General features: G+C 71.7%; 430 protein-coding genes, 7 tRNA genes and 1 pseudogene (2 of these 438 cut by a window edge). 245 read left to right on the top strand and 193 right to left on the bottom strand.

Going from position 1 to position 447,014, the window contains the following annotated elements:
- Positions 1 to 633: the 3' portion of a hypothetical protein gene (locus HOO61_RS03240; protein ID WP_172256874.1), read on the top strand. 492 nt of this gene lie to the left of the window's left edge; the window shows 633 of its 1,125 coding nt (coding positions 493-1,125); the start codon falls outside the window, past its left edge; it ends in the stop codon at positions 631 to 633.
- A gap of 9 nt (positions 634 to 642) precedes the next feature.
- Here the strand turns inward: HOO61_RS03240 and HOO61_RS03235 are convergent, their stop codons facing one another.
- Genes HOO61_RS03235 through HOO61_RS03225 form a run of 3 tightly spaced genes read right to left on the bottom strand, consistent with a single transcriptional unit; the run spans position 643 to position 2,409 of the window.
- Positions 643 to 1,506, bottom strand: coding sequence for a fructosamine kinase family protein (locus tag HOO61_RS03235; RefSeq protein ID WP_172256872.1), 864 nt, complete (start codon positions 1,504 to 1,506; stop codon positions 643 to 645).
- The gene (locus HOO61_RS03230; RefSeq protein WP_367649998.1) at positions 1,506 to 2,006 is read right to left on the bottom strand and encodes a low molecular weight protein-tyrosine-phosphatase; all 501 of its coding nucleotides are present in this window, start codon (positions 2,004 to 2,006) and stop codon (positions 1,506 to 1,508) included. The genes HOO61_RS03235 and HOO61_RS03230 overlap by 1 nt, the downstream gene beginning before the upstream one ends.
- A 16-nt stretch (positions 2,007 to 2,022) precedes the next feature.
- On the bottom strand, positions 2,023 to 2,409 hold the full coding sequence (locus HOO61_RS03225; protein WP_172256868.1) for a phage holin family protein: 387 nt from the start codon (positions 2,407 to 2,409) through the stop codon (positions 2,023 to 2,025).
- Positions 2,410 to 2,541: 132 nt separating this feature from the next.
- Here HOO61_RS03225 and HOO61_RS03220 point away from each other — a divergent pair, with 132 nt between their 5' ends.
- The 8 genes from HOO61_RS03220 to HOO61_RS03185 all read left to right on the top strand — a co-directional run bounded on the left by HOO61_RS03220 (position 2,542) and on the right by HOO61_RS03185 (position 16,462).
- Complete coding sequence (locus HOO61_RS03220) at positions 2,542 to 3,117, top strand: VanZ family protein (protein WP_172256866.1); 576 nt, start codon at positions 2,542 to 2,544, stop codon at positions 3,115 to 3,117.
- A 9-nt stretch (positions 3,118 to 3,126) separates the two neighbouring features.
- A complete protein-coding gene (hisC, locus tag HOO61_RS03215) occupies positions 3,127 to 4,197 on the top strand; it encodes a histidinol-phosphate transaminase (RefSeq protein WP_172256864.1) in 1,071 nt (356 codons plus the stop codon).
- Positions 4,198 to 4,229: 32 nt separating this feature from the next.
- Entirely contained in the window at positions 4,230 to 5,219 is a 990-nt protein-coding gene (locus tag HOO61_RS03210; RefSeq protein ID WP_367649997.1) for a glutathione S-transferase family protein, read from the top strand.
- 258 nt (positions 5,220 to 5,477) lie between these two features.
- The gene (locus tag HOO61_RS03205; protein ID WP_172256862.1) at positions 5,478 to 7,016 is read left to right on the top strand and encodes a hypothetical protein; all 1,539 of its coding nucleotides are present in this window, start codon (positions 5,478 to 5,480) and stop codon (positions 7,014 to 7,016) included.
- A gap of 487 nt (positions 7,017 to 7,503) precedes the next feature.
- On the top strand, positions 7,504 to 12,465 hold the full coding sequence (locus tag HOO61_RS03200; protein ID WP_172256860.1) for a prealbumin-like fold domain-containing protein: 4,962 nt from the start codon (positions 7,504 to 7,506) through the stop codon (positions 12,463 to 12,465).
- Positions 12,466 to 12,765: 300 nt separating this feature from the next.
- On the top strand, positions 12,766 to 13,920 hold the full coding sequence (pdhA, locus tag HOO61_RS03195; protein WP_172256858.1) for a pyruvate dehydrogenase (acetyl-transferring) E1 component subunit alpha: 1,155 nt from the start codon (positions 12,766 to 12,768) through the stop codon (positions 13,918 to 13,920).
- Positions 13,921 to 13,922: 2 nt separating this feature from the next.
- Complete coding sequence (locus HOO61_RS03190; RefSeq protein WP_172256856.1) at positions 13,923 to 14,909, top strand: alpha-ketoacid dehydrogenase subunit beta; 987 nt, start codon at positions 13,923 to 13,925, stop codon at positions 14,907 to 14,909.
- Between the two features lie 11 nt (positions 14,910 to 14,920).
- The gene (locus HOO61_RS03185; RefSeq protein WP_172256854.1) at positions 14,921 to 16,462 is read left to right on the top strand and encodes a dihydrolipoamide acetyltransferase family protein; all 1,542 of its coding nucleotides are present in this window, start codon (positions 14,921 to 14,923) and stop codon (positions 16,460 to 16,462) included.
- Between the two features lie 109 nt (positions 16,463 to 16,571).
- On the opposite strand, the gene HOO61_RS03180 is transcribed toward HOO61_RS03185, so the two are convergent.
- Positions 16,572 to 17,525 (bottom strand): NAD-dependent epimerase/dehydratase family protein, encoded by a 954-nt coding sequence (locus HOO61_RS03180; RefSeq protein WP_172256852.1) that lies wholly within the window; start codon positions 17,523 to 17,525, stop codon positions 16,572 to 16,574.
- Positions 17,526 to 17,662: 137 nt separating this feature from the next.
- On the opposite strand from HOO61_RS03180, the gene HOO61_RS03175 reads away from it, so the two are divergent.
- Both HOO61_RS03175 and HOO61_RS03170 read left to right on the top strand, forming a co-directional pair.
- Positions 17,663 to 19,144, top strand: coding sequence for a hypothetical protein (locus HOO61_RS03175; protein WP_172256850.1), 1,482 nt, complete (start codon positions 17,663 to 17,665; stop codon positions 19,142 to 19,144).
- Positions 19,137 to 20,204, top strand: coding sequence for a hypothetical protein (locus HOO61_RS03170; protein WP_172256848.1), 1,068 nt, complete (start codon positions 19,137 to 19,139; stop codon positions 20,202 to 20,204). The genes HOO61_RS03175 and HOO61_RS03170 overlap by 8 nt, the downstream gene beginning before the upstream one ends.
- A 139-nt stretch (positions 20,205 to 20,343) precedes the next feature.
- On the opposite strand, the gene HOO61_RS03165 is transcribed toward HOO61_RS03170, so the two are convergent.
- Genes HOO61_RS03165 through HOO61_RS03155 form a run of 3 tightly spaced genes read right to left on the bottom strand, consistent with a single transcriptional unit; the run spans position 20,344 to position 23,948 of the window.
- Entirely contained in the window at positions 20,344 to 21,816 is a 1,473-nt protein-coding gene (locus tag HOO61_RS03165; protein WP_172256845.1) for a carboxyl transferase domain-containing protein, read from the bottom strand.
- An 18-nt stretch (positions 21,817 to 21,834) separates the two neighbouring features.
- Positions 21,835 to 23,373: a M1 family metallopeptidase gene (locus HOO61_RS03160; protein WP_172256843.1), complete on the bottom strand. Its 1,539-nt coding sequence runs from the start codon at positions 23,371 to 23,373 to the stop codon at positions 21,835 to 21,837.
- Positions 23,370 to 23,948, bottom strand: a complete 579-nt coding sequence (locus HOO61_RS03155) for an RNA polymerase sigma factor (RefSeq protein WP_172256841.1) — start codon at positions 23,946 to 23,948, stop codon at positions 23,370 to 23,372. Before HOO61_RS03155 ends, HOO61_RS03160 begins: the two co-directional genes overlap by 4 nt.
- A gap of 20 nt (positions 23,949 to 23,968) precedes the next feature.
- Here HOO61_RS03155 and HOO61_RS03150 point away from each other — a divergent pair, with 20 nt between their 5' ends.
- Complete coding sequence (locus tag HOO61_RS03150) at positions 23,969 to 25,429, top strand: serine/threonine-protein kinase (protein ID WP_172256839.1); 1,461 nt, start codon at positions 23,969 to 23,971, stop codon at positions 25,427 to 25,429.
- 2 nt (positions 25,430 to 25,431) lie between these two features.
- On the opposite strand, the gene HOO61_RS03145 is transcribed toward HOO61_RS03150, so the two are convergent.
- On the bottom strand, positions 25,432 to 26,061 hold the full coding sequence (locus tag HOO61_RS03145; protein ID WP_172256837.1) for a hypothetical protein: 630 nt from the start codon (positions 26,059 to 26,061) through the stop codon (positions 25,432 to 25,434).
- A 28-nt stretch (positions 26,062 to 26,089) separates the two neighbouring features.
- Positions 26,090 to 26,824, bottom strand: a complete 735-nt coding sequence (locus HOO61_RS03140; protein ID WP_172256835.1) for a hypothetical protein — start codon at positions 26,822 to 26,824, stop codon at positions 26,090 to 26,092.
- A 6-nt stretch (positions 26,825 to 26,830) separates the two neighbouring features.
- On the opposite strand from HOO61_RS03140, the gene HOO61_RS03135 reads away from it, so the two are divergent.
- A complete protein-coding gene (locus HOO61_RS03135) occupies positions 26,831 to 28,063 on the top strand; it encodes an amidohydrolase family protein (protein WP_172256833.1) in 1,233 nt (410 codons plus the stop codon).
- A gap of 67 nt (positions 28,064 to 28,130) precedes the next feature.
- Positions 28,131 to 29,615, top strand: coding sequence for an amidohydrolase family protein (locus HOO61_RS03130; RefSeq protein ID WP_172256831.1), 1,485 nt, complete (start codon positions 28,131 to 28,133; stop codon positions 29,613 to 29,615).
- A gap of 138 nt (positions 29,616 to 29,753) precedes the next feature.
- Here HOO61_RS03130 and HOO61_RS03125 read toward each other — a convergent pair whose 3' ends face one another.
- Positions 29,754 to 30,938: a helix-turn-helix domain-containing protein gene (locus HOO61_RS03125; RefSeq protein ID WP_172256829.1), complete on the bottom strand. Its 1,185-nt coding sequence runs from the start codon at positions 30,936 to 30,938 to the stop codon at positions 29,754 to 29,756.
- A 103-nt stretch (positions 30,939 to 31,041) separates the two neighbouring features.
- Here HOO61_RS03125 and HOO61_RS03120 point away from each other — a divergent pair, with 103 nt between their 5' ends.
- From HOO61_RS03120 to HOO61_RS03100, 5 genes are all read left to right on the top strand, one after another.
- Complete coding sequence (locus tag HOO61_RS03120; protein ID WP_172256827.1) at positions 31,042 to 32,160, top strand: ferredoxin reductase; 1,119 nt, start codon at positions 31,042 to 31,044, stop codon at positions 32,158 to 32,160.
- 34 nt (positions 32,161 to 32,194) lie between these two features.
- Complete coding sequence (locus HOO61_RS03115; RefSeq protein ID WP_172256825.1) at positions 32,195 to 33,427, top strand: acyl-CoA desaturase; 1,233 nt, start codon at positions 32,195 to 32,197, stop codon at positions 33,425 to 33,427.
- A 242-nt stretch (positions 33,428 to 33,669) separates the two neighbouring features.
- Positions 33,670 to 40,062, top strand: a complete 6,393-nt coding sequence (locus HOO61_RS03110) for a carboxypeptidase regulatory-like domain-containing protein (protein WP_367650072.1) — start codon at positions 33,670 to 33,672, stop codon at positions 40,060 to 40,062.
- 773 nt (positions 40,063 to 40,835) lie between these two features.
- Positions 40,836 to 41,114 carry a hypothetical protein gene (locus HOO61_RS03105; RefSeq protein ID WP_172256821.1) on the top strand — a complete coding sequence of 93 codons (279 nt, stop codon included), beginning with the start codon at positions 40,836 to 40,838 and terminating at the stop codon, positions 41,112 to 41,114.
- Between the two features lie 68 nt (positions 41,115 to 41,182).
- Complete coding sequence (locus HOO61_RS03100; RefSeq protein ID WP_172256819.1) at positions 41,183 to 42,694, top strand: hypothetical protein; 1,512 nt, start codon at positions 41,183 to 41,185, stop codon at positions 42,692 to 42,694.
- Here the strand turns inward: HOO61_RS03100 and HOO61_RS03095 are convergent.
- Together HOO61_RS03095 and HOO61_RS03090 are read right to left on the bottom strand one after the other, a co-directional pair.
- Positions 42,691 to 43,629 (bottom strand): oxidoreductase, encoded by a 939-nt coding sequence (locus tag HOO61_RS03095; protein ID WP_172256817.1) that lies wholly within the window; start codon positions 43,627 to 43,629, stop codon positions 42,691 to 42,693. The two genes, HOO61_RS03100 and HOO61_RS03095, sit on opposite strands and share 4 nt — an antisense overlap.
- Positions 43,626 to 44,489 (bottom strand): maleylpyruvate isomerase family mycothiol-dependent enzyme, encoded by an 864-nt coding sequence (locus HOO61_RS03090; protein ID WP_172256815.1) that lies wholly within the window; start codon positions 44,487 to 44,489, stop codon positions 43,626 to 43,628. The genes HOO61_RS03095 and HOO61_RS03090 overlap by 4 nt, the downstream gene beginning before the upstream one ends.
- 136 nt (positions 44,490 to 44,625) lie before the next feature.
- Here HOO61_RS03090 and HOO61_RS03085 point away from each other — a divergent pair, with 136 nt between their 5' ends.
- On the top strand, positions 44,626 to 44,838 hold the full coding sequence (locus HOO61_RS03085; RefSeq protein ID WP_172256813.1) for a DUF6458 family protein: 213 nt from the start codon (positions 44,626 to 44,628) through the stop codon (positions 44,836 to 44,838).
- A 222-nt stretch (positions 44,839 to 45,060) separates the two neighbouring features.
- Here HOO61_RS03085 and HOO61_RS03080 read toward each other — a convergent pair whose 3' ends face one another.
- The 5 genes from HOO61_RS03080 to HOO61_RS03060 all read right to left on the bottom strand — a co-directional run bounded on the left by HOO61_RS03080 (position 45,061) and on the right by HOO61_RS03060 (position 50,386).
- Positions 45,061 to 45,666, bottom strand: a complete 606-nt coding sequence (locus tag HOO61_RS03080; RefSeq protein ID WP_172256811.1) for a response regulator transcription factor — start codon at positions 45,664 to 45,666, stop codon at positions 45,061 to 45,063.
- Positions 45,663 to 46,781, bottom strand: a complete 1,119-nt coding sequence (locus HOO61_RS24760; protein ID WP_172256809.1) for a sensor histidine kinase — start codon at positions 46,779 to 46,781, stop codon at positions 45,663 to 45,665. The genes HOO61_RS03080 and HOO61_RS24760 overlap by 4 nt, the downstream gene beginning before the upstream one ends.
- On the bottom strand, positions 46,718 to 47,518 hold the full coding sequence (locus HOO61_RS03070; protein ID WP_253941959.1) for an ABC transporter permease: 801 nt from the start codon (positions 47,516 to 47,518) through the stop codon (positions 46,718 to 46,720). The genes HOO61_RS24760 and HOO61_RS03070 overlap by 64 nt, the downstream gene beginning before the upstream one ends.
- A complete protein-coding gene (locus tag HOO61_RS03065) occupies positions 47,515 to 48,396 on the bottom strand; it encodes an ABC transporter ATP-binding protein (protein WP_172256807.1) in 882 nt (293 codons plus the stop codon). The genes HOO61_RS03070 and HOO61_RS03065 overlap by 4 nt, the downstream gene beginning before the upstream one ends.
- Positions 48,397 to 48,511: 115 nt before the next feature.
- Entirely contained in the window at positions 48,512 to 50,386 is a 1,875-nt protein-coding gene (locus HOO61_RS03060; protein WP_172256805.1) for an acyl-CoA dehydrogenase, read from the bottom strand.
- A gap of 274 nt (positions 50,387 to 50,660) precedes the next feature.
- On the opposite strand from HOO61_RS03060, the gene HOO61_RS03055 reads away from it, so the two are divergent.
- Positions 50,661 to 51,563 carry a sulfite exporter TauE/SafE family protein gene (locus HOO61_RS03055; RefSeq protein WP_172256803.1) on the top strand — a complete coding sequence of 301 codons (903 nt, stop codon included), beginning with the start codon at positions 50,661 to 50,663 and terminating at the stop codon, positions 51,561 to 51,563.
- Between the two features lie 114 nt (positions 51,564 to 51,677).
- Entirely contained in the window at positions 51,678 to 52,136 is a 459-nt protein-coding gene (locus HOO61_RS03050) for an Rrf2 family transcriptional regulator (protein WP_172256801.1), read from the top strand.
- Between the two features lie 18 nt (positions 52,137 to 52,154).
- Here HOO61_RS03050 and HOO61_RS03045 read toward each other — a convergent pair whose 3' ends face one another.
- The 6 genes from HOO61_RS03045 to HOO61_RS03020 form a co-directional block, all read right to left on the bottom strand.
- On the bottom strand, positions 52,155 to 52,688 hold the full coding sequence (locus HOO61_RS03045) for a hypothetical protein (protein ID WP_172256799.1): 534 nt from the start codon (positions 52,686 to 52,688) through the stop codon (positions 52,155 to 52,157).
- A 160-nt stretch (positions 52,689 to 52,848) separates the two neighbouring features.
- Entirely contained in the window at positions 52,849 to 53,481 is a 633-nt protein-coding gene (locus HOO61_RS03040; RefSeq protein ID WP_172256797.1) for a DUF2461 domain-containing protein, read from the bottom strand.
- A gap of 10 nt (positions 53,482 to 53,491) precedes the next feature.
- Positions 53,492 to 54,586: a hypothetical protein gene (locus tag HOO61_RS03035; RefSeq protein WP_172256795.1), complete on the bottom strand. Its 1,095-nt coding sequence runs from the start codon at positions 54,584 to 54,586 to the stop codon at positions 53,492 to 53,494.
- Position 54,587: 1 nt separating this feature from the next.
- Complete coding sequence (locus HOO61_RS03030) at positions 54,588 to 55,820, bottom strand: C39 family peptidase (protein ID WP_172256793.1); 1,233 nt, start codon at positions 55,818 to 55,820, stop codon at positions 54,588 to 54,590.
- Between the two features lie 273 nt (positions 55,821 to 56,093).
- A tRNA-Gly gene (locus tag HOO61_RS03025) sits at positions 56,094 to 56,169 on the bottom strand.
- 28 nt (positions 56,170 to 56,197) lie between these two features.
- Complete coding sequence (locus tag HOO61_RS03020; RefSeq protein WP_172256791.1) at positions 56,198 to 56,971, bottom strand: GDSL-type esterase/lipase family protein; 774 nt, start codon at positions 56,969 to 56,971, stop codon at positions 56,198 to 56,200.
- 56 nt (positions 56,972 to 57,027) lie between these two features.
- On the opposite strand from HOO61_RS03020, the gene dcd reads away from it, so the two are divergent.
- The 6 genes from dcd to HOO61_RS02990 all read left to right on the top strand — a co-directional run bounded on the left by dcd (position 57,028) and on the right by HOO61_RS02990 (position 62,763).
- The gene (gene dcd / locus HOO61_RS03015; protein ID WP_172256789.1) at positions 57,028 to 57,603 is read left to right on the top strand and encodes a dCTP deaminase; all 576 of its coding nucleotides are present in this window, start codon (positions 57,028 to 57,030) and stop codon (positions 57,601 to 57,603) included.
- A gap of 196 nt (positions 57,604 to 57,799) precedes the next feature.
- Positions 57,800 to 58,846 (top strand): iron-siderophore ABC transporter substrate-binding protein, encoded by a 1,047-nt coding sequence (locus HOO61_RS03010; RefSeq protein ID WP_172256787.1) that lies wholly within the window; start codon positions 57,800 to 57,802, stop codon positions 58,844 to 58,846.
- Positions 58,846 to 59,880 carry an iron ABC transporter permease gene (locus HOO61_RS03005; RefSeq protein WP_172256785.1) on the top strand — a complete coding sequence of 345 codons (1,035 nt, stop codon included), beginning with the start codon at positions 58,846 to 58,848 and terminating at the stop codon, positions 59,878 to 59,880. Before HOO61_RS03010 ends, HOO61_RS03005 begins: the two co-directional genes overlap by 1 nt.
- Entirely contained in the window at positions 59,877 to 60,944 is a 1,068-nt protein-coding gene (locus HOO61_RS03000) for a FecCD family ABC transporter permease (RefSeq protein WP_367649996.1), read from the top strand. The genes HOO61_RS03005 and HOO61_RS03000 overlap by 4 nt, the downstream gene beginning before the upstream one ends.
- Positions 60,941 to 61,816, top strand: coding sequence for an ABC transporter ATP-binding protein (locus HOO61_RS02995; protein ID WP_172256783.1), 876 nt, complete (start codon positions 60,941 to 60,943; stop codon positions 61,814 to 61,816). Before HOO61_RS03000 ends, HOO61_RS02995 begins: the two co-directional genes overlap by 4 nt.
- Entirely contained in the window at positions 61,813 to 62,763 is a 951-nt protein-coding gene (locus HOO61_RS02990) for a siderophore-interacting protein (RefSeq protein ID WP_253941958.1), read from the top strand. Before HOO61_RS02995 ends, HOO61_RS02990 begins: the two co-directional genes overlap by 4 nt.
- A 258-nt stretch (positions 62,764 to 63,021) precedes the next feature.
- Here the strand turns inward: HOO61_RS02990 and HOO61_RS02985 are convergent, their stop codons facing one another.
- The 5 genes from HOO61_RS02985 to HOO61_RS02965 all read right to left on the bottom strand — a co-directional run bounded on the left by HOO61_RS02985 (position 63,022) and on the right by HOO61_RS02965 (position 69,005).
- Positions 63,022 to 63,855: a DUF4097 family beta strand repeat-containing protein gene (locus tag HOO61_RS02985; protein ID WP_172256781.1), complete on the bottom strand. Its 834-nt coding sequence runs from the start codon at positions 63,853 to 63,855 to the stop codon at positions 63,022 to 63,024.
- A gap of 93 nt (positions 63,856 to 63,948) precedes the next feature.
- A complete protein-coding gene (locus HOO61_RS02980) occupies positions 63,949 to 64,497 on the bottom strand; it encodes a toxin-antitoxin system HicB family antitoxin (RefSeq protein WP_172256779.1) in 549 nt (182 codons plus the stop codon).
- Positions 64,498 to 64,657: 160 nt separating this feature from the next.
- The gene (locus HOO61_RS02975) at positions 64,658 to 68,260 is read right to left on the bottom strand and encodes a heterodisulfide reductase-related iron-sulfur binding cluster (RefSeq protein WP_172256777.1); all 3,603 of its coding nucleotides are present in this window, start codon (positions 68,258 to 68,260) and stop codon (positions 64,658 to 64,660) included.
- Between the two features lie 128 nt (positions 68,261 to 68,388).
- Positions 68,389 to 68,688 (bottom strand): hypothetical protein, encoded by a 300-nt coding sequence (locus HOO61_RS02970; protein WP_172256775.1) that lies wholly within the window; start codon positions 68,686 to 68,688, stop codon positions 68,389 to 68,391.
- A complete protein-coding gene (locus HOO61_RS02965; RefSeq protein ID WP_172256773.1) occupies positions 68,685 to 69,005 on the bottom strand; it encodes a WXG100 family type VII secretion target in 321 nt (106 codons plus the stop codon). The genes HOO61_RS02970 and HOO61_RS02965 overlap by 4 nt, the downstream gene beginning before the upstream one ends.
- Before the next feature lie 124 nt (positions 69,006 to 69,129).
- Here HOO61_RS02965 and HOO61_RS02960 point away from each other — a divergent pair, with 124 nt between their 5' ends.
- The 6 genes from HOO61_RS02960 (at position 69,130) to HOO61_RS02935 (ending at position 74,010) form a co-directional block, all read left to right on the top strand.
- A complete protein-coding gene (locus HOO61_RS02960; RefSeq protein ID WP_172256771.1) occupies positions 69,130 to 69,453 on the top strand; it encodes a hypothetical protein in 324 nt (107 codons plus the stop codon).
- A 1-nt stretch (position 69,454) separates the two neighbouring features.
- Positions 69,455 to 71,086: a putative T7SS-secreted protein gene (locus HOO61_RS24755; RefSeq protein WP_172256769.1), complete on the top strand. Its 1,632-nt coding sequence runs from the start codon at positions 69,455 to 69,457 to the stop codon at positions 71,084 to 71,086.
- Positions 71,083 to 71,532, top strand: a complete 450-nt coding sequence (locus HOO61_RS02950) for a hypothetical protein (protein WP_172256766.1) — start codon at positions 71,083 to 71,085, stop codon at positions 71,530 to 71,532. The genes HOO61_RS24755 and HOO61_RS02950 overlap by 4 nt, the downstream gene beginning before the upstream one ends.
- The gene (locus HOO61_RS02945; protein WP_172256764.1) at positions 71,529 to 72,008 is read left to right on the top strand and encodes an ADP-ribosyltransferase domain-containing protein; all 480 of its coding nucleotides are present in this window, start codon (positions 71,529 to 71,531) and stop codon (positions 72,006 to 72,008) included. The genes HOO61_RS02950 and HOO61_RS02945 overlap by 4 nt, the downstream gene beginning before the upstream one ends.
- Complete coding sequence (locus HOO61_RS02940; protein WP_216658529.1) at positions 72,005 to 73,321, top strand: ADP-ribosylglycohydrolase family protein; 1,317 nt, start codon at positions 72,005 to 72,007, stop codon at positions 73,319 to 73,321. The genes HOO61_RS02945 and HOO61_RS02940 overlap by 4 nt, the downstream gene beginning before the upstream one ends.
- Positions 73,322 to 73,473: 152 nt before the next feature.
- Complete coding sequence (locus tag HOO61_RS02935) at positions 73,474 to 74,010, top strand: class F sortase (RefSeq protein WP_367650071.1); 537 nt, start codon at positions 73,474 to 73,476, stop codon at positions 74,008 to 74,010.
- On the opposite strand, the gene HOO61_RS02930 is transcribed toward HOO61_RS02935, so the two are convergent.
- The 3 genes from HOO61_RS02930 to HOO61_RS02920 all read right to left on the bottom strand — a co-directional run bounded on the left by HOO61_RS02930 (position 73,982) and on the right by HOO61_RS02920 (position 75,972).
- On the bottom strand, positions 73,982 to 74,749 hold the full coding sequence (locus HOO61_RS02930) for an IclR family transcriptional regulator (protein ID WP_172256760.1): 768 nt from the start codon (positions 74,747 to 74,749) through the stop codon (positions 73,982 to 73,984). The genes HOO61_RS02935 and HOO61_RS02930 overlap by 29 nt on opposite strands.
- A 10-nt stretch (positions 74,750 to 74,759) precedes the next feature.
- A complete protein-coding gene (locus HOO61_RS02925) occupies positions 74,760 to 75,431 on the bottom strand; it encodes a hypothetical protein (RefSeq protein WP_172256758.1) in 672 nt (223 codons plus the stop codon).
- Between the two features lie 85 nt (positions 75,432 to 75,516).
- A complete protein-coding gene (locus HOO61_RS02920; RefSeq protein WP_172256756.1) occupies positions 75,517 to 75,972 on the bottom strand; it encodes a hypothetical protein in 456 nt (151 codons plus the stop codon).
- Positions 75,973 to 76,147: 175 nt separating this feature from the next.
- Here HOO61_RS02920 and hutH point away from each other — a divergent pair, with 175 nt between their 5' ends.
- The 3 genes from hutH (at position 76,148) to HOO61_RS02905 (ending at position 80,632) form a co-directional block, all read left to right on the top strand.
- On the top strand, positions 76,148 to 77,701 hold the full coding sequence (hutH, locus tag HOO61_RS02915; RefSeq protein ID WP_172256754.1) for a histidine ammonia-lyase: 1,554 nt from the start codon (positions 76,148 to 76,150) through the stop codon (positions 77,699 to 77,701).
- Positions 77,698 to 79,389, top strand: coding sequence for a urocanate hydratase (gene hutU / locus HOO61_RS02910; RefSeq protein ID WP_172256752.1), 1,692 nt, complete (start codon positions 77,698 to 77,700; stop codon positions 79,387 to 79,389). The genes hutH and hutU overlap by 4 nt, the downstream gene beginning before the upstream one ends.
- Positions 79,390 to 79,492: 103 nt before the next feature.
- On the top strand, positions 79,493 to 80,632 hold the full coding sequence (locus HOO61_RS02905) for a M14 family zinc carboxypeptidase (protein WP_172256750.1): 1,140 nt from the start codon (positions 79,493 to 79,495) through the stop codon (positions 80,630 to 80,632).
- 126 nt (positions 80,633 to 80,758) lie between these two features.
- Here HOO61_RS02905 and HOO61_RS02900 read toward each other — a convergent pair whose 3' ends face one another.
- A complete protein-coding gene (locus tag HOO61_RS02900; RefSeq protein ID WP_172256748.1) occupies positions 80,759 to 82,048 on the bottom strand; it encodes an aminoglycoside phosphotransferase family protein in 1,290 nt (429 codons plus the stop codon).
- A 101-nt stretch (positions 82,049 to 82,149) separates the two neighbouring features.
- Between HOO61_RS02900 and HOO61_RS02895 the strand changes: the two genes are divergently transcribed.
- Positions 82,150 to 83,178 (top strand): M48 family metallopeptidase, encoded by a 1,029-nt coding sequence (locus HOO61_RS02895; RefSeq protein ID WP_172256746.1) that lies wholly within the window; start codon positions 82,150 to 82,152, stop codon positions 83,176 to 83,178.
- 97 nt (positions 83,179 to 83,275) lie between these two features.
- Here HOO61_RS02895 and HOO61_RS02890 read toward each other — a convergent pair whose 3' ends face one another.
- The 6 genes from HOO61_RS02890 to HOO61_RS02865 all read right to left on the bottom strand — a co-directional run bounded on the left by HOO61_RS02890 (position 83,276) and on the right by HOO61_RS02865 (position 88,845).
- On the bottom strand, positions 83,276 to 83,419 hold the full coding sequence (locus HOO61_RS02890) for a hypothetical protein (protein WP_165355940.1): 144 nt from the start codon (positions 83,417 to 83,419) through the stop codon (positions 83,276 to 83,278).
- 150 nt (positions 83,420 to 83,569) lie between these two features.
- A complete protein-coding gene (locus tag HOO61_RS02885; RefSeq protein WP_172256744.1) occupies positions 83,570 to 84,439 on the bottom strand; it encodes a CoA ester lyase in 870 nt (289 codons plus the stop codon).
- Position 84,440: 1 nt separating this feature from the next.
- Complete coding sequence (locus HOO61_RS02880; protein WP_172256742.1) at positions 84,441 to 85,523, bottom strand: CoA ester lyase; 1,083 nt, start codon at positions 85,521 to 85,523, stop codon at positions 84,441 to 84,443.
- Between the two features lie 60 nt (positions 85,524 to 85,583).
- Positions 85,584 to 85,940 (bottom strand): hypothetical protein, encoded by a 357-nt coding sequence (locus tag HOO61_RS02875; protein ID WP_172256740.1) that lies wholly within the window; start codon positions 85,938 to 85,940, stop codon positions 85,584 to 85,586.
- A gap of 90 nt (positions 85,941 to 86,030) precedes the next feature.
- Positions 86,031 to 87,128: a class I SAM-dependent methyltransferase gene (locus HOO61_RS02870; protein ID WP_172256738.1), complete on the bottom strand. Its 1,098-nt coding sequence runs from the start codon at positions 87,126 to 87,128 to the stop codon at positions 86,031 to 86,033.
- A gap of 109 nt (positions 87,129 to 87,237) precedes the next feature.
- On the bottom strand, positions 87,238 to 88,845 hold the full coding sequence (locus HOO61_RS02865; RefSeq protein ID WP_172256736.1) for a helix-turn-helix transcriptional regulator: 1,608 nt from the start codon (positions 88,843 to 88,845) through the stop codon (positions 87,238 to 87,240).
- Between the two features lie 114 nt (positions 88,846 to 88,959).
- On the opposite strand from HOO61_RS02865, the pseudogene ndhC reads away from it, so the two are divergent.
- A pseudogene (gene ndhC, locus HOO61_RS02860) lies at positions 88,960 to 89,238 on the top strand (NADH-quinone oxidoreductase subunit A); the annotation flags it as partial.
- 13 nt (positions 89,239 to 89,251) lie between these two features.
- Here the strand turns inward: ndhC and HOO61_RS02855 are convergent.
- Positions 89,252 to 89,818, bottom strand: a complete 567-nt coding sequence (locus tag HOO61_RS02855) for a DUF1992 domain-containing protein (RefSeq protein WP_172256734.1) — start codon at positions 89,816 to 89,818, stop codon at positions 89,252 to 89,254.
- 145 nt (positions 89,819 to 89,963) lie between these two features.
- Here HOO61_RS02855 and HOO61_RS02850 point away from each other — a divergent pair, with 145 nt between their 5' ends.
- From HOO61_RS02850 to HOO61_RS02840, 3 genes are read left to right on the top strand one after another with little or no spacing between them, the layout of a single operon-like run.
- Complete coding sequence (locus HOO61_RS02850; RefSeq protein WP_172256732.1) at positions 89,964 to 90,215, top strand: PspC domain-containing protein; 252 nt, start codon at positions 89,964 to 89,966, stop codon at positions 90,213 to 90,215.
- Between the two features lie 58 nt (positions 90,216 to 90,273).
- Complete coding sequence (locus HOO61_RS02845) at positions 90,274 to 90,903, top strand: maleylpyruvate isomerase family mycothiol-dependent enzyme (protein ID WP_172256730.1); 630 nt, start codon at positions 90,274 to 90,276, stop codon at positions 90,901 to 90,903.
- A 51-nt stretch (positions 90,904 to 90,954) separates the two neighbouring features.
- The gene (locus tag HOO61_RS02840) at positions 90,955 to 91,725 is read left to right on the top strand and encodes a DUF427 domain-containing protein (protein WP_216658527.1); all 771 of its coding nucleotides are present in this window, start codon (positions 90,955 to 90,957) and stop codon (positions 91,723 to 91,725) included.
- A 122-nt stretch (positions 91,726 to 91,847) separates the two neighbouring features.
- On the opposite strand, the gene HOO61_RS02835 is transcribed toward HOO61_RS02840, so the two are convergent.
- A complete protein-coding gene (locus HOO61_RS02835) occupies positions 91,848 to 93,329 on the bottom strand; it encodes an MFS transporter (RefSeq protein ID WP_172256726.1) in 1,482 nt (493 codons plus the stop codon).
- A gap of 61 nt (positions 93,330 to 93,390) precedes the next feature.
- Entirely contained in the window at positions 93,391 to 94,725 is a 1,335-nt protein-coding gene (locus tag HOO61_RS02830) for a M20/M25/M40 family metallo-hydrolase (protein WP_172256724.1), read from the bottom strand.
- Between the two features lie 134 nt (positions 94,726 to 94,859).
- On the opposite strand from HOO61_RS02830, the gene HOO61_RS02825 reads away from it, so the two are divergent.
- The 3 genes from HOO61_RS02825 (at position 94,860) to HOO61_RS02815 (ending at position 97,709) form a co-directional block, all read left to right on the top strand.
- Positions 94,860 to 95,000 (top strand): hypothetical protein, encoded by a 141-nt coding sequence (locus tag HOO61_RS02825; RefSeq protein ID WP_172256722.1) that lies wholly within the window; start codon positions 94,860 to 94,862, stop codon positions 94,998 to 95,000.
- A 115-nt stretch (positions 95,001 to 95,115) separates the two neighbouring features.
- Positions 95,116 to 96,858: an ABC transporter ATP-binding protein gene (locus tag HOO61_RS02820; protein ID WP_172256720.1), complete on the top strand. Its 1,743-nt coding sequence runs from the start codon at positions 95,116 to 95,118 to the stop codon at positions 96,856 to 96,858.
- Positions 96,855 to 97,709, top strand: coding sequence for a serine/threonine-protein kinase (locus HOO61_RS02815; RefSeq protein WP_172256718.1), 855 nt, complete (start codon positions 96,855 to 96,857; stop codon positions 97,707 to 97,709). Before HOO61_RS02820 ends, HOO61_RS02815 begins: the two co-directional genes overlap by 4 nt.
- Here HOO61_RS02815 and HOO61_RS02810 read toward each other — a convergent pair.
- Complete coding sequence (locus HOO61_RS02810; protein ID WP_172256716.1) at positions 97,656 to 98,252, bottom strand: nitroreductase family protein; 597 nt, start codon at positions 98,250 to 98,252, stop codon at positions 97,656 to 97,658. The two genes, HOO61_RS02815 and HOO61_RS02810, sit on opposite strands and share 54 nt — an antisense overlap.
- A gap of 122 nt (positions 98,253 to 98,374) precedes the next feature.
- Between HOO61_RS02810 and HOO61_RS02805 the strand changes: the two genes are divergently transcribed.
- The 9 genes from HOO61_RS02805 (at position 98,375) to HOO61_RS02765 (ending at position 110,116) form a co-directional block, all read left to right on the top strand.
- Positions 98,375 to 99,601, top strand: coding sequence for an allantoate amidohydrolase (locus HOO61_RS02805; protein ID WP_253941957.1), 1,227 nt, complete (start codon positions 98,375 to 98,377; stop codon positions 99,599 to 99,601).
- On the top strand, positions 99,598 to 100,911 hold the full coding sequence (locus HOO61_RS02800; RefSeq protein ID WP_172256714.1) for a formimidoylglutamate deiminase: 1,314 nt from the start codon (positions 99,598 to 99,600) through the stop codon (positions 100,909 to 100,911). The genes HOO61_RS02805 and HOO61_RS02800 overlap by 4 nt, the downstream gene beginning before the upstream one ends.
- A 2-nt stretch (positions 100,912 to 100,913) precedes the next feature.
- Positions 100,914 to 102,089 carry an imidazolonepropionase gene (gene hutI, locus HOO61_RS02795; RefSeq protein WP_172256711.1) on the top strand — a complete coding sequence of 392 codons (1,176 nt, stop codon included), beginning with the start codon at positions 100,914 to 100,916 and terminating at the stop codon, positions 102,087 to 102,089.
- Between the two features lie 565 nt (positions 102,090 to 102,654).
- Positions 102,655 to 105,588, top strand: coding sequence for a helix-turn-helix transcriptional regulator (locus tag HOO61_RS24425; RefSeq protein WP_172256709.1), 2,934 nt, complete (start codon positions 102,655 to 102,657; stop codon positions 105,586 to 105,588).
- Positions 105,589 to 105,634: 46 nt separating this feature from the next.
- Entirely contained in the window at positions 105,635 to 106,405 is a 771-nt protein-coding gene (locus tag HOO61_RS02785) for a sucrase ferredoxin (protein ID WP_172256707.1), read from the top strand.
- A 98-nt stretch (positions 106,406 to 106,503) separates the two neighbouring features.
- Entirely contained in the window at positions 106,504 to 106,761 is a 258-nt protein-coding gene (locus HOO61_RS02780; RefSeq protein WP_172256705.1) for a hypothetical protein, read from the top strand.
- Between the two features lie 101 nt (positions 106,762 to 106,862).
- The gene (locus HOO61_RS02775; protein WP_367649995.1) at positions 106,863 to 107,879 is read left to right on the top strand and encodes a cupin domain-containing protein; all 1,017 of its coding nucleotides are present in this window, start codon (positions 106,863 to 106,865) and stop codon (positions 107,877 to 107,879) included.
- On the top strand, positions 107,876 to 108,778 hold the full coding sequence (locus tag HOO61_RS24750; RefSeq protein WP_172256703.1) for a sucrase ferredoxin: 903 nt from the start codon (positions 107,876 to 107,878) through the stop codon (positions 108,776 to 108,778). Before HOO61_RS02775 ends, HOO61_RS24750 begins: the two co-directional genes overlap by 4 nt.
- 45 nt (positions 108,779 to 108,823) lie before the next feature.
- Positions 108,824 to 110,116 (top strand): MFS transporter, encoded by a 1,293-nt coding sequence (locus tag HOO61_RS02765; RefSeq protein WP_367649994.1) that lies wholly within the window; start codon positions 108,824 to 108,826, stop codon positions 110,114 to 110,116.
- A 12-nt stretch (positions 110,117 to 110,128) separates the two neighbouring features.
- Here HOO61_RS02765 and HOO61_RS02760 read toward each other — a convergent pair whose 3' ends face one another.
- The 4 genes from HOO61_RS02760 to HOO61_RS02745 form a co-directional block, all read right to left on the bottom strand.
- Positions 110,129 to 111,136 (bottom strand): hypothetical protein, encoded by a 1,008-nt coding sequence (locus tag HOO61_RS02760; RefSeq protein WP_172256701.1) that lies wholly within the window; start codon positions 111,134 to 111,136, stop codon positions 110,129 to 110,131.
- Positions 111,133 to 111,432 (bottom strand): hypothetical protein, encoded by a 300-nt coding sequence (locus HOO61_RS02755; RefSeq protein WP_172256699.1) that lies wholly within the window; start codon positions 111,430 to 111,432, stop codon positions 111,133 to 111,135. Before HOO61_RS02755 ends, HOO61_RS02760 begins: the two co-directional genes overlap by 4 nt.
- Before the next feature lie 169 nt (positions 111,433 to 111,601).
- Positions 111,602 to 112,108 carry a DUF1648 domain-containing protein gene (locus HOO61_RS02750; protein WP_172256697.1) on the bottom strand — a complete coding sequence of 169 codons (507 nt, stop codon included), beginning with the start codon at positions 112,106 to 112,108 and terminating at the stop codon, positions 111,602 to 111,604.
- Positions 112,108 to 112,896, bottom strand: a complete 789-nt coding sequence (locus HOO61_RS02745) for a hypothetical protein (protein ID WP_172256694.1) — start codon at positions 112,894 to 112,896, stop codon at positions 112,108 to 112,110. Before HOO61_RS02745 ends, HOO61_RS02750 begins: the two co-directional genes overlap by 1 nt.
- A gap of 105 nt (positions 112,897 to 113,001) precedes the next feature.
- Here HOO61_RS02745 and HOO61_RS02740 point away from each other — a divergent pair, with 105 nt between their 5' ends.
- Positions 113,002 to 113,532 (top strand): hypothetical protein, encoded by a 531-nt coding sequence (locus HOO61_RS02740; RefSeq protein WP_172256692.1) that lies wholly within the window; start codon positions 113,002 to 113,004, stop codon positions 113,530 to 113,532.
- On the opposite strand, the gene HOO61_RS02735 is transcribed toward HOO61_RS02740, so the two are convergent.
- The gene (locus HOO61_RS02735; RefSeq protein ID WP_367649993.1) at positions 113,519 to 114,730 is read right to left on the bottom strand and encodes an MFS transporter; all 1,212 of its coding nucleotides are present in this window, start codon (positions 114,728 to 114,730) and stop codon (positions 113,519 to 113,521) included. The genes HOO61_RS02740 and HOO61_RS02735 overlap by 14 nt on opposite strands.
- 80 nt (positions 114,731 to 114,810) lie before the next feature.
- Between HOO61_RS02735 and HOO61_RS02730 the strand changes: the two genes are divergently transcribed.
- Positions 114,811 to 116,763, top strand: a complete 1,953-nt coding sequence (locus HOO61_RS02730; RefSeq protein ID WP_172256690.1) for a M3 family metallopeptidase — start codon at positions 114,811 to 114,813, stop codon at positions 116,761 to 116,763.
- 23 nt (positions 116,764 to 116,786) lie between these two features.
- Here HOO61_RS02730 and HOO61_RS02725 read toward each other — a convergent pair whose 3' ends face one another.
- Positions 116,787 to 117,497 carry a GDSL-type esterase/lipase family protein gene (locus tag HOO61_RS02725; protein ID WP_172256688.1) on the bottom strand — a complete coding sequence of 237 codons (711 nt, stop codon included), beginning with the start codon at positions 117,495 to 117,497 and terminating at the stop codon, positions 116,787 to 116,789.
- 85 nt (positions 117,498 to 117,582) lie between these two features.
- Here HOO61_RS02725 and HOO61_RS02720 point away from each other — a divergent pair, with 85 nt between their 5' ends.
- Positions 117,583 to 118,383 carry a GNAT family N-acetyltransferase gene (locus HOO61_RS02720; RefSeq protein ID WP_172256686.1) on the top strand — a complete coding sequence of 267 codons (801 nt, stop codon included), beginning with the start codon at positions 117,583 to 117,585 and terminating at the stop codon, positions 118,381 to 118,383.
- Positions 118,384 to 118,504: 121 nt separating this feature from the next.
- Here the strand turns inward: HOO61_RS02720 and HOO61_RS02715 are convergent, their stop codons facing one another.
- Entirely contained in the window at positions 118,505 to 118,795 is a 291-nt protein-coding gene (locus HOO61_RS02715) for a Dabb family protein (RefSeq protein WP_172256684.1), read from the bottom strand.
- A gap of 202 nt (positions 118,796 to 118,997) precedes the next feature.
- Between HOO61_RS02715 and dnaK the strand changes: the two genes are divergently transcribed.
- The 6 genes from dnaK to HOO61_RS02685 are packed head-to-tail and all read left to right on the top strand — an operon-like array spanning position 118,998 to position 123,962.
- Positions 118,998 to 120,878, top strand: coding sequence for a molecular chaperone DnaK (dnaK, locus tag HOO61_RS02710; protein WP_172256682.1), 1,881 nt, complete (start codon positions 118,998 to 119,000; stop codon positions 120,876 to 120,878).
- Positions 120,875 to 121,552, top strand: coding sequence for a nucleotide exchange factor GrpE (gene grpE, locus HOO61_RS02705; protein WP_367649992.1), 678 nt, complete (start codon positions 120,875 to 120,877; stop codon positions 121,550 to 121,552). The genes dnaK and grpE overlap by 4 nt, the downstream gene beginning before the upstream one ends.
- 44 nt (positions 121,553 to 121,596) lie before the next feature.
- The gene (gene dnaJ, locus HOO61_RS02700) at positions 121,597 to 122,790 is read left to right on the top strand and encodes a molecular chaperone DnaJ (protein WP_172256680.1); all 1,194 of its coding nucleotides are present in this window, start codon (positions 121,597 to 121,599) and stop codon (positions 122,788 to 122,790) included.
- Positions 122,787 to 123,200 (top strand): MerR family transcriptional regulator, encoded by a 414-nt coding sequence (locus HOO61_RS02695; RefSeq protein ID WP_172256678.1) that lies wholly within the window; start codon positions 122,787 to 122,789, stop codon positions 123,198 to 123,200. The genes dnaJ and HOO61_RS02695 overlap by 4 nt, the downstream gene beginning before the upstream one ends.
- A gap of 1 nt (position 123,201) precedes the next feature.
- A complete protein-coding gene (locus tag HOO61_RS02690; protein ID WP_172256676.1) occupies positions 123,202 to 123,663 on the top strand; it encodes an SRPBCC domain-containing protein in 462 nt (153 codons plus the stop codon).
- Between the two features lie 50 nt (positions 123,664 to 123,713).
- Positions 123,714 to 123,962, top strand: a complete 249-nt coding sequence (locus HOO61_RS02685; protein WP_172256674.1) for a hypothetical protein — start codon at positions 123,714 to 123,716, stop codon at positions 123,960 to 123,962.
- A 19-nt stretch (positions 123,963 to 123,981) separates the two neighbouring features.
- Here HOO61_RS02685 and HOO61_RS02680 read toward each other — a convergent pair whose 3' ends face one another.
- The 4 genes from HOO61_RS02680 to HOO61_RS02665 all read right to left on the bottom strand — a co-directional run bounded on the left by HOO61_RS02680 (position 123,982) and on the right by HOO61_RS02665 (position 126,961).
- Positions 123,982 to 124,416 carry a hypothetical protein gene (locus HOO61_RS02680; RefSeq protein ID WP_172256672.1) on the bottom strand — a complete coding sequence of 145 codons (435 nt, stop codon included), beginning with the start codon at positions 124,414 to 124,416 and terminating at the stop codon, positions 123,982 to 123,984.
- Positions 124,413 to 125,180: a 1-acyl-sn-glycerol-3-phosphate acyltransferase gene (locus HOO61_RS02675; protein WP_172256670.1), complete on the bottom strand. Its 768-nt coding sequence runs from the start codon at positions 125,178 to 125,180 to the stop codon at positions 124,413 to 124,415. The genes HOO61_RS02680 and HOO61_RS02675 overlap by 4 nt, the downstream gene beginning before the upstream one ends.
- A 108-nt stretch (positions 125,181 to 125,288) precedes the next feature.
- Entirely contained in the window at positions 125,289 to 126,134 is an 846-nt protein-coding gene (locus HOO61_RS02670; RefSeq protein WP_172256668.1) for an aldo/keto reductase, read from the bottom strand.
- Between the two features lie 41 nt (positions 126,135 to 126,175).
- Positions 126,176 to 126,961 (bottom strand): pentapeptide repeat-containing protein, encoded by a 786-nt coding sequence (locus HOO61_RS02665; protein WP_172256666.1) that lies wholly within the window; start codon positions 126,959 to 126,961, stop codon positions 126,176 to 126,178.
- A 319-nt stretch (positions 126,962 to 127,280) separates the two neighbouring features.
- Here HOO61_RS02665 and clpB point away from each other — a divergent pair, with 319 nt between their 5' ends.
- Positions 127,281 to 129,863, top strand: coding sequence for an ATP-dependent chaperone ClpB (clpB, locus tag HOO61_RS02660; protein WP_172256664.1), 2,583 nt, complete (start codon positions 127,281 to 127,283; stop codon positions 129,861 to 129,863).
- A gap of 111 nt (positions 129,864 to 129,974) precedes the next feature.
- Here the strand turns inward: clpB and HOO61_RS02655 are convergent, their stop codons facing one another.
- Positions 129,975 to 130,430, bottom strand: coding sequence for an oxidoreductase (locus tag HOO61_RS02655; protein WP_216658526.1), 456 nt, complete (start codon positions 130,428 to 130,430; stop codon positions 129,975 to 129,977).
- A gap of 143 nt (positions 130,431 to 130,573) precedes the next feature.
- Here HOO61_RS02655 and HOO61_RS02650 point away from each other — a divergent pair, with 143 nt between their 5' ends.
- The gene (locus HOO61_RS02650; protein WP_367649991.1) at positions 130,574 to 131,407 is read left to right on the top strand and encodes a CPBP family intramembrane glutamic endopeptidase; all 834 of its coding nucleotides are present in this window, start codon (positions 130,574 to 130,576) and stop codon (positions 131,405 to 131,407) included.
- 18 nt (positions 131,408 to 131,425) lie between these two features.
- On the opposite strand, the gene HOO61_RS02645 is transcribed toward HOO61_RS02650, so the two are convergent.
- From HOO61_RS02645 to HOO61_RS02630, 4 genes are all read right to left on the bottom strand, one after another.
- Positions 131,426 to 133,312 carry a M12 family metallo-peptidase gene (locus HOO61_RS02645; RefSeq protein ID WP_172256660.1) on the bottom strand — a complete coding sequence of 629 codons (1,887 nt, stop codon included), beginning with the start codon at positions 133,310 to 133,312 and terminating at the stop codon, positions 131,426 to 131,428.
- Between the two features lie 76 nt (positions 133,313 to 133,388).
- Complete coding sequence (locus HOO61_RS02640; RefSeq protein WP_172256658.1) at positions 133,389 to 133,826, bottom strand: hypothetical protein; 438 nt, start codon at positions 133,824 to 133,826, stop codon at positions 133,389 to 133,391.
- A 10-nt stretch (positions 133,827 to 133,836) separates the two neighbouring features.
- Positions 133,837 to 135,288 (bottom strand): FAD-binding oxidoreductase, encoded by a 1,452-nt coding sequence (locus HOO61_RS02635; RefSeq protein ID WP_172256655.1) that lies wholly within the window; start codon positions 135,286 to 135,288, stop codon positions 133,837 to 133,839.
- Between the two features lie 28 nt (positions 135,289 to 135,316).
- Complete coding sequence (locus tag HOO61_RS02630; RefSeq protein WP_172256653.1) at positions 135,317 to 136,228, bottom strand: AEC family transporter; 912 nt, start codon at positions 136,226 to 136,228, stop codon at positions 135,317 to 135,319.
- A gap of 92 nt (positions 136,229 to 136,320) precedes the next feature.
- Between HOO61_RS02630 and HOO61_RS02625 the strand changes: the two genes are divergently transcribed.
- The 3 genes from HOO61_RS02625 to HOO61_RS02615 all read left to right on the top strand — a co-directional run bounded on the left by HOO61_RS02625 (position 136,321) and on the right by HOO61_RS02615 (position 139,164).
- A complete protein-coding gene (locus HOO61_RS02625) occupies positions 136,321 to 137,253 on the top strand; it encodes a 2-hydroxyacid dehydrogenase (protein ID WP_367649990.1) in 933 nt (310 codons plus the stop codon).
- A gap of 85 nt (positions 137,254 to 137,338) precedes the next feature.
- Positions 137,339 to 138,496, top strand: a complete 1,158-nt coding sequence (locus HOO61_RS02620; protein ID WP_172256651.1) for a mandelate racemase/muconate lactonizing enzyme family protein — start codon at positions 137,339 to 137,341, stop codon at positions 138,494 to 138,496.
- Positions 138,493 to 139,164, top strand: a complete 672-nt coding sequence (locus tag HOO61_RS02615) for a FadR/GntR family transcriptional regulator (protein ID WP_172256649.1) — start codon at positions 138,493 to 138,495, stop codon at positions 139,162 to 139,164. Before HOO61_RS02620 ends, HOO61_RS02615 begins: the two co-directional genes overlap by 4 nt.
- A 162-nt stretch (positions 139,165 to 139,326) precedes the next feature.
- Here HOO61_RS02615 and HOO61_RS02610 read toward each other — a convergent pair whose 3' ends face one another.
- From HOO61_RS02610 to HOO61_RS02580, 7 genes are all read right to left on the bottom strand, one after another.
- Entirely contained in the window at positions 139,327 to 139,662 is a 336-nt protein-coding gene (locus tag HOO61_RS02610; protein ID WP_172256647.1) for a metalloregulator ArsR/SmtB family transcription factor, read from the bottom strand.
- A 1-nt stretch (position 139,663) separates the two neighbouring features.
- Positions 139,664 to 140,305, bottom strand: a complete 642-nt coding sequence (locus HOO61_RS02605; protein ID WP_172256645.1) for an SRPBCC family protein — start codon at positions 140,303 to 140,305, stop codon at positions 139,664 to 139,666.
- A 100-nt stretch (positions 140,306 to 140,405) separates the two neighbouring features.
- Positions 140,406 to 141,671, bottom strand: a complete 1,266-nt coding sequence (locus tag HOO61_RS02600) for a glucarate dehydratase (protein WP_172256643.1) — start codon at positions 141,669 to 141,671, stop codon at positions 140,406 to 140,408.
- Positions 141,672 to 141,686: 15 nt separating this feature from the next.
- The gene (locus HOO61_RS02595) at positions 141,687 to 142,094 is read right to left on the bottom strand and encodes a universal stress protein (protein ID WP_172256641.1); all 408 of its coding nucleotides are present in this window, start codon (positions 142,092 to 142,094) and stop codon (positions 141,687 to 141,689) included.
- Complete coding sequence (locus HOO61_RS02590; protein ID WP_172256639.1) at positions 142,091 to 143,632, bottom strand: tripartite tricarboxylate transporter permease; 1,542 nt, start codon at positions 143,630 to 143,632, stop codon at positions 142,091 to 142,093. The genes HOO61_RS02595 and HOO61_RS02590 overlap by 4 nt, the downstream gene beginning before the upstream one ends.
- Positions 143,633 to 143,650: 18 nt before the next feature.
- Positions 143,651 to 144,226 (bottom strand): tripartite tricarboxylate transporter TctB family protein, encoded by a 576-nt coding sequence (locus HOO61_RS02585; RefSeq protein WP_172256637.1) that lies wholly within the window; start codon positions 144,224 to 144,226, stop codon positions 143,651 to 143,653.
- Positions 144,227 to 144,326: 100 nt separating this feature from the next.
- On the bottom strand, positions 144,327 to 145,328 hold the full coding sequence (locus tag HOO61_RS02580; protein WP_172256635.1) for a tripartite tricarboxylate transporter substrate binding protein: 1,002 nt from the start codon (positions 145,326 to 145,328) through the stop codon (positions 144,327 to 144,329).
- 112 nt (positions 145,329 to 145,440) lie between these two features.
- Here HOO61_RS02580 and HOO61_RS02575 point away from each other — a divergent pair, with 112 nt between their 5' ends.
- Together HOO61_RS02575 and HOO61_RS02570 are read left to right on the top strand one after the other, a co-directional pair.
- On the top strand, positions 145,441 to 146,352 hold the full coding sequence (locus HOO61_RS02575) for a LysR family transcriptional regulator (RefSeq protein WP_172256633.1): 912 nt from the start codon (positions 145,441 to 145,443) through the stop codon (positions 146,350 to 146,352).
- Positions 146,353 to 146,440: 88 nt separating this feature from the next.
- A complete protein-coding gene (locus HOO61_RS02570) occupies positions 146,441 to 148,240 on the top strand; it encodes a cell wall metabolism sensor histidine kinase WalK (protein WP_172256631.1) in 1,800 nt (599 codons plus the stop codon).
- Here HOO61_RS02570 and HOO61_RS02565 read toward each other — a convergent pair.
- A complete protein-coding gene (locus HOO61_RS02565) occupies positions 148,212 to 148,676 on the bottom strand; it encodes a GNAT family N-acetyltransferase (RefSeq protein ID WP_216658524.1) in 465 nt (154 codons plus the stop codon). The genes HOO61_RS02570 and HOO61_RS02565 overlap by 29 nt on opposite strands.
- A gap of 71 nt (positions 148,677 to 148,747) precedes the next feature.
- Here HOO61_RS02565 and HOO61_RS02560 point away from each other — a divergent pair, with 71 nt between their 5' ends.
- Positions 148,748 to 150,121 (top strand): pyridine nucleotide-disulfide oxidoreductase, encoded by a 1,374-nt coding sequence (locus HOO61_RS02560; protein WP_172256629.1) that lies wholly within the window; start codon positions 148,748 to 148,750, stop codon positions 150,119 to 150,121.
- 64 nt (positions 150,122 to 150,185) lie between these two features.
- On the opposite strand, the gene HOO61_RS02555 is transcribed toward HOO61_RS02560, so the two are convergent.
- Positions 150,186 to 151,355 carry a M14 family zinc carboxypeptidase gene (locus tag HOO61_RS02555; RefSeq protein ID WP_216658523.1) on the bottom strand — a complete coding sequence of 390 codons (1,170 nt, stop codon included), beginning with the start codon at positions 151,353 to 151,355 and terminating at the stop codon, positions 150,186 to 150,188.
- A gap of 167 nt (positions 151,356 to 151,522) precedes the next feature.
- Here HOO61_RS02555 and HOO61_RS02550 point away from each other — a divergent pair, with 167 nt between their 5' ends.
- Positions 151,523 to 152,443 carry an SDR family oxidoreductase gene (locus tag HOO61_RS02550; RefSeq protein ID WP_172256627.1) on the top strand — a complete coding sequence of 307 codons (921 nt, stop codon included), beginning with the start codon at positions 151,523 to 151,525 and terminating at the stop codon, positions 152,441 to 152,443.
- Positions 152,444 to 152,453: 10 nt separating this feature from the next.
- Here HOO61_RS02550 and HOO61_RS02545 read toward each other — a convergent pair whose 3' ends face one another.
- Both HOO61_RS02545 and HOO61_RS02540 read right to left on the bottom strand, forming a co-directional pair.
- Positions 152,454 to 152,885: a hypothetical protein gene (locus HOO61_RS02545; protein WP_172256625.1), complete on the bottom strand. Its 432-nt coding sequence runs from the start codon at positions 152,883 to 152,885 to the stop codon at positions 152,454 to 152,456.
- A 50-nt stretch (positions 152,886 to 152,935) separates the two neighbouring features.
- Positions 152,936 to 153,751, bottom strand: a complete 816-nt coding sequence (locus tag HOO61_RS02540; protein WP_216658522.1) for an NAD-dependent epimerase/dehydratase family protein — start codon at positions 153,749 to 153,751, stop codon at positions 152,936 to 152,938.
- Positions 153,752 to 153,823: 72 nt separating this feature from the next.
- Between HOO61_RS02540 and HOO61_RS02535 the strand changes: the two genes are divergently transcribed.
- The 6 genes from HOO61_RS02535 to HOO61_RS02510 all read left to right on the top strand — a co-directional run bounded on the left by HOO61_RS02535 (position 153,824) and on the right by HOO61_RS02510 (position 160,726).
- Positions 153,824 to 154,285, top strand: coding sequence for an isoprenylcysteine carboxylmethyltransferase family protein (locus HOO61_RS02535; protein WP_216658521.1), 462 nt, complete (start codon positions 153,824 to 153,826; stop codon positions 154,283 to 154,285).
- A gap of 123 nt (positions 154,286 to 154,408) precedes the next feature.
- Complete coding sequence (kdgD, locus tag HOO61_RS02530) at positions 154,409 to 155,335, top strand: 5-dehydro-4-deoxyglucarate dehydratase (RefSeq protein ID WP_172256621.1); 927 nt, start codon at positions 154,409 to 154,411, stop codon at positions 155,333 to 155,335.
- A 42-nt stretch (positions 155,336 to 155,377) separates the two neighbouring features.
- The gene (locus tag HOO61_RS02525) at positions 155,378 to 156,892 is read left to right on the top strand and encodes an aldehyde dehydrogenase (NADP(+)) (protein WP_172256619.1); all 1,515 of its coding nucleotides are present in this window, start codon (positions 155,378 to 155,380) and stop codon (positions 156,890 to 156,892) included.
- The gene (locus tag HOO61_RS02520; RefSeq protein WP_367649989.1) at positions 156,889 to 158,286 is read left to right on the top strand and encodes an enolase C-terminal domain-like protein; all 1,398 of its coding nucleotides are present in this window, start codon (positions 156,889 to 156,891) and stop codon (positions 158,284 to 158,286) included. Before HOO61_RS02525 ends, HOO61_RS02520 begins: the two co-directional genes overlap by 4 nt.
- 93 nt (positions 158,287 to 158,379) lie before the next feature.
- Positions 158,380 to 159,639 (top strand): cytochrome P450, encoded by a 1,260-nt coding sequence (locus HOO61_RS02515; protein WP_172256617.1) that lies wholly within the window; start codon positions 158,380 to 158,382, stop codon positions 159,637 to 159,639.
- A 1-nt stretch (position 159,640) separates the two neighbouring features.
- A complete protein-coding gene (locus tag HOO61_RS02510; protein ID WP_172256615.1) occupies positions 159,641 to 160,726 on the top strand; it encodes a YihY/virulence factor BrkB family protein in 1,086 nt (361 codons plus the stop codon).
- Positions 160,727 to 160,744: 18 nt separating this feature from the next.
- On the opposite strand, the gene HOO61_RS02505 is transcribed toward HOO61_RS02510, so the two are convergent.
- From HOO61_RS02505 to HOO61_RS02485, 5 genes are all read right to left on the bottom strand, one after another.
- Positions 160,745 to 161,335, bottom strand: a complete 591-nt coding sequence (locus tag HOO61_RS02505) for a hypothetical protein (protein WP_172256613.1) — start codon at positions 161,333 to 161,335, stop codon at positions 160,745 to 160,747.
- Between the two features lie 46 nt (positions 161,336 to 161,381).
- The gene (locus HOO61_RS02500) at positions 161,382 to 162,320 is read right to left on the bottom strand and encodes a PfkB family carbohydrate kinase (protein ID WP_172256611.1); all 939 of its coding nucleotides are present in this window, start codon (positions 162,318 to 162,320) and stop codon (positions 161,382 to 161,384) included.
- Positions 162,317 to 162,862: a cysteine hydrolase family protein gene (locus HOO61_RS02495; RefSeq protein WP_172256609.1), complete on the bottom strand. Its 546-nt coding sequence runs from the start codon at positions 162,860 to 162,862 to the stop codon at positions 162,317 to 162,319. The genes HOO61_RS02500 and HOO61_RS02495 overlap by 4 nt, the downstream gene beginning before the upstream one ends.
- 82 nt (positions 162,863 to 162,944) lie before the next feature.
- Complete coding sequence (locus HOO61_RS02490) at positions 162,945 to 163,781, bottom strand: ABC transporter permease (RefSeq protein ID WP_253941956.1); 837 nt, start codon at positions 163,779 to 163,781, stop codon at positions 162,945 to 162,947.
- Positions 163,778 to 164,683 carry an ABC transporter ATP-binding protein gene (locus tag HOO61_RS02485; RefSeq protein ID WP_172256607.1) on the bottom strand — a complete coding sequence of 302 codons (906 nt, stop codon included), beginning with the start codon at positions 164,681 to 164,683 and terminating at the stop codon, positions 163,778 to 163,780. Before HOO61_RS02485 ends, HOO61_RS02490 begins: the two co-directional genes overlap by 4 nt.
- A 144-nt stretch (positions 164,684 to 164,827) precedes the next feature.
- On the opposite strand from HOO61_RS02485, the gene HOO61_RS02480 reads away from it, so the two are divergent.
- Entirely contained in the window at positions 164,828 to 166,051 is a 1,224-nt protein-coding gene (locus HOO61_RS02480; RefSeq protein ID WP_172256605.1) for a hypothetical protein, read from the top strand.
- Between the two features lie 57 nt (positions 166,052 to 166,108).
- A complete protein-coding gene (locus tag HOO61_RS02475; protein WP_172256603.1) occupies positions 166,109 to 166,951 on the top strand; it encodes a DUF4064 domain-containing protein in 843 nt (280 codons plus the stop codon).
- 18 nt (positions 166,952 to 166,969) lie between these two features.
- Here the strand turns inward: HOO61_RS02475 and HOO61_RS02470 are convergent, their stop codons facing one another.
- The gene (locus HOO61_RS02470; protein WP_367649988.1) at positions 166,970 to 168,166 is read right to left on the bottom strand and encodes a pyridoxal phosphate-dependent aminotransferase; all 1,197 of its coding nucleotides are present in this window, start codon (positions 168,164 to 168,166) and stop codon (positions 166,970 to 166,972) included.
- Between the two features lie 54 nt (positions 168,167 to 168,220).
- On the opposite strand from HOO61_RS02470, the gene pyrE reads away from it, so the two are divergent.
- The gene (gene pyrE, locus HOO61_RS02465) at positions 168,221 to 168,748 is read left to right on the top strand and encodes an orotate phosphoribosyltransferase (RefSeq protein WP_172256601.1); all 528 of its coding nucleotides are present in this window, start codon (positions 168,221 to 168,223) and stop codon (positions 168,746 to 168,748) included.
- Between the two features lie 38 nt (positions 168,749 to 168,786).
- On the opposite strand, the gene HOO61_RS02460 is transcribed toward pyrE, so the two are convergent.
- Positions 168,787 to 169,545 (bottom strand): DedA family protein, encoded by a 759-nt coding sequence (locus HOO61_RS02460; RefSeq protein ID WP_367649987.1) that lies wholly within the window; start codon positions 169,543 to 169,545, stop codon positions 168,787 to 168,789.
- Between the two features lie 118 nt (positions 169,546 to 169,663).
- Between HOO61_RS02460 and HOO61_RS02455 the strand changes: the two genes are divergently transcribed.
- A complete protein-coding gene (locus HOO61_RS02455; protein WP_172258105.1) occupies positions 169,664 to 170,320 on the top strand; it encodes a TrmH family RNA methyltransferase in 657 nt (218 codons plus the stop codon).
- 75 nt (positions 170,321 to 170,395) lie between these two features.
- On the opposite strand, the gene HOO61_RS02450 is transcribed toward HOO61_RS02455, so the two are convergent.
- The 3 genes from HOO61_RS02450 to HOO61_RS02440 all read right to left on the bottom strand — a co-directional run bounded on the left by HOO61_RS02450 (position 170,396) and on the right by HOO61_RS02440 (position 172,832).
- Positions 170,396 to 171,136, bottom strand: coding sequence for a septum formation family protein (locus HOO61_RS02450; RefSeq protein WP_172256599.1), 741 nt, complete (start codon positions 171,134 to 171,136; stop codon positions 170,396 to 170,398).
- A 74-nt stretch (positions 171,137 to 171,210) separates the two neighbouring features.
- Complete coding sequence (locus HOO61_RS02445; protein WP_172256597.1) at positions 171,211 to 171,693, bottom strand: SigE family RNA polymerase sigma factor; 483 nt, start codon at positions 171,691 to 171,693, stop codon at positions 171,211 to 171,213.
- A complete protein-coding gene (locus HOO61_RS02440; RefSeq protein WP_172256595.1) occupies positions 171,690 to 172,832 on the bottom strand; it encodes a hypothetical protein in 1,143 nt (380 codons plus the stop codon). Before HOO61_RS02440 ends, HOO61_RS02445 begins: the two co-directional genes overlap by 4 nt.
- Positions 172,833 to 173,011: 179 nt before the next feature.
- On the opposite strand from HOO61_RS02440, the gene fbaA reads away from it, so the two are divergent.
- Positions 173,012 to 174,046, top strand: coding sequence for a class II fructose-bisphosphate aldolase (gene fbaA / locus HOO61_RS02435; protein ID WP_172256593.1), 1,035 nt, complete (start codon positions 173,012 to 173,014; stop codon positions 174,044 to 174,046).
- A gap of 172 nt (positions 174,047 to 174,218) precedes the next feature.
- On the opposite strand, the gene mctP is transcribed toward fbaA, so the two are convergent.
- The 4 genes from mctP to HOO61_RS02415 form a co-directional block, all read right to left on the bottom strand.
- A complete protein-coding gene (gene mctP, locus HOO61_RS02430) occupies positions 174,219 to 175,937 on the bottom strand; it encodes a monocarboxylate uptake permease MctP (protein ID WP_253941955.1) in 1,719 nt (572 codons plus the stop codon).
- Entirely contained in the window at positions 175,934 to 176,149 is a 216-nt protein-coding gene (locus HOO61_RS02425; protein WP_172256591.1) for a DUF3311 domain-containing protein, read from the bottom strand. The genes mctP and HOO61_RS02425 overlap by 4 nt, the downstream gene beginning before the upstream one ends.
- 156 nt (positions 176,150 to 176,305) lie before the next feature.
- On the bottom strand, positions 176,306 to 177,061 hold the full coding sequence (locus HOO61_RS02420; protein WP_172256590.1) for a YoaK family protein: 756 nt from the start codon (positions 177,059 to 177,061) through the stop codon (positions 176,306 to 176,308).
- Between the two features lie 32 nt (positions 177,062 to 177,093).
- Positions 177,094 to 177,519, bottom strand: coding sequence for a DUF3151 domain-containing protein (locus HOO61_RS02415; protein ID WP_172256589.1), 426 nt, complete (start codon positions 177,517 to 177,519; stop codon positions 177,094 to 177,096).
- A gap of 37 nt (positions 177,520 to 177,556) precedes the next feature.
- On the opposite strand from HOO61_RS02415, the gene HOO61_RS02410 reads away from it, so the two are divergent.
- A complete protein-coding gene (locus HOO61_RS02410) occupies positions 177,557 to 178,021 on the top strand; it encodes a thioesterase family protein (RefSeq protein WP_172256588.1) in 465 nt (154 codons plus the stop codon).
- 139 nt (positions 178,022 to 178,160) lie between these two features.
- Here HOO61_RS02410 and HOO61_RS02405 read toward each other — a convergent pair whose 3' ends face one another.
- Together HOO61_RS02405 and lysS are read right to left on the bottom strand one after the other, a co-directional pair.
- Entirely contained in the window at positions 178,161 to 178,667 is a 507-nt protein-coding gene (locus HOO61_RS02405) for a hypothetical protein (RefSeq protein WP_172256587.1), read from the bottom strand.
- 102 nt (positions 178,668 to 178,769) lie between these two features.
- A complete protein-coding gene (lysS, locus tag HOO61_RS02400) occupies positions 178,770 to 180,494 on the bottom strand; it encodes a lysine--tRNA ligase (RefSeq protein WP_172256586.1) in 1,725 nt (574 codons plus the stop codon).
- A gap of 221 nt (positions 180,495 to 180,715) precedes the next feature.
- Here lysS and HOO61_RS02395 point away from each other — a divergent pair, with 221 nt between their 5' ends.
- Positions 180,716 to 181,705: a DNA-binding response regulator gene (locus tag HOO61_RS02395; RefSeq protein ID WP_172256585.1), complete on the top strand. Its 990-nt coding sequence runs from the start codon at positions 180,716 to 180,718 to the stop codon at positions 181,703 to 181,705.
- Between the two features lie 23 nt (positions 181,706 to 181,728).
- On the opposite strand, the gene HOO61_RS02390 is transcribed toward HOO61_RS02395, so the two are convergent.
- Positions 181,729 to 182,643: a YegS/Rv2252/BmrU family lipid kinase gene (locus HOO61_RS02390; RefSeq protein WP_172256584.1), complete on the bottom strand. Its 915-nt coding sequence runs from the start codon at positions 182,641 to 182,643 to the stop codon at positions 181,729 to 181,731.
- 118 nt (positions 182,644 to 182,761) lie between these two features.
- On the opposite strand from HOO61_RS02390, the gene HOO61_RS02385 reads away from it, so the two are divergent.
- The 4 genes from HOO61_RS02385 (at position 182,762) to purB (ending at position 187,403) form a co-directional block, all read left to right on the top strand.
- Complete coding sequence (locus tag HOO61_RS02385; protein ID WP_172256582.1) at positions 182,762 to 184,045, top strand: adenylosuccinate synthase; 1,284 nt, start codon at positions 182,762 to 182,764, stop codon at positions 184,043 to 184,045.
- Positions 184,042 to 185,310 carry a phosphoribosylamine--glycine ligase gene (gene purD, locus HOO61_RS02380; RefSeq protein WP_172256580.1) on the top strand — a complete coding sequence of 423 codons (1,269 nt, stop codon included), beginning with the start codon at positions 184,042 to 184,044 and terminating at the stop codon, positions 185,308 to 185,310. The genes HOO61_RS02385 and purD overlap by 4 nt, the downstream gene beginning before the upstream one ends.
- A complete protein-coding gene (locus HOO61_RS23935; protein ID WP_172256578.1) occupies positions 185,303 to 185,851 on the top strand; it encodes a DUF402 domain-containing protein in 549 nt (182 codons plus the stop codon). The genes purD and HOO61_RS23935 overlap by 8 nt, the downstream gene beginning before the upstream one ends.
- 133 nt (positions 185,852 to 185,984) lie before the next feature.
- Complete coding sequence (gene purB, locus HOO61_RS02370; protein WP_172256576.1) at positions 185,985 to 187,403, top strand: adenylosuccinate lyase; 1,419 nt, start codon at positions 185,985 to 185,987, stop codon at positions 187,401 to 187,403.
- Between the two features lie 95 nt (positions 187,404 to 187,498).
- On the opposite strand, the gene HOO61_RS02365 is transcribed toward purB, so the two are convergent.
- Positions 187,499 to 188,965, bottom strand: coding sequence for an MFS transporter (locus HOO61_RS02365; protein ID WP_172256574.1), 1,467 nt, complete (start codon positions 188,963 to 188,965; stop codon positions 187,499 to 187,501).
- Positions 188,966 to 189,030: 65 nt separating this feature from the next.
- Here HOO61_RS02365 and HOO61_RS02360 point away from each other — a divergent pair, with 65 nt between their 5' ends.
- Together HOO61_RS02360 and HOO61_RS02355 are read left to right on the top strand one after the other, a co-directional pair.
- Complete coding sequence (locus HOO61_RS02360; protein WP_172256572.1) at positions 189,031 to 189,300, top strand: acylphosphatase; 270 nt, start codon at positions 189,031 to 189,033, stop codon at positions 189,298 to 189,300.
- Complete coding sequence (locus HOO61_RS02355; protein WP_172256570.1) at positions 189,297 to 190,169, top strand: hypothetical protein; 873 nt, start codon at positions 189,297 to 189,299, stop codon at positions 190,167 to 190,169. The genes HOO61_RS02360 and HOO61_RS02355 overlap by 4 nt, the downstream gene beginning before the upstream one ends.
- Positions 190,170 to 190,185: 16 nt before the next feature.
- Here the strand turns inward: HOO61_RS02355 and HOO61_RS02350 are convergent, their stop codons facing one another.
- Together HOO61_RS02350 and HOO61_RS02345 are read right to left on the bottom strand one after the other, a co-directional pair.
- Positions 190,186 to 193,026: a helix-turn-helix transcriptional regulator gene (locus HOO61_RS02350; RefSeq protein WP_172256568.1), complete on the bottom strand. Its 2,841-nt coding sequence runs from the start codon at positions 193,024 to 193,026 to the stop codon at positions 190,186 to 190,188.
- Positions 193,027 to 193,091: 65 nt separating this feature from the next.
- Complete coding sequence (locus tag HOO61_RS02345; protein ID WP_172256566.1) at positions 193,092 to 193,292, bottom strand: hypothetical protein; 201 nt, start codon at positions 193,290 to 193,292, stop codon at positions 193,092 to 193,094.
- A 244-nt stretch (positions 193,293 to 193,536) separates the two neighbouring features.
- On the opposite strand from HOO61_RS02345, the gene HOO61_RS02340 reads away from it, so the two are divergent.
- The 6 genes from HOO61_RS02340 (at position 193,537) to HOO61_RS02315 (ending at position 198,203) form a co-directional block, all read left to right on the top strand.
- Positions 193,537 to 194,085, top strand: a complete 549-nt coding sequence (locus tag HOO61_RS02340) for an antibiotic biosynthesis monooxygenase (RefSeq protein ID WP_172256564.1) — start codon at positions 193,537 to 193,539, stop codon at positions 194,083 to 194,085.
- A gap of 19 nt (positions 194,086 to 194,104) precedes the next feature.
- Positions 194,105 to 195,010: a phosphoribosylaminoimidazolesuccinocarboxamide synthase gene (locus HOO61_RS02335; RefSeq protein ID WP_172256562.1), complete on the top strand. Its 906-nt coding sequence runs from the start codon at positions 194,105 to 194,107 to the stop codon at positions 195,008 to 195,010.
- A complete protein-coding gene (locus HOO61_RS02330; protein ID WP_367650070.1) occupies positions 194,899 to 195,447 on the top strand; it encodes an SRPBCC family protein in 549 nt (182 codons plus the stop codon). Before HOO61_RS02335 ends, HOO61_RS02330 begins: the two co-directional genes overlap by 112 nt.
- Positions 195,448 to 195,479: 32 nt before the next feature.
- Positions 195,480 to 197,045, top strand: coding sequence for a long-chain fatty acid--CoA ligase (locus HOO61_RS02325; protein WP_172256560.1), 1,566 nt, complete (start codon positions 195,480 to 195,482; stop codon positions 197,043 to 197,045).
- The gene (locus tag HOO61_RS02320) at positions 197,045 to 197,230 is read left to right on the top strand and encodes a hypothetical protein (protein WP_172256558.1); all 186 of its coding nucleotides are present in this window, start codon (positions 197,045 to 197,047) and stop codon (positions 197,228 to 197,230) included. Before HOO61_RS02325 ends, HOO61_RS02320 begins: the two co-directional genes overlap by 1 nt.
- A 271-nt stretch (positions 197,231 to 197,501) precedes the next feature.
- Positions 197,502 to 198,203, top strand: coding sequence for a hypothetical protein (locus HOO61_RS02315; RefSeq protein ID WP_172256556.1), 702 nt, complete (start codon positions 197,502 to 197,504; stop codon positions 198,201 to 198,203).
- Between the two features lie 59 nt (positions 198,204 to 198,262).
- On the opposite strand, the gene HOO61_RS02310 is transcribed toward HOO61_RS02315, so the two are convergent.
- Positions 198,263 to 199,087: a DUF72 domain-containing protein gene (locus HOO61_RS02310; RefSeq protein ID WP_172256554.1), complete on the bottom strand. Its 825-nt coding sequence runs from the start codon at positions 199,085 to 199,087 to the stop codon at positions 198,263 to 198,265.
- Positions 199,088 to 199,225: 138 nt separating this feature from the next.
- On the opposite strand from HOO61_RS02310, the gene purS reads away from it, so the two are divergent.
- Genes purS through HOO61_RS02295 form a run of 3 tightly spaced genes read left to right on the top strand, consistent with a single transcriptional unit; the run spans position 199,226 to position 200,627 of the window.
- Positions 199,226 to 199,510: a phosphoribosylformylglycinamidine synthase subunit PurS gene (gene purS, locus HOO61_RS02305; RefSeq protein ID WP_172256552.1), complete on the top strand. Its 285-nt coding sequence runs from the start codon at positions 199,226 to 199,228 to the stop codon at positions 199,508 to 199,510.
- Positions 199,507 to 200,175 carry a phosphoribosylformylglycinamidine synthase subunit PurQ gene (purQ, locus tag HOO61_RS02300; protein WP_172256550.1) on the top strand — a complete coding sequence of 223 codons (669 nt, stop codon included), beginning with the start codon at positions 199,507 to 199,509 and terminating at the stop codon, positions 200,173 to 200,175. Before purS ends, purQ begins: the two co-directional genes overlap by 4 nt.
- A complete protein-coding gene (locus HOO61_RS02295) occupies positions 200,172 to 200,627 on the top strand; it encodes a DUF3817 domain-containing protein (RefSeq protein WP_253941953.1) in 456 nt (151 codons plus the stop codon). The genes purQ and HOO61_RS02295 overlap by 4 nt, the downstream gene beginning before the upstream one ends.
- Positions 200,628 to 200,664: 37 nt before the next feature.
- Here HOO61_RS02295 and HOO61_RS02290 read toward each other — a convergent pair whose 3' ends face one another.
- The 3 genes from HOO61_RS02290 to HOO61_RS02280 all read right to left on the bottom strand — a co-directional run bounded on the left by HOO61_RS02290 (position 200,665) and on the right by HOO61_RS02280 (position 203,661).
- Positions 200,665 to 202,047 carry a glycoside hydrolase domain-containing protein gene (locus tag HOO61_RS02290; RefSeq protein WP_172256548.1) on the bottom strand — a complete coding sequence of 461 codons (1,383 nt, stop codon included), beginning with the start codon at positions 202,045 to 202,047 and terminating at the stop codon, positions 200,665 to 200,667.
- Positions 202,048 to 202,160: 113 nt separating this feature from the next.
- Positions 202,161 to 202,556 carry a hypothetical protein gene (locus HOO61_RS02285; protein WP_172256546.1) on the bottom strand — a complete coding sequence of 132 codons (396 nt, stop codon included), beginning with the start codon at positions 202,554 to 202,556 and terminating at the stop codon, positions 202,161 to 202,163.
- A gap of 10 nt (positions 202,557 to 202,566) precedes the next feature.
- Positions 202,567 to 203,661: a hypothetical protein gene (locus HOO61_RS02280; protein ID WP_172256544.1), complete on the bottom strand. Its 1,095-nt coding sequence runs from the start codon at positions 203,659 to 203,661 to the stop codon at positions 202,567 to 202,569.
- Positions 203,662 to 203,830: 169 nt separating this feature from the next.
- Between HOO61_RS02280 and HOO61_RS02275 the strand changes: the two genes are divergently transcribed.
- From HOO61_RS02275 to HOO61_RS02260, 4 genes are all read left to right on the top strand, one after another.
- Positions 203,831 to 204,184, top strand: a complete 354-nt coding sequence (locus HOO61_RS02275; protein ID WP_172256542.1) for a hypothetical protein — start codon at positions 203,831 to 203,833, stop codon at positions 204,182 to 204,184.
- A gap of 1 nt (position 204,185) precedes the next feature.
- A complete protein-coding gene (locus HOO61_RS02270; protein ID WP_172256540.1) occupies positions 204,186 to 205,430 on the top strand; it encodes a hypothetical protein in 1,245 nt (414 codons plus the stop codon).
- 60 nt (positions 205,431 to 205,490) lie between these two features.
- Positions 205,491 to 207,788 carry a phosphoribosylformylglycinamidine synthase subunit PurL gene (gene purL / locus HOO61_RS02265; protein WP_172258102.1) on the top strand — a complete coding sequence of 766 codons (2,298 nt, stop codon included), beginning with the start codon at positions 205,491 to 205,493 and terminating at the stop codon, positions 207,786 to 207,788.
- 237 nt (positions 207,789 to 208,025) lie between these two features.
- Positions 208,026 to 208,229, top strand: a complete 204-nt coding sequence (locus tag HOO61_RS02260) for a hypothetical protein (protein WP_172256538.1) — start codon at positions 208,026 to 208,028, stop codon at positions 208,227 to 208,229.
- 223 nt (positions 208,230 to 208,452) lie between these two features.
- Here HOO61_RS02260 and HOO61_RS02255 read toward each other — a convergent pair whose 3' ends face one another.
- Together HOO61_RS02255 and HOO61_RS02250 are read right to left on the bottom strand one after the other, a co-directional pair.
- Positions 208,453 to 209,202 (bottom strand): ABC transporter permease, encoded by a 750-nt coding sequence (locus HOO61_RS02255; protein WP_172256536.1) that lies wholly within the window; start codon positions 209,200 to 209,202, stop codon positions 208,453 to 208,455.
- Positions 209,199 to 210,233 (bottom strand): ATP-binding cassette domain-containing protein, encoded by a 1,035-nt coding sequence (locus HOO61_RS02250; protein WP_172256534.1) that lies wholly within the window; start codon positions 210,231 to 210,233, stop codon positions 209,199 to 209,201. Before HOO61_RS02250 ends, HOO61_RS02255 begins: the two co-directional genes overlap by 4 nt.
- A 61-nt stretch (positions 210,234 to 210,294) precedes the next feature.
- Here HOO61_RS02250 and HOO61_RS02245 point away from each other — a divergent pair, with 61 nt between their 5' ends.
- Positions 210,295 to 211,251 carry a YafY family protein gene (locus HOO61_RS02245; RefSeq protein WP_216658519.1) on the top strand — a complete coding sequence of 319 codons (957 nt, stop codon included), beginning with the start codon at positions 210,295 to 210,297 and terminating at the stop codon, positions 211,249 to 211,251.
- Positions 211,252 to 211,352: 101 nt separating this feature from the next.
- Here the strand turns inward: HOO61_RS02245 and HOO61_RS02240 are convergent, their stop codons facing one another.
- Positions 211,353 to 212,603 (bottom strand): MFS transporter, encoded by a 1,251-nt coding sequence (locus tag HOO61_RS02240; RefSeq protein WP_172256532.1) that lies wholly within the window; start codon positions 212,601 to 212,603, stop codon positions 211,353 to 211,355.
- A 67-nt stretch (positions 212,604 to 212,670) separates the two neighbouring features.
- Between HOO61_RS02240 and HOO61_RS02235 the strand changes: the two genes are divergently transcribed.
- The 11 genes from HOO61_RS02235 (at position 212,671) to HOO61_RS02185 (ending at position 224,016) form a co-directional block, all read left to right on the top strand.
- Positions 212,671 to 213,279, top strand: coding sequence for a helix-turn-helix domain-containing protein (locus tag HOO61_RS02235; RefSeq protein WP_172256530.1), 609 nt, complete (start codon positions 212,671 to 212,673; stop codon positions 213,277 to 213,279).
- Complete coding sequence (locus HOO61_RS02230; protein ID WP_172256528.1) at positions 213,276 to 214,100, top strand: alpha/beta hydrolase; 825 nt, start codon at positions 213,276 to 213,278, stop codon at positions 214,098 to 214,100. The genes HOO61_RS02235 and HOO61_RS02230 overlap by 4 nt, the downstream gene beginning before the upstream one ends.
- 9 nt (positions 214,101 to 214,109) lie before the next feature.
- Entirely contained in the window at positions 214,110 to 214,442 is a 333-nt protein-coding gene (locus HOO61_RS02225) for a sterol carrier family protein (protein WP_172256526.1), read from the top strand.
- Positions 214,443 to 214,500: 58 nt separating this feature from the next.
- The gene (locus HOO61_RS02220; RefSeq protein ID WP_172256524.1) at positions 214,501 to 216,918 is read left to right on the top strand and encodes a phosphoketolase; all 2,418 of its coding nucleotides are present in this window, start codon (positions 214,501 to 214,503) and stop codon (positions 216,916 to 216,918) included.
- 9 nt (positions 216,919 to 216,927) lie between these two features.
- Positions 216,928 to 217,734: a GNAT family N-acetyltransferase gene (locus tag HOO61_RS02215; protein ID WP_172256522.1), complete on the top strand. Its 807-nt coding sequence runs from the start codon at positions 216,928 to 216,930 to the stop codon at positions 217,732 to 217,734.
- Between the two features lie 122 nt (positions 217,735 to 217,856).
- On the top strand, positions 217,857 to 219,206 hold the full coding sequence (locus tag HOO61_RS02210) for a dipeptidase (RefSeq protein ID WP_172256520.1): 1,350 nt from the start codon (positions 217,857 to 217,859) through the stop codon (positions 219,204 to 219,206).
- Between the two features lie 203 nt (positions 219,207 to 219,409).
- Entirely contained in the window at positions 219,410 to 219,877 is a 468-nt protein-coding gene (locus tag HOO61_RS02205) for an SRPBCC family protein (protein WP_172256518.1), read from the top strand.
- Between the two features lie 2 nt (positions 219,878 to 219,879).
- A complete protein-coding gene (locus HOO61_RS02200; RefSeq protein ID WP_172256516.1) occupies positions 219,880 to 220,920 on the top strand; it encodes an NAD(P)H-binding protein in 1,041 nt (346 codons plus the stop codon).
- A gap of 115 nt (positions 220,921 to 221,035) precedes the next feature.
- Positions 221,036 to 222,574, top strand: a complete 1,539-nt coding sequence (purF, locus tag HOO61_RS02195) for an amidophosphoribosyltransferase (protein WP_172256514.1) — start codon at positions 221,036 to 221,038, stop codon at positions 222,572 to 222,574.
- A gap of 26 nt (positions 222,575 to 222,600) precedes the next feature.
- Positions 222,601 to 223,671: a phosphoribosylformylglycinamidine cyclo-ligase gene (purM, locus tag HOO61_RS02190; protein ID WP_172256512.1), complete on the top strand. Its 1,071-nt coding sequence runs from the start codon at positions 222,601 to 222,603 to the stop codon at positions 223,669 to 223,671.
- A 156-nt stretch (positions 223,672 to 223,827) separates the two neighbouring features.
- Positions 223,828 to 224,016: a DUF3073 domain-containing protein gene (locus tag HOO61_RS02185; protein ID WP_172256510.1), complete on the top strand. Its 189-nt coding sequence runs from the start codon at positions 223,828 to 223,830 to the stop codon at positions 224,014 to 224,016.
- A 205-nt stretch (positions 224,017 to 224,221) separates the two neighbouring features.
- On the opposite strand, the gene HOO61_RS02180 is transcribed toward HOO61_RS02185, so the two are convergent.
- The 7 genes from HOO61_RS02180 to HOO61_RS02150 all read right to left on the bottom strand — a co-directional run bounded on the left by HOO61_RS02180 (position 224,222) and on the right by HOO61_RS02150 (position 230,854).
- Positions 224,222 to 225,331: a Glu/Leu/Phe/Val dehydrogenase gene (locus tag HOO61_RS02180; RefSeq protein ID WP_172256508.1), complete on the bottom strand. Its 1,110-nt coding sequence runs from the start codon at positions 225,329 to 225,331 to the stop codon at positions 224,222 to 224,224.
- Between the two features lie 104 nt (positions 225,332 to 225,435).
- On the bottom strand, positions 225,436 to 226,773 hold the full coding sequence (locus HOO61_RS02175) for a hypothetical protein (RefSeq protein WP_172256506.1): 1,338 nt from the start codon (positions 226,771 to 226,773) through the stop codon (positions 225,436 to 225,438).
- Between the two features lie 22 nt (positions 226,774 to 226,795).
- The gene (locus HOO61_RS02170) at positions 226,796 to 227,587 is read right to left on the bottom strand and encodes an alpha/beta fold hydrolase (RefSeq protein ID WP_172256503.1); all 792 of its coding nucleotides are present in this window, start codon (positions 227,585 to 227,587) and stop codon (positions 226,796 to 226,798) included.
- Positions 227,588 to 227,687: 100 nt separating this feature from the next.
- Positions 227,688 to 227,761, bottom strand: a tRNA-Phe gene (locus HOO61_RS02165).
- 46 nt (positions 227,762 to 227,807) lie between these two features.
- Positions 227,808 to 229,136, bottom strand: a complete 1,329-nt coding sequence (locus tag HOO61_RS02160; protein ID WP_172256501.1) for a HAMP domain-containing sensor histidine kinase — start codon at positions 229,134 to 229,136, stop codon at positions 227,808 to 227,810.
- A complete protein-coding gene (locus HOO61_RS24745) occupies positions 229,133 to 230,068 on the bottom strand; it encodes a cytochrome P450 (RefSeq protein ID WP_172256499.1) in 936 nt (311 codons plus the stop codon). The genes HOO61_RS02160 and HOO61_RS24745 overlap by 4 nt, the downstream gene beginning before the upstream one ends.
- A gap of 396 nt (positions 230,069 to 230,464) precedes the next feature.
- Entirely contained in the window at positions 230,465 to 230,854 is a 390-nt protein-coding gene (locus HOO61_RS02150) for a response regulator (protein ID WP_172256497.1), read from the bottom strand.
- A gap of 161 nt (positions 230,855 to 231,015) precedes the next feature.
- Between HOO61_RS02150 and HOO61_RS02145 the strand changes: the two genes are divergently transcribed.
- From HOO61_RS02145 to HOO61_RS02135, 3 genes are all read left to right on the top strand, one after another.
- Positions 231,016 to 231,088, top strand: a tRNA-Glu gene (locus tag HOO61_RS02145).
- A gap of 100 nt (positions 231,089 to 231,188) precedes the next feature.
- Positions 231,189 to 231,265, top strand: a tRNA-Asp gene (locus HOO61_RS02140).
- A 103-nt stretch (positions 231,266 to 231,368) separates the two neighbouring features.
- Entirely contained in the window at positions 231,369 to 231,722 is a 354-nt protein-coding gene (locus tag HOO61_RS02135; RefSeq protein WP_172256495.1) for a metallopeptidase family protein, read from the top strand.
- A gap of 9 nt (positions 231,723 to 231,731) precedes the next feature.
- On the opposite strand, the gene HOO61_RS02130 is transcribed toward HOO61_RS02135, so the two are convergent.
- From HOO61_RS02130 to HOO61_RS02120, 3 genes are read right to left on the bottom strand one after another with little or no spacing between them, the layout of a single operon-like run.
- Complete coding sequence (locus HOO61_RS02130) at positions 231,732 to 232,067, bottom strand: CrcB family protein (protein ID WP_172256493.1); 336 nt, start codon at positions 232,065 to 232,067, stop codon at positions 231,732 to 231,734.
- A 25-nt stretch (positions 232,068 to 232,092) separates the two neighbouring features.
- Positions 232,093 to 232,494: a CrcB family protein gene (locus HOO61_RS02125; protein ID WP_172256491.1), complete on the bottom strand. Its 402-nt coding sequence runs from the start codon at positions 232,492 to 232,494 to the stop codon at positions 232,093 to 232,095.
- Positions 232,491 to 233,423 (bottom strand): ATP-binding protein, encoded by a 933-nt coding sequence (locus HOO61_RS02120; RefSeq protein WP_172256489.1) that lies wholly within the window; start codon positions 233,421 to 233,423, stop codon positions 232,491 to 232,493. The genes HOO61_RS02125 and HOO61_RS02120 overlap by 4 nt, the downstream gene beginning before the upstream one ends.
- Before the next feature lie 225 nt (positions 233,424 to 233,648).
- Here HOO61_RS02120 and HOO61_RS02115 point away from each other — a divergent pair, with 225 nt between their 5' ends.
- A complete protein-coding gene (locus HOO61_RS02115) occupies positions 233,649 to 235,139 on the top strand; it encodes an NAD(P)/FAD-dependent oxidoreductase (RefSeq protein WP_172256487.1) in 1,491 nt (496 codons plus the stop codon).
- A gap of 56 nt (positions 235,140 to 235,195) precedes the next feature.
- Here the strand turns inward: HOO61_RS02115 and HOO61_RS02110 are convergent, their stop codons facing one another.
- The gene (locus tag HOO61_RS02110; protein ID WP_172256485.1) at positions 235,196 to 236,254 is read right to left on the bottom strand and encodes a phosphatase PAP2 family protein; all 1,059 of its coding nucleotides are present in this window, start codon (positions 236,252 to 236,254) and stop codon (positions 235,196 to 235,198) included.
- 217 nt (positions 236,255 to 236,471) lie between these two features.
- Between HOO61_RS02110 and HOO61_RS23655 the strand changes: the two genes are divergently transcribed.
- Positions 236,472 to 238,874: a hypothetical protein gene (locus HOO61_RS23655; RefSeq protein ID WP_216658517.1), complete on the top strand. Its 2,403-nt coding sequence runs from the start codon at positions 236,472 to 236,474 to the stop codon at positions 238,872 to 238,874.
- 13 nt (positions 238,875 to 238,887) lie between these two features.
- Here HOO61_RS23655 and HOO61_RS02100 read toward each other — a convergent pair.
- Positions 238,888 to 238,963 (bottom strand) — tRNA-Lys (locus tag HOO61_RS02100).
- 287 nt (positions 238,964 to 239,250) lie between these two features.
- Here HOO61_RS02100 and HOO61_RS02095 point away from each other — a divergent pair.
- The 3 genes from HOO61_RS02095 to HOO61_RS02085 are packed head-to-tail and all read left to right on the top strand — an operon-like array spanning position 239,251 to position 241,374.
- Positions 239,251 to 239,697 (top strand): hypothetical protein, encoded by a 447-nt coding sequence (locus HOO61_RS02095; protein WP_172256483.1) that lies wholly within the window; start codon positions 239,251 to 239,253, stop codon positions 239,695 to 239,697.
- Positions 239,690 to 240,868, top strand: a complete 1,179-nt coding sequence (locus HOO61_RS02090) for a hypothetical protein (RefSeq protein WP_172256481.1) — start codon at positions 239,690 to 239,692, stop codon at positions 240,866 to 240,868. The genes HOO61_RS02095 and HOO61_RS02090 overlap by 8 nt, the downstream gene beginning before the upstream one ends.
- Complete coding sequence (locus HOO61_RS02085; protein WP_172256479.1) at positions 240,865 to 241,374, top strand: ATP-binding protein; 510 nt, start codon at positions 240,865 to 240,867, stop codon at positions 241,372 to 241,374. Before HOO61_RS02090 ends, HOO61_RS02085 begins: the two co-directional genes overlap by 4 nt.
- On the opposite strand, the gene HOO61_RS02080 is transcribed toward HOO61_RS02085, so the two are convergent.
- Positions 241,303 to 241,977: a GntR family transcriptional regulator gene (locus HOO61_RS02080; RefSeq protein WP_216658516.1), complete on the bottom strand. Its 675-nt coding sequence runs from the start codon at positions 241,975 to 241,977 to the stop codon at positions 241,303 to 241,305. The two genes, HOO61_RS02085 and HOO61_RS02080, sit on opposite strands and share 72 nt — an antisense overlap.
- A gap of 25 nt (positions 241,978 to 242,002) precedes the next feature.
- Here HOO61_RS02080 and HOO61_RS02075 point away from each other — a divergent pair, with 25 nt between their 5' ends.
- The 6 genes from HOO61_RS02075 to HOO61_RS02050 all read left to right on the top strand — a co-directional run bounded on the left by HOO61_RS02075 (position 242,003) and on the right by HOO61_RS02050 (position 246,189).
- On the top strand, positions 242,003 to 243,169 hold the full coding sequence (locus tag HOO61_RS02075) for an enolase C-terminal domain-like protein (RefSeq protein ID WP_172256477.1): 1,167 nt from the start codon (positions 242,003 to 242,005) through the stop codon (positions 243,167 to 243,169).
- Between the two features lie 204 nt (positions 243,170 to 243,373).
- Entirely contained in the window at positions 243,374 to 244,543 is a 1,170-nt protein-coding gene (locus HOO61_RS02070; protein WP_172256475.1) for a glycosyltransferase family 4 protein, read from the top strand.
- Positions 244,540 to 245,127, top strand: coding sequence for a hypothetical protein (locus tag HOO61_RS02065; protein ID WP_172256472.1), 588 nt, complete (start codon positions 244,540 to 244,542; stop codon positions 245,125 to 245,127). Before HOO61_RS02070 ends, HOO61_RS02065 begins: the two co-directional genes overlap by 4 nt.
- A gap of 2 nt (positions 245,128 to 245,129) precedes the next feature.
- Entirely contained in the window at positions 245,130 to 245,375 is a 246-nt protein-coding gene (locus HOO61_RS02060; protein ID WP_172256470.1) for a hypothetical protein, read from the top strand.
- Positions 245,376 to 245,625: 250 nt separating this feature from the next.
- Positions 245,626 to 245,829 (top strand): cold-shock protein, encoded by a 204-nt coding sequence (locus HOO61_RS02055; protein WP_045548871.1) that lies wholly within the window; start codon positions 245,626 to 245,628, stop codon positions 245,827 to 245,829.
- A 198-nt stretch (positions 245,830 to 246,027) separates the two neighbouring features.
- The gene (locus tag HOO61_RS02050) at positions 246,028 to 246,189 is read left to right on the top strand and encodes a hypothetical protein (protein ID WP_172256468.1); all 162 of its coding nucleotides are present in this window, start codon (positions 246,028 to 246,030) and stop codon (positions 246,187 to 246,189) included.
- 10 nt (positions 246,190 to 246,199) lie between these two features.
- On the opposite strand, the gene HOO61_RS02045 is transcribed toward HOO61_RS02050, so the two are convergent.
- Positions 246,200 to 247,249, bottom strand: coding sequence for a hypothetical protein (locus HOO61_RS02045; protein ID WP_172256466.1), 1,050 nt, complete (start codon positions 247,247 to 247,249; stop codon positions 246,200 to 246,202).
- A 41-nt stretch (positions 247,250 to 247,290) separates the two neighbouring features.
- On the opposite strand from HOO61_RS02045, the gene HOO61_RS02040 reads away from it, so the two are divergent.
- From HOO61_RS02040 to HOO61_RS02015, 6 genes are all read left to right on the top strand, one after another.
- Complete coding sequence (locus tag HOO61_RS02040; protein WP_172256464.1) at positions 247,291 to 248,157, top strand: NUDIX hydrolase; 867 nt, start codon at positions 247,291 to 247,293, stop codon at positions 248,155 to 248,157.
- Positions 248,158 to 248,368: 211 nt separating this feature from the next.
- Positions 248,369 to 249,502 carry a phosphate ABC transporter substrate-binding protein PstS gene (pstS, locus tag HOO61_RS02035; RefSeq protein ID WP_172256462.1) on the top strand — a complete coding sequence of 378 codons (1,134 nt, stop codon included), beginning with the start codon at positions 248,369 to 248,371 and terminating at the stop codon, positions 249,500 to 249,502.
- 79 nt (positions 249,503 to 249,581) lie between these two features.
- On the top strand, positions 249,582 to 250,538 hold the full coding sequence (gene pstC / locus HOO61_RS02030; protein ID WP_172256460.1) for a phosphate ABC transporter permease subunit PstC: 957 nt from the start codon (positions 249,582 to 249,584) through the stop codon (positions 250,536 to 250,538).
- Positions 250,535 to 251,617 (top strand): phosphate ABC transporter permease PstA, encoded by a 1,083-nt coding sequence (pstA, locus tag HOO61_RS02025; RefSeq protein ID WP_172256458.1) that lies wholly within the window; start codon positions 250,535 to 250,537, stop codon positions 251,615 to 251,617. The genes pstC and pstA overlap by 4 nt, the downstream gene beginning before the upstream one ends.
- A gap of 39 nt (positions 251,618 to 251,656) precedes the next feature.
- Positions 251,657 to 252,436 (top strand): phosphate ABC transporter ATP-binding protein PstB, encoded by a 780-nt coding sequence (gene pstB, locus HOO61_RS02020; RefSeq protein ID WP_172256456.1) that lies wholly within the window; start codon positions 251,657 to 251,659, stop codon positions 252,434 to 252,436.
- 536 nt (positions 252,437 to 252,972) lie between these two features.
- Positions 252,973 to 253,812 (top strand): hypothetical protein, encoded by an 840-nt coding sequence (locus HOO61_RS02015; RefSeq protein WP_172256454.1) that lies wholly within the window; start codon positions 252,973 to 252,975, stop codon positions 253,810 to 253,812.
- Positions 253,813 to 253,938: 126 nt separating this feature from the next.
- Here the strand turns inward: HOO61_RS02015 and HOO61_RS02010 are convergent, their stop codons facing one another.
- The 4 genes from HOO61_RS02010 to HOO61_RS01995 all read right to left on the bottom strand — a co-directional run bounded on the left by HOO61_RS02010 (position 253,939) and on the right by HOO61_RS01995 (position 258,299).
- Positions 253,939 to 254,934: an inorganic phosphate transporter gene (locus tag HOO61_RS02010; protein WP_172256452.1), complete on the bottom strand. Its 996-nt coding sequence runs from the start codon at positions 254,932 to 254,934 to the stop codon at positions 253,939 to 253,941.
- Positions 254,935 to 254,989: 55 nt separating this feature from the next.
- Complete coding sequence (locus tag HOO61_RS02005; RefSeq protein ID WP_172256450.1) at positions 254,990 to 255,607, bottom strand: DUF47 family protein; 618 nt, start codon at positions 255,605 to 255,607, stop codon at positions 254,990 to 254,992.
- A 106-nt stretch (positions 255,608 to 255,713) separates the two neighbouring features.
- Complete coding sequence (locus HOO61_RS02000; protein ID WP_172256448.1) at positions 255,714 to 257,891, bottom strand: RNA degradosome polyphosphate kinase; 2,178 nt, start codon at positions 257,889 to 257,891, stop codon at positions 255,714 to 255,716.
- A gap of 45 nt (positions 257,892 to 257,936) precedes the next feature.
- On the bottom strand, positions 257,937 to 258,299 hold the full coding sequence (locus HOO61_RS01995) for a DsrE family protein (protein WP_172256446.1): 363 nt from the start codon (positions 258,297 to 258,299) through the stop codon (positions 257,937 to 257,939).
- 23 nt (positions 258,300 to 258,322) lie between these two features.
- Between HOO61_RS01995 and HOO61_RS01990 the strand changes: the two genes are divergently transcribed.
- From HOO61_RS01990 to HOO61_RS01980, 3 genes are read left to right on the top strand one after another with little or no spacing between them, the layout of a single operon-like run.
- Complete coding sequence (locus HOO61_RS01990) at positions 258,323 to 258,817, top strand: FABP family protein (protein WP_172256444.1); 495 nt, start codon at positions 258,323 to 258,325, stop codon at positions 258,815 to 258,817.
- Positions 258,818 to 258,825: 8 nt separating this feature from the next.
- On the top strand, positions 258,826 to 259,260 hold the full coding sequence (locus tag HOO61_RS01985; protein ID WP_172256442.1) for a Fur family transcriptional regulator: 435 nt from the start codon (positions 258,826 to 258,828) through the stop codon (positions 259,258 to 259,260).
- A 9-nt stretch (positions 259,261 to 259,269) separates the two neighbouring features.
- Positions 259,270 to 260,205 (top strand): folate-binding protein YgfZ, encoded by a 936-nt coding sequence (locus HOO61_RS01980; protein WP_172256440.1) that lies wholly within the window; start codon positions 259,270 to 259,272, stop codon positions 260,203 to 260,205.
- 70 nt (positions 260,206 to 260,275) lie between these two features.
- On the opposite strand, the gene mshD is transcribed toward HOO61_RS01980, so the two are convergent.
- Positions 260,276 to 261,103 carry a mycothiol synthase gene (mshD, locus tag HOO61_RS01975; protein WP_172256438.1) on the bottom strand — a complete coding sequence of 276 codons (828 nt, stop codon included), beginning with the start codon at positions 261,101 to 261,103 and terminating at the stop codon, positions 260,276 to 260,278.
- A 146-nt stretch (positions 261,104 to 261,249) separates the two neighbouring features.
- Positions 261,250 to 261,981 (bottom strand): response regulator transcription factor, encoded by a 732-nt coding sequence (locus tag HOO61_RS01970; protein ID WP_172256436.1) that lies wholly within the window; start codon positions 261,979 to 261,981, stop codon positions 261,250 to 261,252.
- A gap of 67 nt (positions 261,982 to 262,048) precedes the next feature.
- On the opposite strand from HOO61_RS01970, the gene HOO61_RS01965 reads away from it, so the two are divergent.
- From HOO61_RS01965 to HOO61_RS01935, 7 genes are all read left to right on the top strand, one after another.
- On the top strand, positions 262,049 to 262,354 hold the full coding sequence (locus HOO61_RS01965) for a MoaD/ThiS family protein (protein ID WP_172256434.1): 306 nt from the start codon (positions 262,049 to 262,051) through the stop codon (positions 262,352 to 262,354).
- Positions 262,355 to 262,460: 106 nt separating this feature from the next.
- Complete coding sequence (locus tag HOO61_RS01960; protein WP_172256432.1) at positions 262,461 to 264,659, top strand: carboxypeptidase-like regulatory domain-containing protein; 2,199 nt, start codon at positions 262,461 to 262,463, stop codon at positions 264,657 to 264,659.
- Between the two features lie 128 nt (positions 264,660 to 264,787).
- Complete coding sequence (locus HOO61_RS01955; protein ID WP_172256430.1) at positions 264,788 to 265,282, top strand: thioredoxin domain-containing protein; 495 nt, start codon at positions 264,788 to 264,790, stop codon at positions 265,280 to 265,282.
- 286 nt (positions 265,283 to 265,568) lie between these two features.
- Positions 265,569 to 266,042, top strand: coding sequence for a DUF4395 domain-containing protein (locus HOO61_RS01950; RefSeq protein ID WP_172256428.1), 474 nt, complete (start codon positions 265,569 to 265,571; stop codon positions 266,040 to 266,042).
- A 45-nt stretch (positions 266,043 to 266,087) separates the two neighbouring features.
- A complete protein-coding gene (locus tag HOO61_RS01945) occupies positions 266,088 to 266,951 on the top strand; it encodes a sulfurtransferase (RefSeq protein ID WP_172256426.1) in 864 nt (287 codons plus the stop codon).
- Position 266,952: 1 nt separating this feature from the next.
- A complete protein-coding gene (locus HOO61_RS01940; RefSeq protein ID WP_172256424.1) occupies positions 266,953 to 267,258 on the top strand; it encodes a DUF1416 domain-containing protein in 306 nt (101 codons plus the stop codon).
- 188 nt (positions 267,259 to 267,446) lie between these two features.
- A complete protein-coding gene (locus HOO61_RS01935) occupies positions 267,447 to 268,934 on the top strand; it encodes a cell wall metabolism sensor histidine kinase WalK (protein ID WP_172256422.1) in 1,488 nt (495 codons plus the stop codon).
- A 7-nt stretch (positions 268,935 to 268,941) separates the two neighbouring features.
- On the opposite strand, the gene HOO61_RS01930 is transcribed toward HOO61_RS01935, so the two are convergent.
- Positions 268,942 to 269,787: a hypothetical protein gene (locus tag HOO61_RS01930; RefSeq protein ID WP_172256420.1), complete on the bottom strand. Its 846-nt coding sequence runs from the start codon at positions 269,785 to 269,787 to the stop codon at positions 268,942 to 268,944.
- A gap of 290 nt (positions 269,788 to 270,077) precedes the next feature.
- Entirely contained in the window at positions 270,078 to 271,472 is a 1,395-nt protein-coding gene (locus HOO61_RS23925) for a polysaccharide biosynthesis tyrosine autokinase (protein ID WP_172256418.1), read from the bottom strand.
- Positions 271,473 to 271,708: 236 nt separating this feature from the next.
- Between HOO61_RS23925 and HOO61_RS01920 the strand changes: the two genes are divergently transcribed.
- Positions 271,709 to 272,203, top strand: coding sequence for a hypothetical protein (locus HOO61_RS01920; RefSeq protein ID WP_172256416.1), 495 nt, complete (start codon positions 271,709 to 271,711; stop codon positions 272,201 to 272,203).
- Here the strand turns inward: HOO61_RS01920 and HOO61_RS01915 are convergent.
- The 3 genes from HOO61_RS01915 to HOO61_RS01905 all read right to left on the bottom strand — a co-directional run bounded on the left by HOO61_RS01915 (position 272,200) and on the right by HOO61_RS01905 (position 276,197).
- Positions 272,200 to 273,660 carry a nucleotidyltransferase family protein gene (locus tag HOO61_RS01915; RefSeq protein ID WP_172256414.1) on the bottom strand — a complete coding sequence of 487 codons (1,461 nt, stop codon included), beginning with the start codon at positions 273,658 to 273,660 and terminating at the stop codon, positions 272,200 to 272,202. The genes HOO61_RS01920 and HOO61_RS01915 overlap by 4 nt on opposite strands.
- Positions 273,657 to 274,421: a hypothetical protein gene (locus tag HOO61_RS01910; protein ID WP_172256411.1), complete on the bottom strand. Its 765-nt coding sequence runs from the start codon at positions 274,419 to 274,421 to the stop codon at positions 273,657 to 273,659. The genes HOO61_RS01915 and HOO61_RS01910 overlap by 4 nt, the downstream gene beginning before the upstream one ends.
- 411 nt (positions 274,422 to 274,832) lie before the next feature.
- Positions 274,833 to 276,197, bottom strand: a complete 1,365-nt coding sequence (locus HOO61_RS01905) for a helix-turn-helix domain-containing protein (protein ID WP_172256408.1) — start codon at positions 276,195 to 276,197, stop codon at positions 274,833 to 274,835.
- A gap of 358 nt (positions 276,198 to 276,555) precedes the next feature.
- Between HOO61_RS01905 and HOO61_RS01900 the strand changes: the two genes are divergently transcribed.
- The 8 genes from HOO61_RS01900 to HOO61_RS01865 are packed head-to-tail and all read left to right on the top strand — an operon-like array spanning position 276,556 to position 285,581.
- Entirely contained in the window at positions 276,556 to 278,055 is a 1,500-nt protein-coding gene (locus HOO61_RS01900) for a sugar transferase (RefSeq protein ID WP_172256406.1), read from the top strand.
- A complete protein-coding gene (locus tag HOO61_RS01895) occupies positions 278,055 to 279,212 on the top strand; it encodes a DUF1972 domain-containing protein (RefSeq protein WP_216658514.1) in 1,158 nt (385 codons plus the stop codon). Before HOO61_RS01900 ends, HOO61_RS01895 begins: the two co-directional genes overlap by 1 nt.
- Positions 279,209 to 280,363: a glycosyltransferase family 4 protein gene (locus tag HOO61_RS01890; RefSeq protein ID WP_367649986.1), complete on the top strand. Its 1,155-nt coding sequence runs from the start codon at positions 279,209 to 279,211 to the stop codon at positions 280,361 to 280,363. The genes HOO61_RS01895 and HOO61_RS01890 overlap by 4 nt, the downstream gene beginning before the upstream one ends.
- Positions 280,356 to 281,330, top strand: a complete 975-nt coding sequence (locus HOO61_RS01885) for a glycosyltransferase (RefSeq protein WP_172256402.1) — start codon at positions 280,356 to 280,358, stop codon at positions 281,328 to 281,330. The genes HOO61_RS01890 and HOO61_RS01885 overlap by 8 nt, the downstream gene beginning before the upstream one ends.
- Positions 281,327 to 282,019: an acyltransferase gene (locus tag HOO61_RS24740; RefSeq protein ID WP_367649985.1), complete on the top strand. Its 693-nt coding sequence runs from the start codon at positions 281,327 to 281,329 to the stop codon at positions 282,017 to 282,019. Before HOO61_RS01885 ends, HOO61_RS24740 begins: the two co-directional genes overlap by 4 nt.
- Positions 282,000 to 283,376, top strand: a complete 1,377-nt coding sequence (locus HOO61_RS01875) for a hypothetical protein (RefSeq protein WP_172256398.1) — start codon at positions 282,000 to 282,002, stop codon at positions 283,374 to 283,376. The genes HOO61_RS24740 and HOO61_RS01875 overlap by 20 nt, the downstream gene beginning before the upstream one ends.
- On the top strand, positions 283,342 to 284,316 hold the full coding sequence (locus HOO61_RS01870; RefSeq protein ID WP_253941949.1) for a glycosyltransferase family 2 protein: 975 nt from the start codon (positions 283,342 to 283,344) through the stop codon (positions 284,314 to 284,316). The genes HOO61_RS01875 and HOO61_RS01870 overlap by 35 nt, the downstream gene beginning before the upstream one ends.
- Positions 284,316 to 285,581 carry a lipopolysaccharide biosynthesis protein gene (locus HOO61_RS01865; RefSeq protein ID WP_172256394.1) on the top strand — a complete coding sequence of 422 codons (1,266 nt, stop codon included), beginning with the start codon at positions 284,316 to 284,318 and terminating at the stop codon, positions 285,579 to 285,581. The genes HOO61_RS01870 and HOO61_RS01865 overlap by 1 nt, the downstream gene beginning before the upstream one ends.
- A 105-nt stretch (positions 285,582 to 285,686) precedes the next feature.
- Here HOO61_RS01865 and cysN read toward each other — a convergent pair whose 3' ends face one another.
- Both cysN and cysD read right to left on the bottom strand, forming a co-directional pair.
- Entirely contained in the window at positions 285,687 to 286,991 is a 1,305-nt protein-coding gene (cysN, locus tag HOO61_RS01860) for a sulfate adenylyltransferase subunit CysN (RefSeq protein WP_172256392.1), read from the bottom strand.
- Positions 286,991 to 287,905: a sulfate adenylyltransferase subunit CysD gene (cysD, locus tag HOO61_RS01855; RefSeq protein WP_172256390.1), complete on the bottom strand. Its 915-nt coding sequence runs from the start codon at positions 287,903 to 287,905 to the stop codon at positions 286,991 to 286,993. The genes cysN and cysD overlap by 1 nt, the downstream gene beginning before the upstream one ends.
- A 180-nt stretch (positions 287,906 to 288,085) precedes the next feature.
- Between cysD and HOO61_RS01850 the strand changes: the two genes are divergently transcribed.
- The 3 genes from HOO61_RS01850 to HOO61_RS01840 all read left to right on the top strand — a co-directional run bounded on the left by HOO61_RS01850 (position 288,086) and on the right by HOO61_RS01840 (position 291,046).
- Positions 288,086 to 288,358 (top strand): hypothetical protein, encoded by a 273-nt coding sequence (locus HOO61_RS01850; protein WP_172256388.1) that lies wholly within the window; start codon positions 288,086 to 288,088, stop codon positions 288,356 to 288,358.
- A 74-nt stretch (positions 288,359 to 288,432) separates the two neighbouring features.
- Entirely contained in the window at positions 288,433 to 289,578 is a 1,146-nt protein-coding gene (locus HOO61_RS01845) for a family 16 glycosylhydrolase (protein WP_172256386.1), read from the top strand.
- A 547-nt stretch (positions 289,579 to 290,125) separates the two neighbouring features.
- On the top strand, positions 290,126 to 291,046 hold the full coding sequence (locus tag HOO61_RS01840; RefSeq protein ID WP_172256384.1) for a hypothetical protein: 921 nt from the start codon (positions 290,126 to 290,128) through the stop codon (positions 291,044 to 291,046).
- 221 nt (positions 291,047 to 291,267) lie between these two features.
- Here the strand turns inward: HOO61_RS01840 and dtd are convergent, their stop codons facing one another.
- A complete protein-coding gene (dtd, locus tag HOO61_RS01835) occupies positions 291,268 to 291,696 on the bottom strand; it encodes a D-aminoacyl-tRNA deacylase (RefSeq protein WP_172256382.1) in 429 nt (142 codons plus the stop codon).
- 3 nt (positions 291,697 to 291,699) lie between these two features.
- Positions 291,700 to 292,851, bottom strand: a complete 1,152-nt coding sequence (locus tag HOO61_RS01830) for a hypothetical protein (protein WP_172256380.1) — start codon at positions 292,849 to 292,851, stop codon at positions 291,700 to 291,702.
- Between the two features lie 23 nt (positions 292,852 to 292,874).
- On the opposite strand from HOO61_RS01830, the gene HOO61_RS01825 reads away from it, so the two are divergent.
- Positions 292,875 to 293,792, top strand: coding sequence for a 3-keto-5-aminohexanoate cleavage protein (locus HOO61_RS01825; protein ID WP_172256378.1), 918 nt, complete (start codon positions 292,875 to 292,877; stop codon positions 293,790 to 293,792).
- Here the strand turns inward: HOO61_RS01825 and HOO61_RS01820 are convergent, their stop codons facing one another.
- From HOO61_RS01820 to cysC, 5 genes are all read right to left on the bottom strand, one after another.
- Complete coding sequence (locus HOO61_RS01820) at positions 293,793 to 295,190, bottom strand: polysaccharide biosynthesis tyrosine autokinase (protein ID WP_172256376.1); 1,398 nt, start codon at positions 295,188 to 295,190, stop codon at positions 293,793 to 293,795.
- Positions 295,191 to 295,342: 152 nt separating this feature from the next.
- The gene (locus HOO61_RS01815; protein WP_172256374.1) at positions 295,343 to 296,182 is read right to left on the bottom strand and encodes a hypothetical protein; all 840 of its coding nucleotides are present in this window, start codon (positions 296,180 to 296,182) and stop codon (positions 295,343 to 295,345) included.
- A 138-nt stretch (positions 296,183 to 296,320) separates the two neighbouring features.
- Positions 296,321 to 297,331 (bottom strand): sulfite exporter TauE/SafE family protein, encoded by a 1,011-nt coding sequence (locus HOO61_RS01810; protein ID WP_172256372.1) that lies wholly within the window; start codon positions 297,329 to 297,331, stop codon positions 296,321 to 296,323.
- Positions 297,324 to 297,860 (bottom strand): low molecular weight phosphatase family protein, encoded by a 537-nt coding sequence (locus HOO61_RS23920; protein WP_172256370.1) that lies wholly within the window; start codon positions 297,858 to 297,860, stop codon positions 297,324 to 297,326. The genes HOO61_RS01810 and HOO61_RS23920 overlap by 8 nt, the downstream gene beginning before the upstream one ends.
- Positions 297,853 to 299,031, bottom strand: coding sequence for an adenylyl-sulfate kinase (gene cysC / locus HOO61_RS23915; protein ID WP_367649984.1), 1,179 nt, complete (start codon positions 299,029 to 299,031; stop codon positions 297,853 to 297,855). Before cysC ends, HOO61_RS23920 begins: the two co-directional genes overlap by 8 nt.
- Before the next feature lie 40 nt (positions 299,032 to 299,071).
- On the opposite strand from cysC, the gene HOO61_RS01795 reads away from it, so the two are divergent.
- Complete coding sequence (locus tag HOO61_RS01795; RefSeq protein WP_172256367.1) at positions 299,072 to 300,058, top strand: asparaginase; 987 nt, start codon at positions 299,072 to 299,074, stop codon at positions 300,056 to 300,058.
- Here HOO61_RS01795 and HOO61_RS24735 read toward each other — a convergent pair.
- The gene (locus tag HOO61_RS24735; protein WP_172256366.1) at positions 299,993 to 300,502 is read right to left on the bottom strand and encodes a VanZ family protein; all 510 of its coding nucleotides are present in this window, start codon (positions 300,500 to 300,502) and stop codon (positions 299,993 to 299,995) included. The two genes, HOO61_RS01795 and HOO61_RS24735, sit on opposite strands and share 66 nt — an antisense overlap.
- A gap of 144 nt (positions 300,503 to 300,646) precedes the next feature.
- On the opposite strand from HOO61_RS24735, the gene HOO61_RS01785 reads away from it, so the two are divergent.
- Positions 300,647 to 301,075, top strand: coding sequence for a helix-turn-helix domain-containing protein (locus HOO61_RS01785; RefSeq protein WP_172256365.1), 429 nt, complete (start codon positions 300,647 to 300,649; stop codon positions 301,073 to 301,075).
- A 57-nt stretch (positions 301,076 to 301,132) separates the two neighbouring features.
- Positions 301,133 to 301,855, top strand: coding sequence for a hypothetical protein (locus tag HOO61_RS01780; RefSeq protein WP_172256364.1), 723 nt, complete (start codon positions 301,133 to 301,135; stop codon positions 301,853 to 301,855).
- Between the two features lie 82 nt (positions 301,856 to 301,937).
- Here the strand turns inward: HOO61_RS01780 and HOO61_RS01775 are convergent, their stop codons facing one another.
- Together HOO61_RS01775 and HOO61_RS01770 are read right to left on the bottom strand one after the other, a co-directional pair.
- Positions 301,938 to 302,477: an OmpA family protein gene (locus HOO61_RS01775; RefSeq protein ID WP_172256363.1), complete on the bottom strand. Its 540-nt coding sequence runs from the start codon at positions 302,475 to 302,477 to the stop codon at positions 301,938 to 301,940.
- Positions 302,461 to 304,734 carry a hypothetical protein gene (locus tag HOO61_RS01770; protein ID WP_172256362.1) on the bottom strand — a complete coding sequence of 758 codons (2,274 nt, stop codon included), beginning with the start codon at positions 304,732 to 304,734 and terminating at the stop codon, positions 302,461 to 302,463. The genes HOO61_RS01775 and HOO61_RS01770 overlap by 17 nt, the downstream gene beginning before the upstream one ends.
- 224 nt (positions 304,735 to 304,958) lie before the next feature.
- Here HOO61_RS01770 and HOO61_RS01765 point away from each other — a divergent pair, with 224 nt between their 5' ends.
- From HOO61_RS01765 to HOO61_RS01755, 3 genes are read left to right on the top strand one after another with little or no spacing between them, the layout of a single operon-like run.
- On the top strand, positions 304,959 to 305,771 hold the full coding sequence (locus HOO61_RS01765) for a hypothetical protein (protein WP_172256361.1): 813 nt from the start codon (positions 304,959 to 304,961) through the stop codon (positions 305,769 to 305,771).
- A 10-nt stretch (positions 305,772 to 305,781) separates the two neighbouring features.
- Positions 305,782 to 308,304, top strand: coding sequence for a hypothetical protein (locus tag HOO61_RS01760; protein WP_172256359.1), 2,523 nt, complete (start codon positions 305,782 to 305,784; stop codon positions 308,302 to 308,304).
- 50 nt (positions 308,305 to 308,354) lie between these two features.
- On the top strand, positions 308,355 to 308,648 hold the full coding sequence (locus tag HOO61_RS01755) for a DUF2516 family protein (RefSeq protein WP_172256357.1): 294 nt from the start codon (positions 308,355 to 308,357) through the stop codon (positions 308,646 to 308,648).
- Here the strand turns inward: HOO61_RS01755 and HOO61_RS01750 are convergent.
- From HOO61_RS01750 to HOO61_RS01735, 4 genes are all read right to left on the bottom strand, one after another.
- Complete coding sequence (locus tag HOO61_RS01750) at positions 308,632 to 309,291, bottom strand: TetR/AcrR family transcriptional regulator (protein ID WP_172256355.1); 660 nt, start codon at positions 309,289 to 309,291, stop codon at positions 308,632 to 308,634. The genes HOO61_RS01755 and HOO61_RS01750 overlap by 17 nt on opposite strands.
- Positions 309,292 to 309,485: 194 nt before the next feature.
- Complete coding sequence (locus HOO61_RS01745) at positions 309,486 to 310,892, bottom strand: sugar nucleotide-binding protein (RefSeq protein ID WP_172256353.1); 1,407 nt, start codon at positions 310,890 to 310,892, stop codon at positions 309,486 to 309,488.
- The gene (gene rfbB, locus HOO61_RS01740) at positions 310,889 to 311,887 is read right to left on the bottom strand and encodes a dTDP-glucose 4,6-dehydratase (protein ID WP_172256350.1); all 999 of its coding nucleotides are present in this window, start codon (positions 311,885 to 311,887) and stop codon (positions 310,889 to 310,891) included. Before rfbB ends, HOO61_RS01745 begins: the two co-directional genes overlap by 4 nt.
- Positions 311,888 to 311,897: 10 nt before the next feature.
- Positions 311,898 to 313,781, bottom strand: coding sequence for a DUF4012 domain-containing protein (locus HOO61_RS01735; RefSeq protein WP_172256348.1), 1,884 nt, complete (start codon positions 313,779 to 313,781; stop codon positions 311,898 to 311,900).
- Positions 313,782 to 313,845: 64 nt separating this feature from the next.
- Between HOO61_RS01735 and rfbA the strand changes: the two genes are divergently transcribed.
- Together rfbA and HOO61_RS01725 are read left to right on the top strand one after the other, a co-directional pair.
- Complete coding sequence (gene rfbA / locus HOO61_RS01730; RefSeq protein WP_172256346.1) at positions 313,846 to 314,712, top strand: glucose-1-phosphate thymidylyltransferase RfbA; 867 nt, start codon at positions 313,846 to 313,848, stop codon at positions 314,710 to 314,712.
- Positions 314,713 to 314,720: 8 nt separating this feature from the next.
- Positions 314,721 to 315,233: a hypothetical protein gene (locus HOO61_RS01725; protein WP_172256344.1), complete on the top strand. Its 513-nt coding sequence runs from the start codon at positions 314,721 to 314,723 to the stop codon at positions 315,231 to 315,233.
- 200 nt (positions 315,234 to 315,433) lie between these two features.
- Here the strand turns inward: HOO61_RS01725 and HOO61_RS01720 are convergent, their stop codons facing one another.
- Entirely contained in the window at positions 315,434 to 316,390 is a 957-nt protein-coding gene (locus HOO61_RS01720) for a GDP-mannose 4,6-dehydratase (RefSeq protein ID WP_367649983.1), read from the bottom strand.
- Positions 316,387 to 317,367 (bottom strand): GDP-mannose 4,6-dehydratase, encoded by a 981-nt coding sequence (gene gmd / locus HOO61_RS01715; RefSeq protein WP_172256342.1) that lies wholly within the window; start codon positions 317,365 to 317,367, stop codon positions 316,387 to 316,389. The genes HOO61_RS01720 and gmd overlap by 4 nt, the downstream gene beginning before the upstream one ends.
- Positions 317,368 to 317,409: 42 nt before the next feature.
- Between gmd and galE the strand changes: the two genes are divergently transcribed.
- The 3 genes from galE (at position 317,410) to HOO61_RS01700 (ending at position 320,212) form a co-directional block, all read left to right on the top strand.
- Positions 317,410 to 318,423, top strand: a complete 1,014-nt coding sequence (galE, locus tag HOO61_RS01710; protein ID WP_172256340.1) for a UDP-glucose 4-epimerase GalE — start codon at positions 317,410 to 317,412, stop codon at positions 318,421 to 318,423.
- On the top strand, positions 318,423 to 319,208 hold the full coding sequence (locus HOO61_RS01705; protein ID WP_172256338.1) for an N-acetylmuramoyl-L-alanine amidase: 786 nt from the start codon (positions 318,423 to 318,425) through the stop codon (positions 319,206 to 319,208). Before galE ends, HOO61_RS01705 begins: the two co-directional genes overlap by 1 nt.
- A gap of 131 nt (positions 319,209 to 319,339) precedes the next feature.
- Positions 319,340 to 320,212 carry a hypothetical protein gene (locus tag HOO61_RS01700; protein WP_172256336.1) on the top strand — a complete coding sequence of 291 codons (873 nt, stop codon included), beginning with the start codon at positions 319,340 to 319,342 and terminating at the stop codon, positions 320,210 to 320,212.
- A gap of 48 nt (positions 320,213 to 320,260) precedes the next feature.
- Here the strand turns inward: HOO61_RS01700 and HOO61_RS01695 are convergent, their stop codons facing one another.
- Positions 320,261 to 321,163 carry a dihydropteroate synthase gene (locus HOO61_RS01695; protein WP_172256334.1) on the bottom strand — a complete coding sequence of 301 codons (903 nt, stop codon included), beginning with the start codon at positions 321,161 to 321,163 and terminating at the stop codon, positions 320,261 to 320,263.
- A gap of 31 nt (positions 321,164 to 321,194) precedes the next feature.
- Between HOO61_RS01695 and HOO61_RS01690 the strand changes: the two genes are divergently transcribed.
- Complete coding sequence (locus tag HOO61_RS01690) at positions 321,195 to 321,887, top strand: dihydrofolate reductase family protein (protein ID WP_367649982.1); 693 nt, start codon at positions 321,195 to 321,197, stop codon at positions 321,885 to 321,887.
- Here the strand turns inward: HOO61_RS01690 and HOO61_RS01685 are convergent.
- The 4 genes from HOO61_RS01685 to HOO61_RS01670 form a co-directional block, all read right to left on the bottom strand.
- On the bottom strand, positions 321,872 to 323,779 hold the full coding sequence (locus tag HOO61_RS01685) for an adenylyl cyclase (protein ID WP_172256330.1): 1,908 nt from the start codon (positions 323,777 to 323,779) through the stop codon (positions 321,872 to 321,874). The two genes, HOO61_RS01690 and HOO61_RS01685, sit on opposite strands and share 16 nt — an antisense overlap.
- 87 nt (positions 323,780 to 323,866) lie before the next feature.
- Positions 323,867 to 324,391, bottom strand: coding sequence for a type 1 glutamine amidotransferase domain-containing protein (locus HOO61_RS01680; RefSeq protein WP_172256328.1), 525 nt, complete (start codon positions 324,389 to 324,391; stop codon positions 323,867 to 323,869).
- 57 nt (positions 324,392 to 324,448) lie between these two features.
- Positions 324,449 to 325,624 (bottom strand): acyl-CoA dehydrogenase family protein, encoded by a 1,176-nt coding sequence (locus HOO61_RS01675; RefSeq protein ID WP_172256326.1) that lies wholly within the window; start codon positions 325,622 to 325,624, stop codon positions 324,449 to 324,451.
- Between the two features lie 42 nt (positions 325,625 to 325,666).
- On the bottom strand, positions 325,667 to 326,173 hold the full coding sequence (locus HOO61_RS01670) for a DUF1707 domain-containing protein (protein WP_216658513.1): 507 nt from the start codon (positions 326,171 to 326,173) through the stop codon (positions 325,667 to 325,669).
- A gap of 96 nt (positions 326,174 to 326,269) precedes the next feature.
- On the opposite strand from HOO61_RS01670, the gene HOO61_RS01665 reads away from it, so the two are divergent.
- Both HOO61_RS01665 and HOO61_RS01660 read left to right on the top strand, forming a co-directional pair.
- On the top strand, positions 326,270 to 327,634 hold the full coding sequence (locus HOO61_RS01665) for an MFS transporter (protein WP_172256324.1): 1,365 nt from the start codon (positions 326,270 to 326,272) through the stop codon (positions 327,632 to 327,634).
- 81 nt (positions 327,635 to 327,715) lie between these two features.
- Positions 327,716 to 330,922: a reprolysin-like metallopeptidase gene (locus HOO61_RS01660; RefSeq protein ID WP_367649981.1), complete on the top strand. Its 3,207-nt coding sequence runs from the start codon at positions 327,716 to 327,718 to the stop codon at positions 330,920 to 330,922.
- Between the two features lie 26 nt (positions 330,923 to 330,948).
- Here the strand turns inward: HOO61_RS01660 and HOO61_RS01655 are convergent, their stop codons facing one another.
- Genes HOO61_RS01655 through typA form a run of 3 tightly spaced genes read right to left on the bottom strand, consistent with a single transcriptional unit; the run spans position 330,949 to position 334,737 of the window.
- Positions 330,949 to 331,623, bottom strand: a complete 675-nt coding sequence (locus HOO61_RS01655; protein WP_172256322.1) for a hypothetical protein — start codon at positions 331,621 to 331,623, stop codon at positions 330,949 to 330,951.
- A 17-nt stretch (positions 331,624 to 331,640) separates the two neighbouring features.
- Positions 331,641 to 332,798 (bottom strand): cysteine--tRNA ligase, encoded by a 1,158-nt coding sequence (locus tag HOO61_RS01650; protein ID WP_216658512.1) that lies wholly within the window; start codon positions 332,796 to 332,798, stop codon positions 331,641 to 331,643.
- A 49-nt stretch (positions 332,799 to 332,847) separates the two neighbouring features.
- Entirely contained in the window at positions 332,848 to 334,737 is a 1,890-nt protein-coding gene (gene typA, locus HOO61_RS01645) for a translational GTPase TypA (protein WP_172256320.1), read from the bottom strand.
- A 276-nt stretch (positions 334,738 to 335,013) separates the two neighbouring features.
- On the opposite strand from typA, the gene HOO61_RS01640 reads away from it, so the two are divergent.
- From HOO61_RS01640 to HOO61_RS01625, 4 genes are read left to right on the top strand one after another with little or no spacing between them, the layout of a single operon-like run.
- A complete protein-coding gene (locus HOO61_RS01640) occupies positions 335,014 to 335,757 on the top strand; it encodes a hypothetical protein (protein ID WP_172256318.1) in 744 nt (247 codons plus the stop codon).
- Between the two features lie 45 nt (positions 335,758 to 335,802).
- Positions 335,803 to 337,143 (top strand): protealysin inhibitor emfourin, encoded by a 1,341-nt coding sequence (locus tag HOO61_RS01635; RefSeq protein ID WP_172256316.1) that lies wholly within the window; start codon positions 335,803 to 335,805, stop codon positions 337,141 to 337,143.
- Between the two features lie 3 nt (positions 337,144 to 337,146).
- Entirely contained in the window at positions 337,147 to 337,659 is a 513-nt protein-coding gene (locus tag HOO61_RS01630) for an O-acetyl-ADP-ribose deacetylase (protein WP_172256315.1), read from the top strand.
- 34 nt (positions 337,660 to 337,693) lie between these two features.
- A complete protein-coding gene (locus tag HOO61_RS01625; RefSeq protein ID WP_172256314.1) occupies positions 337,694 to 338,689 on the top strand; it encodes a DNA topoisomerase IB in 996 nt (331 codons plus the stop codon).
- 15 nt (positions 338,690 to 338,704) lie between these two features.
- On the opposite strand, the gene serC is transcribed toward HOO61_RS01625, so the two are convergent.
- Positions 338,705 to 339,826: a phosphoserine transaminase gene (gene serC / locus HOO61_RS01620; RefSeq protein WP_172256313.1), complete on the bottom strand. Its 1,122-nt coding sequence runs from the start codon at positions 339,824 to 339,826 to the stop codon at positions 338,705 to 338,707.
- A gap of 96 nt (positions 339,827 to 339,922) precedes the next feature.
- Between serC and HOO61_RS01615 the strand changes: the two genes are divergently transcribed.
- From HOO61_RS01615 to HOO61_RS01605, 3 genes are all read left to right on the top strand, one after another.
- The gene (locus HOO61_RS01615; RefSeq protein WP_172256312.1) at positions 339,923 to 340,402 is read left to right on the top strand and encodes a GNAT family N-acetyltransferase; all 480 of its coding nucleotides are present in this window, start codon (positions 339,923 to 339,925) and stop codon (positions 340,400 to 340,402) included.
- A 23-nt stretch (positions 340,403 to 340,425) separates the two neighbouring features.
- Complete coding sequence (locus tag HOO61_RS01610) at positions 340,426 to 340,791, top strand: DCC1-like thiol-disulfide oxidoreductase family protein (protein ID WP_172256311.1); 366 nt, start codon at positions 340,426 to 340,428, stop codon at positions 340,789 to 340,791.
- An 85-nt stretch (positions 340,792 to 340,876) separates the two neighbouring features.
- Positions 340,877 to 341,551 (top strand): hypothetical protein, encoded by a 675-nt coding sequence (locus tag HOO61_RS01605; RefSeq protein WP_172256310.1) that lies wholly within the window; start codon positions 340,877 to 340,879, stop codon positions 341,549 to 341,551.
- 3 nt (positions 341,552 to 341,554) lie between these two features.
- On the opposite strand, the gene HOO61_RS01600 is transcribed toward HOO61_RS01605, so the two are convergent.
- On the bottom strand, positions 341,555 to 342,661 hold the full coding sequence (locus tag HOO61_RS01600) for a citrate synthase 2 (RefSeq protein ID WP_172256309.1): 1,107 nt from the start codon (positions 342,659 to 342,661) through the stop codon (positions 341,555 to 341,557).
- A 52-nt stretch (positions 342,662 to 342,713) separates the two neighbouring features.
- Here HOO61_RS01600 and pdxH point away from each other — a divergent pair, with 52 nt between their 5' ends.
- From pdxH to HOO61_RS01565, 7 genes are all read left to right on the top strand, one after another.
- A complete protein-coding gene (pdxH, locus tag HOO61_RS01595; RefSeq protein WP_172256307.1) occupies positions 342,714 to 343,352 on the top strand; it encodes a pyridoxamine 5'-phosphate oxidase in 639 nt (212 codons plus the stop codon).
- A gap of 77 nt (positions 343,353 to 343,429) precedes the next feature.
- Positions 343,430 to 344,386: an ATP-binding protein gene (locus HOO61_RS01590; RefSeq protein WP_172256305.1), complete on the top strand. Its 957-nt coding sequence runs from the start codon at positions 343,430 to 343,432 to the stop codon at positions 344,384 to 344,386.
- Positions 344,387 to 344,448: 62 nt separating this feature from the next.
- On the top strand, positions 344,449 to 345,027 hold the full coding sequence (locus HOO61_RS01585; RefSeq protein WP_172256303.1) for a TetR/AcrR family transcriptional regulator: 579 nt from the start codon (positions 344,449 to 344,451) through the stop codon (positions 345,025 to 345,027).
- Complete coding sequence (locus HOO61_RS01580) at positions 345,027 to 346,760, top strand: ABC transporter ATP-binding protein (protein WP_172256301.1); 1,734 nt, start codon at positions 345,027 to 345,029, stop codon at positions 346,758 to 346,760. Before HOO61_RS01585 ends, HOO61_RS01580 begins: the two co-directional genes overlap by 1 nt.
- Positions 346,761 to 346,850: 90 nt before the next feature.
- Positions 346,851 to 348,755, top strand: coding sequence for an ABC transporter ATP-binding protein (locus tag HOO61_RS01575; RefSeq protein WP_172258094.1), 1,905 nt, complete (start codon positions 346,851 to 346,853; stop codon positions 348,753 to 348,755).
- 522 nt (positions 348,756 to 349,277) lie between these two features.
- Positions 349,278 to 350,861, top strand: coding sequence for an MDR family MFS transporter (locus HOO61_RS01570; protein ID WP_367649980.1), 1,584 nt, complete (start codon positions 349,278 to 349,280; stop codon positions 350,859 to 350,861).
- An 8-nt stretch (positions 350,862 to 350,869) separates the two neighbouring features.
- Positions 350,870 to 351,316, top strand: coding sequence for a MarR family winged helix-turn-helix transcriptional regulator (locus HOO61_RS01565; RefSeq protein ID WP_367649979.1), 447 nt, complete (start codon positions 350,870 to 350,872; stop codon positions 351,314 to 351,316).
- Between the two features lie 86 nt (positions 351,317 to 351,402).
- Here HOO61_RS01565 and HOO61_RS01560 read toward each other — a convergent pair whose 3' ends face one another.
- A complete protein-coding gene (locus HOO61_RS01560; protein ID WP_172256297.1) occupies positions 351,403 to 353,007 on the bottom strand; it encodes a glycoside hydrolase family 13 protein in 1,605 nt (534 codons plus the stop codon).
- A 33-nt stretch (positions 353,008 to 353,040) separates the two neighbouring features.
- Positions 353,041 to 353,835, bottom strand: a complete 795-nt coding sequence (locus HOO61_RS01555) for a hypothetical protein (RefSeq protein WP_253941948.1) — start codon at positions 353,833 to 353,835, stop codon at positions 353,041 to 353,043.
- A 62-nt stretch (positions 353,836 to 353,897) separates the two neighbouring features.
- Between HOO61_RS01555 and HOO61_RS01550 the strand changes: the two genes are divergently transcribed.
- Positions 353,898 to 354,578, top strand: a complete 681-nt coding sequence (locus tag HOO61_RS01550) for a metal-dependent transcriptional regulator (protein WP_172256293.1) — start codon at positions 353,898 to 353,900, stop codon at positions 354,576 to 354,578.
- A 10-nt stretch (positions 354,579 to 354,588) separates the two neighbouring features.
- On the opposite strand, the gene HOO61_RS01545 is transcribed toward HOO61_RS01550, so the two are convergent.
- The 3 genes from HOO61_RS01545 to HOO61_RS01535 are packed head-to-tail and all read right to left on the bottom strand — an operon-like array spanning position 354,589 to position 357,579.
- Entirely contained in the window at positions 354,589 to 355,413 is an 825-nt protein-coding gene (locus tag HOO61_RS01545) for a Sir2 family NAD-dependent protein deacetylase (protein ID WP_172256291.1), read from the bottom strand.
- Complete coding sequence (locus HOO61_RS01540; protein ID WP_172256289.1) at positions 355,410 to 355,676, bottom strand: DUF2277 domain-containing protein; 267 nt, start codon at positions 355,674 to 355,676, stop codon at positions 355,410 to 355,412. Before HOO61_RS01540 ends, HOO61_RS01545 begins: the two co-directional genes overlap by 4 nt.
- A 31-nt stretch (positions 355,677 to 355,707) precedes the next feature.
- Positions 355,708 to 357,579, bottom strand: a complete 1,872-nt coding sequence (locus tag HOO61_RS01535; protein ID WP_172256287.1) for a beta-propeller domain-containing protein — start codon at positions 357,577 to 357,579, stop codon at positions 355,708 to 355,710.
- A gap of 62 nt (positions 357,580 to 357,641) precedes the next feature.
- Between HOO61_RS01535 and HOO61_RS01530 the strand changes: the two genes are divergently transcribed.
- Complete coding sequence (locus HOO61_RS01530; RefSeq protein ID WP_172256285.1) at positions 357,642 to 358,829, top strand: trans-acting enoyl reductase family protein; 1,188 nt, start codon at positions 357,642 to 357,644, stop codon at positions 358,827 to 358,829.
- Between the two features lie 9 nt (positions 358,830 to 358,838).
- On the opposite strand, the gene HOO61_RS01525 is transcribed toward HOO61_RS01530, so the two are convergent.
- The gene (locus HOO61_RS01525; protein WP_216658510.1) at positions 358,839 to 359,477 is read right to left on the bottom strand and encodes an FCD domain-containing protein; all 639 of its coding nucleotides are present in this window, start codon (positions 359,475 to 359,477) and stop codon (positions 358,839 to 358,841) included.
- Between the two features lie 80 nt (positions 359,478 to 359,557).
- Between HOO61_RS01525 and HOO61_RS01520 the strand changes: the two genes are divergently transcribed.
- Complete coding sequence (locus tag HOO61_RS01520) at positions 359,558 to 360,796, top strand: MFS transporter (RefSeq protein ID WP_172256281.1); 1,239 nt, start codon at positions 359,558 to 359,560, stop codon at positions 360,794 to 360,796.
- Here HOO61_RS01520 and HOO61_RS01515 read toward each other — a convergent pair.
- The 4 genes from HOO61_RS01515 to HOO61_RS01500 all read right to left on the bottom strand — a co-directional run bounded on the left by HOO61_RS01515 (position 360,777) and on the right by HOO61_RS01500 (position 365,683).
- Positions 360,777 to 361,739: a DUF5996 family protein gene (locus HOO61_RS01515; RefSeq protein WP_172258092.1), complete on the bottom strand. Its 963-nt coding sequence runs from the start codon at positions 361,737 to 361,739 to the stop codon at positions 360,777 to 360,779. The two genes, HOO61_RS01520 and HOO61_RS01515, sit on opposite strands and share 20 nt — an antisense overlap.
- Before the next feature lie 28 nt (positions 361,740 to 361,767).
- On the bottom strand, positions 361,768 to 362,505 hold the full coding sequence (locus HOO61_RS01510) for a flavodoxin family protein (RefSeq protein ID WP_172256279.1): 738 nt from the start codon (positions 362,503 to 362,505) through the stop codon (positions 361,768 to 361,770).
- Entirely contained in the window at positions 362,502 to 362,828 is a 327-nt protein-coding gene (locus tag HOO61_RS01505) for a GNAT family N-acetyltransferase (protein WP_172256277.1), read from the bottom strand. The genes HOO61_RS01510 and HOO61_RS01505 overlap by 4 nt, the downstream gene beginning before the upstream one ends.
- Positions 362,829 to 362,938: 110 nt before the next feature.
- On the bottom strand, positions 362,939 to 365,683 hold the full coding sequence (locus tag HOO61_RS01500; protein WP_367649978.1) for an AAA family ATPase: 2,745 nt from the start codon (positions 365,681 to 365,683) through the stop codon (positions 362,939 to 362,941).
- A 196-nt stretch (positions 365,684 to 365,879) separates the two neighbouring features.
- On the opposite strand from HOO61_RS01500, the gene HOO61_RS01495 reads away from it, so the two are divergent.
- From HOO61_RS01495 to HOO61_RS01475, 5 genes are read left to right on the top strand one after another with little or no spacing between them, the layout of a single operon-like run.
- Positions 365,880 to 366,827, top strand: a complete 948-nt coding sequence (locus HOO61_RS01495; RefSeq protein ID WP_172256275.1) for an ABC transporter ATP-binding protein — start codon at positions 365,880 to 365,882, stop codon at positions 366,825 to 366,827.
- Positions 366,828 to 366,862: 35 nt separating this feature from the next.
- On the top strand, positions 366,863 to 367,582 hold the full coding sequence (locus HOO61_RS01490; protein WP_172256273.1) for an ABC transporter permease: 720 nt from the start codon (positions 366,863 to 366,865) through the stop codon (positions 367,580 to 367,582).
- Positions 367,583 to 367,638: 56 nt separating this feature from the next.
- Entirely contained in the window at positions 367,639 to 368,478 is an 840-nt protein-coding gene (locus tag HOO61_RS01485; protein ID WP_172256271.1) for an alpha/beta fold hydrolase, read from the top strand.
- Positions 368,479 to 368,482: 4 nt separating this feature from the next.
- Positions 368,483 to 368,890, top strand: coding sequence for a DUF4260 family protein (locus HOO61_RS01480; RefSeq protein WP_172256269.1), 408 nt, complete (start codon positions 368,483 to 368,485; stop codon positions 368,888 to 368,890).
- Entirely contained in the window at positions 368,887 to 369,807 is a 921-nt protein-coding gene (locus HOO61_RS01475; RefSeq protein WP_172255701.1) for a glutaminase, read from the top strand. Before HOO61_RS01480 ends, HOO61_RS01475 begins: the two co-directional genes overlap by 4 nt.
- A 30-nt stretch (positions 369,808 to 369,837) precedes the next feature.
- On the opposite strand, the gene HOO61_RS01470 is transcribed toward HOO61_RS01475, so the two are convergent.
- The 3 genes from HOO61_RS01470 to HOO61_RS01460 all read right to left on the bottom strand — a co-directional run bounded on the left by HOO61_RS01470 (position 369,838) and on the right by HOO61_RS01460 (position 372,864).
- Positions 369,838 to 369,910 (bottom strand) — tRNA-Arg (locus HOO61_RS01470).
- A 228-nt stretch (positions 369,911 to 370,138) separates the two neighbouring features.
- Positions 370,139 to 371,752, bottom strand: coding sequence for a hypothetical protein (locus HOO61_RS01465; RefSeq protein ID WP_172256267.1), 1,614 nt, complete (start codon positions 371,750 to 371,752; stop codon positions 370,139 to 370,141).
- Positions 371,752 to 372,864, bottom strand: a complete 1,113-nt coding sequence (locus HOO61_RS01460; RefSeq protein WP_172256265.1) for a hypothetical protein — start codon at positions 372,862 to 372,864, stop codon at positions 371,752 to 371,754. Before HOO61_RS01460 ends, HOO61_RS01465 begins: the two co-directional genes overlap by 1 nt.
- A 390-nt stretch (positions 372,865 to 373,254) precedes the next feature.
- On the opposite strand from HOO61_RS01460, the gene HOO61_RS01455 reads away from it, so the two are divergent.
- The 5 genes from HOO61_RS01455 (at position 373,255) to HOO61_RS01435 (ending at position 376,798) form a co-directional block, all read left to right on the top strand.
- A complete protein-coding gene (locus tag HOO61_RS01455; protein ID WP_172256263.1) occupies positions 373,255 to 373,746 on the top strand; it encodes a hypothetical protein in 492 nt (163 codons plus the stop codon).
- A 499-nt stretch (positions 373,747 to 374,245) separates the two neighbouring features.
- The gene (locus HOO61_RS01450) at positions 374,246 to 375,016 is read left to right on the top strand and encodes a GAF domain-containing protein (protein WP_172256261.1); all 771 of its coding nucleotides are present in this window, start codon (positions 374,246 to 374,248) and stop codon (positions 375,014 to 375,016) included.
- Between the two features lie 109 nt (positions 375,017 to 375,125).
- A complete protein-coding gene (locus tag HOO61_RS01445) occupies positions 375,126 to 375,293 on the top strand; it encodes a hypothetical protein (protein ID WP_172256259.1) in 168 nt (55 codons plus the stop codon).
- 429 nt (positions 375,294 to 375,722) lie between these two features.
- Positions 375,723 to 376,304, top strand: coding sequence for a hypothetical protein (locus HOO61_RS01440; RefSeq protein ID WP_172256257.1), 582 nt, complete (start codon positions 375,723 to 375,725; stop codon positions 376,302 to 376,304).
- Positions 376,301 to 376,798, top strand: coding sequence for a SigE family RNA polymerase sigma factor (locus HOO61_RS01435; RefSeq protein WP_172256255.1), 498 nt, complete (start codon positions 376,301 to 376,303; stop codon positions 376,796 to 376,798). The genes HOO61_RS01440 and HOO61_RS01435 overlap by 4 nt, the downstream gene beginning before the upstream one ends.
- A 517-nt stretch (positions 376,799 to 377,315) precedes the next feature.
- Here the strand turns inward: HOO61_RS01435 and HOO61_RS01430 are convergent.
- The 4 genes from HOO61_RS01430 to HOO61_RS01420 form a co-directional block, all read right to left on the bottom strand.
- Positions 377,316 to 377,537: a hypothetical protein gene (locus HOO61_RS01430; RefSeq protein WP_172256253.1), complete on the bottom strand. Its 222-nt coding sequence runs from the start codon at positions 377,535 to 377,537 to the stop codon at positions 377,316 to 377,318.
- Positions 377,534 to 377,758, bottom strand: coding sequence for an RNA polymerase sigma factor (locus HOO61_RS24730; RefSeq protein WP_216658508.1), 225 nt, complete (start codon positions 377,756 to 377,758; stop codon positions 377,534 to 377,536). The genes HOO61_RS01430 and HOO61_RS24730 overlap by 4 nt, the downstream gene beginning before the upstream one ends.
- A 9-nt stretch (positions 377,759 to 377,767) precedes the next feature.
- Positions 377,768 to 378,022, bottom strand: a complete 255-nt coding sequence (locus tag HOO61_RS24725; protein ID WP_216658507.1) for a sigma factor — start codon at positions 378,020 to 378,022, stop codon at positions 377,768 to 377,770.
- 373 nt (positions 378,023 to 378,395) lie between these two features.
- A complete protein-coding gene (locus HOO61_RS01420) occupies positions 378,396 to 379,907 on the bottom strand; it encodes a SulP family inorganic anion transporter (protein WP_367649977.1) in 1,512 nt (503 codons plus the stop codon).
- Between the two features lie 56 nt (positions 379,908 to 379,963).
- Here HOO61_RS01420 and HOO61_RS01415 point away from each other — a divergent pair, with 56 nt between their 5' ends.
- The 3 genes from HOO61_RS01415 (at position 379,964) to HOO61_RS01405 (ending at position 381,956) form a co-directional block, all read left to right on the top strand.
- Positions 379,964 to 380,368 (top strand): MerR family transcriptional regulator, encoded by a 405-nt coding sequence (locus HOO61_RS01415; RefSeq protein ID WP_216658506.1) that lies wholly within the window; start codon positions 379,964 to 379,966, stop codon positions 380,366 to 380,368.
- Between the two features lie 111 nt (positions 380,369 to 380,479).
- Positions 380,480 to 381,757 carry an LCP family protein gene (locus tag HOO61_RS24420; RefSeq protein ID WP_172256251.1) on the top strand — a complete coding sequence of 426 codons (1,278 nt, stop codon included), beginning with the start codon at positions 380,480 to 380,482 and terminating at the stop codon, positions 381,755 to 381,757.
- Positions 381,758 to 381,785: 28 nt separating this feature from the next.
- A complete protein-coding gene (locus HOO61_RS01405) occupies positions 381,786 to 381,956 on the top strand; it encodes a hypothetical protein (RefSeq protein WP_172256249.1) in 171 nt (56 codons plus the stop codon).
- A 199-nt stretch (positions 381,957 to 382,155) separates the two neighbouring features.
- Here HOO61_RS01405 and HOO61_RS01400 read toward each other — a convergent pair whose 3' ends face one another.
- From HOO61_RS01400 to HOO61_RS01390, 3 genes are read right to left on the bottom strand one after another with little or no spacing between them, the layout of a single operon-like run.
- Positions 382,156 to 382,506: an MscL family protein gene (locus HOO61_RS01400; RefSeq protein WP_172256247.1), complete on the bottom strand. Its 351-nt coding sequence runs from the start codon at positions 382,504 to 382,506 to the stop codon at positions 382,156 to 382,158.
- Positions 382,507 to 382,566: 60 nt separating this feature from the next.
- Positions 382,567 to 383,199 carry an SAF domain-containing protein gene (locus HOO61_RS01395; RefSeq protein WP_172256245.1) on the bottom strand — a complete coding sequence of 211 codons (633 nt, stop codon included), beginning with the start codon at positions 383,197 to 383,199 and terminating at the stop codon, positions 382,567 to 382,569.
- 55 nt (positions 383,200 to 383,254) lie between these two features.
- Positions 383,255 to 383,563, bottom strand: a complete 309-nt coding sequence (locus tag HOO61_RS01390) for an FmdB family zinc ribbon protein (RefSeq protein WP_172256243.1) — start codon at positions 383,561 to 383,563, stop codon at positions 383,255 to 383,257.
- A 111-nt stretch (positions 383,564 to 383,674) separates the two neighbouring features.
- On the opposite strand from HOO61_RS01390, the gene HOO61_RS01385 reads away from it, so the two are divergent.
- Entirely contained in the window at positions 383,675 to 386,380 is a 2,706-nt protein-coding gene (locus tag HOO61_RS01385; protein WP_172256241.1) for a penicillin acylase family protein, read from the top strand.
- On the opposite strand, the gene HOO61_RS01380 is transcribed toward HOO61_RS01385, so the two are convergent.
- Positions 386,361 to 386,969, bottom strand: coding sequence for a 5-formyltetrahydrofolate cyclo-ligase (locus HOO61_RS01380; RefSeq protein ID WP_172256239.1), 609 nt, complete (start codon positions 386,967 to 386,969; stop codon positions 386,361 to 386,363). The two genes, HOO61_RS01385 and HOO61_RS01380, sit on opposite strands and share 20 nt — an antisense overlap.
- A 23-nt stretch (positions 386,970 to 386,992) precedes the next feature.
- Here HOO61_RS01380 and HOO61_RS01375 point away from each other — a divergent pair, with 23 nt between their 5' ends.
- The 7 genes from HOO61_RS01375 (at position 386,993) to HOO61_RS01345 (ending at position 392,369) form a co-directional block, all read left to right on the top strand.
- On the top strand, positions 386,993 to 388,408 hold the full coding sequence (locus HOO61_RS01375) for a UTP--glucose-1-phosphate uridylyltransferase (RefSeq protein WP_172256237.1): 1,416 nt from the start codon (positions 386,993 to 386,995) through the stop codon (positions 388,406 to 388,408).
- Entirely contained in the window at positions 388,401 to 389,630 is a 1,230-nt protein-coding gene (gene glp, locus HOO61_RS01370) for a gephyrin-like molybdotransferase Glp (RefSeq protein ID WP_172256235.1), read from the top strand. The genes HOO61_RS01375 and glp overlap by 8 nt, the downstream gene beginning before the upstream one ends.
- On the top strand, positions 389,630 to 390,109 hold the full coding sequence (moaC, locus tag HOO61_RS01365; protein ID WP_172256233.1) for a cyclic pyranopterin monophosphate synthase MoaC: 480 nt from the start codon (positions 389,630 to 389,632) through the stop codon (positions 390,107 to 390,109). The genes glp and moaC overlap by 1 nt, the downstream gene beginning before the upstream one ends.
- Positions 390,106 to 390,582 carry a molybdenum cofactor biosynthesis protein B gene (locus HOO61_RS01360; protein ID WP_172256231.1) on the top strand — a complete coding sequence of 159 codons (477 nt, stop codon included), beginning with the start codon at positions 390,106 to 390,108 and terminating at the stop codon, positions 390,580 to 390,582. The genes moaC and HOO61_RS01360 overlap by 4 nt, the downstream gene beginning before the upstream one ends.
- A gap of 52 nt (positions 390,583 to 390,634) precedes the next feature.
- Complete coding sequence (locus HOO61_RS01355) at positions 390,635 to 391,198, top strand: GNAT family N-acetyltransferase (protein WP_367649976.1); 564 nt, start codon at positions 390,635 to 390,637, stop codon at positions 391,196 to 391,198.
- 60 nt (positions 391,199 to 391,258) lie between these two features.
- Positions 391,259 to 392,224: a hypothetical protein gene (locus HOO61_RS01350; RefSeq protein ID WP_172256229.1), complete on the top strand. Its 966-nt coding sequence runs from the start codon at positions 391,259 to 391,261 to the stop codon at positions 392,222 to 392,224.
- Positions 392,225 to 392,293: 69 nt separating this feature from the next.
- Positions 392,294 to 392,369 (top strand) — tRNA-Ala (locus HOO61_RS01345).
- Between the two features lie 157 nt (positions 392,370 to 392,526).
- On the opposite strand, the gene HOO61_RS01340 is transcribed toward HOO61_RS01345, so the two are convergent.
- Both HOO61_RS01340 and HOO61_RS01335 read right to left on the bottom strand, forming a co-directional pair.
- On the bottom strand, positions 392,527 to 393,240 hold the full coding sequence (locus tag HOO61_RS01340; RefSeq protein ID WP_367649975.1) for an FAD-binding oxidoreductase: 714 nt from the start codon (positions 393,238 to 393,240) through the stop codon (positions 392,527 to 392,529).
- Positions 393,230 to 393,841, bottom strand: a complete 612-nt coding sequence (locus HOO61_RS01335; protein WP_172256227.1) for a sulfite oxidase-like oxidoreductase — start codon at positions 393,839 to 393,841, stop codon at positions 393,230 to 393,232. Before HOO61_RS01335 ends, HOO61_RS01340 begins: the two co-directional genes overlap by 11 nt.
- 77 nt (positions 393,842 to 393,918) lie before the next feature.
- Between HOO61_RS01335 and HOO61_RS01330 the strand changes: the two genes are divergently transcribed.
- The gene (locus HOO61_RS01330; RefSeq protein ID WP_172256225.1) at positions 393,919 to 394,530 is read left to right on the top strand and encodes a hypothetical protein; all 612 of its coding nucleotides are present in this window, start codon (positions 393,919 to 393,921) and stop codon (positions 394,528 to 394,530) included.
- 32 nt (positions 394,531 to 394,562) lie between these two features.
- Here the strand turns inward: HOO61_RS01330 and HOO61_RS01325 are convergent, their stop codons facing one another.
- Positions 394,563 to 395,813, bottom strand: coding sequence for an MFS transporter (locus tag HOO61_RS01325; RefSeq protein ID WP_172256223.1), 1,251 nt, complete (start codon positions 395,811 to 395,813; stop codon positions 394,563 to 394,565).
- Positions 395,814 to 395,898: 85 nt separating this feature from the next.
- Here HOO61_RS01325 and HOO61_RS01320 point away from each other — a divergent pair, with 85 nt between their 5' ends.
- A complete protein-coding gene (locus HOO61_RS01320) occupies positions 395,899 to 396,768 on the top strand; it encodes a LysR family transcriptional regulator (protein WP_253942032.1) in 870 nt (289 codons plus the stop codon).
- A gap of 24 nt (positions 396,769 to 396,792) precedes the next feature.
- On the opposite strand, the gene HOO61_RS01315 is transcribed toward HOO61_RS01320, so the two are convergent.
- The 3 genes from HOO61_RS01315 to HOO61_RS01305 form a co-directional block, all read right to left on the bottom strand.
- On the bottom strand, positions 396,793 to 397,020 hold the full coding sequence (locus tag HOO61_RS01315) for a hypothetical protein (protein WP_172256219.1): 228 nt from the start codon (positions 397,018 to 397,020) through the stop codon (positions 396,793 to 396,795).
- A gap of 191 nt (positions 397,021 to 397,211) precedes the next feature.
- Complete coding sequence (locus tag HOO61_RS01310) at positions 397,212 to 398,783, bottom strand: dolichyl-phosphate-mannose--protein mannosyltransferase (protein WP_367649974.1); 1,572 nt, start codon at positions 398,781 to 398,783, stop codon at positions 397,212 to 397,214.
- 74 nt (positions 398,784 to 398,857) lie between these two features.
- Positions 398,858 to 400,306, bottom strand: coding sequence for a PhoX family phosphatase (locus HOO61_RS01305; protein ID WP_172256217.1), 1,449 nt, complete (start codon positions 400,304 to 400,306; stop codon positions 398,858 to 398,860).
- Between the two features lie 104 nt (positions 400,307 to 400,410).
- Here HOO61_RS01305 and rsmI point away from each other — a divergent pair, with 104 nt between their 5' ends.
- The 8 genes from rsmI (at position 400,411) to HOO61_RS01265 (ending at position 409,718) form a co-directional block, all read left to right on the top strand.
- Positions 400,411 to 401,241, top strand: a complete 831-nt coding sequence (gene rsmI / locus HOO61_RS01300) for a 16S rRNA (cytidine(1402)-2'-O)-methyltransferase (RefSeq protein ID WP_172256215.1) — start codon at positions 400,411 to 400,413, stop codon at positions 401,239 to 401,241.
- Positions 401,228 to 402,148, top strand: coding sequence for a TatD family hydrolase (locus HOO61_RS01295; protein ID WP_172256214.1), 921 nt, complete (start codon positions 401,228 to 401,230; stop codon positions 402,146 to 402,148). The genes rsmI and HOO61_RS01295 overlap by 14 nt, the downstream gene beginning before the upstream one ends.
- 267 nt (positions 402,149 to 402,415) lie before the next feature.
- Entirely contained in the window at positions 402,416 to 403,561 is a 1,146-nt protein-coding gene (locus tag HOO61_RS24415) for a transglycosylase family protein (RefSeq protein WP_367649973.1), read from the top strand.
- Between the two features lie 107 nt (positions 403,562 to 403,668).
- Positions 403,669 to 404,538, top strand: coding sequence for a 16S rRNA (adenine(1518)-N(6)/adenine(1519)-N(6))-dimethyltransferase RsmA (gene rsmA, locus HOO61_RS01285; RefSeq protein ID WP_172256213.1), 870 nt, complete (start codon positions 403,669 to 403,671; stop codon positions 404,536 to 404,538).
- Positions 404,535 to 405,428 carry a 4-(cytidine 5'-diphospho)-2-C-methyl-D-erythritol kinase gene (locus HOO61_RS01280; protein WP_172256212.1) on the top strand — a complete coding sequence of 298 codons (894 nt, stop codon included), beginning with the start codon at positions 404,535 to 404,537 and terminating at the stop codon, positions 405,426 to 405,428. The genes rsmA and HOO61_RS01280 overlap by 4 nt, the downstream gene beginning before the upstream one ends.
- 150 nt (positions 405,429 to 405,578) lie before the next feature.
- Entirely contained in the window at positions 405,579 to 406,076 is a 498-nt protein-coding gene (locus HOO61_RS01275) for a hypothetical protein (RefSeq protein ID WP_172256211.1), read from the top strand.
- A 54-nt stretch (positions 406,077 to 406,130) separates the two neighbouring features.
- The gene (locus HOO61_RS01270; RefSeq protein WP_172256210.1) at positions 406,131 to 407,672 is read left to right on the top strand and encodes a flotillin family protein; all 1,542 of its coding nucleotides are present in this window, start codon (positions 406,131 to 406,133) and stop codon (positions 407,670 to 407,672) included.
- 207 nt (positions 407,673 to 407,879) lie between these two features.
- The gene (locus HOO61_RS01265; protein WP_172256209.1) at positions 407,880 to 409,718 is read left to right on the top strand and encodes an ABC-F family ATP-binding cassette domain-containing protein; all 1,839 of its coding nucleotides are present in this window, start codon (positions 407,880 to 407,882) and stop codon (positions 409,716 to 409,718) included.
- 16 nt (positions 409,719 to 409,734) lie between these two features.
- On the opposite strand, the gene HOO61_RS01260 is transcribed toward HOO61_RS01265, so the two are convergent.
- Positions 409,735 to 410,220, bottom strand: a complete 486-nt coding sequence (locus HOO61_RS01260; RefSeq protein WP_172256207.1) for a MarR family winged helix-turn-helix transcriptional regulator — start codon at positions 410,218 to 410,220, stop codon at positions 409,735 to 409,737.
- A gap of 210 nt (positions 410,221 to 410,430) precedes the next feature.
- Here HOO61_RS01260 and HOO61_RS01255 point away from each other — a divergent pair, with 210 nt between their 5' ends.
- The 5 genes from HOO61_RS01255 (at position 410,431) to HOO61_RS01235 (ending at position 413,950) form a co-directional block, all read left to right on the top strand.
- Positions 410,431 to 411,234 carry a trans-aconitate 2-methyltransferase gene (locus tag HOO61_RS01255; RefSeq protein ID WP_172256205.1) on the top strand — a complete coding sequence of 268 codons (804 nt, stop codon included), beginning with the start codon at positions 410,431 to 410,433 and terminating at the stop codon, positions 411,232 to 411,234.
- Complete coding sequence (locus HOO61_RS01250) at positions 411,231 to 411,608, top strand: VOC family protein (RefSeq protein WP_172256203.1); 378 nt, start codon at positions 411,231 to 411,233, stop codon at positions 411,606 to 411,608. The genes HOO61_RS01255 and HOO61_RS01250 overlap by 4 nt, the downstream gene beginning before the upstream one ends.
- A 75-nt stretch (positions 411,609 to 411,683) precedes the next feature.
- Complete coding sequence (locus HOO61_RS01245) at positions 411,684 to 412,532, top strand: SGNH/GDSL hydrolase family protein (RefSeq protein WP_172256200.1); 849 nt, start codon at positions 411,684 to 411,686, stop codon at positions 412,530 to 412,532.
- On the top strand, positions 412,529 to 413,443 hold the full coding sequence (locus HOO61_RS01240; RefSeq protein WP_172256198.1) for a HemK/PrmC family methyltransferase: 915 nt from the start codon (positions 412,529 to 412,531) through the stop codon (positions 413,441 to 413,443). The genes HOO61_RS01245 and HOO61_RS01240 overlap by 4 nt, the downstream gene beginning before the upstream one ends.
- A 33-nt stretch (positions 413,444 to 413,476) precedes the next feature.
- The gene (locus tag HOO61_RS01235) at positions 413,477 to 413,950 is read left to right on the top strand and encodes a hotdog fold domain-containing protein (RefSeq protein WP_172256197.1); all 474 of its coding nucleotides are present in this window, start codon (positions 413,477 to 413,479) and stop codon (positions 413,948 to 413,950) included.
- On the opposite strand, the gene HOO61_RS01230 is transcribed toward HOO61_RS01235, so the two are convergent.
- The 5 genes from HOO61_RS01230 to HOO61_RS01210 form a co-directional block, all read right to left on the bottom strand.
- Positions 413,947 to 414,807, bottom strand: a complete 861-nt coding sequence (locus tag HOO61_RS01230) for an amino acid ABC transporter permease (RefSeq protein ID WP_172256195.1) — start codon at positions 414,805 to 414,807, stop codon at positions 413,947 to 413,949. The genes HOO61_RS01235 and HOO61_RS01230 overlap by 4 nt on opposite strands.
- The gene (locus tag HOO61_RS01225) at positions 414,804 to 415,493 is read right to left on the bottom strand and encodes an amino acid ABC transporter permease (RefSeq protein ID WP_172256193.1); all 690 of its coding nucleotides are present in this window, start codon (positions 415,491 to 415,493) and stop codon (positions 414,804 to 414,806) included. The genes HOO61_RS01230 and HOO61_RS01225 overlap by 4 nt, the downstream gene beginning before the upstream one ends.
- 92 nt (positions 415,494 to 415,585) lie before the next feature.
- A complete protein-coding gene (locus HOO61_RS01220) occupies positions 415,586 to 416,476 on the bottom strand; it encodes a glutamate ABC transporter substrate-binding protein (protein WP_172256191.1) in 891 nt (296 codons plus the stop codon).
- An 85-nt stretch (positions 416,477 to 416,561) separates the two neighbouring features.
- A complete protein-coding gene (locus HOO61_RS01215) occupies positions 416,562 to 417,338 on the bottom strand; it encodes an amino acid ABC transporter ATP-binding protein (RefSeq protein WP_172256189.1) in 777 nt (258 codons plus the stop codon).
- A gap of 59 nt (positions 417,339 to 417,397) precedes the next feature.
- On the bottom strand, positions 417,398 to 417,895 hold the full coding sequence (locus tag HOO61_RS01210) for a 2'-5' RNA ligase family protein (protein WP_172256187.1): 498 nt from the start codon (positions 417,893 to 417,895) through the stop codon (positions 417,398 to 417,400).
- Positions 417,896 to 417,979: 84 nt separating this feature from the next.
- Here HOO61_RS01210 and miaB point away from each other — a divergent pair, with 84 nt between their 5' ends.
- Positions 417,980 to 419,485, top strand: a complete 1,506-nt coding sequence (miaB, locus tag HOO61_RS01205) for a tRNA (N6-isopentenyl adenosine(37)-C2)-methylthiotransferase MiaB (protein WP_172256185.1) — start codon at positions 417,980 to 417,982, stop codon at positions 419,483 to 419,485.
- A 127-nt stretch (positions 419,486 to 419,612) separates the two neighbouring features.
- A complete protein-coding gene (locus HOO61_RS01200) occupies positions 419,613 to 420,590 on the top strand; it encodes a type IV toxin-antitoxin system AbiEi family antitoxin domain-containing protein (protein WP_216658505.1) in 978 nt (325 codons plus the stop codon).
- 50 nt (positions 420,591 to 420,640) lie between these two features.
- Here the strand turns inward: HOO61_RS01200 and HOO61_RS01195 are convergent, their stop codons facing one another.
- From HOO61_RS01195 to HOO61_RS01185, 3 genes are read right to left on the bottom strand one after another with little or no spacing between them, the layout of a single operon-like run.
- Positions 420,641 to 420,946 (bottom strand): hypothetical protein, encoded by a 306-nt coding sequence (locus HOO61_RS01195; RefSeq protein WP_172256183.1) that lies wholly within the window; start codon positions 420,944 to 420,946, stop codon positions 420,641 to 420,643.
- Between the two features lie 25 nt (positions 420,947 to 420,971).
- Complete coding sequence (locus HOO61_RS01190) at positions 420,972 to 421,475, bottom strand: NUDIX domain-containing protein (protein ID WP_172256181.1); 504 nt, start codon at positions 421,473 to 421,475, stop codon at positions 420,972 to 420,974.
- Between the two features lie 20 nt (positions 421,476 to 421,495).
- On the bottom strand, positions 421,496 to 421,714 hold the full coding sequence (locus HOO61_RS01185; protein ID WP_172256179.1) for an antitoxin: 219 nt from the start codon (positions 421,712 to 421,714) through the stop codon (positions 421,496 to 421,498).
- A 36-nt stretch (positions 421,715 to 421,750) separates the two neighbouring features.
- On the opposite strand from HOO61_RS01185, the gene miaA reads away from it, so the two are divergent.
- On the top strand, positions 421,751 to 422,662 hold the full coding sequence (miaA, locus tag HOO61_RS01180; protein ID WP_172256177.1) for a tRNA (adenosine(37)-N6)-dimethylallyltransferase MiaA: 912 nt from the start codon (positions 421,751 to 421,753) through the stop codon (positions 422,660 to 422,662).
- Between the two features lie 166 nt (positions 422,663 to 422,828).
- Here miaA and HOO61_RS01175 read toward each other — a convergent pair whose 3' ends face one another.
- Positions 422,829 to 423,446, bottom strand: coding sequence for an NAD(P)H-dependent oxidoreductase (locus tag HOO61_RS01175; RefSeq protein WP_172256175.1), 618 nt, complete (start codon positions 423,444 to 423,446; stop codon positions 422,829 to 422,831).
- Positions 423,447 to 423,511: 65 nt separating this feature from the next.
- Between HOO61_RS01175 and HOO61_RS01170 the strand changes: the two genes are divergently transcribed.
- The 7 genes from HOO61_RS01170 (at position 423,512) to hflX (ending at position 430,860) form a co-directional block, all read left to right on the top strand.
- Positions 423,512 to 424,087, top strand: coding sequence for a TetR/AcrR family transcriptional regulator (locus HOO61_RS01170; RefSeq protein WP_172256173.1), 576 nt, complete (start codon positions 423,512 to 423,514; stop codon positions 424,085 to 424,087).
- A gap of 97 nt (positions 424,088 to 424,184) precedes the next feature.
- Positions 424,185 to 424,703 (top strand): dihydrofolate reductase family protein, encoded by a 519-nt coding sequence (locus HOO61_RS01165; protein ID WP_172256171.1) that lies wholly within the window; start codon positions 424,185 to 424,187, stop codon positions 424,701 to 424,703.
- A 111-nt stretch (positions 424,704 to 424,814) separates the two neighbouring features.
- Complete coding sequence (gene ggt, locus HOO61_RS01160; RefSeq protein WP_172256169.1) at positions 424,815 to 426,680, top strand: gamma-glutamyltransferase; 1,866 nt, start codon at positions 424,815 to 424,817, stop codon at positions 426,678 to 426,680.
- 28 nt (positions 426,681 to 426,708) lie between these two features.
- Complete coding sequence (gene dapF / locus HOO61_RS01155) at positions 426,709 to 427,494, top strand: diaminopimelate epimerase (RefSeq protein ID WP_172256167.1); 786 nt, start codon at positions 426,709 to 426,711, stop codon at positions 427,492 to 427,494.
- Positions 427,495 to 427,571: 77 nt separating this feature from the next.
- On the top strand, positions 427,572 to 428,348 hold the full coding sequence (locus tag HOO61_RS01150; RefSeq protein ID WP_172256165.1) for an SDR family oxidoreductase: 777 nt from the start codon (positions 427,572 to 427,574) through the stop codon (positions 428,346 to 428,348).
- Positions 428,349 to 428,472: 124 nt separating this feature from the next.
- Positions 428,473 to 429,210 (top strand): NYN domain-containing protein, encoded by a 738-nt coding sequence (locus HOO61_RS01145; protein ID WP_172256163.1) that lies wholly within the window; start codon positions 428,473 to 428,475, stop codon positions 429,208 to 429,210.
- A 93-nt stretch (positions 429,211 to 429,303) separates the two neighbouring features.
- Positions 429,304 to 430,860, top strand: coding sequence for a GTPase HflX (gene hflX / locus HOO61_RS01140; RefSeq protein WP_253941947.1), 1,557 nt, complete (start codon positions 429,304 to 429,306; stop codon positions 430,858 to 430,860).
- Between the two features lie 69 nt (positions 430,861 to 430,929).
- Here the strand turns inward: hflX and HOO61_RS01135 are convergent, their stop codons facing one another.
- Complete coding sequence (locus tag HOO61_RS01135; RefSeq protein WP_172256161.1) at positions 430,930 to 433,059, bottom strand: M14 family zinc carboxypeptidase; 2,130 nt, start codon at positions 433,057 to 433,059, stop codon at positions 430,930 to 430,932.
- Positions 433,060 to 433,271: 212 nt separating this feature from the next.
- Here HOO61_RS01135 and secD point away from each other — a divergent pair, with 212 nt between their 5' ends.
- The 3 genes from secD to HOO61_RS01125 all read left to right on the top strand — a co-directional run bounded on the left by secD (position 433,272) and on the right by HOO61_RS01125 (position 437,919).
- Complete coding sequence (secD, locus tag HOO61_RS01130) at positions 433,272 to 435,560, top strand: protein translocase subunit SecD (RefSeq protein WP_172256159.1); 2,289 nt, start codon at positions 433,272 to 433,274, stop codon at positions 435,558 to 435,560.
- 155 nt (positions 435,561 to 435,715) lie between these two features.
- On the top strand, positions 435,716 to 435,847 hold the full coding sequence (locus tag HOO61_RS24410) for a hypothetical protein (RefSeq protein ID WP_301538938.1): 132 nt from the start codon (positions 435,716 to 435,718) through the stop codon (positions 435,845 to 435,847).
- Between the two features lie 68 nt (positions 435,848 to 435,915).
- Entirely contained in the window at positions 435,916 to 437,919 is a 2,004-nt protein-coding gene (locus HOO61_RS01125; protein ID WP_367649972.1) for an ATP-dependent DNA helicase, read from the top strand.
- Positions 437,920 to 438,078: 159 nt separating this feature from the next.
- On the opposite strand, the gene HOO61_RS01120 is transcribed toward HOO61_RS01125, so the two are convergent.
- From HOO61_RS01120 to lexA, 3 genes are read right to left on the bottom strand one after another with little or no spacing between them, the layout of a single operon-like run.
- Positions 438,079 to 438,804, bottom strand: coding sequence for a sulfotransferase family 2 domain-containing protein (locus tag HOO61_RS01120; RefSeq protein WP_172256157.1), 726 nt, complete (start codon positions 438,802 to 438,804; stop codon positions 438,079 to 438,081).
- Between the two features lie 26 nt (positions 438,805 to 438,830).
- Positions 438,831 to 440,048, bottom strand: coding sequence for an NAD(P)/FAD-dependent oxidoreductase (locus HOO61_RS01115; protein ID WP_172256155.1), 1,218 nt, complete (start codon positions 440,046 to 440,048; stop codon positions 438,831 to 438,833).
- Between the two features lie 58 nt (positions 440,049 to 440,106).
- Positions 440,107 to 440,829, bottom strand: a complete 723-nt coding sequence (lexA, locus tag HOO61_RS01110; RefSeq protein WP_216658504.1) for a transcriptional repressor LexA — start codon at positions 440,827 to 440,829, stop codon at positions 440,107 to 440,109.
- Positions 440,830 to 440,956: 127 nt separating this feature from the next.
- On the opposite strand from lexA, the gene HOO61_RS01105 reads away from it, so the two are divergent.
- A complete protein-coding gene (locus HOO61_RS01105; RefSeq protein WP_172256153.1) occupies positions 440,957 to 441,760 on the top strand; it encodes an SDR family oxidoreductase in 804 nt (267 codons plus the stop codon).
- 21 nt (positions 441,761 to 441,781) lie between these two features.
- On the opposite strand, the gene HOO61_RS01100 is transcribed toward HOO61_RS01105, so the two are convergent.
- The gene (locus HOO61_RS01100) at positions 441,782 to 442,609 is read right to left on the bottom strand and encodes a hypothetical protein (RefSeq protein WP_172256151.1); all 828 of its coding nucleotides are present in this window, start codon (positions 442,607 to 442,609) and stop codon (positions 441,782 to 441,784) included.
- A 90-nt stretch (positions 442,610 to 442,699) separates the two neighbouring features.
- Complete coding sequence (locus HOO61_RS01095; RefSeq protein ID WP_172256149.1) at positions 442,700 to 442,996, bottom strand: hypothetical protein; 297 nt, start codon at positions 442,994 to 442,996, stop codon at positions 442,700 to 442,702.
- 268 nt (positions 442,997 to 443,264) lie between these two features.
- Between HOO61_RS01095 and HOO61_RS01090 the strand changes: the two genes are divergently transcribed.
- From HOO61_RS01090 to HOO61_RS01080, 3 genes are all read left to right on the top strand, one after another.
- The gene (locus tag HOO61_RS01090) at positions 443,265 to 443,618 is read left to right on the top strand and encodes a LysM peptidoglycan-binding domain-containing protein (RefSeq protein WP_172256147.1); all 354 of its coding nucleotides are present in this window, start codon (positions 443,265 to 443,267) and stop codon (positions 443,616 to 443,618) included.
- Between the two features lie 314 nt (positions 443,619 to 443,932).
- Entirely contained in the window at positions 443,933 to 444,490 is a 558-nt protein-coding gene (locus tag HOO61_RS01085) for a hypothetical protein (RefSeq protein ID WP_172256145.1), read from the top strand.
- Positions 444,491 to 444,681: 191 nt separating this feature from the next.
- A complete protein-coding gene (locus tag HOO61_RS01080) occupies positions 444,682 to 445,269 on the top strand; it encodes a PKD domain-containing protein (RefSeq protein ID WP_172256143.1) in 588 nt (195 codons plus the stop codon).
- A 102-nt stretch (positions 445,270 to 445,371) separates the two neighbouring features.
- Here the strand turns inward: HOO61_RS01080 and HOO61_RS01075 are convergent, their stop codons facing one another.
- Positions 445,372 to 445,719: a hypothetical protein gene (locus tag HOO61_RS01075; protein ID WP_172256141.1), complete on the bottom strand. Its 348-nt coding sequence runs from the start codon at positions 445,717 to 445,719 to the stop codon at positions 445,372 to 445,374.
- 345 nt (positions 445,720 to 446,064) lie between these two features.
- Here HOO61_RS01075 and nrdR point away from each other — a divergent pair, with 345 nt between their 5' ends.
- Together nrdR and HOO61_RS01065 are read left to right on the top strand one after the other, a co-directional pair.
- Positions 446,065 to 446,550: a transcriptional regulator NrdR gene (gene nrdR / locus HOO61_RS01070; RefSeq protein WP_172256139.1), complete on the top strand. Its 486-nt coding sequence runs from the start codon at positions 446,065 to 446,067 to the stop codon at positions 446,548 to 446,550.
- A gap of 115 nt (positions 446,551 to 446,665) precedes the next feature.
- Positions 446,666 to 447,014, top strand: the 5' portion of a protein-coding gene (locus tag HOO61_RS01065) for a vitamin B12-dependent ribonucleotide reductase (protein WP_172256137.1). 2,549 nt of this gene lie beyond the right edge of the window; the window shows 349 of its 2,898 coding nt (coding positions 1-349); its start codon is at positions 446,666 to 446,668; the stop codon falls past the right edge of the window.

Here is a 447,014-nt window from a genome sequence, read left to right as displayed (position 1 = left end):
GTCGAGGTGGGTCTCTTCGACTGGCTGGGTGAAATGAGGGGTGGCCCCTTCCCGGCCTACTTCCTCCCCGAGGTCCTCGACCGACGGGACCTCCGGCTGAGCTTGCGGGGAGAGCGGGTCGGCGCGGCCGCCGCCCGGCTGTGCGAGGTGCCGGTCTCCGGCCTCCTGCCCTTCGAGGGGCCCGACGACGCCGTCGTGGACCCGTCGCTGTCCCTCGACCAGCTCGTCCAGTCCGCCGAGGCGCTCTCGCGCACGTCTGAGGGGTGGTCCGCCCGGCGCCGCGGCCTGCTCGACCCCCTCGCGGCCGATGAATTCGGCGAGCGGCCCTGGGTGATGTCGGGACGCGCGCTCCGCTGGCTGGTCGACCGCGGGGTGCCGGTCGGTCCGCTGCGCCTGGGGCGGGTCGACGAGCACGTCAAGAGCGTCATCGAGATGCTGGATCGCGGCGAGGACACCGACCCGGTGGGCGCCCACCTGAACGTGGTCGTCGGCCAGGCGGAGGACGGGGTCCACCTGCCGCTGGCGGAGGAGCTCGCACTCCTCGCCTGGCTCCTCGACGTCCACGACGAGTACGTCGACCTCGAGGCGTTCCTCGACATCAGGAGCAGGGGCCTTCGGGGTGAGTTCGGGTGAGCTCCCGGCTCAGGCGTATCGGGCCGCGACGGTGCCAGCCCGCGCGCCGTAGCCGCCGCCGAACATGCAGGCGTGGACGAGCAGCGGGAAGAGCTGGTGGATCCCGAGGCGGTCCTCCCAGCCCTCGGCGAGCGGCTGCGCCTCGTCGTATGCCGCCATCACCCGCGGCAGGTGCGTGAGGCCGAACAGGTGCAGCATCGCCAGGTCGAGCTCGCGGTGGCCGCCGTGGGCGGCGGGGTCGATGACGTGGATGGCGAGGTCCTGGCCCCACAGGCAGTTGCCGTTCCAGAGGTCACCGTGGAGGCGGGCGGGGGTCTCGTCGGGCAGCAGCCCGGTCAGCTTGCCCACGACGGCCTCGACCGATGCGGCGTCGGTCTCGGAGATCGCTCCCCGGTCGCGGGCGAGCTTGAGGTAGGGCAGCACCCGGCGCACCGCGTAGAACTCCGGCCACGAGTCGGCGGGCTTGTTGGGCAGCGGGAGCCGCCCGATGAAGCCGTCGTGGTCGAGCCCCCACCCGTCGGCGCCCGCGGCGTGGGTGGTGGCGAGCTGCTGGCCGAAGGTGACGGCGGCCTCGACGGGCGTCTTGGCGCTCTGCTCCACCCAGGCGAGGACCAGGCAGTCGTCGGCGGCGGCCAGCACGTCGGGCACCGGCACCCCGCCCTCGACCTCCGCGAGCCAGCGCAGCCCCTCGGCCTCGGCCTCGAAGAAGCCCTCCGGCGCGTGGGGCAGCGTCTTCATCAGCGCCGTCTGCCCGCTGGACAGGCGCAGCCGCGTCGCCGTGGCGATGTCGCCGCCCGCCACCGGCGAGGTCGCGACGACGGCGGCGTCGAGAAGCTCCTCGGCCCGCTTGGCGACCAGCGGCTGGCGAGCCATCAGCCCGTGCCCCCGAGAGCGCGGGGGAGGGCCGCCACGATCGCATCACTCGTGCGCTCGACCATCGCCAGCACCTCCTCGAACCCGTCGGCCCCACCGTAGTACGGGTCCGGTACGGCGCCACCCGGATCGACCGGATCGAGGTCACGGAACATGCCCACACGATCGGTGCGCCCGCCCACGTCGGCGAGGTTGGCCTCGTCCATCACGAGCACGAGGTCGTACGCCTCGGGCCAGGTGGCGTCGTACTGCCGGGCACGGTGCCGGCTCGGGTCGTAGCCCGACGCGGCCAGGGTGGCCGCGGCGCGCGGGTCCATCGGGTTGCCGACGTGCCACCCGCCCGTGCCAGACGACGCCACCTCGACGCGGTCGGCGAGGCCGGCGTCGGCGAGCCGGCTCTCGAGGACGACGTGCGCGGTCGGCGAGCGGCAGATGTTGCCGAGGCAGACGAGCGCGATCCGGTAGCGCCCGGGCTCGCGGGCGGCGGGGAGTGCGGGCACTCGCACCAGCCCCGCGTCAGTCGCCCGGCAGGGCGACGCGGACGCCCCAGCCGACGATCGTGATGATGATCGAGCCGACGAGCGCGCTCCAGAAGCCGTCGACGTGGAAGCCGAGGTCGAAGAGGTCGGCCAGCCAGGCGGTGAACAGCAGCATCCCGGCGTTGATCACCAGCAGCAGGAAGCCCAGCGTCAGGATGATGAACGGCAGGGACAGCAGCTTGACCACCGGCTCGATGAAGGTCGACACCAGGCCGAGGATGAGCGCCACGGCGAGCACGTCGAGCCACTTGTCCTGCAGCTCGGCGCTGCCGCTCTTCGCGCCCTCGAACCAGATGCCGTCCAGCAGCCAGGCCGCGACGGTCAGGCCCGCCGCGTAGGTGAGCAGCCACATCAGGAACCTCATGTCACGACACTAGCCGGGAGCGACGAAGTCGCGTCCGGCGTGTGGCGGGAGGTTGAGCAAGCCCGCGGCCGAGCTCGCGAGGACGCGACGGCGCGTCGAAACACGCGATCGAGGGCCGACTACCCTCCCCGGATGGTCATGATCGGAGGCACGGGCGTCATGGTGCTCGGCGCCCTCGTCGCCGCTGGTCTCGCCGCCCTGCTCGCGACGGTCCTGCGGCCCCGGCTCGGCACCGCCTCGGCGGTCTCGGTCGCCGGCCTCCTGTGGTCGCTCGTCGCGATCGCGCTCGTGACCCTCGTGCCCACCCGGGCCGACGTCGGCGTCGTGCCTGCCGAGAGCCGCAGCGAGGCCTGCTCGTGGGACTACGGCGGACCGTCGGGCGCGGCCTTCGAGGTTCTCGGCTTCGACCAGCGCACCCTCAACGTGCTGCTCTTCGTGCCGGCCGGGCTGTTCCTCGTGCTGGCGGTCGGACGCTGGTGGGCGGGCCTGGTCCTCGCGCCGGTCGGCCTCGCGGCGCTGACGGCGTACAGCCTCACGATCGAGTTCACGCAGCTCCAGCTCGCCCGGCTCGACCGGGCGTGCGACGTCACCGACATGGTCGACAACATCCTCGGCGCGGGCATCGGCTTCGCCATGGGGCTCGTCCTGCTGCCGGTGGTGCGGCCGTGGCGGGGCCGGCGGGCGCCGCGTCAGCCCGTCGGTCACTAGGGTGCGGCCATGAGCTCACCCCAGCCCCGGCCCAACGTGCTCGCCATCCCTGCGTACGTCGCCGGCAAGCCGCCCGTCGCCCGACCCGGGCTGACGTCCTACAAGCTCTCGTCCAACGAGAACCCCTACCCGCCGCTCCCGGGCGTGCTCGAGGCCGCCCGCGAGGCAGCGGCGGAGATGAACCGCTACCCCGACATGGGCAGCGCCGCCCTCTACGCCGCGCTCGCCGACGCGATGGGCGTGCCGGCCGAGGACCTCGCCGCGGCGACCGGGTCGGTCGCGTTGATCTACCAGCTCGTCAACGCCTTCTGCGAGCCGGGCGACGAGGTCGTCTACGCCTGGCGCTCCTTCGAGGCCTACCCCATCGCAGTCACCGCCGGCGGGGCGCGCAGCGTGCAGGTGCCGGTCACCGCCGACGGGCGCCACGACCTCGACGCGATGGCTGCCGCCGTCACCGACCGCACCAAGGTCGTCATCGTCTGCACGCCCAACAACCCGACCGGTCCGGCCGTCACCCAGTCCGAGCTCGACGCGTTCATCGCGAAGGTCCCCTCGCACGTGGTGGTCGTGGTCGACGAGGCCTATCTCGAGTTCGTGCGGATGGACGACGCCATCGACGGCATCGCGACCTACCGCCAGCACGACAACGTCGTGCTGACGCGCACCTTCTCCAAGGCCTACGGCCTCGCCGGCTTCCGGGTCGGGTACGCCGTCGCTCCCGCACCGCTCGCGGCCGCCCTCCGCGCCGTCTCGCTGCCCTTCGGCGTCAGCCACGTCGCCCAGGCCGCGGCCATCGCGTCGCTCGAGGCGCAGGCCGAGCTCTTCGTGCGCGTCGAGGACCTCGTCGCGCGTCGCGCCGACCTGGTCGCCCGGCTGCGCGAGGTGGGCTGGGACCTCCCCGACGCCCAGGGCAACTTCGTGTGGTTCCCGCTGGGCGATCGCGCCCTCGACTTCGCCGCCGCGTGCGGGGAGGTCGGGATCTCGGTGCGCCCCTTCGCCGGCGACGGCGTACGCGTCAGCATCGGCGAGGCCGAGGCCTTCGACCGCGTGGTCGAGGTGGCCGGCCGCTTCGCCCCCTGAGCGCCCGACACCCCACTCGCTATGGTTGAAGTGTGAACGACACGGCGACCTACACCACCAAGGGCAAGCCCTTCGAGCGCGACATGTCCTACCTCCCGGACCGCGTGCTCGCGGGGGACCGGTCGGCCGACCCGCTGGACGAGCAGTTCCCCAGCGGATCGAAGGACAGCCCGCGTGAGGTGACCGTGTGGAGGGCCGAGCCCGGCCGCTACCGCCTCGTCGCGGCGCGGGCGTGCCCGTGGGCGCACCGCTCCATCATCATCCGCACGCTCCTCGGCCTCGAGGACGTCATCTCCTGGGGTGCGCCCGGACCGACCCACGACGCCCGCAGCTGGACGTTCGACCTCGACGAGGACGGCCGCGACCCGGTGCTCGGCATCGAGCGCCTGCAGGAGGCCTACTTCGCCCGCGAGCCCGACTACCCGCGCGGCATCACCGTGCCGGCGATCGTCGAGGTCGAGTCGGGCAAGGTCGTGACCAACGACTTCCCGCAGATCACCCACGACCTGTCGTTCGAGTGGCGCGAGCACCAGCGCCCCGACGCCCCCGACCTCTGGCCCGCCGACCTCCGCGAGGAGATGGAGTCGGTGATGAAGCGGGTCTTCACCGAGGTCAACAACGGCGTCTACCGATGCGGCTTCGCCGGCTCGCAGGAGGCGTACGAGGACGCCTACGACCGCCTCTTCACCACGCTCGACTGGCTCGAGGAGCGCCTCGCCGACCGCCGCTACCTGATGGGCGACGCCATCACCGAGGCCGACGTACGGCTCTTCACCACGCTGGTGCGCTTCGACGCGGTCTACCACGGCCACTTCAAGTGCAACCGCAACAAGCTGACCGAGATGCCGAACCTCTGGGGCTACGCCCGCGACCTCTTCCAGACCCCCGGCTTCGCCGACGAGGTCGACTTCGACCAGATCAAGCAGCACTACTACGTCGTGCACACCGACATCAACCCCACGCAGATCATCCCGGTCGGCCCCGACGAATCGGGCTGGCGCACGCCGCACGGGCGCGGCTGAGCGCACCGTCTGACGCTCCGCCGCCTCACCGCGGTCTGGCTCGCGCGACCGCGACACGCGCGATATCTCGGCGAATCGTCCGAGAGTTCAGCAAGACCTCTCGGAGGTTGAGCATTGCTTGCCCCGCACCACTTCTCCGTGCGCTAGTGGCGGGTGGATGGTGGTCGCCGGGAGCCGGCCGGGGGGGTCGGTGACCGGCGCGCATGGCCCACCGGGCCTGCCGCAGGGACACATGGGTCACATGCCAGGGGGCAGCACATGCACGCACGTACGACGATTCCGCGCGCCCGAACCAGGGGGTGGAAGGGGCTCGCGTCACTGCTCCTGCTGCTCCCCACCATCGCGGTGCTGGGAGCCCAGGCCGCCACGCCCGCCTCCGCCACCTCCGAGATCTGCGCAGGTGACAAGGTCGAGGTCACGGGCGAGAAGGAGACCATCACCTACACCGCGCCCGACGGGTACCTCATCAGCAGCTGGTGCGTGAAGGCCGGCACCCGGACCGAGGTCCACGACATCGACCCTCCGGTCAAGACGATCACCATCTCGCACTCCTCGGGCAAGGGGATCAGCCACTACTCGGTCACGCTCGTCAAGGCGCCGACTCCGGTGGTCCCGACTGCTCCGACGTCGTCGGACGTGTGTGAGCCGGCTACGGGTCCGACGAACGACCGGGTCGTCATCCCGTCGGACGCGCATTTCACCTACGAGCTGGACGGCGTGGCCGTCCCGGCGGGTGAGGTCGTGGCAACGGGTACGTCGCACACGGTGGTGGCTGTTCCGAAGGCCGGTGTCGTGGTGAAGGAGGGGGCGACCAAGACGTGGACGTTCACGTTCACCAAGGAGAAGTGCGTGACGCCGCCGACTCCGGTGGCGCCGACTGCTCCGACGAAGTCGGACGTGTGCGAGCCGGCCTCGGGGCCGACCGATGACCGGGTCGTGATCCCGATGGATGCGAACTTCACCTACACGCTGGACGGGGCGGCTGTCGCGGCCGGTTCGGTCGTGGCGACGGGTACGTCGCACACGGTGAAGGCTGTCCCGAAGGACGGCGTGGTGGTGAAGGAGGGCGCGACGACGGAGTGGACGTTCACGTTCACCAAGGAGAAGTGCGTGACGCCGCCGACTCCGGTGGCGCCGACTGCTCCGACGAAGTCGGACGTGTGCGAGCCGGCCTCGGGGCCGACCGATGACCGCCTCGTGATCCCGATGGATGCGAACTTCACGTACACGCTGGACGGCGCGGCTGTCGCGGCCGGCGAGGTCGTGGCCACGGGCACGTCCCACACGGTGAAGGCTGTCCCGAAGGACGGCGTGGTCGTGAAGGACGGCGCGACGACGGAGTGGACGTTCACCTTCACCAAGGACAAGTGCGTCACGCCGCCTCCGCCGCCCCCGCCGCCGGTGACCCCGCCGGTCCCGCCGGTGATGCCGCCGGTGACCCCGCCTGTGGTGACCCCGCCGGTGACGCCTCCCGTCGTGGCGCCGCCCGAGGTGCTGCCGGAGCAGGCGTTCGGCAAGGCTGTCGGCAAGGTCAAGGTCACGTGCCAGGGCACCGTGCGCGCACGGCTGGCAAACCGCTCCGGTGAGCGGGTCGTCTACACGCTGCGCGTCGGCTCGAAGGTGCACCGCATCGCCGTGAAGGCCCAGGACGCGCGGAAGTTCGTCACCCGGGGCCCAGCACGCGCGAAGGTGGTGCTGAAGGTCGGCTCCACCCGGCTCGACCAGGTCCGCATCCCGGGCCTGTGCGCGGCGCCGGAGGTCCTCCCGGACACGGGGGTGCGCGCCACGAGCAGCTGAGCGACGTACGACGCCGAGCCGGCGTCGACGGGTCCCACGGGTCCCGTCGGCGCCGGTTCGTCGTTCCCGGACCGTCGGTCACCTCTCCCAGGTTGGGTACGTGGTCTGGTCCGCACAGGGCGTTATCCGGGCCGCTTTACCAACGTTGGGTCAAGCCGCTCCGCAGGTTGGCCGCGGCCTCCCCGCGGTGGATTCCCGTCGTGGTGACCTGAGGCCACGCTGCTGTTCGAGACATGCGTGCCGTGCCACTTGGGGGTGCACGGCGATCAACGGTCGGCAGCGCTGGGGGCGTCGGTCACCGGACAGGTATCAGTGGGGACTACTCGCGCCAGGGGGCGGGGCAATGCAACGCGTACGAACAACGACGACGGCACCACGGGGACGGCGGGCCAGGCGGGCCCATGCCGCCGAACGGCAACCGGGACCCGGGCGGTTGAGGACGCTGGTCGCGCTCCTCCTGCTCGTGCCGACGGTCGCGGTCCAGGCCGTGAGCACCACGTCAGCGGGGGCGGGCGTCACGGCCGGGTTCGAGATCGACGGGAACACGCTCGTCAACGGGGGCGGCCTCGACTGGACCAGCCCGGGCATCGCACCCCCGACCCCAGACCCCGTGAAGACCGACGACGACAGCAACTTCACCGGCGGCTCGAAGGAGTTCCAGAACCCGAGCGACTGGAAGGAGGGCACCGGCACCGCCACCGACCAGGGCGACATCACCGACGTCTACTCGCACTTCGTGACCGGCACCTCGACGTGGGCCTTCCTCGGGTTCCGGCGTCTCGCCGAGAGCGGGACCATGACGTTCATGGCCGAGTTCAACCAGAAGGCCAACCTCCCCAAGGAGGCCGACGACTCGGTCGAGTTCCGGCCGGATCGCTCGGTCAATGACCTGCTCCTGCGCTTCGACCAGGACGGCAACGGCAACTTCCTGCTGTCCGCGGCCTACAAGTGGACCCAGTCCGCGACCGACTCGTTCACGACGGGCTGCTTCCCCGTCCCCGGCTACGCCACACCGTCCGCCTGGTGCCCGACCCCGACCACCGGCGCCGGCTTCGACGGTGCAACCGGTGAGGGCAAGCTCTTCGCCGAGGGCGCGGTCAACCTCAGCTCCTTCGACAACGTGGGCGACTGCCGCGGCGCGTACGGCGTGATGAACGTCCGCTCCTTCGCCGGAGACGCTGAGAAGTCGTCGCTGCTCGACTTCGTCGGGGGCATCGGCATCCAGGTGCCGCCGACCTGCGGCAAGCTCGTCATCGAGAAGCGCGACCAGTTCGAGCGGCTCGTTCCCGGCGCGACCTTCGAGGTCACCAAGAACCCGGTCCCGGGCGTCACGGGCGCCGCGGCCGACAAGCTCGTCGTCAAGGACGGTGCCGCGCCGGGCATCGACACCGTCGCTGACGGCCGCGTGACCATCGACCCCGCCAAGCCGGGCACCTACACGGTCAAGGAGATCGCGACCCCCGCCGGCTACGCGCCCGACGCCACGGTCCACACGAACGTGGTCGTCGGGAGCTCGGGCACGAGCGTGGCCACGGTCGAGTTCACCAACAAGCTCTACTTCGACCCCCTCGCCGTGACCAACCAGGCCTCGGGGTCCTACGGCCTCGAGTACGACTGGCGGGTGCACAAGACCGTCGTCGGCGACGCGTCGAAGACCGTCGAGGAGGGCCAGACCACCACGTTCGACTACCAGGTCGAGCTCGAGGCGCTGCCCCAGGGCGAGCCCACGGACAAGAAGGTGACCGGCACGGTCCGGGTGACCAACCCCAACCCGGCCGCCACGCACCCGATGATGCGAGCCACGATCAGCATCGACGGCGACCTGTCGTGCCGCTTCCTGCCGACCAACGACGACGTCGACGTCGACCCGGGCACCGCGGGGGTCCAGGTCGACGTCGGCGCCGGCGTCACGCCGTACGCCTACGCGTGCGACCCGGGTGCCGGCGAGCTCGTCAGCGGTGACACCACCGCGACGGTCAGCTGGGACCAGGGCACCTACCCGCTGGCCGCGGCCCACCCGGGCACCGTCAGCGCCACCACGACGTACGACATCACGGCGCAGCCGAAGATCGACGAGCGTGCCTCGGTGACCGACGCGTTCGACGGTGGCTCGGCGACGCCGATCGGCGAAGAGAGCTACCTGTGGTCCGACGTCTGGAAGGCGCCCGACCACCGGGTCGTCGTCGCCACCTACTCCGGCCCGGCCGTCGGCGGCCCTCCGGGCGCCTGCCGCGACTACGAGAACGTGGCGCGGGTCAACGAGAGCGACACCGACGACTTCGACACCTCCGAGCAGACCGTCGAGGTCTGCGTGAAGCTCAAGGACCTGCGTGTCACCAAGACCGCGGAGCCGGCGTTCGCCCGCGACTACGACTGGACGATCAAGAAGTCGGTGAAGGGCGACTCCTCGCAGACGGTGGACGAGGGCACGAAGGCCTCGTTCGAGTACGACGTCGTGGTGACCCCGTCGATCAGCGGAGACGGTGAGTTCGTCGTCACCGGCGAGATCTCGGTCGAGAACCCCAACGAGACGACGATCTCCGGGGTGCAGCTGGCCGACTCGCTGCCGGGTGGCCAGTGCGCGATCGACAAGCCTGCGGGCACGCTGTCGATCGCGAGCGGGGAGTCGACGTTCGCCTACTCCTGCGTCCTGCCGGACGCGACCGCAGCCACGACGGGCACCAACACCGCGACCGCGACGTGGGACAAGGCGGGCTACCTGGGCACGAGCGGCAGCGCGTCGGGCACGGCCGGGTTCGACTTCGCCGCGGCGAAGCCGAGCGTCACGGACGCGACCGCCACGGTGACCGACACCCAGGTCGACCTGGACGGCACGTCCCCGGACGGCGTCGTGGTCAAGGCGTCGGACGGGCCGCGGACCTTCACCTACAGCAAGGAGTTCGAGGGCGTGCCCGGGAAGTGCACGACGTACGACAACACCGCGAAGGTCGTGGCGACCGACTCGAAGGACGCCGACTCGGACAGCGAGAGTGTCGAGGTCTGCGTGGAGCTCGACGACCTGGTCGTCACGAAGTCTGCGAAGCCGGCGTTCGCCCGTGACCACGACTGGACGATCGAGAAGTCGGTCAAGGGTGACTCGTCACAGACGGTGGACGAGGGCGCGAAGGCCTCGTTCGAGTACGACGTCGTGGTGACCCCGTCGATCGGCGCGGAGAGCACGTTCGTCGTCACCGGCGAGATCACGGTGACCAACCCCAACGAGACGACGCTCTCCGGGGTGCAGCTGGCGGACTCGTTGCCGGGTGGTCAGTGCACGATCGACAAGCCCGCGGGCACCCTGTCGATCGCGAAGGGCACGTCGACGTTCGACTACTCGTGCGTCCTGCCGGACGCGACGTCTGACACGACTGGCACGAACACCGCGACCGCGACGTGGGACAAGACGGCCTACCTGGGCACCAGCGGCTCCGCCTCGGGCACAGCCGGGTTCGACTTCGCAAACGCGCAGCCGACGGTGACCGACGCGACCGCGACCGTCACCGACACCCAGGTCGTGCTGCCCGGCGGCACCGGCGACGGGGTGGTGGTGAAGGCCGCCGACGGCCCGCGGACCTTCACCTACAGCAAGGAGTTCGACGGCGTGCCCGGGAAGTGCACGACCTACGACAACACCGCGAAGGTCGTGGCGACCGACTCGAAGGACGTCGACTCCGACAGCGAGACCGTCGAGGTCTGCGTCGACCTCGATGACCTGGTCGTCACGAAGACCGCGAAGCCGCAGTTCGCCCGTGACTACGACTGGACGATCGAGAAGTCGGTGAAGGGTGACTCCTCGCAGACGGTGCCGCAGGGCACGCCCGCGTCGTTCACGTACGACGTCGTGGTGACGCCGTCCGCGGCGCAGGACACGGCGTTCGTCGTCTCCGGCGTGATCACGGTCGACAACCCCAACGAGACCACGATCTCCGGGGTGCAGCTGACCGACTCGCTGCCGGGCGGGCAGTGCACGATCGACACGCCTGCGGGCACGCTGTCGATCGCGAGCGGGGAGTCGACGTACGGCTACTCGTGCGTCCTGCCGGACGCCACCGCGACCACGACGGGCAGCAACACCGCCACGGCGACGTGGGACAAGGCGGCGTACGTCGGCACGAGCGGCTCGGCATCCGGCACCGCCGGGTTCGACTTCGCGAACGCGAAGCCGACGGTGACCGACGCGACCGCGACGGTGACCGACAGCCAGGTCCAGCTGGGCGACGTGCCCGGCGGCGCGGTGGTCACGGCGTCCGAGGGCCCGCGGACCTTCACCTACACGAAGGAGTTCGACGGGGTCCCGGGCGAGTGCACGACGTACGACAACACCGCCACGGTGGTGGCGACCGACTCGAAGGACGTCGACTCCGACGACGCGTCGGTCGAGGTCTGCGTCGAGAAGCCGCTGCAGCTGCCGCCGACGGCCACGGCCGACCTGACCCGTGACCACGCGTGGTCGATCACCAAGGTCTCCGACGCCACCCAGCGCACGGTCGACGCCAACGGCAACGCGACCTTCACCTACACCGTGACGGCCCGGGCCGGCGCGAGGACCGAGTCCGGGTGGCGGCTGCAGGGCGAGGTGGCGATCACCAACCCCAACCAGTACGCCGACGGCGACATCGTCGCGGACGTCACCGCGTCGACGGACCTCGGCGGGGGCGCGGTCTGCACCGTCACCGGCGGCGACGACGTGGTGGTCGCAGCCGACGACTCGGCGACCCTGCCGATCGCCTGCACGTTCACCTCGAGGCCCGCAGGCTCCGGGACCGTGAGCGTGACGGCGACGTGGGACCCGGCGGGTGAGGCGACCTCGACGTCGGTCACCGAGTCCACCGAGCCGGTCACGTTCGCGGTCCGCTCGGAGACCAACAAGACGGTGCAGGTGGTCGACGACAAGACCGTCGCCGGCCAGCGCGTCGTCCTCGACCCGGCGCTGACGTGGGAGGCCGGGCTGGTGCGGAGCTACACCTACTCGCTCACCCTGGCCGGTGGCGCCGCCGGTGCCTGCCGCAGCTGGACCAACACGGCGACGATCGACCAGCCGGTCGGCACCGACCCGACGGCGAGCGCTGCCGTGCTGGTCTGCACGCCGGCCGTCCCGCCGCCGCCCGTCGTCTCGCCCGTCGCCCCGCCGGTCCCGCCAGAGGTCCTGCCCGAGCAGGCCTTCGGCAAGGCGGTCGGCTCGGTGCGGGCGAGCTGCCAGGGCACCGTCCGGGCCAGGCTCGCCAACCGCTCCGGCGAGACGGTGGTCTACAAGCTGCGGGTCGGCAAGAAGGTCCACAAGGTCGCCGTGAAGTCCCTCGCGAAGAAGAGGTTCGTCACGAAGGGACAGCCCAGGGCGAAGGTCACGTTGAAGGTCGGCTCCACCCGTCTCGACACGCTCCGCATCCCGGCGTTGTGCGCGGCCCCCGAGGTCCTGCCCGACACCGGCCTGCGCGCCACGAGCCGGTGAGGGCCTCCTTCATCACCGGGTAGCGAGAGCTGCCCAGCCTCCAGCCCCCATGGAGGCGGGCCGGCGTCGACAGGTCCCCCACAGACCTGCCGGCGCCGGCCCATCTGCGTCCCGTCCTCGTGCTCCGGACGGCGTACGAGCGGGGTGCGGGGAGGGCCACCCAGATTGGTGCTGGCCGGCTCCGGCCGATACGTTGACCCCCATCCTGTGGTCGGGGTCACACACGCCGGCGACCACGCTTGCAAGCCGTCGGCGTCCGGCGATCCCGTGACTGCCGCTAGCTGTTGTTAGGAGAGTGCGTTGTCCGATCCTGTGAGTTTCGGCCCCGACCTTGCGGACGTCTTCGGACCGTCCCAGTCAGACGGTGGACCCGACCTCGTCCAGCTGCTCACGCCCGAGGGCGAGCGCGTGCACCACCCCGAGTTCGACCACGACTTCTCGGCCGAGGAGCTGCGCGGTCTCTACCGCGACATGGTCCTCACCCGCCGCATCGACGTCGAGGCCACCGCGCTCCAGCGCCACGGCGAGCTCGGCATCTGGGCCCAGCTGCTCGGCCAGGAGGCCGCGCAGATCGGCGCCGGCCGCGCGCTGCGTCCCCAGGACTACGTCTTCCCGACCTACCGCGAGCACGGCGTCGCCTACTGCAAGGGCGTCGACCCGCTGCGGCTGCTCGGCCTGTTCCGCGGCGTCGACCAGGGCGGCTGGGACCCCAACGAGAACAACTTCGGGCTCTACACGATCGTCATCGGCGCGCAGACCCTCCACGCCACCGGCTACGCGATGGGCATGCAGCGCGACGGCGTCGTCGGCACCGGCGACCCCGAGCGCGACTCGGCCGTGATCGCCCACTTCGGCGACGGCGCGTCCTCGCAGGGCGACGTCAACGAGGCCTTCATCTTTGCCGCCTCCTACAACGCCCCCGTCGTGTTCTTCTGCCAGAACAACCAGTGGGCCATCTCCGAGCCGATCGAGCGCCAGACCCGCATCCCGCTCTACCAGCGCGCGCTGGGCTTCGGCTTCCCGGGCATCCGCGTCGACGGCAACGACGTGCTGGCGACGTACGCCGTCACGAAGGCCGCGCTGCAGCGAGCGCGCGAGGGCAACGGCCCGTCGTTCGTCGAGGCCTACACCTACCGGATGGGCGCGCACACCACGACCGACGACCCCACCCGCTACCGCCTCAACGACGAGCTCGAGCACTGGAAGCTCAAGGACCCGATCGAGCGGCTCAAGGTCTACCTGCGCCGCAACGGTCTGGTCGACCAGGAGTTCTTCGACGACCTCGTCGCCGAGGCCAAGGAGCTGGGCCACCACCTCCGCGAGGGCTGCAAGGCGCTGCCCGACCCCAAGCCGCTCGACCAGTTCGGCTACGTCTTCAGCGAGATGACCGACGAGATCGCCGCCCAGCGCGACGAGTTCGCCGCCTACCTCGCATCGTTCGAGGGGAGCCACTGAGCATGAGTGCCAACCAGAAGATCACGCTCGCCAAGGGCCTCAACATGGGCCTGCGCAAGGCCATGGAGGACGACGACAAGGTCCTGCTGATGGGTGAGGACGTCGGCAAGCTCGGCGGCGTCTTCCGCATCACCGACGGCCTGCAGAAGGACTTCGGCGAGGACCGCGTCATCGACAGCCCGCTCGCGGAGTCCGGCATCGTCGGCACCGCGGTCGGCATGGCGCTGCGCGGCTACCGCCCCGTCGTGGAGATCCAGTTCGACGGGTTCGTCTACCCCGCCTACGACCAGATCGTGTGCCAGGTCGCGAAGTACACCTACCGCTCGCAGGGCAAGGTGAAGATGCCGATCGTCATCCGCATCCCCTTCGGCGGCGGCATCGGGGCAGTCGAGCACCACTCCGAGAGCCCGGAGGCGCAGTTCGCGCACACCCCCGGCCTCAAGGTGGTCGCCTGCTCCAACCCGGTCGACGGCTACTGGATGATCCAGCAGGCGATCGCCCACGACGACCCGGTCATCTTCCTCGAGCCCAAGCGGCAGTACCACGCCGACAAGGCCGAGCTCGACGAGTCCGCGACGCCCGAGCCGCTGTTCACCTCGCGCGTCGTCCGTGCGGGCTCCGACGCGACGGTGCTGGCCTACGGCCCGACCGTGAAGACCGCGCTCAAGTGCGCCGAGGCCGCCGAGTCCGAGGGCCGCAGCCTCGAGGTCATCGACCTGCGCACCCTCTCGCCGCTCGACATGGCCCCGGTCTACGAGTCCGTACGCCGCACCGGTCGCTGCGTCGTCACCCACGAGGCGCACGTCAACCTCGGCATGGGTGCCGAGCTCGCGGCCCGGGTCACCGAGGAGTGCTTCTACTCCCTCGAGGCCCCGGTGCTCCGGGTGGGCGCGTTCGACACGCCCTACCCGCCGTCGCGGATCGAGGAGGAGTACCTTCCCGACCTCGACCGCGTGCTCGACGCCGTCGACCGCACCTTCGCCTTCTGAGAGGAACTGTCATGTCTGAATTCCTCCTCCCCGATGTCGGCGAGGGCCTCACCGAGGCCGAGATCGTCGCGTGGAAGGTCAGGGTCGGCGACACGATCGAGATCAACGACGTGATCGTCGAGATCGAGACCGCCAAGTCGCTGGTCGAGCTGCCGTCGCCGTTCGAGGGCACCGTCCTGGCCCTGCTCGTCCCCGAGGGCGAGACCGTCCCGGTCGGCACGCCGATCATCTCGATCGGCGCCGAGGGCGAGGCACCCGCTCCGGTCGCCCCCGCCGCGACCGAGCAGACCGAGTCCGACCCCTACCTCGGCATGGCCGAGAAGGCGGGCGCTGCCGAGGCCGCCGCGCAGGTCGACCCGGCCGACATCGACCTGTCCAACCCGGCCGCGTCCGGCTCGATGGAGGGCGCGTCCCTCGTGGGCCGGATCAAGGCAGACCGCGGCCCGATGCGTCGGGCCCGCCGCGGCTCGGCGTCGCCGAGCACCGTCGCCGGTGCGCAGACGCAGATGCAGGTCCAGGGCGCGTTCGCCCCGGGCGGTGCGCAGTCCGACGAGGTCATGCCCGCTGACGAGTCCCCGGTGCCGGCGACCGACCAGCGTGAGACCACGACGGCTCCCGCAGAGGCGCTCGTCCCGGCGCGCGCGCAGGACCCGGGCGTCGTACGTGCCCTGGCGAAGCCGCCGGTGCGCAAGCTCGCCAAGGACCTCGGCGTCGACCTCACCGGCCTCACCGGCTCGGGTCCCTCGGGCTCGATCACCCGCGACGACGTGCAGGGCGCCGCCAACGGCTCCGCCGGTCGTACGTCGTCGGCCCCCGCCGCTCCCGCTGCCGTCGCGGCGACGCCCGGTGCCCGCGAGACCCGCGAGCCCATCAAGGGCGTGCGCAAGATGATGGCCACGGCGATGAGCCAGTCGGCCTTCACCAGCCCGCACGTCACGGAGTGGGTCACCGTCGACGTCACCGCAGCGATGCAGCTCGTCGCGCGGCTCAAGAAGCGCCCGGAGTTCCGCGACACCCGGGTCAGCCCGCTGCTCGTCCTCGCCCGCGCGGTCATCCTCGCGATGAAGCGGACCCCGGAGATCAACTCCTACTGGGACGAGGCCGCGCAGGAGGTCGTCTACAAGCACTACGTCAACCTCGGCATCGCGGCCGCCACGCCGCGCGGCCTGGTGGTGCCCAACGTCAAGGACGCCGACTCGCTGTCGATGACCGAGCTGGCGCAGGCGCTCGGCGAGCTCACCGCCACCGCTCGCGACGGCAAGACGCAGCCGGCCGAGATGGCGGGCGGCACCTTCACGATCACCAACGTCGGCGTCTTCGGCGTCGACGCCGGCACCCCGATCATCAACCCCGGCGAGTCCGCGATCCTCTGCTTCGGCGCGATCAACAAGCGGCCGTGGGTGGACGAGGAGACCGGCGAGATCGTGGTGCGCGACGTCACGACGCTGGCGCTGTCCTTCGACCACCGTCACATCGACGGCGAGAAGGGCTCGCGCTTCCTCGCCGACGTCGCGGGGATGCTGAGCGACCCGGGTACCGCGCTCCTCTTCTGAGAGGTCGAGTCGGCGCATCCTGACGCCGTTTACAGGCCGAGTCGGCGCATCCTGACGCAGGATGCGCCGACTCGACTGCTTCTGACTGTCAGGATGCGCCGCCTCGGCGTCAGGGGCGGGCGTGCCAGGCCGCGAGCACCTCGGCCTCGCGCTCGGGGGTGAGCGCGGTGACGGGGGAGTCGAGGCAGCCCGGCGCGGTCTCGGCCAGGGGCCGGAGCCTCAGCCCGGCGGCTACGGCCGGTCCGGGGTCGTGGGCCAGCATGCCGTCGTACGCCGGACGCGGCAGCCAGAGCGGCAGCGAGCCCTCGCCGGCCCAGGGCTGGACGCCCTGTTCCTCCAGGAAGTCGCTGTCGACCCAGGTGAGCCGCGGGTCGGGGTCGCCCACACCTGCCGCCACCTGTGCGAGCAGCTCGCCGAGGGGCAGCGGTTCGCCGACGGCGTCGTACGTCCCGGTCGTCCGCGACTCGGCCAGCGCGAGCAGCCACGCCGCGAGGTCGCGCACGTCGATCACCTGGACCACGTCCTCGGGCCGCCCGGGCGCGAGCACCTCGCCGCCACGAGCGAGGCGCTGCGGCCAGTGGGCGAAGCGTCCCGTCGGGTCCCCGGGGCCGACGATGAGGCCGGGGCGGGCGATCGCCGACGAGCTCGTACCCGCCTGCACGACCTGCTCGCACGCCACCTTCATCCCGCCGTAGGCCTCCGGGTCGACCGCCAGGTCGATGTCCTCGTCGACCGGCTCGAGCAGCGGCTCCATCGCGGGGGACGAGTTGTCGGCGTACACGCTGACCGTGGAGACGAAGACCCAGTGGGCGTACGACGTCGCCGCCACCGCGCTGCGCACCTGCGACGGGAGCCGCGCCACGTCGACCACGGCGTCCCACACGCCGTCGGTGATGGCGGCGGGTGGTGCGTCGGCGCGGTCCCACGGCAGGTGGGTGGCGCCCTCCGGCACGGGCCCGGAGGTGCCGCGGCAGGCGCACGTGACGTCCCACCCGCGTGCCACGGCCTGGGCGGCGACCTCGCGGGAGAGGAACCGGGTGCCGCCGAGGACGAGGAGCTTCATGGGCTCACTCCACCGGGCGGCCGGGCCGAGCGGCAAGGGAGGTTCGCTCTGGGCGCAACCGGAGCCGCCCCTTTGTCACCAGCGGTCACGGACTGAGACACTGGACCCTCCGTACGGGTGAGACAAGGAGTGTGCGGATGGCTCAGGACGCCGCCACGGCTGCTTCCGGCGAGCCTCCCACCACGTCGGCGCTCCTGGCGCGGGCGCAGCAGGTGGCCGACCAGCTGGTCGTGGAGGCACGCGAGGAGGCCGAGCGCCTCACGGCCGACCTCGCCACGCTCCGCGAGCAGACCCGCCTGCTCAAGGTCGAGGCCGAGCGGGACCGCGCCGAGGCCGGCCGGGCCCGCAAGCAGGCCGAGGAGGTGCTCGCCGGCGCGTCGCAGGAGGCCGCGACCATCGTCGTCGACGCCAACGAGCAGGCCGCGCTCCTGATGAGGTCCGCGGAGGGCGCCCGCGACCAGCAGGTCGAGGCCGCGCGGACCGAGAGCGACAAGCTGCGCGCCGAGGCCCGGGACGAGGCGGCTGCGCTGCGCGCCGAGTCGCAGGAGCTGCGCGACACCGCGGCGAGCGAGAAGGCCGATCTGCTCGAGGGCGCGCGGGCCGAGGCGGAGTCCGCGATCGCCGGCGCGCAGGAGACCGCCGCCCGCCTGGTCGAGGAGGCCCGCACCGCTGGGCAGCAGCACCTCGACTCGGCGACCGCCGAGGCCGAGTCGCTGCGGGCCAGCGCCTCCACCGAGTCGGCCCGGATGCGCGACGAGGCCGCGCTCCACGTCGAGGACCTGCGCCGCACGACGGGCGCGGAGGTCGACCAGATGCGCCGGGCCGCCGAGGAGACCCTGGCAGCCGCGCGCGCCGAAAGCGAGGACAAGCTGCGTCACGCGGCCGAGCAGACCGCGTGGGCGACGCAGACCGTGGAGTCGGTGCTGGCGGGCGCGGCCACCGAGGCCGAGTCGATCCGCAAGGCCGCCCACGCCGACGCCGGTGAGGTCGTACGACTCGCCCGACAGCGCGCCCACGGCATCATCGCGGCGGTCAACGGCCGGGTCGCGCTCGAGCTCGCCGAGGCGAAGCAGCGTGCCGACGAGATCACCCAGGACGCCTCCCACGCGGCGGCCGAGCGCAGGACCGAGGCTCGGGTCGTCCTCGAGCAGGCCCAGGCCGAGGCCGCCCGCATCGTCGCCGACGCGACCGACGAGTCCGAGCGGGCGGTCGAGCGCCTCGAACGGCGCCGGGCCGAGGCCGAGAGCGGTGCCGCCAGCCTGCGCGCGCTCGTCGCCGAGGAGGTCACCCGCAGCCGGGCCGAGGCCGCCGAGGACCGTCGCCGGGCCCGCGAGGAGGCCGTCGCGCTCGTCGCCGAGGGCCGCGCGGAGGCCGACCAGCTCCGCGACAGCGCCCGCCGCGCGCTCGAGCGGGCACGGGCCGAGGTCGCGCAGCTCAAGGAGCAGCGCGACACCATCACGGCCGAGCTCGGCCAGCTCTCCGGCGTCATCGCCGCGCTCTCCGTGCCCGAGCGCGAGCAGGCCGGCCCCGACCCCGGCCCGGACCCCGACGGCCCGCCCGACCAGGCCCCCAGCGACCCCACCTCCCCGCCACCCCACCAGGAGACCCCCGATGCCTGAAGACATGTTCACGACCGTGCGCCGCGGCTACGACCCGGCCGAGGTGGAGCGCGCCGTGGGCCAGGCGCAGGCGGAGGCCGACGACCTGCGCCGCCGGCTCGAGGCGGCCGAGGCGGCCGCGGAGGCGGCGAGGAGCGAGGCCGCGGCGTCGCGGGAGGCGCTGGTCGCGCGCGAGTCGCAGCAGCCCGACACGCCGACGTACGAGCACCTCGGCGAGCGGATCGGGCAGATCCTGTCGCTCGCGGAGGCCGAGGCCGCCGAGATCCGCGACCGGGTGATCGGTGAGGTCGAGACGCTGCGCAAGGAGGCCGAGCAGGAGGTGGGCGCGCTGCGCGCCGACGCCGACCGCTACGCCGAGGAGACCCGCCGCGACGCCGACGCGGACGGGGCCAGGATCCTGGCCGACGCCCGCAAGGCTGCCGACGGTGAGCGTGACGCCGCGGAGCGGGACGCCTCAGCGCGCCGGGCCGAGGCCGAGGCCCTCCACGAGGACCAGCGCGCCAAGGCCGCCCAGGCGGCCGCGGACTTCGAGACCACGCTGGCCGAGCGGCGCCAGAAGGCCACGGCGGAGTTCCAGGCCCAGCAGGCGGCGATCCAGGCCGAGCTCGACGCGATGGCCGCGCGCAACAAGGACACCGAGGCCACCCTCGAGCGCAACCGTCGCGAGGCCGAGGAGCGGATCGCCCGGATGCTCGCCGACGCCGAGGAGCGCTCGACCACGATGGTCGCCGAGGCGCGCGCCTCCGCCGACCGCGTCCGCGCCGAGTCCGAGCGCGAGCTGGCCGCCGCGGGCCAGCGCCGCGACAGCATCAACGCCCAGCTCTCCAACGTGCGCCAGATGCTCGCCACCCTCAGCGGCACGGTGCCCGGCGTGGTCGGTCTGTCCGAGGAGGCTGCGCCGATCGCGGGCGCACCCCAGGGTGACCCCCTCGCCGAGGCCGCCCGCGACCTCCACGAGCCCGCCGAGGGTGCCGAGGCTGCAGCCGACGACGACGTACCCGAGACCGAGGCCCCAGCCGACGACGACGTACCCGACGCCCAGGACCCCGACGAGCGGTGATCCACCCACATTCCGCGCGACGGAAATGTGGTTCCACCACCGCCCGGTCGGCGTGTCGCGAGGACTCGCCGGCGAGTGGTGATCCAGCCACATTTGACGCGTCGGAAATGTGGGTGGGCCACCGCTCCGCGCGGGTCGGTCAGACGTAGCGCCGCGCCCGCTCCTCCGCGGACCCCGGCCCGGAGGCGAGCAGCGCGCTGAGCTCGTGCTCGAGCACCGCGCCCACCCGGCGGCAGAAGTCCTCGGGCTCTTCGGCGGCGTCGGGCTTCTCCGCCACGATCCGGTCGACGACGCCCTGGCGGTGCAGGTCGATGGCCCGCACCTGCTGGGCGCGCGCCATCTCGGCGGCGTGGTCGAGGTCACGGTGCACGATCGCGGACGCCCCCTCGGGCGGCAGCGGTGAGAGCCAGGCGTGCTGCGCGGCCACGACCCGGTCGGCGGGCAGCAGCGCGAGCGCGCCGCCGCCGTTGCCCTCGCCGAGCATCAGGCACAGCGTCGGCGCGTCGAGCGTGACGAGGTCGGCCAGCGACCGGGCGATCTCGCCGGCGAGTCCGCCGTTCTCGGCGTCGGCCGACAGCGCGGCCCCTTGGGTGTCGATCACCGTCACGAGCGGCAGACCGAGCTCGGAGGCCAGGCGCATCCCGCGCCGGGCCTCGCGCAGCGCCTCGGGCCCCATCGGGTGGTCGGTCGTCTGACCGCGGCGGTCCTGGCCGAGGAAGACGCACGGCGCCTCGCCGAAGCGGGCCAGCGCGATGAGCAGCCCCGGGTCGCGCTCGCCCTGCCCCGTCCCGTTGAGGGGTACGACGTCGCTGGCGGCGTAGCGCAGCAGCCGCCGCACGCCCGGCCGGTCCGGACGCCGCGACCGGGTCACGCAGTCCCACGTGTCGACGTCCGGGATGTCGTCGTCGCCGGGGTCGGCGACCGGTGCGACGCCCTCGCGCGCGGCCATCAGGATGGTGAGCGCGCGGTCGAGGATCTCCTTGATCTCCTCGGGCGGCAGGACCGCGTCGACGATGCCGCGGGCGTAGAGGTTCTCCGAGGTCTGCACGCCCTCGGGGAAGGGGCGGTCGTAGAGCGCCTCGTAGACGCGCGGGCCCAGGAAGCCGACGAGCGCGCCCGGCTCGGCGACCGTGACGTGGCCGAGCGACCCCCACGACGCCATCACGCCGCCGGTGGTGGGGTGGCGCAGGTAGACGAGGTAGGGCAGGCCTGCGGTGCGGTGCGCCGCCACCGCGGCGGAGATCCGCACCATCTGGACGAACGCCGGCGTGCCCTCCTGCATCCGGGTGCCGCCGCTCACGGGCGCGGCCACCAGCGGCAGGCCTTCCCGCGTCGCGCGCTCGATGCCGGCGACGATCCGGTCGGCCGCGGCCCGGCCGATCGACCCGGCCAGGAAGCCGAACTCGCCCACCAACACGGCGATGCGACGGCCGTGCATCCGCGCCTCGCCGGTCAGCACCGACTCGTCGACGCCGGACTTCTCGGCCGCGGCGGCCAGCTCGGCGGCGTACTCCTCGCTGAGGTCGTCGCGCACCGGCGCGGTGTCCCACGAGGACCACGAGCCCTCGTCGAGGACCAGGTCGATCAGGTCGTGCGCGGAGAGGCGGGCCATGCGGGGAGCGTAATCGGCTCAGCCCTGCGGCACCCCGGGCTCCGGCGTCCGATCGCCGGTGATCCAGGCGTCGAAGAAGGCCGACAGCTCGCGCCCGGTCTCGTCCTCCCAGTGGTCGTAGACCTGCTCGCGGGACGCGGAGGTGTTGTCGTTGTCGGCCAGCCAGGAGCGGGCGACGGCGTAGAACTCGTCGTCGCCGAGCTCCTCGCGCAGCTCGTTCCACATCAGCGCGGGCGTCCAGTAGATGTTGGAGCCGCCGAACTGCCGCGGGTCGTAGGCGCCGGGCGGGCCGTACTGGTCACGCAGCTGCTGGTCGGCGGCGCGGGCGCTGCGCAGGCTCTGGCGCAGCGGCCGGATGCCGTGCTCGTCCTCGTAGGTCCACTGCAGCAGCATCGTCATGCCCTCGTTGAGCCAGACGTCGCGCCAGTCCGACGGCGAGACCTGGTCGCCGTACCACTGGTGCACGACCTCGTGGGCGACCACCTGCGGTGACAGGACGTAGTCGTTGGTGCCGAGGGTGATCATCGTCTGGGTCTCCATCGCGCTCTGCGAGTCGGTGACGACGAGGCCGAGGGAGTCGAAGGGGTAGTCGCCGAGCCGGTCCTCGACCCAGTCGACGGTGGCCGCGGCCGTCTTGATCGAGTCCAGCGGTCGGTCCATGCCCCGCGGCGTCCAGTAGTCCACCCGCAGGCCGCTGTCGGCGGTGTTGCTGCTCCACTCGTAGTCGCCGATCGCGAGCGTGGTGAGGTACGACGACGCCGGCTCGTCGAGCTGCCACGACGTGGTCGTGCCGCCTTCGTCCGTCGTCAGCGCGGTCAGCTCGCCGTTGGCGATACCGGTCCACCGCGGCGGGGCGTGGACGGTGATGTCGTAGAGCGCCTTGTCGGACGGCTGGTCGTTGACCGGGTACCACGTGTACGCGCCGTAGGGCTCCTGCATCGTCCACACCTCGCCGGTGCGGGTGACGGTGAAGCCGGTCTCGGAGAAGTCGCTGCGCGTGGTCGGGGCGGGAGCGGGCTCGGGCGTGCCGTCGTAGTCGATCGCCAGCTCGTAGCGCTCGTCCTCCGCGATAGGCGCGCGCAGCACCAGGTCCTTGCCGCGGCGTACGACGCGCACCGGCTCGCCGTCGAGCGTGGCCCCGCGGACCGTGAGGGGTGCGCCGAGGTCGAGCTGGAAGCGCGGTGCGGTGCGGGTCGCGCGGAACGTGATGACCGCCCGGCCGGTGAGGCGCTGCGCCCGGGGCCGCCACCTCAGGTCGAGGTCGTAGTGCAAGGCGTCCACGCGGGGGTCGCCGACGTCGGGGTAGACGCTGTCCTCACACGGGGTGGACACGGCGAGCTCGAGGTCCGGCTCCACCGGGTCGTTCACGACCGGCGTGGAGGCGGAGGCGGTCGGCGACCCACCCTCGGAGGGGTTGCCCTCCGACGGTGCCGCCTCGGACGGCGCCCCTTGCGGCTCGTCGGTGGGGACGGCACCGCCCGAGCCGCCCGAGCAGCCGGCCAGCACGGCGAGGGACAGACCTGAGGCCAGCACCGCGCGCACGCGGTGCGGCGTCACCGATCGCCCCGCAGCAGCGGCCGGGCGAGCTTGCGGCCGTGGTGGATCTGGGCCTTGACGGTGCCGAGCGGCGCGTCGACGAGCGTCGCGATCTCGTCGTAGGGCAGGCCGTACACGTCACGCAGCAGCAGCGGCTCGACGTACTGCGGGTGGTCCTTCTCGATCGTGTCCATCGCCTCGAGCAGGTCGAGCCGGGTGCCGGCGATGACGCTGGTCGTGCGCGGGTCGGGACGGTCGTGGGCGCCGTCCTCGAAGTCGGTCGGCGTGGCGAGGTTCTTCAGCCGGCGGTACGTCGTGCGCGCGCTGTTGACCGAGACGATGTGCAGCCACGTGGTGAACCGGCCGCGGCCGCCCCACGAGCCGATCTTCGTCGCCGCGTTGAGCATCGCCTCCTGGCAGGCGTCCTCGGCGTCGCCGGAGTACGGGAGCACCCCGCGACAGATGTTGAGCACGCGTGGACGCACCGCCGCGAGCAGCTGCTCGAGCGCGTCACGGTCCCCGTCACGCGCTCGGCGCGCCAGGTCGTCGATGTCGTCCGGCGTCAACGCGTCGCCCGGGTCCCCCGAATAGCTCACGCCTGCACGATAATGCCCGGGTGTCCGCTCCCACTCGTCTCGGTCGTTACCCGGTGCGCCGCCGCATCGGGTCGGGAGCCTTCGCGACCGTCTGGCTGGCCTACGACGAGCACCTCGACAGTCCCGTGGCGATCAAGGTCCTCGCCGACAACTGGGTCGACGACCACCACATCCGCCAGCGCTTCCTCGAGGAGGGCCGCTTCCTCCGCAAGGTCGAGTCGCCCCACGTCGTCTCCGTCTACGACGCCGGTGAGCTGGAGGACGACCGCCCCTACCTGGTGATGGCGTACGCCGACCAGGGCACGCTGGCCGACCTCACCGAGGTGGCGCCGCTGCCGAGGTCGCAGGCGATGGCGGTGATCACCCAGGTCGGACGCGGGTTGAGCGCCCTGCACGACCGGGGCGTGCTGCACCGCGACGTGAAGCCCGCCAACGTCCTCTTCCGCACCGTGGAGAACGGCCGCGGTCCGCACGTCGTGGCGATGCTCGGCGACCTCGGCCTCGGCAAGGCCATGGACATGTCCTCCCGCCTCACGATGGCCGGCGGCACCCCCTCCTACGTCGCCCCCGAGCAGGCCCTCGGTGAGGGGCTCGACCCGCGGGCCGACCAGTTCTCGCTCGCGGCCCTGAGCTACTTCCTGCTGACCGGCCGTCAGCCCCACTCCCACGCGAGCCTCGCGGCCGCGGAGAACCCCGTGCCACCGCCGCCGATGGGCATCGACAACCCGGCCGCCGAGGCCGTCGTCCTGCGGGGCCTCGCCAAGGACCGTGAGGACCGCTTCCCGGACGTCGAGTCGTTCGTCGCCGCCCTGGTCGACGCGATCGGCGAGCCGGTCGACGACACCCCCGCGGGATGGGCGCCGATCGACCCCGAGCTGACGCGCGCGGCGTCCCGACCGGAGCGCACCGGGGTGGCGAGCGACCAGCCGCCGCCCGAGGCCTCCCAGCGCCGCCACACCCGCTGGCCGTGGGTGGCGGCCGCCGTCCTCGCCCTCCTCGCGGGCACCGGCGCCGGCTGGGCGCTCGAGCGCAACGGCACGTCGGAGCAGACCGTCGAGGACTCGACCGGCCTGCTGTCGGTCACCGTGCCCGAGTCCTGGACCGAGCAGGTGGACCCCGAGCAGTGGGTGCCGTTCGAGGGGCGGTCCGAGCAGCCGGCGGTGGCGGCCGGCACGCGGGAGGGCTGGAACTCCGACGACGACCCGGCCGAGGGCGTGTTCGTCGGCATCCTGCCCGGGGAGGCGCTGCCGTCCCGTGTCCCCGGACACCCGGCCTGCCCGGTGCAGCGCGGCCCCTACTTCGACGAGAAGGGAGACGACGAGTTCATGACCGTCTTCTTCAGCGGGTGCCCGGGCGTGGACCTCATGGTCGAGCGCGTCGTCCGGGTCAACCAGAACCAGCTGCAGTGGATCCAGATCCGTGCCGACCGCCGGAAGGTCGCCGCCCGGGTGCTCGACTCCGTTACGGCGTCCGGGTTCTGAGCTCAGCCGAGCCGGACGCCCGAGCCGACGCGGGCGATCAGGTCGGCCATTCCCGGGTCGTCGACCTCCCGCCCGGTCACGGCGATCTCCACCTGGGCGTTGTCGGACCCCGTGAGGTCGAGCCAGCGCAGGTAGCCGTACCGCAGGTGGTTGGCGGTGACGAAGGTGAAGTGCAGGCTGTCCCGGGTCTGGGCGAGCACCTCGACGTTGCTCTCGTCCTCGCGCAGCTCGGCGAGCCTCCGGTCGAGCGTCCACGCGATCGAGCGGCGGTTGCTCAGCACCTGCTCGACCCGCAGGACGTAGCCGAAGGCCGGCTGGTCCGGTGGCCGCCACTGCCACTCGTTGAGCGAGTTCTCGAAGTAGGACCAGCCCTTCGGCACCGGCAGCGTCATCTGGAAGTCGCCGGCGCCGACCGACTGGCGGACGAGCGGCAGCCCGGTCGCGAGGGGAGGGAACTCGGGGTCGTCGAGCAGCTCGGGGACCGGGTCGACCGGCAGGCTCGGGGACGCCGGCACCGGCGCCGCCGGGCCGGTACCCGACGGGTTCGCGCCGAGGGTCCAGGACGCGCCGTACCCCACCGCGACCCCGATGGCGAGCAGCAGCGCGAGCACTGCCGTCCCCCGCCAGGTCACGGGCGCAATCTAGCCCGTGGGGGTGGGCTCAGCCGACAGGCCCGCCGCCGGCCCCCTCCATGCCGTCGGCCACCCGCCGGATGAGGTCGCTCGTGCCCTCGACGTCGCGCTCGCGCCCGTGCACGACGATCTCCACGTCGGCCTGGCCGCTGGAGTCGAGGTCGAGCCAGCGCATGAAGCTGTGCCGCGCGTTGCCCTCGTTGCTGCGGTAGGTGTACTCGAGCGTGTCGGCGCCGCGGTCCACGATGACCACGTCGTCCTGCTCCTCGCGCAGCCGCTCGATCCTGATGTTGATGGCGTCCTCGATCGTGATGTCCTGGCTGTTGATCTGCTCGATGCGCATCACGTAGGTGTTGTTGGACGTGCCCGGCTTCTTCCACTTCCACTCGTTGCTGGCGCTCGCGTTGGTCGTCCACCCGACGGGCGCGGGGAAGGTGATCTCGAACTTGCCGGTGCCGAGCGTGGCCGGGGCCATCGCGATCCCGGGCTCCAGCCTCGGGTCGTCCGGGTCGGGGGTGGGGGGCCGGGGTGCCTCGACCGGCATCTCCGGCGCCTGCGCCGGCACCGGTGTCGGGACGCCCGAGCCGATCGAGCCGCCCCGGCTCTGTGCGGACGCGGCGAAACCGCCCCCGACGCCGATCGCCAGGAGCGCGACCAGTGCTGCCGGCCCCCGCCACTCCACGCTCCCCATCATGTCAGCCGGGCGGCTGGTCTGGTCCACCGCGCCGCGCGCGGTGCGCCGCCCTGCGCCGGGGAGCACCATCGGGGGATGGTCACGCGGTGGGCCGTTCGGTCAGCGCGAGCGTTCGACGGGGAGCGGTTCCTGCCGGACGGTGCGACCGTGCTCGTCGAGGGCGGCCGGGTCGTGGGGGTGGAGGCGGCCGCCTTCCGTCCACCGGACGACGTACCCGTCGCCGAGGTTGACGGCACCCTCCTGCCGGGGCTGGTCGACTGCCACGTGCACCTCGTCGCGTCAGGGGCGTTCCCGGGGACGCCGGGGAGCCTGGAGTGGGCCGGAACCGCCGAGTCGGCCGCGGTGGACGAGGTGGTCACCGACAGCCTGCGGGCGCAGGTCGCGGCGGGGGTGACCAGCGTCCGCGACCTCGGAGACGGGGCCTATCGGGTGCTCGAGCACCGGGGGCGGGAGGCCGAGGGGCTGCCCCGGGTGGTCGCCGCGGGTCCGCCGATCACGATCCCGCTGGGGCACTGCTGGTTCCTCGGCGGTGATGTGGATCCCGACGAGCCCGGGGCGCTGGACCGGGCCGTGGCCGAGCGGGCCGAGCGGGGTGTCGACCTGGTGAAGGTGATGGCCAGCGGCGGCTTCCTGACGCCCGGCAGCGACCAGCTGGGCGCCCAGTTCGACGCAGGTCCGCTGCGTCACCTGGTGGGGGCCGCCCACGAGGCCGGGTTGCGGGTCGTCGCCCACACGCACTCCGTCGCCGGGGCGGAGGTGGCGCTCGAGGCGGGCGTCGACGGGCTCGAGCACTTCACCTGCATGGCCGAGGGCGGCGCGGACCCGCCGGCGGCCCTGCTCGCGCAGGCCGCGGCCGCCGGGGTGACCGTGTGCCCCACGCTCGGCCACGACCCCGCGCGCCTGCCGCCCGTGTCGGCGATGCCGCCGCACATCCTCGGGATGCTCGAGCGCATCGGCATCACCGACCGCGACGAGCACTTCGCGCGGGCGGCTGCCAACACCGTGCAGCTGCGCAAGCACGGCATCCGTGTGGTGTCGGGGCTCGACGCCGGCGCGATGCCCGCCAAGCCGCACGGTCACCTGTGGCGCTCGGTCGCCGAGCTGGTCCGCGGCGGCTGGCCGGTCGAGGAGGCGCTCGCGACCGCCACGTCGGTGGCCGCCGAGGACTGCGGCATCGACGCCGGTCGACTCGCTGCCGGTCGTCTCGCCGACCTGCTGGTGGTCGACGGCGACCTCGCCGCCGACCTCACCGCGCTCTCGCGGCCCCTCGCCGTCTGGGTGGGCGGGGTGTCCGTGTCGCTCCCGTGAGTGGGGTGACACGCGCTCAGACGCCCCGGCGCGCGGAGGTCCCGATCCGGGGTCTTAGCGTTGCCCTGTGCTGATCCGCAACGCCCGCCTCGTCGCCGTCACCGAGGCCGTCCCGGGACTCGTCGACGTACGCCTCGACGGCGGCCGCGTGGTCGAGGTCGGCCCCTCGCTGGCGGGCGGGGACGCGCCGTCGTACGACGCCGACGGGCGCTGGCTGATGCCCGGGCTGTGGGACCAGCACGTCCACCTCGGGCAGTGGACCCTGGCGTCAGCGCGCCTCGACCTCGGCCCGGCGCGGTCGAGCGCGGAGGCCGTGACGCTCGTGCGGGAGCGGCTCGCGGAGTGGCCCGACCTGCCGGTCATCGGGTGGGGGCACCGGCCGACCGCGTGGCCGGACATGCCGACGGTGTCCGACCTCGACGCGATCGGCACCGACCAGCCGATCGTGCTGATCGCGGGCGACGGCCACCACGGCTGGCTCAACACCGTCGCGCTCCATGCGCTCGCCCTGCCGATCCGTGACAGCGTGGTCAGTGAGGCCGAGTGGTTCATGGCCTACGGCCGGCTGGCCTCGGTGCTCGGGCAGGACGGCACGGGCCCGGACGCCTACCGCCGCTCGATGGAGGCCGCGGCCGCGCAGGGCGTGGTCGGGCTGGTCGACCTCGAGTTCAGCGGTGGTGTCGCGGACTGGGTGGCCCGGTGGGCCGGGGGCGCCGACCTGCTGCGGATCCGTCACGCCTGCTACGCCGACGGGCTCGACGACGTCCTCGCGCGCGGCCTGCGCTCCGGCGACCCGCTGGCGGACGACCCGCGCCTGACGATGGGGCCGCTCAAGATCATCAGCGACGGCTCGCTCAACACCCGCACCGCCTGGTGCGGCGAGCCCTACGCCGAGAAGGCCGTCCCCGGCTTCGAGGAGGGGCAGCCCAACCAGACGCCCGAGGATCTGCGCGCGCTGCTCGCCCGCGCCGCGGCCGGGGGTCTCGACGTGGCGGTCCACGCCATCGGCGATCGCGCGGTCGCGGAGGCGCTCGCCGCCTTCGAGGAGACCGGCGCCCGCGGCGGCATCGAGCACGTGCAGCTGACGACGCGAGACGACGTACGCCGCATGGCGCGCCTCGGCGTGCGCGCCAGCGTCCAGCCCGCCCACCTCCTCGACGACCGCGACGTGACCGAGCGGCTCTGGCCCGGCCGCGCGGAGCGGTGCTTCCCGCTGCGGTGGATGCTCGACGACGGTGTCGACGTCGTGCTCGGCTCCGACGCCCCGGTCTCCCCGCTCGACCCGTGGCTGGCGATCGCGTCGGCGGTCCACCGCTCGGGCGACGACCGCGAGCCGTGGCACCCCGAGCAGTCCATCACCGCCCGCGAGGCGCTCGCCGCCTCGACCGACGGCTGGGGCACGATCGCCCCCGGTCACCCCGCCGACCTGGTGCTGCTCGACGCCGACCCGCTCGCCGGGACGTCGGACCGCGAGCACGCCGCCCGCCTGCGGTCCTTCGCCGACCAGGTCGTCGTGACCTGGGTCGCCGGCCAGGCGGCGTACTCCCGCTGACCCGCCGGGAAGGTGCCGGCCCCTCCTCGTCGCTGTAACGCCGGGTTACTGCAACTACCCACCCTGATGCATCACGGTGGGTAGTGCACGCAACCCGGCGTTACAGCGGGCGGCGGGCGGGGGCTTGGACGTACGCCGTCAGGCGAGCGCGAGCGTCGCGTCGAGGACGAAGGCCGGGTCCTCGAGACGGTCGCCGTAGATCTCCCGGAGCTGACCGACGCGGTAGCGCACAGTCTGGGCGTGGACGAAGAGCTCCTCGGCGACGGCGTCGCGGCGCCCGTGGTGGAGCAGCCAGCTGCGGAGCGTGTCGGTGAGCTTCTCGGCCGTCGACGGGCGCAGGTCGGCAAGCGGGGCGAGCACCCGCGCGCGCAGGTCCTCACGCGCGGAGGGGTCGGCGGCGAGCAGCAGTGAGGCGAGGTGCTCGTCGGAGTCGACGAGGCCCTCGATGCCGAGGGCCGCGCACCGCAGTGTCCGGCGGTACGACGCCTGCGCCTCGAGCCAGGTCACACCCGGGCCGACGACGGCGTCCGTGCCGCGCAACGCTCGTAGCAGCGTGCGCCGCGCTGTCGTCGACCCGGTGCTCGGCACGAGCAGGAGGGCGTGCCCCTCGGGCAACCCGGCCACGTCGTCGGTGGGCTGGAGCGTGCCCGGGTCGAGCGCGGTCAGCGCGTGCGAGACCTGCGACTCCGGCAGCACCACGGCCGTCAGAGCGCCGGGCGGCTCCCAGTCGGCGCGCTCGGCGGCAGCGCCGACCGCGTCGGCCGGCGCGCCGGTGAGCAGGGCGCGCGCGAGCCGCTCGAGGTTGCGCTGGCGGACGCGCCCGCTGCTCTCCAGCTCGTCGGTGTGCCCGGCGACCGAGGCGGCCGACAGCTCGTCGATGTAGGCGAAGACCAGCTCGGCGAACCGCGCGAGCTGCTCGGCGCCGATCCCTGCCTCCACCGCCGCGTCCGCCATGTCGCGCCACGAGGTGCGGGCGCCGACCCGGTAGGCCGCGAGCAGTGCTTCGACGGTCCGGCCGCTGCGGGCCTCGCCCCGCCCCAGCTGGTAGGCGCCCTCGATCGCCGGTGCCTTCGGGGGCGCCTTGCCGTCCTGCCGGGTCGCCAGGGTGAGGAAGCCGCCGAGCGCGAGCTGGACGGCGTTGCGGATCACCTCGCCCATCCGTCCGCTGAACGCGCCGGCATAGCTGGGGACTTCGTCGATGATGGTGAGCACGACGCGGTCCGCGACCTCGGCGAGCCTCGAGCGCAGCGCCTCGGCCACGGTCGGGTCGAGGCTGACGACGGCCTTCATTTGTGTGGCGGGGCGCACGTCTCGGGTGGCCATCGTGACTCCTGAGGTCTGTTTTGTTCGCGACGAACAAGAGTCTAGTCCCGATTCACGTGCCCTGAGCAGGAAGATCGTGCCCGGATCAGCGAGATTTGATGACATGAGCACGACTCTCGAGCCGACGGTGCGTGGCACCCGTGTGCGCGACCACCTGGTCCGCGTCGCGGAGGCCGCCACCACGCCCTACCTCCCGTCCGACTTCATGGACCTCTTCGCGCCCCTGCGCTCCGGCGCCGACCTGCGCGGTCGCATCGAGTCAGTGCACCCCGAGACCGCCGACGCGGCCACGATCGTCATCCGCCCCGGCGCCGACTGGGCCGGCCACGTGCCCGGCCAATACCTCCGCATCGGCATCGACGTCGACGGCGTACGCCAGTGGCGCGCGTACTCGCTCACCCACGGTCCGCGACGCGACGGCCGCATCTCGATCACCGTCAAGGCCGTCCCCGACGGCCTGGTGAGCAACCACCTCGTCCACGAGGCACGTCCCGGCACGCTGGTCCACCTCGAGCAGGCCGCGGGCGAGTTCGTGCTCCCGCCCGAGGGCGGCAAGTTCCTCATGGTCACCGCCGGCTCCGGCATCACGCCGGTCATCGGCATGCTCCGCAACCTGTTCCCGAGCACCGACGAGGGCGTCCTCCGGCTGCCCCGCAGCGAGGTGCACGACATCGTCGTCGTCCACGTCGCGCCCAGCCACCCGCACTCGATCTTCATCCGCGACCTCGAGGCGCTCGCCGCCGCGGGCGCGATCCGCCTCGTGGCGAGGTACGACGACGAGCACGGCGTGCTGTCCGTCGACGACCTGGCCGACCTGGTCCCTGACCTGGGCGATCGCCAGACTCTGGCCTGCGGGCCGGCGGGCCTCCTCGACGCTCTCGCCGCGCACCACGACGAGGCCGGGCTGAGCCTGACCACCGAGCAGTTCCGCACCGCCCGCGTCGAGCCCGGCGACGGCGGCACCGTCACCTTCAGCTCGGGCACCACCCTCGACCTCGACGGCGCGACGCCCATCCTCGACGCCGCCGAGGACGCCGGGATGCTGATGCCGAGCGGATGCCGGATGGGCATCTGCATGGGCTGCGTGATCCCGCTGCGCGAGGGCAGCGTGCGCGACCTCCGCAACGGCGCGATCACCACCGCCGTGCCCGGCGAGACCGGCGACATCAAGGTGCAGACCTGCATCAACGCCGCCGCCGGCCCGTGCCATATCGACCACTGACACCCGACCTCCCCGAGACCCCCAGGAGAGCGCCATGACCACTGTGCAGAAGAAGGCCGTGCTCGGCCAGACCAACCCGATCGCCCACCTCACCGAGGCTGACATCGAGCAGATCGGCATCGAGCTCGACACCATCCGGCAGGACGTCCTCGACGCCCGCGGCGCCAGCGACGCGGCGTACATCCGGCGCGTCATCGACACCCAGCGCAAGATCGAGCTCGGCTCGCGCGCGGTGCTGCTCTTCAGCGCCTTCCCGCCGGCGTGGGTGCTCGGCACCGTCGGCCTGAGCATCTCCAAGATCCTCGACAACATGGAGATCGGCCACAACATCCTCCACGGCCAGTGGGACTGGATGCGCGACCCCAAGATCCACTCCTCGACGTGGGAGTGGGACATGGCCTCGCCGGCCGAGCAGTGGAAGCACAGCCACAACGAGCTCCACCACACCTACACCAACGTCATCGGCAAGGACAACGACCTCGGCTACGGCATCATGCGCGTCGACGAGGACCAGACCTGGACCCCTGCCTCCCTCGCCCAGCCGCTCTTCTGCTTCATCAACGCCGTCTTCTTCGAGTACGGCATCGCCGCCTACGACCTCGAGCTCGGCGCCGTGATCAAGAAGAAGCAGACCAAGGACCCGGAGTTCCGCCGGCGGGCCAAGGCCGTGCTCGGCAAGATCCGCAAGCAGGCGACCAAGGACTACGTCGTCCACCCCGCGCTGTCGATCCCGACCGGCTCGTTCCTGCCGACCCTCGCGGCCAACTTCACCGCCAACATCGTGCGCAACCTGTGGTCCAACTCCGTCATCCTGTGCGGCCACTTCCCCGAGGGCGTCGAGACCTTCGAGAAGCGCTCCATCGAGGGTGAGTCCAAGGGCGAGTGGTACGTCCGGCAGATGCTCGGCAGCGCCAACATCTCCGGCTCGAAGTTCCTCCACCTGATGACCGGCAACCTGTCGCACCAGATCGAGCACCACCTCTTCCCCGACCTGCCGTCCAACCGCTACGCCGAGATCGCGCCCAAGGTGCAGGCCCTCTTCGAGAAGTACGACCTCGCCTACTGCGCGCGGCCGATGCCGCAGCAGGTCTACTCCGCCTGGCATAAGGTCGTCCGGCTCTCGCTGCCCAACGGCTGGCTCGCCACGACGAACAAGAAGAACGCGCCCCAGCAGCTCGCCATCCTCTACAAGATGGCCACCGGCGACCGCCGCACCCGCCGCCTCCTCGGCCGCAAGCTCGAGAGCGAGGCCCGGGCAGCCGCCTGAGTCCTTCGCCATCCAGGACGACCCGAGAACCCCTCTCCGGAGGGGTTCTCGGTGATTCCGGGGCCTGTCCGCACACTCGTAGCCCACCCCTTGGTGTGGGTTTCAACCATTCCGCTTCCGCGGTGATCGGCGCCCACTAGCGTTCCGTCGGATGCGGCCAGGGGGGCTGCCTACACGGGGGTTTGTCCTTGCGCGCCTTGGGTCGCACTCATCGCTTCATCGTCTTCGTCATCACCGCGGCTGTGACTCTCGGGATCTCGCTCGTACTGGGTGTCCCGGCGCATGCTGCCTTTACCGGCGGCATCAGTGGAACGGTCACCGATTCGCACGGTGATCCGGCGGCGGGAGTCGCCGTCGGGGTGTTCATGGGCGGCGGGAGCGCGCCACAGGAGACGCGCTACACGGGGTCGGACGGGCGCTACCAGTTCACCGGTGTCCCCGATGGCACCTACAAGCTCGGCTTCAGCACCAACATCAACGCGTCGAACGTCGTCTACTACCGAGACGCGGCCACGCTGCAGGCTGCGATGCCCGTGGATGTCGTCAACGGCACGGTGACGACGGGGATCGACCAGGCGGTCAGCCTCGGCGCAAGCATCGCCGGCAGGGTGACTGGTCCTGACGGTGAGGCGCTGGAGGGCATCTCCGTTGCCGCATGGTCCCAGTACTACGCCGGTGGCTACTGGAGCGAGCGCGCCTGGGCGACGACAGGAGCAGACGGTTCCTACACGTTGGCAGGACTGCCCGAAGGCACCTACCGGCTCGGTTTCCAGGACAGCACCGGCATGCACGCGCAGGAGTTCTTCAACGACGCCGCCACTGTGCAGACCGCCGACGACATCATCGTCGGTGCCTCGAGCGCGATCCTCGGTCGGGATTCCCAGCTGGCCAGCGCCTCGCACATCACTGGTCGTGTGACCTCGGCAGACGGCACTCCGATCGCGGACGTCGGCGTGCAGGTCTACAAGTTGGTCCCGGGACAGAACTACTGGGGGACGACGTCCACCCCCGTGCAGACCAACGCGGACGGACGCTATGACGTCGGAGGCCTGCGCGCGGGCACCTATCGCATCGGTTTCTCCAGCTACATGAGTGGATACGTCAACGAGTACTGGGACAACGCCCAGACCGTCGAGACGGCAACGGACATCGAGGTCGGCGCGGCGACCACCGTGGGCGCCCGCGACGCGGTGCTCGCTGCCGAGTCGCGCATCACCGGCCGGGTGACGGGGCCCGATGGAGCCGGTCTGCCCAACGTCGCCGTTCAGGTCTACCAGCCGTCCCAGACGGGCGGCTGGAGCTCGGTGCAGTGGGCCTCGACGGACGCCGACGGTCGCTACGACGCCCGCGGCCTTCGCGCCGGGACGTACCGCGTCGGCTTCGCTCCGATGCAGGGAGAGCTCGTCCCCGAGTTCTGGGACAACGCCTCCACCGTGCAGTCGGCACAGGACATCGTCGTGGGTGAGTCGGCGACCGTCTCCGACAAGGACGCGCAGCTGGCGACGGGAGCTGCTGTCGCCGGCAAGGTGACCGGCCCCGGCGGCGCCGAGCTCGCCAACGTCAGCGTCCAGGCCTACCGGTTCGCGCCCGAGATGGGGTACTGGGCGCCGGTCGTGTCGACGTCGACCAACGCTGACGGCACCTATCGGCTGGGCGGCCTGGCTTCCGGCACGTACCGGGTGGGTTTCGGCAACTACTCCGGCGAGTACGTCACTGAGTACTGGGACGACGCGTCCTCCGTCCAGCAAGCGCAGGACATCGTGCTGTCCGGGTCGGAGCTGGTGACGGGGACGAATGCGCAGCTCACGCGCTCGTCCCGCATCACGGGGACCGTCACGGGAGCCGACGGTGGTCTGGCCGGGATCTCCGTCCAGGCGTACCAGAGGGAGCCCGGTCAGCAGTGGTGGCGCTCGGTCGCCATGACGCAGACCAACCCGGACGGGACGTACTCGCTCGGCGGCCTCACAGCCGGCACCTACCGGCTCGGCTTCTCCACGATGTTGGGTGGCGGTCACATCGCTGAGTACTGGAACGACGCACCCACGATCGACGTGGCCACCGACATCGCAGTGGGCGAGTCGGACGAGGTCAGCGGCAAGGACGCGCAGCTCGCCGCGGCCTCGCACATCACCGGCAAGGTCGTCGGTCCCGAGGGCACCGGTCTGTCCAGCATCTCGGTGTCCGCCTACACGAAGATCGGGCCGGGCCAGTGGATGCCGGCCGGCGCCGGGTCATCCACCACGCCGGACGGCTCCTACGACATCGGTGGGTTGAAGGCCGGGACCTACCGCATCGGCTTCAGCAGCTGGATGAGCGGCAACCACCTCGCAGAGTTCTGGGACGACGCCCCGACGGTCGAGCTCGCCACCGACATCGAGGTCGGTGAGTCCGCGACGGTGAGCGGCAAGAACGCCCAGCTCGCCGCAGCGTCCAAGATCTCGGGCAAGGTCACTGGCCCGGACGGAGCTCCGCTGGCCAACGTGAACGTCTCCGCCTACACCAAGACTGCCGGCCAGGACTTCTGGAACATGACGGGCATGTCGGTCCAGACGCGTCCCGATGGCACCTACGACCTGGGCGGCTTGCGGGCCGGGACCTACCGGATCGGCTTCCGGGACTGGCAGGGCGGTCACCTCGAGGAGTACTGGAACGACGCCACCACGGTCACCTCGGCGAACGACATCCCGGTCGGCGAGTCCGAGACGGTGAACGGCAAGGACGCTGAGCTCGCCCTCGGCTCCCGCATCACCGGCAAGGTGACCGCTCCTGACGGATCCGGGATCGGTGGCGTGACGGTTCAGGCTTACCAGGAGGATCCGAGGTGGGACTACTGGAACCCGGTCGGGTTGAGCGCGCAGACGCGGGCTGACGGCACGTACGACTTGGCGGGTCTGAAGGCTGGCACGTATCGGCTCTCGTTCTCCACCTACCAGGGCGGCCACATCACCGAGTACTGGAACGACGCGACCACCGTGGAATCGGCCACCGACATTGTCGTAGGTGCGTCCGAGACGGTGACCGGCAAGAACGCCCAGCTGGCGACCGCCTCCCGCATCACAGGCAAGGTCACCGGCCAGGGCGGTGCCGGCCTGGCGAACGTCAACGTCGTGGCCTACCACAAGCGCGCCGGGGCAGAGGGGGACTGGTCCTGGGCACGGTCCACCTACACCAACCCGGACGGGAGCTATGACCTCGGTGGCTTGACCTCCGGCGACTACCGCCTGTGGTTCTCGCCGTACGCCAACGGTTACGTCGACGAGTACTGGGACGACGCGGGGTCGTTGGACGCGGCGGAGGACATCGCTGTCGGCGCGTCCGAGACGGTGTCGGGCAAGGATGCGCAGCTGTCTTCCGGGGCGCACATCACCGGCACGGTCACGGGCCCCGACGGAAGGGCTGTGGGCGGGGTCGACGTCCGCGCATACGTCGAGGCGCCGGGCGGGGAGTACTGGGAGTCGGTCGGTCTCGGCGCGACGACGAACCCCGATGGGACATACGACCTCGGCGGCCTGAGAGCCGGCACCTACCGGATCGGCTTCGCCAGCAGCGGACAGGGCGGCTTCGTCTCCGAGTACTGGGACGACGCACCCTCGATCTCCACCGCGAAGGACATCGTCGTGGACCAGTCTGCGACGGTGTCGGGCAAGGACGCGCAGCTCGCGTCGGGAGCCCGCATCACCGGCACGGTCACCGGTGCGGACGGCACGCCGCTGTCCGACGTGGAGGTCGGCGCCTTCTCCTGGGACGCCGAGGAAGCCGACTGGATCGGTGTGAAGTGGGCCTACACGATGCCGGACGGGTCCTACGACCTGAAGGGCCTGGCAGGGGGTACCTACCGGCTCGGCTTCTTCACCTACGACGGCAAGCACGCCGTTGAGTACTGGAACGACGCCTGGTCGGCGGAGACCGCGGCCGACGTCGTGGTGCTGGACGGCGGCACGGTGACGGGCAAGGACGTGCAGCTCGCCCGGGGATCGACCATCGACGGAACCGTTGCCGCCCCGGGCTCGGTGTCCGACGTGCGTGTGACTGCGTACCGCCAGGGCTCCGGCGGCTGGCGGGAGGTGCGGTGGGCCTACCCCGACGAGGACGGCTCGTACGCATTCACTGGCCTGGCCGCAGGCACCTACCGGGTCGGTTTCGAGGATGAGTCGGGCCAGTGGGTCGGCGAGTTCTGGAACGACAGGCCGTCATTGGCAACGGCAGACGACGTCGCGGTCGGCGTGGGCACCACTGCCTCTGACAAGAACGCATCGCTCGCTCCAGCTGCTGTCGCGGCGTACGAGAACACGGTCCCGCCGACGGTCACCGGCACTCCGCAGGTCGGCAAGGAGCTGCAGGCGGCTCCGGGCACGTGGTCGCCGGCCGGTGCGTCCTTCGCGTACCAGTGGCTGGCCGACGGGGTTGCCATCAGCGGCAGCAGCGGGTCGACGCTCGCGCTGACCGATGCCCTGGTGGGCAAGCGGATCAGTGTGCGGGTGACCGCGTCGGGTGCTGAGGCGGAGACCGGTACGGCGACCTCGGCTGCGACGGCCGCGGTGGAGGCTGCGCCGGTCTACGAGAACACGGTCGCGCCGACGATCACGGGTACGGCCCGGGTCGGTGAGGTCCTGCAGGCGGCTCGGGGTACGTGGTCGCCGGCGGGTGCGTCGTTCGCGTACCAGTGGTTGGCCGACGGGGTTGCCATCAGCGGCAGCACCGGGTCGGCAATGACGCTGACCGACGCCTTGGTGGGCAAGAAGATCAGCGTGCGGGTGACTGCGTCCGGTGGTGGGGTCACGGCCGGATCGGCGACCTCGGCTGCGACGGCCGCGGTGGTCGCTGCGCCGGTCTACGAGAACACGGTCTCGCCGACGATCACGGGTACGGCCCGGGTCGGTGAGGTGCTGCAGGCGGCTCCGGGCACCTGGTCGCCGGCGGGTGCGTCGTTCGCCTACCAGTGGTTGGCCGACGGCGCTGCCCTCAGCGGCAGCACGGCGGCGACGCTCACGCTGACCGACGCCCTGGTGGGCAAGAAGATCAGCGTGCGGGTGACTGCGTCCGGTGGTGGGGTCACGCCCGGATCGGCGGCGTCTGCTGCCACGGTCGCGGTGGTGGCGGCGCCGGTCTACGTGAACACGGTCGCGCCGAGCATCAGCGGTACGCCGGAGGTCGGCAAGGAGCTGCAGGCGGTGGCGGGCACGTGGTCGCCGGCGGGTGCGTCGTTCGCGTACCAGTGGTTGGCCGACGGGGTTGCCCTCAGCGGCAGCACCGGGTCGACGCTGACGCTGACCGACGCCCTGGTGGGCAAGAAGATCAGCGTGCGGGTGACTGCGTCCGGTGGTGGGGTCACGGCCGGATCGGCGACCTCAGCTGCGACGGCCGCGGTGGTCGCTGCGCCGGTCTACGTGAACACGGTCGCGCCGAGCATCAGCGGCGTCGCGCAGGTCGGCAAGGAGCTGCAGGCGGTGGCGGGCACGTGGTCGCCGGCGGGTGCGTCGTTCGCCTATCAGTGGCTGGCTGACGGGACGGATGTCTCCGGTGCCACCGGGTCGACCCTCACGCTGACCGACGCCCTGGTGGGCAAGCGGATCAGTGTGCGGGTGACTGCGTCCGGTGGTGGGGTCACGGCCGGATCGGCGACCTCAGCTGCGACGGCCGCGGTGGTGGCGGCGCCGGTCTACGTGAACACGGTCGCGCCGAGCATCAGCGGCGTCGCGCAGGTCGGCAAGGAGCTGCAGGCGGTGGCGGGCACGTGGTCGCCGGCGGGTGCGTCGTTCGCGTACCAGTGGCTGGCCGACGGGGTTGCCCTCAGCGGCAGCACCGGGTCGACGCTGACGCTGACCGACGCCCTGGTGGGCAAGAAGATCAGCGTGCGGGTGACTGCGTCCGGTGGTGGGGTCACGGCCGGATCGGCGACCTCAGCTGCGACGGCCGCGGTGGTCGCTGCGCCGGTCTACGTGAACACGGTCGCGCCGAGCATCAGCGGCGTCGCGCAGGTCGGCAAGGAGCTGCAGGCGGTGGCGGGCACGTGGTCGCCGGCGGGTGCGTCGTTCGCCTATCAGTGGCTGGCTGACGGGACGGATGTCTCCGGTGCCACCGGGTCGACCCTCACGCTGACCGACGCCCTGGTGGGCAAGCGGATCAGTGTGCGGGTGACCGCGTCCGGTGGTGGGGTCACGGCCGGATCGGCGACGTCGGCTGCGACGGCCGCGGTGGTCGCTGCGCCCACCCCGACCCCGACCCCGACGCCGACCCCGACGCCGACCCCGACGCCGACTCCGACCCCTGCGCCGACGCCCGCGCCGACGCCGACGCCTGCGCCGACGCCCGCGCCTGCGCCGGTTCCGGCTCCGGCGCCCGCTCCGGCACCGGACGTAGCGTCACAGCTGACGGCAGTGGCGGAGGACCTGAAGGTGACGGGCAAGCCGAAGGTCGGCAAGACCATCAAGGTCGCGAACCTGCTGGCACAGATGCGGACCACGGTCGGCTACAAGTTCCAGTGGTACGCCGGCAGCGCCAAGATCAAGAGGGCGACCACCTCGAAGCTGAAGATCACCAAGGCCCTGAAGGGCAAGGTCATCAAGGTGAAGGTCACCCTCTCGGCGGGCGGCACCAAGAAGGTCGTCACGCTGAAGGTCGGCAAGGTCCGCTGACAGCTCGGCACACGAGCGTGGCCCCACGACGTCACGTCGAGGGGCCACCCTCGTGCTCCGGCGAGAGTGGTCTGGACCTCGGTAGAAACACGGATGTATCAGAACGGCGCCGAGAGCATCCTTCTTGTCGTGAGCACAACCAGCAGCACCACCCAGGTGACCGGCACGTCGGGCGTGGCCCGATGATCCGCATCGGCTCCGTGCCGTCCGGGTACGACGTCAGCGCCGAGGCGCGGCCGTCGGTGCCCCGGCCGCGCACGGTCGTGGACGTGGGGTCCACGGTGCGTCAGCCAGTCACCTGACACGCCAGACCGGCAGCACAGGGGATTGCCGGTCCGAGCCGGAGGTCGTTCGACACGCGTCGCACGGCCTCCGGCTCTCGTGCGTCCGGACCCGGGGCACAGGTGTGCCCGCCCAACGTAGGCAGTTCGGCCGCGCTGCCCGCCTGACGAGCGTGAGCGCGTGAGCCGAGCGCCGAACTGCCTACGTTGGGAGCCGCGGACGTGCACCATGAAGGCAGTTCGAGGCTGAGACCCTGCGGCTGAGCGTGGCCTCCGGGCCGGGACGCCCGAACTGCCTGCACGGTGCACGCGTGGCGCAAGGACCCGGATGCCGGTCAAGGATCCGGGGGACTCGGCAGGCCTGGTCTGGACCGTCTCCCGCAGGCTTCTCCCAGACTTCCATGAGTAAAGGAAGCGCGGCGGCGCCGCTCCTAGTGTGCCTGTCAGGCGGTCCGTGGGGGGCCGTCAGGTGGGGACAGAAGGAGTCCGCCGATGAAGCACGACCGAGACACCCAGGGGATCGATCTCACCGGCCGCATCAAGTCGCTCGAGCAGTTCACGGGCTCGTTGGTCGCCCGGCCCGCGGCAGAGGGGGACGAAGGCCGCGACGCCGACGTCATCCCGATCCACGAGGCTCCGCGCTCCCGCGTGCCGTCGCCGCGGCGCTCGCGCGTCTTCCTGCGCAACGGCGGTGGTCACGGGGTCTTCGCGGATCTCACCGTGACCGCACCGCGGCCCCGTCTGCCTCGTCTGCCACTGGCTGACGTGTGACGCACGCATCGAGGCGGTCCTCGATGCGCCTCCCGATGGGACGGGTGTGACTCACCTACAGTCGCCCGGTGGTCTGGCTGGTCGGCGCGGTGCTGCTGCTGTGGCTCGCGCAGGGACCGATCGTCCTGGTCCTCGCGGCCGCGCTCCTCGTCGTCCCACGCGTCCGCTGGTGGGTGCAGGACCGCGCCTACGTCAGCCGTCGCACCCTGACCTGGACGGGCGGCGTCGCCGCAGCCGTCGGTCTCGCCGTCGTGGTCGTCCCGGACGGCTGGCTGCCGATCCCGCCCGCCCCCGGCGCCTGGGCCGGTCCGTCGTACGTCGGACGCCCGGCCTCGCCCCACCCGGTTGCGGCCGAGGAGGTCCCGCCCAACCCCCACCGCTCCGCAAGTGACGCCGGCGACCCCGCCGACCGACCGGGACCGCTGGGCCTTCAGCCCGAGGTCGACACGTCGTGGTTCGGCCTCCAGCGGTGCGGCCGCATCGAGCTGACGTCGACCGACCTGCTCGTCGCGCTGTGCGCCGCGGGTGAGGGCCGCGCCCTTCGCGTCGTCGACCCCGAGACCCTGCGCCCGGTGGCCTCCCACGACCTGCCCGACGTGCCGGAGGGCGAGGCCTGCGACGGAGAGGCCTTCTACCTCGACGCCACCGACCGGGCGGTGGTCGCCACTGGTGACCGCGCGGTGCTCGCCGTGCGGACGTCCCATGAGGGCGAGCCCGACCTCCGGGCCGACGCCACCTGGGACCTCAAGCCCTACGTCCCCTTCGGCGACTGCCTCGTCGCGGTCGCACCCGACTACTCCGGCCGCGTCTGGTGGGCGTCCCGCGCCGGGCTCGTCGGGACCCTCGACACCGCCACCGGCCAGGTCGGTGTCCTCGACCTCGGTGAGCGCATCGGGCACGACGTCGCGGTCGACCCGGGGGCAGCGTACGTCGTCACCGACGAGGCCGTGCACCGCCTCGTAGTAGGCGGTGACGGCACCCCGCAGGCGACCTGGCGCAGCGAGTACGACGGCGTCAGCGGCTCAGGAACCGTGCTGCTCGACCGCGGGACCCTCGCGATCACCGACGAGGTGGACGACCGGCTGGGTGTCCGGTTCCTCGCCCGCGATGACGGACGCACGGTGTGCCGCAAGCCGGTCTTCGAGAAGGGGAAGGGCGCCACCCGCAGCACGCTGGCCGACCTCGGGGCGGGGGTCGTGGTCGCCAACGACGCCGGATACGCGTCGTCCCGCAGGTCCTGGCTCGGCTTCACCGCGGGTGCGGGCGTCGCCCGGGTGGATCTGGTCGACGACGGGTGCGCGGTCACCTGGACGACCGACGCCGTGTCCCCGTCCTCCGGTGCCGCCGTCAGCCGCCCCCACGGACTCCTCTACGCCTGGACCAAGCGTCCGTCGATGACGGGCGCCAGCGCGTGGTACCTCACGGCCATCGACGCCGACTCCGGCCGCCGGCGGTGGGGCGTGCGCACCGGCACGGGCCTGCTCGCCGACAGCGGCGGCTCGTCGGTCCTGCTCGGGCGCGACGGCTCGGCCTACCTCGGCACCAAGGCCGGCCTGGTCCGCGTGCGCGACCGACGCTAGCCCCGAGGCTGCGGCCAGCTCAGTCCGACCGTCTCCTCGCTGGTCTCCCAGAGCCGGCGCTGCGCCACCTCGTCGCGCGCCAGTCGCGCGGAGCCGACGACCCGGGGTGGGCCCGAGGCCTCGCCCGGACCGCTCGGCCCGACGTAGGTAGCCCCGGGCAGGTCGGCGGCCGCGGCCATCAGCGTCGGCGCGGCGCCTCCCTCGGCGGACTGAGAGACGAGCTTGACCGCGCGGTCGAGGACCGCCGCCCGCAGGCCACTGGTGGTGCCGAGCTGGCCGTTGACGGCGAGGTGGGTGCCGGCCAGTCCCGGGTGTGCGGCCAACGCGCGCACCGGGATCCCAGCCGCTCGGAGCCGGCGGTCGAGCTCGAAGGTGAAGAGCAGGTTGGCGAGCTTGGTCTGGCCGTAGACGTGCCACCGGCTGTAGCGGCGCGACGCGCGGGGGTCGCCCACCGGGGCCGACCGGGCGACCCGGTGCATCTGCGACGACAGCGTCACGACGCGGCCGTCGCCGGACACGGCCAGCTGCTCGAGCAGCAGGCCGGTGAGGAGGAACGGCCCGAAGTGGTTGGTCGCCATCTGCGACTCCAGCCCGTCGGTCGTGCGGCGCAGTGGCGGCGCCATGATGCCGGCGTTGTTGACGAGCAGGTGGAGCGGGCCGAAGCGCGTGGCCGCCGCACCCGCTGCGCGCACGGACGCGAGGTCGGACAGGTCGACGACCAGTGCCTCGGTCGTGGCACCCCGCACCTCGGCCGCGATGGCCTCGGCCGCGGCGCCCAGCTTGTCCGGCGTACGGCCGGCGAGCACGACCCGGGCACCGTGGCGGGCGAGCTCGAGCGCGGTGTGGAAGCCGAGCCCGCCGAGCGTCGGCCCGGTGACGACGGCCGTGCGGCCGGTCAGGTCGCCGATGTCGGCGGGGGTCCAGGCCCCGCTCACGGAGTCACGCCGAGCGAGGCGACGACGCGCTCGCCGAGCCCGGTGTCACCGGTGAGGCGTACGTCGTCCGCGGCGGCGGCGCGGCGCCCACCGGCCAGCAGGACGAAGGTCTCCCGACCCATGGCCAGGGTGACGGTCGGCTCGCCGTCGTCGGGCGTGGCGCGACGACCCCGGCCGTCCTCGCCGACGGCGACGGTCACCGGCGCGTGGCCGGTCACCTCGAGGCGTACGACGGACCCGACCGGCGCCTGCGCCCGCTTGCCGACGACGTAGGGCAGGCTCTCCATCAGGTAGTCGGCGGTGTGGACGGCTGCCGCGGAGTCGAGGTTGCCGGGCATCGCGAGCGCGCGGCGCACGTCCTGCTCGTGCATCCACACGTCGAGCGGCCGGTTGCGCAGCAGCAGCCCGGTCGTCCAGCCGATCGCGCCGAACGGGCCGGGTGCGGGCGCCGAGGCGTCGGTGGGCGGGTCGGCCAGGAGCTGGGTGTGGCGGGCGGTGGTCGACTCCCGGATCTCGGTGATGAGGTCGTCAGGGGTCTCGTCGCGCCGGGCCAGCACGCCCTGCTCGGTGAAGATCCCCATCATCCCGCGCACGTGCGGCGCGTCGCCGACCTCCACCTCCTCGTGCGGCCGCCCGGCCAGCAGCGCCTCGAGGTGGGCGGTGTGGGCGGCGACGGCCCGGACGTCCCACCCGGGGAGGTCGGTCGGCGTCGACCACTGGTCGTCGGCGACGTGCTCCAGCACGCGGGTGAAGGAGTCAACGGCACTCCACCAGATGGCGACGAGGGCGGCGAGCCTGTCCTGGTCGGTGGTGCGCCCGGCCTCGGCCACTGACGCGGCGCCTGCCGCGGGATCGGTCATGGGGAGAGGGTAGGGGAACGGCCCGACACCTCCCGCTGAGCGGGGTCCACGCGTTCGCCGCCCCGCGCCCCTACGCTGGCAGGAGCGACCGGACCCCCAGCGGTCGCCCCACGCACCACCTCACGAAGGAGTCGTCATGGGAATCGGACTGGGCATCCTCCTGCTCGTCATCGGCCTGATCCTGCTCTTCGCGGTCAACGAGTTCCCCGACGCGGTGCAGGACGTCGTCGACCCGACGGTCGTCGGCTGGATCCTGGTCATCGCCGGCGTCCTCGCCCTCGTGCTCGGCCTGGTGATGAACGCCCAGCGGTCCAGGACCACCCACGTGGAGGAGCGCCGCGACGTCTGACGGACCTACCCGTCGGCGCCGGCCAGCCCTCGCAGCAGGTGGGCTGCCTCGCGCTCGCACGCCTGCCAGAAGGCGGCGCTGAAGAGGCTCTCGGGTTCGTACGTCGTCGCGCTGTCGGTCTCCATGGTGCCCCACCTGTCCGTCCGCCCGGTGCGTCCTTGCACAGGAGACGGCGCTGCCCCCGAGTCGTGACGCAGAGTCGACGACCGAATGAGGCGCGGCTCACAGCCAGCCGCGCTCCTGCGCGATCCGGGCGGCCTCGCTGCGGGTGGAGGCACCGGTCTTGCCGATCGCGGCGGACAGGTGGTTGCGGACCGTGCCCTCGGAGAGATGGACCCGCGCGGCGATGGCCGAGACCGGTGAGCCGTCGAGCGCGTACGTCAGGAGCTCGCGCTCGCGACCGGTGAGCGGGCTCGGTCCGTCGATGAGCGACTCCGCGGCGAGGTCGGGATCGATCACCCGCAGCCCGGCGTGGACGCGGCGTACGGCGTCGGCGAGCTGCCGGGCCGGGGTGTCCTTGACGACGAAGCCCGACGCGCCGGCCTCGATGGCACGGCGGACGTAGCCCGGCCGGCCGAACGTCGTGACGACCAGCGACCGCACGCCGGGCAGCTCGCGTCGTACGGCTGCGGCGGCGTCGATGCCGTTGAGCCCCGGCATCTCGATGTCCAGCAGGCACACCTCGGCCCCGGACGCCCGAGCCGCCTCGACGACCTCGTCGCCGCGGCCGACCTGGGCGACCACTTCGAGGTCGGACTCGAGGTCGAGCAGCGCGGCCAGCGCCCCCCGCACGAGCGCCTGGTCGTCGGCGAGCAGCAGCCTGATCACGGCAGGACCACCTCCACCCGGGTGCCGGGAGCGGCCGGTCCGACGTCGAGGGTGCCGCCGGCGCCGGCGACGCGCTCCCGCATCCCGCGCAGCCCGTTGCCTTCTGCGCCGTCGCACCCCGTGCCGTCGTCCGTCACAGCGATGCCGCTCGGGCCGAGCTCGATGACGACCGCGCGCGCCCGCGAGTGGCGTACGACGTTGGTGACGGCCTCGCGCAGCACCCAGGCCAGCAGCGCCCGGTGCCGCGGATCGGTGTCGGCGACCGTGCCGTCGATCGTCGCCGTGATGCCGGCGTCCGCCAGCACGAGGGGTGCGGCAGCCAGCTCGGCCTCGAGGTTCCCGGCGCGCAGGCCGCCGACCGTCGCCCGCACCTCGGCCAGCGCCTGGCGCGCGGTCGCCTGGATGGACTCCAGCTCCTGCTTGGCGCGGGCCGGGTCGATGTCGATGAGACGGGCGGCGAGCTCGGCCTTCACCGAGAGCGCGGTCAGCGAGTGCCCGAGGACGTCGTGCACGTCGCGGGCCACCCGCTCGCGCTCGATGACCACGGCGTGCTCGCGGAGGGCGGCGTTCGCGACGTACTCACGCTCGCCGAAGAGCCGGAGCATCACGCCGCCGATCATGACCGGCCATAGCATGAGGAAGAAGAAGGTCGGGAAGCCGTCGATGTCGAGCAGCGACAGCAGCGGGAAGGCCGCCCAGACGCCGACGGCCCACTTCCACCACGGGCTCGGCAGCTGGAGTGCCGAGAGGATCGCGAGGTAGGGCGTGAACGAGATGACCCCGATGCCGATCACGGGGACGGTGGCCAGGGCCAGGACGAGCATGGCGCCGAGCGCCCACCACGGCCCGAGGCGGGAGGAGTAGCCGAGCACGTTGGCCACGGCGAAGCCGACGATGCAGAGCAGCGTGACGACCTTCGCCGGCATCGCGGCCTCGGACTCGACGACCGCGATGACCGGGAAGGCGAGGAACACCAGCCAGATGGCGGCGAAGGCCCACCCCCACTTCTCCCAGGGGTTGTCGGGCAGCGGCTGCCCGCCCTCGACGGTGGTCACGTGCGCGACCGGCTCCGGCGTACGCCCCACAGCGCCACCAGCCCGAAGATCACCGTCCACGCGAGCACGTTAGCGACCGGCAGCCACAGCGGGTCACGACCACCCACGGGCAGCCACCCGTCGGTGAGCGGGAAGCGGGCCAGGGCGACGTAGCCGTAGAGGGGCGTGAACCGGCCGAGGTCGAGCATGAAGCCGCTCATCGGCGTGAAGACGTTGCCGAGGAAGGCGAGGACCACGATCATCCCCGACGCGATGCCGGGCGCGTTGGTGCCGCGGAAGACCAGGCAGACCGCCAGGCCGTAGACCGCGAAGAGCGCGGAGCCGAGCCACACCAGCGCACCCGACAGCAGCCAGTCCGACCAGTCGCCCCGCGCGCCCGTGGCCGCGCCGATGGCGAAGATCGCCACCACCGGCACCGCGGCCACGGTCATGGCGACGCCGGCCTTGGCGACCACGAAGCCGACCGGCCGCATCGGCGTGAGCCCGAGCTGGCGACCCCAGCCCATGACCTGCTCCGTCGCGGCGCTCCCGGCCACGCTGGTGGTCGCGGTGACGGCGCCGTAGGCGGCCATCGAGATCATCACGTACATCCCGACGTTGCCGCTGCCGACCGGGTCGTCGGAGCCGATCCCGAAGACGAGGTACATGAACGTCGGCAGGCCGACCACGAAGAACATCCCGATCCGGTCGCGCAGCTGGCGGCGCAGGTCGAGACGCGCGTAGGCGAGCATGTCCGGCCGGGGCGTGGTGCGTACGCCGTCCGCGCTGCGCGGATGGGTGAGGGTCGGGGTGCTCATCGGGTGGCTCCTTCGAGAACGGTGTCGACCGGCGTCTCCGCGGTCAGGGCGAGGAAGGCGGCCTCGAGGCTCGCCGCGGAGACGTCGACGCCGGTGACGCCGAGGGGCTCGAGGGCGCGGTGCACCCGCGCCAGCCAGTCGACGTCGATCCCGTCGGTGCCGACCACCTGGGCCGGCGGCCGGAAGGTGAGGGTGCGCCCGCCGTACGCCGCCCGCACGTCAGCCGTCGCGGCGTCGTGGACGATCCGGCCGTGGTTCATCAGGACGGTGCGCTCGGCGAACTCGTCGGCCTCGGCGAGGTAGTGGGTGGCGAAGACGATCGTGCGGCCCAGCGCGGCGTCCTCGCGCATCGCCTGCCAGAACTCCTGCCGCGCACCGACGTCCATGCCGGTCGTCGGCTCGTCGAGGACGATCAGGTCGGGGTCGGGCAGCAGCGCGAGCGCGAACTTCAGCCGCTGCTGCTCACCGCCCGAGCACGCCTCGACCCGCCTGGCGGCGAGGTCGGTGAGGTGGGCGCGCTCGAGCACCACCTCGACCCGGTCGGAGCGCCCGTGCAGCGCGGCGATCGCCCGGACCGTCTCGCCGACCGTGAAGTCGTTGAGCAGGCCACCGGTCTGCATCACCGCAGACACCCGCCCCTGCCGTACGGCGTCGCCCGGCGACGTGCCGTAGACCTCGATCGTGCCGGCGTCGGGCGCCGTGAGGCCGAGCAGCATGTCGACAGCCGTGGTCTTGCCGGCGCCGTTGGGCCCGAGGAACGCCACGATCTCACCCGGTCGGACGGTCAGGTCGACGGCGTCGACCGCGACCACGGGGGTGCCGTCGGTCGATCGGAAGGCCTTGCGCAGCCCGGTCGCGCGGATGGCTGGGGTTGTCATGCGCCCAGCCTGTCGTCGTACGACGCCCTGGCCCTGGTCGAGGTGTCACGACCTCCCCGTGACACCTGTCATCTGCGGACCCGTTACAGCGCTCGGCTGCCGATGGGGCAAGCGATCAGAAGGAGGCCTCGTCGAGGTCCATCAGGTCGAGGGTGGTGGCCTCGGCGATGGCGCGCTCGGCGCTGATCTTCGGCAGGTTGGTCTGGGCGAAGAACTGGGCGGCGTGCACCTTGCCCTCGTAGAACGCCTTGTCCTTGGCCGAGACGTCGCCGGCGAGCTTGTCGAGCGCGACCTCCGCCTGGCGGAGCAGCAGCCAGGCGCAGACGACGTCGCCGAGCACCATCAGCAGGCGGGAGGTGTTGAGGCCCACCTTGTAGATGTTGCGCAGCTCCTCGGCCGACGACATGAGGTCGTTGATCATGTGGCCGACGACGGCGTTGGCGTCCTCGAGCGCGGTGGCGAGCAGGGCACGCTCGGTCTTGAGGCGCCCGTTGCCGGCCTCGGAGGCGATGAAGCCCTCGATCTCCTTGGCGAGGTGGCCCAGCGCGCGGCCCTGGTCCTTGACGATCTTGCGGAAGAAGAAGTCCTGGCCCTGGATCGCGGTGGTGCCCTCGTAGAGGGTGTCGATCTTGGCGTCGCGGACGTACTGCTCGATCGGGTACTCCTGCAGGAAGCCGGAGCCGCCGAAGGTCTGCAGGGACTCGGTGCCCAGCAGCACCCACGAGCGCTCGGAGCCGTAGCCCTTGACGATCGGGAGCAGCAGGTCGTTGACCGCGGCGGCGAGGCGGGCCTCGTCGGAGTCGGCCGTGCCCTCGTGCTCGGCGATCATCACCTGGTCCTGCCAGGTGGCGGTGTAGAGCACGAGCGCCCGCATCGCCTCGGCGAACGACTTCTGCGTCATCAGTGAGCGGCGTACGTCGGGGTGGTGGGTGATCGTCACGCGCGGCGCGGTCTTGTCGGCGGCCTGGGTGAGGTCGGCGCCCTGGACCCGCTCCTTGGCGTAGTCCAGGGCGTTGAGGTAGCCGGTGGAGAGGGTGGCGATGGCCTTGGTGCCGACCATCATGCGGGCGTTCTCGATGACCTGGAACATCTGGGCGATGCCGTCGTGGACCTCGCCGAGCAGCCAGCCCTTGGCCGGCTCGCCGCCGCCCACCTGCGGGTCGCCGAAGGTGACCTCGCAGGTGTTGGAGACCTTGATGCCCATCTTGTGCTCGACGTTGGTGACGTAGACGCCGTTGCGCTCGCCGGTCAGCTCGCCGGTCTCGGGGTCGAAGTGGTGCTCGGGCATCCAGAAGAGCGAGAGGCCCTTGGTGCCCGGGCCGCCGACGCCCTCGACGCCCTCGGGGCGCGCGAGGACGAGGTGCATGATGTTCTCGCTCATGTCGTGCGTCGCGCTGGTGATGAAGCGCTTGACGCCCGTGATGTTCCACGAGCCGTCCTCGTTCGGCACGGCCTTGGCGCGGCCGGCGCCCACGTCGGAGCCGGCGTCGGGCTCGGTGAGCACCATGGTGCAGCCCCACTGGCGGTCGACCATGTGCTGGGCCACGCGCTTGTCGCGCTCGTTGCCGTTGCGGTGGACGACGTTGGCGAACGCCGGCCCGGCGGCGTACATCCACACCGGGGCGTTGGCGCCGAGCACCATCTCGCCGATCGCCCAGACCAGCGACGACGGGGCGGGGGTGCCGCCCATCTCCTCGAAGACCTGCAGGCGCCAGAACTCCGAGTCCATCCACGCCTGGTAGCTGGCCTTGAAGGACTCCGGCACGGGAGCGGTGTGGGTGGCGGGGTCGAACACGGGCGGGTTGCGGTCGCTGTCCTCGTAGGAGGCGGCGAGGTCCTCGCGGGAGAGGCGCTCGACCTCGCGGAGGATCTCGCGGGCGCTCTCGCCGTCGACCTCGCCGAACGGGCCGGTGCCGAGCACCGCGTCGCGGCCGAGCACCTCGAAGAGGTTGAACTCGATGTCGCGGAGGTTGGTCTTGTAGTGGCTCACAGCTTCCACCTGTTCCTGTGCGGGTCTGCGGTCTCGGAGGCGAGCGTTACTGAGTAGTTCTACTCACCGGTAACCAAAGGATGCCTCGCGATCCGCGCTCACGCAACACGAACCGGACAACTCATCGGCGATCCGAGCCCCGTCGCGGGTGCACGGACACGCCGTGCACCACGTCGGTTTTGTCTATCACCCAAAGTATGTCTAGTCTTTCACCTGACATACCTCAGTCGCACGACTACTGCCTCGCTGCCACGTCCCGGAAGGACTCCGCACCATGCGCAAGCTCATCGTTCTCGGTGTCGTGGGCCTCATCGCCCAGCTCATCGACGGGTCCCTCGGCATGGGCTACGGCGTGACGTCGTCGACGCTCCTCCTCGCCGTGGGTGTGGCCCCCGCCGCCGCCTCGGCCGCCGTCCACTTCTCCGAGCTCGGTACGTCGCTGGTCTCCGGTGTGTCGCACCACAAGTTCGGCAACGTCGACTGGCGCACCGTGTCGATCCTCGCTGTTCCGGGCTTCGTCGGCGCCTTCGCCGGCGCGACGCTGTTGTCCAACCTGGACGCCGCGGTCGCCAAGCCCCTCGTCGCGGTCATCCTGCTCAGCCTCGGGTTCTACGTCGTCTACCGCTTCCTGCGTCTCGGCGGCGCCCGCCCGAGCTTCAAGGGGCGGCCCTCGGCGGCCTTCCTGGCCCCGATGGGCCTGGTCGCCGGCACGCTCGACGCCGTCGGTGGCGGCGGTTGGGGCCCGGTCGGCACCACGTCGCTGCTCTCCAGCGGTCGCCTCGAGCCGCGCAAGGTGGTCGGCTCCATCGGGGCCTCCGAGTTCGTCGTCGCCGTGGGTGCCTCGCTCGGCTTCCTCGTCGGTCTCGGATCCGCCGGGATCAACTGGGGCTTCGCGGTGGCTCTGCTGGCCGGCGGGGTCATCGCCGCCCCCATCGCCGCCTGGCTGGTCAGGCACCTCGCCCCCCGGGTCCTCGGCACCGCGGCAGGAGGCCTGATCATCCTGACCAACTCCAAGACTCTGCTCGAGACCGCCGGCGTCCCCGGCGTCGGTGTGGCCGTCACCGCCGCCGTGATCGTCGTCCTCTGGGTCTCCGCCATCGTGTGGGCCGTCAAGCAGGAGCGCCTGTCCCGCGCCGCCGCGCGCGACGAGCCGGAGCTCGAGACCGCGGCCGCCTGAACCAGCCCGACGTCGTACGCCGTTCCCGCCACCCGCGGGAGCGGCGTACGCGCGTCCGGGCTCCGCGCCGACCAACAGCACTGTCTCTGCAGACATATCTGACAAACTGGCCATATGCGCGTCTCCGCCAAAGCCGACTACGCCCTCCGGGCCCTGATCGAGATCGCGGTGCGCGCCGACGGGACCGCGGTCAGCGCCGAGCAGCTCGGCAAGGCGCAGGGGATCCCGCACGGCTTCCTCCAGGCGATCCTCGCCGACCTCCGCCGCGCCGACATCGTGGTGTCGCAGCGCGGCCAGTCCGGCGGGTGGCGCTTCGCGCGCAAGCCCGAGTCGGTGACCGTCGCCGACGTGATCCGGGCCGTCGACGGGCCGCTCGTGTCGGTCTACGGCCTGCGTCCCGAGGCGGTCGAGTACGACGACAGCGCCCAGGTGCTGCAGCACGTGTGGATCGCAGCGCGCCACTCGCTCCGCAACGTCTTCGAGCAGGTCACCATCCAGCAGCTCGCAGACGGCACGCTCCCGCCGCAGGTCGCCGCCCTCACCGAGGACGACGACGCCTGGCAGCCCCACTGAGGGCGACCACCGGGTCGGTCAGGCGGCCCGCCTCCGGTCGAGCAGCCTGCGTCGCCGCGCCACCTTGGCGAGGCGCCGGTCGAGGCGCGCCTCCTCCTCCATGAGGGCGATGCGCGCGACCTGCGCGGCGAGTTGCTCGTCGCTGAGCTGGGCGGGCAGGACGTGCGCTCGCTCGTCCTTCACCTGCGACATCCAGCTCCGCGGGGGCTCGGCGAACCCGCTGGTCGCCACCAGCACCACCCGGAAGTCGGCGAGCCCGTCCAAGGCCAGCGCGGCCTGCGCCGGGGTCGCCGCGAACCACTCCGGCATGCTCACGAAGCAGTCCGTCCCCGACTTCCTGGCCCGCCGGCACACCCGGGCCCACGCGCCCTCCACGTCCTTGCGGCGGAGGCCGACGGCCTTGTGCGAGCGAAGGATCTCGACCTCCGCGTGCGCGAGGACGGCGGCGTCCACGTCAGGGACCCCCACGCCGCCGACCGCCAGCGACTCGACCATCGACGTCGCGTCCACCGGGCCGGGACCGAGGTGCAGCAGGAACAGTCTCTTCGCCATGGCGCGAGCCTCGTCCGCACGCCCGACTCTTACGTGAACTCCGCGCCACCGCCGGCCGAACTCCGCGGGTCGGCGCACCCCCGTGACGCGTGCGAGGCCGGTGCGGGGAACCGTCGGGTCGCCCGAGCGCCCCTCCGGCGACCCGAACGTTCCCCAGTGCTCAGTCGACCGGGACCGCGCGCAGCCAGCTGACGAGCGGGCGCAGGGACCGCCAGTCCTCGCGCACGCGGTCGGCGAGCCCGGCGTCGATCGCCTCGGCCTCGAAGCCGTAGGACCGGCCCACGAACAGTTGCTTGCGTCGCAGCAGGTGGATGCGCGGGTGGTCGGCGTCGTAGCCGCGCGGAGAGGTCTTGAGCTGGTCGCCACCGACCTCGAAGCCGTCCTTCTCGAGGCGCTTCAACAGGCGGTCGAGCGCCGTGCCCGTCTTCTCGTCGGCCATCGCGGCGCGGATCGCGGACAGTGTGGGGCCGTCGGCGTCGTAGAAGCCGGCGCCGACCCGCGTGCCGCGGGGCGAGATCTCGAAGTACCACCCCGTCCGCGGGCCGGCCGCGACGAAGGCGCCCTGGTGGGTCTTGTAGGGCGTCTTGTCCTTGGCGAAGCGGACGTCACGATAGGGCCGGAACACCTTCGCCGGCCCGAACTCCGGCTCCAGCGCCGCCATCAGCGCCTTCGTCGGCGCCTCGACGGACTCCTTCCAGACGTGCTTGTGGCTCTCCCAGAACGACTTGGTGTTGTCCATCTCGAGGTCGTCGTAGAAGTCCAGCGCGGCGACGGGGAATCCGGTGAAGCTCACGTCAGGAACGTTAGGCGACGTCAGCCCAGACGTGCTCGTCGCCCTGCTCGCCGTACGACGTCAGCGTGAGGACGCCGCCCCCGCAGACCGGCTCGCCGAGGAACGCGTTGCCGCTGGACGGCGACTCGTAGGCGACCTCCAGCGCACGGTCCGGGGTCCAGCGCATCAGCCGGGCCGGCTCATCGGGGCCCTGCGGGTCGCGGGCGAAGAAGACCGAGTCACCGCAGGGGACAACGGTCCCGGTCGTGCCGGGCCCGAGGTCGAAGTAGGCGCCGTCGGCCGAGGCGTGGAAGCGGGCCTCCTCCTGCCGCCGCGGCTTCGGCACCTCCGACCACACGACGCCGTCCGCGGTCGCGGCGACGTCCCAGGCCGTGCAGTCCGCCGGCCCTTCCACCGGCTGGGGCACGCCGCTGGCGTCGAGGATGTTGACGGTGCGGCACGCCACGGGGCGGGCGTCGTCGAAGGTCATCATGCCGACACCGTGCTCGCTGGCCGTGAGACCGGAGAAGCCGCTGCGGTCGGGGGCGCACCAGCCGTCCTCGCCGTTGCTGTCGGCCAGCGCCGCGGTGGCCAGGCAGTACGCCCCGCCGTCGCCGTACGTCGGGAACCAGAGGTCGCCGTCGGTGAGGGCCCAGGAGCCGCCGCTCGCCGCCGGCGGCGTGGCGACCTCACCCGTCTCGCCGCTGCCCAGGTCGACGACCGCCACCTCGCTGGGCGCCGTCTCGGCCTCGTCCTGCTTGACCACCACGGCCCAGTCCTGGCTCATCAGGACCTCCGAGATCGTCCGGCCGCGGCCCGCCGTGATCGTCACGGCGTCACCGTCGCGCGCGAGCTCGACCCGCGTGTCGGCCGCGTCGCCGAGGGCCTCCCACTCGGGTCCCCTGACGTAGCGCGTGTCGGGCAGCACGCCGGTGTCCTGCCAGTCGAGCAGCGCGGTCGTGGGCTCGGCGACGACCGGGTCGTCGACGGGGCCACCGGCCGGTGCGTCCGGCTCGGCGGACGACGCGCTCGATGTCGGGTCGGGGCCCGGTGCGGGGTCGTCGGTCCCGGCACACCCGGTCAGCACGACCAGCAGCGCCAGCGCGGTCGTCGTACGTCCTCGCACGTCAGACCCCGACGTTGTGCTGGAAGTGGTCGAGGTTGGCGCGGAAGGACCGGTAGGCGTTGCGCCACTGCACGCGGCCGATCGCCGGCTCGCTGGGGTCGAACCTCGACTGGTCCCAGGGCTCGAACCAGCCGAGCTGCGGGTTGCTGCCGGGGTTCTGGTCGTAGCCGCGGCCGACCTGGAAGTGACCGCTCGCGTCGTCGTCGAGGTAGGGGTAGTACTGCTTGTGCAGGTTGGGGTGGAGCACCACGGGCGCCCGGTAGTCGTGCACGTGGCGCATCATCAGCCGGTACCACTGCTTGAAGGTGAAGTCGCTGATGTCGAGCACGACGTAGGGGCCGGCATGGGTGTCCTCGTCGTAGTCCGTCTTGTTGTTGACCACGCGCACCATGTCGGTGATCGCGGTGCCGGCGCTGGTGGTGCCGAGCCGGCGGGCCCAGTAGGACTGGTTCTTCCGCTTCCCCTGCGAGCCCCACCCGATGGCCTGCATCGTCGCCGGGCCGCACCAGTAGGTGGTGTTCTGGGCCTGGGCCACCTTGCTGGTGAGGATCTTCGACCGCTCTGGGTACGACGCCCCGAAGCCGCCGCGGGCATCGACGCCCGCCGTCACCTCGGGGTGGCGCTCGGCGAAGCCCGCGGGCAGCGGGACGCCCTGGATCTCGTGGCGCAGCATCCAGACCTTGCCGACCGAGCGGGCGGCCATGGTCAGCTCGGCACGCTCGGCCTCGGTGCGGGCGGTCGACGTACGCGACTGTGCGCGGGCCAGCAGCCCGTCGGCGTCGAGGTCTCCCGTGCGCTCGGTGGTGCCAGCGGTCGGACGGGTCTCGAGCCGCGTGGCGAGCGCCTCCTCGGACTGGTTGGTCCAGCCGAAGCCGAGGCAGTAGCGCTGGCCCTCGAAGGTGGCGCAGCGCACCGAGGCCCGCGCGGTCGCCGTACGGCCCTGGGCACGGTCGAGGGCGGCTCCCTCGGCGAGCACGCGGTCGATCTCGGCGCGCATCGCGGTCGTCAGCCCGCCGCGGTCGACGGCCCCGGGGGCCGAGGTCGTCTCGGCGGACGGGGCGATCTCGCCGCGGTCGTCCTGGCCGCCGTCGGGCAGCAGCGGGACGGCGCCGAGCGTCAGCGCGAGCGCCGCGGCAGCGATGGTCGCGGGGTGCCTCCAGAGCGGGCGCGAGGCGTCCTCGTCGGCGATGCGGTGGGCGACCTTGCGAAGGGTCGGGCGGGGAAGTGCAGGCATGGGGGAAGACCTTCGATCCGAGAAATGACGGACGCCTCACTGTCCTCTCTGGTCCCAGAAGTCGCAAGTCTCACTCCTGCCCCAACGAGGGGAGCTGAGCGCTGCGTGAGGCAGGTTCTCGGCGCGCAGAACGTCTCTGGCTCACCGCTCGTACGACGACGCGCGCCGGGGCGGTGCGTCGGGCGGTGGTGGAGCGACATTCCGCAGCCCGTGAATGTGGGTGGGCCACCGCTCGTACGCGGGCGTCGCGCTCGGCGCGCTGGTTGAGAGATCTGGAGCGGATGACGAGATTCGAACTCGCGACATCGACCTTGGGAAGGTCGCGCTCTACCAACTGAGCTACATCCGCATGCCGTCCGGAGACGGCGGGCCAGATGCTACCTGACCGTGGGCCGGATGCTGGACAGGGCGGGATGCTTGGGCGAGACGGTGTCGCCGGAGGAGCGCCCGGTGAGCCGGCGGTGCACCCACGGCACGAGGAACTCGCGGGTCCACTGGGCGTTGGCGGCCCAGGTCTCGCGACGCCCGAGGACGGGGAGCGGCCCGACGGTGACGGGCTCGAGGCCGTGCTCGACGCCGATGGCCTCGAGGACGGCGTGGGCCATGTGGGTGTGGCCGGAGGTGTTGAGGTGCATGCGGTCGGTGTCCATCACGCCGGCGATCTCGATGTCGCGCATGCGCCACATGTCGACGACGGTGGCCCCGTGGCGGTCGGCGATCTCGCGGACCCACTCGTTGAAGATCGCCATCCGCCCGCGCATGGGGCCGTAGATGCCGCCGGCGCCCGGGTCGAAGATGGTGAACATGACCACGTGCGCCCCGGCGGCGCTCAGCCGCGCGATCGCGTCGTCGTACGTCCGGGCGAGGGCGTCGATGTCGACGCGCGGGCGGAGCACGTCGTTGCCGCCGCCGTGGATGGTGACCAGGTCGGGCTCGAGCGCGACGGCTGCGTCGACCTGCTCGGCGACGATGGCGGCGAGCTTGCGGCCGCGGATGGCGAGGTTGGCGTAGCCGAAGTCGTCGGTCTGCTGGGCGAGCACCTCGGCGACGCGGTCGGCCCAGCCGCGCAGGCCGTTGGGTCGCGCCGGGTCGGGGTCGCCGACGCCCTCGGTGAAGGAGTCGCCCAGGGCGACGTAGCGGTGGAAGGTCACCGATCCATTGTGGCGACCGCTCCGCGACGTCCGAAACTGAGGCTAGGGTCGGCCGCGTGCTGCTCTCCGATCGCGACATCGCTGCTGAGATCGACGCCGGCCGGATCGCCCTCGATCCGTGGGACCCGGCGATGATGCAGCCCTCGAGCGTGGACGTCCGGCTCGACCGGTTCTTCCGTGTCTTCGAGAACCACCGCTACCCCCACATCGACCCGGCCGCCGACCAGTCCGAGCTCACCCGCGAGGTCGAGCCGGAGGGCGAGGAGCCGTTCATCCTGCACCCGGGCGAGTTCGTCCTCGGGTCGACGTACGAGGTCGTGTCGCTGCCCGACGACATCGCCGCGCGCGTGGAGGGGAAGTCGTCGCTCGGCCGGCTGGGTCTGCTCACCCACGCGACGGCGGGGTTCGTCGACCCCGGCTTCTCCGGGCACGTGACACTCGAGCTGGCCAACGTCGCGACGCTGCCGATCAAGCTCTACCCCGGCATGAAGATCGGCCAGTTCTGCTTCTTCCGGCTGTCCTCGCCGAGCCAGCACCCCTACGGCTCGGAGAAGTACGGCTCGCGCTACCAGGGCCAGCGCGGTCCGACGCCCAGCCGGTCGTTCCAGGGGTTCCACCGCACGCCCATCTGAGGCCCTCGCTCCGCCCCGTCCGCCGGTAGTCCAGTGGCGAACGGCTGTCCTGGCGCGCCCCGGGCGACCGAAACCCACTGGACTACCCGGACGGTCCACATCGCGGATTACGTCACACCCCCGTTGCCTTAATCGGGACGAGTGTGGTTAGGCTTCCCTTAGTTAGCGTTGCCTTACCGAGCCACACGGAGTCCTGATGAAGCGAAGCCTCGCCGCGCCCACCCCGATCAAGGTCGCCGCGGCCACCGTCCTGGTCGCCGCCCTCACCGGCTGCAGCACCGGGTCCACCAGCGGCACCGAGGCCGCGGCGGAGCCGACGTCGACCACGTCCGTCGACCCCGACGCCTTCCCCGTCACCATCGAGCACGCGCTCGGTGAGACCACGATCGAGTCCGAGCCGACCCGCGTCGCCACCCTCGGCTGGACCGACCACGACCACGCCCTGGCGCTGGGCGTCGTGCCCGTCGGTGCCACCAAGATCACCTGGGGCGGCAACGAGGACGGTTCGACTGACTGGTTCGACGCCGCGGTCGAGGAGGCCGGCGCCGAGGCGCCCGTGCGCTACGACGACGCCGACGGCGCGCCGGTCGACGAGGTCGCCGAGCTCGCGCCCGACCTGATCCTGGCCACCAACTCCGGCATCACCGAGGCGGAGTACACCAAGCTCTCCAAGATCGCCCCCGTCGTCGCCTACCCCGAGGCGCCGTGGACCACCGACTGGCAGACCTCGCTCGAGATGGTCGGCGAGGCGCTCGGTCGTACGGCACTCGCCGAGGAGGTCGCAGCCGACACCGAGGCCACCATCGACGAGGCCGCCGAGGCCAACCCGGAGCTCGAGGGTGCCGAGCTGATCTACGGCTACCTCGCCGCCACCGACCTCTCCACCGTCGGCATGTACGCCCCGGAGGACCCGCGGGTCTCGATCCTGCGCGACTTCGGCATGGTCGACGCGCCGGCCGTCGCCGAGGCCATCAAGCCGGGCGAGTTCTACGGCACCGTGTCGGCCGAGCAGTCGGCCGACCTCGACTCGGACGTCTTCGTCACCTGGGTCGACTCGCCCGACAACGTCCAGACGATCCAGGACGACAAGCTGCTCGGCCAGATCCCCGCCATCGCCGAGGGCCACTGGTACGCCGAGACCGACAAGCAGAACGCGATGGCGTCCACCAACCCGACGCCTCTCTCCATTCCCGTCATCGTGAGAGACTTCTTGCCTCGCGTGGTCGAGGCTCTCGAGGGCTGATGACAGCCCTCGTCCCGACGCGGGACGACGTCTCCAGGGCTCCGGGGGGAGGCCAGAGGCGTCGTCCCGCTCTGCCGGCCAGCGTCGCGACCGCGGTCGTGGCGCTGGCCGGTGCAGCCGTGCTGTCGCTGCTGGTCGGGGCCCGCGCCATGCCGGTCGAGGCGGTCTGGGATGCCGCCCACCCGCTCCACCCGGTCGTCGAGGCCCGCCTCGACCGCACCCTCCTCGGGCTGGCCGTCGGTGCGGCGCTCGGGCTGGCCGGTGCGCTCATGCAGGGGCTGACCCGCAACCCGCTGGCCGACCCCGGCATCCTCGGCGTCAACGCCGGCGCCACCTTCGCGATGGTCATCGGAATGACGTCCTTCGGCTTCAGCGCGATGGGTCAGTTCCTGCCCCTGGCCTTCGTCGGCGCGGCCGTCGCCGCGGCGGTCGTCCACGGCATCGCGTCGCTCGGTCGCGACGGCGCCACCCCGATGAAGCTCGCGATCACCGGCGCGGCCCTGAGCGCCGGCCTCGCCAGCTGGACCACGGGCCTGCTCCTCGCCGACCGCAAGACCATGGAGACGTTCCGCTTCTGGCAGGTCGGCACCGTCGCCGGGCGGGGCACCGACGTGCTCGTCGCCGGTCTCCCGTTCCTGGTCGTCGGCGCCCTGCTGGCCCTGGCCGGCGCGCGCCTGCTCAACACGCTCGCCCTCGGTGACGACCTGGCCCGCGGGCTCGGCCGCCACACCACCCGCGACCGCCTGGTGATCGCGCTCGCGATCGTGCTGCTCGCCGGCACCGCGACCGCGCTGGCCGGGCCGATCGCCTTCGTCGGCCTCGTCGTGCCCCACGTCGTACGCGCCCTCGTCGGTCCTGACCACCGCCGCCTGCTGCCGTTCTCCGTGGTCGGCGGCGCGGTGCTCGTCGTCGTCGCCGACACCGTCGGTCGCATCGTGCTGCCGCCGTCGGAGGTGCAGGTCGGCATCATGGCCGCCGCCGTCGGCGTCCCCGTCTTCATCGCCCTGATCCGCCGCACCGGGAGGGCGTTGTGAGCGTGACCCTCGACCGCCCCACCACCACGGCGCCGACCGCTCAGCGCGCCCTCGACGTCGTACGACGTGCGCGCCGGGCGCCGCTGCGCCACCATCGGCGCCTCCTCGCGGGCCTCGTCCTCGCGCTCGTCGGTGCGTTCGCCGCGCGCGTGCTGCTGGGCGACTTCACCGTCACGATCCCCGACTTCCTGCGCATCCTGGGCGGCGAGCAGATCCCTGGCGCCACCTACATCGTGATGGAGTCCAAGCTCCCGCGTGCCGTGCTGGCCGTGCTGGTCGGCGTCGCCTTCGGCGTCGGCGGCGCCATCTTCCAGACCACGCTGCGCAACCCCCTCGCCAGCCCCGACATCGTCGGCATCAGCCTGGGCGCGAGTGCCGCCGCCGTCTCCGCCATCGCCCTGGCCGGCTGGACCGGCTGGCCGGTCTCGGCCGCCGCGATCGTCGGTGCCCTCGCCGTCGCCCTCGCCGTTCGGGCCGTCGCGGGCGACCACGGCGGGTTCCGTCTCGTCCTGGCCGGGATCGGCCTCGCCGCCGCCATGCAGTCGGTGATCCAGTACGTCTTCACCCGCGTCGACGAGTGGGACGTGCAGCTGGTGCTGCGCTGGCTGACCGGCAGCGTCAACGGCGTCGCGTGGCAGGCGATCGGGCTGCTGGCCCTCGCGCTGGCCGTGCTGCTGCCCGCGACGGCCTGGGCCGCCCGCTCCCTGCGCGTGACCGAGCTCGGTGACGACACCGCCGCCGGCCTCGGCGTGGGGCGGGGCCGCACCGACCTCCTCATGCTCCTCGGCGTCCTGCTCGTCGCCGTCGGCGTCGCCGCCGCCGGCCCGGTGGCGTTCGTGGCGTTCCTGTCGGGACCGATCGCGCGTGCCCTCAACCGGGGGCGTACGACGCTCCCCGCCGCCGGCCTCGTCGGTGCCGTGATCGTGCTGCTCGGCGACCACGCCGGCGCCTACGCCTTCGCCGACCTCAACCTGCCGGTGGGCGTCGTCACCGGTGCCTTCGGCGCACCGTTCCTGCTCTGGCTGCTCGCCCGCGGCCCCCGCACCGGAAGGAGGGCGGGATGACCACCGCCACCTCACACGCCCGGCTGGAGGCGAGCGACCTGACGCTCGGCTACACCGGCACCGCCGTCGTTCACGACCTCGACCTGCAGGTCCCGCACGGCCGGATCACCGTCATCGTCGGGGCCAACGCGTGCGGCAAGTCGACGCTGCTGCGCGGCCTCGCCCGGCTGCTGCGGCCGCGGTCGGGGTCGGTCCTCCTCGACGGCGAGGCCATCCACCGGCTGCCCACCAAGCAGGTCGCCCGCACGCTGGGGCTGCTGCCGCAGAACCCCGTCGCCCCTGAGGGCGTGACCGTCGCCGACCTGGTCGGACGGGGTCGCCACCCGCACCACGGCCCGTTCGGCCGCTGGACGAGCGCCGACGACGAGGCCGTGGCCGAGGCGCTGACGCTCACCGACACCCTCGGTCTCGCCGACCGCGTGGTCGACGAGCTCTCCGGTGGCCAGCGCCAGCGGGTGTGGATCGCGATGGCGCTCGCGCAGGGCACCGACCTGCTGCTGCTCGACGAGCCCACGACCTACCTCGACGTCGCCCACCAGGTCGAGATGCTCGACCTGCTCGCCGAGCTCAACGCCCGCCGCGGCACCACGATCGTGATGGTGCTCCACGACCTCAACCTCTCCGCCCGCTACGCCGACCACCTCGTCGCGCTGCACACCGGCCGGATCGTGGCGGAGGGCAGTCCCCGCGAGGTCGTCACCGAGGACGTCGTTCGCACCGTCTTCGGCCTCGACAACCGGGTGATCGACGACCCGGTCTCGCACACCCCGCTCGTCGTGCCCGTCGGCCGCCACCAGCCCGGGTGCCCGAGCCCGTCCAGCCCGCTCGACCCGCTCGCCCCGTCCAGCCACTCCAACCAGGAGCCCCGATGACCGTGACCGCCAGCTCGAACCAGGCCGTCCTGCCCATGCTGTTCACCGAGGTCGAGGTGGTCGCTGTCGAGCGGCTGTCGCCGACCTTCGTCCGGGTCGAGCTCGGCAGCCCCGACCTCGCCGACTTCGGCGTCGACGGCCCGCGCTGGGACCAGCGGATCAAGCTGATCCTGCCCGACCCCGAGACGGGCGGCATCACCTCGACCGAGGGCGCCGACGACACCTGGTTCTCGACGTGGCTGGAACTACCGGCGGCCGAGCGCGGCCACATGCGCACCTACACGATCCGCGACGTCCGCGGCTCCGGGGCGCAGACCACCCTGGTCGTCGACATGGTGCTGCACCTGGAGGGCGACCTGGTCGGCCCGGGCTCGCTCTGGGCGTCCCGCGCCACGGTCGGCGACCGCATCGCGCTGCTCGCCCCGCGGCGCGGCTACCCCTACGGCGGCATCGAGTTCACGCCCGGCCCGGGCGCGGAGCTCCTGCTGGTGGGCGACGAGACCGCGGTGCCCGCCGTGTGCACGGTGCTCGAGCAGCTGCCCGACGACGCCAGGGGCATGGCGTTCCTCGAGGTGCCGGTCGCTGCCGACGTGCAGGACGTACGCCGTCCGGCGGGCGTCGAGGTGGTGTGGCTGGCCCGCGAAGGCGACGAGCTGGGCACGGGCCTCCACGATGCCGTGGTGGCCCACCTCGGCATGCCGGGCGCACAGCTGGACGTCGCGCCCGACGAGGTCGACCCCGACCTGTGGGAGACGCCGTTCTACTCCTCCTCCGGCGAGGACGTCCCCGGCGACGTCACGGGCGTGGGCGGCACCTACGCGTGGATCGCCGGTGAGTCGAAGGTCGTCACCGGCCTGCGCCGCCACCTGGTCAAGGAGCTCGGCTTCGACCGCAGCCAGGTCGCCTTCATGGGCTACTGGCGTCGCGGCGTGGCGATGAGGTCCTGACCGGCGGCGGGCGGGTTTCTCGCCTGCGCCCGTCGCAGACTCCCCGCTCGAGCGGGGAGTCCGTCACAGGGAGGGGCATACAACCCCCTCCAGGTGTCGGACTTCCCCTCCCGGTGCGGCCAGAGCCGGGTCAGCGGCGCTTGGTGCGGGGTGCGCGCGGGGAGTAGCGGACGCGCTCGGCGATGCGGTGACGTGCGATCAGCTCGATGTCGGTGAGTGAGTCGTGCATGGCGGTGCTCCTTCCTGGTGGGTCGCGGGTCAGCTCTGGTGGAGGGTGACGTCTCCGGACGCCGTGGTCGCGCGCACCTCGAGGTAGGGCTGGTCGGGTGCCGGCTCGCCGGTGCTCGGGAGCGTCGAGCTGAGCCGGCCGCTGGCGGTGCGGACGTCGGTCCACACCGGCGTACCGGGCACCACCCCGATGCTGACGTCGCCGCTCGCGGTCTTCGCCGTCACACGGCCCGAGGCCACCTCGCCGACGACCAGGTCGCCCGAGCCCGTGTTGACCACCGCCTCCCCGCCCATCGACAGGACGTGCGTGTCGCCCGATCCCGTCTTGACCGCGAGCTCGGCGCGGGCCGACTCGACGCGGACGTCGCCACTGCCCGTCGTGACGACCAGCGCCGACTCGGCCCGGCGTACGAGGACGTCGCCCGAGCCCGACTTGAGGCGTGCCTCCCCGAGGAGGTGCTCCGCGGCCAGGTCTCCGGAGCCGGTCTGGACGAGGGTGTCGCCCTCGACGACGTCGATCGTGACGTCGCCGGAGCCGCTGTCGACGCGGATGTCGCCGAACCGGCCGTGGGTGCGTACGTCGCTGCTGCCGACCTTGGCCTGCAGCCCGCTGGCGACGGGGACCTCGACGACGATCTCGGCCCGGGGCTCGCGGCCGAGGAACCCGCCGTTGCGCCGGGGCGCGATGATCGCGATCCGGTCGCCCAGATCCCGTACGTCGAACTCCTCGGCCCGGTCGCCGGTGATGCGGACGGTGGTCTCGGTGGTGTCGGTGGCGGTGACCTCGAGACGGCCGCGCCCGTTCTCGACGTAGAGGTCGATGGGTTCGGGGGTGTCGAAGGTGAGGTCGAGCTGGTTGCTCATCGGGTCTCCTGAGGGTGTGCTCGTCCGACGGGCCGGCGGTGCCGGTCCGGTGGGCGATGGGTGGCGGGGCTCGTGCCCCGAGGGGTCAGGTGGTCAGAGCCAGCCGGTCATCCGGCGGTTGCCCTGTCCCGGCTTGCGGTTTCCGGCGAACGGGTCGTAGCCCACGAAGGGAACGCTGCTGAGGTCGATGTCGACGTTGATGGCGTGCTCGTTGGTGGCGCTGCGCACCACGTTGACCATCCAGGTGTTGAGGCTCTGCCCGGCTGCGGCGGCCCTCTCCTCGGCCCTGGCCTTGACCGCCTCCGGGATCCGCAGCGTGATGCGGGCCAGGTCGCCGGCCTCCTCCTCCGGCGGCGCCGGGGGAGCAGGTGGCGGGGGCGGGGTGGGCATGGCGGCGGGGGGAGCGACCTCGACGACGAAGTCGAGCTCGCGGCCCACGAGCCGCACGTCCACGCTGCCGTCGGGCAGCTCGGCGGTGATCTCGGCCGCGGCATGCGAGATGGCCTCCATCAGGGCGAGCCGCGCGCTTGGGTCGAGCGCGTAGGCCAGGCGCTCCGCGGCCTTCTTGAGCTCGTCGCCCCCGGCCTCGGACGCGGCGACGAGGTCGCGGCGGAGGCTGTCGACGTACGGGGTGATGTCCATGTGCACCACCATGACATCACTGTGATGTCATGTCAATGCCGTTGTGATGTCATCTGGCGTCGCGGTGATGTCACTACGTTGGTTTCAGGGGTCCCCGGGCAGCCGGGGATTCCTGAACTTGTCGGCCGATGCACGGGCCGACAAGTTCAGGAGAGGCCGGTCAGAGGTCGAAAAGGGAGCCCGACCCGCTGATGTCGGCGTCCGTGCGCGGCGTGTGGGCCGGGCCGGTGGAGGCGGCGGGCTTCGGCTCGTCGTCCGTCTCTGCGGGTACGTCGCTCGCGTCCGTCGTGTCTTCGGCTGCGGGCTCGTCGTCCGCGTCGAGGACGGTCTGCCGGTCCCCGGCCGCGGCGTCCTCGGGGTCGCGGAAGAGGGCGGCCTGGCTCAGGTCCGCCCCGCTCGGCGGGGCGCTGGCGGCCGGCTCCGGCGTCGCCTCGGGCTCCGGCGCCTGCTCGTCAGCCGGCGCCGGGGCGGAGGTCGCCTCGGTCTGCGCAGCCGGTGCTGCGGGTGCGGCAGCGGGCGCCTCGAGGTCGAACAGCGAGCCCAGGCCCGACAGGTCGACGTCGGTGGCCGGGGTCGATGCCTCGCCGCCGGCGGCCGGCGCTGCGGGCACCCTCGACGGTGAGTCGCTGGGAGACTCAGGGGCAACAGTCGCCACCGCGGGGGCCTCTTCGGGCGTTGAGTCGCTGGGAGACTCAGCGGCAACAGTCGCCACCGCGGGGGCCTCTTCGGATGTTGAGTCGCTGGGAGACTCAGCGGCCACGGTCGCCTCTGGGGCGGGCTCGGCGGCGGTCTCGGGTGCCGGGAGGTCGAAGAGCGACCCCAGGCTCGCGAGGTCGGCGTCGGTGGTGGGCGTGGACGCCGTGCTGCTGGCCGGGGCCGCGTCGGCGACCGGCTCCGGGGCGGGCTCGGGTGCGGCCTCTGCCTTCGGCTCGGGCTCCGGGGTCGGCTCCGGCTCGGCAGCCGCTGCCGGCTCGTCAGCCACCGGCTCGGGTGCGGCGATGTCGAAGAGCGAGCCGCCCCCCAGCTCCGCGGCAGGCGCGGCAGGCGCGGCGGCGGGCTTTGCCTCGGGCGCCTCCGACGTGGCAGGGGCGTCCGGCTCGGTTGCCGCGGGGGCGGGCTCGGGCGACTCGAGGTCGAAGAGCGACCCGCCGCTGCCGAGGTCAGTCGGCGCAGCCGGCTTCGCAGCCGGCGCCTCCTCGGCGGGCTTCTCCTCGGCCTGGGGCGTGGGCGCCTCCTCGGGGGCCGGGGTGTCGAAGAGCGAACCACCGGAGAACGCCTCGGCCGGCTTCGCGTCGGACGTCGCGTCGGCCGCGCCGGCGGTCGGCGCGGCGTCCGCCGGGGTGTCGAAGAGCGAGCCCGACGAGGCCGGCCCGGCTGCGGGGGCCGACTCCTCCGGAGCGGGCGTGTCGAAGAGCGACGTACCGCCCGACGCCTTGGCGGCCGGGCCTACGTCGGCGGTCTCGGTGACGGTGTCGTCGGTGACGGTGACGTCGCCCGCCTCCGGCTCGTCCTTGGTCGCCACGTCGGTGGCGACGCCGGCTCCGGCGGCAGCAGCGGCGGGCGCAGCGGCGGGCGCGGAGCCCGGCGCGGCCTTGGTCGCCTGCACGCCCTTGACCGAGGCGAGGAGCATCTGCGCGACGTCGAGGACCTCGACCTCCTCGCGGGCCTCGCCCTTGCTCTGCTGCATCGTGAGCCCGTCGGAGAGCATCACACGGCAGAAGGGGCAGCCGACGGCGATCTGGTCGGCGCCGGTGCCGACGGCCTCCTTGGTGCGGTTCATGTTGATCCGCTCGCCGATGTTCTCCTCCATCCACATGCGTGCGCCACCGGCGCCGCAGCAGAAGGAGCGTTCGGAGTTGCGCTCCATCTCGATGACCTCGGCGCCGGGCAGGACCTGCAGCAGCTCGCGCGGCGGCGTGTAGACCTCGTTGTGGCGACCGAGGTAGCACGGGTCGTGGTAGGTGATCGAGCGCTTCGCCGCGCCCGCGCCGTCCTTGACGGGGGTCAACTTCCCCTCGCGGACGAGGCGGTTGAGCAGCTGGGTGTGGTGCACGACCTCGAGCTCGATGCCGAAGTCCTTGTACTCGTTCTTGAGCGTGTTGAAGCAGTGGGCGCAGGTCGAGACGACCTTCTTGACCTTGTACTCCTTGAAGGTCTCGACGTTCTGCTGCGCGAGGCCCTGGAAGACGAACTCGTTGCCCGCGCGGCGGGCCGGGTCGCCGGTGCAGGTCTCACCGTTGCCGAGCACGCCGAAGGAGATGCCGGCCATGTCGAGCAGCTCGGCGACCGCGCGGGTGGTCTTCTTCGCGCGGTCCTCGTACGCCCCGGCGCAGCCGACCCAGAACAGCCAGTCGACCGACTCGAGGGACTCCAGGTCCTCGCCGACGACCGGCACCTCGAAGTCGAGGCCCTTGGCCCAGTCCATGCGAGCGGTGCTCGACATGTTCCACGGGTTGCCCTTGTTCTCCAGACCCTTGAACAGCTGGTTGAGCTCGGCCGGGAAGTTGGACTCCACGAGCAGCTGGTAGCGCCGCATGTCCATGATGTGGTCGACGTGCTCGATGTCGACGGGGCACTGCTGGACGCAGGCGCCGCACGAGGTGCAGCTCCAGAGCACGTCCTCGTCGATGACGAAGTCGCCGTCGGCAGGGTTGTAGAAGTAGTCGAGGACGTCGGTCCCCGTGCCACCGCTCTCGCCCTTGGTGCCCGCGCCGACGAGCGCACGCTCGCGGTGGCCCTCGGCGCCGTCGTGCTTGGCGTACGCGTGGTCGCGCAGGCTGGTGATGAGGAGCTTGGGGGAGAGGGGCTTCTCGGTGTTCCAGGCCGGGCACTGTGACTGGCAGCGGCCGCACTCGGTGCAGGTGGTGAAGTCGAGGATCCCCTTCCACGAGAAGTCCTCGACCTGGCCGGCGCCGAGGGCCGAGTCCTCGTCGAGGTCGTCGATGTCGTCGAGGGTGACCGCCTTGCCGTTCGAGGTCAGCGGCTTCATCGCACCCAGTGCGGTGGTGCCGTCGGCCTCGCGCTTGAACCAGATGTTGAACCACGCGGTGAAACGGTGCCAGGCGATGCCCATGGTGATGTTGCGGGCGATGACCATCAGCCAGATCATCGCCAGCGCGATCTTGAAGGTCGCGATCACGTAGATGAGGTTCTCGAGGGACGTGACGGAGCTCGGGTAGAGCAGGTCACCGAGCCACGACGAGAACGGGTAGTGGGCGCGGCCGGCCTCCTCGTCGAGCCGCCACTCCGCGGCCCGGACGAACAGGATCGCGGAGCCCTCGAGCAGCGCGAGCGCCTCGACGAAGTAGGCCTGCCAGAAGGTGGAGCCGAAGAACCGGCTCCGGCGGCCCTCGCTGCGCGGGTGGTGCTTCTGGCGGTAGACGATCAGGAAGACGATGCCGATCGTGCTGAGTGCCCCGATGACCTCCATGAGCCACTCGAAGGGATACCAGTGGCCGATGATCGGGTAGGCGAAGTCGGGCTTGAAGAGCTGGAAGTACGCCGCCAGCACGGCCGTGCTGAGGAGCAGGAAACCCATGTAGACGAACCAGTGCATGATGCCGACCCAGTGCCACTGCAGCATCCGGGTGTGGAGGAACGTCTCCTTGAGCATCGTCGCGGTGCGACCGGCCGGGTTGTCGTTGCGGCCCGGCGCCGGCTGGCTCGCGCGGATCACGCCCAGCATGCGCCGTACGGCCGGGACCAGCATGGCCACCGCGGCGACGGTCAGTGCGAACGAGACGACGATCGCGATCATCTGCATGAAGGGCTGCTCCTCGGTAGGGGCGTACAGAGCCGCAGCCTAGGTCCGCCGATCACACCGACGGCAGGGCTCTGCGGCGTGAGATGGATCCTACCCGCAGGTAACTTCAACCGCCGAGGTGCGGGCGATCAGTTCACGATCGCGACGTTCTCGACCTCGATCTCGCGGGCGTCCTCGCGGTAGGTGGCCAGCCTGGACCTGACCTGGTCGAGCGCCTCGGTGAGCCGCTCGACCCCGTCGCGCAGCTTCTGCTGGTGCTCGAGGTGTGCCAGGTGCGACTCGCTTGTCTCGTCCCACCCCGGGGTCAGGGACTCCACCTGCTCGAGGAGGTCGGTGATCTGGGTCGTGATCGCCGTCGTGGCATCGGCGAGCGCCGTCTCCAGCGTCGAGAGCGAGCCCTGGTGGACGACGAGACCGCGGGCGCTCATCGCGGACCACCGCCGAGGCGATCGGCCAGCTGCCCGGCCCGCTCGGCCTGGGCGACGTCGTTGGTCGCGTGCTCCTGGGCGACGTACATCAGGCTCTGCGAGTAGCCCTCGAGGATCGGGCCCAGCGTGATCGCGACGTCGAACCAGGCGTTGACCGCCTCGCCGAACCCGGCGGCCGCCTGGCCGCTGAAGCCCTTGCCGGCCTCGGTCTCGATGGTGGCGCCGAGGTCCTGCAGCGTCGTCTGCAGCGGCTCCACCGCATCGGCCACGGCCTGGGCCGCCGCCTGCATCTCGGAGTAGACAAGTCCGACGGCCACGGCCGCCCCCTCTCGTTCGGGTCGATCGGCTCCTTCCTACCCCTCGGGCGCCCCGCTCACACATCTGACGTGCTCGTCGGGGCCGAACGGTTTGAGCGGCCCGTCCGCAGGGAATCGGGGTCCCATGCCGTCGTACGACTTCGAGGTCGACCTCGAGAGCATGGGCCAGGCCGCCCAGGGGCTCAGCGAGACCGTCCAGCTCTTCAAGGACCAGGACGTCGAGGACCTCGTCCCCGGCAAGGGTGACGTCGGCAGCGACGTCGTGTGGGGCGCGCTCGACGAGTTCAAGAACCGCTGGGAGGAGGGCGTCAACAACCTCTGCCAGGACGTCGAGGAGATGTCCGGACGACTGGGCAAGATCGCGATGAACTACTTCGAGACCGACAAGGCCGGCTACGACGCCCTGTCCGCGCTCAAGGGCACCATCGCCGGCATCAAGGTGATGTGACGTGCCGGACTTCGTGATCGAGGGCAACCCCGGCACCATCCGGACCAGGGCTCGCACGATGGAGCAGAAGGGCCAGCTGTTCTACGACACCGGCGACGCACTGGCGAAGATCGACGTGTCGGGGTGGACCGGCCGCGCCGCCGACGAGTTCCGCGAGGCGCACGACCTCGAGCCGGACCGGTGGATCAAGGCCGGCAACGGGTTCAAGAAGGCCGCGGCGGGCCTGACGACGTACGCCGGCGCGCTGGAGGACGCCCAGCGTCGCGCGGCGGAGGCGAAGGCGGAGCACGAGCGGGGGCAGCGCGAGTCGGAGAGCGCCCGCACCCAGTACGACTCCTACATGGGGCGGATGCGGGCCTACTGGAGCAGCGGCGGCACCGACCCGGCCGAGCCGTTCGTCGACTGGGGCAGCCCGATCCAGCGGGAGGCGCTGGGTGCGCTCGAGGCGGCGAGGGCCGACCTCGACAACGCGGCGCACGTGTGTGCCGGGGAGGTGCGGGTCGGGTGCGCCGACGCGCCTGAGGAGCCCAACTGGCTCGAGTCGGGCCTGAAGTTCGTCGGCGGCATCTTCGAGGGCGCCGGCGAGGCGGTGTGGGACCTGCTGACGATGGTGCCGTTCAGCCCCGTGAACCTGGTCATCGACTCCTACAAGCTCGCCACGGGTGACCTCACGCCCGAAGAGCTGATGAAGAAGTACGAGCTGTCGGCCGAGAACGCGTGGACGATGGCCCAGGGCATCTACACCGGCCTGACGACCGACCCGGTCGGCTTCGGCAAGGAGCTGGGCAAGTCGCTGCTCGACTGGGACACCTGGGCCGACGACCCGGCCCGCGCCATCGGGCACCTCGTCCCCGACGCCGTCGCCGCCGTCGCCACCGCCGGCGCCGGCGCGCTGGCCACCCGCGGCGCGAAGGGCGGCATGGACCTGCTGGACGGGCTGTCCGACCTGTCGAAGCTCGACAACCTGGCCGACCTCGACAAGCTGGACCACCTCTCGGACCTCAACAAGCTCGACGACCTCTCCGACCTGAACCGGCTGGACGACCTCGCCGACCTCCACCGCTACGACGACGTCACCCCGCCACCCCAGGGTGTGGATCGCACCCTCGACGACCCGGCCCTCGAGCCGTGGCTCGACGAGGTGATGCAGCAGCACCCGGAGCTCGACCGCGATGGGATCCGCGGGATCTGGGACTACACCACCGACGACGGCTACAAGGTGATGAACGGCAACATGCGCGAGATCGGGCCCAACGAGCTCAGCGTGCAGGAGCGCATCGACGCCGCCAACGCGGGCCTCGACCAGCTGCCGAAGTACGACGGCACCACCTACCGCGCGACCAACCTGCCCGACTCCGTCGTAGAGCACGTCAACAACGGAGGAAACCTCTCCGACCGCGGGTTCAGCAGCAGCTCGACCAACCCCAACGTCGCGGAGGGGTTCATGGACCCCGGCAAGGAGAACCCGACCCGCATCACCATCGACGGTCACTCGGGCGCCAACGTCGGCCCCTTCTCCGCAGCGAGGTCCGAGGCTGAGATCCTGTTCAAGGCAGGCACCGAGTTCGAGGTGCTCAGCAACACGATCGGGCCCGACGGGGTCCGGCAGCTGGTGGTGAGGGAGATCCCGTGAGCGGTCGCGACGACCTGGGTGACATGACCCCGGAGGAGATCGCCGACTGGGCCGCCCGCGACTGGGCCGCTGCGAAGGAGGCGCACAAGGACGACCCACTGCCGGAGTTCAGCCGCGCCAAACGGGACGACCACCCCCACTGGGAGGTCGTCGCCTACATGTTCCACACGCGCGCCGGCGAGCGGGTGCTCGTCGACCGCGGCGACGGTGTACAGGTCGAGGGCACGCTGGGCGGCGTACGACCCGCGCGGGGGCAGGACGAGCTGCTCGTCGAGCTCGAGGGCACCACGTGGGCCTGCACCCGGGCCGATGGCGAGCAGTGGGCCCCCGGTGACCGCGGCCGGGTGCGGGTCGAGACGTTGACCGTGCCCGTCGTCGCCCGGCGCGACGGTTCGGGCGCGGGCGCCCGGTGGACCCTGCAGACCAACATGGAGGGACAGCCGTGACGCAGACACCCGACCTGGAAGCCTTCTTCGCCACGCTCGAGCAGCTCCCCCCGCACGAGGGGGTCGTCTTCCGCGGGTGCGGGGCCCGCAGCCACGAGCGGTGGCAGGGACGGGCCCACGTCACCGAGTCGCTGCTGTCCACCTCGCGCGACCCGCGCGTCGCGACGGAGAACTTCGGCACGGAGGCCGTCTACGCGATCCTCAGCCGGGCGGGCCGGGGCATCGAGCAGTTCTCGGCCGCCCGGCACGAGCACGAGGTGGTCTTCCTGCCGGGCACGATCTTCACGCTGGTCACGCGCGTGCGGGTCAAGGACCTCGGGGTGACGATCGTCGAGGAGGTCGTCCCCGAGGCCGAACCACCGCGCGTCGACCTCGTGCCGTTCCAGGAGGAGATCGGCCGGGCGATCCTGGAGGCCGAGCTGCGCGACCCTGTGCCCCAGCCCATCGCCGGCAAGTTCGCCGGCGACATCGCATGACGCTGAGGGTCGACAGCGACCCCGGCCTGACCGACCGGATCGAGGGCGTCCTGCTCGGCGCTGCGTGCGGGGATGCCCTGGGAGTGCCGTACGAGTTCGGCTCGGCGCCGCTGGCTCCGGACGAGCCGCCGCGGATGATCGGCGGGGGGCTGGGGCCCTACGCGCCGGGCGAGTGGAGCGACGACACCCAGATGGCCGTGGTCGTCGCCCGGGTGGCCGCGGACCAGGGCCTCCGTCACGTCCCCGCCCTCGACGCGGTCGTCCAAGGCTGGGTCGACTGGCTCGGCAGCGGTGCCACCGACGTCGGCACGCAGACTCGACAGGTGCTCGGCACGGTCGCGGGAACGGGGCCCTCGCGGCTCTGGTGGTCGTCGTCCGCCGCGGCGGCCGGGCTCCACCGCCGCACCGGCCAAACGGCCGGCAACGGGTCGTTGATGCGCACAGCGCCAGTGGCGCTGGCGTTCCTCGACGACCCCGCCACGCTGACGCTCGCAGCACGCTGGGTCTCCGACGCGACCCACCGCGACCCGCTCGCGGGCGACGCGTGCGTCCTGTGGTGCCACGCGATCCGGTTGGCGGTCCTCGACGGCGTGCTGCCTGACCTGGCCGGGCTCGTCGACGTCCTGCCGCTCGCCCGGCAGGGGCGGTGGACGAGCTGGATCGTCGACGCGGAGCGACGTACGCCGTCCGTGTTCGCGCCCAACGGCTACGTCGTCTCCGCCCTCCAGGCTGCGTGGTCGGCGATCCGCCACCCGGTCGGCGACGGCTCTCCTCTCGTCACGTCGCTCAACGCGGCGGTGCACGCGGGCGACGACACCGACACCGTTGCCGCGATCGCCGGTGCGCTGCTCGGTGCTGTCCACGGGGCGTCGTCGATTCCCGAGGAGTGGCTCGCGCTCGTGCACGGCTGGCCCGGCCTGCGCGCCGACGACCTGCGTGACCTCGCCCGGCGGGTCGTGGACCGCGGCGTCGAGCTCGCGGTCCACCGGGCGCCCGACGAGCTGGTCGAGGTTGCCGAGCACCTGATCGCCCGCGGCCTCGGTGAGGGGTACGACTTCGTCGTCCGAGGCCGCCTGGTCCCGAGCGGCCTCTCCAGCGAGTACATCGGCCTGGAGCAGCTCGACGACGGCACCTACCGGGTCTGGTACCTCGGCGACTGGGGGACGCAGCGCTCGCTCGTGGAGACGGGGGACTGGGCGGTCGCACGCGCACGGTTCGTCGAGGAGTCCGTCAGGCTCGCGCAAGGCCGGAGGCCCCGCTGGAAGATCCCTGACGAGCCGGGTGGGAAGCGGCGCTGGTGGCATCAGCGGTGAGGGGCCGGGGCCCGCTCCTCGAAGGCTCGTCGCAGGTTGGTCGAAGATCGGCGCGCTGACGACCGCGGCAGCGTAGCCTCCGAACGCCGGACGAGGGGGAACGTCCGGGTGCGGACACTGGAGGTCGTGGGGCGATGCCGGGCTTGCGCAGGGTGCTCGTGGTCGTGCTGGTCGCGGTCGCGATGCTGGCGGGTGCGCCCGCGGGCGCCGGTCCCGCGACGACGTACGCCGGGTCGTCCGTCGGGTCCTCCGAGCGGTCCACGGCGCTCGGCCGCCTGTCGATCCCCGCGATCGGGGTGAACGCCGGGATCATCCCGGTGGGCGTCACCCGGTCCGGCCACCTGGCGATCGGGCGCAGCGTCCGCGACGTGTACCGCTGGCGAGCGGGCGTGCAGCCCGGGCAGCAGGGCAGCGCCGTCCTCGCCGGCCACACCTGGTCCAAGGGCCCCGGGGTGTTCGACGACCTGGGGAGGCTGCGTCCCGGGAACCTCGTCGTGGTCGGGCGCAACCGCTTCGAGGTCACCCGCGTACGCCGGGTCACCGGCCTCAAGCGCGCGGCCGTCGCGGGGCTGTTCAGCGACCGGGGCAAGCCGCGACTCGTCCTGATCACGTGCGGTGACCGCAACGACCTGACCGGCGTCTACCGCACCCGGATCATCGTCAACGCGCGGCTGCTGCCCGCCCGCTGACCCGTCGGGTCAACCGGGTGGCTGTCTGCCGGACGGCTGACGCGATCGTGTCGACGTCGTCGCCGGCGTCGCTGGGGAACGTCACCGCCACCCCGGCCACCGGGTGGGCGTTGTGGTCGAGCACCGCGGCGGCCACGCTCTGGAGGCCGGGCGTCACCTCGCCGTCCTCGCTCGCGTGGCCGCGCTGCCGTGTCGCGGACAGCACCGTGCGCAGGGCGCTCAGCGACGTCGGGCCCTTGCCGTGGCGGTCGACGAACGCGTCCCGGTCGGGGTAGAGCGCCCGGACCTGGCTGGCCGGCAGGGCGGCGAGGATCGCGCGACCCGACGCCGTCAGGTGGGCCGGGAGGCGTACGCCGACGTCCGTGACCAGCGGGGGCCGCCCCGGTGCCCGCTCCTCGATGACGTAGAGGACGTCGCGACCGTGGAGCACCGCGAGGTGGGCGCCGTGGCCGGTCCGGTCGACCAGCTCGGCCAGCGGCCGGCGAGCCAGGCGGGCGAGCGGCTCCTGCCGCGTGAAGCCGCTGCCGACCTCGAACGCCGCCACCCCCAGCCCGTAGCGGTGCTCGTCGGGCAGGTGCACGACGAAGCCCTCGTCGATCATCGTGTTGAGCAGGTGGTACGCCGTGCTGCGCGGCAGGTCGCACGCGCGCACGATGCGGTCGAGCGGGACCGGGTCGGCCTGCGTGGCCAGGAACCGCAGGACCCGCAGGGTGCGCGTCGCAGCGGGGACCTGGCTCACGAGGGCGGGCTCAGGACTTGTCGGAGCCCTTGCTGAACCAGCCGCCGCCACCGTCGGTCTGCTCGATCGGCTTGCCGGGCATCTCGTTGGCACCGGGCGTGCGGCGCGGGAGGAGCGGGGCCCTGCCGTCCCGGGTGCCGTCCTGCGCGCTCTCGGCAGCGGGCTGCTCGGCGGCCGGCTCGTGGGCGGGCGCCTCGGCGGCGGGGTGATCGGCGGCGGGCTGCTCGACGGCAGCGGGCTCCTCGGCAGGCTGCTCGGCCTGCTGGGTGGTCTGCTGGGTGTTCGCGGCCTCGACCTCCGACGGCGGGGTCGGGGTCTGGTCGGTCGTGCCGGGCACCTGCGGGGCGTAGTCGTCGGCCTTGTGGTCGACGCGCGGGTCGATCCGGTCGGCCGCGCGGACCTGGCCCTCGTGCGTCGCCTCGATCTGCTGGGCCGCGATCCGGGCTTCCTGTGCCTCCGCCTCGGCCTTGGCGGCGGCGGCGCGGGCCTGCTCGGCCTCGGCCTCCGCGGCCGCCGCGCGCTCCTGGGCCGGGGCGATCGTGGACTGCGCCTGCGTCGCGGCCTGCGCCCGGAGCTGTTCGGCGCGGGCGACGTTGGCCTCGCGGTTCTTCTTCCGGACGAGGAACGCCGCGACAGCGATCACGACGGCGATGATGACGAGGACGATGATGAGCGTGGTCACGGGGCTTCCTCTTTCACGGGACAGGGACGGCCAGTCTTCCAGTAGTGGCCGTCCCTGTCCTGCGTTGCGTCCCGGGGCGTGCCGGTCAGGCCCGGTGCGTGCCCTCGGTCCCGTCGGTGCGGCGAGCGTCATCGGCGTCGAGCACCGTGTCGGGGTCGTGGCTGTCGGTGCGATGGTCGTGCGCGGCCGTGCCCGGGGCGTAGTCGTCGGACGAGGTGTCGACGCGCGGGTCGACCTCGTCGGCCGTCCGCAGCCGGTCCTCGTGCACCGCCTGCTGCTGGGTGGCGGCCACCTGTGCCTCGCGGGCCTTCGCCTGGGCGCGTTCGGCCTCGAGCCGGGCGCGCTCCGCCTCGGCCTCGGCCTCCTTCGCCCGCACCTGGGTCTCCGGGATCTGGGTCGCGTGCTCGTGAGCCTCGCTGCGCAGCTGCTCGGCGTGCTCGTGCTGCTTCTTCTTGCGCTGCTGGGCGACCAGCCAGGCGGCGAGCGCCGCCACGACCAGCACCACGACCAGCACGATGATCCACGTCGTCGCGTCGTCCATGGGGGACCTCCTTGTTCCGGGCTCTGTTGTTGCGGTCTGTTCCCGCCCCCCACCGTGCCATGGGCCGGACCTGTCCGGTGTCCTCCGTACGGGTGAGTGGCGCTGTCTCGGATGCGAGACTGGACTTGCGCGTCCGCCTCTGGTGACTGCCCCGTCGCGGGCGTTGGATGGGGGCATGCAGACCATCCATGTCGGGGTCGGTCCCGTCTCGTTCGACGACCTCCTCAGCGTCGCCCGTGGGGGCGCCCGCGTCTCGCTCACCGACGACGCGCTGGCCGCGATCGACCGCGCCCGGGGCGTGGTCGAGACGCTCGCCGCCGCCGAGACGCCGGCGTACGGCGTCAGCACCGGCTTCGGAGCGCTCGCCACGCGCCACATCCCCACCGAGATGCGTGCCCAGCTGCAGCGCTCGCTCGTCCGGTCCCACGCCGCCGGCTCCGGGCCCGAGGTGGAGCGCGAGGTGGTGCGTGCGCTCATGCTGCTGCGGCTCTCGACGCTCGCGACGGGCCACACCGGCGTACGCCGCGGGACCGCGCAGCTGATGGCCGACCTGCTGTCCCACGGCATCACGCCGGTGGTGCGCGAGTACGGCTCGCTCGGCTGCTCGGGCGACCTGGCGCCGCTGTCGCACTGCGCGCTGGCGCTGATGGGCGAGGGCGAGGTCCGTGACGCCGACGGCACCTTGATGCCGGCCGCCGAGGCCCTCGCGGCAGCCGGGCTGGAGCCGGTCGAGCTGGTCGCCAAGGAGGGGCTCGCGCTCATCAACGGCACCGACGGGATGCTGGGCATGCTCGTCATGGCGATCGCCGACCTGCGCATGCTGCTGCGCACCGCCGACGTCGCCGCGGCGATGAGCGTCGAGGCACAGCTCGGCACCGACCGGGTCTTCGCCCCCGAGCTGCAGGACATCCGCCCCCACCCCGGCCAGGCGCAGTCGGCGGCCAACCTCACCGCGCTGATGGCCGGCTCGACGATCGTCGCCTCGCACCGCACCGGGCCGGACAACACGGTGGAGTGCAACAAGGTCCAGGACGCCTACTCGCTGCGTTGCTCGCCGCAGGTGCACGGTGCCGCCCGCGACACGGTCGAGCACGCCGCGACCGTCGCCGGGCGCGAGCTCGCCAGCGCGATCGACAACCCGGTCGTGATCGGTGACCGCGTCGAGTCCAACGGCAACTTCCACGGCGCACCGGTCGGCTACGTGCTCGACTTCCTGGCGATCGTCGCCGCCGACGTCGCCTCGATCAGCGAGCGGCGTACCGACCGCTTCCTCGACCGGGCGCGCAGCCACGGGCTGCCGCCGTTCCTCGCCGCAGACCCCGGGGTCGACAGCGGGCACATGATCGCGCAGTACACCCAGGCGTCGATCGTGTCCGAGCTCAAGCGCCTCGCCGTCCCGGCCTCCGTCGACTCGATCCCCTCCAGCGCCATGCAGGAGGACCACGTCTCGATGGGCTGGAACGCCGCCCGCAAGCTGCGCCGGTCCGTCGACGGGCTGTCGCGCGTGGTCGCGGTCGAGGTGCTCACCGCGGCCCGGGCCCTCGACCTGCGCGCCCCACTCTCCCCGTCGCCCGCGACGGGCGCGGTCGTCGGCCTGCTTCGCAGCAACGGCATCGAGGGCCCCGGCCCCGACCGCCACCTCTCGCCCGAGATCGAGGCCGCCGTCGGCCTCGTCCAGTCCGGCGCGGTCCTCGCCGCCGTCGAGTCCGTGATCGGAGAACTCCAGTGACCTCGTCCAACCCCCGCCTGCCCATCCACGCCGCGCACGGCACCGAGCTGACCGCGAAGTCGTGGCAGACCGAGGCGCCGCTGCGGATGCTGATGAACAACCTCGACCCCGACAACGCCGAGCGCCCCGAGGACCTCGTCGTCTACGGCGGCACCGGCAAGGCCGCGCGCAGCTGGGAGGCGTACGACGCCCTCGTCCGCACCCTGCGCGACCTCGAGGACGACGAGACGCTGCTCGTGCAGTCGGGCAAGCCGGTCGGCGTGATGCGCACCCACGTGTGGGCGCCGCGCGTGCTCATCGCCAACTCCAACCTCGTGGGCGACTGGGCCGACTGGGAGGAGTTCCGCCGGCTCGAGGACCTCGGGCTGACGATGTACGGCCAGATGACGGCCGGCTCGTGGATCTACATCGGCACGCAGGGCATCCTGCAGGGCACCTTCGAGACCTTCGCCGCGGTCGCCGACAAGAGGTTCGGCGGCACCCTCGCCGGAACGATCACCGTGACCGCCGGCCTCGGCGGCATGGGCGGCGCCCAGCCCCTCGCCGTGACGATGAACGACGGCGTCGCGATCTGCGTCGAGTGCGACCAGCACCGCATCGACCGCCGGCTCGAGACCCGCTACCTCGACGTCCAGGCCCGCGACCTCGACCACGCGATCGAGCTCGCGCTGGAGGCGCGCGACGCGCGCCGCGGCCTGTCGATCGGCCTGCTCGGCAACGCCGCCGAGGTGCTGCCCGAGATCCTCGAGCGCCACCTCGACGGCTCCGTCCGGATCGACGTCGTCACCGACCAGACCTCGGCGCACGACCCGCTGTTCTACCTCCCCGCGGGGACGGCGTACGACGACTGGGAGCGCGAGCGCACGGAGGACCCGCGCGGCTTCACCAAGCGCGCACAGGAGTCGATGGCGACCCACGTGCGCGCGATGGTGGAGCTGCAAGACGCCGGCGCCGAGGTCTTCGACTACGGCAACTCCATCCGCGACGAGGCCCGCAAGGGCGGCTACGACCGGGCGTTCGAGTTCCCCGGCTTCGTGCCGGCGTACATCCGACCGCTCTTCTGCGAGGGCAAGGGCCCCTTCCGCTGGGCCGCGCTCTCCGGTGACCCCGCCGACATCGCGGCGACCGACCGCGCCATCAAGGAGCTGTTCCCGGCCCACGACAAGCCGGAGTACGCCCGCCTCCACACGTGGCTCGACATGGCCGCCGAGCGCGTGCAGTTCCAGGGCCTGCCGGCCCGGATCTGCTGGCTCGGGTACGGCGACCGCGCCAAGGCGGGAGCGAAGTTCAACGAGATGGTCGCCAGCGGCGAGCTCTCGGCGCCGATCGTCATCGGCCGCGACCACCTCGACTGCGGCTCCGTCGCCTCGCCCTACCGCGAGACCGAGGCGATGCTCGACGGCTCGGACGCCATCGCCGACTGGGCCATCCTCAACGCGCTCGTCAACACCGCCTCCGGCGCGACGTGGGTGTCGTTCCACCACGGTGGCGGCGTCGGCATCGGCCGTTCGCTGCACGCGGGGCAGGTCACGGTCGCCGACGGCACCGAGCTCGCGGCGGAGAAGATCCAGCGGGTGCTGACCAACGACCCAGGCATGGGCGTCATCCGCCACGTCGACGCGGGCTACGACCGCGCGATCGAGGTCGCCGAGGAGCGCGGCGTCCGGGTGCCCATGCGGGAGGAGTGAGGCGGCCTTCGCCCGTAGAGGGGTGACCGGCCGGTAGCCGTTGACACCCCCCGGGGGTGGTGCGTGGATGGACCGCGAGACCACCTATCGGGAGGACAGGCTCATGCAACGATCCCTCACCAGGCGCACCCGGACGTGCGCCCTCGCCGCGGCAGCCCTCGCACTGGCAGCCGCGGGAACCATGGGACCGGCCGCCGCCGGACCCGACACCACCCCGGGCGGCCCGTGGCCGCAGGGTCCGGAGAACACCAACGCCATCCGCAGCTACGAACAGCTCTGGAGCACCCTCGAGTCCATCGAGAACAGGGCGCAGGGGAGCTTCGACCTCAGTCCGGCGCCGTTGCAGTCGAACACCGGCCGCGACATACCGGTCGTGACGATCGGTGACGGCGACACCGACATCATGTTCGTCGCCAACCAGCACGGCGACGAGTACATCGTGTCCAACGGCATGATCAACGTCGTCCGCGGGCTGGCCGGCGGGTCCGCACAGGCGAAGGCGATCCGAGAAGCGCTCACCGTCACCATCGTCCCGCGCGTCAACGTCGACGGCTTCGACGCCGACGTGGTCGACCTGGCCGGCAACACCACGCCCTGGCGGCAGAACTTCGACACCTCGTGCCCGGCCTTCTGCGAGTTCTACCAGTCGGGTCGCGGCTACGACATCAACCGCTACCACTCCTACTCCGAGAGCGCGTACGACCACCCGTACCAGCCCGGACCGGACACCAACAACCCGGTGCCCGAGGCGATCGCGATGCGGCTGCTCTGGGACGAGCGGCAGCCCCGACTCGTGGTGGACTTCCACCACCAGGGGACCTACGTCGACGAGGACGGCCGCATGATCACCGGCTCGGTGATGTGGCCCAACGCCGAGGCGGAGGCCGAGGCCCTGGGCATCAGCGAGGAGTTCGCCGGCGTCGTGACCGACTCCAAGCGGGTGGTCTCGGAGATGCTCGACGCCCTCGAGGGCAAGGGCTACGCCAACATCACGCGCTACCCGAGCACCCCGTTCCCGGGCATCGCCCGCAACGCCTACGGCCTTCTCGGCTCGGCTTCGGTGCTCTACGAGGCCCGCGGTGACATGGGCCAGGCCAGCAGCGGCATGATCGCGAAGCAGACCGAGGTGGCCGGCACGGCGATCCTCGAGGCCGCGGCCGACGGGTCGCTGTGGACCCGCGACACGGTGCCCGCCGACACCATCCGCGAGCGCGGGCCCTACGTCCCCGACCCGCACGGCTGACCGACCGCCGCACGTGCGGCGGAAGTGGCCCCCGGATCGGCGTATCGAGGGCCAGATCCGCCGCACGTGCGCCGATGGTGGGCGTCCGAGCCCGGGCAGAGCAAGCAGTCCGACGAGCTCGAGCGATCAGCGGACCACGTCGAGCAGCGCGCTCGTGAGCCGGGCGACGGTCCCGGTGAAGTCACCGGAACCGTCCTCGGACGCTGCCGCGATGTGGGCGAAGGTGACGGTCTGGAAGACGAGGTCGGCCAGGGGTGCGAGCTCGAGCGCGTGGTCGACGTCGGCCTGCGGGAAGGCCTCGCGCCACGGCCGCGCGTGCGCCTGCATCACCCGCTCCGCCTCGCCCTCGCCGGTCCCGTACCAGTCGAGGACGCGGGCCAGGTGGCTGCCGTCGAGGAACGGGTGGCTCACGCACGCGTCCGTCCAGTCGAAGATCCGCACCTCGCGCTCGTCGTAGGCGACGTTGCCGGGGTGGAGGTCGCCGTGGGAGAGCGTGTCGGGGATCCCGCACCCCCAGAACTCGCGCACCAGCGCCTCGGCGCGGGCGGTGGCGGTGGGCAGCTCCTGCCGCTCGGCGTCGGTGAGCAGCGCCATCTCCGGGCTGGTGGCCAGGACGTCGTGCCACGCCGCGAGCATGGCCTCCAGGCCACGCTCGGGACAGCCCGCCGCGCGCAGCTCGTCGAGCCACTCGAGTGCTGCGATCTGGGCCTGCGCCCACAGCGGCGCCACCACGTCGACCGCGCCCGGGGCCCGGTCGCGGTCGGAGGCGCCGTGCAGCGGCTCCATGAGCAGCCAGCCGGCTTCGTCGTCCGCCCCCGCCAGCACCGGCACCAGGTGGCCGATCCTCGCGGCGAGGCGGTGCACGATGGCCGCCTCGGCGATGAAGTGGTCGCAGCACGCCTTGAACCACAGCGTGCCGCGGTCGGTCGGCACCTCGAGCACGGCGGAGATGCCCCAGACCCGATGGGTGCGGAGCGGACCGATCCGACGACGCCCGGTCGCGGTCAGCTGCCCGTCCACCCACGTCTCGACGCGGTCGTGCCAGCCCGGGCGGAACCAGTCCGGTCGTCGCGGCGGGGCGTCGCCGGCGTACTCCTCGAGCGCCGTCCGCACCGGCGTCCGCCACGGCTCGGCGAGGTCGTCGACCGGGCGCCACGACGTGCCAGCGGGTACGGCGCCTCGTAGCGCGAGGACGTGCAACCGGTCGGGCCGTACGTCGTCGTCCTCCTGCGGCAGCACCACGACCGGGGCCAGGTGCACCCCGTCGCCGACCAGCGTGGTGGCGTACGCCGTCGGCTCGGGTGCGGCGTCGTCCGCCAGGTCCTGCACGAAGCTCGGCAGAGACCCGTCCCCGGCCACCAGGACGGTCTCGTCGCGGACGAGGGCGACGTGGTGCGTGCGCTTCGAGCCGGCCATGCGGAGAATGATGGCCGCGGGACGGCCGATCGGCACACTGATTTCGACGGGGTCCGGGCGAACCCGCGACACGACGCGGTCGCGTAGGTCAGGATCCCTCCATGGCATCGGGGGAGAAGAAGCCGGCGCGTGCGCGCGTCGTGCTCACGGACATCAGCTCGCGGGCGTGGGAGCACCCCGCCGACAAGGGCGCACTGGTCGCACTGCGCAAGCTCAAGGGCTTCGACGTGCTGCTCAAGACCATGTCGGGGGTGTTCCGCGAGCGGGCCTGGCGGCTGACGCTGCTCGGCTCGGCCGTGCGCGTCGACGAGCGGCAGTTCGCACGCCTGCACCGGCTGCTCGCGGAGGTGGGGCGGAGCCTCGACGTCAGCGACCTGCCGGAGCTCTACGTCCAGGCCGACCCGACGCTCACCGCAGTCACGGTCGGCATGGACCGGCCGATCATCGTGCTGTCCTCGGGACTGGTGCACCACCTCGACGACGACGAGCTCCGTTTCGTCATCGGTCACGAGCTCGGCCACGCGGTCAGCGGCCACGCCGTCTACCGCACGCTGCTGCTCCGGCTCCTCGGCCTCGGCGGCCTGCTCAGCTCCATCCCCGGCGGGGCGATCGGCATCCGGATGATCACCGTCGGGCTGCTGGAGTGGTCGCGCAAGGCCGAGCTGTCCGCCGACCGCGCGGGCCTGCTGGCCAGCCAGGACCCGACCGCGGCGCTGCGCACCCACATGAAGCTCGCGAGCGGCGGCACCCTTGAGGAGCTCGACGTCACGTCGTTCCTGTCCCAGGGCGCGGAGTACGACGAGGGCGGCGACGTCCGGGAGTCCCTCATCAAGCTCTCGCTGCTCCAGCAGCAGAGCCACCCGTTCGCAGTCGTCCGCGCGACCGAGCTGCGGCGCTGGATCGACTCGGGCGCCTACACGAGGATCCTCGGCGGCGACTACCCGCGCCGTGCCGACGACGACACCGCCTCGGTCAGCGACGCCGCCCAGGAGGCCGCCGCCAGCTACACCGCTGCGTTCGAGCGGACCCAGGACACCCTGGGCAAGCTGGTCCACGACCTCGCGGGCTGGATGGGAACCGCGACCACCTGGCTCAACGAACGCATCCGCCGGGCCAACGAGAGCGCCTGAGACGACCCGGCCCGAGACGACCCGGCTGGTCCCGGACGCAGCAGGGCCTCGGACACCACTGGTGTCCGAGGCCCGATCGCCAGGTGTGGCGAAGCCGCTACCAGACCCGTCGGCTGGACCCGCCGATCGGCACGAAGTTCAGGACCAGGCCGACCACGATCAGGATGATGCCGATGGTGGTCAGGATGCTCTGGGGGAGCAGGAGGCCGAGGATGAGAAGGATCAGTCCGAGGACAATCATGGGTGTCTCCTAGGTGGTGCGGGGGGGTTGCGGCCCACCCACGGTGGGCGGGCCGGATCACTCTGGCGGTCCCCTCCGCCTTTCGCAAAGTCAGAACCCTCCCTGCGGGTGAAGTGCTGTCCATGCTCTGTCCACCCCGTCGGGTGGGGGTCAGGCGGTGCCGAGCGCCCGGATCGCCTCGTCGATCGCCAGGGTGCGCCGAGCCGACTCGACGTGCAGGTTCTCCACCATCTTGCCGTTGTACGTCACCACGCCGGCGCCCTTCCCGTCCTCGAACGCCGCGATCAGGCCACGTGCGTCCTCGACGGCCTGCTCGCTGGGCGCGAAGGCGCGGTTGGCGCCCTCGACCTGGCCGGGGTGGATGAGGGTCTTGCCGTCGAACCCCATCTGCCGGCCCTGCTCACACTCAGCGAGGAAGCCCTCGGTGTCCTTGACGTCGTTGTAGACGCCGTCGATGACGGCGATGCCCGCTGCCCGACCGGCGAGGAGCGCGGTGTGGAGGCTGGGCAGGATGGGGGCACGGCCCGGCACGTGCTCGGCGTACAGCTCCTTGACCAGGTCGTTGGTGCCGAGGACGAAGGCGCCGATCCGCCCCGATGCGCGCGCGATGGCGAGGGCGTCGAGGATCGCGACGGGGGTCTCGACCATCGCCCAGAGACGGGTGTGGTCGGGAGCGCCGGCCTTGTCCATCGCCGCGACGAGGCGCGCGACGTCGTCGGCGCTGTCGACCTTGGGCACGACGATCGCGGCCGGACCGGCCTGGCTGGCGGCGACGATGTCGTCGTCGTGCCACTCGGTGCCGAGGCCGTTGACGCGGATGGTGACCGTACGTCGACCGTAGTCGCCGCTGGCGGCAGCGGCGGCCGCCGCCTCACGAGCGGCCGGCTTGGCGTCGGGCGCGACGGCGTCCTCGAGGTCGAGGATGAGGCCGTCGCAGGCGATCGACTTGGCCTTCTCCAGGGCCCGCTCGTTGGAGCTGGGCATGTAGAGGACGGAGCGGAGCGGGGTGAACTCGGTCATCTCAGGCCTCCAGCTCGATGGCGTCGTACTGCTTCTTCAGCTCCGGGTCGATGGCGGCCAGCTCGTCGGCCAGCGCGACCATGACCTGGCACTGCTTGACCGAGGCGTCGTCCTCCATCTTGCCGTCGATCATCACCGCGCCGGTGCCGTCGCCCATCGCGGCGATGACGCGCCGCGCGTGCGCGACGTCCTCGACGCTGGGGGAGAACACCTTGTTGGCGATCGTGATCTGCACCGGGTGGAGCGACCAGGCGCCGACGCAGCCGAGGAGGAACGCGTTGCGGAACTGGTCCTCGCACGCGACGGTGTCCTTGATGTCGCCGAACGGCCCGTAGTAGGGGTAGATCCCGTGCATGGCGCACGCGTCGACCATCCGGGCGACCGTGTAGTGCCACAGGTCCTGCTGGTACGACGTGCGCTGGGCGTCGTACTGCGGCACCCCGAGGTCGTCCTTCACCGGGTCCTGCCGCACCAGGTAGCCCGGGTGGCCACCGCCGACGCGGGTGGTCTTCATCCGGCGGTCCGCGGCCAGGTCGGCGGGGCCGAGGGACAGGCCCTGCATCCGCGGGCTGGCGGCGCAGATCTCCTCGATGTTGGCCACGCCGCGCGCGGTCTCCAGGATCGCGTGCACGAGGATCGGCCGGTCGAGGCCGGCCTTCGCCTCGAGCTGGGCGAGCAACCGGTCGACGTAGTGGATGTCCTCGGCGCCCTGCACCTTCGGCACCATGATGACGTCGAGCCTGTCGCCGATCGCGGGCACCAGCGTCGTCAGGTCGTCGAGCACCCACGGGCTGTCGAGGGAGTTGATGCGCGTCCAGAACTGGGTCTTGCCGAAGTCTGTCGCCTTGCCGATGTCGACGAGGCCCTGCCGGGACTTCTCCTTGTTCTCCGCCTTGACGGCGTCCTCGAGGTTGCCGAGCAGCACGTCGACCGTGCCGACCATGTCGGGCACCTTGGCGGCCATCTTCTCGTTGCCGGGGTCGAAGAAGTGGATCGCGCGGCTCGGCCGGGCCGGGATCTCGCGCGGGGGCGTCGGCGCGCCGACGGCGAGAGGAGCGAAGAAGTCCTTGGCGGGGCGTGTCATGCGCGCAAACTACCGCCGCGCGTCGGGCGCCGGATATGACGCATGTCTCGCCAGGAGCCGTCAGCCGAGCTCCTCCGCGGCGTCGCTGAACCAGCCGAGCTGGGTCAGCACGGCGTCGTCCACCCGTGCGTCGATGATGCCGAGGTTGTCCACGATCATCCCGGCACGCAGGTGGAGCCGCTGGAACTCCTCGGTGGCCCGCATCGCGGTCAGGCCCTCGGCGGATCCCTTGATGAGCATGAACCCCTGCAGGTCTCCACCGTGGGGGTCGAGCAGGACGGGCTCGAAGCTGTCGATCGAGCCGTCCGCCACGCGTTCGCCGTAGTAGGTCACGGCGTCGTTGAACACGTCGAGCGAGCGCTTCTCGCGGCCCCGCACGGGTTGGCCCCACCCGACGAACAGTGCTGCTTCGGACATCTGCGTCACCTCGTCCCTCCGACGATCTCCGTCACCCACCACGCTAGGCACGGAGGCCCGCCCACGTCATCGCCCAACGATGGGAATCAGTCAGGTGCGGGCCACGAAGTAGGCGTTGAACGGGTCCTCCTCGAGCTCGTGGACGACGACGTCGGAGAAGCCGGCCTCGTGCAGCATCCGCTCCGCGGTCTGCACGCCCCAGACGGTGCCGAGGCCGTCGCCGCCCTGGGCCAGGGAGACCGACATGCAGTGGGAGGTGGAGATCATGTAGAGGAAGCTGGCCCACGGCAGGTCGAGGTTGTCCTCGAGGTTGCTGGAGGCGTTGATGTCGACCATGAGGAACGTGCCGCCGGGTCGCAGCGACGCGTGGACGTTGGCGAGCACGGTCGCCGGGTGGGCCTGGTCGTGGATCGAGTCGAACGCGGTGACGAGGTCGTAGGACCCCGGCTCGGACACGGGGGAGGCCACGTCGCACGCCACGAACGTGGCGTTGCGCAGCCCCCACGCCTTCGCCTCCGCGCGCGCGTCCGTGATCGCCTCGGCGCTGAAGTCGAGACCCCAGAAGCGGCTCTGCGGGAAGGCGCGTGCGAGCAGGTTGATCGCGTGCCCGCGCCCGCAGCCCACGTCGGCGACGTCGATGCCCGCCCCCAGTCGATCGGTGACGCCCGCGACGGGGATGACCGTGTCGACCAGCGACCGGTCGTTGACCGCCGCGCTCTCCTCGGCCTGGATGGCGTGGAAGCCGGGGTAGTCGTCGTACGACAGCCCGCCCCCCTCGCGGAAGGCGCGCACCACCTTGGGCTGCACGAGGCCCATGAGCGCGTCGTAGCGCATCATCCGGGTCATGTTGTCCGGCGACGTCCCGGTGAGGAACGCGGTGTGGTCGGGCCGCAGGGCGTACGTGCGGGCGGACGGCTCGTACGTCACGAAGCCGGCGGATGCGATGCCGCCCAGCCACTCGCGGACGTAGCGCTCGTCCAGACCGGCGGCGTCGGCCAGCTGCACAGACGTCACGGGCGGCAGGCCCGCGAGGACGTCGAAGAGCCCGAGCTCGTGGCCGATGCTGGCCAGCGCGCAGATCGCGCCGTCGTTGGCGATCTGCAGCATCCGCTCGGCGACGGCGTCGGATCCTCGGCTGTCCGGTTCGGCATCGGTGGTCGCGGTGGGTGCGGACTCGAGCGTGGTCATGGCGTCCTCCTGGAGTCGGGTGGTGTGTCCCTCGGACGGTAGGAGCGCGGCGGCGTCCGCCGCGTCGGGCAGACACCCCATCTCGGCCCGGCCCCGTGGTGCGTACGGCTCAGGCGAGGTCGTGCTCGCGAGCCCAGGCCGCGGCGGCCGTGCGGGTGCGCACGTCGATCTTGGTGAAGATGTTGGCGAGGTGGCGCCCGACCGTCTTCTCGCTGATCACCAGCGCGGTCGCGACCTCGCGGTTGGTCGCGCCGGCCGCGACCGCGGTCAGCACCTCGACCTCCCGGTCGGTCAGCCCGCACGGCCGGTCCTGGACGGCCGCCAGGCGAGCGACGTCGGGCGCTGCGCCGAGCCGACGGTAGATCGCGAGCGCGGTCGCGGCCGCCGCGTCGGCACGATCGGCCTCGCCCGCCGCCCGGTGGGCGTGCGACAAGGCCTCGTGGACCGAGGCGATGGCGTAGCGGTGACGCTGTTCGCGGTAGACCTCGGCCGCCCGCTCCAGCAGCGATGTCGCGTCGTCCGGTCGACCCTCCGCCATCAGCAGTGCGGCCCGGCCCTGGTCGGCCCGGGCCCGGAGGCCGGGCGTCCCGAACCACGCCGCGGTGTCCTCCAGCTCGGCCACGAGCGTGCGGGCGTATCCCGGCTCGCCCTCCGCCAGCGCCAGGTCGACAGCGGCGAGCAGCATCCGGGCCCGGCCGAGCCGCGTCGCGTCCGCGAGCCCGACCCGCAGGGCGGCGAGGGCGTCGGTGGGTCGCCCCCGGTCGCGGACCAGCAGCGCGGCACCGGGCAGGGCGTCGTGGCCCAGGCTGCGGGCGGTGGCGTACGCCGACGCGGCTCCCGCGGCGTCGCCGCGCAGTCGGCGTACCTCCCCCAACGTGTAGTAGCCCTCACCGGCGAGCCACCCGTGCGCACCGACCAGGTCCGCGCTGCGCGCACCGAGCTCGGCCTCGACCGCCTCCCACGAGCCCTCGGCGACCAGCAGCTGGAGCTCGTGGACGCGCGTGACGTGGGCATACATGAACGTCCGGCCCTGGGGCTCCGCCCACCGGGCCATCGACTCCGTCCAGGCCCGCATCCGGGCGAGGTCGCCGAGCTCGTCGCACAGGTGGACGACCGTGCAGTAGAGGTCGCCGGACCAGAGCGCGTCGACCTGTCCCGCCACGACCGGGAGCATCGCCTCGTCGAGGTCGGAGAAGCCCTCGCGCGTCGCACCGCGGCGTACGGACGCCATCCCCCGTGAGGCCAGGGCGAAGCTGCGGAGCGTGGGATCGCCCAGCTCGTCGGCCAGCTCGGCGATCTGGACGGCCGCCGCCTCGGCAGCGTCGGCGTCGCCGCTGAGGTCCAGGTCGAGGGCCTGCTCGAGGTAGAGCAGGTAACCGTGCAGGACACCACGAGGCAGGCCGGCGATCACCCGGCGCGCGCGGGAGAGCCAGGCCGTCCCCACCGGGACGTCGCCCCTGACGACCCACAGCAACGACAACCGCAGCGCGCAGTCGGCGGCCAGCTCGGCCCGTCCCTCGGCGACCAGGCGGTGGTACAGGTCTTCCGCGACCTCGATCGACTCCGGTCCGTTGCCGATCCACCACGCCGCCTCGGCCAGCAGGCCGAGGTCGCTGGTCGACAGTGCGTCGCGGGCGTCGGCGAGGCCGGAGTGGACGGCGCCCCAGTCGCGTCGGCCCGGGGCCGTTCCCGCCGTCGAGACCGCGTCGGAGGTCATCCGACGAGTGTCGTCCTGCCGGGGGCGACGGGGCAACGACGACGCGATGCTGTTTGTCGCCCTGCTAGGACTGGGGCACTCGCCCTCCACCGAGGAGCGACCCGTGGAGCTCCGGGACCGAAGCGCTACAACCGCGCCCGGCTCGACTCCTACGAGTGCGGCATCCAGCCCGTCTCCGATCCCGGCCGCAACGCCCGCACCATCCCGGTGCGCTACTACACCGTCGCGATGACCTTCATCATCTTCGACGTCGAGATCATGTTCCTGGTGCCGTGGGCGGTGCACTTCGACCAGCTCGGCAGCTTCGGCTACCTCGCCGTGATGCTGTTCATCCTGAACCTCTCGCTCGCCTACGCCTACGAGTGGCGTCGCGGCGGGCTCGACTGGGACTGAAGCTGCGCGTGCCTCAGCGGTTGCGCCGGCGGTTCCACCAGGGCTGCTTGCGCGGCACAGGCCGGTTCGCGGCCAGAGCTGCACGCTGCGCCTCGATCCGGGCGGTACGCCGTTCGCGCCAGGCCGAGACCTCGGCGTCGACGTCGCGGGTGGGGGTCACGACCGGTGGGCCGCCCTGCAGCTGTCGCCGGGTCTCGACCACCCGCCTGTTGAAGTCGTCGAGCTCGCGCCGCACCTCGCTCTCGGCCGTGATGTCGTCGAGCCGGTCGTGGAGCTCGGCGTCCTCCTTGCGCAGGGCGATGGCGGGCGGCAGCAGGGCGATGTTCTCGCGCTCGACGAGCTTCTTGACCCACCAGTCCGGGTCGTGCTCGACGCCGAGGTCCTCGATGGGCTTGCCCTGGCCGGGCAGGTCGTCGAACTCGCCGCGCTCCATCGCCCGGCGTACCTGCAGGTCCACCCAGGTGGCCTGCTGCGCGATGCGGGCGGCTGCGGCGGAGCGGCCGGTGCGGTCGTCGCGCTCGCGCTCCTTGCGGACGGGCTCCACACCGGACTCGTCGGGGGACGGCTCGAGGTCGGACATCACGATCACCTCCGTCCGCCCAGCCTAGGTCGCCCGGGGGAGCCCCGGGCCACGGCTCGGGGTGGGGCAGGGGCTGACCCCGATGGTGCGGCGGCGTGCTGCGAGGCATTCTGGGACCAACACCCGCACCGACCGGAGGAACACCATGGACGACGTACGCGCCTTCTTCGCCCGCAACGGGCTGGTCCGCTCGACGGACCGCGGCATCCTCGGCGGCGTCTGTGCCGGGATCGGTCGCCGGGTCGGCCTCGGCCCCTGGGTCTCGCGCTTGCTCTTCCTCGTGCTGCTGATGGTGCTCCCGGGCAGCCAGTTCCTGGTCTACCCGATCCTGTGGTTCGTCATGCCCGCCGACGACAGCGCCGTTGCGCTCGCCAACCGGCCGCACGCCGGCGGCTGACCCGTCCGGGCGCCACTGTCCGGGCGCCACTGTCCGTGCGCCCTGTCAGGGTGACCGCATGACCGACGTGTGGGAGCTGGTGCACCGTGAGCGCAGGGCGCTCATCGACGACCTGGACGGGCTCACGCCTGAGCAGTGGGAGGTGCCGTCGCTGTGCGGCGGCTGGACGGTGCACGACGTCGCCGCGCACCTCATCGACAACGCGCGGACCACGCGGCTCGGCATCGTGGTCGCCATGGTGCGCGCGCGGTTCGACTTCGACCGCCAGAACGACACCGGGGTCGCGCGTGAGAAGGGCGCGACCCCCGCAGAGACGCTCGATCGGCTGCGGGCGGTGGCGGGACGTCGTACGACTCCTCCCGCGCCCCTCGACAGCCGGCTCGTCGAGGAGGTCGTCCACGGGGAAGACATCCGGCGCCCGCTCGGGTTGCGCCGCGACTACCCGACCGAGACGGTCCAGCGCGCGCTGGCCCACCAGCTCAGGACGTCCGTCGGGCTGGGAGGCGGCAAGCAGCGCGTCGCGCGGCTCCGCCTGGTCGCGACGGACACCGACTGGCGCCACGGCGAGGGGGACGAGGTGCACGGTCCGCTGGTGTCCCTCCTGCTGACGACCTCCGGCCGGTCCGAGGCGCTGGCCGACCTCACCGGTCCCGGGCTGGGCCGCCTCGAGGTGGCGCTCACGAGCTGACGGCGACGACCGTCCATGGCGCGGCGCCCGGAGCGGGAGCACACTGGCGAGATGGTGCGGACCGAGCCGATCGACAAGTGGGTCCGGGGTCGCCTCGCCGGTGAGGTGGTCGTCGAGTCCCGCGAGCCCCTTCTCGTCTGGCAGGGCAGGTTCCCGCCGGTCTACGCCTTCCGGCGCGACGAGGTCGCCGAGGGGGTCCTCGCGCCGACTGACCCGCCCGACCGCGAGGGATTCTCCTTCTTCAGCCCGCAGGTCGCGGTGGTGCAGTGGTACGACCTCGAGGTGGGAGGTCACCTGCTGCCCGCGTCCGCGTGGACTCTGGACGACGAGGCGGTCGCCGACCGCGTCGTGCTGACGTGGGAGCCGGGGCTGCTCGACTGGACGGAGGAGGACGAGCCGGTCACCGGGCACCCGCGCGACCCGCACAAGCGGGTCGAGGCCATCGCGAGCTCGCGCCAGGTGGAGGTGGCCGTCGACGGCGTGACCCTCGCACGCAGCGACCGGCCGGTGCTGCTCTTCGAGACGCACCTCCCGACCCGGTTCTACCTGCCGGTCGAGGACGTCCGGCTCGACCTGATGGAGCCGACCGACAACGTCTCGTACTGCCCGTACAAGGGCCGGACCGACGGCTACTGGAGCTGGCCGGGCCCGCCCGGGATCGCCAACCTCGCATGGTCCTACTCCACACCTGCGCCGGCGGTGGGGACGGTCGCCGGCCGGGTGGCGTTCTACAACGAGCTGGTCGACCTCACCGTCGACGGGGTGCGGCTGGAGCGGCCGGAGTCGGTGTTCAGCTCCCGCGAGCAGCGCCCGGGTGCCTGACCCGCCCTGGGCGGCGCGGGCACGGCCGCCAACGTCTCGGCGTCGACTGATCGCGGCGATGAGTCAGGCACTGCCTGCACTTGTCAGGCCGTGCACGGGCCGACATGTGCAGGGATCCCCGGTCAGCCGGGGATCGCTGAAGATGTCGGCCGGTCGCTGAAGGCGTGCGCCGGAGCCGCGAGCAGCGCGAGCGCGGCGAGGAACGACGCGCCGGCGCAGACGGCCCAGACGGTGAGGTAGCCGCCGAAGGGAGCCACCTGCTCCGACGTGGCGTCGAGCGAGCCGGTCGCGGTGAGCGCGATCGCGAACACGGCCGAGGCGATCGCACCGCCGACGGTCTTGGTGCCGTTGGTCATGCCGGTCGCGATGCCGGTGCGCTCGGGCGGCGCGGCGGCGGCCGCGGCGGCCGGCAGCGCGGCGACCAGCGCACCCGACCCGAGGCCGGCGATGCCCATGTTGACCAGGGCGTGCCACGTCTCGGAGTTGAAGGGCAGCCACAGCAGGTAGCCCAGGCCGACGAGGCAGCACGCGACGACCAGCGCGCGTCGTACGCCGCCGAGCAGCCGCGTCGTCAGCGGCAGGGTGAACGCGCCGATCGCCAACGTCACGACGTAGAGGCCGATCAGCGTGGAGATGAAGGCCGGGTCGGCGCCGAGCCCGTAGCCGCGCTCGGCCGGGTCGGCCTGGGCATAGGTCGACAGCGGGATCTGCCCGCCCAGGACCGGGATGCCGAACAGGAAGGCGGTGACCTGGACGGGCCACTGCGCCGGGCTGGAGAGCAGGCGGACGTCGACGATGGGGTCGGGGTGCTGGAGCTCGAAGCGCCAGAACGCAGCGAACACCACGACGGACAGCGCGATCGTGCCCCAGCCGAGCAGGGAGCCCGCGCCGTCGAGCCGCAGCCACACCAGGCCGCCCATCAGCACGCCGAGGGCGACCGTGACCAGCGCCAGGCCGGTCCAGTCGATGCCACCGGTGTCGTCGCCGGGCGCCTGCTCGATGCCGAAGAGGATGACGAAGAAGACCGCCGTCACCACGACGGCGGGCAGGGCGAGCAGGAGGTTCATGTCGAGGGAGTCGACGAGCAGGCCGCTGCTGAGTGCACCCACGATCACGGCCAGCTCGAGGGATCCGACGAGGATCGCGGCGCCGCGCCGGGTGAGCAGCTCCTGGCGGCCGGAGCGCCGCGTACGGCGGTGGATGATCGCGATCTCCAGCGGCAGCCACACGACGTACGCGCCCTGGATCGCCCAGCCGACGAGGAAGGTCGTGAAGGACGGTGCGAACGCCAACCACCACGAGCCGAGCGCGGTCACGGCGGTCGAGACGAGCAGCACGCGTTTGTGCCCGGACAGGTCACCGAGGCGCGCGAGCAGCGGGATGCAGAGGGCGCTGACGATCAGCTGGGCGGCCTCGAACCAGTTGATGTCGCCCTCGCTGATCGACAGGTGCTCGGCGATCTGCGGGTAGATCGGCGTGTAGTAGCCCTGCAGGATCCCGCTGGCGAACTCCACCAGCACCAGGAAGCCGACGATCGCGGCCAGCCCCTTCACGGCGGTGTGGGCGGGCGGGAGCTGGAGCGGGGTCGGCGGGATCTCGCTCATGCGGGGTCCCTGCGGCGTTGTTCGGAGGAGCGAAGCGGGGGAGAAGAACGTCGTGGGGTGTTCATGCAGGGAGCCTCTCGATCAGCAGCTGGTACCACCGGGCGCCGTCGACGAGGGCGGCCACGCCGATGTGCTCGTCGTAGGAGTGGATCGCCTCGCGCTGCGCCTTGGTCATCCGGAAGGGGGCGAAGCGGTAGACGTGATCGCTGATCGCGGTGAAGTGCCGCGAGTCGGTCGCCGCCATCATCACGTAGGGCGTCGCGACCGCGTCGGGGAAGACGTCGCCGATGCAGGCCTCGAGCAGCTCGAAGGCGTCGTCCATCGGCGAGACCGGCGACGGCTCGCCGGACTCGACCACGTCGATGCGGATCGAGTCGTCGTCGACGGCCTTCCTGATGTGCTCGACGACGCCGGCGACCGTGTCGCCGACCATCACCCGGATGTTGAGGCCGGCCTTCGCGGTCGAGGCGATCACGTTGAGCGCCGGGGACCCGCTGAGCGTGGTGGCCGCGACCGTCGTACGCGTCATGGCCGCGGCCTCCGGGCCCGCCGCGAGCAGCGCCCGCGTGACCACCGGCGCCAGGCGGTCGGCCCGGCCGAGCAGGGGTCGCAGCGGTAGTGGCACGTGCGGCGCCAGGCGGCGCATCAGCTCCAGCGTGGGCGCGGGCGCGGATGCCGGGAAGGGCGACTTCTCGATGCGCAGGATCGCGCGGGCGATGCGGGCCGTGGGGCCGTTGCGCGCGGGTGTCGAGGCGTGCCCGCCGCGCCCCTCGGCCACCAGCTCGAGCGAGGTGGTGCCCTTCTCGGTGACGCCGATGACGCCGAGCGGCGCCTTCACGCCGGGGAAGGCGCCGGCCGCGATCGCGCCACCCTCGTCGAGCACCAGCCACGGGGTGACGCCGCGTCCGCGCAGCACCTCGACGGCCTCGACCGCCGCCGTGCCACTGACCTCCTCGTCGCAGCCGAAGGACAGCCACACGTCCTGCGCGGGCTCGTGCCCGGCCTCGAGCAGCGTCTCGACGGCCGCGCAGATCGCGGCGACGCAGCCCTTGTCGTCGAGGGTGCCGCGACCCCAGATCGCCGGCCCGGTGGGGGAGTCGTGGACCTCGCCGCCGAAGGGGTCGTGCTGCCAGGGCGCGTCCTCGTCGACGGGTACGACGTCGAGGTGGGCCATCAGCACGACCGGGCGCTCGGCGCTCGCGCCCGCCCACCGGAAGAGGAGGCCGTGGCTGCCGACCCGCGTCAGGTCCAGCCGCTCGTGGAGCAGGGGGAACTGCGTCGCCAGCTCGGCCAGCAGCCGGTCGAAGGCGTCGCTGTCGACGCGTGCCGGGTCGCGGTCGGAGACGGTGGGGATGCGGACGAGAGCCTGCAGCGCGGTGACCACGCGGTCGGTCATGCGCCGAACCTAAGGCATGGCCCGGCTCCATGAGGGCGCTCTCACCGACAACTCATCGTCACGTCATGACGCGCGACCAGAGTCCTCCACGTCAGCCGGGGAAGACCCGGACACCGCAACCGAAGGAGGCCACCATGGCCCGATCCGGAATCCTCACCGCCCTCACGCCGGCCGTCCAGGCCCGCCGCGGCGACTCCTCCAGCGACGACGGACGCCGTCGCCGGCGTCGTCGGCGCCGTCGCAACCGCAGCCGGTCGCGCTCGCGCTCCAGCTGAGCGCCGCCCCGCTGCGCCACCACGACGGGTGGGCGGCCCCACCCCCGGGCCGCCCACCCGTCCCGCTCGTCGCCGACCCCCCGCCGACCCCCATCGCCCTGTCGCAGGAGCTCCCATGTCCCTCCGCCGCCGCGCTGCCGGCCTGCTGCGCGCTGCCCCCGAGCAGCAGGCCCTCGTCGACGTCGCTGCCGCGCTCCGACCGGTCGACATCGCCCGCCGGTTCTGGCCGCGGCTGCGTCCCCTGCGCGGCTGGCTGCTGCTCGGGCTGCTCCTCCTCACGGCTGCGCCGGCGATCGCGGTCGCCGAGGCGTTCCTCTACCAGCGGCTCGTCGACGACGTGCTGGTGCCGGCCGCGTTCGAACCGCTCCTCGTGCTCGCGCTGCTCTACATCGGCCTCAACGTCGCCAGCGGGATCGTCTCCGGGGGCGACGACTACCTGGGGACGTACGTCTCGCAGCGCTTCCTCGTCGACCTGCGCCGTGACGTCTTCGCCCACGTGCTCTCGCTGCCGGCGGCGACCCACGACCGCCGACGGCTCGGCGACACCCTCACGCGGCTGACCTCCGACGTCGCCGCGGTCGAGCGGTTCATGGTGTCGCAGGTCAGTGAAGGCGTCGGCGCGCTGGTGCGCCTGCTCGTGCTGGTCGGCGCGCTCGTGTGGATGGACTGGCAGCTCGCGCTCGCCTCGCTCGTGGTCGTCCCCCTCTTCTGGTGGGTCTCCACCCGCTTCGCCCGGCTCACCCGCGACGTCTCGCGGGAGCGTCGCCGGCGCGGCGGCTCGCTCGGCAGCGTCACCGAGGAGGCGCTGGGCAACGCCGCGCTCGTGCAGTCCTACGGCCGCGAGGACCGCGCCGTGGCGTCGTACGACGACCACAACCGCGCCATCGCGGGCGCCGAGCTGGCCGCCAGCCGCATCCGCGCGCTCTTCCTCCCGCTCGTCGACCTGGCCGAGCTGGTCGGCGTGCTGGTCGTCGTCGGGCTCGGCGTCTGGTCGCTGGCCGACGGGCGGCTCACGCTGGGCGGGCTGCTGGCGTTCCTCACCCTCCTCATGCAGTGCTTCGGGCCGGTACGGACGTTGGCCGACCTGGTGCCCGCCCTCTACTCCGCGAGCGCGGGCGTCGAGCGGGTCGTGGAGCTGCTCGACGAACCCGCCGGCGGTGACCGCGACGGCGCCAGCCCGCTGCCTCCCGGACCGGGGACGCTGACGGTGCGCGAGGTGTCGTACACCTATCCCGGCGCGCAGCGCCCGGCGCTCGAGGACGTCTCGCTCGACGTCGCTGCGGGCGAGGTGGTGGCCCTCGTCGGTCCCAGCGGTGCGGGCAAGTCCACCCTCGGCCGGCTGCTGGCGCGGCAGCTCGTCGCCGACTCCGGCGTCGTGGAGATCGACGGGCACGACGTCGCCGCGCACACCGCGGCGTCCGTCCGCGAGGCCGTCACCGTCGTCCACCAGGAGCAGCTGATGCTCGACGCGACAGTCCATGACAACCTCGTCCTGGGGCGTTCCGACGCCACGCGCGCCGAGGTGCGCGCGGCGGCCCGCGACGCCGGGGCGCACGACTTCGTCGAGGCCCTTCCGCACGGCTACGCCACCCGCATCGGCCAGCGCGGTCGGACCCTCTCGGGCGGGCAACGGCAGCGGCTCGCGGTGGCTCGTGCCCTGCTGCGCCCGGGACGCGTGCTCGTGCTCGACGAGCCGACGACCGGGCTCGACGCCGAGGCGGCGCGACGGCTGATGGTGGCGCTCACGACCCGCCCTCGCGAGCGGACGGTGGTCGTGCTGACCCACGACCCGGCCGTGCTCGAGCACGTCGACCGCGTGGTGGAGCTCGCCCCGACCCTCGTGGAGGTGCCCGCGTGAGCCGGCGTCGTACGCCGACGGGGGACCTGCCGGCCGGCTACCGCCCGCTCGCGCTGCTGGCCGACGGCCGCCGGCTCGAGACGTGGGACGCCTGGGACGAGGCCCGTGGCACCCGGTGCGTGGTCAAGCTGCTGCGGGCCGACCGTCGCGACGACCCGCGGGTGCGGCAGGCGGTCCTGCTCGAGGGCCACCTCGCCACGACGCTGGCCCACCCCCACCTGGTGCGCGGGTACGACGTCCTCGACGACCCGCCGACCGTGGTCCTCGAGACGCTGCGCGGCGCCACCCTGTCCGCGCTCGTCGAGCACGAGCCGCTCGGCCTCGCCGACGCGGCCGAGCTGGGCTGTCAGCTCGCGTCGGTCCTCGGCTACCTCCACCGCCACGACTGGCTCCACCTCGACCTCAAGCCCGACAACGTGGTGGTCGAGCACGGCAAGGCGGTGCTGATCGACCTCAGCCTCGCCGGCCGGCCGGGCAGGGGACGCCCAGGTGCCGGCACCCGCGGCTGGCTCGCCCCCGAGCAGGCGACCGGCCGCGGGCTGTCGCCGGCGACGGACGTCTGGGGGCTCGGCATGACGCTCGTCGATGCGCTGGCCCGCACGGCGCCGTACGGCGACGAGGCCACGTGGGAGAGCCGTCGCCGCTGGCCCCTGGTGCACCGACGCATGCCGGTCGCGCCCGAGGGGCTCGACGAGCTGCCCGAGGAGGTGCACGACCTGCTGGCCGCGTGCCTCAGCCTCGACCCCGCCGCGCGCCCGCTGCTCGGGCAGGTGCGGTCCGCCCTCGAGCCGCTGCGCTCACCATCGCCCGCGGTGCACGACGTCCGTCCGCCGCTCTCGACGCGCCGGTGACCCCGCCGCGCCGGCGTCGGCCTCGCGGTGGCCGACGGTGATCGCGCCGACCGGCGCGTGGTCGTCGGGGATGCCGAACGCCTCGCGGAAGGACGCCAGGTGCTCACCGGGGATGCCGAAGAAGCACGCGCCGAGGCCCTCGTCGACCGCGGTCTGCAGGACGAGCATCGCGGCCATGCCTGCGTCGACCCACCAGTACGGCACCGGCCAGCGGTCCTCGCTGCGGTCGGTCCAGCCCTTGTCGGGCTGGGCGTAGCGGTCGAGGTAGGCCGCCTTGCTGGTCAGCGGCACGACCACCACCGGTGCGGTGCGCATGCCGTCGAGCCAGGCGTTGCGGGTGTCGGGATCCGCGCCGGTCGCCTCCCAGAACAGCGCGACGTCCTCCCGGGTGTCGAGGACCAGGAACGCCCAGCCCTGGGTGAAGCCGGCGTTGGGCGCGCGCTGGGCGTGCTCGAGCATCCGGTCGACGACGGCGGGGTCCACCGGCTCGCTGGAGTAGCGGCGCACCATGCGCCGCCTGCGGACGACCTCACGGAACTCCATGGCAGCAGGCTAGGCACCCCGGCTGGCCGGCGGGTGACGCGGATGGGCGCCCGTCTCGGATCCGAGACGACGCGCCAGGCGCGTGCGTTGACCGCGTCCCGCGATCCCGGTGGACTGCACGCATGGCCCCGACTCCCGACTTCGAGCAGATGTGGCGCGACCTCGCACCCGTCGGGCGCTCGGCGTCCTCGGGTGGCTACTTCCGCCAGCCCTGGACCGCCGCCGAGTCCGAGCTGCGCTCGTGGTTCGCCGAGCAGTGCGCGGCGCGCGGGCTGGTCGTCGAGATCGACGGCATCGGCAACCAGGTCGCCTGGTGGGAGCCCTCTGACCCGCGCGCCGACGTGCCCGGGGTCCTCACCGGCTCGCACCTCGACTCGGTCCTCGACGGCGGGGCGTACGACGGACCGCTGGGCGTGGCGTCGGCGCTCGCGGCCATCGACACGCTGCGGGCGCGGGGCTTCGAGCCCGGCCGTCCCCTGGGCATCGGGGTGTTCGTCGAGGAGGAGGGGTCGCGGTTCGGCCGCGCCTGCCTCGGCTCGCGCCTGGTCACCGGCGCCACGACGTGGGACGAGGCGCGCGAGCTGCGCGACCGCGACGGGGTCTTCCTCGCCGACGCCGTCACCGAGGCGGGGCACGACCCGTCGGCGGGGTTGCTGTCGCTGGACCGGGTGGGCACCTTCGTCGAGCTGCACGTGGAGCAGGGGCGCGACCTCGTCGACCGTGGCGTCGCCGTCGGCCTGGCCAGCGAGATCTGGCCGCACGGACGGTGGCGCTTCGACTTCGCGGGGCAGGCCAACCACGCTGGTACGACGCGGATGGAGGACCGTCGCGACCCGATGCTGACCTACGCGATGACGGCGCTGGCCGCCAACAAGCAGGCCCGCCTCGCCGGGCAGCGGGCCACCTTCGGCCGCATCGCCGTCGAGCCCAACGGCACCAACGCCGTGCCCTCGCTCGTCACCGCGTGGCTCGACGCGCGGGCCTCCTCCGACGCCGGTCTCGCCGAGATGGTCGAGGCGATAGAGCGCCAGGCCGACGACCGCGCCGGCCGCGACGGCACGTCTCTCACCGTCACCGCCGAGTCGGTCTCCGGCTCCGTCGGCTTCGACGCCGGCCTCGCCGCCCGCCTCGCCGGTCTGGGCGACTGGCCGGTCATCCCGACCCAGGCCGGCCACGACGCCGGCATCCTCTCCGATGCCGGCATCCCGACCGCGATGGTCTTCGTCCGCAATCCCACGGGGGTCTCCCACTCGCCCGACGAGCACGCCGAGACCGCCGACTGCCTGTCCGGCGTCGAGGCGCTGGCCGACGTGCTGGCCGAGCTGGCTCGTCCCGGAGCGCCCACGTGACGGCGTACCTCCTCGAGCGCGCCTGGGTCGACGACCGGTTCCTCGACGACGTGCTGGTCGAGGTCGAGGACGGCCGCTTCACCTCTGTCACGCCCGACAGCGACCCGCCCCGCGCGATCCCCGTGCGCGGCCTCGTCGTCCCCGGCCTCGCCAACACCCACAGCCACGCCTTCCACCGCGCGCTCCGCGGGCGCACCCAGCGCGAGCGCGGCACCTTCTGGACCTGGCGCGAGCAGATGTACGCCGTCGCCACGCGGCTCGACCCCGACACCTACCTCGCCCTGGCCCGGGCGACCTACCGCGAGATGGCCGCGGCCGGGATCACCTGCGTCGGCGAGTTCCACTACCTCCACCACCGCCCCGACGGCTCGCCCTACGCCGACCCCAACGAGATGGGCGAGGTGCTGGTCGAGGCGGCACGCCAGGCCGGCATCCGGGTGACGCTGCTCGACACGCTCTACCTCTCCTCCGGGTTCGGCGTACCGCCCGAGGGTGCGCAGGTCCGCTACACCGACGGCAGCGTCGAGGCGTGGGCCGACCGCGTCGACGCCCTGCCCGCGTCGCCGCACCTGGTCACCGGGATGGCGGTCCACTCGGTGCGCGCCGTCCCCGCCGCCGACCTCGCCTCGGTCGCCGACCGCCTCGCCGACCGCCCGTTCCACGTGCACCTCTCCGAGCAGGTCGCCGAGAACAGCGCCTGCCTCGAGACGTACGACGTCACGCCGGCGCGGCTGCTCGCCGACCACGGCCTGCTCGGGCCGAGGTCGACCGTGGTGCACGCCACCCACCTGACCGACGACGACATCGAGCTGATCGGGAGAGCCGGCGCCTCGGCCAGCTTCTGTCCGACCACCGAGCGCGACCTGGGCGACGGCATCGGGCCCAGCCGGCGGCTCCACGACGCCGGTGCCCGGCTGACCCTCGGGTCCGACAGCCACGCGGTGATCGACCCGTTCGAGGAGATGCGCGCCCTCGAGCTCGACGAGCGGCTGGCCACCCAGCAGCGCGGCCACTGGACCGCTGCCGAGCTCCTGACCGCAGCCACCACCGACGGCCACACGTCGCTGGGCTGGCCCGACGCGGGCGCCATCGCCGTCGGGCAGCGTGCCGACCTCGTGGTCGTCGACCCGGCCAGCCCGCGCACCGCCGGTGCGGGCCGTGACGAGGGCGCGGTCGTCTTCGCCGCCTCCGCCGAGGACGTGCAGCGCGTGATGGTCGAGGGTCGCTGGGTCGTCGAGGAGGGCCAGCGCTACGACATCGGGCTCGAGCTGGAGGCAGCCATCGCGCGCGTCTGGGGAGAGGACCGCTGACCATGGGCAGCACCGTCATCACCGGCATCGGCGAGCTCAGCACCAACGACCCCGCGCGGGCGGAGCACGGCGGCCTGCTCGGCCTCGTCCACGACGCCGCCGTCGTGGTCGAGGGCAGTCGTGTCGCCTGGGTCGGCCCGGCCGCCGAGGCACCCGCCGCCGACGTGCAGGTCGACGCCGGCGGACGCGCCGTCATCCCCGGCTTCGTCGACTCGCACAGCCACCTCGTCTTCGCCGGCGACCGCTCCGCGGAGTTCGAGGCGCGGATGACCGGCCAGCCCTACACGGCAGGCGGCATCCGCACCACGGTCGCGAAGACCCGTGCCGCCACGGACGAACAGCTCACGTCCCACGTCGCCCGGCTCGTTGCCGAGATGCGGGCCCAGGGCACCACCTCCGTCGAGATCAAGAGCGGATACGGGTTGTCGGTCCACGACGAGGCCCGCAGCCTCGCCGTGGCCCGTCAGTTCACCGAGGACACGACCTTCCTCGGCGCCCACGTCGTCCCCGCTGACACCACCCCCGAGGACTACGTCGATCTCGTCACCGGCCCCATGCTCGCGGCGGCGGCACCGCACGCCCGGTGGATCGACGTGTTCTGCGAGGATGGCGCCTTCGACGTCGACCAGGCACGCACCATCCTGGCGGCGGGGTCCGACAACGGCCTGCGCGGACGCCTCCACGCCAACCAGCTGACGTACGGCGGCGGCGTCCGGCTCGCCTGCGAGCTCGGCCTCGTCGCGGTCGACCACTGCACCTACCTGGCCGACGAGGACGTCGCCGCGCTCGCGGACAGCGGCACGATCGCGACGCTGCTGCCGGGCGTGGAGTTCTCCACGCGCCAGCCCTACCCCGATGCCCGTCGCCTGCTCGACGCCGGTGTGCGGATCGCCCTCGCCAGCGACTGCAACCCGGGGTCCTGCTTCACGTCCTCGATGGCGCTGTGCATCGCGCTGGCCGTCCGCGAGATGCGGATGAGTCCCACGGAGGCCCTGCACGCCGCGACCGCCATGGGCGCAGCGGCCCTCGGCCGCGACGACGTCGGCGTGCTCGCTCCCGGCAAGGTCGCCGACCTCGTCCTCCTCGACGCACCGTCCTACGTCCACCTCGCCTACCGCCCCGGCGTCCCCCTCGTCGCCGGGGTCTGGCAGGCCGGGCGCCCCGTCGTCGCGAGGTAGTCACGCGGTAGTCCAGTGACGAATGGCTGTCGAAGGGCAGCTCCGACGACCATCCGTCACTGGACTACCACCGCCCGGGCCGCCCCCCGGGTAGTCCAGTGACGAATGGCTGGCGTCGGGGTCATCCGACGACCATCCGTCACTGGACTACCCACTGGCCGCCCCCGCGCCTGGCCGACGACGGCCAGCGGACAGCCGGGGCAGCTACCTCAGGAGGGCGTCGTACGCCGTCGGGGCGCGCGTCTGAGGTAGCCGGTCACCCGGAGATAGGGCACGCGCCCGATGTCCGGGCCTACCTCACGGACGCACTCTCTTCTCACGGTCCGACACCGGGCCGAGGAGATGAGGAGAAGGACATGTACACCACCGACAGCTTCCTGGGCGCCGAGATCAGCTACCGACAGGACAGGATCCGGAAGGACTACGGGCACCGCCGCTGGACCCGGGTCCGCACCGACGACACCCAGAAGTGACCCGCACCGCGATCGACCCGCACGTGTCGGACCGACACGACACCATCCATGACGGACCGACAACGTCGGACCGACAGGACACAATGTCGTCCGTGCCGGCCCTGCGGACCACCGATCTCATCGGACGCGATGCCGAGCTGGAGCAACTCACCGCCCAGCTCGGCATTCGCACGTCCGGGGAGCGGTCCGCCGAGGCGCTGGCCCCCGCCCGCGCGGTGCTGGTCGGTGGTGACGCCGGCGTGGGCAAGACCCGCCTGCTGATGGCCCTGTGCGACACCGCGCTCGAGGCGGACTGGCAGGTCGTCGCCGGCCACTGCCTCGACCTCGCCGACAGCTCGTTGCCCTACCTCCCCTTCTCCGAGATCCTCGGCCGCCTGATGGCCGACCTCCCCGACGTCACGGGCCGCGTGCTCGAGGTGCACCCCACCCTCGCCCGACTCCAGCCCGGCCGCCGGATCCGCAGCAGCGAGACCGCGTCGGGCGACCAGGCCCTCGACCGCGGCAACGTCTACGACGCGTTCGGCCACCTCCTCGCCGCCGTCGCCGAGCGCGCTCCGGTCCTCGTCGTGGTCGAGGACGCCCACTGGGCCGACGAGTCGACCCGCGACATGCTGAGCTTCCTCTTCTCCCGGCCGCTCCCCGGCGTCGCGCTCGTCGTGTCCTACCGCGCCGACGACCTCCACCGCCGCCACCCGCTGCGCCGCCAGGTCGCGGAGTGGATGCGCCTGCGGGGGGTCGACCGGCTGCAGGTCGAACCGCTCGCCGACGACGACGTACGCCGCCTCGTCCGCGCGCTCCACCCCTCCACGCTGTCCGAGGCGGAGTACGTCTCGATCGTCGACCGCGCCGAGGGCAACCCGTTCTTCATCGAGGAGCTCGTCGGCGCCGCCCGGTCCGGCCAGGTCCCCGGCGAGCTCGCCGACGTGCTGCTCGTCCACCTCGACCGCCTCGACGAGACGACTCGCCGCGTCGTGCGGCTGGTCTCGGTCGCCGGGCGCCAGGTCAGCCACAGCATGCTGGCCGCCGTGTCCGACCTGGGCTCCGCCGAGCTCGAGGGAGCGCTGCGCGACGCCGTCGACGCGCACGTCCTCGTCGCCTCCCGCGGTGGTACCTACGCCTTCCGGCACGCGCTGCTGGGCGAGGCGGTCTACGACGACCTGCTGCCCGGGGAGCGGATGCGGCTGCACGCCGCCTTCGTCGCGGCGCTGGGCGAGGGCCGCGCCATCGGTACGGCGGCCGAGCTCGCGCAGCACGCTCGTCGGGCCGACGACCGCCCGGTCGCCGTCCGCGCGTCCATCGAGGCCGGTGAGGAGGCGCTGGCCGTCGGCGGCCCCGCCGAGGCGGCGACCCACTTCCTCGACGCGCTCGAGCTGGTCGACACCGCCCACGAGCCCGTGGCCGACGTGGACGCCTTCGCCCTGGCCCGGCGGTGCGCCGAGGCGTTGATCGCCTCCGGCCGGGTGCCCAAGGCGGTCAAGGTGCTCCGGGCGCGGCTCGCGGCCCTGCCGGCCGAGCGCTCGGCCATCGACCGCGGCCAGCTGCTCACGGCGCTCGCGTCGGCCCTGCTGCTCACCGACACCACCGAGTCGCCGCGCGAGATCGCCGCGGAGGCCGTCGAGCTGTTGCGCGGCGGGCCGCCGAAGCTGCTGGCCCGCGCGCTCCTGGTGCACGCCCAGAGCCTGGGTGGGTGGCACGCCGACGAGGCACGGAGCGTGGCGCTGCAGGCGCTCGAGCTGGCCGAGCGCAACGACCTCACCAGCCTCGCCGTCGAGCTGCACGCCACTGTCGCCGGGCTCGACCCGGCCGGAGGGGCGAGCCCCAGCGCCGGGTGGCGGGCCGCGGCCGACCGGGCCCGTCAGGCCGGGCTCATCGAGGCCGAGCTCCGCGCGCTCTACCTCCTCGGCCGCCACCACCACGACGAGGGCGACCTCGACACCGCCGTGGCGGTCTACCGCGAGGTCATCGCGCGCAGCGAGGTCGGCGGGCTCATCTGGTCGCCCTACCCCGCCGAGGCGCGGCTGTTGATGGCGGTCGCGCTCACCCACCAGGGACTCCTCGACGAGGCGTGGGCCCTCCTCGACGTCAGCGGGCAGAACCCGCCCATGGTCTTCGAATGGCTCTACTTCGCCCACCAGATGCTCATCACGATCGGCATCCGGGGTCGGCGCAAGGAGGCAGCCCTCGAGCGCCTGCGTGACTACTGGAGCACCGACGGCCTGACCGCCATCTCGTCCGGTGGCGCCGAGATCATGCGCGCCGCGGCGGCCGGCGACGCCACCCTCGCCCTGTCGGTCTACGACGACGTCGTCGACGCGGTCGTCCCGGTGTGGCACGAGTGGTTCCAGGCGCGGCTGCGCCTCGCGACCCTCACCCTCGCCGCCTTCGCCGCGGCCGCCCCCCGACAGTCGGCCGACGAGCGGGAGTCGGCGGCGCACGACGTCGAACGGCTGATGGCCGACGGCGCCCGGGTGATCGACTTCTACGCCCCCTACGACGGCAGCCACGGCCCGGAGTACCGCATGTGGGTGGCCCGTCGCACCGCCGAGCACCTCCGGTGGCGCTGGCTCGCGCAGGTCGACCCGCCCACCGCCGACGAGCTCGTCGCGGCCTGGCGTGAGGCCGAGGAGACCGCCGTCGCCTACGGCAGCGTCCCGGAGGTCGCCCAGACCCGGGTGCGGCTGGCCGGCGTGCTGCGCGCGGTCGGCGACGCCGCAGGCGCCAGGACCGTCGCCGACCAGGCGCGCGAGGCCGCCCGGGCCCTCGGCGCGCAGCCCATGCTCGACGGGCTCACCGCCCAGGGATCGGCCCCGGCGCCCGCCACCTCCGCCCACACGGCGACGCTGACCCCGCGCGAGGCCGAGATCCTCGCCCTCGTCGCCGAGGGCAGGTCCAACGGCGAGATCGGCAAGCAGCTGTTCATCAGCACCAAGACCGTGTCGGTCCACGTCTCCAACATCCTCGCCAAGCTCGACGCCGCCTCGCGCACCGAGGCTGCCGCGGTCGCGCGCCGGCGGGGCCTGCTCTGACTCCCGGTCGGGGACGGGGTGGGACCGGTCGGTCACACTTCTCGCCATGCCTGACTTCCGGTGCTCGATCGCCAGCCTCGTCGACGACGAACCGATGGCCGGCACGGCGCCCACCGACCGCGAGCTCCTGCTGGTGGAGAGCCCCGGACCGTGGGGACGCGAGGCGACCAGCGACAACCGCCTCCCCGAGGCCGTCCGCGACCACCTCGGGTCGGTGGGCCTGAAGGTCCTCCTGCTCCGCCGACCCGACGGCAGCGCCGGTCCCGGCACGCACGTCTTCCGCGCCAGCGCCACCGCGACGGGCTACGACGTCAGCGCCACGGTCCTCGACCGGCCCGAGGACCTGCTCGACCTCGACCTCGCCCGCCTGTCGTCGTACGACGCCCCGCTCTGGCTGGTGTGCACCAACGGCAAGCGCGACCGCTGCTGCGCCGAGGTCGGCCGCCCGATCGCCGGGCGGCTCGCGCGCACGTGGCCCGAGGCGACCTGGGAGACCACCCACCTCGGCGGGCACCGGTTCTCCGGCACGCTGCTGGCGCTGCCCAGCGGCATCACCCTCGGCCGGCTCGACACCGACGCCGCCGTCGAGGCGTGCGCAGCGGTCGCGCGCGGCGAGGTCCCGCTGCCATGGTCCCGCGGCCGCGCGGGCCGGCCCGCGGTCGAGCAGGCCCACGAGCTGCACGTGCTGGCGGGCGGTGATCCCGCCGACGAGCTCGTCGCGGTCCCGGGCCCGGGACGGCGGCAGTCGTGCGGCGACGACAAGGTCAAGGGGACCACCCGCTTCGAGGTCCGTACGGCGGTGTCCGGCGGGGGCTGACCCCGTCCCCAGGGGTGTGGGACGGTGGAGCTCGCGAGCACCAGACTCGACCCACATCCGGGGCGGACCGTCCGTCGCGGCGCGAGTAGGAGGAACCCATGACGACTCCCGGAAACCCGCTCGGCGACGACGAGATGACCACCGAGGGGGTCGACCCGACCGGGGTCGCAGCCGGCCCCGCGACGGACGCCGACGGCACCGACGCCGACGCCACGGACGGCGACTCGACCGACGCCACCGACGGTGACTCCACCGATGCCGACGGCACCGACGCCGACGCGACGGACGGCGACTCGACCGACGCCACCGACGGCGACTCCACCGACGCCGACGGCACCGACGGCGCGTCGCTCTGAGCGCTCTCGACCGCCTCACCGGTGACGCCCAGACCTTCGTCGACAAGGTCTGGGCGTCATCGGTCCACGTCCACCGCATCGACCCGTCGTACGGCGCCGAGGTGCTCTCGCTCGCCCACGTCGACCACCTGCTCACCGAGACCGCGATCCGTGCCCCGGCCGTCCGGGTCGCCCGCGACGGCTCCGTGCTGCCCGAGTCGGCCTTCACCCGCGGCGGCAGCCTCGCCGGCAAGCCGCTCACCGGGCTGGTCGACCCGGTCAAGGTGATGCGCCTGCACGACGAGGGCGCCACGATCGTGCTGCAGGGGCTCCAGCGCTACTGGTCGCCCGTCGGCGACCTGGTCGCGGAGCTCGAGCTGGAGCTTGGCCACCCGTGCCAGGCCAACGCCTACCTCACGCCTCCGGGCGCCCAGGGCTTCGCGGTCCACACCGACTCCCACGACGTGTTCGTGATGCAGACCCACGGCACGAAGATGTGGGAGGTGCACGGCGAGGGTGGTCCGGGCGAGCTGCTGCTGGAGCCCGGCGTCGTCGCCTACCTGCCGACCGGCACGCCCCACGCCGCCCGGGCGCAGGACTCGGTCTCGCTCCACCTCACCATCGGCATCAACCAGCTGACGTGGCGCAGCCTGGTCACCCGGGAGGTCGGACGCCTGCTCGCCGACGTGCCCGACGACCACGTGCCCGCCGGCTACCTCGACGACCCCGCCCGTCTCGCCGACGGCCTCGCCGACCGGCTCGCCGCGGTCGCCGACGCCGTACGCCGCCTCGATCCTGCCGCGCTCGCCGGCCACCAGGTCGAGGGCTTCCTCAGCGCCCGTCCGCCGCGGCTGGCGGGCACCTTGCTCGACCGGGACGCCCTCGCGGCCGGGTTCGACGTCGACACCCGGCTGCGCCGCCGGCGCGGGCATCCGTGCGTGCTTGTCGACGACGGCGACGCGGTCCGGGTGATGATCGGCGACCGCGTCCTGCGGGTGCCCTCGCGGGTCCGGCCGGCGCTCGAGCACGTCGCCGCACACGCCGAGCTCGTGCCGGGAGACCTCCCGACGGACGGACAGAGCGCGCTGGTCCTGTGCCGACGGCTGGTGCGGGAGGGCCTGCTCGAGGTCGTCCGGTGACCGCGTTCCGCTGCGCGAGCGCGAGCCGGGCGCGCGGTGACGTGCTGGCCGGCACCGCCTCGACGGTGCGCAGCTTCCTGCTGCTCGAGCACGCCGGGCCGTGGGGCGTCGACGCCCTACGTGACGCCCGGCTGCCCGACGGCCTCGGTGCCCACCTGCAGCAGGAGTCGCGGCGGCACCGGGTCCGGGTGCTCCTCGTCCGCAGACCCGGCAGGCGCGCCGGCGCCGGACCCACCCGCGTCGTCGCCGCCCGCGCGGCCGGGCCGGCCTCGTGGGCGGAGGGCACCGACCTCGCCCGGATCGAGGACGTGCGTGACCTCGACCTGGCCGCCCTCGGTGCCGGTCGCTCCGTCGGTCTCGAGCCGGTGGGCGCCCCCGTCCTCACCGTCTGCACGCACGGGCGCCACGACGCCTGCTGCGCCGAGCTCGGGCGGCCGGTCGCCCTCGCGCTGGCGTCAGGCCCGCACGGCGCCGGCGTCTGGGAGACCTCGCACGTCGGCGGCGACCGGTTCGCCGGCAACCTCGTCGTCCTGCCCCGCGGGCTCTACTACGGCGGACTCGACCCGGAGTCGGCCCAGGACGTCGCCGCCGCCACCGCCCGGGGCGAGGTGCTCCTCGAGCACCTCCGCGGCCGCTCCGACCTGCCGATGGCCGTCCAGGCGGCCGACGTCGCGCTCCGGCGCGAGCACGGGCTCCTCGGGCTCGACGACGTACGTCCCGGCGCCGTCCGCGTGGACGGCGAGCTCACCACCGCCCGGTTCGCGGTGCACGGACGCGGGCAGGTCGACGTCGTCGTACGTCGGGTGCTCGGCGCCGACCTGCACCGGCTGACCTGCTCCGCCGTGCGCGACAGCGCGGTGCCGCGACACGAGGTGGTCGAGGTCCGCAGGGTCTCCTGAAAACTCGCGCGCGCGGGCCGGCCGCGGCTGCGACACTGTCCATTCGTGACCTGGACCGACCGGTTCCGCGCGATGCGGATGGACGTGACCCCGCTGCGGGAGTCGCGCGACTTCCGCCTCCTCTTCACTGCCGGCAGCGTGTTCTACCTCGGCAGCATGGTGGCCTACGTCGCCGTGCCGTTCGCGATCTACGACCTCACCGGCTCCAACCTCCTGGTCGGCCTGGTCGGGCTCGTCGAGCTCGGACCGCTCGTCGTCTTCGGCCTGTACGGCGGTGCGCTGGCCGACCACGTCGACCGGCGCCGCCTGCTCGTCGCCACCGGCGTCGCCCAGGTCGCCCTGATGGGTGCCTTCGCCTGGAACGCCTTCTCCGCCCAGCCGAGGGTGTGGGTCATCTTCGTCATCGCCGCGCTCTACGCCGCGGTGAGCTCGATGCAGCGCCCGTCACGCGAGGCGCTGGAACCGCGCACCGTGCGGCACGACCAGATCGCCGCGGCCAACGCGTTGAGCAGCTTCGCGATGCAGTTCGGCGTCCTCCTCGGCCCCCTCGTCGGGGGCCTGCTGGTGGCCTACGTCGGCGTCGGCTGGTGCTTCGTCGCCGGCCTGGTCGGCTACGCGGTCGCCACGCTGCTGTTCGCGGCGATGCGGCCCTACCCGCACGACGGTGAGACCACCCCACCCAGCCTGCGCGGGATCCACGAGGGTCTCACCTACGCGTTGCGCCGCCGCGACCTGCTCGGCACCTACCTCGTCGACATCGCGGCGATGATGCTGGCCATCCCGGTCGTGCTGTTCCCGGCCCTCGCGCACGAGGTCTTCGACCGCCCCGAGCTGCTCGGACTGCTCTACTCGGCCGAGACCGTGGGTGCCCTCGCCGCGACCGCGCTCAGCGGCTGGGTCGGCCGGGTGCACCACCACGGCCGTGCGATCGTGATCGCCGCCAGCCTGTACGGCGCCTGCATCGCGCTGGCCGGACTGATGCCGTCGTTCGGGCTGGCGTGCCTGTTCCTGGCGCTGTCCGGCGCGGCCGACATGGTGTCGGCGGTCTTCAGGTCGACGGTCTGGAACCAGACGATCCCCGACACCATGCGCGGGCGCCTGGCCGGCATCGAGATGCTGTCCTACTCGGTCGGGCCGATGGTCGGCGAGACCCGCGCCGGCTTCGTGGCGGACGCGTGGTCGGTGCGAGGCGCGATCGTCAGCGGTGGCGTGGCGTGCGTCGGGGGCGTGCTGCTGACCGCGGCTGCACTGCGGGACTTCTGGTCGTACGACTCGCGCACCGACACCCACGCCGTCGCCGAGCGCGAGCGGCGCGCAGCAGGGCCGGCGTCCGCCTAGCAGCCTCCTGCCTCAGCCGAGGCGGTCGCGCAGGTCGGTGGGAGTGACGGGCGGCCCGTCGGCGAGCTCCGCGACCAGGCGGGGGCGTCCTGCCTCGGCGTCCTGGAGGTCACGGGCGGCACGGTTGGCCTGCGCCTGCTCGCGGTCGGCCACGACCTCGGTCTCGCGCAGGTCGACCCTGGCGTCGGCGAGCTCGCGGTGCAGCGTCTGGACCTTGCCGGCCTGCGCCTGGATCTCCTCGGACGGCGCCTCGGCGAGCACGAGCTCCTCGAGCCGGCCGAGCGCGTTCTGCTCGCGGCGCCGGAGCTCGTCGACCGTGCTGCGCGCCGACTCGGCGGCGTCCTGGGCCTGCACGGCCTCGAGGGCCTCCTCGGCGGCCTCGCGCCGGAGCTCGCCGAAGGTCACCTTGTTGCCGCCGGCCGGTACGAGAGTGGCGCGGTCCTTGTCGGGGTGGACGCCGGCGTGCTCGGCGAGCGCCTTGACGAGCTCACGCGTGGCGGCGCGGCGGGCGTCGCGCAGCTCGGTCTTGGTCTCGAAGCACGCCTGGTAGGCCTTCCAGTCGGCCTCCCACGCGTCGGCCTGCTTCTGCGTGGCGTCGCCGGGCAGCGTCTCGACGGGAGGCCAGATGCGGTTGTCGCGCACCTCGAGGCCCCGGCTCACGGCCAGGTCGCGCAGCTGCTCGAGGCCCTCGCGGTGGCGCCGGAGCACGTCGGAGTAGGCATTGATGGCGCGGCCGAGGCCACGGAGGTGGTCGCGGACGGTCGCAGACTCCTCGTGCCGGCGCCCTGCCCGGTCGCGGAGCGTGTCGGCGGCCTCGCCGGCGAAGACGTCCTCCGAGAGGGTCGAGGTGCGCTCGAAGGCGTCGACGGCGAGCTCGATCTTGGCGGCGAGGCGGCGCACCGAGTCGCCGTACGAGTCGACCGTGCCGGGCTCGATCCAGTGGTAGTGGCAGCCGATCGGGTCGCCGAACCGGAGCTTGTCCTGCTGGGTCTCGATCGGGTCGACGACGACCCGGGTCACGGCGTCACCTGGTCGAGCCGGGCGGTGAACGTGGCGGCCTCACCGACCATCACGTCGAGCTCGTCGAAGTCGATGATCGAGTCGTCGACGGCGGTGGCGAGCGTGCGGCACTTCTTCGCGACCTGCTCGGCGTCGGCGACCAGGCTGCGGACCCCCTCGACCATCAGGTCGCGCCAGGGGAAGTCGTCGGCGGGGTGGTCGATGTCGCCGAGCGCGGACCTCAGGTCCTCGCGGGCGGAGTCGAGCTCCTCCTTGGCGCCCCGCAGCGCCCGCTGGTTGATCGCGATCGGCCTCATGCCGCTCTTCTGCCCCGATGAACAGCATCGAAACCAGAAGTCGTGGAACTGTGAACTACGCGACCGCAGGTCTGGACCGGTCGCCCCTGGTCGCCGCGCCGACAGGCGACGTGGAGCCCCTGGCCCATAGGTCGAGCCGCTGGCTCCATCGCCGGTGCAGTGAAGAGCCTCAGGTCGGCGTCGGGGGTCGGTAGGCCCGGAGCAGCCGCACGGTCCACACGACCGTCAGCACCAGGTAGGCGCCCACCGCGGCCACCAGTGCCCACCACGGCGCCGAGTCGCGCCCGGACGTCCCTACCCATGTGGTGACGGCCAACCCGGCGACGAGCAGCGACCCGGTCAGGGCGGTGAAAGCCTCCATGTCGTCCTGGAACCTCACCGCGAACTCCGCGCGTCGCCCGGGTGCGAACCAGTAGTCCTTCGACGCGCGGGGCATGTTCACCCAGGTGCCGTCCCCGGCGGTCAGCGCCCGGGTCAGCAGCGGGATGCCGAGCAGGACCACCAGGCCGACGACCGCCCAGAAGGTCAGCATGCCGCCGCGTGAGGACCAGGCATCGACGCGACCGCCGGCGTCGAAGTGCGCGGGGACCCGCTCGGGCAGGACGAGGGCCGCCCAGACCAGCCCGGCGACGTACGCCGTCGCGACCACGCTGAGCCATCGGCGCCCGCGACGCATCAGACGTGGCCGCTGAGCTGTGCCATCCGCAGCTCGAGCCGGCCGAGCAGGTCGTTGCACGCCTTCTCGGGCATCGCGGAGCGCTTGTCGCCGCCGCGGGCGCACACCGGAAGCACGTCGATGGAGAGCTTGGCGCCGCCGGCGAGCGCGCGCAGCTCGTCGAGCTTGTCGCCGAACGGAGTGCCGCTGCCGGGGGAGTAGTAGCGCACCGCGGCCTCGATGTCGTCGGCGAAGAGGTCGGCCTTGGTGACCGCGACGACCAGCCACGTCGGCCGGTCCCGGCGTACCGCCATGCTCGCGATCCGGTGTGCCGTGATCGCCCAGTCCTCGAGCTCGGCTGCCAGCTGCTCCTCGCGGCTGGCGAGCGCCGTACCGGTCGTGCCGCCCGTCCGCCGCGGGGTGGCGTGGCCCCAGGCCACGACGTGCAGCACGCCGTCGACGGGCTCGTCGTGGAACACCTCGTCGAGCGCTCCCAGGCGGGTGGCGGCGTTCTCGCCCGGGACGACGCGGAACCGGTAGCCGCGCAGCCGCGCGTTGCGACGCGTACGACGCTCCATGACCGCGGAGCCCACGTCGGTCCCCGCCGCCGACTCCGCGCTCGCCCGCTTCGAGAGCCGGTCGGCCAGACGGGTCTTGCCGACGCCGGTCATGCCGGTGACGGCCACCGTCGGGTAGCGGTGCCGCAGCAGGCGGGAGGCTCGGTCGGGGGCCTGGGAGAGCGCGGCGAGCGCGCCGCCGGCGAGGGTCGTGCCGATGGCGGCCCTGCCGTGTCGCAACGGTGACTGCATGGTCCCATCCTGTCGGACGGACGTTCGCCGGTTGGCCATGCAACCAGCCATCTTGGATGATGACCGCACACGACGCACCCGGCTGAAAGGTCCCCCGACACCGCCATGGACACCGAGAACCGCCCCGTCCTGACGGGGCTCGTCGCCCTGGTGGGCGTCGCCGTGGCCATCGGCCTGCTGGGTGGGCTGGCCGTCCTCGTCGGCGTCAAGGCCACCGGCATCGGCGAGAGCACCGAGGCCAGCGACGAGCCGAGCACGTCGGCGACCTTCCGGCTGCCGAGGCCCAGCGAGACCAGCACCGAGACGACGCCCGAGGAGACGGCCGAGCCGAGCCCGGGCGCCGAGCCCACCTCGGAGGCGCCGGCGACAGGCATCTCGCTGTCCGCCTCGCAGCAGTCGGTGAGCCCGATGCAGCAGATCGACCTGACCGGTACCTACCAGGGTGGCGAAGGGGCGATCCTGCAGGTGCAGCGGATGGAGAGCGGCGCGTGGTCCGACTTCCCGGTGACCATGTCGGTGAGCGGCGGCACCTTCGCGACGTACGTCCAGACGAGCCGCACCGGTCCCAACAAGTTCCGGGTGGTGGACACCGACTCCGACGTCGTGTCCAACGAGGTGACGGTCACCGTCGGCTGAGCGCCGCCCGGGCCAGGTCCACGCGCCGGGTCCAGTGACCCACCCAGCCGGCGCCGGCCAGGCAGAGCACGCCGACGGCCACGCTCGCCACCGCCAGCGGGGCGACGGCGGCGACCGCGCCGACCAGCAGCGGTCCGCCGGTGTTGCCGATGTCGCCGCACAGCCGCCAGGCGCCCAGGAACTGCGACCGGCCGTCGGCGGGGGCGGCGTCCGCCCCGAGCGTCATCACGATGCCCGACCCGAGACCGTTGCCGCAGGCGATGAGCGCCATCACCATCGCGACCGTCACGGCACTCGTGGCGAGCGGCAGGAGCAGGCACGCCACGGCCATCGACAGCACCACCGGCACGGCGACGACCATCCGGCCGCGGGTGTCCATCAGCCAGCCGCCGGGCCACATGAACGCCACGTCCAGGGCCGCGGCGCCGGCGAAGATGAGGGACGTCGTCGACGCCGACAGCCCGACGTGGTCTGCCCACAGCGGCAGCAGGCTGAGCCGCAGCGAGCGGCTCGCGCCGAGGATCACCACCGCCGTGCCCAGGGTGGCGAGCAGGCGCCGGTGCGCGGCGATCACCGTCCACACGCCCAGGTGGCCGCTCGCCCGCGCCGCCGCGCGCTTCTCCTCGCCCAGGTCGGGCATCGTGGCCGCGAGCAGCGAGGCGATGACCGACATGGCGGCACCGAGCCAGAACACGCTCGTCAGGTCCGAGACGGCGATGAGCCCGGCACCGATGAGCGGTCCGACCAGCACCCCGACGCGGTAGGAGCCGCCGAGCAGCGACATCGCGCGCGCCCGGTGGGTCTCGGGGACCACGTCGATCATGAAGCCCTGCCGGGCGATGAGGAACAGCGTCCAGCACACCCCGCTGAGCAGCACGCCGGCCGCCAGCCCCAGGACCGAGTCGGTCAACGCCGCGAAGGCCATCGCGCAGGCGTCGACGAGCCCGGCCGCCACCAGCGCCCGTCGCTCCCCGATCCGCGCGACCAGGGCGCCCGCCGGCAGGCTCGCGACGAGCTGCCCGACGCCGAGCAGGGCGACGATCGCCGCGGCGACGCTGACGTCGGCACCGAGGTCCCGCGCCCGCAGCGCCAGCACCGGCATCATCGCGCCGTGGCCGATCGCCGAGACGATCGAGGGCCCGTACGCCACGAGCCAGATGTCGCGGAAGCGGAACGCGACGTCCCCCGAGGTGCTCACCCCGACACGCTACGGGTCGCGGGGAGGTCGGGTCGGGCGACGCGGTGGAGCCGGTCACAGCCCGCCCGTAGGCTCCACACGTGGCCCTCTCACGCACCGACTCGCAGCCCGCTCCCACTCCCCTCGACCTCCCCGGGGACGGTGACTGGCACGCGTGGGTGTCACAGCGCTGCCACGACCAGCTCGAGGAGGCGCAGCAGCAGGTCGGCCTGGTCAAGGCCGGCTCCTCCGACGCCCCCGTCGTGCTGGTGGCCTGGAACAAGGCCGAGACCGCCATCGCCAACGCCGAGGCCGTCGCCCTGTGGGCCGAGGTGCACCCCGACGCCGCCGTCCGCGACCTCGCCGACGAGCTGAGCCAGCAGGTGCAGAAGTACGTCACCGAGCTGGGCCTGGACCGTGACCTCTACGCCGTCTTCGACCGCCTGGCGACCTCCGCCGACCTCACCGAGCTCGACGCCGACGCGCGTCGGGTGCTCGAGCACACCCTGCGCGACTTCCGCCGCGCGGGCGTCGACCGCGACGACGCCACCCGCGACCGCCTCCGCGAGCTGAGCGAGCAGGGCGTCAAGCTCTCGCAGGACTTCGGCCGCAACATCCGCGACGACGTCCGGTCGATCCGCGTCGCACCGGAGCGGCTCGCCGGCCTGCCCGACGACTACCGCGCGGCCCACGCGCCCGACGCCGACGGCCTGGTCACCATCACCACCGACTACCCCGACCTCGTCCCCTTCATCACCTTCGCCGTCGACGCCGAGGCGCGCCACGAGCTGGCCTTGGCGCAGAACAACGTCGCCTGGCCGGCCAACGACCAGGTGCTGCAGGACCTGCTGGCCGTGCGCCGCGAGACCGCGTCGCTGCTGGGCCACGACTCCTGGCCCGACTACGACACCGAGGTCAAGATGATCGGCACCGGCCAGGCCGTCGCCGACTTCATCGACCGGGTGGGCGAGGCCGCCAAGGAGCGCGCCGCCGAGGAGGTCGACGTACTCCTGCAGCGCAAGCAGGTCGACGACCCGACGGCCGACGCGGTGGCCACCTACGACTCGCGCTACTACTCCGAGCTCGTCCGTCGCGAGCAGTACGACGTCGACGGGCAGGTCGTGCGCACCTACTTCGCCTTCGAGCAGGTCCGCCAGGGGCTCCTCGACGTCACCGGCCGCCTCTTCGGCCTCGAGTGGACGCCCGTCCCCCGCGAGGACGCCGGCACCTGGCACGACGAGGTGGCCAGCTACGACGTCGGCCTCGACGGCGCCCGGATCGGCCGGATCCACCTCGACCTCCACCCGCGCGAGGGCAAGTTCAAGCACGCCGCCCAGTTCGACATGGTCAAGGGCATCGCCGGCGAGCAGCTCCCCGAGGGCGTCCTGGTGTGCAACTTCGCCCGCGGGCTGATGGAGCACGACGAGGTCGTCACCCTCTTCCACGAGTTCGGCCACCTCGTCCACCACGTCCTCGCCGGCCAGGGCGAGTGGGCCCGCTTCTCCGGCGTCGCCACCGAGTGGGACTTCGTCGAGGCGCCCAGCCAGATGCTCGAGGAGTGGGCCTGGGACGCCGACGTGCTCGCCACCTTCGCGCGCAACGAGGCGGGCGAGACGATCCCCGCCGACCTGGTGGCGGCGATGCGCCGGGCCGAGCAGTTCGGCAAGGGTCTCTACGCCGTGCAGCAGATGTCCTACGCCGCCCGGTCCTACTGGTTCCACGCCGGGCCGCACGACGACCTCACGGCGTACGGCGACGAGCTCCAGCGCCGCTACTCGGTCTTCCCGCCGCTCGAGGGCGCCCACATGCACTGCGCGTTCGGCCACCTCGACGGCTACTCGTCGGGCTACTACACCTACATGTGGTCGCTGGTCATCGCGAAGGACCTCTTCTCGGCGTTCGACCTCGACGACCTGTTCGCGGCCGACGTCGCCCTCGCCTACCGCGACACGGTCCTCGCCATGGGCGGGCGCAAGGACGCCGCCGACCTGGTCGCCGACTTCCTGGGCCGGCCCTACTCCTTCGACAGCTGGGCTGCCTGGCTCGCCGAGTGAGCCGCCGGTCCGAACGGCCTGCGTCAGCGAGCGAGCGGTGCGGGCCGCGCCGGCGTGACCTCGGCGAGGCGCTCGGCCACCGCGTCGCCGAACGCGCGGTGCCCGTCCTCGCTGAGGTGCAGGCGGTCGTCGAGGTAGTCCAGGTCGAGGTCGCTCGTGCGCACGTAGGGCACGCCGTACAGCTCGGAGAGCACCTCGAGCCGCTCGTCCACGCGCGGCACCGCGCCGGCACGCAGCGGCGCGGTCGCCGGTCCGACGACGACGACGCGCTGGCCGGCGAGGTCGGCCATCAGGTTGCGGAAGCCGTGGTCGATGGCCCGGTCGGGCTGGTCGTAGTCGTTGAGGCCGCCCTCGACCACCACCACTCGCGGACGTACGCCGACCGCGGTCCGCGCGCGGTCGTGGAACGAGACGCGACCGCACCCGCTGGCGCCGGCGCTGAAGCCGGACCCGGAGAACCCGCGCACGTGCACCTCGCCGGGGAGCCGGGCAGCCCAGGACCCGGACAGGTCGTCCAGCCCGAGGCCGACCGACCACGAGTCGCCGATCACCAGCACCCGCTCTCCCGCACCGGTCACGACAGCGGCTCGCTCGCGCGCGTCGAGGCGGTGCTGCTGGCACCGGGTCGGGCCGGCGTCGGCGATGTCGGCGACGTAGAACGCCATCAGGGCAGCGATCAGCAGCGCGATGGTCGAGGCGCCGACGACCCGGCGCAGGTTCCCCCGATGGAGCACATGGAGAAGTGTGCGGCCTGCAGGCGCTCCCGCGCAGTCGAAAACCCCTGAGATTCCCCTGACTTCGGGACCTAGGCTGCCGCCCATGACGACCGACCCCCTCCTGGCGGCCTACGACGAGCAGCTCCGCACCGACGCCGAGATGGCGCGCGCCCACGAGGTGGTGCGCGAGGGGCCGCTGCTGTGGGGGGTCTTCGACCACGGCGGGTTCGTGTCCTACCGCGATCTCGACGGTGCCGTGGGCGAGGAGCTCGACGCGCTCATCGGGAGGACGGTCGCGCACTTCCGCGACGACACGGACGTCGCGTCCTTCGAGTGGAAGTCGCGCGGGCACGACCGCCCCGCCGACCTCGGCGACCGGCTCGTCGCGCACGGGCTCGTCGCCGAGCCGCGCGAGACGGTGATGATCGGGGAGGCCTCGCGGCTCGCCGTCGACGTACCCCTCGCCGAGACGCCCGAGGGCCCCGTCGTCGTACGCCGTCTCGAGCCGGGACCGTCGGCCGTCGACGACCTCACGCGGATGCTCGACGCGCAGGAGTCGGTCTTCGGCACCGGCCGCGGGCCGTCGGTCGCGTCCTCGCTGCGCGAGCTCGAGTCGGGCGGCTCGGAGTTCTGGGTCGCGGAGGTCGCCGACCGGGTGGTCTGCGGCGGTCGGCTCACTCCCGTCGAGGGCACCGAGTTCGCCGGCATCTGGGGCGGCTCGACGCTCCCGGAGTTCCGCGGCCGGGGCATCTACCGCGCGCTCGTCGCCGCCCGGGCCCGCTCCGCGGTGGCGCGCGGCATCCGGTTCATCCACTCCGACTGCACCGACATGTCGCGCCCCATCCTCGAGCGCTCCGGCCTGCGGGCCGTGACCACCACGACGCCGTACGTCTGGACCCGCTGAGCGACGCCGAGTCGGCGCGTCCTAGCGCTGAGAAAGGGTCGAGTCGGCGCGTCGTGGATCAGGATGCGCCGACTCGACGGTGTACGAGCGGCAGGATGCGCCGACTCGACGGCGCGCGGGGTCAGAGCCGCGCGTAGTCGATCTCGAGGAAGTCGGCGACCTCCGGCACCCAGCGCTCGGCGACGAAGGCCGTGTGCACGGGGTGCGCGTTGTAGCCGTCGTACGCCGCCTGGTCGGCGAACTCCATGGAGAAGCCGAAGGCGAAGTCGTTCTTCGGACTGGTCTGGCGCAGCTGCTCGTACGCCGTGACGCCGGGGATGTCGGCCAGCGCCCGGGCAGCGTCGAGGAAGTCGGCCTCCTCCGCGGAGCCGGGGGCGTGGTGGAGCCGGAACGCGACGGTGTGGCGGATCATGCCGCCAAGGCTAGGGGGAGCCAGGTCACACGAGATTGCTGTCCGGATCGGGGAACATTCGGGCCGGACCTGCGTTACAACACATGAACAGACTTGAGTCAGATCGACTCAACTGTTTTGCCTCCTCCGCCGAAGCGCGGCAGGATGGCACGCAGACTCACGTCATCCACACACGCAGTACCCACAGCAGGAGGAGAACACCATGGCTCGAGCGGTCGGCATCGACCTGGGCACGACGAACTCCGTCGTCGCCGTCCTTGAGGGTGGCGAGCCCACCGTCATCGCCAACGCCGAGGGCGCCCGGACCACTCCGTCCGTCGTCGCCTTCACCAAGTCCGGCGAGGTCCTCGTCGGCGAGGTCGCCAAGCGACAGGCGGTCACCAACGTCGACCGCACCATCCGGTCCGTCAAGCGCCACATGGGCGAGGACTGGAAGGTCGACATCGACGACAAGACCTTCACCCCCCAGCAGATCAGCGCGTTCGTGCTGCAGAAGCTCAAGCGCGACGCCGAGGCCTACCTCGGCGAGACGGTGACCGACGCGGTCATCACCGTCCCGGCCTACTTCTCCGACGCGCAGCGCCAGGCCACCAAGGAGGCCGGCGAGATCGCGGGCCTCAACGTCAGCCGCATCGTCAACGAGCCCACCGCTGCCGCGCTGGCCTACGGCCTCGACAAGGGCGAGGACCAGACCATCCTCGTGTTCGACCTCGGTGGCGGCACGTTCGACGTGTCCCTGCTCGAGATCGGCGAGGGCGTCGTCGAGGTCAAGGCGACCTCCGGTGACAACCACCTCGGTGGAGACGACTGGGACAACCGCGTCGTGGAGTGGATGGTCAAGAAGTTCAAGGACAACAACGGTGTCGACCTCGGCGCCGACAAGATCGCCAAGCAGCGCCTCCAGGAGGCCGCGGAGAAGGCGAAGATCGAGCTGTCCTCGAGCTCCGAGACCACGATCCACCTGCCGTACATCACCCACGGCGAGGGTGGCCCGCTCCACTTCGAGGAGAAGCTGACCCGCAGCGAGTTCCAGAAGCTGACGGCCGACCTGCTCGAGCGCACCAAGGCGCCGTTCCAGTCGGTCCTCAAGGACGGCGGCGTGGCCGTCGCCAACATCGACCACGTGGTCCTCGTCGGCGGCTCGACCCGCATGCCGGCCGTGACCGAGGTCGTCAAGGAGCTGCTCGGCGGCAAGGAGCCCAACAAGGGCGTCAACCCCGACGAGGTAGTCGCCGTCGGCGCCGCCCTCCAGGCCGGTGTCCTCAAGGGCGAGGTCAAGGACGTGCTGCTCCTCGACGTCACCCCGCTCTCGCTCGGCATCGAGACCAAGGGCGGCGTGATGACCACGCTCATCGAGCGCAACACCACCATTCCGACCAAGCGCTCGGAGATCTTCACCACCGCCGACGACAACCAGCCGTCGGTGGAGATCAAGGTCGCCCAGGGCGAGCGCCAGATGTGGAGCCAGAACCAGCCCCTCGGCAACTTCGAGCTGACCGGCCTCCCGCCGGCCCCGCGCGGCGTGCCGAAGATCGAGGTCACCTTCGACATCGACGCCAACGGCATCGTGCACGTCTCGGCGAAGGACCAGGCGTCCGGCCGCGAGCAGTCGATGACCATCTCCGGTGGCTCGGCGCTCAGCAAGGACGAGATCGACCGCATGGTCAAGGAGGCCGAGCAGTACGCCGAGGAGGACGCCAAGCGTCGCGAGGCCGTCGAGGCCCGCAACCAGGGCGACCAGCTCGTCTACACGACCGAGAAGTTCCTCACCGACAACGCGGACAAGCTCCCCGACGACGTCAAGACCGAGGTCCAGGCCGACGTCGACGCCCTCAAGGAGACCCTCGCCAAGGAGGACGCCTCGTCCGAGGAGATCACGGCCGGCATCACCAAGCTCGGTGAGTCCAGCCAGAAGATGGGTGCTGCGATGTACGCCGCTGCGGAGGCCGACCAGGCCGCCGCGGGCGGTGCCACCGGGGCGACCGGCGAGTCGGACGACGACGTCGTGGACGCCGAGATCGTCGACGAGCAGACCGACGGCTCGACCGACGGGGACGCGACCGCCGAGGGTGAGTCCAAGTGACCGATCGCCCCGTCGACCCCGCCGCGGGCGCCGAGGCGACCGACCTGCCGGAGGGGGAGCCCACCGTGGCTCCCCCTCCGGGGGGCTCCGGTTTCGGTGACGCCGCCGGCGAGATGGCCAACGAGACCGAGGTCGAGGAGCAGGTCGCCGGTGACACCGTCGCCGGCGACGGCCCCGTCACCGCCGAGGAGCGCGCCGGCCAGGAGCCGGGCGACGACGTCGACACCGAGGTGGACGAGCTCGCTGCCATGAAGGGTTCGCTGGCCGACCTGACCAACGACCTCCAGCGACTCTCCGCCGAGTACGCCAACTACCGCAAGCGGGTCGACCGCGACCGGCAGCTGGTGGCCGAGGCGGCGGCCTACAAGGCGCTCACCCCGGTCGTCGAGGTGCTCGACACCATCGACCGTGCCAAGGAGCACGGTGAGCTCGACGGCGGCTTCAAGGCCGTCGCCGACCAGCTCGAGCGCGCAGTCACGAGCGCCGGCCTGGTCCGCTTCGGCGAGCCGGGCGACGCGTTCGACCCGACGCTCCACGAGGCGCTGAGCCACCTCGGCACCGACCCCGAGGTCCAGGTGACGACCGTCAAGCACGTCGCCAAGGGCGGCTACCGCATGGGCGACCGCGTCGTCCGCGCCGCCCAGGTGCTCGTGGTCGACCCCGCCGACGCCTGAGCACACCCGTTCGATGACCGAGCCGATGGAAAGGGGGTTCACCCGTGGCTGACAACGAAGTCTTCCGCAACGACTGGGCGACCAAGGACTTCTACCAGGTCCTCGGCGTCCAGAAGGACGCCAGCGCGGCCGAGATCAAGAAGGCCTACCGCAAGCTGGCCCGGGCGAACCACCCCGACTCCAACCCCGGTGACGAGGCCAAGCACGACACGTTCAAGGCCGTCGCCGAGGCCTACGACGTGGTCGGCGACGAGGCCAAGCGCAAGAAGTACGACGAGTTCCGCTCGCTCCAGGCGCGGGGCGGCTTCGGTCCCGGCATGGGCGGTGGCTTCGGCGGCGGCGGCGCCGGGGGTGGCTTCAGCGGCGGCGGGTTCAACCTCGACGACCTGCTCCGCGACCGCGGTGCCGCCGGCGGGGGGCTGGGCGACATGTTCGGCGACCTGTTCGGCGGCGCACCGCGAGGACGTGCCCAGCAGGCCCGGCCCCGCCGGGGCGCCGACGTCGAGAGCACGGCGACCATCGGCTTCACCGACGCGCTCGACGGCGTGACGGTGTCGCTGCGGCTGACGTCCGACGCGGCCTGCCCGACGTGCCAGGGCACCGGTGGCAAGCCGGGCACCCGACCGCACATCTGTCCCGAGTGCGAGGGCGCCGGCTTCGTCGTGGCCGGCACCGGCGGCGCGTTCTCGATCAACGAGACGTGCCCGCGCTGCGCGGGCCGTCAGCTCGTGTACGACGAGGCCTGCCCGACCTGCCACGGCAGCGGCCGCGGCACCTCGGCGCGCACCATCCAGGCACGCATCCCCGCCGGGGTGAAGGACGGCGCGAGGATCCGGCTCAAGGGCAAGGGTGCGCCCGGCGACAACGGCGGCCCGGCCGGCGACCTGTTCGTCAAGGTCAAGGTGACGCCGCACCGGGTGTTCGGCCGCAAGGACGACAACCTCACCATCGACGTGCCCGTCTCCTTCGACGAGGCGGCCCTCGGCGCCGAGGTCAAGATCCCCACGCTCGGCGGCGCGCCGGTGACTCTCAAGCTGCCCCCGGGCACGCCCAACGGCCGGACGTTCCGGGTGCGCGGCAAGGGCGCCACCAAGCGCGACGGCAGCAAGGGCGACCTGCTCGCCACGGTCGAGGTGCAAGTCCCGGCCCACCTCGACCCGACCGCCCGCGAGGCCCTCGAGGCCTACCGTGCCGCCACGGCAGGCAAGCCCCTCCGCGCAGGACTGTTCGACGGATGAGTGGGATGTTCCGGCCACCGTCCCCGGACGCCGCCGTCTACGTCATCTCCGTCGCCGCCGAGCTGACCGGCCTGCACCCGCAGACGCTGCGTGCCTACGAGCGGATGGGCCTCATCCAGCCGGGCCGAACAGGCGGCGGCGGTCGCCGCTACTCCCACCGCGACATCGAGCGCCTGCGCGAGATCGCCGACCTCACCAGCGCCGGCATCGGTATCGAGGGGGTGCGGCGGATCATGGACCTCGAGCTGCAGGTCGACGCCCTCCGTGCCCGCAACGAGGAGCTGATGGCCGAGCTCGAGGCGCTGCGCGCCGGCCTGGCCGCCCGGGCCGCCGCCCAGCCGGCCAACAAGCTGCCCGTGCTGCACCAGGCGGTCGGCCAGTCCCTCGTCGTCTGGCGTCGGCGGTCCTGACGTGCCGCGCATCGACCGGGCCGTCGCGGACGTGGGTGCGTCGCCGGAGAAGGTGTACGCCGCCTTCGTCGACCCTGACGCGTTGGCGGCCTGGCTCCCGCCGGGCGGCATGACCGGCGAGCTCGCCGACGCCGACCTGCGCGCCGGCGGCGGCTTCACGATGACGCTGCGCTACGACGAGGTGCCCGAGGGCGGCGGCAAGACGACCCAGCGCACCGATGTCTCCCGCGTCGCGATCGACGAGCTCGTCGAGCCCGAGCGCGTGGTGTGGGGCGTGGAGTTCGACTCCGAGGACCCCGACACGGCCGGCCGGATGACGATGACCTGGACCTTCACTGCTCGCGACACCGGCACCCGCGTCGCCGTCGACGCGACGGACGTCCCGCCTTCGATCGACGTCGACGCCCACCAGCAGGGCCTCGACGCCTCGCTGGCCAACCTCGCGGCCTGGCTCGACGGCTGAGTGCGCCGGTTGTCGGCGGGACTGCGTAGGGTTCGCACCGTGATCGAGCGATGAGCAAGATGGACAACCTGCGCGCGATGCGCGAGGCGAAGTACGCCGCAGCGCAGAAGCGCGGGGCCGAGGCGCCGACCCGCCCCAAGGCCCCGGTCGCGCCGCCCCTCGCGTCGACTGTGAAGCGAGCGACCCCGGCCGCCGACGCAGCGGCGCCGGCCGAGGGGCTCTGCGGCCACCGCAACATGAGCGGTCGCACCTGCACCCGCGAGCAGGGTCACCCGCAGAAGAGCCACCGCTACTCCTGACGCGGGGCGGGGCGAGCGCTCAGTCGCCCCGGGCCCGCAGTGACACGAAGATGCCCGGAGCAGGCGGGAAAGCCGGGTCCCTGTTGAGGGCGACGTCGAGCTTGGCCGTCCCGCCTGCCAGCTGGCGCGTGCCGCTGAAGCCCCTGTCGCCGGGCGTGACGGAGGTGATCTCCCAACCCACGTCCTCGGCCTCGTCCAGCAGCTCGGTCAAGGCTCGGCGTGCCTCCGCCTCGGAGTCGAAGGCGTAGATCCTGAGCACCTTCGCGGGGCTGGGCTTGCCGAGCAGGCCGCCGCCCCTGGCGTCCTCCTCGCGACTCGTGACGAGCTCGCCACCGGCGGGGATCATCGAGGCGATCGGATCGTCCTCGAGGGCGTCGACCTGGTCGTCACCGCACCCGGCGAGCGCGAGCACCGCACAAAGCGCGACCGCGACCTCGGCGGCCCGGCGCGTCATGCGCCCAGCGCTTCCTCGGGTACGCCGGTCGGGTGCGGCGCCGGCTCCCCGCGCAGCTCGGCGACCTGCGAGACCAGCGCCGCCATCACCTCGTCGGCCACCCGGCGCACGGTCGCGTCGTCGACGGGTTCGTCACCGGTGACGCCCGCCAGGCGGCGTACGTCGATGGGCTCGCCGACAGCGACGCGCACCCGCGGGCGGAGGACGGTGTTGCGCAGCAGTCGGGTGAGGATGCCCGTCGTGCCGACCACCTGATGGGCGCCGACCAGTGCCACCGGAACGACGGGCGCGCCGGTGCGCAGCGCGAGACGGACGGCGCCGGTCTTGGACCGCTCGGGCCAGTGCTGCGGGTGGCGGGTGATCCGACCCTCGGGGAAGAGCCCGACGGCCTCCCCGGCCTCGAGTGCGGTGGCCGCGGCGTCGAGCGAACCGGCGGCTGCGTCGGTGCCGCGGAGCACGGGGATGAAGCCGAGGCGGCGCACGACCGGCCCGACGAGTCCCGAGCGGAAGACCCCACCGGTCGCCATCAGCCGCAGCGAGCGGCCGAGGCGACGGCCGACCAGGGCCAGCAGGATGCCGTCGGCGAAGCTCGTGTGGTTGGCGACCACGATGACCGGCCCGTCGGGGAGCTGGGCGGTCGGGACCGCGCGACGCGTGAGCTCGAGGCGGCTGACCGCGGAGGCGAGGCTGCCGAGGAGGCCGGCGGCAACGGTGTACAGGAGAGCGGCGCGAAGGCCCGGGCGCTGCCACGTGCTGGGTTCCATGGGGCGAGTCTGGACCGGCCGGGCAGCGCCGCGCCTGAGTATGCGCACGGTGCTCGCACGACGAAGGCCCGACCCGGAGCGGGGTCGGGCCTTCGGTGCCTGGAGACGTCAGCCGGGGATGTAGTCGAACGTGTCGGGGTGGGGGCCGGTGCGGCCGTCCTCGCCTCGGTCGAGGCCGGAGATGCGGGCGACCTCGTCGTCGGTGAGCTCGAAGTCGAAGATCTCGAAGTTCTCCTTCATGCGCCCGGGGTTCACCGACTTGGGGAAGACGATGTCGCCGCGCTCGACGTGCCAGCGCAGCGTGACCTGGGCGGTCGACCGGCCCTTGGCCTCGGCGATCTCGGTGATCACCGCGTCGTCGAGCACCTGGCCCTTCGCGATCGGCGACCACGCCTCGGTCGCGATGCCGTGCTTCGCGTTCGCCGCCCGCACGTCCTCGTTAATGAGGTAGGGGTGCACCTCCACCTGGTTGACCACCGGCACGACGCCGGTCTCGTCGACGATGCGCTGCAGGTGGGCGGGCTGGAAGTTGGAGACACCCACCGACGCGGCGCGGCCGTCCTCGACGAACGACGCCATCGTGCGCCAGGTCGAGACGAAGTCGCCGTCGTAGCGAGTGGGCAGCGGCCAGTGGATGAGGAACAGGTCGATGCGGTCGAGGCCGAGGTCGGCGAGGGTCCTCTCGAAGGCGCGTTCGGCCTCCGCGGGCTCGTGGAAGCCGTTGTTGAGCTTGGAGGTCACGTAGACGTCGTCACGTGCCAGGCCGGAGGAGCGCAGCGCCTCGCCCACCTCCTTCTCGTTGCCGTACATCTCGGCCGTGTCGATGTGGCGGTAGCCGACCTCGAGGGCCCGGGTCACCGCCTCCGCGGTGTCGGCGGGGTCGATCTGGAACACGCCGAATCCGAGCTGCGGGATGGACGTGCCGTCATGGAGCTGGATGCTGGGAACGGTCATGGCAGGCACAGCGCGACCCGTCCGGGCGGTATTCCGTCGTCTCAGGTCTGCCAGCGGGCAGGGCGCGACAAACCCTCCGGAAGGGTGGTCGCCCCGTCCCCGATGGCCGCGTTGACCTGCGGCTGGGTGAGGAAGAGGGCCGTCGTCAGGTCGCACCCGCGTACGTCGGCGTCGCGCAGGTCGGCGCCGAGGAGATCGGCGTCGCGCAGCTCGGCTGTCCGGAGGTCGGCCGCGATGAGCAGGGCGCCGCGGAAGGTGGCACCGCGGTGGTCGCCGGTGAGCCGCCGTCCGGCGAGGTCGGCGCGGGTGTGGTCGCGCGCGCCCGGCCAGGGACGTCGTACGCGCGCGCTGGCTTCGGCGAGCAGCCCGCCGACCCGCTCGTGGAGGGCGTCGACGTCGGCGTCCAGCAACGTCTCGGGGTCGGCCGCGGTGAGGGCCTCGATCTCGGCGCGCACCGCGTCGGCGGCGGGGTCGGGCGAGCGCCGTGCGACCTCGACGAGGTGGACGAGCATCTCGTGGAGCTGGCGCATGACCGACAGCACGGCGGCCATCTCGGGCAGGTTGTCCTGCTCGCGCCACGACCTGCCGGCGTAGGTGACCTGGGAGACCTGTTGGCCGGCACCGAAGCACTCGAAGACCGTGCAGCCCGGCCAGCCGTCCTCGCGCAGGGTGGCGTGGATGCGGCAGCTGTCGTCCTCGAGCAGGTTGAGGCACGGGCGCCCGCCGGGCTTGTCGACGCCGAAGCCGGCCGAGGCGGAGAAGGGGAGCAGCACGCAGCAGAGGCCGAAGCAGCGCGCGCAGTCAGAGCTCAACCCGGGTGTCGGCACCCGGGGATCGTGTCACGGACACGGCATGAGGCCGGTGGGACCTCAGGCGTACCAGCCGTTCTGGATCGCGAACGCGTTGACGAACAGCAGCAACACGAACGCGACGCCGACGAACCGGTTGTCGAAGATCAGCTTGCCCATAACACCAAGAGTGCCCGCTTGTTCGCGGAATGAAACAGATGGACGGTAAAGCCTTGGGCTGCCGCAGCGAATTGACCAGTTTGGGACAGATCAAAGTTGAGGGGAATCGACTCAACTTCTGGCGCGTTGCACGGAGTGGGACCACAGTGGTCCCCACGCCACGCACACGGAGGAAGAGTTGAGCCAGTTCGGTGCCGAGAAGTTCACCACCCGCAGCCGCGAGGTCGTCGAGGCTGCCCAGCTCGCCGCGACGACCGGCGGCAACACCACCACCGAGCCCATCCACCTGCTCGTCGCGCTGCTCAAGCAGGAGGACGGCGCCACCCGCAGCCTCGTGCAGAAGGCGGGCGTCGATCCCGCGACCCTGCTCGCCCAGGCCGAGAACGTGCAGCAGCAGCTGCCCCGCGCCACCGGCTCGACCGTCCAGCAGCCCAGCGCGTCCGCGTCGCTGACCCGTGTCCTGGCGCAGGCGATCGACCTCGCCGCGTCGATGAAGGACGACTACGTCGCCACCGACCACCTGCTCGTCGCCACCGCGACCGTCGAGTCGAGCGGGCAGAAGGTGCTCACCGACGCCGGCCTGACCGCGGCCGGGCTGCGGGAGGCGATCACCGCCGTCCGCGGCAACCGGCGCGTGACCAGCGAGAGCGCCGAGGCGTCGTACGAGTCGCTGGAGAAGTACAGCGTCGACCTCACCCAGGCGGCCGAGGACGGCCGGCTCGACCCGGTGATCGGCCGGGACGCCGAGATCCGCCGCGTCATCCAGGTGCTGTCGCGGCGCACGAAGAACAACCCGGTCCTCATTGGCGAGCCCGGCGTCGGCAAGACCGCGGTCGTCGAGGGCCTCGCCCAGCGCGTGGTCGCCGGCGACGTGCCCGACTCGCTCAAGGGGCGGCGCGTGCTGGCGCTCGACCTGGCGGCGATGGTCGCGGGTGCGAAGTACCGCGGCGAGTTCGAGGAGCGCCTCAAGGCCGTCCTCGAGGAGATCAAGGACGCCGGCGGGCAGGTCATCACCTTCATCGACGAGCTGCACACGGTCGTGGGGGCGGGCGCCGGCGGCGACTCGGCCATGGACGCCGGCAACATGCTCAAGCCGATGCTGGCGCGCGGCGAGCTGCACATGATCGGCGCGACGACGCTCGACGAGTACCGCGAGCGCATCGAGAAGGACCCGGCGCTCGAGCGGCGCTTCCAGCAGGTCTTCGTCGGCGAGCCCAGCGTCGAGGACACCATCCAGATCCTGCGCGGCATCCAGGAGAAGTACGAGGCGCACCACGGCGTCCGGATCACCGACGCCGCGCTGGTCGCCGCCGCCACGCTGTCCGACCGCTACATCACCGGCCGGCAGCTGCCCGACAAGGCCATCGACCTCATCGACGAGGCGTCGTCCCGGCTGCGGATGGAGCACGAGTCCTCGCCCGAGGAGATCGACCAGCTCCGCCGCCAGGTCGAGCGGCTCAAGATGGAGGAGTTCGCGCTCGCCAAGGAGACCGACGCCGCGTCGGTCGACCGGCTCGAGGCGCTGCGCAAGGACCTCGCCGACCGCGAGGAGGAGCTGCGCGGGCTCGAGACCCGCTGGGAGCGCGAGAAGGACCAGCTGCAGGGCGAGGGCGAGCTGCGCCGCCAGCTCGACCAGCTCAAGATCGAGGCCGAGAAGAAGCTGCGCGAGGGTGACCTCGCCGGTGCCTCGGAGATCCAGTACGGCCAGATCCCGGCGCTCGAGAAGCAGATCGCCGAGGTCGAGCAGGCCGAGCTCGCCGACATCGAGCCGCTGGTCGGCGAGGAGGTCGGCGCCGAGCAGATCGCCGACGTCGTCGAGGCCTGGACCGGCATCCCCACGGGCAAGATGCTCCAGGGCGAGACCGCCAAGCTGCTCGAGATGGAGTCGGTCATCGGCGAGCGCCTGATCGGGCAGCGCGAGGCCGTCACCGCGGTCAGCGACGCCGTACGCCGCTCGCGCGCCGGCATCTCCGACCCCAACCGGCCGACCGGGTCGTTCCTCTTCCTCGGCCCCACCGGCACGGGCAAGACCGAGCTCGCCAAAGCGCTGGCGGACTTCCTCTTCGATGACGAGCGCGCGATCGTGCGCATCGACATGAGCGAGTACAGCGAGAAGCACTCGGTCTCGCGGCTCGTCGGCGCCCCTCCCGGCTACGTCGGCTACGACGAGGGCGGCCAGCTCACCGAGGCCGTACGGCGACGCCCCTACAGCGTCGTGCTGCTCGACGAGGTCGAGAAGGCGCACCCGGAGGTCTTCGACATCCTGCTGCAGGTGCTCGACGACGGCCGGCTCACTGACGGCCAGGGTCGGACGGTCGACTTCCGCAACACGCTGCTGATCCTCACCTCCAACCTCGGATCGAACTTCCTGGTCGACCCGAACCTGATGCCGGACACCAAGAAGATGTCGGTGATGAACGTGGTGCGGGCGCACTTCAAGCCCGAGTTCCTCAACCGGCTCGACGAGGTGGTCATGTTCGACGCGCTGTCGAAGGACGACCTGGCGCACATCGTCGACCTGCAGCTCGCGCTGCTCGAGCAGCGGCTCGCGGTCCGGCGGATCACGATCTCGGTGACCGACGCGGCCCGCGCGTGGCTGGCCGAGACCGGCTACGACCCGGCGTACGGCGCCCGGCCGCTGCGTCGGCTCATCCAGTCGGCCATCGGTGACCCGCTCGCCCGGCTGCTCATCGCCGGTCAGGTCACCGACGGCGGCGCCGTCACGGTCGACGTGGGTGACGACGGGCTCGTGCTGGCCTGAGGCGGCGGACTACCCCTCCCAGTGGTGGACTCCCCGCGTGAGCGGGGAGTCCACCACTCGTCGGCCGTTGTGGAGGCCGCCAAGTGTCGGACTCGCCCACCAAGTAGGCCGTCAGGCCGGCCCGTCCCAGTCCCAGCGCGGCATCGGCAAGCCTTGGGGGACGTCGTCCGCAGCGTCCGGCCACGCCTGGAACGGCCCGGTAGCCGCCCACGTGACGTAGGCGGCGATGGCCTGCCGCACCCGCGGATCGGCAGGCACGCCGGCCTCGTCGAAGGAGTCGAGGACGCACTGCACGAAACGGGGGCCGGCCTCGACGGCGTACTCACCCTCGCCCGCGTGCAGGCGCTGCACGTGCGACTCGCTGCCGCCCATCGTGGTGGTGTAGGTCGGCGGGCCGCCGAGCGCCTCCGCCCAGTACGCCGCCAGCCGGTCGGTGTGGTCCGGCTGGTTGTCCGCGTGCGAGAACGGGTGGCTGAGCAGCGGGTCGGCCAGGCAGCGCTGGTGCGTCGCCTCGGCCAGCCGGACGAAGACCTCGATGCCGCCCGCGGCCTCGTAGATCGTGGTCACCACCCGATCGTCGTACGCACCGGCACGGCGGGCAAGGGCCGCGTCGACGTGCGGTGCGCCGGGCCGCCGCCGGGGGCCTGTCCGCGAGCCGCGGGCGGGCGTCCTCTCAGCGGCGGCTCAGCCGGTTGGGGGATGCTGGCCCCGTGACGACCGCCGCCGATGACGTACGCCCGTGGTGGCGACTCCGGGACACACCCGTCCCGGGTGGCGTGCCGGACCTGGCGAAGGCGCTGCTGTGGACCGAGCTGGCGATCGTGCTGCTGGTCTCGCTCGGGCGGAGCGCGGTCTACTCGATCGTCAGCATCGTCTCGGCGCTCACTGCGCCGGGGCCGCTGTCGGCGCAGGCGGCCAACCTCAACAACTCCCTCGCCCCGGACCGGCCGTGGCTCGACCTGACCTACCAGCTGCTGCGGATCGGCTTCGCGCTCGTGCCGGTCGCGCTGGCGGCGTACCTCCTGGTCCGCTCCGGCTCGAACCTGCGGCAGGTCTGGGCGCGCGACGGTGGCTGGAGCACGTGGCGGGACTGGGGCCGGGGCGCCTGGCTCGCGGCGGGCGTCGGCTCGGTCGGCGTGGTGTTCTACCTTGCCACCTTCGCGCTGGGCACCAACCTCACGGTCGTGGCCCAGTCCCTGCCGGGGGAGTGGTGGCGGGTGCCCGTGCTGGTGCTGGCGGCCGCCCAGAACGCGGTGCTCGAGGAGTTCGTCGTCCTCGGCTTCGTGCAGGTGCGGCTGCGCCAGCTCGGCTTCGGCGACACCGCCGCGATCGGGCTGGCAGCACTCCTGCGCGGCAGCTACCACCTCTACCAGGGGCTCGGCGGGTTCGTCGGCAACCTCGCGATGGGGCTGCTCTTCGGCTGGCTGTTCCGCCGCTGGGGGCGGGTGATGCCGTTCGTCGTCGCGCACACGCTGCTCGACGTGGGCGCGTTCGTGGGCTACGCCCTGCTCGCCGGGCGGGTCGACTGGCTGCCGACCGTGTGACCCGCCCGGCGGCGGACGTCAGCGGCGGATCTTGACCTTCTTGGAGCTCCGCCGGGCCTTCTCGTAGCCCTTCTTCTTGGCCGTCACCCGGACCGAGATCTTCTTGCCGCGGTCCTTGGCGCGGACGCGGTAGGTCGCCTTCTTGGCGCCCTTGATCTTCTTCCCGTTCTTCAGCCACTGGTAGCGCACCTTGACGCTCTTCTTGGCCGGCTTGGGCTTCCAGCCCTTCACCTTCACCGAGAGCACGCGACCGGCCCGCGGCACGCCGCGGAGCTTGGGCCGCTTCGTGCGGAACATCGCCTTGCCGACCACGACGGAGGCGTCGGGGGCCACGACGGTCGGGTAGAACGGCGCGGAGCCGAACACCTGGAGCGTCAGGGTCTTGCCGATGTCACGTCGCGACAGCTTGAACGTGCTGGCGGTCGCGCCGGGGACGGCGACGCCGTCGAGCCACCACTGGTAGCTCAGCGTGACGGCCGGGGACCAGGGGGTGGAGGTCGCCTCCGCGGTGCCCTTGAAGCGCGGACGGCCGGCGATGCTGGCTGCTCCGGGGTAGATCTGCGACTGGCGGTAGCCCGCGACGGTGGCGATCTGCTCGTTGATCGCCTGCACGTTCTGGGTGGCCGCCGTGCCCTGCGCGCGACCGTTGTAGGCAACGTTCGGGTTGGAGAAGTAGCCGATCCGGGTGCAGTTGACCTGCGCGCGGACGCACTGGTCGTAGTAGGACATCACCGTGATGGTCCGCGCGCCCACGTCGACGTAGCCGCGGGCGTAGGGCTTGCCGTCCGTCGGCGGCTGCGAGGCACCCGCGTCGTGGTGGCCGCTGAGGTTGTGCCCGACCTCGTGGGCGAATGCCCGGAACTCGGTGGCGCACGCGGCGGCGTAGACGACCGACCAGGCGGCGTACTCCGGGTCGTACTGCGGGTCGAGGCCGCCGAGGTAGGCGATGCCGCACGCCGCGCCGCCCGGCACGCTGCCGGCCAGCCACAGGCTCACCAGGTCGGCGTGGGTCTCCTCGCGCAGCTGCTGCGCCTCGTCGAACATGCCGTCGCCCGGAGTGCCGAGCGCCTTGAGGTTGGTGGCCAGGACGGACGACTGTGCCGCGGCGACCTGCCGGGTGCCCACGAGGCGCACCCGGGTGAAGACGCCGGAAGCGGCGAAGGCCTCGTTGGTCTGGGCGATGCCGAGCGCGAACTGCGCCTGCATGGCGTCCTGGCCCATCTGGGCCACCAGCGCGGCGGGATAGACGATGGCGATGTCGATCGTGTCGGGCGCGTCGGCGGCGGCGACGGGTGCACGGCCGGTGGTCGTGGTGTCGGCGCTGTCGCGCTGGGTGCGCGCCTCGGTGCCGTGGTCGTGCCCGTCGGGGGGGCCGGGGCGCTCCGGGTGCTCCGGCAGGACGACGTCCTCGCCGCCCGGCGGGGTGCCCGCCTCGTCGACGACGTAGTCGCCCTCGGGCGTGCTGCGCACCTCGTAGGTGCCGTGCTCGACGGAGGCGACGTTGATGTGGGTGACCCCCCCGACGACGACGCCGGTGACGGAGCCCTTCTCGCCGATGATGCCGCCGGACCACGACGTGATCCCCGCCGCGTCGGTGCGCTGGTCGACGGCGGCGGTGACCGTCGTGTCGTCGAACAGCTCGAGGCTGATGCGGTCGCCGGTGCGTACGGCGTCGAGCGCGGCCGCGTCGACGTCGACGCCCCGCGAGCGCTCACCTCCCCCGGCCTCGGTCGTGGCTCTGGCGGACGCGGCCGGGCTGAGCAGCTCGACGGGACGGGTGTCCGGGTCCTGCGACGCGGTGGCCGTGGTGACGGGCGCCGTGGTGGCGGCCAGTGCGAGGACGCACAGACCGGCGACGCCGACGAATGTCCTGCTGGTGCTCCTGGTGGGCACGGTGATGGGCATGGAGTCCCCCTTCTCTCGGACCCCTACCTGCCCCGCGTGGCGGCGCCCAAACCCGAGGCGCCGACCGGACGTGGCGCTACTCGCCCGTCTCGACCTCTTCGCGCTCCTGCTCCTCGGTGGGTGCCGTACGGCGTCGGCCGAGAAGGCCGCCGGCCCACAGCGCCCACAGGACGAGCACCGGCTGGAAGAACAGCCGCACGAGCCGGGCGCGGTCGGTGTCGAGCCCGAACGCGTCGGTGCCCTCGACGTACTGCGCGATGTTGCCGGGGAAGATCGCCACGAAGAAGGCGGCAAGCAGTGCCCCGATGGTCCTCCGGTGCTGCGGCAGTGCGATGAAGGCCCCGCCCAGCGCCACCTCCACGACGCCCGACCCGAGGACGGTGAGGTCCTCGTCGACGGGGAGCCAGTCGGGCACCTGCGCGCGGAACTCCTCGCGCTGCGTGGTCAGGTGCAGCACGCCGGCGGTCACCATGAAGCTGCCCAGGGCGACGCGGGCGAGGGTCTGTGCCAACATGTCGTGAAGCCTAGGCCGGTGCACCCGGAGGGCGCCCGGAGTCTGGGGGCACGAGGACGCCGGGGTTCATCAGGCCCGCGGGGTCGAGGGCCTGCTTGACCGCGCGCATGAGGTCGACCTCGACGTCCGACTTGTACGACGCTGCTGCCGCCGCCTTCGTGCGCCCGAGGCCGTGCTCGGCGCTGATCGACCCCGCCTCACGGGCCACCGACGCGTAGATGGCGGTGGTGAGGTCGGCGCCCGCGGCCCGCAGTGCGTCGTCGTCACTGCGGCCGTCGGCCAGAGGGGCGTTGAGGTTGTAGTGGAGGTTGCCGTCGCCGACGTGGCCGTAGGTGACCAGGCGGACGCCCGGGCAGACCTCCTGCAGGTGCGGCCCGATGGCGTCGGTCCACTCGGCGAGCCGGGCGATCGGGAGGGTGACGTCGTGCTTGAGCGTGGCGCCCTCGACCTTCTGCACCTCGGAGATGCCCTCGCGCAGGCCCCACAGGGCGGACCGCTGTGCGGGACTGCCCGCGATCGCCGCGTCGGTGGCGCAGTCGGACTCGACGGCCTCGCCGAGCAGCGACTCCAGGACCTCGTCGAGCCCGTCGTCGGAGGCGGACCCGGCGAGCTCGACCAGGACGTACCAGTCGCTCGGCTCGCCGAGGGGATCGGTCGCCCCGGGCAGGTGCTTCAGGACCAGGTCGATGGCTTGGCGGTTGGCGATCTCGAACGTCGACAGGTGCACGCCGGCGTGCTGCTGGGCCAGGCCGAGCAGGGAGACCGCGGCGTCGACGGACGGCACGGCGACCCAGGCGGTGGCGTGCCGCGGGGTGGCGGGGAAGAGCCGCAGGACCGCGCCGGTGATGACGCCGAGGGTGCCCTCCGCGCCCACGAACAGCTGGGTGAGGTCGTAGCCGGTGTTGTCCTTGCGGAGCCCGCGCAGCCCGTCCCAGACCCGGCCGTCGGGCAGCACCACTTCGAGGCCGAGCACCAGCTCGCGGGTCATGCCGTAGCGAAGCACCGCGGTGCCGCCGGCGTTGGTGGAGAGGTTGCCGCCGATCGTGCAGCTGCCCTCTGAGCCCAGCGACATGGGGAACAGTCGGTCCACCTTCTCGGCCGCCGCCTGCACGTCGGCCAGCACGACGCCGGCGTCGACGGTGACGGTGCCCGCGACCGGGTCGACCTCGCGCACCCGGCGCATCCGCCCGAGCGAGAGGACGACCTGGCGACCCGACGCGTCGGGAACCCCGCCGCCGACCAGCCCGGTGTTGCCGCCCTGCGGGACCACCGGCACGCCCGCGCCCGCGCAGGCCGCCACCACGGCCGCCACCTCCTCGGTCGAGCCCGGCCGCACCACGGCGAGCGCGCGCCCGGCGACGGTGCCGGTCCAGTCGACGACGTACGCCGCGACGTCGGCGTCGTCGGTCAGGACGTGGTCGGCGCCGACGCTCTCGCGCAGCCGGTCGAGCAGGTCGTCCATGGTTCTCCTCGGGGGTCGGTGGGGGGCGTCAGCCCAGCAGCACCGCGACGATCAGCGCCGCGGGCAGCGAGGCGAGGGTGGTCACCAGGATGGTCTCCCGCGCCACATCCTCCCCCACGCGGTAGCGGGTGGCGTGCAGGAAGATGTTCTGGGCGGTCGGGAGGGCGGCCGTGATGACCACGCCGAGGAGCACGCGGTCGTCCAGGCCGAGGGCAACCCCCACCGCCCACGCGACCACCGGCATGACGCCCATCTTGAGCACGGTCGCGACGACGACCTCGCCGTTGTGGCCGGCCCGGCCGATCGGCGGGCTGAGCCTCAGCGCGGCGCCGTACGACATCAGCATCAGCGGGATCGCCGCGCCGGCGAGCATCTCCAGCGGTGAGAGCAGCGGCGCCGGCAGCTGCCAGCCGGTGGTGGCGAGGACCAGCCCGAGCACCGCGGCGACCGTGAGCGGGTTGGTGACCAGGCGGCGGACCGCGGGCCGCACGCCCTCGCCGCGTCCGGTGATGCGGTCGAGCACGATGAGCGCCGCCGGCTGGACGAGCAGCATCTGCACGAGCAGCGTCGGCACGACCACCGTGATGTCGCCGACGACGTAGGCCGCGATGGCGATGCCGAGGTTGCCCGCGTTGACGTACGACGACGACAGCGCGCCGATGAGCAGGGGCCCGGTGCCCAGGCCCCAGCGCAGCCGCGCGATGACGACGTACGCCGTGAAGCAGACGGCGAGCGAGACGCTCGAGGCGACGAGGTTGGCCGCCGCCGCCTCGAGGTGCACCTGGCTGATCGTGACGACCATGAGGGCGGGCGAGGCCACGAAGAACGCGATCTCCCCGAGCGTGCGCTGGGAGCGGTGGTCGAGCACGCCGACGTGGGCGAGCGCGGCGCCGGCGGCGATGACGACCAGGATGGTGGTGAAGCCGATCAGCAGGCCCACGGGTGCCCCCTCCTGCTCGTCGGTGCACCGGGTATCGCGCGATAGCGAGGTCGTCTTGGACGCCGCGACCGCCGCCCGGCAAGGATGGCGTGGTGAGCACCGACACCCAGCACCCGGTCCGTGTCGTCCAGCTCGGCGGGCTCATGCCCTTCGTGCGGGAGTGGCTCTCGGAGCGCTACGCCGCCCCGCTCCGCGAGGACCTCGCCGACCCCGCGGGGGTCGAGGTCGCCGTCGTCGGTGGCGGGGCGCCGGCCGGGGCGGCGGAGATGGACGCGCTGCCCGACCTGCGGGCGATCGTGAACTTCGGCGTCGGCTACGACAACATCGACGTGGCCGAGGCGGAGCGGCGGGGCATCGTCGTGTCCAACACCCCGGACGTGCTCACCGACGCGGTGGCCGACCTCGCCGCGTTCCTCGTCGTCGACGTGCTGCGCGGCGTCACCGCGGCCGACCGGTTCGTGCGCAGTGGTGCGTGGGCCCGGGGAGAGAAGGTGCCGCTCACCCGCGACGTGCGGGGCGCGGTCGTCGGTGTGCTCGGGCTGGGTCGCATCGGGACAGCTGCGGCGGAGCGGCTGGAGGTCTTCGGCGCCGAGGTGCACTACCACTCGCGCAGTGCGAAGGACGTCGCGTGGACCTACCACGCCAGCCCGGTCGAGCTGGCAGAGACGAGCGACGTGCTCGTCGTGCTGACGCCCGGCGGTGCCGGGACCGACGGGCTCGTGGACGCCGCCGTCCTCGACGCGCTGGGCCCGGAGGGCTACCTGGTCAACGTGGCCCGCGGCTCCGTCGTGGACGAGGACGCGCTGGTCTCGGCGCTCGAGGCGGGCCGCATCGCCGGAGCGGGGCTGGACGTCTTCGCCGACGAGCCGCACGTGCCCGAGGCGCTGCTGCGGCGCGATGACGTCGTCCTGCTCCCGCACGTCGGCAGCGCCACCGTCGAGACCCGCGAGGCGATGGGCCGGCTCGTGCTCGACAACGTCGACGCCTTCCTCGAGCGTGGCGAGCTGGTGACCCCGGTCGGCTGACACGGCTGTCCTCCTCGGGGTTGACGTACTTGTGTAATGAGTTGCACACTCATCATACAAGTTAGCGACGACCCGAGGAACCCCCATGACGCAGACCCTGACCCCGCCCGTCGCGGCCGCCACGACCGGCGACCGCATCCGCAGTGTGACGCTGTCCCACGTGGTGCTCCCGCTGCCCACCCCGGTCAGCGACGCCAAGGTGCTCACCGGCCGGCAGAAGCCGCTCACCGAGACGGTCATGCTCTTCGTCGAGCTCACCACCGAGCAGGGCTTCGAGGGCATGGGCTTCAGCTACTCCAAGCGCGCGGGCGGCAAGGCGCAGTACGCCCACCTCAAGGAGGTCATCGACGTCGCCATCGGCCAGGACCCCAGCGACATCGCGAAGATCTACGAGTCGCTGATGTGGGCCGGTGCCTCGGTCGGTCGCTCGGGCGTCGCCACCCAGGCGGTCGCCGCCCTCGACGTCGCGCTCTACGACCTCAAGGCCCGCCGCGCCGGCCTCCCGCTCGCCAAGCTGCTCGGTGCGCACCGCGACTCGTGCCGGGTCTACAACACCTCCGGCGGCTTCCTCCAGGCCTCGGTCGAGGAGATCAAGGAGAAGGCAACCGCCTCGCTCGAGTCGGGCATCGGTGGCATCAAGATCAAGGTCGGCCAGCCCGACTGGCGCGAGGACCTGCGCCGCGTCGCCGTACTGCGCGAGCACCTCGATGACGGCCCGTTCATGGTCGACGCCAACCAGCAGTGGGACCGCGCCCGCGCCCGCCGGATGTGCCGCGAGCTCGAGCAGTTCGACCTGGTCTGGATCGAGGAGCCGCTCGACGCGTGGGACCACGTCGGCCACGCCGACCTGTCGCAGACCTTCGACACCCCCATCGCGACCGGCGAGATGCTGACCTCGGTGGCCGAGCACATGGGCCTCGTCGACGCCGGCTATCGCGGCATCGTGCAGCCCGACGCGCCGCGCATCGGCGGCATCACGCCGTTCCTCCGCTTCGCCACCCTGGCTGCGCACCACCGCCTCGACCTCGCCCCGCACTACGCGATGGAGATCCACCTCCACCTCGCGGCGACGTACCCCACGGAGCCGTGGGTCGAGCACTTCGAGTGGCTCAACCCGCTCTTCGAGGAGCGCATCGACATCCGCGACGGTCAGATCTTCGTGCCGGACCGCCCGGGCCTGGGCTTCACGCTGACCGAGCGCATGCGCGAGCTCACGGTGGAGACCGCTACCTTCTCGGCATGAGCACCCTGTCGGCGGGCGTCGTCGCCGGCCTCAAGGACAAGATCCTGGCCGGCGACCTCGCCCCGGGGGCCAAGCTGCCCTCGGAGGCGGAGCTGATCGAGGAGTACGCCGTCTCGCGCACCGTCGTGCGGGAGGCGGTCACCCGGCTCCGCGCGGAGGGGCTCGTGGAGACCCAGCAGGGCCGCGGGTCGTTCGTGCTCGCGGTGCCCGAGGCGTCGTCGTTCAGCGTGGAGTCGTCTGCGATCCGCACCCAGGCCGACGTGCTGGCGATGCTCGACTTCCGCATCGGCGTGGAGAGCGAGGCGGCTGCGCTGGCGGCGCGGCACCACGATCCCTCCGACGTCTCGGCGATCTCGGCGGCGATGGAGGGGTTCGTGCGAGCCGGCCACGAGGGCGCGGTCGAGGCCGACTTCGCCTTCCACCTGGCGATCGCCCGGGCCACCGGCAACCGCTTCTACGTCGATCTGCTCGGCTCGCTGGGGCCGATGATGATCATGCTCCCGCGTACCCGGCTCGGCGACGCGTACTCGATGACCGACGCGACCCACGTCGAGCGGGTCCAGCGCGAGCACGACAACGTCGCCGCCGCCGTCCTCGCCGGCGACGTCGAGACCGCCCGCGCCGCCATGCGGCTGCACCTGGGCAACACCCGCCGCCGCGTCACCTGACGCCGAGTCGGCTCGTCCTGCTGCCCTCAGTCCGTCGAGTCGGCTCGTCCTCGTGTTGTCAGCTCGTCGAGCCGGCTCGTCCTGATGCTTTCCGGTCGGCAGGATGCGCCAACTCGACGTCGGTGCGAGGTCAGGATGCGCCGACTCGACCCGGAAACGAGGTCAGGACGAGCCGCCTCGGGATTTCCTGCCGCGGGCGACCTCGGTGCCGAGGGCGTCGAGCCGGTGCTCCCAGAACACCCGGAACTGCTCGACCCACGCGTCGACCTCGCGCAGGCCGGACGGGTCGACGGCGTAGAGCCGCCGGGTGCCCTCCGGGCGGACGGTCGCGAAGCCGTGCTCGCGGAGCACCTTGAGGTGCTGGCTGACTGCCGGCTGGCTGATGCCGAACTCCTCGCGCACGACGGTGGCCACCTCGCCGGCGCTGGTCTCGCCTGCGGCGAGCAGCTCGAGGATGCGGCGGCGTACGGGATCGCCGAGGACGTCGAAGGCGTGCACGTCAGGCGGGCGGTTCGGCGCCGGTGTAGAAGGCGGCGGTGCGGGCGGCGGCCGCGCGCGACGCGGACGGGTCGTCGGAGGTGGCGGCATCGGCCTCGCCCCACTCCGTCGCCGCGCCGCTCATGAAGGACTGCCCCTCCGCGGAAGCTCCCCAGCCCTCGACCCCCTCGTGCGGGATCGTCGTACCGGTCGCGAGGTGTTCGGCGAGACCCATCAACCCGAGCTCCCAGCCGACGCCGACCGCGCCCGGGCCGTAGGTCGTCATGTGCTCGTTGTCGCGCACGTCGGCCGCGTGGCGGAGGGTCAGTGTCGTGCCGTCGGGCGCCTCCTCGAGGTGGACGTCGACCCACGAGGTGTCGCCGGCGAACTCCCAGGTGAGGGAGAAGTGCTTCGGCTCGTCGCACGCGGTGATCTCGCCGCCTGCGTTGCCCTCGACCTGGTAGCGGCCGCCCAGCCGGAGGTCGCCGGAGACGGGGGCGAACCAGCGCGGGATGCGTTCGGGGTCGGTGATCGCCGACCAGAGGTCGGCGACGTCGGTGGGGTAGGTGCGGGAGGCGACCACGACCTTGACGGGCGTGCCCTCGTGGGTGCTGTCCTCGACGGCGCGGGTGACCGCGCCCAGGTGCTTGGCTGCATCGAACATGCGCCCACTGTTGCAGTGGCCGCTAATATATGTCAACGCTTATGAACTGCTGCGCGAGGAAGTGCCCGGTCGGCGGGTTCCAGCGCGAGGAAGTGCCCGGTCACCAGCGGGAGGTGTTGACCGCGAAGTCCGGCTGGATCGAGCGCATGTAGACGGTGTCCTCGCGGCGGCGCACGCCGCAGGAGAGGTAGAGTTCGTGCAGCTCGCCGAGCCGGTCGCGGTCGAGCGAGACCCCGAGTCCCGAGCCCGTCGGCACGGCGACGGAACCGTCGACGAACGACAGCACGCCGTCGGCGACCACGTCCTGCGTCTTCCAGGGGTAGTGGGTGTCGCACGCGTAGGTGAGGTTGGGCGTCGCAGCGGCGAGGTGGACCATCGCGGCGAGGGAGACGCCGAGGTGGGAGTTGCTGTGCATCGACAGCCCCATGCCCCAGACCTCGGTGATACCGCCGAGCAGCGCGGACTTCTTCAGCCCGCCCCACAGGTGGTGGTCGGACAGCACGACCTGCACGGCGTCCTGGGCGATCGCCGGCGGCAGGTGCTCCATCGCGATCACGCACATGTTGGTCGCGAGAGGTACGTCGGTGCCCGCCGCGACCTGCGCCATGCCGGGGATGCCGGGGGTGGGGTCCTCGAGGTACTCGACGACACCGGCCAGCCGCGAGGCCACCTTCACCGAGGTTTCGGGGGTCCAGGCGCCGTTGGGGTCGAGCCGCAGCGGCATCGTCGGGAAGGCCTCGCGCAGCGCCTCGATGGCCTCGCACTCCTCCTCGGGGGCGAAGACACCGCCCTTGAGCTTGAGCGAGCCGAACCCCCAGCCGTCCACCATCCGGTGTGCCTGCGCGACGAGCTGGTCGGGGGTGAGGGCCTCGCCCCACGCGTCGTCCGCGAACCCGGGGTGACCGGCCCACTTGTAGAAGAGGTAGCCGCTGAACGGCACCGACTCGCGGACGGCACCGCCGAGCAGGTCGCTGACCGGTACGCCGGCCTCGTGCCCCTGCAGGTCGAGGCAGGCGACCTCGAAGGGGGAGTAGACGGTGTCGACGGCGGAGTCGACGTCGAGCATGCCGCCGAACGACGCACCACCCCCGCCGGTCTCCCGGCCGAGCACGTCGGTGACGAGCCGGCGCAGGCCGTGGAGGTCGTACGGGTCGTGGCCGGGCAGCGCGGTGGCGACGGCGTCGAGCCGCGCCAGGTGCGCTTCGTCGGCGTACGTCTCACCGAGGCCGAGCAGGCCGGAGTCGGTGTGCAGCTCGACGATCGCCCGGAGGGCGTAGGGCTGGTGGACGCCGACGACGTTGAGCAGCGGCGGGTCCTCGAAGGCGACCGGGGTGACGACGACGCGGGAGATGCGGCTGCTGCTCACCTCAAGATCTCCTGGTCACCGGGGAGGCTTGACGGCCAGGATCGGCACGTCGAGGTCGAGGAGCAGGCGCTGGGCGTCGCTGCCGGTGACGAGCTTGCCGACGGGGGAGCGGCGGCGCAGGCCGATCACGACCAGGCGGGCGGACGCAGCCTCGGCGACCTTGGTGAAGGTCTCGACGATGTCGTCGCCGTGGTCGGACTGGTCGACCCGGGCGGTCACCCCCGCCGCGGCGGCGCGGGCGACGAGCTCGTCGGCCGCGGCCTCGTCGATGAACTCGCCGTCGACGGTGGAGCGGCGGCGCGGACTGTTGAGGACCACGACGTCGTCGCCGTGGGCCTTCGCCTCCGCGAGCCCGGCCTCGAGTGCGGCCTCGCCGACGGGGGTGGGGACGTAGCCGATCACGATGGTCGATGGGCTGGTCATCGCAGGGAGTCCTCTCGCTGGACGGTCTCGGTGTCAGTGGCGGTGTCGGTGGCGGGGGTGCTGCGGCGGAAGGCCTTCTTGATCAGCGGGAACGCGATGACCACGACGACGAAGGCGAGGATGGTGCCGGAGATCGGGCGGGTCACGAAGCCGGTCGCGTCGCCCTCGAAGATCAGCATCGACCGGCGGAAGCTCGACTCGATGAGCGACCCGAGCACGAAGGCCAGGACCATCGGGCCGGGCTCGAAGCCGGTCTTCTTCATCAGGTAGCCGACGACGCCGAAGAAGATCATCAGGAAGATATCGAAGACCGAGTTGCGGATCGTGTAGACGCCCAGGATCGTGATGAGCGCGGTGATCGGCGCGAGGATCGCGGGCCGCACGCGGAGGATCTTCACGAAGACCCCGACGAGCGGGATGCTCAGCAGCAGCAGGATCAGGTTGCCGATGTACATCGAGTTGACGACGCCCCAGAAGAGGTCGGGTCGCTCGTCGATGAGCTGCGGGCCGGGCGTCACGCCGACGACCAGGAGCGCGGCGTAGAGCATCGCCATCGACGCGTTGGCCGGGATGCCGATCGTCAGCAGCGGGATGAACGACGACGTGGCGGCGGCGTTGTTGGCCGACTCGGGGCCGGCGACGCCCTCGATGGCGCCGCGGCCGAAGCGCTCGGGCTTCTTCGCGACGCGCTTCTCGGCGGCGTACGCCGCGAGGGAGGCCATCACCGCGCCACCACCGGGCAGCACGCCGAGGACGAAGCCGATGACCGAGCCGCGGCCGATGGCGGGGCCGGCCTCCTTGAGGTCCTTGCGCGAGGGCCAGATGTTGGCGATGGCGGCCGGGACGTGCGGCTTCCCGTGGCGCTCCTCGAGGTTGTAGAGGATCTCGCCGACGCCGAACAGGCCCATCGCGACCACGACGAAGTCGATGCCGTCCTCGAGGTTGAGGCTGCCGAAGGTGAAGCGGTCAGCGCTGGTGAAGCTGTCGCTGCCGACCGTGGCGAGGAGCAGGCCGACCGCTGCTGCGGCGAGGGCCTTGACGGTGTTGCCGTTGCCGATGGTGGCGACCAGCAGCACGCCGAGCAGCGCCAGGGCGGCGTACTCCGGCGGGCCGAAGTCGAGCGCGAACTCGGCCACGACGGGCCCGAGCAGCGTCAGGCCGATGATGGAGATGGTCGCCCCGATGAAGGAGCCGATCGCGGCGATGCCGAGCGCGGTGCCGGCCTTCCCCTGCTTGGCGAGCGCGAAGCCGTCGAAGACGGTGACCACTGAGCTGGCCTCACCGGGGATGCGCAGCAGCACCGACGTGATCGTGCCGCCGTACTGGGCTCCGTAGTAGATGCCGGCGAGCATGATGATCGCCGCGACCGGGTCGTGGGCGCTGTAGACGACCGGCAGCAGGATGGCCATCGTGGCGGCCGGGCCGAGGCCCGGGAGCACGCCGATGAGCATGCCGACGACGACGCCGATCAGGCAGTAGAGCAGGTTGCCGGGCTGGGTGACGACGCCGAAGCCGTCGAGGAAGGCGCTGAGGTCCATGGGTCAGTCCTCTCGGGCTCAGAAGGCGATCAGGTGGGGCAGGGGGACCGACAGGGCGTAGAGGAACAGCCCGTAGAACGCCGCGGTCGTGAGGACGGAGATGACGATCGTGCTGCGCCAGGACTCGCCCCCGAGGAAGCGGAGCCAGACGATGCCGAGCAGGACCGCGGGGATCTCGAAGCCGATGACGGGCAGCAGGAATCCGAGGGCGACGAAGGTCGCGGCGCCGACGGCGACGAGCAGGCTCGACCGGGTGAACTTCTCCGTGTCGTCGAGGTGGCGGCCCACGACCAGCAGCACCACGGCGAGCACGACGACCAGGAGCGAGACGAGGAACGGCCACAGCCCGGGTCCGGGTCGCCGGAGCGACCCCAGCCCGTAGCCGTAGGAGAGCCAGGCGCCGGCGAGGCCGATCAGCAGCACGAACGCCGCCGAGACCACCTGGTACGCCGGCCCGCCCGCGGGCGGTCGCTCGTCGGCGAGGTCCTGGGCGACCTCGGCCTGGATCTCGGCGAGGATGTCGCGCTCCGGCTCGACGTCCGGCTCGACGTCCTGGGCGGCTCCGGGAGCCGGACGGGGCTGGGTCTCGCTCATGGTGGGTCTCGTCTCCGTGCGGTGAGGGCGGGGGCCCTCGGTGGGGGTGGTGCGGGCCGGTCCCGGGCGGATCCGGGACCAGCCCGGGACCGGCCCGGGATCAGCTGGCGTCGCCGAGGTCGATGCCGTACTCGTCGACGAGGTCGGCGTAGCGCTGCGTGTCCTCCTCGAGCTGGGCGACGACCTCGTCACCCGAGATCTCCATCGGGGTGAGGTTGTTCTGCTCGTTGAAGTCCTGGTACTCCGAGGTCTCGAAGGTGGCCTGCATGGCCTCGGCGATCGCGTCCTGGACGTCCTGCGGCGTGCCCTTCGGGACGGTCATGAAGCGGTACTGGGCGACCTCGACGTCGAGGCCGGACTCCGCCGCGGTCGGCACGTCGGGGAGGAACTCGACGCGCTCGGGGCCGAAGACCACGATGGGGACGATCTTGCCGGAGCGGATGTTCTCGATGGCCTCGCCGACCTGCAGGCAGGCGGTGTCGACCTGGTCGCCGAGCAGCGCGGTGAGGGCGGGGGCGCCGCCGTCGAAGGGGATCGCCTCGGCAGGGGTGTCGTTGACGTTGAAGGTCAGCGCGCAGGCGAGCTGGGCGCCGGTGCCGACACCGGTGGTGCCATAGGTGATCTTGCCGTCCGCGTCGGCGAAGGACTCGATCGAGTCGAAGCCCGAGCCCTTGCTCGCGACGAGGACGTAGTCGTCGCGGGAGACGCCCTGGACGACGTCGAAGTCGTCGATGCTGGTGACCTGGTCCTCGGGGACGGCCAGCGGCGTGATCGCGAAGAGCGAGGCGTTCTGCACCGAGATGGTCGACCCGTCCGGCTCGGCTTTGGCCACCTCGGCCGCGGCGAGCGCGCCGTTGGCGCCCGAGCGGTTGATGACGGGGAACGAGCCGCCGAGCTCGTCGGACAGGCCGGCCGAGATCTGGCGGCTGATGAGGTCGGAGGAGCCGCCGGGGTCCGCGCCCACGGGCATGTTGACCGCGCCCGAGGGGTAGTCGCCGCTGTCGCTGCCGCTACCGGCCGTCGTCTGGACGCCGCCACAGGCGGACAGGGCAAGGGCAGCGCCGGCGGCGACCGCCGCCAGGCTGAGGGTCTGCTTGCGCATGGAGGTGCTCCTTGTTCGGGATGTGACCACCGACACTAGGTTTGCGCGTTGATGCCGGTCCAAGCCCAATTCGGCATGGACTGATCCATCTCGTGCATCGTACCCTCGGGCCGTGATCACGCTGGACCAGGTCCGTTCCTTCGTCGCCGTGGCCGAGGAGCTGCACTTCGGTCGGGCCGCGGAGCGCCTCCAGATGACCCAGCCGCCGCTGTCGCGCCAGATCCAGAAGCTGGAGAAGTCCGTCGGCGCGCGTCTCCTCGAGCGCGACAACCGGCGCGTCGAGCTGACCGGTGCCGGGGTGGCCTTCCTCGACGAGGCGTACCGGTTGCTCAACCTCGTCGAGGGCGCGGGCGACCTCGCCCGGCGGGTCGACGCGGGCGCCGCCGGCGTCGTACGCCTCGGCTTCACCGCCGTGTCGGCGATCTCCATCCTCGGCCCGCTGCTCCGGCGCCTCACCGCCGAGCTGCCCGACGTGGAGGTGGTCCTCTCCGAACGGGTCACCAACGCGCAGGTGGACGGCATCCGGCGCGGGGAGCTCGACATCGGCCTGGCCCGTCCGCCGTTCGACACCTCCCTGCTGCGCTCGCGGGTCGTGCTGCGCGAGCCCTTCATGGCCGTCGTCCCGGCGGCCCACCCGCTCGCGGCCACCGACCGCCCGCTGACCTCCGACGACTTCGAGGGGGAGACGGTCATCGGCTACAACCCCGACCAGTCGCGCTACTTCCACGAGCTGTCGGTGCGCTTCTTCGCCAACGCCCACCCCCGCATCGACCAGCGGGTGCACCAGGTGCTCACCGCGATGCTGCTGGTGTCGGCCGAGCGCGGCGTCACGCTGGCGCCGGCCTCGGCGGCCTCGCTGCACGTGGACGGCGTGGTCTTCAAGGAGCTCGCCCACCACGGCGGCGACACGCGGGTCGACGCCGACCCGGACCGGCCGGTCGAGCTGCACGCCATCTGGTCGCGCGAGGCGGTCACCCCCGTCGTACGACGCGTGCTCGACGTCGTGACCGCCACCCGCGACTGACCAGTAGCGTCAAGGATTCCCTGCGCCCGTCAGGCTCTGAGGCTTAGGGTCGTGGTGCCGCGGGAGGCGACGCGACGCAGGAGGTTGGATGCACGACGAGACGGTCAGGGTGAGGCGCTATGCCGACACCCCCTGGGCCGACGAGCAGACGCGCCAGCACCTCCAGGTCCTGGTCGAGGGCGTCGCCACCCTCGCCGGTTTCGAGCAGTCGTCGCTGACGTTGCGTCGCGACGGCCATTTCGAGGTCGTCGCCGCCGCGGGCGTCGAGGACGGATTCGTCGGCACCCTGGTCCCGGCCGCGTCGATCGAGAACGAGCTCGCCGGCGCCGACGAGTGGGGCGTGTGGCGCTTCGTGCCGCACGACCGGGCCAGCGAGGAGGCACTCGCCTACAGCCACATCCCCGACGTCACGCCGCTCGAGGGCGACGACGCCTGGCACCCGCTCGACCTCCTCGCCGCCCCGGTGCACGACGACCAGGGCCGGTTGCGCGGCCTCCTGTCGGTCGACATCCCCGACGACGGACGCCTGCCGTCGCCGCAGAAGATGGAGGTGCTGACGCGCTACGCCGGACTCGCGCGCACCCTCGTCCTCCTCGCGCTTGAGCGCGAGGAGCTGAGCGAGCAGGTGCGGATGGCCACGGAGGCCCGCGCGATCGTGCGCCAGGCCCTCGGCGAGCCGACGCTCGAGCTGGTGCTGGAGGCGTGCCGGTCGGCGGTCGTGTCCTGCTTCGACGCCGTCGGCATGTGGCTGACGGCGTTCAACCCCGACGGCACCGGCTCCACCACGACGTCGTACGCCATGGGTGACGCCTATGACGAGCCGCCGTTCAGCGAGATCGACGACGTGGTCGTGCGCCTGGCGCACCGCTACTGGACCGACCAGTACGTCGCCCCGTTCTCCCGCGACAGCCTCGACCAGCCCAGCCTGGCCCGCGGCGACGCGGAGCGGCTGCTGGGCTTCCTCGAACGGATCGGCCTGGGCTCGGTGCTCTTCGTCCCGCTCGGGGTCGGCCCGGAGTGCGTGGGCTTCCTGGTCCTGACGCGCGTCTCCGCCGCCCGCCGCTGGACCGACATCGAGATCGACGCGGCGCGCGACATCGGCCGCGACCTCGGCCTGGCCGTAGGCAAGGCGCGCCAGCTCGAGCTCGAGCGGGCCATCGCCGACCGGCTGCGCCGGCTCGACAGCTATCGCGTCGAGGTGGTCAACACGATGGGCCACGAGCTGCGCAACCCGCTCTTCTCGATCAGCGCCAACCTCGAGCTGCTCGACACCGACCGCCTCGACGAGGACGCGCGCCGGTCGGTGGCGGCCGCGACGCGCGGTGCCACGCGGATGCGTGCGGTCATCGACGACATGCTCACGATGGCGCAGGTCTCCGACCCGCACCGCGAGTTCGACCCGATCGCGGTCGACCTGCGCCGGGTGGTGCACGACGTCTACGACGAGTGCCACGCCGGGGCGTCGGCGGGCGACGTCACCTGCGAGGTGGACCTGCCCGACGAGCCGGTGCTCGTGCCCGGCGACCCGGAGGAGCTGCACCGTCTGCTCACCAACCTCGCCTCCAACGCGATCAAGTACACCGACCCCGGTGGCCGGGTGACGGTCCGCATCGGCACCGAGGGCGACACGATCGTCGCGACGGTCACCGACACGGGCATCGGCATCTCCCCGGCCGACCAGGAGCAGCTGTTCCGCGAGTACTTCCGCTCCACCAACCCGGCTGCCCTCTCTCGCCCCGGCACCGGCCTGGGCCTGGCCATCGTCGCCCGGATCGTCGCGCGCCACGGCGGCACGATCGACATCGACTCCGAGCGCGGGCGCGGGACGACCGCCACCCTCAGGCTGCCGGCGTACGACGTCAGCGCGGAGCCGTCGACAGCGTCATGAAGGTGCTGAGCGGGTCCTCGACGTAGGACCCGAACGGTGGGCACGGCACGAAGCCGGCCCGCGCGTAGAACCGGCGGGCGGGCTCGAAGAACGCCATGCTCCCCGTCTCCAGCGACACGTGCGACACCCCGCGTGCACGGGCGTCGTCGAGCGCGTGGGCCAGCAGGCGGGACGCCACGCCGGTGCCCCGCACGAGCGGGTCGGTCCGCATGCTCTTCAGCTCCTCGTGCCCCTCCTCCACCGGCGCCAACGCGACCGTGCCGAGGATGCTGTCGTCGTCGACGCCCACCCAGAGTCGTACGCCGTCGGCCTGCAGCGCGAACAGGTCGAGCGCGTGCCGGCTCTCCGGCGGCGCGGTCGGCTCCATGTCGTCGAGGTGGGCCTGCAGGAACGCCGCCAGGCGCGGGTCGCCGAAGTCGGCGCGGGTGATCTGCACGGCGCCAGTCTGGCGGGCGCGTGTGACGGCGGGGTGACGCGGACGCCCCGACGTGTGCCAGCGTGTCTGTCATGACTCGCACACTGGAGGTCGACTACCTGGTGGTGGGTGCCGGCGCGATGGGCATGGGTTTCACCGACGCGCTGGTCGACCACTCCGACGCGCGCGTCGCGATCGTCGACCGGCGCCACAGCGCGGGCGGCCACTGGCTCGAGGACTACCCGTTCGTCCGGCTGCACCAGGCCTCCTCGTTCTACGGGGTCGCCTCGACGGTGCTCGGGGGCCAGGTCCAGCAGGCGGGCCCCGAGGCGGGCCTGCACGCGCGGGCCTCGCAGCCGGAGATCGTCGACTACTACGCGCACGCGCTCGAGCGGCTGCGCGGCACGGGTCGGGTCGAGGTGTTCACCGGGTGCGAGGTCGTCGGGCGCAGGGTCGTCTCGCGCATCTCAGGCCAGACCTGGGAGGTGCCGTCGACGTGCCGCGTCGTCAACTCCCACTACCTCTCGCCCACGATCCCGGCCGAGTCGTCGGCCCCCTTCTCGGTCGCCGACGACGCGCACGCGGTGGCGGTCAATGACCTGGTGCGGCTCGAGGAGGCGCCGAGCCAGTACGTCGTCGTGGGCTCGGGCAAGACCGCGACCGACGCCTGCGTGTGGCTGCTGCAGCAGGGCGTCGACCCGGACGCGATCTGCTGGGTGCGGCCCCGCGAGCCGTGGATGCTCAACCGGGCGCTCATCCAGCCCGATCCGACGGTCTTCCTCGGGGTGCCGGCCACGACCTTCGAGGAGGCGGCGGCCTCGGCGTCCCTCGACGAGCTGTTCCTGCGGCTCGAGGACGCCGGCGTGATGCTGCGCATCGACCGGTCGGTCACGCCGACCATGGCGAAGGCCCCGACGCTGGGCGGGTGGGAGCTCGACCTGCTGCGCTCGATCGGCGACGTCGTACGTCACGGGCACGTGCGGCACGTCGAGCGGGGCCGCCTCGAGATGGCCGACGGCACGACCGTCCGGGTCGCGGACGACGCCGTCGTCGTGCACTGCGCCGCCGACGGACTGAAGAACCCGCCGCTCGTGCCGGTGTGGCGCCCGGAGGACATCACTCTCCAGCCCGTACGCGCGGGCTTCCCGTGCTTCGCGGCCGCAGTCACCGGCTACGTCGAGGCCACCCGCCACGACGACGCGGAGAAGAACCGGCTGTGCCCGCCCTCGCGCTTCGGCAACTCGCTGGTGCAGTGGGCCGACATGAACGTCCGCGGCACCCGGGCCTCGATGGCACTCGGCGCCGAGCCCGACATCGCCGCCTGGGCCGACACCGTCGCGGTCAACCCCGCGCGGATCCCACCGGCGTACGCCGCCTCCGAGGAGCTCGGCCGCGTCCGCGAGCGCCTGGCGGCGAGCACCGGGCCCGGCCTCGAGGCCCTGACCCGGCTGATGGCGACCGGCTGAACGCCGCGCTGACCGTGGAGGACCCGAGCCACGGGGTGACCCGGATCCTCCACGCCCGCCCCGATCAGTCCTCGGGCAGGAAGACCCGCTGCGGGATGGTGTCGTAGACCGACGCGTCGAGCGAGTCGATCGAGCCGTCGGCGACGGAGTCGACCAGGCCGCCGAGCCCGATCTCGATCTGCTTGCGCAGCATGCCGTTGCGCTTCATGCCGTCGTACTGCGTCTGGCTCGACGTCTCGAAGAGCACGACTGCGCTGCCACGCAGGGCGAACGAGCCGAGCGCGGTGCCCGGCAGGTTGGTGTCCTGCGGGTAGAGCGTGAGGTCGCCGTAGCCGGACTGGCCGTAGTCCTGGAGCGCCTCGTAGACCGCGACGTTGGCCCGCTTCGAGGCCTCCATGTCGAACTTCGGCCAGGTGCCGAACTCGCTCGGGTCGTCGATGAACTTCGCCGAGATCGACAGCGGGGACATGCTCTCGAGGTCCTCGGTGGCGTAGCAGGACCACTGGTTGTGCAGGTCGATGAAGTAGTCGACCGTGCCGAACTCGGACTCGAGGCCGCGGTAGACGTCGCGGACCGTCTGCGCCTCGGGCGTGATGTACCAGCCGGTGTCGGCGCTGTTGCCCGGGAAGTCACCGGGCTGCGGGACGTAGCCGAGGTCGGGGTTGAAGTCGCGGTTGACGTCGAACCCACCGACGCGGGTGTTGTAGTTCCACGCCGGTGCGACGCCCGCGAGCTGCGGGAAGGCGGCGACCACGTCGGCCCAGGTCATCTCGTTCTGGCGGGTGTCGCGCTCGCCGCCGTCGACGTTGAGCCGCGGGATGGCGACGATGGTGACCTCCTCGCGGAGGGCCTGGGCCTCCTTGGTCGACCCGCCCCAGCGGCGGAGCAGGTCGAGGAGCGCCTCGGTGCCGTGGTTCTCGTTGCCGTGGATCTGGGACTCGACGAAGACGACGGTGTCGCCCTCGCCCACGCGGGCGGTGTAGATCTCCCGGCCCTGGTTGCTCTCGCCCACGACCTCGACGTCGACGACGCCCTTGGTCGAGCGCTCGATGCCCTCGAGGGTGCGGCTGAGCTGGGCGTGGTCGACGAACCCGTTGTTGCCCGAGCCGGAGGCCTCGGTGCCGCAGTGGGACTCGGTGGGGATGGCGGTCGCGGGTGACGAGGTGGTCATGGCGACGATCCCGAGAGGAAGGGCCAGTCCGGTCAGGACGGCCGTCCAACGTCGTGCAGACATGCGTTCTCCACTTCAGTTGCGCCCGGCGAGCCGAGCGATCGACAGGGTCCACGCACCGTACGTCGGCCCTCCGACACCTGCCACCCACCTGAGGGCGGTGGGCCGCATCGTCCGTCCGGCGGCGGGTACGGCGAGGTGGACCCGCAACTCCATGACGAAGGACGACGATGAGCAACGACGGCCAGGCCGAGCAGACGCGACAGGACCCCACCGAGGTGCACGACCAGCCCGACACCGAGGGTGAGCGCCTGCCGAAGCCCGGCGACGAGGACTCCGTCACCAGCGAGATGGGGGAGAAGCCCGACCACGGCGAGGAGACGTACGTCGGCCACGACCGGCTGCGCGACCAGGTCGCGGTCATCACCGGCGGCGACTCCGGCATCGGCCGCGCCGTCGCGCTGGCGTTCGCGCGCGAGGGTGCCGACGTGGTGATCGCCTACCTCGAGGGGGAGGACGACGACGCCCGCGAGACCGCCCGGATCGTCGAGGCAGCCGGCCGTCGGGCCGTGCTGGTGCCCACGGACCTCGTCGAGGAGTCGGCCTGCCAGGCGCTGGTCGACAAGGCGGTCGACGAGCTCGGCCGCATCGACGTCCTCGTCAACAACGCGGCCTACCAGATGGCCCAGCCGGGCGGGATCGCCGACATCACGACCGAGCAGCTCGACCGGGTGATGAGGACCAACGTCTACGCGATGTTCTGGCTGTGCCGGATGGCGCTCCCGCACATGAAGGCGGGGTCGTCGATCATCAACACCTCCTCCATCCAGTCGTCGCAGCCCTCGCCCGCGCTGCTCGACTACGCCGCGACCAAGGCGGCGATCGTGAACTTCACGCGGGGGCTGGCGAGGGCGGTGGCCGAGCAGGGCGTCCGCGTCAACGCAGTCGCGCCCGGCCCCATCTGGACGCCTCTCATCCCGGCCACCATGCCCGACGACAAGATCGCGTCCTTCGGCGAGGACACGCCGCTCGGCCGCGCCGGGCAGCCGGCCGAGGTCGCGACAGCCTTCGTGTTCCTCGCCTCGCCGGAGTCCAGCTACATCACCGGTGAGGTCATCGCCGTCACCGGCGGCAACCCGGTCAGCATGTGAGGGTCGAGGCTCAGTCCCAGAACCACATGAGGAGCTCGTTCGCCAGCGGCGTGGCCAGCCAGGCGATCGTCGCGATCCCCAGCGCGGCCGCGGCGGCGTAGAGGACGAACTGCCTGACGGTCAGGGTGCGTCGCCAGGTCCACGCCATGAACACCGACCACATCGCCACCCCGCCGGCGACGAACGGCGCCGTCGGCACCCCGACCACGACCACGAAGCTGAGAACACCGCCGAGCGCGGTGTCGTACGGCCACATCGAGTACAGGTCGTAGGCGTAGACCGTCTCGCCGGCGGGCCGGTCGTGGATGCCGTTGACGTAGTAGGGCAGCGCGAGTCCGACGACGAAGGGCACCGTCGCGAGCAGGGCGACCAGCAGGGCGAGGCCGGGACGGCGCCGCTCCCCGGCGGCCGCGGGCTGAGCCTCCGAGGGCATGACGGCCATGCCTGCAGTGTGCGCCCCCGGCCCGCCCGGCCCATCACCCTGATCGGGGATCATCCACCGACGGCCGCGTAGCCCTCGCGGTAGGACGGGTACGCCGGCGCCCAGCCCGTGGAACGCAGCCGTGCGTTGGAGAGGCGCTTGCCGTGACCCTGCGCCGGGTCGGCGGGCGGGGGAGCAGGGGCGCCGAGCCGGACGGCGAGGTACGCCGCCACGTCACCGAGCTGGGCGGGGTCGTCATCGGTGCCGAGGTAGAGCCGCTCCGGCGCAGCCGGCATCGTCAGCAGGTGCACGACCGCCGCTGCCGCGTCGGTGCGGTGGATGCGGTTGGTCCAGCGGTGCGGGTCGTCGATCCGACCTTCGCGCACCTGGTCGAGCAGCCGCGTGCTGGCGCCGCCGTACAGCCCCGACAGGCGCAGCACGCTCCCGTGCGGGATGCGGTCGTGGAAGGCCTCCTCCGCCGCGACCAGCTGACGGCCCGGCCCGTCCGCGGGCGCCGGGGGCATCGTCTCGTCCTCGAGCTCCGGGAGGTCGCGGCTGCCGTGCACCGCGGTCGACGAGACGAGCACGGCCCGCTCGGGCGGCTCGACCAGCGCATCGAGCGCCCGCGCCATCCCGTCGACGTACGTCGCCCGGTAGGACTCCTCCGTCCGAGGCCGCGCGGTCAGCGCGACCACGACGAGACGGGGACGTACGTCGTCCAGGTCGGGCGCCTCGCGCGTCAGGTCGACGGACCGGCCGGTGAGCGGCGCCTCCACCAGTGACGCGTTGCGGCGCAGGGCGAGCACGTCGTGACCGAGGTCGGCCAGCCGCAGGCCGACCGCGGCGCCGAGGTCGCCGGCACCGATCAGGAGCACGTCCGGGGTCACACGCGCACGCTACGACAGCGCCGGTCGCCGACCCTCTGGGCAGCGGCCCCGATGTCGTGGCACCGTGGTCGGGTGAAGCGTCCACCGCCGCCGTTCCTCGCGCTCGTCGCCGCAGCCGCGCAGCAGGGGATGTCCCGGGGCGCGTCCCCCGCGTCGGGTCTCCGACGCCCCGCTGCCGTCGCCGTCGCGACGGCCTCGGTCGCGATTGCGGGCGGGGCGGCCAGCCGCTTCCGGGCCGTGCGCACGACGGTCGAGCCGTTCGACCCGTCCAAGGCGTCGTCCCTCGTCGTCACGGGTCCCAACTCCCGCACCCGCAACCCGATGTACCTCGGCATGGCGGGCGTGCTCGTCGCCAACGCCCTGCGTCGGGGCTCGTGGACCGGGGTCCTGCCCATCGTCGGGTTCGTGGCGGTCATCGACCGCTTCCAGGTCGCCGCGGAGGAACGCGCCCTCGCGGAGAAGTTCGGTGCGGCCTACACGACTTACTGCGCGAGCGTCCCGCGCTGGCTCGGTCCCAGGACGTTCACGGGGTAGATACCCGACGCGCATCACTGGATTCAGAAACGGGCTTGGACAGGCATCGTCACGTCTTCCTAGGTTGGTGAGCACCGCCACATCCGTGGGACATGGGATCCACGGCCGACCGAAGGACGCAGCGTGACGAAGTACAGCCCGACCGAGCTCGTCGAGACCCTGGGCAGCGGCCTGCTGTCGTTCCCGGTCACCCACTTCGACGCCGACCTCCAGTTCGACGAGCCGGCCTACCGCGAGCACCTCGAGTGGCTCAGCGGCTACGACGTCGCCGGCCTGTTCGCCGCCGGTGGCACCGGTGAGGGCTTCTCCCTCAACGCCGAGGAGACCGACCGCGTCGTGCGCGCCGCCATCGCCGGCGCCGGCGGCAAGGTGCCCGTGCTGGCCCCCGCCACCGGCTCGACCGTCAACGCCGTCGCCCAGGTGCAGGCGGCCGAGAAGGCCGGTGCCGACGGCATCCTGCTCATGCCGCCGTACCTCACCGAGGCCGGCCAGCGCGGCCTGGTCGAGCACATCAGCCGGGTGTGCGCCGCCACCAGCCTCGGCGTCATCTACTACTCGCGCGCGAACGCGGTGCTCGGCACCGACGCCCTCGAGCAGGCGTGCGCCCGCAACGACAACCTGGTCGGCTTCAAGGACGGCGTCGGCTCGATCGAGCAGATGACCCGCACCTACGCCCAGCTCGGCGACCGCCTCGTGTACGTCGGCGGCCTGCCCACCGCGGAGATGTTCGCCCTGCCGCTGCTGCAGCTCGGCGTGACGACCTACAGCTCGGCGATCTTCAACTTCGTGCCACGGTTCGCGCTCGACTTCTACGGAGCCGTGCGCCGCCAGGACCAGGAGACGGTCTACGCGATGCTCAACGACTTCGTCATCCCCTACACCAAGATCCGCGACCGCGAGTCCGGCTACGCCGTCTCCATCGTCAAGGCCGGCCTCGCCGCCGTCGGCCGCCCGGCCGGCCCGGTGCGACCACCGCTGTCGGACCTCACCGACGCCGAGCGCGACGAGCTGCAGACCCTCGTGGACAAGGTGGCAGGCTCGAACGCCTGACCACCACCGCCCGCACGCGCAGCACAGCAACGAGAGGAACCCATGTCTGACCAGGCCACCTCGATCACTCCCACCTCAATCTTGGCGGGCACCGACTCCGAGCAGCCCGACGTCGCCGCCGCCACCGCGGCCGCCGCCGAGGCGTTCGCCGCCTACCGCGCCACCACCCCCGAGGAGCGGAGCGCCTTCCTCGAGGCGGTCGCGGCCGAGATCGAGTCCGACAAGGACGCGATCATCCCGGAGGCGGTCCGCGAGAGCGGGCTGCCCGAGGGACGGATCACCGGTGAGGTCGGCCGCACGACCGGTCAGCTGCGGATGTTCGCCGGCGTCGTCCGGCAGGGCGACCACCTCGGCGTGCGCATCGACCCGGCGCTGCCCGACCGTGCGCCCCTGCCGCGCGCCGACATCCGGCAGCGGATGGTGCCGCTCGGCCCGGTCGCGGTCTTCGGGGCCAGCAACTTCCCGCTCGCCTTCTCCACCGCGGGCGGCGACACCGCGTCCGCGCTCGCCGCGGGCTGCCCCGTCGTCGTCAAGGGCCACCCCGCCCACCCCGTCACCGGCACCCTGGTCGCCCGCGCGATCACCCGCGCCGTCGAGAAGTCCGGGCTGCCCGCCGGCACCTTCTCCTTCGTGCTCGGCGGCATCGAGACCGGCCAGGAGCTCGTCGCCGACCCGCGCATCGCCGCGGTCGGCTTCACCGGCTCGCGCGGCGGCGGCCTCTCCCTGGTGCGCGCTGCTGCGGAGCGCGACGTACCGATCCCGGTCTATGCCGAGATGTCGTCGATCAACCCCGTGGTCGTGCTCCCCGGCGCGCTCGAGGGCGACGTCACCGCGCTCGCCCAGGCCTACGTCGGCAGCCTCACGCTCGGCTCCGGTCAGTTCTGCACCAACCCCGGCCTGCTCTTCCTGCCGTCCGGCGAGCGGGGCGACGCGTTCCTGCGCGCAGCCGGCGCGGCCGTCAGTGGCGCTGCCGGCCAGCAGATGCTGACCCCCGGCATCGCCGAGGCCTACGCCAGCGGGACGGCGAGCCTGCGCAGTACCGACGGAATCCGGGTCGTCGGCGAGGGATCCGCGGCCGGCGAGCACGCCCCCGCCCCCGTGGTCTACGAGGCGCCTGCCGAGCTGCTCGCGACCGACGACAGCGCCGTGACCGACGAGGTGTTCGGCGCCGCCGGCGTCGTGGTGAGGTACGACGACGTGGCGGCCCTGCTGCCCCGGCTCGAGGCCCTCGAGGGCCAGCTCACCGCGACCATCCACGCCACCGACTCCGACACCGCGGACGCCGCGGCCCTCCTGCCGGTCCTCGAGCTGAAGGCCGGCCGGGTGCTCTTCAACGGCTGGCCGACCGGTGTCGAGGTCGGCCACGCGATGGTCCACGGCGGCCCCTACCCGGCGACGTCCGACGCGCGCAGCACCAGCGTCGGCAGCCTCGCCATCGAGCGCTTCCAGCGCCCGGTCGCCTACCAGGACGTGCCGGCCGGGCTGCTCCCCGTCGCCGTCCGCGACGACAACCCGTGGGGCCTGCGCCGCCGGATCGACGGAGAGCTCGAGAAGTGATTACCCCACCGACTTCTTCTCCCCCGCTTCGCTCCTCCGAACAACTCGGCGGGGACCCCAAGAAGACCGCCACCATCGCGAAGGTCGACGTCGTCCCGGTCGCCGGTCACGACTCGATGCTGCTCAACCTGAGCGGCGCGCACGGCCCATTCTTCACCCGCAACATCGCGATCGTCACCGACTCCGAGGGCCGCGAGGGCCTCGGCGAGGTGCCGGGTGGCGAGGCGATCCGGCAGACGATCGCCGACGCCGCCGAGATCCTCGTCGGCCAGCCGGTCGCGACCTTCCGCACGCTGCTGCGCCGGGTCGCAGCGACGTACGCCGACCGAGATGCCGGCGGCCGCGGCCTGCAGACCTTCGACCTCCGCACCACCATCCATGCGGTGACCGCGCTCGAGTCGGCGCTGCTCGACCTGTCCGGCCAGGCGCTGGGCGTGCCGGTCGCCGAGCTGCTCGGCGAGGGCCAGCAGCGCGACCGCGTGCCGATGCTGGGCTACCTGTTCTACGTCGGCGACCCCGACCGCACCGACCTGCCCTACCTGCGCGCGGCGGCGGAGCCCGGGGGGCCGGACGGCTGGGAGAAGGTCCGGCGCGAGGAGGCGATGACCCCCGAGGCGATCGTCCGCCTCGCCGAGGCTGCGCAGGCCCGCTACGGCTTCGCCGACTTCAAGCTCAAGGGCGGTGTGCTGCCCGGCGAGGAGGAGGTCGCGGCGGTCACCGCGCTGCACGCGCGGTTCCCCGACGCCCGCATCACGCTCGACCCCAACGGCGGGTGGCTGCTGGAGGACGCGGTCCGCCTGCTGCAGGGCAAGGGCGACGTGCTCGCCTACGCCGAGGACCCGTGCGGTGCCGAGGGCGGCTACTCCGGGCGCGAGGTGATGGCGCAGTTCAAGCGCCGCACCGGCCTGCGCACCGCCACCAACATGGTCGCCACCGACTGGCGTCAGATGGCGGACGCGGTGCGCACCAACGCCGTCGACATTCCGCTCGCGGACCCGCACTTCTGGACCATGGCGGGCTCGGTCCGGGTCGCCCAGCTGTGCCACGACTTCGGCCTCACCTGGGGCTCGCACTCCAACAACCACTTCGACGTCTCGCTGGCGATGTTCACCCAGGCCGGCGCGGCCGCCCCGGGCGAGATCACCGCCCTCGACACGCACTGGATCTGGCAGGACGGCCAGGGCCTGACGGCCTCGCCGTTGGAGATCGTCGACGGCGCCATCGAGGTCCCGACCACCCCGGGCCTCGGCGTCACCCTCGACCGCGACCGGCTCGCCGCGGCGCACGAGCTCTACCTCGAGCACGGCCTCGGCGCCCGCGACGACGCCGTCGCCATGCAGTACCTCGTCGAGGACTGGGCGTTCGACCCCAAGCGCCCCTGCCTCGTCCGGTGACAGTGCACTGACCACGCTCGTTCCGACGTCACCATCGTCGGCACAACGCCTGACGCCCGCGCATGCGCGCGCGGACATCGGGAACGGGCAGGGATGACCGATCTCGGATTCCTGCTGGCGCGCCACGGCTACGGCGCGGTCGCCCACGACCGCACCGCCCGCGGAGGCGCAGACACCTACGTCTCCCGGCTCCTCGGGCGCCGCACCGTCGTGCTCGGCGACCGCGAAGGTGCCCGCGCGTTCTACGACGAGTCCCTGGCGCGCCGTGCCGGCGCCGTGCCGCCGCCCCTCGCGTGGCTGCTGTTCGGCCGGGGTGCCGTGCACGGGATGGACGGGACCGCGCACCGGGACCGCAAGCGGTTGTTCCTCGACGTGCTGGACCCCGACCGGCTCGACTCGCTCATCGAGGAGGTGCGCGGTGCGCTCGTCACCCGCGCCGCCGGGTGGACGGGTCGCGAGGTCGACCTGCACCGCGAGCTGGTGAGCGTCTACGGCGCGGCCGCCCTGCACTGGGCCGGGCTCGACGTCTCGCGGCGGGAGGCCGACCTGGTCAGCCGCCGGCTGGCCGAGATCGTCGACGGCTTCGGCTTCACGGGAGTGGCGTACGTCCGCGGCTGGCGCGCCCGCCGCTGGTCCGAGCGCTGGGCCCGGGCAGCCGTCCGCGATGCTCGCTCAGGACGGACGACCCCGCCGAGCGGAAGCGCTCTGCAGATGGTCGCGGCCACCGACCTCGATGACCGCGAGGCGGCGGTGGAGCTGCTCAACGTGCTGCGACCGACCGTCGCGGTCAGCTGGCTGGGCTGCTTCGCCGGCCTGGCGCTCGCCTCGGTGCCTGCGGAGGACCGGGCACGCCTGGTCGCGCCGGAGGCGGTGCACGAGAGGTACGCCTTCGCCCAGGAGGTGCGGCGCACCTCCCCCTTCGTCCCGGCCCTCACCGCGCTGGCCGTGCGCGACGCAGAGGTCTCCGGCGTCCGGGTGCGCGCGGGCGACAGGCTGCTGCTCGACGTCGTCGGCGTCGACCACCACGAGAGCCGCTGGCCCGCACCGCGAGTCTTCGACGCCGACCGGTTCCTCGACCACGACGAGGTCGCGGCGGAGTCCGCCTTCGACCTCGTGCCGCAGGGCGGTGGCCACCCGTCCGGCCACCGGTGCCCGGGGGAGTCCCTGACCCTGCGCCTGCTGTCCGAGACGGTCCGGGTCCTGGCCGGGCTGGAGCTCGAGGTCACCCCGGGGGTGGCGGACGCGACCCGCATGCCGACGCTGCCCGCAGGCAGCGACCGCGTCCGGGTCGCGCGGTCTGCTCGTCACCGGCCCGACGCCGCATGGGTCGGCCCGACGCGGGCACTGGGATGACATGACCCACCGATCGACCCCCGCCGACAGCGAGTCCAGGAGCGAGGAGCGGGAGCGGACCGCCCCCGCGGCCGACGCCTCCCGCAAGCCCGACTCACCCAGCGACCTCGTGAAGCCCACGTGGGGCTACGCGCTGCGCAAGACCGTCCGCGAGTTCATGGACGACGAGTGCACCGACCTCGCCGCGGCTCTCACCTACTACGCCGTCCTGGCGATGTTCCCCGCCGCGATCGCCCTGCTGTCGCTGGTCGGCCTCGTGGGCCAGCAGCAGCAGACCGTCGACACGTTGCTGCAGGTCCTGCGCGACGTCGGCGCCTCGTCGGCGGCGGAGACGCTCGAGTCCCCGCTGACCGAGCTCGCCTCGAGCCAGGGCGCCGGTCTCGCCCTCGTCATCGGACTCGCGACCGCCCTGTGGTCCGCGTCCGGCTACGTCGGCGCCTTCGGTCGCGGGATGAACCGCATCTACGAGATCGACGAGGGACGTCCGATCTGGAAGCTGCGCCCCACCATGCTGCTGGTCACGCTCGTGACCGTGGTGCTCGCTGCCATCGTCGCCCTCGGGCTCGTGCTGACCGGCCCCGCCGCCGAGGCCGTGGGCAGCGCGATCGGGCTGGAGTCGGCCGCGGTGACGGTGTGGAGCATTGCCAAGTGGCCGGTGCTGCTCGCGGTGGTCGTGCTGATCGTGGCACTCCTCTACTACGCCACCCCCAACGTCAAGCAGCCGAAGTTCCGCTGGATCAGCGTCGGCGCGATCGTCGCCATCGTGGTGTGGGTGATCGCTTCCGCGGCGTTCGGCTTCTACGTCGCCAACTTCTCCAGCTACGACAAGACGTACGGCTCGCTGGCCGGCGTCATCGCGTTCCTGCTGTGGCTGTGGATCACCAACCTGGCCCTGCTCTTCGGTGCCGAGCTCGACGCCGAGCTCGAGCGCGGCCGCCAGCTGCAGGCCGGCATCGCCGCCGAGGAGGAGCTGCAGCTTCCCCCGCGCGACACCCGCAAGTCCGACAAGGCGGCCGCCAAGGAGCAGGAGGACATCGAGCGTGGCCGCAGGCTGCGCGAGTCGCAGGCGAGTCGGTCGGACGGCTGACGCCCCGCGCGGCTCGCGTCAGGTGATGTCCTCCACGAGGCTCGACTGCGCGAGCGGGAAGCGGGTCGCGGCCGACCACAGCACGTCGCGGATCCGTCCGGGGTCGTCGCCGTAGAAGTAGAGGTTCGTCCGTCGTGGCCCCTCCCACCACGACTGCAGCACGGCCGTCTCGCCGAGCTCGGTCGTCAGTGCGCCGATCAGCTCGTTGACGTCGTTGTCCGCGTAGACCTCGGCCGGCAGGGACGTCCCGTCGAGGGACAGCGCCACCCCGTGCGTACGACCGAAGGGCACGGCCGGCTCGTCGACCACGGTGTAGGTCGACCCCACCGGGGCGCCGTACAGCTCCAGCGCCTTGACGAGCAGGTCCAGCCCTCGGTCGCGGTCACCGCGCAGCTCGACCTCGAGGTCGCAGGACAGGACCCCGTGCTCGGGGTCGAGCTGGGACCCGCCGCCCACGACCTGGCTGCCGGGCAGGAACTGGTCGAAGGCCCCCTGCAGCGGGTCCTCGTAGATCTCGCCCCGGTGCACGGGTTGCACCCGCGCGGCCAGGTGCACGTCCACGAGCAGCGGAGGGGGCGTGTCGTCCTTCGACCGGCGGAAGAGAGGCATGTCGGGAAACGTACGGCGTGGTGACGGGCCGTGCGTGCCTTTTCGCTCAGCCCCCGGCGAGGAACGCGTCGACCTCGGCCGCGGTCGGGGCGGACTCCGGCCCGCGTCGGGTGACCTTGATGGCGGCGGCCGCGTTGGCCCGCCGGCAGCCCTCGGCCCACGGCGTACCGGCGGCCACCTCCGCCAGGAGCGCGCCGGTGTGGGTGTCGCCCGCGCCGTTGGTGTCGACGGGCGTCTGCGGGAACCCGGGGACGTACGTCGTCTCGCCGCGCACGTGCACGGCGCAGCCCTCCGGCCCGTCGCGGACGATCGCGACCGCGTCGCCGCGCAGCAGCGGGGCGACCGCGGTGGTGAGCGCCGCCAGGTCGCCGGGCACCTCGCCTCCGACCGCACGGAGCACGTCCTCGGCCTCCTCGGCGTTGCTCGACCAGACGTCGGTGACCGCCAGCATCGCGACCCGGACGTCCTCGTCCAGGCCGGCGAACGCGGCACCCGGGTCGAGCACGACCACGACGTCGGGGTGCAGCGTCGGCAGCCAGGCGAGCAGCGGGTCGCGGGTGGTGTCGAGGGCCAGGGAGAAGCCGGTGACGCAGACCAGGTCACCGGGCTGAGGGTCCGAGGTGGCCAGGGAGGCGACGCTGATCCGACGCTCCGCGCCCAGCGTCGTGACGAAGGTGCGCTCCGCGCTGGGCTCGACCATGACGACGCAGATGCCGGTGTCGACGCCCTCGACCGGCGGGGCCGACACCCCGATCCCGGCCGCGGTGAGTGCTGCGCGGATCAGGTCGCCGTGGGGCCCCGTGCCGATGGCCCCGGCCTGCACGCACGCCGCACCGAACCGGGCCGCCGCCAGCAGCACGGTGACCGTGCCGCCCGCGTAGTCGGTGGCCGACGCGGCCATCACGTTCTGCCCGCGGTCCGGCAGGTCGGGGACCTCGACGACGACATCGACCAGGGCCTGGCCGGTGTGGATCACCCGGCTCACGGAGCGAGCACCTCGTCGGTGGTGGCGAGCGTGATCTGCGGCGGGTAGAGCGACATCACCGTCATCGCCGCCTCGTGGTTGTCCGGCGTCGAGCCGGCGCAGGCGTCCGTGACGACGGTGATCGTCGCCCCCGCGTCGGCGGCCGCCAGGGCGGTCGACACGACGCAGCAGTCCGTGCTCACCCCGGCGAGCACCAGGTGGGGGAGCGGGCCCGTCACGGCCTGGAGGGCGTAGCCCCACTTGCCGAAGGTCGGGAGCGACACCACCTCGTTCGCCAGGCCCTCCATCTCGGGCACGAGGTCGAGCAGCGGGTCGCCCTCGGGGACGGCGGCGAACGGCCAGGCCCGCATGTACGCCTCCCAGCTGCCCTGCGGCTCGGCGGCGGGCACCCAGCGCGTGACCACGGTGCGCTCGCCCGCGGCGGACGCGAGTCGTCGTACGGGCTCCACGATGCCGGGGAACATCGGCGAGCCCCACGCGCTGTCCGGTGAGGCGAAGATCCGCTGCGGGTCGATGACGACCAGCCAGGCGTCGGGGTGCATGCCGCCACCCTGTCAGAAGACGTCAGCGGCCGCCGGTCCCCCGACCGGCAGCCGCTGACTCGCCTGAGGCAGTAGAGGGGACCTACTTGACCTCGGCACGCAGGATCGCGCGCAGGCCGATGGCCAGCGGGATCCAGAGCCAGACCAGCGTCGAGACGCCGAGCTGCTGCCAGTACTCGGCCGTCATCGTCTGGTCGAAGAGCCGGGTGACGGCGAAGTTCACGTCGACCCACGGCTGCAGGTCGCGGAACCACTCCTGGAAGGCGGCCAGCGTCCCGAAGGCCACGGGCAGGACCAGCGAGTAGACGAAGTAGCCCACGATCGCGCCGGCCGAGCTGCGGAACAGCACGCCGAGCATGAAGCCCATCAGCATGCCGAGCACGTTGGCGAGCACGATGTTGCCGAACTGCGTGAGCGTGATGTCCCACGTCGCGTCGAGGCCGGTGATCGCCGAGCCCACCACGTTGCCGAGCGCGCCGACCGCGAGGGCGACGAACATGGCCGCCACGCCGACGAGCAGCGTCGAGACGACCTTGGCCGCCATCACCCGGCCACGCCACGGCACCAACGTGTACGTCGTCAGGCCGGTGCGCTGGCTGTACTCACCGGTGACCGACAGGATCGCGATGATGGGCAGGACCACCGACAGCGGCATGCCGATCGCGGTGGAGAAGGTGTTCTGGGTGATCGCCTCGTCGGGCGCCCAGATGATCACCGCGGCGGTCGCGAGGACCGAGACGATGCCGACGCTGGCCATCATCCAGAAGCCCGCGCGGGTGTCGAACATCTTGCGCAGCTCGACGCCGACCAGCCGGGTCATGGGGATGGGCCGTACGACGCGTCGCCCGGCGGGCGCCTCGGGTGCGGCCGCCGCGGGCGGGGCGGGGGCCTGGGTCGCGGCCTGGATCTGGGTGGTCATGCTGCTGCTCCTTCACGGGCGGTCTCGGCGGTGAGCTCGAGGAACATCTCCTCCAGGCCGGCGCCGTCGGCGGCGCGCAGCTCGCGCAGGACCACACCGGCACGGTGTGCCGTCTCGCCCACGAGCTCGGGATCGGCGTCGGCACGCAGGCCGCCGTCGATCGGGGTGGTGACGACCGACGCCTCGTGCAGGGCACGGGCGAGGCGGTCCTTCTGGGAGGGGTCTGCGGTGCGGACGAGGGTGCCGGCCGCGGCGAGCAGCTCGGACTTGCTGCCCTGCGCCACGATGCGACCCTGGCCGATGACGACGATGTCGTCGGCGATGACCTCGATCTCGTGGAGCAGGTGCGAGGACAGCAGCACGGTGCCGCCCTGGTCGGCGAAGCCGCGGAGCAGGTCGCGCATCCAGCGGATGCCGGCCGGGTCCAGGCCGTTGGCGGGCTCGTCGAGGACCAGCACCTGCGGGTCGCCGATGAGGGCGGTCGCGATGCCGAGGCGCTGGCGCATGCCGAGGGAGTAGTTGCGGACCCGACGCTCGGACTCGTCCTCGGTGAGGCCCACGCGGGCCAGGGTCGCGGCGACGCGTGACTTGGGCAGCCCCATCGTCTGCGCAGCGATCGCGAGGATCTCGCGGCCGGTGCGACCGGCGTGCTGTGCGGAAGCGTCCAGCAGCACGCCGACCTCGAGGCCGGGGTTGACCAGCTCGTGGTAGTCGCGGCCGGTGATGGTGACCTGCCCGGCGCTGGGCCGGGTGAGGCCGACCATCATGCGCATGGTCGTGGACTTGCCGGCGCCGTTGGGACCGAGGAAGCCGGTCACGCGACCGGTCGCGGCCGTGAAGGAGACGTTGTCGACGGCCGTGAAGGGGCCGTACTGCTTGGTGAGGTGCTCGACGCTGATCATGGGTCCAACCCTCGCCGCGCGGGGGCGCCCGGCACATCGGGGACGGCACCCCGCCGGTCCCTGAGGACGACCCTGAGAGACCCCGGAGTGGTCGCCTTCCAACGCCCTGTGCGGCCCTCAGGGCCCAGCGGGGACAATGGGGGCGTGAGCCAGCCCACCACGCACCGCCCGCCCCAGGTCAGCCTGGCCTCGGGCATCGTCATGTTCTCCTCGGTGGTGGTGCTCCTCACCGCGTGGCAGCGGGTCACCTCGCTCGGCAGCCTCGAGACGCAGGAGGCGATCCGCGACGTCCTCGCCGACGCGCCGTTCTCCTCACTGGGCCTGACCGTCTCCAGCACGACCGAGCTCCTGCGGGTCTCGTGCATGGTCGCCGCGGCCTGCGCGTGCGCGACCGCGATCCTCGGCTGGTACGTCCGCAAGCCCGACCGCTCCTCGCGCCTGGCGCTCACCCTGTTCGCGGTCGTCGTCTTCCTCACCGGCATCCCGGCCGGCGGGTTGGCCGGGTCCTTCGTCGCCGCGGGGGCGGCGATGCTGTGGATGCAGCCCGCGCGGGAGTGGTTCGCCACCGGTCGCTGGACGCCGCCGGAGCCGGCGCCACCGAAGGACAGGACCGCGGATCGCGACGCCTCGGCCCGTACGCCATGGGACGCCCCCGGCGCCCCCGGCGCCCCCGGTTCGTCCGGGCCCGCCGACCCGTGGGGCCGCCCGCCCGCCGACAGCGCGGTGCCCGACACCCCACCGCCGGCCAGCAGGCCCTTCGGTGAGCCCGGCCCGCCCACGCAGCAGCACCCCGTCGACCGCCCGGCCGAGTCGCCGTACGGCCAGCCCCTCCCGCAGCAGCCCCTCCCCCAGCAGCCAGGTGCGCACCAGCCCGTCCCGGCGCCGTACGCCGCATCCCCGGCACCCGACTGGCAGCGGCGGCAGCTCCTCCTCGCGCGGCCCGGCGCGATGGTCGCGGCGTTCGTGATCACCGTCGTCACCGCCGGCGGGCTCCTGACGCTCTCGCTGCTGTGGCTCGCGATCGCCGGCTTCTCCCCGGACTTCCTGCAGAGCGTCCTGGAGCAGCAGCAGCCCGAGCTGCTTGACGACGGGCTGAGCCTGGAGCAGGTGCGCACGACCGTGTTCGCGCTGGCCGGGGCCTTCGTCGTCTGGTGCCTCGTCGCGCTGGTCCTCGCCGGCTTCGCGATGGCGCGTCGGGAATGGGCGCGCCGCGGCCTGATGGTCAGCGCCGCCTTCAGCGCCGGCGCCTGCTTCGCCCTGGTGCTCAACACCCCGCTCGTGCTGCTCCCGGCCGCGGCCGCGCTGGCGACCGTCGTCTGCCTGCGGCGCGGCGACGTACGTCGCTGGTTCGAGCTGGACCCGCGCTGAGCCGCCCTCGGCTCGGCGACGGCGCGCGGCCAACCGCCCACGTGATGAGATAGGCGCATGAGCGAGCAGGGACCCACGCACCAGCCCTACGGCCAGGACCCCTACGGCCAGCAACCGAGCGGGCAGCCCTATCCCTACGGCCAGCAGCCGGCCTACGGACAGCCCTACGGCCAGCAGCCGGCCGGTGGCCGGCGCCCCGGCACCGTGACCGCCGCCGCCTGGATCACCATCGTCTTCTCGGCCATCACCGCCGTGCTGTTCGGCTTCACCGCTCTCGCCCTGCTCGTCGCCCGAGACCAGGTCATCACCGAGATGGAGCGCGTCCCGGAGTTCCAGGACGCCAACATCGACGCCGAGTCCGCGGTGGGCGTGATCGTCGCCGTCATCCTGGGCCTCGTCGTCTGGGCGATCATCGCCATCGTGCTCGCCGTGTTCGTCCTCCGGCGTTCCAACGTCGCCCGGATCCTGCTCGTCATCTCCAGCGCCGTGGTGGCCCTGTTCTCCCTCCTCGGCGTCACCAGCGGGGTCTCGGTCGTCACGCTCATCGCCTCGATCGCCGTGATCGTGCTGCTCTTCGTGGGCGGTGCGGGCGACTGGTTCAAGGGCACCTCGGGCTACGACGGGATGCCCGCCCAGTACGGCCAGCAGTACGGCCAGCAGTACCCCGGCGCCGGCCAGTACGGCACGGGCTCGACGGCGCCCGACCCCTACGGCCAGTACCCCCAGCCCGGTCCGCAGTCGTCGCCGCAGTACCCGCCGCCGCCGAGCAGCTCGCCCTACGGCCAGGGCGACGCCTACGGCCCGGGCAGCCAGGACAACCCCTACGGCCAGCCGCGGCCGACCGGCGACGAGGGGTCGGACGGCTCCGAGCACCCGCCGCGGGACTACCCGGGCCGCTGAACCCCGCCCGGCAGCGCCTCAGCGCGACAGGTCCGCGGCGGCGAGTCGTCGTACGCCCTCGGTGATCACGTCGCGCTCCTTGCAGAACGCCCAGCGCACGAGCTGTCGGCCCGCCTGCTGGTCGTCGTAGAACCCCTGCGTCGGGATGGCGACCACGCCGGCCAGGTCGGGCAGCGCCAGGCAGAACGCACGGCCGTCCGGCCAGCCGAGGTGGCTGATGTCGGTGGTGGCGAAGTAGGTGCCCTCCGGCACCCGCGGCGGCAGGCCCGCGGCGGCGAGCCCGTCGCAGAGCAGGTCGCGGCGCCCCTGCAGGTCGCGGGCGAGCTCGCGCGGCCAGTCAGGCTCGTGGTCGAGCGCGTGCGCGACGGCGGGCTGGAGCGGTGAGCCGGAGGTGAACGTGAGCCACTGCTTGGCCGCGAGGACTGCCTGCGCGAGGGGTTCGGGACCGGTCGCCCAGCCGACCTTCCAGCCGGTGAAGCTGTAGGACTTGCCGGCGCTGGAGAGGGTGAGCGTGCGCTCCCACATGCCCGGCAGCGTCGCGATCGGCACGTGTCCCTCGGCGGAGCGCGCGTCGTCGAAGACCAGGTGCTCGTAGACCTCGTCGGTCACCACGATCACGTCGTGCTCGATCGCGAGGTCGGCGACGACCTGCAGCTCCTCGCGCGTGAGCACGGTCCCGGTGGGGTTGTGCGGCGTGTTGAGCAGGATCAGCCGCGTGTCGTCGGTGACCGCCGCACGCAGCTCGTCGAGGTCGGGACGGAAGTCAGGTGCCCGCAGCGTCACCGGCGTCCGCCGAGCACCGCACATCTCGAGCATCGCGACGTAGGAGTCGTAGTAGGGCTCGAGCACGACGACCTCGTCACCCGGGTCGACGAGCGCGAGCAGCGCGGCGGCGACCGCCTCCGTGCACCCGGTCGTCACCACGACCTCGCGGTCGGGGTCGGGCTCGAGACCGTAGTGGCGCTGCTGGTGGCGCGAGATCGCCCCGCGGAGGGCGGGTACGCCGAGGCCGGGGGCGTACTGGTTGGCGCCGGCCTCCAGCGCCGCCTCCGCGGCCGCGACCACCGACGCCGGTCCGTCCACGTCGGGGAAGCCCTGGCCGAGGTTGAGGGCGCCGGTCCGCACGGCGAGGGCCGACATCTCGCTGAAGACCGTCGGCGGGATGTGGGCCAGCCTGGCAGCGAGGAGGGTGGGGCGGGGCTTCGCGGTGGGCACCCGGCCACGCTACCCACCGGGACCGGCCGGCCGGGTCCCACTAGGGTCGGTTCCGTGACCACCGACGCGACCCTCGCCGCCGACATCGACGCGACCTGCCGCCTCACGGGGGAGTTCACCCTCCGCTCGGGGCAGGTGGCCGACACCTACTTCGACAAGTACCTCTTCGAGGCGCAGCCGGCCCTGCTCGACCGGGTGGCCGCGCAGATGGTCGACCTGCTGCCCGAGGGCACCGAGCTGCTGGGCGGTCTCGAGCTGGGCGGCATCCCGATCGCCACGATGGTCTCCTCGCGGACCGGGCTGCCGGCGCTGTTCGTGCGCAAGCAGGCGAAGGAGTACGGCACCGCCAAGCTCGCCGAGGGCCCGGACGTCGCTGGTCGCCGGGTCACCATCATCGAGGACGTCATCACCACCGGCGGCGCGGTCCGCGACGCGACGCGCGCCCTGCGCGAGCTCGGCGCGGTCGTGGAGGTCGTGGTGTGCGCGATCGACCGCTCGCCCGAGGGGAACCCGCTCGCCGACGTGGACCTCGAGGTCCGCTCCGTGCTCACCCGCGCCGAGCTGGACGCCGTCCGCGGCTGATCTCCCGCCGCCGCCCCCTGCGGAGCGGCGTACGCCGGTCAGTCGAGGTCGCGGCCCATGATGTCGCGGTCGGGCCCACCGTCCTGCGGGCCGACCTCGGCGCCGGGGGCGTTGGTGCGCTTGTGGCGCCACCACTCGATGATGATCGGGATCACCGAGAACGCCACGATCACGATGATCAGCTTGTCGATGCTCTCGCCGAGGGTGGGGAACGCGTCGCCGAGGAAGAACCCGAGCAGGCAGATCGACACCACCCACAGCACCGCGCCGACGAGGCTCCACAGGAAGAAGCGGTGCCGCTCCATGCGCGTCACGCCGGCCACGACGGTGATGTAGGTCCGCACGAAGGGCACGAACCGACCGATGACCAGTGCCTTGTTGCCGTGGCGGTCGAAGAACGCGGTCGTCTGGTCGAAGTACTTGCGCTTGATGATGCGGCCGTCGCGCTCGTAGAGCGGCGGCCCGATCTTGCGCCCGATCTCGTAGCCGACGACGTTGCCGAGGAAGGCGGCGACCGTCAGCGCGGACATCGCGATCAGCAGCTCCACGATCGGCGGGCCCGGGAACAGGTCGAGCTGGCCGGTGGCGATGAACAGGCCCAGGGCGAAGAGCAGCGTGTCGCCGGGGAGGATCGGGAAGAACAGTCCGCACTCGACGAAGACGATGATCAGGCTGATCCAGAAGAGCGCGGTGCCGAAGCGGTCGAGCAGCCAGTTGGGGTCCATCCAGTCGATGCCGAGCAGCATCGGCTGCACGCCCGAGATCGCGATGGTCTGCAGGTCCCACAAGGCGCTCACGCGCGCCACCCTAACCGCGGACTCCTCCGCTCCCCGCTTCGTCGCGGCTGCCTAGGGTGCTCCCATGCAGGACGACGAGGCTCGCGGCCACGACCACGAGCGGGCGCCCTACGACCCGATGCCGCACGGCCCGCCCGAGGTGGGCGTCGGCCCGTGGGAGGGCCCGTGGCCCGACGGTGCCCACTGGGATCCCGAGCTGCTCCGCGAGGGTGACCGCCGCAACGTGGTGGACCGCTACCGCTACTGGACGATGGAGGCGATCGTCGCCGACCTCGACACCCGCCGGCACGGCTTCCACGTCGCGATCGAGAACTGGCAGCACGACTTCAACATCGGCACGATCGTCCGCACCGCCAACGCGTTCCTCGCCGCCGAGGTGCACATCGTCGGCAACCGCCGGTGGAACCGTCGCGGCGCGATGGTGACCGACCGCTACCAGCACGTCCGGCACCATGCGGACGCCGCCGCGCTGGCGTCGTACCTGCACGCGATCCCGGCGCAGCAGGGCGGACCCGTCCGGTTGCTCGGCATCGACAACCTGCCGGGTTCCCTCCACCTCGAGACGATGGAGCTGCCGCGGCGCGTGTGCTTCCTCTTCGGCCAGGAGGGCCCGGGGCTCTCGGCGTCCGCGCGCGAGGTGTGCGACGGCACGTTCTCCATCGCGCAGTTCGGCTCGACGCGCTCGATCAACGCCAGCTCGGCCGCCGCGATCGCGATGCACAGCTGGGTGCGCGAGCACGCCGACCTGACCGGCGACGACGCCTGGCGCGGCTGACGCCTCCCGCGTCCGGGCACCCCGACCGGGCCCGGGATGTCCCCACGGCGCCCCGGGCCCGGCTCCTCCCAAGGTCTAGGTGCTGGTCCTCGAGTAGCAGACCAGCGTGCGGTCCCCGGCCCGCCAGGCGGCCCTCGCCGGCCAGCCGAAGCGGTAGGACAGCGTCGAGACCGCCCGGCGGCAGCGGTCGGCGCCGATGCGGTTGCGGGCCTTCCCTCCCGGGTAGCGCGTCGTGTCGAGGCGCAGGGCCGAGGTGGCGCGGAAGGTGTGCGGCTGCGCGCAGGTGGTGACGTGGGCGTCGCGTCCGCCGAGGCAGCGCGCCACGGACGGGTCGGGCTTCCGCGTGCCGACGCGGACGTCGCTCGGCAGCGGCTGCAGGTCACGGGCGTCGCCCAGCACGAGGTCGCACCGCACCCACCGGGCTCCGGCGGCCTGCTGGTCGGCGGTCGGGACGAACCAGCCGACGTCGTACGCCGTCAGCCGCACCGCGCGCTGCGTGGTGCCGAGCGCTCGGCGCTGGGCCGCGAAGCAGGTCTCGAGCGCGAACCGCTCGAGGCCGCGACCCGAGAAGTCGAGCCCGTCGGGGAGCTGCGCCACGGCGATCGTGGTGGCGGTGTGGGTGGTCGTGCAGTCGACCGGCGCCTCGTCGTACGACGCCGCGGCGAGCTCGTCGGCACCCAGGTCGTGGCACTGCCCGACGACCGGTGCCCCGAGCATCGGGTCGGCCGAGGCCCCGGCAGGGGCGGGGACGCCCGCCCCGGCGGCAGCCAGCATCCCGACGAGGACGACGGCGCTGGGTCCGGGACGGCGTGCCATGTACGTCAACCTAGGCCTGACGAGGGGGGAACGCCAGCCCCGGGAGGGTGCACCGACCCGCCCCCCTGCGCCCGTCACCGGTGGGGCGCGAGCACCGCCTCGAGCGCCGCGAGCCCCCGGCTGCTGTGGCTCTTGACGGTGCCTTCGTTGATGCCGAGCTCGGTCGCCGTCTCGCGCACCGACAACTCGAGCCAGTGGCGCAGCACGACGACCTTGCGCTGCTGCTCGGGTAGTCCCTGCAGCGCGTCGAAGAGCGCCGAGCGTTCCTCGACCGGCGTCGGCTCCGGCGCTCCCCGGTCGGGCAGGTCGTCGGTCGGTCGCTCGCGCCGCCACGGCCGGCGCGACTCGTCGATGTTGGCCCGCACCATGATCTGGCGGCAGTAGGCCTCCTCGCCGCCCTGCTGCCGGATGCGCGGCCAGGCGACGTAGAGCTTGGTCAGTGCCGTCTGCAGCAGGTCGTCGGCCTTGTGCCAGTCGCCGCACAGGGCGTACGCGATCCGGCGCAGGTGGGTCTGGCGCGCAGCGACGAACTCGCTGAAGTCGCCGTCGTGCCTCATCGGAGACCGCCCTCGTCGGCGCGGGCGGTGGCGAACGCCAGGAAGTCGTCGATCGTCTCGGCCCCGTCGGCCTTCGAGGCGGCGAAGGTGTTGACGACGTCCTGGTCGGGGTGCACGAGGGCGAGCACGAACCAGCGCTCGCCACGCCAGCTGACGAGGGCGACCGCCGATGTGGTGGCGGCGTCGGTGCCGTAGGCGGGCAGGTCCGGGTCGGCGCGCTGGTCGAGCACCTCCACGTCGGGCATTGAGGTCGAGAGGGTCCCGTCGACGTCGAGCTCGACGAGGCGCAGGCCGGTCCCGCCGGTCTGCAGCGCGACCTGCTCGGAGACCCACAGGTCGAAGGTGGGCCAGCCGGACTCCGCCGCCTTCTCCCAGCTCGCTCCGTACCCGTTCCTGTTGCGCATGAGGAGCATCCAGGTCACCTCGCCCTCGTGGCGCACGGCGAGGGCGATCGAGTCCTTCTTCGTCTCGACGGGGTCCTGGACCGCCCGCACCACCGTTGCGCCGGGACGGAGCTCGGGCTCGCCGCCGGACGACCAGTTGACCAGGTCGGCCCACATGTACTGCGGTTCGTCGACCGACGGGATGGTCATCCCGCCGCGGGCGACGTCGGCGCGGATGAACGCGTCGAAGCTGTCGAACAGCCCGTCCGCCGGCCGCGTGGACGACATGCCGCTGTTGCCGTAGCCCCACTCGACCACGAGCCAGTACCGCTCGCCTTCGTGACTGATGTCGAGGGCTGCCGACTCGCTCGGCTTGCCGGGGAAGACGTCGTCGCGGCGCTCGTGCACCACCGCGCCGTCCCGGATCTCGAGGCCGTCGGGCGTGACGCGGGCAGGAGGTTCGCCTGCGCGCCACGGCATGTCGCGGACCGGATCGGCCGACGACGTCGTGCGGGGGCTCTCGGTGGGCGACCGGGTGGCGACCGGGAGGTCGCTGGTGCGGGACGTGCCGCCGGGCGCAGTCGTCCAAGCAATCCCGGCGATGACCGCTGCGGCACCCAGTCCAGCGCCGACAGCGGCGAGCCGGCGACGGCGTACGGCGCGGTGCCCTGCGGCGACGTAGCGGGACACGTCCACGTCGTCGCCCGTGCCGAAGGAGCTGTCGAGCTCGTGCTGCCAGTCGATGTCGGTGCTCATGCTGCGTTCCCCCTGCGGGTGAGTGTTCCACCCGGGAAGACGGAGCGATCGCGTTCCCGGTTGTCACCCGTCTGCCACCCATCGGTCAGGGGGTGAGACGAGCGGTCGGCCCGGGTCGGACTCGCGGGTAGCCACTAGGGTGGAAGCGCCTGCCTGACCGCTTCAGAGGAGATCTCCAGATGCCCATCGCCACCCCCGAGGTGTACGCCCAGATGCTGGACGCCGCGAAGGAGAAGTCCTTCGCCTACCCGGCCATCAACGTCTCGTCCTCCCAGACCCTCAACGCCGCGCTCAAGGGCTTCGCCGATGCCGGCTCCGACGGCATCATCCAGGTCTCGACCGGCGGCGCGGAGTACCTCTCCGGCCCGTCGGTGAAGGACATGGTGACCGGTTCCGTCGCCTTCGCGGCCTACGCCGCCGAGGTCGCGAAGAACTACCCGGTCAACATCGCGCTCCACACCGACCACTGCCCCAAGGACAAGCTCGACGGCTTCGTCCGCCCGCTGCTCGACATCTCCGCCGAGCGCGTGGCCCGCGGCGAGGCGCCGCTGTTCCAGTCGCACATGTGGGACGGCTCGGCCGTGCCGCTGGAGGAGAACCTCCAGATCGCCGAGGAGCTGCTCGCCAAGTGCGCGGCAGCCAACATCATCCTCGAGATCGAGGTGGGGGTCGTCGGCGGCGAGGAGGACGGCGTCGCCAACGAGATCAACGACCAGCTCTACACGACGCCCGAGGACGCCATCGCCACGATCAAGGCGCTCGGCTCCGGAGACCGCGGTCGCTACATGACCGCCCTGACCTTCGGCAACGTGCATGGTGTCTACAAGCCCGGCAACGTCAAGCTGCGCCCGGAGATCCTGAAGACCGCGCAGGAGGCCGCCGCCTCCGAGCTCGGCCTCGGCTCCGACGCCCGCCCCTTCGACCTCGTCTTCCACGGCGGCTCGGGCTCGACCGCGCAGGAGATCAGCGACGCCGTCGACTTCGGCGTGGTGAAGATGAACGTCGACACCGACACCCAGTACGCCTTCACCCGCCCCGTCGCGGCCCACATGTTCGCCCACTACGACGGCGTGCTGAAGGTCGACGGCGAGGTCGGCAACAAGAAGCAGTACGACCCCCGCGCCTGGGGCAAGGCTGCCGAGGCCGGCATGGCCGAGCGCATCGTCGAGGCCTGCCAGAACCTCCGCTCCGCGGGGACCTCGCTCGGCCGCTGATCCCCGTGCGAGCGGTGATCCACCCACGTTCCTGAGCGCCGGAACGTGGGTGGACCACCGCCCACCGGCGCGCCACCGCACCGGCACGACACGAGCGGTGGCCCACCCACCTCCGACGTGCTCGGAATGTGGGTGGGCCACCGCTCGTTCGTCGTGCGGAGCCCGTACGCCGCTAGCGCACCGGGGCGTTGCCCGGGATGTCGTCCGGGTCGCCGTAGGGGTCCCCGTGGTGGGCGTGCTCCGAGAGGTCCTTCTGCACGCGCGGGTCGTCGGCGTCGGCGAAGTAGTCGAACGGGATCGTCTCGTCGTTGCCGTTGGACACGTTCGCCGCTCGCAGCGCCACGGTGAGCGCGGCGGCGATGACGACGTTGATGACGAACGCCGTCAGCGCGATGTAGCCGAGTTCCCCGATGCCGGGGATGTTGTCGAGCGAGCCGCCGAACGCCTTTCCGGTCACCGGGTTCTTGACGTTGTAGGCCCCGACGGTGCCGTAGACCATGCCGACCGCCCAGCCCACGAGCAGGCCGTAGCGGTGGAACCAGCGCGTGAACAGGCTGAACACGATCACCGGGAACGTCTGGAGCATCCAGATGCCGCCGAGGAGCTGGAAGTTGATCGCGTTCTGCTTGTCGAGCGTCAGCACGAAGATCAGCGCGAAGGCCTTCACCAGCAGCGACATCAGCTTGGAGACCTTCGCCTCCTGCGCCGGGGTGGCGTCCTTCTTGAGCCACTCCTTGTAGATGTTGCGGCTGAACGTGTTGGCCGCGGCGATCGACATGATCGCGGCCGGCACCAGCGCGCCGATCGCGATCGCGGCGAAGGCAACGCCGGCGAACCAGGCCGGGAACATGTCCTCGAACAGCTGCGGGATGACCAGCTGCGCGTTGGGCTCGCCGTCGAGGCCGATCGGCTGCGTGCCGGCGGCGATCGCGACCCAGCCCAGCAGGGCCAGCAGGCCGAGCACGAACGAGTACGCCGGCAGGATCGCGGCGTTGCGACGGATCGTGTTGCGGGAGTTCGACGACAGCGATGCGGTGATCGAGTGGGGGTACATGAACAGCGCCAGGGCGGAGCCGAGCGCCAGCGTGGCGTACGCCCAGCCCTGGCCTGCGCCGGGGATGAACGAGCCGGTGGGGGCGCCGGTCGCCTCGTTGGTGGTCGCCATCTTCTCCTCGGCGGCGCCGAAGATCGCGTCCCAGCCGCCGACCTGGCCGGGCAGGTAGACGATCGCGACGATGATCACGAGGTAGATGAGGATGTCCTTGACGAACGCGATGACGGCGGGCGCCCGGAGGCCGCTCGAGTAGGTGTAGGCCGCGAGCAGCGCGAACGCGATGAAGAGCGGTGCGTCCTTCGCGATGATGTTGTCGCCGCCGCCGAGCCCGGCGACCTCGAGCACCGCCTGGATGCCCACGAGCTGCAGCGCGATGTAGGGCATCGTCGCCACGAAGCCGGTCACCGCCACGGCCAGCGACAGCGTCCGGTCGTCGTACCTGCCCCGGACGAAGTCGGCGGTCGTGACGTAGCCGTGGCGGTGGCTGACCGACCACAGCCGCGCCATGAAGATGAAGATGATCGGGTAGAGCACGATCGTGTAGGGCACCGCGAAGAAGCCGGCGACCGCGCCGGTCGCGAACATCGCCGCAGGCACCGCGACGAACGTGTACGCCGTGTAGAGGTCGCCGCCCAGCAGGAACCAGGTGATCCAGGTGCCGAACTTCCGTCCGCCGAGGCCCCACTCCTCGAGCGACTCCAGCGAGTCGGCGCGCTTGAAGCGGGACGCCATGAAGCCGGCGATCGTGACCAGGGCGAACAGGGCGATGAGCACCGTCAGTGCGACGCCGTTGATCCCGCCCGTGTCGGACGCCATGAGCGTGACGTGCGGCGTCATCGGTCCTCACCCACCTTGTGCGTGGTGAGGCCACGGGCCGAGAGGGTGAGCTTGTAGGCCGCCCAGGTCAGCGCGGAGCAGATGAAGACCCAGAGGAACTGGTACCAGAAGAAGAAGGGGAAGCCCCACAGCTCGGGGGCGTCCTTGGCATAGGACGGCACCCACATGAGCGCGATGATGGGGATCATGAGCAGGACGGCCGCGAGCGCCATCTTGCCCTTGTCGGTCGGGGGGACGCCCGGGTCTTCAGGGCGCGACTGAGGTGGTGTGTTCCCGGAATTCACCCGCGAGACCTTACTCGCGCCGTGAGGACCGTCACCCCTCCGCCGCGGTGTCGCGACCAGCGGTCGTTCTGACGCGACGAGCGGTCAGGCGGACGCGCGCCGGTGACGGCGTACGTCGGCTGCCAGCGGCGCCGCGGCCGCGGCCAGCAGCACCGCCGCCAGCGGGACCAGGGTGGTGAAGCCGAACTCCCGGTAGCCGATCGCTCCGAGCACCCCTCCGCCGAGGAACAGGCCGACCAGGACCGCGAGCATGCCGAGCTTCCGCGGATCGGGGACGACCGGTGGCAGTCCCGGGGTCCGCGAGACGTAGGTCATCTTGCCGAGCTCGATGCCGATGTCGGTGACCATTCCCGTGACGTGGGTGGTGCGGATCTGCGCACCCGAGATCTTGGTGATGATGGCGTTCTGCATCCCCATGGTGAAGCACAGCACGGCGACGAACAGCAGGTTGCGGTGGTGCCAGGAGACCCCCTCGGCCAGCAGGCCGAAGAGCAGGATCAGGAGCGCTTCGAGCACGAGCACGTTGGCGTAGCGCCCACGCAGGTCACGCCGCCGGCCCCAGTTGAAGAGCACCGCGCACGCCGCGGCACCCGCCACGAAGGTGACGATCGCCAGCAGCCCGGTCAGGACGATCGCGCCACCGCCGAGGACCAGGTGATCGGCGACGGTGGCGGTCAGCCCGGTCATGTGGGAGGTGTAGACCGCGACCGCCACGAAGCCGACGGCGTTGAGCACCCCTGCGTTGAGGGCGAGCAGGGCAGCGAGCTGGAGGTTGTGGTGCGGGGACCGCACGGGGCCCGCGACCGTCAGGAGGTAGTTCCGCAGCCGTCGCGCCGTCACCGCGCCGGTGTCCCAGCCCTGCGAGGTCCGGTTCAGGCGAGCAGCTCGTCCGCGGCCGCCGGGCTGGAGTCGCGCAGGAAGGTCGAGCAGCGCTCCCACTCGTCGGTCTCGCCGATCGCCCGGGCGGCGAGGGCGAGGAGGGCGAGCGAGCGCAGGAAGCCGCGGTTGGGCTCGTGCTCCCACGGCACGGGGCCGTGGCCCTTCCAGCCGTTGCGCCGCAGCCGGTCGAGGGAGCGGTGGTAGCCGACGCGCGCGTAGGCGTAGACGGTCACGTCGTCCGCGCCCGCCTCCTGCGCCTGCCGCGCCAGCGCCGCCCAGGCTGCGGGGGAGTCCGGGTGACGGCGTACGACGGCAGCCGGGGCGTCGCCCCCGCCGAGCTCGGCGTCAGCGGGGTCGGCGGGCAGGTGGGTGGGCGGGGGACCGGCCATCAGGTCGCCGCCGAAGGAACCGGAGGTCATGGACCAACCCTAGGTGGGCGTCCGACACACTTCGCCCATGGGCCAGACCTTCACGACCGAGATCCAGGCGCGCTACCGCGACATCAATCTCGCCGGGCACGTGGACAACGTCGAGGCGGTCCGGGTGCTCGACGAGGCGCGCTACGAGTTCCTGCGGTTCGCGCGCCTGCCCGGACTTCCCGACGGTGCGAGCGGGTTGCTCCATGGCACTGCTGCGGGCGTGTCCGAGCTCGTCGCCTCGCAGACGATCGAGTACCACGCCGAGATGCGCTTCGTGCCCTACCAGCCCTTCCTGGCCTCCCTGTGGGTCTCCCGGATCGGTGGCTCGTCCTTCACCGTGGCTGCCGAGCTGCGGGTCGAGGTGGGCGGTGGCCCGGCTGCGGTCTGGGAGTGCGTCAACGTGCTCTGGGACCACCACGCCCAGTCGGCCTGGACCATCAGCGACGCCGTGCGCGCCGACCTCGAGCACTACCTCGGCGACCCCGTCGGCTTCCGCCGCTGACCCAGACGTCGTACGCCGTCGGGCGGGCGCGGCGCGACCAACGTAGGCAGTTCGCGCCGCCCGGCCCGCGACGCCCGCTCGGGGCCGTGGTCACGGGGTCGAGCTGCCTACGTTGGTCAGGCGCCGAGCGCCCGGGGGCTCAGCTGACGGTGGCGCAGACGAGGTCGAGTGAGAGTGTGCCGGCGGCGACCTCGTAGTTGTAGGTGGACGCGGTCGCCCCGGTGCCGGCGTCGTTGATGTCCACACCGGTGCCGTCGAACGAGCCGCTCAGGTCGGCCGCAGCGCCGAGCACGCGCTTGCCGGCGGGGCAGCTGGCGCTCAGCTTCGCTCCGGAATCGGCAGGAACGACGGCGGTCGCCGTGACGAGCTGGTAGCCGGAGACTCCGGCAGGGCCGGCCGGGCCCGTCAGGTCGTCCACGGTCGAGTCGTCGAAGTCCTTGGTCCTCAAGGTGCCGTTCTTGATGTCCTTGGACTTCAGGTTGTCGTTCTTGATGTCCTTCGTGGTGACGGTGCCGTTCTTGATGTCGTTGCCGGTGATGACGAGAGCGGCTGTTGCGCCGCTGGTGGCCGCGGCCACGACGAGGACGCCGGCGATGGCGATGGTCGGGAGGCCGCGACGGACCGAGCCGAGTGCGTTGGTGAGCATGGTCTTCCTCCAGGGGGTTCGGGGAGACCTTCCATGCCACCACCGCCTGGTGCGACCGGGCTCAAGGTAAAGAGTTTTCCCCGAACTTCGGTAAAGACGTGCTCAGGCGCCGAGCAGCTGCCGAACCTTGGCAGGGCCGAGCGCCAGCACCAGCGTCGGCAGGCGCGGACCGCGGTCGGCGTCGACCAGGAGGTTGTAGAGCAGCCGGAAGAAGTCCTTCTGGTCCGCCTTGACCTGGTCGGTGGGGGCGTCGTCGAAGCCGAGGCCGCGGGCGACCTTGGGCGTCCCGTAGACGACGGCCGTCACCGAGTCCAGGTCGGGCTCGGAGGGGAGCCGGTCGAGGAAGATCCGCAGCCACAGCTCCTCGTCCTCGGTGAGCGCGGCCAGCCGATCGGCGTCCGGCGTCTCGCGCACCGTGGTGCGCTCGTCGGCGGGCACGTGCTCGGCCGTCCACTGCATCGCCTTGGACAGCCGCGGCTCGAGGTCGGCGACGGAGTCGTGCGGGAAGCCCGCGGACTCCACGATCCGGGAGATCAGCTCGGCGGAGCCGGCGGTGACGTCGGCGACCGACGAGAGCGTCCGGAAGGGGACGGGCACCGGCGAGGCGGGCAGTGGGCCGGCGGCGGTCTCGGCGGCCCGGTGCCAGGCCAGCGTCGCCACGTCGGCCTTGGCGGGGTCCGCGGCCTTGCGGCCCAGCGCGTCCCACTCGTCGTAGAGCCGCACCACGGACGCCCCGAAGTCGATGTCGAAGGCCTGCGTCGGCGCCCGCCGGACGTAGAGCCAGCGCAGCATCGGGGACTCGAGGATCCGCAGTGCGTCGGTCGCGGTGGGGACGCCGCCGGCCGACGACGACATCTTCTGCACGCCGGCGAACCCGACGAACGCGTAGATCACCCGGGCCGGGGCGCGCCAGTCGAAGATCGACGACACGAGCTCGGTACCGACGGTGTAGGAGGAGCCCGGCGTCATGTGGTCGCGACCGGCCGGCTCGAAGTTGACCTTCTCGTAGGCCCACCGCATGGGCCAGTCGACCTTCCAGACCAGCTTGCCGTCGGTGTCGGTGGACAGGTCGGTCGTGCCCTCGAAGCCGCACGAGGAGCAGGTGTAGGACAGCGTCGTCGTGGCGTCGTCGTACGCCGTGGTGGTGACGGTGTCGCGGCCGCACTGTCGGCAGTAGGGACGGTAGGGGAAGCGGGCGATCGCGTCGGCGGACGAGGCCGCGGTCGGGTCGCCCTCCTCGTCGTCCTCGTTGGCGACCGAGTCGGCCAGGTCGGCGGCCTCCTGCGCAGAGGCGTCGTCGGCGGGGGCGACCTTCTTCGTGCGGTGCTGCGCGAGCACCGCCTCGATCTCGTCGCGCCGCGACACCGCGAGCAGCACCTGCTCGCGGTAGGCACCCGCGGTGTACATCTCCGTCTGGGAGATCTCCTCCATCTCGACGCCGAGCTCGCGCAGCGACTCCTGCAGCGGCGCCTTGAAGTGCTCGGCCCAGCTGGCGTGGCACTCCCAGGGGTCGGGCACGGAGCTCAGCGGGCGGCCGATGTGGTCGGCCCACTCGGCGGGCACGCCGGCCGGCACCTTGCGGAACCGGTCGAAGTCGTCCCACGAGTGGAGGTGGCGCACCGGGACGCCGCGTCGCCGCAGCTCCTCGGCCACGAAGTGCGGGGTGATGAACTCGCGCAGGTTGCCCAGGTGGATCGGACCGCTGGGCGAGGCGCCCGACGCGACCGTGACGAGGTTGCCCTCGCCCGCGTGGCGTACGGCGTCGTCCGCCGCCCGCGTCACCCAGTCGACCGGATCGCCCTGGCGCTGCCGTCCACCTCGTGCCATGCGCGCAAGGCTATCGAGGCGCCGCGACGGCACCGACGACGGGCGCCGACAGTCTCCGGACAACGCCGTGTGGCGCCGGAGCCGACCCCCGTGGCGGCTCCGACGCCTGCTCCGAGGAGCGGGACCAGCCGCACACCCCCGCGGCGACCGGCGAGGACAGTATCGACTGGCCGCTCCGTGCCACGCGGATCCTGAGTGCCGGTGGCACTAAACTGCCACCCATGCCCGGCGACCCGTCCTCCGTCCTCGCGGCCCTCGGCCTCGACCGCCGGACCGAGCAGCTCTACTTCCGCCTGGCCCCCGTCTCGGGGCACACGGTCACCGGCGTGGCCCGGCTGGTGCAGCAGGCTCCCGACAGGCTCCTGCGCGACCTCGCCCCGCTCCTCGAGCGCGGGCTCGTCGTGCTGGCCGAGGACCGGATCGTCGTACCGTCCCTGGCCGAGGCCGTCTCCGACCTGGTGCTGCAGGAGGCGCGCACGGCCGCGGCGTCGGCCACCAAGCTGGCCGAGCTCTCCAGTGCGGTGCCCCACCTGGTCGCCGCGGCGACCCGCCCCGACGCGACCCACGTCACCGAGGTCCACCCGCTCGACGGCGAGCTGAGCTCGGGGGGCAACCCGCTGGAGCTGCTCCAGCTGATGATCCGCACCAGCCGCGGCGACATGCTGTGGCTGCGCCCCGACGCCTGGGCGATGCCGCGCGAGTCCAAGGTGAGCGAGGTGCTCGCCGAGGCGATGGCGACCGGCCGCCGGTCCCGGGCCATCTACCCGGCGCGAGCCCTGACCGAGGCGCCGGACGCCCTCCGGGTGCGTGCCGGGCTGGGCGAGCAGGTGCGGATCATCTCGGAGGTGCGCACCCGCATGTTCATCCTCGGCGACTCCCACGCGGTGCTGCCCGAGCCCATCGGCTTCGCCGACGAGCCCCGGGTGCACGTGCGGCAGCGCTCGATCGTCGCCGCGCTGACGATGTGGTTCGAGTCGTTGTGGGACCGCGCCGCGCCGATGCCCGAGCTCGAGGCGGGGCGGATGAGCCCCGACGGGCGGCAGTTCCTGCTGGAGCAGCTGATGGCCGGAGCCACCGACGAGGTCATCGCGCGCAAGCTGGGCATCGGCCTGCGCACCGTGCGGCGACGCATCGCCGCTCTGATGACCGAGCTGGGCGTCGACACCCGCTTCCAGGCCGGCGTCGAGGCGGTCCGGCGCGGCTGGCTCTGACCCGAGGTCGGACTCGCGCAGGGTCAGCGCGGCAGGATCATCGAGTACGCCGCCCGCTCGAGGCGCCAGCTGCGGCTGCGCTCGGGGCCGGAGATCTCCCCGTCGGCGGACAGCCAGAACTCGTCGCCGCTCACCTTGACCGACGTGCCGCGCAGGGTGACGACGTCGTCACGCTGGTCGTGCTCGCCCTTGCGCAGCCGCGCGACGTAGCCGACCTTCGCGCTCGGCTTCACGGCGCGGCTGATCATCACGTCGAGCAGCCCGTCCTCGGTGTCGGCGTCGGGGTTGAGCTCGGTGCCGCCGCCGACGTTGCCGCCGTTGCCGATCGCCACCATCAGGACCGGGCGGTCGACGTCGTTGACGACCGTGCCGTCGAGCTCCACGCGCAGCCGCCAGCTGGGCGGGTGGAACGCCGAGAGCAGCGCACCGATGGGGTAACCCAGCTTGCCCAGGTTGACCTTGCCGACCCCGATCGCGCCGAGCCGGGTCTTCCACTTGTGGCCCTTGCGGCTGGCCTGCGCGCCCACGCCGACGTGCACGTTGTTGACGACCACGTTGCCGGTCTCGTCGACGATGAGGTCGACCTGCCGGGGCTCACCGGTGAGCACGAGCCTGGCCGCGTCCTCGATCTCCAGCGGGATGTCGTTGCCGCGCGCGAAGTCGTTGCCGGTGCCCATCGGGAGCAGTGCGAGCGTCGTCTGGTCGAGCTCGCGGCGCTTGTGCAGCGCGGTCACGACGGCGTGCAGGCTGCCGTCGCCGCCGGCCACCACGACCGTACGACCGCCGGCGCGGTGCAGCACGCCGTCGAGCTCGCCGGGGTTGGACGTCTTGGCGACCTCGACCGAGGCCTTCTCCCGGAGGACCACGAGCGCCTCGGCCAGGCGCTCCTCGTCGGAGGTGCCGGCGTCGGCGTTGGTGATGACCAGCAGGGAGCGCACGTCCGGACCCTAGCCGACGGCTGTGCGGTAGCGTGACGCCGCAAGAGCCCCGGTGCCTTGTGCCGGGGCTGAGTCATTTCCACCCGCTTTGACAGCCAATGACAGAGGGAGGGCTGAGATGCCCGCGATCGTCGTGCTCGGAGCCCAGTGGGGCGACGAGGGCAAGGGCAAGGCCACCGACCTGCTGGCCACCACGGACCGCATCGACTTCGTGGTCCGCACCAGCGGGGGCCACAACGCCGGCCACACCATCGTGATCGACGGCGAGAAGTACGCCACCCACCTGCTGCCCAGCGGCATCCTCACGCCCGGCGCCACGTCGGTCATCGCCAACGGCGTCGTGGTCTCGCCGGAGGCGCTGTTCCGCGAGCTCGACGGCCTCATCGCCCGCGGGGTCGAGGTCGCCGACCTCAAGGTGAGCGCCAACGCCCACGTCATCGCGAGCTACCACGCGACGATCGACAAGGTCACCGAGCGCTTCCTCGGCAAGAACCAGATCGGCACCACCGGCCGTGGCATCGGCCCGGCCTACGCGGACAAGATCAACCGTGTCGGCGTGCGCATCGCCGACCTCTTCGACGAGAAGATCCTGCGCGAGAAGATCGACGCCGCGCTCGACGTGCGCAACCACCTGCTGACCAAGGTCTACAACCGGCGCGCCATCGAGGTCGACGCGGTCGTCGAGGAGCTGCTGTCCTACGCCGAGCGGCTCCGGCCGATGGTGTGCGACACCTCGCTGCTGCTCAACCAGGCGCTCGACGCCGGCCAGACGGTCCTCTTCGAGGGCGCCCAGGCCACGATGCTCGACGTCGACCACGGCACGTACCCGTTCGTCACGTCCTCCAACCCGGTCGCCGGCGGCGTGTGCGTCGGCGCCGGCGTCGGTCCCACCCGCATCGACCGGGTGATCGGCGTGATCAAGGCCTACACGACCCGGGTCGGGTCGGGCCCGTTCCCGACCGAGCTCTTCGACGAGGACGGCATCCAGCTGCAGACCCTCGGCGGCGAGATCGGTGTCTCCACCGGTCGCACGCGCCGCTGCGGCTGGTACGACGCCGTCGTCGCGCGTTACGCCAGCCGGGTCAACGGCCTCACCGAGCTGTTCCTCACCAAGCTCGACATCCTCGGAGCGTGGGAGCGGATCCCGGTCTGCGTGGCCTACGAGATCGACGGTCAGCGGGTCGAGGAGATGCCGATGACGCAGACCGAGTTCCACCACGCGAAGCCGGTCTACGAGTTCTTCGACGGGTGGGGGAGCGACATCTCCGGCTGCCGCTCCTTCGACGACCTGCCGAAGAACGCGCAGGTCTACGTCCAGGCGCTCGAGGAGATGTCGGGCGCGAAGATCTGGGGCGTCGGCGTCGGCCCGGGCCGCGAGCAGACCGTGGTCGTGCACGGGTGATCACCCTCGTCGTCGGCACCGGCGGGCGTGAGCACGCGCTCGCCCTGGCGCTGGCCGCCGACCCGGCGGTGGCCGAGGTGCACGCCGCCCCGGGCAACCCCGGCATCGCCGAGGTCGCCACCCTGCACGCCGTGGACCCGATGGACGGCCCTGCCGTCGCAGCCCTCGCCGCGTCGGTCCACGCCGACCTGGTGGTCGTCGGCCCCGAGGCGCCGCTGGTCGCCGGGGTCGCCGACGCCGTGCGCGACGCGGGGATCGCGGTGTTCGGCCCCTCGCGTGACGCCGCGAGGCTCGAGGGGTCCAAGGCCTTCTCCAAGGAGGTCATGGCCGCCGCCGACGTGCCGACGGCCGGGTCCCGCACCTGCGCCACGCCGGACGAGGTCGCTGCGGCGCTCGACGCGTTCGGGGCGCCGTACGTCGTCAAGGACGACGCGCTCGCGGCCGGCAAGGGCGTCGTCGTGACCAGCGACCGCGACGAGGCGCTGGCCCACGCGGCCGGGTGCGATCGGGTGGTGGTCGAGGAGTTCCTCGACGGCCCGGAGTTCTCCCTCTTCGTCGTCTGCGACGGCACCGTCGGGCGGCCGCTGCTGCCGGCCCAGGACTTCAAGCGCATCTTCGACGGCGGCCGCGGCCCCAACACGGGCGGCATGGGGTCCTACGCCCCGCTGACCTGGCTCCCCGACGGCATCGTCGACGCCGTGATGGCCGACGTCGTCGCCCCGACCCTGGCCGAGATGCAGCAGCGCGGTGCGCCGTTCGTCGGCTGCCTCTACGTCGGGCTCGCGTTGACCGCGGCCGGCCCGAAGGTCATCGAGTTCAACTGCCGCTTCGGCGACCCCGATGTGCAGCCGGTGCTCGCCCTGCTGACCTCCCCGCTCGGCACCCTGCTCCGCGCCGCCGCCGACGGCGACCTCGCGGCCGTGCCGGCCCCGACCTTCGCCGAGGGCGCCTCGGTCTCGGTCGTGATGGCCAGCGCGGGCTACCCCGAGGGCTCCAGCACCGGCGACGTCATCGTCGGCACCGAGACGCTCGCCGTCGAGGACGACGTCGACGTCATCCACGCCGGCACCGCCCGGACAGAGGCGGGGCTGGTGACCGCGGGCGGTCGGGTGCTCGCCGTCCGGGCGACCGGGTCCGACGTCGCCGACGCCCGCGCCAAGGCGTACGAGGGAATCTCCTCCATCAGCTTCCCCGGCGCCCAGTGGCGTCGCGACATCGCCGCTGAGCCCCTGGGGGTCGTCGAGGGCGCCGCGTCCCGTGGCTGAGCCCTTTGCCGTCGGGTCCCACGTGCGGGTGCGCGAGGTGCTGCACGGCGCCGAGTGGGCGGCGTGGGACGAGCGCGTGGTCGGCGACGACGGCGTCGTGCTCGCCACGGTGAAGGCCGACGGCACCCCGATGGTCTTCCCGGAGCACCCCGTCCCGCACCCGTGGGGACACCTCGACGCCTGGACCGGGACGACCGTGCTCAAGCTGCGGCGCAGCGAAGACTGGTACACGGTGTGGAAGTTCTTCGGCCCCGACGGCGCCTTCATGTCCTGGTACCTCAACTTCGAGACACCTGTCGTGCGCACCGCCGACGGCGTCGACGTCAACGACCTCCAGCTCGACATCGTCATCGCCCCGGACGGAGCGTGGCGGTGGAAGGACGTCGAGCACCTGGCCCCGACCCTGGCCTCCGGCCGGATCACCGCGGACGAGCTGCTCGCGACGCTCACCGCCGCTGCCGACGTCGCCGACCTCCTCGAGCGCGACGAGCGCTGGTGGTCACCGTGGGACGGCTGGGCCCCGGAGCGCCACCCGGGGTAGTCCAGCGAGATCTGGCTGCCGGCACGCGGTAGTCCAGTGAGATCTGGCTGCCGTCACCCCCGTTTTGCGGCCACTTCTCACTGGACTACCCGCAGGGGGTGGCGGACGCCGGCGGGTGGGAGGATGGGTGCCCGTGAGCGTCCCCAACGTCCTGGCCACCCGCTACGCCGGCGCCGATCTCGCGGAGATCTGGTCGCCCGAGCACAAGATCGTCCTCGAGCGGCAGCTCTGGATCGCGGTCCTCAAGGCCCAGCGCGACCTCGGCATCGACGTCCCTGACGGCGTCGTCGAGGCCTACGAGGCGGTCGTGGACACGGTCGACCTCGACTCGATCGCCGCCCGCGAGCGGGTCACCCGCCACGACGTGAAGGCCCGCATCGAGGAGTTCTCGGCGCTGGCCGGGCACGAGCACATCCACAAGGGCATGACCTCGCGCGACCTCACCGAGAACGTCGAGCAGCTGCAGGTACGCCGCTCGCTCGAGGTCGTGCGCGACCGCGCCGTCGCCGCCCTGGTCCGCCTCGGCCGGCTCGCCGCCGAGCACGAGGCGACCGTGATGGCCGGCCGATCGCACAATGTCGCCGCCCAGGCCACCACGCTCGGCAAGCGCTTCGCGACGATCGCCGACGAGATGCTGATCGCCGTCCAGCGGATCGAGGAGCTGCTCGCCCGCTACCCGCTCCGTGGCATCAAGGGGCCGATGGGCACCGCGCAGGACATGCTCGACCTCCTCGACGGCGATGCCTCGCGTCTGGAGCAGCTCGAGGACCGGGTCGCCGGCCACCTCGGCTTCGAGCAGGTGATGACGAGCGTCGGCCAGGTCTACCCGCGCTCCCTCGACTTCGATGTCGTCGCGGCCCTGGTCCAGCTCGTCAGCGGTCCGTCCAACCTGGCCACGACGGTGCGGCTGATGGCCGGCCACGAGCTGGTGACCGAGGGCTTCAAGGAGGGCCAGGTCGGCTCGTCCGCGATGCCGCACAAGATGAACACCCGCTCCTGCGAGCGCGTCAACGGCCTTGCCGTGATCCTCCGCGGCCACCTGTCGATGGTCAGCGAGCTCGCCGGTGACCAGTGGAACGAGGGAGACGTCTCCTGCTCGGTCGTGCGCCGGGTCGCGCTGCCCGACGCGTTCTTCGCCACCGACGGCCTCTTCCAGACCTTCCTCACCGTGCTCGACGAGTTCGGTGCCTTCCCGGCGGTCATCCAGCGCGAGCTCGACCGCTACCTGCCGTTCCTCACCACGACCAAGGTGCTGATGGCCGCGGTACGCAACGGCGTCGGTCGCGAGGCCGCCCACGAGGCGATCAAGGAGGCCGCGGTCGGCACCGCCCTCGCGATGCGCGCCGGGCAGGCCGACAACGACGTCTTCGCCAAGCTCGCCGCCGACGAGCGGCTCGGCCTGACCCGCGAGCAGATCGACGCGCTCGTCGCCGACCCCATCGAGTTCACCGGCGCCGCCGTGGCTCAGACCCGCGCGGTCGTCGCCCGGGTCGAGGCGCTCGCGGCCGCCCACCCCGCCGCGGCGGCGTACTCGCCGGGCGCGATCCTCTGACGGGCTCGCTGAACTTGTCAGGCCTTGCACGGGCCGACATGTCCGGGAATCCCCGGCCAGCCGGGGATTCCTGAAGTTGTCAGTCTCTCCCTCGCTCAGTCGCCGCGCCGCCAGGAGCGCACGGCGGCGGCAAAGGCCAGCGAGAGCACGGCGAGGGCCGCCAGCAGCGCGGCGCGGGCCGCGACCGGGGCTGACGAGACGGTCCCGACGGCCTGGTAGACGGTCATCAGCAGCGCGGCGCCGAGGGCCGAGCCGATCCGTTGCCCGGTCTGCAGCGCCCCGCCGGCCGCGCCGCCCATCCGCGGCGGGACCTCGGCGAGGGTGAGGGTGAAGTTCGGGGAGATGACCCCACCGCCGCCGACGCCGGCGAGGAACATGGCCGGCGCGAGCGTCCACCACAGCGAGTCGGTCGGGGACGTGACCAGCCAGGACGCGAGCGCGGTGCCGGTCATCATCACCCCGAGCGCGACCAGGGTGACCCGTCGCCCGAGCCGGCCGACCAGCCGGCCGGCGAGCGGTGAGGTGGTGGCGGCGCCGACCGCGAACGGCGTCATCAGCAGCGCTGCCTGCAACGGCGAGAACCCCTCACCCTCCTGCAGGTGCACCGACAGCACGAGGAAGATCCCGGTGAAGCCGGTGAAGTAGAGGGTGCCGACCAGCAGGCCGTTGGCGTAGCCGGGCAGACCGCGCAGCAGCGACACGTCGAGCAGCGGCGGCCGCTCCAGCCGTACGGTCCGCTTCTCCCACCGCACGAACGCCCACGCCAGCGGCGGGAACGCGACCAGCACCAGCAGCGGCAGGCCGGCACCGCCCTCGAGACTGATCAGCGGGTACAGCACGGCCAGGACGGCGAGGCCGAGGAGCACCGCGCCGACGACGTCGATGCGGGGGTCCTTCGGAGCTGACTCGGGGCCGGCGCCGACGTGGTTGTCGGGCACGAGTCGACGGATCAGCGCCAGCGCGACGAGGCCGATCGGCACGTTGATGAGGAAGAGGGAGCGCCAGCCGTTCTCCTCGCCGAGCAGGCCGATCAGCAGGCCACCGATCAGCGGTCCGGTCGCGGACGCGACGGCCACGGTGAAGCCGAACATCCCGAAGGCGCGCCCGCGCTCCTCGCCCCGGAAGAGCTGCTGGATCAGCCCGGAGTTCTGCGGGGTGAGCAGGCCGGCGCTGGCGCCCTGGACGAGGCGGGCCAGCACGATCGCGGCCGCGTTGGGCGCGAGCCCGACGGCCGCACTGGACACGACGAAGCCGACGAGGCCGATCGTCATCATCCGGCGCCGACCGTGCGCGTCGCCGAGGCGGCCGCCGGCGACCAGGGTCATGCCGAAGGCGAGCGCGTAGCCCGACACCACCCACTGGATGGTCGCGGCGGAGGTGTCGAGCCCGGCGCGGATGGACGGCACGGCGACGTTGACGATCGTGACGTCGAGCAGCGACATGAAGCCGACGACGAGGGAGACCGCGAGCACGCGCCAGCGCCGCGGGTCGGGCTCGTACGCCGCCTCGCCTCCGCGCTCGTCCCGGGCCCGCTCGTCCTGGGCCTGCTCGTGCTGGGTCATCAGCGTCAGCCTCTCACCCGGTCCCAGCGCCGGGGACCGCCCGCCGGGAGGGGCAGGATGGGGGCATGAAGGCGGTCCAGGCCCGGGTGACCGGGCAGGTGCAGGGCGTGGCGTTCCGCTGGCACACCCAGGAGCGGGCGCAGCAGCTCGGGGTCGTCGGCTGGGTGCGCAACGAGGTCGACGGCAGCGTGCTCGTCCACGCCGAGGGCGAGGACGACGCGGTCGACGCGCTCGTGGAGTGGTGCCGGCACGGGCCGCCGTCGGCGCGGGTGCGCGACGTCGCCGTGCGGGAGGCCGCGGTCAGTGGCGCGTCGTCCTTCCGGGTCACCGGGTGACGCCGACCGCACCGCCGACCTACGACGACGTCGAGGTCGTGGTGCCGGCCCCGGGGGCGGGACCGGGCAACTGGGCGGGGGCGGCGAGCGCCGTCCTGGTCGACGGTGTCTTCTGGCTGACATGGCGGGTCCGCCGCCCGCTCACCCACGGACGCGGCGTCACGGTTGTCGTCGCCCGCTCCGACGACGGCGTCATCTTCGAGCCGGTCGCCGAGGTCGCGCGCGAGGCCTTCGGTGCCGAGTCCTTCGAGCGCCCGGTGCTCGTGCCGCTGCGCGAGGGCGGGTGGCGGCTCTACCTCTCGTGCGCGACGCCCCGCTCCAAGCACTGGTGGGTCGACAGCCTCACCGCCGACATGGTCGAGGGCCTGCCCGACGGCGTACGACGACGCGTGCACGGCGGCGACCGCGGCACGGGCGTCAAGGACCCGGTGATCACCGTGGGGTCGGACGGCTACGAGATGTGGCTGTGCTGCCACCCCCTCGACGAGCCCGGCCACGAGGACCGGATGACCACCCGCCGGCTCACCAGTCCCGACGGGCTGGCGTGGCAGGACCACGGCGAGGTGCTCGCCGGCCGCGAGGGCCAGTGGGACGCGCGCGGTGCCCGGGTCAGCGCAGTGCTGCCCGACGGCACGGTGCTGTACGACGGCCGCCCCGACGCGGAGTCGAACTGGTTCGAGACCACCGGGGTGGCCACCTGGGACGGCACGGCCCTCACCCGCCTCGACCAGCCGCCCATCTCGTCCCCGCACTCCGACGGCGCGTTCCGCTACGCCAGCGCGGTGCCGCTGCCCGACGGCCGGGTGCGCTACTACGTCGAGGCCGCCCGCCCCGACGGGGCGCACGACCTCGTCACCTGCGTGCGCTGAGCTCGCCGTACGGGGCTCAGCCGAGCAGGCCCTGTCGCCGCGCCGTCGCAGCCGCCTCGGTGCGGTTGGCCGCCCCCAGCTTGGCCAGGATGTGCGAGACATGGACGCTCGCCGTCTTGGGCGACATGAAGAGCCTTCCCCCGATCTGCCCGTTGGTCAGGCCGTCCGCCACCAGCCGGAGCACCTCCACCTCACGCTCGGTGAGCACCCCGTCCGTACGTCGTTCTCGCGAGGAGAGCGCGTACCTCTCCGCGAGCGCGTCGGCGCGCGCCAGCATCGGGTGGGCCTCCAGCCGCTCCGCGATCTCGCGACCCGCTGCCAGCTGGCGACGGGCGGCCTCGCGGTCACCGCGGATCGCCTCCTGCTCCGCCAGCGACAGGTGCGTGACCGCCACGTCCGGGACGTGCCCGATCCGCTCCCATCCCTCGAGCGCCGTGCGCAGCGACGGTCGCGCGTCGCGACCGTGGAAGCGGTCCAGCTGGGCGGCCACGTCGAGCGGCCACACCTCGCCGAGCCGGCCGTAGCGACGGCACCTTTGGGCCGTGTCGGCGATCTGCTCCATGTGGGCCGATGTCTCGTCGCGGTCGGCACGTCCCGGGGCGGCGATCGCCGCGTCGGCCTCCGCCCGCGCGGCGTCGACCACCACCAGGCACAGGTAGTCGTCGGCGACGAGAATGGCGGGGTCGGCCCACATCTCGCGGAGGACCGCCCGGGCCGCGGTCAGGCCCCCCGCCGCGACGTGCGCCGCGGCGGCTAGGTGCCGCACCTGGAGCGGTGGGGCGCCCCCGGGGATCTCCTGCCCGATGAGCGCCTGCCAGCGCCCGGCATCGGCCGTCCCGAGCTGGCGGACGTCGAGGAGCGCCAGGCGTGCGTTGCTGGTGCGGACGTCGTCCTCCCACCACGGCGCCGACTCCTCGAGGAGCTGGCGGGCCCGGGCCCAGTCGCCGGTGCAGGTCAGGCTGAACGCCTGGTTCTCGACCAGGTGCTCCCAGAGGCCGACGGACAGCTCGGGGTGGCGGAGCCGTGCGAGCGCCGCCTCGCCGATCTCCTGCGCCCTGCGGTGCTCGCCGCACACGCTGCGGCACCACACGACGTTGCCGTCGGCGAACAGGACGTGGTGGCCGGGGAGGTCGCGGAGCTCGGCCAGCTGGGCCTCGAGGTAGTCGGCCGCGGCGCCGGGGTCACCCTTGAACTCTCGCGAGTGCGAGCGCAGCACGACGTGCTCCAGCCGCGCGCGTGGCGAGGCGAGCCCGGCGGCGATGTCCGCAGCCGCGTCCATGCCGGTGACCGATCGCTCGTCGCTCGCAGGCAGCCGGGTCGCGAAGCTGAGCGCGAGCATCGAGAAGAGGTCGCGCGGGCCGGCGAAGAGGTCGAACCTGTCGAACAGGTCCTGCGTCATCTCGCGGAAGCGGCGATCCAGGACGCCCTTGGCCTCGCCGGTGATCGCACGGACGGCGGAGAGCACAGCACGCTCGGACTCGTCCAGCAGCTGATCAGGCACCGCGTCGAGGACCGCGATGAAGCTCGCCAGCCCGGTCGACTGGGCAGCGAGCACGGCCTGGGCCACGGCGTCGCGCAGCCGCAGGCCGGTGACGGCCTCGGCGTCCGGGATCGAGGCCCACGCCGACAGCACCCGCGTCCACAGCACCGTCTCCAGCTGCGGGTCGGCGATCCGCTCGGCCGAGGGCAGGGCGGCCACCGCGGCCGCGACCGCCCGGCGTACGTCGCGAGCCTGGTGCCAGTGCTCGGCGACCGCCAGTGCGGCCGGGTCCGCAGGCAGCGTGCCGGGATTGTCCTCGAGCACCTCGGCCCAGCGCCGGTGCCACGACCTCCGCGCCCCCGGCCCGGTCTCCCGGGACGTCGCCTCGCGCAGCAGGGCGTGCCGGAAGCGCACCTCGTCGTGGTCGTGGTCGGTGGTCAGGATGCCGGCCCGCTGCGCCTCCACCAGAGCGGCGTCGAGCTCGTCGGGCGTCGCGTCGAGGACCTGCTCGACCAGGCTGATCCGGAGGTGCCCGTCGCCGACGGCAGCAGCCTCCACGAGCCTCCTGGCCTCCGGCGACAGGGTGCCGAGCCGGCCGGAGGCCACCGCCTCGACGGTGCTGAGCTCGGGTCGCCCGGCAGCGGCCACCAGCTCCTCCACCACGAACGGGATGCCGTCGCTGAGGCGCTCGACGCGGCTGAGGACGTCCGCCGACGGGCGAGACCCGAGCAGGTCGCGGAGCTGCTGCTGGACCGCGTCCGCGCCCAGACGTGGGAGCGGCAGCACCTCGCAACCCGGCGTGCGGGCCAACCCGGCGACGTACGACGTGACGGCGCCCTCCGCCTCGGGAGTGCGTTCGGGGTCGTCGGTTCGGACCGTCCCCACGATGAGCAGGCCCACCGGGATCGTCCGCGCCGCGAGCCCGACCAGGTCGCGCGTGGCCGAGTCCGCCCAGTGCAGGTCCTCGACCACCCACACGACGAGCTGGTGCGACGCGAGCCGCTCGAGCAGGTCGAGGACGGTCGAGAGCAGCTGGACGCGCTCGACCTGGTGATCGTGGGCACGCCCCGGCAGCAGCGGGGCGAGCGCGTCCCGGTCGGCGGGCAGCAGGACGTCTGCGCCGGCCACGCGGGTCAGGTCGCGCAAGGTGTCGGCGACCACGCCGAACGGGATCTCGCCGGTGGACATGTCGACCGCGTGCCCGGTGATGACCAGCGCGTCGTCGAGGTGCTCCACGGCCTCGGCGACGAGCCGGCTCTTGCCGATCCCTGCCTCGCCGGTGACGAGCAGGCAACGGGTCTCGCCCGCGCGGGCGCTCATGAGGGCCCCGGCCATCCGGTCGAGCTCGGCCCCGCGGCCGACGAGCCTCCCGCCCATCTGCAGATGGTCGCAGGCGACGAGGCCGTTGACCACGGGTGGACGATCGACACGAGCGACCGACATCAGTGGGCGGGGCGCGGTGTCGGGAGCCAGCGGCTCCATCCGCTGCGTCGCCGGGACGGCGCCTCGGTGACGACCGGCTCGGCGGGCTGACGCGTACGTCGGGCCTGGCGCGCGGCGCGGGCCTCGGCGACGTCGCGCGCCACGTCGGCGCGGTGGGTGGCGGCGATCCGTGCGGTGATGTCGATGGCGGTGTTGTTCATGGCGGGCTCCTGGGTCCTGCGCTGGTGGACGCTCCTCACGCTGCGGCTAAGACCCCCGCGTCCGCATCGGGCAGACGCCTTATCCGCACCCGGAGGTGCCTCAGGCCCGTGGCGACGTGGGCGGGATCTCGTCGCCGCCGGCTTCACTCCGCGCCCGCCCGCGCTCGACACTGGAGCCCATGAACACCCCACGGCGTTCTTCTCCTCCGCTGCGCTCCCCCGAACAACGCCGCGGGGACCCCGCATGAGCGCCCCTGTCACCGTCTCCGTCACCCGCCACGTCGACCCCTCGCACTCCACCCAGATGCTGGCGTGGATGCAGGCGGGCACGTCGATGGCGGAGAAGTTCGACGGGTTCCTCGGCTCGGGCTGGGTCCGGCCGAGCGCCGACTCGACGGACTGGCACATGCTCTACCGTTTCGCCGACGCCGAGTCGCTCGCCGCGTGGGAGGCCTCCCCGCAGCGGGCCTGGTGGCTCGAGGCGGCCGCGGGCGACGTGGAGGAGTCGCGTCGCGAACGGCGTACGGGCATCGAGGGATGGTTCGACGAGCCGGCCACGGTGGAGGCCCTGAGCGCGGCCCCCGTGCCACCGCCGCGGTGGAAGCAGATGGTCGTGATCTTCATGGTGTTCCTGCCGCTGAGCCTGGTCGCGAACTTCGTCGCCTCGCGGACCATCGGCGGCTGGCCGCTCGTGCCGCGCGTGGTGCTGGTGACGTCGGTGATGACGCCGCTGATGACCTACGTCTTCCTGCCCTGGATGACGCGCCGGATGAGCTGGTGGCTGCACCGCTGAGCCCGGATAGGCTCGGCGCGTGGCAGCCGAGCTGAACATCCCCGCAGCCCCTCCGATCGAGGGCACCACCCACCTCCACTCCGGCAAGGTCCGCGACCTCTACCGCATCGACGCGGGCGAGCACGAGGGTCGGCTGCTGATGGTCGCGAGCGACCGCATCTCCGCCTACGACTTCGTCCTCGACACCACGATCCCCGACAAGGGCGAGATCCTCACCCGGATGTCGCTGTGGTGGTTCGCGCAGCTCGAGGGGCTCGTCGGCAACCACGTCGTGTCCACCGACGTGCCGGCGTCCGTCGCCGGGCGCGCGGTGGTGTGCGAGCGTCTCGAGATGTTTCCCGTCGAGTGCGTGGCCCGCGGCTACCTCACCGGCTCCGGCCTCCTCGACTACGCCCGCACGGGCGAGGTCTGCGGCATCCCGCTGCCGGCCGGGCTGCAGGACGGCAGCCGCCTGCCCGAGCCGATCTTCACGCCCGCCACCAAGGCCGAGCTCGGCGACCACGACGAGAACGTCGACTACGAGGCCGTCGTCGAGGCCGTCGGCGACGACGCCGCCGCCGAGCTGCGGATGCTGACCATGGAGGTCTACGACAAGGCGCACGCCCTCGCCCGCGAGCGCGGCATCATCCTGGCCGACACCAAGCTGGAGTTCGGCCGGCGTCCTGCCTCCGAGGGGGGCACGACGATCCTCGCCGACGAGGTCCTCACCCCCGACAGCTCCCGCTTCTGGCCCGCCGACGAGTGGCAGCCGGGCCGCGCCCAGTCGTCGTACGACAAGCAGATCGTGCGCGACTGGCTCACCGGCGAGTCCGGCTGGGACCGCACCTCCGGCGAAGCCCCGCCGCCGCTGCCCGACGCCGTCGTCGAGCGCACCCGGGCGCGCTACGTCGAGGCCTACGAGCTGCTGACCGGGGAGACGATCTGACGACCCGGCGCTTCACCGCGACCGTCGAGCTGCCGCACTCGGCGGAGCAGGCGTTCACCTACCTCGTCGACCCCCGCCGGCGCCCCGAGTGGCAGTCGAGCCTGCTGTCCACCGACGTGCCCGAGGACGAGGAGCCCCACCTCGGTCAGACCTGGACCGAGCTGACCGTGGTCGGCGTACGACCCAGCCTGGAGGTCGTCGAGTTCGTGCCGTTCCGGTCGTGGGCCGAGCGCGGCACCTGGCGCGGGGTGGAGGCGTCGTTGCGACTCCGGTTCACCGGCACCCGCGACGGTTGCCGCGTCGTCGCCGAGGGCGAGGTGTCCGGAGCGGGGATGTACGCCGTCGCCGCCCGGAGCTCGGGGCTGCTCGCGGGGCGCGCGATCGCTGCCGACCTGAAGACGGCCGGGCACCGGATCGCCCAGCGCGCCGACGGGTGACGGTGCTCACCACCCCTGAGTAGGTTGGCGCCATGCCGAACCTCTCCTCGCTGCTCGAAGGCTCCGCCCAGGCCCACCCGGACCGTACGGCGGTCGTGCTGGGCGACACCCGCCTGACCTACGCCCAGGTCGACGCCGCCGCCAACCAGGTCGCCAACCTGCTGGTCTCGCGCGGCATCGAGCCGGGCGACAAGGTGGCGCTGAGCTGCCCCAACCTGCCGTACTTCCCGATCGTCTACTACGGCATCCTCAAGGCCGGCGCGACCGTGGTGCCGCTCAACGTGCTGCTCAAGGGACGCGAGGTGGCCTACCACCTCGACGACTCGGACGCGAAGGCCTACTTCTGCTTCCAGGGCACGCCCGAGCTGCCGATCGGTGCGGAGGGCCACGCCGGCTTCGAGCAGACCGACTCGTGCGAGCACTTCTTCGTCATCACCGCGGACCCGAGTGCGGAGTCGCCCATCGAGGGCACCGAGACGCTCGGTCAGGCCCTGAAGGGGCAGTCGCCGGTCTTCGAGTCGCGCGAGGTCGACGGCGACGACACCGCCGTCATCCTCTACACCTCGGGCACCACGGGCCAGCCCAAGGGCGCCGAGCTGATGCACCGCAACATGATCTCCAACGCACTGGCCAGCGACGCCCTCTTCGGCGCCGACAGCGACAACCCCGACACGCTCCTGTGCGTCCTGCCGCTCTTCCACTCCTTCGGTCAGACGGTGATCATGAACGCCGGCTTCGCCTTCGGCGGGACCGTCGTGCTGCTGCCGCGCTTCGAGGCCGGCCCGGCGCTGACGCTGATGGAGCAGGAGGGCGTGACGTTCTTCGCCGGCGTCCCGACGATGTACTGGGGGCTGCTCGGTGCGCTCGACGACTCCGGCGTGGACGTGAAGAAGGTCGCCGACCAGGTCCGGGTGGCCGTCGCGGGCGGCTCGGCGCTGCCGGTGGAGGTGCACAAGGAGTTCGAGCACCGCTTCGGCGTGACCATCCTCGAGGGCTACGGCCTCTCCGAGACCTCGCCGGTCGCCAGCTTCTCCGTGTGGGGCGAGCCCGTGCGCGTCGGCTCGATCGGCAAGCCGATCCCCGGCGTCGAGATGAAGCTGATCAACCCCGAGCCCGGCGTGCGCGAGGACCTCGGCGACGGCGACGACGTGGTGGGCGAGATCGCGATCAAGGGCCCCAACATCATGAAGGGCTACTACGGGCGCCCCGACGCGACCGCCGAGGCCATCGTGGACGGCTGGTTCCGCTCCGGCGACCTCGGCCGCAAGGACGCCGACGGCTGGTACTACATCGTCGACCGGTCCAAGGACATGATCATCCGCGGCGGCTACAACGTGTACCCGCGCGAGATCGAGGAGGTCCTCCTCACGCACCCCGACGTCTCGCTCGCGGCCGTCATCGGCGTGCCCCACGAGAGCCACGGCGAGGAGATCAAGGCCGTGGTCATCCGCAAGGACGGCGCCACCGTGACCGAGGACGAGCTCGTCGCGTGGGGCAAGGAGCAGATGGCCGCCTACAAGTACCCCCGCATCGTCGAGTTCGTCGACGCGCTGCCGATGACCGCGACCGGCAAGATCCTCAAGCGCGAGCTCGCCTGATGCGCGCACTCGGCATCGCGCTCGGCGCGATCATGGTGGTGACGGGCGCCATCTGGACCGGCCAGGGCCTCGGCTACATCGAGGGCAGCGCGATGACCGACCAGAGCATCTGGGCGATCATCGGCCCGATCCTCGCCGGCTTCGGCGTGGCCCTCGTCATCGTGGCGGCGCGCCGGCGGGAGTGACGTACGCCGTCCCGTTGGGGAACCAGGTGCAGGGAGATCTTCGCGATCCGCCTGCTTCTCGTTCCCCACGGGCCGTCGTCCACAGGTTCTGGCTCACAGGCGTACGCCGCGGCCGCCGGGGCATGCGTGAGGCATGTCCGACTTCCATCCGTGCTGCGTGCCGCCCACCGGGCTGGTGCGTCCGGTCCGCGCCGATCCCACGGGGTGCGCGGGTCCTCCCCGCGGCACTGCGTCGGGACCTCGCTGGCGTACCACCAGCTACGGACTGGTCGTGCCGGCGGACGTCCCGCTGACGGTCGAGCAGCGCATTCTCGAGGCAGCGACGCGACTCACGCCGGGCGGCATCCCGTGCGCTCCGTCCGAGACCGCCCTGCTGCACGAGCTGCGCCGGGCGACCTCCGCGCGCCGCGCCGGCGTCGCGGTCGACATGGCGCTGGCAGCGGGGGTCGTCGACCTGGCCCGGTTGCGGGAGGCGGCGCGCGGTCGACGACGCCTGCCGGCCGTGGCGTCGTACGCCATCGAGCGCGCCTGCGCCGAGTGTCGTTCGCCCAAGGAGTCGGAGATGCTGCAGGTCTGGGAGGGAGACCTCAGGTTCCCCCGACCGCTCATGAATCGTGAGGTGATCGACCTGTCCGGTCGCGTGATCGCGGTCGTCGACCTGGTGGAGGACGCGTCGGGCACCTACGGTGAGTACAAAGGCGCCGCGCACCGCAGCCGTGACCGGCAGCGTCGCGACGAGGCGCGCGCCGCAGCGCTGCGTGACGTCGGCCTGGAGGGTTTCGTGATCGTCGCGGGTGACAGCGAGCGAGTGTGGCGCCAGCGCATGCAGTCGGCCCGCTCGCGTGCGTCGTGGCTGCCGGCCGGCGAGCGGCCGTGGCGGCTGGGTCGGTTCGTGCCCGCGCCGCCGCTCGCGCATCCGGACGAGGCTGTGAGCGACGCGATGATGCTCGACCACTACAGGTCCTTGGAGTGAGTGGGGAACCAGATACAGGCTCAGCACGCCGATCGGCCTGCATCTCGTTCCCCAGCAGGTCACGCCGGGCCGACCCCCAGCCGCTCCTGGAGCGCGATGGCGTCGAAGGGGGCGTGCACCTTGGCGTCGTTGTCGAAGTAGACGTAGACGTCGAGCCCGTCGGCCTCCCAGCCACGCACCTTCTCGGCCCAGTGGTCGAGGGCGGCGGGGGAGTAGCCGCTGGCGTAGAGCTCGGTGTCCCCGTGGAGCCGGACGTAGGCGACGCCGCTCGTCACCTCGTCGAACATCGGCCACGTGCCCGCCGAGTCGGCGACCACCATCCCGATGTCGTGGGCGCGCAGCAGCTCGCAGAACTCGGGCGTGCGGAAGGAGGGGTGCCGGACCTCGAGCACGTGGTGCAGCGGCCGGTCGACCGGCGTGGCGGTGTCGGCGGGCTCCTTGAGCTTGCCCGCGTCGTGGTGCGCGACGGCGTACGACGACGCGGCGGAGGTGGTGCGCGGCAGCAGGTCGAAGAACGCGGCGAGGCGGTCGGGGTGGAAGCCGAGGTTGGGCGGCAGCTGCCACAGGACCGGCCCGAGCCGTTCGCCCAGCGACAGCACCCCGGAGGCGAGGAAGGTGCCGAGCGGCGCCTCGACGTCGTTGAGCTTCTTCATGTGGGTGACGAAGCGCGGACCCTTGACCGCGAAGACGAAGTCCTCGGGGACCTGCTCGGCCCACGACCGCCAGCTCGACGGCCGCTGCAGGGAGTAGAACGAGCCGTTCACCTCGACGGTGGTGAGCCGCTCGCCCACGTAGGCCAGCTCGAGGCGCTGCGGCAGCCCGGCCGGGTAGAAGTGGCTGCGCCAGCCGGCGTACCGCCAGCCGGAGATGCCGATCCGTGCCATGTGAGCTCCCGTCGCCGCGTCGCGCCGTCACCCCTCGCGTACCCGGTCCGTCCACCGTCATGCCCGCCGAGCGCCCTCGCACGACGGCTCACTAGAATCGGGACCGCCCGCCCCACCCTGTCACCCAGGAGCATCCCCGTGGCCCGAGTCGTCGTCGACGTCATGCCCAAGCCCGAGATCCTCGACCCCCAGGGCAAGGCGGTGCTCGGTGCACTGCCCCGGCTCGGGTTCGACCTCGTCACCGACGTCCGGCAGGGCAAGCGGTTCGAGCTGCAGGTCGACGGCGAGATCACCGAAGCGGTGCTCGCCGAGATCGAGAAGGTCGCCGGCACGCTGCTGTCCAACCCGGTGATCGAGGACTTCGAGGTCCACGTCGAGGAGCACTCGGTCGCCGAGGTCGCGCACGAGGCCGGCCGCGCATGAAGGTCGGCGTCGTCACCTTCCCCGGTTCGCTCGACGACGTCGATGCGCGCCGCGCGGTCACCATCGGCGGCAACGAGGCGGTCGCGCTGTGGCACGGCGACGACGACCTCAGGGGCGTCGACGCGGTCGTGCTGCCGGGCGGTTTCTCGTACGGCGACTACCTCCGCTGCGGCGCCATCTCGCGCTTCGCGCCCGTCATGACGTCGGTCGTCGAGGCAGCCGGCAAGGGCCTGCCCGTGCTCGGCATCTGCAACGGCTTCCAGATCCTCTGCGAGTCCCACCTGCTGCCCGGCGCGCTGATCCGCAACGACCACCGCAAGTTCGTCTGCCGCGACCAGCGCCTGCGCATCGAGCGCGTCGACACCCCGTGGACCTCGGCCTATGCCGCGGGCGCCGAGGTCACGATCGTGCTCAAGAACGGCGAGGGCGGGTTCGTCGCCGACGAGGCGACCCTCGACCGGCTCGAGGGTGAGGGCCGCGTCGTCGCCCGCTACCTCGGCGACAACCCCAACGGCTCGCTGCGCGACATCGCCGGCATCTCCAACGAGCGCGGCAACGTCGTCGGCCTGATGCCCCACCCCGAGCACGCGGTCGAGGACCTCACCGGACCCGGCACCGACGGGCTCGGCTTCTTCACCTCGCTCGCCGAGAAGGCCTTTGCATGAACGACCGCATGAGCCCGACCCGTCTCCACCGTCTCGTCGCGCGCGCCGAGGCCGTCACCTGGGCGCTGCTGCTGACCGGCATGTTCCTCAAGTACGTCACCGAGACCACCGAGCTCGGCGTGCAGGTCTTCGGCATGGTCCACGGCGTCGTGTTCATCGCCTACTGCCTCGTGACCGCACTGCTCTTCGTCGACCAGAAGTGGCCGGTCAGCCGCCTGGCGCTGGGCCTGGGTGCGGCCGTGCCGCCCTTCGCCACCGTCCCCTTCGAGCGGTACGCCGAGCGCGCGGGGCTGCTCGGCGACGCCTGGCGCCTGCGCTCCGACGCGCCGCACGGCCTCCTCGAGAAGCTCACGGCCTGGCTGGTCCGCCGTCCGGCCCAGGGCGCGCTCGTCGGCCTGGTCGCGGTCGTCGGCCTGACGGGCGTGGCGCTGGTCGTCGGCCCGCCCGTCTGACGTCTTCGTCGGGCGCCGGTAGGAGAGGCGGCGGCGGTCAGCGACCCTGCTGCAGCTTGTTCCAGGTCTGCCGCGTGGCGACGCCCGAGACGCCGATCCCGAGCCGCTTCTGGTAGGTCCGCACGGCCGCCTCGGTCTTGGCGTCGAACACGCCGGTCGCCCGGAAGCGCCCCGCCCCGGCGGCGTTGAGGGCCCGCTGGAGCCGGTGGACCGACTCGTCGACCGACCCGCGCTTGAGCGTCGTACGGGCTCCGGCGGCGAGCAGCGCGGTCCAGTGCCGCTTGGAGAAGGTGTCGCTCGGGGTGAACTTGCGGGCGGACTGCCAGGCGCGGGCCGCCGCGACGGTGGGGGCGTCGTACGACCCGTTGACCGGGCCGGAGTAGGTGCCCTGCTCGGTGAGCAGGCACTGCAGGACCTTGACCCTGGTCGCGCGGGCGGAGGTGGGGGAGAGCTTCGGGTACTTCCAATAGCCCAGCCGGGTGCCGGGGCAGCGGCCCTCGGGCCGGGGCTGCGAGCCGGCGCCGAGGTCGATGAAGTTGCTGTCGATGTTGATCGTCACGCCGCCCCACGTCTCGTTGTGGCCGCCGAGGTACTGCTTCATCCGGCCACCGGGACGCCAGCCGTCCTCGGGGATGTACGTCGTCGAGGTGTTGGCCGCGCCGTCCCAGCGGGCGATCCAGATGCGGTCCGGGAGGGCGAACTGGCCGGGCCGCAGCCGGCGCGCGTCGTCGAGCATCTTGATGCCCGAGCTGGCGCTGGAGTAGAAGCCGGCGGTGTAGCCGAGCACCTTGATCCGGGTGACCCACGCGGAGGTGAAGACCAGCGCGGACTCGCGGCAGTGGGTGTCGCCGAGGTTGAAGCCCTCGAGGTCGTACCAGATGGTGCTGCCCGCGCCGATGCCGTACGACGCCGCGTCGGCGGCGTTCTTGTCGGCCTCGGCCGCACCCTGCGCGGCGGCCGTCGCATAGCCCCCGGTCGGGCTCGGGGAGATCTTGAAGTCGTCCTTGTAGCGCGGGAACCGCGGCTGGCAGGAGGCCTGCGGGCCGAGCGCGATCGGCAGCAGCCGCCAGCCGCGCGCGACCTGGGTGGCCACCCAGGTGGGGCTGAGGTTCGGCTGCGTGCGGCAGGCGCGGGAGTCGCCGGAGATGTAGATGCCGACGGCGGTGAACGGAGACTTCTTCCACCAGGCGTCCATCGCCGACTGGGTCGGGGCGACGCACTGGTCGAAGCCGTAGCCGGTGAAGTCGCCCGGGGTGGCGAGGGCGATCTGGCGCTGCGAGGCGAGCTTGCGCGCCTGGGGCGCGGTCTCGTCCGCCGTCGCGGGAGCGGAGCCGACGAGGGGCGCGGCGAGCACCAGCGCGAGGGCGGCGGTGATGGTCCGGAGCGACGTACGAGGTCGGGGCTGGCGGGCGCGGCGCATGGGTGACTCCGAGGCGGGGAAGGGGCGGGACGCGGGTCAGGCGCACCCAGAGAACCACACGAGTCACACGCGTAACAGACGTTCGCCAGAACTACAGGTCTGTAGTTCGACCCTCAGTCGCTCGGCGGCACGTCGTCGAGGAGGAAGTTGCCCTTGGCCTCCTCCTCCTCGATCAGCTCCTCGAACGCGAGCGCGATGTCCTCCTGGTGCTCGTCGACCATCCGCGTCAGGTGTCCCTGGAGCAGTGCGCCGTTCGGCGACTGGCCCGAGAAGACCTGCTCCCACGAGTCCTCGCCGCGGCGGATCCTCTCCACGAGGGCCTGCATGTCCTCACCCAGCTCGCCCGACTCCGCCTGCTCCTCGAGCGCCTGCTTCTCCTCGTCGGTGAGCAGTGGCCGCTTCTCGAGCTCCTCCACGGCCGCCGTGAGGTCGGCCAGGCTGGAGGTCAGGTCCTCGCGCGCGGCGCCGATCGCCGCCAGGATCTCGGCCTGGCTGCGGGGGTCGTTCATGGTGCGGAGGCTAGGCGCTGGCGGGCGCGGGTGCCACCGGTGCCACCGGAGCGGGGCGCTCGCCGACGGTCGGGGTGGCGACCGTGCCGGGGTCGCGCGTCATGCTGCCCGGCGTACCGGTCGAGACCGCCACGCCGGGCGTGGACACGGGCACCCGGTCGCCGTCGAAGAAGCTCTTCACCGTGGTGATGAGCGAGCCCACCTGCTTCAGCATGTCGATGAGCCTCATCAGCGCCTGGTAGCCCTTCATCACGGCCTGGAACGCCTGGAAGACGGCCTGCACGACGCGCGCCCAGCCGACGCCGGGGATGCTCATCGTCGCGAGCGCGGCGGAGACGGTCTGCACCGCCGCCTTCACGCACTGCACCACCGCCAGCGCGGTCTGCCACGCGTCGCGGCAGACCTGCACGACGGTCTGGCCCACCTGGACGAGCTGGCCGGCCTGGGCGTCGAGCGAACCGACCCACGCGCCGATCTGCCTGACGGCCGCGTCGGATGCGCCGCCCTGCCACGTCTGCGAGATCGTACGGCTGCCGCTCTCGAGGTTGGACGCGACGCCGCGCACCGCCTGGCCGAGCGCGCCGAACGACGAGCCCTGGCTGGAGGCGCCGACCACGTCGCCGCCGATCTTCTCGGCGAGCTCGGCGCGGATGTCGAAGCCGGTGAGCATCCGCACCAGGTCGCACACGGTGTCGTAGGGGAAGCCGAAGCTGACCTGCGGGAGGCCGCTCTCGGTGGGGCCGGCCCGCCGGATCGTGGTGTCGGCGACGTCCCAGAAGCTGCTCGAGCCGTCGCGGCCGTCGACGCCGACGGCCTGGTGGCGACGTACGACGCCGTCCTCGGTCAGCGTGAAGTCGCGGGCGGTGGCCCGCAGGGCCTCCGCGTGGTCGCGCATCCCGGTGCCGTTGTCCTCAAGCGACTGGTGCACCGACGGGAGGAGCGCGTGGTAGGCGCCCATCATCGTCTCGAGGATGGGACCGAAGTCGGTCTGGACGAGCGCGTGGCCGCCGTTGCGGGCGATGCCGGCCAGGTCGTCGCTCGCGCGCTGGACCTGCGCGGACCAGGCGTCGAGCTCGGAGAGGTCGACGGTCATCACGGCGTTCATCGCGGCTCCTGCGGTGTCCGAGAGGGGGCTTGCCCGTCGACGTTCCCCGTCCGGACGCCCCCGAAACCGCTCGTCCCCATCCTTTGCCCACAGGGCGCTCATGGTGGTGTTTGGCTCCCGACGGCGCGGGTATCCCGCAGAGGTGAGCGCAATCGGCAGACGACCCCTGATGCAGGTCGAGCCAGCCAGGCTGGTCGAGCTGGCGGGCTCGTCCGAGCGCATCCTCGACGGGCTGAGGCACGACTGGGCCGACGCCGTCGACGAGCTCGCCGGGGCGTGCGCGGCCCTCGGTGACGCGGCCGGGACCGCCAACCTCGCGGCGTCGTACGCCGATGCGTTGGCCGACGCCGACGCGGTCCTCACCTCGCTGGCCGGGGCCCTCGAGCTCGGCGTGGCGGGGTTGGTCGACGCCGCCCGCGACGCCCTGCGCGCCGACGACGTCGTGGCTGCCGAGCTCGGCCGCGCCACGCACCTGCTGGGCGAGGGTCCCTCCGGGACGCGGCCGGGGTCGGGAGGTCGCTGACGTGCCGGCCAACCCGTGGGAGCTGCGTGCCGACGTCCGGCCGCTCGAGGCCGCCGCCCGACGGTGGACCGAGGTCAGCGCCCTGGTCTCGCGTCGCGGCGACGAGCTCGTCGACGCCGCGCGGCGCGCGACCGAGGGGTGGGACGCGGCGTCCGCCGAGAGCTACGAGCAGCACCGCAGGCAGGTGCTCGACCGGCTCGACCGCTTCACCACTCTCGCCGACCTGGTTGCCGACTGCCTGCGCGCGGCGGCCGAGGTGATGACGTCGTCGCAGAAGGAGCTCGACCGCGCCTGGACGACGGTCGCGATGGTGCCCCACGAGGTCGTCGGCGAGTCACGGCACCTCGTCTTCAGGCCCTCCGAGGACGACGAGCGCGGCAAGGTCACCCGCGGCCAGGCCGAGACCGACGGCATCCGCAGCCGGCTGACGGTGGCGCTCGACCAGGAGAGCGCCCGGCTCCGCTCGGCCCGAGCCGAGATGGTGACCGTGCGCACCGAGCTGATTTCCCTCACCGGCGGCAGCTTCGGGGCGCTCCTCGGCGACCCCGGCGGTCCCGGCGGGACGGAGTCGGGGATCGTCGTCGTCGCACCATCGCCGCAGTCCACCTCCGTGGCCGGCTCGGCCCAGTCCGGGGTCGCAGCACTGCCGCCGCTCGCGCCGATCGCCGGCTCAGCCCCCGACCTGACCGGCCTCTCCTCTGCCGGGCTGACCTCCCTGGCCGCGAGCGCCGCCGGCGGGTCGCGCGGCCGGCGCGACGGCACCCGGCTCCCGGCCGGCAGCGCGCCGCCCATCGGCGGGATGGCGGCCGGAGGCATGGCGGCGCGGGCGGGGACGATGTCGCGCGGCACGGCGAGCGGTCGTGGCGTTCCGGCCCGGATGGCGACCCCGCGGCTCGAGCGGACCGCGGCCGAGGAGTCCGCGGCCCGCGCCGCCCGGGAGAAGGAAGCGGTGCGCGCGGCCAAGCGAGCGGCGCTCGAGGAGAAGCGGGCGGAGCGGGCGGCCCGCAAGGCCGAGCGGGAAGCGGCGCGCGACGCCCAGCCCTCGCGGACCGCGGGCAAGGGGTCCCGCCGCGACGACGAGCACGATGAGCACGGCGAGCACGACGAGGATGTCGATGAGGATGTCGACGAGACCGGGGCGGACGCCGGCGGCGACGAGCAGCCCGACAGCGGCGAGCGGCGCCAGCTCGTACGGGTGGTCCACGAGGCGGCGCCCGGGCGTCCGGTGGGCGACGACCGCCGGTAGATTGGCGCCGTGCCCGACACGAGCGCCGCCCCGCAGTCCCCGTCCCTCGCGAACGCCGGTCTGACGACCTCCGGCGCGACCGGCACCCTCGACACGGTGGCCCTGGCGGCCACCGACGCCGAGCGCGAGCAGCCGTGGGCCGACCTCGGCCTCAAGGCCGACGAGTACGCACGGATCCGCGAGATCCTCGGCCGTCGCCCGACGAGCTCCGAGCTGGCGATGTACAGCGTGATGTGGAGCGAGCACTGCTCCTACAAGTCCACGAAGGTGCACCTCAAGCAGTTCGGTGAGATCCCGCAGGAGACGCCGGTGGGTCCGATGCTCGCGGGCATCGGCGAGAACGCGGGTGTGCTCGACATCGGCCAGGGCTACGCCGTCACCTTCAAGGTCGAGAGCCACAACCACCCGTCGTTCGTCGAGCCCTACCAGGGCGCGGCCACCGGGGTCGGCGGCATCGTCCGCGACATCCTCGCGATGGGCGCCCGCCCGGTCGCCGTGATGGACCCCCTGCGCTTCGGCCCGCTCGACGCCCCCGACACCGCGCGGGTGCTGCCCGGGATCGTGGCCGGCGTCGGCGGCTACGGCAACTGCCTGGGCCTGCCCAACATCGGCGGCGAGGCCGTCTTCGACGAGACCTACGCCGGCAACCCGCTCGTCAACGCCCTCTGTGTCGGCGTGCTCCGCCACGAGGACCTGCACCTCGCCAAGGCGTCGGGGGTCGGCAACCAGGTCGTGCTGTACGGCGCCCGCACCGGCGGTGACGGCATCGGCGGCGTCTCCGTGCTGGCGAGCGAGACCTTCGACGCCCACTCCGACGGCACCGGGGGCCCCGCCAAGCGGCCGAGCGTCCAGGTCGGTGACCCCTTCATGGAGAAGCTGCTCATCGAGTGCACGCTCGAGCTCTTCGCCGTCGGCGTCGTCGCCGGCATCCAGGACCTCGGCGGCGCCGGGCTCTCCTGCGCCACCTCCGAGCTGGCGTCGGCCGGCGACGGCGGCATGTACGTCGAGCTCGACCGCGTCCCGTTGCGCGACTCGACGCTCGCTCCGGAGGAGATCCTCATGAGCGAGTCGCAGGAGCGGATGATGGCGATCGTCGAGCCCGGTGACGTGGACGCGTTCATGGCGATCTGCGAGAAGTGGGACGTCGAGGCCGTGGTGATCGGCGAGGTCACCGACTCCGATCGCCTGCACATCGACTGGCACGGCGAGCGCGTGGTCGACGTACCCCCGCGGTCGGTGGCCCATGACGGGCCGGTCTACCACCGTCCGTTCGCCCGCCCCGACTGGCAGGACGCCCTCCAGGCCGACGGCGCCGAGTCGCTCGCGCGGCCGTCAAGCGGCGCGGAGCTGCGCGAGACCCTGCTCCGGCTGGTCGCCTCGCCCAACCTCTGCGACAAGTCGTGGATCACCGACCAGTACGACCGCTACGTCCAGGGCAACACGGTCCTGGCCCAGCCGGCCGACTCCGGCATGGTGCGCGTCGACCCCGAGACCAACCTCGGTGTCTCGGTCTCCACCGACTGCAACGGTCGCTTCGCCAAGCTCGACCCCTACGCCGGCGCCCAGCTCGCGCTGGCCGAGTCCTACCGCAACGTCGCCACCGGCGGCGCGCGCCCGCTCGCGGTCTCCGACTGCCTCAACTTCGGTTCGCCCGAGGACCCCGACGTGATGTGGCAGTTCGCCGAGGCGTGCCGCGGCCTCAAGGACGCTTGCCTCGAGCTCGGCATCCCGGTCACCGGCGGCAACGTCAGCCTCTACAACCAGACCGGTGAGACGGCGATCCTGCCGACCCCGGTCGTCGCCGTCCTCGGCGTCATCGACGACGTCACCCGGCGTACGCCGACCGGCTTCGGCGCCGCCGGCGAGCGAGTCTTCCTGCTCGGCGAGACCCGCGAGGAGCTCTCCGGCTCGGAGTGGGCCCACGTCGTGCACGGCCACCTCGGCGGGCTGCCGCCCCGCCTCGACCTCGCGGCCGAGCAGGCGCTCGCCGCTCTGCTGCACGACGCCGCCCGCGACGGCGTCGTCACCAGCGCCCACGACCTGTCCGACGGCGGCCTGGCCCAGGCCCTCGCCGAGTCGACCTTCGGCTCCGGTGTCGGGGTGTCGGTCTCCCTGGCCGCCGTCGCCGACGACGCGTTCGTCGCGCTCTTCTCGGAGTCGACCGCCCGCGCCCTGGTGACGCTCACCGACGACCAGGCCGACGCCCTCGTCGCGCTCGCCCAGCGGCACGGCGTACCCCTCACGCCCCTCGGGCGCACCGGCGGCGACACGATCTCCGTCGAGGGCGTCTTCGACGTCCCGGTCGCGGAGGCCAGGGCGGCCTGGCGCGCGACGATGCCGGCGGCCCTCGGCTCCTGACAGCCGCTGGTGGAGCAGCGAGCGCCAGCGAGCGTGTCGAGACCATGGCCACCGCGGAGCCGTGGCGTCACCTGGTGACGTCAGGACTCCGCACTCCGTGCGCCGGATCCCAGGGGTGTGTCGGCGGGTGTGGATGGTCGCTGGGGGTCCCGACCGCTCCGGCTCGGCGGAAGCGCTCGGACGACCTCGTCGGAGGTCGACGCGTGACGCCGTTCCCTCACGCGAAGGAGAGGTGCGATGCACACCCGCAAGGTGATCTACGGCGTCCTGGTCGTCATCGGCATCGGCGTCGTGGCAGCACTGCGGCATGCGCGGTACAACGACATCGACGTGCCGTGGTGGGCGTTCCTGCTGGCTCTCCCGCTGATGGTCGCCCTGATCACACTGGACGTGCGCACCCGGAGATCGACGGCCACCGACGGCTCGGAGACGAACGCATGAGTGGGTACCGGGGACGGGAGATCCGCGTCTCGATGAGGGCGAAGGTGCTGGCCGCCTTGGCACTCGGCCTGTTCCTCGTGCCCATCGTCGGCGTGCTGGTCTCCTCGATGCCCTGACCGCGATCTCCGGGCCGGCGAATCCTGAACATGTCAGGCCGTGCACGGGCCGACACCTCCAGCGATCCCCGGCCGGCCGGGGATCGCTGAAGATGTCAGGCAGTCCCTCAGCTCGAGCGGCGCATCGCCCGGACCCCGACGACGAGCCCGAGGGCCGCGACGACGCCGGCGCCGGCGACGCCCTGGGCGACGACGTCGACCGGGAAGGTGCCGGCGAAGAGCGCGCGCACCGCATCGACGACGTACGTCATCGGGTTGAGCATCGAGACCACCTCGAGCCAGCGGGGCGCGCCGTCGACCGGCAGCAGCACGCCTGCGGTGAGGAGGGTCGGGAAGAGCAGCGTCTGCTGGACCGTCCAGAACATCCAGTCCTCGCCCTTCGACACCAGCGCGAGCGCGAACGACAGCGCGCCGACGCCGATGCTGAAGATGGACAGCACGACCGCGGCCGCCAGCACCCCGCCGAGGTGCAGGTCGAAGCTGAACGGCGTGACGACGGCGACGATGATCGCCACCTGCATCAGCATCGGCACGACCTCCTTGAGCGCTCGCCCGACCAGCAGTGCCGGACGGCCGAGCGGGGAGACGAGCTGGCGCTCGTGCGAGCCGGACTGCATCTCCTCCATCAGGTTCGACCCGGTGAAGGACGCGCCCATCAGCGCCGTCATCGCCACGATGCCGGGCACGAACCACTGCAGCGCGGAGCCGCCCTCGGCCATCTCCGGCAGCAACGGCGCGAAGAGGCCGAGGAAGACCAGCGGCTGGATCATCGCGAAGACCACGGCCATCGGCTCGCGCCACACGGGCTTGAGCTCGCGGGTCATCACGTTCACGGTGTCGGCGACGAAGGTGCTCATGCGGCGACCTCGCTCTCGGTCTCGGTGGGGGCGTCGGTGTCGGTGGAGGTGTCGGTGGACTGGGTCTCGCGCAGGCTGCGCCCGGTCAGGTCGAGGAAGACGTCGTCGAGGGTGGGCCGCGCGACCTCCACCCGCTTTGGGGGTACGCCGTCCGCGGCCAGGTCGGCGAGCAGCTCGCCCACCATCGCGGAGCCGTCCATGACCCGCAGGTCGAGCGAGGAGCCCTCCACCTCGACGCGGGCATCAGGCACCCGCTCCGGGCGGGCGGCGGCCCGGGCGGCGTCGGCGGGGGAGCCGAAGCCGAGCCGGACCAGGTCGCCGAGCCCGCTCTTGAGCCGGGCTGCGGTGTCGTCGGCGATCACCCGGCCGTGGTCGACCACGATCACGCGGCCGGCGAGCGCGTCGGCCTCCTCGAGGTAGTGCGTCGTCAGCACGACGGTGCTGCCGCTCTCGGCGTGCAGCCGCCGGATCAGGTCCTGCAGGTTGGCGCGGTTCTGCGGGTCGAGACCGGTCGACGGCTCGTCGAGGAAGAGCACGCGGGGGAGGTGCACGAGCCCCATCGCGATGTCGAGGCGGCGGCGCTGGCCGCCGGACAGCGAGGACACCTTGCGGTCGGCGACCGCGGCGAGGTCGAGGTCCTCGACCAGCTCGGCCGCCCGCCGACGGGCATCGGCGCGGGACAGGCCGTGGGCGTGACCCTGGCTGATGAGCTCGTCGCGGCCGAGCTGGCGGTGCCCCGCCCCGTTGCCCTGGCCGACGAAGCCGATGGCGCGCCGTACGTCGCGCTGGCCGGTGACGACGTCGTGGCCGGCGACGTTCGCCGATCCCGAGGTGGGAGCGATCAAGGTGGTCAGCATGCGCAGGGTGGTCGACTTCCCTGCGCCGTTGGGGCCGAGGAAGGCGACGAGCTCGCCCTGCCCGATCTCGAGGTCGAGGCCCTGCACGGCCTGGACGGTCTGCTTGCGCGACGTGAAGTGGCGGGTCAGGCCCCGCGTCACGATCGCCGGTCCGGTGTGGTGGTGGTAGGTCATGGCTCGACGGTAGGAAGCCATGCGGTCAGTTCCTGTCCGCATTGAGATCTAGTCTGGATCCATGAGCACGAGCGAACGGATGCTGCGGCTGCTGTCCCTGCTCCAGACCCATCGCTACTGGCCGGGTCCGGAGCTGTCCGAGCGGCTCGAGGTCAGCGCGCGCACCCTGCGCCGCGACGTCGACCGCCTCCGCGACCTCGGCTACACCGTCGACGCCGTCCGGGGCGCGGCCGGTGGCTACCAGCTGCGCGCGGGCGGCTCGCTGCCGCCGTTGCTGCTCGAGGACGACGAGGCGGTCGCGATCGCCGTCGGCCTCCGCACGGCCGCGGTCGGCGCCGTCTCCGGCACGGACGACCGGTCGGTGCAGGCGCTGTCCAAGGTCCTCTCCCTGATGCCGCCGCGGCTGCGCCGCCAGATGGACGCCGTCGCCTCCCAGACCGACGCGCCCGGTCCGTGGGAGGGGGCGCCGGTCGTCGACGCGACGGTCCTGACCACGCTCGCGCAGGCCTGCCGCGACAGCGAGCTGCTGCGATTCGACTATGCCGCCCGCGGGGCCGAGGTGAGCCACCGCCGCGTCGAGCCGCTGCGGCTCGTCTCGCTCGGCCGCCGGTGGTACCTCGTCGCCTGGGACCGCGACCGCACCGACTGGCGCAGCTTCCGGCTCGACCGGGTCACCGACCCCGAGCCCACCGGGCAGCGCTTCCGACCGCGCGACCTGCCGGCCGACGACGCCCTCGCCTTCGTGCAGCAGGGCATCCGTCGGATGCCCCAGCGCCACGCCGTACGCGTGCGGCTGGCGATGCCGGCCGACGAGCTCGCCGCGCAGGTGGGCCGCTGGGGGACGGTGAGCGAGGACCCTGACGGCTGCGTCCTGGAGATGAACGTCGACGACCTCGACTGGCCCGTCATGGTGCTGGCCTCCTCGGGCGCGGACTTCGTCGTCGAGTCGCCACCCGAGCTGGCGGACAAGGTCGCTGAGGTCGCCGCCCGCTTCTCACGCTCGCCCCGCCGGGGGTAGTCCAGTGGAGACTGGCTGGCCTGGAGGCTCTTGGGCAGCCATCCCTCACTGGACTACCCCTCGCCGGCAGCCATCCGTCACTGGACTACCCCGACCCGACCTCAGGCCGCCAGGGCGGGCATCGACTCGTCGTGCGTGACCCACTCCGAGGGACGCGGCACGGACCGGATCGACCGGCTGGCGGTGAGCAGCACGGCCAGCAGCGCGCTCGCGACGACCAGGGCGGCGATCGCCGTCGTACCGCCCTGGTGCTCGAGCAGGTAGCCGCCGAGCAGCGGCGCCAGCGGCATGACCGACATCGACGTGAACTGGCTCGTCGAGCCAACGCGGCCCTGGAGGTGTGCGGGGGTGACGGCCATCCGGTAGGAGCTGATGCCGGCGTTGCCGACCGGGTTGAGCAGCAGCAGGACGAACGTGCTCGCGCAGGCGGTCCACACGCTCGACGACAGCGCCAGCGGTACGAGGGGCAGGCAGCACGCCCAGCCGATGAGGACGGTCAGCCGCCCGGTGGGCATCCGGTGGATCAGGCTCGGCGCGAGCGCCGCGCCGAGGATCCCGCCGAGACCCGCAGCCGTCGAGACGAGGCCGATCTGCGTCGCGGGGACGCCCGCCTCGATCATCCGCAGGAGGACCACGAAGAAGATCGCGTTGGTGACGAGGTTGGCCAGCGACGCCCAGAGCATGAGCGTGCGGAAGAACGGGCGCTGCCACATGAAGCGGAAACCCTCGGCCAGCTGGCGGCGCAGCGGCTCCCGCGCGCGGTGCTGCGCTGACAGGTCGGTGCGCACCCGGCTGACCGTCGCACAGGCGACCGCGTAGGTGACCGCGTCGACGGCGAACGGCAGCCACCGTGTGACGGCGTACAGCGCACCACCGAGCGGACCGCCCAGGAGCGAGGCGACGTGCTGGCGGGCCTGGTTCTGGCTCAGCGCGGTCGGCAGGTCGTCGGTGCTGACGACCGATCGGATGGCCGAGAGCTGCGCCGGGTTGAACGCTCCGGCGGCCACGCCGGCGACCAGTGCGACCGCGAGGAGGTGCGGGAGCGTCAGGTGGCCGATCGCCCCCGCAACAGCGAGGGAGGTGTACGCCGCGCAGCCGGTGGCGCTGGAGACGAGCATGATCCGCCTGCGGTCGACGCGGTCGGCGAGCACGCCGGCCGGGAGCAGGGTGGCGCACAGGCCGCCGAGGTAGGCGGCCTCCACCAGGGCGGCGGTGAGCGCCGAGCCACTGAGGGCGTAGGCGATGAGGGGGAACGCGAACATCGACAGCGCGCTGCCGAGCTCGCTGACGGTGTCGCCGATCCAGAGCACGGTGAAGTCGCGGTTGCGGGAGAGCTGTCGGTATCCGGGCATATGCGCACCATATGTTGCGCAAGTGATGTTGCGCAATAGTGCGTGCGCAACTCGGTAGGGTGTCGGCATGGCCGAGCCCGAGCACCTCAGCGACCCGCGCGTCCTCCGGGCCCTCGCCCACCCCGTGCGCGGGCGGATCCTCGACGAGATCGAGGCCACCGGCTCGGTGCGGGCGGCCGATGTCGCGCGCGAGCTCGGCATCCCCGCCAACCAGGCGAGCTTCCACCTGCGCCAGCTGGCCAAGTACGGCCTGGTCGAGGAGGCGCCGGAGGAGGCGCGGGACAAGCGGGACCGGGTCTGGCGCAGCGCGCTCCCCTCCGGCTACACGGTCAGCCTCAGCCAGCTTGAGCAGGCACCCGGGGGCAGGGCGGCCGTGGAGGTCTTCCGGCAGAACAAGCGGGCCTGGGGCCACCACGTCATCGATCGGGCGTTCGCCACCAACCTGCCGAAGGGGAGCGGGCTGTTCTCCTTCGCCGACCACGCGCTGCGGCTCACGGACGACGAGGCCAAGGAGCTGTTCCGGGAGGTGGACGAGCTGGTCGAGGGTTGGGCGGCCCGCACCCGCGGTCGTGACCCCGGGCGGCGCACCTACCTGCTGCTGAGCCTGGTCCAGCCCTACCCGGACGAGCCCGCCGAGCCGACCGGGGCGGACGAGCCGACCGAGCCCGCCGGGTGAGCCGGCCGAGCCGTCGCGCGGTGCTGGCCGCCGGGGCGGTCGGCGTGTCGTCCGCCCTCGCCGGGTGCGCCGACGAGCGGTCCGGCAGGGTGGTGGACGTGCCCAGCGGACCCCAGCGGATCACCTACGGCGACGACCCCAGCCAGTGGGTCGAGCTCCACGTGCCCGACGGCGCCAGCCGGGGGCTGGTGGTCGTCATCCACGGCGGCTTCTGGAAGGCGCAGTACGGCGCGGAGTACGGCGCCCCGCTCGCCGAGGACCTGGTCGCGCGCGGCTGGACCGCGGCCAACGTGGAGTACCGCCGGGTGGGCAACGGCGGTGGGTTCCCCGCCACGCTCGACGACGTCCACGCGGCGATCGGGGCCGTCGCGGCCGACGTCGACGGACCGGTCGTCACGCTCGGCCACTCGGCGGGCGGCCACCTCGCCGTCTGGGCCGGCGGCCGCACCCGCCTCGAGCGGTGGTCCGGCGGACCGCGCGTGACCCACGTGGTCAGCCAAGCCGGCGTGCTCGACCTCCGGGCGGCGGTGGCGGACGACCTCGGTGACGGGGCCGCGTCCGCGTTCCTCGGCGACGCCGACGAGGCGGCGTACGCGCAGGCCGACCCGCTGGGTCAGGTGCCGCTCGACGTACCGGTGTGGGCGGTCCACGCGCGCGACGACGACACCGTCCCGTTCAGCCAGGCCGAGACCTACGTCGACGCCGCGACCGCGGCCGGCGCCGAGGCCACGCTCGTCGAGGTCACCGGCGGCCACTTCGGGGTGATCGAGACCGGCAGCGACGCCTGGGCGGCCTGCGTCGAGGTCCTCGACTCGGTCTAGCCTCGGTCCGTGCCCGCGCGACTCAAGCTCCTCAGCCCCGACCAGCTCGCGACGGCCGAGGCCGCCGGCGACACCCGGGCCCTCGTCAAGCACTACCTCGCCGCGCTCGAGGTGCGCGCCCCCGGCCGCTCGGTCGAGGTCCGGGTGCCGCCCTTCGCCGCCGTCCAGGTGGTGCCGGGCGTGCGCCACACCCGCGGCACCCCGCCGGCCGTCGTGGAGACCGACGCCGAGACGTGGCTCGCCCTCGCCACGGGGCGTACGACGTGGGGTGACGCGCTCGACTCCGGCAGCGTCCTCGCCAGCGGCGAGCGCACCGATCTTTCGCCCTACCTGCCCCTCTGACCCCGGGAGGCCCGAGACGGGGGGTGCCCACCCGCGCCGGTTTCCGGTACGAAGGAGCATGGCGTCCCTCACCGATGACCAGGTCCACGACCTCGATCTCTGGTTCCGCGCGGCCAACTACCTCTCGGTCGGACAGATCTACCTGCTCGACAACCCGCTCCTCGAGCGTCCGCTCGAGCGCGAGGACATCAAGCCGAGGCTGCTCGGCCACTGGGGCACCACCCCCGGCCTCAACCTCGTCTGGACCCACCTCAACCGGCTGATCCGCGAGCGCGACGTCGACGCGATCATCCTGTGCGGCCCGGGCCACGGCGGGCCGGCCGCGGTGGCCAATGCCTGGCTCGAGGGGACCTACTCCGAGGTGTTCCCCGCGATCGGCGACGACCGCGACGGGATGGCGCGGCTGTTCCGGCAGTTCTCCTTCCCCGGCGGCATCCCGAGCCACGTGGCCCCGGAGACCCCGGGCTCGATCCACGAGGGCGGCGAGCTCGGCTACGTCCTCTCCCACGCCTACGGCGCCGCGATGGACAACCCCGACCTCGTGGTGACCGCGGTCGTCGGCGACGGCGAGTTCGAGACCGGCCCGCTGGCGGCGAGCTGGCACGGCAACAAGTTCGTCGACCCGGTCCACGACGGCGCAGTGCTGCCGATCCTCAGCCTCAACGGCTGGAAGATCGCCAACCCGACCATCCCCGCCCGGATGCCGCGCGAGGAGCTCGAGAGCCTGCTGCGCGGCTACGGCCACCACGTCCTCACCGTCGAGGGCGACGACCCCGCCGACGTCCACCGCCAGATGGCCGGGGCGCTCGACGAGGCCCACGACATGATCCGCGAGACCTGGCGTGCCGCCCGTGAGGACGGCGACGTCGAGCGCCGGCCGTGGCCGATGATCCTGCTGGTGACGCCGAAGGGCTGGACCGGCCCCGCGGAGGTGGACGGCAAGCCGGTCGAGGGGACGTGGCGGGCCCACCAGGTGCCGCTGGCCGCGACCCGGGAGAACGACGACCACCGCGCGCAGCTCGAGGAGTGGCTGCGCTCCTACCGCCCCGACGAGCTCTTCGACGACGACGGCCGACCCGTCGAGGCCGTGCGCGCCAATGCGCCCACCGGCACCCGCCGGATGGGTGCCAACCCCCATGCCAACGGCGGCCTGCTCAAGCGCCCGCTGCGGCTGCCCGACTGGCGGGACAGCGCCGTGGAGGTGGAGCGCCCCGGCGCGTCCATCCACGAGCCGACCCGCGTGCTCGGGCAGTGGCTCGTCGGCGTGGTGCGCGACAACGACACCACCTTCCGCATCTTCGGCCCGGACGAGACCGCGTCCAACCGCCTCGACGCGGTCTACGAGGTGACCGACAAGGTCTGGGCGGGTGAGCTCGCCGACGTCGACGAGCACCTCGCCCGCTCCGGACGCGTGGTCGAGATCCTCTCCGAGCACACCTGCCAGGGCTGGCTCGAGGGCTACCTGCTGACCGGTCGTCACGGGCTCTTCAGCTGCTACGAGGCGTTCATCCACCTCGTCGACTCGATGCTCAACCAGCACGCCAAGTGGCTCAAGACCACCCGCGAGATCGAGTGGCGTCCGCGCATCGCGAGCCTCAACTACCTGCTGAGCTCGCACGTGTGGCGCCAGGACCACAACGGCTTCTCGCACCAGGACCCCGGCTTCATCGACCACGTGGTCAACAAGAAGGCGGAGGTCGTGCGCGTCTACCTGCCGCCGGACGCCAACACCCTGCTGTCAACGATGTCGCACTGCCTCGAGAGCGAGCACTACGTCAACGTCGTGGTCTCGGGCAAGCAGCCGAGCTTCGACTGGCTCGACGCCGAGCAGGCCGACCTGCACTGCGCGCGCGGCCTCGGCATCTGGGAGTGGGCCTCGAACGACGACGGCGATCCCGACGTCGTCGTGGCGGCAGCGGGCGACGTACCCACGCTGGAGGCGCTGGCCGCGGTGTCGCTGCTGCGCGAGCACCTCCCCGAGCTGCGGGTGCGCTTCGTCAACGTGGTCAACCTGATGCGCCTGCAGGACCGGCAGGAGCACCCGCACGGGATGAGCGACCGGGAGTTCGACGCGGTCTTCACCACCGACAAGCCGGTGGTCTTCGCCTACCACGGCTATCCGTGGCTGATCCACCGGCTGACCTACCGGCGCACCAACCACGACAACCTCCACGTCCGCGGCTACAAGGAGGAGGGCACGACGACGACGCCGTTCGACATGGTGATGATGAACGACACCGATCGCTACCACCTCGTCATGGACGTCATCGACCGCGTGCCGGGGCTCGGCACCCGCGCGGCCGCCGTCCGCCAGCTGATGGTCGACGCGCGACGCCGCGCGCGCCAGTGGACGCGCGAGCACGGCGACGACCTGCCGGAGGTGCGCGACTGGCGGTGGGACGCCGACGCCGATCCCGAGCGCGGTGACTCGCCCTCGACGACGGCCGACCCCGACACGGGCGCCGACAACCTCTAGCCTGCGCCCATGCATGTGACCTCGCTCGGCTTCCGCACCGACCTCGCCCTGCTGACCGCCTCCGGCAGCACCGTGGAGGACCGCGGCACCCACCTCGTGGTCCGTACGCCGGCCAACCCGACGTACTACTGGGGCAACTTCATCCTGCTCGCCGAGCCGCCCTTCCCCGGCGGCGAGCGCGAGGTGGTGGGGGCCTTCCACACCGAGTTCCCCGAGGCGCGCCACGTGAGCATCGGCATCGACGCCCCCGACCTGTCACCGGAGGCGCGGGCGGCGTTCGAGGCGGCCGGGCTCGTGGTCGACGTGGCCTCGGTGCTCACCGCGTCGTCGCTGCGACCGCCCCGGGAGGTCGACGGCGAGGTGCGCGCGCTGGTGTCGGAGGACGACTGGGAGAGCCGGGCGCGGCTGAGCGCCGCCATCGAGGAACGCGACGACGAGGAGACGCACCTACGGTTCGCGCGCGGGCGCAACGTCCAGGAGCAGTCCCTCGTCGCCGACGGTCGCGGCACCCGCTTCGGTGTCCTCGTCGACGGCGAGGTCGTCAGCACCGCCGCGGTGTTCACCACCGAGCCCGGCGTCGCCCGCTTCCAGAGCGTCGAGACCCACCCCGACCACCGTCGCAAGGGCCTCGCCGCCGCGGCGGTGCACGCGGCCGGGCGCCACGCCCTCGAGCACCTCGGCGCACGCACCCTCGTCATCGTCGCGGACGACGACGGCGAGGCCATCGGGATCTATCGCCGCCTCGGCTTCGCCGATACCGAGCGCCAGCTGATGCTGGAACGCAGGCACGGCGACCGGGCGTCCCTCGACGGCTGACACCGGGGTCTTCGGGCTCGGCTTCGACGCGCGGACGCGACCTCGCGAGCTCGGTCGCGCGCTTGCTCAACCTCCCGACCCACGCCGTGAGCGACTCCGTCGCGCCCGGCTAGGGTCGTGACATGACTGTCGACATCTCCGCCCGCCTCGCCGAGGTCATGCCCGGCATCCGCCGTGACCTCGAGGACCTCGTCCGCATCCAGTCCGTGTCCGCCGACCCGGCCCGCGCCGGCGAGGTCGAGCGCAGCGCCGAGGCCACCCGCGACCTGTTCGCGGCCGAGGGATTCGAGTGCGAGATCGTCCGCGCCCACGACGGTGCACCGCCAGCGGTCATCGCGAAGAAGGCCGGCCCCGAGGGCGCGCCGACGGTCCTGCTCTACGCCCACCACGACGTGCAGCCGGAGAACGACCACGCCGACTGGGACTCCCCGCCGTGGGAGCCCACCGAGCGCGGCGACCGGCTCTACGGCCGCGGCGCCGCCGACGACAAGGCCGGCATCGCGGCCCACCTCGGCGCGGTCCGGATCTTCGGCGACGACCTGCCGGTCAACCTGGTGATGTTCATCGAGGGCGAGGAGGAGGTCGGCTCCGACACCCTCGTCGAGCTGCTCACCACCTACCAGGACCGCCTCGAGGCCGACGTCATCGTCATCGCCGACTCCGGCAACTGGGACATCGGCGAGCCCGCCCTCACCACCTCGCTGCGCGGCCTGGTCCGGATGGACGTCGAGGTCCGCACCCTCACCCACGCCGTGCACAGCGGCATGTGGGGCGGCCTGGTCCCCGACTCGATCATGACGCTGAGCCGCGTCATCGCCTCGCTCAACGACGACCAGGGCGACGTCGCCGTGGCCGGCCTCCACTCCGGCCCCGCCGCCGACGTGGACTACCCCGAGGCCCGCCTCCGTGCCGAGTCCGGCGCCGCCGAGGGCATCGAGTGGATCGGCTCCGGCTCGGTCGTCGAGCGCCTGTGGACCAAGCCGTCGATCAGCATCACCGGCCTCGACGCCCCCAAGGTCGAGGGCGCCTCCAACACCCTCGTCCCGGCCGCGCGCTGCCGCATCAGCATGCGCATCGCCCCGGGCGACACGACCGCCAACGCCGTGCAGTGCCTCCAGGCCCACCTCGAGAAGCACACCCCGTGGGGCGCGACCCTCACGACGACCGTCGTCGACACCGGCGAGGCGACGCAGATCGACGCCAGCGGACCGGCGTACGACGCCGCGCGCGCCGCGTTCGCCGAGGCGTGGGACGGCACCGCGCCGGTCGACATGGGCGTCGGCGGCTCGATCCCGTTCATCGCCGAGTTCCTCGAGGCGTTCCCGCAGGCCAGCGTGCTCGTCACCGGCGTCGAGGACCCCGACACCCGCGCCCACGGCGCCAACGAGGGCCTCCACCTCGCCGAGTTCGAGAAGGTCGTCAAGGCCGAGGCGCTGCTGCTCCGCAACCTCGGCGAGCTGCCCCGCTCCTGACGCCCCCCGTCAGCCGCACCGAGCGGTGCGCCACCCACATGTCGCAGCGCGGAACTGTGGCTGGGCCACCGCTCGCCCCGTCGGCCCCGGCGTGTCGTCGTACGAGCGGTGCTCCACCGACGTTCGCGAATGACTGAACGTGGGTGGACCACCGCTCACCCGGGTGGGCCGCGCGTGGGGGCACCGTCGGTAGCGTGGCGCGCATGGCGACCTTCTATGCCCGCGACCGCTCCTCGGCCGTGCTCCGCTCATCGCGCAGCGAGGTGTGGGCCGCCCTCACCGACGCCGCCCTCATCGCGCAGATGACCCCCTACGTCACCCGCATCGACGTCGACGGCGACCGCTGGACCTGGCGGATGGGCACCATCCCGGTGCTCGGCACCTCCGTGTCGCCCCACTTCACCGAGGTCATGACGTTCGCGCCCGAGGACCGCATCGACTTCCACCACGACCCGGCCCACTCCCACGAGATGACCGCGGTCGAGGGCACCTACCTCCTGGCCGACCACGCCGACGGCGGCACCGAGGTCAGCATCGACCTCCAGATCTCGACGCACCTGCCGCTGCCCGGACTGGCGCGGCCCGCGGTCGAACGCGTCATGGCCGGAGTCGTGAAGCACATGGGCACGGTCTTCTCCCGCAACCTCCTCAAGCACCTCGGCGAGTCCTGAGCATGCGGGTCCTCGTCCTCGGCGCCACCGGCTACATCGGCTCGCGCCTCGTGCCCCACCTGCTCGAGCGCGGGTACGACGTCGTGGCCGCGTCGTCGTCGCCGCCGCGCCCCGACCGCTTCGGCTGGGACGACCGCGTCCGCGCGATCCGGTGCGACGTCACCGACCCCGCCGCCGTGGCGGAGGCGGTCGCCGACGTCGACGCCGTCGTCTACCTCGTGCACTCCCTCGACCGCAGCGACTTCAGCGACCGCGACCGGGTGGCTGCCGAGACCGTCGCGGCCGCGGTGGCCGAGAGCGACGTACGACGCCTCGTCTACCTCTCCGGCCTCGTTCCCCAGGTGCCGGAGGCGGAGCTCTCCGCCCACATCGCGTCGCGGCTGGAGGTGGAGCGCATCCTGCTCGGCGCCACCGACGGTGCCGTCGCCCTGCGGGCCGGGGTCGTGATCGGTGCCGGTTCGACGTCGTTCGAGATCATCCGGCAGATCGCGACGCTGTTCCTCGTCCAGCCGGTCCCGACGTGGATGCACAGCTCGGTGCAGCCGGTGGCCGCCTCCGACGTGCTGCGCGCGGTCACCGACGGCCTGGCCGACGACGGCCCCCGTGGTGCGGTCGACCTCGGCAGCCCCGACGTCGTCGCCTACCCCGACCTCCTGCGCGTCGTCGGCGGCGAGGCCGGGCTGTCCCGGTCCCGCGTGCCCGTCCCCGTCGTCCCGACGAGCCTCGTCGGCCTCGGGGCGGCGCTGGTCACCACCGCCCCGTTCCACACCGTCACGGCGCTCGTCGAGTCGCTGCGCCACGACATGGTGTGCCGTCCCGGCCACACGTGGAAGCCGCGCTCCGGCGGCCCGCCCCTCGACCTCGAGGAGGCCGTCCAGCGGGCGCTGACCCCGATGTACGCCGGCCCGGAGGGCGCGCTGCCCTCCGACCCGTCGTGGACGCGGCCGCTGCCGCTGCTGGACGTCGTACCGCTCCCGGCCGTCGGCCGCGCCGCCGCCCGGCTCGCGCTGCACCGGGTGCGCTCCGTCCTCCCCGGCACCTGAGATATCTGAGGACGTGACGGTCGTCGATCGGCCCGACAGCCGTCCACGACGTCCTCAGGTATCGGCGGGCGGGCGCGAGTGCGCCGATCGGGCCGGGCGCCCGTAGACTCGGGTCGTGCCCTACCAGAGCAGCAGGCGGACGGGCGGCGACGGCCGTCTCACCACGGCACTCGACCCCCACGACCAGGGCCCGCAGGATGCCTGCGGCGTCTTCGGCGTCTGGGCCCCCGGCGAGGACGTCGCCAAGCTGACCTACTTCGGGCTCTACGCCCTGCAGCACCGCGGCCAGGAGTCCGCGGGCATCGCGGTCAGCAACGGCCGGCAGATCCTCGTCTACAAGGACATGGGCCTCGTCTCGCAGGTCTTCGACGAGTCGACCCTCGACTCGCTCAAGGGTCACCTCGCCATCGGGCACTCGCGCTACTCGACCACCGGTGCGTCGACCTGGCACAACGCGCAGCCGACCTTCCGGCCCACCGCCGACGGGTCGATCGCGCTGGGCCACAACGGCAACCTGATCAACACCGCCGAGCTGCGCGAGATGGTCGGTGAGCTGCCCGGCCCCGCCGGCGAGCTCGAGATCAAGGGCGTCGAGGGTGCCACCAACGACACCAGCCTGGTCACCGCGCTGCTCGCCCACCACCCCGACACCACGCTCGAGCAGCGGGCCCTGGAGGTCCTCCCGCAGCTGCGCGGGGCCTTCTGCTTCGTCTGGATGAACGAGGACACGCTCTACGCCGCCCGCGACCCGCAGGGCATCCGCCCGCTCGTCCTCGGCCGCCTCGACCGCGGTTGGGTCGTCGCCAGCGAGGACGCCGCGCTCGCCACGATCGGCGCCAGCGTCGTCCGCGAGGTCGAGCCCGGCGAGATGATCGTCATCGACGAGAACGGCCTGCGCTCCCACAAGTTCGCGGAGCCCGCGCGCAAGGGCTGCGTCTTCGAGTACGTCTACCTCGCCCGCCCCGACGCCACGATCAGCGGCCGCAACGTCCACGAGGCGCGCGTCGAGATGGGACGCCGCCTGGCCCGGGAGTTCCCCGTCGACGCAGACCTCGTCATGCCCGTGCCGGAGTCCGGCACCCCGGCCGCGTCCGGGTACGCCGCCGAGTCCGGCATCCCGTTCGGCCAGGGCTTCGTCAAGAACGCCTACGTCGGCCGCACGTTCATCCAGCCCAGCCAGACGCTGCGCCAGCTCGGCATCCGGCTCAAGCTCAACGCCCTCGAGCACATGATCCGCGGCAAGCGCATCGTCGTGGTCGACGACTCCATCGTGCGCGGGAACACCCAGCGCGCCCAGGTGCGGATGCTCCGCGAGGCCGGGGCGCTCGAGGTGCACGTCCGGATCTCCAGCCCGCCGGTGAAGTGGCCGTGCTTCTACGGCATCGACTTCGCCACCCGCGCCGAGCTGATCGCCAACGGCCTCGACGTCGACGAGATCGCCGCCAGCGTGGGCGCCGACAGCCTCGGCTACATCTCGCTCGAGGGCATGGTCGAGGCGACGGGGCAGCCCGCCGAGCGCCTGTGCCAAGCCTGCTTCACGGGGGAGTACCCCATCGAGCTGCCCGACGAGAGCCTGCTCGGCAAGCACCTGCTCGAGGCGACGCTGCAGTCGCCCACCATGGGTCGGGCCCTGCCGGTCCTCAACAACCCTTGATCACACGCCGCCACCCGAGGAGCCACGTGTCCGACGCTGCTGACAACGCCTACGCCGCCGCCGGGGTCTCGATCGAGGCGGCCGACCGGGCGATCGACCTGATGAAGGGCTGGGTCGAGAAGGCCCGCCGTCCGGAGATGATCGGTGGGCTCGGGGGCTTCGCCGGCCTCTTCGACGCCTCGGCGCTCACCCGCTACGAGCGGCCGCTGCTCGCGACCTCGACCGACGGCGTCGGCACCAAGGTCGCCATCGCGCAGCTGATGGACGTCCACGACACCATCGGCTTCGACCTCGTCGGCATGGTCGTCGACGACCTCGTCGTGTGCGGGGCCGAGCCGCTCTTCATGACCGACTACATCGCGTGCGGCCGAGTGGTCCCCGAGCGCATCGCCGCGATCGTCAAGGGCATCGCCGAGGCGTGCGTCGTCGCCGGTTGCGCGCTCATCGGAGGCGAGACCGCCGAGCACCCCGGGCTGCTCGACCCCGACGACTACGACGTCGCGGGCGCCACGACCGGCGTGGTCGAGGCCAGCAAGCTCCTCGGTCCCGGTCGCGTCCGTCCCGGTGACGTCGTGATCGCCATGGAGGCCAGCGGACTGCACTCCAACGGCTACTCGCTGGTGCGCCACGTGCTCCTGGAGAAGGCCGGCTGGACCGTCGAGCGGCAGGTCGACGACTTCGGCCGCACGCTGGGCGAGGAGCTGCTCGAGCCCACCCGCATCTACGCCAAGGCCTGCCTCGACCTCGCCGAGCGCACCGAGACCCACGCCATGTCCCACGTGACCGGTGGTGGCCTCGCCGCCAACCTCGAGCGGGTGCTCCCCGAGGAGCTGTCGGTGCGCATCGACCGCTCGACGTGGACGCCGCAGCCGGTCTTCGACGTCGTACGACGCGTGGGTGACGTGGCGCAGGCCGACCTCGAGGCCACCCTCAACTGCGGCGTCGGCATGGTGTCGCTGACCGCCCCCGAGTCGGTCGACACCGCCATCTCCGTGCTGGCCGGCCACGGCATCCGCGCCTGGGTCGCCGGCGAGGCGCGGGCGGACGACGTCGACGGCGGACGCGTCCTGCTGGAGGGCCAGCACCCCGGCTGGTGATGAGATTCGGCACTTCGAGCACGAAATGCGGGCTCTTGGTGTGCGGGAACAGCCACCGCTCAGGTAGCGTTGTCCCCACGATATGTAACCGATCAGACCGGGCGCGTCGGGCAGCTCTCCGACAGCCCCGGCCAAGTGTGCGAGGGGGTCGACCCTATGGGGCGCGGCCGAGCGAAGGCGAAGCAGACGAAGGTCGCCCGCGACCTGAAGTACCGGACTCACGAGACGGACTTCGGCGCGCTGGCGAAGGAGCTGCACGGAGAAGACACTCACTCCACGAGTGAGGTCGATCCTGTTGACGACGAGTGGTCGGACTATGCCGACCCGCGTCGTCGCGCAGATTGACTGATCGCACCTGATCATCCGCCCGGGCGACCGGGTGGTGCGGCGTACGAGTGCGCCCTCAGGTGACCGGGCAGTTCCTCGCGCAAGGACACCGCGAGCGGGCAGTTCCTCGCGCTGGAACGCAGCGACCGGGCGTTTCCTCGCGTACGTAGCGCGAGGAAACGCCCGGTCAGCGCGCTGGTGTGCGCGAGGAACTGCCCGGTCGTCAGGTGAGGTGGATGCCGCGCAGGCGGCCGACCTCGCGCATGCGACGCTCGGCGAGCCGGTCGGCGGCCTCGGCGGTGGTCACGCCGTCGGCCTTGGCGAGCTCGAACACCTTGCGGGTGGTCTCGAAGATGCCGCTCGCGCGCTGCTGCGCGCGCTCGAACGAGAAGCCCTCGAGCTCGTCGGCGACCTGGATCACGCCGCCGGAGTTCACGCAGTAGTCGGGGGCGTAGAGGATGCCGCGCTCTTCGACCTGCTTCTCGATGCCGGGGTGGGCGAGCTGGTTGTTGGCGGCGCCGCAGATGATCTTCGCGCGCAGCACCTCGAGCACCTCGTCGCTGATCGCGCCGCCCATGGCGCACGGCGCGTAGACGTCGATGTCGCTCGCGACGAGCTCCTCGGTGGTGGCGACCGCGGTGACCTGCGGGAACTGCTCGCGGATGGCCTCGACCGACGGGGCATGCACGTCGGTGACGACGACGGTGGCGCCGTCCTCGATCAGGTGGCGCACGAGGTGGCGACCGACCTTGCCGACGCCCGCGACGCCGACGGTGCGGCCGGCCAGCGTGGGTTCGCCCCACAGCTGCTCGGCGGCCGCGCGCATGCCCTGGAAGGTGCCGTACGCCGTCAGCACCGAGCTGTCGCCCGCGCCGCCGTGGGCGACGGTGCGGCCGGTGACGAAGTCACACTCGCGGGCGATGTGGTCCATGTCCTCGCTGAACGTGCCCACGTCGCACGCGGTGAAGTAGCGACCGTTGAGCGACTGCACGAAGCGGCCGTAGGCGCGCAGCAGGGCCTCGGTCTTCAGCTCGGCCGGGTCGCCGATGATGACGGCCTTGCCACCGCCGAGGTCGAGGCCGGCGAGCGCGTTCTTGTAGGACATCCCGCGCGAGAGGTTGAGGACGTCGACGATCGCGTCGTCGGTGCTGGCGTACGGGTAGAACCGCGTCCCACCGAGGGCCGGGCCCAGCGCGGTGGAGTGAATGGCGACGATGGCCCGCAGGCCGGTCGCGCGGTCGTTGCAGAAGACGACCTGCTCGTGCTCGCTGCCGAGCTCGAAGACGTCGACGCCGGAACTGGTCAGCTCGGTCGGGGCGAGGGGTCCAGACATGCTCTCGGATCCTTTTCTGGTGGGTGCGGCCGCGGGGTGTGCGGACCTGGTCAGAGCGGTCGAGGGGTGGTGACCGCCGTCACCTCCAGAGTAGTCCCGCCAGGTCACCCGGACCGCATCACCACCAGGTCGCCGTGGGTCCCATAGCCGAGCAGCTTCCCGCCCGCCGCGCGACCGTCGAACGTCACCATCAGCCACCCGCCGTCCACCTCCGCGAGCGTGGGCCAGGGCAGGTTGGTCGGGTAGGGCGCGTCCAGCGTCCCCGTCTCGGTCATCGTGAGGTCGTACGCCGGGAACCGGGCGCGCAGCTCCCGCCGGGAGTCGCGGCCGTCGCTGGCGAGGACGACGAGCCGGCCGTCGACGTCGACCAGCGTCGTGCCCTCGGTCGACGTACGGTCGGTCGCCGCGCCCAGCAGGCGCAGGTCGTCGAGGCTCGGTCCGGCCGCGAGGGCGGGGTGGAAGTCGAAGAACCGGCGCGCGCTGACGAATCCGACCAGCCACGTGCCGTCGCGCCGTACGAGGTGGGGGTCCCACGTGGCGATGGACGCCAGCCCGTCGACGGGCAGCGGGAGCTCGCGGGTGTCGAGCACGTGCGCGCCGCGCAGGAGGTCGTCGCCCGACGCGGCGAGGGTGACCCGCAACCCCGCCGGCGTACGACGTCCCGCGCGGGTCGTCGGCGCCTCGAAGTCGCCCCACGTGCTGGTCGCGACCAGCCAGCCGCCGTCGGAGCGGAGCAGGTGGGTGGCGTGGTCGCCGAAGACGCCCGAGCGGTCGGGCCTGCGGAAGAACAGGTCGGCGGAGTGGGTGACGTCGAGGCTGTCCGGGTCGAGGCGCCACACACTGGTGTGGGCGGTGTCGAAGAACCCCGGGCCCGCCGACGTCGCCGTCAGCCACAGCGCCCCGTCGTCGCGCACCGGGCGGCCGTCCTCGCCGGTGACGAACCGGGTGTCCCGGAGGCCGAGCTGGCCGAACGCCCCGGCGACCCCGCCGCCCGGCGGGAGCTCCACCCGGAACCCGGCCAGGGCGGTCTCGTCGCGGGTGTCGACCTGCAGGCCGGTGCCCTCGGCGGCGACCTCCCGGAGGTCGTGCCGGGCCCGGGCCACCCAGCCCGCCGCCTCGCGGCTCCAGGCCGTCACGTGCGTCCCGGTCAGGGTCAGGCCCAGGCCGGTCGGTCCCTCGGCGCGGTGGAAGCGGCGGCTGCGGAGCGTCCCGGCCCCCGGGACCTCGAGCGACACCGACCCGTCGTCCAACGACGCGGCGAACCGGTGGTCGCCCAGGTGCATCGCCACCGGGCCGTCGAGGCCGTTCGTCGTCGCCGCGGCGTAGGGGGCAACCACCGGCACCGCGACCTCGCCGGCGGAGTCGGTCTCGACCGGCGCCGACCCGGCAGCCACCAGGTCGACCGGGCGCAGGCGTCGGACGACCTCGAGGCGGGGGAGCACCGCCCCATCCTGCCGGAGCCTGTCAGGCCAGGAGGTACCCCAGCGCCACCGCGGCCGGGACCTTGCCTCCGGCCACCCCGACGTGCGACCTGCCCTCCCAGACGACCGCCCTTCCCTGCGAGATGCCTGCGGCGGTCCGCTCGAACAGGTCGCGGGTGTAGAAGCCGTCGGCCGTCCCGCCCAGGACGAGGGTCGGTGCCGTTGTCCGGTCCAGTCGGGGCTCCACGTCGAACGTGTCCTCGGCGGCGATGGTGACGAGCATGTCGCGCTGGTCGCGAGGGGTGAACTGCCCCATCACCCATCCGGCCGGGCGGGTGAGCACGCGGAGCCGGGGCGGCGTCCCGGCGGCCATGATCGCGGCTGTCGCGGCGCGCGTGTCACCGGCCGCCGTCAGCCGCGCCACCTCGGCCATCACCTGCCGCCCCTCGGCGGAGAGCCGGCAGGCCGCCGCGGCGAGCACGAGACGGCGTACGAGCTCCGGCCGGTCCACCGCGAGCTGCAGCGCGATCGAGCCGCCCGTCGAGGTCCCGTGGAGGAGGACCGGCTCACCGAGGTCCTGCTCGATCACGTCGGCGTAGTCGGCGGCGAGGTCCGACATCGACGTGCCTGCGGCCAGGCCCGGGCGCCGGTTGACCAGGTGGACGGTGAAGTGGCGGGCGAACGGTGCCGCCCAGGTGAGCGACGCCCGACGGACCGCGCCCGTGGGGTTGGCGTGCTCGGTCGTGAGCCCGGCCGCGACGAGGAGCGCCGGGCCCTGACCCGTGCGCAGGTAGGGCACGCCGTTGCTGAAGGTGCCTTCCTCGACCTCGGGCACGACCCCACGGTAGGCGCTCGACGCGGACACGTCCGTCCGGACTGGACCGGGCATGCAGAAGGGCCCCGGTCGGGACGTGACCGGGGCCCTTCTGTGCTTGTGGGCAGGGGCGGGGTCGAACCGCCGACCTATCACTTTTCAGGCGATCGCTCGTACCAACTGAGCTACCTGCCCAAGCGGGACGAGGATACATGAGCCCGGTGGGGAGGCGGGAATCGGCTCAAGCGCGCTGTCGGTAGGCGGGGAGCTCGAGCCAGAACGACGACCCGGTGCCCGGCGTCGACTCGCCCCGGACGGCGCCGCCCTCGCGCTCCGCGATGGTGCGCGACAGGGAGAGCCCGAGCCCGCTTCCCTGGGTGGTCGGCGCGGCGAAGCGCACGAACGGCTCGAAGACGTGCGCGAGCTGGTCGGGGGTGAGGCCCGGCCCGTCGTCGCGCACGATGATGCGCAGCATCGGCTTCGCGCTCTCGCCGACCAGCTCCTCGGCGGTGAGATGGACGGTGCCGCCGGTGGGCCGGTGGTGGACGATCGCGTTGCCCAGGAGGTTGGCGAGGACCTGCCGGATCGCCGAGGGGTGTCCCCACGCGGCGAGGCGGGGGTCGACGTGCGCCTGCATGTCGACGCCGGCCGTGCGGGCTGGGGTCCGGTGCCAGTGCATGACGTCGGCGACCGCGTCGGCCACGGAGACCTCCTGGCGCTGGTCGTCGGCCGACATGGCGCGTCCCGCACCCAGCAGGCTGTCGACGATCGTGAGCAGCCGCTCGCAGGAGCGGACGATGACCGGTCCGTCGCGCTTCATGCCGGCCGCCACGTCGTCCGCGGTCCCGTGCTCGGCGTCGTCGAGCAGGCCCTCGGTGTAGCCGAGGATCGCGGACAACGGCGTACGCAGCTCGTGCCCCACCGCGCCGAACAGCTGCTGCGTGGCGAGCTGCGCCTCGGCACCCGCCTCGATCGCCTCCGCCAGCGAGCGACGGGACTGTTCAAGGGTGAGGCGGGCGGTGATGGCGGAGGCGAGGAGCTTGAAGTCCTCGATGGTCTGCTGGACCCAGGGTCCCGCGGTCGCGCTTGTGATCGCGATGCTGCCGTACATCCGGCCGCCGGAAAGGAACGCCGTCATCGCGAGGGCGCGCACCCCGATCGACTCGAGCTCGGCCCGGTCCTGGGCAGCCTCGTCCGGCAGGGCCTCCCGGTCGACGAGCACCGCGACACCGGTGCGCCCGATCTGGGAGAGCCAGGGCATGCTCAGGGCGTCTTCGGGCCCCGCGCCCGGGGGAGGCGCGATGCTGACGGACGTGCCGGGGCGCGACCACTCCCGTATCCAAGCGCGGCCGCCGAGGTCCGCCCACCCCGTCCGGTCGTGGGGCGGAAGGGTGGTCAGCGCAGCGACCACGGCGTCCACCCGGCTGTCGAGCATGAGATGCGTGGTGGCCCGGTCGACCGCGTCCTCCACGCTGATGTCGCCGGCGAGGACCGTCATGGCGAGGGCGGTCGCCTGGTGAGACGGCGGCGCCGGCTCCGCGAGGTCCTGCAGGGAGACGTGCTGGCTCACAGTGGCGCCTCCCTTCTCGGGGCGAGGGTGAAGCGACAGGGTGCGGGGAAGATGCCCCGACTCTGGTCTATCGACACCTCCTCGCTCAAGGTGATTCCGTGGGCCAGGCCCCACTGGGCGAGGGTGATCAGCTGGGCCATGCCGAGCGACCGCCCGGGGCACGAGTGAGGACCGGCTCCGAAGGGCAGCCAGGCGCCAGGCCGCTGGGCGTGGTCGCGCCAGCGGTCGGGATCGAACCGTGGCAGGGTCTCGGTTTCGCCTGGGACCAGATCGCTCGAGCGACCCAGGAGCAGAGGACTGACGAAGACGACGCGCCCCGGGGGGATCGTGGTTCCCGCGAGCTCGACCTCCCGCGTCGTGATCCGCGCGGTGATCCACGTCGGTGGGGTCAGGCGCAGGGTCTCCCAGACGGCGTCGGCCGGATCGACGTCGACGGAGTCGTGCTGAGCGATCCAGGCCAGAAGGAAGGCGCCGGCGGCGATCGGCACCTGGATGCCGGCGGCGAGCATCGTCGCGAGCTGTCCGGGCGGGGCCAGGCCCGGCACGGCGCGGAGCGCATCCTCGAGCGCGCGGCGGGCAAGCGTCTCGCGCCTGCGCAAACGGCTCCAGCGCGCCGGCGGTCGGCGGGCCGCGATGACCGGTCCGAGGGCGTCGATCCAGGCGAGGGTGAGGTCGCCGATCGCGTTGCGCTGCGCAGCCGGGAGCCCTGGCAGGACCGCAGCGGTCGTGGACCTTGCCACGGGGCGTCGCAGCAGGAGCATGGCGTCGTAGGGGTCGCCCGACGTGCGGACATGGTCGGCGAGGGCCGCGCGCCACTCCTCCCCGAAGACTGCCGCACCCGTGGACACCTGGTCCGGTGACAGTGGGGCGAAGATCGTGTGCCCGGAACGGGACTCGCCGGTGCTCCCGGAGAGATCGCTGCTGCGACTCACGTCCGAGGGGAAGTCGAAGCAGGCGGGGTCGGTCAGCACTCGCCGGACGAGTGATGGGGTCGTCGCGAGCCATGGTCCGTGGCGGCCGATCTGGACCATTCCGCCGCGAGGGGCAGACAGAACAGCGCCGAGCCGGCCACCGGCCGACTCGACGCTGTTCATGCGAGCCACTGCACGTGGGTCACGCGAGCTGGCGCAGGAGTCAGCCGCGCGGCGGCGCCGGACGCCACCCGTAGGCAGCCTGCAGGTGGTGGGCGGCGCGCTTGGCCTCGATGGCGGTGCGGATGCGGTTCATCATGATGTTTCTCCAGGGTGGGGTGGGGTGGTGCACGCCGGGCGGCGTACAGGGGACACCACGCGGAGTCCGTCGTCCGTGGTGCAGACAGGGGGTCGGGGTCAGGGCTCCAGGTCGCGCAGTGTCTCGGCTATCAGGTCGGTCAGCTGCTGGATGCGCAGCGGCTTCTGCATGACTGTCGTGATGCCGAGTTCTTGGAGGACCGCGCGGTTCTCGCCGGCCCAGGCGGAGATGACGACGATGCGCAGGTCGGGCGCGACGTCGGGCCGGTCGCGCAGCCAGCGCACGACCTCGACGCCCGTCATCCGGGGCATGGTCAGGTCGAGCAGCATGACGTCGAACTTCTCCCGCTCGAGCGTCTCGACGGCGTCCTGGCCGTCGTACGCCGTCGCGGCCTCGTGGCCCGCCCGCTCGACCAGCCGGCAGAAGACGTCGCGGATGTCCTCGTTGTCATCGACCACGAGGAATCGCAGCTGCCGGTCAGTGCTCACGAGTCAAGATTAGTCAAACCTGTGGCAAGTCGTGGCGTGTCTGCCAAAAGTCGTCCACGGGTCGGTCGGTGATCCGCCTTTCGCGGGGTGACGGTTGGGAGCGCCGCGGCCGCAACCCCTATGCTGGGCGCTGCTCGATCGGGTCCGTCCCGGACGAGCTGGCCCCCATCGTCTAGCGGCCCAGGACCCCGCCCTTTCACGGCGGTAGCGCCGGTTCGAATCCGGTTGGGGGTGCGACCCGGCCGGGGGTCGACGCCGATTGGGTGTCACCGAAGAGCATGGGTTAGAGTTCCACCCGCTTCACCAGCACGACCGGAGGAGCACGCAGCATCCTGGCCCCGTAGCGCAGTTGGTTAGCGCGCCGCCCTGTCACGGCGGAGGCCGCGGGTTCGAGTCCCGTCGGGGTCGCCAACGCATGACCGGAGGAGTGAGCCGCCAGGCTCACTCCTCCGGTCATTTCGGGCCCAGGTCGGGCCCGTCCGCGTCGTTTCGCCGGCGCTCCTAGGCTGGCGCCATGCCGATCGACCTCGACCCCGCCGCGTTCGACGCCATGGTCGAGCGTGCCCTCGACGGGCTCCCGGACGACCTCGCCCGGCTCGTGGACAACGTCGTGGTCCTCGTCGAGCCGGAGGCGCCCGCCGACGACCCCGACCTGCTCGGGCTCTACGACGGGTTGGCGCTCACGGAGCGGCCGGCCAACCACGCCGGCATGCTGCCGGACCGGATCCTGCTCTTCCGCGGTCCGCTGCTCGACATGGCCGACACCGTCGAGGACCTCGAGGAGGAGGTGCGGATCACCGTCGTCCACGAGGTCGCCCACCATTTCGGGCTCGACGACGATCGCCTCCACGAGCTCGGCTGGGGCTGACGCCGCCGGTCAGACCAGCGCGGTGCCGACCAGCCAGCCGAGAGCGCACGCCCCGACCGCGAGCACCGTCGTGGCGACGACGTAGCCGACGGCCGCTCGCGTCGGGCGCTCGACCGCCTGCACGGCGAAGGTCGAGAACGACGTGAAGCCGCCGCAGAACCCGATGCCGAGCAGTGCCCACGCGGCCTGGCCGAGCGACAGCGCGGCGAACAGCCCGACCAGGCCCGAGCCGACGGTGTTGACGGCGAGCATCCCGCGCGGGACGTAGCCGTCGAGCCGCGCCACGACGTAGCGCAGCGGGGCGCCCACCGCGGCGCCGAGGGCGACGAGCAGGGCCTCGCTCATCCGCGGACCCCGCTCATCCGGGTGTTCATCCGAGGGCCTCGTCGGGCTCCGGCCGGCGGGCGAGGTGCCGGCCGAGCGCGGCGGCGGACAGTCCCGCGGCGAGGGTGAGGGCGAGGTAGGCGCCGGCGACGACGACGTGGCCGCCGGCGGCGAGGTCGCGCGTCTGCCCGGCCCAGGCCGACACCGTGGTAAAGCCGCCCAGGAGGCCGGGGCCGAGGGCGGCCGCGACCCGATGCGAGCGGCGTACGGCGGCGAGGACCGGCAGCATCGCGAGGGCGAACGCCCCGACGACGTTGATCGCCAGCGTCTGCCACGGGAACAGGGAGTCCGGTGCGCTCGCGTCGACGAGGTGGCGCAGCACGGCGCCGACAGCGCCGCCGGCAGCGACGAACAGGACGTCGACGGCCCGGAGCGGTCGGCGGGTCACCCGACCCGGCTCGTGGACGGCGCTGCCGAGCCGGGACTGCCGTCCCACGGCCGGGCGGTCGCCCCGTCGAGCTGGTGGACGAGCTCGGTGAGCAACCAGTTGTGCAGGGCGCGCTGGCGTGGGGTGCGGGCCATCGACAGCAACCGCTCGGCCCGGCAGAACGCGTCGGCGACGTCGAACATCTCGGTCATCGTCACGAAGATGGGACCGGCCTCGCGGACCATCGGGAAAGCCACGTCGACCTCCGGCAGGCCCCGCGTCTCCGCCTGGTGGATCTGCTCGCGGAAGGTGTCGGGGAACTGCCGCTCGAAGTTGGCGAACATCGACGTCAGGTCGCCGGCGAGCGGGTAGTCGGACTGGTGCGAGAGCGACAGCAGGCGCAGCTCGCGGCGCAGCTCGTGGTACTGCTGCTTGAGCGAGGTGTAGAGCGGGACGTCGATGCGCAGGAGGCGTACGTCGACCGCGCCCTCGCTGGTGGGCTCGGGCCGGTCGCGGTCGTGGTGGTCGATGACCCACTCGGCGGACCCGGAGTCGGCCATCTCGGGCGCCGGCTCGAACCAGACGATCTTGCCGTCGGACTCGATCGTCGCGCCCCAGGCGACCGCGCACTGGGCCACCATCGCCAGGCCGCGGCCGAAGGTGAGCAGCAGGTCGAGGTCGTCGCCCTCGACCGGCGTGGGCGGCACCGGCGGGCGGGGCGAGCCGTCGACGACCTCGATGCGCGGGTGGGAGGCGGTGCCGCGGACGCGGACCTTGTAGGGCGCGGCGGCGTGCAGGATCGCGTTGGCCACCAGCTCCGACACCCCGAGCTCGGCGCACTCGACGAGGTCGGGCCGATCGAGGCGCAGGCACACGTCGCCGACCCAGCGACGTGCGTCGGCCGCAGCGCGCGGCGAGGACGCGAGCGTCAACTCGGAGCTCAGCGGCACTGGGACTCTTTTCAACGGGGGAGACGAGCGGGGCGGACAGTCCAGTGGGGCCATGATTGCCCAGTAGCGGATGGTTCAAACCTCGACGTCACCATAGTTTCTCCGGAGTCGGGGTAGTGGGTGTGAGCAAGCAGACTCGCCCGGCGTTTCGCCCCGCGCACGCCCGAGGAGGACAATGGACGTGGCAGTGGACGGCACGACGCACCTTCGACCCCAGGAGCTTCCATGACCTCGACGACCGCGACGCAGTCACCCCGTCACAAGGTCGTCGTCATCGGATCCGGCTTCGGCGGCCTCTTCGGCACCAAGGCGCTGCGGAGGTCCGACGTCGACGTCACCGTCATCGCGAAGACCACGCACCACCTCTTCCAGCCGCTGCTCTACCAGGTGGCGACCGGGATCCTGTCCGAGGGCGAGATCGCCCCGCCCACCCGTGAGGTGCTGAGCAGCCAGGACAACGCCAAGGTGATCCTCGGCGAGGTCACCGGCATCGACCTCACCGCCAAGACGGTCACCTCGCAGGTCCTGGGCCGCGACACCGTGACGTCGTACGACTCCCTGCTGGTCGCCGCTGGCGCCAGCCAGTCCTACTTCGGCAACGACCACTTCGCCGAGTTCGCGCCCGGCATGAAGAGCATCGACGACGCCCTCGAGCTCCGCGGCCGGATCTTCGGCGCCTTCGAGATGGCCGAGCTCGGTGCCACCCGCGGTGACGACGTCGACCACCTGCTCACCTTCGTCGTCGTCGGCGCCGGCCCCACGGGCGTGGAGATGGCCGGCCAGATCGCCGAGCTGGCGCACCGCACGCTCCGCAAGGACTTCCGCGCGATCAACACCCGCACCGCGCGCATCGTGCTCATCGACGCCGCCGGCCAGGTGCTGCCGCCCTTCGGCAGCAAGCTCGGCGAGAAGACCAAGAGCGAGCTGGAGAAGCTCGGCGTCGAGGTGATGCTCGGCGCGATGGTGACCGACGTCGACGAGCGCGGCCTCGACGTGAAGTTCAAGGACGGCCGCGTCGAGCGGATCAACTCCGTCGCCAAGATCTGGGCCGCCGGCGTGCAGGCCAACCCGCTCGGCAAGACGCTCTCGGAGCAGACCGGCGCCCCGCTCGACCGCGCCGGCCGCATCGCGGTCAACCCCGACCTCACCCTCCCCGGCCACCCGGAGGTGTTCGTGGTGGGCGACATGATCGCCCTCGACAACCTCCCCGGCGTCGCGCAGGTCGCGATCCAGGGCGCGAAGTACGCCGCCAAGGAGATCGACAACCGGCTCGAGGGCAAGGCGCCGCAGCCGCCGTTCAAGTACTTCGACAAGGGCTCGATGGCCATCATCAGCCGCTTCCGCGCGGTCGCGATGGTCGGCAAGCTCCGCCTGACCGGCATCGTGGCGTGGCTGATGTGGCTGGGCGTCCACCTGGTGTACCTCACCGGCTTCAAGAACCAGGTCTCCGCGCTGATGCGGTGGGCGATCACCTTCGTCAGCAACAACCGCTCCGAGCGCACCACGACCGAGCAGCAGATCTTCGCCCGCGCGGCGCTCGCCCGGCTCCGGCGCGGGGCGGCCGACCTGGTCTCCGACCCGGGGATCTACGACGCCACCCGCGCGATGATGGAGGAGACGCGTCGCCAGGAGCTCGAGGCGGCCGCGGCCCACGAGGCCGAGCTCACCGACTCCGGCGTGCGCGGCGTGCCTGCCGACCGCGTCGGCGGCGCCTGAGCCCAGCAGCGCCTGAGCTCAGCAGCGCCTGAGCCCAGCGGCGTACGCCGTCCGCGTCAGCGCGCGGTGACCTCGGCCGGCGCCCCGCGACGGTCGTGGCCCGTCGCGCGCGCCGCGACCCGGAAGGCGATGATCGCGATCGCACCCCCCGCCAGGTCGTCGGCGATGTAGTGCCACCCGAAGTAGAGGGTCGCCACGACGGTGAGCGCGAAGTTGACCCAGAAGACGGTGCGGATCGCCCGGCTGCGGACGGTGGCGTGGGCCATCAGCGCCCACAGCAGCGCGATGGCGGTGTGCAGGCTCGCGAAGCCGGCGACGCCCTGGTAGTCGCCCTCGCCCCACAGGAACCCGTGGCGTGAGTAGACGAGGGAGTCCATCAGGTCGGAGGTGGCGTTGGGGGTCAGGTCGCTGGCCAGCCAGGGGTACATGATTCCCGGGCCGAGCGTCGGCAGCAGGTAGTAGGACACCGTGCCGAGCGTCCACGCGATGCCCTGGGCGGTGACGAACCACCAGCCGTGGGCGATGTTGCGCGACCAGACCAGCCAGACGGTCACCAGGATCGCCACGAGGGGGATGTAGGCGAGGTAGACGGCGGAGAGCAGGTGCGCCGCCAGCCCGGTGCCGAAGATGTCCTGGGTGAGGGTCGCGGGGTCGTGGCCGAGCAGCAGGAGGCGGTCCAGCACGCGCAGCTCGCTGTCGTACTTCACGTCGCGCACCAGCGGCAGCAGCGACTTCAGGTTGCGGTAGGCGACGTAGACGACGTAGAAGCCCGAGATGCCGACGACCACGAGCTGCAGGCGGGCGCGGGTCCAGTGCGTACGCAGCCGGTGCCGGGCCGCGGCGACGGTGCGGGCCGGGTCGAGCCGCCCCTCCCAGAGCGCGCGCGGGACGAGGTCGAGCACGATCGCCGTCAGGCAGAGCACCGGGAGGCGCACCCACGACGGCCCCAGGAAGCTGCCCTCGGGGTCGGCGACGGGCCGGTCCAGCATCCAGCTGGCGATGAACGTGACGGACCCGATGAGTGCGGCGTTGGCCAGGAGGAATCCGTACGGGCGACGCTCCGTCGCCTGGCTCCCGGTCGGTGCTTCGAGGACGGCGGCAGAGGGCGCGGACATGTGACTCCGGTCGTGCTGGTCGGGCGGGCGTACCGCCGATTCTCCCCGGCCGGGCCAAACCCACCCAAGTCCGTGCGCGTGTGATCTCGACCGGACGGGCGCGGGTTCACCGTCAGGGGAGTCTTGTCGGCGGGCCGTGCGCGTGCTGGAATCAGCCAGCGCCCACCGGCCCGTCGATCGGGACCCGCGTCAGGTGCGCCCGGCTCGGGGGTGTGCGGTGGGACGACTGGCGACGTGGTGCGTCACGGCACTGGTGGGGGCAGCGGTCGCGGTACCTGCGGCGCCGTCGTACGCCGTCCCGGTGCCGGAGACGGCCGCCGCCCGGCCCGCTGCCCCTCCGTCGGTCGGGATCCGGGTCCGGCCCTCGACCGTCGCCGCCGGAAAGCCGGTCGTCGTCAGCGGCAGGGTGCGCCACGCCGCACCGCGCTCCCGGGTGCGCCTGGAGACCAGGACCGATGAGGGCTGGCGCCGCGTCGCGGCCGCCCGCACGAACCGCTCCGGGCGCTACGACCTCAGCGTTGTCCCCACTCGCGGGGACAGCACGTTCCGCGTGCTCCTGCCGCGCCGCAAGGGCCAGCCGAAAGCGCGATCGCGCCGGGTCGACGTCCGCGCGACGTGGGCCCCGGCGCTGCTGCTCACCGGGGTGTCGTACGACGCCGCTGCCGGAGGCGCCGTGGCGACGCGGGTCACCGGGGCAGCGCCCCAGCTGGGCGGCGTCCTGCTCGACCGGCAGCACCGGCTGGCGGACGGGACCTGGGCAGCCGCGGGCACCGTGCCGGTCGCGGCCGACGGCTCCTGGGTCGACACGGTGGTCGGCCAACCCGGTTGGCAGCTGCGCTGGGCGGCGCGCGACGACGGTGCCCGACAGGCTGCCGCCACGACCGAGGTGACGGTCGCCGCGCTCCCGACCCCGCCCGCGCCCGACCCCGGGCCGCAGCCCGCCCCCGAGCCGACACCTGACCCGGACCCCACGCCCGACCCGGACCCGACGCCCGACCCGGACCCGACGCCCGATCCGGACCCGACGCCCGACCCGGACCCGACGCCCGACCCGGACCCCGCCCCGTCCTTCCCCGTCGAGCTGGACACCAGCGGGACCATCGACTTCGAGGTGGACGAGGCCACCCTGGACCTCCTCGTGGACCTCGAGCCCGGGCAGCGGTGGACGTGGGTCGGTCCGCAGTGGCTGACGGTGACCGCGATCAGCCCGTCGGGCCAGGAGGAGCCGGTCTCGTGGGACGCCGACACCCACACCGCGACCGAGCCAGGCATCCACAGGATCAGGCTCACGCGCGACGGCACCTGGTCCGCGGAGACGGCGGCCTTCACCCTGTCCACGCCCCAGGTGGTCCCCCTCGAGGTCGACGGGCCGGCGGTCGACCTCGCCAGCACGCTGACCGGCCAGCTGGTGGAGGTGGTCTTCGACGGCGATGCCGGGTCCGTGGTCTCGGAGTACGCGCGCCCGCCCGAGACCGGCGCGCTCCCGCGCAGCACACCGACGCTCGTCGCGCCGTCCGGCGACGTCGTACCCCGCTGGGGGCGGCTGCAACGGGAGGGCCACGTCTGGCGCCTGCCGGAGACCGGGGCGTACACCCTGCGCTTCACCCCGCCCTCCCACGACGTCGTCGACCGGCCCGGCCAGGTGCTGCTGTCGGCGCGGGTCGCCGACGTGGATCTCGACCGGACCGACCAGGTCTCGCTCGAGCAGCCCGGGCGGGTGGCGGTGGTGCGGACCGCGGTCCCGGCGGGACTGACCGTCACGTTCTCCGACAACGGCCCGGCCCACCTGGCCGAGGAGTTCTTCGGCCCCGACGGCTCGCCGATCGACACCTACACGACGTCGCCGACCATCTCGCCGACCGCAGCAGGCACCTACACCCAGCTCGTCTCCTACCCGTTCGGACCGGCCGAGGCGCGCTACTTCGCCTCCGCGCCCGGCATGCTGACAGCCACCGTCGACGGCCCCGCCGTGCCCTACGACCTGGGCGGCGTCCCGGACGCCTCGACCCACGTGCGCGTGCCGATCGCGACCGCGGAGCAGGTCTTCTCCGTCGAGGTCCTCGACTCGGACGGTGCGCTGTGCGTGCGCCAGAACCTGGACTTCCCGGACGACACCACGCTCTGGACGATGGTCTCGCCGTCCGCGAACAGCGGCCAGCACCCGCCCGTGCTGTGGACCTACCGCACCGGTGACCTGGTGATGTCCGTCAACCCGTGCGACGACACCGGCTCGATCCGGCTCGTGACAGCGCTGGTGGCGCCCGAGACGGAGACGGTGGAGACGCCCCTCGGCGAGGGCGACACGCTCTGGACCACCGACGTCGACGTCTCGGTCGCCAGGCCGGGACAGGTCACCGTCGTCCCGTACGACGCCGGCTACTCCATCGAGAGCGATCGCGTGGACGTGTCGTTCGCGGACTCGACCTTCGCGGCCGACACGCTCTTCCACGTCGGGTGGTCGCGGGGTGATTCGTCGGGCTCGAACGGCGGCCCGCCCGGCACCGTCGACGACTTCTGGCTGTCGTCGGACTGGCTCTTCGGCGAGGCGACCTTCTTCGTGTACGCCGGCCCGCGGGCGACGGGCACCGCGACCCTGCGCATCGAGCGCTACGACTGGTGAACGGATCTTGAGCTGGTAGGCCTCCAGGGGCTCGAACCCTGAACCAACGGATTAAAAGTCCGCTGCTCTACCAATTGAGCTAGAGGCCCGGGACATGGACGTCGATCCGACAGTCCTCGGGTCAACCCATGCTCCTGCTGCGAATCCTTTCAGAAGGGGCCGGGCCGCAGGACATGGCGGGGCAGGAACAGGGAGCACCGTGTGCCGGCCGCGCGCATCGGCACCCCGCCGCCCGCGAGGTCAGGTCCCCGCGGCGGACCATCTTTGACGTAGCACGGTGTGTGCGTGGTCGTCCACGCCCGGGCGTGCCATGGCGTCTGGTCTGTTCGGGCTGGTCTGGACGGGTCCGTTCGGTCTCTCTTGAGGCGCGCCCGTTGTGCCCGCGAGCGAAACCGTGGGTGACTGCGCGGACAATCTCTCAGTGGTCAACGGGGGCCAGGCCGCAGCATGGACCGACGCGCTCGGGTCGCTGATCGCGTTCATGGGACATGCAGGGTTCATCGGCCGGGAGGTGAGTGCAACGGAAGCTGAGCCGAACCCCTCGCCCTTCGACCCGCGTGCTGCGTTGCTGCTGGGATGGTCGTGCGCCGCCGCCCTCACGGTCTCGGACGCCTATCCCTCCCTGCTGGCGGCTGTGACGTTGAGCCTCGCGGTCACAACGCTGTGGGTGTTGCTGACAGGTCTTTCGTGGGAGCGTCCCGGAACCTCGCGGATCGAGCCGGGAACACGCGGAAACCTCAAGGTGCTCCTCGGTGGCGTGCTGCTGCTCCGGGCGGCTTCTTCGGCGCTCGTGATGTCTACACGTGGGATCCGTCGTGGCTGACCTGCGCGAGCTCCTCGCGGTCGTGGCCTCGAAGGGCCTCGACGAAGCACTTCTCGTAGCCGGGAGGCCCTCGGCACGCGTTCCCGAGGTGGTCGCCGGGGTCTACACCGTCCTGGACGGGCTGGACGTGGCCGAGTGGAGCCGCAGGTACGGCGGCACCCGCCCGTGCCTGGTCCCGGGCCTCGAGCTGCCCGCCGCCGACGAGGCACGCCGGCTGCGCGACGAGCTGAGCGAGACGGCCGCGGAGACCGGAGCCCCCTGGGAGGACTCCTGGTGGCCCCTGTTGGTGGCCCACCCTGGTCACGTCATCGCCGTCGACGAGGTCACCGGATCGGTGTGGAACGTCTTCTGGGAAGCGACCTTGGTCGAACCGATAGCGCCGTCGTTGGATGACTACTGGGATGGCTGTGTGCGCTTCGTCGAGGAGTTCACGTTCGACCCGGAGCGCGGCCTGTGGCGCGAGCCGGCCGGGTGGAACGGTCCGGACGGGCCGCGGGTAGCGACGGTGCCACAGGACGGTGGCGTCGACCTCTCGGACTGGCGCGGCCAATCGGTGGCCGACGCCTTCGCCGAGATCGTGGAGCTGCATCGGTCGCTCGACAGCGGCGCGGTGGAGCAGCTGAGGCCGCCCGCCTCCGACGCCGACCTCGACCTGGCCGAGGCCCTGGTCGGGATGCCGCTACCACCCCAGGTCCGCGAGCTCTACCGGATCGCCGACGGACTCGAGGCCAACGCCGGGGGCGGCGACGAGGGGCTCCGGTTCCTGCCGCGCCTGCGCTTCCAGCCGGTCGTGTCGGCTGCGGAGGTCGCGCTCGCCAACCGGGAGGCGAGGACCCGCGCACTGGGACCCGACTCGTGGCGCCCGGGCTGGCTGCCGGTGTTCACGGAGTCACGTTTCGGCCGGGGCGTGCACGTCGATTGCGCCTCGGTGGGCCCGGAGGTCTGGCGGGTCGAGTGGAACGACCCGGTGGCCGACCTGCCGGGCCAGGACGTCGGTACCGCCGCGATCGCGCCGTCACTGGCTGCGTTCCTGCTGTGGTGTGCGCGCGCCATGTCCCGCATGCGCCTCGCGCCCGACCCCACCGAGCACGGACGCCTCCGCGACGTCCACTACGACGACGACGTGTGGGTCAATGTGACCCCGCCCTTCGGCCCTCGATCGACCTGGTGACGGCTCAGCCGACTCCGCCGACCGGGGCGTTGATGGTCGCCGGCCCCGCCGACGTCGATCGGCTGCTTCACGCGACGGCCCGGAGGTTCTCCCCGGTCGCCGACCGGAGGTGGGTCGTCGAGGCGGATGCCGGCACGGTCCAGGGGTCCGCCGAGCACCTCCGGGCGTGCCTGGACACCCTGATCGAGAACGCGCTCCGCTACACCGGCTCCGAGGACACGGTGCGGCTGATCGCCACCCGGGACGGCGAGCACTTCTGGATGGGTGTCGCCGACTCGGGCCCCGGCCTGGCCCCGGACCTCGCGGCGGCCGTCAACGCGGGGCGCACCCCGGCCGGACCGACGGACGGGCGCTCGCAGACCGGGCTCGGCCTGAGCCTGGTCCGTGACATCGTCCAGGCGCGCCACGGCCGGTTGTACGCCGGACGCTGCCGCTCAGCCGGCGGGCACGTCGTCGGGCGCGGTCGCGACCACGGCGGCGGCGAGGCTGTGGTCGATGTGAGCTGACATCAATTCGGCGGCGGCGGCCGCGTCGCGCCCGACGACGAGCCGGACCAGCTCGTGGTGCTCCTCGAAGTCACGGGTGCGGTCCTCGCCGCCCGGGGGCAGCTGCAGGCCGACGCGGCGGTAGCGGTCCGACTTGTCCCAGAGGTCGTCGAGGATCCGCACCACGACGTCGTTGTGCGAGGCCGAGTAGAGGGCCCGGTGCACCTCGCGGTGCGCCGTGAGCGCCGCCTCGCCCCACTTCCGGGTGACCGGCCTGAGCCGCCCCAGCGCTGCTTGCATGCGTACGACGTCCTCCTCCGTACGGCGCTCGGCCGCGAGCGCGACGGCCGCGGGCTCCAGGGCGCGCCGCGCCTCGAGCAGCTGGCGGGCCTGGTGGAGGTCGAGCTCGGCGACGCGGGCGTTGCGGTGGGTGTCGAGCCGGATCCAGCCCTCCCCGCTGAGTCGTCGTACGGCCTCGCGCAGCGGTGTGATGCTGATGCCCAGCTCGGCGGCGAGGTCGTACTGCGCCAGGGGCGAGCCGGCCTCGAGGCTGCCGTCGAGGATCTGCTGGCGGATGCGCGCGTAGGCGATGTCGGCCTTGCTGGCGGTGGGGGAGTCGGCCACCAGGCGATCTTATAAGATCTGCGTCATGAGGATCGTCTCCGCCCACGAGGGCACCATCCCGATCAGCTCGTCGATGAGCAACGCCTTCATCGACTTCTCGACCATGGACTGCTCCGTGCTGGCGCTGGTGAGCGACGTCGTGGTCGACGGTGAGCCGGTCGTCGGCTACGGGTTCAACTCCAACGGGCGCTACTCCGCCGGCGAGATCCTGCGCCGGCGCATCCTGCCGCGCCTCCTCGAGGCCGACCCCGACAGCCTGCTCGACGAGCGCGGCGGCCTGTCGCCGACGGCCGCCTGGGACGTGATGATGCGCAACGAGAAGCCCGGCGGCCACGGCGAGCGGTCGGTCGCGGTGGGCGTCGTCGACATGGCGCTGCACGACCTCGCCGCCAAGGTCGCCGGCGTGCCGCTGCACCGCTGGATCGCCGACCACTACGGCGACGGCGGGTCCGACGAGTCCGTCTTCGTCTACGCGGCGGGCGGCTACTACGCACCGGGCAAGACGCTCGGCGACCTCCAGGACGAGATGCGCGGCTTCCTCGACGCAGGCTACGAGGTGGTCAAGATGAAGATCGGCGGCGCCGACCTCGCCGAGGACCTGCGGCGCATCGAGGCCGTCATCGACGTGCTCGGCGGCGACGGGTCGCGGCTGGCGGTCGACGTCAACGGCCGCTTCGACCTCGACACCGCGCTCGCCTACGGCCGCGCGATCGACCCCTACGGGCTGTTCTGGTACGAGGAGGTCGGCGACCCGCTGGACTACGGGCTCAACGCCACCCTCGCCGAGCACTACCGCGGCCCGATCGCCACCGGGGAGAACCTGTTCTCCCTCCAGGACGCCCGCAACCTCGTCCGCTACGGCGGCCTGCGCCCCGACCGCGACTGGATCCAGGTCGACCCGGCGCTGAGCTACGGCCTCGTGGAGTACCGCCGTATCCAGGACATGCTCGCCCAGCACGGCTGGTCCTCGCGCCGCTGCATCCCGCACGGCGGGCACCAGTTCTCCCTCCACATCGCCGCGGCCCTGCGCCTCGGCGGCAACGAGTCCTACCCCGGCGAGTTCCAGCCCACCGGCGGCTTCGCCGACGACGCCGTGGTGGCGGGCGGCCGGGTGCGGCTCGACGACCGCCCGGGCATCGGCCTGGAGGGCAAGGCCGCCTTCCACCGGGTGCTGCGTGGGCTGCACGCCTGAGCCTGACGAACGCGCGCACCCGCGATCGCAGCCGCGATCGCGCTAAGGTGGGCAGTGGACTGCCGGCGGCAGGTCCGTGCCTCGGTCCCGAGGCGTGCGGCCGCTGACGTGGGCAGCAACTTCAGGTGGTGGCGAGATGACCTCGCAGCTCAGCACGGCCCAGCCCACAGCTCGTGAGGACCACGCACCGAGGTCAGGTGCTCGATGATCTCGTTCGTCTGGTCACCGGGAGAGCGCCTGCCGGCCGGCACGGGTGGGTCGGAGAACTTCACGGCCGGTCACGTGCGCGAGCTCAACCGGCGGGGGGTCGACGCTCGCGTGGTCACCATCGGCCTGGGGATCGCTGACGGCCGTGAGGAGTTCGACGACGTTCCCTTCCACTCGGTCGCCGCGCTCGGCGACCTGGGGCGTCTGGACGACACCCTGGTGTTCGTCAGCGAAGCCCCGCCGACGCCCACCCGGCGACCTGCCTACCAGATCCTGCACGTGCCACCGCCGCTGCGACAGCACGCGCACGCGTCGGTCGTGGCCGGGACGCGCGACCGCACGCTCATCGCGACCAGTCGCTTCGCAGCCGCGCTCTGGGCTGACTTCCTCGACGTCGGCCTCGACACGATCCAGGTCGTCTACCCGTTCGCCGAGCGGGAGTTCGCCTCGAGGCCCCGGGCTGACACTGACGCCGGGGTGACGCGGGTGCTGTACGCTGGACGGCTCGCGCCCGAGAAGGGCATCTACACCCTGCTCTCGGCCCTGCACACCGACCTGTTCGATCCGGGCGCCGTCTCCGTCACGGTGACGACCGCGGGTGCAGACAAGCCCCAGGGCGCCATCATCGAGCGGTTGCTGCGATCGCACCCCGGCCTCGTGCTCGTCCCTGCTCGGCGCACCCCGGCCGAGATGGCGTCGTTGCTCGTCGAGCACGACGTGGTCGTGATGCCGTCGAACGCGCAGTACTGGCACGAGACCTTCGGGATCTTGTCGATCGAGGCCCAGCACGCCGGATGCCGTGTGGTCGCCTCGCGCGACGGTGGACTTCCGGAGACCGACTGCGGTGCTCTGGTGCTCGTGGAGCCGGACGACGCCGAAGCGCTGGCCCAGGGCATCCTCACCGCTCGTCGCCTCGGACCGATGGTGCAGCACGAACGCTTGGCTGCCGGCCAGAACTTCGGCGTCGCCGACTCGGTCACGAGCCTGCTGCAGGTCCTCGAGGGTGTGCGGGGGCCGACCCCGTCGGAGGTGGTCCACGCGCTCGAGGAGCTGGTGGCGCTCCCGTCCGCGGAGCCGCCCAGCCGTGCGGGCGTGGAGTCCGCGGGGGTGCGGGTGGCCGACGCACGTGCGGCTCTGCCCCGACGCGCCGTGGGGAGGTCGTCGTGATCACCTGGGCTCGGGCGCCACGTCCGGGAGCGGACGGGCGGGCGAGGCAGGCGGGCAACGCCAGCGACCTGCTCTACCTCGAAGGCGCGGTCGCGGCACTGGCGCCGATCATGGCGGTCTGTGCCGGTGCGACCCGCAGCACGCGACCGGAGGTCCGAGCCCTGGCGCGCGAGGCGTTGTCGCTCCAGGTCGACCGCTGCGCGGAGGTCTCAGCCGTCCTGCACGGCTGGGGGGGCCTCGAGGCGGCGAGTCCTCCGGTCGCCGGACCCGAGGTCGTCGCCGAAGCGCGCGGCGAAGCACTGGACCGGCTGTTCGTGGATCGGTTGATCGCCTACACCCACGCCTCCCTCATCCGGTCCCGCGCCGAGCTCGTCGCCGGGGCGAACCGCCCGGCGCGCCTCCTGGCAGAGCGCGCCATCCACGCAGACGACCGACAGCTCGCGAGACTCCGGACACTCGTCCTCGTCCAGGCACGACCGGCCGACGCCCCGGTCGTCCACGAATCGATGGCGCGCTGGAGCGACGACGGTGGTTCCTGGCAGCGGCCGTCACCGACGGGCTGGTCCAGCCCGGGGGGAGCATGACCATGGCCTACCTCATGCTGTACGGCGACGGCTGGACCCAACGGTGGAGGATCGCCGCCGAGAACGAGACAGCGGTTCGCGAGGAGGTCGGCCACGTGGGCACCGACTCGACCGGCTGGCTGCCGGTGGTCGACCCCGACTCCGGCGCCGGGGCCACCGTCGTGGTCGCCTGGCGCAAGGTGGCTGCGGCGGTCGTCCTGGGTGGTGGCGCCGAGCAGAGCGACGACTCGGCGGGCCGGTACGCCTGATCCCGGCAGGCCCGTTGGTCGCCTGTTCATCTACAGGTGGACGGTGACCGGTGACGTGGGGCGATTTCTTGGTAGTGTTTGTCGTGCAACAGGTGCAAGTTCCAGCAGGTCGACGCCCGCGGAGTTTGTGATCCAACGGCGTTTGTTCTTCGGGCCCTGCCAGCTCGTGAGTCTCAAGCGGCGTGTCACCGCATCTGGTGCGGGTCGTCGAAGTGGCGGCTCTCGCCCCTACAGAGGAGTAACGAGCACCATGGCTCAGGGCACCGTTAAGTGGTTCAACGCCGAGAAGGGTTTCGGCTTCATCGCGCAGGAGGACGGCGGCGACGACGTCTTCGTGCACTACTCGGCCATCCAGACCAACGGCTACAAGTCGCTGGACGAGAACCAGAAGGTCGAGTTCGACGTCACGCAGGGCCCCAAGGGCCCGCAGGCGGAGAACGTCCGTCCGCTCTGATCGGCTGACGCTGGACTGAGTTCCAGATCTGATCAAGAAGTCTGGCTCCTCCCCCTCAACGGGGTGGGGCCAGACTCGATTTCGGGGCACACTTGACTCGTTCGGGTCATGTCGCGGCGCCAGGCGTCGGTCAGACTTGGAACGAACGCCTACAGTCGAATGGCCTGTAGGGATACCGAGGACGTCAGGAGGGTGACGATGCACGACCAGTTCGACGTGACCCTCGAGGACGGCGACCTCCTCGGCGAGGTCGAGCTGACGACCACGCTGATCATCGCCGCGAGCGAGTCCGAGGAGCACCTCTCCCAGGAGGAGATCGACCGCCTCCTCGGCGTCACGCCCCGCAAGCCGCAGGACTGACTCCCGCCGCTCAGCAGGTGGCGAACAGCACCGGGCCGCTCGTGAGGTCCGAGAGCACGTAGGTGCCCTCGGCCGGTCGCAGGTCGAGCACCACCTCGCGGCCCTCCGAGCCGGCCCGCTCCACCGAGAACCGGTCGGTGAACTCCCCGCCCTGCCCGGGCGCGGATCCGGCCGCGAGCCGGGCGCGCGCCTCCGCGTCGCCGGGCGCGTCGTCGGCGTCCTCGACCTGCATCACGGCGCGTACGTCGCCTCCCGGCAGCACACCCATCGCGAAGCCGGTCAGCGGGTGCACCTGGCCCGCCGCCTCGACGAGCTGGTCGGCCTCGGCCTGTGCGTCGTCGTCGGCCTGCGACATCGCGAGGTGCTCGCAGGCGTAGGCGCCGTCGTACACCGCCGCGCTCAGGGGCTCCTCGAGCGACCCGGCCAGCTCGGCGAGGTCCTCGGGGCCGTCGTCGGCCTCCAGCACCTCTTCGAGGTAGGGCGCCTGGTCGGAGGTCAGCACGAGGCCCTCGTCGGCGAGCAGCGCGACGTGCTGCAGCTCGGGGGTCAGCATCGAACCCGTCCCCGCCAGCACGTCGGGACCGCCGACCCACACGCCGTCGGCCTCCTCGGGCTCGGTCCAGCCCAGCTCGGCCAGGCGGTCGGCCACCGCGTCCAGGTCGACGGCGTCGTCGACGCCCAGCACCTCGACCGCACCCGAGCCGGACTGCGCGAGGAGCTCCCACGACACGGTCGCGGGGGAGAAGCCCAGCTCCTCCTGCATCACCCCCGCCGACGTCCCGAGCGCCGACATCGAGGACAGGTCGGCGGCGAAGGCCTCGGACAGGAAGGCGTCGACCTCCCCGGCCGAGGAGCCCGCGTCGACGTCGACCCCCAGCTCGCGGCGTACGCCCTCCCAGTCCGTCCACGAGAAGCGCGTCGCGTCGGCCGGCGCGAGCTCCATCGCCCGCGCGAGCGGCGTCGCGGGCGTCAGCGAACGCCAGGCGACGAGCCCGGCGGCCACGACGGCGAGGGTCGCCGCGACGGCCAGCGCCACGCGCGGGACGACACGATGTGGCACGGGGCTCCTCGCGAGGGTCGGGTGGGTGTGAGACTACTTCCATGGAGCCCCGCGACGTGCGCGCTGCCGGTGCCGTGGTGACCCGCAAGGGCGGTGAGGTGCTCCTGGTGCACCGCCCCAAGTACGACGACTGGTCCTTCCCCAAGGGCAAGCTCGACCGCGGCGAGCACGTGGTGACCGCGGCGGTGCGGGAGGTGGCCGAGGAGACCGGGCTCGACGTACGCCTCGGGCCGGCGCTGGCGCAGCAGCGCTACCGCATGTCCAACGGCCGCTGGAAGTCGGTCGACTACTGGACCGCCCGGGTCGTCGGCAGCGACGACGTCTCGCGCTACCGCCCCAACGCCGAGATCGACGCGGTCGAGTGGGTGCCGTGGAAGGACGCCCAGGAGCGACTGACCTACTCCTACGACCGCGACACCCTGGCCGAGGCGCGCCCGCTGCGGCGCCGCACCCGGGCGCTCGTCGTGCTCCGCCACGCCAAGGCCCGCTCGCGCAGCGGGTGGCGCAAGGACGACCGGCTGCGGCCGCTCGTCCGGCCCGGCGAGACGCAGGCGCAGCGGCTGGTGCCGATCCTGGCGGCCTTCGACGTGACGGTCGCCCACACCTCCTCCAGCACCCGCTGCGTGCAGACGGTGGTGCCGTACGCCGACGTGACCGGCTGGCCGGTGAAGCAGTACGACGAGCTGAGCGAGGAGGACGCCACGCTCGAGGGCGTCGTCGACCTGGTCGACGGCCTCCTCGACAGCAACCTCGACCGGGGCGGCGCGGTGCTGTGCACCCACCGCCCGGTCCTGCCGACCGTGCTCGACGCCCTGCAGGTGCCCGACGTCTTCCTCGAGCCCGGCGCGATGCTCGTGGTGCACCACCGCAAGGGCCGCGTCGTGGCGACCGAGCACCTCGAGCCCTGAGGCTTCTATTCCTGCACGGCGCCGCCCGTCAAGGGCGCCCGCCGGAGTTCATGTGATCGTCGTCATACGCCCGGACGGGTGATGCCAACCGGTCCGACCGAGTTCACCGCGCGTTCACCGACGGCGCCGTGCTCGTTCTCCTGACGTGCCTACGTTCGGTCGACGTCAGCACTCATCAGACTTCCTTCAAGACTCTTCAGGAGCACCCGAAGTGAATCGCACTTCCTTCCGCAAGCTGCTCGCCCCGAGCGTCGCCGTGCTTGCCCTCTCCATCTCCCTCACCGCGTGTGGCGGTGGCAACTCGGCGGACGAGGCGTCCGCCGACACCGGCGACTCCGCAGCCAGCGGCGACTACGCGGACCTGTCCGGCGAGCTCGCCATCGGCGGTGCCTCCTCGCAGGAGTCCGCGCAGAACGCCTGGATGGTCGGCTTCGGCGAGGTCGCACCGGGCGTGACCGTGTCGTACGACCCGGTGGGCTCCGGCGGCGGCCGCGAGAACTTCATCTCCGGTGGTTTCCCGACCGCGGGCACCGACTCCTACCTCGACGACGAGGAGGGCGAGCTGAGCGCCGCGACCGAGACCTGCGGCTCCGAGCCGATCACCATCCCCAACTACGTCTCGCCCATCGCGGTCATCTTCAACCTCGAGGGCGTCGACGAGCTCAACCTCTCCCCGGAGACCCTCGCGGGCATCTTCGCGGGCGACATCACGAGCTGGGACGACGAGGCGATCGTCGCCGACAACCCCGACGCCGACCTGCCGAGCGAGGACATCACCCCCGTCCACCGCTCCGACGAGTCGGGCACCACCGGCAACTTCACCAACTACCTCTCCACCGTCGCCGGTGACGCCTGGACCTTCGGCGAGATCGAGCAGTGGCCCAACGAGGCCGGCGGTGAGGGCGGCAAGGGCACCTCCGGTGTCGTCCAGGTCGTCACCGACGCCCCCAACACCATCGGCTACGCCGACGCCAGCCAGGCCGGCGGCCTGGGCCAGGCCAGCATCAAGGTCGGCGAGGAGTTCGTCGCCCCGAGCGCCGAGGCGGCCGCCAAGATCTTCGAGGTCTCGCCCCGCGTCGACGAGGGCTCGTCGGTCAACATGGCCTACGACCTCGACTACACGACCGAGGAGGCCGGGGTCTACCCGATCGTCCTGACGTCCTACATGGTCGCCTGCGAGTCCTACGACGACGAGGCCACCGCGGCCAACGTCAAGGGCTACCTCTCCTACATCCTCAGCGACGAGGGCCAGGAGATCGGCCAGAGCGAGGCCGGCTCGGCCCCGCTCACCGACACGGTGATCAGCGAGGCCCAGTCCATCGTCGAGACCATCTCGGCCGGCTGAGCATCCACCAGCACCACGGCGGGGGTCGGGCCCACGAGGCCCGGCCCCTTCCGACACGTCGTCACCCAGGAGGAACAGGATGACAACCGCGATCCGCGAGCCCGAGCAGAAGCAGGAGCAGCACGCTCGGGCCAGGACCACCCGCGTGGGGGACGCGGTCTTCAGTCGCACCGCTCTCGGTGCGGCCCTGCTCGTCGTCGGCCTCCTGGCCGGCGTCGCGATCTTCCTGGTGATCCAGGGACTGCCCGCACTCGAGGCGACGGGTGAGCAGGCCTACGGCAAGCCCAGCGTGTGGTCGTACGTCGGCCCGCTGCTGTTCGGCACGATCCTGTCGTCCGCCCTCGCGATGGTCATCGTGACGCCGCTGGCCATCGGCCTGGCGCTGGTGATCTCGCACTACGCGCCTCGCCGGCTGGCCAAGCCCGTCGGCTACCTCGTCGACCTGCTGGCCGCCGTGCCGTCGGTCGTCTTCGGCCTGTGGGGCATCGCGGTGCTGGCGCCCCGGATGGTGCCGGTCTTCGACTGGCTCAACGCGTGGTTCGGCTGGATCCCGCTGTTCGCCGGGCCGGTGTCCAACTCCGGCCGGACGCTGCTGACGGCGTCGGTGGTGCTCGCGCTGATGGCGCTGCCGATCGTCACCGCCATCCTGCGTGAGATCTTCGCCCAGACCCCGACGATGCAGCAGGAGGCCGCGCTCGCGCTGGGGGCGACCCGCTGGGAGATGATCCGCCTGGCCGTGCTGCCGTACGCACGCTCGGGCATCGTCGCGGCCCTGCTCCTCGGCCTCGGCCGCGCGCTCGGCGAGACGATGGCCGTCGCGATGGTGCTCTCGGCCACGGGCGCGATCATCAGCTTCGACGTGATCTCCTCGTCCAACTCGAACACGATCGCGGCGAGCATCGCCAACAACTACGCCAATGCCGCGGGCCTCAAGATCAACGTGCTGATCTTCGCCGGCCTCGCGCTCTTCGTCCTGACGTTCGTCGTCAACTTCCTGGGCCGCTACGTCGCGACCCGCGGGCAGGTGAAGGCATGAGCACCGACCTCAAGACCCCCACGGCCGACCAGCTCGAGCCGCTGATGGGCGGCGCGCTGCCGCGGGTCGCCCCCGTCCTGGTGGGCGTGTGCTCCGCCGCGCTCGGCGTCCTCGCCTGGCTTCTCGGCGTCAGCCCCGTGGTCGGCGTCGTCGTCGCGTGGATCGCCTACGTCGTCGGCTACACGGCGTGGTCGCGCAGCGTCGAGGGCTCGCGCAAGGCCACCGACGCGCTGATGCGGACCCTGATGTGGACCGCCTTCGTGCTGGCGATGCTCCCCCTGGTCAGCCTCATCTGGACCGTGGTGGCCCGCGGCCTGCCGGTGCTCACGCCGGCCTTCCTCAACGACGACATGAGCGGGCGCGCCCTGCTCGGTGTCGGCGGCGGCATCTACCACGCCATCATGGGCACGGTCATGGTCACGGCGATCGCCGCGATCATCGCCATCCCGATCGGCCTGTTCACCGCGATCTACCTCGTCGAGTACGGCAAGAACAACCGCCTCGCCAAGATCATCACCTTCCTCGTCGACGTGATGACCGGCATCCCGTCGATCGTCGCCGGCCTCTTCGCGATCGCGCTGTTCATCGTCGTCACCGGCGACCCGCTCCCGCGCCTGGGCATCGGCGGCTCCATCGCGCTGGCGCTCCTCATGCTGCCGACCGTCATCCGGTCGGTGGAGGAGATGCTCAAGCTCGTGCCCGACGACCTGCGCGAGGCGTCGTACGCCCTGGGCGTGCCGCGGTGGCGCACGATCGTCAAGGTCGTCCTGCCGACCGCCGTCGCCGGCATCGTCACCGGCATCACGCTGGCCATCGCGCGCGTCGCGGGCGAGACCGCTCCGCTGCTGCTCATCCTGGGCACGGCGCGGGTGGCGAACTGGAACCCGTTCGACGGCCCCGTGCAGACCCTGCCCGTCTACATCTTCCAGTCGCTCGGGCAGACGACGCACTTCAAGTACGGCGAGATCTGGACCGACCGCGTCTGGGGCGCCGCCCTCTTCCTCATCATCATCGTCATGTCGCTCAACCTCGTCGCGAGGCTCGTCGGCAAGGCGTTCGCCCCCAAGACCGGCCGCTGAGCCGATCGCACACGTAGGAACCAAGGAGTCACCCCCACCATGGCCAAGAGCATCGACGTCTCCGACCTCGACATCTACTACGGCGACTTCCTCGCCGTCGAGGGCGTCAACATGCACATCAAGGCGCGCTCCGTGACCGCCTTCATCGGCCCCTCCGGCTGCGGCAAGTCCACGGTGCTGCGCTCGCTCAACCGCATGCACGAGGTCATCCCCGGCGCCCACGTCGACGGCAAGGTGACAGTCGACGGCCAGTCGCTGTACGACAGCGCCGTCGACCCGGTCGCCGTACGCCGCCAGATCGGCATGGTCTTCCAGCGGCCGAACCCGTTCCCGACGATGTCGATCTACGAGAACGTCCTGGCCGGCAACCGCCTCAACTCCAAGAAGATGAAGAAGTCGGAGGCCGACGACATCGTCGAGCGCTCGCTCAAGGGCGCCAACCTCTGGAACGAGGTCAAGGACCGCCTCGGCAAGCCCGGCATGGGCCTCTCCGGCGGCCAGCAGCAGCGCCTCTGCATCGCCCGCGCGATCGCGGTCGAGCCGCAGGTGCTGCTGATGGACGAGCCGTGCTCGGCGCTCGACCCCATCTCGACGTCCGCGATCGAGGACCTCGTCCACGAGCTGAAGTCCGACTACACGATCGTCATCGTCACCCACAACATGCAGCAGGCCGCCCGCGTCTCCGACGAGACCGGCTTCTTCAACCTCAAGGCCGCCGGCCAGCCCGGCCACCTCGTCGAGTTCAACGCGACCCCCAAGATGTTCGCCAACCCCGACAACGAGGCCACCGAGGCATACATCTCCGGCCGCTTCGGCTGAGGCCCACCCCACCCCACCCGGCCCGCTTGCCTCTGAGTTGGCCGGGTTGGCCGGGGGTGGCGGGGGACTGGTTGGGGGCGGGGTGGCCGGGTGCGTCCTGGGTGTCCGATCGGGGGTTCGGACCCCCAGGGCGTCCCCGGCCACCCGATATCTGAGGACGTCGTGAACGGGAATCGGGGCGTCGGACGTTCATCACGTCCTCAGATATCGGCTTTCGGGACCCCGCCCTCCGTTGCCTGTGGAGGACGCGAGCGCGACCTGGCGTGTTCGGCGCACCATGCGGCATGGACTCGGACAGCTGGACGGCAGGCGCCTGGCCCGCGCGTGGGATCGGACCCCGCGAGGGTCTCCGCCCCGGTGTGCGGTGGCCGTCGCGGCGGGACCCGCTCGGTGTGGACGGACCGACGTCGTGGGGAACGAGGTCCGGTCGGTGGCGACGCTGTGGCGACAACCTGTGGGTCCCGGTAGGGACGGACGTCGTCGATCCCGCCCAACGCGTCGTCGAGGCGGCGGCGCAGATCCCCGGTTACGGCGGCGTGACCGGGTGGGCCGGGCTGTCGTGGCTCGGCGGTGTCTGGTTCGTCGGGATCGGACGCGGCGGCGAGCTGCTGCCCGTCCCGGTAGCGGTCAGCAGCGGCAACCGGATGCGACCACGTGCCGGACTGGCGGTGTCGCAGGAGGTCATCGCGCCGAGGTACGTCCTGCGTGCCGGCGGCGTTCGCGTGATCGAACCGCTGTGGAGCGTCGCTTACGAGATGCGAGGTGCGCCCGACGACGAGGCCGCGGTGGTGGCGTTCGACCTGGCGGCCTTCAACGACCTCGTGTCCATCGAGGAGCTTGCTGCCTATGTGGACTCCGACCTCGTCGCCCGACGCGGGGTCGAGCGCGTGCGCCGCGTCCTGCATCTGCTCGACGAGAACTCGTGGTCACCGAAGGAGCCGGTCCTGCGGCTGACGTGGCAGGAGGAGGTGCCCGGTGCGCACGTGCTCATGAACAGGCCGGTCTTCGACCTCGACGGTCGCTTCGTCGGGACACCTGACGGCGTGGACCCGGAGGCCGGCGTCTACGGGATGTACGACGGTGCGCTGCACCTCGTCGGGAAGGTGCGCCAGGTGGACGTCGAGAAGGAGGCCGCTTATCGAGCGCTCGGTCTCGAGGGCGCGACGATGATGGCGGGCGACCTGGCAGATCGGTCAGCGTTCGAGCGGCGCCTGCGGGAGGCGTACGCCCGTGCGGAGCGGAGGCCGGCCTCGGCCCGCAGATGGACGCTGGAGACGCCGTCGTGGTGGCTCGACACGACCACCGTGGCCGCTCGCCGCGCCCTGTCGTCGTACGACCGAAGCCGGCTGCTCGCCCATCGGCAGCGGGTGGCCTGACGGTTTACGCGAGATATCTGAGGACGTGGTGAACGGAGATCGGGGTCCGGAACGACCACGACGTCCTCAGATATCTGCGGTGGGGACCGCGGCGCGGACTGCGGGGGAGGGGGCGGGCGGGGCCCGTCAGGGGAGGAAGATGTGCGCGATCCAGTAGCAGATCGCGGCGACGGAGGCGGCGGCCGGGAAGGTCAGCACCCAGGCGGTGAGGATCGACTTGGCCACGCCCCAGCGGACGGCGGAGAGGCGCTTGGTGGCGCCGACGCCCATGACCGCGGAGGTGATGGTGTGGGTGGTCGAGATCGGGGCCTCGAAGACGTACGCCGTCGAGTAGAGCACCGACGCCGCGACCGACTCGGCCGCGAACCCGCGGGCCGGGTCGAGGTGGATGATGCGGCGCCCGAGGGTGCGCATGATCCGCCAGCCGCCGGACCAGGTGCCGAGGGAGATGGCGGTCGCTGCGGCTACGATCACCCAGAGCGGCAGGGGGTCGTCCGCGGCGACGTAGCCGCCGGTGAGCAGCGCCAGGAAGATGACGCCCATCGTCTTCTGGGCGTCCTGGAGGCCGTGGCCGAGCGCCATGGCGGCGGCGGAGACGGTCTGCGCGAGCTTGAAGCCGCGGTTGGCGCGACCGGGGTTGGCCCGGCGGAAGCCCCACATGATGGCGATCATCAGCGCGAAGCCGAGGCTGAAGGCCACGAGCGGGGAGAGGAACATCGGGATGACGACCTTCTCCAGCACGACCAGCCAGTTGGCGGTCGCGCCGGCCGCGACGGCGGCGCCGACGAGGCCGCCGATGAGGGCGTGCGAGGAGGAGGACGGCAGGCCGTAGTACCAGGTGATCATGTTCCACGTGATCGCGCCGAGCAGGCCGCACATCACGATCACCAGTCCGTGGCTGCCGGTGCCGGGGTCGATGACCTCCGACACGGTCTGGGCGACCTTCTGGCCCAGGAACGCGCCGACGAAGTTCATGACGGCCGCCATGGCCAGGGCCACGCGCGGCTTGAGGGCGCCCGTCGAGACGGACGTCGCGATCGCGTTGGCGGCGTCGTGGAAGCCGTTGGTGTAGTCGAAGACCAGGGCCACGACGACGACCGCGATGATGATCCCGAGCTCCATCAGACGGTGCTCCGGGCGCGCGAGGGCAAGGTGGTGGAGGTGGCGTGCATCGGGGTCAGGACTCCTTGACCGCGATCTGCTCCACGATGTTGGCGACCTTCTCGAAGGCGTCGATCGCCCCCTCGAGGGACTCCACGATGTCCTTGAGCTTCATCACCTCGAGGGCCTTGAAGTCACCGCTGAACAGGTTGGCCAGGATCCGCCGGTACGACTTGTCGCCGGTGTTCTCGAGGCGGTTGATCTCGATCCAGTACTCGTCGAGCGAGCCCATGGACTCCAGCTGCGGCATCGCGGCGGCGGTCAGCTCGGCGCAGCGCTGCAGCACCTCGACCTGCTGGGTGGTCTCCGGCGGCAGCGACGTGACCTCGTAGAGGAGGACCAGGTCGACGGCCTCGTCCATCATGTCCATGACGTCGTCGAGCGCCGACGCGAGGGAGTAGATGTCCTCGCGGTCGAACGGCGTGACGAACGTGCTGTTCACCCGTCGGATGATGGAGTGGGTGGTCTCGTCGGCGGCGTGCTCGGCCTCGCGCATGCGCTGGGCGATCTCTGCCTTCGAGTTGCCGGACGACAGCATCTCGCTGAGGAGCTGCGAGCCGACGACGAGGTGGTTGGCAGCTTCGCTGAAGAGGTCGTAGAACGAGCTGTCGACAGGGCGGAACTTCAAACGCACGGTGAACTCCGAACGGGGGGCGGATGAACCGTGGTTCATGCTAGGGCCTGATCGGCCCATCGACGCAACCTCGGGGCCCCGTTCGAACGCCTGTGTGACGCGGCGCTCAGCGGCGTCGTACGCGCTGGCGCACGATGAGCTCGTCCTGCAGGTGGCGCTCGCCACGCTGCAGCTGCCACTCCCCGTCGGAGCCGAGCTCCCACGCCGTCGTCCCGGGATCGAACGCCAGGTCGAGCAGGTCGCCGATCTCCTGCACGACGTGCGGGTCGCGCAGGCGTACGAGCACCTCCACGCGGCGGTCGAGGTTGCGGTGCATCATGTCGGCCGAGCCGATCCACGCTGCCGGCTCGCCGCCGTTGTCGAACCAGAAGATCCGGCTGTGCTCGAGGAAGCGGCCCAGGATCGACCGCACGCGCACGGTCTCGGACAGGCCGGGTACGCCGGGTCGCAGGGCGCAGATGCCGCGGATGAGCAGCTCGACGCGCACCCCCTCCTGCGAGGCGAGGTAGAGCGCGTCGATCACCGCCTCGTCGACCACCGAGTTGGCCTTGATCCTGATCCCCGCGGGCCGGCCGGCCTGGTGGTGGGCGATCTCCTGGTGGATGTGGGCGACGAGACCCTCGCGCACGCTGTGGGGCGCGACGAGCAGGTGGTCGTAGGTGCGGTTGCGGCTGATCCCGGACAGGTTGTTGAACAGGAGGGCGACGTCCTCGCCGATCTCCGGGTTGGCCGTCAGCAGGCCGAGGTCCTCGTAGACGCGGGCGGTCTTGGGGTTGTAGTTGCCGGTGCCGAGGTGGACGTAGCGCCGGATGCCCTCGGGCTCGTCGCGGACCACCATCGACAGCTTGCAGTGGGTCTTGAGCCCGACGAGGCCGTAGACGACGTGGCAGCCGGCCTGCTCGAGCTTGCGGGCCCAGCGGATGTTGTTCTGCTCGTCGAAGCGCGCCTTGATCTCCACGATCACCAGCACCTGCTTGCCGGCCTCGGCGGCGTCGATGAGCGCCTCGATGATCGGGCTGTCGCCGGAGGTGCGGTAGAGCGTCTGCTTGATCGCGAGCACGTGCGGGTCGGCCGCGGCCTGCTCGAGGAAGCGCTGCACCGACGTGGCGAACGAGTCGTAGGGGTGGTGCAGCAGCACGTCGTGACGCGCCACCGAGTCGAACACGTCGACGGGGGAGGACGACTCGACCTCCGCCAGGCTGGGGTGCGTCGAGGGGAGGAAGGCGGCGTACTTGAGGTCGTCGCGCGGCAGGTCGGCGATCGAGTGCAGGCCGGTCAGGTCGAGCGGGCCGGGCAGCGAGACCACCTCGTCGCGCGCGACGCCGAGCTCGGAGACGAGCAGCTCGAGCACCTTGGGGTCCATCGACTCCTCGACCTCGAGTCGCACCGGCGGGCCGAAGCGCCGCCGCTGCAGCTCCTTCTCCAGCGCCTTGAGGAGGTTCTCCGCGTCGTCCTCCTCGACCTCGAGGTCCTCGTTGCGGGTGACCCGGAAGGTGTGCGACGCCATCACCTCCATGCCGGGGAACAGCTTCTTGAGGTGCTCGCCGATGACATCCTCGATCGGCACGAAGCGCTGGTTGCCGACGCCGACGAAGCGCCCGAACGTCGGCGGCACCTTCACGCGGGCGAAGTGCTCGGTGCCCGTCGTCGGGTGTCGTACGACGACCGCGAGGTTGAGCGACAGCCCCGAGATGTAGGGGAAGGGGTGGGCGGGGTCGACGGCGAGGGGGGTGAGGACGGGGAAGATCCGGTCCTTGAAGAGCTTCTTGCAGACCTTCTGCTCCTCGCGGTCGAGCTCGGACCAGCGGAGGATCTCGATGCCCTGCGACCCGAGCTCGGGCAGGAGGTCGACGAGCGCGCGGGCGTGGCGCTCCATCAGCCCGCGGCTCTCGACCCAGAGCTTCTCGAGCTGCTCGCGCGGCATCATGCCGCTGGCGGCCCGCACCGCGACGCCGGCGGCGATGCGCCGCTTGAGGCCGGCGACGCGGACCATGAAGAACTCGTCGAGGTTGCTGGCGAAGATCGCCAGGAAGCGCGCGCGCTCGAGCAACGGGAGGCCGGGGTCCTCGGCGAGCTCCAGGACGCGCTGGTTGAAGCGGACCCACGAGATCTCGCGGTCGATGAAGCGGTCGTCGAACTTCTCCACGCCCGCGATCGCCTCGGCGTCGGGGAGGTAGGGCGGCTCGACGTCGAAGGTGTCGGTGGGGTGACCCAGCGGGTCGGCGACCGGCCCCTCCTCCACCGACGGACTGACAGCGCTGGTGAGGGTGGCGGGGTCGGACATGCTCTCAGTGTGGCACCGGTTGGTGAACGTGGAGTGACGCTCGCGTCAGTAGACCAACGCCTGGACACCGTCGCCGAGGACCTGCTCGGCGAAGACGGCCGCGCCGGCGATGGTGACGCCCTCGCGGAGGTCGGCGGCGCCGATGTCGCGGCGGGCGGCGCACTGCGAGCAGACGGTCACCGTGCCGCTGGTGAGGACCGCGGCCATCAGCTGGTCGAGCGGGGTGGCGAGCTCGAGCTCGAACGCCTCGGCGCGACCCGGCGTACCGAACCACGCCGCGTCGCCGGTCAGCCACAGCGAGACCTCGGCTCCCGCAACGGCCGCGGCCGCGGCCACGGTGAAGCCCTGGTTGAGTCGCTCCGCGTCGTCGGCGCCGCAGGTGACCTTGACGACCAGTGAGCGAGGCATGCGTCCACATTAGAGTGGCGTCCATGCCTTTCGAGCTGCCGGACAACCTGCACCCCAACTGCGGCCCCGTCGCGTGGCTGCTCGGCACGTGGCGCGGCAACGGCCACGGCGACTACCCCACGATCGAGAAGTTCCAGTTCGGCCAGGAGCTGATCTTCACCCACGACGGGCGGCCGTTCTTCCACTACATGGCGCGCGCGTGGATCGTCGACGAGCAGGGCGAGTTCGTCCGCGACGCGGCGATGGAGACGGGCTTCCTGCGCTGCCCCGAGCCCGGCAAGGTCGAGCTCCTGCTCGCCCACAACATCGGCTTCTCCGAGGTCTGGTACGGCGCGGCCGAGGGAGGCAAGCTCGAGATGCACACCGCCGGGGTGTCGTACACGGAGACCGCCAAGCACGTCGACGCCGGCTCGCGGATGTACGGCAACGTCGACGGCGACCTGCTCTACGCCTACGACATGAAGGCCGTCGGCCAGGAGCTCCAGCCGCACCTCTGGGCGCGCCTCAAGCGAGCATGAGCCTCGTCATGAGCGACGACCTCGCCGCCCGGCTGCGGCAGCAGGGGCTGCGGCTCACCCCGCAGCGCGAGCTGATCCTGCGCGCCGTCGAGGAGCTGCGCCACGCCACCCCCGACGAGGTGCTCGCCCACGTGCGCAGCCAGGTGAGCTCGGTCAACGCCTCCACCGTCTATCGCACGCTCGAGGTGCTCGAGGAGCTCGGGCTGGTGCGCCACACGCACCTCAGCGACCGGGCGCCGACCTACCACTCCACGCGCGAGCACGAGCACGTCCACGTCGTGTGCCGCGGCTGCCACTCCGTGCGCTCCTACGACCCCGAGCTCGTGCACTCGCTCGTCGCCGCCCTCGGGGAGGACGGGTTCTCCGTCGACGTGGGGCACCTCGCGATCTTCGGCACCTGCGCCGAGTGCTCGGCGGCTGCTGGCTCACCCGACCCGGCGTAGGCTCGGGCCATGCAGTCCCCGCTCCTCGCCCTGCCCGGGGCCGTCGCCGGCGACGGCATCGACGCCCCGGTGGCCGCCCACTACGGCTCGTTCAACACCGAGCAGCGCAGCCTGGCGCGTGGCGACGGGTTCGTCGACCTCTCGCACCGCGACGTCGTACGCATCTCCGGTCCGGAGCGGCTGTCGTGGCTGCACAACCTGACGACGCAGTACTTCGACGGCCTCGCGCCCGGCACCTGGACGCAGGCCCTCGTGCTGAGCCCGCAGGGCCACGTCGAGCACGCCTTCACCGGCGTCGACGACGGCGAGGCGTTCACCGCCCACACCGAGCCCGGCGCGGGGGCGGCGCTGGTCGAGTGGCTCGAGCGGATGAAGTTCATGACCCGCGTCGAGATCGCGCTCGTCGACGACGTCGCCGTGATGTGGCGCCCGGGGGAGGGGATCGGCCGCTACGACCTGGTGCCCCGCGACAAGCTGGAGGCGTACGCCGACGCGGCGGGGCCGGCCTGCGGGCTCTGGGCCTTCGAGGCGTTGCGGATCGAGCGGGGCGAGCCGCGGCTGGGCCTCGACACCGACCACCGCACCATCCCCAACGAGGTCGGCTGGATCGGCGCGGCCGTGCACCTCGACAAGGGCTGCTACCGCGGCCAGGAGACCGTCGCCCGCGTGCACACGCTCGGCCGGCCGCCTCGCCGGCTGGTGCTGCTGCACCTCGACGGGTCGGAGAACCGGCTGCCGCCCGCCGGGTCCCCGGTGTCGTACGAGGGTCGTGACGTCGGCTTCGTCGGCTCGAGCGCCCGCCACCACGAGCTCGGCCCGATCGCCCTCGCGCTGGTCAAGCGCAACGTGCCCGTCGACGCGACGCTCACCGTCGACGAGATGCCTGCCGCGCAGGAGGTCGTCGTCGACCCCGAGGTCGGGCTCCACGTGCGCCCCCTTCGCTGATCGGGGATATCTGAGGACGGCACGTACGCGGATCGACCCGATCGCCGTTCACCACGTCCTCAGATATCGGTCAGGGGCGGCGGTACTGCACGTGCGTGTCGGCGTCCGCGTGCCCGAAGCCGAGGCGTGAGTAGACGGCGACCGCGGGGGCGTTGTCGGACTCGACGTAGAGCAGCACCTCGTCGACGCCGAGGCCGGCGAGGTGGTGGAGCCCGGCGAGGGTGAGCAGCTTGCCGAGGCCGCGGCCCTGGGCGGACGGCGCGACGCCGACGACGTACACCTCACCGAGCCGCGCGTCGTGCTGCTTGGTCCAGTGGAACCCGAGCATCCCGGACTCGTCCTCCGCGACCAGCAGACCGGACGGGTCGAACCACGGCTCGGCCATCCGGCGGGCGAGGTTGTCGAGGTCCATCGCACCCTGTTCGGGGTGGTCGGCGAAGGCGGCGGCGTTGACGGCGACCACGTCGGCGGCGTCGGTGTCGCGGTAGGACCGGATCGTCGTCCCGGCCGGCACCTCGAGCGCGGGCAGGGGAAGCGAGGTCGGGCGCCGCATCACCCACAGGTCGCGCACCCGCTCCCACCCGTGGCCCGCGGCGAGCCGCGCGGCGGCCGGGTGGTTGCCGTGCGACCACCCCGTCAGCCCGGTGCCGTACGACGACTCGGCGCGCGTGAGCAGCGCGGACCCGAGGCCCCGACCGCGGGCCGCCGGGCGGACGACGAGCGAGAGGTCGCCGGCATGCAGGAGGGCGAAGCCGTCGTCCTCGGCGATGACGGAGGCCGCACCGTCGGCGAGCGCGATGCGCGCCGCCTCGTCGAGCGGGTCCGCGCCGTCGGCGGCTGCGGCCTCGGCGGCGATCTGCTCCACGATCTCCCGGTCGGTCTCCGCGGCGGCGTCCATGGAGCGACCCTAGCGGCGCCCCCGGCGAGGTATCTGAGGACGTGATGGTCGTCGATCGGGCGGGATCACGACCACCACGTCCTCAGATATCGCTCGGAAGGGGCGGGACCCGGCGGGGAGGGGTCGGAAGGGGCGGGGGAGGGGGGTCAGGAGGGGGACGAGGACCGGGACGGGGCCGGGGACTCGGAGGCCGCCGCGTCGCGGGTGGGTACGACGAAGCGGTAGCCGACGTTGCGGACCGTGCCGATGTGGTGCTCGTGCTCGGTGCCGAGCTTGGCGCGGAGGCGGCGGACGTGGACGTCGACGGTGCGGGTGCCGCCGAAGTAGTCGTAGCCCCAGACCTCCTGGAGCAGCTGCTCGCGGCTGAAGACCCGGCCGGGGTGCTGGGCGAGGTACTTCAGGAGCTCGAACTCCTTGTAGGTGAGGTCGAGCGGGCGGCCGCCGATGCGGGCGGTGTAGGTGGCGTCGTCGACGACGACCTCGCCGCGGTGGATCACGTGGGCGGCCGGGTCGTCGGGGGCGGCGGCGCTCGCGCGACCGATCGCGAGGCGGATCCGGGCGTCGAGCTCGGCCGGGCCGCAGGTGTGCAGCACGACGTCGTCCATGCCCCAGTCGTGGGCCACGACGGCGAGGCCGCCCTCGGTGACGATGAGCAGGACCGGGGCGTCGGTGCCGGTGGTGCGGATCAGCCGGCACAGGTCGCGTGCCGCGGCGAGGTCCTGGCGCCCGTCGACGAGGACGAGGTCGGACTCCGGGGCGTCGAGCAGCGCGCTGCCCTGCGCCGGGACGATCTTCACCGAGTGCGCCAGCAGGGCGAGCCCGGGAAGCACCTCGGCCGAGGGCTGCAGGGCGCCCGTGAGCAGCAGCAGTGCGCTCATCGCGGGCCCTCCTCGCGGGGCAGGGGATCGGCCGGGTGTCAGCCGGGGATGAGGAAGGATATCCCGCATGGGTGCTGGGACTGGACGTGTTCACGAGGGTGAGACGATCACGGTGCGCTACTGGGCGGGAGCCCGGGCCGCGGCCGGGACCGCCGAGGACGTCCTCGAGGTGGACCCGGCGGCCGGCGAGCTGACCCTGGCCGACGTCGTCGCCCGCGTGCTCGAGCTGCATCCCGGCGAGCAGATGGCCCGCACGGTCGGCGTCTGCTCGGTGCTCCTCGGCGAGCAGCCGGTCCGCTCGCAGGACCCCGCCGAGGTCGTCGTACGCCCCGGTGACGTGGTCGAGCTGCTTCCCCCATTTGCGGGAGGTTGAGCGCGCTGAGGCGGTTATGCGATAGAACTGCGTCTCGACGGGCCTCCTACGGGGGATGGCCTGCGTGTCTGGCGCGAGCGCGCCGGCATGAGTCAAAGGGGAAAGCATGACAAGCACTCATGGGGGAGCCTTCGCGCGCCTCGTCGCAGGTGGCACCGCCGCCGCGACGGCGTTCGCCGGTCTCACGATCGGGCTGGCAGCGCCGGCCCACGCCGCGGTCACGGTCAGCGGCAACACCATCGACGCCGCCGGCAACTACGTCGACGGCTTCGTCTACGTCTACCGCGACGAGGACGGCGACGGGACCATCGAGTCCTTCGAGTACGACTTCGCGCTGAGCACCAGCACCACGGGCGGTGCCTTCGACCTTGCGCTCGAGGACGGCACCTACAAGCTCGAGTTCTACCCGACCTCGGGCTCCGACGAGTACCAGTCGGAGTACTACCGCGACAAGGCCGACATCGCGACCGCCGACGTCATCACCGTCGCCGGCGCCGCGCAGGTCCTCCCGGCCTGGACCATCGACTCCATTCCCACCGTCACCGGCACGGTCGCCACGACCGACGGCCGCGCGGTGCGCAACGCGACCGTGGTGGCGTACGCCGCCGACGACGGCACGCCCCTCGCGAGCGACAGCACCAACGCCAGCGGTGCGTTCAGCATCGGCGCCCAGGAGGCCGTCAAGCTGCGGTTCTCCGGCAACCACCCCGTGACCGGCAAGACGCTGGCCACCGAGTACTACTCCGACAAGGCCGACCTCGCCACCGCCGACGCCGTCGTGCCCGGCGCGAGCGTGGGCACCGTGACCCTGGCTCCCGGCGGCTCGATCTCCGGTCGCGTCGTCAGCGACGCGGCGGGCGTGCCGCTCCACCGGGTCGAGGTCTGCGCGGAGTCGTCCTACTGCGACTACACCGACGCCAACGGCATCTACACCATCGAGGGCGTGACCACCGGCGCCCACGAGGTCTACTTCTCCGACCCGATCGACGAGTTCCTCCCGGAGTACTTCAACAACGTCGCCGTCGACGAGTTCGGTGACCCGGTCTCCGACCCGATCGTCGTCAACGTCGGTCCCGGCGCGGCCGTGACCGGCATCGACGCCGGTCTCGCGACCAAGTCGAAGCCCGCCCTCACCGGCGTGGACCTCAGCGGCGTCGTCCGCGACCAGCTCGGCGGCATCGGCGTCGGCTACGACGTCGTGGCCTACGACACCCCGGCCAACCCGCTCGACCGCAAGGTCGTCGCCCGGACCATCTCCAACCGCTCGGGTGGCTACGCCTTCACCACGCTCGACCGCATCGGTGGCGAGACCGAGTTCAAGGTCGTCGTCGAGGGCGAGGCGGCCCGCGAGGACGGCGAGTTCGCCCGCCGTTCCATCTGGACCGGCCAGAAGTACGGCTACGACACCGCCGCCGCGATCTCGTCCGCCCCGCAGGTCATCGACTTCGTGCAGCCGGTCGCTGGTGGCATCGCCGGTGCTGTCACCAGCGAGCTCGGTGGCGTCCCGGAGAACCCCTACGTGGCGTTCCTCGACGAGGACGGCAGCTTCACGTACTCCGACGAGGAGTTCGAGGCTGACGGCACCTACGAGACCCGCAGCCTCTGGCCGGGCGAGTACAAGGCGCAGTTCGGCGCCACGCGTCACGTCTCCGAGTGGTGGGACGACGCCGTCGCCGGCGAGGCCAAGACCGTCACGGTCAAGCCCGGCGAGGTCGTGACCGGCATCTCCGCCGCGCTCGCCGCGGGTGTGAAGGCCGTCGAGCGCCCGACCATCGAGGGTGACGCGTGGGTCAAGAAGACCCTTCGCCTCGACAAGGGCGTGTGGACCCAGATGGCCGACAACGAGTTCACCTACGAGTGGCTCGTCAAGGACACCGTCATCGCCACCGGTCCGTCGCTCAAGCTCACCAAGAAGCACCTCGGCGACAAGATCACCGGCCGCGTCACCAACGACATCGGCTTCACCCAGGGCCAGGCGATCACCAAGACGACCTACAAGGTCGGCTACAAGCCCAAGGTCAAGGCCAACGTCTCCAAGAAGTCGGCCGCGATCACGCTGAAGGTCAAGCCCCTCAAGGCCAAGAAGGTCAAGGCCACGGTCACGGTCTTCGAGCTGGTCGGCGTCAAGAAGAACGGCGACGACAAGCTCAAGAAGCTCGGCAAGGCCAAGATCAAGAAGGGCAAGGGCGTCGTCCGCTTCAAGAAGGCGCTCAGCAAGGGCAAGCACAAGCTCGTCTTCACCGTGAAGGGCAAGGGCAAGGTCGGCTCCGGCGACATCATGAAGAAGGTCAAGATCAAGCGCTGACCCTCTGCGCCACTGCTCCACCTGTTCCACCTGCTCCACTGCGAGGCCCCGGGATCCGTCCCGGGGCCTCGCTCCATCTCTGGGGAGCCGGCTGGAACAAATCGGGCGAGGCACGTCGTTGGGCGGGTGTGACCACCGGAGCCTGGATCGTCGTCGCCGCTGTCGTGCTGGCGCTGGCGTTCGGGCTCTGGCGCGCGGCCACCGACGGCCGCTTCCGCGGCACCCACGTCGTACGACGTCCCGCGGGCCGCGACGAGACGCCGGCCGCCGGGCCGGCCGAGGCAGCCGCCCCGCCGCCGGAGGAGAGTGCTGCCCGACCCGGCGCCGAGCTGGTGGCCGCGGTCGGCGAGGAGCTGGGGGAGCGGGCGACCCTGCTGCAGTTCTCGAGCGCGTTCTGCGCGCCGTGCCGCGCCACCCGTCGGGTGCTGGGCGAGGTGATCGGGCTCGTCGAGGGCGTCGCCCACGTCGAGATCGACGCCGAGCACCACCTCGAGGCCACCCGGACCCTGGGCGTCCTCCGCACGCCCACCACGATCGTGCTCGACGCGTCCGGCGTCGAGGTGACCCGGGCGACCGGGGCACCGTCGCGCGACCAGGTCCTGACCGCGCTGGCCCGCGTCTGATCTCAGGATGTGGATGGGTGGATCACATGATGAGACAAGGCGGAGTCGGGGCGAGCGCAGCGCCTAGGGTCGTCGTCATGTCCTCGACCATGCTCACCAAGCGCCGCGCAGTGGACCACTGCCGCGTGCGCTCGGCGCTGTGTCGAATGTCGTAGCGGTCCCACCGCTCGCCTGAGCCCTCTCGTCCGACTCGTCGTTGTCGGACTGCGCTCGGTCGGTGGGACCCGTGCGCCGGCCTCGTCCGGCGCGCCATGGCCCCGCCGTGACGACCGACCTCAGGAGAGACATGACCACCACTGCCACGCCCCGCGCCACCACGGGCACCGAGAGACCCGCCGGCGCGATCGACCCCCGCGGACCGCAGCTCGCCGCCGCCCTGACCGCCGTCGTCCTGGTGGCCGTCCTGCTGCTGCCGACGTCGTACGCCGTCCCGCTGCTCGCCGCGCAGGCGGTGCTGTTCGCGGTGGGCGCGGTGCGCGGGGTGCACGCCACGCCGCACGCCTGGCTGTTCCGCACGCTCGTCCGCCCGCGCCTGGCGCCGCCCACTGAGTGGGAGGCCCCCGAGCCGCCGCGCTTCGCCCAGGCCGTGGGCCTGGCCTTCGCGCTCGTCGGGCTGGTGGCCTTCGCGGCCGGCGCCACCGTCGTCGCCCAGGTGGCCGTCGGGTTCGCGCTCGTGGCCGCGCTGCTCAACGCCGTCTTCGCCTTCTGCCTGGGATGCGAGGTCTACCTGCTCGTCCGCCGCTTCATCGCCACCGTCTGACACCGCCCGACCACCACGACTGTTCACCACACAAGGAGCACAACCATGAGCCGCGAGAACTCGCTCGTCACCGCCCAGTGGGTCGAGGACAACCTCGACACCGACGGGGTCGTCCTCATCGAGGTCGACGAGGACACGACCGCCTACGACAAGGGCCACATCCGGGGAGCCATCAAGCTCGACTGGACCACCGACCTCCAGGACCAGGTCCGCCGCGACTTCGTCAACAAGGAGCAGTTCGAGGCGCTGCTGTCCGAGCGCGGGGTGTCCAACGACGACACCGTCGTGCTCTACGGCGGCAACAACAACTGGTTCGCCGCCTACGCCTACTGGTACTTCAAGCTCTACGGCCACTCCGACGTCAAGCTCCTCGACGGCGGCCGCAAGAAGTGGGAGCTCGACTCCCGCGAGCTGACCGACGAGCTGCCCACCCGCGCCAAGACGTCGTACACCGCGCAGGAGCAGGACGCCTCGATCCGCGCCTTCCGCGACGAGGTCGTCGCCGCGATCGGCACGCAGAACCTCGTCGACGTGCGCAGCCCCGACGAGTACGCCGGCCGGCTGCTCGCCCCGGCCCACCTTCCGCAGGAGCAGGCCCAGCGCGCCGGCCACATCCCGACCTCGGTCAACGTGCCGTGGAGCAAGAACGCCAACGACGACGGCACCTTCAAGTCCGACGAGGAGCTCGCGGCCCTCTACGACGAGGTCGGCTTCGACACCGACAAGGACACCATCGCGCTGTGCCGCATCGGTGAGCGCTCCTCGCTGACGTGGTTCGTGCTGACCGAGCTCCTCGGCCGCAAGAACGTGAAGAACTACGACGGCTCGTGGACCGAGTACGGCTCGCTGGTCGGTGTCCCGGTCGCCCTCGGCGACGAGCCCGGCAGCGCTGACGGGAAGGGCAACTGACATGTGCGGAGCCAAGGAGGGCGGCCTGTCGCTCGACGGCGTCAACGTCGCCAAGGAAGCGGTGATCCAGGGCCAGGTGCTGCGCAGCGGTGACGAGCCGGTCGCCAACGCGTACGTCCGGCTGCTCGACCGCAGCGGCGAGTTCACCGCGGAGGTGCCGACGTCCGCGACGGGTCACTTCCGCTTCTTCGCCGGTGACGGCGAGTGGACCCTGCGCACGCTGGCGCCCAAGGCCCAGCCGGTCGACACCCGTGTCGTCGCCGCGACGGGCTCGGTCGCCGAGGTGCAGGTGCTCGTCAGCGCCTGAGACCGACCCTGACCGGCTGCTGGTCCAGACCACAGGAGGGACGTCCCGCACGCCCAGTGCGGGACGTTCCTCTCATTTTCGCCACTGTTCCCCCACACCTCGCACGGCGGCGTCTCGCGCGCCATACCGTGGCAGCTCGGGCCGTGTGCCACGTTTTCGGGCTGTGTCGTGAAGAGCGGAGGTGGGTGATGGTCGCCGAGATCGCACCTGTCGTCGCGCTCCAGACCGACGAGCTCTGGCGCCTGACGATGGAGCACTCGCCGGTCGGGATGGCGATCGTGTCGCCGACCGGTGGCTTCGTGACGGCCAACCTCGCGCTCTGCGAGATGCTCGGCCACGACGCCGACGTGCTCATCACGAAGTCGTTCCAGGACATCACCCACCCCGCAGACCTCGACTCCGACCTGCGGCTGTTCGAGCAGGCGCTCGCCGGCGAGATCAGCTCCTACCGGATCACCAAGCGCTACCTCCGCGCCGACGGCAGCACCCTGGTGGGCGACCTGTCCGTCGCCCTGCTGCGCGACCCGAGGGGCACCCCGATCCACTTCATCTCCCAGATCGTCGACCTCAGCGAGCGCCAGGCGTTCGTCGACCGGCTCGACGCCGCGGAGGCCGCGGCGGACGCGGAGCGGCGTAGGGCCCAGGCGGTCTTCGAGGGCGTCGCCGTCGGGCTCCTGCAGATCGACGCGAAGGGGCGCTACCTCGCCACCAACAGCCGGCAGCGGGAGTTCCTCGACCTCGCCTTCCCCACCGGCCACCTCGGCCTGGCCGGCCAGACCGGCTTCGCCTATGGCGTCGACCAGCAGCTCCTCGAGCGCGAACAGATGCCGTCCGTGCGGGCGTCGCGCGGGGAGGAGTTCGACGACGTACGCCTGTGGGTGGGGGAGGACCCGCACGCGCGGCGGGCGCTGTCGGTCTCCGCGCGCCGGGTGCTCGACCGCTCGGGTGAGCTGGCGGGCGCCGTGTTGGCCTACCACGACGTCACCGACCTGGTGCGTGCGATGGGCGTCAAGGACGAGTTCGTCTCGACGATCTCCCACGAGCTGCGTACGCCGCTCACCGCCGCGCTGGCCTACCTCGAGCTCCTCGACGAGTCGACCGACGTCAGCCCCGAGGGCCACCAGCAGGTGACCGCGGCGCGGCGCAACATGCTCCGGCTCTCGCACCTGGTCGCCGACCTGCTGTTCACCACGCGGGTCTCAGCTGGCTCGCCGCTGGTCGACCCCTACCGCGTCGACGTGGCCGTCCTGCTGTGCGAGGCGGTCGACGCCGCGTCGTTGTACGCCGACAGTCGGGGCGTGCGGATCACGACCCGGGTGCCCGACGCCCTGGCAGCCGACGCCGACGGGATGCGACTGCGCCAGGTCTTCGACAACCTCCTGGACAACGCGATCGCCTACAGCACCTCGGGTGGCGCCGTGACGGTCGACCTGGGCGTGCGCGAGGAGCACGTGGTGCTCACGATCACCGACGAGGGGGCCGGCATCGATCCGTCCGAGGCGGAGCAGGTGTTCGACCGGTTCTACCGCGGCGAGAACGCCCGTCGTCTCCAGGTCGCCGGCACGGGCCTGGGCCTGACGATCGTGCGCAGCATCGTCGAGGCCCACGGCGGCGTGGTGTCGCTCGAGAGCACGCCCGGCGAGGGCACCAGCGTCTGCGTGCTGCTACCGCGCTGAGCGGTCGTCAGCCCGCGGGCGGCGCCGGCCGGGCGCCGAGCACGACGTAGGGCTGCTGCACGTTGACCTTGAAGTCGTCCTCGCCCCAGCCGAAGGCGGTCTCGTCGGTGGTGACGTCGACCAGGACGCGCTGCCCCTCGTCGAAGAAGGCCGTGCTGTCCTGGTCGAGGTCGACGCTGAAGGCGCCGATGCCGCGGTGCGCTGCGTCACCGGTCAGCGAGGTGTGGGCCTCCTGCGTGGTGACGAAGCGGAGCGTCCAGCCGCCGCCCCAGTGGCGCACGGTGTTGAGCGGGTCGACCATCCATCCGGGGGCCAGGTTGGAGACCGTCGGCGGGTTCGGGTTGTTGTAGACCTTGGAGGGGACCGTCATCGCGAGCCGGAGCCGCCCGACGGAGGGCTGGGGCTCGGCCGTCAGCCGCAGGCCGCTCGCCGTCACCCGCACAGCGGTGTAGGAGATCCAGACGGCGTCTCCCTGGACCGTCTCGACCGTCGACCGGGGGAGCTGCGCCACCGGGACGGTCTCCGGGTCGGACACCGAGGGCTCGACGTCTGCGGTCAGGAACGTCTGCTCACCGCGGTAGCCCTTGAACAGGCCGGCGAGGTGGTCCTCACCGAGGTCGAGCGTGGTCGTGAACGACCCGGGCGTGGCCGGGTAGGTGATGGAGAAGCTGCCGTTGGCGTTCGGCACCACGACACCCGTCGCCCCTGCCACGACGTCGATCCTCCCGAAGAGGTGGGGCTCGGTGGTGAAGGTCAACGTGCCTTCGTTGGCCGCGGAGCCGGCGACGATGGTGCCGGAGATGGCGAGCCGGTCGGGGGCGACGTACGCCGCTGTGAACCCGTTGATCGTCATGCCGCCCGAGGTGTTGGCGAAGGCCGGTGCGGTCGTCGCGACGGTGACTGCGGGGATGGACCAGACGGCCCCCCGTACCGCTGAACGCCTGCTGAGCGTCATTGACCCAACGCGCGATTGGTCTGACACGGTGCCCCCACGGTTCGACGACCCAGCCCCCCACGGACCGGTGCGGCGAGCGTAGGTCGACTTCGCCCCGTTGAAGCCTGGCTGAAGGGAACGTGCGGGAAACCTTGATCTGGCCCGGGAGCGGTCTGGTCCGCTGGTGCAGACCTTCGGCCTGCCTGGGGTCAGGGGCGGTTCTTGCGGCGCCCGCTGGTGCTCTCGACGTAGTCGTCGGTGCCGTAGCCGTAGTGGCCGTAGTTGCCGGCGCCGACGGTCCGCTTCGACACCCGGTTGAGGATGATGCCGAGCGGGCGGGCGTTGACGGTGCGCAGGTGGCCGAGCGCGTTGTCGAGCTCGGTGTCGAGGGTGCGGCCGGCCGAGACCACGACGAAGGCGCCGTCGGCCGAGTGGGCGACGACGGCGGCGTCGGTCACCGGAAGCAGGGGAGGCGCGTCGATGATGAGCATGCCCTTGGCGGTGAGGTCGGCGATGACGCCGCGCATGGCCTGCGACCCCAGGATCTCGCTGGGGTTGGGCGGCCGCGAGCCGGAGGTGAGCACGCTCAGGTGGTCGATGGTCGGGTGCGACTGGAGGGCGTCGGCCAGCTCGAGGCGACCGCTCAGCACGTCGGTGAGGCCGACGGTGTCGTCGACCCCTGCGAGCCCGGCGACGGTGGGCCGCCGCAGGTCGGCGTCGACGAGCGTCACCGCCTGGCCGGAGCCGGCGATGGCGGCGGCCAGGTTGGCCGCGACGGTCGACTTGCCGTCGCCCTGCTTCGGGCTGGTGACCACGATCGCGCGTGGCGGGTTGTCGACGTCCATGTAGGACAGGTTGGTGCGCAGGCGGCGTACGCCCTCCGCGGCCAGCGCGGCGTTGCCGGTCGCCGTGCCGACGAAGATGCCGCCCACCTTGCCGATGTCGGGCACCGACCCCACGACGGGGACCCCGGTGTCGCGCTCGACGTCCTCGGCGGAGCGGATCCGGCGGTCGAGCAGGGAGCGGACGACGGCGTAGCCGAGCCCGAGCAGGCCGCCCAGGACCGCGCCGAGCAGCACGTTGCGCTCGACCTGCGGGGAGACGGGGCTGGTCGGGAGCTGCGCCGACTCCGAGACCTCGATGCGCATGCCCTGCTGGCCGGACTTGCCGGCCTCGATGTCCTTGACCCGCTCGGCGAGCGCGCCCACCCAGGCGTCGGCGAGCCGCTGCGCCTCCTCGGGCGTGCCGGCGCGCGCCGTGATGGAGATGATGACGGTGTCGGGCGTCTGGGCGGCCTCGATGCTGCCGACCAGGGACTCGGGGGACGTGTCGAGGCCGAGGTCGTCGATGACCAGCGACGCGGTCTCGCGGTCCTTCGCCAGGACGACGTACGACGCCGCGCGCGACTTGGACAGCGAGTCGTTGAGGCTGTCGAGGCCGGGGTCGCCGCCGCCGCCGGAGGTGACGAAGCCTGACGAGCTCGCGGCATAGACCTTCGGCTGCAGGCTGCTCCAGCCGAAGGCGGCCAGCGCCGCCAGCAGCACGAATGCCGTCACGGCGATCCAGTGGTTGCGCAGGATGCGCAAGTAGTCAGCGAGCTCCACCGGTTCCCCTTTACTTTCGGACGTCCTGAGAAGAGTAGGTGCCTGCGGAAGAGGCGTCCGGCGAATGGGTGCCCTCGTGGAGAAGTACAACTTTCAGCGACCAAACCCTCATTCGAGTAAAAGTCGGCGGTCCCCGACTTTTCGATGTATAGCCTTCCGAACATCAGGACGGCAGACAGCTGTTCGGGCAGTGGTCGGGGGCGACCACTCACAACTTCAGGTGGGGGCAACACACCATGAGCGACCAGCTCACTGATCAGTCACGCTCGAACGAGAGCGGCATCACCCGTCGGACCGCGCTGCGTGGGGCAGCGTGGTCCGCTTCGGCGGTCACGGTCGTCGTCGCGACGCCGAACATTGCCGCGGCCACGGTCACTGGCACCGCAAACGGATCAATGGCGCGTGTCGAGAAGACCGCCAGCGGAACCGCAACTCTGACCAACGGGTCTGCAGCGATCGCTGCCGGCGCTCTCGAGGTGATCATTGTCGGGGGTTCGTTAGCGACCGCACCCGTCGGGTGGCAGCGGGTCAACGGCACCGTGTTCCGGTACACGGGAGGCGTCGCGGCCGGAGGGTCTGCCGTCTTCCAGGTCACCACTGCCAGTCCCATCAGCCTGAGCGACAACGGTCAGTCACACACCATGTCGCTGACCTTCCGGGTGGGTTCTCTGACGTTGGACAGCCTGACGTACTACTTCACCTCGAAGAACCAGACGGTCGCCGGCGTCTAGCGCGGGGCGGCACGCCGCATCGCGTCCGAGCTGCGCCTGATCGCGACTCGCGGAATCGCCACCCATGCGTGAGGCGATGGCTCGTCGCGCGCGAGCCAGGGGGGCAGAACGCTGGCACTGAGCAAGCGGGCGGCCTCTCCTACGGAGTTGCCGGTACGGCTCGCCGCCCTGAGTCCCAAGAGGAAGTTGACGCCTGGAACGGCGTAGGAACGGTGCTCAGGCGAAGTCCGTTCCTGCTCACGATGAACACGCTGCAGCAGCGTGGCATCGACCCTGCCCGCCGCGAGGTCGATGACCGGTGGCATCCCGAGTGGTGCCCCGAACTCGCGAGCGGCAAGCCCTACGGACAACAGCTGGTCATGCCGGAGCGGGCGATCGGCGCCCGACCACGTGTGCGGATTGGCCATGAGGGCGTGCACGTCGACCAGGCTCCGCATCCAGCGCCACCGATCTTTGGCTGCGTGTCCGGCCGAGTGGGTCAGCGCGTCGTACAACGCCAAGGTGGGGACCGGGTGGCCGGCGACCGACACGATCTCGTGACGAGACCACAGTGTGTCGAAGTCGGGGAAGGTGCCCCGTGTCGGTACCAGGTGCCAGTGCAGGTCGATGTCGCTGTGAGCGGCCTTGAGGGAGAGCTCGCTCCCTGTTCGCACGAAGTGACGCCAACCCCATGACGGGCCGGGAACCGGGTAACCGATGGCGGGGCGCCAACCCGATCGGGACAACGCTTGGTGAGCGACGGCGAGGTCTGCTGGCGGCACGAGAAGATCCAGGTCACCCGCCCCGCGGATCGCGAAGTCTCCGAAGGCCTGGGAAGCCAGTGCCACCCCTTTGAAGGCCAACGCCCGCACCCCGGCTGCGTCAAGCGCTTCGAGTGCCACACGCAGGTCTGCCGCCAGCAGCGTGGCCCCCGCTCGTTGGCGGCCGGCCAAGGCCTCCAGCTCGGACCTCGCCTGCCCGGGCAGGTCGAGACGGTCGAGGTGGGCCGCCAGGTAGGGCACCACGTGGTGTTGCCGGGCGGCCGCGACGAACGCGTCGGAGGGGACGGGCCCCGGGAGAGTCCAGGCTCCGGCAGCATCGGATCGCAGGTGGTGCAGGGCCGAACGGAGCGCACTCTGCGACGTGGCGCCTGCCTGGCCGGACAGATCGTCATCTCCATTCGAGATCGGATCAGAGAGGGTCGACTCGTCCTCGGCAAGCACGAGGACCTTGTGCGCAACGAGGTCCCAGACCTGCTGGCGGGTCAGGTCCTTCGCCGACTGCGGCCCATCGGGCGGTCCGAATGCAGACACGACGTGCTCGGTCACGGCATCGAGAGACACGCGACGGCCGTCGGGCACCGCCTCGAGAATGGTTGTTGCGATGGGCGAGAGGCCGAGGACGCTCTCGTCCACCATGACGACGCTGCGCTCGTCCTCGATGTAGTGGTCGGTCAGCGCGCCTCGCTTGAGGATCACGGCGCGGCCGCCAGGAGTCGGGCGAGCAGCGGCTCGAGGTCCGCCGACTCGGCATACGTCACGTGGTGTGCACCACCGACGAGGTGGATGAGCTCGGCCAGCCGGTGGAGGGGCTTGTCCATGCTGGGCAGGTAGGACGACTGCGGCGCGATGGCGGCTATGGCGTCCACCGTGTCGAGCAGCTCGACGACAGGGGTGCCCTCATGGTCGGGATCGCGCTCGATGACGAGCAGTGCTGCCAGTCGGCCCACGAGTTCGGTTGAACGCAGTCCGAGCGCGGAAGGGGCGATCTGCTTCTTCACGTGGCTGCCGTCGATGATCGACAAGGGCTTCCGGTAGGGCATGACGACGCCGTCTCTTGTGATGGCCGCCGTTTCGTCGGTGAGGTAGGCGAAGGTCTCGCCCAAGGTGACTGAGGCCGTCGTCTTGCCAGTGCCTGACGCGGCGACGAGCACGGCGGTTCTACCGCTGATCGGATCCGCGAGCGCCGCTGCGTGCAGCATGACCAGCTCGCCGGCCATGGCGTCAATTGCTCTCGTGGTGACGGCGGGGGAGAGATGGTGCAGCACGCTTGCGACATCGAGTCCGTCTGCGTCCACGGGGTCAGTAGTCGGTTCGTCGTCCGTCAGCGCGTCGCGCCAGGCGTCCAGCACGGGCTCGCGCAGATCGTCACTCGCCCGGATCGGTACGACGACTCCGAAGGCCGATACTCGTGCGACAACCGTCGTCCCGTGAGGCCTTAGGTTGGCGGAGTCAGACACGTTCACACCCTAGGCCGGAGGCCCCGGCCTGCACCGCGCTACAGAGAAGAATGGGCCCCCCGCGTGGGGTGCGGGGGGCTCCGGGCGCTCCGTGGGGTGAAGCGCATTTCCTCGGCTCGTCGGTGGGGGCATTTGACGAGCAAGACGTCTCGGCGGGGGCGTTTGCCAATCTGTCTTGACTGAGTTTGCCAGACACGGCGCGCATGCGCAGCATTTTTGACACAATCGCCGCGGGCGCGCATTCCCCTGTGTCGCTCGGTCAGCCCACACCCCACAAGGAGTCACCCATGAAGACCATCGCTCGCCTCGTCGTCGCCGCCACCGCCATCGTCAGCATCGCCGGTATGGCGGCTCCCGCCACCGCGGCACCGAAGGACGTCCAGCAGCGCAACGTGTGGTGCTGCTGAGCCCCTACGACGTCAGCTCGTGCGCGACCGCCGGCGCGGTCGTGCGAGCTCGCAGACCGGTCGAGGCCGCCGCGCGACGATAAGCGTCGCGCGCGGCCTCGTCCAGGTCGACGCTCTCGAGCAGAGCCGCAAGGTCGAACCACAGCTGGGCGGCAGCCTTGTCGGCACCGATGGCTGACAGTCGCAGCACAGCCTGCTGGTAGAAGTCGGCCGCCTCGTCCATCCGATTCTCCGCGGCGCACGTCCGACCAGCCAACGTCAGTGCCTCTGCCTCAGCCAGAGGCGCGTGTCCGCTCGATGTCACTTCGACCTCGCTGATCAGCTCGCGTGCCTGCACGAGCTCACCAGAGAGGTACGCCGCGCGAGCCAAGCCGAGCAAGGTCCATGCACGGTCAGTTGGCGACGCACTGCTCCACTCCATCTCAGAGACTGCTCGTGTCAGGTTCTCGCGCGCCTCGTCGACGGCCGGCGGGTCCAGCTCCAGCTGGAGGCGGCCGACCTCTGTGCGCAACCTCGCGAGGTTGCGCGCGTCCTGACCCTCGCTGAGCAGGGCGAGTGCCCTCTCGGCGAGTGGCACCGCCGCCGCGATGTCGCCCCGGTTGGCCTGCATCACGCTGGCGTTCCAGTATGCAGAGGCGCGTGCACGAGAGGAGTCAAGGGTCTCCGCCTGCGCGATTGCCTTGCTGCAGAGTCGAACCGCGTGCGACGTGTCGCCCCGCTCGAAGTACGCAGCCGCAACAGTCACGGATAGCTGCACAGCTTCATCACTGGCGTCCAGGCCGGCGGCGGACAGCTGCGACAAGACGTCCTCTCCGCACGTGATGGCTCGGCCGAGGTCGCCCGTCTCACGGTAGATACGGCTGAGGGCGATACCGACCTTGATCCGGCCGAGCCCGCTCAGGGACTCGCCCTCCAGCAGGGCCTCGAACTCGATGATGGCGTCGTCCTCGCGGCCGCTCGCCTCCAGCGAGCGGGCGTGCAGGATCTTCGCACGCTCCCGCACTCCGGCGCCCGCCGCGTCGAGCCGGTTCAGGGCCGTGTCGATGTGCTGTGCGGCCTCGTCCGGCTCGCCCGACTCGAGTGCGAGCTCGGCGTAGTCGAGTGCCAGACGGACCTCGTCAGGGTCCTGTCCGGGGTCGACCTCGAGCAGGGAGTCGATGGTCACGTCGAGGCGCATGGCCAGGGCAGTCAGTGCCTTCACCGTCGGCCGACGGGCTCCGGTCTCGAGGCGGGACAGATAGGCAACCGACATCGTGTCGCCGACCACCTCGCCCTGGGTGAGTCCGCGGGACACGCGGATCGAGCGCAACCGACGTCCCAGTTCGTGGGCGTCAGCCTGGGCAAGCAGTTCGGCCTGACGTGCGTCCATCCGGCCATTGTGCGGGTCGGACGAGCCGAGTTGTTGAATTCTGGCAAAAAGAGTTCTTCAGTCTTACCTGACTGCCCCAGTTGGGGGTGCCCGTGCTTCCATGGTCCCGACTGAGCGGCATGAGCCGGACCCCCGAGCGTGTGGACGGCCGCTTCACCGCCGTAAGGGTGGGGTCTCGGTAACGGGTGAGGAACAGCACACCCCACTTACGGTCCATCTTCGTTCAACTTTGCACGAAGTGCTCTGCCGTCGCTTAGCGTGTGCATGTCAGTCAGGGGTTGGTTGACGTCGCTCCCGGGCGTCGTACGTCTCGGGAATCAAGTCATCCGTGGGGGATGCAATGTCCGTAGCTAGTCGTGTGCCCGAGGCCGCTCTGCCTCGCGCCGATGTGTCGCACCGCTCGATCCAAGTCGTCGAGAGCAAGCCCGCCGACGCGGTGGAGTGGCGTCGTCGGCACGCACGAGCGCTGCTGGTGGGCGACCTGATCGTCTTGGGCGTCGCACTCGGAACCGCCCAGGTCGTCCGCTTCGGCTCGGCAACCGCTCCGCAAGTCGACGGACTGGGCGCGACCTACCCCGCACTCGGACTCGTCCTGGCCGCGGTGTGGTGGGCGTCTCTCCAGGTCCACCAGTCGAGGAGCCCCCTTGTCGTCGGGCACGGCCCGGAGGAATACCGACGGGTGATCGTCGCAACATTCCGGGTCTTCGCTGTGATGGCGATGGTCTCCCTGGCTCTGCAGATCGAGGCATCCCGGATCTATCTCGCCACGGCGTTCCCTCTCGGCCTTGCCGGACTGCTGCTCGAGCGCAAGCTCGCCCGGGTGGGTCTGCACCGGGCACGTACACATGGCGCGGCCAGCACCAAGGTGCTCGTGGTAGGTGGCCCCCGGTCAGCCACTCAGCTCGCGCACTGGTTCTCCAAGCACCCCACCGCGGGATATGCGGTGGGCGGCGTGTGGATCCCGGATGCGCAGGCGCCGGTCGCGCGCCTTGACGGCTCAGCGGCGCACATCCCGGTGATGTCCGCCAGCCTCGACTTCACCGAGGCGCTCACGGTGTCCGGCGCGGGCGCAGTCGTGGTGACCGACACCGAGCACCTGGGGCACGAGTCGTTGCGTGACCTCATGTGGCAGCTCGAGGGCACCGGGGTCGAGCTCATGATCTCCCCCAACGTCCTCGACGTGTCGTCTGCCCGCCTGCACCTCAATGACGTCTCCGGCATGCCGATGCTGCACCTGCGCGAGCCGCAGTACGCCGGCGCCGACCGATTCATGAAGCGCGCCTTCGACTTCCTCGGCGCCGCCGCGCTCCTGGTGCTGCTCGCGCCGGTCCTGCTGGTCACGGCGCTCGCCATCAAGCTCGACAGCGCCGGCCCCGTGTTCTACCGCCAGGAGCGGATCGGCCGTCACCGCGCGCCGTTCCGCATGACGAAGTTCCGGTCCATGGCGGTCGATGCCGAGCAGCGGCTCGATGGCCTGCGCACGCTCAACGAGTCGGACGCGGTCCTGTTCAAGATGCGGCACGACCCGCGCGTCACCCGGGTAGGACGGTTCATTCGTCGGTACTCGATCGACGAGCTGCCCCAGCTGCTCGACGTCCTTCGGGGGGAGATGAGCCTGGTCGGCCCGCGACCCTCCCTTGCCTCCGAGGTCGAGCAGTACTCGAGCCAGATGGGCCGCCGGATGTACGTGCGACCCGGCATGACGGGTCTGTGGCAGGTCTCGGGCCGCAGCGACCTGTCGTTCGACGAGGCCGAGCGTCTCGACCTCGCCTACGTGGACAACTGGTCCATCACGGGCGATCTCATGATCATCCTGCGCACCGCGCGCGCCGTCACTCGGGGACAAGGGGCCTACTGATGACCACGTTCGACATCGAGTCCGTCGAGGCCATGGCAGGGTCGGAGACCAAGACTCTGCACGTGGCCATGATCGGCACGCGCGGCGTTCCCGCCGCCTACGGAGGCTTCGAAACCGCCGTCGAGGAGGTCGGGCGTCGACTGGTGGAGCGCGGGCACCGGGTGACGGTCTACTGCCGCAACGCGGACACGTCGATCAAGACCCACCTCGGCATGGAGCTCGTCCACCTCCCGGCCGTGAAGAAGCGCTCCCTCGAGACGCTCAGCCACACCGGCCTGTCGGTGCTCCACGCGATGAAGCAGCGCCCGGACGCCGCCATCCTCTTCAATGCCGGCAACGCCCCCTTCATCGGTTGGCTGAAGGCGGCGGGCATCCCCACTGCCGTCCACATGGACGGGCTCGAGTGGAAGCGCGCCAAGTGGGCCGGCTTCGGCGCGAAGTACTACAAGCGCGCTGAGCGGGTCGCGGCGCGCTCCGGCCTCGCGCTCATCGCCGACGCGCAGGGCATCGCCGACTACCTCAAGGCCGAGTACGGCCGCGACAGCCACCTCATTGCCTATGGTGCCCCGATCTTGGACCCGGGCTCCGACCGTCTGGGTGAGCTTGACCTCGAGGCGGGCCAGTACCACCTGGTCGTTGCTCGGATGGAGCCGGAGAATCACGTCGACGTCATCGTCGAGGGGTACGCTGGCTCGGGATCTGAGCTCCCGCTTGTGGTCGTCGGCACGGCACCGTACGGCGACGAGTACATGACGCGAGTCAAGGACGTGGCCGGAGCCGCGGACGTCCGCTTCCTCGGAGGCCTGTGGGACCAGGATCTGCTCAACCAGCTCTACGCCAACTGCCGCAGCTACCTCCACGGTCATTCGGTGGGTGGTACCAACCCGTCGCTGCTCCGTGCCATGGGTTGTGCTGCTCCCGTGACCGCTTTCGACGTGGACTTCAACACGGAGGTCACCGGCGGTCACGCTCGGTTCTTCTCCTCTGCTGAGGACGTGTCCATCGCGATCAAGAAAGACGATGTCGACGGCGAAGTGTGCGAGGCTCGTGGCGCAGCCGGGCAGCGCCACGTCGCAGAGACCTACCGTTGGAGCGACGTCACTGACGGCTATGAGTCCCTGATCCAATCTGTAGCGGAGGCTTCAGCTCCACGATGACCTCATCCTCTTCTCGGGACGTAAAGAATCGTGTGGTGCTCGTCCACTCGAGCGACGAGCTGTACGGATCTGACCGCATGGTGCTGCAGGTGGTCAACTCCATGCCGGGGGAATTGCGGGAGAACCTCGTTGTCCTGCTACCAAGCGTGCGAAGCGGGCCGGGTGGACTGAGTCGCGAACTGGCCGCAGCCGGCGTGGAGGTACGGCACCGCGCCCTCCCAATTCTACGCAGGAAGGATCTAACCCAACCGCGGGCGCTCCTCGTCCTGATCATGCGCACGGTCGCCTTGGCTTGGTGGATCCGCAACAACCGCGTCGGAGCCGTCTACTCTGCGACGAGTGCCGCGTCCTTGGCGTTGGTAGCTGCCCGTCTAGCGGGCGTCCGCAACACGGTCGCCCATGTACAAGAGGTCTGGGAGGGCCGGGAGCGTCGTCCGTTGGCCTCCGTCGCTACCGGCGCGCGGCGCGTGATCGCGACCTCTGAGGCCGTCAGGGACGCGCTCCCGCGCTCAATCCGACGCCGCACCAAGATCGTTGAGAACGGGATCCCAACCGCAGTCCGCCCTACGATCTCCAGGGATGGCGCAACCGGTTTACGCTTTGTAGTCGCTAGTAGGTGGAGTCCGCGAAAGGGCTTGGGGACTCTACTGGAAGCGTGGGAAGCAACTGGAACGCCCCCGGGCACGCTGGTGATCGCTGGGTCCGCGCCTGAGCTCGGAGATGCCGTCGATGTGCCAAGCATGGTGGCCCAATTGAGCCACCCCGACAGTGTCGAACTGGTTGGCCAGGTGGACTCGATATTTGATCTGCTCGATGGAGCGGACGCAGCGATTGTGCCGAGTGACAAGCCGGAAGCTTTTGGGCTCGTAGTCATCGAGGCGTTCAGTCGCGGCCGCCCGGCTATCGTCGCAGCAGGCGGAGGCCTCGACTCGGTTGTCCGTCACGGTGTTGACGGGCTGAAGTTCGCTCCGCGGGACTCAGCGGGGCTAGCCCTCCTGCTGCGGAGTCTCGATCGCAGTGACCTGCGCGAGTTGGGGGCGCAAGGGCTTCGCACCTACGAGAACCGCTTCTCAGCACAGGCGTTTAGCCATCGGATGCAACGAATCTGGAACGAACTGGGCGAGGAAATCGATGGTGAATCCCGTGTCTGACGCAGAGCAGGTACCGGATGAGTCGTCCGTCATCCGGGTGGCGATCGGGATTTGCACCCACCGTCGCTTGGAAGGGCTGAAGAGCCTGCTCGTGAGTATCGCCGCACTCGACGTACCAGCTAGAAGCGTGCTGCGCGTCATCGTGGTCGACAATGACTCAACCGGAAGCGCGGAAGCTGCGCTGCCGCAAGACTTCCCGCTCCAGATCACCTACGCCATCGAGAAGATGCCCGGCATTCCAGCGGCCCGGAGCCGGTGCGTCGCTCTAGCTGAGAATGATGACTACATTCTGTTCGTCGACGACGACGAACGGGTCGCCGCAAGTTGGGTCGTAGAAATGCTGGCATCGGCGCAAGAGGAAGCCGCTGACGGCGTCGGTGGACTCGTGGCCTATGAGTACGATTCTGCGCCGCCTCGGTGGATAGCTGAAGGTGGATTCTTCGATGCGCCCGCCACTCCACACCGCGCGGTAATCCCCTTCGCTGCGACCAACAACCTGCTCCTCCATGTGCCGACCCTGCACCGCCTCGGCGTGACCACATTCGACGGGTCACTACAGTTTTCGGGTGGGTCGGACGTCGAACTGACCTCCCGACTGGTCCGCGCTGGAGCCCGACTCGTATGGCACGCTCACCCGCTCGTCACTGAGACAGTGCCGGCGGAGCGCATCTCGATCAGATGGTGTCTGAAGAGAGCAATCCGTACCGGAGAAGGTGTCGCCCGGCTGCGGGTGGGCAGTTTCACGCCGACGCTGCCTCAGCGACTATTCATCCTGGTTCTCGGGTTGGCCAAGGTGGGCGGCGCTTTTCCTGCGCTGGGAGTCGGCGCATTGCAGCGCAACCCAGCGGTCGTTGGCCGCGCGGTGCGGGGCGGAATGCGGGGCATCGGTATGGCCCGGTTCGCCTTTGGTCGACGCGGCGCCGAGTACGCCTCGCGGCACGAGAGTGGGGCGGGTGTCACAGCATGATCCAGCGAATAACAAGCGTGCTCCTTCGTCTGACTGGGCGAAAGACCGTGCTGGACTCCCAAATCCCGAGCGGGCTGCTCGCTACGTTCATGCTGGCGCGTGGCGGTGAGTTGTTGAGGGGAGTGCTTCGCACGAGGCGCCTCGTGCTTCTTGGACCGGGCGTTCGATTGCGTGGGCGTGGGCGAATCACATTTGGCAGGTTCATCAGCATCGGACCCGAGTGCGCCATCGACGGTTACGGCTCCGCCGGCACGCGCCTCGCAGACGGTTCCAGGCTCGGCCGAGGCTGCGTCGTCACCGTCACCAGCCACCTGAGCCGTTTGGGTAAAGGCTTCTCCTTAGGGGCAAACAGTGGATTGGGCGACTACTGCCACATCGGTGCGTCAGGGGGCATCACCGTTGGGCGAGACGTCATCATGGGTCCCTTTGTTTCATTGCACTCCCAAGAACACAACTTTGATCGCTTGGATACCCCCATTCGCCACCAAGGAACGACAGAGGTGGGCATCGCCATCGAGGACGATGTCTGGGTAGGGGCCAGGGTCACGATTCTGGACGGTACGAAGATCGGACAGGGATCCGTTGTCGCTGCAGGAGCGGTCGTCAAGGGTGTATTCCCTCCTAATAGTGTGATTGCCGGGATACCTGCCAGGGTCATCCGGTCCAGGGATGTTGGTAATGCTCGCTAGTGGCGAAACCCGAGTTCCAGTTTCACCTGCAGGCTACGCCGGCATCAGGTTCCGTATCCTGCTGTTCTGGCTCCTTGTGCTCGAGTTGGTTGCTCTTCGATATTTGAAGTCCGCGTATGGATCATTCGCGTTCTTGAGTTTCGGGCTTATCAACGCCCTGCTTTTGGTGGTTGTCGTCAACGCGAACATGCGGCGCCCACTTCCGGGATGGCTGGTGCCTCGATCGGCATACGCTGGCGCGGTCACCATGCTCATCGCACTCTTCGTCAACGCCTACGCATTTGGTGTCAATGTCCGCTTCCTGTCGGCGGTGTCCGCCTTGCTCCTACCGCTTACGCTCGTGATTTTCGTGATCGACACGATTAGACGTGCATCCAATGAGCAGCGCGCCCGGTTCATTCGATCGATCACGATATTCCTGAACGTCTACTTCGTGCTGAACTCCATCGTCGTTTACCTGCAGATCAAGACCAGAACTTTCTTGATGACGCCCTTCTTCGGCGTCAATCCGTATGTCGAGGACCACATGGCGGGATCCATCGGGCTGAACGGTGTCACGACGCTCAACTTCGTATGGCTTGCAACCTTCTTTGCCAATGTCGAATGGGGGCGTCGCTCGCGAACTGTGGCGCCATGGGTTCTTGTTGCCCTCCAACTTGCTGCAGCGTCATATATCTCCCTGCTCAATGACAACAAAATGTTCATGTTGACGCTACTTGCGTCGCTGCTTCTGTACGGTGTAGCACGCGCAGCGACTTCGGGGACTCGAAAAGGAGCTCGCCTCGTACTTGGCGGAATAGCAGTGGTGGTCATTGCAGTAGTGGTGTTGCCCAGGTTCGGGATTACGTCGACGGAATCGCAGTTGGACGAGTCTGCCAGCATTGCGGATATCGTTATCTACGACTACGAGACCCTGCCGGATGTCGACAATGAACGTGCGCTGATCAACTACCGAGCCTATTCGGAGTTCGATGCTGGTCGCTTCGGTGCGGGTATTGCCAACATTGATGTCGAAGTAGGCAAACGAATGGTGCACCGGCACTTCGGCATCAACTCAGCGGCTGTTCTCCTGGTCGCCGGCGGCTGGCTCTATCTTGCGGGTGCGTGCCTTCTCTATGCCGGCTATTTTGTCCACATCCTGTGCCCAAGCACTCGCCCTCGCGCATGGATGATCGCCGGAGTGGCGCTCTTCTTTCTGATGGGTGCTTATGCAGCACCGATCTTCTTGGACCAATACTTAGTGGTCGCCCTGCTTCTTCTGTTCCTGGCCATCGGGGGATCAGCTGTCATGAACTCGACAGCGGCAGGACTCGCTACTTCCAATGAAAGGCCAAGCTTTGACCGCGACACCCCATGAAAATGCGACACCTCGCGTAGCGTCGGTAGTTGTGACCTACAACCGTGAATCTGAATTGCGCCGTTGTCTTCAGGCGCTCGACAGTCAAACGCGGGCATCGGATCACATCATTGTCATCGACAACAACTCTACGGACGGCACCCGCGCCTTCTTGTCGACCCTTGATCTGCGGACGCCTGTCACGGTCGTACGCAGCGCGGAGAACGTCGGAGGCGCAGGCGGCTTCTCGCTGGGCATTGCACTCGCAATCGAGGAGCAGTTCGACCTTGCCTGGATCATGGACGATGACGTACTGCCGGAGCCAGATGCACTAAGCGAACTCCTCCGTGCCCGCGACCTGTACACGTCGAGCCCCCCAGCGGTACTGGCCTCACTCGTCATTGATACCGACGGAAACCTCGGGCAGCGCAATCGCTCGGTGCCCGAGAGCAGCACCGACCCGGCCGGCTATCGGAGGACGGTTGAGGCTGCAGGTCACGGGCTCGCAGCCATCAAGTACACGACGTTCGTGGGAGCGATGATCGACCTCGAATTGGCGCGCGAGACCTCCCTGCCGGTAGTGGACTACTTCATCTGGCACGACGACACGGAATACACCGCGCGCCTTTGCTCCCTCGGTGGAGGCGTTCTCGTCCCCACGAGCCGGGTGGTCCACCTAGCTGAGCATCTGGCCCCAGGAAAGGCTGTCGGCCCTCGGCTGTTTTACGACGTTCGCAACAAGTTGTGGCTCTCCCGGAGCGGCAGCCTCTCGCGGCTGGAGTCGCTGACCTGGCTCTACCAGCTCGGCGTGCAGGTGGGCCGCCAGTTCAAGGAGTCCGAGGACAAGCGTAGTTACACGCGAACGATCGCTCGTGCCGTTCGTGACGGGGTTGCGTCGAAACCCCGCTATATGTCACACGCCCGCGTCATCGAGTCAGCGACTTTCGAGCAGCTCGACTGATGGGAACTGCGTCAGGCGCCGCGCGTACGCTAATTGGCCGGTCTCTCGGCTTCGCGCTCGTTCCGCTCCTGACGGCCTTGGCTCCTCTTGTCACGTTGCCGGTACTAACGCGCGCAGTTGGTGCAGATGGCTGGGCGTCGATCGCTGTGGCGTTGTCCATAGGCACCGCCTGTGCGGTGATTGCAGAGTGGGGTTATTCCCTGACGGGCCCGACGCGCGTGGCGGCGCTGGACGCGGCGCAGAGAGCCGAGTACTACACCACGAGCGTGGGCCTGCGTCTTTGTCTGTCGTTCTTCATTGCACCGGTCGCTGCGGGGGCGACGTTCATGGTGGTCCACGACCTCAAAGGACTCGCGGCCGCTTGCGCCGCGGCCGTTGCGTCCGGCTCGTTGTCTGCGAACTGGTACTTCATCGGTCGAGGTGACGCGCGATCCTTGATTCTGTGGGACTGCGTTCCACGCATCGCTGTTGCTGTCGTCGCAGCTGGCGTGATTGCCGCGGGCTCTTCGCTCGCGGTGTATCCCCTGTCGATTCTTCTCGGCAATCTCGGAGCGCTGTGGCTGTCTACACGGGTTGTTCTGCGAACGCAGTGTGGCGGTGGGGTGATGTCGCCCAACCTGTCGGAAGTCAGAAGGGCTTGCGACCGGCAGCGCAGTGCTGCTTTGACGCGCATCACGTCCTCCATATACGTGTCCTTGTCAGTCACGTTGGTGGCGCTGGTGGCAGCTCCGGCTGTGGTCGCGAACTTTGCAGCTTTGGACCGGCTGGAGAAGTACGCGCTCATGGGGTTAGCGCCAGTCACGCAGGCTGTGCAGGGGTGGGTCGCGAGTGCGGAGGACTTTCGATATCGGGCGCGCACAGGCCTGGTCGTCAGCACATTGTGCGGTGCGGTGGGTGCCGTGATTCTCTTCGTCAGCCTGCCCTACGCCATTCGTCTGCTGTTCGGGCCTGATTTCGAGGTGACGCTGATACCGCGCCTGCTGATGTCACTGGCGGTCCTGATCGTGTGCTGCAACCGTGGTCTTGCGGTGTGTTATCTCGTGCCGGCAGGAGCTACTGCCGTGCTTCTTAGGGCGACCATCTGGGGCGCAGTCATCGGTTGCGTCAGCATTCTGGTCCTTGCCATGCGGTATGGAGTTGCCGGCGCAGCCGCAGCAGTGTGCCTCACTGAGTGCGCCGTACTTGTTGTGCAAGCGATCGGTTCGCGCAGCTGGTCAGCGCGTCACCGGACGCGACAGACCCCGCGCAAACCCTCGTTGCGATGAGTGACGGCGCCGCGGCGGCGGAGGCGTTTGGCCGCAATGCCGAAAGACGACGAAGCCCCGGCCGATATTCGGCCGGGGCTTCGTTTGGATCAGTGTCGGACGGCGTCAGCTCGCGCTGTTGATCATGCCCGCGCCGACGGTGACCCCGGTGGCCTCGTCGATCAGGATGAACGAGCCCGTGGTGCGGTTCTTCGAGTACGGGTCGCACAGCAGTGGCACGGTGGTGCGCAGCTGGACGCGGCCGATCTCGTTGAGCGCGAGCTCGCCGGCCTCCTGGTCGCGGTGCAGCGAGTTCACGTCGAGGCGGTATTGAATGTCCTTGACCATCGCGCGGCCCATGCGGGTCGTGTGCTTGATGGCGAGCTTCTGCCGGGGCTTGAGGGGCTCGTTGGTCATCCAGCAGATCATCGCGTCGATGTCCTGGCTGGGCTTGGGCGCGTTCTTCGGGCGGGCGATCATGTCGCCGCGCGAGACGTCGACGTCGTCCTCGAGGTGGACGGTCACCGACATGGGCGGGAAGGCCTCGGCGATCTCGGTGTCGAAGAGCTCGACCTTGGAGATCGTCGACGTCATGCCGCTGGGCAGCACGACGACCTCGTCGCCCTTCTTCAGCACGCCGCCGGCCACCTGGCCGGCGTACCCGCGGAAGTCGTGGTACTGGTCGGACTTGGGGCGGATGACGTACTGCACCGGGAAGCGGGTGTCCACGAGGTCGCGGTCGGAGGCGACGTGGACGTGCTCGAGGTGGTGCATCAGCGTCGGGCCGGAGTACCACGGGGTGTTCTCGGAGCGGTTGACGACGTTGTCGCCCTGCAGCGCCGAGATCGGGATGACCTCGAGGTCGGGGATGTTGAGCTTCGTCGCGAACGTCGTGAACTCGCGGTGGATCTTCTCGTAGACCTCCTCCGACCAGTCGACGAGGTCCATCTTGTTGATCGCCAGCACCAGGTGCGGGACGCGCAGCAGCGACAGCAGCACCGCGTGGCGGCGGGACTGCTCGGTGAGGCCCTGGCGGGCGTCGACAAGGACGAGGCCCAGGTCGGCGGTCGAGGCGCCGGTCACCATGTTGCGGGTGTACTGGATGTGGCCCGGGGTGTCGGCGATGATGAACTTGCGGTTGGGCGTCGCGAAGTAGCGGTAGGCCACGTCGATGGTGATGCCCTGCTCGCGCTCGGAGCGCAGGCCGTCGGTCAGCAGCGCCAGGTCGGTGTAGTCGTAGCCCTTGGACTGCGAGGTGGACTCCACCGCCTCGAGCTGGTCCTCGAAGATCGACTTGGAGTCGAGCAGCAGGCGCCCGATGAGCGTGGACTTGCCGTCGTCGACCGAACCAGCGGTCGCGAAACGGAGCAGGTCGGCGTTCTCCGTGACGGCGGCAGCTTCCTCGCCGGCCGTGGTGGTCTGGTCGGCCATCAGAAGTAGCCCTCCTTCTTGCGGTCTTCCATGGCAGCCTCGGAGAACCGGTCGTCGCCACGGGTCGCGCCGCGCTCGGTCACTCGCGCCACGGCGATCTCTTCGATGATTGCGGCGGTGTCGGAGGCCTCGGACTCCACGCAGCCGGTCTGGGTGCGGTCACCGACCGTGCGGAACCGCACCGTCTTGGTCACCGGCTTCTCGCCGCCCTTGGGCTGGATCTCGGGGCCGACCGACAGCAGCATGCCGTCGCGCTCGATGACCTCGCGCTCGTGGGCGAAGTAGATGGAGGGGATCTCGATCTGCTCGCGGTGGATGTAGCTCCAGATGTCGAGCTCGGTCCAGTTCGACAGCGGGAAGATCCGCATGTGCTCACCGGCGTGGATGCGGCCGTTGTAGAGGCTCCACAGCTCGGGACGCTGCATCTTGGGGTCCCACTGGCCGAAGTCGTCGCGGTGGGAGTAGACGCGCTCCTTGGCGCGGGCCTTCTCCTCGTCGCGGCGGCCACCGCCGAAGGCGGCGGTGAAGCCGTTCTCCTCGATGGCGCCGAGCAGCGTGCCGATCTGCATGCGGTTGCGGCTGGTCTTGCCGTCGTCGACGACGTGGCCCGCCGCGATCGCCTCGTCGATCGTGGCGACGATCATCCGCGCGCCGAGCCGATCGACCCACGAGTCACGGGTGGTGAGCACCTCGTCGAAGTCGAGGCCGGTGTCGACCTGCAGCAGCGGGAAGGGCAGCTTGGCCGGGAAGAACGCCTTCTCCGCGAGGCGGAGCATGACGATGGAGTCCTTGCCACCGGAGAACATCAGGACCGGCTTCTCGAACTCGGCGGCGACCTCACGGAAGATGTGGATCGACTCGGCCTCGAGCTGGTCCAGCTGGCTCAGCTGGTAGTCGACGTGGGTGTTGGTCATGGCGTGTGCGACGGCCTCTCTCGGGGACAGCAGCCATCATCGTAGCGACGGGTCGCGCTACCGACGATTCGCACTGCCGGGGGCGGGCACCCGGCTGTCATCGGAGCTCCCGATGTCAGGGCTGTCATATTTCTGCGTCCGCGACGGTTAGGTGACGTGCAACGGGGGTAGTAAGTACACATGCTCATCTCGGTCGCCCTCGTCCTTGCAGCGTGGATCGTGCTGTCGCTCCCGACCGCCGTGATCGTCGGCCGGATGTTCGCCGCCGGTCACGCCGCCCCGGTCAGGGCCGGTCGACTGTCGACGAGCGACGCGGACCGCGTGGCGTACCTCTCACGCATCGAGTTCCGACGGACCGCTGCCTCGCGGTGGCCGCACGAGGCCCGGGTGCTGTGCGCCTCGCGGCGGGGACACGGTGCGCAGCCCGTGGCCGCCGGCCGGTTCGCCGGCTGACGCCAGCTCCCGGGATTGCCCGGGGCGCCGAGACGATTGGGTCGCCGCGCCGTGGCTTCGTCACAATGGCGCGCATGCGGACTACCCCCCTTATCTCCGCTGCACTCGCCGGCGCCCTGCTCGTGACCGGCTGCAGCTCCTCCGACGGCGGCGACGCCACGCCGCCGTCGTACGAGACGAGCGACAGCGTGAAGGCGCAGGTTCTGCCCCAGCTGGCCGCCAACGGTGAGGACGTCGAGTCCGCCGACGACGCCGCCTGGGTCGTGGACGCCACGATCGCCGACGTCGACGAGGGCACCGCGGTCACGCTGGTCGCCAAGGGTGACGACGGCTGGAGCGAGGTCGACGAGCAGGAGACCGACGGCAAGGGCCACGTCTCGCTCACCAGCCGCTCGGCCGGCGACCTCCACGTGGTGGTCGGTGACGGCGACGACGCCATCGGCGCGGAGGTCTCGACCGGCGACGCACCCGAGGCGACCTTCACCGACGACTTCGACAAGGACACCGTCGACGGGGACGGCGCCACGTGGGTGACCCGCGACCAGGGCTACATCGGCGTACGCACGTGCTCGCGGGCCAGCACCGACGCCGCCGAGGTCACCGACGGCGTGCTCGAGCTCCACGTGCTCGAGGACCCCGACCGCGAGGGCGACGAGTGCCAGCTCCCCGGGAAGCGGAAGAAGTTCCCCTACCGGCTCAACGGCCACGTCGGCACCGAGGCCAGCTATGCCTTCACCTACGGCTTCGCCGCCGCGCGGATCAGGACGCAGGCGGCCCGCGGGCAGCACGCCGCCTTCTGGATGCAGGCGGTCGGCGGGCAGAAGACCGGCGGCCCGAAGAAGGGTGGCGCCGAGATCGACGTCATCGAGTACTTCGGCGACGACCACCCCGAGGGCGGCCTGACCAGCTTCACCTACTTCCTTGACAAGCAGGGCAGGAAGCAGACCGTCGGTGACTGGCTCCCGAACGCCGACGAGCTCGGCGACGACTGGGCCGAGAAGTACCACGTGTTCTCCGTGGAGTGGACGCCCAAGGAGTACGTCTTCCGGATCGACGGCAAGGTCACCCAGCGGCTGAAGGGGGAGACCTCCGGGCGCCCGGAGTTCCTCATCCTCAGCCTGCTGTCGTCCGACTACGAGCTCCCGCGCTTCGACGGCGAGCTGCCCCAGACCATGGAGGTCGACTGGGCGCGGGTGTGGGAGACGGGTCCGAAGGGCTGAACGCGCACGTCGCCGGGCTCGCCGCTAGACCGGCCTTTCACTGCGCTGTCGACGCGCCCATGCTGGTGTGCATCGACGAGCTGGAGCAACGATCATGGCGACTCTTCGCGTATGGCTGATCGGCGTTCTCGGCGCTGCAATGCTCTTCGCCCTCCCCGGCTGCACGCGAGCCGACAGCCGCGCAGGCCCGCAGGACGACGGGCGAGTCGAGCAACGGCCGGATGCAACGTCAGAACCGACCGTTCAGTCCCTGGCGAGAGGCTCCACCCTGGGCACGCCGGCAGTGGTCGCCGATCCCGTGGCAGGCGCCGTGGCGATGTGGCCTCGCGGGGCGAATCTCGAGTACCGCGTCATGCCCGCCGGCGGCGTCTGGCAGCCGCAGGAGAACATTCCGCGGGGTCCCGTGCCAGGCCAGGCCTCCTCCGTAGTCGTGGCAAGCGACGGACGCGGCCGCATAGCGGCCGCGTGGGTGGTCAGGACGGGACTGGGCAGGTCATGGCTCGTGGCCTCAAGGCGGTCGCTCGACGGCTCGTGGTCGACTCCGAGAGTGATGGACGAATTCACCTCGCCATACGAGTGGAATGCAATCGGGACTCCCCAGCTGGTCATGGGCGGAGACGGATCGACGGCGCTGTCATGGGTCGTCGAGCTCACCGACCCGTCTGACGAGGGAAGTCAGTCGAAGAGCCGGCTCCACGCGATGTACCGACCGCCTCGCAGTCACTGGCAGCGCATGCGACTCCCTGCCCGTTACGAATCAGGTGCTGTCGCCGACGTCGATGACAACGGCGTGGCCCTGGTCATCACCCACGAGGACCGGGTGCAGCGCCTGGTTCGCTGCGACGGCGCAACGTGCGTCAGGGGCAAGCGGCTTCCGGAGGACTGGCCGCTGGGCGGCGGCATCCTGGATGCGGACGTGTCGCCGGATGGGGAGGCGACAAGCATCCTGCTGAGCAAGATGGTGCATCAGGGTGGTGGGTCGGTGATCTTCTCGGCACGTCGAGACGGCGCGGGCTGGTCGGTGCCAGTGCGCATCTCCCCTCCGCCGGAGGACGAGACGTACTACGAGGCACGTCAGGTGATGGATGACCACCTCAGCACCGTCTTGGTGGGCGGGCGGGGCTTTGCCTCTCCGATTCGTATCGAAGCGATCACCGGGAAGGGCGGAGCCGACGACACCGACCGTCAGACGCTAGCCGAAGGTGACGACCTGGTTCCACTGGGCCTGTGGTCCAACGACGGCGGAGCCATGCTGGCGCTCTGGACGGGCAACGTCGAGCTCGAGGACTTCACTCAGGCGTCGTACCGGCCGAACAGGGACGCAACGTGGTCAGGCCCCGCTGATCTGCCATCGGTCAAGGACGACACGGTCATGGCCGGCACGGTGCTCGCCACCGGTGGCGGACTGGTGCTCTGGTTCGACGGGGAACGGATCGTGGCGTGGTCCTGGACAGAGTCGATGCCGTAGAAGGGGGCCCTGCACCTGAACCGTGGACACGTCGTGGTCGTGCTGTTGCCCCCGCGAGGACACCGGCGGCTGACACTCGTCGCACGGAGCCGATGGGGATCGGCGGGGTGAGATGGGGCGGTGCGGATGACGCAGCGGATGACAGTGGTGTTCTGGACCGTGGCTGCGGTCGGGTGGTTCTTCGCGGGGTGGCTGGCGACGCGGCTGCCGTACTGAGGCGGCTACGGCGTGTCGAGCACCAACGTGATCGGGCCGTCGTTGACGCTCTCGACGCGCATGTCGGCGCCGAATCGGCCGCGCTCGACGTGGGCGCCGAGCCGTTCGAGCTCGGCGCAGACGGCGTCGTAGAGCGGCTCGCTCACGGGGCCCGGGGCGGCGGCCTGCCAGGTGGGGCGGCGGCCCTTGCGCGCGTCGCCGTACAGCGTGAACTGGCTGACCACCAGCACGGGCGCGCCGACGTCGCTGGCGCTCTGCTCGTCGCGCAGGAGTCGCAGGTCCCAGATCTTGCGCGCGGTCCACGCGACCTCGGCCGCACCGTCGTCGTGGGTGACGCCGAGGTAGACGAGCAGCCCCGGCCGGTCGAGCTCGCCGACGACCTCGCCGTCGACCCGGACGGCGGCCGAGAGGACCCGCTGGATGACGGCGCGCACGGGTCAGGCGCGGGTGAGGACGCCGACCTCGACGAGGTCGTCGACGTGGGTCTGCACGAGCGACCTGGCGTCGCCGGACTCGGGCTCGCCGAACTCGACGAGGAGCGCCTCGGCCAGCCGGTCGAGGGTGGCCGACCCCTCGCCGAGCAGGGTGAGGATGCGGGTCGCCAGGAACGACAGCACCACGACGGTCTCGCCGAGCATCACGCAGCCGACGCCGTCGCTGACGTGGAAGTCCACGAAGTCGCTGCGCCGCACGCGTTCGCCGCCGTCGCCGGGGTCGGGGCCGAGGAGCTCCTCGACCGTCGGCTCGGGCTCCTCCTCCGGCTCGGCGCGCGGGGTCGGGTGGTTGAGCAGCTGCTGGGTGATCGCGACCAGGTCGTCGGCCTCGCGGTAGTCGACCCGGTGCACGGCCCCGACCTCCTCCACGAGGGCGGCCAGGCGGTGCAGCGGCCGGTCGAGAGCGCGCAGATAGGAGGCGTTGCCGGACAGGTGGGCGACGGCCTCGGCGGTGGGGAGCTCGGTCAGCAGGGGAGGCACGAAGCCCTCGGCGTGGCGCTCCAGCAGCAGCACGGCCGCCGGGCGGAGGGACTCGGGCGCCTGGCGCAGGCCGAGGTCGTCGGGGGACTGCATGCCCTCGGCAGGGTCGTCGCCGGTGACGAGCGGCTTGCTGTAGCGGAGCAGGTCGAGCGTCGGGGTGAAGGCGACCGTGTCGTCGGTGACGTAGCCGAAGTGGCGCGCGAGCGTGCGGGCTGCGGTCGAGCGGCCGCTGCCGGCCGGGCCGACCAGCACGACGCACCGGCCCGTCCTCGGGTCGGCGACCGCCGCGGCGCGGAGCATCAGCAGGTTGCCCGCGTTGGCCTCGATGGCCTGGAGGGTGACGGCCAGGGCGACCTGGTCGGCCACGACCGCCGCGCTGGGGCCGGCGATCGCACCGTGTGCCGCCGCGTCGTCGATCGCTGCGGGGTCGTCGTCGACCAGCACCCGGACGTTGCGCCCGTTCGCCTCGTCGACCCGGCGGGCGTCGCAGCGTGACCACGCGCGGAGCAGGTCGGCTGCGACGGTGTCGGCATGGCCACCGGCCACCTCGACGTGGACCTCGGCCCCGAGGGCGGTGAGGGCGACGACGTGTCGAGGGCTCTCCGAGAGGGTCACTCGCGGGAGTCTAGGGTGCGCGCATGGACGATCTGCTGATAACGGTGGCACCGACGGGCGCCGAGACGGCGAAGGCCGACTGCCCCCAGCTCCCGACCACCCCTGAGGAGGTCGCTCGCACCGCCGCCGAGTGCGAGGCGGCCGGCGCGGCGATGATCCACATCCACGTGCGCGACGCCTCCCACCAGCCCACGCTCGACCAGTCGCTGCTGCGCGAGTGGGTCGCCGCGGTGCGCGAGTCGTCCTCCCTCATCATCCAGCTCTCCACCGGCGGCTCGGTGCACGACCCGCTCGACGAGCGGCTCAGGGTGCTCGACGCCGAGCCCGACTCGTGCTCGCTCACGATGGGCACCACCAACTTCGGCGACGACGTCTTCCTCAACCCGTGGCCCTTCGTGAAGGACCTCTACCAGCTCGCCCTCGAGCGCGGCGTGGCCCCGGAGTTCGAGCTCTTCGACCTCGGCCAAGTGCACGCGCTCGGCCGGCTCATCCGGCAGTACGGCACCCCGGCCGGCGGCAAGGTCCACGTCGACTTCGTGATGGGGGTCCCCGGCGGCATGCCGGGCACCGCACCCGCGCTCGTCGCCGGCGTCGCCGCCCTCCCTCCGGAGGTCACCTCGTGGTCGGCCACCGGCATCGGCCGCTCGACCCTGTCGGTCGCGATGGCCTCGCTGTCGATGGGCGGCCATCTGCGCGTCGGGATGGAGGACGTGCTCACCATCAGCCGCGGCGTACCGGTCGAGTCCAACGCCCAGCTCGTCGAGCGCGCGGTCGACCTGGGACGGATCGCGCAGCGTACGCCGATGAAGCCGGCGCAGTGCCGCGAGCTGCTCGGGCTGGCCCCAGTGGGCTCGGATTTCGCCACCGCTCAAGGGCACGGGCTGGCGCAGGACATGGCGCCCGGGGGCGCCATCGCCACGTCCTACGAGACCCCGCGCTGATCAGCGGCGGCGGCGCTTGCCGACGTTGCCGGCCGGCACGGGCTCCTCGAGCGGGGCGTACCCGTAGCCGTACCCGTAGCCATAGGCACTGGAAGCCTTCTTCGCCGGCGTCTGGTTGACCACGACGCCCAGCGTCGTGGCGCCGACGGAGTCGAGCCGCTCGATGGCGGTCGAGAGCTGGTCGCGCGTCGTACGCCCGTGGCTGACCACCACGACCGCACCGTCGGCGCGGGTGGCGAGCAGGGCGGCGTCGGTGACCGGCAGCAGCGGCGGCGCGTCGAGGACGACGACGTCGTAGCGCGAGCGCAGGTCCTCCAGCAGGGACTCCATCGCCTGGGACTGCAGGAGCTCGGACGGGTTGGGCGGGATCTGGCCGCACACCATGACGTCGAGCGTGGTGTCGGCGTAGGGCTGCATCACGTCGTCCGCGCTGACCTTGCCGATCAGCACGCTGGTGGTGCCGATAGCCGGGTCGAGCTCGAGACGGTCGGCGATGAGCGGCCGGCGGAGGTCGCACTCGACCAGGGCGACCTTCTGGCCGGCCTGGGTGAGGGTCACGGCGAGGTTGACCGCGGTGGTGCTCTTGCCCTCGCCCGGCAGGGAGCTGGTCACGACGATGACCTTCTGGGCGTTGTCGATGTCGACGTACTGCATGTTGGTGCGCAGCACGCGGAACGCCTCGGCCCACGGCGTCGCGGTGAAGAGCACCTGGCTCGGCGCCCGCTTGGCGTCGTTGTCCTGGAAGATGTTGCCGAGCACCGGGGCCGTGGTGATCTCGGCGATGTCGTCGGCGCCCTTGACGCTGGTGTCGAGGAGCTCGCGCGCCACGGCCAGGCCGATGCCCAGCAGCAGGCCAAGCACGCCGGCGAGCGCGAGGTTGCGCAGCGGCTGCGGCGCGACGGGGGTGCGGGCGACCTGCGCGTCGTCGATGAGGGTGGCCTTGACGACGGCCGTGGTCTCGCCGCGGGGCGTCTCGAGCTCCTCGACGAGGAGCTGCAGCTGCTCGGCGTAGGCCTGGGCGATGTCGCGGGCGCGCTCGGGGTCGGCGTCGGTGGCCTCGATCTCGAGCAGCACCGTCTCCGGCACCGCCGAGGCGGTCACCTGCTCGCGCAGGTCCATCGGCTCGGTGTCGCCGAGCTCGGTCGCGACGCGCTCGGCGAGCTGGTTGCTGGTGACGAGGTCGGCGTAGGACGCGACGCGCTGGGTCGCGAAGAGGTTGCCGGTGTAGGCGGTGCTCTCGTCGGTCTGGCTCGTCGAGACGAAGATCCGGGTGGTGGAGGCGTAGGTCGGGGTCACCGACCACGTCCACACCGCCGCCACGGCCAGCACGACCAGGACACTTCCGAGAACCAGCCGCCACCGTCGTCGGACGGTCCGCCAGTAGTCCTGCAGCTCCACGCGTGTTCCCTCTGCTTGTCAACAAACGTTTGACAAGGGTAAGCGACCCGCCGCCGGCCCCCGGCATCGTCGCGAGGGGCTGGGACCGCTCACCGTCCGCGGCGGCACCGACACGCCGTACGACGCTCGCGACACGCCGCGCGGAGCCTGCTTCAGGCCGCGCGAATGGCCCCGAGGGCGAGCGCACCCCGGACGGTGGCGACGACCTCCCACGAGGAGAACATCACCTGCTCCCACGTGAACCTCAGCACGGTCCAGCCGCCGACGACGAGTGCGTTGTAGCGCCGGCAGTCGGCATCGTGCTCCGCCTTGCCCGCGTGGTGGCGCCAGGAGTTGGCCTCGATCGCCAGTCCGGCGAACGGCTCGGCCAGGTCGGGGTGGTAGGTCACGCGACCGATCGTCGTCTCCCACTGCGGCACCACTCCGATGCCCGCTTCGACGAGGATCGCGCGCAGCACCGACTCGAACGGGTTGGCGGCCAGGTGCGTGGCGTGCGCGACGACCCGGTGGACCCGGGGATCGTCGCCCATGGCGGCCTCGAGCTCGTCGCGGGTGACGTCGCCGTGGCGCAGGGCGGAGTCGGCCACGGCCAGCGCCTCGTCGAAGGGCAGCTCGGCCGCACAGTCGAGGACGGTGCGCACCTTGCTCGTGGCCCACCCGTCGACGTCACGACGCGGCACGTCGCCGACGAACACCTCGGCCTCCACCGGCCGGTCGGGCCTGCGGGCGACACCGAGCTGCGGGTAGTGCGCCGGCCACTTCGTCTCCCACCCCCAATGGGCCGCTGCGCTGAGGAGGCGCAGGTGCCCGTCGATCTCCGCGGCGAGGCTGCGGGCGAGGTCGGCGGAGGGGAGGGCGTAGCGCCCGCGCGAGACGTGGACGATCGTGCGGTCGGCGACAGCCCGTCGCAGCCGCTTGCGGGTGGTGAGCTCGAGGAGGTCGGCCGTCGACCCGATCCCGCCGAGGCGGGTGAGGGCGGAGACGGCGTCCATGCGCCGAGTCTGGCGAGCAGCGCGCGCGACCGCGAACGGTTCTCCACAGGGGCCGCTCGCCGGCCGCGGCGGCAGCGACACGCCGTACGACGTCCCCGACGCGCCGGGCTGCCGGCCGAGGGAGCGGCCGGAGCGGCCCTAGGACTTGTCGACCTTCTTCATCCCGACGAGCCCCGGACGGTAGTTCGGGTCCTCCATCTCGGCGATGGTGGGCGAGCCGAACATCGGAAGCCCCTGCTGCTTGCGCAGGAAGCCCCACACGATGGGCAGGACGACCAGCACGGCGAGGCCGATGCCGGCGATGAGCATGGGGTGGGTCTCCTCCACGCCGAGCGGCGCCCAGCCGGACTTGTCGAGCAGCGCGACGCCACTCATCGTGAGCACGACGACGATGCCGCGGCGGATGAACGACTGCGGCACGCGCGGGGCGAGCATCGAGCCGATGATGGTGCCGGGCACCGAGCCGACCACGAGCGGGACGAGGATCTCCCAGTCGATGCCGTGCAGGGCGATGTTGGAGATCGCGGCGGCCAGCACCAGCGGCACTGCCTGGACGAGGTCGGTGCCGACGAGCTTCACCGCCGACAGACCGGGGTAGAGCATCAGCAGGGCGATCATGATGACCGAGCCCGAGCCGACGCTGGTGATGCCGACGAGCAGGCCGCCGAGCATGCCGACGAGCAGCGTCGGGACGACCCGGATCCTGGGGTCGTCGTCGTGGACGTGGGTGCCGGAGCGCACGCGGCGGAGGTTGACGTACAACCGCAGGGCGTACGTCGCCGCCGCCAGCAGGAGCGCGAAGCCGATGCTGATCACCAGCACGTGGTTGAGCTGGTCGGTGTCGTCGGTGAACCACGCGACGAGGTGGGGACCGAGGAGCGCCATCGGGATCGAGCCGATCATCAGCCACATCGCCAGGCGCATGTTGGGCGAGCCCTCGCGCTTGTGCACGATCGCGCCGCCGGTCTTGTAGATTGCGGCCGCCGTGAGGTCGGCGGTGACGACCACGGCGGGCGAGCCGACGCCGAGGAACAGCAGCGCCGGGGTCATCAGGGCGCCACCGCCCATGCCGGTCAGGCCGACCACGATGCCGACGACGAAGCCCGCCACCAGGATCGACAGGGCGGCGGTGGTCAGCAGGTCAGCCACCGGAGCCTCCTGTCGCCAGCCGAGGAACGATCACACCCAACATTCTCGACATTGTGTCCGCTGCGGTGGCCGCGGCCACATCCCCGCGCCGGTAGGGGTCGGCGATGTCGTGCTCGGGGCGTGCCGGCGTACGACGTGCGCCGACCGCCGCGAGCAACTCGCGCCCGCGCAGGTCGGGGTGGTCCTCGACCGCGGCGGCGAACTGGCCGACGGTGAACACCTTGCGCAGGTGCTGCGGGAACTCCTCGAGGATGAAGCTGCGGTGCGTGGCCTCCGCAGTCAGCACGAGGTCGGCCTCGGCCAGGATCGGCCCGGTCAGGCGGCGGCTCGCGAAACCGGACGAGGTGTCCTCCTCGAGGGTGGCCACCATGACGGCGTCCATCGCGTGGCTGTCGAAGCCGTGGGTGCCCGCGCTGGAGAACTGCACCCCGGAGTCGGCGCCGGACAGCGCGCGGGCGGTGAGCTCGAGGTAGGGCGAGCGGCAGATGTTGGCGGTGCAGACGAAGAGCACCTTCAGCGGCTCAGGCATCCGTGCCCCGCAGGTGGAGGTAGCCGGCCTTGTCGAGGGCGACCAGGACGTCGTCGAGGGCGTCCTCGATGGTGCGGCCGGTGGTGTCGACGCGCACGGCGGGGTCGACGGGCTCCTCGTAGGGCGAGGAGATGCCGGTGAACTCGGGGATCTCGCCGGCGCGCGCCTTGGCGTAGAGGCCCTTGCGGTCGCGGCGCTCGCACTCCTCGAGCGGGGTGGCGACGTGGACGAGGAAGAACGCGCCCCCGGCCGCCTCCACCATCTCCTGCACCTGCTCCCGCGTCTCGGCGAACGGCGCGATCGGCGAGCAGACCGCGACCCCGCCGTGGCGGGCGATCTCGGCGGCGACCCAGCCGATGCGGCGGATGTTGGTCTCGCGGTCGGCCTTGCTGAAGGTGAGCCCGGCGGACAGGTGACGGCGTACGACGTCGCCGTCGAGGCTGGTGACCGTGCGGCCGCCCTGCTCGAGCAGCAGGTCCATCAGCGCACGGGCGAGCGTCGACTTTCCGCTCCCCGACAGGCCGGTGAAGAACAGCACGAGGCCCTGCTCCTCCGGCTCGGGCTGATCCTCGTCGACGATCGCGGCGATCGGGGTGGGGAGAGGGCCGGCGGACTCGGCCAGGGCGTGGACGGGGTCGTCGGCGGCGTAGGTCTCGACCACCTGGGCGCCGAGGGCATGGTCGGCCTGGGCGTCACCGTGCGAGGGGAGCGGGACCGCGACGACCGACGCGTCGTCGAGCAACGCCGCCGCCGCGAGGGTGGCGCGCACCAGCGCGACGGGGGAGAGCGAGGAGGTGCCGGTGCCCATCAGGGCCACCAGCACGACGCGACCCAGGCCGCGCAGCTCCTCGAGGTCGGCCTCGGCGAGGGCGTCCACGACCGGGACGAACGTCGCACCGGCGTGCTGCTCACGCGCCTGCGCGGGGGTGAGGTGGAGCCGGCGGAAGGGGCCGTACTGCGCGTGGGTCAGCGCCTCCAGCGAGCCGTCCGCGGCGACCCGGGCCAGCGGCAGGCCCTCGGGGTCGACCAGCTCGGCCTCGGTGGCGCCGTCGGGCAGGGCGAGGGTGACCACGCTCCCGGGCTCGTTGAATCGGGTGAGCGGGGCGTAGGCGCCGGAGAGGAGGAGCTCCAGGTCGTCGAGCTCGGTCGGCGTCGGGCAGTGCTGGATCACCCGCGCATCCTCCCAGACGATCGGGAAGTAGCCTGCGCCCATGTCGTCTGCCGCCCCCGCCGCCACCCGCACCGGCCTGCCCGTCGTCGCCGAGATCGTCCGCTCCGGGTTCGTCGAGGGCCACCACTACGGCTCGATCGTGGCGCTGGCAGCCGACGGCTCCGTCGACTGGTCGGTCGGCGAGGTCACCGCACCGGTGCTCCCGCGGTCGAGCAACAAGCCGGTCCAGGCGCTCGCGATGGTCGAGCTCGGCCTCGACCTGCCCGACGACCTGCTCGCGCTGGCCTGTGCGTCGCACTCGGGGGAGGCGTTCCACGTCGAGGGCGTACGCCGCACGCTGGCCTCGGCCGGTCTCGAGGAGTCGGCGCTCCGCACGCCCGCCGACTACCCGCTCGACGACGACGCCCGCGAGGCCGTCGTACGAGCCGGGGGAGCGCGGACGCCGATCCTGATGAACTGCTCGGGCAAGCACGCGGCGATGCTCGCGACCTGCGTCCTGCGCGGCTGGGACACCGCCACCTACCTCGACCCCGCGCACCCCCTCCAGGTCGCCATCGCGGACACCTTCGCCCGGCTCACCGGGGAGCCGATCGACGCCGTCGCCATCGACGGCTGCGGGGCGCCGCTGCTGTCCACCTCGCTCACCGGCCTGGCGCGGGCGTTCTCGACGCTGGCCACGGCGACCGACGGCCCGATGCGCCGCGTCGCCGACGCGATCCGGCGCCACCCCGAGTTCGTCAGCGGCACCACGCGCGACGAGCTCGCCCTCCACCGCGCGATCCCCGGGCTGATCGGCAAGGCCGGCGCCGAGTCCTGCTACGCCGTCGCGCTCCCCGACGGACGCGCCTGGGCGCTCAAGACCGACGACGGCGCCGCCCGCGTACGTCCGGTGTTGATGGCCGAGGCGCTGCGCCGGTCGGGCGTGCTCGACGAGGCGGGGGTCGACGCCGAGGCGGTCGCCTCAACGGGGCGGGTCGAGCTCCTCGGTGGAGGCGTGCCGGTCGGGGAGATCCGCGCGGCCTTCTGAGGCCTGCGCCGCCCGCCACTCCAGGATCCGCCTGACCAGGAGCGCGAGCAGCGCGCCGACGAGCGTGCCGACGGTGTTGGCGACCACATCGGCGTGCGTCGCCTGGCGCGCGTCGAGCCCCACGGCCTGCACGACCTCGACGAGGAACGACGCCACGAACCCCACGGCCGTCCAGTCGCGCCAGCTGGGCCGGGGCCAGAGCAGGCTGCCCAGCAGGCTCAGCGGGACGAACGCCACCACGTTGAGCATCGACTCGACGCGCCTCGGGTGGGTCAGCACCTCAGGCAGGCCCAGCCGTTGCAGCGCCTGGGCGAGGTGGGCGATGACCCAGTCCGGGCCGGTGGACGACGGCGCCAGGAGCACGAGCGCGAGCAGCACGACCCAGGACGCCAGCGCGGCGCGCAGCGTCGTACGCACGCGGGGGCTCAGGGCACGGTCGGACACGGAGGGATCCTAGGTCGACCGCCGATCCGATCTGCAGTGCGAACCGGTGTGCTAGCGCTGGAGCACGCTTCGACAAAGGACTTGTGAGACTGTTCACCCGCTCAGGGTTTGAATTCTGCTAACTCTTGTTAGCACAATGGAGGCATGGCCAAGGACAAGAAGACCCCGGCCACCGCGAGCTCGGAGACCACGAGCAAGACCACCAAGACCAGCAAGGCGGTCGTCGGCTCGCTCGGCACGCTGGGGGACTACCTCAGGGAGCAGCGCCTCGGCGCGCAGCTCTCGCTGCGACAGCTCGCCGACCAGGTCGGGGTGAGCAACCCCTACCTCAGCCAGATCGAGCGCGGCCTGCGCAAGCCGTCGGCCGAGGTGCTCCAGCAGCTCGCCCGCGCCCTGCGCGTCAGCGCCGAGCAGCTCTACGTCCGCGCCGGGATCGTCCACCCCGACCCGGGCCAGCCCGGCTCCGTCGAGCTCGCGATCCTCGCCGACACCGCGTTGACCGAGCGGCAGAAGCACTCGCTGCTCGACGTCTACGCCTCGTTCCTCGCGCTCAACGAGCGCGACCAGTCCTGACCACCTGCACCACCCCGCATCACCCACCCCGCATCACCCACCCGAAGGAGAGCCACCATGGCCACCACGAAGCGCGACCTCAAGACCGAAGCCCTCAAGCCCGTCCTCGCCTACGTCGGCGTCACCGACCTGGCCGTCGAGGCCGTCCGTGAGGCCGTGGCCGACGTGCAGAAGCGCGTCGCCGCCGTGCAGAAGGACGTCACCACCCGCGTGAACGACGTCCAGAAGACCGCGACCGACCCCAAGGCGCTGCGCAAGCAGGCCCAGGCCCGCCGCGCCGCCATCGAGGCCCGCGTCGCCGAGCTGCAGACCGAGGCCCGTGCCTACCCCGCCAAGGTGACCACCCAGGTCTCCACCCTGGTCGACGAGAACGTCTCGGCCGCCAACGCCGCCTACGCCGACCTCGTCAAGCGCGGCGAGTCCCTCGTGAGCCGCATCCGCCGCCAGGAGTCCACCAAGGCCACCGTGTCGTCCGCCAAGACCACCGTCGCCAAGGCGAAGACCACCGCCACCCAGGCCAAGAAGGCCGCCGAGGCCACCACCGCCGCCGCGGACAAGACCGCCGCGACCAAGGTCGCCCCCAAGCCGAAGCCGACCGCCAAGAAGGCCACCCGCCAGGCCGCGGGCAAGAAGGCTGCCGCCACCACCGCTCGCAAGACCGCGGCGAAGAAGACCGCCACCGCCCAGAGCAGCGCCAAGGCCACCGCCGACGCCGCGACCGCCACCGCGACCAACGCGGCCAAGGCCGTCGTCGACGCTGCCGAGAAGGTCGGCGACTGAAGAGCACCAGCCGATGAGCAGCAGCTGATGCTGTTCTGATCTCGTGGGAGGCCCCCGTCCGTCAGGGCGGGGGCCTCCTGCGTCATCGCGGCGGGCACGGCAAGTCAACGGGGGTGGGCGGTCGCAGGGAGACCGTGACACGTCGGTCCCACCGCCGCGGGTGCGGGACGCTGGTCGCGGGGCAGCGCTCGCCGAAGACCTCCCGGACGACGTCGAACCCCAGCAGTCGGAGGCTCTTGGTCACCCGCCGAGCCCGCGCCCGCGCGAGCCTGACGTTGGCGTCGTCCGTGCCGATGCGGTCAGCGTGACCGTCGACCACCACTGTCGCGCCGGCCGGCAGCCGGTCTGTGAACGCCTCCAGCTGTGCGGCTTCGTCCCACCGGATGACCGACAAGCCAAAGGCGAAGTAGACGATGTCGGTCGACGCGCTCGACCGCCGGGAGAGCCCGTGGGGCATGGGGAGCAGTGACGTCGCCCGCAGCGCGGGCGCTGACGCGTCCAGGCGGAGCCGGGCGGACGACTCGCGCAGCCCGTCGGGATCGGTGGGCGTCGCCCTGCCGTCCGTGGCGGCGGTCGGGAGGGCCAGCAACAGGACCGTCGCCGCCTCAGCCCACCGCAACATCACGAAACACTCCGAACGGCGGCACCAGCACGTCGACCGTGTCGGCGTCGGGGGCGGTCACGACCACGGCCCAGACGCCGTACGAACCCTTGGGCGGCACCGTCACCCGGTCCAGCCCCCCGGCGCAGTCGCACGTGCCCTCGCGTCGCGACACCCGGTAGAGCTGCTCCGCGGCCACATCGACCAGAGCGACGGTGTCGAAGTCCCCGGCCTCGAGATCGAGGAGGTCGGCGGCGGTCCTGTCCTCCTGCGAATGGTTGGTGGCGGTCACCCACACGTAAGCGACCGCGGCGTTGTGCTCGACTGCCTGCAGGATGACCCGTACCCGGTCTCCGCCGACCTCCCGGTCGCGGTACCCGATGGCGGTTGCCGGGTCGAACGGTGGCTGCTCCTCGGGCTGGGTGGGAAGCGGATCGGCCGGGTCGGTGTCGGGGATCACGTCCGGCGGGGGTCCCGTGGTCCCGGTCGGCTCCACGTCGCGGACCCCCGGGCCCGGCTCCGACGGCCCGGGTCCGGTCACGCCGATGGGGTCACCGAGGTCTCGCCACCAGCTCGACGTGTCCTCGGCGACCTCGGGCAGCACGATGTCGCGCCCGATGACCACACGTTCCACATCGCCGTCAGGGATGACGAGAAGTCGGCGATCGACGTCGTCGCCCGGATCGATGTCGCCCGGCGGGTCCTGGGCGAGGTAGACGTGATCCGACGACCGGCCCAGCAGGTAGCCGGCCGCGTCGGGAGCGCCGTCGGTGAGCTCGACCCGTGCGAGCGGGAGGTCCGGCGTGCGGTTGCCGATCTCGCGCACGAACCCCAACGCTCCGCTCCACGCGACGATCGCAACGAAGACCACCAGCGCGGCTGCTCGCGGACCGCGGTCGGCCAGGGCGCCGAGCGCGAGCCAGATCGCGAGAACGGTGACGGCCCCCATCGCCAGCAGCCACGGCACCTCGATGCGGATCGCGAGCGAGAACAGGATGCCCGACACGCTCGCGGCGATGAGCAACGCCCATGCCCACCGGTCGTCGTCCTGCCGGTGGAGCAACGCTGCGAAGAGGACGGCTACCCCGGTGACCACCAGCGCCGCTGTGACCGGTGGTACGAGGCCATTCCCGTTCGCCATCCAGAGAACGAAGACGACCTCGACAGTCACGGCAGCCAACGCGACGGCTGTCAAGCGGGTCCGCCGGGAGCGGCTCGAGCCCACCGCCAAGCCGAGGGCCAGCGCAGCACCGAGGCCCAGGACGCTGGTGGCCAGCACCTGCCCCGACGCCCGGGCTATGAGGATGCCGAGGACCGCGAGAAGAGCGAGGAGCAGGCCGAGCAGCGGGAGCGCGGCCGCGCCGGTGCGGTTGGCGAACCGGTCGACGAGCCGCACGGGCCGAGCACGATCGAGGCTCAGCAGGCCGTTCGGCGCCACGGGCTGACCTCGCCGCACGACGTCCGCAGGTGCGCCCGGGCTCCCGGTGAGTCGGGGGTCGCGTCGCGAGAAGTAGACGGTCAGCGCAGCGACGACGCCGAGGAGCATCGGGACGAGCAGTGTCTGGAGGCCCTCTGCAACGAGCCAGCCTCGGCCCACGCCCGCGAGGGTCGCGAGAGCGGGCACGCCGGCAGCCTCCATGCGGGCCCACAGCCGCCCACCGCCCACAATTGCGACCCATGCAGCCAAACCCGAGGCGAGGCCGACGCCCTGGAGCACCAGGTCCCAGCTGACCCCGGCCGGACCGGCGTCGAGGTCGAGCGGCGTGGGGCGACCTGCCGCCTCGACCAACGCGTCCTCGTCGCGGGACGACAGGGCGGAACCGTCCAAGATCAGAGAACCGTCGACCCGGAGCCCCTCGGCATTGACCGGGCAGGTGAGGCGGTCGGCGTCCGGCGGCGTCCTCCCGGCGAGCTCGACCAGGCGGAGGTCACCCGTGACTCGCGACTGGCGGAGGTCGACGTACTGCACCCGGCAGCCGTGGAGCTCCAGCCCGGAGAGCTCGCTCCCACGGAGCAGCAGCGCGCCGTCCAGGTCGCAATCGACCAGGACCACGCGAGGCAGAGTGCGGAAGGAGAGATCGACGTCCGTCTCGACGTGGCGGTCGCGAACCAGGAGGTCGTCGCCATCCCTGAGGTCGGACAACCGGGCACGGATCTCGTGTGCGGTCAGCCGCCTCGGGTCGGGTTTGTCGGACCCGACGTCGTCCGCGCCCCCTTCGTCGTCGGTCGCGTCACCATCGGGACCGCGACGGCTGCCGTCGCCCTGGACAGGTCTCATGCGCCCCCCCTGCTCCGGCCGAAGCCCCGGTGTCGTAGCTCGACCTCCCGGAGGCGGCGGCCAGCCCCGTCAAGAATCAGTCAAGGATCAGTGGACACCCCGGAGCGGGCATGCCGCAAGCAGCGACGTATCGATCAATCAGGGGCGCTGCTGCACTTCCTTGACATGCTGGAAACCTCCGAGGATCCTCCGAAAGCAGCGCTCTGTATCGACGGGGGTGCGTCATGGACGTGGAGCCGCTCAAACCGACTCGATGGTCGCCGCTGGCCTTCCTGCTCTACCAGTTCGCCGTCATCGGCATCCTGATGGCCCTGATGCTCGATGCCACGGCCGGGGACGCCAAACCGCCGGACTACAGCTGGGATCACGTCGTGCCTCTGTGGGTGCCCTGGGGTGGGGCTCTCGGCGGTGCTGCCATCAGCTTGGTGGGCGTGGCGGGCCACGGCCACGATTGGAACGGCCCCCGCTACGCGTACTGGCATCTCGTCCGGCCGGTCCTGGGCCTCATCACCGGGACCGTCGCCGTCCTCGCGTTGCTCTTCGTCCTCAAGGGGATCGCGCCCGACGTGATCCCGTCCTCGAACGAGGCGTACACCCCGGGCGGGATCGCGGTGATGTTCGTGATCGCCTTCGTCGTCGGCTACCGGGAGGAGACCTTCCGCGCCCTGGTCAAGCGGGTCGTCGACGTGCTCCTCGGGCCCGGCGACAAGGCGGCGACCCAGCGTCTCACCTTGGTGCCGGACGTCCTGCCCATCATCTACAGCGCTGGTGCCGCCGCACCATCCGTCAGCGGCACCATCACCTTGCTGAACGACACCAAGGACACGTTCGACGTCGCGACGGCGACCCTCGAGATCACCGGGGACCCACAGTTCGCCGTTGCCTGGGCCGACAACGCGCCGCTGGCCCCGTCAGGCACCCGGGCCATCACCGTGACCTGGACGCCCGGTGCGAACCCAGCTCCGTCGGAGCAGGTCGTCCGGGTGGGCATCGGCGGTTACAGCCTCTCCTCGGTCGTTCGGGCGACCGTGGCGTGAGGGCGCCGCCATGGATGGCACGAGCGCGAAGGTCGTGGAGCTGCGGGTCCACGGCGTCAGCGGCACGCCGCCGGAGGAGATGCTCGAGACGCACCACGCCCGGCAGGAGGCCGGTGACGAGTTCTCCCGGTTCTTCGTCGCGGTCGACTGCTTCGGCGACAAGCCGCCGGACCCCGTCGAGGACGGGAAGGGCCCGCACGTGCGGGCGACACGGCTCGAGGGGTTCCACTGGGGCCGCTACACGTCGGGCAACTGGCGGCAGGCGCTCTGGCTCGCGCTGATCCCGTTCGGCCTGGTCAACGCCGCGCAGTTCATGCTGAGCCCGCCTCCCTCGCAGGGGCGGGGGCGCCTGTTCCACGCCGCCGTCGGCGGTGCGCTGCGGCTCCTCGCGTTCGGGCTCACGGCCACGTTCGCGCTGGCCGCGGCCTCGATCAGCATCGACCTGGTCGCGCGCCAGTGGCTCGCCGACTCCCGGCTGAGCCAGGCGCTCGGACAGGGCACGCTGCTGGCGGGCGGCGCCGGCGTCGCGGGCGTCGCGGTGTACGTCCTCTACCGGCTCGGCCGGCGCAACACGACCGTGCCCGAGCCGCCCGAGGCCGCCGACACCCTCGGAGCCTCGCTGGGCGACGCGTCCGGGCTGACCAGGAAGAACTTCTACGCCGGCGACCCCGACGCCACCAGCCTGGGGCGCCTCCACCTCGCCGGAGGATGGGCGACGGTGGCCCTGGTCGGCAGCCTCACCGACGGGGACGCGCAGCTGGACCGCGCCAGCTTCGGCGCCCTCGTGTACGCCGTCAGCGTCCTGCTCTTGGTCGTCCTCGCGGCGCTCGTGGCGGTCCTCGGCGATCCCGAGAGCAGCGCGCCCCGCTCGTGGCGCCCCGAGCCGCGGCTGGACGCCTGGCAGCAGGGGATCCAGAAGCCGGTCGTGGGCTCCGCGGCCGCGCTGTCCGCACTGGCCGTCCTGCTGCTGTCCGGGCTGATGCTGGTGCTGCGCGGGGTGAACGAGGACAACCCCCTGGCGGCCGTGGACGCGGTGTCCAACACGCTGGTGGTGGTGCTGACCGGCACGCTGCTGGTCCTCTTCGCCGCCTCGGCGGGTCTCGCGCTCGCGACCCGGCACCTCGACGAGGGCGTGCCCCGACCCTTCCGTCGCTACGCCGCGGGCATGGCGGCACCCGTCGTCGCTGCGCTGGGCGGCTTCCTGGCCGTCGGCTACACGGCGGCGCTGCTGCTGGCCAGCGCCGAGCTCCTGGTCGACGATGCCGAGCTGCCGGCGCTGGTCGAGGGCGTCACCTTCACCTGGGGCGTCTCCGTGCTGGTGCTGGTGGTCGTGGGCGTCGTGGTCGGCATCCGGACGTGGACGGACCGCGACTGGCGGACGGAGCGGGTCAGGCGCAGCTACGCGAGGGTGTCCGGCGACGGCCTCGAGCCGCCCCCCTGGCTGACGAACGAGAGGGTCCGCCGGATCGCGACGGCGAGCGCGTTGGCGCGGGTCAAGCTGGGGCTGCCGACGGTGCTCATCTGCTTCACGCTCCTCGGGATGGTGCTCGCGGTGTTCATCGCGGTCGACCTCATGACCGGCGGGGGCGCACTGGTGGAGCTGCTGGGCGCAGACTGGGTCGGGGTCATCTCCCGGCTCGGCGCTCTCACGCTCATCGCCCTGGCAGGTCTGCTGATGACCACGGCCCGCCACTCGCTGCGCGCACGGGACCGGCAGCGCGTGGTGAACGTCGTGTGGGACGTGGTGTCGTTCTGGCCGCGGTCGGTGCACCCGTTCGTGCCGCCGCCGTACTCCCAGTTCGCGGTCCAGTCGCTGCGGGACCGGATCCGCCACCACCTCGGCACCTGCCTGGCCGAGGAGACACCGACCACCGAGGTCGTCGCCGACGCGGTCGTCGTCGAGGCGCACAGCCAGGGCAGCTTCATCTCGGTGGCCGCGCTGCTGTGGCTGAACCCGCAGGAGCTCTCGCGCGTCGGCTTCCTCACCTTCGGCTCGCAGCTGCAGGTGATCTTCCCGCGCGCGTTCCCGGCCTACGCCAGCTATCACGTGCTCACCGAGCTCGACCGCGCGCTCGGAGGGCGCTGGATCAACCTCTTCCGCGACACCGACCCCATCGCGGGCCCGGTGCTGAGCTGGGCGCACACCGGTGAGGAGCTGCCGGGCGAGCTGCAGTCGCGGCGCCTCGCCCCGCGGGCCGCCGCCGGGGAGCCGTGGCCGCGCGAGCCCGACGACGTACCTCCCACCGGCACCGGGCGACGCGAGTGCGGGCGGGACTGGCGGCTGCTGGACCCGAGCCCGCCGGACGCGCTGCTGCAGGCAGAGCCCCTCACCTCGATGATGCAGCACAGCCACTTCGCCCTCTCCCCGGACTGGGACGACGCGGTCGAGCTGCTCGCGACCCGTGTCCTGGGCCGCGCCCCGTCGGTCCCGTCCCCGCGCGACGACGTACGCCACGAGCCCGAGGCCGCCGACGGCTCAGGCGACGGGGCGGGCGAGATGATGGGACCGGTCGACTACCGGTCGCACGACTGAGCGGCCGGCGACGACTGCCCACGTCGGGTGTGGCCGGTTACGCTCGTCCCGTGAACATCTACGCGTTCCAGAGCACGCTGATGCTGGTGGTGCTCGTCGCGCTGCTCGCCATCAAGGGATTCGCGTTCATCAACTCCCTGACCTACTCGGCCGAGGCCTACCAGGCGGCCGGCAAGCTCACCAAGCAGGCGTGGTGCGCGATCACCGGCCTGGGCTTCGCCGCCCAGCTCATCCTGATCGGCTCCTCGCCGCTCGGGATCATCCACCTGATCTTCACGATCGCCTCGCTCGTCTACATCGCCGACGTGCGCCCCGCGCTCGCCGAGGTCACGTCCCGCCGCTGAGACCGCCGTGCAGCACCGCGGTGGCGCGAACAGCCTCCATGCGGCCGTGAGGCGCGGTGCGAGCCACCCGTAGACCGCGCACCAGCGCGAGCACCAGGTCCACGTGCTGCTCGAACCTCTGCTCACCCATTCCGTCCGGGAACGACGGGAGGTCCCGCAGCTGCTCCTCCAGGAGCTCGGCAACCACATCCCGCTCGCGCTGCTGGACTGCGGCCACGACTCGGCCGATCACCTCGTCCCACCTGCCGGCCTCAGCCACGGTGAGCCACACGCCGTCGAAGACCTCCTCCAGCCAGGTCTCCGGCAAGAGTGCGAGCGCGACCTGGGACCGCGCGCTGTCGACGTCGGCAGGTCGGGCGGTGCGGACCAGCCTGCGGCCCGCCACCACGCGACGCTCATCGACCCATCTGTCCCCGTAGCGCTCCGCGATCGCCCTGCGCATCTCGGTGATCGACGGGAACCAGGCCGCGATGGCCTGCGGGGTCACGTTGGCGGCGCCGGCAAGCGTGCGCAGGGTGACCGCGGACCAGCCACCGTCGGCCAGTAGCGGGATGGCGAGGTCAGTGGCCCTCTCCGCCTTCGCCAGGCTCGTCGCCTTGAACATCGGGCCGGACCAGGGGATGTAGCGCTCGTCGGGGTCCATGGTCCAAGCAGAGCACGCGCACCGGTGCCCGGGCGGCGCTCATCCACAGGCGCGGCGGGGGTGCCAACGTGTGATCTGAACTGACGTCAATTCAACTTCGGTCGATGTCCGTGCCCGGCGCCCGGGTAGCTGAATTGACGTCAACTCAACTCGCGCGACGAGGGTGGTCGAGCCCGGGGCCGTCGCCCGGGACGTCAGGCGAGGTAGCGGTCGAGGGCGGCCATCGCGTCCTCGGGCTCGAACCCGGTGGCGCGGAGCTTGGCGAGCGACATCGCGGAGTTGAGCGGGCGGGGGGCGAAGGGGTTGCCCTGGGCCAGCACCCCCTCGGCGTACGCCGACGTGGTCGTGCCGGAGACGTCGTCGGCGCTGCGGCCGGAGCGCTCGAAGACCGCCTGGGCGATCTCGCGCCACGACATCGCCGGGCCGCCGTTGGACACGTGGTAGGTGCCGAAGGCGGCGTCGGTGTCGAGGAGGTGGCGGGTGGCCCGGACCAGCTCGTCGGTGAACGTCAGCCGGCCGACCTGGTCGTCGACCACGCTGGGCGAGACGCCCTTCTCGGCGAGCGCCTGCATGGTGCGGACGAAGTTCTTGCCCTCGCCGATGACCCACGACGTGCGCAGGACGTAGTGGCGCGGGGCGAGCGACACGGCGACGTCGCCGGCGGCCTTGGTCTGCGCGTAGACGCCGAGCGGGGACAGCGGCTCGTCCTCGGTGTGGCCGGGGTCGAGGGGCGCGGTGCCGTCGTAGACGTAGTCCGAGGAGTAGTGCACGAGGGTGAAGCCGTGCTCGCGGGCGAGGCCGGCCAGGGTGGCGGGGCCGGTGGCGTTGGCTGCCCAGGCCGCGACGCGCCCCTCGGGCGTCTCCGCGGCGTCGACGGCGGTGTAGGCCGCGGCGTTGAGCACGACGGCGTACTCGTGCCACGGCCAGGCCGCCACGGCCTCCGCGTCGGTGACGTCGAGCTCCGCGCGGGTGACGGCCTCGCTGCCCGGGAAGGCGGCTGCGAGGGCGAGGCCGAGCTGGCCGCCGCCGCCGAGCACGAGCGTCTTCTTGCCGGGGATCGCGGTGGAGGGGTCGAGGCCGGGGTTGTTCTGGTCTTTCTCGCTGATGATCGCCTCGGACAGCGGGATCGGCCAGTCGATCGCAACCGTCGCGTCGTCGAGGGCGAGCGCGGGGTAGGCGATGCCGGGGCGCCAGTGCGCGTTGACGAGGTAGGTGTAGGCCGTCGCGTCCTCGAGGACCTGGTAGCTGTTGCCGACGCCGGCCGGCACGAAGACGGCGACCGAGGTGTCCATCTCGAGGGTGAACGTCGCGCCGAAGCTGTCGCCCTGGCGCATGTCGACCCAGGCGCCGAAGATCCGGCCGGTGGCCAGGGAGACGAACTTGTCCCACGGCTCGGTGTGGATGCCGCGCGTCACGCCCTTGTCGGCGTTGTAGGAGACGTTGTTCTGCACCGGCCCGAAGTCGGGCAGCCCGATTGCGAGCATCTTCTCGCGCTGCCAGTTCTCCTTGAAGAACCCGCGGGCGTCGTCGCGCCGGTCGAGGCGTACGACGACGAGGCCGGGGATCGGGGTCGTCTCGAGCGAGGGGAGAGCGGAGCTCACTGCCCCTTCTCCGCGTACTTCGCCTCGGTCGCGTCCTTGTGCGGGCGCCACCAGTCCTCGTGGGCCTGGTACCACTCGATGGTGTTGGCCAGGCCGGCCTCGAAGTCCTGGAACTGCGGCTGCCAGCCGAGCTCCTGGCGCAGCTTGCCCGACTCAATGGCGTAGCGCAGGTCGTGGCCGGCGCGGTCGTTGACGTGGTCGAAGTCGTCGGCGTCCTTGCCCATCAGGGTGAGGATCAGGCGGACGACCTCGAGGTTGTTCTTCTCGCCGTCGGCGCCGATGAGGTAGGTCTCGCCGATGCGGCCCTTCTCCAGGATCGTCAGCACGGCCGAGGAGTGGTCGTCGGCGTGGATCCAGTCGCGGACGTTCTCGCCCGAGCCGTAGAGCTTGGGGCGCACGCCGTCGATGACGTTGGTGATCTGGCGCGGGATGAACTTCTCGATGTGCTGCCAGGGCCCGTAGTTGTTGGAGCAGTTGGAGACCGTCGCGCGGACGCCGAAGCTGCGCACCCAGGCGCGGACCAGGTGGTCGGAGCCGGCCTTGGAGGCGGAGTAGGGGGAGGACGGGTTGTAGGGGGTGTCCTCGGTGAAGCGCTTGGGGTCGTCGAGCTCGAGGTCGCCGTAGACCTCGTCGGTCGAGACGTGGTGCAGGCGCTTGTCGTGCTTCCGCACCGCCTCGAGGATCTGGTAGGTGCCGAGGATGTTGGTCTTGATGAACGGGCTCGGGTCGTTGAGCGAGTTGTCGTTGTGCGACTCGGCCGCGTAGTGGACGACCGCGTCGTGCGCCGCGACCAGCGGGTCGACGACGTCCTCGTCGGCGATGTCGCCGACCACCAGCTGCACCCGGTCCTCGGGCAGCCCCGCCAGCGACTCCTTCGAGGAGGCGTAGGTCAGCTTGTCGAGCACCGTGATCTTCAGGTCGGTGTGGTCGACGAGGTGGTGCACGAAGTTCGACCCGATGAACCCCGCGCCCCCGGTCACGAGAAGGCGTTCCATGGCGCGGAGTCTAGGGGTGGGCGCGGACCTCGAACGACTCGACGGTCTCGAGCGCGTCGGTGACGTACGTCGCCACGCGTCCGTCGCGGGCCGACCAGCCGTCGGGCAGCGCGTCGTCGACGGCGTACCCGCGCGGGAAGCTGACCCGCACCCGGACGTCCTGCGGGTCGACCATGCCCTGCGGGTCGAGCGCGAGCCGGTAGGCGAGCCCGTCGCCGTCGCGCACCGCGGCGGCAGGGACGTCGTACGTCACCGCGAGGGTGTGGCGGGCCTGCGGCGCGAACACCACCTCGGGGCGGATGAAGTAGCGGCCGAAGAAGTTGCGCGGCGAGGTCTGCAGCGGCTCGCCGTCGACCTCGACCGACTCGAACGTGGCGCCGGTTGGCAGGAACGGCGCGATGCTCAGCGTGTTCCAGCGGGTGAAGTATCCCTGGCGCGGGTCGGGCACCGGCTGCAGGTAGGGCGGGGAGTCGTTGTGGACCTCCACCTCCATCCGGACGCGGGCGCTGCCGTCCTCGCGGACCGCGACGGCGGTGCTGACCGTGCGGCGCTGCCAGTAGTCGGACTTGCTGGGCACCTTGTTCTGGGTGAAGACGCCGATGTAGTCATGCTCGGTGTCGGACAGCCGGCCGGTGAGCCCGAGGTCGTCGAAGACGGCCTGCTCGTCGGGGTTGCGGAAGAACATGGCGAAGCGTCGCTCGTCGGCGGCCTGGCCGAGCACGCGGCCGGTGCCGACGGGGTCGTTGCCGGAGAGGAGCCGGTCGACGAAGACGGGGGCGAGGGCGCGGTTGACGGCCTTGCGGGCTGCGGGGTCGGGGTAGTCGTCGTAGCTGCCGATCAGCTTGTCGACCATGTTGTCGCCCGTCAGCGTGCCGAGGGTCGGCACCTCCAGCGGGCCGGTCACGTCCAGCAGCTGTGACAGCGCGACCACGTCGATGACCACGACACCCGCGAGGCGGCGTCCGCGCAGGCTGCGCCAGGCGTTGGCGAGCTCGTTGCCGGAGACCTCCCAGTCGGGGGCCATGGTGGCCAGCGCCGGCTTCATCTGGCCGCGGTGGAGCGGGTTGCCCTTGACCTTGCGCCAGTAGCGCGGCTGTCGGGTGCCGGGCGCGGTCGACAGGTCGACGGTCTCGCCCATCGACAGCCGGCCCCGGTCGAGGTCGACGGGCACGAAGGTCTGCGGGGTGCCGCCGGAGAAGAGCATCTCGGCGGGGTTGAGCAGGGCCACGAGGTACTGCCGGCTCGCGTCGCGCCCGAGCACGACCGGCAGGTGGTCGAGCAGCGGGTCGATCGACTCGAGCCCGTCGGCCAGCGGGTCGACCTCGCCCTGCGCCTGGTCGCGCGCCTCGGCGAGCCGGTCGCCTACGACGGGGCGCAAGTCGGCCACGTCGCCGAGCTCGGCCTGCGCGTCGGCGAGGCGCGTCGACACGTCGCGCAGGTCGTCGATCACCGACTCCAGCACCTCGATGTCGACGTTGCCGTCGTCGACGAGCGTCGACTCCTCGCCGCGCACCTGCGGCAGGATGCGTACGCCGGTCTCCGCCACGGCGACGAGCTGGTCGAGCGCGTTGCCGAGGCGTCGTACGTCGCGCACCGGGCCGCCGGCGACCGGCACCCAGCTCCACACGTCGCCACCGATGCCCTGCACCGCGCCTTGCAGGTCGTCGGTCTCCTTGCGGGCCCGCTCGACGGCAGCGACCGCTGCCTCGGTGTCACCGGCGTCCAGGGCGTCCTTCGCGGCGGTCAGCTCGGCGCGCGCCTCCTCGGCGTGCCCGGGGGCCGAGAGGAAGGGGATGGCCAGCAGGGCCAGGACCACCACCAGCAGGAGCAGGCCGCCGATCACGGTGGCCGGCCGGACCAGCCGTCGCTTGTCGGCGCGACGGGAGGACGACATGCCGGACATGGTGCCAAAGGGGCGGGAGGCCACGGGAATCGCGGACGCGCCCTAGGGTTCACCCATGCGTGGAATCATCCTGGCCGGTGGCACCGGCTCGCGACTGCACCCGATCACCCAGGGGATCAGCAAGCAGCTGGTGCCGGTCTATGACAAGCCGATGATCTACTACCCGCTCTCCACGCTCATGCTGGCGGGGATCCGGGACGTCCTGATCATCACGACACCCCACGAGGCGGACGGCTTCCACCGGCTGCTCGGCGACGGCTCGCAGTTCGGCATCAACCTGACCTTCGCGGTGCAGCCCTCGCCCGACGGGCTGGCGCAGGCCTTCATCATCGGCGCCGACCACATCGGCGACGAGCGCTCGGCCCTGGTGCTGGGCGACAACATCTTCTACGGCTCCGGCCTCGGCCACCAGCTGCTGCGGTTCTCCGAGCTCGACGGGGCGGCCGTCTTCGGCTACCACGTCGCCGACCCGCGGGCGTACGGCGTCGTCGAGTTCGACGAGCAGGGCCGCGCGCTGTCGCTGGAGGAGAAGCCGGAGAACCCCAAGAGCGACTTCGCCGTGCCGGGGCTCTACTTCTACGACAACGACGTGGTGCAGTACGCCGCCGAGCTCGAGCCGTCCGCGCGCGGCGAGCTCGAGATCACCGACCTCAACCGCCGCTACCTCGAGGAGGGGCGCCTCCACGTCGAGGTGCTGCCGCGCGGCACCGCCTGGCTCGACACCGGCACCTTCGACTCCCTCAACGACGCCTCCAACTTCGTGCGCACCATCGAGGGCCGGCAGGGCTTCAAGGTCGGTGCGCCGGAGGAGGTCGCGTGGCGGATGGGCTGGCTCTCCGACGACGAGCTCGTCGCCCGCGCCGAGCCGCTGCGCAAGAGCGGGTACGGCGAGTACCTGCTCGGGCTGCTCCAGCACGGCTGACCCTTCGGATGCGGCTGCTGCTCGCTCTCGCGATCTCGGTCGTGCTCACCGCGGGGATCGGGTCGTGCGGTGAACCGGACTCCGAGCAGGCCGCCGCGGACCTGGCCGCGATGAAGGACGACGTGGACGCCGAGCTCCGCGACATGGCCGGCGCCCTGACCGGCGGCGGGCTCTCCGTCGAGCGTGCGCAGGGGCGCGTCGAGAGCGAAGGCATGTCGACCTACCGCGCCGAGGACTACCGGGCCTCGGCCGTCGTGGTCGGCGAGGGCGCCGAGGGCGAGCAGGTCGACCGGGCCGCGGCAGCGCTCGAGGACGCCGGGTGGACCCGCACCTCCGACGGCCTCGACGCCTCCGATCCGTGGGCGCAGCTCGAGCGCGACGACTTCCGCACCACCATCGGGTGGACGAAGCTCGGCGAGCGCGAGCTGGTGCTCACCCTCGACCAGGAGGGCGAGGTCGAGGTGCCGACGGACTCCGAGCCGGTCGAGCGGGACATCTCCGAGGACATCTCCCTCGACTGAGCTGACGTCAGCTCCCTCTGTTTGTCGAGTCGGCGCATCCTGACGCCGAGATCGTGTCGAGTAGGGGGAAACAGAAGTAATGATTGACCCCAAACAACGGGTATTTTAGTTTTGGAGCACCGGCCCCACCCGTCCGTGTGTGGGGTGTGGGGGGGCCTCTCCGGGTGTCCGGCCCCCCCCCCCTCGACGGTGTCTGAGCGTTAGGACGCGCCGACTCGGGGGGCGTCCAGGTCGGTGGCGACCATCCGCCGCACGATCTCGGCGAACTCGACGGTCGGCGCCCAGCCCAGCTCCTCGCGCGCCCGGCTCGCGTCGCCGACCAGCTCGGTCGGGTCGGCCGGGCGGAAGAACGCGGCGTCCTGCCGCACCAGGTGCTCCCAGTCGTCGATGCCGGCGGCCGCGAAGGCGGCGGCCACGAAGTCGCGCACGGAGTGGGCGGTGCCGGTGGCGACGACGTAGTCGCCCGGCTCGTCCGCGCGGGCCGCCCGCACCATCGCGTCGACGTAGTCGGGGGCCCAGCCCCAGTCGCGGCGTACGTCGATGTTGCCGAGGACCAGCTCGTCGGCCTCGCCGCGCGCGATGGCGGCGACCGTCGAGGTGATCTTGCGGGTGACGAAGCGCGGGTGGCGGCGCGGCGACTCGTGGTTGTAGAGGATCGCGCTCGACACGTGCAGGTCGCGCTGGCGGAAGACGCGGGCGGACAGGTGCGCGAAGGCCTTCGCGGCGCCGTACGGGTTGACCGGCGCGATCGGGGTCTGCTCGTCCTGCGGCGACTCCGACGCCTCGCCGAAGATCTCTGCGCTCGAGGCCTGCACGAGTCGTACGCCGTCCACCGCGCGCGCCGACTCCATCAGCGCGACCGCCGCGAGCCCGTTGACGTGGGCGGTGCGGTCGGGCTCGTCCCACGACTGCGCGACCGAGCTGATCGCGGCGAGGTTGTAGATCTCGCGCGGCGCGATCTCGCGCACCAGCCGCCGGGTGGCCTCGACGTCGCCGAGGTCGCCGGCGTGGAGCACGACCTCCTCCGGGCAGTGGGCCGGGTGGCCGTCGGCCTCGAGGACCAGCGCGTGGACCTCCAGGCCGTCGGCGACCAGCCGCTCGGCGAGGTAGGTGCCGTCCTGGCCGCCGATGCCGGTGATGAAGGCGGCTGCGGTCACCAGCCCGCCTTGGCGGCCTCGATGTCGGCGTCGACCATCATCGCGACGAGCTCGGCGAAGGAGACGGTGGGCGTCCAGCCGAGCTTGTCCTTGGCCTTGCTGGCGTCACCGATGAGCAGCTCGACTTCGGCCGGGCGCATGAAGCGCGGGTCCTGCGTGACGTGCTTGGTCCAGTCGTCGATGCCGACGTGCGTGAAGGCGAGGTCGAGGAAGTCGCGGATCGACCAGGTCTCGCCGGTGGCGATGACGTAGTCGTCGGCCTCGTCCTGCTGGAGCATCCGCCACATCGCCTCGACGTAGTCGCCGGCGTAGCCCCAGTCGCGGCGGGCGTCGAGGTTGCCGAGCGCCATCGAGTCCTGCTGGCCGAGGTGGATCCGGGCGACGGCCTGGCTGATCTTGCGGGTCACGAACTCCGGCCCGCGGCGCGGCGACTCGTGGTTGAACAGGATGCCCGAGGAGGCGTGCATGCCGTAGGACTCGCGGTAGTTGATCGTCATGTAGTGGCCGTAGACCTTGCTCACGCCGTAGGGCGAGCGGGGCCACAGCAGGGTGCTCTCCGACTGCGGGACCTCCTGCACCTTGCCGAACATCTCCGAGCTCGAGGCCTGGTAGAAGCGGATCGAGGACGGGTCGTCGCCGGCGTGGAGGCGTACGGCCTCGAGCATGTTGAGCACGCCCATGCCCGTGACGTCGCTGGTGACGAAGGCGTTCTCCCAGGAGTAGGCCACGAACGAGATCGCGCCGAGGTTGTAGACCTCGTCGGGCTGCGAGTCGCGCATCGCCCGCATCAGGCTCGACAGGTCCGTCAGGTCGCCGTTGTGCAGCTGGACGTCCGGCACGACCTTGGAGACCAGCTCCCGGCGGGGGTTGTTCTGGCCGCGGATCAGTCCGTGGACGTCGTACCCCTTCTCGAGCAGCAGCTCGGCGAGGTAGAGGCCGTCCTGGCCGGTGATTCCGGTGATGAGAGCGCTGGGCATGCGACGCATTCTGTCAGGACGGCTCTCAGTAGGGTGGGCCGCATGAAGATCCTCGTCAGCGGAGGCGCCGGCTACATCGGCTCGCACACCGTCGTCCAGCTCATCGCCGCCGGTTACGACGTCGTCATCGTCGACAACTTCAGCAACTCCAACCCGACGGTGATGGGGCGGCTCGAGGCGCTGACCGGCGAGCAGATCACGCTGCACTCCTTCGACCTGTGCGACTACGACAAGACCGAGCACCTCTTCGCGGCCGAGCACTTCGACGGGGTCATCCACTTCGCCGGCCACAAGGCCGTCGGCGAGAGCGTCGAGAAGCCGCTGGAGTATTACGAGAACAACCTCGTCTCCACCTTCTCGCTCGTCCGGGCGATGCAGAAGTACGACGTCGACAAGCTGGTCTTCTCCTCCAGCGCAACTGTCTACGGCGAGGACCAGGCCGCCGCGACCGAGGACCGCCGCACCTACGCCACCAACCCCTACGGCTGGACCAAGGTGATGCAGGAGCAGATTCTGCGCGACGTGGCCGTGGCCGCGCCCCAGATGCGCTTCGCGCTGCTGCGCTACTTCAACCCCGTCGGCGCGCACCCGTCCGGAACGATCGGCGAGGACCCCTCGGGCATCCCCAACAACCTGGTCCCCTACATCGCCCAGGTCGCGGTCGGCAAGCGCGACAAGCTGATGGTCTTCGGCGACGACTACGACACCGTCGACGGCACCGGCGTGCGCGACTACATCCACGTCGAGGACCTCGCCGCCGGCCACATCGCCGCGCTGAAGGCCCTCGAGGACACCGACGAGGCGGTCCACACCTGGAACCTCGGCTCCGGCCACGGCACCAGCGTGTTGGAGATGCTCCACGCGTTCGAGAAGGCCGTCGGTCGCGAGCTTCCCTACGAGGTGGTGGCCCGGCGCCCTGGCGACATCGCCACGTCCTACGCCGACCCGTCCAAGGCCAACCGCGAGCTCGGCTGGAGCACGAAGCGCTCGGTCGACGAGATGGCCGCCGACACCTGGCGCTGGCAGTCGCAGAACCCCCACGGCTTCGCCGGCTGATGCTCCGCCGGGCCGCGGTCGCCCTCCTGGTGGTCGTCGCCGCCCTGCCCGCGATATCTGAGGACGTGGCGGTCGCCGACGCGACCGATCCACGACCAGCACGTCCTCAGATATCGGCGCCGCTGGCCGGTCGAGTGGTCGTCGTCGACCCGGGCCACCAGCTCGGCAACCGCCACTTCCCCCGCCGCATCAACCGCCCGGTGCCCGCCGGGGGCTTCACCAAGCCGTGCAACACCACCGGCACCGCGACCGACGGTGGCTACCCGGAGGCGACCTTCGTCTGGCAGGTCTCGCGGCTGGTCGCCACCCGGCTCCGCGGGCTCGGCGCGACCGTGCGCCTGACCCGGCACAGCAACCGCCAGGACCGCTGGGGCCCGTGCGTCGACGTACGAGGCCGGGCGGGCAACAGCATCGGCGCCGACCTCAAGCTGTCGGTCCACGCCGACGGGTCGTACGCCGCCGGCGCGCGCGGCTTCCACGTCATCACCCCGCCCGACCGGGCGCCGTGGACCGCCGACATCCACCGGCCCTCGCGCCGGCTGGCCAGCTCGGTGAAGGGCGGCCTGCTGGACCACCGCTTCGGCGTCGCGACGTACACCGCCGGCGGGGACGGGATCGACGTACGCTCCGACCTCGCGACGCTCAACCTCTCCGACGTCCCCACCGTGATGGTCGAGCTCGGCAACATGCGCAGCGCCGCCGAGGCCCGGGTGATGACCTCGCCCGCCGGCCGGGCCCGCTACGCGCGGGGGCTCGTCTCGGGGGTGCGACGCTTCCTCGGCTGACACCATGCAGGCAGTTCGGCCGCGGCAGCGCCCGGCTGAGCGTGGCTGATGCCGCTGGAGCCTCGAACTGCCTGCATGGTGCCTGTGGATGAGGCGAGCAGCCGACCGGTGATCGGTGTCAGGGTCGAGGGATGGACCCGGTCGTGGCGCTTCGCGAGCTCGGGGGTGTGGGCACCTTCCGGGAGCTGCTCGGGCTCACGAGCCGGTCGCAGCTCGCGGTTGCCCTCGCCGACGGACGGATCCACAAGCCCCGCCACAACAGGTACTGCCTCGCCGACCTCGAGGGCACCCTGCGCGCCGTCGCCCGGACCGGCGGCACCGCGTCCCACCTGAGCGCTGCCCAGGAGTTCGGCTGGAAGCTGAAGCACGACCCGTTGCGCCCCTGCGTCACGCTGCGCCGGACTTCCCGCAAGCCGCGCGGTTCCTACGAGCTGCACTGGGCCGACCTGTCCGAGCGCGAGCTGAGGCGCAACGTCACCTCCCGCACGCGCACGGTCATCGACTGTGCGCGGGTGTACGACTTTGACGTGGCGCTGTGCGTGGCCGACTCCGCCCTGCGGGAGGGCATCATCGACCGCGACGATCTCCTGATCGCGGCCGCGCGCAGCCCGCGGACCGGACGCGCCAAGGCCCTGCGGGTCGCGTCGGAGGCGTCCCACCTGCGGGCCAATCCCTTCGAGACCTGCCTCTACGTGATCGCCTCCTCGGTGCCGGGCCTCGACGTCGTCCCGCAGGGGCACGTCCCGGGGGTGGGTTTCGTCGACCTGCTCGAGCGCCGGCTGGGGATGGTGATGGAGGCGGAGTCGCTGGAGCACCACTGGACCAAGGCGGGCCTCCAACGCGACGTTGACCGCTACACGAAGTCCGCTCGGCTCGGGCTGGTGGTGCTGAGGTTCACCTGGGCCGACGTGATGTTCCGGCCCGACGAGGTCCGCGCGGCGATCGAGGACGTCGTCCGGTGGCGCACCATGCAGGCAGTTGGGCGCCACGGCCTCGTCGCCTGAGCGTGGGGAGCCCGCGACCGGACCTGAACTGCCTGCATGGTGTCGGCGTCAGCGGACGTCGAGCTCACCCATCGCCCGGAGCACGACGCGGAGGTGGGCGACCTCGTGGATCCGGAGCAGGTGGGAGCCCCCGAGGGCGGCGAGGACGCCGTAGAAGCCCTCGGCCTTGCGGAACTCGTCGCCGAAGAGGTCGTAGGTGTGGGGCAGCACGTTGCAGACGGGCGCGCCGAGCGGCCGCAGGCGGAAGGTCTGCGCCAGCACCCGGGCCTGGTGGCGGGCGCGGGTCATCGGGTCGACGAGGTTCCCGTAGAAGAAGCCCATCCCGGGGTCGACGACCACCTTGTCGACACCCAGCGAGCGGGCGTGCTCGAGCCGTGGCGCGAAGTGGTCGAGCAGCACCGGCATCGGGTCGGTGTCGGGAGGGACGTCGGCGATCTCGCGGACGTTGGCGGTGGTGCCGAAGCACATGACGACAGCGGCGTCGTACTCCGCGGCGAGCGTGAGCATCTCGTCCTCGTGCTGGCGTCCGGTCATGTTGAGCACGCGGGCGCCGGCGTCGAGGCAGGCGCGCACGACCTCCGGCTCGTAGGTCTCGACGGAGACGATCGCCTCCGAAGCGAGCTCCTTGACCGCGGGCACGAGGGTGGCGACCTGGTCGGAGACCGTCACGCGCGCCGCCCGGGCGTTGCTCGACTCGGCGCCCAGATCGATCAGCGCGGCGCCCTGGGCGGCCTGGATGCGACCCATGCGGACGGCGTCGGCGGGACTGGTGGCGACGCTCTCGCGGTAGGTCGAGTCGCGGGAGAGGTTGATGCAGCCCATGAGGGTCACCGGGCCGTCGCCGATCGACACCGGTCCACGCGGGCCGTCGAGGACGACCGGCGTGACGGGGCTGTCCCACGCCGCGCCGTGCTCGGCCTGCAGGGCCGCCAGATCCGCCAGGGTGATCACGCCCGAAAGGGTAGACGGCAAGATGAAGACCGTGAGCGAACCCCTCGAGCTGAAGCGCCTCGCCGACCTCTCCGACGACGAGCTCGCGGCGGCCTACACGCCGGAGCGCGAGCCGTGGCTGCGGGTCAACTTCGTCAGCACCGTCGACGGCGCGGCGACCGGTTCGGACGGGCTGAGCGGCACCATCAACAACGACGCCGACAAGCGGGTGTTCGACGCGCTGAGGCGGCGCGCGCACTGCCTGGTGGTCGGCGCGGGCACGATCCGCGAGGAGGAGTACGACGTCCCGCGGGTGCCGATCGTCGTGGTGAGCCGCTCCGCCGACGTCCCGCCGACGCTGGCCGAGGCGCCGCCCGGCCGGGTGCTGATGGCGACCGTCGCGAGCTCCGACGGCCTCGCGCAGGCGCGCGAGAAGCTGGGCGAGGACAACGTGCTGGTGCTCGGCGAGGAGCAGATCGACCTCGCCGCGCTCAAGGCCGCGCTGGTCGAGCGGGGGTGGACCGAGCAGCTGTGCGAGGGCGGTCCGTCGCTCTTCGCCGACATGCTGGCCGCGGGCGTCGTCGACGAGCTCTGCTGGACGATCGTGCCGACCCTGACCGGTGGCGACGCCGTACGCATCGCCACCGGTGCCGAGGTCGACGTCGCGCTGCGTCCCGCCCTGCTGCTGGAGCAGGACGGGACGCTGCTGGGGCGCTGGCTGGTGGAGGCTCAGGGAGCCGGGTAGTCCACCACGTAGCTGGGCACGCCCGGTGCCGAGCTGTCGACGCGCGCGCCGACGCCGTTGACGACGTGCTCGATGCTGCCGGCGTCGAGGTTGACCGTCATGACGTGGTGCAGGCGCACCCCGGCCCGCTCGGGCACCTCGAAGCCGTTCTCGGTGGTGATCGAGGGGTCGTTGCGGTTGTAGACGTAGACGCCGCCGCCGAAGAGCTGGTGGCTGGTCACGTCGTCACCGACCTTGTAGCCCGACCAGCCGAGGGTCCCGTCGGGACGGGTCCAGTCGGCCTGCGAGGGCGGGTCGTAGGGGAGCTCGTTCTGGTAGAGCACGACGTGGCCGTCCTCGCCGTTCCAGACGGTGTTGAACTCCTGGTAGTGCTCGACGAACAGGCCCGTCGCGCTGACGCGGTCGCCGTCGACGACGACGCCCTGGCGGCCGATGTTGGTGTTCCACCGGTCGGTGTCGCCCGCGACGCCGGCGGTGAAGCCCTCGACTCCGTGGTCGGCGCGCCAGATCCACGCGTGGTCGATCAGCACGTCGTCGGCGTCGATGCGCAGCGAGGTGTCGGCCTTGCCGATGTGGGGACCGCCGACGCGGACGTAGACGTCGTTGAGGGTGGTGCTGGGCGTGGTGGTGCGCGGCTTCTGCTTGTTGCCGGGCTGGCCCTGGAGGTGGATCAGGTTGGGCGAGAGCTCGGTGCCGGCGTCGACGGTGATGCCGGCGAGGACGACGCCCTCGGCCTGGTGGCGTACGACGACCGGGGTCGCGCCGCCGACGGCCGTCAGGGTGGCGTGCCCCAGGCCGAGGACGACGGTGTCGTCACGGCGGATCACCAGGCTGCGGTCGACGTCGTACACGCCGGGGGTGAGCAGCAGGTGCTTGCCGCGGTCGAGCGCCTTGGCCAGCACGCTCGCCGGCTGGTCGGGCGTGGCGACGTGGAAGGCCGACAGCGGGAGGTCGCGACCGGCTGTCGGGCCGTCGGCCCAGCTGATGCCGCGCGAGCTGGTCTGCGCGTCGGGCACGCGGACCTGCCAGGCCCCGGTGGCGCCGAGGTGGAGGTAGGGCTTCTCCCGGCTGACCGGGGTGCGGTCGAGGGTGGTGTAGGGCGGGGTCGGGAAGCCGGCCTCGGAGGGGGCGCCGACGGTGCCGGCGAAGACCTGGTTCCACACGCCGTTGGTCCACTCGCCGACCTCGGAGTTGCGGGTGATCCACTGCTGCTGCGAGCCGTTGATGATCGTGCCGGCCCGGGAGTCACCGAGGTAGCCGCCGGAGGCGAACTGCGGGCCCGCGGTGCAGTAGTCCATCAGCGACAGGTTGCCGCCGCGGACGTCGACGCGACGCAACGAGGCGGCCTGCGAGGTGGCCCAGAAGTTGGCCGACGCGCGGCAACCGTCCTGGCCGAGGCCGTTGACCTGGATGGTCAGGTTGGACATCGAGCGCCAGAAGTTGTTGAGCGCCACGCAGTAGGGCTGGGTGGGCGCGTCGGTCAGGCAGCGGTTGTAGACCTCGACCTTGCCGTTGATGACCGTGTCGGACGGGCTCGCACCCAGGCCGGCGACCTCGGTGTAGTAGCCCACCTTGATCTGCAGCGGCTCCTCCGCGGTGCCGTATGTGCCGGGCAGGAAGAGGAGGCTCCAGCGCTCCTCCGACATCTCGGCGTCGACCTGCTGCTCCCAGATGGCGTCGGCGCGCTCACGGATCTGCGCCACCGGCATCGACGGGTCGAAGACGACGACCCGATCGCCGAGGTCGGGCGCGGCGGCAGCCGGAGGTGCCGGGGGCGGGGCGGCCGCGGTGCCGGGCGCCACCGTGAGCGGCGACAGGCCGGCGAGGGCGAGTGCGAGGGCGGTGAGGGCCGCGCGCAGCGGCGTACGACGGTGGGGCGGGCGTGGGGGCATGGGGCAACCTTCCGGGGGTGTGAGAGCGCTTCCACACCACTGTGCACCATCGGCGTGACGCCCGCCACACCTCGTGTCGGTCCTTGGTCAGCCCAGCGCGTCGAGCAGCGCCTTGTTGAAGGCGGGGATGTCGTCGGGGTTGCGGCTGGTGATCAGGTTGCCGTCGACGACGACCTCCTCGTCGACCCACTCGCCCCCGCCGTTGCGGATGTCGGTCTGCAGGCTCGGCCAGCTCGCGAGGCGCTTGCCCGTGACGCGGTCGGCCTCGACGAGGGTCCAGGGGGCGTGGCAGATGGCGGCGACGGGCTTGCCGGAGTCGACGAAGTCGCGGATGAAGGCGACAGCCTCCTGGTCCATGCGGAGCGCGTCGGGGTTGGCGACGCCACCAGGCAGGACGAGGGCGTCGTAGTCGGCGACGGCCACGTCGGACACCCGGCGGTCGACGCGCTGGGTGCTGGACTTGTCGAGGTGCTGGAAGAGCTGCACCTCGCCCTCGTCGGTGGAGAGGAGCTCGGCGGTGTGGCCGGCGTCGACGGCGGCCTGCCACGGCTGGGTGAGCTCGACCTCCTCGATGCCTTCGGATGCGGTCAGGAATGCGATGCGCTTGGACATGCTCCTCACGGTTGCTCGCACCCCGTGGGCGGACAACACACCGAGGGGTGAAGCGGCTTACCCGATGGCGCCGGAGTTGTCCTTGGCGAGCGAGCGGGAGATGACCATGCGCTGGATCTGGTTGGTGCCCTCGAAGATCTGCATCACCTTGGCCTCGCGCATGTAGCGCTCGACGGGGAAGTCGCGGGTGTAGCCGTAGCCACCGAGGACCTGGACCGCGTCGGTGGTGACCTTCATGGCGTTGTCGGTGGCGACGAGCTTGGCGACCGACGCCTCGCGGGAGAAGGGCAGCCCGGCGTCGCGCAGGCGTGCGGCGTGCAGCATCGTCGCGCGGGCCGAGACGATGGCGGCCTCCATGTCGGCGAGCACGAAGGCCAGGCCCTGGTGGTCGATGATCCGGGTGCCGAAGGTCTCGCGCTCGCGGGCGTACGCCACCGCGGCGTCGAGGGCGCCCTGGGCGAGGCCGACGGCGACGGCGGCGATGCCGAGGCGGCCGGAGTCGAGTCCGGCGAGCGCGATGCGCAGGCCCTCGCCCTCGGCGCCGAGGCGGCGCTCGACCGGCACCCGGACGCTGTCGAAGCGCATGGTCGCGGTGGTGGAGCCGGTGAGGCCCATCTTGCGCTCCGGCGGGTCGGCGGTGAGGCCCTCGGTGTCGGCCGGCACGAGGAAGCAGGAGATGCCCGCCCCTCGAGAAGCACCAGCGTCGTCGGACGTGCGGGCCATCACCTTGTAGAAGTCGGCGTGGCCGCCGTGGGTCGTCCAGGCCTTGGCGCCGTTGAGGACGTAGGAGTCGCCGTCGCGCTTCGCGGTCGTACGCATCGCGGCGGGGTCGGAGCCGGCGTGCGGCTCGGAGAGGCAGTAGGCGCCGAGCAGGTCGCCGCCGAGCATGTCGGGCAGCCACTCGGCGCGCTGCTCGTCGGTGCCGAAGTAGGCGAGCCCGAAGCAGGACAGCGCGTGCACGGACACCCCGACGCCGACGGAGGACCACACGGCGCCGATCTCCTCGAGCACTTGGAGGTAGACCTCGTAGGGCTGGTCGCCGCCGCCGTGCTCCTCCGGGTAGGGCAGTGAGAGCAGGCCGGCCTGACCGAGCATGCGGAAGACGTCGCGCGGGAAGGTCTCCGTGGCCTCCGCCTCCGCCGACCGCGGCGCGAGCTCCTTGGTGCAGATCTCACGGGTGAGGGCGAGCAGGTCGCGGGCCTCGTCGGTGGGCAGCTGGCGGCGGGCTGTCATGGGTCGCAGGCTACCCGCGACGCCGACGAACTGACCGATCGGTCAGGTGCGCGGGTGGGCCCACCGGTAGAGGGCGATGAGACCCGGCAGGAACAGCGTCAGCATGACCAGCCCGAAGATCGTCGTGCTGAGCTCGTCGCTGAAGAGGACCATCGCCCCGCCACCGAGGAGGAAGGGCGAGGTGAACAGCCCGACGACCCAGAACACGAGCCGCGGGAGCACGCTGCGCGCAGGCAGGCCGGCGGCGGGTGCCACCGGGTGGTACGTCGTCGCGGCGGGCGGCTCCAGGCCGACCATCACGTCCTCGAGGTCGCCGTAGGTGCGTGCCGCGAGGGCACGCGAGGTGCGCTCGTCGAGCTCGGGGGAGGTGATCCGACCCTCGCTGAAGGCCGCGGCCAGACGCCGACAGACCTGGTCGCGCTCCGCGTCGGAGACGAGCAGCGCGTCGCGCTCGGCGTCGGCCTGCTCCTGGAGGTGCCGCCACCGCAGGTAGGCCTCGGTCGGTCCGGGGTCGACCGGTCCCGTCGAGGCGTCGTACGGCATGGTCATGGGCGTCAGGGTACGGCGCCGTCGGGGGCCGTGCGGCCGTCTTCGGCGCATCTGTGGGGGGAATGTGGCAGGGGCGCCCGGTGTTGTCCCACGTCGATGACCACACCGAGCCCGGCCACCGGCCGCACCGACGCCCCGGACGACTCGCGACGGGTCTCGATGCTGCTCGGGCTGCTGTTCGGCCTGGCGGGCATGGGCTCCTCGAGCGCCGCCGTCGCGCTGGCCCTGCTCGGTGAGGACCTCGGGGTGAGCGCCGGCATCGCCGCGTGGGCGATCAGCCTCTACGTCCTCATGCTGGCCGTGACCACGGCGCTCTACGGGCGGATCTCCGACCTGGTCGGTGTCCGCGCACCGCTGCTCGCGGGCCTCGTGCTGATGTCGGTCGGGGCCCTGGTGGCTGCCCTCGCGCCGACGTTCGAGGTGCTGCTCGGCGCGCGCATGGTGCAGGGCGCGGGTGCCGCCGCCGTGCCGACGCTCGGCGTCACCATCCTGTCCGCCAAGTACTCCGGCGAGGTCCGTGGCCTCGCGTTCGGCCGCCTCGCCGGCGTCGCCGCCGCGGTGAGCTGCCTGGGTCCGCTGATCGGCGGCCTGGTCGAGGCGGCGTGGGGGTGGCGCGCCGTGATGGCGCTGCCCATCCTCGGCGCCCTCGTCGTACCCCTGCTGTGGCGTGCCCTGCCCACCGGCGGCAGCGGCGCCCGCCTCGACGTCGTCGGCGCGATCGTGGTCGCCCTCACCGCTGCGGGCATGGTGCTGCTCGTGCAGTCCCCGTCGGCGGGGCTGCTGGTCGCCGCGATCGGCGCGACCCTGCTCGTGCTCGGCGTCCCGGCGGTGCGCGCGAACGTACGCCGTCGCCCCGACGGCTTCCTGCCCGTCGAGGTCATCCGCAACGCCACCGTCGTGCGCAGCGCCGTCGCCGCGTCGGCCGTGCCGGCGGCGTGGTTCGCGATGCTCATCGCGCTGCCGGCGGTGCTGCTGGCCGAGGGCTGGCAGGCGTGGCAGGTGGGCCTGGCGATGGTGCCGAGCGCGGCCGTGGCCCTGCTGGTGCCGCAGGTCGCCGGGCCGATGCTCACCCGCCTCGGCCCGGGGCGGTCCCTGGCGGTCGCCGGCCTCGTCGCGTCCGCCGCTCTGCTCGTCGCCACCGTCGGCGCCCTCTGGTCGAGCGCGACCGTCCTGGTGGTCGGCATCATCCTGGTGACCTTCGCCTTCGGCCTCGGCCAGCCGGCCCTCAGCGCGGTCGTCGGCGACGCGGTGCACGACGACGTACGCGGTGTGGCGATGGGTGTCTCGACGCTGCTCTTCCTCATCGGCGGCAGCGTCGGCTCGGCCATCGTGGCCGGGATCAGCGGGCCACTGGGCATGCCCGTCGCGCTGCTCGTCCTCGCCGTGCTCCCGCTCCTGGGGCTCGTCGTGCTGGCCCCGACGTTGCGGCCGGAACCGGTCGCCGACCCGGCCGTGGACTGACCCCCAACCGCTACCAAAGTGGTATGGCGCCGTGTCGGTGGGCCTACCTAGGCTGCGAGTTCCGTCTTCGAAGGAGCTCGTGTGTCGTTTCCTCGCCCCCGCAGTCTTGCCGCAGGTCTGGCCCTGGTCATGGGAGCGGGGGTGCTCAGCTCGATGGCTCCGGTCGCGGCCGCGCCCGACGACCGCGCCTTCGCACCGCTCCGCGGCTTCGAGCCGTCCGGCGCGAAGGTCCGCGTCGAGCCCAGGGAGTACGCCGCCTCCCGCGTCGACCTGGCTGCCCTGCGCGGCGAGCTCCCGCAGGCCGGCGCCTCCGCCGTCGTGGAGGTGCCCGCACCGGACGGCAGCCTGCAGGCCTTCCGCGTCACGCGGACGCAGACCATGGAGTCCGAGCTGGCCGCCGCGCACCCGGAGATCGCCACCTGGTCGGGTCGCGGCGTCGACGACCCGCGGGTCTCGATCGCGCTCGACATCACCCCCATGGGCTTCCACGCCTTCGTCCGCGAGCCGGGTGCCCAGGCCGACTGGTACGTCGACCCGGCCTACAACCGCCGCGGCACCACCGCGCACCTGAGCTACCGCTCCTCCGACCTCCCCGCACCGGAGAAGCGGCGCCAGGAGGGTGAGGTCAAGGCGCTGCGCGACACCGTCGCGCAGGCGCAGGCTGCGGAGCGCGACCCGGAGGCGGGTCAGCCCGTCCGGCGCCACTTCTACCGCCTCGCCCTGACCAGCGACCCGTCCTATGCCGCCTACTTCGGCACCGACAACGTGCTGGCCGAGAAGGTCACCCTGATCAACCGCGTCAACCAGATCTACAACGACGACCTCGGCACGGAGCTGCGGCTGGTCAACGACACCGACAAGCTCAACCTCGACACCCAAGCGGACGCCACCGGCGCCGACGGCCCCTGCGGCGAAGCTCCGTGCTTCGACGTGGCGGGCGGAGGCCTCCCCGGCGACCTCGACTTCTGCAGCATCCTGACGCTCTCCCAGAACCGCACCGTCCTCGGTCAGCTGATCGGTGCCTCGAGCTACGACGTCGGCCACATCGCGCTGGGCAAGAACGGCGGCGGCGTGGCCTACCTCGGCGTCGTGGGTGGTGCCTACAAGGGCGGCGGCTGCACCGGCCTGCCCATCCCCACCGGCGACTTCTTCGCCATCGACTACGTCGCCCACGAGATCGGCCACCAGTTCGGCGGCAACCACACCTTCAACGGAGCCGACGGCAACTGCGCCGACAACATCTCCGAGGCCTCGGTCGAGCCCGGCTCGGGCTCCTCGGTGATGGCCTACGCCGGCATCTGCGGCAGCGACGACCTGCAGCCGCACACCGACCCCTACTTCTCCTTCCTCACCATCGACGAGGTGGAGGCCGTCCAGGCCACCCCCTACAACGTCATCGAGGTGCAGACCGTCTCGCTGCGCGACTTCGACACCGACGGCGAGACCATCACCCTGAGCTACGAGGGCGACACCGCCACCCTCACCCGTGGCGTCGACTACACCAACGCCGGGGTCGAGGCCGCGGTCGAGTCGATCACCGGACGCGACGTCTCGATCGCCCAGTGGGGCTTCGACGAGGTCTTCAACTCCGACGACGACGGCAACCCCGTCGTCTCGCCCATCACCGACGTCGGCTTCCAGGTGATCTTCAACGAGGAGCCGGTCGCCTTCACCGTGGGTGGGGCCGACGACGTCGACCTCCCCTCCCTCGGAGTCGTCGGGTCCGGTGACGTGACCGGCTTCGTCGGCGAGACCGAGCGCGGCGGCCCGGCCAGCACCAACGGCATCGACCTGCCCAGGACCGAGGAGATCACCGACAACAGGGCTCCGGTGGTGGATGCCCCGGACCCGAAGACGATCCCGATCCAGACGCCGTTCGCGCTCACCGCTGCGTCGGCCACCGACGCCGACGGCGACGCGCTCGTCCACCTCTGGGAGCAGACCAACGTCGGGTCCGGCACGCGCCTGTCCGACAACACCAAGCGCTACGGACCGCTCTTCCGGGTCTTCGGCGACGACGCGGTCGTCAGCACTGCGGACTCCCTGACGTCGCCCTCGCCGGGCATCAACCTCGCCGACGGCAACCCCACCAGGGTCTTCCCCGACATGACGCAGGTGCTCGACGGCAACACCAACGCGAAAGCAGGTGTCTGCCCGCCGGCCGTCGCGGAGGACGGCACCCCGCTGCCGGACGACGAGCAGCTGCCCGACGAGCTGCTCGACTGCTACTCCGAGTTCCTGCCGACCGCCGACTACCTCGGCAGCTTCGGCGGCGGTGACGACCGCGTGCTGCGCTTCCGCGTGACCTCGCGGGACCTGTTCCCCAACGGTGGCGGTGTGGCCTACGACGACGTCGCCCTCACGGTCGACAGGACCGCCGGACCGTTCCTGGTCACCTCGCAGACCACCGAGGGTGCGACCGTGGCCGGTGGCTCGTCCGTCCCGGTCACCTGGGCCGAGAACGGCACGCGACGCCTGGCCGAGAACGTCAAGATCTCGCTGTCCACCGACGGCGGCGCGACCTTCGGCACGGTGCTCGCGGCGAGCACGCCCAACGACGGCTCGGAGACCCTGGCGATGCCCAACGTCGACGCGAGCGACGTACGCATCAAGATCGAGGCGCTCGGCAACTACTTCTTCGCCGTCAACGACGCCTCGTTCGTGCTGAAGGCGACGCCCGCGCCCGAGACCACGATCACCTCCGGGCCCGCGAACGACTCGATCGTGCTCGAGCGCAAGCAGGCGTTCACCTACAGCTCGTCGGTCACGCCGGCGTCGTTCAGGTGCACGGTCGACACCGAGTCCGTGCCGTGCGACGCCACCGGTCTCACGGACCGCTTCCGCGCCGGCACGCACATCGTCACCGTCGCCGCGGTCAACGCGGCCGGTGTCGCCGACCCGACCCCGGCCGCGGTGACGTTCACCGTGCCGCGTGACGAGAGCACCTTCGCCCGCAAGGGCACGTGGAACCGCAAGAAGGACAAGCGGGCCCTGTTCGGCGACTACATCACCTCGCGTCGCAAGGGCTCCGAGCTCGTCACCCGGGTGCCTGCCACCGAGCGCATCGTGCTCGTCATCGGCACGGTGAAGAACGGTGGCAAGGCGCGGGTGTTCCTCGGCAAGCGCAAGCTGGGCGTGGTGAAGTTCGCCGGCAAGCGGTCCTTCAGCAAGCTCCGCACGTTCGAGCTGTCGAAGGCGCGCAAGGGCAAGCTGCGCATCGTGGTGACGAAGAACAAGCCGGTCCGGATCGAGGGCGTCGCGGTCGTCACCGAGGCGCCGACCGACTGACCGAGCGCCTCCGGGCAGCCGCCGGGTCAGCCCTGCGCCGAGCGAGACCGCTCGGCCAGGGCGACCGCGGCGCGCTGCACGAGCGTGAGCTCCTCGGGCTGGCGCGCGGCCTCGTGGGGCACCGCGCCGCCCAGCAGGGCGGCCGGCGTGGTGAGCCAGATCCAGGCTCGCCAGGGGTCGACCGAGACGAGCAGGGGCTCGAGGACGGTCAGCAGCTCGGTGCGCACCTCGCCGTCCTCGTCGAGCTGGAACGACGGCACCAGCACCGCGCCCTCGTGCCCGACGACCAGGAGGGTACGTCGCTCGGCGGCCTTGTGGACCGCGAAGCGGGCCGCGTTGGTCGAGACGCCGCGCAGCCGCGCCACGCCGGCGTAGTCGAGCCAGCCGCCGTCGAGGAGCTCCTGCCGCACCCGGGTCTCCCGGCGGAGCCGGACGAGCGCGACGGGAACGGCGTGCGCGGGGTCCTCGCCCTGCGAGCGCAGCAGCCGGTCGAGCTCGGCCAGTCGCTCGGCGCTGAGGGGCTCGCCGGTCGCGGGCTCGGTCCAGCGCACCGCGTCACCGACGCGTTCGTAGGTCGGCAACCCGGCCGCGGCGAGCTGGTCGGCGAGCCCGAGCTGCTCGAGCCATGCGGCCAGTTGCTCGGCGAGCTCCGAGTCGGCCGGGGTGGGCGGGCTGCAACGGTGGTCGGGCGAGTCGCTCACGGGCCCAGCCTTCCACGTCAGAGCTTGAGCACCGCCAGCAGCGTGCGTGCGGCCTCGCCGCCGTCGCGGAGCGCGACCTCGATGGCGGCAGGCACGTCGAGGTCGGCCAGCAGGGCCGCGACCACGCCGGAGCCGTCACCGCCGAGGGGCACCGCCGCCGCCCGGAGCCGGGCGAGCAGGTCGGTGGCGGCCGTCAGCTCCGGGGCGGTGTAGTCCCACGGGTCCGACCACGTGCGGTTGAGCAGCATCAGCCGGACCGCGGAGCCCTCGTGCTCAGCCAGCAGGTCGCTCACGTGGACCAGGTTGTTGGCGGACTTGGCCATCTTGGCGCCGTCGACGAGCACGGTGCCGACGTGGAGCTGGCGGCGGGCGAACGGCCGGGTGCCGGTGGCCGCCTCGAGGATCGCCGCCTGATAGGCGTGGTGGGGGAACGCCAGGTCGGCGCCGCCGGCGAGCACGTCGACCGAGGCGCCGAAGACGGTGGCGGCCATCGCCGAGCACTCGACGTGCCAGGCCGGCCGGCCCCAGCCCCACGGGCTGGGCCACGCGGGGTCGGTGTCGCCCGAGGGCTTCCACAGCGGCACGTCCCAGACGGCCTCCCGTCCGTCGTCCACCCGGTCCCCGAACTCCTCGAGGGCCGCGGCCGCCCGGTCCTCGTCGAGCCCGTGCCGGTCGAGGTCGGCAGGCGCGCGGAAGAAGACGTGCCCGCCCACGACGTAGGCCGCGTCGGTGCGCAGCAGGGCGTCGGTGAGCTGGACGACCTGGGTGACGTGGGCGTGGGCCTTCGGGGTCAGGTCCGGCCGGGCCACGGCCAGGCCACGCATGTCGCGGTCGAACTGGAACTCCTGCATCGCGGCCAGCTCGTCGTAGTGCTGCGCGGCGCGCGCGGCCGCCGCCGTCAGCACGTCGTCGACGTCGGTGACGTTGCGGCTGCTCACCGTCTTGACGTCGAGCCTGCGGGCGAGTGAGACGAGCAGGTCGGTCCACACGAACGTGGCGGCGTGGCCGAGGTGGGTCACGTCGTACGGTGTGATGCCGCAGGTGTAGATGCGCATCGTCCCCGTCAGGGGGAGCGGCGCGCCGGCCAGCACGAGGTCGGCGGCGCGCGGCCCCGACTCCTGCGTCAGCACGTAGCGACCCGCGCGGCCCACCACCCCGGGCATGATCCGTTCCATGCCCCGATCATGCCTCAGGACGAGGACGCCCGGTCGGGCGCGGTCGGACCTACTTGTTGGCCTTGCGCGCCCTGCTGGCCGTCTTGGCGCGCGCGTTGGCGTCGAGCACGACCTTGCGGATACGCACCATCTCGGGGGTGACCTCGACGCACTCGTCCTCGCGGCAGAACTCCAGGCACTGCTCGAGCGAGAGCCGCTTCGGCGGGATCAGCTTCTCGAAGTTGTCGGAGGTGGCGGACCGGATGTTGGTCTGCTGCTTCTCCTTGGTGATGTTGACGTCCATGTCGTCGGCGCGGGAGTTCTCGCCGACGATCATGCCCTCGTAGACCTCGGTGGCGGGCTCGACGAAGAGCACGCCGCGCTCCTGCAGCGACGTCATGGCGTACGCCGTCGCCGCGCCGGCGCGGTCGGCCACCAGCGAGCCGTTGTTGCGCGAACGGATCTCGCCGGCCCACGGGAAGTAGCCCTCCGAGATGTGGTGGGCGATGCCGGTGCCGCGGGTCTCGGTGAGGAAGTCGGTGCGGAAGCCGATGAGGCCGCGGGCCGGGACGACGAACTCCATGCGCACCCATCCGGTGCCGTGGTTGGTCATGCCCTCCATGCGGCCCTTGCGGACGGCGAGGAGCTCGGTGATCGTGCCGAGGTACTCCTCGGGCGCATCGATCGTGAGGCGCTCGAACGGCTCGTGCAGCTTGCCGTCGATCTCCCGGGTGACCACCTGCGGCTTGCCGACGGTGAGCTCGAAGCCCTCGCGGCGCATCTGCTCGACGAGGATCGCCAGCGCGAGCTCACCGCGGCCCTGGACCTCCCAGGCGTCGGGACGCTCGGTCGGCAGGATGCGCAGCGACACGTTGCCGATGAGCTCGGAGTCGAGGCGGTCCTTGACCAGGCGGGCGGTCACCTTCGAGCCCTTCACCTTGCCGACCAGCGGCGAGGTGTTGGTGCCGATGGTCATCGAGATGGCCGGCTCGTCGACGTGGATCAGCGGCAGGGCCACCGGGTTGTCGGCGTCGGCGAGGGTCTCACCGATGGTGATCTCCGGGATGCCGGCGATGGCGACGATGTCGCCGGGGCCGGCGGACTCGCCGGGCTTGCGCTCGAGGCCCTCGGTGACGAGGAGCTCGGTGATGCGGACGTTCTTGACCTCGCCGTCGCGACGCATCCAGGCCACGGTCTGGCCCTTCTTGAGCGTGCCCTGGTGGATGCGGAGCAACGCCAGCCGGCCGAGGAACGGCGACGAGTCGAGGTTGGTCACGTGGGCCTGCAACGGCGCCTCGTCGTCGTACTGCGGGGCGGGGATCGTCTCGAGGATCGTCTTGAAGAGCGGCTCGAGGTCGGAGCCCTCGGGCATGGTGCCGTCCTCGGGCTTCTCCAGCGAGGCGATGCCGGCCTTGCCGGAGGCGTAGACGACCGGGAAGTCGAGCGCGTCCTGGCTGTGCGAGTCGTCGAGCAGGTCCATGAAGAGCTCGTAGGACTCGTCGACGACCTCGCTGATGCGGGCGTCGCCACGGTCGGTCTTGTTGACGACCAGGATCACCGGCATGTCGGCGTTGAGCGCCTTGCGGAGCACGAAGCGGGTCTGGGGGAGCGGGCCCTCGGAGGCGTCGACCAGCAGCACGATGCCGTCGACCATCGACAGGCCGCGCTCGACCTCGCCACCGAAGTCGGCGTGGCCGGGGGTGTCGATGATGTTGATCGTCATGCCGTCGGGGGCCGACGGACCGGTGTAGTGGACCGCGGTGTTCTTCGCGAGGATGGTGATGCCCTTCTCGCGCTCGAGGTCACCGGAGTCCATGACGCGGTCGGCCACGCTCTCGGCCTGGTGCGCGGTGAACGCGCCCGCCTGGCGGAGCATCGCGTCGACCAGCGTGGTCTTGCCGTGGTCGACGTGGGCGACGATCGCGACGTTGCGCAGGTCGGAACGGGACTGGGTGGGCATGCAGGGGCCTTCCGGGCGGAGATCGGGTGGCGACCGGCGGCCGAGGGGCCGCACGCACATGGGCGCAGATCGCTGGTCAAGGTTACCGGCGGGGACCGTGACCGCCTCAATCGTTGACGTGCGGTGACCGGGTCGCGCACGGCTGCCCCACGGCGCGGTAAAAGCGATCCGCGCTTCAACTACCCGTCCGTAGCGTCGTCCCCACAAGACCGGAGGACCGCGTGGGGATGCGGGTCTGCCCGGTGCGGACCTGTCATCCGGGAGGGATGAGCTGCCATGTCGACCACGTCTGTCGAGCCCGCCACACCCACGTCGTACGTCCCGAGCCGGCGCACTGTGCTCCGTGCCGCCGCCTGGACCGCACCCGCGGTCTCCGTCGCCGTCGCGGTCCCGGCGTACGCCGCGTGCTCGCCGGCGAGCACGAAGCCATCGCCCTACACCGTGGACTGGGGCTCGAAGGTCTACACGCGATCGAGCGCGGCATCGGGAGTGGCGGTGGTTCCCGGAGGCGTCGTAGGTGCGCAACCCGTGGACATCGTGCTCACGAGCAGCGTCAGCAGCAGCCGCGTCGAGCGAACGGCGGCGAACCTCCTCGGGTCGAAGCTGGGACTGGAGCTGCACCACGCCAGCCCCATCCGGGCCGGTCGTGACTACCGACAGACGGTCACCTTCACCTTCTCCCGCCCCGTCAGTGACCTGGCGTTCTCGATCACCGACATCGACAGCAGCGACGGCGGCTGGTGGGACCAGGTGGAGCTCAGTGGGCAGCGCAAGTTCACCGCGCAGCCCCGAGGCCGGCGCAACTCCTACGTAGTCGGGTCAGGTGTCCCGGGCAACCCGTGGCACTACCACGACGGCAACACCGTCCTACCGAACGCGGGGGACAGCCGGGGAACCGTGGCAGTGGTCTACAACGAGGCGGTGTCGTCGATCTCCTTGGTCTACTGGAGCTCCGTCGGGGGGAGCAACCAGCGGATCTGGTTGAGCGACTTCACGTTCACCGCGTCTTCCTGCGCCTGACGAACACTTCTTCCCCCTGTCGGTGGCGGGGAGTAGACAGGACGCATGACGACATCTCGGGGACCCCGCTGCACCTTCATCCCGCCGTGGCTCGTGGAGCGGGTCGACGGGCCCGAGCGCGCGGCTCGCGACGACGAGCTGCGTCGCCAGCGCGCCGCCCGGGGGCGCGAGGCCCGGCCCGAGGGCGTGGTCGCCGGACCGGCGTGGACGGTGCACGACGCGGAGTCGCGCACGACGCTGCCCGGCACCCCCGCCCGCAGCGCCAGCGAGCCCGAGACCGGTGACGTCGCCGTGGACGAGGCCGCCACCGGCATCGAGGAGACGCTGCGGATGTTCCTCGAGGACCTGTCCCGCGACTCCTACGACGGCGCCGGGGTGCCGGTCAGCCTGACCGTCCACTACGGCTCGCGCTACAACAACGCCTTCTGGGACGGCACCCAGCTGGTCTTCGGCGACGGCGACGGCCGGGTGTTCGAGCGGTTCACCAAGCCGGTCGACGTGCTTGCCCACGAGTTCTCCCACGCGGTCATCGAGCACACCGCCGACCTCACCTACCGCGGCCAGTCCGGCGCGCTCAACGAGTCGGTCGCCGATGCGTTCGCGTCGTGCCTCAAGCAGCGCCTCCTCGGCCAGGACGCCGGCGCGGGCGACTGGCTGATCGGACAGGGCATCTTCATGCCGTCCGTCCAGGCCCGTGCCCTGCGCGACATGGCCGCACCCGGCACGGCCTACGACGACCCGGACATCGGCGCCGACCCCCAGGTCGGCCACATGGACGACTACGTCGACACGGCCGCCGACAATGGCGGCGTCCACCTCAACTCCGGCATCCCCAACAAGGCGTTCCAGCTCGCGGCGGTGGCCATCGGTGGCACGTCGATCGCGGGTGCCGGCCGGATCTGGTACGACGCCCTGGTGGGGGGCGACGTGCCCTCGGGCGCGACCTTCACCACCTTCGCCGCCGCGACCGTCGCGGCCGCCGGCGAGCACGCCGACGCCGTGCGAGACGCGTGGGCGCAGGTCGGCGTGGACGTGGAGGTCGGCGCCGGGCCGACGGGGGACACCGCTCCCCAGCCGGCCACGCAGCCGGTGCCGACGGGCGGTCGCGTGCGCGTGGAGCGCAGCGGCGGCTTCACCGGTCGCACCGAGACCGCCGAGATGGACCTCGGTCAGGACGACGACCCTGACCTCGGCCGGCTCGTGTCGGAGGCCGTGCTCGCCTCCGCGACCACCGACGGTCCGCCCCGCCCGGACATGTTCGTCTACACGTTCACCGTCGACGACCACGACCCGGTGCGCGTGCCCGAGCACCTCCTGACGGCCAGCCAGGCCGAGCTCGCGCGACGGATCCTCGGCCCGGGCTCGTCCTCGGACCGGCAGGTCTGAGCCGTGCAGGTCACGGTCGTTGAGGGGGACATCACCGTCCAGCGGGTGGATGCCGTCGTCAACGCCGCCAACCGCCGCATGCGCGGCGGCGGTGGGGTCGACGGAGCGATCCACGCGGCGGGCGGTCCGGAGGTCCTCGAGGACTGCCGGCGACGCTTCCCCGACGGGCTCGCCACCGGGGGCGCCGGGTGGACCACCGCGGGTCGCATGTCGGCGCGGTGGGTGATCCACGTCGTCGGCCCCAACTGGAACGCCGGCGAGCGCGACCGCTCGCTGCTGGCGTCGTGCTACTCCGGGGCGCTCGCGGTGGCCGACGAGCTCGGGGCACGCACGGTGGCCTTCCCCCTGGTCAGCGCCGGCATCTACGGGTGGCCCCGGCAGGATGCGATCGCCGCGGCGATCGACACGATCCGCGTGGCATCGACCTCGGTCGAGGAGGCTCGTCTCGTGGCGTTCGGTCGAGCTGCGTTCGAGGAGATCGCGGGCGCCCTGTCGAGCAGACCTCCCTCAGGGTGACGGCGGGGTGGGGCCGGTTCGCTAGGTTCACCGCATGCCGCGACTGAGGCGCACCTTCCCCGACCAGCCAGGCTGGACCCGCCGCCGGTCCGGCAAGGGGTTCACCTACCTCGACGAGCACGGCAACCGCCTCGAGCCCGACCAGGTCCAGCGCTGCAAGGACCTCGTCATCCCGCCGGCGTGGAAGGACGTGTGGATCACGCCCTACCCCAACGGCCACCTGCAGGCCGTCGGCACCGACGACGCCGGCCGGCGTCAGTACCTCTACCACCCGCACTGGCGCACCAGCCGCGACGCCGCCAAGTTCGACCGGATCCTCGGGTTCGGCAAGGCGCTGTCGAAGGCGCGTGAGCGGGTGCTGGCCGACATCGGCGCCGAGGGCATGTCGCAGGAACGTGCGTGCGCGGTCGCCGTACGCCTGCTCGACCTCGGCTACTTCCGCATCGGCAACGACGTCTACACCGACACCAACGGGTCGTTCGGCCTCACGACGATGCTCCGGGAGCACGTGTCGCGGTACCAGGGCGGCCTGCGGTTCTGCTTCACCGGCAAGTCGGGCGTCGAGCACTGCATCGACATCGATGATGCAGCGGCAGTCGGCGCCCTCGACGTGATGCGTCGCCGCCGCGGCGGTGGCGACCGGCTGCTCGCCTGGAAGGACGGACGCACCTGGCGCGACCTCTCGTCCGCCGACGTCAACGACTACATCCGCGGCTGCTTCGGCATCGAGGCCACGGCCAAGGACTTCCGCACCTGGCACGCCACGGTGATCGCCGCGTCGGCGCTGGCCGAGACCGACGAGCCGGGGAAGACGAAAGCCTCACGCAAGCGGGCCGTCTCCGCGGCGATGAAGGAGGTCTCGGACTTCCTCGGCAACACGCCGACCCTGGCGCGCACGTCGTACGTCGACCCGCGCGTCGTCGAGGCCTACGAGCGGGGCCGGACCATCAAGGTCCGTGGCTCCTACGACACCGACGACGCGCGTCAGGCGGCGCTCGAGCGCGCCGTGCTCAAGCTGCTGGCAGCCTGAGCGCCGTGAGCCCGCTCAGCTGTGGGCGACGACGTGGTCGATCGCGGCGGTGAGCTTCTCGACGTCGGCGGGGTCGATCGCGGGGTACATCGCGATGCGCAGCTGGTTGCGACCGAGCTTGCGATAGGGCTCGGTGTCGACGATGCCGTTGGCCCGCAGGGTGGCGGCGATCGCGGCAGCGTCGATCGACTCGTCGAAGTCGATGGTGCCGATCACGAGCGACCGGTCGGCCAGCTCGGCGACGTACGGCGTCGTGTACGACGTGCGCTCGGCCCAGCCGTAGAGCGCGTCCGAGGACGCCGTCGTCCGCTCGACCATGCCCTTGAGCCCGCCCTGGCTGTTCATCCAGTCGAGCTGCTCGGCCATCAGGAACAGCGTCGCCACCGACGGGGTGTTATAGGTCTGGTTCTTCGAGGAGTTGTCGATCGCGGTCGGCAGGTCGAAGAAGGGCGGGACGTAGCGGTCGCTCGCCGCGATCTCCTCGGCGCGCGCGAGCGCCCGCGGCGACATCACGGCGATCCAGAGGCCGCCGTCGGAGGCGAAGCACTTCTGCGGGGCGAAGTAGTAGGTGTCGACCTGGTCGAGGTCGACGGGCAGGCCGCCGGCGCCGGAGGTGGCGTCGACCAGCACGAGCGCGTCGTCGGCCACCCCTGCCGGACGCAGCACCGGTGCCATCACGGCGGTCGAGGTCTCGTTGTGCGCCCACGCGTAGACGTCGACGCCCTCCTCGGCGACGGCGTCGGGCCGCGAGCCCGGCTCGCTGGTGATCACCGACGGGTCGGCGAGCCACGGCGCCTTCTTCGCAGAGGTGGCGAACTTCGAGGAGAACTCGCCGAACGACAGGTGCTGGCTCTTCTCCCGGATCAGCCCGAAGCAGGCGATGTCCCAGAAGGCCGTCGCGCCACCGTTGCCGAGCACGACCTCGTAGCCCTCGGGCAGGTCGAACAGCGCGGCGAGCCCCTCGCGGACCCGGCCGACGGTCTTCTTCACCGGGGCCTGCCGGTGGGAGGTGCCCATCAGCGAGGAGCCGGTCGCGGCGAGCGCGTCGAGGTGGCTGGTCTGGATCTTGGACGGTCCTGCGCCGAAGCGGCCGTCTGCCGGAAGGAGCTCGGCGGGGATCTTGAGGGCGTCGGTCATGGGTTCCTCACGAACGGTGGGTGGCGGTCCTGACGACGCTGTCAGTGGCTCCTATCCTGACATCCGCCGCACCACGACTCACGACAGGGACGCACGTTGGACACCCAGCTCCGCATCGAGCGCCTGCCGATCACGCACCCCGACGCGCGGCTGCTCGTCGAGGCCGTGCAGGAGGAGTACGTCGCTCGCTACGGCGGGCGCGACGAGTCGCCGGTCGACCCCCGCGACTTCGAGGACCCGCTCGGGCAGTTCTTCGTCGGCTACCTCGACGACGCACCCGTGGCTACGGGTGCCTGGCGGCGGTCGTCGGTGGCGGCGCTCGACGCCGACGTCACCGCGGAGGTGAAGCGGATGTACGTCGTCCCCGCCGCCCAGCGTCGCGGCCTGGCCCGGCGGATGCTCGCGCACCTCGAGGCCACGGCGGCCGACGCTGGGATCCAGGCGCTCGTCCTCGAGACCGGGATGAAGCAGCCGGAGGCGATCGAGCTCTACCTGTCGTCGGGCTACGAGCCGATCCCCGGCTTCGGCTACTACTGCGGCTCGGACCTCAGCCGCTGCTTCGCCCGCCGGATCTGACCGCCCGACGTAGCCTTGCCGTCGTGGACCGCGGACTGATGCTCAACGACGCCGACTGCGGCTTCTGCATGCGCACCGCGCGCCTCGTGCCGCGGCTCGGTGTCGACGTCGACAGCTCGACCGTCCAGGCCGCCGACCTCGAGGCGCTCGGCGTCGACCCCGTGCGGGCGGTCGTCGAGATGCCCTACGTCCACCCCGACGGCCGGGTCGACTACGGCCACCGGGCCTTCGCCTCGATCCTGCGCACCGGCCCGCTGCCCTGGCGGCTGGTCGGGCGGGTGATGGAGTCCCGCCCGGTCGACCCCGTCGCACGCCGGACGTACGCCTGGGTGGCCGCCAACCGGCACCGTTTGCCCGGCGGGACGGCCGCCTGCGAACTACAGCGTTGATGTTCTGACGATCCCCTGACGCCCGGGCTCGAGGCCGCTTACGGTCCCTGAGCCGGATGTGATCCAAGGGGAAGGTGGGACGTCGATGCGAGCGTCATCGCACGTTGCCGGACTGGTGGCGGGGGTCGGTGTCCTGCTGCTCGGCCTGCTCGCGAGCGGGCCCACGGCCGCCTCGGCCGAGGGCATCGGCGAGGTCGGCGACCGGCGCGGGACCGTGACGTCGTCGGCTCCGTTCCTCATGCCGCTCGAGCCGTACGCCGGCTACCAGCCGCAGACGGCCTGCAGGCGCGTCCCCAAGCCGGGCGTGCTGATGCTCGCCGACTGGCTCGTGGCGCGCGGCGGTGGCTACGGCCCGATCAGTCGCTCGTGCACCGGCTCGAGCCGCAGCGAGCACAAGGAGTCGCGCGCCTTCGACTGGCTCCTCGACGCGACCGACCCGGTCGACGCCGCGCTCGCCGCCGCCCTCCTCGACGAGCTCCTCGCTCCTGACGACACCGGTCAGCCGCACGCGCTCGCCCGCCGGATGGGGATCATGTACATCATCTGGGACGACACGATGTACGCCTCCTATGACGGCTTCGTGGCCAAGCGCTACCTCAGCTCGGGCTGTCGCACCCGGCGCACCTGCTCCCCGACGCTGCGCCACCGCGACCACCTGCACGTCTCGCTGACGCGCAAGGGCGCGAAGGGCACGACGTCCTGGTACCACGCCCAGGTGCCGACCGTACCGACCGTGCCGACCGTGCCGCCGACCGTGTGACCCTCAGGCACCCCAGCCCGCGTGCCAGCCCTCGACCTCGTCGGCGGGGCGCGTGGTCGGTCCCGCGTAGACCGCGGAGGGCCGGATGAGCCGCCCGGTGGTCTTCTGCTCGAGGATGTGCGCCGACCACCCGCCGGTGCGGGCGCAGGTGAACATCGCGGTGAACATGTGGGCCGGCACCTCGGCGAAGTCGAGGACGATGGCTGCCCAGAACTCGACGTTGGTCTCCAGGACGCGGTCGGGGCGACGCGAGCGCAGCTCCTCCAGGGCGGCCTTCTCGAGCGCCTCGGCCACCTCGTAGCGCGGGGCGTCGAGCTCGCGCGCCGTGCGCCGCAGCACCCGGGCCCGCGGGTCCTCGGCGCGGTAGACGCGGTGCCCGAAGCCCATCAGCCGCTCGCCGTTGTCGAGCAGCTCCTTGACGTACGACGACGCGTCGCCGTCGCGCTTCTCGACCTCCTCGATCATCCCGAGCACGCGCGAGGGCGCGCCGCCGTGGAGGGGGCCCGACATCGCGCCGATGGCCCCGGAGAAGGCGGCGGCGACGTCGGCGCCGGTCGAGGTGATCACCCGGGCGGTGAAGGTCGAGGCGTTCATGCCGTGCTCGGCCGCCGACGACCAGTAGGCGTCGATGGCGTGGGCGTGCTTCGGGTCGGCCTCGCCGCGCCACCGGATGAGGAACCGCTCGGCGAGGGTCCGGCCCTGGTCGACGTCGGCCTGGGTGACGACCGGCTTGCCGAGGCCGCGCGCCGACTGGGCGGCGTACGACAGCACCATGACGGCGACGCGGGAGAGGTCGAGGCGCGCCTGCTCGTCGGAGATGTCGTAGGTCTGGCCCATGCCGAGCATGGGGGCGAGCATCGCCACCGCGGCCTGCACGTCCGCGCGCACGTCGCCGGTGTGGATCGAGATGTTGTAGGGCTCGGCCGGCGGCAGGCCGGGGGTGTAGGAGCCGTCGACGAGGAGGCCCCAGACGTTCTCGAACGGGACGCGTCCGACCAGCTCCTCGATGTCGACGCCGCGGTAGCGCAGCGCGGACCCCTCCTTGTCGGGCTCGGCGATCTGCGTCTCGAACGCGACGACACCTTCGAGGCCGTGCTGGATCTCGGTCATGCGACTCCTTCGTAGGGACGGCTCATTGTGCACCCGGCACTAGGGTCGGGGCATGGACCTGTCCGGACTGCGCGAGGAGTACGGCCGCGGGGGACTGGACCTGCCCGACCTGGCCGCCGACCCGGTCGAGATGTTCGGGCGCTGGCTGCGGCAGGCCGTCGACGCGGGGGTGCACGAGCCCAACGCGATGGTGCTGTCCACGGCGACGCCAGAGGGTGGGCCGTCGAGCCGGATGGTCCTGCTCAAGGGCGTCGGGCCCGACGGCTTCGTCTTCTACACCAACCGCGCCTCGCGCAAGGGCGCGGACCTCGCCGCCGACGCGCGCTGCGCGCTGCTGTTCCCCTGGCACCCGCTCGAGCGGCAGGTGCGGATCGAGGGCGTGGCGTCGGTGCTGCCCGACGACGAGGTGGAGGCCTACTTCCGCTCGCGCCCGCGCGGCGCCCAGCTCGGGGCGTGGGCCTCCGACCAGTCGCGGCCGGTGGCCTCGCGGTCCGCGCTCGCGGCGTCGTACGCCCGGGTGCAGGAACGCTTCGGCGACCACGGCCCGCTCCCCGTGCCTCCGCAGTGGGGCGGCTACCGGGTCAGCCCGCACGTCGTCGAGTTCTGGCAGGGGCGCCCGAGCCGGATGCACGACCGGCTGGTCTACCGCCGCGGCGACGACGGGTGGACCACCGAGCGGCTCGCTCCCTGAGCCCGCCGGCAGGTCTTGCCGGAACGCGGCGCAGTTCTCGCAGGCGCGCGCCGCGCGATGGGTCTAGCCTCAAGCCCATGCAGGACGCGCCGACCAGGTTGCAGGTGCGGCTGGCCGCCGACGCCGCCAGCGTCCCTGCTGTCCGCCGCTTCGTCACCGACGGCCTGACCGCCTGGGGTGAGGTCAAGCTGGTGGATGTCGCGGAGCTGGTGGCCAGCGAGCTGTCGAGCAACGCGGCGCTGCACGCCATGGCGGAGTTCATGCACGTCACGCTGGAGCGACCCGCGCACGCCGCCGGCGTACGTGTCGCGGTCGAGGACGACGGGCCGGTGGGCGTCGAGGCCGTGCTCGCCCGCACCCCGGCCGGCGACGACCTGGAGTGGGACGAGCTCGACGCGACCGGACGCGGACTGACGATCGTCGCCATGCTCGCCGGCCGGTGGGGCGTCGACCGGACGACGCGTGGCAAGCGGGTGTGGGCGGACCTCGCGGATTCCGAGCCGGCCCACGAGGCGATCGCCCCGGAGCGGACGCAGACGGACGCGGAGACGACGGACGGCGAGCTGCCGCCGGGCTGGGCACTCGTGCGCCTGCTCCGGTGCCCGGTCGCGCTGAGCCTGCAGCAGGACCGCCACCTCGACGAGCTGGTCCGCGAGCTGCAGCTGCTGGGCGTCGACGAGGACAACAGCGTGTCGGCCGCGATCGCCGAGGAGATCCAGGGCCTCCTCGTCTCGCCGACGCACGCCCGGCTCGCCGGTCGGCGCACCGCGGAGCAGGCTCGCGACGAGCACCTCGAGGTCGTCGACGTGGAGATGGCCATGCCGCGCGAGTTCGGCGCGCTCGTCGAGCAGCTGCAACACGCCGTGCGCCGGGCCGACCTGCTGTGCGAGGAGGGCCGGCTGCTGACGCTGTCGTCCTCGCCCGAGCTGCGCGCCCTCCGTGCGTGGATGACCGACGAGGTGCTCGCGCAGACCGCCCGGGGAGCGACCCCGACCCCCTGGCCCGACTGGCTCGAGGGCGGTCCGACGGCCTGACGACCTCACGGTGGCTCGGAATTCCGTTGGTGAGTGAGTGCTCACTCATCTACACTCGCCGGGTGACCCCGCGTGCCCGCCCGATGACCCGCGAGGACCGGCGCGAGGCACTGGTCGAGGCCACGATCCCGCTGCTGCACGAGCACGGGCGCGGCGTCACCACCAAGCTGATCGCCGATGCCGCCGGGGTCGCGGAGGGCACGATCTTCCGGGTCTTCGACTCCAAGGACGAGCTCGTCACCGCGGCGCTCGAGAAGGCCCTCGACATCGAGCCGTTCCTGGCCGACCTCGAGTCGGTCGACGTCGACCTGCCGCTCCGCGAGCGGCTCGTCGACCTGTGCTCGCGCCTGCAGGAGCGATTCCGCGGGATCTTCTCGCTGATGACCGCGATGGGCATGGTCGGTCCGCCGAAGTCCCACCGCCACATGGAGGAGGGGCGGCGTCGCGCCGAGAAGGCCATGGTCGCCGTCGTCGAGCCCGACGCCGACTGGCTCACCTGCACCCCCGACCAGCTCGTGCACATGCTCCGGATGCTGACCTTCTCCGGGACCCACCCGCACATCAGCGACGGGCACCTCCTCACGCCCGACCAGATCGTCGACACGCTGCTCGACGGCGTGCTGAGGAAGAAGGACTCCTGATGCTCCTCCGACTCGTCCGCACCTACCTCAGGCCGTACGCCGCCCCGCTGGCCGCGGTCGTCGCGCTGCAGTTCGTCGGCACGATGGCCGCGCTCTACCTGCCGAGCCTCAACGCCGACATCATCGACAAGGGCGTGGTCACCGGCGACACCGGCTACATCGTGCGCCACGGCGGGCTGATGCTCGCCGTCTCGCTGGTGCAGGTCGTCTGCTCGATCGCCGCCGTGTGGTTCTCCGCGCGCAACGCGATGGGCTTCGGTCGTGACCTCCGAGCCGCCATCTTCCGCCGGGTCGGGTCGTTCTCGACCCGCGAGGTGCAGCACTTCGGTGCGCCGTCGCTGATCACCCGCGAGACCAACGACGTGCAGCAGGTGCAGATGCTCGTGCTGATGGGCGGGACGCTGATGGTCGCGGCGCCGATCATGATGGTCGGCGGCATCATCATGGCCGCGCGCGAGGACGTCGGCCTGTCCTGGCTCGTGCTCGCGGTCGTCCCGGTCCTCGGCGTCTCGATCGGCCTGATCGTGCGCCAGATGGTCCCCAGCTTCCGGCTCATGCAGGAGCGCATCGACGAGGTCAACCGGCTGCTGCGCGAGCAGATCACCGGCGTCCGCGTGGTGCGGGCGTTCGTGCGCGAGCAGCACGAGACCGTCCGGTTCGCCGACGCCAACGCCCAGCTCACCGAGGTCGCGATCCGCGCCGGGCGCTGGCAGGCCGCGATGTTCCCGACCGTGATGATCGTGGCCAACGTCGCGACCGTCGGGGTGCTGTGGTTCGGCGGGCACCGCGTCGAGGCCGGCCACATGGAGGTCGGTGCCCTCACCGCCTACATCTCCTACCTGATGCAGATCGTGATGTCGGTGATGATGGCGATGTTCATGCTGATGATGGTCCCGCGCGCCGCGGTGTGCGCCGACCGGATCACCGAGGTCCTCGACACCGAGTCGTCCGTCGTCCCCCCGGCCGATCCCGTCACCGAGCTGCCCGAGCGGCTCACCCTCGAGCTCGACGCGGTGACCTTCGCCTACCCCGGCGCCGACGAGCCCGTGCTGCGCGAGGTCACGATGACCGCCCGGCCCGGGGAGACGGTGGCGATCGTCGGGTCGACCGGCGCCGGCAAGTCGACGCTCGTCAACCTGGTGCCACGCCTGTTCGACGCGACCGGGGGAGCGGTGCGCGTCGGCGGGGTCGACGTACGCCGCCTCGACCCCGAGACGCTGTGGTCGCGGCTCGGGCTGGTGCCGCAGAAGGCGTTCCTCTTCCGCGGGACCATCGCCGACAATCTGCGCTACGGCAAGCCCGACGCCACCGAGGAGGAGATGTGGGCGGCGCTGGAGATCGCCCAGGCGCGGGAGTTCGTCGAGGCCATGCCCGACGGCCTGCAGTCCGACGTCGCCCAGGGCGGCACCAGCCTCAGCGGCGGCCAGCGCCAGCGGATGGCCATCGCCCGCGCGGTGATCCGCCGGCCGGAGATCTACCTCTTCGACGACTCCTTCTCCGCGCTCGACCTCACCACCGACGCCCGCCTGCGCGCCGCGCTGAGACCGGTGACCCGTGAGTCGACCGTGGTGATCGTCGCGCAGCGCGTCGCGACCATCCGGCACGCGGACCGGATCGTGGTGATGGAGGACGGCGCCGTCGTGGGAAGTGGCACCCACGACGAGCTGCTCGATACCTGCACGACCTACCGCGAGATCGTCGAGTCCCAGCTGACCGCCGAGGAGGTGGCCTGAGTGAGCACCAAGGAGGCCCCCGCCAAGGACGGGCAGCTCAAGGAGACCGAGCGCGTCCAGACCGGGCCGGGCGGACCCGGCCGCGGCCCGATGGGCGGCGGCATGATCGGCCAGAAGGCCGACACGTTCTGGCCCTCGCTCAAGCGGCTGCTCGCGCGGCTGCACCCCGAGCGCCGCAAGGCGTACGCCGTCCTGGTGCTGACCGTGCTCAGCGTGGTCGCCACCGCCGTCGGGCCGTGGATCCTTGGCCGGGCGACAGACCTCGTCTTCGCCGGGCTGATCGGCAAGGACGTCCTCGCGTCCGGGGCGACGCAGGAGCAGGCGGTCGAGTCGCTGCGCGCCCAGGGCGAGGACGACCGCGCCGACATGCTGGCCTCGATGGACCTCACCGACGGGGTCGACTTCTCGGCCGTCGCCGACGTGCTGCTCGTCGTTCTCGCGGTCTACGTCGCTGCGTCCGTGCTGGCCTGGCTCGGCGGCTACCTCCTCAACGACGTCGTGCAGGGCACGGTGCTGCGGATGCGCTCCGAGGTCGAGGACAAGGTGCACCGGTTGCCGTTGGGTTACTTCGACAAGCAGCCGCGCGGCGAGCTGCTGAGCCGCGTCACCAACGACATCGACAACATCAGCACGACGCTGCAGCAGACGATGAGCCAGATGCTCACCTCGCTGCTCACCGTCTTCGCGGTGCTCGGGATGATGTTCTGGATCTCGCCCCTGCTGGCGATGGTGGCGCTGGCCTCGGTGCCGATCGCGATGGGCATCACGGGCGCGGTGATGAAGCGCTCGCAGGGCATGTTCATCCAGCAGTGGCGCCGCACCGGGACGCTGAACTCCCACATCGAGGAGACCTTCTCCGGGCACGCGATCGTCAAGGTCTACGGCCGGCAGCACGAGGCCGAGCGGGTGTTCGCCGAGCAGAACGACGAGCTCTACGAGGCGTCGTACGGCGCCCAGTTCGTCAGCGGTCTGATCATGCCGATCATGATGTTCGTCGGGAACCTCAACTACGTCGTCATCGCCGTCCTCGGCGGCCTGCGGGTCGCGAGCGGCACGATGTCGCTCGGTGACGTGCAGGCGTTCATCCAGTACTCGCGCCAGTTCACCCAGCCGCTCACGCAGGTCGCCTCGATGCTCAACCTGCTGCAGTCGGGCGTCGCCTCGGCCGAGCGGGTCTTCGAGCTGCTCGACGCCGACGAGGAGTCGACCGACGCGAGCGGGCGCCCGGCTGCTGCTGCCGATGCCCACGGCGAGGTGCGCTTCGAGGACGTGTCGTTCTCCTACGACCCGGAGCGACCGCTCATCGAGCACCTCTCGCTCGTCGCCGAGCCCGGCCACACCGTCGCGATCGTCGGTCCGACGGGTGCCGGCAAGACGACGATGGTCAACCTGGTGATGCGCTTCTACGATCCGCAGGCCGGTCGGATCCTCATCGACGGGGTCGACATCACCTCGATCCCGCGCGGCGTGCTGCGCGGGCGGATCGGGATGGTGCTGCAGGACACCTGGCTCTTCGCCGGCACCATCCGCGACAACATCGCCTACGGCCGTCCCGACGCCACCGAGGAGCAGATCCTCGAGGCGGCCCGGGCGACCTTTGTCGACCGCTTCGTGCACTCGCTGCCCGACGGCTACGACACGGTCATCGACGAGGACGGCTCCAACCTGTCCGCCGGCGAGCGCCAGCTCGTGACGATCGCGCGGGCGTTCCTGTCCGACCCGGCGCTGCTGATCCTCGACGAGGCCACCTCCTCGGTCGACACCCGCACCGAGCTGCTGCTGCAGCAGGCGATGGCGGCGCTGCGCTCGGACCGTACGTCGTTCGTGATCGCGCACCGGCTCTCCACGATCCGTGACGCCGACCTGATCCTCGTGATGGAGGAGGGCTCGATCGTCGAGCAGGGCTCGCACGAGCAGCTGCTCGCCGTGGACGGCGCCTACGCCCGCCTCTACCGCTCCCAGTTCGAGGCGGCGGTCGAGGACGTCGTGGGCTGACCGGTGGAAATTGCGTTGAGTGGCTCCACCCCCCGACGTACGGTGGTCCCACACAGAAGGGAGGTGATCCGGAGAATGATTTCTTTTCGGATGAGTGAGGTGGCTGCCCGCTAAGGCAGCCCGGTCCGCCGACAGCTGCCGGCGAATCCACTGCAGCCACCCGACCCGCAGGCTCCCGGTGTCATCCCCCGGGGCCCCTCTTCCGAGGGGCAGCAGGCCTGCGGGTCGCTGCATGTCCGGGCATCGCCCGCGCCCTGTCGGCGTACTCCAGTGACGAATGGCTTCGCTCGCGGGGTAGTCCAGTGTGTTCTGGTCGTTCGAACACCGCCCCGACAACCAGAGCTCACTGGACTACCCCGGGCCATGTCGAGCGGTGTTGTGGTCGTCCGACGCGCTGCGACCTCGGGCGAGGAGTCTCTGGGTGACTCAGGTCTCGTCGCCGCGAGGTGGCGGGACAACCGGCTCGGCCCGTATGGTTGTGATGAGCAACTATTGCGAAACGCAACCGAACGAAGGACCGCAGTGACACAGGCTTCCACCGTCCCCGCCGAGCAGAGCGGCGAGATGACCCACCGCGAGGTGCTCGAGGCCCTGAGCGGCCTCCTCCTCGCGATGTTCGTCGCGATGCTCTCCAGCACGATCGTCAGCAACGCGCTGCCGACCATCGTCGACGACCTCGAGGGCAGCCAGACCGGCTACACCTGGGTCGTCGTCGCGACGATGCTGGCGATGACGGCGACCACGCCGATCTGGGGGAAGTTCGCCGACATGTTCAACAAGAAGACCCTCGTGCAGAGCGCGCTGGTGATCTTCTCGGTCGGCTCCCTGATCGCCGGGTTCGCGCCGTCGATGGAGGTGCTCATCGGCGCCCGCGTCGTCCAGGGCCTCGGCGTGGGTGGCCTCACCGCGCTGGTCCAGGTCGTCATCGCCACGATGGTCTCCCCGCGTGAGCGCGGTCGCTACAGCGGCTACATCGGCGCGGTCTTCGCCCTCGCGACCGTCAGTGGTCCGCTGGTCGGCGGCGTCCTGGTGGACACGGTCGGCTGGCGCTGGTGCTTCTTCGCCGGTCTCCCGGTCGCGGCGCTCGCCTTCGTCGTCCTGCAGCGCACGCTCCACCTCCCCGTGGTGAAGCGCGACGTCTCGATCGACTACCTCGGTGCCTTCCTGCTCGTCGGCGGCGTCTCCATCCTGCTGATCTGGATGTCCCTCGGGGGCAACAACTTCGACTGGATCTCCTGGACCAGCGGCCTGCTCGTCGTCGCCGCCGTCGTCGTGACCGCCCTCGCCATCCATGTCGAGGCCAACGTCGCGGTCGATCCGGTGATCCCGCTGCGCCTCTTCCGCGAGCGCACCCTCACCCTCGCCACGATCGCATCGGTGCTGATCGGCGTCGCCATGTTCGGCTCGACGGTCTACCTCAGCCTCTACTTCCAGCGCGCCAAGGACATGAGCCCGACCGAGGCCGGCCTGATGTCGATCTGCATGGTCGGCGGCCTGCTCGTCTCGAGCATCGTCAGCGGCCGGATCATCTCCAACACGGGCGTGTGGAAGCGCTGGCTCGTCGGCGGCATGGTCGCTGTCATCGCCGGCATCGGCCTGCTCGCCACCATCGACGCCTCCACCCCGCTGTGGCGCACCGGCCTCTTCATGGCCGTGCTCGGGCTCGGCCTCGGCGCCACGATGCAGAACCTCGTCCTCGCCGTGCAGAACACCATCGCGCTCTCCGACATGGGCGCCGGCTCCTCGGTCGTCGCGTTCTTCCGCTCCCTCGGTGGCTCGATCGGCATCGCGGCCCTCGGCGCCGTGCTCGCCCACCAGGTCGCCGACGCGGTCGAGTCCGGCCTGACCAGGCTGCTCGCGACGCACCCGGAGTACGCCTCGGCCGTCTCCCACGACACCGGCAGCATCCCGGACGTCTCCGACCTGCCGGCCCCGGTCAGGATGATCTTCGAGAGCGCCTTCGGCGACGCGACCGGTCACATCTTCCTGGTCGCCCTGCCGTTCGCCGTCGGTGCGCTCATCGCGGTCCTCTTCATCGACGAGGTGCCTCTGCGCACGTCCGTGAAGCGGGAGGACGAGCTCATGGCGGAGGCTCCGCAGGCATGATCACGTCCGTGACGACCACGAGGTACGACGACCTGCGCCGCATCGAGGGCGAGGTCGCGACGCTGATCCGCCGCGTCAAGCGGGTGATGGGGGAGCGGGCCCGCGAGGTCCACCCCGACCTGCACCCGATGACGTACTTCATCCTCAACCACCTGGCCCAGCACGGCCCGCTGCGCGCGGCCGACCTGTCAGACGCCTTCGGCATGGACAAGGGCGGGGTGAGCCGGCAGGTGCAGACCCTGGTCGACCTCGGCCTGGTGGTGCGTCAGCCGGCCGCCGAGGACCGTCGCGCCGTCCTGCTGGACGCCAGCGACGAGGGCCGCGAACGGCTCGAGGCGATGACCCGCAGCCGCAGCGACCGCTTCGACCAGCGGCTGTCGGACTGGACCGACGAGGAGCTCGCCGGGTTCAGCGCGCAGCTGGCGGCGTACAACCGGGCGCTCAGCGACGACTGACCCCCCGCCGGACGGCGGTTATCTGAGGACGTCCTGGTAGGTGAATCGACCGATCGGCCTACCAGGACGCCCTCAGATATCGAGGGTCAGCGCAGCCAGACCGCGGTGTCGCCCGGCAGCTTGTCGTCGTCGATCGGGCCGCTGGCCAGCAGCAGCTCGCCCTGCGGGATCTCGACGGCGGACTCGCCGCAGTTGAGCACGACCGTGATCGGCCCACGACGGAACGCGAGGACGTCCGTGCCGAGGTCGAGCAGCTCGACCTTCTCGCCGGCGGTCCAGGCGAAGTCGCGTCGGGCCGCGAGCGCCGCGCGGTAGAACTCGAGCGTGGAGCCCTCGGCGCCGGTCTGCGCCTCGACGGTGAGCGGCGCCCACTCCTCGGGCTGCGGGATCCAGGGCTGCGCGGTGCCGGGCCCGAAGGCGTACGGCGCCTCGCCGCCGCCCCACGGGATCGGCACGCGGCAGCCGTCGCGACCGACCTCGCCGGTGCGGAGGTACGACGGGTCCTGGCGGTCCTCCGGGGCGACGTCGACCTGCTCGAGGCCGAGCTCCTCGCCCTGGTAGAGGTAGCTGGAGCCGGGCAGGGCCAGCATCGTCAGGGTCGCGGCGCGGCCGCGGGCGAGGCCCTGCTCACCGCCGCCGTAGCGGGTCACGTGGCGTACGACGTCGTGGTTGCTGAGCACCCACGTCGGCGAGGCGCCGACGGGCTCGACCGCCGCGAGCGTGTCGGTGATGACTGTCGCGAAGGCCTCGGCGGACCAGTCGGCGAGGAGCCAGGCGAAGTTGAACGCCTGGTCGAGCTCGTCGGGGCGCACGAAGGCGGCCATCGACTCGGCCGTCTGTGTCCAGGCCTCGGCGACGGCCATCTTGTCCGGGCCGGCCTCGTCGAGGACCTTGTGCCACGCGCGGTACACGTCGTGCACCTCGGGCTGGTCCCACATCGGCTCGTCCTTGAGGTCGAGCGACACCATCGAGTGGTCGGTGTTGACCTGGCCGGAGGAGGCCCGCTTGCCCTCCTCGACCTCCTGGTCGCGCAGGGAGGCCTCCTTGAAGAGCCCGTGCGCCACGTCGACGCGGAAGCCGTCGACGCCGCGGTCGAGCCAGAAGCGCAGGACGTCCTCGAACATCGCCGGGACCTCGGGGTTGCGCCAGTCGAGGTCGGGCTGGGTGGAGTCGAAGAGGTGGAGGTACCACTGGCCGTCGTCGACCTGGGTCCACGCCGGGCCGCCGAAGACGGACTCCCAGTTGTTGGGCGGGGTGCCTGCCGGCTTGTCCGCAGGGCTGTCGCGGAAGAGGTAGCGGGCGCGCTCGGGGCTGCCCGGTCCGGCGGCGAGCGCCGCCTGGAACCACTCGTGCTGGTCGGAGGTGTGGTTGGGCACGAGGTCCACCACGACCCGCAGGCCGAGCTCGTGGGCGCGCGCGACGAGGTCGTCGGCGTCGGAGAGCGTGCCGAAGAGGGGGTCGACGTCGCGGTAGTCGGCGACGTCGTAGCCGTGGTCGTGCTGCGGCGAGGAGTAGAACGGGGTGATCCACAGCGCGTCGACGCCGAGGTCCGCGAGGTGCGGCAGGCGCGACGTGATGCCGGGCAGGTCGCCGACGCCGTCGCCGTCGCTGTCGGCGAAGCTGCGGACGTAGACCTGGTAGACGACGGCGTTGCGCCACCAGAAGGTCTTTGGATCGTTCAAATCAGCCATGGCCCTATCCTCTCAAACCGCCTCCCCGTCGGGTCAATCGCGAGCGGTGGGAGTCCGCCCACCGAACATCGCCGGGTCGACCGCGATCCAGGTGTGCTCGGCGGTGGCCACGACGCGGCCGTCGGCGTCGTACAGCGTCGAGGCGGTGAAGGTCTTGCGGCCGTCCTGCCCGCGACCCTCGCCGACGACCACGTGCGGCTCCCCGACGACCGGCAGGGCGTCGATGCGCGCCGTCATCCGGCCGAGCACCATGAGCCGCTCGGTCAGGTCGCCCGCCCAGCCGCCGATGCAGTCGAGTGCCGCCCACGTCGCGGCGACCGAGGCGCGGGGGTGCTCGTCGGCGTAGGTGTGCCAGTCCTCGTGCAGGCTCGGGTGGGGCGTCCACGGGGCCGCGATGCGGTGACCGGCGGCTCGCTCGCCGACCGCGCCGGGGAAGATCCGCAGCCCATCGCCCTCCTCGCGCGCCGTGCCGCACGCGAAGCAGGTGGGGAAGGGGTGGAAGGTGTGGCCCGGGTAGGACGACGTCGCCGCCGCGGCGGCCGCTGCGTCGACCGGGTCGACCTCGGCGAGCGCCCGGGGCGCGCGGTGCGCGGTGGCGACCGGCGCGCCGTCGTACGACGCGGTGGTGACGCCGTCCTCCGTCGTCACCTCGAGCGGGGTGTCGAGCGGCGGCGGCTGGCGCAGCGACACCTCGATCGCCGGCCAGCTGTCGCAGTGGTCGTCGGGCGCGTCCGCATCGTCGAGGGCCGCCAGCGCGCCGGCAGTCCAGCCGCCGTTGCCCGAGTCGGGAGGTCCGCAGAAGCGTCGGGGCACGATGAGCTCGGTCACCGGCTCACTGTGCCATGCCGCGTATGCGGGTCGCAGTTGCCGCATGGGACACAATGACCACCGTGAGTGACCTGATCGACACCACCGAGATGTACCTCCGCACGATCTACGAGCTCGTGGAGGAGGGCATCGTGCCGCTGCGCGCGCGCATCGCCGAGCGGCTGCACCAGTCCGGACCGACGGTGTCGCAGACCGTGGCCCGGATGGAGCGCGACGGGCTGCTCACCGTGCAGGGCGACCGCCACCTCGAGCTCACCGAGGAGGGTCAGCTCCTCGCCACCCGAGTCATGCGCAAGCACCGGCTGGCCGAGCGGCTGCTGACCGACGTCATCGGGCTCGACTGGGAGCTCGTCCACGCCGAGGCGTGCCGCTGGGAGCACGTGATGTCGGAGACCGTCGAGCGCCGCCTGCTCGAGCTGCTCGACCACCCGACCGAGTCCCCCTACGGCAACCCGATCCCCGGTCTCGACGAGCTCGGCGACGTCGCCGGCGAGCACTTCATGGACAACGTCGAGCCCCTCTCCGGTGCCGCCACGCCTGCGGACCAGCGGGTCCACGTCAAGCGGATCTCCGAGGAGATGCAGAAGGACGAGGAGCTGATGGGCCTGCTCCGACGCGTCGGCGCCCTCCCCGGCAAGACCGTGACCATCGCCCGCACCGACGAGGGCATCCTCATCGGGTCCGGCGGCGAGACCGCCGAGCTCGTGGTCGAGGCGGCCGAGCACATCTTCGTCCGCCGCTAGGGACACCCCGTCAGGCGACCCGGGCGGCGAGCTCGCCCAGGAACTCGCTGCACCCCACCTCGAGCTTGTACGACGCCAGCGCGTCGCCGCGGGTCGCTCCGCGGTTGACGATCACGATCGGCGTCCCGCCCTGGGCCGCCCGCTTCACGAACCGCAGCCCGCTCATCACCGTCAGCGACGAGCCGGCCACCAGCAGCGCGCCGTCGTGGCCGAGCGCCTCGACGGCGGCGTAGCAGCGAGCCACCCGGTCGGGCGGCACGTTCTCCCCGAAGAACACCACGTCGGGCTTGAGCGGTCCGCCGCACGGGCAGCGCGGCACCACGAAGTCGCGGGTGTCGTCGAGGTCGACGTCGCCGTCGGGGCGCGACTCGACCCAGCCGTGCCGCTCGAGCCAGCCGGGGTTGAGGGCGTCGAGCTCGGCCTCGAGCGCTGCGCGGGAGGACGTCGTACGACAGGTCAGGCAGACGACGTCGGCGACCCGGCCGTGGAGCGCGACCAGGCGCCGCGACCCGGCGAACGCGTGGAGGCCGTCGACGTTCTGCGTGATCAGCAGCGCGGGGTCGAGGCCGGCGAGCGCGTGGTGCCCGGCGTTGGGCTCGGCGCGGCCCATCCGCTGCCAGCCGAGGTGGCTGCGCGCCCAGTAGCGCTGCTGCGCCTCCGGGGTGGCGACGAACTCCTGGTAGGTCATCGGCGCCCGCGCGCGGGACCCGGGGCCGCGGTAGTCGGGGATGCCGGAGTCGGTGGACAGCCCGGCCCCGGTCAGCACGACCAGCGGGCGCGAGGCGAGCAGGTCGAGGGCCTCGTCCTCGGCCGGGAGGGGAGCGGCGAGGCTCACGCGTAGCGCGCCTGGGCGCGGGCCCGGGCCTTCGCGGCCTCGACCTCACGGTTCTTCGGCGGGGCCGTGGTGACCAGGTCGTCGAGCAGGTGCTCGGTGATGTGGGCGATCTCCTTCACCGCGGCGTAGAAGGCGTCCTCGTTGGCCTGCGAGGGCTTCGTCGTGCCGGCCACCTTGCGCACGTACTGCAGGGCGGCCGCCGTGACCTCGTCGCGCGTCGCGGGCGGCTCGAAGTTGTTGAGCGGGCGGATGTTGCGGCACATGGCGACGAGAATACGTCGCAACGGCGGCTGGTCAGAGGGCGAAGAAGGACACGTCCTCACCCGTCACCAGCGCGACCTTGCCGGAGGCGAGGGGCACGAGGCGTACGTCGGCGACGTCGGTGCCGTGCTCGACCTCGACCATGCGGTTGCCCATCGACCCGTCCGCGAGGGAGAGCACCGAGACCCACCCGGTGGTGCCGGTCCAGCCCTGGCTCACGACGGTCAGCACGGTGCGCTGCTCGGGCAGCCAGGTGAACTGCCGTGGGTCGGTGGCCGCCCCGGCCTGGGTGCCCTCGTCGTAGCGGACGACGTCGAGCTGGCGCGGGTCGGTGAGGTCGGTGACGTCGAAGAGCGCCGCCTGCGCGCCGCGGGTGACGCCCTGCAGCGAGGCGTCCTGGCCCATCCCGATCAGGCGCTGCTCGCCGAGCGGGTGGAGGTACTCGGAGAAGCCGGGGATCTTCAGCTCGCCGAGCAGCCGCGGGGCCGCGGGGTCGGTGAGGTCGATCGCGTAGAGCGGGTCGGTCTGGCGGAACGTGACGACGATCGCGAGGTCGTCGAACCACCGCACCGACTTGATCTCCTCGCCCACGCCGAGCTGGTCCACGCGCCCGGCCTCGACGAGCTCGGAGCCCTCCTCGCGCAGGGTCAGCACCGAGTTGAAGTTGCCGGTCTCGCTGCTCGGGCCGACCGCGACGCGCAGGGACCCGCCCACGGCGTCCATCGACCAGCGGTCGGCGATCGTGCCCTCCACCTCGCCCGAGGCGACGTACGTCGCACGCGTCCCGTCGAGGGCGAACGCGAACAGCGGCGTGGAGCCCCCGAGGACGGGCGGGACGCTGGTCGGGCGGCAGCCCATGCAGTCGACCCAGCCCCACGGCGGTGCGGACGCGGCGAGGTAGAAGCGGTCGGTCGAGAAGTAGGAGATGGCGGAGTCGGTGGCGACGGCCGTCGTCGTGCGCGCAGTGGGCTCGGCCGGGTCGAAGGCCAGGAGGGTGGTCGTGCCCAGCGCGACCTCGTCCTCGGGGACCGCGACGTCCGCGCAGTCGACGAGCGGGGCTCCGTCGACCGTGGGTAGCCAGTCGGCCAAGGTGGTGTCGCGCACGAGCGCGCGATTGCGCAGCCGCGCCCGGAGCTCGCCCAGCGTCCCGTCGGGGGCGGCGAAGTCGAGCTCGGGCAGGCCGTTCTGGAGCACGACGCGCACCACGTCGTCGTGCAGCCGCACCGCCGACGCCCGGCCGGCGACGGTGGTCGCGTCGACGACGGTGGGGGAGGTGGGGTCGGCGAGGTCGACGGTGGTGATGGTCGTGGACCGTCCGTCCGTCGAGGTGCCGAGGACCACCGCGCGCCCGTCGACGAGGACCATCTCGCCGCCGGGGTCGCCCACCCAGCCGCTGCTTCCGCGGGCGTCGTCGAGCAGGGTCGAGGACAGCAGCCGCGGCTCGTCGCCGGCGACGTCGTACGCCAGCAGCTCGCCGTCGCGCAGCCGCAGCAGGAGGCTGCCGGAGACCTTGACGACGTCGGCCTCGTCGACGCCGACCTCCTGCACGTTGGTGCCCGACTCGTTGCTGGTGCTGCGCGAGGTCGCCACGCCCGACTGCATGGCCTCGGAGGAGGGCGCGGCGGCGCCGGCGTCGGCGCTGGTCATCACGTCGTAGACGACCGGGCCGCCCCAGCCGTAGGGGCCGACGGCCTCCAGCGCCCGGTCGACGTAGGAGTCGAGGAGCTCCTCGCAGCTCGAGACGGTCGTGAGGTCGGCGTTGGCCAGCACGATCGGAGGGTCGGCGGGCGGGCGTCCTCCGTCGGGCTCGTCGCCCAGGACGTAGCCGATGCCGACGGCTGCGGCCAGGCTGGTGACGACCGTGGCACCGGTGACGAGGCTTCGTGCGCGCGTTCGGGTGGGCATGGCGGTGGGACGGGCCCACGGCGGGCGTGGTTCCCATCTGACAGGGGTGGCACGATGGCGCGATGAGCGACCGCCGCGCCGACAGCCCCGACCGCGACCTCGACCTCGTCCTCTTCGGCGCCACCGGGTTCACCGGCGGCCTGACCGCGAACTACCTCGCCACCGCCGCGCCGGCCGGCCTGCGCTGGGCGATCGCGGGTCGCAACGCCGACAAGCTCGAGGCCGTACGCCGCCGGCTCGCCGAGCAGGGCGCGGACGACGTCGAGGTGCTGGTCGCCGACTCGACCGACGCCGCGGCGCTGTCCGACATCGCGCGCCGCGCCCGTGTGGTCGCCACCACGATCGGGCCCTACCTCGAGAACGGCGGCCCCCTCGTCGCGGCGTGCGCCGAGGCCGGCACCGACTACCTCGACCTCACCGGCGAACCGGAGTTCGTGGACCGGATGTTCCTCGAGCACCACCAGACCGCGCTGCGCACCGGCGCCCGCCTGGTGCACGCCTGCGGCTTCGACTCGATCCCGCACGACCTGGGCGCCTACTACACCGTGCAGCAGCTGCCGTCCGACGAGCCGATCACGCTGCGCGGCGTCGTCCGGTCCGGCGGCGCCTTCTCCGGCGGCACCTTCCGCTCGGCGATGGAGCAGTTCGCCCGGGCGAAGCAGATGCGGTCGACGTACGCCGCCCGTCGGCGCGCCGAGGGGCGACCCGAGGGCCGGTCGTCACGCGCGGTGCGCGGCACGCCCCACCGCGACCCGGTGCTCGGCTACTGGCTGCTCCCGCTGCCGACCATCGACGGGATCATCGTGGCGCGCAGCGGCGCCGCGCTGGCGTCGTACGGCCCGGAGTTCCGCTACTCCCACTGGGCGGGCACCAAGACGCTGCTCTACGCCGCCGGCGGTGCCGCGGGGGTCGGCGCGCTGACGCTCGCCGCGCAGGTGAAGCCGCTGCGGGAGCTCATCACGTCGAGGGTGCCGCAGGGGTCGGGCCCGGACGCGGCGAAGCGGGAGAAGTCGTGGTTCACCGTCGACTTCGTCGGTGAGGCGGGTGGGCAGACCGTGCACACCCGGGTCTCCGGCGGCGACCCGGGCTACACCGAGACCGCCATGATGCTCTCCGAGGCCGCGCTGTGCCTGGCGCTGGACGACAACCCTGCCACCGCCGGCCAGGTCACCCCGGCCCAGGCGATGGGCGACGCGCTGCTGACCCGCCTGCAGAAGGCCGGGATGGGGTTCGAGACCCTCCCGGCCTGACGGCCGGGGTCAGCGCATGAAGGGCTCGAAGATGGACGCCACGAGCCCGGTCGCCCGCCCGGCGTCGCCCTGCGCGATGGCCTCGACCAGGTCGTGGTGCAGGCGGTGCGCGGCGTCGTCGTCGCCTGACTCCTCGTCGCGCATGTGGCTGGCGAAGACGTCGGTCATGCTCGAGTAGAGCTGCACGTAGAGCGGGTTGTGCGTCGCGGCCACGATCGCGCGGTGGAGCGCGAGGTCCGCGCCCGCCCGCGCGTCGGGGTCGTCCGTGGCCCAGCTCGCCTCGCGCTCGTCGCGCAGCCGCCGCAGCTGCTCGACGTCGGTGTCGGTACGACGTTGCGCGGCGAGCGAGGCGGCGGTGCTGTCGAGCGCCAGGCGCAGCTCGAGGTAGTGCAGACGGCTCCCGCCGGCCAGCTGGCGTGACAGCGAGCCGCTGAGCTCCGAGCTCGAGATGACGAAGGTGCCCCGCCCCTGCTCGCGGCTGAGCAGGCCGGCGTGCACGAGCGACTGCAGTGCTTCGCGGACGGTGTTGCGACCCACCCCGAACGCCGTCGCCAGCTCGGCCTCGACGGGGATCCGCTCGCCGACGGGCCAGCGCCCCGACGCGATCTCGTCCTGGAACAGCGCGGCGACCTGGTCGATCAGCCCCACTCGACGCACTGGACCCGCTGTGCCAGACTGCCGATCATTCATCCCATGATCCCATCATTCATCGATCCCGTGGAGCCCGTGTGACCACCCTGCTGCCGCCCAGTGTCCCGGTCGTCGATCGTCGCCTGCTCGCGTGGGCCGGGCTCGCCCTCGCGCTGACCGCCCTCAACCTGCGCACGGCGGTCACCGGCTTCACCCCGTTGCTCGAGATCATCGGCGACGACCTGGGGTTCGGGCTGGCGCTCGCCGGCCTGCTGGGCACCGTGCCGGCGGCGACGTTCGGCGTCTTCGGCTTCTTCGCCCCCGTCGTGACCAGACGGTTCGGCCTGGAGCGCACCGCGACCGCCGCGCTGGGGCTCTCGGCGATGGCCATCGTGCTCCGGGCGTTCTCACCGACGCCCGCCGTGCTCGTGGCGTCGACCGTGCTGGCGCTGGCCGGCATCGGCGCCGCCAACGTCGTGATCGTGCCGCTGGTCAAGGTGTGGTTCGCCGACCGCATCGCCACGTGGACGTCGGCCTACCTCCTGCTGATGCAGACGGGTCAGTTCGTCGCCCCGCTCCTGGCCGTGCCGGTGGCGGAGGCCGCGTCGTGGCGATGGTCGGTGGGCATCTGGGCCGTACCGGCGGCGGTCGCCGCCGCGGTGTGGTTCGCGCTCGCCGTCCGGCTGCCGGCCGATCACCACGCGCCCGTCCCGGCCGGGTCGCCCGCCGCCCGGCCGAGGGTCGCCCGGTCGTCGACCGTCTGGGGGCTGCTGGGCCTGTTCGCGATGATGTCGCTGTCCAACTACAGCATCATCACGTGGGTGCCGGCCGTGCTGACCGATGCGGGCGCCAGTGCGTCGTTCGGTGGCTCCATGGTCGGCCTGTACTCCGTCTGGGGAGTCCTCGCGGCCCTGGTGGTCCCGCACGTGGCCACGCGCCTGGCGAACCCCTTCGTGGTCGTGGTCGCGTGCTCGGTGGTGCTGGTCGCCGGCTACGCGGGGCTGGCCGTCGCGCCGCTCGAGGGCACCGTCCTGTGGGTCTGCGCCCTGGGCATCGGGGTCAGCACGTTCCCGCTCTGCATGACGCTCATCAACCACCGCACCCGGAGCCCGCAGGTCGCCTCGACCGTGTCGGGCTTCGTCCAGGGCATCGGCTACGGCCTGGCGGCCGTCGGACCGGTCGGGCTGGGGCTGCTGCGCGAGGCGACCGGGTCGTGGACCACGCCGCTCGTCGTCCTCGCCGCGACCGCGGTGCCCGGCGTGGTCGCCGGCTGGTTCGCCTGCCGGCCGCGGTACGTCGAGGACTCCGAGACCGGGCTCACGTCCCGCGTGGGCTGATGCCGCCGACGCGGTGCTGGGGCCAGCGCGAGGGGTCGTCCTCCAGGGCCTTCCGGTCCCAGCCACCGAGGTCGGCGGCGGCCCGGTAGGTGGTGTGCAGGAACTCGGCCACGGCGCTGTCCGGGTCCTCGGCGTCGGCCACGGCCTCGTACGGCAGCAGGAACTGCCCGTTCTCGACGCTGTAGTACGCCCCGTCCGGGCCCACCGGCTCGTCGGCGAAGCCGTCGGGCTCGGGGTAGGCGTAGGCGTAGAACGCGCCCTCCTCGCCGCCGCCGGGCCAGAACCCCGCACTGCTCAGCTCCCGGGAGTAGCCCTCGACCATCACCCAGTCGCCACAGTTGGGCGCGCCGCCGGGGTGCTTCGGCGCCTCGCGCCCGGAGAAGCGGGTGCACGCCAGGTCCATGGCGCCCCAGAAGAAGTGGACGGGGCTGACCTTGCCGACGAAGTGCGAGCGGAACTCACCCAACGCGCGGTCGGCCTGCACGAGCTGCCGCCAGAAGAGCTGCGCCGCCTCGGGGTCGTAGGTGCCGTGCTCGTGGTCCTCGGCGAACGGGATCGCCGGGTCCACCTCGTTGGGCCGGGGGTCGATCGTCGCCTCGATGCCCAGCCCCCGGAGCGCCGCCATGGTCTCGCGGTAGAACTCGGCCACCGGCCGCGACGTCAGGGCGACCAGCCGCTCGCCGCCGTCGCTGCTGCGGATCCTGAGCCGGTGCTCGACGAAGTCGAGCTCGAGGTCGACGAGCCCGCCGCGGTGGGGGATCGCGCCGGTCGTCAGGCCGCGCGGGCTGACGTAGAGCGTGACCTGCCACCAGTGGTTGAGCAGCGGGGCCTGCGAGAGCCGGATCTTGCCGACGACCTGGGTCCACATGTGCACCGTGTCGCGGGTCTCGGTCCAGTCGTCGACCCGCAGCCGCGGCCAGGGCTGGTGCGGGCTGGCGTGCATCGTCACGTGTTGTCCTTCCCGGCCTGGTTCACCGGTGCTCGGGGTTGGGTTGGTCGGGGGCGCAGCCGGCGTCCCACTGGCTGCGCCTGTTGCCGTACGCCGGAACGCCTCCCGCGTCGCGCAGCAAGGCCGCGAGGTGCATCAGGTTGTAGGTCATGAAGGTGGTGTTGCGGTTGGTGAAGTCGTTCTCCGGACCGCCCGACCCGGGGTCGAGGTAGGACGGACCCGGTCCGACGCTCCCGATCCAGCCGGCATCGGCCTGGGGCGGGATGGTGTAGCCGAGGTGCTGCAGGCTGTAGAGCAGGTTCATCGCGCAATGCTTGATGCCGTCCTCGTTGCCGGTGATCACACAGCCCGCGACGCGCCCGTAGTAGACGTACTGGCCCGCGTCGTTGAGGGAGCCGGAGCAGCCGTAGAGCCGCTCGACGACCCGCTTCATCACCGAGCTGTTGTCCCCGAGCCAGATGGGCCCGGCCAGCACCAGGATGTCCGCGGCCAGGACCTTCTCGTAGAGGGCCGGCCACTCGTCGACCTCCGCGCCGTGCTGGGTCATGTCCGGCCAGACCCCGGTCGCGATCGCGTGGTCGACCGCCCGGAGGACCTCCACCTCGACCCCGTGCTCATCCATGATGCGACCACTCAGCCGAACCAGCCCGTCGGTGTTGCTGGGCTCCGGTGAGCGCTTCAGGGTGGCGTTGACGAAGAGGGCCCTCAGCCCGTCGAACCGGGGCGGCGTCGCCGCGCGGTCCACCGAGGCCTCCGTCATGCCGGCTCCTCGTCGCCGACCCTGGGCCTGGGCGCGTTGAAGAGCACGTCCTGGTGGTCGGGGTGCTTGCGCAGCCAGTCGAGGATGAAGGGGCAGATCACGAGAGCCCTCAGACCGCGCTCCCGGATGTCGTCGATCGCCGCACGGGCGAGGGAGCTGCCGACGCGCCGGCCCGCGTAGGCCGGGTCGACCTCGGTGTGGGTCAGCACGACCAGCTCGCTGGTCTCCTGGTAGTCGACCCACCCGGCGACCGTCGCCCGGTCGACGACCGCCTCGTAGCGCTTCCGGTCCGGGGTGTTGGTCACGGTGACGTCGGTCGTCATGGGCAGGGCCTCCTGGGTGGGTGGTGCGACGCCCCCATGCTCGTGCGGGACGTGGCGCCTTCGCGTCGGTGAAAGTCCCTGAGTGCCCGCCGCGGTCCAGCCCGACGCGGTCAGGTCAGCCGTACGTCCCTGAGCTGGCGCCGGGACGTGATGTCGAGCTTGCGGAAGATGCTGCGCAGGTGGGCCTCGATCGTGCGGGGGCTGAGGAACAGCTCGGCGGCGACCTCCCGCGACGTCGCCCCGGTGGCCACCAGGCGTGCGATCTGCTTCTCCTGGGCGGTGAGGGCGTCGGTGCGGTTGGCGGCACGCTTGCGCGGGTGCTCGCCGGTGGCCCGCAGCTCCCGGGCGGCCCGGGCGGCGAACGCCTCGGTGCCCATGCCGGTCAACAGCTCGTGGGCGGTGCGCAGCTCGTCGCGAGCATCCTGGCGCCGGTTCTCCCGGCGCAGCCACTCGCCGTAGACCAGGTGGGTGCGAGCGAGGTAGACCTTCATCCGGCACCCGTCGAGCTGGCCGAGCGCCTCGCGGTAGTGCTCCTCCGCCCCTGGTCCCGCGGTCATCAGCGCGCGCGACCGCGCTGCGAGGCCGAGCGCCCACGGCGTACGGATGGTCTCGGCCCTCAGGCTGAGCTCCTCCAGCGCGGCGGCCGCGACCGCCCGGTCGCCGGACCGGGCGCCTGCCTCGACGAGCTCGGGCAGGGAAGCGCTGCTGAGCGAGGACTCGTGCGACTCGCACGCCCGCGCTGCAGCCTGCTGCGCGGCGGAGTAGCTGCCCCGCCCGTTGTGCAGCACCGCCAGCGCGTACTGGCTGAGGAAGGCCTCCCCGGCCTCCTCGGAGTAGGTGTCGTCCTGCGTGAGGAGGGCGACGAGCGCCGCGGTCTTCTCCTCGTCACCGCGCCAGCCGTTGAGGATGAGCTGGACGTGGTGCAGTGGCACGCCGCCGGTGTCCGCGGTGAGGGCTGTCGCCTCCGCCGCCAGCTCGCCGGCCCGCACGAGGTCCCCCTCCAGGACCGAGGTGATGGACAGGAACCCCAGCGCGGCGGGCAGCGACGCCAGCGCACCCGCCTCGCGAGCCAGGTCGACGTTGCGGACGGCCAGGACGTGGACCAGCTCGTCGTCGAGGACGCCCACCGCGTTGCGGGCAGCGAGCCACAGCCAGCGGTCGCTGTCCTGGCGCTGCCGAGGGTCCTCGTGCACGACGTCCCGGAACGACTCGAGGGCGTGTCTCAGCGCGGGGGCTCCCTCCACGAAGCCTCGCGTGAGGATGGTGGCGAGACCGTTGAGGAGCTGGTCCACGGGCCGGTTCGCCGGACCGGGTGCCGGCGCGGTCGAGGCCGCCGCCTTCGCGATGTCCACGGCGACGTCGCCGCCGTTGATGAACGCCGCGTCCAGCGCGTGCAGGTAGGTCTCGCGCGCCAGCAGCGCGTCGAGCGGGGCGAGCGCCTGCGCCGCGGCGAGCAGCATGCGCGGAGCCCCGGTGTCGCGGGACAGGTGGAAGGCGATCTGGGCGGCCAGCAGGTCGACCCGGGCGTGCTGCAGGGCGTCGAGCGGTCCCGCTGCTGCGACGGTCAGCAGCTCCCGGGCGGCCTCGGACGCGCCGGCGTCGTGCTTGGCCAGTGCGGCATCGAGGGCGCGCCTCGCGCGGCTGGCTGGCTCAGGGGTCAGTTCCGCGGCCTGCTCGAGGAACGCCGCCGCCGCGGCGAGGCCGCCGCGGGCACGCGCCCGACCGGCCGACTGCTCCAGCTGCGAGGCGACTGCCTCGTCGACACCGAGGGCAGCCTGCGCGCTGTGCCAGGCGCGGCGATCAGGGTCGAGCCGGGGATCGGTCACCTGCGCCAGGGCGCGGTGAGCCCGGCGTCGGTCCGGGGGCGGGGCCGCCCGGTAGACCGCTGAGCGCACGAGGGGGTGACGGAAGCGCACGCGGGTGTCGATGGTGACCAGCCCGGCGGCCTCGGCGAGGTCGGCCGCCCCGTCGGCGATCCCGAGCTCCGCGGCCGCCCGTCGCAGCAGCTCCGCCTCACCGGTCGGCTCCGACGCAGCGACCAGCAGCAGCAGCCGGGTCTCCGCGGGCAGCGTGTCCGACCGCGCCCGGAAGGCGTCCTCCACGCGGTGGGGGACGCTCATCGTGTCCGGCAGCCCGAACCCTCCGGCCCACTGCGTCGTGGCGACGCTCCGCGGCAGCTCCAGCAGGGCCAGGGGATTGCCGCGCGCCTCGCCGATGATCCGTTCGCGCACGACCTCGTCGAGGGGCGTGCGGACGGCGGCCGCGAGGAGCTCTCGCGCGTCGGGGGCGCCGAGTCCCTCGAGCCGCAGGTCCGGCAGGTCGCGGAAGGGACGGAGGTCGCCGTCCTCGGTGGGGTCGCGCACGAAGACCAACAGCGCGACCCGCTCCGCCGACAGGCGTCGCGCCACGAAGGCCAGCACCTGCGCCGTGCCCTCGTCCAGCCACTGGGCGTCGTCGACGAGGCACAGCAGGGGACCGTCCTCGGCGACCTCGGCCAGCAGGTTCAGCACGGCCAGCCCGAGCAGGAACCGGTCCGGCGCGGGACCGGCCTGTTGCCCGAACGCGACGTTGAGCGCGGCCTGCTGGGGTGCCGGCAAGGCGTCCAGACGGTCCAGCAACGGCAGGCAGAGCTGGTGGAGGCCCCCGAACGCGAACTGCGACTCGGACTCGATGCCGGTCGAGCTCTCGACGCGGAAGCCCGTCGCAGCGGCGCGGGCGCGGGCCTGCTCGAGCAGCGCGGTCTTCCCGATGCCCGCTTCCCCCCGCACCACGAGGACCCGGCACCCCTCGGTCCGAGCACCCTCCAGCAGGGCCTCGACCGCTTCGCGTTCGGCGCGCCGGCCCACGAGGTTCACCAGCAACGCTCCGTCCCTCGGCGGTCTAGGTGATTCTCACCGACGCGGACCCGGTGCGCCAACCGCTCGCCCGGCGAGCGGGGCGCCAGCCGGTCCCCGACATCGGGACATTTCACCGACGCGAGTGCCCCACGGTCCGCGAGAACCTGATCCCACGGCACGGACCGACGCCGACGACCAGAAGGGGAACCGACCCATGACCGCAGCGCCCGTGATCGACGTCGAAGGACTCACGGTCACCTATGGCGACTTCACAGCCGTCCGTGAGGTCTCGTTCCAGGTGCAGCCCGGCGAGCTCTACGCCCTCCTCGGGACGAACGGCGCCGGCAAGACGTCCACGTTGGAGGTCGTCGAGGGCCACCGTCGCGCCGCGGCGGGCGCGGTGCGGATCTTCGGGGAGAGCCCGCGCGACCGACGTACGGTGCACCCACGCATGGGGGTCATGCTGCAGGAGAGCGGGTTCACCCCCGACCTGACGGTCCGCGAGTCCGTGGGCCTCATCGGCAGGCTGAGCGGTCGGCGCGACGACCTCGACCGGGTGCTCGGGATCGCCGGCCTGGCCCGCAAGGCCGACACCGTGGTGTCCCAGCTGTCAGGTGGCGAGAAGCGTCGCCTGGACTTCGCCACGGCGATCTTCGGGGGACCCGAGCTGGTGATCCTCGACGAGCCCACGACGGGCCTGGACATCCAGTCCCGCGACTCGCTCTGGGCCGCGGTGGACGAGCTGCGCGACGCGGGATCCACCGTCGTCCTCACGACGCACTACCTCGAGGAGGCTCAGCAGCGCGCGGACCGCATCGGACTCATGCACGAGGGCACCCTGCGCCGTGAGGGCACGGTTGCCGAGCTCACCCGGTCCCTCCCGTCGGTCATCAGCTTCGCCCTGGCACCCGGCGCACCCGAGCCGCCGACCGTGGGTGCGCTCAACGGTGGCTTCCACGTCGAGACCTTCGACCTGCAGGGAGACCTCCACCGGCTGCTGACGTGGGCGCACGACATGGGCGTGGAGCTCCGCGACCTCGAAGCCGGCCCGGTCAGGCTCGACGACGTCTTTCGCGCCCTCGACGGTCCCGGGTCCACGACTCCGGCCACGACTCCGGTCACGACTCCGGCCACCTCTCCGGCCACCGCACCGACGAGATGACCACCGCGTCTCGTCGCCACGAAGGGACACCCGCCATGCTCGAGATCGCCCGCAGCGAGCTGATCCAGATCTTCCGCAACCGGCTCGTGCTCGTCACCGGGCTCGTCATCCCAGTCGCAGTGAGCGCGTTCCTCATCTACCGGCGCGAGGACTTCGCCGAGCTGGGGAGCCTCGGCTACATCGCTGCGATCGTGCTGTTCACGGTGCTGGCGTTCGGGCTCTACACCACGGCGGTGACCACGCTGGCGACGCGTCGCCAGAACCTCTTCCTCAAGCGGCTGCGCTCCACCGCCACGGGGGATGCCGGCATCCTCACCGGCCTGGTCATGCCCATCACCGTGATCGCCGTCGCCCAGGTGGTGGTGATGCTGGTGGTGCTGGGCGCGGTCAGCACCGCTCCTGCCCACGTCCCTCTGCTGGCAGCGGCAGGCCTGGCGACGACCGCCATGATGGTCGCCCTCGCGATGGCGACCGCAGGCCTGACGAACTCGCCCGAGCACGCACAGGTGACCACCCTGCCGGTGAGCCTGGCGGTCATCGCAGTGGCGAGCTGGGTGGGGATCAGCGGCACCGAGGAGCTGACCTGGCTCAAACGGGTACTGCCCGGTGGCTCGGCCACCGAGCTGGTCGTCGGTGCCTGGAACGGCGGCCTGCGCCTCGTCGACTCCCTGCCCCTGCTGCTCAGCACGCTGGGCTGGGTCGTCGTCTCCGTCGTCGTCGCCGGCCGACTCTTCCGCTGGGAGCCGCGGCGCTGAACCAGAACCTGCATCACCCTGACCAAACCCCCACACCATCGAGAAGGACGTGCACCATGGGATTCATCACCGTCACCGACGAGAACAGCACCCCGGTCGAGCTCTACTACGAGGACCAGGGCTCGGGCCAGCCCGTCGTCCTCATCCACGGATACCCGTTGAACGGCCACAGCTGGGAGCGTCAGACCCGCGCGCTGCTCGCCGACGGGTATCGCGTCATCACCTACGACCGTCGCGGGTTCGGGCAGTCCTCGAAGGTCGCGTCGGGCTACGACTACGACACGTTCGCCGAGGACCTGAACGTCCTGCTCGAGACCCTCGACCTGCGCGACGTGGTCCTGGTCGGCTTCTCCATGGGCACGGGCGAGCTCGCTCGCTACGTGGCGAAGCACGGCACCGAGCGGGTCGCGAAGCTCGCCTTCCTCGCCTCGCTCGAGCCCTTCCTCCTGGCTCGCGACGACAACCCGGACGGACTGCCGCAGCAGGCCTTCGACGACATCGAGGCGGCGGCCCGGGGCGACCGCTACGCCTGGTTCACCCAGTTCTTCGCCGACTTCTACAACCTCGACGAGAACCTCGGTGAACGGATCAGCGAGGAAGCCGTGACGGGCAGCTGGAACGTCGCCGTCTCCAGTGCGCCGGTCGCGGCGTACGCCGTGGTGTCCTCGTGGATCGAGGACTTCCGCGCCGACGTGGAGGCGGTCCGCGACAGCGGCCTGCCGGCCCTCGTCCTCCACGGGACCGCGGACCGCATCCTCCCTGTCGATGCCACCGCCCGTCGCTTCCGACCTCTGCTCCCGGACGCCGACTACGTCGAGGTGGAGGGGGCGCCGCACGGCCTGCTGTGGACCCACGCCGACGACGTCAACGCCGCCCTGCGCAGCTTCCTCGGCTGAGTCGATGACCCGACAGGTCCACACCACCCAGCGGGTCGAGGCGGGGGCACTGGCCCTCGCCGCGGTCGTCGCGGCGGTCCTGCTCTACCCCGGTTCGTGGTGGGTGGTCCTCGCGGCGTTCCTCGTCTTCGACCTCTCGATGCTCGGCTACGTGCGATCCGCGGCGACCGGCGCGACGACGTACAACCTGGTGCACAACTACGCGTTCCCCGCCCTCGCGGCCGCGGCCGCGCTCGCCCTGGACGCGGTGTCCTCGACCATGTCGGCGGCGACCGGTGTGCTCGCGTGCGCGTGGGCGTTCCACGTCGGGGTCGACCGCGCCCTCGGTTACGGCCTGAAGCTGCCCGACTCGTTCAGGAACACCCATCTCGGACGGATCGGCCACGAGCAGAGCAGCCGTGGCCAGCCGTGATCCGGGACCGGGGCACACCCGGTGGCGGTGGAGCCGCTCCGGTCGGCGGCGTCGACGACCACCGCGACGAGTCGGTGTGCACCTCGGAGATCGAGCACGCGCACCGCAACCGCGCGATCGCCCACATGCTGCGCAGCCACGACCTCCTCGACGAGGACCCGACCGAGGTGGTGGCCGGCTACACCCGTCAGTGCTCGCTGCTCGTCACGGCCCGCGACCTGGCCCTGATGACTGCCACGTTGGCCAACCGCGGGGTCAATCCCCGCTCCGGCGAGCAGGTGGTCCCCGAACGGGCGGTCCGCCAGGTCCTGAGCGTCATGTCCACGTGCGGGATGTACGACGGAGCCGGCGACTGGGCCACGCAGGTCGGGATCCCGGCCAAGAGCGGCGTGGCCGGGGGCCTGATCGGCGCGCTCCCCGGCCAGATCGGGATCGCGACGTTCAGCCCGCGGCTGGACTCCCACGGGACCAGCGTCCGCGGGGTGTCGCTGTTCGAGCGGTTCTCCGCCGACATGGGCCTGCACGTCATGGAGGTGCCGCCCGCGGCGCCCGCGGTCGTACGGTCCCACCACGTGAGGGGCTCCGGCGCGAACGCGACCCGGGTGCTGCAGCTGCAGGGTGGGATCCGGTTCGCCGGAGCCGAGAGGGTGGTCCGGGAGGCGGTGCAGATCCCGCCGGGAGGCACCACGGTGGCGCTCGACCTCACCATGGTCTTCTCGGTCGACGACGTGTCCCGGCGGATGCTCACGGAAGTCGTGCGACGACTCGTGCTCGACGGGCACACCGTCCACGTCGTCGACCCGCGATCGCTCCTGCCCGACCCCGACCCGGACGACCGTGGCGTCGTCGTCCTGCACGACCTGGAGGACCTCCTCGATCCGCCGCGACCCGGCACGACGGGTCGTCACTCGGCGTGAGCGACGGCCCGATGACGCCCGGTCGGTCGGTGCCCCAGGCAAGAGTCGAACTTGCGACCTTTCGCTTAGGAGGCGGCTGCTCTATCCACTGAGCTACTGGGGCGGGACGTGTGCACATTCGTGTTGAAAAGCGTTACACGTCGGTCGGCATCTTGCCACGGCGGCTTGCGGGACCAGTTTCCGGCCTCACGCTGCGGATGCGCGGCGTCAGCGCAATGGTCGACCAAAGGTGCGACGGGCTCTGTTGTTGGTCTGGGCAGCACTCGTGCCCCGCGTGGCGAGGCCAGCGGGGTACGAGGTGGTGCTGTTCTGTTGCGGTGCCTGTTGTGTTCTAGGCGGCGACCTGCTTCGTGGGTTCGGGGTCGGGGAGCAGGTCGTGGTGGGCGAGACGTCCGGCGTGGATGTGCCATGCCTCGGCGTTGATTTGGGCGGCGTGCAGGAGCATGCGCAAGGACTGGTTGTGGTGTCCGTAGGCGGGCATGCGCTTGAGGTACCAGGCTTGTTCGATGCCGTTGTTGCCGGATTCGGCGTCAGGGCGGAAGCCGTAGGTCTGCGCGAAGGTGCCGTCAGTGATGGCCATTTGCCGCAGGTACTCGGAGCGGAGAAAGCCGTCGTCGTCCTGCGCGACGAGAGGTACGGAGTGGCCCGTGACGCCGCCGCAGCGGGCGCAGTCGATGTCGATGCTCCGGTACCAGTTGAACTCGTTCTTCGCGCCGGGGCGACGGATGGTGCGCTGCTTGAGCAGGGTTTGAACTTCGGTGCCTTGGTCGTTGGCGGTCGCTTCGTAGACGGCTCCGCCGATGCCGTAGAAACGGTGGCGGCAGGTGCCGTGCTTGCCGGTCTTCTCATAGGTGCCGACGTGGTGAGACTTCTCGTACCGGTCGCCGACCTTGACGGTGGAGCGCGACTTCTTGGGACCTTGGGCGGGCTTGTTGACGACCATGAGGCCGCGTCGCATCAGTGGGTCGATGTGCTTGTGGCGCAGGATGCCGTCGACGACGACCGTTTGGAGGCCGGGGAGCAGGTCGGCAAGGGAGTTGACGATGTCGACGATGGCGCGGCCCTCGTCGTGTTCGGAGGGGGTCATGGTTTCCACGTCGAGGCAGATGCGGGTGCCGGACTGGACAAGACGCGCCCAAGCGTAGGTGCCCTTGACGCCCCACTCGTAGCGGTGGGTCTTGTCGCCCCGGTACTTGGCAATCTCCTCAGCGGAGGAACCCTCAGGGATGACCGGGCTACCAGCCTCGGGCCATAGGTCGGTGTTGTCGTCGGCCCGTCGGACGCGGATTTCACCGGTGGTCTTGTTTACGTACTCGGTGCCGGGCTCGTACTTGGATGGGGAGGTGGAGACCTTGCCGTCGAGGGTGATGCAGACCTCGCGGGTGGGCTTGGCGACTTGGAAAGCGTTGCCCGGTTCGAACATGCCCATGGCGATGGCCTGCTCGGTAGCGGCGCGGCGGTGGGCGACGCGGAGTTTCTGCACCCAACCGCGCTGCTTGCTCTTGCGCTGGAAATGGTTCCAGTGGTTCACCGTCGGTCCGGTCGCGGGGAGTTTGGCGGCGACCTCGTCGCCATGCACGTCACGAACGGCGTTGACGACCAGCGCCCAAACGTTGTGGTCGCCGAGGTTGATGTCGGTGTAGAGCGCGGAGCCATAGATGTCGATGGCCTGCCCGAACAGCAGGAGCGCCCAGTTGGGGTAAAGGCAGGGACGTCCGGTGGTACGGGTCGTGGTGTCGTCGAGGACGGCAGCGCGCTTGAGGAGCCACGGGTCGGTGGCTGCTGCGAGCAGTTTGCCGATGTCGCCGAGACGACGGGCGCGCTGCTCGGCGATGGTCTCGTCGAGGATGGCGACCAGTGCCGCGCGGGACTGGTCTTGCTTGTAGCGGCGAACGAGCCGGTCGGTGCGGGCGGCGTCCTCGCGGATGCGGTGGGCCTTGCCCATCAGAGCACCCCGCCCTGCTGGGTGCCGGTCAGGTCGTAGCGGTTGGTGCCGGTCGCACCATCCGGTGCTGAGACTTCGTAGTTTGCGCGCCAGTCGACCGTGATGAGGCGAGCGGCGGCGTCCAGCGAACGCAGTCCACAGGTGACAGCGACAGCCTCCATTGAGCCGGTCTCGCGGTAGACGCGGTTGGCGACGTACTCGTGGATGGAGGTGGGGCGGACGCCGTCATCCGGGCTGAGCCCGGCCTTGGTGAGGGCGCGCCACAGCATGCCGTTAGTGGCCATCGCGACCTTGGTGGGGTCTTGGTCAGCAACCCGGTCGCGACGGGCAAGCGAGAGTCCGGTGAGGTCGGCGGAGCGGTGGGCACGGGCGAGGTAGTTGATGCGTGCCGTGAGGGCCTCGGTCTGCCATTTGTCGAGTGCGACCCAGCGAGGGAGGTTGCGGCGTCCCAGTCCGGGCAGCCACACCACCCCCTCGGCGAGGTGTACGTCGTTGACCTGCACCTGCGGAATCTCAGTGACGGTCGCCCCGGCGAACGCCAGAGCGACCACTGCGGGCAACTTAGACTCGCGTGCTCGGTAGGCGGCACGGTCCATGACCCGCTGCGCCTCGGCAGGGGTGAGGGGGCGGACGCGGTTGACGGACCGTCCGTGAGTGGTGACCTTCTCGCCGGGGTTCTGGTCCCACAAGCCGAGGTGGTGGCAGGTGGCGAAGAAGTTGATGAGCGAGGTACGGCGGTTCGCCTGAGTGCCGTAGGCGGGCTGACCGGTGGTGTTGGAGGACCACATCTTGCCGGTGGGTCGAGCGTGCACCCAGTCAGCGCAGATGGTCGCGTCGAGGTCCGCGAGGGTCGGGTACCCCATGGCGGTTACGTAGGCGACGAACCGGACGAGGTTGTGTTCGTAGCGGCGCAGCGTGGCGTCGGTGAAGCCAACTTCGACCGTGTTGGCGCGCCAGGCGGTGAGGACGAGCGTGAGGGCTTCGGCGACGGCGATGAGGCCGGGTGCCTTGAGACCTGTGGTGAGGGTGAAGGCGTCGTAGGGGCCGGGGAGACCGATACGGCGGCGGTTGGAGGAGCGGCGGACGTACTGCTTGGGGTTCTTGCTGGACATGGGTTCGGCCCTTTGGGGCTCAGGAACAGACCCTTCTACGAACCCCCCACGTCTAGGGCTGGGTTCGAGACGCCGGTCTGCTCGCTAGGTGCGTCTGCACCGGACCCGCTGGTACTGCGGGTCGCCTCCTGCTCGCTTCATGCTTGCTCTCCTTGTGGACGTGTCTGTTGCTGACAGGTCCAACAGTGAGGGCGACAGAACAAGGCATATGTGACTTGTATCAGTGATCGTGAGCCGTGTCGAACCTTTGTTCGAAACAGGACGAGTTGTGCAGGTGTAAGGCGTGTATGCCCGCTGGTACGCCTTGGCAGCCTGTATACCAATCACGTGACGAGTGATCGAGAGACCGCATCTGCGTCAACTGGCAGGCGTCCGTGCGAGGCGTGCGGGTTGGCGCTCGGTGAGACTCACGGCAACCGGCGTTACCACCCCGGCGACTGCGCAGACGCCGTCCGCAAGGCCAGGCACGCTCGCAACCAAGCCGCCTACCGAGCACGCCACAACCCGCCTGTCGAGTCGCTGGTACCTGCCGACTTCCGGGCCGGACGAGTCACCGTTAAAGGACAGGTCGTTCCCGGCGACCGGGCAGCCGCCATCCGCGCAGCAGCCCTCAAACCATTGCTCGCCAGCCACGCGTTTCATGAAGCACTCAAGGATGTCCACTGGAGCGACGTGTTGAACTCGCAAGAACTCGGACGGCTCCGGTCCTACGTGGACGACGTGTTGAGCCTCATCGAAGTCATCGACGAGGTCATCCGAGTCCCGGACCTCAGTACCGACATGTTCCGTCCCGGCGAAAACATGGAAGACGGAATCGTCAAACGGCTTGAACGTAAGCAGAAGCGCGCCGGTGCTCCGGCACGCAGGGGTTCGTCGCAGTAGCGCTGACTGTCAGCCCGGTCCGGGCAGCGGTTCAGTTCTGGGTCGGTTCTCTAGTTCGTCGGCCTCGTAGCAGCACTCCAAGACAAACTTCGCGGCCCAGAGCCCGTCGACGTAGGACCGACGGTTGCGATAGAGGTGCTCGGAGACCTCGACGAGGGCTTTCCTACCGGAAGCCGTGCGGGCGTAGGCAATGACGGCCTCCCGCGCGGCTTCGCGTGCTTCCCGTGCGCCCCGAGTGCAGTCAGCGGTCAGCACCGACTCCATAGCAGCCCACGACGCGTTCTGAAGGCGGGTAGCGCACCGTCGACCGCCCTTCGCCTTCGTCTGACACATGCTGACACCCCGTTCGTGGACCTGCTGGTCTGGCAGTCGGTCTCTAACGGGTGCGCTTGGTCTCTGTGTGTGCGCTCCTCGGGGTCCCTGCGCCCGTGTACGGTCAGCCGCGTTCCGGCGTCCCTGAGCCGAACAACGTCCAAGCCGCCTTCTTTGAGTGAGCCTCATGCCCGAACCGGAGAAGCAAGACCGCGCATGGTTGTGGTTGGTCATCACCGTCGTGTGCGTGGTCGGGTCGCCCGGGGCTGCCTACGCATCCCAGAAGGTTGACGGCAAAGGGGTCTGGCTCCTCGTCGGTCTGCAGTTTGTGCTCACCGCCTTCGCGTTCCTCATCCCACAGGTTCGTCAGTTACGAGCCAAGGAAGCCGAGACGACCGCTGAGGTGCGCGAACTGGAAGCGCGGGCCGACACGCGGGCAGCGGTGAACGACGCACTCGACCCCATCCTTCGGCAACTGGGTGACATCTCTGCCGAGCGCAGCAAGCCTGTCCGTGACCGGCTCATCGCCCAGGCCATCCCGTTCGTGTTGACCGCCGCATCGAACCTCATCGGGTCCGACCGGTCACGGGCATGCTGGTTCGAACTGACCGATGACGTGCCGCCGCGACTGGTGCCACGGCTCGACGCAGGACGTAGCGGGTCCGCCTCCACCATCTTCGAACCGAACACCCCATCCGGCGACGCTGCCATCGGCATGGTGCTCGCTGGCGAGAACCTGCTCTGTCGTGATATCGACACTGAGCCGCCACCGGGCTGGGACTCCTCCAAGAAGCGCGACTACAAGACCTTCATCTCCGTGTCGGTGACCGCTGCCGACACCGCGTTCGGGATGCTGACCTTGGATGCGTTGGAGGCCGGTGACCTCACCAACGATGATCTGCGCATGCTCGGTCTGATGGCTTCAGCGCTCGCCGCCGCGCTCGCCCAAGGCCGGTAACGACACGGGCGAACGGCAGGCAGTTCACCCACTTGTTGTCGGAGCCGATGTCTAGAGTGCCGCTAGGACAATGTGGCAAAGTGGAACACCACACAGGAAGGGGTCAGTGATGGCACAAAAACTGTCGAAGCCTCGCCGCGACGACCGCATCGAGCGCGCGCTCGCGGACCCCAAGACCTACTTCGACCAAGCCCGCCAGCGCGCCTTGCGGGAGGTCAGCGCCGAGATGGCACAGGAACGCCGCCGCCCCGTCGCACGTCGCCGCCTCGCCACCTAGTCCGACAGGCGGTGGGTGTCGGGTAGCGGTCCGGGGGCGGTTCTAAGTGGAGGTGCTCCCGGTTCTCCCCGACCGGGTCAACGACGTAGAACCTCGTCCTCGCGGCTGGTCACTGAACTGACCCGCCGACCGCGCTTGCGGACCCCACCCGGTCGGCCGGATGCTGTCTACCAGCGGGCACCCGGTGCGCGGTGATCAGGCGGACCGGGTGCCCGACAAGACATTTCTGGTGGCTCTAGCGGCTGCATCTCACGAGGTTGTTCTCGGCATGACCATCCGCTCATGCGGATGTGCGGACGGCGTTTTCCCAACCTCGGGCGTCCTGCTGCACAGGGGTAGGGGTAGGTGAGGTAAGACAACCGTTCGGTCCGTTCACCCGTGTTTCTAAGTGTCCCTGTTTCGAGGGACACTGGTGAGTGGAGGAACGTCATGAAGACCGAAATCGACTGGGGGCACGAACTCGATCGCTCGTTTGCCATTGAGGAGCCCATCGCCGTCGAGCGCTACGTGGCGCGAGGTCACCGGGCGCTACGCCACCGTAGGACGTTCACAACGATTGCTGCGGCAGCCACGTTGGTTGCAGCCACAATGACATGGGCGGCGCTGCCAGCGCTCTACTCGTCGGGCGACTCCGTGGTCGCTGGCGAGGGGCCGGGAGCGTCGCCAGCCTCGTCGGATGTAGCGAGACCTTCTCGCTTTCGCACCGCGTCGCCGCAGGAACTGGAGAGGATGCCGGACGGAGTGCCAGTGACGTTGCCCGAGAGTGGCGACGCGTTCATTGTTCGACCCGGATGGCGAGTAGACCGCAGCATCGAGTCAATCGGCGAAGCGGGATGGACCGCGCGGTGGGCGATACAGGTAGTCCAGGAACGCTCAGAGACAGAGCGATGGGTGACGATTGACTGGCTCGCGCAGGAGACTGTCGCACTCAATGTCGAGGCACCAGGGCAGCGGTATGCAGACTTCGAGGAGTTTGTCGCCGATGTGATCACCGATTTCGGAGCCCCGTGAATCGCGACGAGCGCGACGCCCAGTTCACCGACTTCGTAGTTGGTCGGTTGCCCCACCTGCGGCGCATCGCGTACGCGCTGACTGGCGACCGGCACCATGCAGAAGACCTGCTACAAACAGCCCTCGCCAAGTTGTACGTCGCTTGGCCTCGCATCCACCACGAAGGCGGCGAGGAGGCATACTGCCGACAGATATTGGTTCGCACGAACATCGACGACTTGCGAAGAAGTTGGCGGCGCGAGTGGCCGACCGAAGTCCTGCCCGAGCGCGCCGCCGATGCCGCGCCTTCCATCGAGGAGCGTTCTGCTCTCTTCGATGCGCTACAAGCACTCCCAGAGCAGCAGCGCAAAGTGGTGGTGCTCCGACACTGGCTCGGCCTATCGGTGCGAGAAACGGCATCCGAACTGGGCATCAGCGACGGCACGGTCAAGAGCCACAGCAGCCGAGGACTGTCGGCGCTTGAGACGTTGCTCGTGCAGGAGCGGCACGACTGAGGCCACCCCGCAACCGAGATGCGGTCACTAGGCTCCCGTGTGAACGTCCGTGAGTTGGGTCTACTCGTTCACCGTGGACTGGCTGGAGTGGCAGACTCGGTCGCGGCGGGGGCTGGGGCTTGGGGCCAATGTGTAGGCACGGTGACGGTGTTGAAAATGTCCGCACCGTCGGGGGTCCAGCGCACGTCCGTGGCGAGGACGTAGACCGTGCGATTGTCGAAGGACCAAGCCATCATGACGGGGCTACTGGCTGTGCACCGACCCGAGTACGTGCTGGTGCCCGGCCTGTCTTGGGTAACCTCGACAAACTGCGGATCGTTGGCTTGGCAGGTGCTCATCAGGTCGGGTACGACGTCCAGTCCGTTCACCATTGCCGTCTCTGGGTCATCTGCGACAGCGATGCGGACGGGGCAACTGGTGGTGGGTTGGGTGGCGTCGCCGACACACGCTTGGGCTGGGGAGGGTCGGTTGAGAACTTGCCAGTCGGGCGGCAGGTCGAACTCTGCCCCGTTGAGGTTCACGGCGTTGGTAGACGGGTCCGTCGCCACCTGTTCAGTGCTGGGCTCATGGGTCCGGCCACGGCGTAGGCGGTGGCAATGGTCGCGGCGACGGCCACAACGCCTGATACTCGGCGGACTGTTGCGCGACGGTTGCCACGTCGGCGGATTTCGTGCGGGAGGAGGAGGTCGTGCTCCCACTGCGTGTCGCGGGCATTCTCAAGCAGGTCGAAGTCGTTCATGTGGTTGCTCCTCCTAGAGCAAGTGCTTCACGTAGGGCATCGCGGCCCCGAGACAGGTGGGACTTGACCGTCCCTTCCGGCATCCCAAGGAGTGCCGAGACGTCCCGCACGGGCAAGTCCTCGAAGTAGTGGAGGACCAGAACGTCGCGTTGTGCTGGAGCCAACTTCGCCAACGCTTGGTGTAGGTGGAGCAACTCATCCGGAGGCGGATGTGCTCGCATGACCTCGCTTCAAGACCCAGCCGCGCCCCGGCTTCTCGCAGGGTGCGCCGCCAATCCCGAATGGCTAGCCGCCACGGCCACCGTGGTCACCCACCCCACCGGGTCGTCGTTCTCCAGCCGGTCCCACCTGCGCCACGCCCGCACAAAGGCTTCCTGCACGCAGTCCTCGGCACGGGTGGCATCGCCTGTACGCAAGTAGATGTTGCGCACCAGCCTCGGGGCCCGTGCGGCATAGAAGGCATCAAAACTCCCTGAGTTGCTCATACGCCTCCTGCCCTTGGTAGGTCCTCCTAGCCACTAATAGCCCCGTAGAGGTTGGCTAGGTTGCATCGAGCGTCAAAAATCTAAGAGACGCCACGGACAGGTCCTCGTACCCACGAGCCATCGCCCCACTTGGTTGCACATCGAGTGCCTTGACGTGCCGCGATGAGTGCGTGGGACAGCGCCACGATGTGTCGAGTTGTTCAAGTTCTCGCGACATCTGTTCAACGCTCTTGCGAGAGCAGTCGTCTCACGCGGGGATGTGAGTTATCAACACGGTCTACTGGGGCGGTGCCACGTCACCGGTGGTGCTGCGGCGGGAAGCATCCTGCCACGACGTCGTACGCCCTCGCCCATCAGCGCGGCGTCGCGGGCGTCAGGGGGACGGCAGCGAGCCCGACAGCCGCTCGTGGCGCTCGGCGCTCGACGGGTTCAGGCCGATGATCTCCACCGTCTTGCCCTTGCGGGCGTACTTGGTGGTGATCGCGTCGAGGGAGGCGACGGTGGAGGCGTCCCACACGTGGGACTGCGACAGGTCGATGACGACGTGGTCGGGGTCCCCGGCGTAGTCGAACTGGGTGTAGAGGTCGTTGCTGGAGGCGAAGAACAGCTCGCCGGTGACCCGGTAGACGGCCGACGTGGTGCCGTCGCGGCCCTCCACCAGCTCACGGTGCGTCTCGGTGAGGTGCGCGACCCGGCGCGCGAAGAGCGTCATCGCGACCAGGACGCCGACCCCGACGCCGATCGCCAGGTTGTGGGTCAGCACGGTCACGACGACCGTGGCCAGCATGACCGTCGTCTCGGACTTCGGCATCCGCCGCAGCGTGGCGGGCCGTACGGAGTGCCAGTCGAAGGTGCCGACCGACACCATGACCATGACCGCGACGAGGGCGGCCATCGGGATGAGCGCGACCACGTCGCCGAAGCCGACGACCAGGACGAGCAGGAAGACACCGGCGAGGAGGGTGGAGAGGCGCGTCCGGGCGCCGGAGGCCTTCACGTTGATCATCGTCTGGCCGATCATCGCGCAACCGCCCATGCCGCCGAAGAACCCGGTGACCACGTTGGCGGCGCCCTGGCCCCACGCCTCGCGGGTCTTGTCGGAGTGGGTGTCCGTGATGTCGTCGACGAGCTTGGCGGTCAGCAGCGACTCGAGCAGGCCCACCAGCGCCATCGCGACGGCGTACGGGCCGATGATGCGGAGCGTCTCGAGCGTCCACGGGACGTCGGGCAGGAACAGCGCCGGCAGGCTGTCGGGCAGCTCGCCCTCGTCGCCGACGTCGGGCAGGGCCAGGCCGGCCAGCAACACGAACCCGGTCAGCGCGACGATCGCGACGAGCGGTGCCGGTACGACGGTGTTGACCCGCGGGAAGCCCACGATGATCGCGACGCCCACGGCCACCATCGGGTAGACCAGCCACGGCACGTCGACCAGGTGCGGCACCTGCGCGAGGAAGATGAGGATGGCGAGCGCGTTGACGAAGCCGACCATCACCTGGCGCGGGATGAAGCGCATCAGCCGGGCCACGCCGGCGACGCCCAGACCGACCTGGAGGACGCCGCCGAGGAGCACCGTGGCGATGAGGTAGTCGTAGCCGTGGTCGCGCATCACGGGCGCGATGACCAACGCGATCGCGCCGGTGGCGGCCGAGATCATCGCGGGGCGGCCGCCGAGGAAGGCGATGGAGACCGCCATCGTGAACGACGCGAAGAGTCCGATCCGCGGGTCGACCCCGGCGATGATGGAGAACGAGATGGCCTCGGGGATCAGGGCGAGCGCGACGACGAGCCCGGCGAGGACCTCGGTGCGCAGCAGCCTGGGGGACCTCAGGGCAGCGCGGACGGTGGGTTCGGCGGCGGGGGTCATAGGCTCGGCGACGTCAGGCACGGAGGGAAAACCTACCCTCACGTGAGGGTAGGGTTGAAATCTCTGGAGGGGGGCCGGTGGGCGAGCAGTCCGTCGAGGGACGCCTGATGCAGATCGGCGAGGTCGCCACGCGCACGGAGCTCTCCCTGCGGAGCCTGCGCCACTGGGAGGACGTCGGCCTCCTGACGCCGTCGGGGCGCAGCGACGGAGGGTTCCGCCTCTACGCCGAGTCCGACGTCGACAAGATCCTGGTCATCAGGCGGATGAAGCCGCTCGGGTTCAGCATCGACGAGATGAAGGCCGTGATGGACGACCTGGAGTTGCTCGACGACCCCGCGACCGACGCCGCCGGTCGAGCCGACGCGGGGCGTCGTCTGGAGGCGGTCTCGCAGGACGCCCGCGAACGGCGGCAGCGGCTCGTGCGCCAGCTCGAGATGGCCGACGAGTTCATCGGCCTCCTCGACGCGCGTCGCCGGCCGTGAGCCGTCACCGGACTCGCGCTCGGTGGCGGTGCCCGGCGGGAGCGGAAATCTTGCCGGAGTGAAGTAGGTTCAGTCCGGTCAGCCCCTCCCCACCCCAACGAAGGTGAGCCCGTGTCGGACGAGTCGCGCCCGGAGTCGTCCGCCGGCGTCCCCAAGCGCCGCGGCAAGGCAGCGCGCAAGCACACCGTCGGCCGCGTCATCCTGATCAGTGCCGTCGTGCTCGCGCTCGTGACCGGGCTGAGCACCGTCTACTTCATCCGCCACCTCAACGGCAACATCGAGGGCATCTCGCTCGACGAGCTCGGCGACGACCGTCCCGAGAAGGTCTACAAGGGCAACGGCGAGCCGCTCAACATCCTGGTGATGGGCGACGACACGCGTGAGGGCGAGGGCAACGCCATCGACGGGGAGTCGGGTGGCGGCGGGTCCGACACCACCATCCTCGTGCACATCTCCGCCGACCGCAGCCGGGCGTACGCCGTCTCCATCCCGCGCGACTCCATCGTCGACCGCCCGGAGTGCAACGACGGCGAGTCGTCGGCGGCCACCGACGTGATGTGGAACGCCGCCTACACCGAGGGCGGCCCCGTCTGCACGCTCGCCCAGCTCGAGGCCAACGCCGACGTCTTCGTCGACCACTTCGTCGTCGTCGACTTCAACGGCTTCGGCGACATGGTGGACGCCGTCGGCGGCGTGCCCGTCTGCGTGCCGGAGGACCTCGTGGACCGCGAGCACGGCATCTTCGTGCCGGCCGGTGACCCGTCGGTGCTCACCGGTGACGAGGCGCTCGACTACGTCCGCGCGCGGTCGGTCGGCGAGCTCGCCCAGCGCAACGACATCTCCCGCATCCGCCGCCAGCAGACCTTCATCGCCGCCCTGGTGCGCGAGGTGAAGTCGGCCGGGACGCTGACGCGGCTCGACCGCGTCGTCGGTTTCCTCGACGCCGCCACCCAGTCGCTCACCACCGACGACGAGCTCGACTCCGTCACGCGGATCGGCAAGATCGCCATGCAGCTGCAGAGCGTGGGCCTCGACAAGATCCAGTTCGTCACCCTGCCGACGGAGTACTACCCGACCGACTCGGAGTTCAGCGGCCGGGTCTTCTGGACCCCCCAGGCCGACCAGATCTGGAAGCTGATCAACGAGGACAAGGAGCTCCCGGCGCGCCTGCTGTCCGGCAACGCCGTCACCGCCGAGCCCCCCAAGACCTCCGCCGAGGCGCAGTCGCCCAGCCCGTCACCCTCGGAGTCCGCCTCCGAGACACCGACCGAGACGCCCACCGAGACCCCGACCGAGACGCCCTCGGAGACGGCCTCGCCGAGCGAGACCGCCACCCCGGACGCCCCGGCCACGACCGAGCCCGAGCCCGTCCCGGGCGTCTGCGCCTGATCGACCGATCGTGGCTCCCGACGATTCCGTGACCCCTCCGGTCGAGCCGGAGCCCGAGTGGAAGCGCCGGCGCCGGCTGGCGGCGGTCTTCGGCGACGGTGGGCCCGACCAGACGAGCGACGACCGCGACCCGCGCGAGGACGGCTCGGGCAAGGGCGACGACTGGTACCGCGACCAGGTCCCGCCCCACCACGGCTGATCTCCGCCGGTCGGGTCGTCGTACGCCGCGCCGGTGGGCGGTGGTCGACCCACATTCCGGGGCGCCGGAATGTCGCTCCACCACCGCTCCCCGGGCGTGCCCGACCCACCGCAGCGACCCCGGGACGAGGAACGGCCCGCCCCCAGCAGGGGACGGGCCGTTCGAGCGTCGTACGACGGCGTGGCTCAGGCGGCGTGGCTCAGACCGCGCCGCCGCGGGCGCGGAGCAGGTCGCGGATCTCCTCGAGCAGGGCCACGTCGGGTGCGGCGCCGGCCTCCTCGGTGGGGAAGAAGCGCTCGCGTGCCTTGGTGTAGGGCAGCACGACGAAGAAGTACACGACCGCGCCCATGATGAGGAACGCGATGAGGGCGTTGAGGAAGGCGCCGAAGCTGCCCGTCTCGTCGCTGAAGAGGTCTTCTGTGTTGGGCAGCAGGCCGGTGAGCCACTCGGTGAACGTGCTCACCACCGCTGCGAACGCGAGCGCCATGATCAGGCCGGTGGCGATCTCGACGAGGTTGCCCTTGAGGATGAAGGCCTTGAAACCGCTCATGCTGGTTCTCCTTCTGACGAGGCCCCGAGAGGAGCCGCGGACGGTGGTGTGCGCCTCACGCTAGCGGTTCCACGACACCGTCAGGAACTGCGTCAGCGCGGCGCCCGCGATCGTGACCGCCTCCTGGGCGCTCGCTCCCACGACGACGAGCGCCCCTCCCGACCCGCCCGCCGGCCCCTCCGGCACGCCCGTCGGCGTCGCGAGGACCGTGACGTCGCGCGCCACCAGGGTCGCCTCTCCAGTGCCCGGGTCGGTCGCCATCAGGTCGACCTCGTCGCCCGCGTGGAGCAGCGCGGCCATGCCGGCGTCGGGCAGGCGGACCGGCACGACCGTCTCGCCCGGGTGGGCGAGCGCCAGGCCCGGTCCGACGAGGCGTACGTCGGTCAGGGCCTCGCCGCGGCCGATCGGTGCGGCCAGCACCCGACCGGCCGCGCCGGCCGCGGCGTCGGCCGGGGCCAGGTCGGCGGGCCAGTCGCGTGCCACGAGGTCGTCCTCGTCGAGGAGCGAGCCCGACGGCAGGTCGCGCGCCGCGACCAGCACCTCGACGGTCTCGACCGGCGGCGGGGCGAGCGTGCGCAGCGCGGCGAGGGCCGCGACCGCGGTGAGCGCCGCGGCGATCAGCCGACGGCGGCGTCGCAGCTGGTGGCGTACGGCGCGCAGCCGGCGACGTGCCGGCGGGAGTCCCGAGAACATGCACCGACGCTAGGCCGGACGTGCGTGCTTCCGCTCGGCCTCTCCACAGGGGCCGTCAGTCGGAGGACGAGGTCGTCGCGGAGGAAGAGGACGAGGACGTGCCCGAGCCGGACGCGGCCGGCGCCTTCGACTCCGAGCCCTTCGACGAGGTGGACGTGGTGGACGCCGTGTCGGTCGACGACGAGCCCGAGCGGCTGTCGGTGCGGTAGAACCCCGAGCCCTTGAACACCACGCCCACGGCGTTGAAGAGCTTGCGCAGCTTGCCGTCGCACTCGGGGCAGACGGTCAGCGCGTCCTCGCTGAAGCTCTGGAACTGCTCGAAGGAGTGGCCGCACTCGGTGCAGGCGTACTGGTAGGTCGGCATGTGGGTCCTCTGGGAGCGACGGGAGAGCGACTGACGGGATCGCCCGGGCCGGCGCGACGCGCTGGCACTCGAGCCCTTCGACTGCCAATGGTACGGCACAATGGTCGAGCGATGACCGAGCCCGACGCCACACCCGACGCCAGCCCCACCGCCGACCCCGCCACCGGCCCCGCAGCCGACGCTTCCCGGCCGACCGCCGACCCGGTGCCCGGCCCCGGGCGCGGCTCGCGCTTGCAGGCCTTCCGTCGAGCTCCCCGGGCGGTGCGCTGGACGGCGTGGATCGCGCTCGGCCTCGTGCTGCTGCTCCTGGTGCTGGCCGTGGCAGTCGTGGTCGTCGTACGCCGTCCGCTCCCGCAGACCGACGGCGAGATCGAGGTGCCCGGGCTGGCCGCCTCCGTCGAGGTGGTGCGCGACGACAACGGCATCGCGCAGGTCTACGCCGACACCGACGCCGACCTGATGTTCGCGCAGGGCTTCGTGCACGCCCAGGAGCGCTTCTTCGAGATGGACTTCCGTCGCCACGTGACGGCGGGCCGGCTCTCGGAGCTCTTCGGCCCCGACACCCTCGAGACCGACCGTTTCATCCGGACGATGGGCTGGCGACGGGTCGCCGAGCGCGAGCTGGCCCTGCTGGAGCCCGCGACGCGCGACGCGCTGACGTCGTACGCCGCCGGGGTGAACGCCTACCTCGCCGACCGCAGCCCGTCGCAGCTGGCGGCGGAGTACAGCGTGCTCGGGCTCACCGGGCTCGACTACTCGCCGGAGGACTGGGAGCCCGTCGACTCGCTCTCCTGGCTGAAGGCCATGGCCTGGGACCTGCGCGGCAACATGGACGCCGAGGTCGACCGGGTGCTGCTCTCGCTCGACCACACCGAGGACGAGATCGCGTCGCTGTGGCCGGACTACCCGTTCGACGAGCACCGGCCGATCGTCACGGGTGGCGGGGTCGTCGACGGCGTCTTCGAGCAGAACGCGACGGGCAACGCGACCCGCAACCCCCGCCGGCCGGCGTACGCCCCGGGGGTCGTGGCGGCGCTCGAGCGCGTGCGCGACCGGCTCGACGCGATGCCCGCGCTGATCGGCAAGGGCCGCGGCATCGGCAGCAACTCGTGGGTCGTCGACGGCGAGCACAGCGCGACCGGCGCGCCGATCCTCGCCAACGACCCGCACCTCGGCATCAGCCAGCCCGGCATCTGGATGCAGATGGGGCTGCACTGCCGCGAGCAGACGACCGACTGCACGCTCGACACCTCGGGCTTCACGTTCTCCGGCGTGCCCGGCGTCATCATCGGCCACAACGCCGACATCGCCTGGGGCATGACCAACCTCGGCCCCGACGTCACCGACCTCTTCCTCGAGCAGACCGAGGGTGACGACCGCTACGTCCGCGACGGCGAGACCGAGGCGATGGAGGTGCGCACCGAGACGATCGAGGTGCGCGGCGAGGACGACGTCGAGCTGCGTGTGCGCGAGACCGTGCACGGGCCGCTGATCAGCGACGTGTCGTCGGAGTTCGCGACCGTCGGCGCCAACGCACCGACCGACGAGCCGGCCGCAGGAGGGGATGGCCGGGGGAGCGGGTACGCCGTCGCGCTGGCGTGGACCGCCCTCGAGCCGGCACCCACCGCCGACGCCATCCTCGCCCTCAACCGGGCGTCCGACTGGGACTCCTTCCGCGCCGCCGCCGCCGACTTCTCCGTGCCGGCGCAGAACCTCGTCTACGCCGACCGCGAGGGCCACATCGGCTACCAGTCGCCCGGCCGGATCCCGATCCGCCGGGGCGGCAACGACGGCACGATGCCGGTGGAGGGCTGGATCAGCGCCAACGACTGGACCGGCAGCTACATCCCCTTCGACGGGCTGCCGAGCGTGCTCGACCCCGAGGAGGGCTTCATCGCCACGGCCAACCAGGCCGTCATCGACGAGCGCTACCCCTACCTGCTCACCAAGGACTGGGACTACGGCTACCGCTCGACGCGCATCCGCGAGGTGCTCGAGGACGAGGGCGAGCTGTCCGTCACGGAGATGACCGCCCTCCAGCTCGACTCCGCCAACCCGATGGCCGAGACGCTCGTCCCCTACCTCCTCGACGTCGAGGCACTGCCGTCGCCCTACTACCGCAACGCGGTGAACCTGCTGCGCCAGTGGGACTTCTCCTCGCCGGCCGACAGCCCGGCCGCGGCCTACTTCAACGTCGTGTGGCGCACGATCCTGGAGAAGACCTTCCACGACGACCTGCGCCAGCGCACCTGGCCCGACGGCGGCGACCGGTGGTTCCGCGTGGTCGGGCAGATGCTCTCCGAGCCCGCCGGGCCGTGGTGGGACGACGCCCGCACCGACGACGTCGTGGAGACCCGCGACGACATCCTGCGCGCCTCGCTCATCGACGCCCGTGACGAGATGACCCGCCGCCAGTCCCGCGACCCTCGGCTCTGGGAGTGGGGCCGGCTGCACCGGATGGACCTGCGCAACGCCTCCCTCGGCGAGTCGGGCATCGGCCCGGTCGAGCGCTTCTTCAACCGCACCGGGTGGGAGGTCGGCGGTGGCTCGTCCATCGTCGACGCGACGTCGTGGGACGCCGTCGAGGGCTTCGAGGTCACCGCCGCGCCGTCGATGCGGATGGTGGTCTCGCTCGCCGACTGGGACGACTCCCGGTGGATCAACCTCACCGGCGTCTCCGGGCACCCGACCTCCGCGCACTACGCCGACCAGACCGAGCTCTTCGTGGACGGCGAGACCCTGCCGTGGGCCTTCTCCCGCGGTGCCGTCGAGGCGGCCGCCGAGGACCGCCTGGTGCTCACCCCGGGCTCGGACTGAGCCCCACCACGCCGCTGCTCGTCAGGGCGAAGCCGACCCGCACGTCGTGGGGATCGGTCGGCACGGCGAGCCCGACCTCGTCGTCGTACAGCACCACGACGACGGGGGTCCCGGCCGGCACCCGCGCGAGCGCGCGGTCGTAGCAGCCGCCGCCCTGCCCGAGCCGGTCCCCGGAGCCCGAGACGGCGAGCCCGGGCACGAGCACCACGTCCGCCGTCCCGACGGCGTCCACGCCGAGCCGCGGTCCGGTCGGCTCCAGCAGCCCCCGGACGGCCGGGGCGAGGTCGTCGCGCCCGGTGTAGACGGTCCAGTCGAGGTCGAGGTCGGGCAGCACCACCGGCACCAGCACCCGCCGCCCCGCTGCCACCAGCGCGTCGAGCAGGAGGCCGGTGCCCGGCTCGCTGCCGACGGAGACGTACGCCGCCACGGTGGCCGCGCGACGTACGGGCTCCCACCCCATCGCGACGTCGGCCACGGCCCCGGCGAAGCCCGCTCCGGCCTCGAGCGGACGGCGCTTGCGGGCCGCCCGCACCTGGTCCCGGAGGGCGCTCTTGGCGACCGAGCTGTCTGCCGAGTGTCCCGCTCCCACGTGAGCAGCCTACGATCGAAGGCATGGCAGGCAAGGGCAATCCGCAGGGCCTCGAGCTCGCGCGCGAGAAGATGCGTCAGGCAGGCGTCGACGACGTCGCGATCGACACGTTCGCGCACTACTACCGGCTCCTCGAGCACGGCGAGACCGGCATGATCACCGAGGACTCCATCGAGCCCCTCGACATGGAGTCGCTGGCCGACGTGGAGGTCCCCGAGGAGACCGCCGCCGAGGCCATCCGCAAGACGGCCGTCATCAAGCTCAACGGCGGCCTCGGCACGTCGATGGGCATGGAGCGGGCGAAGTCGCTGCTGTGCGTGCGCCGCGGGCTGAGCTTCCTCGACATCATCGCCCGGCAGGTGCTCCACCTCCGCAAGGAGTACGACGCCACGCTGCCGCTGCTGTTCATGAACTCCTTCCGCACCTCGGCCGACACCATGGCCGCGCTCGCCCGCTACGACGACCTCCCGGTCGAGGGCCTGCCGCTGGAGTTCCTGCAGAACAAGGAGCCCAAGCTCCTCGCCGCCGACCTCATGCCCGCGGCGTACCCGAAGAACCCGGACCTCGAGTGGTGCCCGCCCGGCCACGGCGACATCTACACCGCGCTGCGCGGCACCGGGCTGCTGGCGCGGCTGCTCGACGCCGGCTACCGCTACGTCTTCGTCTCCAACTCCGACAACCTCGGCGCCGTGCCCGACGCGCGCGTGGCGGGCTGGTTCGCCCAGAGCGGTGCGCCGTTCGCGATCGAGGCCGTGCGACGTACGCCGTCGGACCGCAAGGGCGGCCACTTCGCGCGCCGCAAGGCCGACGGCCGCGTCGTGCTGCGCGAGTCGGCCCAGACGCTCGACGCCGACAAGGAGGCGCTGGCCGACCTGAGCCGCCACAAGTACGCCTCCACCAACAACCTGTGGTTCGACCTGCAGGCGATGGTCGACGCGCTCGACGCCCGCGGCGGCATCCTCGGCCTGCCGCTCATCAAGAACGTCAAGCACCTCGACCCGGCCGACGCCTCCACCCCGGAGGTGATCCAGATCGAGACGGCGATGGGTGCCGCGATCGAGGTCTTCGAGGGCGCGCTGACGATCGAGGTCGGCCGCGACCGCTTCGTGCCGGTCAAGACGACCGACGACCTGCTGGTCCTGCGCTCCGACGTCTACGACCTGGGTCGCGACTTCGTGCTCGACCAGGCGGGCGAGGAGGTGCCGTTCGTGTCCCTCGACGGCCACTTCTACAAGCTGGTCGGCGACTTCGACAAGCGCTTCCCGGAGGGAGCCCCGTCGCTGCGCGAGGCCGGGTCGTTCACGGTCGAGGGCGACTGGACCTTCGGGCCCGGCGTCCGGGTCGTCGGCGACGTCGCGCTGGAGGCGTCGGCCGCCCAGCGCGTCGAGGGCGGCACCGTGCTCAGCGAGCCGGACCCGGCCCAGGGCACCGATGGCTGACCTGCTGCCCGTTGCCGACTACGTCGAGCGCATCCTCGCCACCGTCTCCCCGCTGCCCGCCTTCCCGCAGCCCCTGATGGAGGCGCTCGGGCTGGCCCTGGCCGAGGACGTCGTCGCGCCGATCTCGCTGCCGAGCTTCGACAACTCCGCGATGGACGGCTACGCCGTGGTCGCCGAGGACGTCGCCGACGCGAGCGAGGACGCCCCGGTCACCCTCCCGGTCGTCGGGGAGATCGGCGCCGGGCAGTCCTCCATCCTGGCGATCTCGCCGGGCAGCGCCGTCAAGATCATGACCGGCGCCCCGGTGCCTGCCGGCGCCACGACGGTGGTGCCCTACGAGTGGACCGATCGTGGCGTCGCCAGCGTCCGGATCAGCCGCGCCGCCACCCCCGGGCAGCACATCCGGCCCACCGGGGACGACATCACCGAGGGCGACATGCTGCTCGAGGAGGGCACGGTCCTCGGGCCACGCCACCTCGGCCTGCTCGCCGCGGTGGGTCGCGCGACCGTACGCACCCGCCCTCGGCCGCGGGTCGTGGTGATCTCCACCGGCTCCGAGCTGCGCGACCCCGGCACGCCGCTGGGCCGCGACTCGATCTACGACGGCAACTCCTACCTCCTGGCTGCCGCCGCCCGGGCCGCGGGCGCGATCGCCTACCGCGTCGGGATCGTGCCCGACGAGGCGCACGCCTTCACCGAGGCGCTGAGCGACCAGCTCGTCCGCGCCGACCTCGTCGTCACCAGCGGCGGGGTGAGCGAGGGCGACTTCGACGTCGTCAAGGAGTCGCTGTCGCACCACGGCTCGATGTGGTTCGGCGGTGTCGGCATGCAGCCCGGCAAGCCGCAGGGCTTCGGCACCGTCGGCGAGGACGACACCCCGGTCTTCACCCTGCCGGGCAACCCGGTCTCGTCCTACGTCTCGTTCGAGATGTTCGTGCTGCCGGCGATCCGCCGGATGATGGGCAAGCTGCCCTACGTCCGGCCCGCCGGCCGCGCCCGGCTCACCCACGGCCTGTCGTCGCCGGCGGGCAAGGTGCAGCTCGTGCGCGGCCACTACGAGACCGACCGCGGCGGCAGCTTCGTCTCACCGGTCGGCGGCCACGGCTCGCACCTCATCGGCGACCTCGCGACGTCCAACTGCCTCATCGAGGTGCCCGCGGACACCACCGCGATCCCGGCCGGCGAGATGGTCGCCATCCGCAAGCTCGACGAGGAGTTCTGATGGGCCAGGCGCAGGATCGGCTCACGCACGTGGACGAGCAGGGCGCCGCCCGGATGGTCGACGTGGGCGACAAGCCCGTCACCGCGCGTACGGCGTCGGCCTCCGGCCGCGTGCTGGTCAGCCCGGCCGTCGTCGAGCTGCTGCGCGGCGAGGGCGTGCCCAAGGGCGACGCGCTCGCGGTGGCGCGGATCGCCGGGATCATGGGCGCCAAGCAGACACCCGCCCTCGTCCCGCTGTGCCACCCGCTGTCGATCTCCGGCGTCACGGTCGACCTCGAGGTCACCGACGAGTCGGTCGAGATCACCGCGACCGTCCGCACCACCGACCGCACCGGCGTCGAGATGGAGGCCCTCACCGCCGTCTCGGTCGCCGCGCTCACCGTCGTCGACATGGTCAAGGCGGTCGACAAGGCCGCGACCATCACCGACATCCGGGTCGAGGCCAAGTCGGGCGGCCGGTCGGGGGACTGGACGCGATGACCCTCCCTGCCGCCGTGGTCGTCGCGTCCAACCGCGCCGCTGCGGGGACCTACGCCGACGAGACCGGACCGCTCATCGTCGACTGGCTGCGCGGCCGGGGCTTCGACTGCGGCGAGCCCGCCGTCGTGCCCGACGGCGACCCCGTGCGCGCGGCGATCGCGGCGGCCGTCGCGGCCGGCGCGCGGCTGGTGCTCACCACCGGCGGCACCGGGCTCACCCCCACCGACCGCACGCCCGAGGCGACCGCGCCGCTGCTCGACCGCGAGGTGCCCGGCATCGCCGAGGCGATCCGCGCCGCCGGGGTGGCCAAGGGCGTGCCGACGGCGATGCTCTCGCGCGGGCTCGCCGGGGTCGTCGGCGACTGCCTCGTCGTCAACCTCCCCGGTTCCCGCGGCGGGGTGAAGGACGGCCTGGGCGTCCTCGAGCCCGTCGTGCGCCACGCCGTGGAGCAGGTCGTCGGGAGCGACCATTAGCGGCCTGGCGGGGACCGCCCCGGGCTGGCCGGCCCGCCTGGAGTCGCAGGGCGTGGTGGTCCGGGCGCTGCGCCGCTCCGACGCCGACGAGTGGCAGGTCGTGCGCGCCCGCAACCACGACTGGCTGCGGCCCTGGGACGCGACCGTGCCGCCCGGCGCCGCGCCGCGCCCGTCGTCGTACAAGGTGGTCACCCGCTCGCTGCTCCACCAGGCCAGGCTGGGCCAGTGCCTGCCCTTCGTCATCGAGGTCGGCGGCCGCTTCGCCGGGCAGGTCACGGTGAGCAACGTCGCCCGCGGCTCGGCGCAGTGGGGCTCGATCGGCTACTGGGTGGCCGCGGAGGTCGCAGGCCGCGGCGTGGCACCCCGGGCAGTGGGCATGGTGATCGACCACTGCTTCGGGCCCGTGGGCCTGCACCGGGTCGAGATCTGCGTGCGACCCGAGAACACCAACTCGCTGCGCGTGGTCGAGAAGCTCGGCCTCGAGCAGGTGGGCTACGCCCCGCGCTTCCTGCACATCGATGGCGCATGGCGCGACCACCGCATCTTCGCCGTGACCGTCGAGGAGGCACCCGAAGGGGTCCTCGGACGGCTCCAGACACACCAGTCACAGCAGTAGTTCTGCGACACACCACTTGACATCCGCCCCGCCTGCGCCCACCGCTCCTACGCTTCGAGCGTGGACCTGAGCGCTCTCATCTTCGTCGCCCTTGCCGTGGCGTGGGCCGTCTACCTGATCCCCAAGGCCCTCAAGCACCATGACGAGGTCGTCCGCAGCCGTTCCGTCGAGAAGTTCTCCCACACGATGCGCGTCCTGGCCCGGCGCGAGCCCGTCGACCGCCGCAACGCGCGCCTGGTCGTCTCGCCGATCCGCGCCGCGCTCCGCCCGCCGGTCGAGACCAAGGCCCACGCCGAGCCCGAGGTGGTCGCCTCGGTCACCACCTCCGTCAGCACGGAGGTGACCCGCGAGGTCACCGCCACCGTCGCCACGGGTCGTACGGCGTCGCGCGCCGTGTCGCCCGCCGCCGAGCGGGCGTCCGCCCGCCGGGCCGCGAAGCGCCGGCGCAACGTGCTGGCACTCGTCCTGCTTGCCAACGCCGTCGTGATCGGCCTCGCCATCGCGAAGGTCGTCGCCTGGCCGTGGGTCGCGGCGCCGGCGGTCGTCCTGGTCGCCTGGCTGGTGGCCTGCCGCGTGTCGGTGCGCGCCGAGCGCCGCCAGCGCGCGACGCGCTCCGCGATCGAGATCGGCCTGCCGCCGGTCGTCGAGGAGGAGGCGGACGAGTCCGACCTGACCGGCGAGATCATCGTCACCCCGCCGCAGCCCCGCGTCCCCGCCGCGCCGGCCGAGCCCGCGCAGGCCCAGCCCGCGCAGGCCTCGCCCGCGGCCGACGCTCCGGCCGTGGTCACCGGCGAGGTCCCGGTCGTCGGCGGCTGGGACATGGTGCCCACCACCCTGCCGACCTACGTCAGCAAGCCGGCCGCCCAGCGGCGCACGGTCTCCACGATCGACCTCGACTCCACCGGCGTCTGGTCGAGCGGTCACCACGACGGTGACTCGGCCCTCGCCCGGTCGGCCGAGCAGTCCGCCAAGGACACCAAGGCCGCCCGCGAGGCCGGCGAGCAGCGGCGAGCCAGCGGCGCCTGACGTCCGGTCAGGGCGATTGGGTGGGCGCCGAACCGCTCGTGTATCTTGGCGTCGCGCCTCCGGGCGCATGGGGCTGTGGCGCAGTTGGTAGCGCGTCTCGTTCGCAATGAGAAGGTCAGGGGTTCGAATCCCCTCAGCTCCACCAGCACGACGAACCGCCCGTCACCAGCAGGTGACGGGCGGTTCTGCGTCTGCGGAGCCCGGTCGCGCTGAAGGCTGAGCGCAGGGGGACGCTGGGGAACGTTCGGGTCGCCCAGCTCCGGTGTTCACGACCCGACGGTTCCCCAGGTCGTGGAACGCCGTCAGTCGCCGGTCGGCCCGAACCGCTCGACCCGGATCGCGCCCGGGTCGAGGCCGCACTCCAGGAGCAGGTCCTCGGCGTACGACGCGAAGCGGGCCGAGCCGCAGACGTAGCCGAGGTCGACGCCGTCGAGCATCGGCGCCAGCTCGGCGGCGGTGAACGGCCCGGCCGGCCGGCCGTCGACGTCCGCGCGCGTGAAGGCCAGCGTCGCGCCGTACCTCTCCAGCTCGGAGGCGTAGGGAAGGTCGTCGCGGCTGCGACCGACCGCGGCGATGCGCAGCAGCTCGGTGCGACCGAGCCGGCGCGCGGTGCGAGCCATGGCGACCGCGGGCACCACCCCGGTGCCCCCGACGAGGCACAGGACACGGCTCTTGGTGTCCCACACGAACCAGCGACCGATCGGCCCGCGCAGCTCGAGCACGTCACCCACCTCGGCGACGTCGGCGAGGAACTCCGAGACCTCGCCGTCGGGCTGCCGCTCGACGAGCAGCTCGAGCAGCGGGTCGTCGCTGTCGGACGCCAGCGAGTAGGAGCGCTGCGCGGTGTAGCCGTCGGGGGCGCGCAGCCGCAGGATGTAGTGCTGGCCGGGCAGGTGGTGGGGCCGGTCGTCCACGTGCAGCCGCAGCCGGACCGTCTTCGCGGTGGGCTGGTCCTTCTCGATGATGCGGCCGTCGCTCCAGGCCGCCATGGGCGCCGGGGCCACGTCAGTCGTCACCCTGGTAGCGCTGCTCGCGCCACGGGTCGCCGCGGTCGTGGTAGCCGTTCTGCTCCCAGAAGCCAGGGCGGTCCTCCGTCATCAGCTCGAGGCGCGAGACCCACTTGGCCGACTTCCAGAAGTAGAGGTGCGGCACCAGCAGCCGCAGCGGTCCGCCGTGCTGCTCGGGGAGCGGCTTGCCGTCGACGCTCCACACCACCCACGCCTTGCCGTCGGTGACGTCGGCCAGCGGCAGGTTGGTCGTGTAGCCGGTGACCGAGTGGGCGAGCACGAAGGCGGCCTCGGACGTCGGCCGGGCGACCTCGAGCAGGTCGTCCACGCTCACGCCGCTGAACGTCATGTCGAACTTCGACCACGTCGTGACGCAGTGGATGTCACCGAAGTAGGTCGAGCCCGGGAAGGCGTGCAGCTCCTGCCAGGTCCACGTGTGCGGCGACTCGACGAGGCCGTCGATGCGGAACGTCCAGTCCTCCGCCGACCGGTGCGGGGTCGCCTCGGCGCTCAGCACCGGCCACGACGAGCCGGTGTCGTACTGCCCGGGTGGCAGCCGGCCGCGTTCGGGCTCGGGGCGGCGGCGGTGGAACCCTCGGGTCACAGGCATGGAGCCAGTCTGCCGTGGGAGGCCAGCGCCCGCACCTGTGCTCGGGAGCGGGCCGGGCTCGGCGCTACGGTCGTCCCGTGAGCGACTTCCAGCGGATCCTCGTGGTCAGCACGCAGGCCGACGCTGCCGAGGTCGCGCGGGTGCGGGCCGGGATCGGGTCGTCCGCGGTCGTCCTCACCGCCCCGACCGCCGACGGCAAGCGCATCGTGCAGGGCCTGGGGCACACCGCCCACCCCGAGACGGTGCTGGCGCCGGTGCGTTTCCCCGACGTGGACCGCGGGCACCGGCTCGACGAGGTCGTACGTCGCCACGCCGTGGCCGACCGCTTCCGCGACGTCGTCGTGGTGGCCGACCCTGCCACGATCACCCTGCTGCTCCGGGTGCTGGCCCCCGACCAGCTCCCGGCGTCGGGGCCCGTCACCGAGGTCGGCCTGCCCCGCGGCTCGCGGCCGGTCCCGCTGGGCCGGGCCGCCGGTGCCGGTGTCGCCCTCGCGCTGCTGGTCGGCCTGCTGTCCGCGGCGGTGCCGGTGTGGGTGCTGCCGACCCTGGCGGCGGTGGCCGGAGTGGTGCTGCTGGCCCTGCCCGGGCGCCGCTGGCTCGGCCAGTCGGTGCTGATCGCGGTCGCGGTCTCGCTCGGGGTGTCGCTGCTCGCGATCGCAGGGTCCGCGAGGTTCCCCGGCGCCTGGTGACGTGCGCGCCTGGTGACGCGCGCCTGGTGACGTCAGGCCGGGGCACCCGGCGGCGCGAGGGCGGGCGTACGACGCAGCACCACGACCATCGCGCACACGGTGAGCAGGAGCGCGGAGGCGAGGGCGACCACGCCGGGCCAGCCCGCGTGGCTCCAGGCCGCGCTGCCGAGGTTGCCGAACACCGACGCCCCTACGTAGTAGGCGAAGAGGTAGAACGCCGCGGCCTGCCCGGTGCGTACGCCGGCCAGGTGGGCGCGCGCGGTAACCCAGCCGCTGGCCAGGCCGTGGATGCAGAAGAAGCCGACGGTGAGGGCCGCCATCCCGAGGACGACGACCGGCAGCGCGTCCGCCAGGGTCAGCCACACGCCCGCCAACGCGAAGGCGCAGCCGACCGGGATGGTGGCCCGGCGGCCGATGCGGTCGGCGATCCGCCCGGACGCGGCCGAGCTCACCGAGCCGAGGGCGTAGACGAGGTAGACCAGGCTGATCGTGCCGACCGAGAGCCCGTAGGGCGCCGAGCTCAGCCGGAAGCCGAGCGCGTTGAAGACCGCGACCATCGTGCCGATCCCGCAGGCCCCCAGGACGTAGAGGGCGACCAGCGCCCGGTCGCGCACCGCCGCGCGGGCGCCGCCGAGCACCGACCGCAGGTCGGCCGGACGTCGGACGAAGTGCCGCGACGCGGGCAGCAGCCAGGCGACGAGCGCGGCGCAGGCGAGGGCGGCGAGCGCGGCGGCGGCCAGGCCCCACCGCCAGCCCGCGGCGTCGGCGACCGGCGCGGTCACCACCCGGCCCGCCATGCCACCGAGGGCGGTGCCGGCGATGTAGAGCCCGAACGCGCGTCCGTGGGCGGAGGGGTGCAGCTCCTCGCGGAGGTACGCCGTCGCGACCGCGGGCAGCCCGGCCAGCGTGACGCCCTGCAGCATCCGCAGCCCGAGGAGGGCCTCCCACGACGGCGCCAGCGCCGACAGCACGGCGACGACCGCCGCCGACCAGAGCGCGAGGTGGATCAGGGGCGTGCGACCGACCGCCTCCGACACGGGTCCGGCGACGAGCAGGGCGACGGCCAGCGTCGCGGTCGTCAGCGACATCGCGAGCGTCGCGCGGGTGGGGGAGACGGCGAAGGCCTCGACCAGCTCGGGCAGCAGCGCCTGGACGTCGTACAGCAGCACGAACGTCGCCATCCCCGCCGCGAACACCGCCACCATCACCCGCCGGTAGCCGGCGGTGCCCGGACGGTACGGCGCGGGGCCGGCGTCGGGGCTCGGGGCACGGGTGGCGGGCATCCGTCGATGGTGCGCCGTCGGACGTGATGCGTCCAATGTCGATCAAGTGCCCGAGCCATACGGCATGCGTATGATGGCGCAGGTGATGCTCCGTGACCTGGCGTGGCTCCTGCAGCTCGGCGAGGTCGGCCACGTCACCGAGACGGCCGCGGCGCTCGGCACCAGCCAGCCCACCCTGTCCCGGTCGCTGGCGCGGGTCGAGGCGGAGCTGGGGGTGCGGGTCTTCGAGCGGACGCCGACCGGGATGGAGGTCACGCCGGACGGCCGGGTGGTCCTCGACGCCGCCCGCGATCTCGTCGTACGCCACCAGCAGCTGCGCGCCGACCTGGCCAACCGGCTCGACCCCGACACCGGGATCGTCCGGCTCGCCTTCCTCGACTCGATGGCCACGACGCTGGTGCCGAAGCTGCTGCGGGCCTTCCACGCCGAGGCGCCCGGGGTGAAGGTGGCGCTGAGCCAGGAGCCGGCCCACGACATCCGCAGCGACCTCGACCGCGGGGCCGTCGAGCTCGGGCTCACCATGGACCGGGCCGCCGACCTCGGGTGGCTGGCGGTGCAGCGGGAGCGGCTCGTCGTCGTGGTGCCGCCGACCCACCGGTTCAGCGACCGGTCACGCGTCGACCTCGCCGAGCTGGCCGACGACGAGCTGGTGACGACCCCGCCCGGCTTCGGTCACAGCGCGCTGGTGCAGGCGCTGCTCGCGGAGGCCGGGGTGAGCCCGCGCGTGTCCTTCGAGAGCGCCGACCTCGCCACCATCGAGGGGCTGGTGGCCGCCGGGCTCGGGGTGGCGATCGTCCCGGAGGCGTTCGCGGGACAGTCGGGCTCGGTGGGCCTCGCGCTGTCCTCGCCCTCGGCGACGCGCACCATCGGCCTCACCTGGCGCACCGAACGACCGCTCGCCCCGCCCGCGGAACGGTTCCTGGCCTTCGTGCGCAGCCGCTCCTGGGCTGACTGAGAAGCGGAGCTGAGGAGCGGGAGCTCAGCCCTTGCGGGGACCGAACAGCAGCCCGCGGCGCGGGGCCTTGCGCGGCTGCGGGACGGCCGGGGCGGGCCACCACTCGAGGCTCGCGTGTCCGGCGCGGTTGAAGCCCTCGCGGTAGACGAAGTTGTCGCCGCACGAGCACACCCAGCGTTCGCCCACCTCGTGGTCCTCGCCGGTCGGTGCTCCCTCGGTCTGCAGGCAGACGTGGATCATCGTGGAGTCCATCAACGCTCCCTCCCTCGCGTCGAGCCCTGGCACAAACCCCCGTGTGCGCCGGGCGTGACCATCGTCGCGGGGCGTTAGCCGAAAGAGAATGGGCGGCAGTCGAACTACGACGCATCTTGAGGAAACCTCGGTTGTCCATGCCGAGTCCATCCGAACCGCACACCCGCGAGGAGGGGGAGACCTCCGCCGGTCTAGATCCAGCGCTGGAACCAGATCCGGGCGTTCCACTCCGACTTGGTCAGCAGGACGTCGGTCCAGATCGGCCAGAACCACGCGAAGGCGATGAGGGCGAGCACGGTGTAGCTGCCGGCGACCACGACTCCGAAGGTGCGCCTCGGGGTCGGCACGTCGGAGGTGCCGATGAGGTGACCCATCACCAGCACGGTGGAGAGCACCAGGAACGGCAGCGAGGTGATGGCGTAGAAGAAGAAGATCGGCCGGTCGTCGTAGGCGAACCACGGCAGCCAGGTGCTGGCGAGGCCGGCGACGACGACGCCGTGGCGCCAGTCGCGCGCACCGGCCCACAGCAGCAGCGAGGCGATGGCCGCCAGGCAGCCGCCCCACCAGACGACGGGGTTGCCGATGAGCAGGACCTGCCGGATGCAGGTGGAGCCCGCGGGAGCCTCGCACGCCTGCGAGCCGGGCTGGATGTCGGTCTGGGCGTCGACCCCCACCGGGCGGCCCATGACGAGCCACGTCGAGGGCTTGGAGGCGTAGACGTGCGTCGAGTCGTTGAGGAAGTGGCTGTGGAAGGTGTAGACGTCCTGGTGGTAGGACCACAGCGACCGCAGAGACTGGGTGACCTCCCCGAGGCCGTCCGCGTCGGGCTCGCTCGCGGTCGGCCACGGACCGTCGCCGCCGTACGACGTGTACTGCGTGTTGCTGAACGCCTCCTCGTAGACGTCGGCGTGCGCGAGCCACCCCGTCCACGACGCGACGTACGTCGCCAGCGCGACGCCCACCAGCGCGACGAACGCCGGCACGCCGTCGAGGACGACGGAGCGGAGCAGCGGCCGACGCTGGCCGAACGCCCGCCGGGCGCCGGCGCTCCACAGCCAGGCGAGCAGGCCGAACACCGCGAGCGCGTAGACCGCCGACCACTTGGTGCCGCACGCCAGGCCGAAGGACACGCCGCCGAGGACGAGCCAAGGGCGCCACCACGTCCGTGTCGTACCCGCGGCCAGCCGGTCGCGCAGCCACTGGCGGTCGGCGACGACGCAGTGCACGCCGCAGAGGGTGAAGAAGGCCAGGAAGATGTCGAGCAGCGCCAGCCGGGACAGCACGAGCTGGAGGCCGTCGACCGACAGCAGGAGGCCGGCGACCAGCCCGAGGACCGTCGACCCGGTGACGCGCCGTGCGAAGCGGCACATCAGCAGGACCATCAGTGCGCCCACCACCGCCGACGCCGTGCGCCAGCCGGTGGGGTCCATCCCGAAGACCTCGATGCCGCCGGCGATCAGCCACTTGCCGACCTCGGGGTGGACGATCATCGACGGGCCGTCCTGGAACAGCCCGGTGAGGTCTCCGTTGAGGATCGTCTTGTCGGCGTCCTCGACGTACTGGCGCACGTAGCCGTGGTCGAGCAGCGACCACGCGTCCTTGGCGTAGTAGGTCTCGTCGAAGGAGAACGCGTGCGGTGTGCCGAGGTGCCAGCGCCTCAGGAAGAAGGCCAGGCTGGCCAGGCACAGCGCGCCGGCCCACCCGAACATCGGGTCCTCCGACCGCCAGCGCGGACGATTCCGCTCGGCGGCTGTCGGAGTCACGCGGGCACTCTAGCCAGACGCCGCCGACGTCCCCGCCGGGTCCGGACGTGCGCGCCGGCCCGGCGGGCGCCCGCTCACACGCCGATCGAGGCCCAGTCCCCCCAGATCGCGAAGGTGAGCCCGCGGCTCGCCTGGATGTTGACGAACAGGGTCTTCCCGTCCGGGCTGAAGGTGGACCCGGCGAACTCGTCGTTCCCCGAGCCGATGGTGTTGCGCGCGATGGAGAAGAGGTCGCCGTCGGTCGTCAGGCCGCGCAGGTAGTTGCCCTGGTCGTGGTCCTCGCAGAGGACGAGGGTGCCGCGGGGGCTGGTGGTGACGTTGTCGGGGAAGTCGAGCACCTCGCGGCTCTCCGACTGGAAGACGCAGCGCAGCGTCTGCTCGCGGGTGTCGTAGGCCCACACCTGCCCCCAGCCACGCCCGTAGCCGTTGACGTTGTCGGGTCCGGTCATCGCCGGCCCGCCGCCCTGCGTGGCGGTGAAGTAGACGACTCCGTCGTGGAAGACCTGCCCTTCACAGCGCGAGAAGTGGGCCGCGCCCTTCGCGCGGCCCTGGTCGCCGACGTAGTTGATCGCGGTGTCGTTGCTCGTCGGCGCCGGCTCGCCCGGCGTGTAGTCGAACTCGAAGTCCGGCTCGTCGATGTCGACCCACTCCACGTCGCGGACGGTCGTAGTGTCCTGGTGCGCCTCGAGGTGCGCCTGCGGGGAACCCTTGACGGCCAGCATCTGCAGCTGCCCGTTGTGGTCGATGTTGCGGCGGCGTGCGGGGTTGTCGCGGGGGACGTAACGGTAGAAGCCGGAGGGGAAGGCGAAGTTGTCCTCGGTCAGGTAGAGCACGTCCTCGACCGGGTCGAAGGCCACGGCCTCGTGCGCGAAGCGGCCGGCCTTGCGGATCGGACGGGCGTCGGAGAGGCCACCGGCCGGGACCTCGAAGATGTAACCGTGCCGCTTCTGCAGCGGCACGTTGGACACCCCGGTGAAGTCCGGCCCGACGTCGGGTCCGTTGACCGTCTCCTCGCAGGTGACCCAGGCGCCCCACGGCATCTGGCCACCGCTGCAGTTCATCATCGTGCCGCTCAGGCTGGTGTACGCGTCCAGCACCTCGCCCTGCCCCGTCACCTGGATGGTGGTGGTGCCGGCGCCGCCCCGCTTGTCGTAGGGCTTGGTCGGTCCGAAGGCCGGCTGCGGGTTGTTGACCTCGTGGTTGCGCACCAGCAGGACGGATCCGTCGGGGCCGGGGAAGGCGCCCATCCCGTCGTGGCGGGCCGGCAGTCGGGTCCCGTCGGGCAGGATCGTCGGAGCCTGCGCGCTGCTCTCGTGGAAGGAGCGGTAGGCGAAGCCGGCCGGCAGCTCGAGGCGTACGACGCCGTCGCGGAGGTCGGGGACCGGGACGAGTGTGCCGACGGCGGCGCCGGCGAGGGCCCCCGTCCGCGAGAGCGCGGAGGCGTTGGCGAAGCCGGCGAACGGACCGGCGGCGAGGGCGCCACCGAGGGCTCCCGTGATGGCGGTGCGACGGTTGAGCTGCATGCGACTGACCTCCGAGGGCAGCGTGGGCGGTGGGGGGATCTCGACACGCTAGGCGGGGGGAGCCGGGAGCGGAACCCCCTTTTCGAGGATCTACGGTGAACCCCATGACTGGCGTCCTGGTGCTCGCGGGCACCCCCATCGGACAGGCCGGGGACGCGCCGCCGCGGCTCGCCGCCGAGCTCTCCGGGGCCGACGTCGTCGCGGCCGAGGACACCCGGCGGCTCAAGCGGCTGTGCGCGGACCTCGACATCACCCTGTCGGGGCGCGTGGTCTCCTACTTCGAGGGCAACGAGCAGGCGCGCACCCCGGTGCTGCTGGAGGCGCTCCTGGCAGGCGAGCGGGTCGTCCTGGTGACCGACGCCGGCATGCCGAGCGTCTCCGACCCCGGCTACCGGCTGGTCGCCGCGGCGGTCGAGCACGACGTACGGGTGACGGCCGTGCCCGGACCGAGCGCGGTGCTGACCGCGCTGGCCGTCAGCGGGCTGCCCGTCGACCGGTTCTGCTTCGAGGGCTTCCTGCCCCGCAAGGCCGGCGAGCGGGGGCGACGCCTGGCCGCGCTGGCCGCGGAGGAGCGCACGATGGTGTTCTTCGAGGCGCCGCACCGCACCGAGGCGGCGCTGGCCGCGATGGCCGAGGCGCTGGGCGAGGACCGTCCGGCCGCGGTCTGCCGCGAGCTCACCAAGACCCACGAGGAGGTGCGTCGCGGCCCGCTGGGCGAGCTCGCCGCCTGGGCCGCCGACGGCGTCCGCGGAGAGGTCACGATCGTGGTCGAGGGATCGAGCGGCGCCCCTGCCCTCGACACCGACCCCGGCACCCTGCGCGCCGCCGTGGCCGACCTCGAGGCCGCCGGATCCACCCGCAAGGAGGCGATCGCCGAGGTCGCCAAGCGCGCCGGCCTGCCCAAGCGGGAGGTGTACGACGTTGTCCACCGCTGAGGAAGGGGCCGGCCCGACGCGCAGCCGTGCGGCCACCGAGGAGACCTCCGGCTCCCGGCGCGACCGGGAGCGCCCGCCTGCGCCCGAGCCGCTGCCGTACCCGGTCGTCGACAACCACTGCCACCTCGACATCGCCGACGGCGACTGGCTCGACACCGCGGACGCCGTCGCGGCTGCGGCGGCCGTCGGCGTGCCGCGGATCGTGCAGATCGGCTGCGACCTCCCCGGCGCCCGCTGGGCCGTGGCCGCGGCGGCCGAGCACGACGCGCTCGTCGCCGGCGTGGCGCTGCACCCCAACGAGGCACCCCGGCTCGCCGCGGCCGGTCGCCTCGAGGAGGCGCTCGCCGAGATCGAGCAGCTCGCGCAGACGCACGACAAGGTGCGGGCCGTCGGCGAGACCGGTCTCGACCGCTTCCGCCACGCCCAGAGCGGCACGGGCGAGGACGGGTGGGCGGCGCAGGAGGAGAGCTTCCGGCGCCACATCGACCTGGCCAAGCGACTCGACAAGACCCTGGTCATCCACGACCGCGACGCACATGACGACGTGCTCCGCGTGCTCGACACCGAGGGCGCGCCCGAGCGCTGGGTGATGCACTGCTTCTCCGGCGACGAGGCCTTCGCACGCCAGTGCCTGGACCGCGGGGCGTACCTCAGCTTCGCCGGGACGATGACCTTCAAGAACGCGCAGCAGCTGCGCGACGCGCTCTCCGTCACCCCGCTGGACCGGGTCCTGGTCGAGACGGACGCTCCTTACCTGACGCCCGCGCCGTGGCGCGGGCGACCCAACGCCTCCTACCTCGTCCCCCTCACCGTGCGGGCGATGGCCGAGGTGCTGCAGGCGGACCTGGAGACGCTGTGCCGGGCGATCGACGGCAACACCGAACGCGCCTTCGGAGGCACCTGGTAGGCAAGCCGACACGCCCGAGCGTGAGCGGGAACACCCCAGATTTTGCCCTGAAGAGTTTGCGTCACCGCCCATCATCGTTATCGTCCTGTGATTGTTGGCCGGGATCGGGAGTGATTTCCGGCAGCACATGGGACCGGATCGGGCCGGTCCTGCGAGACCCCCGCTCGCACGTCGTACGACTCCCGCGACCTCGTCGTGGCTGCCGTGCCTCGCTCGGCCGGGGGGTGCTGCCGCCCGAGGCCCGGGGAGTACGACGTTCGGAGAATCGTGCGCTCTCGTCTCGCGCAGCTCAGCAGGTCCAAGACAGTCCTGGCGACCCTCGTGGCGCTGGTGGTGGCAGCCGTCGGAGGTACGACGGTCGGCTACGCAGCCCTCACCAAGGACGTGACCCTCACCCTCGACGGGGAGACCCGTCAGGTCAGCGCCATCGGTGACACCGTCGCCGACGTGCTCGCGGCCGAGGGCGTCGAGGTCGGCGACAAGGACCTGGTCGCCCCGGCGGTCGACGAGACCGTCACCGACGGCTCGGCCATCGCCGTGCAGTTCGGGCGTCCGCTCGAGCTCGACGTCGACGGCACGACCCACACGTACTGGGTCAACTCGACCGACGTCGCCAGCGCCCTCGGCGAGATCGGCCGCCGGTTCGACGGTGCCGCGCTGTCGGCCAGCCGCGGCTCCTCGATCGGCCGCAGCGGACTCACGCTCGAGGTCGTCACGCCCAAGGTGGTCCACCTCAAGCTCGGCGCCAAGCAGCTCAAGAAGCGCAAGATGACCGCCATGACGGTCGCCGACGTGCTCAAGTCGGCCGGCTTCGAGGTCGACCGGCACGACAAGGTGCGCCCGTCGCTGACGACCGAGATCGCCGACGGCGACAAGATCGTCGTCACCGACATCCGCGTGGCCACCAAGAAGGTCAAGAGTGAGGTGGTCGACGCCCCCGTCGTCGAGCGCGAGGACTCCTCGATGTTCGAGGGCGAGCAGGAGGTCGTGCGCGCCGGTCGCGACGGCGTCCGCGCCGTCACCTACCAGCTCCGGTTCGTCAACGGCGAGCTCGCGGCCCGCAAGGTGGTCGACGCCGACGTGCGCCGCAAGCCCGTGGCCCGCGTCGTGGCCGTCGGCACCAAGGAGAAGCCCGAGCCCGAGGAGACGGCCGCCAACTTCGCCGGCGGCAGCACCGTGTGGGACTCGCTCGCGCAGTGCGAGTCGGGCGGCAACTGGGCCATCAACACCGGCAACGGCTACTACGGCGGCCTCCAGTTCAACCTCGGCACCTGGCGTGCCTACGGCGGCACCGGTTACCCGCACCAGGCCTCCCGCGAGACCCAGATCGCCGTGGCGACCCGGCTGCGCGACGCGGCCGGCGGCTACGGCTCCTGGCCGAGCTGCTCGGCCAAGCTCGGCCTGCCGCAGTGACTGGCCACCGCGTGCTGTAACGCCGGGTTACTGCAACTACCCACCCCGATGCATCAGGGTCGGTACAGCGATGAACCCGGCGTTACAGCGGCCACTAGGGTGACGCCATGACCACCGACCCGGCCGGCCCGAGACTCCTCGGGCCGGCCGAGGTGCGTCGGCTGGCGGCCGAGCTCGACCTGCGGCCCACCAAGCAGCGCGGCCAGAACTTCGTCATCGACGCCAACACCGTGCGGCGGATCGTCCGCGAGTCCGGCATCACCGGTGACGACGTGGTCGTCGAGGTCGGACCGGGGCTGGGCTCGCTCACCTTGGCGCTGCTCGGGGTTGCGCGCCGGGTGGTCGCGATCGAGGTGGACCCGCTCCTGGCCGAGCGACTGCCGGCCACCATCGCGTCGTACGCCCCCGAACAGGCCGACCGCTTCGAGGTCGTGCTGGCCGACGCGATGCGCGTCGACGCCCTGCCCGGGCCGCCGCCCACGGCACTGGTCGCCAACCTGCCCTACAACGTCTCGGTGCCGGTGCTCATCCACCTCCTCACCCTGCTGCCGTCGCTCGAGCGGGGGCTGGTGATGGTGCAGGCCGAGGTGGCCGACCGGCTCGCCGCCCCACCGGGGTCGAAGACCTACGGCGTGCCCAGCGTCAAGGCCGCGTGGTTCGCCGACGTACGCCGCGCCGGAGCGATCGGGCGCAACGTCTTCTGGCCGGCCCCCAACGTCGACTCCGGCCTCGTCGCCTGGACACGGCGCGACCCGCCGGACACCACCGCCACCCGGGAGCAGGTCTTCGCCGTCGTCGACGCCGCCTTCGCCCAGCGCCGCAAGCAGGTGCGCGCCGCCCTGCGCGGGTTGGCCGGCTCGGCCGACGCCGCCACCGCCGCGCTCGAGGCGGCCGGCGTCGACCCCACCGCCCGAGGTGAGGTGCTCGACGTCCACGACTTCGCCCGCATCGCCGAGGGCCTGGCGGCGACCTCGTGAGCGTCACGGTCCGGGCGGCCGCGAAGCTCAACCTCCACCTCGGGGTCGGCGCGCCCCGCGAGGACGGGTTCCACCCGCTCGACACGGTCTACCAGGCGATCTCGCTCTACGACGATGTCACCGTCTCCGAGGCCCCTGCAGGATCAGCGGACGAGCTGGTCGTCACCGGCTCGTCGCACGTCGACGCGGCCGGCGTGCCCACCGACGCCACCAACATCGCCCTGCGTGCGCTGGCCGAGGTGGCCTGCGGGAGCGCGCACGCCGTGCAGATCGCCAAGCAGGTCCCCGTCGCGGGCGGCATGGCGGGCGGGTCGGCCGACGGCGCCGCAGCCCTGCTGGCGCACGACCGGCTCCACGACCTCCGCCAGCCCGACGACCTACTGCTCGCGCAGGCCGCCCGGCTCGGCAGCGACGTCCCCTTCTCGCTCGTGGGAGGTACGGCGCGGGGCCGGGGCCGCGGCGAGGTGGTCGAGCCGATCGTCGACCACGGCACGTGGTGGTGGGTCGTGGTCCCGGCCGCTGTGGGCCTCTCGACGCCGGAGGTCTACCGCCACTTCGACCGGCTCCACCCCGATGCGCCGGCGCAGCCCGCCGAGCCCACCGAGCTGCTCGCCGCCCTGGCCACCGGGGAGCCCGTGCGGCTGGCGCGGGCGCTGCACAACGACCTGCAGGAGCCGGCCATCGACCTGCGCCCCGAGCTCGGCGACCTGATCGAGCGCGGCGAGGCCGAGGGTGCCCTGCGCGGGATGGTCAGTGGTTCGGGCCCCACCTGCGTCTTCCTCTGCGACTCGCAGGAGGGCTCCACGGAGGTGCTCACCGCGCTGTCGGCGTCGTACGACGTCGTGCTCACCGCCGTCGGTCCCGTCGCCGGCGCGCACCTGCTCGGCTGAGCGCACCGGTCGCCCGCCGCAGACACGGACCCGGATGGGGTCCGGACCCGATGGCATGAACTGCCGCGAACGGGGGAGCATGCCGATATGTTGTGCGCGGCGTCGACGACGTCGCACTGATCGCTGCACTGATTGCCTGGGGGAGGCATCGTGACCGTGTTCCTGGTGGTGGGCGCCGTCGGCGTCCTGCTGCTGCTCGTGGCGCTCGTCGTCGGCGACGTCCTGGACGGCGCCCTCGAGGGGCTCAGCGCGGGCTTCTTCTCGACCGAGGCCCTCGCCGGCTTCCTCGGCGCCCTCGGCTTCGGTGGCGCGATCGCGCTCGCGACGACCGGGTCGACGACTCTGGCCGTCGTCGTCGGTCTCGTGCTCGGCGTCCTGCTGGGCTGGCTCGCCGCACGGGCCTCGAAGTTCCTCCACGGCAACGGCGAGGGCGACACCGTGCGCACCACCGACGTGCTCGAGAAGATCGGCTCGGTGGTCAGCGCGATCCCCGAGGGCGGCTTCGGCGTCGTGTCGCTCAGCGTCGGCGGCCACATCACCCGCCTCAACGCCCGCTCGAGCATCGCCGTACCCGCCGGCACGCAGGTGAGCGTCACCCAGGTCATCTCGCCCACGGCCGTCCAGGTCGAGCCGCTCTTCCTTCCCTGATCCGTCCCAGTTCCGTCCAGATCCACGTACGCCTTCTCGCTAGGAGCACTGCCCATGTTCGGACTGTCCCCGGTCGTCACCGCCGTGATCGGCCTCGTCGTCCTCCTCGTGCTGCTGGCGCTGCTGGTCACCACGCGCTACAAGGTGGCCGGGCCCAACGAGTCGTTCATCGTCACCGGACGCAAGGGCAAGGGCGAGGTGCGCAACCCGGAGACGGGCGAGATCTCCACCGACCTGTCCGGCCAGAAGGTCGTGATGGGCGGGGGCGTGTTCGTCATCCCGTTCGTGCAGCGCCTCGCCACCCTCGACCTGTCCTCGCGCCGCATCTCGGTGCAGATCCGCGGAGCGGTCTCCGGGCAGGGCATCAAGCTCAACCTCGACGGCGTCGCGCTGGTCAAGGTCGGCGGCAACGAGGACTCCATCCGCGCCGCCGGCCAGCGCTTCCTGAGCCAGCAGGAGGAGATCGAGACCTTCACCCAGGAGGTCCTCGCCGGTGCGCTGCGCTCGATCGTCGGCTCGATGTCGGTCGAGCAGATCATCCGCGACCGGGCCGCCTTCGCGCAGCGCGTCGCCGAGGAGTCCGAGTCCTCGCTCACCGGCCAGGGCCTGGTGCTCGACACCTTCCAGATCCAGGACATCACCGACGACGGCTCCTACCTCGCCGACCTCGGTCGTCCCGAGGCCGCCAAGCTCAACCAGCTCGCCTCCATCGCCGAGGCCAACGCCCGCCAGGCGGCCGAGCAGGCGCGCATCGCCGCCGAGCAGGAGATCGCCGTCACCCAGCGGGCCCTCGCGCTCAAGAACGCCGAAATCAAGGCCGAGACCGACGCCGCCAACGCGCAGGCCGCGGCCGCCGGGCCCCTCGCCCAGGCCGACCGCGACCAGGCCGTGCTGCTCGAGCAGGAGAAGGTCGCCGTGCGGCAGGCCGCCCTCAAGGAGCGCCAGCTCGACACCGAGGTGCGCAAGCCGGCAGACGCCGAGCGCTACCGCGTCGAGACCGAGGCGCAGGGCCGCCGCAGCTCCGCGATCCTCGAGGCCGAGGCCCGCAAGGCCGCCTCGATCGCCAACGCCGAGGCGGAGGCCGAGAAGGCCCGCCTGACCGGTGAGGGCGAGAAGTCCCGCCGCTCCGCCCTCGCCGAGGCCGAGGCCATCGAGGGCGCCAAGCGCGGTGAGGCCGAGAAGGCCCGCCGCGTCGCGGAGGCCGACGCCGTACGCGCCGAGGGTGAGGCGGAGGCCGCCGCCATCCTCGCCGCGGGCCAGGCTGAGGCGGAGGCGATGGACAAGAAGGCCGCGGCGTTCGCCGGCTACAACGAGGCCGCCGTGCTCCAGATGCTCATCGAGGTGATGCCCAAGGTGGCCGCCGAGCTGGCGCGCCCGATGGGCAGCATCGACAAGCTGACGGTGATCTCCGCCGACGGCGCCGGCGAGCTGCCCAAGCAGGTGACCAACAACCTCGTGCAGACGATGGAGATGCTCAAGGCCACCACCGGGCTCGACGTGGAGTCGCTGATCCAGAAGTACTCCGGCACCAACGGCACGTCGGCGCCCTCCCTCGCCGGGGGCGCGCCCGACGGCGAGGGTCGCCCCACTTCCTGATCGCCCGCCCGAAGCGGTGGTCCACCCACCTTCCTCAGCGGGGAAGTGTGGCTGGGCCACCGCTCGCTGGCGTGTCGGAGCAACCCGCCGGGACGGGCGGTGGTCCACCCACGTTCCTGGACGCTGGACTGTGGCTGGGCCACCGCTCAGTCGAGGGCGTACGCCGATCCGCGTCCGCTGGGCCGCACCTGAGAGGATCGCTCGGACATGGCGAACCTGATCAACCTCGAGCGCGTCTCGAAGTCCTACGGCGTGCGGCCCCTGCTCGACAACGTCTCGCTCGGCATCTCCCTGGGCGAGCGCGTCGGCGTCGTGGGTCGCAACGGCGACGGCAAGACCACGCTGCTCGAGGTGATGACCGGCCTCGAGGTGCCCGACTCCGGTCGCGTCTCCCGCACCCGCGGCGTCGAGATCGGCTACCTCCACCAGGGTGACGAGCTCGTCGACACCCACACCGTCCGCGAGGCCGTGCTGGGGGGACGGGCCGACCACGAGTGGGCGGCCGACCCGACCACGCGGCAGGTGGTCGAGGAGCTGCTCGCGGGCGTGACGCTCGATCGCGCGGTCGTGGGCCTGTCCGGTGGCGAGCGACGACGCTGCGCGCTCGCCGCGCTCCTGCTCTCGCGCCACGACCTGATCGTGCTCGACGAGCCCACCAACCACCTCGACGTCGAGGCCGTCGCCTGGCTCGCCGGCCACCTCGTCGGGCTGCCGAGCGCGCTCATCGTGGTCACCCACGACCGGTGGTTCCTCGACGCCGTGTGCCAGACCACGTGGGAGGTCCACGACGGTGCGGTCGACTCCTACGAGGGCGGCTACGCGGCGTACGTCCTCGCCAAGGCCGAGCGCCAGCGGCAGGCGGCCGCCACCGAGACGCGGCGGCAGAACCTCGCCCGCAAGGAGCTCGCGTGGCTGCGACGCGGCGCCCCGGCGCGTACGTCGAAGCCGAAGTTCCGCATCGACGCGGCCAACGCGCTCATCGAGGACGTGCCCCCGCCGCGTGACCGGATGGAGCTCCAGCGCTTCGCCAGCCAGCGGCTCGGCAAGGACGTCATCGACATCGAGGACGTCGACCTCGCGCGCGGCGAGCGGGTGCTGCTCGACCACGCGACCTGGCGCATCGGGCCCGGCGACCGGGTCGGGATCGTGGGCGTCAACGGCGCCGGCAAGACCTCGCTCCTGTCGCTGATCTCGGGTGCCTTGCCGCCCGACGTGGGCCGGGTCAAGCAGGGGCGCACCGTCCAGATGCAGCACCTCACGCAGGCGCTCGACGAGATCGACCCCGAGGCGCGGGTGCTGCCCACCGTCGAGTCGATCCGGCGGGTCACCAAGACCCTCGACGGCCAGGAGATCACCGCGACGTCCCTGCTGGAGCGCTTCGGCTTCACCGGCGACCGGCTGACGGCGCGGCTCGGCGACCTGTCCGGTGGCGAGCGGCGCCGCTTCCAGCTGCTCAAGCTGCTGCTCACCGAGCCCAACGTGCTGCTCCTCGACGAGCCCACCAACGACCTCGACATCGACACCCTCAACGTCCTCGAGGACTTCCTCGACTCCTGGCCCGGCACGCTGATCGTGGTCTCCCACGACCGCTACTTCCTCGAGCGGGTCACCGACTCGACCTGGGCCCTGCTCGGCGACGGGCAGGTCTCGATGCTGCCCCGCGGCGTCGACGAGTACCTCGAGCGGCGGGCTGCGCTCCAGGCTGCGGCTGCGTCCTCGGCTGCCACCGTTGCGTCATCCGGATCCGCACCCATGGCTTCGCCTTCGCAAGACGCAGCGTCCGCCGAGGGGACTGCGCAGGCCACCGCCACGCCCAAGGCACGCGCCGGCAGCGCGGAGGACCGCGCCGCCCGCAAGGTGCTTGCCCGGGTGGAGAAGCAGCTCGAGCGCATCGCCGTACGCGAGGCGGAGCTGCACGCCGAGATGGAGGCCAACCTCACCGACTACGACCTGCTCGCGCGCGTCGGCGAACAGCTCGGCGAGCTGGCTGCGGAGAAGGAGGAGCTGGAGCTGGAGTGGCTCGAGGCCTCCGAGGTCGTCGAGTAGCCCCAGCCCGACGAGTTCAGCTGAACGGCGCGAGCAGCGAGCGGAGCAGCCCGGCGAGCTGGGTGCGGTCGCGGTCCGGGAGGTCGGCGAGCAGGTCGGCCTCGGCCGCGAGCAGCGCCTCGAAGGCGCCGTCGACCGCGGCCTTGCCGTCGGCGGTCAGCCGGACGAGCACGCCGCGGCGGTCGCGGGGATCGGGGAGCCGCTCGACGAGCCCGCGTCCGGCGAGCCGGTCCACGCGGTTGGTCATGGTGCCGCTGGTCACGAGCGTCTCGCGCAGCAGCCGGCCGGGGGAGAGCTCGTAGGGCTGGCCCGCACGGCGCAGCGCGGCGAGCACGTCGAACTCCCACGACTCGATGCTGTGCGCGGTGAAGGCATCGCGCCGGGCGAGGTCGAGGTGGCGGGCCAGACGGCTGATGCGCGAGAACACCTCGACGGGCGCGAGGTCCAGGTCGCCGCGCTCACGGCGCCATGCCTCGACCAGGTCGTCCACCTCGTCACGCATGCCGCCATCGTGCCAGATCGGTCGAGAATCTTGACATCGAGACTGTTGGAGGTGAGGGTGCGAGATGTCTCGACATCAAGAGAACTTCCTCGTCGCCCGGATATCTGAGGACGTTCTGGTAGGTGGATCGGGTGATTGACCTACCAGGACGTCCTCAGATATCTCGGTGGGGACGACGAAGGCCGCGAACCGACGCCTGTGGAGGACGCCATGAGCCACACCTGGGACCCCGACCGCTACCTGGCGTACGCCGACGAGCGGGGCCGGCCGTTCGTCGACCTGCTCGCCCGGGTGCCTGCCGAGAACCCGCGCGTCGTCGTCGACCTCGGCTGCGGCCCCGGCACCCTCACCGCGCTGCTCGCCGCGCGGTGGCCCAGCGCCGACGTGACGGGCGTCGACAGCAGCCCGGAGATGATCGAGGCCGCCCGCGCCGTCGACGGCATTCGCTGGGAGGTCGGCGACCTGCGCGACTGGGCCCGCCCCGACCCGCTCGCGCTGCGCGAGCCGATCGACGTCCTCGTCTCCAACGCCACCCTGCAGTGGGTCCCCGAGCACCTCGAGCTGCTGCCCGGCCTGCTCGACCGCCTCCAGCCCGGCGGCTGGCTCGCCTTCCAGGTGCCCGGCAACTTCGACGAGCCCAGCCACACCACCCGCACCGACCTGGCGGCCCGGGCGCCGTACGCCGAGCACGTGCGCGACGCCCGGGTGCCGACGAGCCACGACCCGGACGTCTACGCCCGCGTCCTGCTCGACCTCGGCTGCGAGGTCGACGCGTGGGAGACGACGTACCTCCACGTCCTGACCGGCGACGACCCCGTCTTCGACTGGGTCTCCGGCACGGGCGCGCGGCCCACGCTGCAGGCGCTGCCCGACGACCTGCGACCGCTCTTCGAGGACGAGTTCAAGGCGCTGCTGCGCGAGGCCTACCCGGCCGACACCGCGGGCCGCGTCGTCCTGCCCTTCCGGCGGATCTTCGTGGTGGCGCGCAAGCCGCAGGGGGTACCGGTCCCGTGAGGCTCCACCACGTGCAGGTCGCCTGTCCGCCCGGGGGAGAGGACGCGGCCCGACGCTTCTACGCCGAGGGGCTCGGCATGGTCGAGGTGGACAAGCCGGCCGACCTGGTGGCGCGCGGCGGGTGCTGGTTCCGGGCGTACGACGACGCGGGCGCCGTCGCAGCCGAGCTGCACGTCGGCGTCGAGGACCCGTTCGCGCCGGCGCGCAAGGCGCACCCGGCCTTCGTCGTCGACGACCTCGACGAGGTGGCGGGCCGGCTGCGGGCGCTCGGCTTCGACGTGGACGACAGCCAGCGCGACTCGTTCCCCGGCCACGTACGCCTCCACGCCCACGACGGCCACGGCAACCGGGTCGAGGTGCTGCAGCCGGTCTGAACGGCTGTCCCCAGAATGGGGGCACCTCGGCAACCGCGCGCCCATCTGGGGCCGATCCGTCCCTACGGTGTCCGGGTGCTGAGGGAGCGCAGGGGGACGGGAGCACGCGCCGTCGGGCGGGTGCTCCTCGGCGCTGCCGTCGTCCTGGCGGTCGGCGCGGTCGTGCTGGTCCGCTTCTGGGGGCCTCGCGAGCCCGAGCCGTCGCCCGACACCGCGGCGCAGTCCGTACCGCCCGCCGAGCTGCGCGAGGCCGCGGGACAGCGCGTCTTCATCGGCCACATGTCGATCGGCTGGAACATGCTCGACGGCCTCGACCGCCTCTACGCCGCGCGGGACGTCGCGGAGGCGCGGGTCGTGGAGGTGACGCTCGACGACCCGGTCCCGGAGGTCCCCGCCGGGCAGGGCGCAGTGATCCACGCCGAGATCGGCGTCAACGGCGACCCGATGGGCAAGCTCGCGAACTTCGACACCGCGATGCGTGCCGGCCTGGCGGATGAGGTGGACGTGGCGATGGTCAAGCTCTGCTACACCGACGTGACGGCGGCGACGGACGTCGACCGGCTCTTCGCGGCGTACCAGCAGACGCTCGACGAGCTGCAGCGTGACCACCCCGACGTCCGGTTCCTCCACGCGACGGTGCCCCTGACCGCGGCCCCGTCCGGCATCAAGCAGCACCTCAAGGTCCTCGTGCGCGGCGACGACAACGACGCCCGCGAACGCTTCAACGACCTCGTGCGCGAGGCCTACGCCGACGACGACCTCTTCGACATCGCCGCCGTCGAGAGCACCGCCGCCGACGGCACCAGGCTGGCCACGCTCGCCCCGGGCTGGGCCGACGCCGACCGCCAGCACCTCAACCCCGCCGGATCGACCGTGCTGGCCGCCCGGTTCCTCGACGTCCTCACGCAGGGAGCACCCGCATGACCGCCACCACCACCGCTGCTACCACCACCGACGCGCCGCCCCTCTTCGAGCGGCACCTCGCCCGGCTCGAGGTCGAGGCCGCGATCCTGCCGGACCATCCCGAGGAGACCAGCGAGTCGACCCTGCGCGCCCTGTGGGCCGTGGCGGCAGGTACGCCGCTGTCGGTGGCGGCCGCGGCCGCCGCGCCGCTGGCGCCCCTGACCGACGAGGGAGAGCGGCTGCTCGGCGCCCTCGTGGAGCGACGCGTCGCCGGGTCGCCGCTGGGCCACCTCACCGGGCGGCAGAGCTTCATGGGGGTCGAGCTCCTGGCCGGCCCGGAGGCGCTCGTGCCCCGGGTGGAGACGGAGATCCTCGGGCGGACCGCACTCGACCTGGTCCGCACCACCGACGGCTCGCTCGTCGTCGACCTGTGCACCGGCGCCGGCAACCTCGCCGCCGCCGTCGCGGTGGCAGCGCCGCACGTCACGCTGCACGCCGCCGACCTCTCGACGGCGGCCGTCGGCCTGGCCCGGGCCAACATGGTCTTCACCGGGGTCGCGGACCGCGTCACCCTCCACGAGGGGGACCTGTTCGACGCCCTGCCCGCCGAGCTGCGGGGCGAGGTCGACGTACTCATCTGCAACCCGCCCTACATCTCCTCGGCCCGGGTGGGGGAGATGGCGGCCGAGATCTCCGAGCACGAGCCCCGGATGGCCTTCGACGGCGGCAGCCTGGGACTGTCGATCGTCAGCCGGCTCGTGCAGGAGGCGCCCGAATGGGTGCGGCCCGGCGGGTGGCTGTGCTTCGAGATCGGCCTCGGCCAGGGGTCGTACTGGCAGAAGCGGATCCCGCGCTTCCCCGGGTGGGACGTCGTCGAGCCGGTCGAGGACGACGAGGGCAACATCCGCGTCATCACCGTCCGTCGGAGCTGACGAGAGAAAGTTACCCACTGGTAGCATCCCGGCATGACTGCCGTCCTCGACCTGTGGAGGAAGACCTCCGCCCTCCCGCTGGGCCACCGGGTCTTCTCGCTCGCCTTCAGCCAGAAGGCTCCCTACTTCGCCTCGATCCGGCCGCGGTTCACGGTCATCGAGCCGGACCGTGCCGAGCTCGTGATCCCGAAGCGACGCCGGGTGCACAACCACCTCGGGACGGTGCACGCCATCGCGCTCTGCAACGGCCTCGAGGCGGCGATGGGCGCGCTCGCCGAGTCGACGATCCCGCGTGACCGGCGGTGGATCCCCAAGGGGATGGAGGTCGCCTACACCGCCAAGGCGACGACCGACATCACCTGTATCGCCGAGACCGACCCCGGGCAGTGGACCGCGGAGCTCGGTGACGGGTACGACCTGCCGGTGCGCGTGCGGGGCGTGCGCACCGACGGCACGGTCGTCGTCGAGGGCGAGATCCGGCTCTGGATCAGCCCCCGCAAGGCCTAGACGACGGGCGCGTTGCCGGCCTGAGCCGGCCCGACCATCGGGACGTCGAGCACCTTCTTCTCGCCGACGAGGCGCTTCTGCACGATGGTCGCGATCCACGTGAGGACCAGGTTGACCGCGACGTAGATGCCGGTGATGACGATCGCGGTGGGCACCTGGTTGGAGAACTCGAGGTAGATCGGCTTGCCGACGGCCGTGAGGCCCGGGGCGAGGATGTAGTAGCCGAGGCTGGTGTCCTTGAGCGCGACGACCATCTGGCTGATGATCGCGGGCAGCATGATCTTGACCGCCTGCGGCAGCAGCACCGAGGTCATCACCTGCGACTTGCGCATGCCGATGGCGTACGCCGCCTCGGCCTGGCCGCGCGGCACGGCGTTGATGCCGGCCCGGAAGACCTCGGCCAGCACCGACCCGTTGTAGAGGGTGAGGGCGATGACCACGCACCAGAACGACGTGAGGGGTCCGTTGCCGATGGCGAGCAGGAAGAAGGCGAAGACCATCAGCAGCAGCACCGGGACGGCGCGGAAGAACTCCACGACGAGCCAGGCCGGCCAGCGCACCCACGCGTGGTCGGACAGCTTGGCGACACCGAACACGAGCCCGAAGACCACCGCGAAGATGATCGAGAAGAACGCCATCTTGAGGGTCTCGATGAGACCGTCGACGAGGATGAACTCGATGTACTCGGGCGTGAGGAAGGGCTCCCAGAGCTCGTACTCGAGCTGTCCGGCGTCGTAGAGGGCCCAGACCGCGTAGGCGACGAGCGCGATCAGTGCCGCGACGCTGATGACGGAGTAGATGCGGTGCCGGGCGACGGTCTTGGGGCCCGGTGCGTCGAAGAGGACGGATGCGCTCATCGGGCCACCCTCACCTTTCGCTCGACGAAGTAGGACGCCAGCGAGATGACCTCGACGACGATGATGTAGCCGATCGCGAACGCGAGGAAGATGCCGATCCGCTGGTCGGCGTTGTCGTTGGTGAAGCCGCGCATCGTGGCGGTCGCCTCGGCGAGCCCGAAGGCCGCGGCCACGGAGGTGTTCTTGGCCAGGGCGATCAGCACGCTGGTCATCGGCGGGATCACCGCGCGCGCCGCCTGGGGGAGGATCACCAGGCTCATCGACTGGGCGAAGGTGAGGCCGATCGCGCGGCCGGCCTCGGCCTGCCCGAGCGGCACGGCGTTGACGCCGGAGCGCATCGCCTCACAGACGAAGGCCGAGGTGTAGAGGGTCAGCGCGAGGCAGGCGCGGAAGAAGAAGGCAGAGACGTTCCAGCCCGCGATCTCGATGTCCTCGACGACCTTGAAGTTGTAGCCCAGCACCGGCATCGCGATGAAGATGAAGATGAAGATCATCAGGAGCGGCGTGTTGCGGAAGAGCGTGACGTAGACCGCCGCCGCCTTGTTGAGCACCGACACGGGGCCGACGCGGAGGACGGCGAGGATGGTCCCGAGCACCAGCGAGGCGATGCCGGAGACCACGAACAGGCCGATGGTCAGGCCGAACGCCTTCAGGAACTCGTCGAAGTTCGAGAACACCGCATCCATGGCGGCGGGCTCCTCTCTGCGGGACGCCGGCGGGCCTGGTGGCCCGCCGGCGTCCGATCAGGTGGTGATCCGGGTGGTGAGGTGCTCCGGCGTCAGGCGGCCGGGCACTCGTCCATCGCCGGCGGCTCGGGCGTCTCGACGCCCGACTGGCCCAGGGTGGCCTCGAAGGCCTCGCCCCACGTGCCGTCCTCCTGCGCGGAGGTGAGGGTGTCGACGATCCACTGGCACATCTCGGGCTTGTCGAGGCTGTAGCCCACGCCGTAGCGCTCCTCGGAGAACGGGTCGACGACGACCTTGAGCTCGTCGGGGTTCTCCGCGGCGTAGCCGAGGAGGATCGCACCGTCGGTCGTCATGGCGTCGACCGTGCCGCTCAGGACCTGGTCGACGCACTCGGAGTAGGTGTCGAAGCCGCGCGGCTTGGCGCCCTCGGCCTTGATGTTCTCCAGCGAGGTGGAACCGGTCACCGAGCAGACCTCGGTGCCCGCGACGTCCTCGAGGCTCTCGATGTCGCTGTCGGACTTCACCAGCAGCTGCTGGCCCGTCACGTAGTAGGGGCCGGCCTGGCCGACGACCTGGCGACGCTCGTCGGTGATGGAGTACGAGGCGATGACGAGGTCGACCTCGCCCTCCTGGAGGAACGGCTCACGGTTGTCGGAGATCGTCTCCTTCCAGGTGATGTCCTCGGGGGCGATGCCGAGCGAGCCGGCCAGGATCTTGCCGATCTCGGGGTCGAAGCCGACCGGCATGTCGTCGGTGGCGCCCTTGAAGCCGATCCCGGGCTGGTCGTACTTGACGCCGATGGTGATCTCGCCGGAGTCGGCGAAGTCCTTCATCGCCGTCCCGTCCTCGAACTCGTCGGCGGCGTTCTCCTGGACCTCGACGTCGGTGGCCTCGCCGCCGTCGTCACCTGCGTCGCCGCAGGCCGCCAGCGAGAGGGCCAGCCCGACCGTCGCGATCACGGCCTTGGTGCGGATGAATCGCATCTGCTTCTCCTTCTTTCCCGAGCCGAGTGTCCGGCCCCCGTGGATGGTGGGTGTGCTGCGGCCTGGATGGTTCAGGCAGGGATGGTCAGTGCTTGAGGATCTTGCCGAGGAAGTCCTTGGCGCGGTCCGAGCGTGGGTTGGTGAAGAACTCCTCGGGGGTGTTCTCCTCGACGATGGCGCCGTCGGCCATGAAGACGACGCGGTCTGCGGCGGTGCGGGCGAAGCCCATCTCGTGGGTGACGACGACCATGGTCATGCCCTGCTGGGCGAGGTCGACCATGACGTCGAGCACCTCCTTGATCATCTCCGGGTCCAGCGCGGAGGTGGGCTCGTCGAAGAGCATCACCTTCGGCTCCATGGCCAGCGCGCGGGCGATGGCCACGCGCTGCTGCTGGCCGCCCGAGAGCTGGGCGGGGTACTTCTCCGCCTGGTGGCCGACTCCGACGCGGTCGAGCAGCTCGCGCGCCTTCTTCTCGGCCTCTTCCTTCTTCATGCCGCGGACCTTGATCGGCCCGAGGGTGACGTTCTCGAGGATCGTCTTGTGCGCGAAGAGGTTGAAGCTCTGGAAGACCATGCCGACCTCGGCGCGCAGCGCGGCAAGCGCCTTGCCCTCCTGGGGGAGGTCCTTGCCGTCGAGGGTGATCGTGCCCTCGTCGATCGTCTCGAGCCGGTTGATCGTGCGGCACAGCGTGGACTTGCCCGAGCCCGACGGCCCGATCACGACGACGACCTCGCCGCGCTTGACGTTGAGCTCGATGTCCTTGAGTGCGTGGAGCTGCCCGAAGTGCTTCTGGACGCCGGTCAGCACGACGAGGGGCTCGCCCCGGCCGGCGCTGACGGTGCCCGTTCCCTGCGCGGTCATAGGCGCAACCTATCGGCAGGTGGACCGCTTGGGCCATCACACATGGCCCGTCGGGACCATTACAGAGTGGTGACGATTCCGGCGTCGGGATCCCAGAGTCGCAGCGACGCCAGCGTCAGGAGCACGTCCTCGTGCCCCAGCACCTCCACCGCCCGGCCCACGTCGGCGCGGTCCAGGCGGCGGGCCAGGGTGATGTGCGGGAGCCAGCCGACGTGCTGCACGTCGCGCACCCGTGACCGCAGGTCGAGCACGACGCGCACCAGCGGGTCCGGCACGTCCAGGACGCGGACGAGGGAGACGCGCGTGCCGCCGAGGAGCGCGATTCCCGACGCGCGCACCTGCGCCGGCAGGAGCGGGGTCACCAGGTCGACCGCCCGCTCCTCGTCGTCGCCGTCCAGCGCCGGTGCGGCGAGCACCGTGACGTGCGGGCTGTTGGAGGTGCCGCGGTGGTCCAGCTGCGAGGGCAGCCCAGCGTCGCGCAGCGCCTGCCAGTCACGGCGTACGACGTCGCAGCCGGCGTCGTCGGGCAGCAGCTCGAGCGCGTGCATGCGGGGCATGGCGCGAGCCTAGGTGCCCCGACTGGACTAGCGCGGCCTCGCGATTCCCGGGCCCCCGCCCACCGCCGTACCCTTGTGCGCGAGATGAGCACCGTCGCAGAGACCACAGCCCGCACCTACGAGGTCAAGACCCACGGGTGCCAGATGAACGTCCACGACTCCGAGCGGCTCAGCGGCCTGCTGGAGGACGCCGGCTACGTGCGCGCCACGTCGGACGAGCAGGCGGACGTCGTCGTGTTCAACACCTGCGCGGTGCGGGAGAACGCCGACAACAAGCTCTACGGCAACCTCGGCCACCTCGCGCCGGTCAAGGCTGCGACGCCCGGCATGCAGATCGCGGTCGGTGGCTGCCTCGCGCAGAAGGACCGCGACACCATCACGAAGCGGGCGCCGTGGGTCGACGTCGTCTTCGGCACGCACAACATCGGCTCGCTGCCGGTGCTGCTCGAGCGGGCGCGTGTCCAGGAGGAGGCGCAGGTCGAGATCCTCGAGTCGCTGTCGGTGTTCCCGTCGACGCTGCCCACCAAGCGTGAGTCGGCGTACGCCGCCTGGGTCTCGATCTCGGTCGGCTGCAACAACACCTGCACGTTCTGCATCGTCCCGGCGCTGCGCGGCAAGGAGAAGGACCGTCGCCCCGGCGAGATCCTCGCCGAGGTCGAGGCGCTGGTCGCCGAGGGCGTCACCGAGATCACCCTGCTCGGGCAGAACGTCAACGCCTACGGCGTCGAGTTCGGCGACCGCCAGGCCTTCTCCAAGCTGCTGCGCGCGTGCGGCGACGTCGAGGGCCTCGAGCGGGTGCGCTTCACCTCGCCGCACCCCGCGGAGTTCACCGACGACGTCATCGAGGCGATGGCCGCCACGCCGAACGTCATGCCGTCACTCCACATGCCGCTGCAGTCCGGTTCCGACAAGGTGCTGCGCGACATGCGCCGCTCCTACCGCCAGTCGAAGTACCTCGGCATCATCGAGCGCGTCCGCGCCGCGATCCCCGACGCCGCGATCACGACCGACATCATCGTCGGCTTCCCGGGCGAGACCGAGGAGGACTTCCAGGCCACCCTCGACGTCGTGCGCGCCGCCCGCTTCTCGGCCGCCTTCACCTTCCAGTACTCCAAGCGTCCCGGCACGCCGGCCGCGGTTCTGGAGGACCAGGTGCCCGCCGACGTCGTCAAGGACCGCTACCAGCGCCTCGTCGAGGTCGTCGAGGAGATCTCCTGGTCGGAGAACAAGGCCCTCGTCGGGCGCACCGTCGAGCTGATGGTCGCCGAGGGCGAGGGCCGCAAGGACCTCGCCACCAAGCGGCTGTCAGGCCGCGCCTCCGACAACCGGCTCGTGCACTTCGCCGCCGACTTCTCGCAGGTCTCCGAGGACTCGGTTCGCCCCGGCGACATGGTGACCGTCGAGATCACCTACGCCGCCCCGCACCACCTCGTCGCCGACCTGCCGATCCGCTCCGTGCGCCGCACCCGCGCCGGCGACGCCTGGGAGCGTCGTACGTCGACCCCGCCCGCCGCGTCCTCCGTGGGCCTCGGCATGCCGTCGGTCGGCGTCCCGGCACCCCTCCCGCCCGCGGCCAACGCCTGCGGCTGACCGCCTCGTCCGCGAGACTGTGGAGGATCCGAGCCATCAGGTGACCTGATTCCTCCACGATCGCGGTCATCCACAGATTGCCGGCAGGGGATCGCGCAGCACTGCGCTGCACGCGACCGTGGGTCGCGTGACCGGTCTCGATCGTCTCCTCCTCGCTCAGGGTGGCGTGGTCTCCCGCGCCCAGGCACTGCAGGTGGGCATGCAGGCCCACGACGTACGTCGGCTCGTCCGCCGCCATGAGCTTGCCCCGCTCCTGCCCGGTGTGTACGTCGATCACACAGGCGAGCCGTCCTGGGCGCAGCGGGCGTGGGGTGCTGTGCTTGCCTGCTCGAGCCCGCAAGGACTGGCCGGTGCCGACCTCGGTGCGGCCCTCGGCGGTGCCTCCGCCATGCGGGCTGCCGACGGTCCGGGCCGAGCCGGCGACGACGCCGGACCGATCCAGGTGGTCGTCCCTCGCAGCAGGCGAGTGGTGGCACCACGAGGTGTCCAGGTGACGCGCACCTTTCTCGTCCTCGACCGGGTGCACTGGAACCTTGGTCCGCCCCGGATGCGCTACGACGAGGCTGCGCTCGCCGTCGCGCTGTCCGCAGTGGGGGACCTTGCTGCCGTCGGCGCGGTGGCGCGGGCGGTGCAGGGCCGCCACACCACGGCCGTCCGGATGCGGCAGGCCCTGGCCTCCCGGAAGAGGGCGCCGCGGCGGGACTTCCTCGAAGCAGTGCTTCGGGACGTCGCCGAGGGGACGTGCTCGGTGCTGGAGCACGCGTTCCTCACCCGCGTCGAGCGCCCGCACGGCCTGCCGCGCGCCCAACGCCAGCGCCGAGCCGGGACGGCCACCGGCATCGTGTATCGCGACGCGGACTACGGGACGCGACTCATCGAGCTCGACGGCCGCCTGTTCCACGACTCCGCCGAGCAGCGGGACCGGGACTTCGAACGCGACCTCGACGCGGCGGTCGAGGGCCGCGACACCGTTCGACTCACCTGGGGGCAGGTCGTCGGGCGGCCGTGCTCGACCGCGGTCAAGGTCTCGGCCCTGCTGGAACGGGACGGCTGGCCCCCGGGCCGAGCGTGCGGCGCGGGGTGCGCCTTCCTCGAGGCGGCGTGACCGTGGAAGATCCGAGCCACCTGGCGACTCGGATCCTCCACGATCCTGACTCAGGCCGGGGGCTCCGGGGAGCCGTCCTCGGCCTCCTGGCCGGCGCTGGGTGCGTCGTCGCCCGACGACCGCGGGGTGTCGGACTCCTTGTCCTCAGCCCCGTCGTCGGGGGCCTGCGACTTCTCGTCGGGCTCGGAGATCTCGTCGGGCAGGACGTCGTCCACGGCGGGGTTGTCGTCGGGGTCGAGGTCACGCGCGAGGCCCGAGTCGGCGGGGTCCTCCTCGAGCGCGTCGACTCCGCCGGGCACCAGCTGAGGCTCCTCGGCGTACGGCTCGGGCATCGGGCTCAGCTCTTCGTTGGTCATCGAATCCCTCCCTGGGGGTCACTCATCACGATCCTGTCGCGGTGGCCGTCGGCCGGCCACCCCCGCTCGGGCGAGCGTCCCACCCGAAGGTGAGGTAGCCGACCCCGGACAGCAGGTGGGCGAGCGCGTGCGCCTCGTGCGGGACCATCGGTTCGGGGAGCGCGTCGAGGGGGAACCACCCCAGCTCAGCCGCCTTCTCCGGCTCGAGGATCCGCGGCTCGCCCGTCCACGAGCGGGCGGTGAAGAACCAGTCGACCCGTTCCTCGATCGCCGGACCGAACTGGCTGCGCTGCATCGAGAAGGCGAACTCGAGCGCGACGTCGGTGATGCCGAGCTCCTCGACCGCCTCGCGGCGCGCGGCGTCGTACGCCGTCTCGCCCGGCTCGACGTGCCCGGCGGCCGCGGCGGCCCAGTGGTCGGGCATGTAGGGGACGGGTCCGCGTCGCTGGAGGAGGACCTCCGTGCCGTCGGTCCCGTCGCGCAGCAGGTAGACGTAGGACGCCGGGACGAGGGCGAAGCGGTCACTCACGCGGCCACCGTAGAACCGGGTCAGCGGGTGGTGCCCGGCGGGATGTCGTCGTTCCTGCCATCGAGGGAGTCGAGCGCGTCGCGCGCCTTGCCGGTGGCCTGGTCGATCTTGTCGGCGTGCTTGCCGCCGGTCTTGTCGTTGACCATGTCGCCGGCCTTGTCGATGCCCTGCGCGATCTTGTCGCCGTGCTGGTCGACCGCGTCGGTGAGCTTGGCCTTCGCCTTGTCCAGGAATCCCATGGGTCCCGAGACTAGCCACGCTGCGACAATCGGGGCATGCCTCGTCCGGTCGTCGCCCTCGTCGGCGCGACGGCGTCCGGCAAGACCGGGCTGAGCCTCGACCTCGCCGAGCGGCTCGGGGGAGAGGTGGTCAACACCGACGCGATGCAGGTGTACCGCGGGATGGACGTCGGCACAGCCAAGCTGCCGGAGTCGGAGCGCCGCGGCATCCCGCACCACCTGCTCGACCTGTACGACGTCACCGCACCCGCCACCGTCGCGCTCTTCCAGGGCTGGGCGCGCGACGCGATCGCCGACATCCGCGGCCGCGACGCCACCCCGGTGCTGGTCGGCGGCTCCGCGCTCTACACCCGCGCGATCGTCGACCGGTTCGAGTTCCCCGGCACCGACGACTCGCTGCGGCGCGAGCTCGAGGCCGAGCTCGAGCGGGTGGGCAGCCACGCGCTGCACGAGCGGCTGGCGGGGGTGGATCCCGAGGCGGCGGCGGCGATCCTGCCCGACAACGGGCGCCGCGTCGTCCGCGCGCTCGAGGTGGTCGCGCTCACCGGCCGGCCGTTCAGCGCCAGCCTCCCGCGCCTGGAGTACGTCGACCCGCTGACGGTGCAGATCGGCGTCGACGTCGACCGGCCGACGCTCGACGCGCGGATCGCCCGGCGGGTCGAGGAGATGTTCGCCGGCGGGTTCGTGGAGGAGGTCGAGGCGCTGCTGGCCCACGGCCTCGCCGACGCCCGCACGGCCTCGCGGGCCATCGGCTACCGCGAGGTGATGGGCTTCCTCGCCGGCGACCGCAGCCTCGCCGAGGCGATCGAGCAGACGACCGTCGCCACGCGCCGCTTCGCGCGCCGCCAGGACTCGTGGTTCCGCAAGGACCCGCGCATCGTCTGGGTCGCGCACGACGACCCCGACCGCGTGGAGAAGGCGGTCGGGGCGGTCGAGCGGCTCGGCTGACTCAGCCTGGTTCCACCGATCTCTCGCCTGCTGCGCGCCACCATTCGGGCGCGCTTGACTGCGTTGTCGCGCGCTCGACGCGCCTGGCGGCCCGCCTTCGGCCCTCCGCCTTGCCAGCACACCCGCCTGGTGTCGCTCGCGACGGCGTCGATCGATGGAACCAGGCTCAGGCCGCGGCCGGGCGTACGACGTCGGGGTGGGGTCGGCGACCGGGACGCCCGGGACGTGATGCGTCGGCGGCGCCGAGGTCGGCCGCCTCCCGGATCCACTGCTCGATCTGCTCGGGCGTCCGCCCGCGCACGTCGGCGTAGCGCGTGACCCGCGTCGGCTTGATGCCGCAGAACTCCATGGTGCGGCCGCGCACCTGCTTGACGGTGCTGTCGCCGACGAGCGGCAGGTACCACCGCGGCGAGTCGGAGGTGACCGCGAGCCGGCCGGTGCGCCCGGCGAGCAGGCCCTCGGGCATCCCGTTGTCCTTGTAGCGGAAGGCCCAGCCGCGCTCGAGCGTGCGGTCGAAGAAGCCCTTGAGGAGCGCGGGCACCGAGCCCCACCACAGTGGCGTGAAGACGGCGACGTGGTCGGCCCACTCGAGCAGCTCGTGCGCGCGGGCCAGGTCGGGCTCGAGGCCCTGCGGCGTCCGGTAGCCAGTGTGGAGGGTGAGGTCGAAGTCGAGGTCGCGCAGGACGAGCACGGTGGCCGCGGCGCCGTCGGCGTACGACGCAGTAAGGCGGGCGGTGAGAGAAGCGGGGTCGGGGTGGCCGTCGATGACGAGGACGTTGCCCATGGTGGCTCCAATCTGGACAGTGACAAGAATCTGGACAACGTCCACATTGGAGTAGGATGTTGCTCATGTCAAGATCTGCGGCCGGATACCACCACGGCAACCTGCAGGCCGCGCTCGAGGACGCCGCGCTCGACCTGCTCGAGACCACGTCGGCGGCCAAGATCAGCCTGCGCGAGGTCGCCCGGCGGGCCGGGGTGAGCCACAACGCGCCCTACCACCACTTCGGCGACCGCGCCGCGCTGCTCAGCGCGCTCGGGGTGCGCGGCATGGCGGCACTGCTGGCCGCCCAGGAGGAGGCGGTCGCCGCGGCCGAGGGGACGGTTGCGAAGGTGCGTGCGCTCGGACTGGCCTACGTCGCGTACGCCGCCGCCCACCCGCAGGCGTTCGCGCTGGTCTTCGACCCGGACTACTGCGCCGCGGGCGCACCCAGCGCGGAGATGGCGCCCCTGATCGCCCGCAACGAGGAGCTGCTCGGCTCCCTGGTCGACGAGCTCGTGCAGGAGCCCGGCTGGGAGGGTCGCGACCCGATGGCCCTGTCGGCCGCGCTCTGGTCGACGGTGCACGGGATGGCGCAGCTGATCACGCTCGGCCACCTCGCGCCCGAGGCGGCGGAGGCCGCCCTCGACGCGCTCGTCCGGTAGTCCTCATGCCGGCAGGCTCTGGTCGTGCGGCTGATGTCGGGAGGGCGTCAGCATCAGCTGCAAGCGCGGTGTCGGTGGGCGGTGCGATGGTGGACCGATGGCGACGATCTACTACACCGGCTGCACGCTCGACGGCTTCATCGCGACCGACGACCATTCGCTCGACTGGCTCACCTCGCGTGACATCGACGAAGCGGGTCCGATGGCCTACCCCGCGTTCCGGGAGCGGCTCGGCGCCTGTGTCATGGGCGCCAGCACCTGGCAGTGGATCCTCGACCACGACGACGACCCGTGGGGGCCGCTGCCGACCTGGGTGCTGACCCACCGCACCTTCCCCGATGCCCCGCCGAGCGTGCGCTTCGACCGTGACGACGTGCGCCGCGTCCACGTCGAGATGACCGAGGTCGCCGACGGCAAGGACCTGTGGGTCGTGGGTGGCGGTGAGCTGGTGGGCCAGTTCCACGACGCCGGGCTGCTCGACGAGGTGTGGATCCAGTACGCCCCGGTGACCGTCGGCAGCGGAGCCCCCGTGCTGCCGCGCCACGTCGAGCTGCGCCTCGAGGAGACCGCCCGCAACCGCGACTTCATGTGCGGGCGCTACTCCGTCGTCCGCTGAGTCGTCCGCTGACCGCGCGAGGCGGGTGCGCGACGACGCACCCGCGGGGGTGTTGGACAACCTGCAGGGGCGGGGGCAGGGTGGGATCACCGACTCTCGGGAGGAACCCCCATGTCCCACCTCGCCCGCCGCGTCACCGCCGGTATCTCGGCCGCCAGCGGACTCGCCGTCGCTGCCGCGCTCGTCGCGACCCCGGTCCCCGCCCAGCCCGCGCCGCAGGCCGCGCCGGCGCCGTCGACCACCTCGGACCGCCCGACCGTCAAGGATCCGACCGCGGTCGGCAAGGGCGGCGCGATCAGCACGGTCGACCCCGAGGCGAGCGCTGCCGGGCTCAAGGTCCTCAAGGCGGGCGGCAACGCGGTCGACGCCGCGGTGGCGGCTGCGGCGACGCTCGGCGTCACCGAGCCCTACAGCGCCGGCATCGGCGGAGGCGGCTACTTCGTCTTCTACAACGCCAAGTCCGGCAAGGTCCGCACGCTCGACGGCCGCGAGACCGCCCCGATGAAGATGCCGCAGGACGCCTTCATCGACCCGGCGACGGGCAAGCCCTACCCGTTCACCCCCGACCTGGTGACCAGCGGCGCGAGCGTCGGCACCCCCGGCACCCTCGCCACCTGGGACAAGGCGCTCGCCAACTGGGGCACGCTCTCGCTCGCCGACGCCCTGGCTCCGGCCACCAAGGTCGCGCGTCGCGGCTTCAAGGTCGACGAGACCTTCCGCCAGCAGACGCTCGACAACGAGGTGCGCTTCGCGGCCTTCAAGGACACCAAGAAGCTGTTCCTGCCCAAGGGCGACGCCCCCAAGGTCGGCTCGGTCTTCCGCAACCCCGAGCTCGCCGAGACCTACGACATGATCGCCCAGCGGGGCACGAAGGCGTTCTACCGCGGCAAGCTCGCCCGGCTGATGTCGGAGGTCGTGCGCAAGCCCCGCACCACCAAGAACACCGAGCTCCCCGTGCCCGCCGGCTGGCTCACCGCGCGCGACCTGCGCGACTACCGCGTCCGCTCGCAGCGTGCCGTCCGCACCACCTACCGCGGCCACGACGTCTACGGCATGGCGCCCTCCTCGTCGGGCGGCACGACCGTCGGCGAGGCGCTCAACATCCTGGAGCGCTACGACCTCTCGTCGATGACGGCGGAGCAGGCGCTCCACCACTACCTCGAGGCCAGTGCCCTGGCCTACGCCGACCGCGGCAAGTACCTCGGTGACCCCGCCTTCGTCGACGTGCCGACCAAGCGGCTCCTCGACGACCGGTTCGCCGCCGAGCGGGCCTGCTTCCTCGACCCGGCGAAGGCCGCGACCAAGCCGGTCGCGGCGGGTGACGTGACGTCGTACGACGGCGTGTGCTCCCCGTCGACGGCGAAGGGCACCACCGACGCCGACACCGAGAACATCTCCACCACCAACCTCACGGTCGCCGACCAGTGGGGCAACGTCGTCGAGTACACCCTCACCATCGAGCAGACCGGCGGCTCGGGCATGGTCGTGCCGGGCCACGGCTTCCTGCTCAACAACGAGCTCACCGACTTCTCGACCGTGTACGACGCCGCCGACCCCAACCGCATCCAGCCCGGCAAGCGTCCGCGGAGCTCGATGTCGCCGACGATCGTGCTCAAGGACGGCAAGCCGTTCCTCGCCCTCGGCTCGCCCGGTGGCTCGACGATCATCACGACCGTGCTGCAGATGCTGGTCAACCGCATCGACCTCGGCATGACGATCGAGGAGGCCATCGCGGCGCCGCGCGCCACCCAGCGCAACACGACCAACGTGACCGCCGAGCCGGCGTTCATCGCGACCTACGGTCCGGCGCTGACGGCGCTCGGGCACACGCTGGTCCCGGCGGGCGACGCGTTCACCAGCGCCGCCGAGATCGGTGCGGCGACGGCGATCGAGATCGGGCCGCGCAAGCGGCTGACCGCGGTGGCCGAGCCGAGCCGTCGCGGCAAGGGGTCCGCGAAGGTGGTCGACCCGCGGTAGTCGTCCGCGGGCCTGCCATGATCGGGGCGTGAGCTACCCCTTCCGCAAGGGCCACGGCACGGAGAACGACTTCGTGGTGCTGCCCGACCCCGACGGCACGGTCCACGGTGACCTGTCCGCGGAGCGGGTGCGGGCGCTGTGCGACCGCCGGTCCGGCATCGGCGGCGACGGCGTGCTCCGGGCCGTCCGTCAGGGCGACGGCTGGTTCATGGACTACCGCAACGCCGACGGGTCGCTCAGCGAGATGTGCGGCAACGGGATCCGGGTCTTCGCCCGCTACCTCCACGAGCACGAGGGCGAGCCCTTCCCGATGCGCATCGGGACGCGCGCGGGCGTGAAGGTCCTCGACCGGACCGGCGACGAGTACACCGCCGACATGGGCACCCCCGAGGTGCTGGGCGAGACCGAGGTGTCGGTGATGGGCCACACCTGGCCCGCCGTCCACGTCTCGATGGGCAACCCCCACGCCGTGGCGTACGTCGACAACCTGGCCGAGCCGGGCCCGCTGCTCGAGCCGCCGGAGCACGACGACGCGATCTACCCCGAGGGCGTCAACGTCGAGTTCGTGGTGCGTCGCGGTGAGCACCACGTGGCGATGCGGGTGCACGAGCGCGGCTCGGGCGAGACCCGCTCCTGCGGCACCGGCGCCTGCGCGGTGGCGGTCGCCACGGCACTGGCCGACGACGCGCCCCGCGGGACGACGTACCGCGTCGACCTGCCCGGCGGCACGCTGCACGTGGTGTGGACCGAGGACGACCGCGTCCTGATGACCGGCCCTGCCGTGCTCGTCGCCGAGGGCGTCACCGACCTCTGAGCCACGCCCGAGGTCGAGTGCGCTCGCGGCACCATCCGCCGCGGGGCCGCGCACTCGACCCGTCTACGATCCGGGCCATGGACATCACCGGATCCACCGCCATCGTCACCGGCGGCGCGAGCGGCATCGGTGCCGCCGTCGCGCGAGCCCTCGCTGCCCGGGGCGCCGTGGTCGTCGTCGCCGACCTCAACGCCGAGAAGGGCGAGGCGCTGGCCACGGAGATCGGCGGCGTCTTCGCCTCCGTCGACGTGACGAAGACAGAGCAGGTCGCCGCCGCCGTCGAGGCGGCCGCCGAGATCGCCCCGCTGCGCGCGTGCGTCAACTCCGCCGGCATCGGCTGGGCGCAGCGCACCATCGGTCGCGACGGGCTGCTCGAGCAGGCCCACGACCTCGACGCCTTCCGCAAGGTCGTCGAGATCAACCTGATCGGCACCTTCGACATGACCCGCCAGGCCGCGACCGTGATGAGCCGCAACGAGCCCGACGCCGACGGCCAGCGCGGTGCGATCGTGAACCTCGCCTCGGTCGCCGCGTTCGACGGCCAGATCGGCCAGGCGTCCTACTCCGCCTCCAAGGGCGGCGTCGTCGGCATGACCCTGCCCGTCGCACGCGACCTGTCGGCGGCCGGCATCCGGCTCAACACCGTGGCGCCCGGGCTGATCGACACCCCGATCTACGACGCGTTCCCCAACCCCGAGGAGTTCAAGGCCAACCTCGGCCAGAACGTCCTGTTCCCGAAGCGCCTCGGCCGCGCGGAGGAGCTCGCCAGCATGGTCGTGGAGTGCCTGACCAACTCCTACATGAACGGCGAGACGATCCGCGTCGACGGCGGCATCCGGATGCCACCCAAGTGACGTCGGCCTGACCGCTGCACTGGTCCAGACCGTCGTCCACGATTCGGGCGAACCCCGGCACGGGTCGCCCGAAAGGGTGGATGGTGCTTGCGGGAAGCATGCATCAACGCCTGTGGGGGGCACGATGACCAACGTGGTGGAGCCGCGCGCAGCGACGGCCGACGGGGACGACAACGAGCTGGCCACGCTCGTACGACGATGGATGGGCGCGCGCCGCGGCGGCGCCCTGCGCGTGGCGCAGGAGCCGAAGGCACCGGACGCGAAGGCGCCTGCCGTGAAGGCGCCGCTGGAGCCGCCCGACGCGAAGGCGCCCGACGTGAAGACACCTGACGTGACCGAGCGACCGGCGCCGGTGCCCGCCGCCCGCGTCCTCCCGCGGCGACCGGTCGCGGACGAGCTCGACCTCGCGAGGAGGGTGGCGGTGCTGATCGACGCGCGTCGCATCACCGCCGACGCCGCCGCGGGCCTGCTCGACCGGCTCCCCGGGCGTGGCGCCGTCACCGTGTGCCGCGCCTACGCGGACTGGAGCCGCTCCGACCTCGGGTCGTGGGTCGACCGGTTGCGGCGCCAGGGGCTGCACTCCTTCCACCAGCTCGCCGGCGACGACGAGCAGACACGGGTGGCGCTGGCCATCGACGCCGTCGACATCGCCCGCGAGGCGGCGGTCGACGAGGTGGTCCTCGCCGGTGACATGACCTCGATGCTCCCGCTGCTGCACCGCCTGCACGCGGCCGGCGTCCGCGTCGTGGTGGTCGGGCCGGGGCACACGCCCCACGACGTACGCGCTGCGTGCGACGAGTTCGTCGACGAGGGGTCCCTGGTGGGGGAGCCCGCGATGCCCGCCGGACGGCACCGCGCCTGAGCCCGTGCGCCGGCTGCGGCCGTCAGCCCGGCTGTCAGCCCTGCGCGAAACCGTTCGCGCAGGTGGGACCGGGCGACCTACCCTTGCTCACATATGACGAACGCACCTGACTTCAACCTGCGCGACGCCCTCGACGCCACCCGCGGCTGGGACGACGACGCGATCGAGCTCGACGACGAGCTGCTCGACACCGACGCCGCCGAAGACACCGACGACGATGCTGACTTCGAGTCCGGCTATGCCGACACGGCGTACGACGACTACGACGAGGACGACCCCGAGGAGCTGACCCTCGGCGCGCAGGAGCTCGCCGAGCGCCACGCCCTGCGCCGGGTCGCGAGCCTGCGCACCGAGCTCGAGGACATCACCGAGGTCGAGTACCGCCAGCTCCGCCTGGAGAAGGTCGTGCTCGTCGGCGTGTGGACCGAGGGGTCCGTCACCGACGCCGAGAACTCCATGGCCGAGCTCGCACTGCTCGCCGAGACCGCCGGGTCCGAGGTGCTCGAGGCCGTCTTCCAGCGCCGGCAGAAGCCCGACCCGGCGACCTACATCGGTCGCGGCAAGGTCGAGGCGATCCGCGAGATCGTGCAGGCCACCGGCGCCGACACCGTCATCTGCGACGGTGAGCTCGCGCCCAGCCAGCTGCGCAACCTCGAGGACAAGATCAAGGTCAAGGTCGTCGACCGCACCGCGCTGATCCTCGACATCTTCGCCCAGCACGCGAAGAGCAAGGAGGGCCAGGCGCAGGTCGAGCTGGCTCAGCTGCAGTACATGAAGCAGCGCCTGCGCGGCTGGGGCGGCAACCTGTCCCGCCAGGCCGGTGGCCGTGCCGCGGGCGGTGAGGGCATCGGCGGCCGCGGTCCCGGTGAGACCAAGATCGAGACCGACCGGCGCCGCATCAACACCAAGATCGCCAAGCTGCGCCGCGAGCTCAAGGAGATGCGCGGCACCCGCGAGGTCAAGCGCCAGTCGCGGCGCCGCAACCACGTGCCGAGCGTCGCGATCGCGGGCTACACCAACGCCGGCAAGTCGTCGCTGCTCAACCGGCTCACCGACGCCGGTGTGCTGGTGGAGGACGCGCTGTTCGCGACCCTCGACCCCACCACGCGTCGTACGACGACCAGCGACGGCCGCGTCTACACGATGTCCGACACCGTGGGCTTCGTCCGCCACCTGCCGCACGACCTCGTCGAGGCGTTCCGCTCGACGTTGGAGGAGGTCGCCGACGCCGACCTGCTGCTCCACGTGGTCGACGGCTCGCACCCCGACCCCGAGGGCCAGATCGCCGCGGTGCGTGAGGTGCTCGCCGAGATCGGTGCGACCAAGGTGCCCGAGGTCATCGTCATCAACAAGGCCGACGCCGCCGACCCCCTCGTGATCGGCCGGCTCAAGGCCCGCGAGCCGCACAGCGTCGTGGTGAGCGCGAAGACCGGCGAGGGCATCGAGGAGGCGCTGCGCACCATCGAGTCCGAGCTGCCGCGGCCGCAGGTCGAGTTCGACGTGCTGCTGCCCTACGAGCGCGGCGACCTGGTCAACCGGATCCACCAGGAGGCCGAGATCGGCTCGATGGAGCACACCGGCGACGGCACGCTCGTGGTCGGCCGTGCCAACGCCGACCTCGCCGGCGAGCTCGAGGGCTACGCCCGCTGATCCACGCCTGACGACACACGACGGCCCGGGTGCATCGCACCCGGGCCGCCGTCGTTGTCCTTGCCGGTGCTACTCCTTGTTCCTCTTGCAGGCGTTGCCGACGTCGACGGCCTCACCGCGGTCGACGATGACCTCACGGGTGGCCAGCACGTTGCCGCGCTTGTCGGCGCAGCTCAGCAGCCACGCCTCCTTGGTCCCGGTCGGGCCGTCCGGGCTCCGGAAGGCGACGGTGCCGGACCAGTCGTACTCCGCCGTGCCGCCGGCGTAGTTGTTGGCCTCGAGGGTGTAGGTGCCCGGCTGTGGGTCGGGGATCGTGATCACCTCGGGGTTCGCCAGCGTGGCGCCGGACCCGACCGGCTCACCGTCGGGACCGTAGAGGAAGAAGTCCCAGTCCTGTGCCTCCGGGTCCGCAGTGGCCGGCCAGTCGATGGACACGTCCAGCCAGCCGTTGTCCACAGCCGGCATGCCCTGCACCTCGAAGGTGACGTACTCGCTCCCGCCGACCGCCGGCACGCCGACCGGGTTGACCAACGTGATCGGCGCCTGCGGCGGCCCCTGGGCCTCACGGCCGTAGCGACCCATCACGAGCGGCCGGGTCGAGGGGTTGACGTCGAAGTCGAAGCGTCCCCCCTCCGAGGTGTAGTCGGTGCGCAGCTTGTCGGTGTAGAGCAGCGGCTCCCCGACCGTGCCGTTGGTCTGGATGACCGGGGAGGTCTCCGACGTCACCGTCTTGGTCACGCTGACCGTGTGCTTGGCCGGCGCGGTGCCCGTGATGACCGAGTGCAGGTCGCGGTCGGCGGCCGCCTCGGTCGCGAGCCAGTACGCCTCCCGGTTGCCGCCGAGCCCGGCGCCGTCGGCCGGTGCCTGGCCGAGGTACTCGCCGACCACCGCCTCCTCGTAGGCCGGGTGGAAGCCCTCGTCACCGATCTCGAAGGTGTAGCCGAAGCCGCCGGTGATCCAGTAGCTCCAGTCCTCGGTGGAGCCCGAGGTGTCGTAGAGCTGGTAGGACGCCTGGCTGACGTAGTCGTTCTTCGACGCCATCGCGTCACCCAAGGCCTTCAGCTCGGGCTCGTCGATCGCGAAGCCGGTGGAGGCGATGGCCGGGGGACGCAGGACGAGGTTGCTGTAGGTGTGGTTGGAGATCATCACCGTGACCGCGCGCTCGGAGATGAGCTTGCGGACCGCGTCGCTCTCGGGCTCGCTGCCGGGGGCGTCGCCGCGGTAGGTGTCGTTGGACCAGTTGGTGCTGGCGCCGCCGCCGCCCCAGAAGCCGGGGTAGTTGCGGTTGAGGTCGGTGCCGCGCAGGCGACCGGCGAGGTTGTTGTCGCACGAGCCGGTCGTGTACTGGGCCGGGGTGTTCGCCGAGATGGAGCAGTTCTTGCGCTTCATCTCGTAGTCGAAGACGGAGAAGTTGCCCAGCGGCGCGGCGGTGCGCGAGATCTTGAAGCCGTCGACGTTGACGACCGGCACCAGGATCACCCGCGAGCGCGACAGCAGGTCACGTGCCCGCGCGTCGCCGGCGGTGTAGGACTGGAGCAGGTCGAAGGCGAACTCCATCGTGTGCTCGGCGCTGGGCCACTCACGCGCGTGGTGGGCACCCATCAGCAGGAAGGTCGGCTTGCCGTCCTTGACGTTGTCGGCGTCGACGGTGACCTCGATACCGCGGATGTCCTCGCCGAGGACCGTCTTGTTGGCCAGGGTCAGCGGGCGGGTGAGCGAGGGGTAGTCGCTGGCCAGCTGCTCCATGTCGCTGAGGTAGTCGGCGTACTGCCGGTAGGAGGTGCGGCCGCTGGGCAGTCCCGAGTCGGCCACCGAGGCGGCGTACGCGCGATCGGCCTTGGCGTTCTTCTTCGTGAGCGCCTCGAGGTCCTTGACGGTGACCCGCCAGGTGAAGCCGGCGTCGCGCAGGGTCTGGGCGTCCTCGGCGTCGTGGAGGACGACCTCGATGCCGCGCCTGTCGGCGTGCTCGGTGACGTCGAGACCGAGCCCGATGACCTCGTTGCGGTCCTCGACCGTCGGGGCCTTGACCATGACGATCTGCGTGGTGTCGTCGGCTGCCGCGCGGGCCAGCTCACGTGGTGCGTCGTCGCGCCCGGCGTTGCCGGTGGCACCCGCTGCGGTGGCAGCTAGTCCTGCGGCGACGAGAGCGGTGACGGTGGCCAGCCTGGTGGCGCCGGCCCGTGGAATGCGTGGTGACATGTGTGCTCCCAAGAGGTGACTGCCGCGAGGGGGGATCCGCGGTGTGACCCACACAACACTGTGGGCTGTTTCCGTGTCGATACCTACTACGGCGTACAGTCGCACGCGTTTTGCGTGTCACGAGCAGCCCGGAACCTTCCGTTCGGGCCACCCGTTGACCCGTCCGTGCCCGGATTCGGGCGTTCGAAGTCTCGTCAGGGAGGATGTCGCGCATGTCACGTGGTGTCTGGGTCCGCTTCATCCTGGTGCTCGGCCTGCTGGTCGGGTGCGTGGCGCTAGCCGTCAACGTCAAGCCCAACCTCGGCCTCGACCTCCGCGGCGGTGCGCAGTTCATCTTCGAGGCGGAGGGCACCGAGCAGACCCCGGCCACGGCCGAGAACGTCGACAAGACCCTCGAGGTGCTCCGCGGCCGCGTCGACGCCCTCGGTGTCGCCGAGTCCACGCTGGTGCGCCAGGGTGAGAACCGCATCCTCGTCGAGCTGCCCGGCGTCACCAGCGACGAGGAGGCCCAGGAGGCCGAGGACCGCATCGGCAGCACCGCCCAGCTGACGATCCACGAGGTGATCGGCACCGCCCAGCCCGACGCCGAGCCCGCCAAGAAGAACAACCAGGTCCTGCCCTCTGACCAGGGCGACACCATCGAGGTCGGCCCCACCGTCATCCAGGGCGAGGAGATCAGCGGCGCGAGCGCCGTGCAGCGCGACCAGAGCGTCGAGTGGGTGGTGGCGATCGACTTCAACGGCGAGGGCGGCCGCACCTGGGCCGACATCACCGGCAAGGCCGCGTGCAACCCGTCCGGCGACCCCAAGCGCCGCATCGCGATCGTCCTCGACGGAGAGGTCATCTCCTCGCCCGAGGTCAACACCGACGTCGGCTGCAACGTCGGCATCCGCGGCGGCTCGACCGACATCACCGGCAACTTCACCTCCGAGGAGTCCAAGGACCTCGCCGCGTTGATCGAGGGCGGCGCGCTGCCGCTCGAGCTCCGCGCGATCTCCGACCGCCTCGTCGGCCCCTCGCTGGGTGCCGCGGCGATCGACGCCTCCGTGGAGGCCGGCATCATCGGCATCGCGCTGACCGGCCTGTTCATCATCTTCGTCTACCGCCTCGTCGGCTTCGCCGCGACGCTCGCGCTGGCGTCGTACGCCCTGCTCGCGTACGCCATGCTCGTCGGGCTGGGCTCGACGCTGACGCTGCCCGGCCTCGCGGGCTTCGTGCTCGCCATCGGTATGGCGATCGACGCCAACGTGCTCGTCTTCGAGCGAGCGCGCGAGGAGTACCAGGCCTATCCGTCCGCCGGGCTCAGGCGGGCGCTCCAGGTCGGCTTCAACAAGGCGTGGAGCGCGATCATCGACTCCAACATCACCACGCTGCTCGCGGCCGGCCTGCTGTTCTTCCTCGGCTCCGGTCCCATCAAGGGCTTCGGTGTCACGCTGTCGATCGGTGTCATCGCCTCGATGGTCTCGGCGCTGATCATCGCGCGCGTGCTGTGCGACCTCGCCGTGTCCAACAAGGCGGTCGCCCGCCGTCCCGCCGTCAGCGGCCTCGGCTCGGTCGGCAAGGTGCGCCAGTGGCTGGACCGCAAGGACCCCCAGCTGATGACGCGCCGCAAGACCTGGCTCGGCATCTCGGCCGCCGCGCTCGTCGTCGCCGTCGCCGGCATCGTGACGCAGGGGCTCAACCTCGGCGTCGAGTTCACCGGCGGTCGCCAGCTCGACTACTCGGTGACCAACCAGGACATGACGGTCGACCAGGCCCGCGAGGCCGTCGCGGACGCCGGCTTCCCCGAGGCGGTCGTGCAGACCGCCGACACCGCCGACTTCACGGTGCGCGTCGGCGAGGTGTCAAACGAGGAGGAGCAGCGAATCGAGGACGAGCTCGCCTCGGTCGGCGGCGACGTCAGCAAGGTCGACGACCAGCAGATCAGCGCCTCGCTCGGCGAGCAGCTGCGCAACAACGCGCTCATCGCCTTCGGTGTCGCGTTCCTGGCCCAGCTGCTCTACCTCGCGATCCGGTTCAAGTGGACCTTCGGTGTCGCCGCAGTGCTCGGCATGGCGCACGACGTGATCCTCGTGGTCGGCCTCTTCGCCTGGCTGCAGAAGCCCATCGACGGCATCTTCCTCGCCGCCGCGATGACGATCGTGGGTTTGTCGGTCAACGACACCGTCGTCGTCTTCGACCGCATCCGCGAACGCTGGTGGGGCTCCAAGCCCGAGGACGACTTCACCGACGTCTCCAACAAGGCGGCCGTCGAGACCATCCCGCGCACGGTCAACACCGGCCTCGGCTCGATGTTCATCCTGGCCGCGCTGGTGTTCCTGGGTGGTGACTCGCTCCAGGACTTCGCCATCGCGCTGCTCGTCGGCCTCGTCGTCGGTACCGTTTCCTCGGTCTTCGTCTCAACCCCGCTCCTCACCTACTTCCACGAGAAGTGGCCGATGAGCCGGGTGAAGAAGGAGAAGGTCGAGCGCGCCCCCGAGGACTCCGGCGCCGTCGTCTGACGCCTGGTCGGTTCGGACTTCGGGCCCGGCCTTCTCGGGGACTCCCCGCTCGAGCGTGGAGTCCGTCACTGGGAGGGGTGTACAACCCCCTCCAGGTGTCGGACTACCCCCACAAGTACGGCCGGCGGCTGGGAGTGCGCACGTAGGATCGACGCATGTTGTGGATCCTGCTGATCATCGTCGTGGGCGTGGTGGCCTACCGCTACCGGGTGAAGATCCTCGCCCGGGTGCTCGGCCAGCCCGAGCGCCGCATCGAGCGCCAGATCGGCCGCAAGAAGAACTACTGACAGCCTCCCTGCGACCGGCTGTGGACGGCGTACGACGGAGCGTCGGCGTCGCCGCGTAGGGTGCTCTGGTGCCCGAGACCGCCACCGCATCGCCCGCCGTCGGCACCCCCGTCAGCGAGGTGCTGGGCACCGCGGTCGCCGCCCTCGGCGGGCAGCAGCGCGACGGCCAGGTGCGGATGGCGACCGAGGTCGCCGACTCGATGGAGGAGGGCCGACACCTCCTCGTGCAGGCCGGCACCGGCACCGGCAAGTCTCTTGGCTACCTGGTCCCCGCGATGCTCCACGACAAGCGCGTCGTGGTCGCTACCGCCACCCTCGCCCTGCAGCACCAGCTCGTCGAGCGCGACCTGCCGCGCCTGGTCGAGGCGGTCAAGCACGTGCCCGGCCTCGACACGTCCTACGCCGTCCTCAAGGGCCGCTCCAACTACGCCTGCCTGCACCGCATCCGCGCCGGCGTCCCCGACGACCAGGGCACGCTGGTCGACGTACCCCTCGGCGCGATGGCCGAGAAGGTGCTCGAGCTGCGGGCGTGGGCGGAGGAGGAGTCGGAGCAGGGCGGCAGCGGTGAGCGCGACAACGCGCCGCGCCACACCGACCGCGAGTGGCGCCAGGTGTCGGTCAACCACCGCGAGTGCCTCGGCGCGAGCAAGTGCCCCTTCGGCCAGGAGTGCTTCGCCGAGCTGGCGAAGGAGAAGGCCCAGCGCAGCCACCTGATCGTCACCAACCACTCCCTCCTCGCGATCGACGCGATCGAGGACGTCCCGATGATCCCCGACTACGACACCGTGGTCATCGACGAGGCCCACGAGCTGACCGCGCGAGTCACGCAGGCGGCGACCGACGAGCTCGGCGTCTCCGACATCGAGCGGGCCGCCCGCCGCGCGACCCGCTGGACCGACGGCGACGGTGACCCGGCCGGCGACCTCGAGGACGCCGCGCAGCAGCTGGCCGAGGCGTTCGAGGCGACCCCGCCCGGTCGCATCGACCAGGTGTCCACCCAGCTCTCCGACGCCCTCGTGCTCGTGCGCGACGCGGCACGCGCGTGCCTGTCGGCGTTCCCGCGCGAGTCCGGCGGCGAGGGGGAGGGCGACGCCGGCCGCACGCAGGCCAAGGGCATGGTGCAGGAGGTCTTCGTCAACGCCGAGCGGATGGCCGCCGGCTCCCAGGCCGACGTGCTGTGGCTGGGCGAGGCGCGCGACCGCTTCCCGGCCCGGCTCCACGTCGCGCCGCTGCAGGTGTGGGGGCCGATGCGCGACAAGCTGCTCACCGACAAGACGGTCGTCTTCACCAGCGCGACGCTGATGCTGGGCGGCGAGTTCGGCGCGGTCGCGACCTCGCTCGGCCTCAAGCCCACCGAGCGCGTCGGTCACCAGGTGGCCACGACGGACGCCGACGACGCGCTGCCGTGGAAGGGCATCGACGTCGGCTCGCCCTTCGACTACGGCCAGCAGTCGATCCTCTACGTCGCCCGCCACCTGCCCCAGCCCGGCCGCGACGGTCTCGGCCCCGCGCAGCTCGACGAGATCTGCGACCTCGTCGACGCCCTCGACGGTCGCACCCTCGGCCTCTTCTCGTCCCGGCGGGCCGCGGAGACCGCGGCCGAGGCCGTCCGCACCCGCCTGCCGCACCTGACCACCCTGGCGCAGGGCGATGCGCAGCTGCCCGAGCTCGCCAAGCAGTTCGTCGAGGATCCCCACACCTGCCTCTTCGGCACGCTCTCGCTGTGGCAGGGCCTCGACGTGCCGGGCGACACCTGCCAACTGGTGATCATCGACCGCATCCCGTTCCCGCGGCCCGACGACCCGCTGATGTCCGCGCGCGCGAAGGCCGCTGACGACCGGGGCGGCAACGGCTTCATGGAGGTCTCTGCCACGCACGCCGCGCTGCTGATGGCTCAAGGCGCCGGTCGTCTGATCCGAACGACGTCCGACCGCGGCATCGTCGCCGTGCTCGACCCGCGCCTCGAGACCGCCCGCTACGGCCGCTTCCTCAAGGCGTCGCTCCCGCCGATGTGGTCGACCACCGACCCCGGGCTCGTGCGTCAGGCGCTGAAGCGACTCGGGCAGTCGTGAACCCGCGGCGCTGACGCCGCGGCGCCGTCGGTGTCCCGCCGCCGATTCGTCCGGCGGGTGCAGCGCTCCGCCGGGGTAGTCCAGTGACGGATGGCTGTCCGGACGCCTCCGGGACAGCCATTCGTCACTGGACTACCCCCGGGCGGACTCGGATGTCGGTCAGGCGGGCCGCTGGTAGCCGAACACCTGGTAGTCGCGGGCGTACATCCGCACCACCAGCTCGGCGAGCTCGCGCGACACCTGTCGGTCTCGGCCGCCGGGGGCGGTCTGATTCCTGGGGGTCGTCGGCACGGCCGGCGCGCCGATGCGCTCGCACACCTCGGCGAAGTCCCGGTCGAAGGTCTCCAGCCGGCCGATGAAGTCGACGCGGTTGAGGTCGATCATCCGGCTCTGGAGGGTCAGGTGCTGGTCGGTGCCGGGCACGGCCGACAGGTCCTGCGCGGCGGTCCAGCGGGCGAACTCCTCCACCGACTGCATCCGCTCGTGCGTGGCCGGGTCGAAGTCGTAGTAGTTGTTGTCCACGACCTTGTCGTGCCACGCCGAGACGAAGCGGTCGAGCGGGTCGCGCACGAACGCGAACGTGAGGTAGTCGGCGAACGACGCCAGCGGATAGCGCACCCGCATCGCGTGGTCGACGTCCATGCTCACACCGTGGGTCTCGCAGTGGTGGCGGATCGTGCGCGTCGCGACCTTGGCGACGCGGTACCAGACGAACCGGTGGCTGTGGCTGATCGTGAGGTTGTACGCCAGCGGGCTGAGCCAGCCGGACGCCTCGCCCGCCGCCGCGAGCCGGTCCACCTCGGCCTGGGCGTCCACGGTGTAGCGGCGCCGGTTGCCCGGACGGGTGCGGAAGAGCTCCGGCGGGGGAGCGTCGGGCGTGGACATCGCGGCGAGGCTACACCGGGCGCGGGTCACCCCAGCGGGATGCGCCCCCGCAGCGACTCCGGGTCGGACACCGGCTTCTTGCCGGTCTCCTCGATGAGGGCGCGCGCCTGGTCGACGCTGTCCCACACGTTCCACAGCAGCACGCCGCGGACCTGCCCGGCCTTGAGGTAGTAGACGACGCCGGTGCCGACCTCGCCGTCCTTCCAGTCCTCGACCAGATCGAGGTCGCTGCGGGTCTCCCCGACGGCCTCGTAGCCGTAGTCGAGGATGTCGGACCAGAAGAAGGGCGTGTAGTCGTAGGCCTCGTCGGCGCCGGCCATCACCTTGCCGGCGTGCTCGCCGGACTTCTCGGCGTGGTCGACGTGCTCGACGCGGCGGCGCCCGAGGAGCGCGTCAGGGTAGGAGGCGACGTCGCCCGCGGCGTACACGTCGGGGTCGCTCGTGCGCAGGTGGTCGTCCACCACGACGCCGTTGTCGACCTCGAGCCCGGCGGCCTCGGCGAGGCCGGTGCGCGGCAGCACGCCGACGCCGATCACGGCCGCGTCGGCGGTGACGGAGGTGCCGTCGGCGAGGCGGATCCGGACGCCGCCGTCGTCCTCCTGGCCACTCTCGACCGAGCCGTGCAGGACCGTGACGCCGCGGTCGGCGAAGGCCTTGGTCAGCGTCGCGGCGAGCGCGCGGGGGAACATCTGCTCCTGCACGTCCTCGAGGTCGAGGACCAGCGTCACCTGGACGCCGTTCTGCACGAGGGCGGAGGTGATCTCCGAGCCGATGTAGCCGCCGCCCACGACGGCGACGTGGCTGCCCTCGGTCGCTACGGCGCGCAGCCGCTGGTAGTCGGCGGCGGTGCGGTAGTAGATGACGCGCGGGCCGGGGTCGACGGCGAGCACACGCGGCTCGGCGCCGGTGGCCAGCAGCAGCTTGCCGTAGCCGACGCTGCCGCCGTCGGCGAGGCGTACGACGTGGGCGCCGGGGTCGATCTCGGTCACGGTCGTGTCGGTGACCAGGTCGACCGCGTCGTCGTCGTCGAGGTCGCCGGCCAGCGAGGCGCCTTCGAGCGTCTCGTCGTCCTTGAGCCAGAGGTCCTTGGACAGGACCGGCCGGTAGACCGGCTTGTCGGGCTCGGAGCCGATCACCGCGACGCGGCCGCTCGCGTCCTGCGAACGGATGCCCTTCACGGCGCTCGCCGCAGCGACCCCCGCTCCGACGATGACGTAGTCATAGGACTGCTCGACGTTGCTCATGCCGCCATCGTGGCCGGTGGGTGGGTGCCTTTCAACGCCCGGACCACCCCTGCGGTGCTCAGAGGCTGCGCAGCACCGCCGTCACGACACCGAGGATCGTGGCGTTGTCGCCCGGGATCGGGTCGTAGGCGTCGTTGTGGGGGAGCAGCCACACGTGGCCGTCCTTGCGCTGGAAGGTCTTGACGGTGGCCTCGCCCTCGATCATCGCCGCGACGATCTGGCCGTTCTCCGCGGTCTGCTCCTGGCGGATGACGACGTAGTCGCCGTTGCAGATCGCCGCGTCGACCATCGAGTCACCGGAGACCTCGAGGAGGAAGAGGGTGCCGTCGCCGACGAGCTGCTTGGGCAGCGGGAAGACGTCGGTGACCTGCTCCTCGGCGAGGATCGGACCACCGGCGGCGATCCGGCCGACGACGGGGATGTTGATCGCGGTGGGGTGGACGTCGCCGATGCCGGTCTCGTCGACGCTCGACTCCTCGCCGCTGGACATCGAGCGCCGCGCCGCCATCACCTCAGGCAGGAAGACCTCCAGGGCGCGCGGACGGTTGGGGTCGCGCTTGAGGAAGCCCTTGCCCTCGAGCACGCGCAGCTGGTGGGCCACGCTGGAGGACGAGGTGAGGCCGACGGCCTGGCCGATCTCGCGCATAGAGGGCGGGTAGCCCTTGGTCTCGATGGAGTCCTTGATCGTGGCGAGCACCCGCTGCTGGCGCGGGGTCAGGCCGGTGGCGTCCGGGGGGCCGTCGGGCATCTCGATGACGTTCTTGTCGTCCTGCTTGGCCATGCGTCCTCCACTACGTCGACCCCTCCGTCCGCGGCTGGACAGGGAGGATCAGGTGCGCCCACCGTAGCCCTCATCGGCGGGTGGGATCAAACACCTGTTCGAAGCCGCGTGTCGCTAAGGTCCGGACATGCTGACCAGGATGCAGACCTCGTGTGTCGTGACCGGTGGGGCGCGTGGGATCGGGCGCGGGATCGCGGAGCTGATGGTCGCCCGCGGCCACCACGTCGTCATCGGCGACCTCGACGGCTGGGCGGCGGCCGCCACGGCGGCGGAGATCGGCGCGGTCGCCGGCCTCGCCCAGGACGTACGCGATCCCGACTCGCACCGCCTCGTCGCCGAGGAGGCGGTGGGACACGGGCCGCTGACCGCGTGGTTCAACAACGCCGGCGTCGGTGACGACGGCGCGCTCGCCGCGCTGTCGGAGGAGCAGGTGCGCCGGCTGGTCGAGGTCAACCTGCTCGGTACGACGTGGGGGACCCGCGCCGCGCTCGCCGCGTTCGGGCCGGGCGGGGGAGACGTCGTCAACGTCGCCTCCCTCTCCGGGCTCGGGCCGGTGCCCGGCTACAGCATGTACGCCGCCACGAAGGCCGCGGTCGTCTCGCTGTCCGCTTCGGTCAACGCGGAGGCGCCGCGCGGCGTGCGGGTGCACGCGCTGTGCCCCGACGGCGTCGACACCGCGATGCTCGCGGCGCAGGACCCCGACGGCCTCGGCTCCCAGCTGACGTGGTCGGGCGGCCCGATCCTGGGCGTGGACGAGGTCGCCGCCGCGGCCGTCGCGCTCGTCGGCTCGCGCCGGGTGGTGCGGACCGTGCCCGGCTGGCGCGCGGGCGTCGTACGCGGTGCGGCCCTGGCTCCCGGGTTGTCGCAGCACGCATCGGGGTTGTTCGCGGCCCAGGGGCGACGGGCCATGAGGAAGCGCGCCGCCCGCTGAACCGCTCGGGTCAGGGCGAGGTCAGGGCAACCGCACCTGACCGTGCTTCATCTTCCAGAGGAAGTACTTCTCGAAGCCCAGCTTCATCGCGTGCGCGTGCGGTCCGGGGATCAGCACGCCGTGCTTGCGGGGCGGCAGCATCTTGTCGGCGAGGATCACGACGCCGTTGTTGCCGGCGTCCATCACGCACACCGCGGGGATGTCGCCGAACGCCTTGTGCGCAGCCGGTTCCTCCCCCCGGATCTGTGCGGCGATGTTGACCGCGGCCGTATGGGCCTGCTGCTCGCTCGGGAAGCCGGTCTTGGGGATGCCCACCGGCGTCGCCGTCGTCCACGGGACCTCGACCGCGGCGGCCACGCCCACGGCGTACAGGTCGTCGTAGGCCTCGCTCTGGTAGGTGTCGCGCACCTTCACGAACCCGTTGTCGTCGGAGATCGTCTCGACCTTGCGGACGACCTCCTGGCCGGAGAACGGCGGGATGATCATCGCGTAGCCGAAGTCGAGCGTGCGCCCGTCGGCGAGGACCAGCCGGCCCTCGTCGACGTGGTCCATCGCGGTGTCGAGGACGGCGTCGATCTTCTCCTTTTTGAGGAACATCCCGAGCAGGGACTCGCCGTGGGGGAGCCCGCCGATGCCGAAGTGGCCGAGGAAGGGCTCGGCGCTGACGTAGGTGAGCTTGACCTTGTCCTTCAGCCCGGCCTTCTTGAGCTGGTAGCTGGTGTTGAAGAGGAACTCGTACGCCGCGCCGAAGCAGCCAGCGCCCTGGGTCGCGCCGATGACGATGTCGCCGGGCTCGTCGCGGTCGATGAAGCGGCGCCAGCCCTCACCGGCGTGGAGGGCGTCCTCCATCGTGGTGATGGTGTGGGCGTTGCCGTCCTGGCCGAGCCCGGGGATGACGTCGAAGCGGTTGCGGTAGCCGGTGGCGATGACGAGGTAGTCCTAGTCCTGCGGGCCGGCGGCCGTCTCCACGCGCCTGGCGACCGGGTCGATGGCGGTGGCCTCGGCGTGGACGAAGTCGACCTGGTGCTCCTCGAACGTCGGACCCACCTTGAACGTGATGTCGCGGCGGATGCGCTTGCCGAACGGCACCCAGATCAGCGAGGGCGTGAAGAGGAAGTCGTCGGAGGACGACACGACCGTCACGTCGACGTCCCCGTGCAGCTCGTGCTTGACGGTGAGGGCGGCGGTGAGGCCCGCGAAGTTGCCGCCGAGGACCAGGACCTTCTTGCGTGACATGACGTGCTCCGTTTCGGGTCGGTGTGCCTCCACGCTCGTCCTCGTCGGGCTGTTCCGGTAGGTCCGGTGGTCCTGCCTGCGGGGGCCGTTCGACTCGTCGAACATTTGTTCGTCCGGGTGCTTGTGTTGTTCGAACACGTGCTCTACCGTCGTACACATGTTCGATCGAACGTCTGATCGACACCCGGTGGCCCAGGCCACTGTCGGTGGCTCCGACTAGACATTCGCTCGACAGGACATCCGGCTGAATCTTCCCCAGGAGGCCACCATGAGCACCCTCAGCCTTGCCCCCGCTTTCACTCCCGCTGCGACCCGTGCCCACTCGACGGTGCGCCTGACCCGCCGTGGGCGGCTCGTGGTCTTCCTGACCTCGCTGTTCCTGGTGCTCGCCGTGGCGTTCATGCTTGCCGGCGGTGCCGTCGGCACGGGCGAAGCCGGCCAGCCCGCCCCGACCGAGGTCGTCCAGGTGGCGCCCGGCGACACCCTCTGGGGGATCGCCAGCGAGATCGCCACCGACGGCGACGTCCGCTCCATGATGAGCGAGATCGAGCGGCTCAACGCCCTCGAGTCCGCCGGCCTCTCGGCCGGCCAGAAGCTCCGCGTCCCGGTCGTCTCCGACTGACGCGCGAGGCCTCCATCAGCCGCTTCGACCCCGGCTGGTGGAACCAAGGGGAAGACCGAGGGGCGGGCCACTGGCCCGCCCCTCGGCGCATTTGTTCGGCTTCGTCCTGTCGGCTTCGCTGGCCCGGCGCCCGAGGGTGGCGGCAGATCGCAGCCCGGAGGGTCACTGTGGTGTTGTGTGCCGCCACCCTCGGCCGCGCGGCGCTGGGGGTGGCGGCACATCGCAGTTCAAGAGGCCGATCCGATGTCATGTGCCGCCACCCTCGGCCGGTTCTCCACAGGTTTTGCCGTCGGGGTGGTTCCGCAGTCGCCCGAATGGGTAGTTTCACGGTGCTGACGTTGTTCTCGGGAAGGCACCTCATGCACGTACGCCGCGCACTCGCGCTCGCCCTCGCGGTCCCCGCCCTCCTGGCCGGGTGCTCCGACGACCCCGAGCCCACGCCCAAGATCCCCGAGCCGACCAGCTCGTCCCCGACCCCAACGCCCACCGAGTCCGAGACGGCGGAGGCGGAGAGTCCGGAGGAGTTCATCCGGCGCTGGCAGGCCGCGGCCGATGAGATGGCGATGTCCGGACGCACCGCAGAGTTCCTGCGCATGTCTAAGGGGTGCCAGGCGTGTGCGACGTACGCAGAACAGGTTTCCGACGTCTTCAAGGATGGCGGCGAGGTGGACTTCGGCGGCTCTGAGGTGTTGGCGATCAAGGAGGACTCCGTCGACCCTCCGTCATACATCGTGGACGTGCGCGCCGCCAAGCTCCGGATCGAGATCCCGGGTGAGTCGCCCCAAGTCTTTCCCGCGGCAACACAGCGCTACCGGATGATCCTCAAGCCGCAGACCGACTCCTTCACCATGGCCAACTACTCGGTGATCTGATGCAGTCGTTTAGCTGGTTGCTTACGGCGGTGTTGTCGGTAATCGCGGGTCTGTTCGTCGAAACCGCCACCGCTGCCGCCGCGGACCCATCCTGCGTCCAAGTCACCTGGCAGGCTGTTGCCAGCGATTGCGAATGGACATTCGCCGAGTACCAAGGCTCGTCGTCATCGGGCGATGGCCGCACCTGGGTCGTGGCGATCCAGTGCGCCAACGGCGGCATCTGCAACGACAACGTGGAGTGCGCCGAGAACGGCCAGGACGGCTACATCCACGACGTCTACCTGGACGGCGTCGACGTCGGGGACGTGTGCGTGCCCGACAACGCGGTCCAGGAGGTCGACGTCGTGAAGCTGATCATCCGCGAGTTCAAACGCATCGCGTGGCCCTCGTCCCAGCTCGTCGTGCAGCCGCGCGGCGGCCGGACCCTCGTCAACTTCGACACGAACTTCTACACCCCCGACCACCGGTCCATCGACCGGTCCGTCACCCTCGCCGGCCAAGCGATCACCATCCGCGCCGTGCCCGTCTCATACGACTGGTACTTCGGCGACGACACCAGCACGACGACCACCAGCCCCGGGAGCCCGCACCCCGACCTCGAGATCACCCACCAGTACAAGCGGACCGGCGACGTCGTCGTACGCGTGGACACGACCTACGCAGGGGAGTACCGCATCGGGGACGGGGAGTGGACCGCCATCGGCGAGACCCTCACGGTGCAGGGGCCTGACGAGGACCTCGAGGTCGTCGAGGCCCTCCCGCAGCTCGTCCTGGAGTAGTGCGGTCCCTGTGGTCCACCGGGTGGACCACAGCCACCGCGTTGGGCTGGCACCCAAGATCGTGGAGCTTCCGAGCCACCAGGTGACTGAGAACTTCCACGATCAGCGAGCGGCGCGCTTCCCGCCGACGGGGCGCGCGGGAGCGTTGTCGGAGGGCGGGGCCTCGGTGATCCCCAGGGCCCGCATCAGCCGGGCGACCAGCAGCAGCCCGACGAAGAGGCACGCGATCGCGCCGAGGCAGGCGAGCGCCATGAACGACCATGCCGAGCCGCCGGAGCCGCCGGAGCCGCCGCGGGCCGCCGTACCGAAGTCGATGGCGGCGTAGACGAGGTAGCCCCACGCGACCACGCAGAGGGTGATCGCGGCGCCGAGGACGAGGGCGGCCTTGTTCAGGGTGCGGGGTGGCCGAGCGCCTCTCCGCGACCCTGCTCGCTTACCCCCCGTGGACACGGAGTCATTGTGTCGGACGCAGCCTCATCGGGGCACGACAACCACAGGTTGTGGCCCCCGACACGCCGCCACCGACGCGTCCCGACCGGGCAGAGGAGGGCACTGACCTGCGGTTTTACCGACGCCTCGAAATTGATCCGACGAGGTTGGGCATTCGCTTGCCATGCGTTGTGGCCGGGGCGTACGGTTACCACTACATCTAGTAGTTACACCGCTGTAGTTATCCACATCTGGTGCACAGGCCAGGGGGCTGACCCCACAGCAACAGGCTAGTTGTCCACAGGAACATCCCCAGTCCGCACCCTGTTCTACAGGTGTGTGAAGCGCGCCCGGAAGGAGGACCCCATGCACTGTCCCTACTGCAAGAACGAGGACACCAAGGTCCTCGACTCCCGGGTCGCCGACGACGGGGGTTCGATCCGCCGTCGCCGCTCGTGCGCGGCCTGCGACCGCCGGTTCACGACGGTCGAGAAGATGCAGCTCACCGTGCTCAAGCGCTCCGGCGCGACCGAGCCGTTCAACCGCGACAAGGCGATCGCCGGCGTCCGGAAGGCCTGCAAGGGCCGCCCGGTCACCGACGCCCAGCTCGCCTGCCTCGGCCAGGAGGTCGAGGACGCCCTGCGCCTGAGCGGGCAGGCCGAGTTCGACGCCAACGACGTCGGCCTCGCGATCCTCAGCCCCCTGCGGGCGCTCGACGAGGTGGCGTACCTCCGGTTCGCCTCCGTCTACCGCGCCTTCGAGTCGGCCGACGACTTCGAGAACGAGATCAAGATGCTGCGGCTCGAGCGAGCCGCGGACGATCAGCCCGCGCATCCCGCGCACACGGGCTGACCCCCAGACGGCCCGGCAGGTAGTGGGGAAGCTGCCTGCCGGGCTCACCAACCCCCGCGAGACGACTCGCGACCGCACCACACCACCACCCATCCACGAGGGACAGAGGAACTCCATGACCGAGACGGTGAGCACCCGCGCCAAGGCGAGGGGCAAGGGCCTCAAGCTGGAGCGCGTCTTCAGCACCGAGGGCACGCACCCCTACGACGCCATCACGTGGGAGCGTCGCGACGTCGTCCAGCAGAACTGGAAGACCGGCGACACCGTCTTCGAGCAGCGCGGCGTCGAGTTCCCCGACTTCTGGTCGGTCAACGCCTCCACCATCGTCACCACCAAGTACTTCCGCGGCGCCGTCGGCACCGACGCCCGCGAGTGGAGCCTCAAGCAGCTCATCGACCGGGTCGTGAAGACGTACACGAAGGCCGGCATCGACAACGGTTACTTCGCCGGTGACGCCGACGCCG

Origin of the sequence: Nocardioides sp. zg-1230, assembly GCF_013155335.1 — a bacterium.
In the GTDB taxonomy this organism is placed as follows: Bacteria; Actinomycetota; Actinomycetes; order Propionibacteriales; family Nocardioidaceae; genus Nocardioides.
Note: the sequence above shows the minus strand (reverse complement) of the source record. Positions and strands in the feature narration are given on the sequence as shown.

What these genes read in the sequence shown, in the direction of transcription:
- HOO61_RS03235 (WP_172256872.1), bottom strand. Translation starts at nt 1,506, where the DNA reads ATGGCTCGCCAGCCGCTGGTCGCCAAGCGGGCCGAGGAGCTTCTCGAC.
- HOO61_RS02970 (WP_172256775.1), bottom strand. Translation starts at nt 68,688, where the DNA reads ATGAGCGCCCGCGGTCTCGTCGTCCACCAGGGCTCGCTCTCGACGCTG.
- HOO61_RS02055 (WP_045548871.1), top strand. Translation starts at nt 245,626, where the DNA reads ATGGCTCAGGGCACCGTTAAGTGGTTCAACGCCGAGAAGGGTTTCGGC.
- HOO61_RS02525 (WP_172256619.1), top strand. Translation starts at nt 155,378, where the DNA reads ATGTCTGACCAGGCCACCTCGATCACTCCCACCTCAATCTTGGCGGGC.
- HOO61_RS02410 (WP_172256588.1), top strand. Translation starts at nt 177,557, where the DNA reads ATGGGCCAGACCTTCACGACCGAGATCCAGGCGCGCTACCGCGACATC.
- HOO61_RS01750 (WP_172256355.1), bottom strand. Translation starts at nt 309,291, where the DNA reads ATGGACCCCGACGAGCGCTACATCCCCTGGTCCGGCCCGATGTTCAAG.
- HOO61_RS03205 (WP_172256862.1), top strand. Translation starts at nt 5,478, where the DNA reads ATGCACGCACGTACGACGATTCCGCGCGCCCGAACCAGGGGGTGGAAG.
- HOO61_RS02250 (WP_172256534.1), bottom strand. Translation starts at nt 210,233, where the DNA reads ATGACCTACCACCACCACACCGGACCGGCGATCGTGACGCGGGGCCTG.
- HOO61_RS01085 (WP_172256145.1), top strand. Translation starts at nt 443,933, where the DNA reads ATGGGTAGTTTCACGGTGCTGACGTTGTTCTCGGGAAGGCACCTCATG.
- HOO61_RS01635 (WP_172256316.1), top strand. Translation starts at nt 335,803, where the DNA reads ATGACGACATCTCGGGGACCCCGCTGCACCTTCATCCCGCCGTGGCTC.
- HOO61_RS01735 (WP_172256348.1), bottom strand. Translation starts at nt 313,781, where the DNA reads ATGTCGTCCTCCCGTCGCGCCGACAAGCGACGGCTGGTCCGGCCGGCC.
- dnaK (WP_172256682.1), top strand. Translation starts at nt 118,998, where the DNA reads ATGGCTCGAGCGGTCGGCATCGACCTGGGCACGACGAACTCCGTCGTC.
- HOO61_RS02455 (WP_172258105.1), top strand. Translation starts at nt 169,664, where the DNA reads ATGCCGCACGGCCCGCCCGAGGTGGGCGTCGGCCCGTGGGAGGGCCCG.
- HOO61_RS02255 (WP_172256536.1), bottom strand. Translation starts at nt 209,202, where the DNA reads ATGAGCACCTTCGTCGCCGACACCGTGAACGTGATGACCCGCGAGCTC.
- HOO61_RS01575 (WP_172258094.1), top strand. Translation starts at nt 346,851, where the DNA reads ATGGGCGGCGGCATGATCGGCCAGAAGGCCGACACGTTCTGGCCCTCG.
- HOO61_RS01175 (WP_172256175.1), bottom strand. Translation starts at nt 423,446, where the DNA reads ATGGGCAACGTCCTCGTCATCGACGGCCACCCCGACCCCGCTTCTCTC.
- HOO61_RS03140 (WP_172256835.1), bottom strand. Translation starts at nt 26,824, where the DNA reads ATGGTGCTCCCCGGCGCAGGGCGGCGCACCGCGCGCGGCGCGGTGGAC.
- HOO61_RS01360 (WP_172256231.1), top strand. Translation starts at nt 390,106, where the DNA reads ATGACCCTCCCTGCCGCCGTGGTCGTCGCGTCCAACCGCGCCGCTGCG.
- HOO61_RS02740 (WP_172256692.1), top strand. Translation starts at nt 113,002, where the DNA reads ATGGACACCGAGAACCGCCCCGTCCTGACGGGGCTCGTCGCCCTGGTG.
- HOO61_RS02985 (WP_172256781.1), bottom strand. Translation starts at nt 63,855, where the DNA reads ATGAGCAACCAGCTCGACCTCACCTTCGACACCCCCGAACCCATCGAC.
- HOO61_RS01485 (WP_172256271.1), top strand. Translation starts at nt 367,639, where the DNA reads ATGGGATTCATCACCGTCACCGACGAGAACAGCACCCCGGTCGAGCTC.
- hflX (WP_253941947.1), top strand. Translation starts at nt 429,304, where the DNA reads ATGACGAACGCACCTGACTTCAACCTGCGCGACGCCCTCGACGCCACC.
- HOO61_RS02720 (WP_172256686.1), top strand. Translation starts at nt 117,583, where the DNA reads ATGACGACCGACCCCCTCCTGGCGGCCTACGACGAGCAGCTCCGCACC.
- HOO61_RS01105 (WP_172256153.1), top strand. Translation starts at nt 440,957, where the DNA reads ATGCTGACCAGGATGCAGACCTCGTGTGTCGTGACCGGTGGGGCGCGT.
- HOO61_RS01100 (WP_172256151.1), bottom strand. Translation starts at nt 442,609, where the DNA reads ATGGAGGACGCCCTCCACGCCGGTGAGGGCTGGCGCCGCTTCATCGAC.
- HOO61_RS02405 (WP_172256587.1), bottom strand. Translation starts at nt 178,667, where the DNA reads ATGCTCACCAACGCACTCGGCTCGGTCCGTCGCGGCCTCCCGACCATC.
- HOO61_RS02570 (WP_172256631.1), top strand. Translation starts at nt 146,441, where the DNA reads ATGCACGACGAGACGGTCAGGGTGAGGCGCTATGCCGACACCCCCTGG.
- HOO61_RS02810 (WP_172256716.1), bottom strand. Translation starts at nt 98,252, where the DNA reads ATGGAGTTCCGTGAGGTCGTCCGCAGGCGGCGCATGGTGCGCCGCTAC.
- HOO61_RS02325 (WP_172256560.1), top strand. Translation starts at nt 195,480, where the DNA reads ATGCCGAACCTCTCCTCGCTGCTCGAAGGCTCCGCCCAGGCCCACCCG.
- HOO61_RS01445 (WP_172256259.1), top strand. Translation starts at nt 375,126, where the DNA reads ATGGCACAAAAACTGTCGAAGCCTCGCCGCGACGACCGCATCGAGCGC.
- HOO61_RS02210 (WP_172256520.1), top strand. Translation starts at nt 217,857, where the DNA reads ATGACTGTCGACATCTCCGCCCGCCTCGCCGAGGTCATGCCCGGCATC.
- HOO61_RS03050 (WP_172256801.1), top strand. Translation starts at nt 51,678, where the DNA reads ATGCGCGTCTCCGCCAAAGCCGACTACGCCCTCCGGGCCCTGATCGAG.
- HOO61_RS02290 (WP_172256548.1), bottom strand. Translation starts at nt 202,047, where the DNA reads ATGCGCCGCGCCCGCCAGCCCCGACCTCGTACGTCGCTCCGGACCATC.
- HOO61_RS01870 (WP_253941949.1), top strand. Translation starts at nt 283,342, where the DNA reads ATGAAAGGCCAAGCTTTGACCGCGACACCCCATGAAAATGCGACACCT.
- HOO61_RS02620 (WP_172256651.1), top strand. Translation starts at nt 137,339, where the DNA reads ATGACGCAGACCCTGACCCCGCCCGTCGCGGCCGCCACGACCGGCGAC.
- HOO61_RS02275 (WP_172256542.1), top strand. Translation starts at nt 203,831, where the DNA reads ATGCAGGTCGAGCCAGCCAGGCTGGTCGAGCTGGCGGGCTCGTCCGAG.
- rsmA (WP_172256213.1), top strand. Translation starts at nt 403,669, where the DNA reads ATGACCACCGACCCGGCCGGCCCGAGACTCCTCGGGCCGGCCGAGGTG.
- HOO61_RS01260 (WP_172256207.1), bottom strand. Translation starts at nt 410,220, where the DNA reads ATGCGTGACGAGGTGGACGACCTGGTCGAGGCATGGCGCCGTGAGCGC.
- hutH (WP_172256754.1), top strand. Translation starts at nt 76,148, where the DNA reads ATGCAGACCATCCATGTCGGGGTCGGTCCCGTCTCGTTCGACGACCTC.
- HOO61_RS01225 (WP_172256193.1), bottom strand. Translation starts at nt 415,493, where the DNA reads ATGGATGCGGTGTTCTCGAACTTCGACGAGTTCCTGAAGGCGTTCGGC.
- HOO61_RS01335 (WP_172256227.1), bottom strand. Translation starts at nt 393,841, where the DNA reads ATGCCTGTGACCCGAGGGTTCCACCGCCGCCGCCCCGAGCCCGAACGC.
- HOO61_RS01945 (WP_172256426.1), top strand. Translation starts at nt 266,088, where the DNA reads ATGAGCCGCGAGAACTCGCTCGTCACCGCCCAGTGGGTCGAGGACAAC.
- HOO61_RS03175 (WP_172256850.1), top strand. Translation starts at nt 17,663, where the DNA reads ATGGCTCAGGACGCCGCCACGGCTGCTTCCGGCGAGCCTCCCACCACG.
- HOO61_RS02990 (WP_253941958.1), top strand. Translation starts at nt 61,813, where the DNA reads ATGACCGTGACCGCCAGCTCGAACCAGGCCGTCCTGCCCATGCTGTTC.
- HOO61_RS01700 (WP_172256336.1), top strand. Translation starts at nt 319,340, where the DNA reads ATGGACCCGGTCGTGGCGCTTCGCGAGCTCGGGGGTGTGGGCACCTTC.
- purQ (WP_172256550.1), top strand. Translation starts at nt 199,507, where the DNA reads ATGAAGGTCGGCGTCGTCACCTTCCCCGGTTCGCTCGACGACGTCGAT.
- HOO61_RS02295 (WP_253941953.1), top strand. Translation starts at nt 200,172, where the DNA reads ATGAACGACCGCATGAGCCCGACCCGTCTCCACCGTCTCGTCGCGCGC.
- HOO61_RS03030 (WP_172256793.1), bottom strand. Translation starts at nt 55,820, where the DNA reads ATGCCTGCACTTCCCCGCCCGACCCTTCGCAAGGTCGCCCACCGCATC.
- HOO61_RS01240 (WP_172256198.1), top strand. Translation starts at nt 412,529, where the DNA reads ATGACCGCCACCACCACCGCTGCTACCACCACCGACGCGCCGCCCCTC.
- HOO61_RS01965 (WP_172256434.1), top strand. Translation starts at nt 262,049, where the DNA reads ATGGGTGCTGGGACTGGACGTGTTCACGAGGGTGAGACGATCACGGTG.
- HOO61_RS01765 (WP_172256361.1), top strand. Translation starts at nt 304,959, where the DNA reads ATGGACGTGGAGCCGCTCAAACCGACTCGATGGTCGCCGCTGGCCTTC.
- HOO61_RS01135 (WP_172256161.1), bottom strand. Translation starts at nt 433,059, where the DNA reads ATGTCACCACGCATTCCACGGGCCGGCGCCACCAGGCTGGCCACCGTC.
- HOO61_RS01930 (WP_172256420.1), bottom strand. Translation starts at nt 269,787, where the DNA reads ATGACGATCAACGGGTTCACAGCGGCGTACGTCGCCCCCGACCGGCTC.
- HOO61_RS02115 (WP_172256487.1), top strand. Translation starts at nt 233,649, where the DNA reads ATGACCTCGACGACCGCGACGCAGTCACCCCGTCACAAGGTCGTCGTC.
- HOO61_RS03065 (WP_172256807.1), bottom strand. Translation starts at nt 48,396, where the DNA reads ATGACAACCCCAGCCATCCGCGCGACCGGGCTGCGCAAGGCCTTCCGA.
- HOO61_RS01940 (WP_172256424.1), top strand. Translation starts at nt 266,953, where the DNA reads ATGTGCGGAGCCAAGGAGGGCGGCCTGTCGCTCGACGGCGTCAACGTC.
- HOO61_RS02745 (WP_172256694.1), bottom strand. Translation starts at nt 112,896, where the DNA reads ATGCAGTCACCGTTGCGACACGGCAGGGCCGCCATCGGCACGACCCTC.
- lexA (WP_216658504.1), bottom strand. Translation starts at nt 440,829, where the DNA reads ATGGCCAAGCAGGACGACAAGAACGTCATCGAGATGCCCGACGGCCCC.
- HOO61_RS02350 (WP_172256568.1), bottom strand. Translation starts at nt 193,026, where the DNA reads ATGGGCGGGAGGCTCGTCGGCCGCGGGGCCGAGCTCGACCGGATGGCC.
- HOO61_RS02785 (WP_172256707.1), top strand. Translation starts at nt 105,635, where the DNA reads ATGCCTGACTTCCGGTGCTCGATCGCCAGCCTCGTCGACGACGAACCG.
- HOO61_RS03120 (WP_172256827.1), top strand. Translation starts at nt 31,042, where the DNA reads ATGAGCACGACTCTCGAGCCGACGGTGCGTGGCACCCGTGTGCGCGAC.
- HOO61_RS02235 (WP_172256530.1), top strand. Translation starts at nt 212,671, where the DNA reads ATGGCCGAGCCCGAGCACCTCAGCGACCCGCGCGTCCTCCGGGCCCTC.
- HOO61_RS02360 (WP_172256572.1), top strand. Translation starts at nt 189,031, where the DNA reads ATGAAGGCGGTCCAGGCCCGGGTGACCGGGCAGGTGCAGGGCGTGGCG.
- HOO61_RS02110 (WP_172256485.1), bottom strand. Translation starts at nt 236,254, where the DNA reads ATGTCCGCGCCCTCTGCCGCCGTCCTCGAAGCACCGACCGGGAGCCAG.
- HOO61_RS02780 (WP_172256705.1), top strand. Translation starts at nt 106,504, where the DNA reads ATGACGACTCCCGGAAACCCGCTCGGCGACGACGAGATGACCACCGAG.
- pstB (WP_172256456.1), top strand. Translation starts at nt 251,657, where the DNA reads ATGGCCAAGAGCATCGACGTCTCCGACCTCGACATCTACTACGGCGAC.
- HOO61_RS02840 (WP_216658527.1), top strand. Translation starts at nt 90,955, where the DNA reads ATGGTGCGGACCGAGCCGATCGACAAGTGGGTCCGGGGTCGCCTCGCC.
- HOO61_RS03070 (WP_253941959.1), bottom strand. Translation starts at nt 47,518, where the DNA reads ATGAGCACCCCGACCCTCACCCATCCGCGCAGCGCGGACGGCGTACGC.
- HOO61_RS02635 (WP_172256655.1), bottom strand. Translation starts at nt 135,288, where the DNA reads ATGGACGACCTGCTCGACCGGCTGCGCGAGAGCGTCGGCGCCGACCAC.
- HOO61_RS02825 (WP_172256722.1), top strand. Translation starts at nt 94,860, where the DNA reads ATGGCCCGATCCGGAATCCTCACCGCCCTCACGCCGGCCGTCCAGGCC.
- HOO61_RS01510 (WP_172256279.1), bottom strand. Translation starts at nt 362,505, where the DNA reads ATGACGGAGGCCTCGGTGGACCGCGCGGCGACGCCGCCCCGGTTCGAC.
- HOO61_RS01920 (WP_172256416.1), top strand. Translation starts at nt 271,709, where the DNA reads ATGAGCGACCAGCTCACTGATCAGTCACGCTCGAACGAGAGCGGCATC.
- HOO61_RS03125 (WP_172256829.1), bottom strand. Translation starts at nt 30,938, where the DNA reads ATGGCCACCCGAGACGTGCGCCCCGCCACACAAATGAAGGCCGTCGTC.
- HOO61_RS01935 (WP_172256422.1), top strand. Translation starts at nt 267,447, where the DNA reads ATGGTCGCCGAGATCGCACCTGTCGTCGCGCTCCAGACCGACGAGCTC.
- HOO61_RS01120 (WP_172256157.1), bottom strand. Translation starts at nt 438,804, where the DNA reads ATGTCCACGCCCGACGCTCCCCCGCCGGAGCTCTTCCGCACCCGTCCG.
- HOO61_RS02995 (WP_172256783.1), top strand. Translation starts at nt 60,941, where the DNA reads ATGACCACCGCCACCTCACACGCCCGGCTGGAGGCGAGCGACCTGACG.
- HOO61_RS03010 (WP_172256787.1), top strand. Translation starts at nt 57,800, where the DNA reads ATGAAGCGAAGCCTCGCCGCGCCCACCCCGATCAAGGTCGCCGCGGCC.
- HOO61_RS01665 (WP_172256324.1), top strand. Translation starts at nt 326,270, where the DNA reads ATGACCACACCGAGCCCGGCCACCGGCCGCACCGACGCCCCGGACGAC.
- HOO61_RS01865 (WP_172256394.1), top strand. Translation starts at nt 284,316, where the DNA reads ATGGGAACTGCGTCAGGCGCCGCGCGTACGCTAATTGGCCGGTCTCTC.
- HOO61_RS01535 (WP_172256287.1), bottom strand. Translation starts at nt 357,579, where the DNA reads ATGCCCACCCGAACGCGCGCACGAAGCCTCGTCACCGGTGCCACGGTC.
- HOO61_RS02590 (WP_172256639.1), bottom strand. Translation starts at nt 143,632, where the DNA reads ATGGACCTCAGCGCCTTCCTCGACGGCTTCGGCGTCGTCACCCAGCCC.
- HOO61_RS03135 (WP_172256833.1), top strand. Translation starts at nt 26,831, where the DNA reads ATGGTCACGCGGTGGGCCGTTCGGTCAGCGCGAGCGTTCGACGGGGAG.
- HOO61_RS02560 (WP_172256629.1), top strand. Translation starts at nt 148,748, where the DNA reads ATGACTCGCACACTGGAGGTCGACTACCTGGTGGTGGGTGCCGGCGCG.
- HOO61_RS02885 (WP_172256744.1), bottom strand. Translation starts at nt 84,439, where the DNA reads ATGACCGAGTTCACCCCGCTCCGCTCCGTCCTCTACATGCCCAGCTCC.
- HOO61_RS02485 (WP_172256607.1), bottom strand. Translation starts at nt 164,683, where the DNA reads ATGATCAGCGTCGAGCACCTCACCAAGCAGTACGGCCCCTTCACGGCC.
- serC (WP_172256313.1), bottom strand. Translation starts at nt 339,826, where the DNA reads ATGACCGACGCCCTCAAGATCCCCGCCGAGCTCCTTCCGGCAGACGGC.
- HOO61_RS01165 (WP_172256171.1), top strand. Translation starts at nt 424,185, where the DNA reads ATGGCGACGATCTACTACACCGGCTGCACGCTCGACGGCTTCATCGCG.
- HOO61_RS02180 (WP_172256508.1), bottom strand. Translation starts at nt 225,331, where the DNA reads ATGTCTGGACCCCTCGCCCCGACCGAGCTGACCAGTTCCGGCGTCGAC.
- rfbB (WP_172256350.1), bottom strand. Translation starts at nt 311,887, where the DNA reads ATGGAACGCCTTCTCGTGACCGGGGGCGCGGGGTTCATCGGGTCGAAC.
- HOO61_RS02615 (WP_172256649.1), top strand. Translation starts at nt 138,493, where the DNA reads ATGAGCACCCTGTCGGCGGGCGTCGTCGCCGGCCTCAAGGACAAGATC.
- pstA (WP_172256458.1), top strand. Translation starts at nt 250,535, where the DNA reads ATGAGCACCGACCTCAAGACCCCCACGGCCGACCAGCTCGAGCCGCTG.
- HOO61_RS02075 (WP_172256477.1), top strand. Translation starts at nt 242,003, where the DNA reads ATGAGGATCGTCTCCGCCCACGAGGGCACCATCCCGATCAGCTCGTCG.
- HOO61_RS03085 (WP_172256813.1), top strand. Translation starts at nt 44,626, where the DNA reads ATGGGAATCGGACTGGGCATCCTCCTGCTCGTCATCGGCCTGATCCTG.
- HOO61_RS01215 (WP_172256189.1), bottom strand. Translation starts at nt 417,338, where the DNA reads ATGACCGCGCAGGGAACGGGCACCGTCAGCGCCGGCCGGGGCGAGCCC.
- HOO61_RS03190 (WP_172256856.1), top strand. Translation starts at nt 13,923, where the DNA reads ATGAGTGCCAACCAGAAGATCACGCTCGCCAAGGGCCTCAACATGGGC.
- HOO61_RS02050 (WP_172256468.1), top strand. Translation starts at nt 246,028, where the DNA reads ATGCACGACCAGTTCGACGTGACCCTCGAGGACGGCGACCTCCTCGGC.
- HOO61_RS01905 (WP_172256408.1), bottom strand. Translation starts at nt 276,197, where the DNA reads ATGGACGCACGTCAGGCCGAACTGCTTGCCCAGGCTGACGCCCACGAA.
- lysS (WP_172256586.1), bottom strand. Translation starts at nt 180,494, where the DNA reads ATGGCACGAGGTGGACGGCAGCGCCAGGGCGATCCGGTCGACTGGGTG.
- moaC (WP_172256233.1), top strand. Translation starts at nt 389,630, where the DNA reads ATGGGCCAGGCGCAGGATCGGCTCACGCACGTGGACGAGCAGGGCGCC.
- pstC (WP_172256460.1), top strand. Translation starts at nt 249,582, where the DNA reads ATGACAACCGCGATCCGCGAGCCCGAGCAGAAGCAGGAGCAGCACGCT.
- HOO61_RS01780 (WP_172256364.1), top strand. Translation starts at nt 301,133, where the DNA reads ATGGCCACCACGAAGCGCGACCTCAAGACCGAAGCCCTCAAGCCCGTC.
- HOO61_RS01505 (WP_172256277.1), bottom strand. Translation starts at nt 362,828, where the DNA reads ATGACGACCGACGTCACCGTGACCAACACCCCGGACCGGAAGCGCTAC.
- HOO61_RS02345 (WP_172256566.1), bottom strand. Translation starts at nt 193,292, where the DNA reads ATGAACAACACCGCCATCGACATCACCGCACGGATCGCCGCCACCCAC.
- HOO61_RS02130 (WP_172256493.1), bottom strand. Translation starts at nt 232,067, where the DNA reads ATGAGCGAGGCCCTGCTCGTCGCCCTCGGCGCCGCGGTGGGCGCCCCG.
- HOO61_RS01605 (WP_172256310.1), top strand. Translation starts at nt 340,877, where the DNA reads ATGCGAGCGTCATCGCACGTTGCCGGACTGGTGGCGGGGGTCGGTGTC.
- HOO61_RS02755 (WP_172256699.1), bottom strand. Translation starts at nt 111,432, where the DNA reads ATGAGGCCGATCGCGATCAACCAGCGGGCGCTGCGGGGCGCCAAGGAG.
- HOO61_RS02865 (WP_172256736.1), bottom strand. Translation starts at nt 88,845, where the DNA reads ATGACCTCCGACGCGGTCTCGACGGCGGGAACGGCCCCGGGCCGACGC.
- HOO61_RS03180 (WP_172256852.1), bottom strand. Translation starts at nt 17,525, where the DNA reads ATGAAGCTCCTCGTCCTCGGCGGCACCCGGTTCCTCTCCCGCGAGGTC.
- HOO61_RS24730 (WP_216658508.1), bottom strand. Translation starts at nt 377,758, where the DNA reads ATGCGAGCACATCCGCCTCCGGATGAGTTGCTCCACCTACACCAAGCG.
- HOO61_RS01850 (WP_172256388.1), top strand. Translation starts at nt 288,086, where the DNA reads ATGCTCATCTCGGTCGCCCTCGTCCTTGCAGCGTGGATCGTGCTGTCG.
- HOO61_RS02580 (WP_172256635.1), bottom strand. Translation starts at nt 145,328, where the DNA reads ATGCGCAAGCAGACCCTCAGCCTGGCGGCGGTCGCCGCCGGCGCTGCC.
- HOO61_RS01315 (WP_172256219.1), bottom strand. Translation starts at nt 397,020, where the DNA reads ATGGACTCCACGATGATCCACGTCTGCCTGCAGACCGAGGGAGCACCG.
- HOO61_RS01980 (WP_172256440.1), top strand. Translation starts at nt 259,270, where the DNA reads ATGCAGTCCCCGCTCCTCGCCCTGCCCGGGGCCGTCGCCGGCGACGGC.
- HOO61_RS03225 (WP_172256868.1), bottom strand. Translation starts at nt 2,409, where the DNA reads ATGAGGTTCCTGATGTGGCTGCTCACCTACGCGGCGGGCCTGACCGTC.
- HOO61_RS23920 (WP_172256370.1), bottom strand. Translation starts at nt 297,860, where the DNA reads ATGCCTGAGCCGCTGAAGGTGCTCTTCGTCTGCACCGCCAACATCTGC.
- HOO61_RS01150 (WP_172256165.1), top strand. Translation starts at nt 427,572, where the DNA reads ATGGACATCACCGGATCCACCGCCATCGTCACCGGCGGCGCGAGCGGC.
- miaA (WP_172256177.1), top strand. Translation starts at nt 421,751, where the DNA reads ATGCCTCGTCCGGTCGTCGCCCTCGTCGGCGCGACGGCGTCCGGCAAG.
- HOO61_RS01670 (WP_216658513.1), bottom strand. Translation starts at nt 326,173, where the DNA reads ATGACCATGCCGTACGACGCCTCGACGGGACCGGTCGACCCCGGACCG.
- HOO61_RS02820 (WP_172256720.1), top strand. Translation starts at nt 95,116, where the DNA reads ATGTCCCTCCGCCGCCGCGCTGCCGGCCTGCTGCGCGCTGCCCCCGAG.
- HOO61_RS02320 (WP_172256558.1), top strand. Translation starts at nt 197,045, where the DNA reads ATGCGCGCACTCGGCATCGCGCTCGGCGCGATCATGGTGGTGACGGGC.
- HOO61_RS01385 (WP_172256241.1), top strand. Translation starts at nt 383,675, where the DNA reads ATGACCGAGCCCGACGCCACACCCGACGCCAGCCCCACCGCCGACCCC.
- HOO61_RS02385 (WP_172256582.1), top strand. Translation starts at nt 182,762, where the DNA reads ATGCCCGCGATCGTCGTGCTCGGAGCCCAGTGGGGCGACGAGGGCAAG.
- HOO61_RS01815 (WP_172256374.1), bottom strand. Translation starts at nt 296,182, where the DNA reads ATGGACGCCGTCTCCGCCCTCACCCGCCTCGGCGGGATCGGGTCGACG.
- HOO61_RS03170 (WP_172256848.1), top strand. Translation starts at nt 19,137, where the DNA reads ATGCCTGAAGACATGTTCACGACCGTGCGCCGCGGCTACGACCCGGCC.
- HOO61_RS02880 (WP_172256742.1), bottom strand. Translation starts at nt 85,523, where the DNA reads ATGACACGCCCCGCCAAGGACTTCTTCGCTCCTCTCGCCGTCGGCGCG.
- HOO61_RS02495 (WP_172256609.1), bottom strand. Translation starts at nt 162,862, where the DNA reads ATGCACCCCGACGCCTGGCTGGTCGTCATCGACCCGCAGCGGATCTTC.
- HOO61_RS02585 (WP_172256637.1), bottom strand. Translation starts at nt 144,226, where the DNA reads ATGAGCGAGACCCAGCCCCGTCCGGCTCCCGGAGCCGCCCAGGACGTC.
- HOO61_RS02835 (WP_172256726.1), bottom strand. Translation starts at nt 93,329, where the DNA reads ATGAGCGAGATCCCGCCGACCCCGCTCCAGCTCCCGCCCGCCCACACC.
- HOO61_RS01480 (WP_172256269.1), top strand. Translation starts at nt 368,483, where the DNA reads ATGACCCGACAGGTCCACACCACCCAGCGGGTCGAGGCGGGGGCACTG.
- fbaA (WP_172256593.1), top strand. Translation starts at nt 173,012, where the DNA reads ATGCCCATCGCCACCCCCGAGGTGTACGCCCAGATGCTGGACGCCGCG.
- HOO61_RS02855 (WP_172256734.1), bottom strand. Translation starts at nt 89,818, where the DNA reads ATGTCCGACCTCGAGCCGTCCCCCGACGAGTCCGGTGTGGAGCCCGTC.
- HOO61_RS02445 (WP_172256597.1), bottom strand. Translation starts at nt 171,693, where the DNA reads ATGAGGCACGACGGCGACTTCAGCGAGTTCGTCGCTGCGCGCCAGACC.
- HOO61_RS24725 (WP_216658507.1), bottom strand. Translation starts at nt 378,022, where the DNA reads ATGAGCAACTCAGGGAGTTTTGATGCCTTCTATGCCGCACGGGCCCCG.
- HOO61_RS01680 (WP_172256328.1), bottom strand. Translation starts at nt 324,391, where the DNA reads ATGTCCAAGCGCATCGCATTCCTGACCGCATCCGAAGGCATCGAGGAG.
- HOO61_RS01725 (WP_172256344.1), top strand. Translation starts at nt 314,721, where the DNA reads ATGCGGCTGCTGCTCGCTCTCGCGATCTCGGTCGTGCTCACCGCGGGG.
- HOO61_RS01220 (WP_172256191.1), bottom strand. Translation starts at nt 416,476, where the DNA reads ATGCGATTCATCCGCACCAAGGCCGTGATCGCGACGGTCGGGCTGGCC.
- HOO61_RS01560 (WP_172256297.1), bottom strand. Translation starts at nt 353,007, where the DNA reads ATGGCTGATTTGAACGATCCAAAGACCTTCTGGTGGCGCAACGCCGTC.
- HOO61_RS01325 (WP_172256223.1), bottom strand. Translation starts at nt 395,813, where the DNA reads ATGCCCGCCACCCGTGCCCCGAGCCCCGACGCCGGCCCCGCGCCGTAC.
- HOO61_RS02695 (WP_172256678.1), top strand. Translation starts at nt 122,787, where the DNA reads ATGAGTGGGATGTTCCGGCCACCGTCCCCGGACGCCGCCGTCTACGTC.
- HOO61_RS03055 (WP_172256803.1), top strand. Translation starts at nt 50,661, where the DNA reads ATGCGCAAGCTCATCGTTCTCGGTGTCGTGGGCCTCATCGCCCAGCTC.
- HOO61_RS01115 (WP_172256155.1), bottom strand. Translation starts at nt 440,048, where the DNA reads ATGAGCAACGTCGAGCAGTCCTATGACTACGTCATCGTCGGAGCGGGG.
- HOO61_RS02675 (WP_172256670.1), bottom strand. Translation starts at nt 125,180, where the DNA reads ATGGAACCCAGCACGTGGCAGCGCCCGGGCCTTCGCGCCGCTCTCCTG.
- HOO61_RS01145 (WP_172256163.1), top strand. Translation starts at nt 428,473, where the DNA reads ATGACCAACGTGGTGGAGCCGCGCGCAGCGACGGCCGACGGGGACGAC.
- HOO61_RS01970 (WP_172256436.1), bottom strand. Translation starts at nt 261,981, where the DNA reads ATGAGCGCACTGCTGCTGCTCACGGGCGCCCTGCAGCCCTCGGCCGAG.
- HOO61_RS02280 (WP_172256544.1), bottom strand. Translation starts at nt 203,661, where the DNA reads ATGAACGCCGTGATGACCGTCGACCTCTCCGAGCTCGACGCCTGGTCC.
- HOO61_RS02875 (WP_172256740.1), bottom strand. Translation starts at nt 85,940, where the DNA reads ATGTCCGAAGCAGCACTGTTCGTCGGGTGGGGCCAACCCGTGCGGGGC.
- HOO61_RS01760 (WP_172256359.1), top strand. Translation starts at nt 305,782, where the DNA reads ATGGATGGCACGAGCGCGAAGGTCGTGGAGCTGCGGGTCCACGGCGTC.
- HOO61_RS01705 (WP_172256338.1), top strand. Translation starts at nt 318,423, where the DNA reads ATGCTCCGCCGGGCCGCGGTCGCCCTCCTGGTGGTCGTCGCCGCCCTG.
- HOO61_RS01095 (WP_172256149.1), bottom strand. Translation starts at nt 442,996, where the DNA reads ATGTCACGCAAGAAGGTCCTGGTCCTCGGCGGCAACTTCGCGGGCCTC.
- HOO61_RS01960 (WP_172256432.1), top strand. Translation starts at nt 262,461, where the DNA reads ATGACAAGCACTCATGGGGGAGCCTTCGCGCGCCTCGTCGCAGGTGGC.
- HOO61_RS01590 (WP_172256305.1), top strand. Translation starts at nt 343,430, where the DNA reads ATGCAGGACGCGCCGACCAGGTTGCAGGTGCGGCTGGCCGCCGACGCC.
- HOO61_RS02415 (WP_172256589.1), bottom strand. Translation starts at nt 177,519, where the DNA reads ATGACCTCCGGTTCCTTCGGCGGCGACCTGATGGCCGGTCCCCCGCCC.
- HOO61_RS01685 (WP_172256330.1), bottom strand. Translation starts at nt 323,779, where the DNA reads ATGCCCCCACGCCCGCCCCACCGTCGTACGCCGCTGCGCGCGGCCCTC.
- HOO61_RS02010 (WP_172256452.1), bottom strand. Translation starts at nt 254,934, where the DNA reads ATGGAGCTCGGGATCATCATCGCGGTCGTCGTCGTGGCCCTGGTCTTC.
- HOO61_RS01770 (WP_172256362.1), bottom strand. Translation starts at nt 304,734, where the DNA reads ATGAGACCTGTCCAGGGCGACGGCAGCCGTCGCGGTCCCGATGGTGAC.
- HOO61_RS02000 (WP_172256448.1), bottom strand. Translation starts at nt 257,891, where the DNA reads ATGTCCGACCCCGCCACCCTCACCAGCGCTGTCAGTCCGTCGGTGGAG.
- galE (WP_172256340.1), top strand. Translation starts at nt 317,410, where the DNA reads ATGAAGATCCTCGTCAGCGGAGGCGCCGGCTACATCGGCTCGCACACC.
- HOO61_RS02205 (WP_172256518.1), top strand. Translation starts at nt 219,410, where the DNA reads ATGGCGACCTTCTATGCCCGCGACCGCTCCTCGGCCGTGCTCCGCTCA.
- secD (WP_172256159.1), top strand. Translation starts at nt 433,272, where the DNA reads ATGTCACGTGGTGTCTGGGTCCGCTTCATCCTGGTGCTCGGCCTGCTG.
- HOO61_RS01210 (WP_172256187.1), bottom strand. Translation starts at nt 417,895, where the DNA reads ATGCCCCGCATGCACGCGCTCGAGCTGCTGCCCGACGACGCCGGCTGC.
- HOO61_RS02310 (WP_172256554.1), bottom strand. Translation starts at nt 199,087, where the DNA reads ATGGCACGGATCGGCATCTCCGGCTGGCGGTACGCCGGCTGGCGCAGC.
- HOO61_RS01990 (WP_172256444.1), top strand. Translation starts at nt 258,323, where the DNA reads ATGCCTTTCGAGCTGCCGGACAACCTGCACCCCAACTGCGGCCCCGTC.
- HOO61_RS01490 (WP_172256273.1), top strand. Translation starts at nt 366,863, where the DNA reads ATGCTCGAGATCGCCCGCAGCGAGCTGATCCAGATCTTCCGCAACCGG.
- HOO61_RS01845 (WP_172256386.1), top strand. Translation starts at nt 288,433, where the DNA reads ATGCGGACTACCCCCCTTATCTCCGCTGCACTCGCCGGCGCCCTGCTC.
- HOO61_RS02060 (WP_172256470.1), top strand. Translation starts at nt 245,130, where the DNA reads ATGGCCTACCTCATGCTGTACGGCGACGGCTGGACCCAACGGTGGAGG.
- HOO61_RS01255 (WP_172256205.1), top strand. Translation starts at nt 410,431, where the DNA reads ATGAGCCACACCTGGGACCCCGACCGCTACCTGGCGTACGCCGACGAG.
- HOO61_RS02510 (WP_172256615.1), top strand. Translation starts at nt 159,641, where the DNA reads ATGACCCACCGATCGACCCCCGCCGACAGCGAGTCCAGGAGCGAGGAG.
- HOO61_RS24410 (WP_301538938.1), top strand. Translation starts at nt 435,716, where the DNA reads ATGTTGTGGATCCTGCTGATCATCGTCGTGGGCGTGGTGGCCTACCGC.
- HOO61_RS01430 (WP_172256253.1), bottom strand. Translation starts at nt 377,537, where the DNA reads ATGAACGACTTCGACCTGCTTGAGAATGCCCGCGACACGCAGTGGGAG.
- HOO61_RS02920 (WP_172256756.1), bottom strand. Translation starts at nt 75,972, where the DNA reads ATGGACGACGCGACGACGTGGATCATCGTGCTGGTCGTGGTGCTGGTC.
- HOO61_RS03105 (WP_172256821.1), top strand. Translation starts at nt 40,836, where the DNA reads ATGAAGCACGACCGAGACACCCAGGGGATCGATCTCACCGGCCGCATC.
- hutI (WP_172256711.1), top strand. Translation starts at nt 100,914, where the DNA reads ATGGGCAGCACCGTCATCACCGGCATCGGCGAGCTCAGCACCAACGAC.
- pdxH (WP_172256307.1), top strand. Translation starts at nt 342,714, where the DNA reads ATGGACCTGTCCGGACTGCGCGAGGAGTACGGCCGCGGGGGACTGGAC.
- HOO61_RS01400 (WP_172256247.1), bottom strand. Translation starts at nt 382,506, where the DNA reads ATGAGCGGTTTCAAGGCCTTCATCCTCAAGGGCAACCTCGTCGAGATC.
- HOO61_RS02895 (WP_172256746.1), top strand. Translation starts at nt 82,150, where the DNA reads ATGGCATCGGGGGAGAAGAAGCCGGCGCGTGCGCGCGTCGTGCTCACG.
- HOO61_RS02890 (WP_165355940.1), bottom strand. Translation starts at nt 83,419, where the DNA reads ATGATTGTCCTCGGACTGATCCTTCTCATCCTCGGCCTCCTGCTCCCC.
- HOO61_RS02640 (WP_172256658.1), bottom strand. Translation starts at nt 133,826, where the DNA reads ATGTTGGCACAGACCCTCGCCCGCGTCGCCCTGGGCAGCTTCATGGTG.
- HOO61_RS01600 (WP_172256309.1), bottom strand. Translation starts at nt 342,661, where the DNA reads ATGACCGAGATCCAGCACGGCCTCGAAGGTGTCGTCGCGTTCGAGACG.
- HOO61_RS01785 (WP_172256365.1), top strand. Translation starts at nt 300,647, where the DNA reads ATGGCCAAGGACAAGAAGACCCCGGCCACCGCGAGCTCGGAGACCACG.
- HOO61_RS01230 (WP_172256195.1), bottom strand. Translation starts at nt 414,807, where the DNA reads ATGAGCGCATCCGTCCTCTTCGACGCACCGGGCCCCAAGACCGTCGCC.
- HOO61_RS01950 (WP_172256428.1), top strand. Translation starts at nt 265,569, where the DNA reads ATGACCACCACTGCCACGCCCCGCGCCACCACGGGCACCGAGAGACCC.
- HOO61_RS02670 (WP_172256668.1), bottom strand. Translation starts at nt 126,134, where the DNA reads ATGACCGTTCCCAGCATCCAGCTCCATGACGGCACGTCCATCCCGCAG.
- HOO61_RS01875 (WP_172256398.1), top strand. Translation starts at nt 282,000, where the DNA reads ATGTTGGTAATGCTCGCTAGTGGCGAAACCCGAGTTCCAGTTTCACCT.
- HOO61_RS01320 (WP_253942032.1), top strand. Translation starts at nt 395,899, where the DNA reads ATGCTCCGTGACCTGGCGTGGCTCCTGCAGCTCGGCGAGGTCGGCCAC.
- HOO61_RS01625 (WP_172256314.1), top strand. Translation starts at nt 337,694, where the DNA reads ATGCCGCGACTGAGGCGCACCTTCCCCGACCAGCCAGGCTGGACCCGC.
- HOO61_RS02715 (WP_172256684.1), bottom strand. Translation starts at nt 118,795, where the DNA reads ATGATCCGCCACACCGTCGCGTTCCGGCTCCACCACGCCCCCGGCTCC.
- HOO61_RS02240 (WP_172256532.1), bottom strand. Translation starts at nt 212,603, where the DNA reads ATGCCCGGATACCGACAGCTCTCCCGCAACCGCGACTTCACCGTGCTC.
- HOO61_RS01395 (WP_172256245.1), bottom strand. Translation starts at nt 383,199, where the DNA reads ATGTTCTCGGGACTCCCGCCGGCACGTCGCCGGCTGCGCGCCGTACGC.
- HOO61_RS01375 (WP_172256237.1), top strand. Translation starts at nt 386,993, where the DNA reads ATGGCAGGCAAGGGCAATCCGCAGGGCCTCGAGCTCGCGCGCGAGAAG.
- HOO61_RS02545 (WP_172256625.1), bottom strand. Translation starts at nt 152,885, where the DNA reads ATGGCCGTCATGCCCTCGGAGGCTCAGCCCGCGGCCGCCGGGGAGCGG.
- HOO61_RS02805 (WP_253941957.1), top strand. Translation starts at nt 98,375, where the DNA reads ATGGCCCCGACTCCCGACTTCGAGCAGATGTGGCGCGACCTCGCACCC.
- HOO61_RS03115 (WP_172256825.1), top strand. Translation starts at nt 32,195, where the DNA reads ATGACCACTGTGCAGAAGAAGGCCGTGCTCGGCCAGACCAACCCGATC.
- HOO61_RS03090 (WP_172256815.1), bottom strand. Translation starts at nt 44,489, where the DNA reads ATGACCGATCCCGCGGCAGGCGCCGCGTCAGTGGCCGAGGCCGGGCGC.
- HOO61_RS01270 (WP_172256210.1), top strand. Translation starts at nt 406,131, where the DNA reads ATGTTCGGACTGTCCCCGGTCGTCACCGCCGTGATCGGCCTCGTCGTC.
- HOO61_RS02185 (WP_172256510.1), top strand. Translation starts at nt 223,828, where the DNA reads ATGGGGCGCGGCCGAGCGAAGGCGAAGCAGACGAAGGTCGCCCGCGAC.
- HOO61_RS02215 (WP_172256522.1), top strand. Translation starts at nt 216,928, where the DNA reads ATGCATGTGACCTCGCTCGGCTTCCGCACCGACCTCGCCCTGCTGACC.
- HOO61_RS03185 (WP_172256854.1), top strand. Translation starts at nt 14,921, where the DNA reads ATGTCTGAATTCCTCCTCCCCGATGTCGGCGAGGGCCTCACCGAGGCC.
- HOO61_RS01640 (WP_172256318.1), top strand. Translation starts at nt 335,014, where the DNA reads ATGTCGACCACGTCTGTCGAGCCCGCCACACCCACGTCGTACGTCCCG.
- rfbA (WP_172256346.1), top strand. Translation starts at nt 313,846, where the DNA reads ATGCGTGGAATCATCCTGGCCGGTGGCACCGGCTCGCGACTGCACCCG.
- miaB (WP_172256185.1), top strand. Translation starts at nt 417,980, where the DNA reads ATGAGCACCGTCGCAGAGACCACAGCCCGCACCTACGAGGTCAAGACC.
- HOO61_RS02070 (WP_172256475.1), top strand. Translation starts at nt 243,374, where the DNA reads ATGATCTCGTTCGTCTGGTCACCGGGAGAGCGCCTGCCGGCCGGCACG.
- HOO61_RS02900 (WP_172256748.1), bottom strand. Translation starts at nt 82,048, where the DNA reads ATGGCCGGCTCGAAGCGCACGCACCACGTCGCCCTCGTCCGCGACGAG.
- HOO61_RS01460 (WP_172256265.1), bottom strand. Translation starts at nt 372,864, where the DNA reads ATGTCCAGCAAGAACCCCAAGCAGTACGTCCGCCGCTCCTCCAACCGC.
- HOO61_RS03165 (WP_172256845.1), bottom strand. Translation starts at nt 21,816, where the DNA reads ATGGCCCGCCTCTCCGCGCACGACCTGATCGACCTGGTCCTCGACGAG.
- HOO61_RS01440 (WP_172256257.1), top strand. Translation starts at nt 375,723, where the DNA reads ATGAAGACCGAAATCGACTGGGGGCACGAACTCGATCGCTCGTTTGCC.
- HOO61_RS01090 (WP_172256147.1), top strand. Translation starts at nt 443,265, where the DNA reads ATGAGCACCCTCAGCCTTGCCCCCGCTTTCACTCCCGCTGCGACCCGT.
- HOO61_RS01775 (WP_172256363.1), bottom strand. Translation starts at nt 302,477, where the DNA reads ATGTTGCGGTGGGCTGAGGCGGCGACGGTCCTGTTGCTGGCCCTCCCG.
- HOO61_RS02505 (WP_172256613.1), bottom strand. Translation starts at nt 161,335, where the DNA reads ATGCCTCTCTTCCGCCGGTCGAAGGACGACACGCCCCCTCCGCTGCTC.
- HOO61_RS02515 (WP_172256617.1), top strand. Translation starts at nt 158,380, where the DNA reads ATGACCGATCTCGGATTCCTGCTGGCGCGCCACGGCTACGGCGCGGTC.
- HOO61_RS03220 (WP_172256866.1), top strand. Translation starts at nt 2,542, where the DNA reads ATGGTCATGATCGGAGGCACGGGCGTCATGGTGCTCGGCGCCCTCGTC.
- HOO61_RS01895 (WP_216658514.1), top strand. Translation starts at nt 278,055, where the DNA reads ATGACCACGTTCGACATCGAGTCCGTCGAGGCCATGGCAGGGTCGGAG.
- HOO61_RS02595 (WP_172256641.1), bottom strand. Translation starts at nt 142,094, where the DNA reads ATGACCAGCCCATCGACCATCGTGATCGGCTACGTCCCCACCCCCGTC.
- HOO61_RS01650 (WP_216658512.1), bottom strand. Translation starts at nt 332,798, where the DNA reads ATGGAACGGATCATGCCCGGGGTGGTGGGCCGCGCGGGTCGCTACGTG.
- HOO61_RS01390 (WP_172256243.1), bottom strand. Translation starts at nt 383,563, where the DNA reads ATGCCGACCTACCAGTACGCCTGCACCGAGTGCGGCCACTCCTTCGAG.
- HOO61_RS02975 (WP_172256777.1), bottom strand. Translation starts at nt 68,260, where the DNA reads ATGCAGATGATCGCGATCGTCGTCTCGTTCGCACTGACCGTCGCCGCG.
- cysN (WP_172256392.1), bottom strand. Translation starts at nt 286,991, where the DNA reads ATGGCCGACCAGACCACCACGGCCGGCGAGGAAGCTGCCGCCGTCACG.
- HOO61_RS02685 (WP_172256674.1), top strand. Translation starts at nt 123,714, where the DNA reads ATGAGCAAGATGGACAACCTGCGCGCGATGCGCGAGGCGAAGTACGCC.
- ggt (WP_172256169.1), top strand. Translation starts at nt 424,815, where the DNA reads ATGTCCCACCTCGCCCGCCGCGTCACCGCCGGTATCTCGGCCGCCAGC.
- HOO61_RS02940 (WP_216658529.1), top strand. Translation starts at nt 72,005, where the DNA reads ATGACGCTGAGGGTCGACAGCGACCCCGGCCTGACCGACCGGATCGAG.
- HOO61_RS02200 (WP_172256516.1), top strand. Translation starts at nt 219,880, where the DNA reads ATGCGGGTCCTCGTCCTCGGCGCCACCGGCTACATCGGCTCGCGCCTC.
- HOO61_RS02425 (WP_172256591.1), bottom strand. Translation starts at nt 176,149, where the DNA reads ATGGCGCTCGCGGCCGTCCTGCTCATGATCCCCATCATCGCGCTCATG.
- glp (WP_172256235.1), top strand. Translation starts at nt 388,401, where the DNA reads ATGGCTGACCTGCTGCCCGTTGCCGACTACGTCGAGCGCATCCTCGCC.
- HOO61_RS01890 (WP_367649986.1), top strand. Translation starts at nt 279,209, where the DNA reads ATGACCTCATCCTCTTCTCGGGACGTAAAGAATCGTGTGGTGCTCGTC.
- HOO61_RS02040 (WP_172256464.1), top strand. Translation starts at nt 247,291, where the DNA reads ATGGAGCCCCGCGACGTGCGCGCTGCCGGTGCCGTGGTGACCCGCAAG.
- HOO61_RS02870 (WP_172256738.1), bottom strand. Translation starts at nt 87,128, where the DNA reads ATGACCACGCTCGAGTCCGCACCCACCGCGACCACCGATGCCGAACCG.
- HOO61_RS01170 (WP_172256173.1), top strand. Translation starts at nt 423,512, where the DNA reads ATGTCAAGATCTGCGGCCGGATACCACCACGGCAACCTGCAGGCCGCG.
- HOO61_RS02260 (WP_172256538.1), top strand. Translation starts at nt 208,026, where the DNA reads ATGCACACCCGCAAGGTGATCTACGGCGTCCTGGTCGTCATCGGCATC.
- HOO61_RS03045 (WP_172256799.1), bottom strand. Translation starts at nt 52,688, where the DNA reads ATGGCGAAGAGACTGTTCCTGCTGCACCTCGGTCCCGGCCCGGTGGAC.
- HOO61_RS01450 (WP_172256261.1), top strand. Translation starts at nt 374,246, where the DNA reads ATGCCCGAACCGGAGAAGCAAGACCGCGCATGGTTGTGGTTGGTCATC.
- rsmI (WP_172256215.1), top strand. Translation starts at nt 400,411, where the DNA reads ATGACTGGCGTCCTGGTGCTCGCGGGCACCCCCATCGGACAGGCCGGG.
- HOO61_RS02490 (WP_253941956.1), bottom strand. Translation starts at nt 163,781, where the DNA reads ATGACCACCCAGATCCAGGCCGCGACCCAGGCCCCCGCCCCGCCCGCG.
- HOO61_RS01515 (WP_172258092.1), bottom strand. Translation starts at nt 361,739, where the DNA reads ATGCACGCCAGCCCGCACCAGCCCTGGCCGCGGCTGCGGGTCGACGAC.
- HOO61_RS02475 (WP_172256603.1), top strand. Translation starts at nt 166,109, where the DNA reads ATGAGCGAGCAGGGACCCACGCACCAGCCCTACGGCCAGGACCCCTAC.
- HOO61_RS02750 (WP_172256697.1), bottom strand. Translation starts at nt 112,108, where the DNA reads ATGCGTCGCGGGCGCCGATGGCTCAGCGTGGTCGCGACGGCGTACGTC.
- mctP (WP_253941955.1), bottom strand. Translation starts at nt 175,937, where the DNA reads ATGACGCCGCACGTCACGCTCATGGCGTCCGACACGGGCGGGATCAAC.
- HOO61_RS01265 (WP_172256209.1), top strand. Translation starts at nt 407,880, where the DNA reads ATGGCGAACCTGATCAACCTCGAGCGCGTCTCGAAGTCCTACGGCGTG.
- HOO61_RS01995 (WP_172256446.1), bottom strand. Translation starts at nt 258,299, where the DNA reads ATGCCTCGCTCACTGGTCGTCAAGGTCACCTGCGGCGCCGACGACGCG.
- HOO61_RS01675 (WP_172256326.1), bottom strand. Translation starts at nt 325,624, where the DNA reads ATGACAGCCCGCCGCCAGCTGCCCACCGACGAGGCCCGCGACCTGCTC.
- HOO61_RS01465 (WP_172256267.1), bottom strand. Translation starts at nt 371,752, where the DNA reads ATGGGCAAGGCCCACCGCATCCGCGAGGACGCCGCCCGCACCGACCGG.
- HOO61_RS24740 (WP_367649985.1), top strand. Translation starts at nt 281,327, where the DNA reads ATGATCCAGCGAATAACAAGCGTGCTCCTTCGTCTGACTGGGCGAAAG.
- hisC (WP_172256864.1), top strand. Translation starts at nt 3,127, where the DNA reads ATGAGCTCACCCCAGCCCCGGCCCAACGTGCTCGCCATCCCTGCGTAC.
- HOO61_RS01540 (WP_172256289.1), bottom strand. Translation starts at nt 355,676, where the DNA reads ATGTGCCGCAACATCCGCCCGCTCAACAACTTCGAGCCGCCCGCGACG.
- cysD (WP_172256390.1), bottom strand. Translation starts at nt 287,905, where the DNA reads ATGACCAACACCCACGTCGACTACCAGCTGAGCCAGCTGGACCAGCTC.
- HOO61_RS02555 (WP_216658523.1), bottom strand. Translation starts at nt 151,355, where the DNA reads ATGTCTGCACGACGTTGGACGGCCGTCCTGACCGGACTGGCCCTTCCT.
- HOO61_RS02285 (WP_172256546.1), bottom strand. Translation starts at nt 202,556, where the DNA reads ATGAACGACCCCCGCAGCCAGGCCGAGATCCTGGCGGCGATCGGCGCC.
- HOO61_RS02135 (WP_172256495.1), top strand. Translation starts at nt 231,369, where the DNA reads ATGCCGATCGACCTCGACCCCGCCGCGTTCGACGCCATGGTCGAGCGT.
- HOO61_RS02550 (WP_172256627.1), top strand. Translation starts at nt 151,523, where the DNA reads ATGAGCAACGACGGCCAGGCCGAGCAGACGCGACAGGACCCCACCGAG.
- HOO61_RS01235 (WP_172256197.1), top strand. Translation starts at nt 413,477, where the DNA reads ATGACTGCCGTCCTCGACCTGTGGAGGAAGACCTCCGCCCTCCCGCTG.
- HOO61_RS02980 (WP_172256779.1), bottom strand. Translation starts at nt 64,497, where the DNA reads ATGGACATCACCCCGTACGTCGACAGCCTCCGCCGCGACCTCGTCGCC.
- HOO61_RS01825 (WP_172256378.1), top strand. Translation starts at nt 292,875, where the DNA reads ATGGACGATCTGCTGATAACGGTGGCACCGACGGGCGCCGAGACGGCG.
- HOO61_RS02645 (WP_172256660.1), bottom strand. Translation starts at nt 133,312, where the DNA reads ATGCCCATCACCGTGCCCACCAGGAGCACCAGCAGGACATTCGTCGGC.
- nrdR (WP_172256139.1), top strand. Translation starts at nt 446,065, where the DNA reads ATGCACTGTCCCTACTGCAAGAACGAGGACACCAAGGTCCTCGACTCC.
- HOO61_RS02395 (WP_172256585.1), top strand. Translation starts at nt 180,716, where the DNA reads ATGCCCGGCGACCCGTCCTCCGTCCTCGCGGCCCTCGGCCTCGACCGC.
- HOO61_RS02605 (WP_172256645.1), bottom strand. Translation starts at nt 140,305, where the DNA reads ATGTTCGATGCAGCCAAGCACCTGGGCGCGGTCACCCGCGCCGTCGAG.
- HOO61_RS03005 (WP_172256785.1), top strand. Translation starts at nt 58,846, where the DNA reads ATGACAGCCCTCGTCCCGACGCGGGACGACGTCTCCAGGGCTCCGGGG.
- HOO61_RS02830 (WP_172256724.1), bottom strand. Translation starts at nt 94,725, where the DNA reads ATGACCGACCGCGTGGTCACCGCGCTGCAGGCTCTCGTCCGCATCCCC.
- HOO61_RS01195 (WP_172256183.1), bottom strand. Translation starts at nt 420,946, where the DNA reads ATGACCAACGAAGAGCTGAGCCCGATGCCCGAGCCGTACGCCGAGGAG.
- HOO61_RS01795 (WP_172256367.1), top strand. Translation starts at nt 299,072, where the DNA reads ATGTCGTCTGCCGCCCCCGCCGCCACCCGCACCGGCCTGCCCGTCGTC.
- HOO61_RS01530 (WP_172256285.1), top strand. Translation starts at nt 357,642, where the DNA reads ATGAGCGACCGCCGCGCCGACAGCCCCGACCGCGACCTCGACCTCGTC.
- HOO61_RS02680 (WP_172256672.1), bottom strand. Translation starts at nt 124,416, where the DNA reads ATGACGCGCCGGGCCGCCGAGGTCGCGGTCGCGCTTTGTGCGGTGCTC.
- gmd (WP_172256342.1), bottom strand. Translation starts at nt 317,367, where the DNA reads ATGCCCAGCGCTCTCATCACCGGAATCACCGGCCAGGACGGCCTCTAC.
- HOO61_RS01985 (WP_172256442.1), top strand. Translation starts at nt 258,826, where the DNA reads ATGAGCGACGACCTCGCCGCCCGGCTGCGGCAGCAGGGGCTGCGGCTC.
- HOO61_RS01305 (WP_172256217.1), bottom strand. Translation starts at nt 400,306, where the DNA reads ATGCAGCTCAACCGTCGCACCGCCATCACGGGAGCCCTCGGTGGCGCC.
- HOO61_RS02340 (WP_172256564.1), top strand. Translation starts at nt 193,537, where the DNA reads ATGAGCGCCCCTGTCACCGTCTCCGTCACCCGCCACGTCGACCCCTCG.
- HOO61_RS02850 (WP_172256732.1), top strand. Translation starts at nt 89,964, where the DNA reads ATGGACGACGTACGCGCCTTCTTCGCCCGCAACGGGCTGGTCCGCTCG.
- HOO61_RS02220 (WP_172256524.1), top strand. Translation starts at nt 214,501, where the DNA reads ATGGCGTCCCTCACCGATGACCAGGTCCACGACCTCGATCTCTGGTTC.
- HOO61_RS02845 (WP_172256730.1), top strand. Translation starts at nt 90,274, where the DNA reads ATGACCGACGTGTGGGAGCTGGTGCACCGTGAGCGCAGGGCGCTCATC.
- HOO61_RS02450 (WP_172256599.1), bottom strand. Translation starts at nt 171,136, where the DNA reads ATGGCACGCCGTCCCGGACCCAGCGCCGTCGTCCTCGTCGGGATGCTG.
- HOO61_RS02960 (WP_172256771.1), top strand. Translation starts at nt 69,130, where the DNA reads ATGCCGTCGTACGACTTCGAGGTCGACCTCGAGAGCATGGGCCAGGCC.
- HOO61_RS01580 (WP_172256301.1), top strand. Translation starts at nt 345,027, where the DNA reads ATGCTCCTCCGACTCGTCCGCACCTACCTCAGGCCGTACGCCGCCCCG.
- HOO61_RS01495 (WP_172256275.1), top strand. Translation starts at nt 365,880, where the DNA reads ATGACCGCAGCGCCCGTGATCGACGTCGAAGGACTCACGGTCACCTAT.
- HOO61_RS01185 (WP_172256179.1), bottom strand. Translation starts at nt 421,714, where the DNA reads ATGGGATTCCTGGACAAGGCGAAGGCCAAGCTCACCGACGCGGTCGAC.
- HOO61_RS02440 (WP_172256595.1), bottom strand. Translation starts at nt 172,832, where the DNA reads ATGAGCACCGACATCGACTGGCAGCACGAGCTCGACAGCTCCTTCGGC.
- HOO61_RS02245 (WP_216658519.1), top strand. Translation starts at nt 210,295, where the DNA reads ATGAGCACGAGCGAACGGATGCTGCGGCTGCTGTCCCTGCTCCAGACC.
- HOO61_RS02905 (WP_172256750.1), top strand. Translation starts at nt 79,493, where the DNA reads ATGCAACGATCCCTCACCAGGCGCACCCGGACGTGCGCCCTCGCCGCG.
- mshD (WP_172256438.1), bottom strand. Translation starts at nt 261,103, where the DNA reads ATGGACGCCGCCGCGGAGACCGACCGGGAGATCGTGGAGCAGATCGCC.
- HOO61_RS02365 (WP_172256574.1), bottom strand. Translation starts at nt 188,965, where the DNA reads ATGACCCAGCACGAGCAGGCCCAGGACGAGCGGGCCCGGGACGAGCGC.
- typA (WP_172256320.1), bottom strand. Translation starts at nt 334,737, where the DNA reads ATGCCCACCCAGTCCCGTTCCGACCTGCGCAACGTCGCGATCGTCGCC.